This is a genomic window from Mycolicibacterium parafortuitum (genome assembly GCF_010725485.1).
Lineage (GTDB): Bacteria > Actinomycetota > Actinomycetes > Mycobacteriales > Mycobacteriaceae > Mycobacterium.
Map to the genome: position 1 here is coordinate 4517049 of NZ_AP022598.1, position 461373 is coordinate 4978421.

The 461373-nt window shown below is 68.7% G+C and carries 398 protein-coding genes, 1 tRNA gene and 9 pseudogenes (2 of these 408 running past the window's edge); 154 read left to right on the forward strand and 254 right to left on the reverse strand.

The window, feature by feature from the left end:
* A protein-coding gene (locus NTM_RS21355) for an NAD(P)H-dependent amine dehydrogenase family protein (protein ID WP_104861041.1) crosses the window boundary here: on the reverse strand, nt 1-76 show its 5' portion. Its footprint begins 932 nt before the window's first position; 76 of the gene's 1008 nt are visible here — the first part of the coding sequence; its start codon is at nt 74-76; its stop codon lies beyond the left edge, outside the window.
* 35 nt (nt 77-111) lie between these two features.
* Between NTM_RS21355 and NTM_RS21360 the strand changes: the two genes are divergently transcribed.
* Complete coding sequence (locus tag NTM_RS21360) at nt 112-327, forward strand: hypothetical protein (protein WP_133057228.1); 216 nt, start codon at nt 112-114, stop codon at nt 325-327.
* Here the strand turns inward: NTM_RS21360 and NTM_RS21365 are convergent.
* From NTM_RS21365 to NTM_RS21390, 6 genes are read right to left on the reverse strand one after another with little or no spacing between them, the layout of a single operon-like run.
* Nucleotides 324-794, reverse strand: a complete 471-nt coding sequence (locus NTM_RS21365; protein ID WP_104861040.1) for a pyridoxamine 5'-phosphate oxidase family protein — start codon at nt 792-794, stop codon at nt 324-326. The genes NTM_RS21360 and NTM_RS21365 overlap by 4 nt on opposite strands.
* Before the next feature lie 46 nt (nt 795-840).
* A complete protein-coding gene (locus tag NTM_RS21370) occupies nt 841-2403 on the reverse strand; it encodes an AMP-binding protein (RefSeq protein WP_163767624.1) in 1563 nt (520 codons plus the stop codon).
* Complete coding sequence (locus NTM_RS21375) at nt 2388-3212, reverse strand: enoyl-CoA hydratase/isomerase family protein (protein WP_163767627.1); 825 nt, start codon at nt 3210-3212, stop codon at nt 2388-2390. The genes NTM_RS21370 and NTM_RS21375 overlap by 16 nt, the downstream gene beginning before the upstream one ends.
* On the reverse strand, nt 3209-4300 hold the full coding sequence (locus NTM_RS21380; RefSeq protein ID WP_163767630.1) for a hydroxyacid dehydrogenase: 1092 nt from the start codon (nt 4298-4300) through the stop codon (nt 3209-3211). Before NTM_RS21380 ends, NTM_RS21375 begins: the two co-directional genes overlap by 4 nt.
* The gene (locus NTM_RS21385) at nt 4297-5412 is read right to left on the reverse strand and encodes a TauD/TfdA family dioxygenase (protein WP_083143711.1); all 1116 of its coding nucleotides are present in this window, start codon (nt 5410-5412) and stop codon (nt 4297-4299) included. The genes NTM_RS21380 and NTM_RS21385 overlap by 4 nt, the downstream gene beginning before the upstream one ends.
* A gap of 32 nt (nt 5413-5444) precedes the next feature.
* Nucleotides 5445-6239: an HpcH/HpaI aldolase family protein gene (locus NTM_RS21390; RefSeq protein ID WP_163767632.1), complete on the reverse strand. Its 795-nt coding sequence runs from the start codon at nt 6237-6239 to the stop codon at nt 5445-5447.
* Nucleotides 6240-6318: 79 nt separating this feature from the next.
* Between NTM_RS21390 and NTM_RS21395 the strand changes: the two genes are divergently transcribed.
* Together NTM_RS21395 and NTM_RS21400 are read left to right on the forward strand one after the other, a co-directional pair.
* Nucleotides 6319-7464 (forward strand): acetyl-CoA acetyltransferase, encoded by a 1146-nt coding sequence (locus NTM_RS21395; RefSeq protein WP_104861034.1) that lies wholly within the window; start codon nt 6319-6321, stop codon nt 7462-7464.
* Nucleotides 7464-7889, forward strand: a complete 426-nt coding sequence (locus NTM_RS21400) for a Zn-ribbon domain-containing OB-fold protein (protein WP_104861033.1) — start codon at nt 7464-7466, stop codon at nt 7887-7889. Before NTM_RS21395 ends, NTM_RS21400 begins: the two co-directional genes overlap by 1 nt.
* Here NTM_RS21400 and NTM_RS21405 read toward each other — a convergent pair.
* On the reverse strand, nt 7876-9447 hold the full coding sequence (locus tag NTM_RS21405) for a class I adenylate-forming enzyme family protein (protein ID WP_163767634.1): 1572 nt from the start codon (nt 9445-9447) through the stop codon (nt 7876-7878). The genes NTM_RS21400 and NTM_RS21405 overlap by 14 nt on opposite strands.
* Before the next feature lie 106 nt (nt 9448-9553).
* On the opposite strand from NTM_RS21405, the gene NTM_RS21410 reads away from it, so the two are divergent.
* Nucleotides 9554-10411, forward strand: coding sequence for an SDR family NAD(P)-dependent oxidoreductase (locus tag NTM_RS21410; RefSeq protein ID WP_104861032.1), 858 nt, complete (start codon nt 9554-9556; stop codon nt 10409-10411).
* 6 nt (nt 10412-10417) lie between these two features.
* Here NTM_RS21410 and NTM_RS21415 read toward each other — a convergent pair whose 3' ends face one another.
* Nucleotides 10418-11143: an enoyl-CoA hydratase/isomerase family protein gene (locus NTM_RS21415; protein ID WP_232079803.1), complete on the reverse strand. Its 726-nt coding sequence runs from the start codon at nt 11141-11143 to the stop codon at nt 10418-10420.
* A gap of 195 nt (nt 11144-11338) precedes the next feature.
* On the opposite strand from NTM_RS21415, the gene NTM_RS21420 reads away from it, so the two are divergent.
* From NTM_RS21420 to NTM_RS21440, 5 genes are read left to right on the forward strand one after another with little or no spacing between them, the layout of a single operon-like run.
* Nucleotides 11339-12601, forward strand: coding sequence for a hotdog family protein (locus tag NTM_RS21420; RefSeq protein ID WP_163767637.1), 1263 nt, complete (start codon nt 11339-11341; stop codon nt 12599-12601).
* A 7-nt stretch (nt 12602-12608) separates the two neighbouring features.
* Nucleotides 12609-13415, forward strand: a complete 807-nt coding sequence (locus tag NTM_RS21425; RefSeq protein WP_163767640.1) for an enoyl-CoA hydratase/isomerase family protein — start codon at nt 12609-12611, stop codon at nt 13413-13415.
* Nucleotides 13405-14220, forward strand: coding sequence for an enoyl-CoA hydratase/isomerase family protein (locus NTM_RS21430; RefSeq protein ID WP_272955238.1), 816 nt, complete (start codon nt 13405-13407; stop codon nt 14218-14220). Before NTM_RS21425 ends, NTM_RS21430 begins: the two co-directional genes overlap by 11 nt.
* Nucleotides 14217-15017, forward strand: coding sequence for an enoyl-CoA hydratase/isomerase family protein (locus NTM_RS21435; protein ID WP_163767647.1), 801 nt, complete (start codon nt 14217-14219; stop codon nt 15015-15017). The genes NTM_RS21430 and NTM_RS21435 overlap by 4 nt, the downstream gene beginning before the upstream one ends.
* Nucleotides 15014-16483 (forward strand): class I adenylate-forming enzyme family protein, encoded by a 1470-nt coding sequence (locus NTM_RS21440; protein ID WP_163767649.1) that lies wholly within the window; start codon nt 15014-15016, stop codon nt 16481-16483. The genes NTM_RS21435 and NTM_RS21440 overlap by 4 nt, the downstream gene beginning before the upstream one ends.
* Here the strand turns inward: NTM_RS21440 and NTM_RS21445 are convergent.
* On the reverse strand, nt 16434-17306 hold the full coding sequence (locus tag NTM_RS21445) for a hypothetical protein (protein WP_163767651.1): 873 nt from the start codon (nt 17304-17306) through the stop codon (nt 16434-16436). The two genes, NTM_RS21440 and NTM_RS21445, sit on opposite strands and share 50 nt — an antisense overlap.
* A gap of 160 nt (nt 17307-17466) precedes the next feature.
* Here NTM_RS21445 and NTM_RS21450 point away from each other — a divergent pair, with 160 nt between their 5' ends.
* The 3 genes from NTM_RS21450 to NTM_RS21460 all read left to right on the forward strand — a co-directional run bounded on the left by NTM_RS21450 (nt 17467) and on the right by NTM_RS21460 (nt 18558).
* Complete coding sequence (locus NTM_RS21450) at nt 17467-17775, forward strand: ArsR/SmtB family transcription factor (protein WP_104861024.1); 309 nt, start codon at nt 17467-17469, stop codon at nt 17773-17775.
* Nucleotides 17772-18161, forward strand: a complete 390-nt coding sequence (locus NTM_RS21455) for a VOC family protein (RefSeq protein WP_163767653.1) — start codon at nt 17772-17774, stop codon at nt 18159-18161. Before NTM_RS21450 ends, NTM_RS21455 begins: the two co-directional genes overlap by 4 nt.
* Nucleotides 18162-18237: 76 nt before the next feature.
* Complete coding sequence (locus tag NTM_RS21460; RefSeq protein WP_083143722.1) at nt 18238-18558, forward strand: EthD family reductase; 321 nt, start codon at nt 18238-18240, stop codon at nt 18556-18558.
* 16 nt (nt 18559-18574) lie between these two features.
* On the opposite strand, the gene NTM_RS21465 is transcribed toward NTM_RS21460, so the two are convergent.
* Nucleotides 18575-19348 (reverse strand): amino acid ABC transporter ATP-binding protein, encoded by a 774-nt coding sequence (locus tag NTM_RS21465; protein WP_163767656.1) that lies wholly within the window; start codon nt 19346-19348, stop codon nt 18575-18577.
* Nucleotides 19345-20781, reverse strand: coding sequence for an amino acid ABC transporter substrate-binding protein/permease (locus NTM_RS21470; RefSeq protein ID WP_179964080.1), 1437 nt, complete (start codon nt 20779-20781; stop codon nt 19345-19347). The genes NTM_RS21465 and NTM_RS21470 overlap by 4 nt, the downstream gene beginning before the upstream one ends.
* A 330-nt stretch (nt 20782-21111) precedes the next feature.
* Here NTM_RS21470 and NTM_RS21475 point away from each other — a divergent pair, with 330 nt between their 5' ends.
* The gene (locus tag NTM_RS21475; protein ID WP_104861020.1) at nt 21112-21888 is read left to right on the forward strand and encodes an SDR family NAD(P)-dependent oxidoreductase; all 777 of its coding nucleotides are present in this window, start codon (nt 21112-21114) and stop codon (nt 21886-21888) included.
* A 98-nt stretch (nt 21889-21986) separates the two neighbouring features.
* Here the strand turns inward: NTM_RS21475 and NTM_RS21480 are convergent, their stop codons facing one another.
* A complete protein-coding gene (locus NTM_RS21480; protein WP_104861019.1) occupies nt 21987-22265 on the reverse strand; it encodes a hypothetical protein in 279 nt (92 codons plus the stop codon).
* 232 nt (nt 22266-22497) lie between these two features.
* Between NTM_RS21480 and NTM_RS21485 the strand changes: the two genes are divergently transcribed.
* The 5 genes from NTM_RS21485 to NTM_RS21505 are packed head-to-tail and all read left to right on the forward strand — an operon-like array spanning nt 22498 to nt 27058.
* Nucleotides 22498-23457, forward strand: a complete 960-nt coding sequence (locus tag NTM_RS21485; protein WP_163767662.1) for an ABC transporter substrate-binding protein — start codon at nt 22498-22500, stop codon at nt 23455-23457.
* Nucleotides 23454-24326 carry an ABC transporter permease gene (locus NTM_RS21490; protein WP_163767665.1) on the forward strand — a complete coding sequence of 291 codons (873 nt, stop codon included), beginning with the start codon at nt 23454-23456 and terminating at the stop codon, nt 24324-24326. Before NTM_RS21485 ends, NTM_RS21490 begins: the two co-directional genes overlap by 4 nt.
* Nucleotides 24323-25060: an ABC transporter ATP-binding protein gene (locus NTM_RS21495; protein ID WP_163767667.1), complete on the forward strand. Its 738-nt coding sequence runs from the start codon at nt 24323-24325 to the stop codon at nt 25058-25060. Before NTM_RS21490 ends, NTM_RS21495 begins: the two co-directional genes overlap by 4 nt.
* A complete protein-coding gene (locus NTM_RS21500; protein ID WP_163767670.1) occupies nt 25044-26645 on the forward strand; it encodes an FAD-binding protein in 1602 nt (533 codons plus the stop codon). The genes NTM_RS21495 and NTM_RS21500 overlap by 17 nt, the downstream gene beginning before the upstream one ends.
* Nucleotides 26642-27058, forward strand: coding sequence for a 4Fe-4S dicluster domain-containing protein (locus NTM_RS21505; RefSeq protein WP_104861014.1), 417 nt, complete (start codon nt 26642-26644; stop codon nt 27056-27058). The genes NTM_RS21500 and NTM_RS21505 overlap by 4 nt, the downstream gene beginning before the upstream one ends.
* Here the strand turns inward: NTM_RS21505 and NTM_RS21510 are convergent.
* Nucleotides 27055-29052: a DUF7064 domain-containing protein gene (locus NTM_RS21510; protein WP_163767673.1), complete on the reverse strand. Its 1998-nt coding sequence runs from the start codon at nt 29050-29052 to the stop codon at nt 27055-27057. The genes NTM_RS21505 and NTM_RS21510 overlap by 4 nt on opposite strands.
* A 140-nt stretch (nt 29053-29192) precedes the next feature.
* On the opposite strand from NTM_RS21510, the gene NTM_RS21515 reads away from it, so the two are divergent.
* On the forward strand, nt 29193-30182 hold the full coding sequence (locus NTM_RS21515; RefSeq protein ID WP_104861013.1) for an NAD-dependent epimerase/dehydratase family protein: 990 nt from the start codon (nt 29193-29195) through the stop codon (nt 30180-30182).
* On the opposite strand, the gene NTM_RS21520 is transcribed toward NTM_RS21515, so the two are convergent.
* Together NTM_RS21520 and NTM_RS21525 are read right to left on the reverse strand one after the other, a co-directional pair.
* Nucleotides 30179-30811 carry a TetR/AcrR family transcriptional regulator gene (locus tag NTM_RS21520; RefSeq protein ID WP_232079804.1) on the reverse strand — a complete coding sequence of 211 codons (633 nt, stop codon included), beginning with the start codon at nt 30809-30811 and terminating at the stop codon, nt 30179-30181. The genes NTM_RS21515 and NTM_RS21520 overlap by 4 nt on opposite strands.
* A 95-nt stretch (nt 30812-30906) precedes the next feature.
* Nucleotides 30907-31734 (reverse strand): peptidoglycan recognition protein family protein, encoded by an 828-nt coding sequence (locus NTM_RS21525; protein ID WP_163767679.1) that lies wholly within the window; start codon nt 31732-31734, stop codon nt 30907-30909.
* A 64-nt stretch (nt 31735-31798) separates the two neighbouring features.
* Here NTM_RS21525 and NTM_RS21530 point away from each other — a divergent pair, with 64 nt between their 5' ends.
* Entirely contained in the window at nt 31799-32281 is a 483-nt protein-coding gene (locus NTM_RS21530) for an SRPBCC family protein (protein WP_104861010.1), read from the forward strand.
* Between the two features lie 10 nt (nt 32282-32291).
* Here NTM_RS21530 and NTM_RS21535 read toward each other — a convergent pair whose 3' ends face one another.
* Nucleotides 32292-32540 (reverse strand): DUF8129 domain-containing protein, encoded by a 249-nt coding sequence (locus NTM_RS21535; protein WP_163767681.1) that lies wholly within the window; start codon nt 32538-32540, stop codon nt 32292-32294.
* A 387-nt stretch (nt 32541-32927) separates the two neighbouring features.
* Between NTM_RS21535 and NTM_RS21540 the strand changes: the two genes are divergently transcribed.
* Nucleotides 32928-33326, forward strand: a complete 399-nt coding sequence (locus tag NTM_RS21540; RefSeq protein WP_163767684.1) for a nuclear transport factor 2 family protein — start codon at nt 32928-32930, stop codon at nt 33324-33326.
* A 45-nt stretch (nt 33327-33371) separates the two neighbouring features.
* On the opposite strand, the gene NTM_RS21545 is transcribed toward NTM_RS21540, so the two are convergent.
* Nucleotides 33372-34196 (reverse strand): alpha/beta fold hydrolase, encoded by an 825-nt coding sequence (locus tag NTM_RS21545; protein ID WP_163767687.1) that lies wholly within the window; start codon nt 34194-34196, stop codon nt 33372-33374.
* Nucleotides 34197-34233: 37 nt separating this feature from the next.
* A pseudogene (locus NTM_RS29070) lies at nt 34234-35400 on the reverse strand (ankyrin repeat domain-containing protein).
* Between the two features lie 169 nt (nt 35401-35569).
* Between NTM_RS29070 and NTM_RS21555 the strand changes: the two are divergent.
* The 5 genes from NTM_RS21555 to NTM_RS21575 are packed head-to-tail and all read left to right on the forward strand — an operon-like array spanning nt 35570 to nt 39639.
* Nucleotides 35570-35878: a hypothetical protein gene (locus NTM_RS21555; RefSeq protein ID WP_083143219.1), complete on the forward strand. Its 309-nt coding sequence runs from the start codon at nt 35570-35572 to the stop codon at nt 35876-35878.
* A gap of 15 nt (nt 35879-35893) precedes the next feature.
* Nucleotides 35894-36706 (forward strand): siderophore-interacting protein, encoded by an 813-nt coding sequence (locus NTM_RS21560; RefSeq protein WP_163767690.1) that lies wholly within the window; start codon nt 35894-35896, stop codon nt 36704-36706.
* A 4-nt stretch (nt 36707-36710) separates the two neighbouring features.
* Nucleotides 36711-37760: a FecCD family ABC transporter permease gene (locus NTM_RS21565; protein ID WP_179963970.1), complete on the forward strand. Its 1050-nt coding sequence runs from the start codon at nt 36711-36713 to the stop codon at nt 37758-37760.
* Nucleotides 37757-38815, forward strand: a complete 1059-nt coding sequence (locus NTM_RS21570; RefSeq protein WP_104861513.1) for a FecCD family ABC transporter permease — start codon at nt 37757-37759, stop codon at nt 38813-38815. Before NTM_RS21565 ends, NTM_RS21570 begins: the two co-directional genes overlap by 4 nt.
* A gap of 17 nt (nt 38816-38832) precedes the next feature.
* Nucleotides 38833-39639, forward strand: coding sequence for an ABC transporter ATP-binding protein (locus tag NTM_RS21575; protein WP_104861512.1), 807 nt, complete (start codon nt 38833-38835; stop codon nt 39637-39639).
* Here NTM_RS21575 and NTM_RS21580 read toward each other — a convergent pair.
* Nucleotides 39623-40567, reverse strand: coding sequence for a methionyl-tRNA formyltransferase (locus tag NTM_RS21580; RefSeq protein ID WP_163767693.1), 945 nt, complete (start codon nt 40565-40567; stop codon nt 39623-39625). The genes NTM_RS21575 and NTM_RS21580 overlap by 17 nt on opposite strands.
* A 137-nt stretch (nt 40568-40704) precedes the next feature.
* Here NTM_RS21580 and NTM_RS21585 point away from each other — a divergent pair, with 137 nt between their 5' ends.
* The 4 genes from NTM_RS21585 to NTM_RS21600 are packed head-to-tail and all read left to right on the forward strand — an operon-like array spanning nt 40705 to nt 67151.
* Complete coding sequence (locus NTM_RS21585) at nt 40705-40953, forward strand: MbtH family protein (protein WP_104861510.1); 249 nt, start codon at nt 40705-40707, stop codon at nt 40951-40953.
* Nucleotides 40950-42671, forward strand: a complete 1722-nt coding sequence (locus NTM_RS21590; RefSeq protein WP_163767696.1) for an ABC transporter ATP-binding protein — start codon at nt 40950-40952, stop codon at nt 42669-42671. Before NTM_RS21585 ends, NTM_RS21590 begins: the two co-directional genes overlap by 4 nt.
* Nucleotides 42668-44452, forward strand: a complete 1785-nt coding sequence (locus tag NTM_RS21595; RefSeq protein WP_163767698.1) for an ABC transporter ATP-binding protein — start codon at nt 42668-42670, stop codon at nt 44450-44452. Before NTM_RS21590 ends, NTM_RS21595 begins: the two co-directional genes overlap by 4 nt.
* Before the next feature lie 34 nt (nt 44453-44486).
* On the forward strand, nt 44487-67151 hold the full coding sequence (locus tag NTM_RS21600; RefSeq protein ID WP_163767701.1) for a non-ribosomal peptide synthase/polyketide synthase: 22665 nt from the start codon (nt 44487-44489) through the stop codon (nt 67149-67151).
* Nucleotides 67152-67210: 59 nt separating this feature from the next.
* On the opposite strand, the gene NTM_RS21605 is transcribed toward NTM_RS21600, so the two are convergent.
* Nucleotides 67211-68227, reverse strand: coding sequence for an iron-siderophore ABC transporter substrate-binding protein (locus tag NTM_RS21605; protein ID WP_163767704.1), 1017 nt, complete (start codon nt 68225-68227; stop codon nt 67211-67213).
* Between the two features lie 290 nt (nt 68228-68517).
* Between NTM_RS21605 and panD the strand changes: the two genes are divergently transcribed.
* Together panD and NTM_RS21615 are read left to right on the forward strand one after the other, a co-directional pair.
* The gene (gene panD / locus NTM_RS21610; RefSeq protein ID WP_104861000.1) at nt 68518-68925 is read left to right on the forward strand and encodes an aspartate 1-decarboxylase; all 408 of its coding nucleotides are present in this window, start codon (nt 68518-68520) and stop codon (nt 68923-68925) included.
* Nucleotides 68925-70223 carry a lysine N(6)-hydroxylase/L-ornithine N(5)-oxygenase family protein gene (locus NTM_RS21615; protein WP_104860999.1) on the forward strand — a complete coding sequence of 433 codons (1299 nt, stop codon included), beginning with the start codon at nt 68925-68927 and terminating at the stop codon, nt 70221-70223. The genes panD and NTM_RS21615 overlap by 1 nt, the downstream gene beginning before the upstream one ends.
* Nucleotides 70224-70268: 45 nt before the next feature.
* On the opposite strand, the gene NTM_RS21620 is transcribed toward NTM_RS21615, so the two are convergent.
* Nucleotides 70269-71105: a thioesterase family protein gene (locus NTM_RS21620; RefSeq protein WP_104860998.1), complete on the reverse strand. Its 837-nt coding sequence runs from the start codon at nt 71103-71105 to the stop codon at nt 70269-70271.
* 42 nt (nt 71106-71147) lie between these two features.
* A pseudogene (locus tag NTM_RS21625) lies at nt 71148-71629 on the reverse strand (TspO/MBR family protein).
* A gap of 130 nt (nt 71630-71759) precedes the next feature.
* Here NTM_RS21625 and NTM_RS21630 point away from each other — a divergent pair.
* Together NTM_RS21630 and NTM_RS21635 are read left to right on the forward strand one after the other, a co-directional pair.
* Nucleotides 71760-72935, forward strand: coding sequence for a DmpA family aminopeptidase (locus NTM_RS21630; protein ID WP_104860996.1), 1176 nt, complete (start codon nt 71760-71762; stop codon nt 72933-72935).
* A 40-nt stretch (nt 72936-72975) separates the two neighbouring features.
* A complete protein-coding gene (locus tag NTM_RS21635; protein ID WP_163767707.1) occupies nt 72976-74415 on the forward strand; it encodes an MFS transporter in 1440 nt (479 codons plus the stop codon).
* A gap of 70 nt (nt 74416-74485) precedes the next feature.
* Here the strand turns inward: NTM_RS21635 and NTM_RS21640 are convergent, their stop codons facing one another.
* Entirely contained in the window at nt 74486-74917 is a 432-nt protein-coding gene (locus NTM_RS21640; RefSeq protein WP_163767710.1) for a type II toxin-antitoxin system Rv0910 family toxin, read from the reverse strand.
* Nucleotides 74918-75195: 278 nt separating this feature from the next.
* Here NTM_RS21640 and NTM_RS21645 point away from each other — a divergent pair, with 278 nt between their 5' ends.
* From NTM_RS21645 to NTM_RS21660, 4 genes are all read left to right on the forward strand, one after another.
* Entirely contained in the window at nt 75196-76386 is a 1191-nt protein-coding gene (locus tag NTM_RS21645) for an ABC transporter ATP-binding protein (protein ID WP_435405130.1), read from the forward strand.
* A 75-nt stretch (nt 76387-76461) separates the two neighbouring features.
* Nucleotides 76462-77643: a polyamine ABC transporter substrate-binding protein gene (locus NTM_RS21650; protein WP_104860993.1), complete on the forward strand. Its 1182-nt coding sequence runs from the start codon at nt 76462-76464 to the stop codon at nt 77641-77643.
* A gap of 4 nt (nt 77644-77647) precedes the next feature.
* Entirely contained in the window at nt 77648-78523 is an 876-nt protein-coding gene (locus NTM_RS21655) for an ABC transporter permease (RefSeq protein WP_083143237.1), read from the forward strand.
* Complete coding sequence (locus tag NTM_RS21660; RefSeq protein WP_104860992.1) at nt 78520-79377, forward strand: ABC transporter permease; 858 nt, start codon at nt 78520-78522, stop codon at nt 79375-79377. The genes NTM_RS21655 and NTM_RS21660 overlap by 4 nt, the downstream gene beginning before the upstream one ends.
* 72 nt (nt 79378-79449) lie before the next feature.
* Here the strand turns inward: NTM_RS21660 and NTM_RS21665 are convergent, their stop codons facing one another.
* Nucleotides 79450-79797, reverse strand: a complete 348-nt coding sequence (locus NTM_RS21665) for a nitroreductase/quinone reductase family protein (protein ID WP_104860991.1) — start codon at nt 79795-79797, stop codon at nt 79450-79452.
* A gap of 9 nt (nt 79798-79806) precedes the next feature.
* On the reverse strand, nt 79807-80670 hold the full coding sequence (locus tag NTM_RS21670) for an EamA family transporter (RefSeq protein ID WP_104861508.1): 864 nt from the start codon (nt 80668-80670) through the stop codon (nt 79807-79809).
* A gap of 141 nt (nt 80671-80811) precedes the next feature.
* On the opposite strand from NTM_RS21670, the gene NTM_RS21675 reads away from it, so the two are divergent.
* The gene (locus tag NTM_RS21675; protein WP_163767712.1) at nt 80812-82005 is read left to right on the forward strand and encodes a phosphotransferase; all 1194 of its coding nucleotides are present in this window, start codon (nt 80812-80814) and stop codon (nt 82003-82005) included.
* Nucleotides 82006-82010: 5 nt separating this feature from the next.
* Here NTM_RS21675 and NTM_RS21680 read toward each other — a convergent pair whose 3' ends face one another.
* Nucleotides 82011-82823, reverse strand: a complete 813-nt coding sequence (locus NTM_RS21680; RefSeq protein ID WP_104860989.1) for an enoyl-CoA hydratase/isomerase family protein — start codon at nt 82821-82823, stop codon at nt 82011-82013.
* Between the two features lie 48 nt (nt 82824-82871).
* Between NTM_RS21680 and NTM_RS21685 the strand changes: the two genes are divergently transcribed.
* Complete coding sequence (locus NTM_RS21685) at nt 82872-83789, forward strand: LysR family transcriptional regulator (RefSeq protein ID WP_104860988.1); 918 nt, start codon at nt 82872-82874, stop codon at nt 83787-83789.
* Between the two features lie 16 nt (nt 83790-83805).
* Here NTM_RS21685 and NTM_RS21690 read toward each other — a convergent pair whose 3' ends face one another.
* On the reverse strand, nt 83806-84504 hold the full coding sequence (locus tag NTM_RS21690; RefSeq protein WP_163767715.1) for an MBL fold metallo-hydrolase: 699 nt from the start codon (nt 84502-84504) through the stop codon (nt 83806-83808).
* Between the two features lie 72 nt (nt 84505-84576).
* Between NTM_RS21690 and NTM_RS21695 the strand changes: the two genes are divergently transcribed.
* A complete protein-coding gene (locus NTM_RS21695; protein ID WP_104860986.1) occupies nt 84577-85518 on the forward strand; it encodes a DoxX family protein in 942 nt (313 codons plus the stop codon).
* A gap of 25 nt (nt 85519-85543) precedes the next feature.
* Here the strand turns inward: NTM_RS21695 and NTM_RS21700 are convergent, their stop codons facing one another.
* Nucleotides 85544-86281, reverse strand: a complete 738-nt coding sequence (locus NTM_RS21700) for a DUF4333 domain-containing protein (protein WP_232079808.1) — start codon at nt 86279-86281, stop codon at nt 85544-85546.
* 85 nt (nt 86282-86366) lie between these two features.
* Here NTM_RS21700 and NTM_RS21705 point away from each other — a divergent pair, with 85 nt between their 5' ends.
* Nucleotides 86367-87251, forward strand: a complete 885-nt coding sequence (locus NTM_RS21705) for an SCO6745 family protein (RefSeq protein WP_163767717.1) — start codon at nt 86367-86369, stop codon at nt 87249-87251.
* Between the two features lie 9 nt (nt 87252-87260).
* On the opposite strand, the gene NTM_RS21710 is transcribed toward NTM_RS21705, so the two are convergent.
* From NTM_RS21710 to NTM_RS21740, 7 genes are all read right to left on the reverse strand, one after another.
* A complete protein-coding gene (locus NTM_RS21710; protein ID WP_163767720.1) occupies nt 87261-87587 on the reverse strand; it encodes a YnfA family protein in 327 nt (108 codons plus the stop codon).
* Between the two features lie 14 nt (nt 87588-87601).
* Nucleotides 87602-88348, reverse strand: coding sequence for an ABC transporter ATP-binding protein (locus NTM_RS21715; RefSeq protein WP_163767724.1), 747 nt, complete (start codon nt 88346-88348; stop codon nt 87602-87604).
* Complete coding sequence (locus NTM_RS21720; protein ID WP_163767727.1) at nt 88332-89183, reverse strand: ABC transporter ATP-binding protein; 852 nt, start codon at nt 89181-89183, stop codon at nt 88332-88334. Before NTM_RS21720 ends, NTM_RS21715 begins: the two co-directional genes overlap by 17 nt.
* Nucleotides 89180-90325 carry a branched-chain amino acid ABC transporter permease gene (locus tag NTM_RS21725; protein WP_163767729.1) on the reverse strand — a complete coding sequence of 382 codons (1146 nt, stop codon included), beginning with the start codon at nt 90323-90325 and terminating at the stop codon, nt 89180-89182. The genes NTM_RS21720 and NTM_RS21725 overlap by 4 nt, the downstream gene beginning before the upstream one ends.
* A complete protein-coding gene (locus NTM_RS21730) occupies nt 90322-91332 on the reverse strand; it encodes a branched-chain amino acid ABC transporter permease (protein ID WP_163767732.1) in 1011 nt (336 codons plus the stop codon). Before NTM_RS21730 ends, NTM_RS21725 begins: the two co-directional genes overlap by 4 nt.
* Nucleotides 91333-91429: 97 nt before the next feature.
* A complete protein-coding gene (locus NTM_RS21735) occupies nt 91430-92641 on the reverse strand; it encodes a branched-chain amino acid ABC transporter substrate-binding protein (protein ID WP_163767736.1) in 1212 nt (403 codons plus the stop codon).
* Nucleotides 92642-92853: 212 nt separating this feature from the next.
* Nucleotides 92854-93495 carry a two-component system response regulator PdtaR gene (locus NTM_RS21740; RefSeq protein ID WP_163767738.1) on the reverse strand — a complete coding sequence of 214 codons (642 nt, stop codon included), beginning with the start codon at nt 93493-93495 and terminating at the stop codon, nt 92854-92856.
* A gap of 69 nt (nt 93496-93564) precedes the next feature.
* Between NTM_RS21740 and NTM_RS21745 the strand changes: the two genes are divergently transcribed.
* Nucleotides 93565-93638 (forward strand) — tRNA-Leu (locus NTM_RS21745).
* Between the two features lie 29 nt (nt 93639-93667).
* On the opposite strand, the pseudogene NTM_RS21750 reads toward NTM_RS21745, so the two are convergent.
* Together NTM_RS21750 and NTM_RS21755 are read right to left on the reverse strand one after the other, a co-directional pair.
* Nucleotides 93668-94243 (reverse strand): annotated as a pseudogene (locus NTM_RS21750) (anion permease); the annotation flags it as partial.
* Between the two features lie 289 nt (nt 94244-94532).
* Nucleotides 94533-95001, reverse strand: a pseudogene (locus tag NTM_RS21755) (succinate dehydrogenase/fumarate reductase transmembrane subunit); the annotation flags it as partial.
* Between the two features lie 159 nt (nt 95002-95160).
* Here NTM_RS21755 and NTM_RS21760 point away from each other — a divergent pair.
* Nucleotides 95161-96435 carry an adenylate/guanylate cyclase domain-containing protein gene (locus NTM_RS21760; RefSeq protein ID WP_170311992.1) on the forward strand — a complete coding sequence of 425 codons (1275 nt, stop codon included), beginning with the start codon at nt 95161-95163 and terminating at the stop codon, nt 96433-96435.
* On the opposite strand, the gene NTM_RS21765 is transcribed toward NTM_RS21760, so the two are convergent.
* The 7 genes and pseudogenes from NTM_RS21765 to NTM_RS21795 form a co-directional block, all read right to left on the reverse strand.
* Nucleotides 96410-96913 (reverse strand): Dps family protein, encoded by a 504-nt coding sequence (locus tag NTM_RS21765; protein WP_179963973.1) that lies wholly within the window; start codon nt 96911-96913, stop codon nt 96410-96412. The genes NTM_RS21760 and NTM_RS21765 overlap by 26 nt on opposite strands.
* Nucleotides 96914-96945: 32 nt before the next feature.
* Nucleotides 96946-98757, reverse strand: a complete 1812-nt coding sequence (locus NTM_RS21770) for a DUF2339 domain-containing protein (RefSeq protein WP_163767740.1) — start codon at nt 98755-98757, stop codon at nt 96946-96948.
* A 45-nt stretch (nt 98758-98802) separates the two neighbouring features.
* Nucleotides 98803-99456, reverse strand: coding sequence for a response regulator (locus tag NTM_RS21775; RefSeq protein WP_163767742.1), 654 nt, complete (start codon nt 99454-99456; stop codon nt 98803-98805).
* Nucleotides 99453-100580: pseudogene (macS, locus tag NTM_RS21780) on the reverse strand (MacS family sensor histidine kinase); the annotation flags it as partial. The gene NTM_RS21775 and the pseudogene macS, both read right to left, overlap by 4 nt.
* 5 nt (nt 100581-100585) lie before the next feature.
* Nucleotides 100586-101338 carry an amino acid ABC transporter ATP-binding protein gene (locus tag NTM_RS21785; protein ID WP_104860958.1) on the reverse strand — a complete coding sequence of 251 codons (753 nt, stop codon included), beginning with the start codon at nt 101336-101338 and terminating at the stop codon, nt 100586-100588.
* A 41-nt stretch (nt 101339-101379) separates the two neighbouring features.
* A complete protein-coding gene (locus tag NTM_RS21790) occupies nt 101380-102306 on the reverse strand; it encodes an amino acid ABC transporter permease (RefSeq protein WP_104860957.1) in 927 nt (308 codons plus the stop codon).
* 5 nt (nt 102307-102311) lie between these two features.
* Nucleotides 102312-103232: an ABC transporter substrate-binding protein gene (locus NTM_RS21795; protein ID WP_163767744.1), complete on the reverse strand. Its 921-nt coding sequence runs from the start codon at nt 103230-103232 to the stop codon at nt 102312-102314.
* A gap of 193 nt (nt 103233-103425) precedes the next feature.
* Here NTM_RS21795 and NTM_RS21800 point away from each other — a divergent pair, with 193 nt between their 5' ends.
* The 6 genes from NTM_RS21800 (at nt 103426) to NTM_RS21825 (ending at nt 110204) form a co-directional block, all read left to right on the forward strand.
* Complete coding sequence (locus NTM_RS21800; RefSeq protein WP_104860956.1) at nt 103426-104019, forward strand: HdeD family acid-resistance protein; 594 nt, start codon at nt 103426-103428, stop codon at nt 104017-104019.
* Between the two features lie 90 nt (nt 104020-104109).
* On the forward strand, nt 104110-105579 hold the full coding sequence (locus tag NTM_RS21805) for a cytochrome ubiquinol oxidase subunit I (protein WP_163767746.1): 1470 nt from the start codon (nt 104110-104112) through the stop codon (nt 105577-105579).
* Nucleotides 105580-105588: 9 nt separating this feature from the next.
* The gene (gene cydB, locus NTM_RS21810; RefSeq protein WP_104860954.1) at nt 105589-106629 is read left to right on the forward strand and encodes a cytochrome d ubiquinol oxidase subunit II; all 1041 of its coding nucleotides are present in this window, start codon (nt 105589-105591) and stop codon (nt 106627-106629) included.
* 53 nt (nt 106630-106682) lie between these two features.
* Nucleotides 106683-108260, forward strand: a complete 1578-nt coding sequence (gene cydD / locus NTM_RS21815) for a thiol reductant ABC exporter subunit CydD (RefSeq protein WP_163767748.1) — start codon at nt 106683-106685, stop codon at nt 108258-108260.
* A complete protein-coding gene (locus NTM_RS21820; protein WP_163767750.1) occupies nt 108247-109725 on the forward strand; it encodes an ATP-binding cassette domain-containing protein in 1479 nt (492 codons plus the stop codon). Before cydD ends, NTM_RS21820 begins: the two co-directional genes overlap by 14 nt.
* A complete protein-coding gene (locus NTM_RS21825; protein WP_163767753.1) occupies nt 109722-110204 on the forward strand; it encodes a DUF4190 domain-containing protein in 483 nt (160 codons plus the stop codon). Before NTM_RS21820 ends, NTM_RS21825 begins: the two co-directional genes overlap by 4 nt.
* Nucleotides 110205-110209: 5 nt before the next feature.
* Here the strand turns inward: NTM_RS21825 and NTM_RS21830 are convergent, their stop codons facing one another.
* The 13 genes from NTM_RS21830 to NTM_RS21890 form a co-directional block, all read right to left on the reverse strand.
* The gene (locus NTM_RS21830; RefSeq protein ID WP_163767756.1) at nt 110210-111070 is read right to left on the reverse strand and encodes an acyl-CoA thioesterase; all 861 of its coding nucleotides are present in this window, start codon (nt 111068-111070) and stop codon (nt 110210-110212) included.
* Between the two features lie 16 nt (nt 111071-111086).
* Nucleotides 111087-112505: a pyruvate kinase gene (gene pyk / locus NTM_RS21835; RefSeq protein ID WP_104860950.1), complete on the reverse strand. Its 1419-nt coding sequence runs from the start codon at nt 112503-112505 to the stop codon at nt 111087-111089.
* A gap of 27 nt (nt 112506-112532) precedes the next feature.
* A complete protein-coding gene (locus tag NTM_RS21840; RefSeq protein ID WP_163767759.1) occupies nt 112533-114041 on the reverse strand; it encodes a glutamate synthase subunit beta in 1509 nt (502 codons plus the stop codon).
* Entirely contained in the window at nt 114034-118572 is a 4539-nt protein-coding gene (gene gltB, locus NTM_RS21845) for a glutamate synthase large subunit (RefSeq protein ID WP_163769585.1), read from the reverse strand. Before gltB ends, NTM_RS21840 begins: the two co-directional genes overlap by 8 nt.
* A gap of 81 nt (nt 118573-118653) precedes the next feature.
* The gene (locus NTM_RS21850; protein WP_163767762.1) at nt 118654-119067 is read right to left on the reverse strand and encodes a DUF2752 domain-containing protein; all 414 of its coding nucleotides are present in this window, start codon (nt 119065-119067) and stop codon (nt 118654-118656) included.
* Nucleotides 119057-119488, reverse strand: a complete 432-nt coding sequence (locus tag NTM_RS21855) for an NINE protein (RefSeq protein ID WP_104860947.1) — start codon at nt 119486-119488, stop codon at nt 119057-119059. Before NTM_RS21855 ends, NTM_RS21850 begins: the two co-directional genes overlap by 11 nt.
* Nucleotides 119489-119533: 45 nt before the next feature.
* A complete protein-coding gene (locus NTM_RS21860; RefSeq protein ID WP_232079809.1) occupies nt 119534-120964 on the reverse strand; it encodes an HNH endonuclease signature motif containing protein in 1431 nt (476 codons plus the stop codon).
* Nucleotides 120965-121018: 54 nt separating this feature from the next.
* Nucleotides 121019-122638 carry a prolipoprotein diacylglyceryl transferase gene (gene lgt / locus NTM_RS21865; RefSeq protein WP_163767764.1) on the reverse strand — a complete coding sequence of 540 codons (1620 nt, stop codon included), beginning with the start codon at nt 122636-122638 and terminating at the stop codon, nt 121019-121021.
* On the reverse strand, nt 122635-123423 hold the full coding sequence (trpA, locus tag NTM_RS21870; protein WP_163767767.1) for a tryptophan synthase subunit alpha: 789 nt from the start codon (nt 123421-123423) through the stop codon (nt 122635-122637). Before trpA ends, lgt begins: the two co-directional genes overlap by 4 nt.
* Entirely contained in the window at nt 123420-124682 is a 1263-nt protein-coding gene (gene trpB / locus NTM_RS21875) for a tryptophan synthase subunit beta (protein WP_163767769.1), read from the reverse strand. The genes trpA and trpB overlap by 4 nt, the downstream gene beginning before the upstream one ends.
* On the reverse strand, nt 124683-125501 hold the full coding sequence (gene trpC / locus NTM_RS21880; RefSeq protein WP_104860943.1) for an indole-3-glycerol phosphate synthase TrpC: 819 nt from the start codon (nt 125499-125501) through the stop codon (nt 124683-124685).
* Nucleotides 125502-125566: 65 nt separating this feature from the next.
* Entirely contained in the window at nt 125567-126163 is a 597-nt protein-coding gene (locus NTM_RS21885) for a TIGR02234 family membrane protein (RefSeq protein ID WP_104860942.1), read from the reverse strand.
* Complete coding sequence (locus NTM_RS21890) at nt 126160-127686, reverse strand: anthranilate synthase component I (protein WP_163767772.1); 1527 nt, start codon at nt 127684-127686, stop codon at nt 126160-126162. The genes NTM_RS21885 and NTM_RS21890 overlap by 4 nt, the downstream gene beginning before the upstream one ends.
* Nucleotides 127687-127718: 32 nt before the next feature.
* On the opposite strand from NTM_RS21890, the gene NTM_RS21895 reads away from it, so the two are divergent.
* Nucleotides 127719-128183, forward strand: coding sequence for a peroxiredoxin (locus NTM_RS21895; protein ID WP_104860940.1), 465 nt, complete (start codon nt 127719-127721; stop codon nt 128181-128183).
* Nucleotides 128180-128974, forward strand: coding sequence for an ABC transporter ATP-binding protein (locus NTM_RS21900; protein ID WP_104860939.1), 795 nt, complete (start codon nt 128180-128182; stop codon nt 128972-128974). The genes NTM_RS21895 and NTM_RS21900 overlap by 4 nt, the downstream gene beginning before the upstream one ends.
* Nucleotides 128975-129015: 41 nt before the next feature.
* Here NTM_RS21900 and hisI read toward each other — a convergent pair whose 3' ends face one another.
* Genes hisI through hisD form a run of 8 tightly spaced genes read right to left on the reverse strand, consistent with a single transcriptional unit; the run spans nt 129016 to nt 135445 of the window.
* A complete protein-coding gene (gene hisI, locus NTM_RS21905) occupies nt 129016-129366 on the reverse strand; it encodes a phosphoribosyl-AMP cyclohydrolase (RefSeq protein WP_104860938.1) in 351 nt (116 codons plus the stop codon).
* Nucleotides 129363-130148 carry an imidazole glycerol phosphate synthase subunit HisF gene (gene hisF, locus NTM_RS21910; protein ID WP_104860937.1) on the reverse strand — a complete coding sequence of 262 codons (786 nt, stop codon included), beginning with the start codon at nt 130146-130148 and terminating at the stop codon, nt 129363-129365. The genes hisI and hisF overlap by 4 nt, the downstream gene beginning before the upstream one ends.
* Nucleotides 130145-130963, reverse strand: a complete 819-nt coding sequence (locus tag NTM_RS21915; protein WP_104860936.1) for an inositol monophosphatase family protein — start codon at nt 130961-130963, stop codon at nt 130145-130147. The genes hisF and NTM_RS21915 overlap by 4 nt, the downstream gene beginning before the upstream one ends.
* The gene (priA, locus tag NTM_RS21920) at nt 130960-131715 is read right to left on the reverse strand and encodes a bifunctional 1-(5-phosphoribosyl)-5-((5-phosphoribosylamino)methylideneamino)imidazole-4-carboxamide isomerase/phosphoribosylanthranilate isomerase PriA (protein ID WP_083143393.1); all 756 of its coding nucleotides are present in this window, start codon (nt 131713-131715) and stop codon (nt 130960-130962) included. The genes NTM_RS21915 and priA overlap by 4 nt, the downstream gene beginning before the upstream one ends.
* Before the next feature lie 5 nt (nt 131716-131720).
* Nucleotides 131721-132341, reverse strand: coding sequence for an imidazole glycerol phosphate synthase subunit HisH (gene hisH, locus NTM_RS21925; protein WP_163767775.1), 621 nt, complete (start codon nt 132339-132341; stop codon nt 131721-131723).
* The gene (gene hisB / locus NTM_RS21930; RefSeq protein WP_163767776.1) at nt 132338-132955 is read right to left on the reverse strand and encodes an imidazoleglycerol-phosphate dehydratase HisB; all 618 of its coding nucleotides are present in this window, start codon (nt 132953-132955) and stop codon (nt 132338-132340) included. The genes hisH and hisB overlap by 4 nt, the downstream gene beginning before the upstream one ends.
* A complete protein-coding gene (locus NTM_RS21935) occupies nt 132952-134058 on the reverse strand; it encodes a histidinol-phosphate transaminase (protein ID WP_163767779.1) in 1107 nt (368 codons plus the stop codon). Before NTM_RS21935 ends, hisB begins: the two co-directional genes overlap by 4 nt.
* Nucleotides 134059-134089: 31 nt before the next feature.
* Entirely contained in the window at nt 134090-135445 is a 1356-nt protein-coding gene (hisD, locus tag NTM_RS21940; protein WP_163767782.1) for a histidinol dehydrogenase, read from the reverse strand.
* A gap of 36 nt (nt 135446-135481) precedes the next feature.
* Here hisD and NTM_RS21945 point away from each other — a divergent pair, with 36 nt between their 5' ends.
* Entirely contained in the window at nt 135482-135892 is a 411-nt protein-coding gene (locus NTM_RS21945; RefSeq protein ID WP_163767785.1) for a nitroreductase family deazaflavin-dependent oxidoreductase, read from the forward strand.
* 22 nt (nt 135893-135914) lie between these two features.
* Nucleotides 135915-136553, forward strand: coding sequence for a LysE family transporter (locus NTM_RS21950; RefSeq protein WP_104860930.1), 639 nt, complete (start codon nt 135915-135917; stop codon nt 136551-136553).
* Here NTM_RS21950 and NTM_RS21955 read toward each other — a convergent pair whose 3' ends face one another.
* Genes NTM_RS21955 through nadA form a run of 4 tightly spaced genes read right to left on the reverse strand, consistent with a single transcriptional unit; the run spans nt 136554 to nt 140459 of the window.
* A complete protein-coding gene (locus NTM_RS21955) occupies nt 136554-136994 on the reverse strand; it encodes a hypothetical protein (RefSeq protein ID WP_163767788.1) in 441 nt (146 codons plus the stop codon).
* Between the two features lie 20 nt (nt 136995-137014).
* The gene (gene nadC / locus NTM_RS21960) at nt 137015-137872 is read right to left on the reverse strand and encodes a carboxylating nicotinate-nucleotide diphosphorylase (RefSeq protein WP_163767791.1); all 858 of its coding nucleotides are present in this window, start codon (nt 137870-137872) and stop codon (nt 137015-137017) included.
* Entirely contained in the window at nt 137872-139419 is a 1548-nt protein-coding gene (locus NTM_RS21965; RefSeq protein ID WP_163767795.1) for an L-aspartate oxidase, read from the reverse strand. Before NTM_RS21965 ends, nadC begins: the two co-directional genes overlap by 1 nt.
* A complete protein-coding gene (gene nadA / locus NTM_RS21970) occupies nt 139416-140459 on the reverse strand; it encodes a quinolinate synthase NadA (protein WP_163767797.1) in 1044 nt (347 codons plus the stop codon). Before nadA ends, NTM_RS21965 begins: the two co-directional genes overlap by 4 nt.
* Nucleotides 140460-140533: 74 nt before the next feature.
* On the opposite strand from nadA, the gene NTM_RS21975 reads away from it, so the two are divergent.
* Together NTM_RS21975 and NTM_RS21980 are read left to right on the forward strand one after the other, a co-directional pair.
* A complete protein-coding gene (locus NTM_RS21975; protein WP_179964081.1) occupies nt 140534-141211 on the forward strand; it encodes an NUDIX hydrolase in 678 nt (225 codons plus the stop codon).
* 42 nt (nt 141212-141253) lie between these two features.
* Nucleotides 141254-142606, forward strand: coding sequence for a lipase family protein (locus NTM_RS21980; RefSeq protein WP_163767803.1), 1353 nt, complete (start codon nt 141254-141256; stop codon nt 142604-142606).
* Here the strand turns inward: NTM_RS21980 and NTM_RS21985 are convergent.
* From NTM_RS21985 to bioB, 3 genes are read right to left on the reverse strand one after another with little or no spacing between them, the layout of a single operon-like run.
* Nucleotides 142542-143141, reverse strand: coding sequence for a DUF2567 domain-containing protein (locus NTM_RS21985; protein WP_163767806.1), 600 nt, complete (start codon nt 143139-143141; stop codon nt 142542-142544). The genes NTM_RS21980 and NTM_RS21985 overlap by 65 nt on opposite strands.
* A 53-nt stretch (nt 143142-143194) precedes the next feature.
* A complete protein-coding gene (gene bsaP / locus NTM_RS21990; RefSeq protein WP_435405131.1) occupies nt 143195-143443 on the reverse strand; it encodes a biotin synthase auxiliary protein BsaP in 249 nt (82 codons plus the stop codon).
* A 26-nt stretch (nt 143444-143469) separates the two neighbouring features.
* On the reverse strand, nt 143470-144465 hold the full coding sequence (gene bioB / locus NTM_RS21995) for a biotin synthase BioB (RefSeq protein WP_083143328.1): 996 nt from the start codon (nt 144463-144465) through the stop codon (nt 143470-143472).
* 125 nt (nt 144466-144590) lie between these two features.
* Between bioB and NTM_RS22000 the strand changes: the two genes are divergently transcribed.
* Complete coding sequence (locus NTM_RS22000; protein WP_163767809.1) at nt 144591-145163, forward strand: TetR/AcrR family transcriptional regulator; 573 nt, start codon at nt 144591-144593, stop codon at nt 145161-145163.
* Between the two features lie 3 nt (nt 145164-145166).
* Here the strand turns inward: NTM_RS22000 and NTM_RS22005 are convergent, their stop codons facing one another.
* From NTM_RS22005 to NTM_RS22020, 4 genes are all read right to left on the reverse strand, one after another.
* Nucleotides 145167-145691: a 2'-5' RNA ligase family protein gene (locus NTM_RS22005; RefSeq protein ID WP_163767813.1), complete on the reverse strand. Its 525-nt coding sequence runs from the start codon at nt 145689-145691 to the stop codon at nt 145167-145169.
* Nucleotides 145691-146371, reverse strand: a complete 681-nt coding sequence (bioD, locus tag NTM_RS22010) for a dethiobiotin synthase (protein ID WP_163767817.1) — start codon at nt 146369-146371, stop codon at nt 145691-145693. Before bioD ends, NTM_RS22005 begins: the two co-directional genes overlap by 1 nt.
* Nucleotides 146368-147510: an 8-amino-7-oxononanoate synthase gene (locus NTM_RS22015; RefSeq protein WP_163767820.1), complete on the reverse strand. Its 1143-nt coding sequence runs from the start codon at nt 147508-147510 to the stop codon at nt 146368-146370. Before NTM_RS22015 ends, bioD begins: the two co-directional genes overlap by 4 nt.
* Before the next feature lie 87 nt (nt 147511-147597).
* The gene (locus NTM_RS22020) at nt 147598-148899 is read right to left on the reverse strand and encodes an adenosylmethionine--8-amino-7-oxononanoate transaminase (protein ID WP_163767822.1); all 1302 of its coding nucleotides are present in this window, start codon (nt 148897-148899) and stop codon (nt 147598-147600) included.
* A gap of 23 nt (nt 148900-148922) precedes the next feature.
* Between NTM_RS22020 and sucT the strand changes: the two genes are divergently transcribed.
* The 4 genes from sucT to treZ are packed head-to-tail and all read left to right on the forward strand — an operon-like array spanning nt 148923 to nt 157290.
* A complete protein-coding gene (gene sucT, locus NTM_RS22025) occupies nt 148923-151118 on the forward strand; it encodes an acetyltransferase SucT (RefSeq protein ID WP_163767825.1) in 2196 nt (731 codons plus the stop codon).
* The gene (gene glgX / locus NTM_RS22030) at nt 151118-153265 is read left to right on the forward strand and encodes a glycogen debranching protein GlgX (protein ID WP_163767828.1); all 2148 of its coding nucleotides are present in this window, start codon (nt 151118-151120) and stop codon (nt 153263-153265) included. The genes sucT and glgX overlap by 1 nt, the downstream gene beginning before the upstream one ends.
* 3 nt (nt 153266-153268) lie before the next feature.
* Entirely contained in the window at nt 153269-155557 is a 2289-nt protein-coding gene (treY, locus tag NTM_RS22035; RefSeq protein ID WP_163767831.1) for a malto-oligosyltrehalose synthase, read from the forward strand.
* Complete coding sequence (treZ, locus tag NTM_RS22040; RefSeq protein ID WP_163767834.1) at nt 155557-157290, forward strand: malto-oligosyltrehalose trehalohydrolase; 1734 nt, start codon at nt 155557-155559, stop codon at nt 157288-157290. Before treY ends, treZ begins: the two co-directional genes overlap by 1 nt.
* A 4-nt stretch (nt 157291-157294) precedes the next feature.
* On the opposite strand, the gene ilvA is transcribed toward treZ, so the two are convergent.
* Nucleotides 157295-158617: a threonine ammonia-lyase IlvA gene (gene ilvA, locus NTM_RS22045; RefSeq protein WP_435405105.1), complete on the reverse strand. Its 1323-nt coding sequence runs from the start codon at nt 158615-158617 to the stop codon at nt 157295-157297.
* A gap of 125 nt (nt 158618-158742) precedes the next feature.
* On the opposite strand from ilvA, the gene NTM_RS22050 reads away from it, so the two are divergent.
* Nucleotides 158743-158973 (forward strand): hypothetical protein, encoded by a 231-nt coding sequence (locus NTM_RS22050; RefSeq protein ID WP_163767837.1) that lies wholly within the window; start codon nt 158743-158745, stop codon nt 158971-158973.
* A gap of 11 nt (nt 158974-158984) precedes the next feature.
* On the opposite strand, the gene dnaE is transcribed toward NTM_RS22050, so the two are convergent.
* From dnaE to lspA, 5 genes are all read right to left on the reverse strand, one after another.
* Entirely contained in the window at nt 158985-162530 is a 3546-nt protein-coding gene (gene dnaE / locus NTM_RS22055) for a DNA polymerase III subunit alpha (RefSeq protein ID WP_163767840.1), read from the reverse strand.
* A 71-nt stretch (nt 162531-162601) separates the two neighbouring features.
* On the reverse strand, nt 162602-163276 hold the full coding sequence (locus tag NTM_RS22060; RefSeq protein ID WP_104860913.1) for a TetR/AcrR family transcriptional regulator: 675 nt from the start codon (nt 163274-163276) through the stop codon (nt 162602-162604).
* A gap of 62 nt (nt 163277-163338) precedes the next feature.
* Nucleotides 163339-164220 (reverse strand): EamA family transporter RarD, encoded by an 882-nt coding sequence (gene rarD, locus NTM_RS22065; RefSeq protein WP_163767843.1) that lies wholly within the window; start codon nt 164218-164220, stop codon nt 163339-163341.
* Complete coding sequence (locus NTM_RS22070) at nt 164217-165146, reverse strand: RluA family pseudouridine synthase (protein WP_083143342.1); 930 nt, start codon at nt 165144-165146, stop codon at nt 164217-164219. Before NTM_RS22070 ends, rarD begins: the two co-directional genes overlap by 4 nt.
* Nucleotides 165143-165736 carry a signal peptidase II gene (gene lspA / locus NTM_RS22075; RefSeq protein WP_163767846.1) on the reverse strand — a complete coding sequence of 198 codons (594 nt, stop codon included), beginning with the start codon at nt 165734-165736 and terminating at the stop codon, nt 165143-165145. Before lspA ends, NTM_RS22070 begins: the two co-directional genes overlap by 4 nt.
* Nucleotides 165737-165778: 42 nt before the next feature.
* Here lspA and NTM_RS22080 point away from each other — a divergent pair, with 42 nt between their 5' ends.
* The gene (locus NTM_RS22080; protein WP_163767848.1) at nt 165779-166681 is read left to right on the forward strand and encodes an asparaginase; all 903 of its coding nucleotides are present in this window, start codon (nt 165779-165781) and stop codon (nt 166679-166681) included.
* Here NTM_RS22080 and NTM_RS22085 read toward each other — a convergent pair whose 3' ends face one another.
* A complete protein-coding gene (locus NTM_RS22085) occupies nt 166682-168046 on the reverse strand; it encodes a DNA polymerase IV (protein ID WP_163767850.1) in 1365 nt (454 codons plus the stop codon). It lies immediately after the preceding gene.
* Between the two features lie 30 nt (nt 168047-168076).
* On the opposite strand from NTM_RS22085, the gene NTM_RS22090 reads away from it, so the two are divergent.
* Nucleotides 168077-168319 (forward strand): RNA-binding S4 domain-containing protein, encoded by a 243-nt coding sequence (locus tag NTM_RS22090; RefSeq protein ID WP_104860908.1) that lies wholly within the window; start codon nt 168077-168079, stop codon nt 168317-168319.
* On the opposite strand, the gene ileS is transcribed toward NTM_RS22090, so the two are convergent.
* Together ileS and NTM_RS22100 are read right to left on the reverse strand one after the other, a co-directional pair.
* Nucleotides 168316-171432 carry an isoleucine--tRNA ligase gene (gene ileS / locus NTM_RS22095; RefSeq protein WP_163767852.1) on the reverse strand — a complete coding sequence of 1039 codons (3117 nt, stop codon included), beginning with the start codon at nt 171430-171432 and terminating at the stop codon, nt 168316-168318. The genes NTM_RS22090 and ileS overlap by 4 nt on opposite strands.
* A gap of 318 nt (nt 171433-171750) precedes the next feature.
* A complete protein-coding gene (locus NTM_RS22100; RefSeq protein WP_163767854.1) occupies nt 171751-172359 on the reverse strand; it encodes a hypothetical protein in 609 nt (202 codons plus the stop codon).
* A 135-nt stretch (nt 172360-172494) separates the two neighbouring features.
* Between NTM_RS22100 and NTM_RS22105 the strand changes: the two genes are divergently transcribed.
* Together NTM_RS22105 and NTM_RS22110 are read left to right on the forward strand one after the other, a co-directional pair.
* Entirely contained in the window at nt 172495-172869 is a 375-nt protein-coding gene (locus NTM_RS22105; RefSeq protein ID WP_163767856.1) for an XRE family transcriptional regulator, read from the forward strand.
* A gap of 52 nt (nt 172870-172921) precedes the next feature.
* Nucleotides 172922-173656, forward strand: a complete 735-nt coding sequence (locus NTM_RS22110; protein WP_104860906.1) for a hypothetical protein — start codon at nt 172922-172924, stop codon at nt 173654-173656.
* A gap of 16 nt (nt 173657-173672) precedes the next feature.
* On the opposite strand, the gene lipL is transcribed toward NTM_RS22110, so the two are convergent.
* Genes lipL through mutA form a run of 4 tightly spaced genes read right to left on the reverse strand, consistent with a single transcriptional unit; the run spans nt 173673 to nt 180139 of the window.
* Nucleotides 173673-174965: an esterase/beta-lactamase LipL gene (lipL, locus tag NTM_RS22115; protein WP_104860905.1), complete on the reverse strand. Its 1293-nt coding sequence runs from the start codon at nt 174963-174965 to the stop codon at nt 173673-173675.
* A gap of 52 nt (nt 174966-175017) precedes the next feature.
* A complete protein-coding gene (gene meaB / locus NTM_RS22120; RefSeq protein ID WP_163767858.1) occupies nt 175018-176013 on the reverse strand; it encodes a methylmalonyl Co-A mutase-associated GTPase MeaB in 996 nt (331 codons plus the stop codon).
* Nucleotides 176014-178269 carry a methylmalonyl-CoA mutase gene (scpA, locus tag NTM_RS22125; protein WP_163767862.1) on the reverse strand — a complete coding sequence of 752 codons (2256 nt, stop codon included), beginning with the start codon at nt 178267-178269 and terminating at the stop codon, nt 176014-176016. It lies immediately after the preceding gene.
* A 1-nt stretch (nt 178270) separates the two neighbouring features.
* Entirely contained in the window at nt 178271-180139 is a 1869-nt protein-coding gene (gene mutA / locus NTM_RS22130; RefSeq protein WP_163767865.1) for a methylmalonyl-CoA mutase small subunit, read from the reverse strand.
* A 99-nt stretch (nt 180140-180238) separates the two neighbouring features.
* Between mutA and NTM_RS22135 the strand changes: the two genes are divergently transcribed.
* The gene (locus tag NTM_RS22135) at nt 180239-180967 is read left to right on the forward strand and encodes a TVP38/TMEM64 family protein (protein WP_163767868.1); all 729 of its coding nucleotides are present in this window, start codon (nt 180239-180241) and stop codon (nt 180965-180967) included.
* Here the strand turns inward: NTM_RS22135 and NTM_RS22140 are convergent.
* Genes NTM_RS22140 through NTM_RS22150 form a run of 3 tightly spaced genes read right to left on the reverse strand, consistent with a single transcriptional unit; the run spans nt 180945 to nt 182946 of the window.
* A complete protein-coding gene (locus NTM_RS22140) occupies nt 180945-181301 on the reverse strand; it encodes a DoxX family protein (protein WP_104860901.1) in 357 nt (118 codons plus the stop codon). The genes NTM_RS22135 and NTM_RS22140 overlap by 23 nt on opposite strands.
* Complete coding sequence (locus tag NTM_RS22145) at nt 181298-182479, reverse strand: SPFH domain-containing protein (protein ID WP_104860900.1); 1182 nt, start codon at nt 182477-182479, stop codon at nt 181298-181300. Before NTM_RS22145 ends, NTM_RS22140 begins: the two co-directional genes overlap by 4 nt.
* A 32-nt stretch (nt 182480-182511) precedes the next feature.
* Nucleotides 182512-182946 carry an NfeD family protein gene (locus NTM_RS22150; protein WP_104860899.1) on the reverse strand — a complete coding sequence of 145 codons (435 nt, stop codon included), beginning with the start codon at nt 182944-182946 and terminating at the stop codon, nt 182512-182514.
* A gap of 59 nt (nt 182947-183005) precedes the next feature.
* Between NTM_RS22150 and NTM_RS22155 the strand changes: the two genes are divergently transcribed.
* A complete protein-coding gene (locus tag NTM_RS22155) occupies nt 183006-183875 on the forward strand; it encodes an Rv1486c family protein (protein WP_104860898.1) in 870 nt (289 codons plus the stop codon).
* Between the two features lie 12 nt (nt 183876-183887).
* Here the strand turns inward: NTM_RS22155 and NTM_RS22160 are convergent, their stop codons facing one another.
* The 9 genes from NTM_RS22160 to NTM_RS22200 form a co-directional block, all read right to left on the reverse strand.
* A complete protein-coding gene (locus tag NTM_RS22160; protein WP_163767870.1) occupies nt 183888-184910 on the reverse strand; it encodes a ferrochelatase in 1023 nt (340 codons plus the stop codon).
* A 9-nt stretch (nt 184911-184919) separates the two neighbouring features.
* On the reverse strand, nt 184920-185729 hold the full coding sequence (gene inhA, locus NTM_RS22165) for an NADH-dependent enoyl-ACP reductase InhA (RefSeq protein WP_163767873.1): 810 nt from the start codon (nt 185727-185729) through the stop codon (nt 184920-184922).
* A 42-nt stretch (nt 185730-185771) separates the two neighbouring features.
* Nucleotides 185772-186494, reverse strand: coding sequence for a 3-oxoacyl-ACP reductase FabG1 (gene fabG1, locus NTM_RS22170; protein ID WP_163767876.1), 723 nt, complete (start codon nt 186492-186494; stop codon nt 185772-185774).
* A gap of 43 nt (nt 186495-186537) precedes the next feature.
* Complete coding sequence (locus tag NTM_RS22175) at nt 186538-187545, reverse strand: VWA domain-containing protein (protein WP_163767879.1); 1008 nt, start codon at nt 187543-187545, stop codon at nt 186538-186540.
* A 43-nt stretch (nt 187546-187588) separates the two neighbouring features.
* The gene (locus tag NTM_RS22180; protein WP_104861491.1) at nt 187589-188497 is read right to left on the reverse strand and encodes a DUF58 domain-containing protein; all 909 of its coding nucleotides are present in this window, start codon (nt 188495-188497) and stop codon (nt 187589-187591) included.
* A gap of 40 nt (nt 188498-188537) precedes the next feature.
* Nucleotides 188538-189680, reverse strand: coding sequence for a chaperone MoxR1 (moxR1, locus tag NTM_RS22185; RefSeq protein WP_163767882.1), 1143 nt, complete (start codon nt 189678-189680; stop codon nt 188538-188540).
* Nucleotides 189681-189823: 143 nt separating this feature from the next.
* Nucleotides 189824-190510 carry an NlpC/P60 family peptidoglycan endopeptidase RipB gene (gene ripB, locus NTM_RS22190; protein ID WP_163769588.1) on the reverse strand — a complete coding sequence of 229 codons (687 nt, stop codon included), beginning with the start codon at nt 190508-190510 and terminating at the stop codon, nt 189824-189826.
* Complete coding sequence (gene ripA, locus NTM_RS22195) at nt 190510-191925, reverse strand: NlpC/P60 family peptidoglycan endopeptidase RipA (RefSeq protein ID WP_163767885.1); 1416 nt, start codon at nt 191923-191925, stop codon at nt 190510-190512. Before ripA ends, ripB begins: the two co-directional genes overlap by 1 nt.
* Before the next feature lie 218 nt (nt 191926-192143).
* Nucleotides 192144-192737, reverse strand: a complete 594-nt coding sequence (locus NTM_RS22200; RefSeq protein ID WP_163767889.1) for an Rv1476 family membrane protein — start codon at nt 192735-192737, stop codon at nt 192144-192146.
* Nucleotides 192738-192899: 162 nt separating this feature from the next.
* On the opposite strand from NTM_RS22200, the gene NTM_RS22205 reads away from it, so the two are divergent.
* Entirely contained in the window at nt 192900-195716 is a 2817-nt protein-coding gene (locus NTM_RS22205) for an aconitate hydratase (RefSeq protein WP_163767892.1), read from the forward strand.
* Nucleotides 195717-195726: 10 nt separating this feature from the next.
* Complete coding sequence (locus NTM_RS22210) at nt 195727-196290, forward strand: TetR/AcrR family transcriptional regulator (protein ID WP_083143364.1); 564 nt, start codon at nt 195727-195729, stop codon at nt 196288-196290.
* A gap of 13 nt (nt 196291-196303) precedes the next feature.
* Here the strand turns inward: NTM_RS22210 and NTM_RS22215 are convergent, their stop codons facing one another.
* From NTM_RS22215 to NTM_RS22265, 11 genes are all read right to left on the reverse strand, one after another.
* Entirely contained in the window at nt 196304-196498 is a 195-nt protein-coding gene (locus NTM_RS22215) for a helix-turn-helix domain-containing protein (RefSeq protein ID WP_104860889.1), read from the reverse strand.
* An 85-nt stretch (nt 196499-196583) separates the two neighbouring features.
* Nucleotides 196584-198212, reverse strand: a complete 1629-nt coding sequence (locus NTM_RS22220; RefSeq protein WP_163767895.1) for an ABC-F family ATP-binding cassette domain-containing protein — start codon at nt 198210-198212, stop codon at nt 196584-196586.
* 118 nt (nt 198213-198330) lie between these two features.
* Nucleotides 198331-199146 (reverse strand): enoyl-CoA hydratase, encoded by an 816-nt coding sequence (locus NTM_RS22225; RefSeq protein ID WP_163767899.1) that lies wholly within the window; start codon nt 199144-199146, stop codon nt 198331-198333.
* Between the two features lie 28 nt (nt 199147-199174).
* Nucleotides 199175-199537: a thioredoxin gene (gene trxA, locus NTM_RS22230; protein ID WP_104860886.1), complete on the reverse strand. Its 363-nt coding sequence runs from the start codon at nt 199535-199537 to the stop codon at nt 199175-199177.
* Between the two features lie 79 nt (nt 199538-199616).
* Nucleotides 199617-199964: a metal-sulfur cluster assembly factor gene (locus tag NTM_RS22235; protein ID WP_104860885.1), complete on the reverse strand. Its 348-nt coding sequence runs from the start codon at nt 199962-199964 to the stop codon at nt 199617-199619.
* Nucleotide 199965: 1 nt separating this feature from the next.
* A complete protein-coding gene (gene sufU / locus NTM_RS22240) occupies nt 199966-200427 on the reverse strand; it encodes a Fe-S cluster assembly sulfur transfer protein SufU (RefSeq protein ID WP_163767902.1) in 462 nt (153 codons plus the stop codon).
* Nucleotides 200424-201677 (reverse strand): cysteine desulfurase, encoded by a 1254-nt coding sequence (locus NTM_RS22245; RefSeq protein ID WP_163767905.1) that lies wholly within the window; start codon nt 201675-201677, stop codon nt 200424-200426. The genes sufU and NTM_RS22245 overlap by 4 nt, the downstream gene beginning before the upstream one ends.
* A gap of 2 nt (nt 201678-201679) precedes the next feature.
* Entirely contained in the window at nt 201680-202450 is a 771-nt protein-coding gene (gene sufC, locus NTM_RS22250; protein WP_104860882.1) for a Fe-S cluster assembly ATPase SufC, read from the reverse strand.
* A 1-nt stretch (nt 202451) separates the two neighbouring features.
* Nucleotides 202452-203648, reverse strand: coding sequence for a Fe-S cluster assembly protein SufD (sufD, locus tag NTM_RS22255; protein ID WP_163767908.1), 1197 nt, complete (start codon nt 203646-203648; stop codon nt 202452-202454).
* A complete protein-coding gene (gene sufB, locus NTM_RS22260) occupies nt 203649-205088 on the reverse strand; it encodes a Fe-S cluster assembly protein SufB (RefSeq protein WP_104860880.1) in 1440 nt (479 codons plus the stop codon).
* Nucleotides 205089-205161: 73 nt separating this feature from the next.
* On the reverse strand, nt 205162-205902 hold the full coding sequence (locus tag NTM_RS22265) for a helix-turn-helix transcriptional regulator (protein ID WP_163767911.1): 741 nt from the start codon (nt 205900-205902) through the stop codon (nt 205162-205164).
* 111 nt (nt 205903-206013) lie between these two features.
* Between NTM_RS22265 and mptB the strand changes: the two genes are divergently transcribed.
* The 3 genes from mptB to NTM_RS22280 are packed head-to-tail and all read left to right on the forward strand — an operon-like array spanning nt 206014 to nt 209434.
* Complete coding sequence (gene mptB, locus NTM_RS22270) at nt 206014-207729, forward strand: polyprenol phosphomannose-dependent alpha 1,6 mannosyltransferase MptB (RefSeq protein ID WP_163767913.1); 1716 nt, start codon at nt 206014-206016, stop codon at nt 207727-207729.
* Nucleotides 207726-208664 carry an ABC transporter ATP-binding protein gene (locus NTM_RS22275; RefSeq protein WP_163767917.1) on the forward strand — a complete coding sequence of 313 codons (939 nt, stop codon included), beginning with the start codon at nt 207726-207728 and terminating at the stop codon, nt 208662-208664. Before mptB ends, NTM_RS22275 begins: the two co-directional genes overlap by 4 nt.
* Nucleotides 208661-209434 (forward strand): ABC transporter permease, encoded by a 774-nt coding sequence (locus NTM_RS22280; protein WP_104860876.1) that lies wholly within the window; start codon nt 208661-208663, stop codon nt 209432-209434. The genes NTM_RS22275 and NTM_RS22280 overlap by 4 nt, the downstream gene beginning before the upstream one ends.
* Here NTM_RS22280 and NTM_RS28890 read toward each other — a convergent pair.
* Nucleotides 209348-209752, reverse strand: a complete 405-nt coding sequence (locus NTM_RS28890) for a hypothetical protein (RefSeq protein ID WP_232079811.1) — start codon at nt 209750-209752, stop codon at nt 209348-209350. The two genes, NTM_RS22280 and NTM_RS28890, sit on opposite strands and share 87 nt — an antisense overlap.
* A 401-nt stretch (nt 209753-210153) precedes the next feature.
* On the opposite strand from NTM_RS28890, the gene NTM_RS22290 reads away from it, so the two are divergent.
* Complete coding sequence (locus tag NTM_RS22290; protein WP_163767919.1) at nt 210154-210735, forward strand: TetR/AcrR family transcriptional regulator; 582 nt, start codon at nt 210154-210156, stop codon at nt 210733-210735.
* Nucleotides 210736-210755: 20 nt separating this feature from the next.
* Nucleotides 210756-211712, forward strand: coding sequence for a COX15/CtaA family protein (locus NTM_RS22295; RefSeq protein WP_163767923.1), 957 nt, complete (start codon nt 210756-210758; stop codon nt 211710-211712).
* On the opposite strand, the gene NTM_RS22300 is transcribed toward NTM_RS22295, so the two are convergent.
* Entirely contained in the window at nt 211662-212600 is a 939-nt protein-coding gene (locus NTM_RS22300; RefSeq protein ID WP_163769589.1) for an ATP-grasp domain-containing protein, read from the reverse strand. The two genes, NTM_RS22295 and NTM_RS22300, sit on opposite strands and share 51 nt — an antisense overlap.
* A 37-nt stretch (nt 212601-212637) precedes the next feature.
* Between NTM_RS22300 and NTM_RS22305 the strand changes: the two genes are divergently transcribed.
* The gene (locus NTM_RS22305) at nt 212638-213612 is read left to right on the forward strand and encodes a quinone oxidoreductase family protein (RefSeq protein WP_163767926.1); all 975 of its coding nucleotides are present in this window, start codon (nt 212638-212640) and stop codon (nt 213610-213612) included.
* Nucleotides 213613-213616: 4 nt separating this feature from the next.
* Here the strand turns inward: NTM_RS22305 and NTM_RS22310 are convergent, their stop codons facing one another.
* The 3 genes from NTM_RS22310 to NTM_RS22320 are packed head-to-tail and all read right to left on the reverse strand — an operon-like array spanning nt 213617 to nt 216845.
* Entirely contained in the window at nt 213617-214894 is a 1278-nt protein-coding gene (locus tag NTM_RS22310; RefSeq protein ID WP_163767928.1) for a dicarboxylate/amino acid:cation symporter, read from the reverse strand.
* 59 nt (nt 214895-214953) lie between these two features.
* Nucleotides 214954-215901: a DUF1214 domain-containing protein gene (locus NTM_RS22315; RefSeq protein WP_163767931.1), complete on the reverse strand. Its 948-nt coding sequence runs from the start codon at nt 215899-215901 to the stop codon at nt 214954-214956.
* Between the two features lie 2 nt (nt 215902-215903).
* The gene (locus tag NTM_RS22320; RefSeq protein ID WP_104860868.1) at nt 215904-216845 is read right to left on the reverse strand and encodes a heme o synthase; all 942 of its coding nucleotides are present in this window, start codon (nt 216843-216845) and stop codon (nt 215904-215906) included.
* 214 nt (nt 216846-217059) lie between these two features.
* Here NTM_RS22320 and tkt point away from each other — a divergent pair, with 214 nt between their 5' ends.
* Genes tkt through pgl form a run of 5 tightly spaced genes read left to right on the forward strand, consistent with a single transcriptional unit; the run spans nt 217060 to nt 223482 of the window.
* Nucleotides 217060-219150, forward strand: coding sequence for a transketolase (gene tkt, locus NTM_RS22325; RefSeq protein ID WP_163767934.1), 2091 nt, complete (start codon nt 217060-217062; stop codon nt 219148-219150).
* A gap of 8 nt (nt 219151-219158) precedes the next feature.
* Nucleotides 219159-220274, forward strand: coding sequence for a transaldolase (gene tal, locus NTM_RS22330; protein WP_104860866.1), 1116 nt, complete (start codon nt 219159-219161; stop codon nt 220272-220274).
* A 58-nt stretch (nt 220275-220332) separates the two neighbouring features.
* Nucleotides 220333-221814, forward strand: coding sequence for a glucose-6-phosphate dehydrogenase (gene zwf / locus NTM_RS22335; protein WP_232079963.1), 1482 nt, complete (start codon nt 220333-220335; stop codon nt 221812-221814).
* A gap of 31 nt (nt 221815-221845) precedes the next feature.
* The gene (gene opcA / locus NTM_RS22340) at nt 221846-222754 is read left to right on the forward strand and encodes a glucose-6-phosphate dehydrogenase assembly protein OpcA (RefSeq protein WP_163767938.1); all 909 of its coding nucleotides are present in this window, start codon (nt 221846-221848) and stop codon (nt 222752-222754) included.
* Nucleotides 222751-223482: a 6-phosphogluconolactonase gene (gene pgl, locus NTM_RS22345; RefSeq protein WP_163767941.1), complete on the forward strand. Its 732-nt coding sequence runs from the start codon at nt 222751-222753 to the stop codon at nt 223480-223482. The genes opcA and pgl overlap by 4 nt, the downstream gene beginning before the upstream one ends.
* Here pgl and NTM_RS22350 read toward each other — a convergent pair.
* Entirely contained in the window at nt 223450-223851 is a 402-nt protein-coding gene (locus NTM_RS22350; RefSeq protein ID WP_104860862.1) for a DUF6632 domain-containing protein, read from the reverse strand. The two genes, pgl and NTM_RS22350, sit on opposite strands and share 33 nt — an antisense overlap.
* 223 nt (nt 223852-224074) lie before the next feature.
* Here NTM_RS22350 and NTM_RS22355 point away from each other — a divergent pair, with 223 nt between their 5' ends.
* Nucleotides 224075-225802, forward strand: coding sequence for a DUF222 domain-containing protein (locus NTM_RS22355; RefSeq protein WP_163767944.1), 1728 nt, complete (start codon nt 224075-224077; stop codon nt 225800-225802).
* A 6-nt stretch (nt 225803-225808) separates the two neighbouring features.
* Here the strand turns inward: NTM_RS22355 and NTM_RS22360 are convergent, their stop codons facing one another.
* The 3 genes from NTM_RS22360 to NTM_RS22370 are packed head-to-tail and all read right to left on the reverse strand — an operon-like array spanning nt 225809 to nt 228646.
* Nucleotides 225809-226426 (reverse strand): LutC/YkgG family protein, encoded by a 618-nt coding sequence (locus NTM_RS22360; protein WP_163767948.1) that lies wholly within the window; start codon nt 226424-226426, stop codon nt 225809-225811.
* Entirely contained in the window at nt 226419-227909 is a 1491-nt protein-coding gene (locus NTM_RS22365) for a LutB/LldF family L-lactate oxidation iron-sulfur protein (RefSeq protein ID WP_104860859.1), read from the reverse strand. Before NTM_RS22365 ends, NTM_RS22360 begins: the two co-directional genes overlap by 8 nt.
* The gene (locus NTM_RS22370) at nt 227906-228646 is read right to left on the reverse strand and encodes a (Fe-S)-binding protein (RefSeq protein WP_179964082.1); all 741 of its coding nucleotides are present in this window, start codon (nt 228644-228646) and stop codon (nt 227906-227908) included. The genes NTM_RS22365 and NTM_RS22370 overlap by 4 nt, the downstream gene beginning before the upstream one ends.
* A 53-nt stretch (nt 228647-228699) precedes the next feature.
* Between NTM_RS22370 and NTM_RS22375 the strand changes: the two genes are divergently transcribed.
* A complete protein-coding gene (locus tag NTM_RS22375) occupies nt 228700-229071 on the forward strand; it encodes an ATPase (protein WP_104860857.1) in 372 nt (123 codons plus the stop codon).
* Here the strand turns inward: NTM_RS22375 and ppc are convergent.
* The 6 genes from ppc to NTM_RS22405 all read right to left on the reverse strand — a co-directional run bounded on the left by ppc (nt 229068) and on the right by NTM_RS22405 (nt 236039).
* Nucleotides 229068-231872 (reverse strand): phosphoenolpyruvate carboxylase, encoded by a 2805-nt coding sequence (ppc, locus tag NTM_RS22380; protein WP_163767951.1) that lies wholly within the window; start codon nt 231870-231872, stop codon nt 229068-229070. The two genes, NTM_RS22375 and ppc, sit on opposite strands and share 4 nt — an antisense overlap.
* A 41-nt stretch (nt 231873-231913) precedes the next feature.
* Nucleotides 231914-232150 carry a preprotein translocase subunit SecG gene (gene secG / locus NTM_RS22385; RefSeq protein ID WP_011894559.1) on the reverse strand — a complete coding sequence of 79 codons (237 nt, stop codon included), beginning with the start codon at nt 232148-232150 and terminating at the stop codon, nt 231914-231916.
* Nucleotides 232151-232181: 31 nt separating this feature from the next.
* Nucleotides 232182-232967 (reverse strand): triose-phosphate isomerase, encoded by a 786-nt coding sequence (gene tpiA, locus NTM_RS22390; protein ID WP_104860855.1) that lies wholly within the window; start codon nt 232965-232967, stop codon nt 232182-232184.
* 14 nt (nt 232968-232981) lie between these two features.
* Nucleotides 232982-234193: a phosphoglycerate kinase gene (locus tag NTM_RS22395; RefSeq protein WP_163767953.1), complete on the reverse strand. Its 1212-nt coding sequence runs from the start codon at nt 234191-234193 to the stop codon at nt 232982-232984.
* A gap of 7 nt (nt 234194-234200) precedes the next feature.
* A complete protein-coding gene (gap, locus tag NTM_RS22400; protein WP_083145317.1) occupies nt 234201-235223 on the reverse strand; it encodes a type I glyceraldehyde-3-phosphate dehydrogenase in 1023 nt (340 codons plus the stop codon).
* Between the two features lie 102 nt (nt 235224-235325).
* The gene (locus NTM_RS22405) at nt 235326-236039 is read right to left on the reverse strand and encodes an ABC transporter substrate-binding protein (protein ID WP_104860853.1); all 714 of its coding nucleotides are present in this window, start codon (nt 236037-236039) and stop codon (nt 235326-235328) included.
* Between the two features lie 36 nt (nt 236040-236075).
* Here NTM_RS22405 and NTM_RS22410 point away from each other — a divergent pair, with 36 nt between their 5' ends.
* On the forward strand, nt 236076-237602 hold the full coding sequence (locus NTM_RS22410; RefSeq protein ID WP_163767956.1) for an alpha/beta fold hydrolase: 1527 nt from the start codon (nt 236076-236078) through the stop codon (nt 237600-237602).
* Nucleotides 237603-237612: 10 nt separating this feature from the next.
* Here the strand turns inward: NTM_RS22410 and whiA are convergent, their stop codons facing one another.
* Genes whiA through uvrC form a run of 4 tightly spaced genes read right to left on the reverse strand, consistent with a single transcriptional unit; the run spans nt 237613 to nt 242583 of the window.
* Nucleotides 237613-238590: a DNA-binding protein WhiA gene (gene whiA / locus NTM_RS22415; protein ID WP_104861488.1), complete on the reverse strand. Its 978-nt coding sequence runs from the start codon at nt 238588-238590 to the stop codon at nt 237613-237615.
* Nucleotides 238587-239618, reverse strand: a complete 1032-nt coding sequence (locus NTM_RS22420) for a gluconeogenesis factor YvcK family protein (RefSeq protein ID WP_163767959.1) — start codon at nt 239616-239618, stop codon at nt 238587-238589. The genes whiA and NTM_RS22420 overlap by 4 nt, the downstream gene beginning before the upstream one ends.
* Entirely contained in the window at nt 239615-240550 is a 936-nt protein-coding gene (rapZ, locus tag NTM_RS22425) for an RNase adapter RapZ (protein WP_163767961.1), read from the reverse strand. Before rapZ ends, NTM_RS22420 begins: the two co-directional genes overlap by 4 nt.
* Complete coding sequence (uvrC, locus tag NTM_RS22430; RefSeq protein WP_104860850.1) at nt 240547-242583, reverse strand: excinuclease ABC subunit UvrC; 2037 nt, start codon at nt 242581-242583, stop codon at nt 240547-240549. Before uvrC ends, rapZ begins: the two co-directional genes overlap by 4 nt.
* A 53-nt stretch (nt 242584-242636) precedes the next feature.
* On the opposite strand from uvrC, the gene NTM_RS22435 reads away from it, so the two are divergent.
* Entirely contained in the window at nt 242637-244568 is a 1932-nt protein-coding gene (locus NTM_RS22435; protein ID WP_163769590.1) for a gamma-glutamyltransferase family protein, read from the forward strand.
* Here the strand turns inward: NTM_RS22435 and NTM_RS22440 are convergent.
* The 4 genes from NTM_RS22440 to NTM_RS22455 all read right to left on the reverse strand — a co-directional run bounded on the left by NTM_RS22440 (nt 244537) and on the right by NTM_RS22455 (nt 247466).
* Nucleotides 244537-245010, reverse strand: a complete 474-nt coding sequence (locus tag NTM_RS22440) for a PH domain-containing protein (RefSeq protein ID WP_163767966.1) — start codon at nt 245008-245010, stop codon at nt 244537-244539. The two genes, NTM_RS22435 and NTM_RS22440, sit on opposite strands and share 32 nt — an antisense overlap.
* Nucleotides 245007-245486 (reverse strand): 6,7-dimethyl-8-ribityllumazine synthase, encoded by a 480-nt coding sequence (gene ribH / locus NTM_RS22445; RefSeq protein ID WP_104860848.1) that lies wholly within the window; start codon nt 245484-245486, stop codon nt 245007-245009. Before ribH ends, NTM_RS22440 begins: the two co-directional genes overlap by 4 nt.
* A complete protein-coding gene (locus NTM_RS22450) occupies nt 245483-246754 on the reverse strand; it encodes a bifunctional 3,4-dihydroxy-2-butanone-4-phosphate synthase/GTP cyclohydrolase II (RefSeq protein WP_104861486.1) in 1272 nt (423 codons plus the stop codon). Before NTM_RS22450 ends, ribH begins: the two co-directional genes overlap by 4 nt.
* A gap of 97 nt (nt 246755-246851) precedes the next feature.
* Complete coding sequence (locus NTM_RS22455; RefSeq protein ID WP_104860847.1) at nt 246852-247466, reverse strand: riboflavin synthase; 615 nt, start codon at nt 247464-247466, stop codon at nt 246852-246854.
* A gap of 109 nt (nt 247467-247575) precedes the next feature.
* Here NTM_RS22455 and NTM_RS22460 point away from each other — a divergent pair, with 109 nt between their 5' ends.
* Nucleotides 247576-248280, forward strand: a complete 705-nt coding sequence (locus tag NTM_RS22460; RefSeq protein ID WP_104860846.1) for an LppX_LprAFG lipoprotein — start codon at nt 247576-247578, stop codon at nt 248278-248280.
* A complete protein-coding gene (locus NTM_RS22465) occupies nt 248280-249833 on the forward strand; it encodes an MFS transporter (RefSeq protein WP_163767969.1) in 1554 nt (517 codons plus the stop codon). The genes NTM_RS22460 and NTM_RS22465 overlap by 1 nt, the downstream gene beginning before the upstream one ends.
* On the opposite strand, the gene NTM_RS28620 is transcribed toward NTM_RS22465, so the two are convergent.
* From NTM_RS28620 to NTM_RS22505, 9 genes and pseudogenes are all read right to left on the reverse strand, one after another.
* Nucleotides 249800-249952, reverse strand: coding sequence for a hypothetical protein (locus NTM_RS28620; RefSeq protein WP_170311994.1), 153 nt, complete (start codon nt 249950-249952; stop codon nt 249800-249802). The two genes, NTM_RS22465 and NTM_RS28620, sit on opposite strands and share 34 nt — an antisense overlap.
* A gap of 126 nt (nt 249953-250078) precedes the next feature.
* On the reverse strand, nt 250079-251080 hold the full coding sequence (gene ribD / locus NTM_RS22470; protein WP_163767971.1) for a bifunctional diaminohydroxyphosphoribosylaminopyrimidine deaminase/5-amino-6-(5-phosphoribosylamino)uracil reductase RibD: 1002 nt from the start codon (nt 251078-251080) through the stop codon (nt 250079-250081).
* Nucleotides 251077-251754, reverse strand: a complete 678-nt coding sequence (gene rpe / locus NTM_RS22475; protein WP_163767973.1) for a ribulose-phosphate 3-epimerase — start codon at nt 251752-251754, stop codon at nt 251077-251079. Before rpe ends, ribD begins: the two co-directional genes overlap by 4 nt.
* 24 nt (nt 251755-251778) lie before the next feature.
* A complete protein-coding gene (locus NTM_RS22480; RefSeq protein ID WP_163767976.1) occupies nt 251779-253164 on the reverse strand; it encodes an RsmB/NOP family class I SAM-dependent RNA methyltransferase in 1386 nt (461 codons plus the stop codon).
* The gene (gene fmt, locus NTM_RS22485; protein ID WP_104860842.1) at nt 253161-254093 is read right to left on the reverse strand and encodes a methionyl-tRNA formyltransferase; all 933 of its coding nucleotides are present in this window, start codon (nt 254091-254093) and stop codon (nt 253161-253163) included. Before fmt ends, NTM_RS22480 begins: the two co-directional genes overlap by 4 nt.
* Nucleotides 254094-254115: 22 nt before the next feature.
* A complete protein-coding gene (locus NTM_RS22490; protein WP_163767979.1) occupies nt 254116-254652 on the reverse strand; it encodes a LemA family protein in 537 nt (178 codons plus the stop codon).
* Nucleotides 254646-256475 carry a DUF2207 domain-containing protein gene (locus NTM_RS22495; RefSeq protein ID WP_163767981.1) on the reverse strand — a complete coding sequence of 610 codons (1830 nt, stop codon included), beginning with the start codon at nt 256473-256475 and terminating at the stop codon, nt 254646-254648. Before NTM_RS22495 ends, NTM_RS22490 begins: the two co-directional genes overlap by 7 nt.
* Nucleotides 256476-256480: 5 nt before the next feature.
* Nucleotides 256481-258018 (reverse strand): annotated as a pseudogene (locus tag NTM_RS22500) (primosomal protein N' family DNA-binding protein).
* Nucleotides 258019-258068: 50 nt separating this feature from the next.
* Nucleotides 258069-258767, reverse strand: a complete 699-nt coding sequence (locus NTM_RS22505) for a lysoplasmalogenase (RefSeq protein WP_163767984.1) — start codon at nt 258765-258767, stop codon at nt 258069-258071.
* Between the two features lie 24 nt (nt 258768-258791).
* On the opposite strand from NTM_RS22505, the gene NTM_RS22510 reads away from it, so the two are divergent.
* Both NTM_RS22510 and NTM_RS22515 read left to right on the forward strand, forming a co-directional pair.
* Nucleotides 258792-259709 carry an alpha/beta hydrolase gene (locus tag NTM_RS22510; RefSeq protein WP_163767987.1) on the forward strand — a complete coding sequence of 306 codons (918 nt, stop codon included), beginning with the start codon at nt 258792-258794 and terminating at the stop codon, nt 259707-259709.
* A 20-nt stretch (nt 259710-259729) separates the two neighbouring features.
* Nucleotides 259730-261235 carry a flavin-containing monooxygenase gene (locus tag NTM_RS22515; RefSeq protein ID WP_163767990.1) on the forward strand — a complete coding sequence of 502 codons (1506 nt, stop codon included), beginning with the start codon at nt 259730-259732 and terminating at the stop codon, nt 261233-261235.
* A gap of 43 nt (nt 261236-261278) precedes the next feature.
* Here NTM_RS22515 and NTM_RS22520 read toward each other — a convergent pair whose 3' ends face one another.
* The 13 genes from NTM_RS22520 to pyrR all read right to left on the reverse strand — a co-directional run bounded on the left by NTM_RS22520 (nt 261279) and on the right by pyrR (nt 275676).
* Nucleotides 261279-262457, reverse strand: coding sequence for a Cmx/CmrA family chloramphenicol efflux MFS transporter (locus NTM_RS22520; RefSeq protein WP_163767993.1), 1179 nt, complete (start codon nt 262455-262457; stop codon nt 261279-261281).
* Between the two features lie 245 nt (nt 262458-262702).
* Nucleotides 262703-263911 (reverse strand): methionine adenosyltransferase, encoded by a 1209-nt coding sequence (gene metK, locus NTM_RS22525; protein WP_104860835.1) that lies wholly within the window; start codon nt 263909-263911, stop codon nt 262703-262705.
* 136 nt (nt 263912-264047) lie between these two features.
* Nucleotides 264048-265310 (reverse strand): bifunctional phosphopantothenoylcysteine decarboxylase/phosphopantothenate--cysteine ligase CoaBC, encoded by a 1263-nt coding sequence (coaBC, locus tag NTM_RS22530; protein ID WP_104860834.1) that lies wholly within the window; start codon nt 265308-265310, stop codon nt 264048-264050.
* Between the two features lie 20 nt (nt 265311-265330).
* Nucleotides 265331-265630 (reverse strand): DNA-directed RNA polymerase subunit omega, encoded by a 300-nt coding sequence (gene rpoZ / locus NTM_RS22535; RefSeq protein WP_083145295.1) that lies wholly within the window; start codon nt 265628-265630, stop codon nt 265331-265333.
* 27 nt (nt 265631-265657) lie between these two features.
* On the reverse strand, nt 265658-266269 hold the full coding sequence (gene gmk / locus NTM_RS22540) for a guanylate kinase (RefSeq protein ID WP_104860832.1): 612 nt from the start codon (nt 266267-266269) through the stop codon (nt 265658-265660).
* A 9-nt stretch (nt 266270-266278) separates the two neighbouring features.
* Nucleotides 266279-266596, reverse strand: a complete 318-nt coding sequence (gene mihF / locus NTM_RS22545; RefSeq protein WP_011894593.1) for an integration host factor, actinobacterial type — start codon at nt 266594-266596, stop codon at nt 266279-266281.
* Between the two features lie 381 nt (nt 266597-266977).
* The gene (pyrF, locus tag NTM_RS22550) at nt 266978-267790 is read right to left on the reverse strand and encodes an orotidine-5'-phosphate decarboxylase (protein ID WP_163769591.1); all 813 of its coding nucleotides are present in this window, start codon (nt 267788-267790) and stop codon (nt 266978-266980) included.
* A gap of 2 nt (nt 267791-267792) precedes the next feature.
* Nucleotides 267793-271143, reverse strand: coding sequence for a carbamoyl-phosphate synthase large subunit (gene carB, locus NTM_RS22555; protein WP_163767996.1), 3351 nt, complete (start codon nt 271141-271143; stop codon nt 267793-267795).
* 103 nt (nt 271144-271246) lie between these two features.
* Nucleotides 271247-272374 carry a glutamine-hydrolyzing carbamoyl-phosphate synthase small subunit gene (gene carA, locus NTM_RS22560; protein ID WP_104860829.1) on the reverse strand — a complete coding sequence of 376 codons (1128 nt, stop codon included), beginning with the start codon at nt 272372-272374 and terminating at the stop codon, nt 271247-271249.
* Complete coding sequence (locus tag NTM_RS22565) at nt 272371-272874, reverse strand: PH-like domain-containing protein (protein ID WP_083145290.1); 504 nt, start codon at nt 272872-272874, stop codon at nt 272371-272373. The genes carA and NTM_RS22565 overlap by 4 nt, the downstream gene beginning before the upstream one ends.
* Nucleotides 272871-274154 (reverse strand): dihydroorotase, encoded by a 1284-nt coding sequence (locus NTM_RS22570; protein WP_163767999.1) that lies wholly within the window; start codon nt 274152-274154, stop codon nt 272871-272873. Before NTM_RS22570 ends, NTM_RS22565 begins: the two co-directional genes overlap by 4 nt.
* Complete coding sequence (locus NTM_RS22575) at nt 274151-275098, reverse strand: aspartate carbamoyltransferase catalytic subunit (RefSeq protein WP_104860826.1); 948 nt, start codon at nt 275096-275098, stop codon at nt 274151-274153. The genes NTM_RS22570 and NTM_RS22575 overlap by 4 nt, the downstream gene beginning before the upstream one ends.
* Nucleotides 275095-275676, reverse strand: coding sequence for a bifunctional pyr operon transcriptional regulator/uracil phosphoribosyltransferase PyrR (pyrR, locus tag NTM_RS22580; RefSeq protein WP_104860825.1), 582 nt, complete (start codon nt 275674-275676; stop codon nt 275095-275097). The genes NTM_RS22575 and pyrR overlap by 4 nt, the downstream gene beginning before the upstream one ends.
* Nucleotides 275677-276029: 353 nt before the next feature.
* Here pyrR and NTM_RS22585 point away from each other — a divergent pair, with 353 nt between their 5' ends.
* Together NTM_RS22585 and NTM_RS22590 are read left to right on the forward strand one after the other, a co-directional pair.
* Complete coding sequence (locus NTM_RS22585) at nt 276030-277235, forward strand: serine hydrolase domain-containing protein (protein WP_163768002.1); 1206 nt, start codon at nt 276030-276032, stop codon at nt 277233-277235.
* 30 nt (nt 277236-277265) lie between these two features.
* Nucleotides 277266-278315, forward strand: a pseudogene (locus tag NTM_RS22590) (HNH endonuclease signature motif containing protein); the annotation flags it as partial.
* A gap of 19 nt (nt 278316-278334) precedes the next feature.
* On the opposite strand, the gene NTM_RS22595 reads toward NTM_RS22590, so the two are convergent.
* Genes NTM_RS22595 through NTM_RS22610 form a run of 4 tightly spaced genes read right to left on the reverse strand, consistent with a single transcriptional unit; the run spans nt 278335 to nt 281029 of the window.
* Nucleotides 278335-278877, reverse strand: a complete 543-nt coding sequence (locus NTM_RS22595) for a hypothetical protein (RefSeq protein WP_104860823.1) — start codon at nt 278875-278877, stop codon at nt 278335-278337.
* The gene (gene nusB / locus NTM_RS22600; RefSeq protein WP_104860822.1) at nt 278878-279369 is read right to left on the reverse strand and encodes a transcription antitermination factor NusB; all 492 of its coding nucleotides are present in this window, start codon (nt 279367-279369) and stop codon (nt 278878-278880) included.
* Nucleotides 279362-279925, reverse strand: coding sequence for an elongation factor P (gene efp / locus NTM_RS22605; RefSeq protein WP_163768005.1), 564 nt, complete (start codon nt 279923-279925; stop codon nt 279362-279364). Before efp ends, nusB begins: the two co-directional genes overlap by 8 nt.
* Nucleotides 279926-279946: 21 nt before the next feature.
* Nucleotides 279947-281029: a M24 family metallopeptidase gene (locus NTM_RS22610; protein ID WP_163768010.1), complete on the reverse strand. Its 1083-nt coding sequence runs from the start codon at nt 281027-281029 to the stop codon at nt 279947-279949.
* Nucleotides 281030-281062: 33 nt separating this feature from the next.
* Between NTM_RS22610 and NTM_RS22615 the strand changes: the two genes are divergently transcribed.
* Complete coding sequence (locus NTM_RS22615) at nt 281063-281659, forward strand: B-4DMT family transporter (RefSeq protein WP_104860819.1); 597 nt, start codon at nt 281063-281065, stop codon at nt 281657-281659.
* An 8-nt stretch (nt 281660-281667) separates the two neighbouring features.
* A complete protein-coding gene (locus tag NTM_RS22620) occupies nt 281668-282567 on the forward strand; it encodes a hypothetical protein (protein WP_163768013.1) in 900 nt (299 codons plus the stop codon).
* Here the strand turns inward: NTM_RS22620 and aroB are convergent.
* The 9 genes from aroB to NTM_RS22665 all read right to left on the reverse strand — a co-directional run bounded on the left by aroB (nt 282543) and on the right by NTM_RS22665 (nt 291814).
* Nucleotides 282543-283634, reverse strand: coding sequence for a 3-dehydroquinate synthase (gene aroB / locus NTM_RS22625; RefSeq protein WP_163768016.1), 1092 nt, complete (start codon nt 283632-283634; stop codon nt 282543-282545). The genes NTM_RS22620 and aroB overlap by 25 nt on opposite strands.
* Nucleotides 283631-284293 (reverse strand): shikimate kinase, encoded by a 663-nt coding sequence (locus tag NTM_RS22630; RefSeq protein ID WP_163768021.1) that lies wholly within the window; start codon nt 284291-284293, stop codon nt 283631-283633. The genes aroB and NTM_RS22630 overlap by 4 nt, the downstream gene beginning before the upstream one ends.
* Nucleotides 284293-285501 carry a chorismate synthase gene (gene aroC, locus NTM_RS22635; protein WP_104860815.1) on the reverse strand — a complete coding sequence of 403 codons (1209 nt, stop codon included), beginning with the start codon at nt 285499-285501 and terminating at the stop codon, nt 284293-284295. The genes NTM_RS22630 and aroC overlap by 1 nt, the downstream gene beginning before the upstream one ends.
* A gap of 94 nt (nt 285502-285595) precedes the next feature.
* A complete protein-coding gene (locus tag NTM_RS22640; protein WP_104860814.1) occupies nt 285596-286039 on the reverse strand; it encodes a prepilin peptidase in 444 nt (147 codons plus the stop codon).
* A 9-nt stretch (nt 286040-286048) separates the two neighbouring features.
* Nucleotides 286049-286879 carry a shikimate dehydrogenase gene (locus NTM_RS22645; RefSeq protein ID WP_163768024.1) on the reverse strand — a complete coding sequence of 277 codons (831 nt, stop codon included), beginning with the start codon at nt 286877-286879 and terminating at the stop codon, nt 286049-286051.
* Nucleotides 286857-288104, reverse strand: coding sequence for an endolytic transglycosylase MltG (gene mltG, locus NTM_RS22650; protein WP_163768026.1), 1248 nt, complete (start codon nt 288102-288104; stop codon nt 286857-286859). Before mltG ends, NTM_RS22645 begins: the two co-directional genes overlap by 23 nt.
* Entirely contained in the window at nt 288097-288624 is a 528-nt protein-coding gene (gene ruvX, locus NTM_RS22655; protein ID WP_163768029.1) for a Holliday junction resolvase RuvX, read from the reverse strand. Before ruvX ends, mltG begins: the two co-directional genes overlap by 8 nt.
* 4 nt (nt 288625-288628) lie before the next feature.
* Nucleotides 288629-291325: an alanine--tRNA ligase gene (gene alaS, locus NTM_RS22660; RefSeq protein ID WP_163768032.1), complete on the reverse strand. Its 2697-nt coding sequence runs from the start codon at nt 291323-291325 to the stop codon at nt 288629-288631.
* Between the two features lie 87 nt (nt 291326-291412).
* A complete protein-coding gene (locus NTM_RS22665; RefSeq protein WP_104860809.1) occupies nt 291413-291814 on the reverse strand; it encodes a secondary thiamine-phosphate synthase enzyme YjbQ in 402 nt (133 codons plus the stop codon).
* Between the two features lie 96 nt (nt 291815-291910).
* On the opposite strand from NTM_RS22665, the gene NTM_RS22670 reads away from it, so the two are divergent.
* Entirely contained in the window at nt 291911-292219 is a 309-nt protein-coding gene (locus NTM_RS22670; RefSeq protein ID WP_104860808.1) for a GlsB/YeaQ/YmgE family stress response membrane protein, read from the forward strand.
* A gap of 77 nt (nt 292220-292296) precedes the next feature.
* Here NTM_RS22670 and NTM_RS22675 read toward each other — a convergent pair whose 3' ends face one another.
* The 3 genes from NTM_RS22675 to NTM_RS22685 all read right to left on the reverse strand — a co-directional run bounded on the left by NTM_RS22675 (nt 292297) and on the right by NTM_RS22685 (nt 295047).
* On the reverse strand, nt 292297-292770 hold the full coding sequence (locus NTM_RS22675; protein ID WP_163768036.1) for an SRPBCC family protein: 474 nt from the start codon (nt 292768-292770) through the stop codon (nt 292297-292299).
* A gap of 87 nt (nt 292771-292857) precedes the next feature.
* A complete protein-coding gene (locus NTM_RS22680) occupies nt 292858-294198 on the reverse strand; it encodes a replication-associated recombination protein A (protein ID WP_104860806.1) in 1341 nt (446 codons plus the stop codon).
* Nucleotides 294199-294207: 9 nt separating this feature from the next.
* A complete protein-coding gene (locus tag NTM_RS22685; RefSeq protein WP_163768039.1) occupies nt 294208-295047 on the reverse strand; it encodes a DUF3097 domain-containing protein in 840 nt (279 codons plus the stop codon).
* A gap of 76 nt (nt 295048-295123) precedes the next feature.
* Here NTM_RS22685 and NTM_RS22690 point away from each other — a divergent pair, with 76 nt between their 5' ends.
* A complete protein-coding gene (locus tag NTM_RS22690) occupies nt 295124-295957 on the forward strand; it encodes an SDR family NAD(P)-dependent oxidoreductase (RefSeq protein WP_163768040.1) in 834 nt (277 codons plus the stop codon).
* Here NTM_RS22690 and NTM_RS22695 read toward each other — a convergent pair.
* From NTM_RS22695 to NTM_RS22715, 5 genes are read right to left on the reverse strand one after another with little or no spacing between them, the layout of a single operon-like run.
* On the reverse strand, nt 295954-297039 hold the full coding sequence (locus tag NTM_RS22695) for a zinc-binding metallopeptidase family protein (protein WP_163768042.1): 1086 nt from the start codon (nt 297037-297039) through the stop codon (nt 295954-295956). The two genes, NTM_RS22690 and NTM_RS22695, sit on opposite strands and share 4 nt — an antisense overlap.
* On the reverse strand, nt 297032-297964 hold the full coding sequence (locus NTM_RS22700; RefSeq protein WP_163768045.1) for a transglutaminase family protein: 933 nt from the start codon (nt 297962-297964) through the stop codon (nt 297032-297034). The genes NTM_RS22695 and NTM_RS22700 overlap by 8 nt, the downstream gene beginning before the upstream one ends.
* Entirely contained in the window at nt 297961-300618 is a 2658-nt protein-coding gene (locus NTM_RS22705; protein ID WP_163768048.1) for a circularly permuted type 2 ATP-grasp protein, read from the reverse strand. Before NTM_RS22705 ends, NTM_RS22700 begins: the two co-directional genes overlap by 4 nt.
* Nucleotides 300618-303929 (reverse strand): transglutaminase family protein, encoded by a 3312-nt coding sequence (locus NTM_RS22710; RefSeq protein ID WP_163768051.1) that lies wholly within the window; start codon nt 303927-303929, stop codon nt 300618-300620. Before NTM_RS22710 ends, NTM_RS22705 begins: the two co-directional genes overlap by 1 nt.
* Before the next feature lie 46 nt (nt 303930-303975).
* On the reverse strand, nt 303976-304908 hold the full coding sequence (locus NTM_RS22715) for a DUF389 domain-containing protein (RefSeq protein WP_104860799.1): 933 nt from the start codon (nt 304906-304908) through the stop codon (nt 303976-303978).
* A gap of 185 nt (nt 304909-305093) precedes the next feature.
* Between NTM_RS22715 and NTM_RS22720 the strand changes: the two genes are divergently transcribed.
* The 8 genes from NTM_RS22720 to NTM_RS22755 are packed head-to-tail and all read left to right on the forward strand — an operon-like array spanning nt 305094 to nt 313219.
* Nucleotides 305094-305891 (forward strand): DeoR/GlpR family DNA-binding transcription regulator, encoded by a 798-nt coding sequence (locus tag NTM_RS22720; protein WP_232079964.1) that lies wholly within the window; start codon nt 305094-305096, stop codon nt 305889-305891.
* Nucleotides 305888-307372 (forward strand): FGGY-family carbohydrate kinase, encoded by a 1485-nt coding sequence (locus NTM_RS22725; protein WP_104860798.1) that lies wholly within the window; start codon nt 305888-305890, stop codon nt 307370-307372. The genes NTM_RS22720 and NTM_RS22725 overlap by 4 nt, the downstream gene beginning before the upstream one ends.
* A 29-nt stretch (nt 307373-307401) precedes the next feature.
* The gene (locus NTM_RS22730) at nt 307402-308724 is read left to right on the forward strand and encodes an ABC transporter substrate-binding protein (protein WP_104860797.1); all 1323 of its coding nucleotides are present in this window, start codon (nt 307402-307404) and stop codon (nt 308722-308724) included.
* Between the two features lie 53 nt (nt 308725-308777).
* Nucleotides 308778-309641, forward strand: coding sequence for a carbohydrate ABC transporter permease (locus tag NTM_RS22735; protein WP_163768059.1), 864 nt, complete (start codon nt 308778-308780; stop codon nt 309639-309641).
* Nucleotides 309642-309649: 8 nt separating this feature from the next.
* On the forward strand, nt 309650-310465 hold the full coding sequence (locus NTM_RS22740; protein WP_163769593.1) for a carbohydrate ABC transporter permease: 816 nt from the start codon (nt 309650-309652) through the stop codon (nt 310463-310465).
* Nucleotides 310466-310487: 22 nt separating this feature from the next.
* Entirely contained in the window at nt 310488-311549 is a 1062-nt protein-coding gene (locus NTM_RS22745) for an ABC transporter ATP-binding protein (protein ID WP_163768063.1), read from the forward strand.
* Nucleotides 311550-311576: 27 nt separating this feature from the next.
* On the forward strand, nt 311577-312347 hold the full coding sequence (locus NTM_RS22750; protein WP_104860793.1) for an SDR family NAD(P)-dependent oxidoreductase: 771 nt from the start codon (nt 311577-311579) through the stop codon (nt 312345-312347).
* A gap of 50 nt (nt 312348-312397) precedes the next feature.
* Nucleotides 312398-313219, forward strand: a complete 822-nt coding sequence (locus NTM_RS22755; RefSeq protein WP_104860792.1) for a BtpA/SgcQ family protein — start codon at nt 312398-312400, stop codon at nt 313217-313219.
* Here NTM_RS22755 and NTM_RS22760 read toward each other — a convergent pair whose 3' ends face one another.
* Nucleotides 313220-313699 carry a winged helix-turn-helix transcriptional regulator gene (locus NTM_RS22760; protein ID WP_104860791.1) on the reverse strand — a complete coding sequence of 160 codons (480 nt, stop codon included), beginning with the start codon at nt 313697-313699 and terminating at the stop codon, nt 313220-313222.
* A 91-nt stretch (nt 313700-313790) separates the two neighbouring features.
* Between NTM_RS22760 and NTM_RS22765 the strand changes: the two genes are divergently transcribed.
* The 9 genes and pseudogenes from NTM_RS22765 to NTM_RS22805 all read left to right on the forward strand — a co-directional run bounded on the left by NTM_RS22765 (nt 313791) and on the right by NTM_RS22805 (nt 326448).
* The gene (locus NTM_RS22765; protein ID WP_104860790.1) at nt 313791-314990 is read left to right on the forward strand and encodes a thiolase family protein; all 1200 of its coding nucleotides are present in this window, start codon (nt 313791-313793) and stop codon (nt 314988-314990) included.
* Between the two features lie 118 nt (nt 314991-315108).
* Nucleotides 315109-319404, forward strand: coding sequence for an AAA family ATPase (locus NTM_RS22770; RefSeq protein ID WP_163769594.1), 4296 nt, complete (start codon nt 315109-315111; stop codon nt 319402-319404).
* Nucleotides 319405-319498: 94 nt separating this feature from the next.
* Entirely contained in the window at nt 319499-320275 is a 777-nt protein-coding gene (locus NTM_RS22775; RefSeq protein WP_163768065.1) for a hypothetical protein, read from the forward strand.
* A gap of 15 nt (nt 320276-320290) precedes the next feature.
* Nucleotides 320291-321472, forward strand: coding sequence for a polyprenyl synthetase family protein (locus NTM_RS22780; protein WP_163768068.1), 1182 nt, complete (start codon nt 320291-320293; stop codon nt 321470-321472).
* Entirely contained in the window at nt 321469-321924 is a 456-nt protein-coding gene (locus NTM_RS22785; protein ID WP_163768071.1) for a hypothetical protein, read from the forward strand. The genes NTM_RS22780 and NTM_RS22785 overlap by 4 nt, the downstream gene beginning before the upstream one ends.
* The gene (locus NTM_RS22790; protein WP_163768075.1) at nt 321921-322187 is read left to right on the forward strand and encodes a hypothetical protein; all 267 of its coding nucleotides are present in this window, start codon (nt 321921-321923) and stop codon (nt 322185-322187) included. Before NTM_RS22785 ends, NTM_RS22790 begins: the two co-directional genes overlap by 4 nt.
* Nucleotides 322184-323203, forward strand: coding sequence for a hypothetical protein (locus tag NTM_RS22795; RefSeq protein WP_163768078.1), 1020 nt, complete (start codon nt 322184-322186; stop codon nt 323201-323203). Before NTM_RS22790 ends, NTM_RS22795 begins: the two co-directional genes overlap by 4 nt.
* Nucleotides 323196-323594, forward strand: a complete 399-nt coding sequence (locus NTM_RS22800) for an SCP-2 sterol transfer family protein (protein ID WP_163768081.1) — start codon at nt 323196-323198, stop codon at nt 323592-323594. The genes NTM_RS22795 and NTM_RS22800 overlap by 8 nt, the downstream gene beginning before the upstream one ends.
* Nucleotides 323591-326448: pseudogene (locus NTM_RS22805) on the forward strand (FAD-dependent oxidoreductase). The gene NTM_RS22800 and the pseudogene NTM_RS22805 overlap by 4 nt, the downstream one beginning before the upstream one ends.
* Before the next feature lie 14 nt (nt 326449-326462).
* Here the strand turns inward: NTM_RS22805 and NTM_RS22810 are convergent.
* From NTM_RS22810 to NTM_RS22840, 7 genes are all read right to left on the reverse strand, one after another.
* Nucleotides 326463-327395 carry a DUF8686 domain-containing protein gene (locus NTM_RS22810; RefSeq protein WP_163768083.1) on the reverse strand — a complete coding sequence of 311 codons (933 nt, stop codon included), beginning with the start codon at nt 327393-327395 and terminating at the stop codon, nt 326463-326465.
* Between the two features lie 31 nt (nt 327396-327426).
* Entirely contained in the window at nt 327427-329196 is a 1770-nt protein-coding gene (gene aspS, locus NTM_RS22815; RefSeq protein WP_104860783.1) for an aspartate--tRNA ligase, read from the reverse strand.
* 86 nt (nt 329197-329282) lie between these two features.
* Nucleotides 329283-329711 carry a cupin domain-containing protein gene (locus NTM_RS22820; protein WP_104860782.1) on the reverse strand — a complete coding sequence of 143 codons (429 nt, stop codon included), beginning with the start codon at nt 329709-329711 and terminating at the stop codon, nt 329283-329285.
* 42 nt (nt 329712-329753) lie between these two features.
* On the reverse strand, nt 329754-330476 hold the full coding sequence (locus NTM_RS22825; RefSeq protein WP_104860781.1) for an SDR family NAD(P)-dependent oxidoreductase: 723 nt from the start codon (nt 330474-330476) through the stop codon (nt 329754-329756).
* A 28-nt stretch (nt 330477-330504) separates the two neighbouring features.
* Nucleotides 330505-331116, reverse strand: a complete 612-nt coding sequence (locus tag NTM_RS22830; protein WP_104861479.1) for a sigma-70 family RNA polymerase sigma factor — start codon at nt 331114-331116, stop codon at nt 330505-330507.
* Nucleotides 331117-331239: 123 nt separating this feature from the next.
* Nucleotides 331240-334032: a helix-turn-helix transcriptional regulator gene (locus tag NTM_RS22835; RefSeq protein WP_163768086.1), complete on the reverse strand. Its 2793-nt coding sequence runs from the start codon at nt 334030-334032 to the stop codon at nt 331240-331242.
* A gap of 103 nt (nt 334033-334135) precedes the next feature.
* Entirely contained in the window at nt 334136-334891 is a 756-nt protein-coding gene (locus tag NTM_RS22840) for an SDR family oxidoreductase (RefSeq protein ID WP_163769595.1), read from the reverse strand.
* A 100-nt stretch (nt 334892-334991) separates the two neighbouring features.
* On the opposite strand from NTM_RS22840, the gene NTM_RS22845 reads away from it, so the two are divergent.
* The 3 genes from NTM_RS22845 to NTM_RS22855 all read left to right on the forward strand — a co-directional run bounded on the left by NTM_RS22845 (nt 334992) and on the right by NTM_RS22855 (nt 337321).
* Nucleotides 334992-335492 (forward strand): SRPBCC family protein, encoded by a 501-nt coding sequence (locus NTM_RS22845; protein WP_179963976.1) that lies wholly within the window; start codon nt 334992-334994, stop codon nt 335490-335492.
* Nucleotides 335493-335591: 99 nt separating this feature from the next.
* A complete protein-coding gene (locus tag NTM_RS28710) occupies nt 335592-336236 on the forward strand; it encodes a DUF222 domain-containing protein (RefSeq protein ID WP_163768093.1) in 645 nt (214 codons plus the stop codon).
* Nucleotides 336152-337321: an HNH endonuclease signature motif containing protein gene (locus NTM_RS22855; protein WP_163768096.1), complete on the forward strand. Its 1170-nt coding sequence runs from the start codon at nt 336152-336154 to the stop codon at nt 337319-337321. Before NTM_RS28710 ends, NTM_RS22855 begins: the two co-directional genes overlap by 85 nt.
* On the opposite strand, the gene NTM_RS22860 is transcribed toward NTM_RS22855, so the two are convergent.
* Nucleotides 337318-338793 (reverse strand): carboxylesterase/lipase family protein, encoded by a 1476-nt coding sequence (locus tag NTM_RS22860; protein ID WP_163768098.1) that lies wholly within the window; start codon nt 338791-338793, stop codon nt 337318-337320. The genes NTM_RS22855 and NTM_RS22860 overlap by 4 nt on opposite strands.
* A gap of 77 nt (nt 338794-338870) precedes the next feature.
* Between NTM_RS22860 and ypfJ the strand changes: the two genes are divergently transcribed.
* The 3 genes from ypfJ (at nt 338871) to NTM_RS22875 (ending at nt 342197) form a co-directional block, all read left to right on the forward strand.
* Entirely contained in the window at nt 338871-339758 is an 888-nt protein-coding gene (ypfJ, locus tag NTM_RS22865) for a KPN_02809 family neutral zinc metallopeptidase (protein ID WP_104865486.1), read from the forward strand.
* Nucleotides 339751-341385, forward strand: a complete 1635-nt coding sequence (locus NTM_RS22870) for a DUF885 domain-containing protein (protein ID WP_163768101.1) — start codon at nt 339751-339753, stop codon at nt 341383-341385. Before ypfJ ends, NTM_RS22870 begins: the two co-directional genes overlap by 8 nt.
* A gap of 65 nt (nt 341386-341450) precedes the next feature.
* Entirely contained in the window at nt 341451-342197 is a 747-nt protein-coding gene (locus NTM_RS22875; RefSeq protein ID WP_104865488.1) for an SDR family oxidoreductase, read from the forward strand.
* A gap of 3 nt (nt 342198-342200) precedes the next feature.
* On the opposite strand, the gene NTM_RS22880 is transcribed toward NTM_RS22875, so the two are convergent.
* On the reverse strand, nt 342201-343097 hold the full coding sequence (locus tag NTM_RS22880; protein WP_163768103.1) for an acyl-CoA thioesterase: 897 nt from the start codon (nt 343095-343097) through the stop codon (nt 342201-342203).
* Between the two features lie 75 nt (nt 343098-343172).
* Between NTM_RS22880 and NTM_RS22885 the strand changes: the two genes are divergently transcribed.
* From NTM_RS22885 to NTM_RS22900, 4 genes are all read left to right on the forward strand, one after another.
* Nucleotides 343173-343766 carry a TetR/AcrR family transcriptional regulator gene (locus NTM_RS22885; protein ID WP_104865490.1) on the forward strand — a complete coding sequence of 198 codons (594 nt, stop codon included), beginning with the start codon at nt 343173-343175 and terminating at the stop codon, nt 343764-343766.
* 130 nt (nt 343767-343896) lie between these two features.
* Entirely contained in the window at nt 343897-345126 is a 1230-nt protein-coding gene (locus tag NTM_RS22890; RefSeq protein WP_104865491.1) for an amidohydrolase family protein, read from the forward strand.
* A 21-nt stretch (nt 345127-345147) separates the two neighbouring features.
* Nucleotides 345148-346284 carry an acyl-CoA dehydrogenase family protein gene (locus NTM_RS22895; RefSeq protein WP_163768107.1) on the forward strand — a complete coding sequence of 379 codons (1137 nt, stop codon included), beginning with the start codon at nt 345148-345150 and terminating at the stop codon, nt 346282-346284.
* Nucleotides 346281-347552: an acyl-CoA dehydrogenase family protein gene (locus tag NTM_RS22900; RefSeq protein ID WP_163768110.1), complete on the forward strand. Its 1272-nt coding sequence runs from the start codon at nt 346281-346283 to the stop codon at nt 347550-347552. The genes NTM_RS22895 and NTM_RS22900 overlap by 4 nt, the downstream gene beginning before the upstream one ends.
* Before the next feature lie 27 nt (nt 347553-347579).
* On the opposite strand, the gene NTM_RS22905 is transcribed toward NTM_RS22900, so the two are convergent.
* Both NTM_RS22905 and NTM_RS22910 read right to left on the reverse strand, forming a co-directional pair.
* Nucleotides 347580-348839: a multidrug effflux MFS transporter gene (locus NTM_RS22905; protein WP_179963977.1), complete on the reverse strand. Its 1260-nt coding sequence runs from the start codon at nt 348837-348839 to the stop codon at nt 347580-347582.
* Nucleotides 348840-348947: 108 nt separating this feature from the next.
* Complete coding sequence (locus tag NTM_RS22910; RefSeq protein ID WP_163768113.1) at nt 348948-349964, reverse strand: Rv2578c family radical SAM protein; 1017 nt, start codon at nt 349962-349964, stop codon at nt 348948-348950.
* A gap of 136 nt (nt 349965-350100) precedes the next feature.
* Here NTM_RS22910 and helR point away from each other — a divergent pair, with 136 nt between their 5' ends.
* Nucleotides 350101-352308, forward strand: coding sequence for an RNA polymerase recycling motor ATPase HelR (helR, locus tag NTM_RS22915; protein WP_163768116.1), 2208 nt, complete (start codon nt 350101-350103; stop codon nt 352306-352308).
* Between the two features lie 12 nt (nt 352309-352320).
* Here helR and NTM_RS22920 read toward each other — a convergent pair whose 3' ends face one another.
* A complete protein-coding gene (locus tag NTM_RS22920) occupies nt 352321-352755 on the reverse strand; it encodes an Rv2576c family protein (protein ID WP_104865577.1) in 435 nt (144 codons plus the stop codon).
* A 235-nt stretch (nt 352756-352990) separates the two neighbouring features.
* Between NTM_RS22920 and urtA the strand changes: the two genes are divergently transcribed.
* From urtA to urtE, 5 genes are read left to right on the forward strand one after another with little or no spacing between them, the layout of a single operon-like run.
* Complete coding sequence (gene urtA / locus NTM_RS22925) at nt 352991-354256, forward strand: urea ABC transporter substrate-binding protein (protein WP_104865497.1); 1266 nt, start codon at nt 352991-352993, stop codon at nt 354254-354256.
* A 6-nt stretch (nt 354257-354262) separates the two neighbouring features.
* A complete protein-coding gene (urtB, locus tag NTM_RS22930) occupies nt 354263-355147 on the forward strand; it encodes an urea ABC transporter permease subunit UrtB (protein WP_104865498.1) in 885 nt (294 codons plus the stop codon).
* The gene (gene urtC, locus NTM_RS22935; protein WP_163768123.1) at nt 355144-356253 is read left to right on the forward strand and encodes an urea ABC transporter permease subunit UrtC; all 1110 of its coding nucleotides are present in this window, start codon (nt 355144-355146) and stop codon (nt 356251-356253) included. Before urtB ends, urtC begins: the two co-directional genes overlap by 4 nt.
* Complete coding sequence (gene urtD / locus NTM_RS22940) at nt 356250-357083, forward strand: urea ABC transporter ATP-binding protein UrtD (RefSeq protein ID WP_104865500.1); 834 nt, start codon at nt 356250-356252, stop codon at nt 357081-357083. Before urtC ends, urtD begins: the two co-directional genes overlap by 4 nt.
* Nucleotides 357083-357775, forward strand: a complete 693-nt coding sequence (gene urtE / locus NTM_RS22945; protein WP_163768126.1) for an urea ABC transporter ATP-binding subunit UrtE — start codon at nt 357083-357085, stop codon at nt 357773-357775. The genes urtD and urtE overlap by 1 nt, the downstream gene beginning before the upstream one ends.
* Before the next feature lie 22 nt (nt 357776-357797).
* Here urtE and NTM_RS22950 read toward each other — a convergent pair whose 3' ends face one another.
* The 4 genes from NTM_RS22950 to NTM_RS22965 form a co-directional block, all read right to left on the reverse strand.
* Entirely contained in the window at nt 357798-361280 is a 3483-nt protein-coding gene (locus NTM_RS22950; RefSeq protein ID WP_232079815.1) for an Ig-like domain-containing protein, read from the reverse strand.
* 1355 nt (nt 361281-362635) lie between these two features.
* Complete coding sequence (locus NTM_RS29030) at nt 362636-366184, reverse strand: Ig-like domain-containing protein (RefSeq protein ID WP_163768133.1); 3549 nt, start codon at nt 366182-366184, stop codon at nt 362636-362638.
* Between the two features lie 599 nt (nt 366185-366783).
* The gene (gene hisS / locus NTM_RS22960; RefSeq protein WP_163768136.1) at nt 366784-368046 is read right to left on the reverse strand and encodes a histidine--tRNA ligase; all 1263 of its coding nucleotides are present in this window, start codon (nt 368044-368046) and stop codon (nt 366784-366786) included.
* A complete protein-coding gene (locus NTM_RS22965) occupies nt 368043-368723 on the reverse strand; it encodes an MBL fold metallo-hydrolase (RefSeq protein WP_104865506.1) in 681 nt (226 codons plus the stop codon). The genes hisS and NTM_RS22965 overlap by 4 nt, the downstream gene beginning before the upstream one ends.
* A 118-nt stretch (nt 368724-368841) precedes the next feature.
* On the opposite strand from NTM_RS22965, the gene NTM_RS22970 reads away from it, so the two are divergent.
* Nucleotides 368842-369732: a peptidylprolyl isomerase gene (locus tag NTM_RS22970; protein ID WP_104865507.1), complete on the forward strand. Its 891-nt coding sequence runs from the start codon at nt 368842-368844 to the stop codon at nt 369730-369732.
* 82 nt (nt 369733-369814) lie between these two features.
* Here NTM_RS22970 and NTM_RS22975 read toward each other — a convergent pair whose 3' ends face one another.
* The 6 genes from NTM_RS22975 to yajC form a co-directional block, all read right to left on the reverse strand.
* On the reverse strand, nt 369815-372187 hold the full coding sequence (locus NTM_RS22975; RefSeq protein WP_104865508.1) for a RelA/SpoT family protein: 2373 nt from the start codon (nt 372185-372187) through the stop codon (nt 369815-369817).
* 38 nt (nt 372188-372225) lie between these two features.
* On the reverse strand, nt 372226-372795 hold the full coding sequence (locus NTM_RS22980) for an adenine phosphoribosyltransferase (RefSeq protein WP_435405106.1): 570 nt from the start codon (nt 372793-372795) through the stop codon (nt 372226-372228).
* The gene (locus NTM_RS22985) at nt 372762-374408 is read right to left on the reverse strand and encodes an ABC transporter substrate-binding protein (protein ID WP_104865510.1); all 1647 of its coding nucleotides are present in this window, start codon (nt 374406-374408) and stop codon (nt 372762-372764) included. The genes NTM_RS22980 and NTM_RS22985 overlap by 34 nt, the downstream gene beginning before the upstream one ends.
* Before the next feature lie 3 nt (nt 374409-374411).
* On the reverse strand, nt 374412-375695 hold the full coding sequence (gene secF / locus NTM_RS22990) for a protein translocase subunit SecF (protein ID WP_163768140.1): 1284 nt from the start codon (nt 375693-375695) through the stop codon (nt 374412-374414).
* A 4-nt stretch (nt 375696-375699) separates the two neighbouring features.
* Nucleotides 375700-377520, reverse strand: coding sequence for a protein translocase subunit SecD (gene secD / locus NTM_RS22995; RefSeq protein ID WP_163768143.1), 1821 nt, complete (start codon nt 377518-377520; stop codon nt 375700-375702).
* A gap of 71 nt (nt 377521-377591) precedes the next feature.
* Complete coding sequence (gene yajC / locus NTM_RS23000; RefSeq protein ID WP_104865513.1) at nt 377592-377936, reverse strand: preprotein translocase subunit YajC; 345 nt, start codon at nt 377934-377936, stop codon at nt 377592-377594.
* A 373-nt stretch (nt 377937-378309) separates the two neighbouring features.
* Here yajC and gabT point away from each other — a divergent pair, with 373 nt between their 5' ends.
* Together gabT and NTM_RS23010 are read left to right on the forward strand one after the other, a co-directional pair.
* Nucleotides 378310-379662: a 4-aminobutyrate--2-oxoglutarate transaminase gene (gene gabT, locus NTM_RS23005; protein WP_163768146.1), complete on the forward strand. Its 1353-nt coding sequence runs from the start codon at nt 378310-378312 to the stop codon at nt 379660-379662.
* A 16-nt stretch (nt 379663-379678) separates the two neighbouring features.
* Nucleotides 379679-381112, forward strand: a complete 1434-nt coding sequence (locus NTM_RS23010; protein ID WP_163768150.1) for a gamma-aminobutyraldehyde dehydrogenase — start codon at nt 379679-379681, stop codon at nt 381110-381112.
* On the opposite strand, the gene NTM_RS23015 is transcribed toward NTM_RS23010, so the two are convergent.
* Complete coding sequence (locus tag NTM_RS23015; RefSeq protein WP_232079816.1) at nt 381100-381426, reverse strand: cytochrome P450; 327 nt, start codon at nt 381424-381426, stop codon at nt 381100-381102. The genes NTM_RS23010 and NTM_RS23015 overlap by 13 nt on opposite strands.
* Before the next feature lie 246 nt (nt 381427-381672).
* On the opposite strand from NTM_RS23015, the gene car reads away from it, so the two are divergent.
* Nucleotides 381673-385167 (forward strand): carboxylic acid reductase, encoded by a 3495-nt coding sequence (gene car / locus NTM_RS23020; protein WP_163768152.1) that lies wholly within the window; start codon nt 381673-381675, stop codon nt 385165-385167.
* A 23-nt stretch (nt 385168-385190) separates the two neighbouring features.
* On the opposite strand, the gene NTM_RS23025 is transcribed toward car, so the two are convergent.
* The 6 genes from NTM_RS23025 to NTM_RS23050 form a co-directional block, all read right to left on the reverse strand.
* The gene (locus tag NTM_RS23025) at nt 385191-385841 is read right to left on the reverse strand and encodes a hypothetical protein (RefSeq protein ID WP_163768155.1); all 651 of its coding nucleotides are present in this window, start codon (nt 385839-385841) and stop codon (nt 385191-385193) included.
* Between the two features lie 104 nt (nt 385842-385945).
* On the reverse strand, nt 385946-386332 hold the full coding sequence (locus NTM_RS23030; RefSeq protein WP_104865517.1) for a DUF1304 domain-containing protein: 387 nt from the start codon (nt 386330-386332) through the stop codon (nt 385946-385948).
* 14 nt (nt 386333-386346) lie between these two features.
* Nucleotides 386347-387414: a Holliday junction branch migration DNA helicase RuvB gene (gene ruvB, locus NTM_RS23035; RefSeq protein WP_104865518.1), complete on the reverse strand. Its 1068-nt coding sequence runs from the start codon at nt 387412-387414 to the stop codon at nt 386347-386349.
* Between the two features lie 4 nt (nt 387415-387418).
* Nucleotides 387419-388006, reverse strand: a complete 588-nt coding sequence (gene ruvA, locus NTM_RS23040) for a Holliday junction branch migration protein RuvA (protein ID WP_104865519.1) — start codon at nt 388004-388006, stop codon at nt 387419-387421.
* Nucleotides 388003-388596, reverse strand: a complete 594-nt coding sequence (gene ruvC, locus NTM_RS23045; protein ID WP_163768158.1) for a crossover junction endodeoxyribonuclease RuvC — start codon at nt 388594-388596, stop codon at nt 388003-388005. The genes ruvA and ruvC overlap by 4 nt, the downstream gene beginning before the upstream one ends.
* A 72-nt stretch (nt 388597-388668) precedes the next feature.
* Nucleotides 388669-389268: a TetR/AcrR family transcriptional regulator gene (locus tag NTM_RS23050; RefSeq protein ID WP_163768161.1), complete on the reverse strand. Its 600-nt coding sequence runs from the start codon at nt 389266-389268 to the stop codon at nt 388669-388671.
* Nucleotides 389269-389330: 62 nt separating this feature from the next.
* Between NTM_RS23050 and NTM_RS23055 the strand changes: the two genes are divergently transcribed.
* Nucleotides 389331-390176: an alpha/beta fold hydrolase gene (locus NTM_RS23055; RefSeq protein ID WP_163768164.1), complete on the forward strand. Its 846-nt coding sequence runs from the start codon at nt 389331-389333 to the stop codon at nt 390174-390176.
* On the opposite strand, the gene NTM_RS23060 is transcribed toward NTM_RS23055, so the two are convergent.
* From NTM_RS23060 to NTM_RS23105, 10 genes are all read right to left on the reverse strand, one after another.
* Nucleotides 390160-390483: a hypothetical protein gene (locus NTM_RS23060; RefSeq protein ID WP_104865522.1), complete on the reverse strand. Its 324-nt coding sequence runs from the start codon at nt 390481-390483 to the stop codon at nt 390160-390162. The genes NTM_RS23055 and NTM_RS23060 overlap by 17 nt on opposite strands.
* A 40-nt stretch (nt 390484-390523) precedes the next feature.
* On the reverse strand, nt 390524-391771 hold the full coding sequence (fmdA, locus tag NTM_RS23065; RefSeq protein ID WP_163768168.1) for a formamidase: 1248 nt from the start codon (nt 391769-391771) through the stop codon (nt 390524-390526).
* A 492-nt stretch (nt 391772-392263) separates the two neighbouring features.
* Nucleotides 392264-393448 (reverse strand): PucR family transcriptional regulator, encoded by a 1185-nt coding sequence (locus tag NTM_RS23070; RefSeq protein WP_163768171.1) that lies wholly within the window; start codon nt 393446-393448, stop codon nt 392264-392266.
* 56 nt (nt 393449-393504) lie between these two features.
* Nucleotides 393505-394449, reverse strand: a complete 945-nt coding sequence (locus tag NTM_RS23075) for a PDR/VanB family oxidoreductase (RefSeq protein WP_163768175.1) — start codon at nt 394447-394449, stop codon at nt 393505-393507.
* Nucleotides 394446-395489, reverse strand: coding sequence for a Rieske 2Fe-2S domain-containing protein (locus tag NTM_RS23080; protein ID WP_163768178.1), 1044 nt, complete (start codon nt 395487-395489; stop codon nt 394446-394448). The genes NTM_RS23075 and NTM_RS23080 overlap by 4 nt, the downstream gene beginning before the upstream one ends.
* The gene (locus NTM_RS23085; RefSeq protein WP_163768181.1) at nt 395486-396391 is read right to left on the reverse strand and encodes a polysaccharide deacetylase family protein; all 906 of its coding nucleotides are present in this window, start codon (nt 396389-396391) and stop codon (nt 395486-395488) included. Before NTM_RS23085 ends, NTM_RS23080 begins: the two co-directional genes overlap by 4 nt.
* Entirely contained in the window at nt 396388-397350 is a 963-nt protein-coding gene (gene speB, locus NTM_RS23090; protein ID WP_163768183.1) for an agmatinase, read from the reverse strand. The genes NTM_RS23085 and speB overlap by 4 nt, the downstream gene beginning before the upstream one ends.
* 13 nt (nt 397351-397363) lie before the next feature.
* On the reverse strand, nt 397364-398071 hold the full coding sequence (locus tag NTM_RS23095) for an SDR family NAD(P)-dependent oxidoreductase (RefSeq protein ID WP_163768186.1): 708 nt from the start codon (nt 398069-398071) through the stop codon (nt 397364-397366).
* Between the two features lie 2 nt (nt 398072-398073).
* Nucleotides 398074-398769 carry an SDR family NAD(P)-dependent oxidoreductase gene (locus tag NTM_RS23100; RefSeq protein WP_163768189.1) on the reverse strand — a complete coding sequence of 232 codons (696 nt, stop codon included), beginning with the start codon at nt 398767-398769 and terminating at the stop codon, nt 398074-398076.
* Nucleotides 398766-400229, reverse strand: a complete 1464-nt coding sequence (locus NTM_RS23105; protein ID WP_163768192.1) for an amino acid permease — start codon at nt 400227-400229, stop codon at nt 398766-398768. Before NTM_RS23105 ends, NTM_RS23100 begins: the two co-directional genes overlap by 4 nt.
* A gap of 233 nt (nt 400230-400462) precedes the next feature.
* Between NTM_RS23105 and NTM_RS23110 the strand changes: the two genes are divergently transcribed.
* The gene (locus NTM_RS23110; RefSeq protein ID WP_232079817.1) at nt 400463-401566 is read left to right on the forward strand and encodes a polyprenyl synthetase family protein; all 1104 of its coding nucleotides are present in this window, start codon (nt 400463-400465) and stop codon (nt 401564-401566) included.
* Between the two features lie 9 nt (nt 401567-401575).
* Here the strand turns inward: NTM_RS23110 and NTM_RS23115 are convergent, their stop codons facing one another.
* Nucleotides 401576-402331 (reverse strand): YebC/PmpR family DNA-binding transcriptional regulator, encoded by a 756-nt coding sequence (locus tag NTM_RS23115; RefSeq protein WP_163768198.1) that lies wholly within the window; start codon nt 402329-402331, stop codon nt 401576-401578.
* Between the two features lie 202 nt (nt 402332-402533).
* Between NTM_RS23115 and NTM_RS23120 the strand changes: the two genes are divergently transcribed.
* Nucleotides 402534-403745 carry an acyl-CoA dehydrogenase family protein gene (locus NTM_RS23120; protein WP_083145871.1) on the forward strand — a complete coding sequence of 404 codons (1212 nt, stop codon included), beginning with the start codon at nt 402534-402536 and terminating at the stop codon, nt 403743-403745.
* 6 nt (nt 403746-403751) lie between these two features.
* On the opposite strand, the gene pdxT is transcribed toward NTM_RS23120, so the two are convergent.
* The 12 genes from pdxT to NTM_RS23180 form a co-directional block, all read right to left on the reverse strand.
* Entirely contained in the window at nt 403752-404339 is a 588-nt protein-coding gene (gene pdxT, locus NTM_RS23125) for a pyridoxal 5'-phosphate synthase glutaminase subunit PdxT (protein ID WP_163768200.1), read from the reverse strand.
* The gene (gene tesB, locus NTM_RS23130) at nt 404336-405184 is read right to left on the reverse strand and encodes an acyl-CoA thioesterase II (protein ID WP_163768203.1); all 849 of its coding nucleotides are present in this window, start codon (nt 405182-405184) and stop codon (nt 404336-404338) included. Before tesB ends, pdxT begins: the two co-directional genes overlap by 4 nt.
* 43 nt (nt 405185-405227) lie before the next feature.
* Entirely contained in the window at nt 405228-406133 is a 906-nt protein-coding gene (gene pdxS, locus NTM_RS23135) for a pyridoxal 5'-phosphate synthase lyase subunit PdxS (protein WP_083145874.1), read from the reverse strand.
* Nucleotides 406134-406198: 65 nt separating this feature from the next.
* Nucleotides 406199-407242 carry an NUDIX hydrolase gene (locus NTM_RS23140; protein WP_163768206.1) on the reverse strand — a complete coding sequence of 348 codons (1044 nt, stop codon included), beginning with the start codon at nt 407240-407242 and terminating at the stop codon, nt 406199-406201.
* Nucleotides 407239-408369, reverse strand: coding sequence for a glycosyltransferase family 4 protein (locus tag NTM_RS23145; RefSeq protein WP_163768209.1), 1131 nt, complete (start codon nt 408367-408369; stop codon nt 407239-407241). The genes NTM_RS23140 and NTM_RS23145 overlap by 4 nt, the downstream gene beginning before the upstream one ends.
* Nucleotides 408370-408400: 31 nt before the next feature.
* A complete protein-coding gene (locus NTM_RS23150) occupies nt 408401-409324 on the reverse strand; it encodes a phosphatidylinositol mannoside acyltransferase (protein WP_163768212.1) in 924 nt (307 codons plus the stop codon).
* Entirely contained in the window at nt 409321-409992 is a 672-nt protein-coding gene (pgsA, locus tag NTM_RS23155) for a phosphatidylinositol phosphate synthase (RefSeq protein WP_163768216.1), read from the reverse strand. The genes NTM_RS23150 and pgsA overlap by 4 nt, the downstream gene beginning before the upstream one ends.
* Nucleotides 409989-410537, reverse strand: coding sequence for an ATP adenylyltransferase (locus NTM_RS23160; RefSeq protein WP_104865540.1), 549 nt, complete (start codon nt 410535-410537; stop codon nt 409989-409991). Before NTM_RS23160 ends, pgsA begins: the two co-directional genes overlap by 4 nt.
* Nucleotide 410538: 1 nt before the next feature.
* Nucleotides 410539-412608: a threonine--tRNA ligase gene (gene thrS, locus NTM_RS23165; RefSeq protein WP_104865541.1), complete on the reverse strand. Its 2070-nt coding sequence runs from the start codon at nt 412606-412608 to the stop codon at nt 410539-410541.
* A 72-nt stretch (nt 412609-412680) separates the two neighbouring features.
* Complete coding sequence (locus NTM_RS23170) at nt 412681-413103, reverse strand: TIGR02611 family protein (RefSeq protein ID WP_163768219.1); 423 nt, start codon at nt 413101-413103, stop codon at nt 412681-412683.
* Nucleotides 413100-413744 carry a PaaI family thioesterase gene (locus NTM_RS23175; RefSeq protein ID WP_179963978.1) on the reverse strand — a complete coding sequence of 215 codons (645 nt, stop codon included), beginning with the start codon at nt 413742-413744 and terminating at the stop codon, nt 413100-413102. Before NTM_RS23175 ends, NTM_RS23170 begins: the two co-directional genes overlap by 4 nt.
* 37 nt (nt 413745-413781) lie before the next feature.
* Nucleotides 413782-414642, reverse strand: a complete 861-nt coding sequence (locus NTM_RS23180) for an aldo/keto reductase (protein ID WP_272955239.1) — start codon at nt 414640-414642, stop codon at nt 413782-413784.
* Between the two features lie 37 nt (nt 414643-414679).
* Here NTM_RS23180 and NTM_RS23185 point away from each other — a divergent pair, with 37 nt between their 5' ends.
* Nucleotides 414680-415177, forward strand: a complete 498-nt coding sequence (locus NTM_RS23185; RefSeq protein ID WP_163768222.1) for a DUF1990 domain-containing protein — start codon at nt 414680-414682, stop codon at nt 415175-415177.
* Between the two features lie 135 nt (nt 415178-415312).
* On the forward strand, nt 415313-416029 hold the full coding sequence (locus NTM_RS23190; protein ID WP_104865584.1) for a GAF and ANTAR domain-containing protein: 717 nt from the start codon (nt 415313-415315) through the stop codon (nt 416027-416029).
* Nucleotides 416030-416124: 95 nt separating this feature from the next.
* Here NTM_RS23190 and NTM_RS23195 read toward each other — a convergent pair whose 3' ends face one another.
* Both NTM_RS23195 and NTM_RS23200 read right to left on the reverse strand, forming a co-directional pair.
* Nucleotides 416125-419694 carry a hypothetical protein gene (locus NTM_RS23195; RefSeq protein WP_232079818.1) on the reverse strand — a complete coding sequence of 1190 codons (3570 nt, stop codon included), beginning with the start codon at nt 419692-419694 and terminating at the stop codon, nt 416125-416127.
* A 293-nt stretch (nt 419695-419987) separates the two neighbouring features.
* Complete coding sequence (locus NTM_RS23200; protein WP_179963979.1) at nt 419988-421700, reverse strand: GAF domain-containing sensor histidine kinase; 1713 nt, start codon at nt 421698-421700, stop codon at nt 419988-419990.
* 113 nt (nt 421701-421813) lie between these two features.
* On the opposite strand from NTM_RS23200, the gene NTM_RS23205 reads away from it, so the two are divergent.
* From NTM_RS23205 to dosR, 3 genes are read left to right on the forward strand one after another with little or no spacing between them, the layout of a single operon-like run.
* Entirely contained in the window at nt 421814-422803 is a 990-nt protein-coding gene (locus NTM_RS23205; protein ID WP_163768228.1) for an Acg family FMN-binding oxidoreductase, read from the forward strand.
* A complete protein-coding gene (locus tag NTM_RS23210) occupies nt 422797-423621 on the forward strand; it encodes a universal stress protein (RefSeq protein ID WP_104865547.1) in 825 nt (274 codons plus the stop codon). The genes NTM_RS23205 and NTM_RS23210 overlap by 7 nt, the downstream gene beginning before the upstream one ends.
* A 39-nt stretch (nt 423622-423660) precedes the next feature.
* Complete coding sequence (gene dosR / locus NTM_RS23215; RefSeq protein WP_104865548.1) at nt 423661-424299, forward strand: hypoxia response regulator transcription factor DosR/DevR; 639 nt, start codon at nt 423661-423663, stop codon at nt 424297-424299.
* Between the two features lie 10 nt (nt 424300-424309).
* Here the strand turns inward: dosR and NTM_RS23220 are convergent, their stop codons facing one another.
* On the reverse strand, nt 424310-425299 hold the full coding sequence (locus NTM_RS23220; RefSeq protein WP_163768231.1) for an Acg family FMN-binding oxidoreductase: 990 nt from the start codon (nt 425297-425299) through the stop codon (nt 424310-424312).
* Between the two features lie 78 nt (nt 425300-425377).
* Nucleotides 425378-427027 carry a glycoside hydrolase family 13 protein gene (locus tag NTM_RS23225; RefSeq protein ID WP_163768234.1) on the reverse strand — a complete coding sequence of 550 codons (1650 nt, stop codon included), beginning with the start codon at nt 427025-427027 and terminating at the stop codon, nt 425378-425380.
* A gap of 113 nt (nt 427028-427140) precedes the next feature.
* Here NTM_RS23225 and NTM_RS23230 point away from each other — a divergent pair, with 113 nt between their 5' ends.
* The 13 genes and pseudogenes from NTM_RS23230 (at nt 427141) to NTM_RS23290 (ending at nt 441497) form a co-directional block, all read left to right on the forward strand.
* Nucleotides 427141-428190, forward strand: a complete 1050-nt coding sequence (locus tag NTM_RS23230; protein ID WP_163768237.1) for a LacI family DNA-binding transcriptional regulator — start codon at nt 427141-427143, stop codon at nt 428188-428190.
* A 62-nt stretch (nt 428191-428252) separates the two neighbouring features.
* Nucleotides 428253-429605, forward strand: coding sequence for an extracellular solute-binding protein (locus tag NTM_RS23235; protein ID WP_232079819.1), 1353 nt, complete (start codon nt 428253-428255; stop codon nt 429603-429605).
* Nucleotides 429602-430534, forward strand: a complete 933-nt coding sequence (locus tag NTM_RS23240; RefSeq protein WP_104865552.1) for a carbohydrate ABC transporter permease — start codon at nt 429602-429604, stop codon at nt 430532-430534. The genes NTM_RS23235 and NTM_RS23240 overlap by 4 nt, the downstream gene beginning before the upstream one ends.
* Entirely contained in the window at nt 430531-431358 is an 828-nt protein-coding gene (locus tag NTM_RS23245; protein ID WP_104865553.1) for a carbohydrate ABC transporter permease, read from the forward strand. The genes NTM_RS23240 and NTM_RS23245 overlap by 4 nt, the downstream gene beginning before the upstream one ends.
* Nucleotides 431359-431362: 4 nt before the next feature.
* Nucleotides 431363-432562 (forward strand): ABC transporter ATP-binding protein, encoded by a 1200-nt coding sequence (locus NTM_RS23250; RefSeq protein ID WP_163768240.1) that lies wholly within the window; start codon nt 431363-431365, stop codon nt 432560-432562.
* Between the two features lie 20 nt (nt 432563-432582).
* Nucleotides 432583-433851, forward strand: coding sequence for a DUF4032 domain-containing protein (locus tag NTM_RS23255; RefSeq protein WP_163768243.1), 1269 nt, complete (start codon nt 432583-432585; stop codon nt 433849-433851).
* Nucleotides 433852-433890: 39 nt separating this feature from the next.
* Entirely contained in the window at nt 433891-434691 is an 801-nt protein-coding gene (locus NTM_RS23260) for an alpha/beta fold hydrolase (RefSeq protein ID WP_163768246.1), read from the forward strand.
* Nucleotides 434688-435869, forward strand: coding sequence for a PP2C family protein-serine/threonine phosphatase (locus NTM_RS23265; protein ID WP_163768249.1), 1182 nt, complete (start codon nt 434688-434690; stop codon nt 435867-435869). Before NTM_RS23260 ends, NTM_RS23265 begins: the two co-directional genes overlap by 4 nt.
* Nucleotides 435870-435962: 93 nt before the next feature.
* Nucleotides 435963-436367, forward strand: a complete 405-nt coding sequence (locus NTM_RS23270; protein ID WP_104865557.1) for a TOBE domain-containing protein — start codon at nt 435963-435965, stop codon at nt 436365-436367.
* Nucleotides 436364-437128: a molybdate ABC transporter substrate-binding protein gene (modA, locus tag NTM_RS23275; protein WP_163768250.1), complete on the forward strand. Its 765-nt coding sequence runs from the start codon at nt 436364-436366 to the stop codon at nt 437126-437128. The genes NTM_RS23270 and modA overlap by 4 nt, the downstream gene beginning before the upstream one ends.
* Nucleotides 437129-437166: 38 nt before the next feature.
* Complete coding sequence (locus NTM_RS23280) at nt 437167-437937, forward strand: ABC transporter permease (protein WP_104865586.1); 771 nt, start codon at nt 437167-437169, stop codon at nt 437935-437937.
* A gap of 10 nt (nt 437938-437947) precedes the next feature.
* Nucleotides 437948-439009, forward strand: a pseudogene (locus NTM_RS23285) (sulfate/molybdate ABC transporter ATP-binding protein); the annotation flags it as partial.
* A gap of 400 nt (nt 439010-439409) precedes the next feature.
* Nucleotides 439410-441497: an acyltransferase family protein gene (locus tag NTM_RS23290; RefSeq protein ID WP_163768257.1), complete on the forward strand. Its 2088-nt coding sequence runs from the start codon at nt 439410-439412 to the stop codon at nt 441495-441497.
* A gap of 9 nt (nt 441498-441506) precedes the next feature.
* Here NTM_RS23290 and NTM_RS23295 read toward each other — a convergent pair whose 3' ends face one another.
* The 15 genes from NTM_RS23295 to NTM_RS23365 all read right to left on the reverse strand — a co-directional run bounded on the left by NTM_RS23295 (nt 441507) and on the right by NTM_RS23365 (nt 458146).
* Nucleotides 441507-442022 carry a nitroreductase family protein gene (locus NTM_RS23295; protein ID WP_083145902.1) on the reverse strand — a complete coding sequence of 172 codons (516 nt, stop codon included), beginning with the start codon at nt 442020-442022 and terminating at the stop codon, nt 441507-441509.
* 11 nt (nt 442023-442033) lie between these two features.
* Nucleotides 442034-442990 carry a PDR/VanB family oxidoreductase gene (locus NTM_RS23300; RefSeq protein ID WP_163768260.1) on the reverse strand — a complete coding sequence of 319 codons (957 nt, stop codon included), beginning with the start codon at nt 442988-442990 and terminating at the stop codon, nt 442034-442036.
* Nucleotides 442987-443937 (reverse strand): zinc-binding dehydrogenase, encoded by a 951-nt coding sequence (locus NTM_RS23305; RefSeq protein ID WP_163768263.1) that lies wholly within the window; start codon nt 443935-443937, stop codon nt 442987-442989. The genes NTM_RS23300 and NTM_RS23305 overlap by 4 nt, the downstream gene beginning before the upstream one ends.
* A 39-nt stretch (nt 443938-443976) precedes the next feature.
* Nucleotides 443977-444543 carry a carboxymuconolactone decarboxylase family protein gene (locus NTM_RS23310; RefSeq protein WP_163768267.1) on the reverse strand — a complete coding sequence of 189 codons (567 nt, stop codon included), beginning with the start codon at nt 444541-444543 and terminating at the stop codon, nt 443977-443979.
* Entirely contained in the window at nt 444540-445253 is a 714-nt protein-coding gene (locus NTM_RS23315; RefSeq protein WP_163768270.1) for an SRPBCC family protein, read from the reverse strand. Before NTM_RS23315 ends, NTM_RS23310 begins: the two co-directional genes overlap by 4 nt.
* A 33-nt stretch (nt 445254-445286) precedes the next feature.
* Nucleotides 445287-446114 (reverse strand): cyclase family protein, encoded by an 828-nt coding sequence (locus NTM_RS23320; RefSeq protein WP_083145907.1) that lies wholly within the window; start codon nt 446112-446114, stop codon nt 445287-445289.
* A gap of 44 nt (nt 446115-446158) precedes the next feature.
* Nucleotides 446159-448522 (reverse strand): xanthine dehydrogenase family protein molybdopterin-binding subunit, encoded by a 2364-nt coding sequence (locus NTM_RS23325; RefSeq protein ID WP_163768272.1) that lies wholly within the window; start codon nt 448520-448522, stop codon nt 446159-446161.
* The gene (locus NTM_RS23330) at nt 448519-449019 is read right to left on the reverse strand and encodes a (2Fe-2S)-binding protein (RefSeq protein ID WP_083145909.1); all 501 of its coding nucleotides are present in this window, start codon (nt 449017-449019) and stop codon (nt 448519-448521) included. The genes NTM_RS23325 and NTM_RS23330 overlap by 4 nt, the downstream gene beginning before the upstream one ends.
* Before the next feature lie 8 nt (nt 449020-449027).
* Entirely contained in the window at nt 449028-451466 is a 2439-nt protein-coding gene (locus NTM_RS23335; protein ID WP_163768274.1) for a xanthine dehydrogenase family protein molybdopterin-binding subunit, read from the reverse strand.
* Nucleotides 451466-452332, reverse strand: coding sequence for an FAD binding domain-containing protein (locus NTM_RS23340; RefSeq protein WP_104865566.1), 867 nt, complete (start codon nt 452330-452332; stop codon nt 451466-451468). Before NTM_RS23340 ends, NTM_RS23335 begins: the two co-directional genes overlap by 1 nt.
* Nucleotides 452329-453216, reverse strand: a complete 888-nt coding sequence (locus NTM_RS23345) for a nitrilase-related carbon-nitrogen hydrolase (protein WP_161499488.1) — start codon at nt 453214-453216, stop codon at nt 452329-452331. The genes NTM_RS23340 and NTM_RS23345 overlap by 4 nt, the downstream gene beginning before the upstream one ends.
* A gap of 57 nt (nt 453217-453273) precedes the next feature.
* Nucleotides 453274-454002: a cupin domain-containing protein gene (locus tag NTM_RS23350; RefSeq protein WP_163768277.1), complete on the reverse strand. Its 729-nt coding sequence runs from the start codon at nt 454000-454002 to the stop codon at nt 453274-453276.
* A 187-nt stretch (nt 454003-454189) separates the two neighbouring features.
* Entirely contained in the window at nt 454190-455179 is a 990-nt protein-coding gene (locus NTM_RS23355) for an aromatic ring-hydroxylating dioxygenase subunit alpha (RefSeq protein ID WP_104865569.1), read from the reverse strand.
* A 280-nt stretch (nt 455180-455459) separates the two neighbouring features.
* Complete coding sequence (locus NTM_RS23360; protein ID WP_163768280.1) at nt 455460-456155, reverse strand: HAD family hydrolase; 696 nt, start codon at nt 456153-456155, stop codon at nt 455460-455462.
* Nucleotides 456152-458146 (reverse strand): acetoacetate--CoA ligase, encoded by a 1995-nt coding sequence (locus tag NTM_RS23365; RefSeq protein WP_104865588.1) that lies wholly within the window; start codon nt 458144-458146, stop codon nt 456152-456154. The genes NTM_RS23360 and NTM_RS23365 overlap by 4 nt, the downstream gene beginning before the upstream one ends.
* Nucleotides 458147-458461: 315 nt before the next feature.
* On the opposite strand from NTM_RS23365, the gene NTM_RS23370 reads away from it, so the two are divergent.
* The gene (locus NTM_RS23370) at nt 458462-459304 is read left to right on the forward strand and encodes a cupin domain-containing protein (RefSeq protein WP_142407190.1); all 843 of its coding nucleotides are present in this window, start codon (nt 458462-458464) and stop codon (nt 459302-459304) included.
* 86 nt (nt 459305-459390) lie between these two features.
* On the opposite strand, the gene NTM_RS23375 is transcribed toward NTM_RS23370, so the two are convergent.
* The 3 genes in view from NTM_RS23375 to NTM_RS23385 are tightly spaced (each overlapping or abutting the next) and all read right to left on the reverse strand, a layout consistent with a single transcriptional unit that may run on beyond the window.
* Nucleotides 459391-460101 carry an ABC transporter ATP-binding protein gene (locus NTM_RS23375; protein ID WP_163768284.1) on the reverse strand — a complete coding sequence of 237 codons (711 nt, stop codon included), beginning with the start codon at nt 460099-460101 and terminating at the stop codon, nt 459391-459393.
* The gene (locus NTM_RS23380; protein WP_163769600.1) at nt 460091-460876 is read right to left on the reverse strand and encodes an ABC transporter ATP-binding protein; all 786 of its coding nucleotides are present in this window, start codon (nt 460874-460876) and stop codon (nt 460091-460093) included. The genes NTM_RS23375 and NTM_RS23380 overlap by 11 nt, the downstream gene beginning before the upstream one ends.
* Nucleotides 460860-461373: the end of a branched-chain amino acid ABC transporter permease gene (locus tag NTM_RS23385; RefSeq protein WP_163768287.1), read on the reverse strand. 515 nt of this gene lie beyond the right edge of the window; only the last 514 of its 1029 coding nucleotides appear in the window; its start codon lies off the right edge, out of view; it ends in the stop codon at nt 460860-460862. Before NTM_RS23385 ends, NTM_RS23380 begins: the two co-directional genes overlap by 17 nt.

A 461373-nucleotide genomic window follows, 5' to 3' on the forward strand; every position in this document is an offset into this window, starting at 1 on the left:
CCTTGTCGAGAAGCATTCCGGCGATGATCGAGTTCATCGCTCCAACGCCGTACACGACAGCTCGAATACCGGACATCGCGCTCCACCTTCATTCAGGGTGCGGGCCGCACGGTGCGACCGTCCGCAAATGGTATCGACGGGAAGCCGAAGCCGCTCGGCGAACGCGGGTTTCCCGGCCCGGGAAGCATTGTGGGCGTTGATGACTCGCACGAGGGCGCGTGCGCGCTCTACCACAATCCGGATCGGCAGGCGATGTCCACGACGGTGGTCATCCATTGCTTCGATATCCGCGATGGACAGACGACGCCGGCCGCGTGGGATGTCTAGTTCGGTGCGGTCTCCCGGTGGCCCAACACCGGGTCCTCGCCGACAGGGATCTGCGCCGGGCCGGCACTGAACACGAAGTGTCGGCCCGTGACCTTGCGCGGACGGATCCTGAGGTAGTGGTTTTTGTCCGAGCCGGTCCACGGCGTCAGTTCGGCTTTCTCGGCCTCGGCGATCTCGTCGTTGGTGTACAGCGAGCGGGTGACACCGGCCACGATCACACTCCACCCCTCGACCGAGTCGTAGTGGTCCGCCTCGAACAGCACGTTGTTGTTGATCGCGGCGCCGACCAGTTTCGTGCCCTCGGCGGTGCGGATCAGGATCGTCCGGTCCTGCACGGCGAAGTTGACCGGGTAGATCGCGGGGTTGCCGTCATCCACGGTGACCAGGCGCCCCAGCCCGGCCGTCGCCAGGTGTTCCCAGCACTGGCTTTCGGACAGGATGGTCCTGGTGTCGGCGGCGATGCTCATGAACTCAGCGTAGGCGGGTGCACCGGGTGCTGTCTGAGGCCGAAAGTCACTTCTGTGGGGAATCATCCCTGCCACCGGCACCGCTGGTAGCGGCTCCGTACCTGTCGACCAGTCGCCGCTTGTACAGCTTGCCCGCATCGGTGCGCGGCAACCGCCCCTCGAACACGATCTGACGCGGACGCTTGTGCGGCGCGAGGTGTGCCCGTGCCCAGGCCCGCAGCTCGTCGGCTGCCGCATCGTGGTCCGACGCGGGGTCCACCAGTTCGACCGCGGCCATCACCGTCTGGCCGAGGTCGTCGTCGGGAACGCCGAACACCGCGACGTCGGCGACCGCCGGGTGGCTGATGAGCACGTTCTCGATTTCCTGCGGATAGATGTTGACTCCGCCGGAGATGATCATGTTGTGCCTGCGGTCGGTCAGGTACAGATAACCGTCCTCGTCCACGTAGCCGACGTCACCGACGGTGACCCAGCCCTCGGCGGATCGCGACGCTGCGGTCTTGTCCGCGTCGTTGAGGTACTCGAACGGGTAACCGCCCTCGAAGTAGACGTCGCCGACCTGGCGGGCCGGCAGTTCGTCGCCGGCGTCGTCGAGGATGTGCGGCCGCCCGAGGATGGGCCTGCCCACCGATCCGGGCCGCTTCAGCCACTCCTCGGCCGTGATCAACGAGATGCCCGCACCTTCGGAGGATCCGTAGTACTCGTCGATGATCGGCCCCCACCAGTCGATCATCTGGTGCTTGATGGCCGGTGGGCACGGTGCGGCCGCGTGAATCACCCGCTCGAGGCTGGATAGGTCGTAGCGACCGCGGACGTCGTCGGGCAGTCGCAGCATCCGCACGAACATCGTCGGCACGAACTGCGCATGGGTGACCCGGTAGCGCTCGATGCATTCCAGCGCGCCCTCGGCGTCGAAGCTCTCCATCATCACCGTGGTCGCGCCGACCGCCTGCGCCGACATCGTCCACATGGCCGGTGCGGTGTGGTAACTGGGCGCGGGACTCAGGTAGACCGATGTGTCCGACACCCCGAGCGCCTGGAACACCGGCGTCGGCAGGGACGGCCTTGTGCCCGTCTCCGACTGCAGCGGCCTGCGGATTCCCTTGGGCTGCCCGGTGCTTCCCGCCGAGTACTGGAGCAATTGCCCCTCGGGCTGCCCGACGATGTCGGTATCGGGCTCACCGAAGACGCAGTCGGGGTAGCGCTGCCAGCCCGCCAGGTCGCCGTCGGCGATCAGCGCCGGATCCGGAAGGCGCAGATGACCTTCCAGCTCGGCACACAGGTCGCGCAACGCGTGCGACGACAGGATCGCGCGCGCACCGCTGTCTTCGACGACGTACGCCGCTTCCCTGGCGGTGAGATGGGTGTTGACCAGGGTGAAGTAGAACCCGCAGCGACGCGCTGCCCACATCGCCGCGTGGATGTGTTCGTTGTTCTCCATCAACACCGCGACGGTGTCCCCTGCCACCAGACCATGACGTCGCAGAAAATGCCCGAGTCTGTTGGCCGCGGTGTCGAGTTCGCCGAACGTGATCCGCCGGCCCGAAGGATGCAGGATCACCGCCGGCTGCCGGCGGCGATGCGGGGCGGACGCTACAGCGCTTTCCACTGCGGTGGACGCTTCTCCAGGAACGCGCGCGGGCCCTCGACGGCGTCTTTGGTCAGCGCGACCTTCATCCGGTAGTTCTCGGCGAGCAGCTCGGCCTCATAGATGGGCAGTGCCAACCCTTTGCGTACCGCCATCCGCGAACCGCGCACCGCCAGAGGCGCATTCGAGTTCACCACGTCCGCGATCTCCCAGGCCCGGGCCATCAACATGTCATGGGGCACGACTTCGGTGAAAACACCCAGATCGTAGGCGCGTTGGGCATCCAGCCGTTCATGCCTGCCCATCAGGACGAGGCGCATCGCGACGGGCAGCGGCAGGATGCGCGCCAGTCGGACCGCCTCCCTGCCGGAGGTCACACCGATGCTGACATGCGGATCCATCAGACTCGCCTGGTCGGACGCGACGGTGATATCGGCCGTCGTGACCAGATCCATCCCTGCCCCACAGGCGATTCCGTTGACCGCGCAGATGATCGGCTTGGTCATCTGCAGCCACGGCGGCGTGGCTTCCTGAGGGGCGTCCCACTGCCGCATCGAACTGAGCACGGGCTCGCCCTGGTTGTCGATGCCAGGAGCGTTCTCCATGTCGTGGTCGGCCGCCTTGTTGACGTCAGCGCCCACGCAGAGCGCCCGTCCCGCGCCGGTGATGATCACCGTCCAGATGTGTTGCGAGCGTTCGATCTCGGCGTACACGTCGGCCAGTTCCGCGATCATCTCGTCGTTGATCGCGTTGAGGACCTCGGGCCGGTTGAGCGTCACACACGCGGTGTGTCCCCGGACGTCGAAATCGATGGTGTCGTAGCTCGTCACCTGACGGTGCTCCCGTTCTCCAGGTCCACCCGTGCGGTGGGACGCATTCCGAGGAGGTCGGAGAACCGCTCGCAATACCGCGGCCAGACCTCCGGGTTCAGCAACCGCGGCGGCATCCCCCCGGCGAATATCGTCTGCCATTGCTGCGCGGTCGCGACAGCGATGTCGCGGGCGGCTTCGACGGTGATGCCGGCGGTATGGGGTGTGGCGACCACATTGTCCAGATGCAACAGCGGGTTGTCGTGGCGCGGCGGCTCCTCGTGAAAGACGTCGAGACCCGCGCCGGCGATGTCCCCGCCGACGAGTGCGTCGAGCAACGCCGCCTCGTCGTGGACCGGTCCTCGTGCTGTGGTGATGAAATACGCGGAAGGCTTCATCGCCGCGAATTGGGCACTGCCGAACAGGCCCTTCGTCTCGCTGGTGAGCGGGCACGTCACCTGCACGAAGTCCGACCGTTCGACCAACTCGTCCAGCGTCACCCGCACCACCCCGCGCCGCCGTGCGGTCGAATCGTCCACATACGGGTCGAAGACCAGCACCTCCATACCGAACGGTGCGCACATCTCGACCAGACGGCCACCGATCGCACCGAGGCCGACCACGCCGAGCGTCTTACCCAGCAATTGAGTGCCCCGCAGGGCCAGCCGGTCGCCGATGTCCCCACCGCGCAGCGCGCGGTCGGCGACGGTGATCTTCTTCGCCAGATCGAGCATGAAACCGAGCGCGTGCTCGGCGACCGCCTCGGCGCCGGGCCCGGAGTTGTTGCACACCGCGATACCGGCGCGGGTACACGCCTCGACATCGATCACGTCGTAGCCGGCACCGGCCGAACAGACCGCCAGCAGGTTGTCGCACCGCGACACGAGGGCCGGACCGGCCAGCCACTGTTCACCGTCGCGGCGGCGCGCCACATCGGTGCGGGTCGCCACCTGGTACCCGTGGGCTGTTCGCAGTTTCGCCCAACCGTCGTCGTCGGATGCGTCCAGGTCTAGTCTCACCAGTTCCACATCGGAGCGCTCGAGCACCTCTCCGGCGACGGGGTCGGTCCACCGTTCGTAAACCAGCCGGGGCCGCGGGCTGCCGGTCACTTCTTCAGCTTGGGTTTCGCCTGAGCGGCCTTGAACATGTCGGCCAATGCGGCGTCGACGTTCTTGTAATCGTTGCGCGCGACGGAACCATCCCGGCCTTCGACGGGGTCGTAACCGAGCCGCAGGTCCTTGTTCTCCATGTGGAAGTACTCGCGCCCGAGCGGCAGCCGCCGGTCCTCGAGCGGCACTTCCATCCACGCCCGCAGGAAGCACCGCGCCTTCTTCGGGTCGGTGCTGCTGACGAAGTCCGAGCGGGAGTGACACATCGCGAAGTTGTTCGCGACCGCGGCCTCCCCCGACTCCAGACGGAACTCCACCTGCTGCTCGACGAGCACGGTGCGAAGCAGTTCGATGGCCTCCTCCTGCTTGGGCGTGAACTCTCGCCCCAGTGTCTTCATCGCGGGAAGAATGCTGCTGTAGGTGAAGTTCAGACAGATGCGTCCGTCGACCTGGGAGAACACCGGGACGTCGTACGGGGTGACGTCGGGCTGGTCGTCGGGCTGTTCGCTGCGGCGGTGGTGCGGGAAACCCTGATACAGCACGTCGAGCAGGTCCGGACGTTCCCGCAGGATCCGGTTGTGCGCCGCCGGCCCGCTGGAGAACTGACTCTCCCCGCCCTGGGCCGCCGGATACACGCACAGAAGCGAGAGGATGTCGGCGGCGTCGTTGTGCATCGCCAGCTCGGCCCGCGACTTGGTGCCGCGTGCCGGCTGAACCCCGTTGGGCAGCACCTCCTCCTGCACCCGCACCATGCGGTGCCCGAAGGAGTTGTTGGACACCAGATAACCGAGGTGGGTGCAGAACGCCCAGTAGATGCGCTCCAGTTCCTCGATCGAATGCTGCTCGACCGGGAAGCCGCGCACGCACGCCAACCCCTTGCCGTACATCAGATCCTGATACAACCGGGCGAGGTCGTCGTCGAGGTCGGGATGACGCGCATCCTCGGGCGTGATGTCGTCGCGGTCCTTGTTGCCGGTCTTGACCAGAATCGATTGCAGCGCGCCGACGTTACGCGAGGACAGATCGAAGCAGAAGTCCTCCTTGCTGGTGAAATCGGCACCAGTCCAGGCCATCGAATCGGTGACCTGCTCGGTGTAGATCGCGGTGGGCATCCGTCCTCCTGTTGTCCTGGCGTGGCTTTCGCTCAACCGGCGCTGGGTCCGTGGCGGCCGTCAAGTCCCCGGAGCGCTTGGGCGCGCATCGTGGCCGCCTCGGTCATCATCCCGACGTCCGTCCCCGCCGAGATGAAGCGCAGACCCATCCCGACGAAGCGTTCCAGCAGGTCAACAGACTTTATGCCGGCCACTCCAAGCGCGACACCGTGGTTTCGGCATGCCGCTGCAACAGACCTTACCGCATAATGGAAATGTGCATTCTCATAGTCTCCGTGAATGCCCATCTCGGCGGTCAGATCGCTCGGCCCGAGTAGGACCATGTCGACCCCGTCGACCGATGCGATCGCATCGACTTCCGCGACGGCGGCGGGAGTCTCGACCATCACGGCGACCACCGTCTGCGACTCCAGGAACGACGCCAGTTCGGGCGCAGGACGCGGCCGGAATCCGCTCAGCACGTTCGGGCCCGAGATCGAGCGATGCCCCAGCGGGGGAAAACGTGCCGCGGCGACGACATCACGCGCTTCCTGGGGCGAGTTGACGTGCGGCACAATGATTCCAGCCGCGCCGACGTCGAGCACTCGGGCGATGACACTGGGATCCTGGGAGGGCACGCGCACCAGCGCCGCGATGCCCGCACCGACGGCACCCGAGCACATCACCGCCACCGTGTCCAGAGACGTCGCGGTGTGCTCGAGGTCGACGTAGATCGCATCGTAACCGCAGGCCGCGGCGATGGCCGGGACCTCGGGCGTGCGGGAGTTGAGCAAGGCCAAACAGAGCAGCAGGCCCTCATTTCGCAGCGACTGGCGCAATGACGTCATCAGAGCCTGACGCTAGCCGACTGAGAACCACGATTCGGCATTTCCGTGAATCGCGTTATCCATATGGTAACCATGACATATGCCAACGAACCCCGTTGCGATCGTCGGTGTGGGCCTTTCCGATTGCGGGCGGGTTCCGGACAAGACCGCGATGGCGTTGATGGCGCAGGCAGCGCGTCGCGCCCTCGCCGACTGCGGTCTCGGCAAGGAGGACGTCGATGGTTTCGGGGGGCACGGAACCCTGCTGCCGCCCGTGGATGTCATCGAGTATCTGGGTCTGCGCCCGATGTGGATCGACTCCACGAATGTCGGCGGGTCCTCGTGGGAGGTCCTCGCCGGACACGCCGCCGCGGCGATCAGCGCCGGCGAGATCGACGTCGCACTGCTGACCTACGGTTCGACCGCCCGTTCGGACGTCAAACGCCGTGTACGCGCATCGGCCGCCGCACTGGGAACCGGCGGCGCGATGGGTTATGAAGCGCCCTACGGCGCGACGCTGATCGCGAAGTACGCGATGGCCGCGCGCAGACACATGATCGAATACGGCACCACGGTCGATCAGTTGGCCGAGGTCGCCGTCGCCGCCCACGAGTGGGCGGCGATGAACGAGGACGCGTTCGAGTCGGAACGCATCACGATCGCCGACGTGGCCGCCGCGCCGATGCTCGCCGATCCGTTCACGTCCAAGCACGTATGCCTGCGCACCGACGGCGGCGGCGCGGTGGTGCTCGCCGGCGAACGGGTGGCGCGGGACTGCGCGAAAGATCCGGTGTGGATCCTCGGTGACGCTGACGCGGCATCGCACGTGAGCATGAGCGAATGGCGGGATTTCACCACCTCGGCGGCAGCGATCTCGGGGCCGCGTGCCTTCGCGCAGGCGGGAGTCACGCCTGCCGAGATCGACGTGTGCCAGCTCTACGACTCGTTCACCTCGACTGTGCTTCTCACCGTGGAGGATCTGGGGTTCTGCGCCAAAGGTGAGGGTGGGGCATTCATCGGGTCCGGGGCGCTGCGTCCCGGCGGGGCGCTGCCCACCAACACCGACGGCGGGGGCCTGGCGTCCTGCCATCCGGGTATGCGCGGAATGTTCCTGATGGTCGAGGCGGTCCGGCAACTGCGCGGTGAATGCGGGGCCCGACAAGTCGCCGACGCCCGCCTGGCGTGCGTGCACGCGATGGGCGGCTTCTTTTCCCACAGCGCGACGATGATCCTCGGGAGGCAGTGATGGAGGTGCCCGTGGGCCCACACCGGCCGGTGGCCGATTCCGACAGCCACGCGTGGTGGAGTGCGATCCAGGACCGCACCCTGATGGTCAACGGATGCGCATCGTGCGGCCGGAAGTCGTTGTATGCCCGTCCATTCTGTCCACACTGCTGGAGTGAGGATGTCGCGCTGGTCGCTGCGAGCGGACACGGAACCCTGTACACGTGGAGCGTGGTCCACCAGAACGCGGCACCGTTCGACGCTCGCGCACCGTACGTGGTCGCGATGGTCGACCTGGCGGAGGGGCCGCGGGTGATGAGTACGGTCGAAGGCTGCGATGCAGCCGAACTTCGCGCCGGCATGGCGTTGACGGTGTCGTTCCGCGAGGACGAGGACGGCTTCGTCGTTCCCGTGTTCCACCCAGCCCACCCGGTCAGTTCGCGCTGACGAGGCGCGGGGCCACCGCGCGGCGTCGACCGTCGGCCCGCTGGGCCAGCGTGTTGCGTTCGACCTTCCCGTTCGCGTTGAGCGGCAGCGACTGCTCCCAGAACACCAGTTCCTCGGGCAGCTTGTATTTCGGCAGACCCGCGACGGTGAGCGCCGAGGCGACGTCGGCCAGCGAGAGCTCGGCGCCGTCGTCGAGCACGAGCGCGACTGCCAACCGCTCCCCCGTCGTCGCATCGGGCACCGAATAGGCGGCGCATTCCCGCACCCCGTCGATCCGCAGCACTGCCTCGTCCACCTCGGCCGCCGCGATCTTGAGCCCGTTGCGGATCACGATGTCCTTGATCCGCCCGACGATCCGGACGCGGCCGTCCTCGACCTCGGCGACATCGCCGGTGCGGAACCATTCGCCATCGAAGGCATGCACGTCGTCGTCGGTGTCGGTGTAGCCGAGAAAAGTGTGCGGGCCGCTGATGCAGCACTCGGTCGGCTCACCCGACGACCCCACCCGCACCTGCACATCGGCCAGCAGAGTCCCGTCGTCGTTGTGCCGCAGCGACTTCGGCTCCTCACGTAGGCCGGACGTGCTCACCGGCACCTCCGACGACCCGTACGCGCGCATCACGATGATGCCGAACTCGTCCTCGGCCCGTTCGACGATGCGCCGGTCGAGTTGCGTACCGCCGAGATACACCGCCCGCAGCGGAACCTCCGCACCGCGGCGCGCCACCTCGTCGAGCAGCCTGTCGAGGAGTCGATCCGGGCCGCCGTACCAGGTCGCACCGGCGTCCAGCAGCAGATCGCAGGTGCCGCTGGGGTCCCAGCGGTCTTCCAACACCACCGGAGCGGCGAGCATCGGACCGATGAAGAGAGCCTGCAGTACGCCGGTGATCGACGCGAGCGGGCTGATCAGGAAGATGCTGTCGGCGGCTCCGAGGCCGGATGCGGCGATGTAGTTCGCCGACGCCTTGGTCAACGTGCTCAACGAGTGCACCACCCCCTTGGGCCGGGAGGTGGTGCCCGAGGTGTACAGCACGAAGCACGGTTCGTCGGCCGCGCGGGCCGGGCGCAATGGGGTGTCCGGGCGGCGTCCCTGGCCGGCCCGGGCGACCGCGACCGTGCGGCAGTCCGCAGACGCCAAGCCCGGCCAGTCGCAGTTCGGCGTCATCATGTGACGGGCACCGCTGCGGGTCAACGCATCTCGGGCGCCCGTTTCCCCTGCGCTGCGTGCCACCAGCAGCACCACCGCATCCACCCGCAGCGCCGCCTGCACGGCCACCACGGAGTCCACGTCGTTGCCTGCCACGATCACCACGGGGCAGGACCGCGTCACGCCGGAGTCCTTCAGCGCCTGGCCGGTGAGGTCGACCAGTGCGTCGAGTTCGGCGAAGGTGAGTGTGCGGGCGCGGTCGCGCACAGCGGGCCGGTCCGGATGCTTCGAGGCCGCCGACCGCAGCGGGTCAGTAGGTCGATCCGACCAGAAGCCGGCGTCGCGGTAGCGCTCGCGCAGCGTCGCTGCCCGTTCCCGGGCCGTACGCAGCAACTCTGGCGAGCCCGTCATGACTTCCTCCGATGCCATCGCGGATGCAAACGCATATTCTCTCTATCGTAAATGTAACCTCTCAGCCATGAATCCAGACCACACCACTTCGCGTGCGCGTTCATCGATGACCTTCGACGGCGAGGTCGCCATCGTCACCGGCGCAGGAAGAGGGCTCGGCCGTTGTCACGCCCTGGAGCTGGCCCGCCGGGGGGCACGGGTGGTGGTCAACGACCTCGGCAGCACCGTCGACGGCAGCGGCGCGTCGACGTCGGCCGCACAAGCCGTGGTCGACGAGATCACGGCCGCCGGTGGCACGGCGATCGCCGAGACATCCTCGGTGGCGACCGAGGACGGGGGCGCGGCGATCGTCGCGGCCGCGATGGACGCCTTCGGCCGGGTCGACATTCTGGTGAACAACGCCGGGATCCTGCGTGACGCGGCGTTCAAGAACATGACCGCCGATCAGGTCGACGCGGTGATCGCCGTCCATCTCCTCGGGGCGTTCAACGTGACCCGTGCGGTCTGGCCGGTGATGCGGGAGCGGAACTACGGCAGAATCGTCCACACCACCTCTGGTACAGGACTTTTCGGTAACTTCGGACAGGCGAACTACGGCGCGGCGAAAATGGGGTTGGTCGGCATGATGCACGTGCTGGCCATCGAAGGCGCGCGCAACAACATCGCGGTCAACGCGATCGCGCCGATCGCCCGGACCCGGATGACCGAGGACATCATGGGTGAGGCGGGAAAGGCGATGGACCCCGAGCTGGTCACACCCGTCGTCGTCTACCTCGCACACCGCGACTGCGACCGCACGGCCCATGTCTACTCGGTGGGCGGAGGGAAGGTGTCGCGGGTGTTCATCGGAGTGACGAGCGGGATCGAGGATCCGGCGCTGACCGCGGAATCGGTCGCCGACTCGATCGATACGATCGACGATCCGTCGGCGTTCGTCATCCGCGGAGGGCCCGCAGCGCGCTGACGGCGATCAGCACCCACGGAACTTGGGGGGACGACGCTGCGCGAACGCGGCCAGCCCCTCCTGGAGGTCGCTGGTCCGAGACACCACCTCTTGCGCCCATGCCTCCTGCTCGAACGCGCGGTCGCGCCCGGACTCCGAGGACACCTTCAGCAGGCGCTTGGTCAGCCCCAGCATCACCGTCGGACCCTGCGCGAGCCGGCCGGCGAGCTCGGCGGCGACACCGTCCACGTCCGACGGGGCGACAACCCGGTTCACCAGGCCGAGGTCGGCGCAGGTCGCGGCATCGACGGGTTCGCCGAGCATCAGCAACTCGGTTGCTTTGCGCAATCCGACGATCCGCGTCAGAAGATGGACCGCCCCGGAATCAGGCAGAATCCCCCGATTCACGAACGCCTCGACAAGGCGCGCCTCGCTCGACATCACGACCAGATCGCAGGCCAGCACCAGGCTCGCCCCGGCTCCCACCGCCGTACCGTTGACCGCGGCGACCACCGGCTTGTCACAGTCGAGCACCGCGCTGATCAGTCGCTGCCAGCCCTGCTGCAACATCTTGGCGATATCGCCGGCCCGGCGTTCGCTTCTCGGCGCGGCGGCGCCCGCCTCTGCCGCGTGCGCCGACAACCCGGCACCGCCACAGAAGTGCTTCTGCCCGGCAGCGCAGAGCAGGACCGCGCGGACGGCCGGCTCGTCGTGCGCCGCGGCGAAAGCCTCCGTGAGCGCATCACGGGCCAACGGCGACAACGCGTTTGCGGTCCGAGCGCGGTCAATCGTGATCCGTTGGACACCGTCGCGCACACTGACGGTTATCCCCGGTTCTTCTGTATCCATCGTGTCGCCCCTACCGCGTTAACGTCGTTTCCGCTTTTCGGGTATCTTAATTCTCGCTGTCGCCGCGATACCCATATCACCACGACGAGGAGGCATTTCATGGCAGAAACGGCCTCCCCGACGGGGCAGATCACCGACGAGGGTCTGGCCAGGTTGCGCGCGACCATCGGCATCCCGGTCCCCAACCCCCAGCCGCCGCACTACACCCGCCCCAACGAGGACGCATTCCGGCACGTGGCAGAGAGCTACGGCGACGCGAACCCGCTGTGGACGGACCCCGAGTACGCCGCCAAATCCGTCTGGGGCGGATCCATCGCGCCGCCGGCCCTCATCGGAGGGGACACGCTGATCGGCGAGGACGAGGTGCCGGTGCTCTCCGACGAGGAACGCGAACTCACCCGCGGTGACCCGCTGCGGGGGGTGCATGCGTTCTACGCGTCCTCGGCGCGGGAATGGTGGGCTCCGTTGCGCGCGGACCACCGGGTGTTCCGGCGCAGCGCCCTGGTCGCGGCGCTGGACAAGGGCAGCGAGTTCGCCGAGCGCGCCGTGCACGAATGGTCCGCGCAGGTCTACCGCGACGACGACGGAACCATCCTGGGCGGCCAGTACCGCAACATGATCCGGACCGAACGCAGCAAGGCTCGAGGACGCAAGAAGTACGCCGCCGTGGAGCTGAAGACCTGGAGTCCTGAGGAGATCGCCGAGATCGACAGCCGGTACGCCCGTGAGGTCCCGCGGGGTGCGGAACCCCGCTGGTGGGAGGACGTCACCGAGGGGGATGCCCTGGGCCCGTTGACGAAGGGACCCCTGACGGTGACCGATATGGTGTGCTGGCATGTCGGCATGGGCACGGGCATGTACGGGGTTCGACCGCTGCGGTTGGCGTGGCGCAACCGCCGGCGCATCCCCCGCTTCTACACTCCGGACGCCAACGGCGTGCCCGACGTCCAGCAGCGAGTGCACTGGGAACCCGACGCGGCCCGAAACGCGGGAAATCCGACGACATACGACTACGGCCGGATGCGCGAGACCTGGTTGATCCACCTCTGCACGGACTGGATGGGTGACGACGCGTGGCTGTGGAAGCTGGGTTGCGAATTCCGGCTGTTCAACTACGTCGGTGATCTGCACACGATCTCGGGAACGGTGACCCGCAAGTACCTCGCCGACGGAGAACGCCCGGCCGTCGACGTGGAACTGGCCGCAACCAACCACCGGGGCGAGGTCACCGCCCCCGGACACGCCACGATGCTCCTGCCCAGCCGTGACCGGGGCCCGGTGCGGCTCCCTGATCCACCAGGCGGCGCAACCGATCTGGCTGAACTCCTCGCCGCGGTGTCGGCCCGATTCGCCGAACACTGAGCGTCACATGGACTATCCGAGTGTGCCCGGCCTGCTGGCCGAACAGCAGGGGCCAGTGCTACGGCTGACGCTTGATCGCCCCGATCGCCGCAACGCGGTCGACGACACGATGCTCGACGCGTTGATCGGGCACCTCGCTGCCGTGGGCACCGACGAGTCGGTGCGGGTCATCCGCATCGATGCCACAGGCCCGGACTTCTGCGCGGGGTCGGACCTGATCGCCAACAACGTCAGATCCGAACGCAAGCCGCGCGTCGGGAGCACCCAGCGGCGACTTCCCAACAAGGCCAACAGGCTCATCCCGCTGATGACGGAGACCCAGGTCCCCATCGTCACGGTGGTGCGTGGCTGGGCAGCCGGGCTCGGCTTCCACCTGGCGCTGGCCTCGGACTTCTGCGTCGCTGCCGGCACCGCGAAGTTCTGGGAACCGTTCATGGCACGCGGATTCACCCCAGACAGCGGCGCGGCGTGGCTGCTCCCCCGGCTCATCGGGATGGTGCGCACGCGCAAACTGCTGATGCTCGGCGAGGAACTGTCCGGGTCTGCAGCCGCGGAGTGGGAGGTGATCCACCACGCATGCGCGGAGGAAGACCTGGACCGCAGCGCCGCCGCGCTTGTCGACACCCTCGCCAAGGCGCCGACGGTGGCGCTCGGCCTGACGAAATGGCTGCTGCACAGCGGAATCGGCCTCGATCTGGACCGTCACCTGCACAATGAGGCGATGGCACTCGAGCTGTCCAGCCGCAGTGAGGATTTCAAAGAAGGCCTGGCCGCATTCCGCGATAAACGCGAGGCCGAGTTTCGTGGACGATAGCTACCAGCGGCTGACCGTGTCGACTGCCGACGGAGTCGGATGGCTGATCCTGAACCGGCCCGACGCGGCGAACGCTTTCGACGCCCTGATGCTCGACGAGCTCGAACAGGCCTGGGCACAACTCGACGCCGATCCGGAGGTACGCGTAATCGTCAACGCGGCCAACGGAAAAGCGTTCTGCACCGGGATGGACGTGGTGCAGGTGGCCCGTGACAAGGCCGCGATGCGCCTGCACTCGCGCCGGACCCGGGATGCCGAACTCAAGATCTCGTCGTGGCACTGCGGCGTCTGGAAACCGGTGATCGCTGCGGTCAACGGTGTCGTCGCCGGCGGCGGTTTGCATCTGGTCGCCGACGCCGACATCGTCATCGCCTCCGAAGAAGCCTCGTTCGTCGATCCCCACGTGTCGGTCGGACAGGCTGTCGCGTACGAGGCGATCACCCTCATCCGGAAGTCCCCGATGGAGGCGATCACCCGGATGGCGTTGAGCGGAAGGGGCGAACGGATATCTGCCGAGCGTGCGCGCGAATTGGGGATCGTCTCCGAGGTCCTTCCGGCCGACCGGCTTCGCTCCACCGCGGCGTCGCTGGCGGCCGCCGTCGCGGCCAACTCACCGACCGCACTGCGTGCGACCAAGAAGGCGCTGTGGCGGTCGCTTGAGGTCGGGCTGAGCCAGGCCCGGCACGAAGCCACCGAGCAGATCTGGCGCCTGCGCGATCATCCCGACCACGCCGAAGGCGCTCGCGCCTGGCGGGACAAGCGTCGTCCGGTGTGGCAACCCGACAACTCGGTGGAGGTGCCGTGACCTATCGAAGGCTCGTCGTGGAACGCCGCGGCCCGGTGGGCTGGATCATCAACGACCGCCCCGAAAGGCTCAACGCCTACGACGCCGTGATGCGGGCCGAGTTTCCCAGAGCATGGACCGAATTGGACGCCGATCCGCAAGTTCGGGTCATCGTGCACACCGGCAACGGCAAGGCGTTCCAGGTCGGTGCCGATATGGAGGAGCTCGACGGCGAGGCGGTGCTCCAGTTCCAGGAGACGATGCGCACCCTCGACCTGAAGCTGACGGCCTGGCACTGCAAGGTCGGCAAGCCGGTCATCACCGCGATCAACGGCGTGTGCGCCGGGGGTGGCCTGCACTGGGTGGCCGACGCCGACATCGTCATCGCGTCGTCGAATGCCACCTTTCTCGATCCGCATGTGTCGATCGGTCAGGTCAGTGCGTTGGAAACCATCGCGTTGATGCGCAAGATGCCTGCCGAGGCGGTCATGCGCATGGCACTGGTCGGCAGCCATGAGTTGCTCTCCGCTGCGCGTGCCTACGAACTCGGCATGATCAGCCAGGTCGTCGATCCCCCCGAAACACTCCGCGACGTCGCCCAGCAACTCGCCGAGAAGATCGCGAAGAACTCCCCGTCGGCGATGCGTGCGACCAAACGAGCGCTGTGGGGTGCGCTCGAACTGGGTCTCACCGATGCCTGCCGCGAAGGTGCCAAGCACCTGACGTCGATGTGGGGTCACCCCGACCAGAACGAAGGCCCGGTCGCGTTCGCCGAGAAGCGAACCCCGCAGTGGCTGCCCCTGGAGAAGGACGCATGAGCCTGGCCGAGCTGCTCGGCGACGCGCCCGAGATCGCCGTGCACACAGTGGCTGCCGACATCACGCGCGAAGAGGTGTCCGCCGGCGCGGACGGTTTGGCCGCGCTGCTCAGCGCGTCCGGGGTGGAGATCGGTCAGGTGGTGGCGGCGATGCTGCCCAACGATCCCACCACCGTGGCCGCGCTGTTCGGCACCTGGCGTGCCGGAGGCGTCTACACCCCGTTGAATCCCCGGGTCGCGGACGCCGAATTGAGCTCCCAGCTCGAGACACTGTCCCCCGTCGCCGTCGTCACCACCGCCGAACACGCCTCCCGGTTCGCGGACTTCGGTCTGCCCGTCCATGTCCGCGACGGGTCGGGGTGGACGGTTCACCCGCCGGCCCGCCCCGCTGTCGGGACTCCTCGGCGTTACGACTCCGATGTCGCGCTGCTGCAGTTCACTTCGGGCACCACGGGGGCACCCAAGCCTGTTCCGCTACGGCATGCCACCGTGGTCGACCTGATCGACCGACTGCTCGCCAAGCTGAGGGGCCCGAAACCCGCTGTTGAAGAATCGAAGCGGGCGCCGATGCCGAACCTGGTGCCGTTGTCCCTGTCGCTGTGGGCCGGGATCTATCAGGTGCTATTCGCGTTCCGGGCGGGCGCCGGCGTCATCCTGATGGATCGCTTCACCCCGGGCGAGTTCGCGACCCTGATCGGCCGCCATCAGCTGCGGTCGACAGTGCTGCCGCCCGCCGCGCTGACCATGGTGCTGCACGACGAGACCGTCACCGACCTTGCCCCGCTGAAGATCGTCCGCTCGATCACCGCGCCGCTGTCACCCGTGCATGCCGCGCGCTTCCGCGACAAGTTCGGTGTGCTGGTGCTCAATTCCTACGGCCAGACCGAACTCGGCGGCGAAGTGGTCGGTTGGTCGGCCGCCGATGCGCGCGAGTTCGGCGGGGCCAAACTCGGCTCGGTCGGCCGGCCGCTGCCCGGCATCGACGTGATGATCTCCGCGGACGAGGTGCTGGTGCGCACTCCCACCACCGCGGCGCGCAAGATCGATCCGGCGTTTCACGACAGGCTCACCGACGAGGGTTGGTTCCATACCGGCGACCTGGGCTGGTTCGACGACGACGGATTCCTGTGGCTCGACGGGCGGGTCTCCGACATGATCAATCGCGGCGGTCTGAAGGTGTTCCCGGGCACCGTCGAAGATGTGCTGATGGGTGCCGACGGCGTCCTGGAAGCAGCGGTCGTCGGCGTGCCCGATGACCGCCTCGGCGAGGTGCCGTGGGCCTTCGTGGTCCGCAAGGACGAGGCAGTCACCGAACAGGGGCTGATCCAGTGGTGCCGCGACCGGCTGACGCCCTACCGGGTGCCGGTGCGCGTGGTCTTCGTCGAACGGTTGCCCCGCAACGACGTCGGGAAAGTGGTCAAGCGGGAGTTGACCACCCTCGCCGGAACAGATGCGATGCGACCGTGATCAGCCGCCCGCCCGCGCCGTCGTCGTAGCCGAGGGTGCGCGTCGCGAGGGTGCCCGCGGCGGATCTCTGGTCCCCGACCACCTCGGACACGTACCGGAACGGGCCGGTCTTGCCGCGTGCGAGGAACATGACGTGCGACGAGACGCCGGTGATCGCGTCGCTACCCGCCGCCTCGGTCGCGATTCCCCTGGCAGCCGCCTCGAGCACGACGAACTGCGGTCCGATGTGCAGCGCCGCATCAGGTGATGCGACATCGACGGTCAACTCGGGCAGCGACCACGTCCGCTCGTCGACCCGAGCTCCTCCGAACACCTGCCACAACGGCGGCAGGTCGGGGGAATCCACCACCACGATCGGCTCGACCACCATCTTTCCCAGACCCTCGGGGGGGACACCGATCGAGACGCCCTGGCCCTCGGTCAGTGCCAGCACCCGGTCAGGGTGATCGGCGTCCACGATCAGCGAACGGCTGTAGGACATCCGCTGCCCCCGCTTGAGATCCTCCGTGCGGACCTCGAACCGACGCACATCGACGCCTGGATCGATGATCTGGCACGAGTGAACCACCGGATTGGGCACCGCTTCCATGTCGGTGATCAGGCCCCCCTCCGGGGACGCGATACCGTAGACGGCAAACAGGATGCCTCCCGTGCCGTCGCGCATGTCGTGGCGGACCGCGACGGTGTCGTCGGCCGGTCCGACGTTCATCGAGCCATGGTTGCGTCCGATATAGCGGTAGCTCAGCAGCCCGCCCCAGCGCCGCTCAAGTTCCGCGGCGTAGGCAGCCGGGTCGTCGGTGAGTTCCCTGATATCCCGGAGCACGCTGTCGGCCCACCTTCCCGCATCGCGTGAGAACAACTGTTCTCATATCAGGAGAACGATGCTATCGCGGCGAGAATGCGCGTGCGCAGGTTACGAATACAGCCACCTGGACCGGCTCGAAGGTTGACATGCAAGCAGGCACTTGCCTATTGTCGGCGACGTGGAGCACGCCGTATCGGCCGATGTCTTCAGGGCACTTGCCGACCCGACCCGCCGCACCATCCTCGACGAACTGACCGACCGTGACGGGCAGACCCTGTTCGAGATCTGTGCGCGCCTGACCACCAAGCACGGCATCAGCTCATCGCGCCAGGCGACCTCGCAGCATCTCGGTGTGCTCGAAGACGCCGGGCTGATCCGGAGCCGACGCGAAGGCCGGTACAAGTTCCACTACCTCGACACCGCGCCGCTGCTCGAGATCGCCGACCGCTGGTTGCAGCCCGGTGCGCAGAAGGAAGGATCGGCATGAAAATCAAGTACACCAGCGTGATGGTCGACGACCAGGAGAAGGCGCTGCGGTTCTACACCGACGTCCTCGGATTTCTCGTCAAACACGACGTTCCGATGGGAGACGCCCGATGGATCACCGTCGTGTCGCCCGAGAACCCGGCCGGCACCGAACTGGTGCTCGAACCCGACGCGCATCCGGCCGTGCGGCCGTTCAAGGACGCCCTGGTCGCCGACGGCATTCCGTTCACGGCGTTCGTCGTCGGCGACGTGCGCGCGGAGTACGAGCGGCTGCGCGGCCTCGGCGTCACTTTCACCCAGGAACCCACCGATATGGGCCCGGTGACCACCGCCGTCCTCGACGACACCTGCGGCAACCTGATCCAGATCCAAAGCGCCACGCGCTAGCCGCGCCAGCGACGTGGATTACTGACCGGCATGTGCGCGTTCCTGTCGATGGAAACCCGACTGTCCAGGAGCGAACATGCCTGAAACCAAGATCACCGCCATCTACGACAACCCGCTCGATCCCGCCGCGTTCGAATCGGCCTATGAATCAGAGCAACTGGAAGCGGCCCGTCGCATTCCGGGGCACATCCGCCTGGAAGCTTCGAAGGTCTGGCCGAAGGAGGATGGGAGCCCGACGCCTGCGTACCGCATGATCGACCTGTACTTCACGGATTACGACGCGGCAAGCGCGGCCGTGCAGACCCCGGAGGCCGGCGCCTTCTTCGAGGCGCTCGGCCGGCTGTCCACCGGCGGTGTGCGAGTGCTGTTCTCGGAGATCGAGACCACCGCGGGCTGAAGACACCGCGCGACCGTCAGAGGACCTTGGACAGAAATTCCTGCAGTCTGGGGTGTTTCGGGTTGTCGAAGATCTCGGCCGGCGTCCCCTCCTCGACGATGTGACCGTCTGCCATGAAGATCACCCGGGACGCGACCTCCCGGGCGAATCCCATCTCGTGGGTCACCACCACCATGGTCATCCCGGCAACGGCCAGCGCGCGTAACACCTCCAGCACATCGCCCACCATCTCCGGGTCGAGCGCGCTGGTGGCCTCGTCGAACAGCATGATCGACGGATTCATCGCCAGCGCCCTGGCGATCGCGACGCGCTGCTTCTGACCACCCGAGAGTGTCGACGGTTTCACGTCCGCCTTCTCGGCCAGCCCGACCTGCGCGAGCAGGTCGCGTGCCTTCTTCTCGGCGTCCGCCCTCGTCATCTTCTTGGTGAGCAGCGGTGCGAGGGTGATGTTCTCCAGCACCGTCATGTGCGGGAACAGGTTGAAGTGCTGGAACACCATGCCGATGTGCTGGCGCACCTTGTCGAGGTCGACCTTCGGGTCGGTGAGGTCGAAATCGTCGATGACGACCCTGCCGCCGGTGATGTCCTCCAGCTTGTTCAAACACCGCAGCAACGTCGACTTCCCCGACCCCGACGGACCGATGACACAGACCACCTCGCCGTGGGTGACGGTGGTGTCGATACCGTCGAGCACAACCAGATCACCGAATGATTTCTTCAGACCTTCGATCCGGATCTTCACCGTGCCGGGGGGCTCGGCGGCCACGGCTTCGGGTATCAGTTCACTCATTTGACGAGCCGCCTCTCCAGCCGGTCGGACAGTTTGGTCAGCGCCATGATGACGACGAAGTAGATGACGCCGACGATCAACCACATCTCGAACGCCTTGTAGTTGCCGGCGATGATGATGCGACCGCTCTGGGTCAACTCGGCGATGCCGAGCACCGACAGGATCGAGGTGTCCTTGAGGGTGATGACGAACTGGTTGATGTACGACGGGATCATCGTTCGTACCGCCTGCGGCAGAATGACTTTGCGCATGGTTGGCAGGTAACCGATACCCAGGCTGCGGGCGGCTTCCATCTGCCCCTTGTCGACCGACAGGATGCCGCCGCGGACGATCTCGGTCATGTAGGCGCCCGCGTTGAGGGACAGCGTGATGATGCCCGCGGTCACCGCCGACATCTGGAACCCGAACGTCGCCGGAATGCCGAAGTAGATGAAGAACGCCTGCACCAGAAGCGGTGTACCGCGGAAGATGTCGACGAAGGTGGTGCCGATGGCCCGTAGCCAGATCGACCGGGACACCCTGGCCAGCCCGAAGATGACACCGAGGATCAGCGCGAAGAAGATCGAGACGACAGTCAGGATGATCGTCATCTTCAAGCCGGCCAGCAGCATCGGGCTCGTGCTCTTGATCAGACCGAAGAAGGAGTCGTCGCCGGTCGCCGCGTCCTCGCCGAGATAGGTCTGCAGGATCTCGTCGTAGCGGCCCTGCGCCTTCAGGTTCTCCAGACCGGCGTTGAACTTCTGCAACAGTTCGGCATTGCGGCCCTTGTTGACCGCGAACCCGTATCCGGTCGGATCTTCCTTCGGTGTCACGGTTTTGAACCCGTTGCCCTGCGCTATGCCGTACAACAGCACCGGGTAGTCCTCGAAGACCGCCACCGAGTTCCCGGTCTTCACCTCGTCGAACATCGTCGAGGAGTCGGCGAACGACACGACTTCGAAGCCGTACTGGTCTTTGATCGAGTTCGCGAAATCCGAACCCTGGGTGCCGTTCTTGACCGATACCCGCTTACCGCGAAGGTCCTCGTAGGACTTGATGTCCTCGTTGTCTTCGAGCACCGCCATCTGAATACCGGATTCGAAGTACGGTTCGGAGAAGTCGAAGACCTTCCTGCGCTCATCGGTGATCGACATACCGGCGATGACGCCATCGACCTGATTGGCCTGTACGGCCTGCAGCGCGGCGTCGAAGCCGAGCGGCTTGATGTCGACGTTGAAGCCCTGATCCTCGGCGATCGCCCGGATCAGATCCATGTCGATGCCGACGAAGTCGCCACTGGCATTCTGGAATTCGAACGGCGCAAACGTGGTATCGGTGGCGACGGTGTAGGTTTCGCCTTCCGCGGTGGCCGTGGCCGGCAGTGCCAGGGCGGCCCCGAACAGTCCGACGAGGATGGCGGCGATCAGTATTCGCAGCCTGCCCGTCCGGCACATCGGCGATTGGGGGCTCCGGGCCGACAACCCTTCGGTTCCCATGTTGGCCTCCTGATCCGTCGGTGTCTGCCACGCTAGAACCTATCGCCGCCGTGTGGCCTTCGGGCGATCTCAACCAATCTGCGTGTCGGCGCCGAGATCACCGGCACGATCCAACGGCACGGTTGGCCGCAGAGCCAGTTTGCCGTGGGCGCGCGGTGAAGGCCGCGAAGAAGCGTTTGCGCAGTATGACAATGCCACGCCCGCGAAGCTCGACCACCGCCACGGATAGCCCCACCAGCCTGCGACGCCTCCGGCCGGCTCGGCGAACGGCTGTTCTACACTCACGCTGTGGACGTCAATGGAACAAGCGCAATTGTCACCGGCGGTGCCTCGGGCATCGGCGCCGCGACCGCCCGACTGCTGGCATCCCAGGGTGCCCGCGTCGTCATCGCCGATCTGCAGGCGGAACGCGGTCAGGAACTCGCACACGAGATCGGCGGCGTGTACGTCAGCGTCGACGTGACCGATACCTCCCAGATCGAAGACGCCGTGAACACCGCCGCCGATCTCGGGCCGCTCCGTTCGCTCGTCAACTCGGCCGGAATCGGTTGGGCGCAGCGCACGATCGGTAAGGACGGCGAGTTCGCCTCGGCGCACAACCTGGACGCGTACAAGAAGGTGCTCGCGATCAACCTGGTCGGAACCTTCGACTGCATCCGTCTGGCGGCCACCGCGATGAGCCGGCTCGACCTCACCGAGTCCGGCGAGCGCGGCGCGATCGTCAACATGACCAGCGTGGCGGCCTTCGATGGCCAGATCGGCCAGGCCGCGTACTCGTCGTCCAAGGGTGGCGTCGTCGGCCTGACCCTGCCGGTGGCCCGCGATCTCGCCGCCGTCGGGATCCGCGTGAACACCGTCGCACCGGGCCTGATCGACACACCGATCTACGGCGAAGGACCCGACTCGGAGGCGTTCAAAGCCAAGCTCGGCGAGTCGGTTCTCTACCCGCGCCGTCTCGGCAAGCCTGAGGAACTGGCTTCGATGGTGGTCGAGCTGATCACCAACTCGTATATGAACGCCGAAGTCGTCCGCGTCGACGGTGGCATCCGGATGCCCCCCAAGTAACAGTCATCCCGCAGGCCCGGCCGTCTCTCAGACGGCCGGGCCTTTGCTTTTCGGGCCAGTCACGACGTCCGGGTGTGATCCTGCAGGCCGTCCGACCGTCAGGAGTCGGACGGGCAGTCGATCGACACCGTTGCGACGGGCTTCGTCGCCGAGTTGACCCCGGACACGGTGCACATCCCCAGTGGCAGGTTCGCCGGTTCGCCGTCCACCCAATTGAACTGGACGTCGTAGCCCTCGTGGGCAAGGTTCTCAATCGTCTGGGCGGGCGAAACGACGGCCTGCGGCGCGGGGTCGGCGTGGGCGAACGGAGCAAAGGCCAGCATGGCGGCCGGTCCCGCCATCGACATTGCGGTGATGATCCCTCGGGTGCGCGTCATGGCGGTCCTCTCGCTCGGCCAGGTGACCGTTTCGACGGTATCGCCGAGCGCCGGCGGATTCGCTTCGCGATCTCTGCAGATTCGCTGTGACCTTCCTGGGCGAGCGGTGACATACCCCGGCAGCGACGGTGTTCTGGTCACCCTGAGCGCAAAGGTGGTCCACTCCGGGGCGGTGCCGGTCTACTTGTGCCGATCCGTGCTCGTCGGCATAACTTCCCGGAGGCCCTTTTTCATGTTCCGCCACCTCGTGCGCACCGCCCTGACACTCGCTGTCCTCGGTACGGCCGTCGCCTGCGGTAGCGGAGACGACGGTTCCGGCGGCTACACGCTGCGCATCGGTGCCACCTCACCGACCGGCACCCCGGCCGGCTCGCTCGGATGGGGTGACAAGCAAGGCATCCTCGCCGACGAACTCAAGAAGGCCGGAGTCGACAAGATCGAGTACTCGTTCTTCCAGTCCGGTAGTGACGTCGCATCGGCCCTGATCGCGGGCGCCGTCGACGTCGCGGCAATCGGCGACAACCCCGGCCTGCGCACACGCAGCAAGAATCCCGACGTGGTCCTGCTCAGCCTCGACTCGATCAACGGTGACGCGTGGCTGGTAGGCGCCAAAGGGGGACCGACGGACATCCAGGGGCTGGTCGGCAAATCGGTGACCGCACCGCAGGGCACCATCCGCGACAGGGCGGCCAGGCAGCTCATCGACGCTGCCGGACTGGCCGGCAAGATCCAGGTGCGCGATGTCCCGACCCCCGAATCGATCGCCGGCCTCAGCTCCGGCCAGATCGACGCCACGGTCGTGACCGGGGCCAGTGCGATCGAGTTGGCGCACAAGGGCTTCCCCATCATCGACAGCCTGGGCCGACACGGCATGGGCAGTACAGGCACCAACATCGCGCTGACCCCCTTCCTCGACGAGCACCCCGGATTCGCCGATGCATGGCGCTCGGCGGTCACCGCCGTCAACCGGGACATCCAGGACAACTTCGACGCGTACGCCCAGTGGGTCGCCCAAACCGACGGCACCGAGCTCGAATTCGTCAAGGAATCCACCCGGCCCGACGAGTTCAACACCGAACCGTTCCCGACCGAAGGAGTCGACCAGCTGCAGGCCGCCTACGATTTCCTGGCGGCCGACGGGTCCCTGGAGAATTCGTTCGACGTGCGCGAGTGGGCCGGAGCCACGTCGTGACCGCGATCGCCGCGCAGCGACGTCCCGTGGCCCCCGCCGCCCCGGAGCTCGTCGACGTCGTCGCCAAAAGCGGCCGCAGCCGCGGACTCTGGGCCCGGATCCCGCGCCCGGTGCGCCGCATGGTCAGCCCGGTGCTGATCCTGGCCGCGTGGGGCATCGGCTCGGCCACCGGGTTGCTCAACGAGGACCTGTTCCCGCCGCCGTCGGACGTGGCGGTCACCGCGTGGCGTCTGCTGACCGACGGTCAGCTGGCGCTGCACGTGGGTACCTCGACCGCCCGGGTGTTGATCGGCACCGTCCTGGGGATCACGCTGGGCGTGGTGCTGGCGGTCCTCGCCGGGTTGACCCGCACCGGTGAGGACCTCCTGGATTGGAGCATGCAGATCCTCAAGGCCGTCCCGAACTTCGCGCTGACCCCGCTGCTCATCATCTGGATGGGTATCGGCGAGGGACCCAAGATCGTGCTGATCACCCTCGGCGTCGCGATCGCGATCTACATCAACACCTATTCCGGCATCCGCGGTGTGGACCAGCAGCTGGTGGAGATGGCGCAGACATTGGAGGCGCGGCGCTTTACGCTGATCACCCAGGTGATCCTGCCCGGCGCGATGCCGAACTTCCTGATCGGCCTGCGCCTCGGACTGTCCAGCGCGTGGCTGAGCCTGATCTTCGCCGAGATGATCAACACCACCGAGGGAATCGGATTCCTGATGTCCCGCGCCCAGACCAATCTGCAGTTCGACGTCTCGCTGCTGGTGATCGTCATCTACGCGGTGCTCGGGCTCGCCTCCTATGCGTTGGTCCGGCTGCTGGAGCGGGTTCTGCTGTCGTGGCGCAACGGTTTTGCCGGATTCGAGGCAACGGTATGAGTGCCGCGGTGGTCTCGGTCCGCGGCCTGCGTCGCTCGTTCGGCGCCCAGCAGGTCCTCGACGATCTCGACCTGCACATCGCCGACGGCGAGTTCGTCGCGATGCTGGGCCGTTCCGGTTCCGGCAAGAGCACGCTGCTGCGCATCCTCGCCGGTCTCGACGGCCAGGCCGAGGGGTCGGTGATCGTGCCGCGCTCGCGTGCGGTCGTCTTCCAGAATCCACGCCTGTTGCCCTGGCGCCGCGCGCTGGCCAACGTCACGTTCGCGCTGCCCGACGGCGGGCCGGATGCCCCGGGCCGGGCCGCCCGCGGGCAGGCGGCGCTCGAGGAGGTCGGGCTCGCCGACAAGGCCCGCGCGTGGCCGCTGTCGCTGTCAGGCGGTGAGGCCCAACGTGTTTCGCTGGCCCGTGCGCTGGTGCGCGAACCCGACCTGTTGTTGCTGGATGAGCCGTTCGGGGCGCTCGACGCGTTGACCCGGCTCAAGATGTATCGCCTGCTCCACGATCTGTGGTCGCGCAGGCATATGGCGGTCCTGCACGTCACCCACGACGTCGACGAGGCAATCCTGCTCGCCGACCGGGTGGTAGTGCTGTCCGACGGCAAGGTGTCGCTGAACCGCGACGTCGATCTACCGTTCCCGCGCAGCCGCGGCGACGACGGATTCGACGAGCTGCGCCGCATTCTGCTGGCCGAACTGGGGGTGCAGGAGGAGGTCGGGCATGACCGGAGCCGGTGACGTCGACACACAGCACACAGACGTCCTGGTGCTCGGCGGCGGCCCGGCAGCCACCTGGGCCGCGATCGCGGCCGCCGAGACGGGCAGCCGGGTCACGTTGGTGGACAAAGGTTATTGCGGCACCAGCGGGGCCACCGCCGCCGGCGGCAACAACCTGTGGTTGATCCCACCCGGCCGGCGCCGCGACGAGTCGATGCGCGAGCGAGAGGCCGCCGCAGGCGGTCTGACCGACGCCGACTGGATGGCGCGGGTGCTGTCCGCGTCATGGGATCGCGTCGAACAGCTCGCGTCGTGGGGATATCCATTCCCGGTCGATGACGACGGGCGCCAGCTACGCAGCAGCCTGCAGGGCCCTGAGTACATGCGCCGGATGCGCCGCAAGGCCCACCGCAGCGGGGTACGGATTCTCGACCACCACCCGGCCACCGCGCTGACCACCGACGGCGACGGAGTCGTCAACGGCGCCACCGGGATCGCCCGTCAGGACGGCGGGCGGCCGTGGCGCATCGCGGCGGGCGCGGTGGTTCTCGCCACCGGTGGCACCGCGTTCCTGTCCGGGTCGTTCGGCACCAACGTCGACACCGGTGACGGGCTCCTGATGGCCGCCGAGGTCGGAGCTCACCTGTCCGGCATGGAGTTCAGCACCGCCTACGCGTTGGCGCCGGAATGGGGCACCCATACCAAGGGCCGCATGCTGCAGTGGGCCAGTTTCTACGACGAGCAGGGCCGGCCGTTTCCGACCGAGCGCGGGCTGGCCGGACGCCAGGACGCGCAACGGGCCCTGGCTCAGGGCAAACGGGTGTTCGCGCGGCTGGATCGCGCCCCCGAGCACATCCGGCAGACGATGCGCGACGCGCAGCCGAACTACTTCCTGCCGCTGGACAAGGCGGGCATCGACCCGTTCGTGACGGCCTATCCGCTGCGGATGGTCTACGAGGGCTCAGTGCGCGGCACCGGCGGTCTGCGGCTCACCGGCGCCGACTGCGCCACCACCGTGCCCGGGTTGTTCGCCGCCGGCGACGCGGCCACCCGCGAGCTGATCACCGGGGCGATCAGCGGCGGCGGCAGCCACAACGGCTCGTGGGCCATCGCGTCCGGTTCCTTGGCCGGGCGTGGCGCCGCCGAGTACAGCCGGCGCCGGGAGACCGGCGGTGAGCTCGTCGAGCACGACCGACTCGGCCTGCGACCCGGACCCCACGGCGCTCCGACCGTCGACGAGGTGGTCCGCACCGCGCAGGACCACATCCTGCCGCCGAACCGCAGCCACCGGAAATCCGGCGACCGGCTCACCGAGTCCGCGGCGGCGCTGGAGGCGCTGTGGAGGGACATCTCGGCCGGGCTCGCCCCGGTGCCGCCGCGGGATGCATACAAACCGCGACAGGCCGTCGCGCTGGTCGCCGCGGCCCGGTGGATCACCGCGGCCTCGCTGACACGCACCGAGACCCGGGGCATTCACCGTCGCGAGGACCTACCCGACCAAGACGACAGGCTTACCCACCGCATCCTGGTTGGCGGCCTCGACGACCTCTGGACTTCCCCGGACCCTGTACTGCCCCAACTGATCTCCTCGGAGGCGGTGGCGTGATCGAGATCGTCAGCACCGAAGCATGCATCGCGTGCGACGTGTGCATCAAGGTGTGCCCGACCGACGTGTTCCAGCGCGGCGAGGACGGGATCCCCGTCATCGCCCGCCAGTCGGACTGCCAGACCTGCTTCATGTGCGAGGCCTACTGCCCGGTCGATGCGCTGTACGTCTCCCCCATCTCGGCGCCCGCCGGCCCGGAGAGTCCGCACACCGACGAGGACGAGGTGTCCCGGGCCGGGTTGTTCGGCGGCTACCGCGAGCTCGTCGGATGGGGCCGCGGACGCACCTCCGGCGCGCTGCGTGACCGCAATCCGTTGCTGAAAGCGGTGCCGCCGCTGAGTGAGTCGCGGTTGCCGTCACCGGCGACGGTGGCGGGCACGCCGTGGAACCACCACGAGCAGGCGATCGACTAACCCTGGTTGCGGTTCCATTCGATCCAGCCGGTCCCGGTGCGGCCGTCGGCGGTCGTGACGCTCCCCCACGCCCGCGGGAACTGGCTGACCCGCCCCTCCGCCGAGGTGAGCAGAACCGGCGCCTGGCCACGCACGTCGATGGTCGCCGAGATGCCGCCCGGCGCGAAGTCGAGTGTCGCCGACTGCGGTAAGTCGTTGTCCGTGAACGTGGTTTGCGTCTTCACCGTGGTCAGCTCGACGAGCGGCTCCCCGGCGCGCTGCACGTAGCCCACGGACAGCGGCGGCGCTCCCGGGATCAGGATCTCGACGCCGTGGATGTGGGTGCCGTCGTCGAGGTGGAACGCGCTCCACACCCAGTCCATCCCCCACCAGTCCCGCGCGGCCCAGGAGTGGTCACGCTGGCCCGCCGAGTCGGTGAACTCGTAGCTGTGCCCGTCCGCGGTCACCGTGCCGGAGACCGTGCACGGGATCTCATAGCGCGGCGACACCCGGTACAGATAGGGCGCCCCGACGCTGGTCCAGGTCAGGTCCATCGTGAGGTCGACGGGCCGACCGGTCTCACCGCGCAGCAGCCCCGCCGGGTCGTCGTAGGCCTGACCGCGTCCGCGCAGCGTCACCCGATAGGTTTTCAGCGGTTCGGTGGCGTCCTGGGTCAGCTCGATGCCGTCCGAAACGACCCGGGTGTGATCGTCAGCCGGCGGGGCCTGGAAGTCCAGCACCGCGATCGTCGGCAGCCCGGGCCCGCACAACAGCCCGTTGATCCATGTGTGCCGCTGATTCGGGATCAGTCCCAACCGGATCCACCCACCGACGCCCTGTGCCGGGTCGACGAAGTCGAAGTACCAGCTCTCACTCCACAGCGCCTCGTCCGTGGGCTCATGCCGCCCCTCATCGTCGGCGTCGGGCCGCAACGGCTCCGGGACCGTCGGTTCGGGCAGGATGGCCAGCGCATCGGTGTCGAGGACGTGCTGGCAGTGCCGGGCGATCATCGCCATGAACATCTCGTCGCCGCGCTCGGTGCGCCCGACGAGCATCGGGGACACGATCGACATCAGGACACCGAAGAAGCTCTGGCGGCGCACCCCGTCGCGCACGTCGTCGATCGACACTGCGCAGTCCGGTCCCAGCGCCTGGTGGTAGGCCGCCAGCAGCGCGTCGTAGTGGGCGCGGCGCACCTCGATCGGCAACGATCCGCCGAGGAAGTATGCGACGTCGGTGAATGCCGGTCCCCACGTCACGGTCTGCCAGTCCACGGCCGTCAGCGGCCGGTCGGACCCGTCGTGTCCGAACAGCATGTTGTCCAGCCGGAAATCACCGTGGACCAGCCCGCGCGGGGAGCCGGCGGCATCCTCGGCGGCCATGTACGCGTCGAACGACTCCACCAGTCGCTCGCACACCTCGACGTGTTCCGGGGCGATCTGGTCCCGGTAGCGCTCGATGTAGCCGGCGTACAGCGCAGCCACCAAGCCCTGGTTGACCGGCGACTCCCGGTTGATCCAGTCCGCGCCTTCGAGCGCCTCGTTGCCCAGCAGCGGACCGTGCACCAGGCCCAGTTGGGTCATCGCCAGCTTCGCCTGTTCCGCTGTCGCGCCGTGGATCTCGTCACCGACGGTGGCCGGTGCAGCATCGGCGAGCAGCAGGTCGAACGCGCCGGTGTCAGGGTCGTAGGCGGCGTGGTGGCACGGTGCGACCGGACCGTCGAGGCCGGGGGCGATATCGGTGTAGAAGCGCACCTCGCGTTCGTAGAGCCCCATGGCCAGCCCGGTCTGGCGGCTGCTCGGTTCGGCCGCGGCGACCTTGAGCACGACCGACGCGGGACCGGTCGCACCGTCGGCGTAGCGCAGCTCGACGCGGTAGCACTCGCTCATCTGCCCGGTGCCGATGCGATCGGTGGTGAAGCTGACGACCGGCCCCTCTCCGATCACGGAGGTCAGCCATTCGGGGGTCAGATCAGCGGGGCGTTCGATCAATCGCGGAGGTGTCGTGGAGCTCACCCGGTCAAGGTATAGCAACGCCCGCGTGGCCGCGATCACAACCACCCTAAAAGTTGACTGTTGTCAGAAAATCCGGCTGACGCCGTGGTTAACGGCCGTCAACTGCGGGTAGCCTGCGACTCGGCATCTACGGAGGGCAGATGAAGGTACTGATCACCGGAGGTACGGGGTTCGTCGGCGCGTGGACGGCGAAGGCCGCCCAGGACGCCGGTCACGAGGTCCGGTTTCTTGTTCGCAACCCTGACCGGCTGACCACCAGCGCCGCCCAGATCGGCGCCGACATCAGCGACCACGTGATCGGCGACATCGCCGACAGCGAGACCACCGCTGCGGCCCTGGACGGCTGTGACGCGGTAATCCACTGCGCGGCAATGGTTTCCACCGACCCGAGTCGGGCGGACGAGATGCTGCACACCAATCTGGAGGGTGCGCGCAACATCCTCGGGGGCGCGGTACGGGCGGGGATCGATCCTGTCGTCCACGTGTCGAGCTTCACCGCGCTGTTCCGCCCCGACCTCGACGTGCTGCACGCCGACCTGCCGGTGGTGGGCGGCAGCGACGGCTACGGCAGGTCGAAGGCTGCCGTCGAGGCCTATGCGCGCGGACTGCAGGACGGCGGCGCACCGGTGAACATCACCTACCCGGGCATGGTGCTCGGGCCGCCGGCCGGTGACCAGTTCGGCGAAGCGGCCGACGGTGTCGAGGCGTCGGTGAAGATGCGCGGCGTTCCGGGCCGCGGCGCGGGCTGGGTGGTCATCGACGTCCGCGACCTCGCCGCGCTGCACGTGGCCCTGCTCGAGCCCGGCCGCGGTCCTCGCCGGTACATGGCGGGCGGGCAGCGGGTTTCGGTCTCGGAACTCGCGACGATGATCGGCACCGCCGCAGACCAGTCCATCCTGGTCTACCCCGTCCCCGATGTCGCGCTGCGCAGTGCGGGGCGACTGTTGGACGTAGTGGGCCCGTACCTGCCGTTCGAGACGCCGATCAACTCCGCGGCGATGCAGTACTACACCCAGATGCCCGAGTCCGATGACACCCCGAGCCAACGCGATTTCGGACTCACCTGGCGCGATCCCGCCGAGACGATCGCCGACACCCTCGAGGGTCTGCGGCAGGTGGGTCGGCTCTAACCGTCGGCGTGTGCCTGCCGGGTGAGGACACCGCGCAGCACCAGGTCGGCCAGCTGAGCCGCCGCGGCCTCCAGATCGGCCTCCCTGCGCACCACCACGGCGTACCACGCCGCGCCCGCGATCACGTCCATCACGGTGTCGGCGTCGACGCCCGCACGCACGGTCCCGTCGGTTTCACCGTGGCGCAGTTGCCCGGCCAACTGCCGCCGCGCCGCCGCCTCCAGCCTGTCGTCGATCAGCCTGCGCATCGCCGGTTCCAGTCGCAGATCATGTAGCAGGCCGGGAATCGCTTCCCGGGCAACAGGATCGGCGTACAGCATCAGCGCCCCGCGGCAGAGGCGGGTGATCTCCGAGGCCATGTCGTCCTCGCACGCAGAGGTCCCGGGATCGGGAAACGCGGCCTCGTGGATGAGGTGGGCCTTCGAACGCCAGCGCCGGTAGATCGCCGGTCTGCTGACCCTGGCCGTGGCAGCGATCAGGTCGATCGAGGTCGCCGAGTACCCGCGGGTGACGAGCAGTTTGCGGGTGGCCTCCAGGACGGCCTCGTCGATCGCCGGGTCGCGGCGGGAGCCGTGCCGCCGGCGAGCAGGGTCGCGCACCACGGAGAGGCCGGTGGTGTGGTTGATCAAGACCGTCCCCCGTCTGTCCCAGGATCGATACAGTGTCGCACAGTTAATTGTCGTTACAGTCAGTAATCGCCAATCGGCTGCGGAATCGACCTCGGTCATTCGGGCCGGTTGACCATGCGCAGCCGCAGTGCGTCCGCGGTGGCCGGACCCACGATGCCGTCCACCGCCAGTCCTGGTGTGCGACGCTGGAACTCACGGACCGCGGCCTCGGTCTGCGCACCGAACACCCCATCGATGCGAAGGTGACCCGCATACGCGGCGTAAGCCTGTTTCAGGCGCCGCTGCAGCTCGGCGACCTGCGGACCGGTCGACCCCCGAAACAGCAGCATGGCGCTGTGCTCACCATCCGGGACCACGCCGATCCGCACCGCGACGTCGCGTCGCAGCTCATCCATGTCGATGGCACCGGGGTCCCATTTGCCCTGGGCCCGGCCCGCGTACTCCCTGTGGCCGATGGTGCGCTCCGCGGGGTAGCCGAGACGCCGGCAGATCGCGGCGCAGGCGGCGACGAGCGCGTCGTACTGCGCATCGGGCCAGTTGCGCCGATGCGGCGCCGTCGGACTCGTCCCGGAGTTGGCGCATTCGATCCCGATTGTGTGCCAATTCCCCATGTTCGCGGGCAACCACGGATGCCTCCCGACGCCGGCATGCCAGGCGACACCGGCGGCCACGACCGTCACCGTCCCGTCGCGGGCGAGGTGCAGTTGCGACAGCGGGCCCGACAGGTCGGGCCGGCCGTCGGCGATGGACTCCGCGGTGGCGGTGTTCGACCCGGTGTGGTGCACCATGACGCCGCGGACGTCTTTGAACACCCCGTGCCCGCGGCGCCGCCAGCCCGGAAACTCGACGACGTCGATCCCCTCGGCGCGCAGAACCTCGGCCAGCCAGATCGGGTCGCCGCGCCACCCGCCGGACTTGGGCATGCGATCGCACCTCCTGGAAACCGGCCTCCGGTTTGTCCGGCGCCGGGAAGGGTAGCCGCTCCCCGTGACAGAACCTCATGAGATCACCAGCTCACCGATCGTGCGCCGGGAGACGAAGGCGTCCCGGCAGCGGGTCTGGGCGGTCTTGGCAGACGGCTGGACGTACTCCCAGTGGGTGGTGGGTAACAGTCGGATGCGCGCCGTGGACCCGGACTGGCCCGCCCCGGGAAGCACCATCCACCACTCCATCGGGGTGTGGCCGGCCCTCATCAACGACAGCACCGTCGTCGAGTCCTGCATCCCCGAACATGAGCTCGTCCTGGTCGCGAACGGTCGCCCGTTCGGCAAGGCCCGCATCACGTTGCGGCTGCACGACCTCGACGACGGCGGCTGCCTGATCGAGATGGCCGAGGTGCCTGCGTCGGCCCCGATGACATGGCTCCCCGACCGCATCGCGCTCGCCGGGGTGTTCCCGCGCAATCGCGAGACCACCTGGCGGCTGGCAGCGATCGCAGAACGCCGCACCGATGACGAGGCTTCTGTCTGACAGCGACGGCCTAGGAACGGTCCTCGGGACCGTCGACAGCCGGGGCACGGCTCGGGTCCCCCGGCGACGGTTCGGCACCCGACTGAAGTTCGCGCAGGCGGGCTTCGAGAATCTGCAGTACCGGCACCCGCGCCGCGTGGCCGGCCTCGTAGGTCAACACGGTGTTGAGCTGGTCCTCGTCGAGGGCCCGAAGCCGATGCTGCAGGTCGCCGAGCGTCAGTTGGTCGTAGTCGGTCACCGGCAGTTCAGGTTCGGTCATCGGTCCTCCTCGATGAGCCGCTCGTCGGTCGCGATCCGTGGGGCGTCAAACAGCATGACACACCAGTAGCCATCGCGGCGGGGACCAAAACCCGCGCGAGCTTGAGTGCGAGCGACGTCACCGCCGCGGTGAGCGCGACACACGGCCCGTCGAGCGGCTCAGCTGCTTGCACGACGTGCTCCCGGAAACCCTTATGCCAGCGCAGAGTTGGACCGGTCACCCGGCTGGGATTGCGAAGCGCCGATGGTGTCAAGGGCCACCACCGACACCCATCGCCGGCCCGACCTCGCGTATGTCGCACCTGCCCCTCGGCGGCGTCGCGAAGAGCGCTACCGTTCTCTACTGGCGGCGCGGCAGGACGCCGCGAGGCAGAAACGAGGTCCACCGATGCAGTCATTCCGGAAAGCCGTAGAGGCTCGCGACGAGGCTGGGATCGAGGCGCTGCTGTCCGACAACGTGGTCTTCACCAGCCCTGTCGCGTTCACCCCGTACGAGGGCAAGCCGATCACCGCGGCCATCCTGCGCGGGGTGATGCGGGTATTCGAGGACTTCCGCTATTTGCGTGAGATCAACGATGCGAACGGCTGCGATTCGGCCCTGATCTTCGAGGCGACCGTATCGGGCAAGAAGATCACCGGCTGCGACTTCATCCACGTTGACGAGGAAGGCCTGATCGACGATCTGATGGTGATGGTCCGCCCGCTGTCGGGAGCAAAGGCCGTCGCCGACGCGATGGGTGCACAGTTCGATCGCATCAAGCAGGAGGCCATCGAACGCAGCCGCTGACCGCCGCTACGGATCGTCGAGGTCCGCTGCCACCCCCGGCGGACGTCAGGAGCGCAGGAACTCCAGGATGTCGGCATTGACCACGTCGGCGTGCGTTGTCGGCATTCCGTGCGGGAATCCCTTGTAGGTCTTCAGGATTCCGTTCGGCAGCAGCTCTGCGGACCGTGGTCCGGCGGCCGCATAGGGCACGATCTGATCGTCGTCGCCGTGCATCACCAACACCGGCAACTGGATCTTCTTCAGATCCTCGGTGAAGTCGGTCTGCGAGAACGCGACGATCCCGTCGTAGTGCGCCTTCGCTGCACCCTGCATACCTTGGCGCCACCAGTTCGCGATGATTCCCTCGACCGGTTCGACGCCGTCGCGGTTGAACCCGTAGAACGGACCTTCGGGGAGCTCGCGAAAGAATCCGGCGCGGTTGGTCGCCACCAATTCCTGAAAACCGTCGAACACCGACTTCGGCAGGCCGCCCGGATTGCTCTCGGTCTGGACCATCAACGGCGGAACCGCAGCGATCAGCACCGCCTTGGCCGCGCGACCCTCACCGTGGCGCGACAGGTACCGCACCACCTCCCCACCTCCGGTGGAGTGTCCGATGTGCACGGCGTCACGGAGGTCGAGGTGCTCCACCACCGCGGCGAGATCGTCTGCGTAATGGTCCATGTCGTGTCCGTCGGCGACCTGACTGGACCGTCCGTGCCCTCTGCGGTCGTGAGCCACGACGCGGTACCCCTGCGCAAGAAAGAACATCAGCTGCGCGTCCCAGTCGTCGGACGACAGCGGCCAGCCGTGGCTGAAGACGAGCGGCTGTCCGGATCCCCAGTCCTTGTAGAAGATCTCGACGCCGTCTTTGGTGGTGATGGTGGGCATGGCCGGAGAGTACAACGAAACCGGCGCGGCGGCTGGCTCAACCGATCACGGATCGCAACAGATCGGCGGCTTCGGTCTGATACGCATGCTCGGCCCAACCCTGGGCTGTCGCTTTGAATCTCATATCGACAAGCGACGGGTCCGCGCCGCGGTCGAGCAACCGGCGGATCAGCTCGAGGTCGCCGTCCCACGCCGCGTGGTGCAACGGGGTTGCCCCCTGCTCATCGAAAGCGTTGACGTCATCGGGGATTCGTGGCAGCACCGGCGTGACCCCGGACGTGTCGACGCCGTTTCGGGCCAGCAGATCCAGACGCCGCACGAAGCCGTGTTCGGCCGCCCAGTCCACCTGCCGCCGCCACATCTGCGCCCTGGATTCCATGGCTTCGGCGAGCTTGCGCTCCCAGGGACTCGGTCCGGCGTCGGCCAGCCCGTGCGCGAACAGCAGCTCGAGATGAGAGTCGTCGGGGCGGAACATTCGGTTGTACAGCGCCTGGTGGTCGACGGGATGGGCGCCGCGGCGCAGCAGCAACTCAGCCAGCTTGTTCGCCGCCGGATGCCGAGGTTGCCGACGCGGCCCCAGCTAGCCCTCCCCCAACACTCCGGTGAGCGCGGTGAACGGCGTCGCCATGCCCCGCCACAGATAGCCGGCATTCGGGTCGGCGCCGGCGTCGAGCAGAACTGTTGCCGTAGCGCACATCTGATCGGTTGTTGATTCGCTCCGCGAGCGTCGCTCAATCGCGGCCCGCGTGTAGCACAGATAGAGCAGTGGCGGCCATCCGTAGGGGCCGCCCGTCGCATCCGCCGCGACACCACGATCGAGGTGACGCGCCAACGCTTCTGGATCGCCGGCGGCTGCGGCGGCCCATATGTGCGTGTCGGCCAGATCCGGCTCGTCCTGCAGGCTCTGCGCGGCCGACTCCCACCGTGGCGGCGCATCGCGGTCGGTGTACTGCAGCACGGCGAGCGCGCAGAACCGGTCCGCGTCGGCAAGCCGCGCCTCGGACACGGACGACGGGTCGACCGCGAGGTCGGCGACGAGATCCAGATACCGCACCAGTGCGGGCCATCCGGAGAACCCGTACTGCCGCGCGACCCGCAGTTGAGCGACGTGCAGCGGGAGCCGCTCGGTGGATGCCCGCTGAAGCGTGCGCGCTTCTTTCCGCAGGTGCTCCGACGAGGGATTATCGGGCAGGGTGCTGGCCATGACGGCCTCCTCTCGTATGCCCGGCGTCCGCGGATCGGGCCGAGAAGAGGTCGGCGGTGAGGATCGAGCACAGGGAGGCTGAGCCTCTTCGAGCGGACGTCGGGCGGTCCTGCGCGCCCGCGGTGAGTTTAACCCTGTTTCTCGCCCACACAGCGGTACGATCCCGATCGTGTGGACCGTTCGAGTGGTGGCGTCCGGCGGGTTGGCCCTGCTGACCCTGGGCCTGGCCGCCCTGCCTCAGTCCCAGGAAGCTTCGGCCGATGTGTGCGGCTCCGTCGGCGGACGGCACGTCTCGGTGAACGCGTGCGGCAACGTCGCCGACGCCATCGCCCCCTGGGTTCCGCCCCCTGCGGCGTACGCGCCGCTGCCGGAGGACTACGAAGCGGCTCCTCCTCCACCGCCTCCACCCCCGCCGCCACCGAATGTCAGCGTGTGCGCGAACGTCGGAAGAAGGATCTCCGTCAGCGGGTGTGTTTAGGCTAACCTCGCCCAGGTGTCGTTCTCGTATGCCTCTGTCGTCGAGACCACCCACCTCAGCCGCCGCCTGAAACGGATCGTGCTCGACGTCGAAGCGCCGGATGTGCTGAACGTCAGGGTCGCCGGTGATTCCGCGGTAGGGGTGTATTTCCAGGCAGATGACCATCCCGAGGGCGAGGGCCGGAACTATTCGGTGCGCCACCAGGTCGGGGCGCGGGTGACGCTAGACGTCGTGCTGCATTCTCGCGGCCCCGGGACCGACTGGGCCGCGGGTGCCGCAGCAGGCGACCGTGTCGTGCTCGACCACGCACGCTCGTGGTACCGGCCTCCGGCCGACAGCGACTGGCAGCTACTCGTCAGCGACCTCTCAGGTTTGCCCGCGACCGCGCGCATCGTCGAGGAGCTCCCCGCCGACACCACCGCGACGGTGATCGTCGAGGTCGCCGCACCGGAAGATCTCGACTATCTGCCCCGCCGTCCGAACGTCTGTGTCCACAGCAGCGTCGGCACCGGAAACGGTCACGCCCCAAGCACACTCCTGCGCGCGATTCGCGAGATCGACCTGCCGGCCGGCCGCGGCTACTGCTGGTTCGCCGGCGAGGCGGCCGAATCCAGGGCCGTGCGCAAGTACCTGCGCAGCCTCGGCTGGACGATCGACCAGTACGACATCACCGGCTACTGGCGGTTCGACTCGGAGACCTGGGACGCGCGGTTCACCGAGGTCGAAGACGACGTGCTCGCGGTCTACGAGAAGGCGCTGACCGAAGGCAAAGGCGACAAGCAGGCCTTCGAGGAGTTCGACGAGGCCTGCGAGCGGATGGGTCTCTGACTCGGTGACGACCCACACACCGCTCTCCCCGGCCCCCGAGGCATCGGCGCGGTATCCGACGCATGGCGGCAAGCTGATCGGGCTCGCCGCGGCGACCGGCCTGCTGGCCGTGGTGTGCATCGCCAGCCTCGCCGTCGGAACCGAGAATGTCTCGCTGGCCACGGTGTGGTCCGCGGTGACCGATTACCGCGACGTCGGCGAAGAGTGGATCGTGCACGAACTGCGTATCCCGCGAACAGTGCTCGGACTGCTGGTGGGCCTCGCGCTCGGATTGTCCGGAACCCTGATCCAGGCTGTCGGGCGTAATCCACTGGCCGACTCGGAGATCCTCGGGATCAATTCCGGCGCTTCACTGTTCGTGGTCAGCGCGATCGCGTTGCTCGGGCTCACCGGGATCTGGACCTACATCTGGTTCGCGTTCGCCGGCGCACTGTTCGCCATGGCCGTGGTGTACCTCGTCGGAATGTCCGGGCGAGCGGCCGTCACCCCGGTGCGGGTGCTTCTCGCCGGCGTCGCGGTCGGGGCGGTGCTGGAGGGGATCGGCTTCGCGATCCGCCTGCGGTATCCCCGCGCGTTCGACAACATGCGGTTCTGGGACGCCGGCGCGCTCGACGGCCGGCCGCTCGATGTGGCGCTGGCGATCGGGCCGTTCATCGCGGTGGGTGCGTTGCTGTGCCTGGCGGTGTCGCGGTCGCTGAACGTCACCTCGTTCGGGGACGACCTCGCGAAGAGCCTCGGCGGCAACGTGGTCCGCACCCAGCTGTTGAGCTTGGTCGCGGTCACCCTGCTGGCAGGTGCCGCGACGGCGGGCGCGGGCCCGATCGGGTTCGTCGGGCTGATGGTGCCGCACGCGGTACGTCGCTTCACCGGCCCGGATTGGCGGTGGATCCTCGGCTACGCGGTGGTGGTGTCGCCCGCGCTGCTGCTGGCGGCCGACATCGTCGGACGTGTCGTCATCCGGCCGTCCGAGCTGCCCGCAGGCATCGTCACCGCCTTCATCGGTGCGCCGGTGCTGGTGTGGCTCATCCGGCGCCGCGGAGCGGACCGCACATGACCACGCCCACGCCGATGGTGCGGTTCGGTCAGCGGCAGTGCGTTGTGCGCTTCGGCGGGGTGGCGGTGCGCGCTTCCTGGCGCGCGGTCGTCGTGGTGGCCGTGCTGACCGCTGCGGCCTTCGTCCTTGCCGTCCTGGCGATAGGTTTCGGCAAGTACCACGTCGCACCGGGAGACGTCCTCGGGGTACTCGCGGGCGTCAACACATCGTTCGACCGCGTGGTGGTCCTTGAGTGGCGGATGCCGCGGATGCTGATGGCACTGCTCGTCGGGGCGGCGTTCGGGGTGTCCGGGGCGATCTTCCAGGCGCTGACCCGAAACCCCCTGGGCAGCCCCGACATCATCGGGATCAATATCGGCGCGTATACCGGGGCCCTGGCGATCATGGCGACCGTCGGCGGCGGCTACTACGCCGTCGCGGGCGGTGCGCTGACCGGTGGGCTGGTGACCGCCGTCGTGGTGTACGCGTTGTCCTACCGCAACGGGACCGCCGGTTACCGGCTCATCGTGGTCGGTATCGCGGTCAGCGCGGTGCTGAACTCGGTCAACCAGTGGATCGTCATCAAACTCGACCACCACACGGCTGTCACCGCCGCGGTGTGGCAGCAGGGGTCACTGTCCGGAATGACGTGGTCGCAGGTGGTTCCGATGACGATCTGCCTGGTGGCGATGGCGGCCGCGCTGCTCGCACTGGGCCCGCAGTTGCCGGTCCTGCAGCTCGGCGACGACGCGGCGGGGGCCCTCGGTGTGCAACCCGACCGGGCGCGGCTGGGCTATCTTGTCGTCGGCGTCGGACTGGTCGCGCTGGCGTGCGCGGCCGCTGGACCGATCGCGTTCATCGCGCTGGCCGCACCGCAGCTCGCCCGTCGGTTGACCGCGAGTCCGGGTGTCGCCCTGGTACCCGCCGCGGCGATGGGGGCGGTGCTGCTGTTGGTCTGCGATGTCCTCGCCGCGAGGATGTTCGGCGACAACGCGATCCCTGTCGGTCCGGTGACGGTGTCACTGGGCGGCAGCTACCTCGTCTACCTGTTGATCACCCAGGCGCGCCGCCGCTGATGCACAGAGAGCAACCGATGCCCCCCACCCGCCTGCAGGCCTCCTCGTTGTCCATCGCTTATGACGAGACGACGATCGTCAAAGAGCTCTCCGTCGCCGTGGCGGACGGACGCATCACCGTGATCGTCGGCCCCAACGCGTGCGGGAAGTCGACACTGCTGCGCGGCTTGGCGCGGTTACTGAAACCTGCTGCCGGACAGGTGATTCTCGACGGCAGCGACATCGCCACACTCCACACGAAGGAAGTGGCGCGCCGGCTGGGGCTACTCCCCCAGACCTCGATCGCCCCGGAGGGCATCAGCGTCGCCGATCTGATCTCGCGTGGACGCTTCCCGCACCAGAAGCTGTTGCGGCAGTGGTCGACCGACGACCAGGCCGCGGTGGCCGAGGCCATGGCATGCACCGGGGTCACCGAGCTGGCGGGCCGGCTCGTCGACGAGCTGTCCGGCGGTCAGCGCCAACGTGTCTGGGTCGCGATGGTGCTGGCGCAGCAGACCCCGCTGCTGCTGCTCGACGAACCGACCACCTATCTCGACATCGCGCACCAGGTCGAGCTGCTCGACCTGTTCGCGATGCTCAACCGCGAACGCGGACACACCGTGGTCGCGGTACTCCACGACCTCAACCATGCCTGCCGCTACGCCGACGAGATCGTCGTGATGAAGTCAGGACACATTGTCGCCCAGGGAAATCCGGCTGACGTTGTCACCGCCGAGCTGATCGAGGGCGTGTACGGGCTGCGCTGTCAGATCATCGACGACCCCGAGACAGGTACTCCGTTGATCATCCCGCGCGCCTCGCCACATCTCACGGTTCGGCGGTGAGATAGCCGCCGCCGCGGCCGAAGAAGTCCATCGCGCGGTGATCGAGACCATCTGCGGTGCGCACGACGTCGAGCACCAGGCCGTGTGACCGACCCCGGTACGCATCGGCGCCGGCGACGATCACCATGCCGCCGCCTTCCTCGATGAACACGCGACCCGGGGTGCCGCCGTACCGACAGCGTGAGACGTGGGCAGAGATCAACCGCAGTTTCTCGCCACGGAAGTGGGTGTAGGCATTGGGATACGGGTCCGACAACGCCCGGATGAACCGCTCGATGTCGGCCGCGGGCCAGTTCCAGTCGACGACGCTGTCTCGGTCGGAACGCTTATGGAAGAACGTCCGCTTGGTCAGGTCCTGCGGCACCGGTCGCGCCGTCCCGTGCTCCAACCCGTCCAGCGCCTGCTCCAACACCTCGGGGACCAGATCGAGGGTGTCGTACACCAGGCTCGTCCCGGTGCTCTGCGGCGTGATCGCCACCGAACGCTGCACCAGGATCGCGCCGGTGTCGAGTTCGTCGTCCATCAGATGCGCGGTCAGTCCGGTGTGACTCGCCCCGCTGATCAACGACCAGATCACCGGTGAGAAACCGGTGAACTCCGGCAGCAGGGAATCGTGCAGGTTGACGGTGCCGAGACGGGGAATACTGAAGAGTTCCTGTGGAAGTCTTGTGCGCCAATTGTTGGCGACCATCACGTCGGGCGCCAAATTGACGATACGGTCGGCCAATTCGCGCGATGGCCGTTTGGCAAGGAACACCTCGATCCCCTCGGCGCGGGCATAGTCCTCGACCGAATCATCCCAAATCGACTCGTACACATGGTCACTCGCGGGATGGGTGACCACCAGACACACGTCGTGCCGGGACTTGACCAGCGCTTCCAGCGTCCGGTGTCCCCATGTCTGATAACCGAACATCACCACGCGCACAGCAACCTCCCAGGTAAAAAGCTAGCCCACTATGGTTAGCCTTTCCTTTGATAGCATGCCTTTCGGTCGTAGCGGTGCCCCAACATATCTCGCGGGCGTCGGCCGTGAACAGACCCGAAACCTCCGGGAGGAACGTTTTGTCCAGCAATCCTTTTGACGAGCAGGACGGCCGCTTTCTGGTGCTGGTGAACGACGAGGAGCAGTACTCACTGTGGCCGACGTTCGCCGGGATACCGTCTGGCTGGCAAACAGTTTTCGGCGGGCCCGACGGCACGGACCGGGACAGCGCGTTGAGCTACGTCGAACAGCATTGGACCGATATGCGTCCGCGCTCCTTGCGTGAGCAGATGGATCATTCTGGTGCCGATGCGATTTCGCCGAGTTGAGCGCGACAGTCTCTGACGACAGCGTCAACTGGACCGGCACCGGAGTCCTGCACCGTGCACTGACACGTAACCGGCGCCGCCTCGGTGCGGGCTCAACACTCATTGCTGCACACCAACTCTGCGAAGTATCGGTGCCGGTGCTGATCGGCGTGATTGTCGATCGCGCTGTTGCCACCGGATCGGTTCGGGCTATCCTGATCTGGATTGCTGCGCTCGCCGCGCTCTTCATCGTGCTGACCGTCGTGTATCGCTTCGGGGCACGAATGCTGATGGCAGCGATAGCGGCCGAAGGACACCTGCTGCGTGTCGAGCTGAGCCGCAAGATCCTGGACCCGCTCGGCATCGACACGAACTACAAAGCAGGTGAACTACTTTCCATTTCGTCGACGGATGCGGACGAAACCGCCTATCTGCTCGACTACGTCCCACGTCTGGTCGGCGCCGTGGTCGCGACGATCGCGTGCGGAGCCCTGTTGCTCACCATCGACCTGCCTTTGGGTCTGATGGTCCTGGTCGGGGTTCCCATCGTGATGGCCGCACTGCAGCTCACTGCTCCGCTGATCGCCGCGCGGGTGGAGCACCAGCAGGCCGAGATCGGCAGGGCCACCGCGCTCGCGACCGATCTGATCAGCGGGCACCGTCCGCTGCAGGGTATCGGCGCACAACATAACGCTGCCGCGCGATACCGGGTGGCCAGCCGCCGTTCGTTGAGCGCGACACTGCGCGCGGCGCGGCTGGAAAGCGCCCACGCCGGCGCCGCGGCCGCTGCCGGTGCCCTCGCGGCGATGGCCGTCGCGGTCGCCGCGGCGTACTTCGCGATGCACGGCGACCTCACGCTCGGAGAGCTGATCACCGTGATCGGCCTCGCGCAGTTCCTCGCCGAACCGTTCGAGGTTCTGGCGACCCTGCCGAGTTCGGTTGCCGAGGCTCGCGCCTCGGCCAATCGCGTCGCGACCGTGCTGGCCGCGCCCACGCGCCACAGCGCGGAACCTCCGGTCCCCGCCGGGGGGTCGGCACGCGGATCGCTGACGGTGCGCGACGCCACACATGCGGGCCTGGACAGTCTGTCCCTCGACGTCCGTCCCGGCGAGTTCGTGGCAGTGCTGGCCACCGACCCGCGCGACGCGACGGCGCTGATGGATCTGCTCTCCGGTACCCGACGCACCGAAGACACCGGCTCGGTGGTGGTCAACGGTCGCCGCATCGGGCAACTCGATTACGGCACCCGGCGGACCACGATGCTCGTCGAGCACCATCACGGCGACCTCTTCAGTGGATCCCTGATCGCCAACCTCGCAATCTCCGGAGCCGACGACGCGGCGGTACGCCGCGCACTCGAGGCGTCCTGCGCCCTCGACGTGGTGGCGCTCTACGAGGACGGACTCGACCATCCGGTGCTGGAGCGCGGCGCGAGCCTGTCAGGTGGGCAACGCCAGCGCTGGACGCTGGCGCGCGCGCTGGCCGCCGATCCCGACGTCCTCGTACTGCACGATCCGACCACCGCCGTCGACGCGGTCACCGAGCAGTCCATCGCCGACGGCATCCGCGGACTTCGCAGTGCCGCCGGGCGGACGACGGTCGTGTTGACCAGCAGCCCCGCTCTGCTGGCGGCCGCCGACCGTGTCGTGCTGATCAGCGCCGGACGGGTGGCAGGCGAAGGCACCCACCGCGACCTGGTCGACAGGCATTCGGGCTATCGCGAGTTGGTGACGCGATGACGATCAGCGAATCCGTCACGCCCCCGGTACTTCCCGTCGCGTCGATGCGGCGGACCTGGTCCTGGTTGACCACCGATCTGCGTAGCCGCCGCGCCCAGACCGCCCTGACCGTATCGGTCGGGTTGGCCGCCGCGGGCGCCGCTACCGTGCCCATCTACCTGCTCGGTTCGCTCGTCGACCGGGTGGAGGCGGGGAGCCCGGCCGACAGCCTGATCGGTCTCGCCGTCGTGATCGGCGTGGCCGCGGTGATCGGCGGTTTGGGCACCGGCCTGGCCCGGTACCTGATCACCCGGCTCGGCGAGCATGCGGTCGCCGATCTGCGTGAGGACGTCCTGCGCACGGCGTTGCATCTGCCGGCCACCACCGTCGAGGAGAGCGGCCGTGGGGATCTGCTCTCCCGCGTCGGTGCGGATGTCGCCGCGGTCGCCAAGGCGGTGTCGCAGGTGTTGCCGGACATGCTCAACGCGTTCTTTCTCGGCGTCGTGACGCTGATCGGCATGGCAAGCCTCGACTGGCGGCTCGGACTCGCGGGTGCCCTGTGCATCCCGGCCTACGCGGCCGGGCTGCGGTGGTATCTGCCCCGCTCGGCACCGGTGTATGCCCAGCAGCGCGTCGCGCTGGCGGACCGGGCTCAGGCGACCGTGGAGTCGATCCAGGGTTCCCGCACCATCAATGCCTACGAAGTCCACGCCGACCACCTCGCCGGGATCGAGCGGGCGTCGGGGCGCGCCCGCGATCTCGAGGTCGGGGTGTTCACGCTGTTCACCCGCCTGGTCGGCAGGGTGAACAGGGCCGAGTTCATCGGACTGTCAGCGACATTGGTCGTCGGCTTCCTACTCGTGCGCACCGACGCCGTGACCCTCGGGCAGGTCACCGCCGCCGCACTGATGTTCCACCGGCTGTTCAACCCGATCGGCATGATGATGTACAACTTCGACGAGATCCAGGCCGGTGCCGCGTGCCTGGCCCGTCTGGTCGGGGTCGTCGACCTGCGCCCGTCCGCCGAGCCCGAGCACATCGACGTCCCCGGGCTGACCCGCATCCCTGCCGACGCCGGCGTCGAAATCAGAAACGTGTCCTTCTCCTACGGCACGGGACCCGAAGTGCTGCACGATGTCTCGCTGTCGATCCCGGAGGGCACCCGATGCGCGCTGGTGGGTACCACCGGGGCGGGTAAGACCACGCTGGCGGCTGTGGTGGCAGGTCTGTATGCGCCCGACCGCGGGCAGAGTTACCTCGGCGGGGTTCCGGTCGCCGACATCCCCGAGGCCGAAGTGCGCCGCTGGGTCGCCACGGTGACCCAGGAGGTACACGTCTTCTCCGGTCCGCTGCTCGACGACCTGCGGCTGGCTGCGCCGGAGTCCGACCGCGAGCAGGTCTGGGCGGCACTGGAACGCGTCGGCGCACTCGACTGGGTGTCAGCGCTCGACGACGGCCTGGACACCCTGGTCGGCGAGCAGGGGGTGGCGCTGACGGCGGCACAGGCTCAGCACATCGCGCTCGCCCGGCTGGTACTCGCCGACCCGCGCGTCGTGGTGCTCGACGAGGCCACCGCCGAAGCCGGCAGTGCCAGCGCCGCCGAATTGGAACGGGCCGCACTGGCGGCGACCGCCGGGCGTACCACACTCGTGGTCGCCCACCGGCTGACGCAGGCCGCCACCGCCGACCAGATCGTGGTGATGGACGACGGTCGAATCATCGAGCGCGGCAACCATTCCGAGCTCGTCGAGCTCGGTGGACGGTACGCACGGCTCTGGGACGCCTGGAGCGCGCACAGCTGACGCGCACCCCTATACGAAAGAGGATTGTCGGTACGTGACCGCAGATTCACTGGACATCGCCGGGCTGCTCGAGGAGTGGAACAACCACTCGACACCGGACAACACGTCGACGGTGCCCGATCTGTTCGCCGCGCAATGCGCGAGGACCCCCGACGCCGTCGCCGTCGTCGACGGGGACCGGCACATGACCTATCGCGAGCTCGCCGAACGGGTGAACCAACTCGCCCAGTCGGTCACACAGACGGGCGCGGAGGCCGAATCCGTGCTCGCGATCGGGGTGCCCCGCTCAGCCGAGATGGTCGTCTGTGTGCTGGCCTCCATGATCGCCGGTGCGGCATTCGTGCCGCTCGACCCGGCCTGGCCCGCCCACCGGCGCCGTCAGGTGCTCACCGATTCCCGTGCACGGGCGGCGTTCGTCTCGTCGTCGGACAGCAGCGACTGGGGCGTCGACGCGTCAATCGTGGATCTGCGGGACTGGCGCTTCGGCGACCAGCCCGCAGTCGCGCCCACCGTGGCGGTGCGACCGGCGCAGCTCGCGTATGTGATCTTCACCTCGGGTTCGACGGGTACGCCCAAGGGCGCGATGATCCGGCACGATGCGATCGCCGAACGGCTGGTGTGGCAGCGTGACCATGTCCTGCACTTCGGCGACACCGACGCATCGCTGTTCAAAGCGCCTCTGTCGTTCGACATCTCGGTCAACGAGATCCTGCTTCCGCTGATCTGCGGGGGTCGCGTGGTGGTGGCCGAACCCGAGGGTGAGAAGGACCCTGAGTATCTGCTCGGTCTCATCCGCGACCAGCGGGTCACATTCGTCTACCTGGTCTCCTCGATGCTCGACACCCTGCTCGAACTCGACCGCCTGACCCCGTCAGGTCAAAGCTCACTGGCCTCGCTGCGGCACGTCTGGTGCGGCGGAGAGGTGTTGACTCCCAATCTGTTCGCCAGGTTCCGCGACCGGCTGTCCACAACCCTGTATCACGGATACGGTCCTGCGGAGGCCACCATCGGTGTCTCGCACGTGATCTACCGGGACACCGCGGAACGGATCGCGACCTCGATCGGGCGGCCGAATCCGCACACCCAGCTCTACGTGCTCGACGAAGCGCTGCGCCCGCTGCCACCGGGTGTCGGTGGTGAGCTCTACGCGGCCGGTTTCCTGCTCGGCCGCGGCTACGTCAATGCCGCGCCGCTGACGGCGTCACGGTTCGTCGCGAATCCTTTCGACGACAACGGTTCCCGCATGTACCGCACCGGGGATCTGGCCCGCTGGAGTGAAGACGGTTCGCTGGAGTTCCTCGGCCGCGCCGACAACCAGGTCAAGATCCGCGGGCGGCGGATCGAGCTGGAGGAGATCGAATCCCAGCTCGGCGAACATCCCGCGGTGCGCACGGCGGTGGTCACCGTGCACCGCCGGGGCGGCGCGGATCAGCTCGTCGGCTACCTCGTGGCCGCCGACGGTCTGGACAACGGTGCCGAACTGCATGCCCGGGTCGCCGACTGGGCGCGTTCCCGGCTACCCGACTACATGGTGCCCGCGGTGTTCATCGGAATCGACCGGATCCCGTTGACGGCCAACGGCAAGACCGACCGACGCGCGCTGCCTGATCCGGAGGCCGCGACCCCGGCGCGCCGCGACCGGGTACCGCGCACCCCGCGTGAGATCGTGATGGCCCGCGCCTTCGCCGACGCGCTCGATCTCGACGCGGTCGGAGTCGACGACGACTTCTTCAGCCTCGGCGGTGACAGCATCGTCGCGATCCGGGTGGTCAGCAGGGTCCGTTCGGCCGGCTATGGACTGCGCCCGCGGGACATGTTCGCCCACCGCACGGTCGAGGCGCTCGCACCACTGCTCGTCGAAGCGTCGCCGATCGACGTTCAACCGATCGACCCCGTCGGCCCGGTCCCCGCCACCCCGATCCTGCGCTGGCTCGACGAGATCGCCGAACTTTCCGGCTCATCCGTACTGGGCGGCTTCTACCAGGGCATGACGCTGGTGACGCCCGGCGACCTGACGGAATCCGCGGTGCGCGCCATCGTCGACGCGGTCACGTCCCGCCATCAACTGCTGTGGGCATCCACGACCGGCGCTGCATCCGACCTCGACATCCCGAAGAGTGCCCCCCGGGTCCCGCTGCTGACCGGCGAAGCAGGCGAGGATGTCGAAGCCATCCGCGACCGGCTGCTGCGGCTGCTCGATCCCGCCGCCGGCGAGATGCTCGCCGTGGGCTGGTTGCGCGCCGCGAATCGCCTCGTGGTGCTTGTCCATCACATCGTCGTCGACGGTGTGTCGCTGCGGATTCTGGCCGAGGACTTCGCGACCGCGCACCGGCAGCTGCGCCAGACAGGGGCGATCACGCTGCTCGAGCCCCGAACCCCGTGGCGGTCCTGGGCCACCCGGCTCTCCGAGGCTGCCCGCCTGGGCGCGTTCGACGGTGACCGGCAACACTGGGAGCGCACCTGCGGGATCGCCGAACCGCCCTGGGGTGACCGGCCGCTCGACCCCGCACGCGACACGGTCGCCACCGAGGCGAGGCTGACCGTGGAACTACCTGCGACGGTTTCGGCGCAGCTGCTCACCGAGGTCCCTGAGCGCATCCACGGTCATGTCAACGACGCCATGGTGACGGCGCTGTACCTGGCGTTGCGGGACTGGCTCGATCAACGCGGGAACTCCTGCCCGGAAGGTCTTCTCGTCGAGATGGAAGGGCACGGCCGCGAGGCTCAGACTGTCGGGGACCTCGATCTGTCCGAGACCGTCGGCTGGTTCACCACGCTCTATCCCGTGGCGTTGCGCGACGACGCGTTCGACCCTCGCGCGGCACTGACGGATGGCGCGGCGCTGGCCGCCGCGGTCCGGTCGGTCAAGGACCAGCTGCGGGCGGTGCCGTCGCACGGTATCGGCTACGGGGCGCTGCGGTACCTGACGAATGCAGGCGACCGGCTCGATGCTGCGCCGCAGGTGCTGTTCAACTACCTCGGCCGCTTCGACACCGCCGACCGGCCCTGGGCGTTCGCCGACACCGGGGCGGCGGTACTGGAGGAACGCGACCCGAAGATGCCGCTGCCTCGATTGTTGGAGATCAACGCCGAAGCCGCGAACACCGGTGCGGGCACGGTCTTGCGTGCGACGTTCAGCTGGCCTTCTGGTGCCATCGCGCAGACCGAGATCGCGAGGTTGGCGCACCGCTGGACCGACCTGATGACGACCATTGCCGGCTGCGACGACGTCCGGGGGCACAGCCCGTCCGATTTCCCCTCGGTGGCACTGGATGCCGCCGATGTCGGCGAGCTGGAAAGCCGGTACCCCGGCCTGACGGATGTGATACCGCTGACTCCGGCGCAGCAGGGCATCTACTTCCATTCGACGTTCAACCGGCGCACCGACCCGTACGTCGTGCAGCAACTCGTCGACATCCACGGCCCGCTCGACGTCGAACGCTTCCAGCGCGCCACCGAGATCGTGGTGTCTCGGCACCGGTCGCTGTCGGCTGCGTTCACGACCGTCACCGACGGCACACCGGTCGCCGTCCATGCGGCGGTGGCACCCCCCGACTTCGACGTGGTCGACGCTCGCGGGATGTCCGCCGAGCACGCCGATGCCGTGGTGGCCCGGCACGCCGAACGGGAGCGCCGTCGCCCCTTCGACCTGGCCGCACCGCCGCTGACCCGCTACACCCTGGTGCGACGCGCGGACCGGTACACGATGATCCAGACGGTTCATCACATCGTCGCCGACGGCTGGTCGGTGCCGCTGGTTCTCGACGAGCTGCTGACCGCATACTCCGGCGAGGACTTCCACGGTCCTGCAGCGCGATTCGGCGAGTTCGTGCAATGGCTCGGTGCCCGCGACCAGGCCGCCGACGCTGCGGCCTGGGCGTCATTGCTGACCGGCGTGGACGCACCGACACTGCTGGCGCCGCTGGACGGTCTCGGAGACGAGGGCCACGGGTTCGGCCGAAGGACTTCCTCCCCGGTCGCACGCGCGGCACTGGCCGAGCGGGCCGCTGCGGCCGGCGTCACGGTCGGCACGATGCTGCACACCGCATGGGCGTTGACGCTGGGCCGGCTGACCGGCCGCAACGACGTCGTGTTCGGCACGGTCGTCTCCGGACGGGCGGGCGATCTCGCCGGCGTCGACCGGATGGTCGGACTGCTCGTCAACACGATCCCGATCCGGGTCCGATGGGATCACGACGACACGATCTCGACCGTGGCCGCACACCTCGCCGAGACCGAGTCGGCGGTCCTCGATCATCACCACCTGCCACTGACCGAGGCGCACCGGATCGCCGGGCTGGACACATTGTTCGACTCCCTGATGGTGATCGAGAACCTCGGCGCCACTGCACATTCCACCACTGAGCTGCGCCTCGGTGAGATCGAGGTCATCGAGGCTCCGCACTACCCGATCTCGGTGATGATCACCGTTCGCGACAGCGTGAGCGTCACCGTAACCAACGACCGTGAGCACATCTCGGACGTGTTCGCCGACTCGGTCATCCGCACCTTCATCGACGTGCTCAGCACCATCGCCACCGACCCCGGGGTGCGATGCGCACAGCTGCGCATCGCCGAATCCGTCGCGGCCGCGCCGGCTGCCGCCGCGACGGTCACCGACGTGATCGGGTCCGCCATCGACGCGCACCGCGATCTGCCCGCGCTGATCACCGACGATGGGACGCTGACGTTCGCCGAACTCGACCGGCGCGCTACGGTGCTCGCCCGCCGCCTCGCCGACCGCGGCGTCGGCCGCGGTGACGTCGTCGGCCTCGGCATGACCCGGTCGGCCGATCTGGTGGCGGGACTGTGGTCGATCGTGATGGCCGGCGCGGCCTATCTGCCGCTGGACCTGTCCTATCCGAGTGCGCGCCTGGAGTACATGCTCGATCACTCCCGACCGCGCGCGGTGCTGGTCGACCGCCACGGGCGTGATGTGCTGGCCGGTGGGCTGCCCGAGGCCACCTCCGTCGTCAACTCCGACGAATCCGATTCCGCGGATGCCGGTTTCACACCGGTTGCCGTGTCGCCGCTCGATGCGGTGTCGGTGCTCTACACGTCCGGCTCGACCGGAGAACCGAAGGCCGTGGTCGGTACGCACGGCGCACTGGCCAACCGGCTTGCCTGGGCGGTCCGGGACTGGCCCGCGCCGACACGGCTGGCCAAGAGTTCCCTGTCGTTCATCGACGGCACCACCGAACTGCTCGCAGGCCTCGCCGCCGGGGCGGCCACGGTGCTGGCAGGCGACGACGCGGTCCGCGACGGCGGACGCCTAACCGCGCTGACCGCCGGCCATCAGGTCACCCAGCTGGTCGCAGTGCCGTCGTTGGCGGCCGCGCTGGCCGACGAGCATCCCGGCCGGCTAGGCACGCTTCGGCGCTGGATCGTCAGCGGGGAGGCGCTCACACCCGGACATCTCGCGGCGCTGCGCACCGCGTGCCCGGACGCCGAAGTCGTGAACTCGTACGGATCCTCGGAAGTCACCGGCGACGTCCTGGCCGGTGCGCAACAGCGGGCACCGGTCACCCTCGGACATCCGGTGCCCGGCGCCGCGATCCGAATCCTCGGGGACCATCTCGCCGACCTGCCCGACGGTGTGATCGGCGAGATCTATGTCAGCGGAGCCCAACTGGCCCGCGGCTACCTGGACCGGCCCGGCCAGACGGCGGCGCGATTCGTCGCCACCACCGATGGCCGGCGGATGTATCGCACCGGAGATCTGGGCGCCAGAATGCCCGACGGTCAGGTCGTCTTCGCCGGGCGGCGCGACGACCAACTGAAGGTCAACGGTCACCGGATCGAGCCCGGCGAGATCGAGACCGCACTGCATGCCAAGCCCGGGGTGACGGACGCCTGCGTGATCGCCCACGGCGCGGCACTGGCGGCCTTCGTGGTCGCCGACGGCACCACCCCCGATGACCTGATGTCGGCGCTGGCCGCCGAGCTACCACGCCACCTCGTCCCGTCCACACTCGTCACCGTCGACTCGATGCCGCTGCTGCCCAACGGCAAGCGCGACACCACGGTATTGCGGGCGCTCCTCACCGATGAGTGCGGTGACGGCGGCTATCTCGCACCGTCTGATGCCCGGCAGCAGGTGGTCGCCGATCTGATGGCCGATGTGCTCGGTGTGCCACAGGTCAGTGTCGACGCGGACTTCTTCGGCCGCGGCGGCGACAGTATCTCGGCGATCCGGCTCACCAGCCGGCTGGCGCGCGCCGGGTTGCACGTCACGACCGAGGAGGTGTTCCGCGGCCGCACCCCGGCCGGCATCGCGGCGGCGGCCGACACCGTGGCGGCCGACGAATCCGTCCGGCCTCGGATCCCCCGCTTCGGCACCGTGACATTGTCCGACGCGACGCTACAGAAGATCACGAACACCGAGAGCGTCGACGACATCTGGGCCATGTCGCCGCTGCAGCAGGGCGTCTACTACCAGAGCGCGCTCGACGACGCCGCGACTGCGACGTATCTCGCGCAGAACACCTTCGACCTCGACAGGCGCGTCGACATCGACGCGCTCCAGCACGCGTTCACCTCGATGCTGCGGCGCCATCCCCAGCTGCGGGCGGGCTTCCGCACCGTCGAGCACGCCGAGGACACCCCGGCCGCGGACGCCACCGCCCTCGTCCAGGTGATCATCACCGACCCGCCGTCGGCGATCACCGTCGTCGACCTCACCGACGGGTGCCACGGTCACCCGGGCGCAGAGGCCGCGCGCATCGCCCGCACCGACCGGAGCACCCCGTTCGACGTGGCGAGGCCACCGCTGATGCGGCTCACCCTGATCCGCCTGCCCGGCGGCCGGGACCGGATCCTGCTGACCTACCACTTCCTGTTGTTCGACGGCTGGTCACGCGAACTCGTCCTGCGGGAGCTGTTCTCTCTGTACGCATCCCACCGCGCAGGAGGCGGTGCCAGCGGCGCGGTCGAACCGCACGCCGAGGTCGTGACACGGTATCTGCGGTGGGTGGACGAGATCGGTCAGGCCGGGGCCACGCAGGCCTGGGCCTCGCTGCTCGCGGGGCTCACCGAGCCGACCGTGGCCAGCGGCGTGAGCCCCGGCCACCCCGACGCGGCCGCGGATACCGAGCCGGGACGCATCGTCGTGGCCGTGCCCGAGCCGGTGACCGCGCAATTGCACACCGCCGCAACCGAACTGGGGGTCACCCTGAATTCGGTGGTGACCGCGGCGGTCGCGCTGGTCACCGGTTACCACGCTGGGACCACAGACGCGGTGCTGGGCACCACGGTCGCGGGCCGGCCCGGCGAGATCAGCGGTATCGACGACACTATCGGGCTGTTCCTGAACACCGTGCCGGTGCGGGTCGATCTGTCCCCGACGAGGACGGCCGCCGCCGCGATGCGCGCGATCGCCGAACAGCGCGTCGCGATGATGCGCCACGACCACCTCGGCCTCGGCCAGATCCAGCGCACCGCCGGTGACACCGGCGATGCGCTGTTCGACACCCTGCTGGTGCTGCAGAACTTCCTCGGCGACGACACGTTCACCGATATGGAGTCCGACCACGGCATCATCGGTGTCGACTACCACGACACCACGCATTTCCCGCTGACCTGGGTGCTGACGCCAGGACGGGAACTGAACGTCAAACTCGAGCACCGCGTGGTGGGCGAAGCCCGCGCGCAGGAGATGGTCGCCCAGCTGCTCACCACGTTGCAGACCTTCGCAGAGGCGCCCGACACCTCGCTGGGCGCGGTCGGATTGGCCGGCCGCACGCGCATGGAAGCACTGCAGCGGCGGTGGTCGGCGACCGCACGGCCGATCGAGGACGTCACGATCGCCGAGCTGCTGGCCCGGCAGGCCGACCGCACCCCCGAGCAGATCGCGCTGGTGTTCGGCGCGCAGCGGCTGAGCTACCGCGAGTTCGACGACCGGGTCAGCCGGCTGGCCCGGTACCTCCGCGGCCATGGTGCGGCGCCGGAGACGTTCGTCGCGCTGGCGTTACCGCGTTCCATCGACATGGTGGTCGCGCTGTTCGCCGTACTGAGGGCCGGCGCGGCCTACCTGCCGCTGGAACTCGACCTCCCGGCCGAGCGGCTGCAGACGATCGTCGCCGACGCGAACCCCGTCCTGTTGGTGACGACCGCGGCCAACACCGAGCTGGCCGGGTGCGGGCAGCGGCACGGCGCAGCCGTGATCACCCTCGACGATCCCCGCACCGCGGACGCGATCGCCGCCACCGCGGCAGAGCCGCTGAGCGCCGAGGAACTCGGTGCGTTCGCATCCGGCGCACAACGGCTGCAGCATCCCGCGTATCTGATCTATACCTCTGGCTCGACCGGGACACCGAAGGGGGTCCTGACCGGCTACGCGGGTCTGACCAACATGTACTTCAACCACCGCGAGGCGATCTTCGCGCCGACGGTGCGGCATGCGGGCGGCGCAACGCTGAACATCGCCCACACCGTGTCGTTCTCGTTCGACATGTCGTGGGAGGAGTTGTTCTGGCTCGTCGAAGGGCATCTCGTGCACATCTGCGACGAGGAGTTGCGCCGCGACGCGCCCGCACTGGTCGAGTACTGCAGGAGCCGGCGCATCGACGTGGTCAACGTGACACCGACCTACGCCCATCACCTGCTCGATGCCGGTCTGCTCGACGGGCACGCGCCGGCGCTGGTGCTGCTCGGCGGCGAGGCCGTCAGCGAGCACGTGTGGTCGGTGCTGCATGAACACCCTGACACCGCCGGGTACAACCTCTACGGACCGACCGAGTACACCATCAACACCCTCGGTGGCGGCACCGAGGACAGCCCCACCCCGACTGTGGGACAACCGATCTGGAACACCCGCGGCTACATCCTGGACGCCGCGTTGCGACCGGTGCCCGACGGAGCGGTCGGCGAGCTCTACATCGCCGGCACCGGGCTGGCGCGCGGCTACCACCGCAGGCCCGGCCTGACGGCCATCTCGATGGTCGCCGATCCGTTCGTGCCGGGTGGCCGTATGTACCGCACCGGAGATCTTGTGCGTCGTCGTGCCGGCACCCGAGAGTCCGGCCTGCTGGACTACCTCGGCCGTGCCGACGACCAGGTCAAGATCCGCGGTTACCGCGTCGAGCTCGGCGAGATCGAGTCGGTACTCGCCGGCGCCGACGGCGTACACCGTTGCGCGGTCGTGGTCCGCACCGGTTCCGGCCTGCCACCGGTGAAATCGCTTGCCGCCTACGTGGTTGCGTCCGCTGTCTCGGATGCCGTGAACACGGTGGACACCACACGGTTCGTCACCGCGCTGCGCGACCATCTCGCCGCCCGGCTGCCGGGCTACATGGTGCCGACTCGGTACGGCGTGGTCTCCGAGTTGCCCCTGACGATCAACGGCAAGCTCGACGTGGCCAGGTTGCCCGAACCCGTCGCCGCGACCACCGGTGCCGCGCGAGCACCGCGCACCGAACGCGAGGCGCTGCTGCTCGACATCGTGTCGTCCGTCCTCGACATCGACATCGACGATATCGGCGTGGACGACGACTTCTTCACCCTCGGCGGCGACAGCATCTCGTCGATCGCGGTGTGCGGGCGGGCCCGTAAGGCCGGTCTACGCCTCACCCCCCGCGATGTGTTCCGGAGGCGGACTGTCGCCGCCATCGCGGCATCCGCCGACACAGCGGCACCGGAGTCCGCGTCCGCGCCCGACCCGGGCGTCGGAGCGGTCGCGGACACCCCGATGCTCGCCGAGACGATGCGGGCCGCGACGCCGTTGACGAACTTCTACCAGTCGATGGTGTTGAGCACCCCGGTGGAGCTGACCGAAACCCAACTCCGCGACCTGCTGACCGCACTACTGGACGCACACCCGATGCTTCGGGCGAAAACGCAGGACTGCGACGGCGGCTGGACGCTGACGGTGCCCGGGACAGCCACCCCTGCGACCCAGGTACTGACCCGCATCGCGGGCACGCTGACCGAGACGACCCTCCAGCCGGCCACCGCGGCCGCCGCCGCAGAACTCGCTCCGGCCGACGGTGTCATGGTGCGCGCCGTGTGGTACGACTCGCCCGGCGCCGCTGGACAATTGCTGCTGGTGGTCCACCACCTGGTCGTCGACGGGGTGTCGTGGCGCATCCTGGCCCAGGATCTGGCCCGGGCGTGGCAACGGATGAGCGCCGGCGACCCCGCGCGCGTCGACGAGGTCCCGACCTCGTTCCGCACCTGGGCGGCCGCGCTGGCGAGCACCGACCGGTTCGCCACCGAAACGCACTACTGGAACGACGTATTGGCCACGCCCGACCCCGATCTCGGTGCCCGCGCGGCGGATCCCGATCGGGACACCGCCGACACCGTCCGCGAGCACACCTTCTGCCTGCCCGCCGAGGTGGCCACCGCGTTGTTGTCCTCGGTTCCCGCATCGTTCCACGGCGGCGTCAACGACGTGCTGTTGTCGACGTTCGCACTGGCACTGGCCAAGTGGCGTGCCGACCGCGGCCGCGGCGAGGGCAGCGCGGCGCTGCTGAACCTCGAAGGTCACGGCCGCGAGGCCGACCTGGTGCCCGGCCACCTCGATCTGAGTCGCACGGTGGGATGGTTCACCGCGATCTACCCGGTCCGGGTGGATCCGGGGGCGCTGTCATGGCACGACGTACTGGCCGCGGGACCGGGGCTGGCCCGCGCGGTGAAGGCGGTGAAGGAACAGCTGCGCGCGGTTCCACACCGCGGCCTGGGTTACGGCGTGCTGCGCCACCTCGACGGTTCTGCCCCGGTGCGGGGCCGTGCCCCCCAGATCCTGTTCAACTATCTGGGCCGCTTCTCCGCAGGCACGGGACGAGATTGGGAGCCGGTATCCGGGCTCGGCACCCTGCGCGAAGGGGTCGACCCCGCCAATCCCGCGGGCACGCTGGAGATCAACGCACTGGCCGAGGACGGACCCGACGGCACCGTGCTCACCGCGACACTGTCCTGGCCCCACGGACTGTTCCCCGGTTCCGAGATCGACGAACTCGCCATCCTGTGGCGTGACGCCCTCGACGCCCTGACCCGATGCCCGGAGCTGCCGGGTCACACCCCGTCCGATTTCGCTATGGTGCGGCTCTCGCAGAACGACGTCGACACCCTCGCCCAAGACGGCCCGGTCGAGGACGTGCTGCCGCTCCTTCCGCTGCAGCAGGGCATGTACTTCCACAGCGTGTACGGCGACGGCGTGGACACCTACCGGGTCCAGCAGATCGCCGAGCTGAGCGGCCCGCTCGACCCGGCCGCGCTGGGCCGAAGCATCGACGCCGTCGTGCAGCGGCACCAGGCGCTGCGCGCGGGCTTCCGTGAGCTCGAGGACGGCACGCTGGCCCAGGTCATCCGGGCCCAGGTGGATGTCGAGTTCGCTGTCACGCACGGTACGCCCGATGAGGTTGCCCGCGAACAACTCTCACGGCCGTTCGACCTCGCCGAAGCACCCCTGGTGCGGTACACCCTGGTGTCGCTGTCCCCCACCGAGCACCGGCTGATCCAGACGATGCACCACATCATCGCCGACGGGTGGTCCTACCCGCTGATCTTCGGCGACATCGTCACGCACTACAACGCGTCCCGGCACACGAGCATCGCATTGCCACCTTCCGCGGTGACACTGCGCGACCACATCGAATCGACACTCGCGGGCGATCGCGAGTCGGCGCGGCGCGGCTGGTCGGACGCGCTCACCGGTGTCGAGCCGACACTGTTGTACGGCAATGCGATTCGAGGCACCGCCGAGCACCGCAGTCACGTACGTCGGCTGCCCGCCGGTCTGACCGCCGATCTGGTCCGAAGGACCCGCGAGCGCGGCATCACCATGTCCACCGCGCTGCACGGCGCGTGGGGACTCGTCCTCGGCCGGTTGCTCAACCGCACGACCGTGGTCTTCGGCTCGACGGTGTCCGGCCGCGGTGGCGACCTCGCCGGGGTGGAATCTCTGGTCGGCCTGCTGATCAACACCATTCCGGTGCCGGTGTCGTGGACATCGTGTTCGTCGGTCGGTGAGGTGTTCGCCGAGCTACAGGACCAGCAGGGCGCTCTGCTGGACGCCCAGCAGGTCGTGCTCACCGAGCTCTCCCGGCTGGCCGGTGTGCGGGAGCTGTTCGACACCCTGGTGGTGGTGGAGAACTTCCCCGCGACCGCGGCCGCGCAGGACACCGACGCGCTGTCGTTCCACGGTTTCACCGGCACCGACGCCCCGCACTATCCGCTGTCCCTCGTCGCCTATCTCGACGAGCAGCTCGTCGTCGAGATCAAATACGACCCCGGCGTGCTCGGCCACGCTGATGCCGCCGGGTACGCCGAGAGGATCGAACGCGTCCTGCGCGCGTTCGTCGAGGACCCTGAGGTGCCGACGGGTTCGGTGGACATCCGCACCGCCGCCGAGCGGGCCTTCGTTCCGCGCGGCATCGGGTCCGGTCCCGACGTCACCCTGGGTCAGGCGTTCTCCGCCACGGTTCGCCGCAACCCCGCCGCGGTCGCGGTCACCGCGGGTACGGCGTCGCTGACCTACGCCGAACTCGACGACCGATCCGCCGCGGTCGCGCATGCGCTGGCCGCGGCCGGAGTGCGATCCGAATCCCGGGTCGCCGTGGCGCTGCCCCGGTCGGTCGACCTGATCGTCGGCCTGCTCGCGGTCGTCAGGGCCGGCGGTACCTACGTACCGCTGGACCTCGACTCCCCGGCGGCCCGGGTGCAGCACATCCTGGCCGACAGCACCCCGGTGTGCGTGCTGACCGACTACCCAGACCGGGTTTCCGATGTCGCGGCACCCGTTCAGTTGATCGGCGAAGCGGCACAATATGATTCGTCAGGTCGTGCGCTACCCGCGGTCGATGCCGACCAGGCCGCCTACGTGATCTACACGTCGGGTTCGACTGGCGTGCCCAAGGGCGTCGAGGTCAGCCACCGCAACGTGGCGGCGCTGTTCGCCGGTACCGGGGAGCTCTTCGAATTCGGTCCTGGCGATGTGTGGACGATGTTCCATTCCGCGGCGTTCGACTTCTCGGTCTGGGAGCTGTGGGGCGCGCTGCTGCACGGCGGTCGGCTCGTGGTCGTCGACGCCGCCGACGCGCGGGATCCGGAACGCTTCGCGCGGCTGCTGGAGTCCGAACGGGTCACGGTACTCAACCAGACCCCGTCGGCGTTCTACCCGTTGCTCGACGCCGACCGCCGCCTGCGCCCCGAGCTGTGCCTGCGCTACGTCGTCTTCGGCGGCGAGGCGCTCGACCCCGGCCGGCTCGCGGACTGGTTCGACCGGCACGGCGACACACCGGATTCGCCGCGCCTGGTCAACATGTACGGCATCACCGAGACCTGCGTGCATGTGTCGCATCGGGCGCTGACGGGCAAGGACGCCGCCGGTGCCCGGGGCAGTGCGGTCGGCGGACCCATCCCGGGTTTGCGGATCCATCTGCTCGACGAGCGACTGCAGCCGGTACCGGCCGGGGTCGTCGGCGAGATGTACATCGCCGGTGGGCAGCTCGCCCGCGGTTACCTGGGGCGAGCCGGTCTGACGGCGTCGCGGTTCGTGGCGAACCCGTTCGACGGCGCCGGTGAGCGGCTGTACCGCAGCGGTGACACCGCGATGTGGACTGCCGACGGCGACCTCGTCTACGTCGGCCGCTCCGACCAGCAGGTCAAGGTGCGCGGCTATCGCATCGAGCTCGGCGAGGTGGAATCCGCGCTGGCCGCGCTCGACGGCATCAGCAATGCCGCCGCGGCCGCGCGCAGCGACGACACCGGCCGCACGAGATTGATCGGGTACCTGGTGACCGACGCCCCGTTCGATGTCACAGAGGTCCGCGCACGGCTGGCCGAACGGCTGCCGGACTACATGGTGCCGTCGGCGTTCGTCGGGCTGGACGCGCTTCCGCGGACGGTCAACGGCAAGCTCGACCGCGACCGGCTCCCCGATCCGGCAGGTGCCGTCACCGCAGAGGACCGTACGGCGCCGGCCGCGACAGGCGCCGCGGCCGAGATCGCGGCACTGTGCAGCGAGATCCTGCGGGTTCCGTTCGGTGTCGACGACGACTTCTTCACCCTCGGCGGCGACAGCATCGTCGCGATCCAGCTGGTGAACAGGGCGCGGCGCGCCGGGCACCGGATCACCCCGCAGCAGGTGTTCGTGGCCAGGACGCCGGCGGCACTCGCCGCTGTCGCAGCGGACGGCCAGGACCGCCCCGCGCCCGAGGTCCGCGATCCCGGTGCCGAACCCGGCGAGGTGCCGCCGACCCCGATCGTGGCCCGGCTCGCCGAACTCGGGGGCACGATCCGCCGGTTCAATCAGGCGGAGGTGGTGTTGACCCCGGTGGGTCTGCGACGCGAGCACCTCGAGGCCGCGATCAGCGCCGTGGTGCACCGCCACGATGCGCTGCGGCTCCGATTGGTACGCCCGGTCCCGAGCCTGTGGGCGCTGCAGACCGCGGCGGAACAACCGGTGTCGGTGTTGCAAGTCGACGCCGCGGATCTCGGCGAGGACGCATTGGCCGAGACGATCGGGGTGGAGTCTGACGCGGCCGCCGACCGGCTCGACCCGGAGACCGGACAGGTCCTGCAGGCCGTCTGGTTCGACCGCGCAGACGCCGGCCGCGGCCGGCTGCTGCTGGTCGTGCATCACCTGGCCATCGACGCGGTGTCCTGGCGCATTCTGCTCGACGACCTCGCCGAGGCCTGTGAGCAGGCCGCCGCCGGGACAGCCCCTGTGCTTCCCGCGGTGCCGACGTCCTATCGGACGTATGCGCGCGCGGTCACCGAGAACGCCCAGCAGGCTGCTCGGCTCGCCGAGTTCGAGCATTGGACGGCGACGCTCGCCCCCGGCGGCGAACTCCAGCCGTCCAGTGCCGCGCTCGGACTGACCGTGGGCGCGACACGCGACCACGAGATGAGCCTCGACGTCGACGAGACCGCTCCCTTGCTGACCACCGTGCCTGCGATGGCCAACGCCGACGTCACCGAGACTCTGGTCGCCGCACTGCATCTCGCGGTCGGGCGCTGGCGTACCGAACACGGGAACGACACCGTCTCGCCGTTGGTACTCGACCTGGAGCGGCATGGCCGTGACCGCTGGGGAGACGACCTCGATCTGTCGCGCACGGTGGGCTGGTTCACCGCCATCGCGCCGGTGCGGCTCGATCCGTCAGCCGCGCCCGGTGATCTCGTCGACACGCTGGCCGAGGTCAAAGAGACGCTGCGCGCGGTACCCGACGGCGGTGTCGGATATGGGCAGCTGCGCTACTGCAATCCGCGCACGGCGTCGGCGCTGGGCAGGCTGCCCGCGCCGCAGCTGCTGTTCAACTATCTCGGCCGGTGGAGTTCCGGTGCCGAAACCGACTGGCACAGCGCCCCCGAGGAACGCGCGCTACGGACCGCACCGGATCCGGACCTCGGCACGCCGTATCTGCTCGAGATCAACGCGCACTGCGACGACACCGCGGACGGCCCGCGGCTGCGTGCGGTGTTCACCTACGCCGACGGGGAGATGACCGGCGAGTCCGTCGCGGACCTCGCCGGGCACTGGACCGCGGTGTTGCGTGAATTCGGTGCGCTCGCAGCAGAATCCGCCGCCGCCGTGCTGACGCCGTCGGATGCACCGCTGGTGACGCTGACCCAACGGCAGATCGACACCGTCGTGGCCGCCGTCCCCGCGCGCGTCGAGACGATCTGGCCGTTGTCGCCGCTGCAGCAGGGTGTCTACTTCCAGGCGCGGTACTCCCCCGCCGCGGTCTACATCGTCCAGAACGTCTTCGACGTCGCCGAACCGATCGACACCGAGGCGTTACGGACCGCCTACAGCGCGGTGATGCAGCGCAATCCGGTGCTGCGCTCGGCATTCTGGGCCGACGGCGTCCCGGCGCCGGTCGCCGCGATCACCGTCGAGCCGGTGTGCGATCCCGAGATCGTCGACCTGTCCGGCGTCTCCGCATCCGATGTCGCGGAGCAGTTGGACCGCGTCACCGCCGAGGACCGGCTGCGCACCTTCGACCTGGCGGCGCCGCCGCTGGCCCGGTTCACCGTGGTACGCACCGGCACCGGAACCGAACGCCTGATCTTCAGTTACCACTTCCTGCTGCTGGACGGCTGGTCCCGCGAGCAACTGCTGCGCGAACTGTTCACGGAATACGCGGCAGCCCGATCCGGCAAGCCGGCCGACCTTCCGGCTCCGCGCGCCGCGTTCACCGACTACCTGCGCTGGCTTTCCCGTCGGGACACCGCGATCTCCGCGCAGCGGTGGGCCGATACGTTGTCCGGGCTGGCCGCGCCGACGCTTCTGGTGCCGGCCGCGGTCGGCACCGAGCCGACGCTGGCCTTGCGGCGCGACTTCGTGCTCTCCGAGACGGACACCGCGGCACTGGACCGGAGCGCACGGTCGGCCGGGGTCACCCTCAACGCACTGATGAGCACCGCGCTGGCGCTCGTCCTCGGCTACGAAACCGGCAGCACCGACGTCGTATTCGGTTCGACGGTGGCAGGACGGCCCACCGAGATCGACGGTATCGACGAGGTGATCGGGCTGTTCCTGAACACCGTCCCGACCCGGGTGCGGCTCAACGCCGGCCGGTCGGCCGCCGATGCGATGCGGGCGGTCCAGAACGACCGCCTCGACCTGATGGACCATGAATACCTGGGTCTCGGCGACATCCAACGAGCCGCGGCAGGTGGGGGCAGCGAACCGGTGAGCGGTTCCGGTCCACTGTTCGACAGCCTGTATGTGCTTCAGAACTTCCTGGACGACGACACGTTCACCGACCTGGAAACCGAGCACGGCATCGTCGGCCACGATTCGATCGACGCGTCACACTATCCGCTGACGTGGGTGGCGTCCCCCGGTAAACGGTTGTGGGTCAAGCTCGAGTACCGCCCCGACGTCGTCGACCACGCCCGCGCCGAACGGTTACTCGACCGGCTGCGCCAGGTGCTGCTGCACCTGGCCGTCGGCGGGGCCGACCAACCCCTCGGCGCCGCGCCGCTTCTGCTGGACCGCGAACAGACCGCTGCACAGGCCCGTACCGACGCAACCCGGCATCCGCTGCCGCAGGCCGCGGTGACCGATCTGCTCGCCGAGCGTGCCCAGCGCTCCCCCGGCCTCACCGCGCTGGTGTGCGGTACCGAGCACGTCGACTACCGCGAACTGCAGACCCGGATCAACCGGTTCGCCTGGATGCTGCGGCACCGCGGCATCGGCACCGGAGAGACGGTGGCGCTGGCCATCCCCCGCTCGACCGACACCGTGGTGGCGCTGTTCGCGGTGCTGCGAGCAGGTGCGGCGTATCTACCGCTGGAGCTGGACTACCCGGACGAGCGGCTCGCCGTGATGCTCGACGACGCACGGCCGGCCGCCGTGCTGACTACCGCGGCCGTCGCGGCACGGATCCGGCCGTTGACTCCGCGACATTGCCCGGCGATCGCGCTCGACACCGCCGAGACCGCCGCCGAATACGCTGCCGCACGACCGGATTGGGACGACTTCCGTCCCGCCCCCGGCGATCCGGCCTACGTGATCTACACCTCCGGCTCCACCGGGCGACCGAAGGGTGTCGTCACACCGCACCGCGGCCTGACCAACATGCACCTGAACCATTTCGACGCGATCTTCGCCCCGGCGATCGACAAGGCCGGTGGCAGGCGGCTGCGGATCGCGCACACCGTGTCGTTCTCGTTCGACATGTCGTGGGAGGAGCTGCTCTGGCTGATCGAAGGCCACGAGGTGCACATCTGCGACGAGAATCTCCGCCGCGACGCCTCGGCGCTGGTCACCTACTGCCATGACCGCCGGGTCGACGTCGTCAACGTCACCCCGACCTACGCCGGTGCGCTGTTCGAGCAGGGGTTGCTCGACCCGGATGCACACCCGCCGGTGCTGGTGCTGCTCGGCGGCGAGGCGGTGTCGAACGCAGTGTGGTCGAGGCTTCGCGACAGTGAGACCAGCTACGGCTACAACCTCTACGGACCGACCGAGTACACCATCAACACGCTCGGCGGCGGCACCGACGACAGCATCACCCCCACAGTGGGACAACCCATCTGGAATACCGCCGCCCACATTCTCGACCCGTGGCTGCGTCCCGTCCCGGACGGCACCCCCGGCGAGCTGTACATCGCGGGCGCCGGTCTGGCCCACGGATATCTGCGCCGCCCCGATCTGACGGCGGCCCGATTCGTCGCAGACCCGTTCCATGATCCGTCCACCGGCTTCGACTCGCGCATGTACCGCACCGGGGACATCGTGGCGCGCCGCGCCGACGGCAATCTGGAGTTCCTCGGCCGCTCCGACGACCAGGTCAAGATCCGCGGGTACCGCGTCGAATTGGGCGACATCGAAACAGCGCTCGGCGCACATCCGTCCGTCGCGCAGGCCGCGGTCATCGCACGGCCGGACCCGCATATCGCGGGTGGCCGCTGCCTGGTCGGCTTCGTGGTTCCGGCGCTGCCCGGGCGCGAAACCGGCGTCGACGAGCTCCGCACGCATCTGAAGGCCGTGCTGCCCGCCTATATGGTGCCGTCGGCGATCGCAGTCCTCGATCGGCTGCCGTTGACCGACAACGGCAAGCTCGACGTCAGGGCGCTGCCCGCGGTGACCGTCGACGACCTCGGGGACTGCGGGCGCGCACCCCGGACGGACACCGAACACGCGCTGTGCGCGCTGTTCTCCGAGATCCTCGCCCTCGAGGTGACCGGCGTCGACGCGGATTTCTTCGCCCTCGGCGGGCATTCGCTGTCGAGCATCACGCTGATCAACGGTGTCAGGTCGACGCTGCGCACCGAGTTGTCGTTGCGCGACGTGTTCGACAACCCGACGGTGGCCCAACTCGCCGTCCTTCTGGACGCACGGACCGCCGACAGCGCCACCGCCTCACCCGCCCACCCCGCGCTGACGGCGCGGCCGCGTCCGGCCACGGTCCCGGTATCCCCGGCACAGGAGCGCATGCTGATCGTCGACCGTCTCGGCGGCACCGGTACCGCCTACAACTATCCGCTGGTGTTCACCACCGCGGACGAGCTGGATGTGGCCGCGCTGTCGGAGGCACTCGGCGATGTGGTGTCCCGGCACGAGGTGCTGCGCACGGTGTTCGGCATGTCCGGCGGCGAGTTCACCCAACAGGTTCTGCCCGAGGACACCCCCGTGCCTCTGGACGTGGTCGATTGCGTGTCCGCCGAGGTGGACGCCCGCGTCGACCGCGCCGTGCGGCACCACTTCGATCTGTCCTCGCAGATTCCGTTGCGGGCAAGCGTTTTCCGTCACGATCGCGGACACACCGTGGTGCTGCTGCTGCACCACATCGCGACCGACGAGTGGTCGGATGGGCCGTTCCTGCGCGACCTCGGGCACGCCTATGCCGCACGAGAGCGCGGCGCCGCCCCGGCGTTCGATGCGCTGCCGGTGCAGTACGCCGACTATGCGCTGTGGCAGCGCGAGCGGCTCGCCGATACCAGGCGGCAGCGGGTCGACTTTTGGCACCGAGCCATGGCGGACGCACCCGACGAGATGTTCCTTCCGACCGACCGGCCGCGGCCTTCCGTACCGTCCGGGGCCGGCGGCGTCGTGCACCACCGGCTGACGCCCGAGACCGCGCAGGCCCTGCGCGGGCTGGCCCGGGACGGCCAGGCCAGCATGCTGATGGTGCTGCATGCGGCGGCGGCGGTGCTGCTGCACCGATTGGGTGCGGGCCCGGACATCGTCGTCGGGACGCCGGTGGCCGGGCGTGACGAGACCGTGCTCGCCGACGTGGTCGGGCTTTTCGTCAACACCGTGGTGCTGCGCGTGGACGCGTCGGGTAACCCCGGCTTCGCCGATCTGCTCGCCCGCGTCCGCGACGCCGACCTGGCCGCGTTCTCGCATGCGGATCTGCCGTTCGACCATGTCGTGGATGCGCTGAACCCACCGCGACGTCCCGGCCGCAATCCGTTGTTCAACGTGTTCGTCGGATACCACCGCCGCGACGGCGACGACGGATCACTGCTGGGCCGCCGCGTCGAGTGGCACGAACCGGCCACGCACACGGCGATGTTCGACCTCGGCTTCACCCTCACCGACAGCGGCGACGGCGCAGCGATGACCTTGACGACCGAATACAGCGGCGATCTGTTCGACGTGTCGTCGGCGCAGATGCTCACCGTGAGGCTTGCCGCCGTGCTCGACGCCGCCGCCGCGGACGCGGCAGTCCGGGTGGGCGACGTTCCGGTGCTCACCGAAACCGAACGCGATGCGGTTGTCGGCGAACGCAACCGGACCGGTCACCCGGTCGGCCCGGCTGCGCTGGGCGCCCTGGTGTCGGCGCAGGCGCGGCGCACCCCGGATGCCGAAGCGGTGCGGTTCGGTGACCACCGCCTGACCTACGCCGACCTGGACGGATGGTCCGACCGGCTGGCGGCGCAACTCTGCGACCAGGGCTCGGCGGCGGGTTCGGTGGTCGGCGTGAGCCTGCCACGCTCGGTCGAGTTGGTCGTGGCGCTGGTCGCGGTCGCCAAGGCGGGTGCGGCGTTCCTGCCTCTCGACCCGGAGTACCCGCCCGACCGGCTGCGGTACATGATCACCGATGCCACCCCCAGCGTCGTCCTCGACGACGCAGACACCATCCGGACTGCCCGCTCCGGCGCGCGCCCCACGCTGCCCGCGGTCGACCCGGCGGCGTGGGCCTACGTGCTGTACACCTCCGGCTCGACCGGCGCCCCGAAGGGCGTCGCCGTTCCCCACGCCGGCATCGTGAACCGGATCGCATGGCTGCAGCACGCGTACCCGCTGCACGGCGGCGACCGGATGCTGGTGAAGACGCCGATCAGCTTCGACACCTCGGTGTGGGAACTGTTCTGGCCGCTCAGTGTCGGAGCCGCACTGGTCGTCGCCGACCCTGGCGGGCACCGCGACCCGCGGTACCTGGCCCGGACGATCCGGGAGCACGCGGTGACGGCGGTCGACTTCGTACCGTCGATGCTGGAGTTGTTCCTCGACGATCCGGACGCGGCCACCTGCGCGTCGCTGACCCGCGTCACCGTCGGCGGTGAGGCGCTCACCGCCGAGATCGCCGAACGCTTCGCCCGCACCTTCCCCGCGGTGCCGCTACACAACCTCTACGGACCCACCGAAGCCTCCGTCGATGTGCTCGGCTGGACGGCCGACGGTGGCGCGGTGTCGCTGGGCACGCCGGGCTGGAACGTCCGCGCCTACGTACTGGACGAATACCTCCAGCCCGTCCCCGACGGTGTCCCGGGCGAGCTGCACCTGGCCGGTATCCAGCTCGCCGACGGCTATTTGGGCCGGTCCGGGCTGACCGCACAACGATTCGTCGCCGACCCGTTCGGCGCCGGCACCCGGATGTATCGCACCGGTGACACGGTCCGCTGGCGGCGTAGCGGCGCGACGCCCGCGACGCTGGAATACCTGGGCCGCACCGACGAGCAGATCAAACTGCGCGGCGTGCGCATCGAACCCGGCGAGATCGAGGCGGTGCTGGGCGGACATCCGACGGTTGGGTCGGCAAAGGTGCTGGTGCACCGCGACCGACTGGCGGCCTACGTGGTGCCGACATCCAAGGGCTTCGAGGCCGGATGCGACACCGAGTCACTGCGCAGGCACGCTTCGGCGGCGCTGCCGGGTCACATGGTGCCGTCGGCCTTCGTGGTACTCGAGGCGTTTCCGCTGACGCCCAGCGGCAAGCTGGACCGCCGCGCGCTACCAGATCCGTCGCCGACCGCGGTTTCGGGGCGGCCACCCATCACCGATGCGCAGAGGCGTCTGTGCGACATGTTCGGAGAGATCCTGGGAGCGCGGGTCGACGACATCGACGCGGACTTCTTCACCCTCGGTGGGCATTCGCTGCTGCTGGTCCGACTGGCGACCGAGATCCGCCGCGGGTTCGGCATCCAGATCCCGGTCACCGAACTGATGGCCGGCCCGACGGTCGCCGATGTCGCGGCTCGCCTGTCGGGCAGCCCGGATACGGCTGCGGACCAGATCGCGGACGGCCTCGCGCCGGTGCTGACGCTGCGCGGCTCGGGTGACCGGCCACCGCTGTTCTGCCTGCCCCCGGCCAGCGGCCTCGGATGGCAGTTCGCCGGGCTGAAAAAGCATCTACCCGAGGCGATTCCGATCTACACGCTGCAGGCGTCGACCTTCTCCGGCGCCGCGCAACCGGACACCATCGCTGATCTGGCGGCCGACTTCGCCGACCGCATCACCGAGATCGCCCCCGCCGGCCCGGTCCGACTGCTGGGCTGGTCGTTCGGAGGTTCGGTGGCGATACTCACCGCGCAGGTGCTGCGCAACCGGGGCATCGATGTCGAGTTCGTCGGCATGCTCGACGCGCGCACCGACACGACGGAAGATCCCGGGGCCTTCCACGCTGACACGGTTCTCGGCGCATTGCTGCGCGAGATGGGTTTCGCCGTGGAGCCCGACACCCCGATGACCGTCGAGCAGGCAGTCGAACTGGTGAAAAACTCCGAGGATGCGATCACGGTCCTCGACGACGAACAGATCGCCGTCGTGATCGAGAACTACGTAGCCGCCGAACGCCTCACCGCCTCAGCTGATTACGGCCGTTACGACGGAGACGTCTGGTTCGTCGACGCCGGACGTCTGGAGATGGACTTCGACGGCGTCGCGTCGAAGGGCTGGCATAACCATGTCGGCGGCGTCCTCGAAGTGGTCCGCCTCGACTGCAGGCACTCCGAACTGATGGATCGCCCGGTTCTTGAGGTGCTGGGACCGCTTCTAGCAGAGCAGCTTCAGCGATGATCGGCACCCGGAACGACGATGCCCCGCCGGCGGACCGGCGGGGCATCGGAAGTGATGTGTCAGGCGTTCGACAAGTCCGCGACGGGTCGGCCGTTGAGCGCGTTGCCCAGCTGCGGGGTCAGTACATCGAGTGCGTACAGCAGCGCGTCAGGACCGCTGTAGGTCAGTGCGCCACTGAGATTCGATTCGAACGTGGTGTACAACGTGCGATCCTGCTGCACGACACCGAGACGTGCGAACGCCGGCGACGCCAGCATCTGCTCCTTGGTGGCGCCGTTGACGAAGAGGACGTCGCGGTCGAGCAGAGCGAGCTTCTCTTCGCTGACGTCCCCGTCGACCTCCTGGGTCTTGAAGCCCAGAGCGGTGAACAACGAGCGACGGGGGTCGTTCTCCGGCAACAGCCAGTGTCCGCCGTTCTCCGGGCCGAAGTCGACCACCAAAGTTTTACCGTCGAACTCTGGATTCTGCTGCCGCGCTTGGTCGATGCGCCCCTGCACCTTCGAGACGAGCTCCTTCGCCTCGTCCTCTTTTCCCAGCGCTTTTCCCGTGGTGAGCAGCTGGACATCCCATGGGGTCTCCTCGTCGGCGTAGTCACCCGACTGAATGACGGTCGGGGCGATCTGGGAGAGCCGGTCGTAGGTTTCCTGGTCGATGGACTCGTAGATCGCGAAGATCAGATCGGGCTTCTGCGCCGCGATCGCCTCGAAATCGATCTCGTCGGCACCCCAGGTGGTCACCCCCTTCCCGTCGGTGGCCGCCTTGACCCACGGGTAATCGTTGTACTCCTCGAAGAACTCCCGGGTACTGACGGGAACAACACCGAAGGGCAGGACGAAATCCTGGTCGGTCCATCCGACGGTCACGACCCGGCTCGGGTTCTCCGGCACCTGTGTCTCACCGAACTTGTGGGAGATGGCCACCGTCTCGACCTGCGGGCCGCTGGATTGTTCAGCGCCACAGGCAGCCACGAGTCCGACGGCCAGACATGTCGCGGCCAGCAGCGCCACGCTGCGAGCCCATCCCGGCCACAAAAGCCGCCTCCGATCGCGTCGTGTCCGCCAATGATGGTTGTTCATAAGCACAATCCCTTCGCTAGGCGCCGTTGCCCACCAGACATTAGCTTAGGCTCGGCATACTTGGGATGGCCCACTCGCACATCGGGGCGGACAGGCTTCTCACAGCGAATTCCCAGACCTGATGTGGCACAAAGACTCTCACGGCACCTTCATCGGAGACGAAGGGCTTGCACTCACTCGAATATAAGTTAGCCTTCGCTAAGCCACATCAGTGATGCCGTTCTGTCGGCGAGCACGTCTGAGCGCCACACCGAAGGACAAGCCCAGAAGGCAACGAGCCAGGAGGCCGGATGCAGCGAACATTGCTCGGAGGAAAGATCCACAGGGCTACGGTGACCCAAGCCGATCTGCACTACGTGGGATCGATCACCGTCGACGCCGAGTTGATGATCTCGGCCGGCATCATCGAGGGCGAGCAGGTGCATGTCGTCGACGTCACCACGGGGGCCCGCATCATCACCTACGTCATCACCGGCACGCCGGGCAGCGGGGTCATCGGAATCAACGGTGCTGCGGCACATCTGATTTCGCCCGGGAATCTGGTGATCATCATGTCGTTCCTGCAGATCGAGGAATCACAGGCGCATCAGCATCTGCCGAAGGTGGTTCACGTCGATGGAGCCAACCGGATCGTCGCGCTGGGCTCCGATCCGTCCGAGCCGGTACCTGGATCGGCCAACCAGATGGCAGGAGCCTGATGACCGACAGCGACACGCGAACCACCAACGGACATCAGCCGGTCCTCGACCTCGTCGGCGTCGGATTCGGCCCGTCCAACCTCGCTCTGGCGGTGGCGCTGAACGAGTACAACGAGAACGCCACCCTCCCGATCACGGCCGAGTTCGTCGAGGTCAAGCCGGAATTCGGTTGGCACACCGGTATGTTGCTGCCCGGCACGACGATGCAGATCTCGTTCCTGAAGGATCTCGCGACACAGCGAAACCCGAAGAGCGAGTTCACGTTCCTGAACTACCTCACCGAGCGCGGCAGGCTTACCGAGTTCATCAACTTCAAGACCTTCTTTCCCACTCGTCTCGAATTCCACGACTACCTGGCCTGGGCTGCCGAAAAGGTCGGCGCGACGGTGCGATACGGATCCCGGGTGACCTCGGTACGGGAGGTCGACGGAATCTTCGAGATCGAGGTCACCGGCGGCCGGGAAACTCGGCTGCGCGCCCGCAACGTGGTGATCGCCGGAGGTCTGGAAGCCCAGCTGCCACCCGGAGTCACCAAGTCGGCACGTCAGATCCACAACCACAACTTCCTGCACGACCTCGAATGCCTGCCGAGTCGCGACCACAACCGCTTCGTCGTGGTCGGCGCCGGACAGAGCGCCGCCGAGGTGTGCGCCTATCTGCACGACCAGCCGGACGTGGAGGTGCACGGCGTATTTGCGAAGTACGGGTACAGCCCCGCTGACGACAGCCCCTACGCCAACCGGGTATTCGATCCCGTCGCTGTCGACGACTTCTACTCGGCGGCACCGGGTGTGCGGCGGCAGCTCATCGACTACCACCGCAGCACCAACTACTCGGCGGTGGACCTGCCGCTGATCGAACACCTGTACGCGCGGGAGTACGCCGAACGCGTCGCCGATCGGCGCAGGCTCTTCATGCGGGGCGCGTCCAGCGTCCACGCCACCGAGGAACACGACACCGGGGTGAGTGTCGAAATCGTGCATCACCCCAGCGGCACCATCGACCGGATCGACTGCGACGCGGTCATCTATGCGACCGGCTTCGCCCCTGCCTCGCTCCAGCGGATTCTCGGCGATCTGTACACCGACGTCGTGCACCACGACGGCCGGCCGGCGGTCTCCCGCGACTATCGCCTGGTGCTGGACCCACCCACTGCCGGCTCCCTCTACATCCAGGGCAACACCGAACACACCCACGGGTTGACGTCGTCATTGCTTTCGAACATCGCCGTGCGCAGCGGCGAGATCCTGGAGTCGATCGACGCGGGCAGGCTCGCGCCCGTGCGCGCCGCCGGATGAGGGCTACGCGTCGTTGGTTACTCGTCGTTGGTTACTCGTAGTCGATTACTCGTAGTTGATGTTGCCCAGCCCGAAATCGCGGGTCGAGAAGTCGATCTGCGCGGCCGGATTGGCGATCGCCGTCGTCAGCCCCGCGCCGAAGGGGCCCTGGCTGTCGAACAGCGTCGCGGTTCCGACGGCAAGCCCGTCGGCCGCGTGATGGGAGTCGGCCTGCAGACCGATCCAGTCGTCGACCGGCAATCGGGACAACGCCACCGTCAGATCGCCGTTGATGTACCCGACGCCGTCGGTGCCGAGGTTGGTCACCAGGCTGGTGGCCTCGGCGACCATCGCGGTCCGCACAAACGGTGAGTTGTCCTCGTCGGCAACCACTCTGATTCCGTCGTTGAAGAACCGCTTGCGTGACGCGTTCTGGTGCGCGGCCGGCGATCGCGTCCAGCCGACGTCGTCACTGCCGACGAAAGGCGGGACGGTGCCGTCGGGTTCGGGATGCTGCGGGAACGTCTGCTCGGAGCGCCACAACCTTCCCGGTGGCGGAGCGGACGGCCGGTACTGCACCAGGGTGGCCTTGGCCACCGCCTGACCGTGCTGGATCACCACGCATTCCGCGCTGCGGACCCGGCGACCGTCGCGGATGACCTCGACGTCGAGCGTGGTGCGTGCGTTGCGAGCGGCCCGGAACAGATCGACCGTGAGGCGTGCGGGCCGGAAGTCCGGTGATCCGCACGCAGTCTCGAGCGCGCGGGCCACCAGCCCGACGATCGCGGGACCGTTGAGGTGGTCCTCGCCCCAGTGGCTCTGCGCGTAGCGCGTGGGCAGGAAGCCGTCGGCATCAGGGGTGAAGTGCGCCGCGACCTCGGCGGCACCGGCTGTTTGCTGCACCCCACCAGTAGACCGTGCCCACTCCCGGGGCGCGGCGCCGGGTTACCGGTTCAGCCACCAAATACGGGTCGAGAGCACCGTCGCGAAGCCGCACCACAGCGGGTAGGCCGCCAGAGCGGCGCCGGCCGCCGGGTGCACCGAGCCGGCTCGGCGCGCCAGGTCGGCGCTGCTGACCGCCAGCGCCCCGCCACGACGGCCGCCGGACCGAGCTTGCGACGGTTGAAGAACACCCAGCTCCAGCTGGCGTTGAGCGCGAGGTTCAGCGCCAGCGCGCGGGAGTAGGCACGCGCCGCGGCGGTGTCCCCGCGCTCCTCCAACCCGTCGATGGTCGTCGCGGACACGCCGCTGATGTCGGCATACAACAGGTTCCATACGATCGGGAACGCTGCCGGCGGCGGCTGGAAGCTGGGCTTGCGCAGCCGCCGATACCACGAGGACTGCACCGCGGGCCTGGTCGCGAGGCCACCGATGACACCGGTGGCGATTGATCCGCCCGCCGTTTTGGCGAGGGTCGAGAAACGCATCTGGGTCCTTTCCACACATCCGGACCCGACAGGGTCCGGACTCCTTCATACCCCGTTATCCACTTCGCGAATCCCCTGCCCGAAAATGATTGCGCGCCAGGATCGCTCGCGTACCGCGCGTTGGCGGGCCATGATTCATCGTGTGACCGACGATCTCGCCACCCACACCCCCGACGGCCGTCCACGAGCGCGCGGGGTGGGGGTGCCGCTCGACGGCGACCCCGGAGCGTTGAACGCGCTGACCGACGTCGCCGGAATCGAGGTCGGTGTGACCACCCTGATCGACGGCGACGGACCGCTGGTCGTCGGCCAGGGACCGGTCCGCACCGGCGTCACGGCGATCCTGCCGCGGGGACGCGCCGGAATCGGAGCGCCCTGCGCGGCGGGGTGGTACTCGCTCAACGGCAACGGCGAGATGACGGGGACCACCTGGATCGACGAGGTCGGAGCGTTCACCCTGCCGGTGGTGTTGTCGAACACGCATGCCGTCGGCGCCTGCCACACCGGGGTCGTGCAGTGGGCCCACCGCGTCGCGCCCCGGTCGGCCCGGCAGTGGCTGCTCCCTGTGTGCACCGAGACTTGGGACGGCTACCTCAACGACATCAACGGCGGCCACGTGCGCCCCGAGCACGTCGAGGCCGCCCTCGACGCGGCCCGCGGCGGGCCGGTGCCGGAAGGGTCGGTCGGCGGCGGCACCGGGATGAACTGCTATGACTTCAAGGGCGGCAACGGGACCGCGTCGCGGCTGGTGCCCTTCGGATCTCGCACCTACACCGTCGCGGCATTCGTGCAGGCGAACTTCGGGTCCAGGGCCGAACTGACGATCGCGGGTCACCGCGTCGGCCCCGCGCTGCTGGACGACAATCCCCTCGACGGCGACTGGTTCGCCCGCGACCTCGCCGCCCCACCCGGCGCCGGTTCGGTCATCGCGGTGATCGCCACCGACGCGCCGCTGCTGCCCGGTCAGTGCAAGGCGCTGGCGCGCCGGGTGCCGTTGGGTCTGGCGCGCACGGGCACCACCGGCAGTCATTTCTCCGGCGACATCTTCCTCGCGTTCTCCACTGCCGACGTGCCCGGCCTGGCCAGCGAGTTCCCGCTCGGACCGGCGGACGACGACGAGATCGGCTCGATCGCGTTTCTGCCGTGGGGCCGGATGGACGCGCTGTACACCGCGGTCGTGCAGGCCGTCGAGGAGGCGGTGCTCAACGCGCTGGTGGTCAACGCCGAAATGGTGGGGCGCGACGGCCACCGGACGCCGCGGCTGCCTCTCGACCGATTGGCCGCGCTGCTCGGGCAAGGGACATAATCGCAAAGAACTGAAGATGAGCTAACGATCGGAGCCCCTCGTGCAGCAGACGGTCCGACGGCCGCGTCTGCTGGTGATCGGGCTCAGCGTGGTCGTGCTGACGGTCGCGGTGCTGCAGACCGCGGTCGTGCCGGTGCTCGGCGTGATCGCCGAACAACTGGACGCGTCTACCGTCGCGGTCAGTTGGGCGGTGACAGCCAACCTGCTCGCCGCCGCGGCAGCCACCCCGCTGATCGGCCGCCTTGCCGACCTTTACCGCAAGAAACGGGTGCTGTTGGGGGTGCTCGCGGTGGTCCTGGCCGGTTCGGTGCTGGCCGCGGTCACCGCGTCGCTGCCGCTGCTGATCCTCGCCCGGGTCCTTCAGGCCGCGTCGTTCGCGCTGTACCCGATCTGCATCGCGATCCTGCGCGAGGAACTGCCGCCTGAGCGGATGGTGTCGGCGATGGCGGTGCTGTCGGGCATGTTGGGCTTCGGCGGCGGTGCGGGGCTGGTGGTGGTCGGGCTGCTGATGAGCGGTGACGCCGGCTATCACCGGGTGTTCGTACTCACCACCGCGTTCACCGTCGCCGTCATCGTGATCGTGCTGACCCTGGTGCCGAACCGGCCCCGCAGCTCGTCGGGGTCCGTCGACTGGCTCGGCGCGGCAGGACTGGCGCTCGGGCTCTCGGCGCTGCTGTTGGCGATCACGCAGGCGAACTCCTGGGGGTGGCTCTCGGCACGCACCCTGACATGTCTGGGCGGCGGCGTCGCGGTGCTCGCCGCCTGGTGGCTCTGGGAGAAGCGGGCACCGCGCCCGCTGGTATCGATTTCGATGCTGGCGCGCCGGTCGATGCTGTTCACCAACCTGGCCACCATCTTCGTCGGGATGGGCCTGTACTTCGCGTTCCTTGGGCTGACTCAGTTCGTCCAGGTCGACCGCGACGTCGCGGGCTACGGCTTCGGGGCGTCGGTGCTCGAGGCCAGCGTGATCTATCTGCTGCCCGGTGCGGTGACGGGGTTTGTCATCGCGCTGATCAGCGGCCGGTTCATCGACAGGTACGGCGCCCGCCCCGTCCTCGTGATCGCCGCGCTGGTCGGCATCGCCGGCTTCCTACTCATCGCGTTCGTGCACTCGGAGCCGTGGCAGGTGATCATCGCCAACATCCTGGCCAACGCGTACATCAGCCTCGGCTACGGCGCCCTGCCCGCACTGGTGGTCGGCGACAGCGAAGCCTGCGAAACCGGCGTCGCCACCGGGATGAACGCGATCGCCCGCACCGTCGGGAGCTCGACCGCCGCGGCGTTGGTGGCCGTACTGCTGGCGCGCACCACGGCCGCAGGCGCGCCGATGGAAAGCAGCTTCACCATCATCTTTCTCGCCGGCGCGGGCACGGCCGTGCTCGCGATGGTGCTGATCGCGGTGTCACGGCCCCGCGCACGTGCGGTGGAATCGGACGAGGCGCGCTACGAATCGCGCGCGATGAACCACGAGTGGGGCTGACGGACGACGATCTAGCGCGAGGGACGAGCGCGTTGAGGAGTCCGTCCATTGGAACTGACGGACGACACACCTAGCGTAGGGACGCGAGGTTGCGCACCGAGCGGTCCACGTCGCCCTTGATCACCCGTGCGACGACGTTGCCGACGGGCGTCGACAGCAATCCGCCGGACAGGTCGGCGACCACCCCGAACGACGATCCGTCGTCGCCGCGCGGCTCGACCCGCATCGACAGCGAGATGCAGACCCCACCGCGGCCCTTGCCGACGAGCTCGATCTCCTTGGGCTCGTCGTACTGCGTGACCCGCCAGTGGATCACGTTGCGGAATCCTTTGACCTTGATCAGCGAGGACACCTGGGTGTCGACACCGATCTCCGCGGGCACGTCGCTCTTCCACCCGCCGAAGATCGTCAGCCATTCGTCGAAGCGCTTCAGATCGGAAGCCAGCTCCCACGCACTCTCGGGGCTCAGATCGGACGTCACGGAAACATCGACACTCGCCATGCTCTCCTCACTACCCCACCCGATCAGCGACGTAAACGGCACCGAAACGCACCGGGGAGCTGCAAAACTGCAGAGTGCGACGTCACACCTGCCGGCCGGAACGCGGTCAGGCAACAAGATCGCGCGCCTTGCGACGCGGATTCTCTCGAGATCGGGCATCCCGGACGGCGGAATCCATTGTCTGAATGTAAATTCGTTGCGGAATCACTTGCGAAGCCCCGTCCGATCGGCGATTGTTTTACCCACAGCCGGGGGGCAGTACTGAGGAGGATGGGCACCTGACCCGCTCACACACGGCCACGAGCCAGGGGATCGGACACGACGCCGGGCGCACCAAGGGCGGGCCGGTCATCGAGATCGACCACGTCACGAAGCGCTTCGGGGATTACGTCGCAGTCGCCGACGCCGACTTCTCGATCGCCTCCGGCGAGTTCTTCTCGATGCTCGGACCCTCCGGATGCGGCAAGACCACCACGCTGCGCATGATCGCCGGATTCGAGACTCCGACCGAAGGAGCCATCCGTCTCGAAGGCGCCGACGTGTCGAAGACGCCCCCGAACAAGCGCAACGTCAACACCGTCTTCCAGCACTACGCGCTGTTCCCGCACATGTCGGTATGGGACAACGTCGCCTACGGGCCGCGCAGCAAGAAGCTTGACAAGGGCGAGACCCGCAAACGCGTCGACGAACTCCTCGAGATCGTGCGGTTGTCGGACTTCGCCGAGCGCAGGCCCGCGCAGCTCTCCGGCGGTCAGCAGCAGCGCGTCGCGCTGGCCCGGGCCCTGGTGAACTACCCCAGCGCCCTGCTGCTCGACGAACCGCTGGGCGCACTGGATCTGAAGCTGCGCCATGTCATGCAGTTCGAGCTCAAGCGCATCCAGCGCGAGATCGGCATCACGTTCATCTACGTGACCCACGATCAGGAGGAGGCGCTGACGATGAGTGACCGCATCGCGGTCATGAACGCCGGCAATGTCGAGCAGATCGGCACTCCGACCGAGATCTACGACCGTCCCTCGACGGTTTTCGTCGCGAGCTTCATCGGCCAGGCCAACCTGTGGTCGGGCCGCCAGACCGGGCGGGCCAACCGGGACTTCGTCGAGATCGACGTCCTAGGTTCCACCCTCAAGGCGCGCCCCGGCGAGACCGCGATCGAACCCGGCGGGCACGCCACGCTGATGGTGCGCCCCGAGCGCGTCCGCGTCACCATGGACGCCCCGACCGGTGACGTCGCGGCGGTACGCGCCAAGGTCTCCGATCTGACGTTCCAGGGGCCGGTGGTCCGGCTGTCCCTGGTGGCACCGGACGAGTCGACCGTGATCGCGCACGTCGGCCCCGAACAGAACCTGCCGCTGCTGCGTCCCGGCGACGAGGTGTACGTCAGCTGGACCCCCGACGCATCACTGGTCCTGCCCGGCGCAGACATTCCGACCACAGAGGATCTCGAGGAGATGCTCGACGACTCGTAAGTCCCCACCCAGGGCCGATCCGGGCCCGCGCGACCCCACCCAACTCCTCGGAGCCAACGAAAGGCACGCACCGTCATGTCTCCCGAAATCGACCCCGCCCTGCTCGCCCGGATGACCGCCAGCCGCACCTCGCGTCGGCGCTTCATCGGCGGAAGCGCCGCTGCCGCTGCAGGTTTGACCCTCGGCGCGTCCTTCCTCGCAGCCTGCGGATCGTCGGACTCCGGAAGTTCGAGCAGCACCGAAGAGGGCGGCCCCGCCAGCGGCACCCTGCGGATCTCGAACTGGCCGCTGTACATGGCCGACGGTTTCGTCGCCGCGTTCCAGACCGCGTCGGGCATCACGGTCGATTACAAAGAGGACTACAACGACAACGAGCAGTGGTTCGCCAAGGTCAAGGAACCGCTGTCGCGCAAGCAGGACATCGGTGCCGACCTGGTGGTGCCGACGGAGTTCATGGCCATCCGGTTACACCAGCTCGGCTGGCTCAACGACATCAGCGACGAGGGTGTGCCGAACAAGAAGAACCTGCGGCCCGACCTGATGGACAGCAGCGTCGACCCGGGCCGCAAGTACAGCGCGCCGTACATGTCCGGGCTCGTCGGCCTGGCCTACAACCGTGCCGCCACCGGCCGTGACATCACGAGCATCAACGATCTGTGGGATCCGGCGTTCAAGGGCCGCGTCAGCCTGTTCACCGATACGCAGGACGGCCTCGGCATGATCATGCTGTCCCAGGGCAATTCTCCGGAGAACCCGAGCACCGAAACCGTGCAGCAGGCCATCGATCTGGTCCGCGAGCAGAACGATCGCGGCCAGATCCGCCGGTTCACCGGCAACGACTACGCCGACGATCTCGCCGCGGGCAACATCGCCATCGCGCAGGCGTATTCGGGTGACGTCGTGCAGCTGCAGGCCGACAACCCGGATCTGCAGTTCATCGTGCCGGATTCGGGCGGCACCACCTTCCTCGACACCATGGTGCTGCCGTACACCACGCAGAACCAGAAGGCCGCCGAGGCCTGGATCGACTACGTCTACGACCGCGCCAACTACGCGAAGCTGGTCGCCTACACCCAGTTCGTGCCGGTGCTGTCGGAGATGACCGAAGAGCTGGAGAAGGTCGATCCCGAGGCCGCCGGCAACCCGCTGATCAACCCGCCGGTCGAGGTGCTGAATCGCTGCAAGAGCTGGGCCGCGCTGACCGACGAGCAGACGCAGGAATTCAACACCGCGTACGCGGCCGTGACCGGCGGCTGACGAGATGGCAGGTGTTGCCTCCAGCAGCCGTCAGCGGAGCAAAGTCGCTCCGTATCTGATGGTTCTGCCGGCACTGGTATACCTCGCGATCTTCTTCGTGGTTCCGTTCTTCTCGCTGGCGCGGACGTCGTTGTCGGAGACCGGCGGCTCGGTGTTCATGCCGACGCTGACGTTCGCCTGGGACTTCGGCAACTACGTCGACGCGTTCTCGCTGTACCGCGACCAGATCCTGCGGTCGTTCGGTTATGCGTTCGTCGCGACGGTGCTGTGCCTTCTGTTGGCGTTCCCGCTGGCCTACGTCATCGCATTCAAGGCGGGCCGGTTCAAGAACCTGATCCTCGGCCTGGTGATTCTGCCGTTCTTCGTCACGTTCCTGATCCGCACGATCGCGTGGAAGACGATCCTGGCCGACGAGGGCTGGGTGGTGCAGGCGCTGGGCACCATCGGTCTGCTGCCCGAGGAAGGCCGGCTGCTGTCGACGAGCTGGGCCGTGATCGGCGGGCTGACCTACAACTGGATCATCTTCATGATCCTGCCGCTCTATGTCAGCCTGGAAAAGATCGATCCGCGACTGCTCGAGGCGTCGAAGGACCTGTACTCGTCGACGACGAGGGCCTTCCGCAAGGTCATCCTGCCGTTGTCGATGCCGGGTGTGCTGGCCGGCAGCATGCTGGTGTTCATCCCCGCCGTCGGTGACTTCATCAACGCCGACTATCTGGGCAGTACCCAGACGACGATGATCGGCAACGTCATCCAGAAACAGTTCCTGGTGGTCAAGGACTATCCCGCGGCGGCCGCGCTGAGCCTCGGGCTGATGCTGACCATCCTGGTCGGGGTGCTGATGTACACCAGGGCGCTCGGTACGGAGGACCTGGTATGACGACACAGGCCGGCGCCGCGATCGCCACCGCGGCGCAGCAGGATCCGGCGCCGAAAAAGGTTCGGATCGGGCCCAATTGGGGCGACCTGTTGTTGCGGGCCGCCGCGGGACTGGTACTGCTGTACCTGTTCCTGCCGATCTTCGTGATCGTGTTGTTCTCGTTCAACGACCCCAAGGGCAAGTTCAACTACAGCTGGCAGGGATTCACGCTCGACAACTGGCTGGACCCGTTCAAGTACCCCGCGCTGACGTCGGCACTGAAGCTCAGCCTGAATGTGGCCGCGGTGTCGACGGCGGTGGCGGTGGTGCTGGGCACCCTCGTCGCGATCGCGCTGGTGCGGCAGCGCTGGCGCGGTCAACGCGCGGTCGACACATTCCTGATCCTGCCCCTGACCGCACCCGAGGTGGTCATGGGCGCGGCACTGCTGACGTTGTTCCTCGACTTCAACACCGCCGCCGGGTACACGACGATCGTGTTGTCGCACATCGCATTCGAGGTCAGCTTCATCGCGATGACGGTGCGGGCGCGGGTCCGCGGCTTCGACTGGACGCTGGAGGATGCGTCGCTGGATCTGGGCGCAAGCCCGACGCGGACGTTCTTCAAGGTGACCCTGCCGCTGATCGTTCCGGGCATCGTCGCAGCAGCGATGTTGTCCTTCGCGCTGTCGCTGGACGACTTCATCATCACCTACTTCGTCAGCGGTTCCGAGGTCACCTACCCGCTCTACGTCAATGCGGCGGTCAAGGCCGCTGTACCACCGCAGATCAACGTGTTGGCCACCGCGATCCTGGTGGTGAGCCTCGTGCTGCTCGCCGCGGGAACGCTGTACCGCCGCAAGAGGATCGACGCCTGAGTTCTGCACCCCGAGTGTGGGCCTTGTGCACGGGATCGGCCCGATCCGCGTACACAGGGCCCACATTCGCGTCTACAGCGTGACGATGACCGTGACGCGGCCCTGCTCGTCACGGTGGGCGACGGCGTGGCCGGTGCGGTCGGCTCCGTCGAAGTTGCGCAACGTCAGCGGTGCGCCGTCGCCGGTGAAGTTGCGCCACCAGGTCTTGTTGTCCGGAGCGAGCACCCGGATGACGATGCGGTTGCCCGAGCGCTGGTAGTTCACCGGTGTCTCGAACACCTGCCCGGTACGTCGGCCGGTGTAGCGGATGACGACGATGCGGCGGCGCACCAGCGGCCCGACGATGGGCGCATCCAGCAGCCGCGCGGCGCCCGAGTTGACCACGCCGACCACGGGCGAGTTGAAGATTCCTTTGGCCATGCGACAACGCTAGACGCCGACGGGGGCCGCGGCGGGCCGCGCACCGGTCCGCGCGGCGCCGATCCCGGCGGTGACCACCAGGCAGATGCCGACCAGTCCGAGGGCGGCAGGCACCTGAGCGAGCACGAGGAAGCCGAGCAACATCGCGAACGCCGGCTCAAGCGCCATCAGCGTGCCGAACGCCGCCGTTGTGAGCCGTCGTAATGCGAGCAATTCCAGTGCGAACGGCACCACCGGCAGCAGGATCGCCAAGCCCAGACCGACGAGCACGATGTGCGGCGACAGCCGCTCGACCACCGAGGGTCCGACCACCAGCGTGGCGACCAGACCCGCGACAGGCATCGACACCGCCAACCCGGTGATCCCGGCGACCTCGTCGCCCACTTTCTGGGTCAGCAGGATGTAGATCCCCCAGCACGCGGCCGCGCCGAGCGCGTACCCGACACCGACCGGGTCGACGGTGCCGGCCCACGGTTCGGTGAGCAGCAGAACGCCGAGCGCGGCCAGGGGCGGCCACACCCAGCGGCCCCGGCCGTGCCCGCGCGCGACCGCGACACCGAGCGGTCCGAGGAACTCCAGCGCGCTGGCCGTCCCCAGCGGGATGCGGTCGAGGGCGGCCATGAACAACACGGTGATCCCGGCGGTGACCGCCCCGAGCACGACGCACACCAGGAAGCTGTTGCGGGTGAAGGCCGCCCGCCGCGGCCGGACGATGACCAGGAACAGAATTCCGGCCCATGCCAGGCGCAGCCACGCCACCCCCTCGACACCGATGTCGTCGATCAACGTCACCGCGACGGCGAGTCCGAGTTGCACGCACACCATCGCGGCGACCGCCATCAGGGCGCCGTTGCGGGTCTGGTCTGCCGGCATGGTTGCATTCAACGGCACACAGAACGTTGCGGTCCACGTGATTTCGCACGACATACCGTTCATGAATTCCGAACGATTGATCGGCCTCCAAGCATCTACACGTCTGTTAATTTTGATCCCGCTGAACAGGGTGAGGTGAACATGGCGCTGACGCAGAACCTGGAGCTGATCTCCACGGTCGGCCGTATCGGAGTGGTCATCGCATGGGAACGTGTCGGCCCGCGGCCCGTCCCCCTCGACGCGTCCCATGTGCCGGTTTCGGCCGAGGCGATCACGCCGGATTGGCTCACCGAGGTCCTGTGCCGCGATCTGCCCGGCGCCGCGGTCACCGACGTCCGCATCGAGGGCGGCGACAACGGCACGAGCACCCGGCGCTACCTCGCCCTGGAGTACAACGCGGCCGGCGAGTCCGCCGGACTCCCCCACCGGATCTTCACCAAGTCGACGGCGAGCTTCGGTTCCCGCCTGCTGCTCGGTGTCACCGGTATCGTGCGCGGCGAGGCCGCGTTCTACAACTACGCCCGGCCGTCGCTGACCCTGCGCAGCCCGACCGCGTACTTCGCCGGATTCGACGCGGAGTCGTTCCGGTCGCTGGTCCTGCTGGAGGACCTGACGCAACGGGCATGGACGTTCCCCGATCCGATGGACAACCCCGTGGACCGGGCCGACGCGGAGGACATCGTCTCCGAGATCGCGGCCTACCACGGTGCATTCTGGGACAGCCCCCGCTTCGACACCGATCTGTGCGACCTCGAACCCACCCCGCAGTGGCGGGAGAACGTCAACCGCAAGGTGGGGTTCGCCAAGAGGATGGCGACCGGGTTGGAACGAGCCAAAGACGTCCTTCCCGGCGTGCTGTATTCACAGCGCGACGAGATCTGTCCGGCGTTGACGGAGTCCCTCGCGCTACACACGGGCGCCCCGCAGACGCTGTTGCACCAGGATCTTCATCTCGGCAACTGGTTGCGTGACGACACCGGCCGCATGGGCCTCTACGACTGGCAGTGCGTGGCCCGCGGCCATTGGGCCCTCGACGTCGCCTACGCCCTCGGCGGCTGTCTCGACGTCGACGACCGGCGCGACTGGGAGGAGGATCTGCTGCGGCTCTACCTGGAGCGTCTCGCCGACGGCGGCGTGCAGACGCCCCCGTCCTTCGACGCCGCCTGGCTGGCCTACCGGCAGCAGACGTTGCACGGGCTGACGTTGGGACTGTTCGCGCTCGGCGGCAACAGGTTCGAGCCCGAACTGCAGCCGCGGGGATACACGCTCTGCGCCATCGACCGTCTCGCCCATCAGGTCTGCGACCTCGACTCCATCACCGCGCTCGCGGTCTAGCGGCCTCAGTCCGGCGCGGGTAGCGGCTCCCACTCCCCCGACACCGACGCGCTCCACCGCGGGGCGCGTTTCTCGCGGAATGCCGCGACACCTTCGCGCGCGTCGGCTCTGCCCATCACCCGGTGATGCAGCTCGGTCTCCAACCGCGCCACCTGCCGGGCGCTGTAGCCGTTGGTCATGGTGTCCCACAACAACCGCTTGCTCAGCGCCGCCGACATCGGGGCGACATTGACCGCGAGGTCACGCGCGATCCCCCACGCGGCATCGAACACCTCACCGGCGGGCAGCGCCCGGTTGGCGATCCCGAGCCGCTCGGCCTCGGCCCCGTCGAAGGTCCGACCGGTCAGCAGGAGATCCGCGGCCACCGCGCCGCCGACCAGGTGGGGCAGCGTCCAGTGCGACATGCAATCACCGAGGACTCCGCGGCGGGCTTGCGCCACAGCGTATTTCGCATCGAGGGCCATGATTCTCAGGTCCGCCTGAAGCGCGATGGTCAGCCCGATGCCGATCGCATGGCCGTTGACCGCCGCGATCACGGGAGTTCGCAGCTCGAATGCCGCGGGATCGGTCGGCGACGCGGTGAAGCCCTCCGCGCCGGCCTCGAACGGCCCCGCCGGGGAAGCCATATCGGCGCCGGCGCAGAACGCGTCGCCGGCACCGGTCAGCACGATCGCGCGGACCGCGTCGTCGTCGTCGCATACGCGGTAGGCGGCGTTGAGCAGCTGACCCATCTCGGCGGTGTAGGCGTTGCGCTGCTGCGGTCTGTTCAGCGTCAGCACCGCCACCCCGTCCGCGACGGAGACGGTCAGGTCGGTCATGCGGCGAACTTACCGACCGACACGGCGCGCACTGGGGACAATCCAAGGATGGACACCCGGCGGCTGGAACTGTTGTTGGCCCTGTCGCGGCTCGGCTCCATGCGGGCGGTGGCCGACGAGTACCGGCTCACCACGTCCACGGTGTCGCAGCAGATCGCCGCGCTGGCCCGCGACACCGGCGCCCAGCTGATCGAACCGGACGGACGCCGGGTGCGGCTGACCCCGGCCGGGCGCCGGCTCGCCGATCACGCCGTGACGATCCTCGCGGCGGTCGACGCCGCCCGTCTCGACTTCGATCCCGATGCCGAACCCGCGGGCACCGTCAGGGTGGGCGGCTTTGCCACCGGTATCCGGGTGTCGTTGCTGCCGATCGTCGCCGACCTCGGCACGCGATATCCCAACGTGGAGGTGGTGATCAGCGAGTACGAGCCGACCGAGGCGTTCACGCTGCTGGCCGCCGACGACCTCGACCTGGCGCTGACCTACGACTACAACCTGGCGCCGGCGTCGCCGGGAGCCGCGCTGGAGACGATGCCGCTGTGGTCGACCGGATGGGGTCTTGGAGTGCCTGCCGGAACCCCGGCCGGAGCCGGGATCACCGCATTCGCCGACTCCGCCTGGATCGTGAACTCCCGCAACACCGCCGACGAGACGGCGGTGCGCACACTGGCGTCGCTGGCCGGGTTCACGCCGGCGGTCGCCCACCAGATCGACAGCCTCGATCTGGTCGAGGACCTGATCGTCGGCGGGTTCGGGGTGGGGCTGCTTCCGCTCGGCAGGCCCACCGGCCCCGGGGTCACCGTACTTCCGCTGCACAACCCCGACGTGATGCTGACGGCCTACGCGGTGACGAGGAAGGGCCGCTCGGCGTGGTCACCGCTGCGGGCCATCCTCGACCGGATGCGGCCACCACCTGGCGCACCACACCACCTGCTCTGGCCGCGGCCCCAGGCCGACGGCGGCTGAACGGGCACCGAGACCGTCATCGCGCGGCGAGCCAGCGCGCCTGCCGGCGCACGAAGGCCGCGTCGACCACCGCTCCGTGCCCCGGGACATACCGCGCGGCCGGACCACCCAGCGCGGCCAACCGGTCCAGCGTCGCCGGCCAGGCCGCCAGGTCCGACTGGTCGTCGACGCACGGATCGCCGGACTCCTCGACCAGGTCGCCACAGAACACCACGGTGTGCGGCCCGTCGGCGACCAGCACGACCAGGTCGTGATCGGTGTGCCCCCGGCCGGGATGCAGGATCCGCACGGTGACGTCTTCGGCGAGGGTGAGGTTTGCCGCGCCGCCGGCGAGCCGAGGCCAGACTGCCGAGGCCAGAGCAGCATCGACCTCGGCCGGGTCCGCGCCGTGTGTCACGGCGTCGTCGCGCAGCCACGCCTGGCGCTCGGTCAGCGCGGTCACCACTTCGGGGGCGCAGTACATCGTCGCCGCGGCGAACACCGAGTGCCCGAGGATGTGGTCGAAGTGGTTGTGCGTGAGCACGACATGGCGCACCGTGCAGCCGGTGAGGTCGGCGATGTCCTGCGCCACCGTTTGCGCCTCGGAAACCGTGGTGCCGGTGTCGATCAGGAGCGCTGAACCGTCGGCGCACACGGCACCGACCGTGACGTCGCAGAACGGCAGCCGGCAGCGGATCACATGCTCGGTGATCCGCTCCCAGACCAGCGTCGCCACCCCTGGGAGGGTACTTCGGCAGCGCTCCTGAGCCGTGGTTTGCCGCCCGGTGTGCCTGGGAACACAGGCCCCATGTTGATCCGACGTGTTGCGCGCCCCATGCTGTCCGCTGTGTTCATCTCGCGGGGAATCGAGGCCCTGCGTAGCCCGAAACCGGCGACCGATGCCACCCGGCAGACGCTCGAAGAGCTCAGCAAGTTGCCCGATCCGGTCGGCACGAATCTGCCGACCAACGCCGAGACAGTGGCGAAGGTGACCGCGGCGGTACAGATCGGCGGTGGCCTGCTGCTGGCCGCCGGTCGGCTCCCGAGATTCGCCTCGGCGGCTCTTGCGCTCAGCGTGGTACCGAGTTCCCTTGGCGGCCATGCCTTCTGGACCGAGGTGGACCCGCAGCGAAAGGCCGACGAACGTCGCGCCTTCATCACCGACGTCAGCCTGATCGGCGGCCTGATCATCGCTGCCGTCGACACCGAGGGCAAGCCGTCACTCGGGTGGCGTGGCCGCCGGGCCGCGCGCAAGGTGTCCGAAGCCGTCGCGTCGGCGCTGCCTGCCGGCGCTGCCGCCGGCAACTCGCTCGTCGACAGCCCGCTTGCCGAGAAGGTCGGGCACGGACTGCAGGTCGGCGCCGAACGCGGACGCGAGCTCGCACATATCGCCGGGGAACGAGGCTCGGAGCTCGCCGAGGTGGCGCTCGACCGCGGCGGCAAGTTGGCCGAGGTCGCCCGCGAGCGGGGCACCGAACTCGCCGAACTGGCCCGCGAACGCGCTCCCGAACTGGCCGAGATCGCCCGGGGCCGCGGCGAGGAACTGGCCGACCGGGCCCGCCACCGCGCGCCCGAATTGGCCGAACTGGCCCGCCATCGCGCGCCAGAACTGGCCGAACTGGCCCGTGAGCGTGCCGAATTGGCGCGTGAACGCGCCGCCGTGCTGGCCGATGCCGCGAGCAAAGAGGCCAAGAAGGCCGGCAAGCAGGCGAAGAAGCAGGCCAAGAAGCAGCAACACCGCCTGCGCTGACTCTCTTCGCGCCGACCGAGATCGCTCAGTCCCGCGGCGCGTAGCTGTAGTCGATGTTGGTGCCGTCGACGGCGGTCACGGTCAGGACGAACGTTGCGGTTTCCGGTCCGGCGACGACGGCGCAGTCCACCGTGTTGCCGGGCCTGCCCTCGAGGTCGCCCGAGCAGGTGGCGGAGTCCGGGGGCTGTGCCACGTGGCGCGCCAACTCGGCCAGCAACGACTGCTCGACCTCCGTCTTGGTCAGGATCGGCACCAGGTCGAAGTTCATCAGCAGCCCGTCGAGGCTGGTGACCTCGGCGGTACGCCGCAACGTGACCCCGTCGGCGGTGACCTCGCACTGGGCCGTCTCCCCCAACACCCCGAGCAGGCCCGTCTGGCATTCGACGTGCGACGTCGGCGGGCCGCCAGCCTCGTCCACCAATCGGGTGACTGCACGCTCCAACTGCTCCGGCGACAGCGCGGGAGTCAATTCGTACTCGATCCTGTCGCCGTCGACGGCGGTGACGGTCACGATGGGTTCGAACCTGTTGGTCGGTCCGAGCACGACCTCGCACCGGGCCGTCTGCCCGACCTCGCCGGGAAGCGGATCCCTGCACGAGACCGATTCCGGGGTCGCGCCTGCTTCGCTCAGCCGCGCGGTGATGTCGGACTGCAGATCCGTGGTCGCCACGGCCGGGAGCCCGTCGTCGGGGGTCTGGACGCCGCATCCGGCCGCCGAGGTGATGAGGGCCATCGCGGCGAGGGGAACGAAGGCCTTCCTCACGTGGTATCCCGTCGCAGGTAGGAAGTTTGCAGGCACCCTAGCAGAGAGCTTCGGGGCCGGCCGGCTTCGATGTTTTACTGCTCACATGCCCAGAACCACCCTGACCGCGCGACGCCTGCACGACCGCGCCGAACCCGTCCACGCCGTCACCTACTTCTCGCCGGAAAGCCGTGCCGCACTCGACGGTCTGGGATATCGGGGGTTCTGGTCGGGCTACTTCGCCGCCCGCTCGGCTCCGCTGGGCCCGGTTCCCGCCGACGTGGTCACCGCCGCGTTCTACAACTTCACGGCCGAACGGGTGGCCAAGGCGCTGCCCGCGGCGTGGGATGTCGCCTCGCCCGCCGCGGCGCTGGCCGCCCGGGAGAGTTCGGCGGCGGCGGCCTTGCGGCGGTGCGGCGTGGGCGACGAGGAGGCCGCGACCGTTGCCGACCTGGTGCAGCGGGCGGTCGCATCGGCCGATACCGACGGCCGCGTGCTCTACGGCGCCAACCGCGCGTTGCCGTGGCCGTCGGATCCGCAGGCGCGGCTCTGGCATGCGACCACGCTGCTGCGCGAGCACCGCGGAGACGGTCACGTGGCCGTGCTGACCGCCGAGGGGCTGTCCGGGCGCGAGTGCAACGTGCTGCACGCCGCTGCCGGGGCCGTGCCCGCGGAGATGATCAAACGAGCGCGTGACTACGACGACGACCAGTGGGCGTTGCACCAGGAGGCGCTGCGCGGCCGCGGTCTGCTCGACGGTGACGGCACATTGACCGAGCAGGGCCGGATGTTCAAGCGCCACATCGAGGACCGCACCGATGCGATCGCGCTGCCCGTGCTCGCCGGGCTCGACGACAGCGACGTAGAAGCCCTGTTCCAAGCGCTCACCCCGATCACCCGCAAGGTGGTCGCCGCGGGCGACGTCCCCGCAGGGACACCGATGGGGCTCAGCCGTGACGACCTCGACGACGGCAGCGCACGCCTGGACTGACAGGACGCGTCAGCGCGGGGCGTACATGATCAGGCCCACGCCGGCGAGGCAGACCGCTGCGCCGACGACATCCCACCGGTCCGGTCGGAAGCCGTCGGCGACCATCCCCCACAGCAGCGAACCCGCGACGAACACCCCGCCGTACGCGGCAAGGACACGGCCGAAGTTGGCGTCCGGCTGAAACGCCGCGACGAACCCGTAGGCGCCGAGCGCGATGATGCCCGCACCGATCCACAGCCAGCCGCGATGCTCCCGAAATCCCTGCCAGACCAGCCACGCTCCGCCGATCTCCAGGATCGCGGCGAGGACGAACAGCAGCACAGACTTGACGATCACGGGTCTACCCTTGCCTATGCGACACCGAGGTACGCGGCGCGGATGCTGTCGTCGGCCAACAGCTCCCGCGCGACGCCCGTGCGGGTGACCTCGCCGGTCTCCAGGATGTACGCCCGGTCGGATCGGCTCAACGCCTGTTGGGCGTTCTGCTCGACGAGCAGCACCGTGGTCCCGCCTGCGTTGATCTCCGCGATGATCTTGAAGATCTGCGAGATGACCATCGGGGCAAGACCCATCGACGGCTCGTCGAGCAGCAGCACCTTGGGCCGGGCCATCAGCGCCCGTCCGATCGCGAGCATCTGCTGCTCACCGCCGGACAGTGTGCCGCCGACCTGGCTGCGCCGCTCGGCGAGCCGCGGGAAGGTCTGCAACACCCAGTCGAGGCGCTCGTCGTGCTCGGCCTTCGACGGGAATTTGCGGCTGTAGCAACCCATTTCGAGGTTCTCGATGATCGTCATGCCGGGGAACACTCCGCGGCCCTCCGGAGCCTGGATCAACCCGTCGGTCACCCGCTTGTGCGCGGGGACGCGGCTGATGTCCTTGCCGTCGAACCACACCGAACCCGACGTCAGCGGCAACAGGCCCGAGATCGCGCGCATCATCGTCGTCTTGCCGGCACCGTTGGAGCCGAGCAGCGTGACCAGCTCGCCTTCGTGAACGGTCAGCGACACCGAGTGCAACGCCTTGATCCGGCCGTAGTGCACGACGACGTCGCGCACGTCCAGCAGCACGGGGCGGGAGTCGTCAGCTGATTTCGTCATCGGGCACCCCCAGGTAAGCGGCGATGACCTTCGGGTCCTCGCGGATCTGCGCGGGCAGGCCGTCGGCGATCTTGCGACCGAACTCGAGCACCACGATGCGGTCGGTCACCCCCATCACCAGCCGCATGTCGTGTTCGATCAGCAGCACGGTGTAGCCGTCGTCGCGGATCTTGCGGATCAGGTCGATCAACGCCGACTTCTCGCTGGGGTTGAACCCGGCCGCGGGTTCGTCGAGGCACAGCAGCTTCGGTTCGGTGGCCAGCGCCCGGGCGATCTCCAGCCGGCGCTGGTCGCCGTAGGACAGGTTCTTGGCCTTCTCCTCACCCCGGTGCGCGATGCCCACGAAATGCATCAGCGCCGCCGACCGCTCGATCGCCGACTTCTCCTCACGGCGATGCCGCGGCGAGCGGATCAACGCCCCGGGCACCGAGGTGTGGTGGCGGGCGTCGGTTCCGACCATCACGTTCTCCAGCGCGGTCATCTCACCGAAGAGCCGGATGTTCTGGAAGGTGCGGGCGATGCCTAGCCGGGTGATCTGGTGGCGTTTGATCCTGCCGATCGGGGAACCGTCGAACGTCACCGTGCCCGAGGTCGGCCGGTAGACACCGGTGATCGCGTTGAAGCACGTCGTCTTGCCCGCGCCGTTGGGTCCGATGAGGCCGAGGATCTCGCCGCGACGGATGTTGAACGTCACCGCGTCGAGCGCCGTCAGGCCGCCGAACTTCACGGTCAGATCGGTGGTCTGCAGCAGCACCTCGCCTTCGCCGGCGTGGATGTCGCGGTGCACGCCGGCGATGTCGGCGACAGCGTCCTCGAAGGTCTCCGGCTCGGTCATTTCACCGGCTCCGTGTCCGTCGGCTGGGCCCGCAACAACTTGCGGGCGGCTCTGGCGTAGGTGAGCAGATGCTGGCGGGCCGGGAACAGGCCCTGCGGGCGGAAGATCATCAGCACCACCAGCGCCAGCCCGAAGAACAGGTACTTCAGGTTGCCCATGTCGATGCCGAGGAAATGCACTCCCAGAAGCCGGTTCGGCAGGTACACGATGATGAACGCGCCCAGGATCACGCCGAGCTTGTTGCCCTGCCCGCCGAGCACCACGGCGCACAGGAACAGCATCGAGTTGATGATGTTGAACGTCGGCGGCGCGACGTACTGCACCTGCCCCGCGTAGAGCGCACCGGACAACCCTCCGATGGCCGCGCCGATCGTGAACGCCCACAGCTTGAACTTGAACGCGTTGACGCCCATCACCTCCGCGGCGTCCTCGTCTTCGCGGACGGCGATCCAAGCGCGTCCGACCCGGCTGCGTTCGAGGTTTCCGACCAGCAGCAGGATGACGACGATCAGGATCAGGCCGAGCCAGAACCACCAGGTGCCGTAGTTCGCATCACCCCCCGAATTGGATACGGAGAACACGCCTTGGGGATGTTGTTCATTCTCCAGGAAGTGCGGGAAGGCGACCTCGTTGAGACCGCGGGGACCGTTGGTGATGTCGGCCAGATTGTCGGCCAACAGCCGGATGATCTCGCCGAAACCGAGGGTGACGATCGCGAGGTAGTCCCCGCGCAGCCGCAGCGTCGGGGTGCCGAGTATCAGCCCGCTGAGCGCGGTCACCGCCATCGCCAGCGGCACACAGGCGAGCCAGGCCCAGGGAGTGGTCAGGAAACCCTTGGGGCTCATCTGGTTCCACGGGCTCTCAGGGCTGGTCAACAGTGCCACGGTGTAAGCGCCGACGGCATAGAACCCGACATAGCCGAGATCGAGCAGACCCGCCTGCCCGACGACGACGTTCAGCCCGATCGCGATGATCGCGACCATCGCGAACTGGGCCATGGTGCCGCCGAAGCTGATTCCCGGTGTGTTGATGAATCCCGGCTTGAACAACGGGGACAACGCGATCCCGGCGAACAGGACGATGCCGAACACCCATTTCTGGGCCCGGGTCAGGCCGTCCCACCAATCCATCACCCGTGTCATACGCGTGCCTTCCCGAGGCTCTCACCGAGGATTCCGGTGGGACGGACCAGCAGCACCAGAACCAGCAGCACGAACGCGACCACGTCACGCCACTGGGTGCCGAACACCGCCTGGCCGTAGTTCTCCATCACCCCGAGCAACAGCCCGCCGAGCAGCGCGCCACGCAGGTTGCCGATGCCGCCGAGCACCGCCGCCGAGAACGCCTTGATACCCAACAGGAATCCGCCGGAATAGATGATGCCCTGGGGCACCTTGAGCGTGTACAGCAGCGCGGCCGCACCGGCCAGCAGACCGCCGATCAGGAACGTCGTCATGATGATCCGTTCCCTGGACACCCCCATCAGGGTGGCTGTCGTCGGGTCCTGCGCGACGGCGCGGATGCCGCGGCCGAATTTGGTGCGGTTGATCGCGATGTCGGTCAGCACCGCGAGCACCAGCGCGGCCGAGATGATGACGATGGTGACGTTGGAGATCGACACCCCGAACAGCTCGAACTGGGTCTTGGGCTGCACCAGCACGATCGGCTGCTGGGCGTTGGGCCCGCCGTAGCCCGGTATCAGCTTCGGCAGGATGAACAGCACGAACTGCTGTAGCACGAAAGACATACCGATCGCGGTGATCAGGAATGTCAGCGCCCGCGCGTTGCGCTTGCGCAGCGGGCGGTAGGCGATGAACTCCAAACCGATCGCCGCGCTTCCGGACACGGCCATCGCGAACAGCATCGCGACGCCCAGATACAGGATCGTCAACCCGACACCCTTGTTGTAGGCGTTGCCGCTCGGGGTGAAGCCGAGGATCACGTCGAGCGCGAAGTACGCCCCGAACATGCCGAGCATGAAGATCTCGGAATGCGCGAAGTTGATCAGGCGCAGCACCCCGAAGACCAGGGTGTAGCCGACCGCGACCAGGGCGTAGATCGCTCCCCAGGACAGGCCGTCGATCGTCAACTGCCAGAAGCTGTCCACCAGCGCACCGACATTGAAGTTGATGTTTGCGGCCAGATTCATCCGGTGGTGAGCTCCTCGGCGGGGGATGAGTCGAAAAGGACTGCTGAGCGAAAACGCGTCCGAGCCAAGAGCTCTCGGACGCGTTTCGCTTCAGCGGTTACTGGACGTCGTAGATCCAGATCAATGTGGTGGTGAGCTCACCTTCAGGGGTCCACTGGTATTCGCGGGCCACGCCCTGTCCCTTGTAGTTGCGGACGAAGTCCAGCAGGGCCGGGCGGGTGATCGCACCGGAATCGATGCCCTTGAGCAGGATGGTGCCCAGGTCATAACCCTCGGCGCTGTACGTGCCTGCCGCCTGGCCGAACTTCTCCTGGTACTCCTCGGCGAAGGAGCCGGTGGCCGGGCCGCACGGGCAGGCCAGCACGGCGCCCTTGGAGGATTCGCCCGCCTGCTTGACGAACTCCGGGTCCTTGGTGCCGTCCGCGCTGGCGAACACGCCCTCGAACCCGCCGTCACGCAGCTGCTGCACCAGCGGTGCGGCTTCGGCGTAGTAGCCGCTGAAGAACACCGAATCCGGGGCCGCGCCCTTGATCTGCGTCACCGCGGCGGAGAAGTCCTTGTCGCCCTTCTTCACCGAGATGTTGCACGCGGAGTCGGCCACCGGGCCGAGGGTCTCGCGCACCGCCTGTCCCAGGCCGAGGCCGTAGTCGGTGCTGTCGTCGACGACGCAGACCTTCTTGTGGCCCAGGGTGTTCTTCAGGTAGTTCGCGACCGACGGGCCCTGCACGCCGTCGTTGGCCAGGCCGCGGAAGAACGTCTTCCAGCCGTTCTCCGAGAGCGTCACGTTGGTCGCCGACGCCGTGGTGGACACCAGACCTGCCTGGTCGAACACGCCGCCGGTGGCCTTGGTCTCGCCCGAGAAGGCGGGCCCGACCAGGCCGATCGTGTACTGGTCGTCGACGATCTGCGGGGCGATGGCGCTGGCCTTCTGCGGATCGCCCTCGGTGTCGAACGGCTTGAGCTGCACCTGGCAGCCCGGGTTGGCCGCGTTGTGCTTGTCGATCGCGAGCTGGACGCCGTTCTTGATGTTGATGCCGAGCGCAGCGTCGGGGCCGTTGAGCGCACCGGCCATCGCGATCGACACCGGCGGGCAGGTCGCCTGCCCGTCACCTGCCGGATCGGCGGGGGCGGCGCCCTCGCTGGCGGCGACCTCGGCGCCGGTCTCGTCGATCTGCACCTTCTCGACGATCTTCAGATTCGACTGCGCTGCTTCCTCTTCGGGCGAGCCCTGACTACAGCCGGCCATAGCCAGCGCAATCAACCCCGCGCCCCCGAGAGCAAATGCCTTGCGTGCCACGCGACCGCGCACGTCCCACCTCCGGTTCAGTGTTTGTCTCGACATCTTCGGGTGTCCGTCCGATAACCACTGACGATCACGTCGGCGATGCTTCGCCGACGACCATAACCGCCACGCCGCGGTAGCGCGTGCCGTTCGAAAACGCGTCGCGTGGATAAACCAGGTCACCAGAGAAAAGACCGCTCCGGAAACGCAGACTTAACGGGGCCGAGGGCCCAGTGGTGCTACTTCTCGTCCGCCTCGGGCGCGCCAGCGGGCGGGTCCAGAGTCTCCAGGACGACCTCGGCGACGCGCTTCATCGTGGTGCGCCGGTCCATCGCCGCGCGCTGGATCCACTTGAACGCCTCGGGTTCTGTCATGTTCTGCTTCGATTGCAGCAAACCCTTGGCGCGTTCGACGAGCTTGCGGGTCTCCAGCCGGTCCGACAGCGTCGCGACTTCTTTCTCCAGTTCGGAGATCTCGCTGAACCGGCTGACCGCGACCTCGATCGCGGGGATCAGGTCGGTGATGCTGAACGGCTTGACCAGGTAGGCCATCGCGCCGGCGTCGCGGGCCCGCTCGACCAGTTCGCGCTGGCTGAAGGCGGTGAGGATCACGATCGGGGCGATGCGCTTGCTGGCGATCTCGGACGCGGCGTCGATGCCGTCGCGGCGGGGCATCTTCACGTCCATGATGACCAGGTCAGGGCGCAGCGACTCGGCCAGATCGACGGCCTCCTGGCCGTCACCGGCCTCGCCCACGATCTCGTAGCCCTCCTCGCGCAGCATCTCTGCCAGGTCGAGCCGGATCAGCGCCTCGTCCTCGGCGATCAGGACGCGGTGCGGCGTGGCGGCGGCGTCGGGGGATGACGCGGAAGCGGATGACATGCAGACATTGTGAAGCCCGCAGGCGATATGGGCGAGCGCGGGGCCATCATCTATGGTGATAGGCCGCACGCCCTCGTATCCCAACTGGCAGAGGAAACGGATTCAAAACCCGTACAGTGTGAGTTCGAATCTCACCGAGGGCACTCAAGAAGCCAGCGTTGTCCCGGCCTGCTCACCAGACGCCGATGACCTTCATCCACAGTCCCCCGACGGACGTCCAGATCGCGATGTTGACGATGCTCATCACGAACCCGATCCGGAACAGCTCGCTGGTCTTGACGTAACCGGACCCGTAGATCACGCCCGCCGGCCCCGACGAGTCGTGCGCGAGGCCGCCGAACAGGCTGCCGATGAACCCGAACACCAGCGCGGCGAACAGCGGCGGTGCGCCGGTGGCGATCGCGGCGCCGGCGAACGCGGCGGTCGTCGCGTCGATGTTGAGCACGTCGCCCAGGCACCACAGGATCAGCAGCAGGACGAACGTCGAGGCCATGATCCATTCCCGGCGCGACATCGGACCGGACTCACGTAACTGCGCGCGTGCCGCCTCGCCTGCCTCCGGCGTCTTGACCACCGTCGGCCGGTAGATCTTCGACATCACCCACGGCACCACCGGCAGGCTGACCAGCCCGGGCACCACGGCCGCCGACGCCCATCCCACCCAGGAGATCTCGACGCCCAGATCGCGGGCGGATTGCTGGGCCACCGGGTTGCCCGCCATCGCGGTCAGGAACATCGCCGGGGTCACCGTCGGCCACGATCAGGTCGAGCACCTCGCAGCGGGTGTGCAGCGTGACCGCGCCGGTGTCGACCTAGGCCAGCAGCGCCTGGCTGGCCGCGTCTGCAGCTGCTGTCCCGTCTGGCCCCGGGTGTAGTACGCCGGTTCAGCGGGCTGACGAGGCGGTAGTCGAGCATGCGTTGCGCCCAGGCAGCGGACGGATCCCCCGCGGGGACACGACCGTCGACGGCGCCGCCCACGATGCGCAACCGCTCGGGGCCCGTTCACAACAGTCCCAGTTGCACGGCAACCGGAATGGCCGCGTGCGCCAGCCGGTGACGCCGAAGTCGTCGACCACCGTCGACAGCCCATGGCCCAGATGCGAGCCCAGGACCGCCATCGCAAGGAAATGGAACAGCGCGACCGCGGGCCGGTCGAAGCTGGCGGTCATGTTGCCGTAGGCATGCCCGGCACGGAACGTCTCACCGGCTGCCGGGCGGGTCCCGGTGGTGAGGCCGAGAACATGAAAGATGATGAACAACAACAACACAACGCCGCCGACGACGGAGGATCCACAAGGCACCCTCGTAGGGCAGCAACGGTTCACCCAGTGTGCGCAACCAGTGCGCGTAATCGTCGAAATGCGTCGCGCCGGTGTACGCCTTCAGGTTTCCGATCATGTGGACCAGTACGAAGAGCGCGAAGACCGCACCGCCGACGGCCATGATCAGTTCCAGCGTGACCGAGGAGGGCTGCACCTGCCACTGCCAGTCGGACCGTTGCCGCATGGGCTTGCGAGCGACCTCATGGCCGGCGTCGGCGCTGTCTGCGGCCGACTGCTCGATGGTGGATGCCACACCTACCCCCAACCCGCCCCGCCACAAAAGCTGCTCCGGGTCGTTTCATTGCGCAGTCGATCCGGGGGGCGGGCGCGTAGGGTTTCGCCCGTGGTCAACGTTCGGCCGATCTGCATCCCTGAGGTGGCGCAGGAAGCCCGTTGGTCACCGGAACGGCACCGCGCCGAGCGGGCCGGACGACGACGGCGGGTGCTGGTGATCGCGAGCTGGATCGCGTCGGCCGCGTCAGCCGGGTTCGGGGCGTTCCTGATCGCCTTCGGCGGCTCCCTGTGGTGGCTGGGTGCGGCTCAACTGGCCTGTGCCGCGGTGTTCCTGACCATTCCGCGGCTGTGCCGGTTCGGCGAGGTCCTCGCGCCGCTGACGTTCGTCACCTTCGCCTACGTGTCGGTCGGATTCGTCTGCTACACCGTCGGCACCGGGTCGGGCATGCAGTTCTACTTCCTGGTCGCGGTATCGCTGCTGGTGCTGGTACTCGGTATCGAGCGGATAGGGATGGCGTGCGCGATCGGCGCGATCGGCGCGGTGCTGACGGTCGCACTGGAGCTTGCGGTGCCCCACGATCGCGGTCTGGTTCCGGCCTGGACCCTGACTGCCGGATTCGTGACGGCGGTGATCACCTCGGGGGTGATGATCGTGGCGACCATCTGGTACACGATGCGCGAGATCTACCGCGCAGAGGAGGCGATGGACGCCGAGTACGAGCGCTCGGAACGGTTGCTCACCAACATTCTTCCCGAGCCGATCGCCGAACGCCTCAAGGATCCGACACGCACGGTGATCGCCGACAAGTACGACGACGCCTCGATCTTGTTCGCCGACATCGCCGGCTACACCACTCGCGCGAGCGATACCACGCCCGCTGAACTCGTCCGCTTCCTCGACGAGTTGTTCACCGATCTGGACGCCCTGGTCGATCGCCACGGTCTGGAGAAGGTGAAGACCAGCGGTGACTCGTACATGGTCGTCAGCGGTGTCCCGGTCCCCCGCAACGACCACATCGAGGCGCTGGCGCGCTTCGCCCTCGATATGGCCGTCGCGGTGGCGGACCTGAAAGATCCACGGGGACGCGATGTTCCGTTACGCATCGGGATGGCGAGCGGACCCGTCGTCGCCGGCGTCGTCGGCGCGAAGAAGTTCTTCTACGACGTCTGGGGCGACGCCGTCAACGTCGCGTCGCGAATGGAGACAACCGACGAGGCGGGCCGAATCCAGGTGCCCGACAACGTCTATCACCGCCTTCGAGACGACTTCGTCCTCGAAGAACGCGGCGTCGTCGACGTCAAGGGCAAAGGTACGATGCACACCTGGTACCTCGTCGGTCACCGCTCCGCGGATGGCGTCAGACCTTACGGTTCTCCGACTTGACCAGCCACGCCAACTTCTCCAGGCCGTCGATGAGCTGGTGCAGGATGTCCGCGGTGCTGGCATCCTCGGCATCCACCGGATCGTGGACCGTGCGCAGCGTGTCGACCACGGCGTAGATTCGCGTCGTGATCAGGTCGACGACGTCCCCGGTGCTGTGCTCATAAGCCGGGAACTCGGGAAGGGACGTGGTCGCGGCGACGGTGTCGGAGCGACCGTCCGGGACGGCGTCGAGCGCACGCATCCGTTCGGCGACGGTGTCGCTGGCCGTGCGGGCGAAGTCGACCACCTCGTCGAGCTGCAGGTGCAGGTCACGGAAGTTGGTGCCGACGACGTTCCAGTGCGCCTGCTTGCCCTGCAACTGCAGTTCGATCAGGTCGACCAGGACGCGCTGCAATGCGGCGCTCAGTTCCGGCGATGCCTGGAACCCGGTGACCTCGGCTTCGGTACGACGTGTCTTCGATGCTGTGTTCATGATCATGTCAACGCCTCCCTTTCTGGATTGAGTCCAGTTTAGCCCATGTTTTCTGTGCTCTTCACCACAACCTGGCGGTCCTGCCTCTCCAGCAGTCGCGCATAGCCGGCACCCATGCCGAGAAGGATCAGGCCGGCCACGATGAACACCACCACCCGGAAGATCCCGTCGAGCGTGCCCAGGTCGAACAGGAAGAGCTTCGCCATCGCCGCGGCCACCAGGCCCAGTCCCCCGCCGATCGGGACCGAACGATCCTCACGCGGAATCCGGGCCGCGTAGCCGAACAGCGCCGCCGCCATCACGATCCACAGGATGGTCGCGGCCATGTGACCCGCATAGAAGCCGCCCTGGCCACCCGCGACGAGCATGCCGGCAGTCACGGTGCAGGTGGTCACCGCGTAGACCACGACAGCGGCCGCACCGACCCAGAGCGCGCTCTCCGTCGGATCCCACGCCCGCACGAGCGCCACCGCCGCGACAGCGAGCAGGACGCTGGACACCAATGTCGACACCCCGGTGGCCGCGCTGACCGGAATCGGGTCGAACAGCGCATCCGGCGGCGCGTATGCCAGGTGCGCAAGTGTGCCGAAGACCGCGAATCCCGCTGAGGCCCAGCGGGCTACGGTGTCCTTGCGGGCAGCGATGGCGAGCACGACGGCGATCGCGAGCAGTACCGGCCCGGCAAGTCTGCCGTCGAAGCCGGCGGTCACGGCGATCAGGACGGCCACCGCCGCCGTCGCGGCGAGCACGTGCCGCACGACGCCCGCGACGCCGGGCCAGCTGTCGGCGAGCAGCACGACCGCCAGCAGTGTGGCAGCCACCGCCGCGGCCATCAAGGCCGCCACCACCCGGTCGACCGCGAGACCCACACACAGCGCGGGGAGTACACCTGCCGCGGTCAGCAACGCCATCGCGACCCGATTCGTGGTGCGCGGCAACAGGATCAGCCCCGCGACCACCGCGATCACCGCCGCGATGCCGCATGCGGCGGCCAGCAGCAGATCGTCGCGGCCGTCGACGAACCGGGCCAGCAATGCCACCAGCAGCGGGAGCACCGCGGCGGCGATCCGCGCCGCGTGCAGCCAGATCCAGTCCCTGCCGAGCTGTACGGGCAGCGACACCGCCGCCAGCGCCAGCATGAAGCCGATCAACAGCAGCGAGATGCCGTCGGTGACAACGGGTGCGAGTCCGATCAGCGGCACCAGCACCAACAAGCCCAGATGTTCGGAGTCCCACCGCCGCGCCATGGTCAGCCCTGCACCGCCGATCGCCGCGGCCACGACCAGCCCCACCGGCGGTGCCACCCATTCGTAGATCGTCGTGACGGCGATGACGTCCATATAGGCCGTGGCGATTCCGGTGGCGACCGCGGCGATCGCACCGACCCGGCCACCGGGACGGCTGTTCAACCACCACCCCACCGCGACCAGCGCGGCGGCCAGCACTGCGCCGGCGGCCACCCGGAACTCCGGACGCAGGATCCCCGCCTGCGCGGCCAGCACCAGCAGCAGGACGACGCCGATCAGCGTGACGGCGACCCCGGCCACCGCCAGCAGCTTGCCGATCCAGCCCTCCGACCGCTCGGTGCGCGGTTTCGGCGGCACCGGCGCGGGCGGCTGCCACACCGGCGACGGCCGCGGCGGTGGATACTGCGGCCAGTACGGCTGCGGCACCGGCTGAGTTGGCGACGCGGGTGGCACGGGCATCGCGACAGGCCCAGGCACGCCGGGGCGCTCGGTGAGGATCCGGTCCAGCTCGGCCAGATCACCGGACACCCGCGTCAGCTGATGCGAGATCGCGGCGAAGTCCGCGGACAGCCGGGAGATGACGGCAGAGTGCGGTTCAGTCATGTCCGCCATCGTGGCGCAGAACCATCGCCTGCGGGATGAGTACTACTACTCGTCCAGCCCGTGTTCGATTGCGTAGCGAGCCAGTTCGACTCGGTTGCCGACCTGCAGTTTCCGGAAGGTGGCCTGCACATGGTTCTCGACGGTGCGGTGGCTCAGCGACAGCCGATTCGCGATCTGCTTGGCGGTCAGGCCTTTCGCGACGTAGCGCAGGATCTCGGTCTCACGGTCGGTCAGCGCGGGGCGGTCCGATCCATCGGTGGTGGTGCGCTCGATGCGGCGGAACTCACCCAACACCAGGCCTGCCAGACCGGGGGTGAACACGGCTCGGCCCTGCGCCGTGGCGCGCACCGCGTCGGCGAGTTCCTGTTTGGACGCGCTCTTGACCAGATAGCCCGTGGCGCCTGCCTTCACGGCCTCCAGCACGTCGTCGCGTTCGTCGGAGGCCGACAGCACCAGGATCCGTGAAGACGGCGACACCGCAAGAACTTCCGCCGTCGCCTGCGCGCCGTCGCCGTCGCCGAGGCGCATGTCCATCAACACGACAGCGGGCCGGACCACGGCCGCACGGCGTTTCGCCGACGCGACACCGTCAGCGGTCGCGACCACCTCGAAGCCGTCGTCGGCCAGATCCCGGGCCACCGCCTCCCGCCAGATCGGATGGTCGTCGACGACCATCACGGTCGTTCCGGCGCCGGTCATCGGTGCGGTATCCCCGGTGCGCGCGGCAACGTCAACTCCCATTCGGTTCCGGATCCGGCGCCGGTGGTCAATTCCGCGCGGCCACCCAGCCAGTTCATCCGGCCGACAATCGATTTCGCGACTCCGACCCGTCCCTCACCCACTGCATCCTCCAGCCGCCCGTCGGGGATGCCGACCCCGTCGTCCCGGACGCTCACGGTGACCGAGTCGCCCAGGTCCTCGAGCAGAACATACGCCCGGGCGCCGAGGCCCGCGTGGGCCTCGACGTTGTCGAGCGCGTTGGTCACCGCCGCGAAGAACTCCCTGGCGAGCGAGGATTCGAGCAGCACCGGCTCGGCGGGCACGCTGACCGACACGCGGTCGGACGCGCGTGCGCGCAGCATGGCGCCCAGATCGGCAACCGTGTCGTCCTGGGACGGCGCCTCTGCGGAGCTCACCAGGCGGCGCAGCGCGCGCTCCTGCTCACCGGCGAGCTCGGCCAGCCGCGCGGTGTCCCCGCCGATCTCCCGGCCCTTCCTGGCCACCAGCGCGAGCACCTGGATGGCGCCGTCGTGGACCTGGCGGGACAACCGTTCCCGCTCCTCCAGCGCCGCGGCCAGCCGGGTCGCCCGCTGCAGCTCGGCGTGCGCACGCCGCGCCGTCTGCGCTGCCATGCCGACAGCCAGACCGACCGCGAGCTCGATCACGATGGTGGCGTTGCGGCCGAGGTCGATGCTCACATAGCCCTTCAGCACGGCGCTGGCCGCAACCACGACCAGCCCGGCCAGCATGCCGGGAACGGGACCGGACAGGATGGCCGCCGAGATCGTCGCGTTGGTGGCCCACAGCGTGGTCGGCCACGACTGGTTGTCCAGCGCCCACTGGTCGGACGCGACGAACTCCGTCGAGAGCATCAGCGCCACCACGACCGCGACCTCGGCGAGCACCCACGCCGGACGTCTGCCGAACCCCTGCAGATAGGCGACGGCGCACGCCGCGCTCCATGCGAGCAACACCGCGAACAGCACCCAGGCGACGCCGGAAGCCTGCAGATCGTCGTTCACCGACAGCTGGAAACCGAGCGCGTACCCGCAGCTGAGCAGCCGGAACACCTGGGCGGCCCGCCACAGCGGCGTAGCCGGGTCCGTCGCTACATCACCTTGGAGAGAAACGCCTGCGTCCGTTCGTGCTGTGGGTTGGCCATCACCTCGCGGGGGTTGCCCCGCTCGACGACGACACCCCCGTCCATGAACACCAACTCGTCGGCCACCTCGCGGGCGAAACCCATCTCGTGGGTCACCACGACCATCGTCATACCCTGTCCGGCAAGCTTTTTCATCACACCCAGCACCTCGCCGACCAGTTCGGGGTCGAGCGCCGAGGTGGGCTCGTCGAACAGCATCAGCTTGGGTTGCATCGCCAGCGCCCTGGCGATCGCGACCCGCTGCTGCTGGCCGCCGGAGAGCTGCGCGGGATACGCCTGGGCCTTGTCGGCGAGTCCGACCTGCGCGAGCAACTCCTTGCCGCGCTCGACCGCCTCGGCCTTCTTGACCCCGGCGACCTGCACGGGCGCCTCGATCACGTTGCCGAGCGCGGTCCGGTGCGGGAACAGGTTGAAGTGCTGGAACACCATCCCGACCTCACGGCGCTGCTTGGCGACATCGCGCGGCTTCATCTCGTGCAGCTTGCCGCCGCGCTCGTTGTAGCCCACCAGCGCACCGTCGACATAGAGCCTTCCCGCGCTGACGGTCTCCAGGTGGTTGATACAGCGCAGAAAGGTCGACTTGCCGGAGCCCGACGGGCCGACCATCACCAGCACCTGGCCCTTCTGGACCTCCAGCGTGATGCCCTTGAGCACCTGCAGCGCACCGAAGTTCTTGCACACCAACTCGGCCTTGACCATCGGCGTGGCGCTGACTGCCTCTGCTGTCATACCCATCCTTCTCAGCCTGCCGGAGGCTGTTGTGCCAGCGCCAGCGCTTCGAGCTGCTTGGAGGTCAGCTTGCGCGAAGCGCCCCGGGAGAAGTACCGCTCCAGGTAATACTGCCCGACCATCAGGATGCTCGTGATCACCAGATACCAGGCCGCGGCCACCAGCAGCAGCGGCACCGGCTCGAAGATCCGGGCCGCAATCTCACGGGTGGCGATGCTGTACACATCGAACGCGTACGGCACGGCCGTGACCAGCGATGTCGTCTTCAACAAGCTGATCAGCTCGTTGCCCGTCGGCGGGATGATCACCCGCATGGCCTGCGGCAACACCGTCCGCCGCATGGCCTTACCCCAGGACATCCCCAACGCCGTGGAGGCCTCCAGCTGCCCCTCGGGGACCGACAGGATGCCGGCACGCACGATCTCGGCCATGTAGGCCGCCTCGTTGAGGCCGAGGCCGATCACCGCGAGCACGAACGGTATGGACAGGTCCTGCAGTTCGATGGCGAAGAACGACGGCCCGAACGGCACGCCGAGCTGGATGTTCTGGTAGATCGTCGGGAACAGACCCCAGAACGCCAACTGCACGTAGATCGGGGTGCCGCGGAAGATCCACAGGAACACCCACGCCACCGAACTGAGCACCGGGTTGTCCGACAACCGCATGACGGTCAACACGACGCCGAGCAGGATGCCGATGACCATCGAGTAGATGGTCAGCTGCAGCGTGTTGAAGACGCCCAACAGGATGCGCTCGTGGAAGAAGTACTCCCCGAACGTCGACCAGCCGTAGGCCGGGTTGGTCGCCGCACCCCATAGAAAGAGTCCGACGAGGACGATGATGACGCCGGCCGCCACCCACCGCCAGGGATGCCGCAACGGGACGGCATCGATGGCCTGGGGCGCACTGGACGGAGGCGGCGTGCCGGCGTCGGTCATGTCGGTCAGGAGATCGCGCCGTTGATCACCGGCTTGTCGATCATCCCGTCTTCGAGACCCCAGTTGGCGGCGATCTCCTTGTACTTACCGGTGTCGATCAGATGCTGCAGCGCCTGCAGCAGTGACTGGGCCAATGGGGACCCCTTGGCGACAGGCCAACCGTAGGGCGCCGAGTCGAATGTCTCACCGGCCTCCTCAAGCTTGCCGTTGGTCTGCTTGATCGCATACAGCGTGACCGGCGAATCGGCCGACATCGCGTCGGCCTGGCCGAGCACGACGGCGTTGGTCGCGGCATCCTGGCTGTCGAAGGCCACGATGTCGATGGCCGGCTTGCCCTCGTCGGTGCACTTCTTGCTGCGCGCCGGCAGCTCGTCGGTCTCCTGGACCGTCGTCGCCTGCACCGCGACCTTCTTGCCGCACGCGTTCTCCGGATCGATGTCCGCGCCCGCAGGCTTGGCCCACAGGGTGCCTGCCGAGAAGTAGGTGACGAAGTCGACCTGCTCCTCACGCTCCTTGCTGTCGGTAAACGACGACATCCCGACGTTGAACGTGCCGCCCTGGACCGACGGGATGATCTTGGCGAAATCGGCCTCGCGGTAGTCGGGGGTCAGGCCCAGGGTGCCCGCGACCGCGTTCATCAGGTCGACGTCGAAGCCGACGATCTGGCCGCTCTCATCCTTGAACTCGTTCGGCGCATAGGGGATGTTCACGCCGATGACCAGGGTGCCGGTCGACTTGATGGCCTCGGGCACGGTGTTCGCGATTTCGTCGACCTTCTCCGCGGGCGCGGCGGCGGTCGGGGATCCCTCCTCGCTCGGGGCTTCCGAGCTGCTCGAACAACCGGACAGCGCCATGGCGCCCGTCGCGGCGAATACCGCTGCGATGCGCCAGAGCTTGGTCCGGCGGTCTTGGATTCCACCCAACACTGGTTTGCCTCAACTTTCTTCTCGGGTCGTCGCGTCCGTCTGAGTCTGCCTACCGGGGCGACCAGGCAGGAACGTTAACGACCGATGACCCGGCGCGCAGCGCCAGTAACGGAACATTAACGACACGGTTAGGACATCACAGCGGTACCGCGAAATCGGAACCGGCGTGTCGCACGTGTGACACACTTTCCTGATGGAAACCGCTGCTCCCCCAAGCATGTTGCAGCATCTCTGGAAGACGGCGTTGCTGTCTGGGGTGCTCACGATCATTCTCGGAGCGATGGTGTGGTTCTGGCCCACCATCAGCGTGTTCGTTGCGGCCATCTTCTTCGCGGCCTATTTGCTGGTCACCGGCGTTTCGCAGGTGGTCTTCGCGTTTGCCCTCAAGGTGTCGGCGAGCGGGCGGGTGCTGCTGTTCATCAGCGGTGCGGCCGCCCTGATCCTGGCCGTGATGTGCTTCCGCAATTTCGGTAATGCCGTTCTTCTGCTGGCCATTTGGATCGGCATCGGCTTCATCTTCCGCGGTGTGGCCACCGCGGTGTCGGCGATCAGCGATCCGGACCTCCCCGGCCGGGGCTGGGAGATCTTCATCGGTGTCATCAGCCTGATCGCCGGCGTGATCCTGTTGGCCGCGCCGTTCGAATCCCTCGAGACCCTGACCGTGGTCGTCGGCATCTGGCTGGTGGTGCTCGGCGTGTTCGAGGTGATCTCGGCATTCGGAATTCGTTCGGCAAGCAAAGACCTGAAAACCATCGAGTCGAACCTCACACCGAGTCGAGTCGAATAAGGGCAAAAGTCCCTTGCCACCACCACCCCCATGACTACTACATTGTGTCGTAGAAGGAGTAGATTGCTTCTTTAGAGCTTGGGAGTGCGCATGGACGCTCTGGATGTTTCTCGCTGGCAGTTCGGTATCACGACCGTCTACCACTTCATCTTCGTCCCGTTGACCATCGGGCTGGCCCCGCTGCTCGCTGTGATGCAGACGATCTGGCATGTCACCGGAAACACCGCCTGGTACCGGCTCACCAAGTTCTTCGGCAAGCTCTTCCTGATCAACTTCGCGATCGGCGTCGCCACCGGCATTGTGCAGGAGTTCCAGTTCGGTATGAACTGGAGTGAGTACTCGAAGTTCGTCGGCGACATCTTCGGCGCCCCGCTGGCTTTCGAGGGACTGGTCGCGTTCTTCTTCGAATCCACCTTCATCGGTTTGTGGATCTTCGGCTGGAGCCGTCTTCCCCGCGCAGTCCACCTGGCATGCATCTGGATCGTCGCGTTCGGCGTCAACGCCTCGGCGTACTTCATCATCGCCGCCAACTCCTTCATGCAGCACCCGGTCGGAGCGAAGTTCAATCCGGAGTCCGGCCGCGCCGAGCTCGTCGATTTCGGTGCGCTGCTGACCAACAACACCGCGATATGGGCTTTCCTGCATGCCGTCGCAGGCTCCCTGCTCACCGCGGGCGCATTCGTCGCGGGTATCTCGGCGTGGCTCATGGTGCGCGACCGCCGGCGCAACCCGGGTGACCCCGCACCGCTGGACTCGCAGGCGATGTTCCGCCCGGCCGCGATCATGGGCAGCTTCGTCGCGCTGGTCGCCGCCGCGGGATTGTTCTTCACCGGCGACATCCAGGGCAAGCTGATGTTCGTCCAGCAGCCGATGAAGATGGCATCGGCAGAGTCGTTGTGCCACACCGAAACCGACCCGGATTTCTCCATCCTGACCGTCGGAACCCATAACAACTGCGACAGCGTCACCCACCTCATCGAGGTTCCGTACGTGCTGCCGTTCCTGGCCGAGAGCAGGTTCAGCGGCGTCACGCTGCAGGGTGTGCAGGATCTGCAGGCGCAGTACGAGGAGAAGTTCGGCCCGGGCGACTACCGGCCCAACCTGTTCGTCACCTACTGGTCATTCCGCGCGATGATCGGCCTGCTCCTGGTTCCGGTCGCGTTCGCGTTGGTGACCTTGTGGCTGACCCGGCGCGGCCGGATACCGGACCAACGGTGGCTCGGCACATTCGGCATCCTGACGATCCCGACACCGTTCCTGGCGAACTCCGCAGGCTGGATCTTCACCGAGATGGGGCGGCAACCGTGGGTGGTGGTGCCCAACCCCACCGGCGACCAGATGGTGCGGATGACGGTGCAGGAAGGCGTGTCCAACCACGCCGCGGGCACCGTGTGGCTGTCGCTAGCCGTGTTCACGTTGCTCTACGGAGCGCTCGCGGTGGTCTGGTTCTACCTGATGAGGCGCTACGTCGCCGAAGGCCCGCAGGAGCATGACGCCGAGCCTGCTCCCCCGACCCCGCCCGACAGCGACGACGTCGCCCCCCTCTCGTTCGCGTACTAGGAGACCGCCATGGCATTGCAGGAATTGTGGTTCCTCCTGATCGCCGTGCTGTTCCTCGGCTTTCTCGTCCTGGAGGGGTTCGACTTCGGCGTCGGGATGCTGATGGCCCCGATGGGCACCATGGGCCCGGGCGATCCGGACAACCGCAGACGCGCGGTGCTCAACACGATCGGACCGGTTTGGGACGCCAACGAGGTGTGGTTGATCACCGCCGGAGCGGCGATGTTCGCGGCGTACCCGGGTTGGTACGCCACGCTGTTCTCAGCGTTGTACCTGCCGCTGCTGGCCATCTTGTTCGGCATGATCCTGCGCATCGTCGGCATCGAATGGCGCGGCAAGATCAACGATCCGCAGTGGCGCCGCTGGGCCGACATCGGCATCGCGCTGGGTTCCTGGTTGCCCGCGGTGCTGTGGGGTGTCGCGTTCGCGATCCTGTTGCGTGGGTTGCCGATCGACGCCGACGGCAGGACCGACGTGTCGTTCGGCGACATCCTGAGCCCGTACACCCTGCTGGGCGGGCTGGCGACCGGGTCGCTGTTCCTGTTCTACGGTTCGGTGTATCTGGCGCTGAAGACGTCCGGCGCGTTGCGTGACGACGCGTTCCGGGTCGCGCGGACGCTGTCGCTGCCGGTGATCGTGCTGGCCGGCGGCTTCGGCCTGTGGACCCAGCTTGCCTACGGGCGGGCGTGGACCTGGGCTGCGCTCGCGACCGCCGTCGTGGCGCTGCTGCTCTCGGTGGCGCTGATGTGGCAGAAGACCCGGGAGGGCATCGCGTTCGTCGCGATGGTCGTCGTGATCGCCGCGGTCGCGGTGTTGATCTTCGGTTCGATGTATCCGACGCTGCTGCCCTCGACGCTGAACCCGGAGTGGGGCGTGACGATCTACAACGGTTCGTCGACGCCCTACACGTTGCGCATCATGACCTGGGCGTCGCTGGCGCTGCTGCCGTTGGTGCTCTGCTACCAGGCCTGGTCGTACTGGGTGTTCCGCAAACGCGTTACCGCGGAGGCGATCCCGGAGTCGATCGGACTGGCGAGGCGAGCGTCCTGACCGATCCCAGCCGCGCCCCGATCGACCCGCGCCTGTGGCGGGCTTCTGCGGCGATGCGCCGGTTCCTGGCCGCCACAACGCTATTCGGCGTGCTGATCGCGGCGTGCACCATCGGGTCGGCGGTGGTCCTGGCGTCGATCGTGGCCCGGGTCATCACCGACCCTGCGTCACGCAGCCCAGGCATCCTCGCCCCTGCCCTGAGCGCCCTGGTCGCGCTGTGGACCGTCCGCGTGCTTGCCCAGTGGCAACAGGGACGTCTCGCCCAGCACGGGGCCAGCGCGGTCATCGCCGATCTCTCCGATCAGGTGCTCGGCGCCGCCACCTCGCTGCCGCCGCGCGAGCTGGCCGCCCGGCGCGACGACGCCGCCGTGGTCGTCACGCACGGCCTCGACGGGCTGCGGGTCTATTTCACCGCGTATCTGCCGTCGCTGTTCCTCGCGGTGATCCTGACGCCCGCCACCGTCGCGGTGATCGCCTGGTATGACTGGCGATCCGCGCTGATCGTGGTGATCGCGCTGCCGTTGATCCCGATCTTCATGATCCTGATCGGGCTGGCCACGACCGACCGCTCCGAGGCGGCGCTGGCGGCGATGACCACGCTGCAGTCCCGCCTGCTGGATCTGGTCGCCGGGTTGCCGACGTTGCGCGCGTTGGGGCGCACCGCGGGCGCTGCCGACCGGATCGCCGAACTGGGCGCCGCTCATCGACGTTCGGCGATGGCCACGATGCGGATCGCGTTCCTGTCGGCGTTCGTGCTCGAGCTGCTCGCCACCCTCGGGGTGGCGCTGGTCGCCGTCGGCGTCGGGATGCGGCTGGTCTTCGGCGATATGACGTTGGTAGCCGGGCTCACTGCGCTGCTACTGGCCCCTGAGGCGTTCTGGCCGCTGCGCCGGGTCGGGGCGGCGTTCCACTCTGCGCAGGACGGCAAGACCGCGGTGCAGGCCGCGTTCCGATTCATCGACAGCGCCGCCCCGACACCGGCCGGCTCGGCGACCGTCCCCGGGGACACCGTCACCGTCCGCGTGCTCGACCTGGACATGTCCGCGCCCCCCGGGCGGGTCACCGTCCTCACCGGACCCAACGGCGTCGGCAAATCCACACTGCTGCAGGCGATCCTCGGCCTGGGCCCTTCACCTTGCGGACGGATCACCGTCAACGACGTCGACGTCACCGAACTCGACCGACAGCGCTGGTGGGCGCGGGTGGGCTGGCTGGCGCAGCGGCCGGTGCTGATCCCGGGCACGGTGGGCGAGAACCTCGAGCTGTTCGGACCGCTCGACGACCTCGAGGAAGCCTGCCGGTCAGCGTGTTTCGACGAGGTCCTGGCCACGCTGCCCGACGGCCTGCAGACGCCGATCGGCCGCGGCGGAGTCGGGCTGTCGCTGGGTCAGCGGCAGCGTCTCGGGCTGGCCCGGGTTCTCGGGTCCGGCGCACCGCTGCTGCTGTTCGACGAGCCGACCGCGCATCTCGACGGACCGACCGAGGCGCGAGTGCTCGAGGCGATCACGCGGGCCGCCGCGGGCGCGACGGTGATCGTGGTGGGACACCGCGATCCGGTACTGGCGATCGGCGACAGCGTCGTTGAGATGGACACGGTCGTCGGCATGGGCGGTGCCCGTGTCCCGTCCTGACCCGCTCCTGCAGGTGTGGCCGTTGCTGCGGCCCCGCATCCCGCGTCTGGCCGCCGCAGTGCTTTTCGGCGCCGCGTCGCTGGGCAGCGCGTTCGCGCTCACGGCGGTGTCCGCGTGGCTGATCACCCGGGCCTGGCAGATGCCACCGGTGCTGCATCTGACCGTCGCGGCCGTCACCGTGCGGGCGCTCGGGATCTCACGCGGGCTGCTCGGGTACTGCGAGCGACTGGCCTCCCACGACACCGCACTGCGCGCCGCGAGCAATGCCCGGGTCGGCATCTTCCGTCGGTTGGCGAGCGCGCCGACGGATGCGGTGCTGCGGCGCAGCAGTGGTGATCTGGTGGCGCGGATCGGGCGCGGCGTCGACGATCTCGCCGAGGTCATCGTCCGCGCGCTGGTGCCGATCTGTGTCGCGGCGCTGCTGGCCGTCGCGGCGATCACCACTGTCGCCGTGATCTCACCGCCTGCCGCGGCGGTGCTCGCGGTGAGCATGGCGGTCGCAGGCATCCTCGCCCCGGTGGCGGCCGCCCGCGCCACGAGCGCCTCTGAAACCGTTGCCGCCGAACACCATTCCGGGCGTGACACCGCGGCCATGCTGGCGCTGGAGCACGCCCCGGAACTTCGGGTCAGCGGCAGGCTCGCCGGTGTGCTGGCCACCGCGGCCGGCGAACAACGACGGTGGGGGCGCGCCGTCGACCGGGCGTCGGCACCCGCGGCGGTGGCGGCGGCCGCACCGACGGCCGCGACCGGGGTCAGCGTGCTGGGCGCCGTGCTCGCCGGAATCACGCTGGCCTCCAGCGCCGCCCCGACGACCGTCGCGATCCTGATGCTGGTGCCGCTGGCGTCGTTCGAGGCCACCGCCGCGCTGCCCGGCGCCGCCGTCGCGCTGACCCGCGCGCGGATCGCGGCACGGCGACTGCTCGCGCTGACCGAACCCGACACCGTGGACGACCGCCGCCCGGTGGTCACACCGCCCGAACTGAAGCCGGGAGACCGCGTCGCGGTGGTCGGGCCGAGCGGGTCCGGCAAGACCACCTTGTTGATGCAGACACCCGGGGTGTTCTTCGCCGAGGACGCGCACCTGTTCTCGACCACCGTGCGCGACAACCTGCTGGTCGCCCGTGGCGACGCCCGCGACGACGAACTCTTGGACGCACTGCGCCGGTGCGGGCTCGGCCGTTGGGTCGCCGAACTGCCCGACGGCCTGTCGACGGTGCTGGTCGGCGGGGCGTCGGCGGTGTCGGCAGGGCAGCGCCGACGGCTGTTGCTGGCCCGCGCGCTGGTCTCGACGGCGCCGACCGTGCTGCTCGACGAGCCGACCGAGCACCTCGACGCCTCCGACGCCGATGCGATCATGGCCGCGATCCTGACCCCGGGTGAGCTGTTCGGGCCGGAACGCACCGTCGTCGTCGCCACTCATCACCTGCCGGACCACCTGCCGGTGAAGGTAATCTCCCCGACATGAGCGAACCGCCGCCTCCCCCGCCCGGTACCTATCCCGGCGGCTACTCGCCGCAGCCCTACGGACCGTACGGCGGCTATCCACCGCCGTACCCCCCACCCGCGAAGAACGGGCTGGGCACCGCGTCGCTGGTCGTCGCGATCATCTCGCTGTTCACGGTGTTCGGCGGGGTGGTGCTCGGCGTCGTCGCGGTGATCCTCGGCTTCCTCGGCCGCGGCCGGGTGCAGCGCGGCGAGGCGAACAACGGCGGAATCGCGGTAGCCGGCATCGTGCTCGGCGCGGTCAGCATCGTCGTGTCGATCGTCGCGATCGTGATCATGGCGGTGGTCGGCTGGTCGGTGTTCAAGGACGTCGGCGGTACCGACTACATCGACTGCCTCAACCGGGCCGGATCCGACCAGACCGCGGTCGAGCGGTGCGCCGACGAGTTCACCCAGCGCGTCGAGGACGAGTTCTCCGTCACCGTCTCCCCGCGGCCCTAGACGGGTCACGGGAAGTGCTTGACGATGCCTTCCTGGACGACCGTGGCCAGCGGCTGACCCGAACGGTCGAAGAAATGCCCGGAGCCCAGACCGCGGGAGTCCGCGGCGACAGGTGAGGTCGTCGAGTACAGCACCCAGTCGTCGAAGCGGATCGGCCGGTGGAACCACACGGTGTGGTTGGTGGTGACCGCGAAGATCCGGTCATGCCCCCACGACAGACCGTGCGTGGTGATGATCGAGTCCAGCACGGTGGTGTCCGACGAGTACACCAGCGCGGCGGCATGCAGCACCGGGTCGGCGGGCATCGCGCCCTGGGCGGTCATCCACACCCGGTTGTGCCCGAGCCTGCCGCCTTTGTCCCGCATGACCCATGCCGGGTCGTTGGTGTAGCGCCACTCGATGGGCCGCAGCGCGTTGACGAAGTGCGGGACCACCTCCTCGTACCCGCGCAGCAGCTCGTCGATCGGCAGCACCGCCTCCGGATCGTCGATCTGAGGCGGTTCGATCCCGTGCTCGAGCCCCTTGCCGCCGGCCAGGTAGGACACCAGCGCGGTGGTCAGCAGCTGGCCGTTCTGCATCACGTCGACGCGGCGGTTGGCGAACCGGCGCTCGTCACGCAACCGGACGACGTGAAACTCCAGGTCCTGTTCCGGGTCTCCGCCGGCGATGAAGTGCACCGACAACGCGCTCGGCGGGGTCGGGTACTTCAAGCTCCGGCTGGCCGCGACGAAGGCCTGCGCCATCATCTGCCCGCCGAAGGTGCGCACCGGGTTCTTGCTCGGGTGCCTGCCGACGAACGTGTTCTCGTCGACGACGTCGAGGTCGAGGATCGCGAGCAGCTCCTGGAAGTCCGCGTGACGCGACACTCGATGATCTCCTCAGTTAGACGTCGTCCTCACCGATGCGGTGGACGTGGATCAGATTTGTGGAGCCTACTGTGCCCGGAGGAGCGCCCGCGACGATGACCACCAGGTCGCCGCGCTTGTACCGGCCGAGCGCCAGCATCGACTGGTCGACCTGGCGGATCATGCCGTCGGTGGTCTCGATGTGCGGGACGATGAACGTCTCGGTGCCCCAGGTCAGCGCCAGCTGGCTACGGATCTCGGGCAGCGAGGTGAACGCCAGCACCGGCAGCGGGGTGTGCAGACGGGCCAGCCGGCGCACGGTGTCCCCGGACTGGGTGAACGCGACCAGCGCCTTCGCGTCGAGCCGCTCACCGATGTCACGAGCGGCGTAGGAGATGACACCGCGCTTGGTGCGAGGCGTGTGGGTCAGCGCCGGGACGGCCACCGAGTTGTCCTCGACCGCGCTGACGATCCGCGCCATTGTGCGGACCGTCTCGAACGGGAACTTGCCGACCGAGGTCTCCCCGGACAGCATCACCGCGTCCGCGCCGTCGAGCACCGCGTTGGCGACGTCGGAGGCCTCCGCGCGCGTCGGGCGGGAGTTCTCGATCATCGACTCCAGCATCTGGGTCGCGACGATGACGGGTTTGGCGTTCTCCCTTGCCATCTGGATGGCCCGCTTCTGAACCAGCGGCACCTCCTCGAGCGGGAGCTCGACGCCGAGGTCACCGCGCGCGACCATGATCGCGTCGAACGCCAGCACGATCGCCTCGAGGTTGTCGATCGCCTCCGGCTTCTCCAGCTTGGCGATCACCGGGACCCGGCGCCCGACCCGGTCCATCACCTCGTGGACCAGCTCGACGTCGGCGGGTGAGCGCACGAACGACAACGCGACGAGGTCGACGCCCAGGCGCAGCGCGAACTCCAGGTCGTCGATGTCCTTCTCCGACAGCGGCGGCGCCGACACGTTCATCCCGGGCAGGGACATGCCCTTGTTGTTGCTGACCTTGCCGCCCTCGGTGACCGTGCAGACCACGTCGTTGCCGTCGATGTGCTCGACCACCAGACCCACGTTGCCGTCGTCGACGAGCACCCGGTCACCGGGCTTGGCGTCCTGCGCGAGCCGCTTGTAGGTGGTCGACACCCGGTCGTGGGTGCCCTCGAAGTCGTCGACGGTGATCCGGATCGTCTCGCCGTTCTTCCACACCGTCGGCCCGTCGGCGAACCGGCCCAGCCGGATCTTCGGGCCCTGCAGGTCGGCGAGGATGCCGACGGCGCGTCCGGTCGCATCCGATGCGGCGCGAACGCGTTTGTAGTTGGCCTCGTGGTCGGGGTAGTCGCCGTGGCTGAAGTTGAGCCTCGCGACATCCATTCCGGACTCGACCAGCTGCTTGACCGCCCCATCAGAGGCGGTGGCCGGGCCGAGCGTACAGACGATCTTTCCGCGTCGAGTCACGACTCACGAGCATAGTCGTTAATCGATTCAGATGACGGCCAGCGGCAGCGCCCCGGGCCGCACCGGGGCGGGCAGATCCGAGTCACCCATCAGGTACGCGTCGACGGCGTGCGCGGCGCTGCGGCCTTCGGCGATCGCCCACACGATCAACGATGCACCGCGATGCGCGTCCCCGCACACGAAGACGCCGGGTGCGTCGGTCTGCCAGTCCGAGCCGCAGGGCACGGTGCCGCGCCGGTTGAGCGTCACGCCGAGCCTGTCGAGCAACGGCATGTGCTCCACCCCCTCGAAGCCGATGGCCAGCAGCGCCAGATCGCACGGGATTTCCAGCGTCTGGCCGACCGGCACGATGTGGCGGCGGCCGTTCTCGTCGCGCTCGACCTTCACCTCGGCGATCTCCATCGCCCGCAGATTGCCCCGCTCGTCGCCGAGGAAGCGCTGCACGGCGACCTCGTAACGGCGGTGTCCGCCCTCGGCGTGGGCCGGCGAGAGCCTGGTGCGCAGCACCAGCGGCCACGTCGGCCACGGGGTGCGGGAGTCGTCGCGCTGTTCCGGCGGTTCGGGGTTGTAGTCCAGCTGCGTCACCGACGCGGCGCCCTGGCGATGCGCGGTGCCCAGGCAGTCGGCTCCGGTGTCACCGCCGCCGATGATCACGACGTGCTTACCCGCCGCGCTGATCTGGCTGGGACCGTCGCCCTCGCATTCCTTGTTGGCCGGCACCAGATGTTCCATCGCGAGATGCACGCCGTTGAGGTGGCGGCCCTCGACGTCGTTGTCACGGGAGCGCAGCGCCCCGACGGCCAGCACGACGGCGTCGTGCTGGGCCCGCAGCTGCTCGATGGGCAGATCCACACCCACCTCGCATTCGGTGACAAAACGTGTTCCCTCTGCGCGCATCTGGGCCAGCCGCTGGTTGAGCGTGGCCTTCTCCAGCTTGTACTCGGGGATGCCGTAGCGCATCAGCCCGCCGATCCGGTCGTCGCGTTCGTAAACCGTGACGTCGTGGCCCGCGCGGGTCAGCTGCTGGGCGGCGGCCAGCCCGGCCGGACCGGAGCCGACGACGGCGACCCTCTTACCGGTCGAGATGGCGGGCGGCTGGGGCTCGACGAGACCGTCCATCCAGGCCTGGTCGGCGATGGTCTGCTCGATGCGCTTGATCGTGACGCTGCCGCCGGTCTGCTCCTCGGCGATCGACAGCACGCACGCCGCCTCACATGGCGCCGGGCACAGTCGGCCGGTGAACTCCGGGAAGTTGTTCGTCGCGTGCAGCCGGTCGCTGGCCGCGTCCCAGCGGCCGCGGCGCACCAGATCGTTCCACTCCGGGATCAGGTTGCCCAGCGGGCAGCCCGCGGTTCCCGAGTGGCAGAACGGGATTCCGCAGTCCATACAGCGGCGGGCCTGCTGGGAAACCTCGCCGGCCCGCTGGTGCGGATCCTGCCGCTCGTAGACCTCGCGCCAGTCCCCGACCCGTTCGTCGACGGGCCGCTTGGTGGCCTCGACCTTGGCCACTTCCAGGAATCCGCGCGGATCAGCCACGGGTCGCCTCCATGATCGCCGAGTCGACGTCCCGGCCCTCGGCCTTGGCCATCCGGGTCGCCTCGAGCACGCGCTGGTAATCGCGCGGCATGACTTTGGTGAATTGTGCGCTGCGCCTGGGCCAGTCGGAGAGCATCGAGGTCGCGACGGTGCTGCCGGTGTAGCGCGCGTGCAGCGCGACCACGTTGCGCAGCCAGGCCAGGTCCTCGGGATCGAGGCGCTGCAGTTCCACCATGTCGGTGTTGACCCGGCTGGGGTCGAGTCCCAGCACGAACGCGATGCCGCCGGACATGCCCGCAGCCATGTTGCGGCCGACCTTGCCGAGCACCACCACCCGGCCGCCGGTCATGTACTCGCAGGCGTGGTCGCCGACGCCTTCGACGACCGTCAGCGCACCGGAGTTGCGGGCGGCGAACCGCTCGCCGACGCGGCCACGCAGGTACAGCTCACCCGAGGTGGCGCCGAAAAGCAGCGTGTTGCCGGCGATCACGTTGTCCTCGGGCAGGAACAGCACGTCATCCTGCGGTTTGACGACGATTCTGCCGCCCGAGAGTCCCTTCCCGACATAGTCGTTCGCGTCGCCGATGAGCTCCAGGGTGACCCCGGGCGGCAGGAACGCGCCGAGCGACTGGCCGGCCGAACCGGTCAGCGTGACGTGGATGGTGTCCTCGGGCAGCCCCTGCGCACCGTAGCGCCGGGTCACCTCGCTGCCGAGCAGGGTGCCGACGGTGCGGTTGACGTTGCGCACCGGAAGTTCCAGCCGAACCGGGTGGGCATCCTCCAGCGCGCCTTCGGCGAGCTGGATCAGTGTCCGGTCGAGCGCTTCGTCGAGGCCGTGGTCCTGATCGCGCACCCGGCGCCGCGCGGCGGTCGACTGCGGCACGGCGAAGACCGGGCTCAGGTCGAGCCCCCGGCTCTTCCAGTGCGCGACGCCGTCGGCGGTGTCCAGCATCTCGGCGTGCCCGACGGCCTCGTCTATACTGCGGAAACCGAGCTCCGCCAGGTACTTCCGGATGTCCTCGGCGATGAACTGGAAGAAGTTCTCGACGAACTCCGGCTTGCCGTTGAACCGGGCGCGCAGCTCGGGGTTCTGGGTGGCGACCCCGACCGGGCAGGTGTCGAGGTGACACACCCGCATCATGATGCAGCCGGACACGACCAGCGGCGCGGTGGCGAACCCGTACTCCTCGGCGCCGAGCAGCATCGCCACCACCACGTCGCGGGCGGTGCGCATCCCGCCGTCGCACTGCACGGTGATGCGGTCGCGCAGGCCGTTGAGCACCAGGGTCTGCTGGGTGTCGGCCAGCCCGATCTCCCATGGGGCGCCGGCGTGTTTGAGGCTGGTCAGCGGAGCGGCACCGGTGCCGCCGTCGTATCCGGAGATCAGCACGACGTCGGCGTGCGCCTTCGACACCCCAGCGGCGACCGTGCCGACCCCGACCGAGCTGACGAGCTTGACGTGGATGCGCGCGTCGGCGTTGGCGTTCTTCAGATCGTGGATCAGCTGCGCGAGGTCCTCGATCGAGTAGATGTCGTGGTGCGGCGGGGGCGAGATCAGCCCGACGCCCGGCGTCGAGTGCCGGGTCTTGGCGATGTTGGGATACACCTTGTAGCCCGGAAGTTGGCCGCCCTCACCGGGTTTGGCACCCTGTGCCATCTTGATCTGGATGTCGGAGGCGTTCACCAGGTAGTCGCTGGTGACGCCGAACCGCCCGGAGGCGACCTGCTTGACGGCGCTGCGCCGCTTCGGGTCGTAGAGCCGGTCGACGTCTTCGCCGCCCTCGCCGCTGTTGGAGCGTCCGCCGAGGTTGTTCATCGCGATGGCCATCGTCTCGTGGGCCTCGGCGGAGATGGAGCCGTAGCTCATCGCGCCGGTGTTGAACCGTTTGACGATCTCGCTCGCGGGTTCAACCTCGTCGAGGGGCACCGGCGGGCGCACACCCAATTTGAACTCGAACAGTCCGCGCAGCGCGCCGCCTTCGCGGCTGAGCCGGTCGACCTCGTCGGAGTACTGCTGGAACACGTCATGGCGACCGGTGCGGGTCGCATGCTGCAGCAGGAAGACCACCTCCGGGGTGAACAGGTGCAGTTCGCCTTCGCGGCGGAACGCGTACTCGCCGCCGACCTCCAGGCGCCGGTGCACCCGCTCGGTCGGGTTTTCCGGGTACGCGCGGCGGTGACGCAGCTTGACCTCCTCGGCGATCACGTCGAGGCCGACGCCGCCGAGTTGGGTCGGCGTGCCGGTGAAGTACTCGTCGATGACGTCTTTGTTGATGCCGATCGCCTCGAACGCCTGGGCTGCGGTGTAGGAAGCCACCGTGGAGATGCCCATCTTGCTCATCACCTTCATCACGCCCTTGCCGAGCGCCTTGAGGTAGTTGCGCACCGCGGCCGACGGCTCGATGCCGGTCAGTTCACCCTCGCGGATCAGGTCCTCGATGGATTCGAAGGCCAGATACGGGTTGACCGCGGCGGCGCCGAAACCGATCAGCATCGCGATGTGGTGCACCTCGCGGGCGTCGCCACTCTCGACGACGAGCGCGACTTTGGTGCGCTGCTTGGTGAGCACCAGATGGTGGTGCACGGCAGAGACTGCCAGCAGCGACGGGATCGGCGCCTTGGTGTGGTCGGAGTCGCGGTCGGAGATGACCAGTGTCCGTGCGCCTTTGGTGATCGCGGCGGACGCGCGCAGACGCAGGTCCTCCAGCGCCTCGGCCAGGCCCTCTCCCCCGCGTTCGACGTCGTAGAGCGCGCGCAGCACGACGGTGCGCAGTCCGGGCTGCTCCCCGTCGTCGTTGATGTGGACGATCTTGCCGAGTTCCTCGTTGTCGAGGACCGGCCAGGTGAGCTTGATCTGGCGGCAGGATGCGGCGCCGGGTTCGAGCAGATTCTGTTCAGGGCCCATCACACGCGACATGGAGGTGACGATCTCTTCGCGGATCGCGTCCAGCGGCGGATTGGTGACCTGGGCGAAGAGTTCGACGAAATAGTCGTAGAGCAGCTTGGAGCGCTGCGACAGCACCGCGGCCGGGGTGTCCGTGCCCATGGAACCCAGCGGTTCGGCGCCGGAGGCGGCCATCGGGGCTAGCAGGATGCGTAGCTCTTCCTCGGTGTAGCCGAAGCTCACCTGCCTGCGCACCACCGATTCGTGGTTGGGCTGGGCTGGGGCACGATCAGGGAGCGTCTTGAGCTCGAGCAGTCCGGCGTGCAGCCACTCGCCGTAGGGCTGGGCGCGCGACAGCCGTTCCTTGATCTCGTCGTCGGAGACGATGCGGCCGGCATCGGTGTCGACCAGCAGCATCTTGCCGGGCTGCAGGCGACCCTTGGCGACGATCTGCGCCGACGGTACGTCGAGGACACCGGCCTCGCTGGCGAGGATCAGTCGGTCGTCGAGGGTGCGCCACCAGCGGCCCGGCCGTAACCCGTTGCGGTCCAATACCGCTCCGACGAGGGTGCCGTCGGTGAAGGTGACGCAGGCGGGACCGTCCCACGGTTCCATCAGCGAGGCGTGGAACTGCCAGAAGGCCCTTTCCTCCGGATCCATGGTGGTGCTGTTCTCCCACGCTTCGGGGATCATCATCAGCACAGCGTGGGGCAGGCTGCGGCCGCCGAGGTGCAGGAGTTCGAGAACCTCGTCGAAGGACGCCGAGTCGGACGCGTCCGGGGTGCAGATCGGTGAGAGCCGGCTCAGGTCGCCGGGGATGTGGTCGCTGGCCAGCATGGCCTCGCGCGCGTGCATCCGGTTGCGGTTGCCGCGCACGGTGTTGATCTCGCCGTTGTGCGCGACGAAGCGGAACGGGTGGGCCAGCGGCCACGACGGGAATGTGTTGGTGGAGAAGCGGCTGTGCACGATCGCGATGGCGCTGATGCAACGCTCGTCCCGGAGGTCCGGGAAGTACAGCGGAAGCTGCATCGTGGTGAGCATGCCCTTGTAGACCATCGTGCGGCTGGACAGCGACGGGAAGTAGACGCCGTTGCGTTCGGCGCGTTTACGCATCGGGTAGACGCGGCGATCGAGTTCGATTCCGCCGGGCCGGTTCCCGTCGATCGCGGGTGCGGCGACGAAGAGCTGGGCCATATGGGGCATGCAGTCGAGCGCGGTCTTGCCGATCTCTGCGCCTATCGGATCGACGGGGACCTCACGCCAGCCGAGGACTTCGAGATTCTCTTCGGCCGCGATGGTCTCGATGGTGCTACAGGCCGCCTCGCGCTGTGCGGGGTCCTGGGGCAGGAAGCAGATTCCGGCGGCGAAGGTGTTGCCCTCGGCGGTGGCGTCGGGCAGGGCGAAGTCGACGACGTCGCGCAGCAGCACCACGGGAAGCTGGATGAGGATGCCCGCGCCGTCACCGCTGTTGGGTTCGGCACCCGCGGCACCGCGGTGTTCGAGGTGTTCCAGGGCGATGAGACCGTCGGTGACGATGCTGTGGGAGCGCCTGCCCTGGATGTCGACCACCATGGCTACACCGCAGGAGTCCGACTCGTTGTCGGGGTCGTACAGACCTTGGGGTTCGGGCAACGCCGAGTAGAGCATGGATTTGGCCTCCGCCATCCTGAATTCGTCATCAGGGACTGCGTCGGCCCGTTGATCCAGTGTATCAGCGCAGGTCGCGGCTCACCCGGCGAGAACGGTCGGGACCAGCGGGAATCCGGGCAGATTGCGGACCAGAGTCCATGCCACGACCGTGATTGCGGTCACCACGTAGAGCGCCACGGTGGCCACGGGCTTGTGCTGCCCGCGCCGGGTGAGCACCCACGCCAGCAACAGCGGCAGACCGATGAGCACGAACGCGTTGTCGACGAACGCTGCGGCGAGGTCGCCGTGCAACAGGTGGTGAGTCATGCGCAGGCCGCCGCAGCCGGGACACAACCAGCCGGTGAGTTCGTGAAATGGGCAGGGCGGGAACAGAAGTCCCGGACGGTGCGGATCGTTGAGGCCGATGTAGAGGAGGGCGTTGCCGAGGACGGCACCGGTACCCCACCCGACGAAACGGCGTGTGCGACGGTCGATTGCGGGGCTATGTGCCATCGCGCAGCGGGAAGCCCGCCGGATCACGGACCTTGTCGGTGAGGATCAGGATCGCGTCGATGATCCCCCAGATCAGTGCGCCGATGCCGCACGTGAGGAGTCCCACAACGAGCTGGATCACGCCCAGGGTCGTGTAGCCGAGGTAGATCCGGCCGATGCCGACGAGCCCGAACAGACCGAGAAGCTGAAGCAGTCCGGCGACGACCTTCGATTTCTCGGACAGCGGTTCGCCGGTGACGGGATGCCGGCCGAACGGCGCGGCGGGATCGGTGTAGACGCCCGGATACTGGCCCATCGGCGGCGGATATCCGCCCGACGGAGGAGGCGGCGGGTACCCGCCGGGCGGGACATAACCCGGTTGCTGCGGCGGAGGGGTGTACTGATTTCCACCTTCGTTGCCACTGAACGGGGGCTCGGTCATGCCACCAGGATGCCAGACCATCCCCACGCATCAGATCGAGACGCCTCAGAAGGGCGGAGGCTCATAGGTCGCGGCAAGCCACGCTTCGCGCTGACGCTTCGTCTCGGCGTTGAGTTCGACGCGTTGCCGGCGTTCACGCTCGATACGTGCCCGTCGGTCCTCGTCGCGGCTGCGTGCCCGGCGCGGCATCTTCTCCGTCTTCTCCGAGGGGTCGCGAGGCGCCTCGGCGTCCGGTATCGGCGCGGTCGGAACGGCCAGCGCCGGAAAGAGTTCCCCGCCATGCGGTTCCGTCGTGTACACGTGCCCGGTCGGAGCGGTGAGCACGATGGTTCCATCGGGGCGCTGCTCGTCGCGCCACCCGCCCGGGCCGCTGTAGAACGTCTTGATCAAGTGATGCGCCCGGCAGTAATGCTTGAGTCCGGAGGCATGGGTGATGCCGAACGGCCACGGCGTCGTGTGGTCCACGTCGCAGCTCTCGACTGGGGCGTCACAGCCCGGGAAACGGCACGTCAGGTCGCGCCACCGCAGATAGTCCTTCAGCGGTGCCGACGGCCGGTACCCCTTCTCCGGCTCGGCCGCGGGCGTCCGCACGGGCTTGAGCTTGGCCGTCTTCTTCGCCGCGGCGGCGCGAACCTCCTCGGCGGGCAGCACACCGAAGCCGGAGAGATAGCCGGGATTGTCACTGGTTCCGTCGACGGTGCCCTGTTCGGCCAGGATGTGGATGACCACCTGGGCTGCGGACTCGCGCACCACCGCCGCCGGGCAGTCCTCCGATCCGCACTGGCAGGCCAGGGTCGCTTCTCCGCGCCCCAGCGCGCCGCCCGCGTCGGCGCGAAGCTGGTTGTGGCTGCGCGGATCATTGGCGCACACCGTGGCAGCGAGCGCTTCCAGGCGTTGATCCAGTGCTGCGGCGTCGTCGGCGTTCATGACGCCACCGACGAACGCCATCCCCAGCGCGTCCGGGGCCACGTCGAGATAGCGGTTGTCTTTCGCGGCCGGAGGCACCCGCACCCCGGCCGGGTCGAACTTGGCGACCCACATGTCGAGCCGGTCGGTCAGCTTCTTGTCCGAGAACCGCATCCACCGGGTGATGTGCCGGGCCAGCGCCGCGTCCAGTTCGCCGATGATTCCGTCGTCCACGTTGGCGGTTCGCCGTAGCGCGAACCGCACCATCCGGTAGTCGATGTCGCCGCGGGCGAACACCGCAGCCACCGCCGGGAGCCGCTCGAACAGCGAAACGGCTGTGTTGACCTGGCTACCGGCCCGCCAGCGGCTGAGATTCTGCGCTGCGGACACCTCGGCTGCGACTGCCTCGTACACATCCGTGTGCCAGAACTCCGCCTCGACGTATTGGCGCTTGCGGATGGCGTACAGCCGGGCCACCGCTGCGAGCCGCTGCGCCACCGCGCGCGACTCTGCCCGCCACGCGACACCCATCGCGTCGACGAGCTCCGCGGCTGCCATCTGGTCGAACACATGTTCGATTATGCCAGTGGCGTCCGACAACACACGGTCCGGACGACCAGGTGCTCAGCGATTCCGGCGTCGGCGGAGGAATTGCCGGACGATGCCGCCGGGCCCTGGTTGACCACTCTCCGGCGAGGGCTCGGTGACGACTGTGTACGAGTGTGCCGGGTCGACGGCGGGTCCCTCGGGTTCACCGTCCAGATCCGCGTCGGCGTCGCCGTCGGTCAGCGCTTCAGTGTCGACTTCGGCGACCTCTGTGGCCGGCTCGTCGGCCACGGGCTCGGCGTCGTCAGACTCGACCACCTCAACTGCCGCGTCCTCGGCGGCAGGCTCCACAGCCTCGACGTCGGCATCGCTCTCCACCACAGCGTCGGCATCAACCTCCGCGGCAACCTCGGCGGCCGGTTCGTCGGTCTCACCATCGCCCGCCACAGCCACGGCGGCGGCCGCGGCACCCTCGGCGGCTTCGACGGCCTCGTCGCCTTCCACGGCGCCCAGGCCTCCGGCGTCTTCGGGCACAGGATGCGGCTCGATCGCTGCGGCGGGTTCGGACGGCTCCTCGTCGTCGATGGGGACGTCGAGCTGGGCGATCAGCGCCTCGGTCTCGGCCGCACCTTCGACCGCGGCATCGTGGACCTCGGACGCCGCCTCGGTGGCCGCGACGGCCTCGTCGCCTTCGACAGAGCCGAGACCGCCCACCTCGCGTTCCCCGCGCTCCTTCTTCTCGTCGTCACCGGCGACGGTCGCCGCAGCGACCACCCCGACCGCCGACGCCATCGCGACGTCCTTGGCCAGCTCCTCGACATCGGACTCGGCATCCTGGTTACCGCGCAGCGTCTCCGGCGCCTCCCGGCCCTTCGGCGCCACCATGATGTAGACCGCCGCCCCGATGAACACGAACGTCGCCGTGAAGGTGTTGATCCGGATGCCGGCCAGCAGCGTCGCCGTGTCGCTGCGCATCAGCTCGATCCAGAACCGGCCCACGCAATAGCCCGCGACATACAGCGCGAACAACCGACCATGACCGATCTTGAATCGCTTGTCGACGACTATCAGCACCGCGAAAACCAGCAGGTTCCACAGAAGTTCGTACAGGAACGTCGGGTGCACGACCTGGATCAGCTCACCGGTGGACACCCCGTTGAGCGAGTCGAGCGCCCCGACGCTGTTACGACGCTCGTAGATCTCCAGACCCCACGGCAGCGTGGTCTCGCGCCCGTACAACTCCTGATTGAAATAGTTTCCCAGCCGGCCGATCGCCTGTGCCAGAACGATTCCCGGTGCAATCGCATCGCCGAACGCCGGCAGCGGTATCCCCCGCCGACGACAGGCGATCCACGCTCCCAGCGCACCGAACGCGACCGCACCCCAAATCCCCAGGCCGCCGTCCCAGATGCGAAACGCAGCAGCCGGCCCGACGCCGTCCGGTCCGAAGTACGTCCGCCAGTCGGTCATGACGTGATAGACGCGACCACCGATCAGACCGAACGGCACCGCCCACAACGCGATGTCGTAGATCACGCCGGGTTCGCCGCCGCGGTTCACCCAACGGCGGTCACCGATGACGAGCGCGGCGATGATGCCGCCGATGATGCACAGGGCATAGGCGCGGAGCGGGAACGGGCCGAGGTGCCAAACCCCCTGAGGCGGGCTCGGGATGTAGGCCAGAACCGTCGTCGTCACGCAGTGATCCTCTGCCTTACTCCGTCTGCAAGTTCTTCTGTCAGCGAGCGCACCGCGGGGATGCCCTCCTTCAGCGCGGACACCAGCGCGGATCCGACGATGACGCCGTCGGCATACGCGCCGATCTCGGCGGCCTGCTCGCGCGACCGCACACCCAGACCCACGCCGACCGGGATGTCCGACACGGCTTTGACCCGAGCCACGAGTTCGGGGGCTGCGTTGGACACCGCATCGCGCGCTCCGGTGACACCCATGGTCGACGCGGCGTAGACGAAGCCGCGCGACGCCTCCACCGTCTTCGCGAGCCGCTCCTCCGTCGAGGACGGCGCGACAAGGAAGATGCGATCCAGATCGTGGGCCTCGGAGGCGGCGAACCAGTCGTCGGCCTCATCCGGGATCAGATCCGGGGTGATCAGTCCGAGCCCGCCGGCCGATGCCAGGTCACGCGCGAAGGCGTCGACCCCCCGGCGCAGCACCGGGTTCCAGTACGTCATGACGACCGCGCGGCCGCCGGCGTTGCTGATCGCCTCGACGGCCCGGAACGCGTCGCTGACGCGGACACCGCCGCGCAACGCCACCTCCGTGGCCGCGGCGATCGTCGGGCCGTCCATACCGGGATCCGAGTAGGCGATGCCGACCTCGATGATGTCGCAACCGGACTCGACCAGCGCGACCATCGCCTCGATGGAGCCCTCGACATCGGGGAAACCCGTGGGCAGATATCCGATCAGCGCCGAACGGTTCTCGGCGCGGCAGGATTCGAACAATCCGGCGAGCCGGCTCATGGCGTCCCGTCCTCCAGCAACCCGAACCACTTGGCCGCCGTCTCGACGTCCTTGTCCCCTCGCCCGGAGACGTTGACCAGGATGATCGAACCCGCATCCAGTTGCGGACCGAGCTTGAGCGCGCCCGCGACGGCGTGCGCCGACTCGATCGCCGGGATGATGCCCTCGGTGCGGCTCAGCAGCGACAACGCGTCCATCGCCTCGGAGTCGGTGATCGGCAGGTACTCAGCACGGCCGATGTCCTTGAGCAACGCGTGCTCGGGACCGACGCCCGGATAATCCAATCCCGCTGAGATGGAGTGGGATTCGATCGTCTGGCCGTCCTCGTCCTGCAGCAGATACGAGAACGAGCCCTGGAACGCGCCTGGGGTACCACCGGTGAAAGTCGCTGCGTGACGGCCGGTTTCGACGCCGTCACCGGCAGCCTCGTAACCGATCAGCCGAACGCCGGGATCGTCGATGAACGCGTGGAAGATGCCGATCGCGTTCGACCCGCCGCCGACACACGCGACCACCGCGTCGGGCAGCCGGCCGGCCTGATCGAGCATCTGCGCGCGCGCCTCCAGACCGATCACGCGCTGGAAGTCGCGCACCATCACCGGGAACGGGTGCGGGCCCGCCGCGGTGCCGAAGCAGTAGTAGGTGTCGTCGGCGTTGGAGACCCAGTCGCGGAACGTCTCGTTGATCGCATCCTTGAGCGTCTTGGAGCCGGATTCGACGGCGACCACCGACGCGCCGAGCAGCCGCATCCTGGCCACGTTCAGCGCCTGCCGTGCGGTGTCGACCGCACCCATGTAGATCACGCATTCGAGGCCGAGCAGGGCGCATGCGGTCGCCGTCGCGACACCGTGCTGACCTGCGCCGGTCTCGGCGATCACCCGGGTCTTGCCCATCTTCTTGGCGAGCAGGGCCTGACCCAGGACGTTGTTGATCTTGTGAGATCCGGTGTGGTTGAGGTCTTCTCGCTTCAAGAAGATCCGCGCCCCGCCGGCATGTTCGCTGAGCCGCTCTGCCTCGTAGAGCGGCGACGGCCGGCCGGTGTAGTGCTTCTGCAGCCTGTCGAGTTCGTCGAGGAAGGTCTGGTCGCTGCGTGCCTTCTCGTAGGCGGCGGTGACCTCTTCGATGACGGCCATCAGCGCCTCGGGGACGAGCCTGCCGCCGTAGGCGCCGAAGTGTCCTCGGGCATCGGGATCATGCGGGGTGGGTTCGGCGACTGCGGCGCTGGCGCGCGGCAGTTCCGGACCAGAGTGCTCGGACACTTAGCGCGCAGGTTTCGGGCAGGAGGGATGCGTGCCGGCCGTGACCAGATCGGCGACGGCGCTGCGCGGATCACCACTGGTGACCAGGCCCTCGCCGACGAGGACGCCGTCGGCGCCCGCACCCGCGTAGGCGAGCAGATCCGCGGTGCCGCGCACCCCGGACTCGGCGATCTTGATGACGTTGCTGGGCAACCCCGGCGCGATGCGCGCGAAGCAGTCCCTGTCGACCTCGAGGGTCTTGAGGTTACGGGCGTTCACGCCGATCACGGTGGCGCCGGCCTGCAGCGCACGGTCGGCCTCTTCCTCGGTGTGCACCTCGACCAGGGCGGTCATCCCGAGCGATTCGGTGCGTTCCAGCAGCGATTCCAGCGCGGGCTGTTCCAGGGCGGCGACGATCAGCAGCAGCAAATCGGCGCCGTGCGCCCGCGCCTCGTGGATCTGGTACGGCTTGACGATAAAGTCCTTGCGCAGCACCGGGATCGACACCGACGCGCGCACCGCGTCCAGGTCGGCGAGCGAGCCGTTGAAACGTCGCTGTTCGGTCAGCACGCTGATCGCGCGGGCTCCGCCGCTCTCGTAGGCGGACGCGAGTTCGGCCGGATCGGCGATCGGGGCCAGCTCGCCGCGGGACGGGCTGGCCCGCTTCACCTCGGCGATCACCGCGATCCCCGGCTCCCGCAGGGCAGCCATCACGTCGAGCGGCGCAGGCGCGCGCTCGGCCTGTGCCTTGACCTCAGCCAGGCTGACGGCGGCTTCGCGAGCGGCAACGTCAGCACGTACTCCCTCGAGGATGGAATCGAGGACGGTCGCCGAACCCATAGGCGTCGCTTCCCTTCCCCTGACGGCCGTTCGATGCATACCGAAGGGTAGTCGCCGACGAGCCATCAGTTGTCACCGCCCCTGTTGTCAGGGTTGGTCGGGTCACGGCCCTCGTCGAGCGCGTCCCACATCATCCGCTCCGACATCGACCCCTGCGCGGGCGTGCCCGCATCGACGTCACCAGCCGGGCGACGGGTGAACCGGGCGGCATCGGCGCGTCCACCGGCCGCCGACCGCATCAGCAGAACAGCACCGGCCAACGCCAGCACCGCTGTGACGAGAGTCACCGTTGCGCCGGTGTAGTAGCGCTCGGTCCCGGTCAGATCGGCCACCGGCACCTCCGCGAGCCGGGCGGCGCGGACAGCCACGTCGGTGACCACCCACAAGCTGATCGCGAGGTAGCCCATGCCCGCACTCGCGGCGGCGACGAGCACCGCCAGGATCCGCAGCGGCCATCCGCGCACCGCCAGCGCCGCGACCGCGGCCGCGGCCAGCAACAGCGCGAGCGGCACCAGCGCCGTGGACCACGTGGAGCCCGCCAGATCGGTCGTCTTCGGTTGCCCGAGGCCGTCGAACGAACTGATCTGAACCCATGTCAGGCGCGAGGCGCCCCACAGGCCCACCGCGGCGAGCAGAAGCAGGAGTTGCGCGACCCGGGTCACGGCTCTCTCAGCGTCTCGGCGGCGGCGATCGCGGCGAGCACCGCTCGCGCCTTGTTCGCGGACTCGTTGTACTCGTACGGACCGTTGGAATCCGCGACAACGCCACCACCGGCCTGCACGTAGGCGGTGCCGTCGCGCATCAACGCGGTCCGGATCGCGATCGCGAAGTCGGCGTTGCCCGCAAAATCGAGATAGCCGAGCACGCCGCCGTAGAGGCCGCGGCGGGTCTTCTCGACCTCCTCGATGAGCTCCATCGCCCGCACCTTCGGCGCACCCGACAGCGTCCCGGCCGGGAAGCAGGCCGTCACGGCGTCCAGCGCGGTCCTGCCGTCGGCGAGCAGTCCGGTCACCGTCGACACCAGGTGCATCACGTGGCTGTAGCGCTCGATGTGGCTGTAATCCTCGACCTTCACCGTGCCCGGCCGGCACACGCGGCCCAGGTCGTTGCGGCCGAGATCGACGAGCATCAGGTGCTCGGCGAGTTCCTTCTCGTCGGACAGCAGTTCCTTCTCCAGGAGAAGGTCTTCCTCCTCGGTGTCACCGCGCCACCGGGTGCCGGCGATCGGGTGCGTGGTGGCGCGCCCGTCCTTGACGGTGACGAGCGCCTCGGGGCTGGATCCCACGATCGAGAAGTCCAGTCCCCCATCGCTGTTCGGGACGTTGAGCAGGTACATGTACGGGCTGGGGTTGGTCACCCGCAGCATCCGGTAGACATCCAGCGGGTCCGCGTCGGTGTCCATCTCGAAGCGCTGGGACGGCACCACCTGGAAGGCCTCACCGGCCTCGATGTCGCCGACCAGCTTGTCGACGACCTTCGTGTACTCCTGCACGGTCAGCTGCGCGCGATGCTGCGGGGCGGGCCGGCTGAACGTCGCCACGGTCGAGGCCAGCGGCTCGGCCAGCGCCGCGGTCATCACATCCAGCCGCGCGACGGCGTCGTCATAGGCCTCGTCGACGCGCTCGTCGGTGCCGTTCCAGTTCACCGCGTTCGCGATCAGCGTGATCGTGCCCTCGTGGTGGTCGACGGCGGCGATGTCGGTGGCCAGCAACAGCATCATGTCCGGCAGCCCGAGGTCGTCGACCGTCAGCTCCGGCAGCCGCTCCAGCCGGCGCACCATGTCGTAGGCGAAGAACCCGACCAGGCCCGACGACAACGGCGGCAGACCGGACAACGGGGCGGTCTCCAGCAGCGACAGCGTCGACCTCAGCGCCTCCAGCGGGTCACCGCCCGCGGGGGCGTCCTGCGGGATGACGCCGAGCCATACCGCCTCGCCGTCGCGCACCGTCAGAGCCGACGGTGCCCCCGCGCCGATGAACGACCAGCGCGACCACGACCGCCCGTTCTCCGCGGACTCCAGCAGGAACGTTCCGGGCCGGTTGGCGGCCAGCTTGCGATACGCCGACAACGGCGTCTCGCTGTCGGCGAGCACCTTGCGGGTCACCGGGACCACGCGATGCTCGGCGGCCAGCGTCCGGAAGTCCTCCCGCGAGGTCGTCACGGTCAGGTCGGCGGTCGTCTGCACGCCGCGATTCTCCCAGACGTACCGTGATAAGCATGAATCCCCTCAAACCGGGTGATCGGGTCGCCGAGTTCGAACTGCCGGACCAGACGGGCACGACGCGCACGCTCACCGAGCTGCTGGCCGACGGACCGATCGTGCTGTTCTTCTATCCGGCCGCGATGACGCCCGGCTGCACCAAGGAAGCCTGTCACTTCCGAGACCTGGCCTCGGAGTTCGCCGCGGCCGGGGCTACCCGGGTCGGCATCAGCGCCGACAGCGTCGACAAGCAGGCCCAGTTCGCCGACAAGCAGAACTTCGACTATCCGCTGCTGTCGGACACCGAGGGTGTGGTCGCCGAGCAGTTCGGCGTCAAGCGCGGGCTGCTCGGCAAGTTCATGCCGGTCAAGCGCACCACGTTCGTCATCGACACCGACCGCACCGTGCTGGCGGCCATCGCCAGCGAGTTCAGCATGGACACCCACGCCGACAAGGCACTGGAGGTGCTGAGGTCCCGGTGACACCGGTTCTTGAGCTCACCGATGTGACGTTCCGCCGCAACGGTAAGCAGATCATCGACGGCATCTCGCTGACCGTGCGCGAAGGCGAGCACTGGGCGCTGCTCGGCCCGAACGGCGCGGGCAAGAGCACACTGCTGGGTTTCTGTGCGGCAGTGACGTTCCCGTCCTCGGGCACGGTGCGGATCCTCGGGCAGCAGATGGGCCGGGTGGATCTAGCGTCGCTGCGGCACTCGATCGGGCACGTCAACCCGCGTCACCAGTTGCAGTACTCGCTGACCGTGCGCGACGTCGTGATGACCGGGATCACCGCGACCATCGACACGCCGATGCGGTGGACGGCCTCGGGCGAGGAGTCCGCCCGCGCCGACGCGATGATCGACGCGGTCGGGTTGTCCCACAAGGCCGGCGACGTGTGGCCGACGCTGTCGCAGGGCGAACGCGGCCGCACACTGATCGCCAGGGCGTTGATCGCCGAACCGCGGCTGCTACTGCTCGACGAACCGTCCACCGGGCTGGATGTGGCTGCCCGCGAACAGCTTCTGGAGACCATCGACTCGCTCGACCAGACCCACCCCGAAGTGGCGTCGATCCTCGTCACGCACCATCTGGAGGAACTGCCGACCACGACGACGCACGCGCTGCTGATCGCCGAGGGCCGCGCCGTCGCCAGCGGCCCGGCTCGCGAGACGATCACCACCGAGACGGTGTCGGAGGCCTTCGCCCATCCTGTGGTGGTGGGGTACGACGACGGGCGCTGGACGGCGCGGGCGAAAGCGTCGCGGATTATCTAGCCCTGCCGAATCTGAGGCAGATTCGACGTGAGCGCCGGGGGCTACGCCTCCGGGCCGAGCAGCAGGTCGGCGTCGAAACAGCTGTGGTCGCCGGTATGGCAGGCGCCGCCGACCTGATCGACCTCCAGCAGCACGGTGTCCCCGTCGCAGTCCAGTCGCACCGAGTGCACATGCTGGGTGTGGCCCGATGTCAGGCCCTTCACCCACTGCTCGTTGCGGGAGCGGGAAAAGTACGTCGCCTCACGGGTTTCCAGCGTGCGAGCCAGCGCGTCGTCGTCCATCCAGGCCACCATCAGCACGTCCCCGCTGCCGCGTTCCTGCACGACAGCGGTGAACAGGCCTTCGGCGTTGCGCTTGAGCCTGGCCGCGATCGCGGGGTCGAGACCGCTCATCGGACCGTGATCCCTTCGGCCTTCATCGCCGCCTTCACCTCACCGATCGTCAGATCGCGGAAGTGGAACACGCTGGCGGCCAGTACTGCGTCGGCGCCGGCGAACACCGCCGGCGCGAAGTGCTCCACCGCGCCCGCGCCGCCGCTGGCGATCACCGGCACGGTCACCGCACCGCGCACCGCGCGCAGCATCTTCAGGTCGAAGCCGGCCTTGGTGCCGTCGGCGTCCATCGAGTTCAGCAGGATCTCCCCGACCCCGAGTTCAGCGCCCTGCGTGGCCCATTCGACCGCGTCGATGCCCGTGCCGCGGCGGCCACCGTGGGTGGTGACCTCCCATCCCGACGGTGTGGGCTGCGAACCCTCGGGCACGGTGCGCGCGTCGACCGACAGCACGATGCACTGCGAACCGAACTGCCGAGACAGCTCGGCGAGCAGTTCGGGGCGTGCGATCGCGGCGGTGTTCACCGACACCTTGTCCGCGCCCGCACGCAGCAGCACGTCGACGTCGGCGATCGAGCGGACACCGCCGCCGACGGTCAGCGGGATGAAAACCTGCTCGGCGGTACGGCGCACCACGTCGAGCATCGTGCTGCGGCCGGACGACGACGCGGTCACGTCCAGGAAGGTCAGCTCGTCGGCGCCCTCGGCGTCGTAGGCGGCCGCGAGCTCCACCGGGTCGCCGGCGTCACGCAGGTTCGCAAAGTTCACGCCCTTGACGACCCTGCCGTCATCGACGTCCAGGCAAGGGATCACCCGGGTCGCGACGTCGCTCGCAGCCTTCACAGGTAGTCCTTCGGGTCACCGGCGGCGCGCACGATCTCCAGGAGCTCCTCGTGCACCCCGGGTGCAGCGGCCAACGCCGACGGTGACGACGCCGTCCACGGCTCACCGGCCAGATCGGTGACGATGCCCCCGGCAGCTCGCACCAGCGCCACACCGGCAGCATGGTCCCACACGTGGTGTCCGAAACTGATTGCCCCGCCCAGGATTCCGGCAGCGACGTAGGCGAAGTCCACGCCGGTCGCGCCGTGCATGCGCATCCGTGAGCATTCCCGGCTCAGGTTCTCCAGCACCTTGACCCGGTACCGGCCCGGGTAGCGGCCCCGAGAGTCGATGTTGAAGGTGCCCGTCCCGACGATGGATTCGGCGAGAGTCACCGGTGCCAGCGCGGGGAGTTCCTCGTCGTTGCAGCGCACGGGCGAACCCTGCATCGACGTGTACCGCTGGCCGGTGAACGGCAGCCACGTCAGCCCGAGCACCGGTTCACCGTCCACGAGCAGACCGAGCAGGATCGCGGCCGTCGGCAGACCCGCCGCGTAGTTGAACGTGCCGTCGATCGGGTCGAGCACCCACACCTGTTCGGCGTCCAGCGATTCGCCGCCGAACTCCTCGCCGTGCACACCGATACCGGTCAGCCTGGTCAACTCGGCGACCACGCGCCGCTCGATCGCGAGGTCGACCTCGGTGGCGAAGTCGTTGCCTTTCTTCGCCACCGCGGAGTCGGCACGGTGCCCGGCGACGAACTGCGCCGACGCGCCGTCGAGGACACCTACCGCCGTGTCGAGCAGATCCGTCAGCTGCTGTTGGTCGAGCGTCACGTTCGGACCGCGTCGAGAGCCTGCGGCAACGTGAAACGTCCCGCGTAGAGCGCCTTTCCGACGATGGCACCCTCGACGCCGCGGTCGGTCAGCGTGGCGATCGCGCGCAGGTCGTCGAGGCTGGACACCCCGCCGGACGCGATGACCGGCGCGTCGGTGCGCTCGCAGACCTGGGCGAGCAGGTCCAGGTTCGGTCCGTTGAGGGTGCCGTCCTTGGTGACGTCCGTGACGACGAACCGCGAACATCCCTCGCCGTCAAGGCGTTCCAGCACGGTCCACAGGTCACCGCCGTCGGTCTCCCAGCCGCGACCACGCAGCCGGTACTGACCGTCCTCGATCTTGACGTCGAGCCCGACGGCCACCTGCTCACCATGCTCGGCGACCACCTTGGCGCACCACTGCGGGTTCTCCAGCGCCGCGGTGCCGAGGTTCACCCGCGCGCAGCCGGTCGCCAGCGCGGCGGCCAGCGACTCGTCGTCACGAATGCCGCCGGACAGTTCGACGGCGACGTCGAGCTTGCCGACGACCTCGGCGAGCAGTTCCCGGTTGGACCCGCGGCCGAACGCCGCATCGAGGTCGACCAGATGGATCCACTCGGCACCGTCGCGCTGCCACGTCATCGCCGCTTCCAGCGCCGAGCCGTACTCGGTCTCGCTGCCGGCCTGCCCCTGCACCAGGCGCACCGCGCGGCCCTCGACGACGTCGACGGCGGGCAGCAGGATCAGTTTCGACGAGGCATTCACCGGATTCACGCTGGTCAACTTAGCGCCCCAACCCAGTTCGACAGTAATTCGGCGCCCGCGTCCCCGCTCTTCTCCGGGTGGAACTGGGTCGCCGACAGCGGTCCGTCCTCGACCGCGGCCAGGAACGGCACGTGGTGGGTGGCCCAGGTCAGCAGCGCCGCCGGGTCACCCTCCCACTGCTGGGCGGCGTAGGAGTGCACGAAGTAAAAGCGGGTGTCGGCGCTCATACCCTTGAACAGCACGCTGCCGGCCGGGGCGTCGACGACGTTCCAGCCCATGTGCGGAATCACCGGTGCGTCGAGCCGGACCACCGAACCAGGCCACTGTCCGCAGCCGGTGGATTCGACACCGAACTCGACGCCACGGGAGAACAGGATCTGCATGCCGACGCATACGCCGAGCACCGGTCTGCCCGCGGCGACGCGCTCGGCGATGATCTTGTCGCCACCGATGGCGCGCAATCCGTTCATGCACGCCTCGAACGCACCGACCCCGGGGACGACCAGCCCATCGGCATTGGCCGCCGCGCCCGGATCGGCGGTGACCTCGACCTCGGCCCCGACCCGCTCCAGTGCCCGCTGGGCCGAACGCAGGTTGCCGGACCCGTAGTCGAGTACGACCAGTTTCGTTGTCACAATGAGCCTTTGGTGGACGGGATGCCGGTCACACGCGGGTCGTACTCGACGGCCTGGCGCAGCGCGCGAGCGACGGCCTTGTACTCGGCCTCGGTGATGTGGTGCGGGTCGCGGCCGTACAGGGTGCGCACATGCAGGGCGATGCGGGCGTTGTAGGCCAGCGATTCGAAGACGTGCCGGTTGACGACAGTGTGGTACGGCGCGGCGGAGCCGGCGATGGTGAACTGCACCATGTAGTCCGGCTCGCCGGTGTGCACGAAGTACGGCCGCCCGGACACGTCGACGGCGGCGTGCGCGAGGCATTCGTCCATCGGGATGAACGCATCACCGAAGCGGCGGATGCCCTTCTTGTCGCCGAGTGCATGGGCGAGTGCCTGCCCGAGCACGATCGAGGTGTCCTCGATGGTGTGGTGGCCCTCGATCTCGATGTCGCCGACGGCCTTGATGGTGAGGTCGAAGCTGGCGTGGCTGCCCAGCGACGTCAGCATGTGATCGAAGAACGGCACACCGGTGTCGATGCTGACCTGACCGGTGCCGTCGAGGTCGAGATCGACGACGATGTCGGATTCCTTGGTCTTGCGCTCGACTCGGGCTCGGCGGTTCGGGAGGGTCATTTTGCTCCTATTCGGGCGCTGGCAGCCAGCAGCGCGTCGTTCTCGTCGGCCAGGCCGATGGTGGTCCGCAGATATCCGGGGATGCCGACGTCACGGATCAGCACACCCTCGTCGAGGTAGCGCTGCCACGTCGCGGCCGAGTCGGCGAACTCGCCGAACAGCACGAAGTTCGAGTCGCTGGGAATCACCCGGAAACCGAGGTCGGCCAGGCCTGCGCAGACCCGTTCCCGCTCGGCGATCAGGGTGGCCACGCTGCCCAGCGTCTCGTCGGCGTGCCGCAACGCCGCGCGTGCGGCGGCCTGCGTGACCGACGACAGGTGATACGGCAGCCGCACCAGCAGCATCGCGTCGATGACGGCCGGCGCGGCGACCAGGTAGCCCAGCCGACCGCCGGCGAACGCGAACGCCTTGCTCATCGTGCGGCTGACGATGAGCTTGGCCGGGTATGCGTCGAGCAGCGCAATCGCGCTCGGCTGCGACGAGAACTCGCCGTAGGCCTCGTCGACGATCATCACCCCGCCCGTCATCGCGTCCAGCAGCAGCCGCAGATCGTCGAGCGAAACCGATTGCCCCGTCGGGTTGTTGGGGCTGGTGACGAACACGATGTCGGGGTTGTGTTCCTTGATCCCCGTCGCGGCGACCGCCGCGTCGAGGCTGAAATCCTCGGCACGGTGGGCCACCAACCACTGGGTCTGGGTGCCGTCGGCGATGACCGGGTGCATCGAGTACGACGGCACGAAGCCCATCGCGCTGCGGCCGGGACCACCGAAGGCCTGCAGCAGCTGTTGCAGGATCTCGTTGGAACCGTTGGCGGCCCAGACGTTCTCGACGCCGACCGGGTTGCCGGTCTTGGCAGTCAGGTAACGGGCCAGGTCGGTGCGCAGCGCGACCGCGTCGCGGTCGGGGTAGCGGTGCAGCTCCCCCGCCACCTCGCGCACCGAGGCGGTGACGTCGTCGATCAGCGCCTGGGTCGGCGGGTGCGGGTTCTCGTTGGTGTTCAGCCGTACCGGAACTACGAGTTGTGGTGCGCCGTAGGGCGATTTTCCGCGCAGGTCGTCCCGCAGCGGCAAGTCGTCCAACGTCACCTTGTCACCGAGACTCATAGCAGTCCGCTCTTCGCGCAAGCGCTCATCGTCACCGCTCAAACCTCCGGCGCACTGCTTCGCCGTGGCTGGGCAGGTTCTCGGCGTTGGCCAGCGTGATCACGTAGCCGGACACGTCTTTGAGCGCGGCCTCGCTGTAGTCGACGACGTGGATGCCGCGCAAGAACGTCTGCACCGACAGACCACTGGAATGCCGTGCGCATCCGGCGGTGGGCAGCACATGATTCGAGCCCGCGCAGTAGTCGCCGAGGCTCACCGGCGACCACGGGCCCACGAAAATCGCCCCGGCCGAACGGATCCGGTTCGCGACCGCTGATGCGTCGGCGGTCTGGATCTCCAGGTGTTCGGCCGCGTACGCGTTGACGGTCCGTACCCCGGCCTCGACGTCGTCGACGAGCACGATCGCCGACTGCTGCCCACTCAGCGCGGCGGTCACGCGTTCGCGGTGCACGGTGGTCTCCAGCTGCACTGCCAGCTCGCGGTCGGTCGCATCGGCCAGATCGGTGCTGTCGGTGACGAGCACGCTGGCCGCCATCTCGTCGTGCTCGGCCTGACTGATCAGGTCGGCGGCCACGTGCACCGGGTCGGCGGTGTGGTCGGCCAGGATCGCGATCTCGGTCGGGCCCGCCTCGGCGTCGATGCCGACCTGCGAGCGGCAGATCCGCTTGGCGGCGGTGACGTAGATGTTGCCGGGCCCGGTGATCATGTCCACCGGCGCCAGTTCGGTGCCGTCGGTGTCGACGCCGCCATAGGCGAGCAGTGCGACGGCCTGTGCACCGCCGACGGCCCACACCTCGTCGACGCCGAGCAGCGCGGCGGCGGCGAGGATCGTCGGGTGCGGCAGCCCCTGGAACTGCTCCGGGTTGGTCTTCTGCGGCGGGCTCGCGATCACCAGCGAGTCCACCCCGGCGGTCTGTGCCGGCACGACGTTCATCACGACGCTCGACGGGTAGACGGCGTTGCCGCCGGGCACGTACAGCCCGACCCGTTCGACGGGCACCCACCGCTCCGTTACGGTCGCGCCCGGCGCGAGGGTGGTGGTGGTGTCGGTGCGGCGCTGATCGGCGTGCACGGTGCGGGTGCGCTCGATCGCGACCTCGAGCGCGGTGCGCACGTCGTCGTCAAGTGTGGCGAGGGCTTCGGCGAGCTTCGCGGCGGGCACCCGGACCGTGTCGGGCCGGATACCGTCGAACGACGCGCCGTAGTCGAGTGCAGCCTCGGCGCCTCGTTGGGCGACGGCATCGACGATCGGGCGGACCTTCGGCACCACGGCGTCGACGTCGACCCCACCACGCGGCAGCGCGCCGCGCAGGCGGGCCGCCGACAGCGTCGTTCCGCGCAGATCGATGCGCCGCAGGAGCCTTGGCGTTACATTCACGTCGACCATTCTCCCAGAGCAGACCAAATCGGTTATGGAGGCGTCATGCGAGCCAGCGAGCACCCCAACAACGCTCCGGGCGTACCGATGATCTTTCCGCCGTGGCTGGAGAACCTGCAGGTCAAATACATCAACCGGCTGATCAGGCCGTTCTCGAAGCGGATGCCCGGTCTCGGGGTGATCAAGCATCGCGGACGCACGTCGGGCAAACCGTACGAGACGATCGTCACTCCGTACCGCAAAGGCGACGTGCTCGCGATCGGGCTGGCACACGGCAAGACCAACTGGGTCAAGAACGTCCTCGCCGCCGGTGAGGCCGATATCCAGATCGGTAAGAAGACCTTTCACCTGGTGCGGCCGCGGGTGTTGCCGGCCGGGACCGTCGACGAATCGCTGCCCCGGATGGCCCGGATCGTCGGGAAGCAGTCCGGGGTGTTCGTCGCGGATATCGCTTGACCCGACCTGCCAGACTGACGCCATGACCTGGCAGATGTGGCTGGCATTCTTCGGCGCCGCGATCGCGATCGCGGTCTCGCCGGGTGCGGGTGCCGTGCAGTCGATGGCGACCGGCCTGACCCACGGCGTCAAGCGTGGGTACTGGAGCATCGTCGGCCTGGAGGTCGGGTTGATGCTGCAGCTGACCCTGGTGGCCGTCGGTCTCGGTGCCGCGGTCGCGAACTCGATCCTCGCGTTCACGATCATCAAGTGGCTCGGCGTGGCGTATCTGGCCTACCTGGCATACCGGCAATGGCGCAGCGCCGCGATCAACCTCGACGCCCAGATCGACCGGGCGATGGACGGCGGACGCCTCGCGCTGCTGGTGCGTGGCTTCCTCGTCAACGCGACCAACCCGAAGGGCCTGCTGTTCTTTCTGGCCGTGATGCCGCAGTTCGTGAACCCGGGCGCCCCGCTGCTGCCGCAGTACCTGGCCATCGGCGTGACGATGGTGGCCGTCGACATGGTCGTGATGGGCTTCTACACCGCGCTGTCGGTGCGACTGCTGGCGTGGCTGCGCACCCCGCGGCAACAGACGCTGCTCAACCGCGTGTTCTCGGGCCTGTTCGCGACCGCCGCCGTGGTGCTGGCGTTCGTCCGCCGCGGCCCGGCGCCTGTGTAACTATCCGCAGTGGCCGTGGACCGCCGCACTCGCCGCTTCGGCATCCCGCAGCCTGCCGGCCTGCTCGGGATCGTCGTTGGGTACGCCCGCGGTCGCGGCGGCGCCGATGTCCATCAACTCGTTGGCGAACGTGCGGACGTCCTCGGCCAGCTCGGGCGGGGTCGCCGGATCGAGCTTCGCGAGCAGGTACTGACCGCCGTCGAACAGCGCGATGCGGGCATTGGCCGCGACGGCGAGCGCACCGGCGATGTCACCCGGCGGAGTCGCGTTGGTGTTGGTCGCGACGCCGGACCGCACGGTCTCGAAAGCCGCGCAGACGGAGTTCTTCGCGTCTGCGCGCTGGGCGTCGGTGTAGCCGGGATCACCCCCGAACGTGCGCATCAACGCGACGACGGCCACGCCGAGCGCCAACACCGCGGCCACGAGTGCCGTTGCCTTCATCGGTCAGAGATCTTCATCGACTAGAGATCCAGGCCGAGGTCGAGCACGCGCACCGAATGCGTCAATGCGCCCACCGCGAGGTAGTCGACCCCGGTACCCGCGTATTCGGCGGCGTTCTCCAGGGCGAGACCGCCGGAGGATTCCAGTTTCGTCTGCGGCGACCGCGAGTCGCGTCGCTGCACGGCGATCTGGGTCTGCCACACCGGGAAATTGTCCAACAGCACCAGTTCGACCCCCTCGGCGAGCACCTCGTCGAGTTGCTCCAGTGAGTCGACCTCGACCTCACATGGCAGATCCGGTGCAGCCGAACGTACTTCACGCAGCGCGGCGACCACGGATCCGGCCGCGGCGACGTGGTTGTCCTTGATCAGCGCGGCGTCGCCGAGACCCATCCGGTGGTTGACCCCGCCGCCGACCCGGACCGCGTACTTCTGCAGAGCCCGCAACCCGGGCAACGTTTTACGGGTGTCGCGGATCTCGGCCTTGGTGCCCGACACGGCGTCGACCCATGCCGCGGTCGCGGTCGCGATCCCGGACAGGTGACACACCAGGTTCAGCATCGTGCGTTCGGCGGTGAGCAGGCCCCGGGTCGGCGCCTTGACCGACAGCGCCACCGCGCCCGGCTCCATTCGGGTACCGTCCGGCGACTGCTGCTCGATGCTGTAGTTGCCGGCACCGATCACCTCATCGAGCACCATCACCGCCAGCTCCGCGCCGGCCAACACACCGGCCTCGCGGGCGACCATCGAGCCGGTTGTCGTCGCGTCGGCGCCGACGGTGGCCATGGTGGTCACGTCCGGTCCGTACTGGAGGTCCTCTTCGAGGGCGCGGGCGATGACGGCCCGCGCTTCGGCGCGTTCAGTGTCGGTGAGTCTCATCAGCACCCCACGGTGGCGGGCGCGAGGCCGGCAGCGACGCTGACGGCCTGCGCGGGATCGGTCAATGGATGGTCGGAGCGGTGGTGACAGCCCCTGCTCTCGGTGCGCGCGGCTGCCGCACTCGCCACCACCGAGGCGACGGCGGTCAGCGCGGCGTCCTCGAAGTCCTTGCGTGACTTCAAGGTTCGCGGCGGGGCGGTCTCGATAAGCTCGGCGAGCCGGGCCAGGCCGTCGCCGTCACGCACGACGGAGGCGTGCCGGGTCATCGCGGCCTGCAGTTCGGCGCGCGGCAGCGTCGGGCGGACCGCAGGCGCGGGTTCGACCAGCCGCACCGGGCCACTGGTCGCGGCGAACTCCGCCGCCGCCGCACCGGAGCGGCCACCGACCACCAGACCCTCGAGCAGGCTGTTGGACGCCAACCGGTTGGCACCGTGCATCCCGGTGCGCGCCACCTCACCGGCGGCGAACAGCCCCGAGACGGCCGTGCGGCCGTACACATCGGTGACCACGCCACCGCAGCTGTAGTGCGCGCCGGGGACCACCGGGATGGGCCGGCGCACCGGGTCGACACCCGCATCCAGACAGGACGCGTTGACCGTCGGGAACCGCCGCGCGAAATCGGTGATGTGGCGGGCGTCGAGATACACGCACTCGTCGCCGGTCTCGGACAACCGCGCCTCGACCGCGGCGGCCACCACGTCACGCGGCGCGAGATCACCCATCGGGTGCACACCGGCGGTGACCGAACGGCCCTGTGCGTCGATGAGTTTCGCCCCCTCGCCGCGCAGCGCCTCGGTGATCAGCGGACGCCGTCCACCACCGGAACCGGAGTACAGCATCGTCGGGTGGAACTGGATGAACTCAAGATCGGCCACACAGAGCCCGGCCCACATGGCCAGTGCGACACCGTCACCGGTGGATCCGTCCGGGTTGGTGGTGGCTGAATACAGATGTCCGAGGCCACCGGTCGCGAGGATGACCGACGGCGCGTACACGGCGCCGAAACCGTCGTCGCTGAGCACGTGCACGCCGGCGACCGCGCCGTCGTCGAGGATCAGGTCCAGCGCGACGTGGTTGCGCCGGATGTCGAGCGACGACGCGGCGACGTCGAGTGCGCGCTGCACCTCGGCGCCCGTCGCGTCCCCGCCGGAGTGGATGATCCGCCGCCGGGTGTGGCCGCCCTCGCGGGTCAGCGCCCATCGGCCGGGGGCCGATTCATCGAAACGTGCTCCGGCGGCGACCAATTCGGTGACCGCCTGATAGCCGCCGGTGACGATCGAGCGGACCGCGTCGGCATCGCACAGCCCGCCGCCCGCGGCGAGGGTGTCCGATACGTGGGCGTCCACGGAGTCCTCGGTGCGGGGCAGCACCACCGCGATACCGCCCTGGGCGTAGAACGTGGCGGTCTCGGCGGCCTTGCTCAGCAGCACCACCTTGCCACCGCGGCGGTGCGCGGCCAGGGCGGCGGCGAGTCCTGCGACGCCGGTGCCGATGACGACGACGTCAGCGCGTTGTCGCCACCCGGTGCTGCCGCCGCAGGCGGTCATTCCCCGCCGCCGGGCTGCCCGATCTCGATCATCCGCGTGACGCTCAACCGCGCCTTGGCCGCCATGTCCAGGTCGACGTGCACCTCGTCGGCGCCCTCGACCAGGCAACGCAGCATCGCCGCCGGGGTGATCATCTTCATGTACCGGCACGACGCGCGATCGTTGACCGCCTGGAAGTCGACGTCCGGTGCGGCACGGCGCAACTGATGCAGCATGCCGATCTCGGTGGCCACCAGCACCTGCTTGGCGCCGGTCTCGCGGGCTGCGTCGAGCATCCCCCCGGTGGACAGGATCTTGACCCGATCCTCGGGGAACGCGCCCTCGCCGGCGAGGTAGAGCGCCGAGGTCGCACACCCGCACTCGGGGTGGACGAACAGTTCGGCCTCGGGATGCGCCCGGGCCTGATCGGCCAATTCGTCGCCGTTGATGCCGGCGTGGACGTGGCATTCACCGGCCCACACATGCAGGTTCTTCCGACCCGTCATCCGGCGCACGTGGGCGCCGAGGAACTGGTCAGGGCAGAACAGCACCTCGCGATCCTCGGGGATGGACGCGACGACCTCGACGGCGTTCGACGAGGTGCAGCAGATGTCGGTCTCGGCCTTCACCGCGGCGGTGGTGTTGACGTAGGACACCACGACGGCACCGGGGTGTTCGGCCTTCCACGCGCGCAGTTCGTCGGCGGTGATCGAGTCGGCCAGCGAGCAGCCGGCCCGCTGGTCCGGGATCAGCACCGTCTTCTCCGGCGACAGGATCTTGGCGGTCTCGGCCATGAAGTGCACGCCGGCGAACACGATGGTGTCCTCGGGAACCTCGGCGGCGATCCGCGACAGTGCCAGCGAGTCGCCGACGTGGTCGGCCACGTCCTGGATCGCCGGGAGCTGATAGTTGTGTGCCAGCAGCGTCGCGCCGCGCAGCTTCAGCAGCCGGCGCACCTCGGCGGCCCACGCTTCGTCACCGTCGATGCCGGAGTATCCACCCGGGCCGTCCACGACACGGTCCGCCATCGCGGTGTCATACGTCCCAGCGAGAACCGTCATCGCCGTCTCCTTCACGTCATCGAGGTTTTCGACTTACAATCGAAAACATGCCACATACTAGCACTGCGCACGAGGTGCTCGCCGTCGTGTTCCAGGTGCGCCGCGTCGAGAAATCGCCCCCGTCGGCCAAACCCGCACTTCACGTGCTGTTGTGGCAGCGCGCCCTGGAGCCCGAGAAGGAGAAATGGTCGCTGCCGGGCGGCCAGCTGGGCTCCGACGAGGATCTGACCAGCTCGGTGCGGCGGCAACTGGCCGAGAAGGTCGACCTTCGCGAATTGGCCCACCTGGAGCAGTTGGCCATCTTCTCCGACCCGCACCGCGTGCCGGGGCCGCGCACCATCGCCTCGACCTTCCTCGGTCTGGTGCCCTCCCCCGCCACCCCGGAACTGCCGTCGGACACCCGCTGGCACCCCGTCAGCGACCTGCCGCCGATGGCGTTCGACCACGGACCCATGGTCGAACACGCACGCACCCGCCTGGTCGCGAAGCTCTCCTATACCAATATCGGATTCGCCTTGGCGCCAGCGGAATTCGCACTGTCAGCGTTGCGCGACATCTACAGCGCCGCGCTCGGACACCCGGTCGACGCGACCAACCTGCAACGCGTCCTGGAACGCAGGCACGTGATCACGCGCACCGGCACCACCGCACGGTCGGGCCGCAGCGGCGGCCGTCCGGCCGCGCTGTACCGCTTCACCGACGCCCGGTACCGCGTGACCGACGAGTTCGCGGCGTTACGCCCGCCCGGGTGAGTCGGCTAGCTTCTTAATACCTTCTTAAGTAAGAATGGCCGGATGGACTTGGGCAATGTTGCACGGTCGACCGGCGCCGAATGGATCGGCCAGCCCGTCCACGAACCCCTGCAGCGCAAGGCGCGGCCGGTGCTGCCGGCCGACGATCCGTTCTACGAGCCGCCCGCGGGCTACGAGCATGCGCGACCCGGCACGGTGCTGCGCTCCCGCGACGTCGAGCTGGCGTTTCTCGGGCTGATCCCGCAGAAGTTCCAGGCCACCCAGCTGCTGTACCGCACCGCCGACCTGCACGGCGATCCGCAGGCCGCCGTCACGACCGTCCTGGCGCCCGCGGAACGGACCCCGGAGGGCCCGACACCGATCGTGTCCTACCAGTGCGCCATCGACGCGGTCGCGGGGCGGTGTTTCCCGTCCTATGCGCTGCGACGCGGCGCCAAGGCCGTCGGCGCGGTGGCCCAGTTCGAATTCCTGCTCGTCGCCGCCGCATTGGCCGAGGGCTGGGCGGTCTCGGTGCCCGATCACGAAGGCACCACCGGAATGTGGGGCGCCCCGTACGAGCCGGGCTACCACGTGCTCGACGGCATCCGCGCCGCGGTCAACCATGCGCCGCTGCAGCTGGCCGCAGACGCCCCGGTCGGGCTGTGGGGCTACTCCGGAGGCGGCCTGGCCTCTGCCTGGGCCGCCGAAGTGCAGGACAGTTACGCGCCCGAGCTGAACGTCGTCGGCGCCGTGCTGGGCTCACCGGTGGGCGATCTCGGACACGCGTTCCGCAGGCTCAACGGCAGCGTCTACTCGGGGCTGCCCGCGATGGTCGTCGCCGCGCTCACCCACATCTATCCCGACCTCGACCGGATCATCCAGGAGCACGCCACCCCCGAGGGCAAGGCGATGCTGGCGCGGATCGAGAAGATGACCACCGCGCACGCGATGCTCGCGCTGGTCGGCAAGGACATGGCGCACTGGGTGGACCGCCCGCTGGAAGAGATCCTGCTGACGCCCGAGGTCCAGCACGTCTTCGACAGCATCAAACTGGGGGCGATGGCGCCGAAGGTCCCGGTGCTGATCGTGCAGGCCGTACACGACCGGATCATCTCGGTCAACGACATCGACGAGCTGACCGAGATCTACACCAACGGCGGCGCCAGCGTCACCTACCACCGCGACATGTTCAGCGAGCATCTGCTGCTACACCCGATGTCGGCGCCGATGACGTTGCGCTGGCTGCGGGACCGCTTCGCCGGCCGCCCGCTCGCGACACACATCGCCCGCACCAAGTGGCCGACGCTTCTGAACCCGTCCACCTACCGCGGGATGCTGACCCTCGGCAAGATCACGGCGAAGGTGGTGCTGGGGCGGCGGCTGGAACGTTCACCCCTGTCCCGATTCGATCTGTAGGCGCGGCCGGATACTCCACGGGCGGCCACGCTCCGAGGTCGTCGCGTGGGCACGCCACCGCGGCCAGCAGGTACACCATCGCGGCCACTGCCGCCGGGAACAGCAGGCTCAGCGCGATCTGCAGTGGCGAATGACCGAAGAACACCGACGGCGCCTCGGTGATGTAGTGCACGCGCTGCTGCTCGGACACCGGAGCACCCGCGATGTCGACGGCTCCGTAGCGCAGGTGGGCGACCAGCGCCCCAGTTCCCGCGGCACTCGCCGCGGCCAGCAGCGATCCGGCGGCCAGCGCGCCGGCGAGCACCGGTCCGCGGTGAGTCTGCCACTGCCACACCGCAACCGCGGCGATCACCGCCAACACCGACAGCAGGCCGACCATCAGGAACGCCGCGGTGAACCAGTTATCGGCCTCCATGCCGATGTGCGCCTTGATCTTGTCGCCGGCGCGCGTCAATGCGACGACGCCCTTGACGGGCGGGGCCAGCCAGGCCCACAGCACGCCGACGAGCGCACCGGCGAGCGCGAGTCCGGCCACGATGGTAAGCGCCGCTCGCGTCGCCGATGTGCGGGGCGGGTGCACGGCGGCGGTCACCGGTAGATGTCCAGATCGGTGGAATCGACCGTGCCGTGCCGTGAGCACTTGGCCCACCAGCCGTCGGGCCGGACCTGCACGATCATCCGGCGGCCACAGGACGCGCAGAACCGCGGCGGTTCCAGACCGAGCTGGGCCGCGGTGGGAACGGCGCCACCCGCTTCGGAGCCGGTCGAGACGCCGGTATAGACGTTGTAGAGGCCTGCGCCGACGGGCGCTGGCAGTTCTGTGCCTTCGGTGACCATCACGTGATCGGTTCTACCCGTGCCGACTACAGCGTCGCGTTGAGGGCCTTGATCGGCATTTGCAGATCGTCGAGAAGCTGCAGGTCCGCCTCGGCGGGCCGGCCCAGAGTGGTCAGATAGTTGCCGACGATGACGGCGTTGATACCGCCGAGGATGCCCTGCTTGGCGCCGAGGTCACCGAGGGTGATCTCACGGCCGCCGGCGAACCGCAGCATCGTGCGCGGCAGCGCCAACCGGAACGCGGCGACCGCCTTGAGCGCCTCGGTCGCGGGCAGCACCTCAAGGTCGCCGAACGGCGTACCCGGACGCGGGTTGAGGAAGTTCAACGGCACCTCGTGCGGGTCGAGCTCGGCGAGGTTCGCGGCGAACTCGGCGCGCTGCTCGAGCGTCTCACCCATGCCGAGAATGCCACCGCAGCACACCTCCATACCGGCTTCGCGCACCATCTGCAGGGTGTCCCAACGCTCTTCCCAGCTGTGGGTGGTGACCACGTTGGTGAAGAAGGAGCGGGCGGTCTCCAGGTTGTGGTTGTAGCGGTGCACACCCATCGCCGAGAGCTGCTCGACCTGGTCCTGGGTCAGCATGCCCAGCGAGCACGCGATCTGGATGTCGACCTCGTTGCGGATCGCCTCGATGCCCGCGGCGACCTGCGCGAGCAGCCGCTCGTCGGGCCCGCGAACCGCGGCGACGATGCAGAACTCGGTGGCACCGGTCTTCGCGGTCTGCTTGGCCGCCTCCACCAGGCTCGGGATGTCCAGCCACGCGCTGCGTACCGGAGACGCGAAAAGCCCTGACTGGGAACAGAAGTGGCAGTCCTCGGGGCAGCCGCCGGTCTTGAGGCTGATGATGCCCTCGACCTCGACGTCGGGACCGCAGTGCGCCATCCGGACCTCGTGGGCCAGGGCCAGCAGGTCGTCGAGACGGTCGTCCGGCAGCTGCAGCACCTGCAGGGTCTGGGCCTGGTCGAGACCGACGCCACGTTCCAATACCTGCTCGCGAGCCACTGCCAGAATGTCGGTCACCAGATCGTCTCCCTTGCCCCTGTTGAACACGTCGGCCGAGCCGACGATTGAACACGTCGGCGAGCCGACGATTGAACACGTCGGCCGAGCCGACAATTGAACACCGTTCAGGTTAGGGTAACGGGGTGCAGCTCTCCAAACACGACGTGGTCGACGTGGCGACGTCCGTGCTGGACAACTACGGGATCGCGGACCTGTCGATGCGCAGGCTGGCCCGGGAGCTGAACGTGTCCCCCGGCGCGCTGTACTGGCATTTCGAGAACAAGCAGCAGTTGCTCGGGGCGGTCGCCGACCGCATCCTGAGCCCGGTCGGCGAGGTCACCGGACCGTGGCGGGACCGGATTCGCCGGTCGTGCGCGCAATTGCGCGACGCGCTGCTGTCGCACACCGACGGTGCCGAGCTGGTCTCGGCGAGCTTCGCCGCGGGTCAGTCCGAGGCGATGACGGATGTGCTGACCCGCCTCGCCGATGCCGCCGGAGACGCGGGTGTCGCAGCCGGGCAGGCCGAGTTGGCCGCTCGATCGGTGATCTACTACGTGCTCGGGTTCACCGCCGACGAGCAGTCCCGGCTGCAGTGGGACGCCGCGGGCGCCGATGTCGCGCAGACGGTGTGGGCCGAAGAGCCGGACACCCGTTTCACCTTCGGGGTGCAACTGCTGATCGACGGGATCGCCGCGCACAGCCACGCCGAAGCCTGATCCTCAGCCGATCGGGTGCACGACTTTGGCGTTGCCGTCCCAGTGCCGCAGCCCGACCACGGCCGCGTCGAGATCGCGGGTCACCGCGGGCAGCGTCACCGCGACCGGCAGCGCCGCGGCCGGCACCCGCCGCGCGAGCGTGACGTGCGGTGTCCACTGACCAGGTGCGGCGTGCGGCAGCGGCCCATCCGGCATGTGCGGCACACAGATCCGGTGCACCTGCTCGTGCAGCGCCAGCAGCTCGGCCGACGGCACCACGAGGCGGACCAGCGTGGTGGCCCGTCCGCCGCCGAACAGCATCGGAGCGCCTATCACACACCGCAGCGGCAGTCGGTCCAGCGCGCGCCGCAGCGACGCGTCGACCGCGTCGTCGAGCTCGGCGGCGACGGTCACGGTGACATGCGGCCGGTTACTCTCCGAACGGTGGCTGGACAGACTGCGGATACCGTTGCGCGCCAACTCATCCCAAGCCTCCCGGAGAGCCGCCTCGGACACCTCGTCGAACAGCAACTCGACGGAATGGACCATCAGCCGGTCAGACCCGCAACCCACGCCGCATCGAAGGCGCGTGCACTGATCCGCTCGAAGTCCGCGGCACCGAGGGTTCCGGCGCCCGCGGGCAGCGCGGCGCGCACGGGCGCGAGCCGGGCCAGCGCCTCCCGGTTGTCACTCTCGGCGACCCCCGGCTGCGCCGGCCACGCACCGATCACAAGACCGGCGCTGCGAAGTCCCCTGTGGGACAACGCCTCCAGAGTCAACATCGTGTGATTGAGGGTACCGAGTCCGGGCGCCACCACGGTCATCACCGGCGCCGCGAGGTCGACAGCGAGATCGCGCAGGGTGACGCCGTCGGCGCCGAGTTGGACCAGCAGGCCACCGGCTCCTTCGACGAGCGTCAGCCGTCCGGGCCGGTCGGCGGCGGCGATCAGGTCGAGCAGCGCACCGCGCGCCGGCAGGTCGGCGCCGACCCGCTGCGCGGCGGCCAGCGGCGCGAGCGGCTCAGGAAACCGGGCCAGCGAATACAGTTCGCCGATGCCGGCCAGCCGGGCGATCTCGGCGAGGTCGTCGTCGCCGTCCTGCGTGCCGGTCTGCACGGGCTTGCACACCGCGACGTCGATTCCGGCAAGCCTGGCGCAACACGCCAACGCCGCGGTCGCGACGGTCTTGCCGACACCGGTGCCGGTCCCGGTCACGAACAGGACGCTCACGCGGCCGCCAACACCTCGGTCAGCACCTGCCGGGCCAGCGCCATCTCGTCGTCGGTCAGCGACGCGCGCGCCGTCAGCCGCAACCGCGACGTGCCCGCGGGAACCGTCGGCGGACGGAAGCAGCCGACCCGGACACCGCGGTCGAGGCATGCGGCGGCCGCAGCGACCGCGACCTCGGGATCCCCGAGGATCACCGAGACCACCGCCGACGACGGCACGTCGCCGACACCACAGATCTCGGCAAGGGCGGCGGCGTGGTCGAGAACACGCTGGGCACGCCACGGCTCGTCGACGAGCACCTGCAGCGCGGCGTGCGCGGCACCGACCGCGGCCGGCGCCAGCCCGGTGTCGAAGATGAAGGTGCGGGCCGCGTCGATCAGATGCGCGCGCACCGCCGCCGGGCCCAGCACCGCACCGCCCTGGCTGCCGAGCGCCTTCGACAGCGTCGTCGTCATCACCACGTCGGGAGCGCCGGCGAGCCCCGCCTCGTCGAGCAGTCCGCGTCCCCGGTCACCGCGCACACCGAGCCCGTGGGCCTCGTCGACGAGCAACAGTGCGCCGTGCCTGCGGCAGACCGCGTGCAGGTCCCGTAGCGGCGCCAGGTCTCCGTCGGCGGAGAACACCGAATCCGTGACGAAGACGGCGCGCTCCTCGTCGCGGCCGGCCAGTGCCCGCTCGACCGCGGCGACATCGTTGTGCGGGGTCACCGCGACCCGCGCGCGCGACAGCCGGCACGCGTCGACCAGCGAGGCGTGCGTGTAGGCATCGGAGATCAGTAGCGATCCGGGACCGGAGAGCGCGACGACGGCTCCGAGGTTGGCGGTGTAGCCCGACGAGAACACGAGCGCGGACTCGGCGCCGACGAATCCGGCGAGCGCGTCCTCGAACTCCTCATGCAGTTCGGTGTTGCCGGTGACCAGCCGTGACCCGGTCGAGCCCGCGCCCCAGGTGCGCAGCGCGGCGATGCCGCCGTCGATCACCCTGGGGTGCTGTGACAGGCCCAGATAGTCGTTGGAGGCCAGATCCAGCTCCGTACCGACCGGCCGGCGGGGCCTCAGCGACCGGCGCAGACCGGCGGCGCGCCGCTGCGCCTCGACCTCGTCGAGCCAGGCCAGCGGGGAAATACCGACGCGCGTCACGGTGCTCCTAGGGCTTGCGAGCCGACGATTGAACATGTCGGCGAGCCGACGATTGAACATGTCGGCGAGCCGACGATTGAACACCGTTCAGGTTAGTGCACGGGCGACCTCGGTCATCGCGGAGGTGATCTGGGCGATCTCGTCTGCGGTGCAGATATAAGGAGGCATCACATAGACCAGGTTCCGGAACGGCCGCAGCCACACGCCGTGCTCGATCGCCACCGGCGTCGCCACCCGCAGGTCGACCGGGCTGTCCAACTCCAGCACCCCGATCGCGCCGAGCACGCGCGCGTCGGCGACATTCGGCAGGTCGGCGGCCGCGACGAGCCCGGCCTGCAGACCGGCTTCGATGCCCCGTACCTGCGCCTGCCAGTCCGATGCGAGCAGCAGTTCCACCGAGGCCACGCTGACCGCACAGGCCAGCGCGTTGGCCATGAACGTCGGACCGTGCATCAGCGCGCCGGGTGGGTTGGCACTGATCGTGTCGGCGACCCGTCGCGTGCACAGCGTCGCCGCCAGCGTCAGGTACCCCCCGGTCAGTGCCTTGCCGACGCACATGATGTCCGGGCACACCCCGGCGTGGTCGGCGGCGAACAGCGCGCCGGTGCGGCCGAACCCGGTCGCGATCTCGTCGAAGATCAGCAGCACATCGTGCTCGTCACAGATCCGGCGCAGATCCGACAGGTAACGCGGGTCGTGGAACCGCATGCCGCCCGCCCCCTGCACCACCGGCTCGACGATCACCGCGGCGAGCTCGTGGGCGTGCCTGCCGAGCTGCTCGGCGAAGGCGGCGCTGTAGGCCGGGTCGTACTGCGCGGGCACCGGCGGCGCGAACACCTGATCGGCCAGCAACGAGTGCTCCCCCGTCCACAGTTCGTGCATACCGCCCTGCGGATCGCACACACTCATCGGGGTGAAGGTGTCGCCGTGGTAGCCGCCCCGCCAGGTCATCAGGCGGCTCTTGGCCGGGTGGCCACTGCTGCGCCAGAACTGCAGCGCCATCTTGACGGCGACCTCCACCGACACCGAACCCGAGTCGCTGAAGAACACCGTTTCCAGCCCGGCCGGGGTGATCTCGACGAGCAATTGCGCCAGCCGTGCGGCCGGCTCGTGGGTCAGCCCGCCGAACATCACGTGGTTCATCGTGGCCAGCTGGCGGGTGATCGCCGCGTCCAACACCGGGTGGCCGTGGCCGTGTACCGCGGTCCACCACGACGCCATCGCGTCGAGCACCTCGACCTCGCGGTCATCGTGAACCAGGGTGAGCCATGCGCCCCGCGCGCCGACCGCGACGACGGGCGCGAGCGCGTCGGCGCCGATCGGACTGTAGGGATGCCAGATGTGAGCAGCGTCGAGCGCGCTGATCTCGGCAGGCCTCAACGCAGACACCTTCGGTAGATTAACCGTCGACCATGATGACCCTCGCCCCTGCCCGGCCGGCACGCCCCGCCTCCCCGGGCCCGACCCCGCCTGCCTCTGCACCCCCGGCGTCCGGCATGGGAACGCGCACGTCAGGCTTCTATCGGCACGACCTCGACGGGCTGCGCGGCGTCGCGATCGCATTGGTGGCGGTGTTCCACGTGTGGTTCGGCCGGGTGTCGGGCGGCGTCGACGTGTTCCTGGTGCTGTCCGGCTTCTTCTTCGGCGGACGCCTGCTGCGCAATGCGATCGACCCCGGCACGGTGCTGCACCCGGTCAGCGAGATCAGCCGGCTGATCCGGCGGCTGCTGCCCGCACTGGTGGTCGTTCTCGCCGCGTCCGCGGTGCTGACCATCCTGATCCAGCCGGAGACCCGGTGGGAGACCTTCGCCGACCAGAGCCTGGCGAGCCTCGGCTACTACCAGAACTGGGAACTGGCCAATTCGGCCGCCGACTATCTGCGCGCGGGTGAGACCGTCAGCCCGCTGCAGCACATCTGGTCGATGTCGGTGCAGGGGCAGTTCTACATCGCGTTCCTGGCGCTGATCGTGCTGACCGGCGCGGTGTTCCGGCGGATGTTCGGCAGGCACGCGCGGGCGGCCTACGTCGTGCTTCTCAGCGCGCTGACCATCGCGTCGTTCGTGTACGCGATCATCGCCCACAATGCCGACCAGGCGACCGCGTACTACAACAGTTTCGCCCGCGCCTGGGAGCTGCTGCTCGGCGCGCTGGTCGGCGCCGTCGTGCCGTACGTGCGCTGGCCGATGTGGCTGCGCACGCTGACCGCGGTGATCGCGCTGGCCGCCATCCTGTCCTGCGGCGCGCTGATCGACGGTGTCCACGAGTTCCCCGGCCCCTGGGCGCTGGTGCCCGTCGGCGCCGCGCTGCTGTTCGTGCTGTCGGCGGCCAACCGGTACGCCGACCCGCACACCGGTGGCCGCATCCCGGCGCCCAACCGGCTGCTGGCGACCAAGCCGTTCGTCGCGCTCGGCGCGATGGCCTACTCGCTGTATCTGTGGCACTGGCCGCTGCTGATCTTCTATCTCGCGTACACCAGCAAGTCGCGGGTGAATTTCGTCGAAGGCGCGGTGATCCTGCTGCTGTCCGGCCTTCTCGCGTGGCTGACCACCCGGTATGTCGAGGAACCGCTACGCGTCCGCCGCGCCCAGGCCGGCACCGCCCCGAAAGCCCACGGGTCGCTGTGGCGCCGGGTGCGCAGGCCCACCATCGTGCTGGGGTCCACGGTCGCGCTGCTGGGGGTCGCGCTGACGGCGACGTCGTTCTCGTGGCGCGAGCACGTGAACGACCTGCGCGCCAACGGCAAGGAACTGTCCACGCTGTCGCTGCGGGACTATCCGGGGGCACTGGCACTGGTGAACAACGCGAAGGTGCCGAACGTGCCGATGCGCCCGACCGTGCTGGAGGCCAAGGACGACATCCCCGAGTCCACCGTCGACGGATGCATCAGCGATTTCGACAACATCGGGATCATCAACTGCACCTACGGCGACAAGACGGCCGAGCGCACCATCGCACTCGCCGGCGGATCCCACGCCGAGCACTGGATCACCGCCCTGGACCTGCTCGGGCGCATGCACCACTTCAAGGTCGTCACCTATCTGAAGATGGGTTGCCCGCTGACCACCGAGAAGAACCCGCTGGTGATGGGCGACAATCGGCCATACCCCAAATGCCGGGAATGGAACGAGCGGGTGATGCCGATGATCCTGGCGGACAAGCCCGATTTCGTGTTCACCACCTCGACGCGACCGTGGAACATCAAGGACGGCGACGTGATGCCGTCCCAGTACCTCGGCATCTGGAAGCAGTTCTCCGACGCCGGGATCCCCGTGCTGGCGATGCGCGACACGCCGTGGATGGTGCGCGACGGCGAGCCGTTCTTCCCGTCGGACTGCCTGGCCGGCGGCGGCGACGCGGTGTCCTGCGGGATCGAACGATCCAAAGTACTGTCCGACCGCAACCCGACACTGAATTACCTCGCCAGATTCCCACTGCTCAAACCCCTCGACATGAGTGATGCCGTGTGTCGGAAGGACTATTGCCGGGCCGTGGAGGGAAACGTGCTGATGTACCACGACGCACATCACATCTCGTCGACGTACATGCGCACGATGACCAATGAGCTCGGCCGCCAGCTCGGTCTGGCGACCGGCTGGTGGACGAGCTGATGGCCTCAGCCGAGGCGGGATCCGTCCCGATGATCTGGCCGGGCGATCCGTACCCGCTCGGCGCGACGTATGACGGTGCGGGCACCAATTTCTCGCTGTTCTCCGAGATCGCCGACCGCGTCGAACTGTGCCTGATCGGCAAGGACGGTCACGAAGAGCGGATCAACCTCGACGAGGTCGACGGCTATGTGTGGCACTGCTATCTGCCGACGATCACCCCGGGTCAGCGGTACGGCTTCCGGGTGTACGGCCCGTGGGATCCGGCCGCGGGCCACCGCTGCGACCCCAGCAAGCTGCTCCTCGATCCGTACGGCAAATCGTTCCACGGCGACTTCACCTTCTGCCAGGCCCTGTACTCCTACGACCTGGACGCCGACGATCTGGCAAGCGGCGGTGTGCCGCCGCGGATCGACTCGCTCGGGCACACCATGACCAGTGTCGTGATCAACCCGTTCTTCCAGTGGGGTTCCGACCGCCCACCGCGCACGCCCTACCACGAGACGGTGATCTACGAGGCGCACGTCAAGGGTATGACCCAGCGCCATCCCGGCGTGCCCGAGGAACTGCGCGGCACCTACGCCGGGCTCGGGCACCCGGCGATCATCGACCACCTGAAGTCCCTGAACGTCACCGCGATCGAGCTGATGCCGGTGCACCAATTCCTGCACGACCACCGGCTGCTCGATCTGGGCCTGCGGAATTACTGGGGATACAACACGTTCGGATTCTTCGCCCCGCATCAGCAGTACGCGGCGACCCGCAACGCCGGTGGCGCGGTGGCGGAGTTCAAGACGATGGTTCGCGCATTCCACGAAGCGGGTATCGAGGTGATCCTCGATGTTGTCTACAACCACACCGCCGAGGGCAACCACCTCGGGCCGACGGTCAACTTCCGGGGCATCGACAACGCCGCGTACTACCGACTGCTCGACGGAGACCTGCGCTACTACAAGGATTTCACCGGCACCGGCAACAGCCTCAACGCCCGCCACCCGCACACACTGCAGCTGGTCATGGACTCGCTGCGGTACTGGGTGCTCGACATGCACGTCGACGGCTTCCGGTTCGATCTGGCCTCGACGCTGGCCCGCGAGTTCTACGACGTGGACCGCCTGTCCGCGTTCTTCGACATCATCCAGCAGGACCCGGTGATCAGTCAGGTGAAGCTGATCGCCGAACCGTGGGACATCGGCGAAGGCGGTTATCAGGTCGGGAACTTCCCAGGTTTGTGGACCGAATGGAATGGGAAGTATCGCGACACTGTGCGTGATTACTGGCGGGGCGAGCCCGCAACCCTGGGTGAGTTCGCGTCCCGTCTGACGGGGTCGTCGGACCTGTACGAGGCGACCGGTCGGCGGCCGAGCGCCAGCATCAACTTCGTCACGTGCCACGACGGCTTCACGCTCGCCGACCTGGTCTCCTACAACGAGAAACACAACGAGGCCAACGGCGAGGACAACCGCGACGGCGAGAGCCACAACCGGTCCTGGAACTGCGGCGTCGAGGGGCCCACCGACGACCCGGACATCCTTGCGCTGCGCGGCAAGCAGATGCGCAACATCCTGGCCACCCTGATGCTCTCGCAGGGCACGCCGATGATCGCGCACGGCGACGAGGTCGGCCGCACCCAGCGCGGCAACAACAACGTCTACTGCCAGGACTCCGAATTGTCCTGGATGGACTGGTCATTGTGCGAGACCAACGCCGACCTTCTCGAGTTCACCCGCACGATGGTCAAGTTCCGCAAGGACCATCCCGCATTCCGCCGGCGCCGGTTCTTCGACGGCAACGTCGCCGGCCTCGGAGACCAGATCCGCGACATCGAGTGGTTGACGCAGGCGGGCACCGAGATGACCCAGGACGACTGGGGTTCCGGCTTCAAATGCGTGTCGGTGTTCCTCAATGGCGAGGCCATTCCGTCCCCCGACGTGCGCGGCGAGCGCGTCGTCGACGACACGTTCCTGCTCTGCTTCAACGCCCACGACACCGCGGTGGATTTCACCACCCCCGCGCCCGACTACGCGGCGGCGTGGACCGGCGCGATCGACACCTCCCACCCCCGCGGTGAGACCTCACTCGAAGTTTCTGCGGGAGAGGCGATTTCGTTGCAGCCCCGGTCGGTACTCGTGCTCCGCAAGGTCGGCTGACCGATGCCGATCCTGTCCACGTACCGGCTGCAGATGCGTGGCCCCGCCAGCGGCGAGTCCTTCACCTTCGCCGACGCCGAGAATCTGGTCGACTATCTCGCCGATCTCGGTGTCACGCATCTCTACCTGTCCCCCATCCTGACCGCCGGCGAGGGATCCACCCACGGATACGACGTCACCGACCCCACCACGATCTCGGCCGAACTCGGTGGGCCGGAAGGATTTCGGCGTCTTGCCGAAAAGGCCCGCGCCGCCGGCCTCGGGCTGGTCGTAGACATCGTGCCCAACCACGTCGGCGTCGATGACCCGACACAGAACCGGTGGTGGTGGGATCTGCTCACGCATGGCCGGGATTCGCGCTACGCCTCCTATTTCGACATCGACTGGAACCTCGACCCCGACGGGCGGATCGTGTTACCGGTCCTGGGATCTGACGACGACGTCGCCGATCTGACCGTCGACGGTGACGTACTCCGACTCGGCGACCGGACCTGGCCGATCGCCCCCGGCACCGGCGACGGCACGGGCCCACAGGTACACGACAGGCAGCATTACAAGCTGATCGGCTGGCGGAACAACATCTGCGGCTACCGGCGCTTCTTCTCCATCACCTCGCTGGCCGGAATCCGGCAGGAGGACCCGGCGGTGTTCGACGCCTCGCATGCCGAGGTCAAACGCTGGTTCGACGAGGGCCTGGTCGACGGTATCCGCATCGACCATCCGGATGGCCTGTCCGACCCCGCGGGCTACCTGGTCCGGCTGCGCGAGCTGACCGGCCCGGACGCGTGGATCGTCATCGAGAAGATCCTCGCCGTCGACGAGGCGCTCGACACCAGCCTGCCCGTGGAGGGCACGACAGGCTACGACGCTCTGCGCGAGGCGGGCGGGCTGTTCATCGACCCGACCGGTGCCGAATCCCTCACCGCGATGGTCGAATCCGCGGGAACCCTGGCCGGCGACTTCGCCGACGAGGCGCGCCGCCTGAAGGTGGACGCAGCGATGACCACGCTGTCCAGCGAACTCGCCCGCATCGGCCGAGCGGTCGTCGCGGCCACCGGCACCGGCCATGACGCGCTCGGCATCGCGATCGCCGAACTGCTCGGCCACGTCGGGGTGTATCGCTCCGATTATCAGGCGCTGTCCGCGGTGCTGCCGGTCGCGATATCGGACACCGTGGCCGCGCATCCCGAACTCGCCGAACCGCTCGCGATCCTGGCCGCGGCGCTGGATTCCAGCGACGAGGTGGCCGTGCGTTTGCAGCAGCTGTGCGGTGCCGCGACCGCGAAGTCCATGGAGGACTGCCTGTTCTACCGCGACGCCCGGTTGGTTTCGCTCAACGAGGTCGGCGGCGAACCGGAACGGTTCGGTGTCAGCGCCGCGGAGTTCCATCAACGCGCCGCCGTGCGGGCCGCGCTTTGGCCGCAGGCGATGACCACGCTGACCACCCACGACACCAAACGCGGCGAAGACGTGCGAGCGCGCATCGGGGTGCTGTCCCAGGTGCCGTCGCTGTGGTCGGAGATGGTGCAGGGCTGGCAACTGAGCACACCACCGCCGGACCCGGGCACCGGACTGTTCCTGTGGCAGAACATCTTCGGGGTGTGGCCTACCGACGGCACGGTGACCGAGGAACTGCGCGGGCGGCTGCATGGCTACGCGGAGAAGGCCATCCGCGAGGCCGCGCTGCACACGACGTGGAACGAGCCTGACGAGCAATTCGAGTCCGCGGTGCACAGCTGGCTCGATGCGATCTTCGACGGCCCGGTCGGGGTGGAGATGACCGCGCTGGTGGGCCGGCTCGACCCGCACGCGCGCAACGACTCCCTCGGACAGAAGCTCATCGCGCTGACCGCTCCCGGCATCCCGGACGTCTACCAGGGCACCGAGTTGTGGGAGGACAGCCTCGTCGACCCGGACAACCGCAGGGCCGTCGACTATCCGGCCCGCCGGCGCGCGCTGGAAACCGGCGAGCACCCGAAGCTGCGGGTGGTGCGCGCGGCACTGCAGCTGCGCAAGGAGAAACCCGACACGTTCTTGCGCGGCGGACACCGTGCGGCGCTCGCCGCCGGTGAGCACGCCGAACATCTGGTGTCGTTCCTGCGCGGCGACGATGTCCTGGTCGCTGCGTCGCGGTGGACCGCCCGTCTCACCGAGAGCGGATGGGGCGACACGTCGCTGCCGGTCCCCGACGGGACGTGGACCGACCGGCTGACCGGCCGCACCGTCAGCGGGCCGGTGCACGCCGCGGAACTGTTCACCGAACTACCCGTCGCACTGCTGGTGAGGACCTGATGGCTGAGCACGAGTTCTCGGTTTGGGCACCGCTTCCCGAGCAGGTGCGCCTCGACGTCGACGGCACGCTGTATCCGATGACCCGTGGTGACGACGGCTGGTGGAATGCGTCCGTCGACGCCGCGCCCGACGCACGGTACGGCTTCGTGCTCGACGACGACCCCACCGTGCTGCCCGACCCGCGCTCACCCCGGCAGCCCGGTGGCGTGCACGAGCGTTCCCAGCTGTGGTCCCCACGCACGGACGCGTGGACCGACGACCGATGGCAGGGCCGCTCGATCGAGGGTGCGGTGATCTACGAACTGCACATCGGGACCTTCACCACCGAGGGCACGTTCGATTCGGCCATCGTCAAGCTCGACCAGCTCGTGGAGCTCGGCGTCGACTTCGTCGAGGTGATGCCGGTCAACGCGTTCAGCGGGACGCACGGCTGGGGCTACGACGGTGTGCTCTGGTACGCCGTGCACGAGCCGTACGGCGGCCCAGACGGCCTGGTGCGCTTCGTCGATGCGTGCCACGCCCGCGGGCTCGGTGTGCTGATCGATGCGGTGTTCAACCACCTCGGGCCGTCCGGCAACTACCTGCCGAAGTACGGGCCTTATCTGTCCAGCGGCTCCAACCCGTGGGGCGAGTCGATCAACATCGCCGACGCCGGCGCCGACCAGGTCCGCCGCTACATCCTCGACTGCGCGCTGCGCTGGATGCGTGACTTCCACGCCGACGGGCTGCGCCTGGACGCCGTGCACGCGTTGGTCGACACCACCGCGGTGCATATCCTCGAGGAGCTCTCCGCCGAGACGGACGCGCTGTCAACCGAACTCGGACGGCCGCTGTCGCTGGTCGCCGAGAGCGACATGAACGATCCGCGACTGATCACCCCGCGGGAGCAGGGCGGCCTCGGCATGACCGCACAGTGGGACGACGACATCCACCACGCGATCCATTCGGCCGTCTCCGGCGAACGGCAGGGGTATTACGGCGATTTCGGCACGCTGGCCACCCTGGCCGAGACACTTCGGCACGGCTACTTCCACGCCGGCACCTACTCGTCGTTCCGCGGCCGCCGACACGGCCGGCCGCTGGACACCGCGACGATCCCGGCGACCCGCCTGCTGGCGTACACGCTGACCCACGACCAGGTCGGCAACCGGGCCATCGGAGACCGTCCGTCGCAGAACCTGACCACCGGCCAGCTGGCGGTCAAGGCCGCACTGGCGCTCGGCTCTCCCTACACCGCAATGCTTTTCATGGGTGAGGAGTGGGCGTCGTCGTCGCCGTTCCAGTTCTTCAGCTCCCATCCCGAACCCGAGCTGGCGCGCGCCACCGCCGAGGGGCGCAAGCGCGAGTTCGCCGAACACGGGTGGGACGCCGACGAGATCCCCGATCCGCAGGACCCGGCGACGTTCGAGCGCTCCAAGCTGGACTGGGCCGAGAGCACAGTGGGCGAGCACGCCCGGCTGCGAACGTTCTACCGGGATCTGATCGCGCTGCGGCGCGACGAACCCGATATGGCCGACCCGTGGCTGGACCACCTGCGGGTCGAATTCGACGAGGATGCAGGCTGGTTGGTCATGCACCGGGGTGCCCTGGCGATCGCCTGCAACCTTCACGCCGAACCGGCCGAGGTACCCGTCACCGGCGATGTGGTGCTGGCATGGGACACCCCGTCGGTCGGCGAGCAGGCGACGAGCCTGCCCGGCCACTGCGTGGCCGTACTGCGTCAGGTCAGGTAGCGGGTCAGGTCAGATAGCGGTAGGTCGGCGAGCCCGGCTCCAGCAACTGGATATGACACTCCGAGGAGTGCATCCGCTCGAGCAGACCCTCGAGGTCTGAGGCCGCCCCCATCTCGATCCCGACCAGCGCCTCCCCCGTTTCCCGGTTGTTGCGCTTGACGTACTCGAACAACGTGATGTCGTCGTTCGGGCCGAGCACCTCGTCGAGGAACTTGCGCAGCGCACCGGGCTCCTGCGGGAAATCGACCAGGAAGTAGTGCTTGAGCCCGAGGTGCACGAGCGACCGTTCCAGTACCTCGCCGTAGCGGGAGACGTCGTTGTTGCCGCCGGAGATCAGGCACACCACCGTCGCGCCGGGCTCGATGTCGGCGTCGAGCAACGCGGCCACCGACAGGGCGCCGGCGGGCTCGGCGATGATGCCCTCGTTCTGGTACAGATCGAGCATCGCGGTGCACACCGCGCCCTCGTCGACAGTGGTGATCGACACCATGTCCCCGGCCGCCGACAACGCGGCGAACGGCTTCTCGCCGACCCGCGCGACCGCAGCACCGTCGACGAACTGGTCGACCTCGTCGAGGGTCACGGGCCTGCCGTTGGCCAGCGCCGCGACCAGCGCCGCCGCACCGGCGGGCTCGACCCCGAGCACCGATGTGGTCGCGGTGCGCTCGGCCAGGTACGTGGTGATGCCACTGATGCAGCCTCCGCCGCCGACCGGCACGATCACCAGATCGGGCTCGGTGCCGAGTTCGTCGAGGATCTCGACGGCGATCGTGCCCTGCCCGGCCATCGTGCGCAGGTCGTCGTACGGAGGTACCAGCGTGGCCCCGGTCCGGGCGACATCCTGCAGAGCGGCCTCGGCGGCCATGTCGTAGGTCTTGCCGCCGACGATCAGCTCGATGAAGTCGCCGCCGTGGTACAGGATCCGGTTGCGTTTTTGCTTGGGAGTCTTGGCCGGAACGTAGACGCGGCCGTGCACCCCCATCGACCGGCATGCGAGCGCGAACCCTTGGGCGTGGTTGCCCGCCGACGAGCAGACCACCCCGGCGGCCTTCTCCTCCGGGCTCAGCTGCATCAGCAGGTTGTACGCGCCGCGGAGCTTGTAGGACCGCACCGCCTGCAGGTCCTCGCGCTTGAGGTAGACGTTCGCGCCGGTGAGCGCGGACAGCCGGTCGCTGAGCTGCAGCGGTGTCCGCGACACCACGCCGGAAATTCGCTGAGCGGCCTCGTCGATGTCTGCGGCACGCAGCGGCGCCAGGGCCATCTGCTCCTCGCGCAGGCGCTCGTCGACGGGCTCCCTACGGGGACTCGGGCTCAGCTCGGTGGACACTCGATCAATGGTGCCACCGCAGGCCGCAGCGGCAAAAATGGTCCGTAGCACACCTATATGAATCGGAGCGCCTGATCCGGTGTTTCGGGTGGCCGAAAACTTCGATGCGAGCTATCGTGAAACCCATGACGACCGCCGAACAGTTCCAGGCAGCAGCACCGCGGCCGGCGTCGACGCTCTCCATCGCCGGAGTGGACTGGCCTACCTACAAGGTGGTGGCCCTGATCGTCGGTTTTCTGACGTTCGCCGTCGTCGTGCTGGTGACCGCGCACATGACCCCGGCGGTGTTGAGCGCCGCCGCGATGGCCACGCTGATCTGGGCCGGCGGCGGCCTGCTGCACTCGCTTCGCCGCTGAATCCCGCCCGGTCAGCCGCCGAGGCAGCCCGGGCCCAGAAGCTCCTTCAGGTCGCCCATCAACGCCGACGACGGGGTCACCCGCAGCGACTGATCCAGTTCCAGCGTGGTGATGCGTTCTCCGCTGATCAGCCGCAGGTGAACCTGCGCGGTTCCGGGATGGCGTGCCAGCACCTGCTTGAGCGCGGTCACCTTGTCCACCGTGCACTGCCGGGTCGGCAAGCTGACCGCGACGGGGCGGTTGGCCTGCGCGCTGGTGAAGTCCGGCACGATCAGTTCGTTGGCGATCAACGAGATCCGGTCATCGCGCTTGGCGACCTTCGCGCCGACCAGCACGACCACGTCGTCGGCGATTTCGGCGCCGAACATCGAGTAGGTCTGCGGGAAGAACAGCACCTCGATACCGCCGGAGAGGTCCTCGATCTGTGCCGACGCCCATGGCAGACCGTTCTTGTTCACCCGCCGGTTCACCGATGCCAGGATGCCGCCGACCCGGACCTGGGTGTCGTTGGCGATATCGCCCTCCAGGATGGCCGGGATCTGGGTGTCGACCTGGGCGGCCAGCAGATGGGCCACACCGTTGAGAGGATGGCCGGACACGTAGAGGCCCAGCATCTCCCGCTCCAGGGCGAGCTTGTGCTTGTCCTCCCACTCCTCGTCGGGCACCTTGATGGTGAACGCAGAATCCCCCAGGTCGGAAGCCGACCCGTCTCCGCCGCCGAACAGGTCGAACTGCCCCATCGCCTCGGCCTTCTTGGTGCCCAGCACCGAGTCGACCGCATCGGTGTGCACGAGGAACAAACCCTTGCGGGGATGGCCGAGTGAATCGAACGCGCCCGCCTTGATCAGCGATTCGGTGACCTTCTTGTTGCACGCGGTGATGTCGATCTTGTTCAGGTAGTCGGAGAAGTCGGTGTACTTACCTTTCTCCTCGCGCGTACTCACCAGCGAGGCAACCACATTCGCGCCGACGTTGCGCACCGCGCCGAGGCCGAAGCGGATGTCGTCGCCGACCGAGGCGAAGTTCTGCACCGATTCGTTGACGTCGGGCGGCAGCACGGTGATGCCCAGCCTTCGGCAGTCGGCCAGGTACACCGCGGCCTTGTCCTTGTCGTCACCGACGGAGGTCAGCAGACCCGCCATGTACTCCGCCGGGAAGTTCGCCTTCAGGTACGCCGTCCAGTACGACACGAGCCCGTAGCCGGCGGCGTGCGACTTGTTGAACGCGTACCCGGCAAACGGAAGGATGGTGTCCCACAACGCTTTCACCGCAGCCGCGGAGAAGCCGTTCTCGGTCATGCCCTCCAGGAAGCCCTTGTACTCGGCCTCGAGGACCTCGAGCTTCTTCTTGCCCATGGCCTTGCGCAGCGCATCGGCTTTACCCATCGAGTAGCCGGCGACCTTCTGCGCGATGAACATGATCTGCTCTTGGTAGACGATCAGGCCGTAGGTCTCGGACAGGATCTCCTTGAGCGGTTCCTCGAGCTCCGGGTGGATCGGTTTGATCGGCTGGCGGCCGTTCTTGCGGTCGGCGTAGTCGTTGTGGGCGTTCATGCCCATCGGGCCCGGCCGGTACAGCGCCAGCACCGCGACGATGTCGTTGAACTCGGTGGGCTGCATGCGGCGCAGCAGGTCGCGCATCGGGCCGCCGTCGAGCTGGAACACCCCAAGGGTGTCGCCACGGCCCAGCAGTTCGTAGGCCTTCGGATCGTCGAGCGACAGCGATTCGAGATCCACGTCGATGCCGCGGTTGGCCTTGATGTTCTCGATGCAGTCGCCGATGATCGTCAGGTTCCGCAGCCCGAGGAAGTCCATCTTCAGCAGGCCGATGGCCTCACACGACGGATAGTCCCATCCGGTGATCACCGCGCCGTCCTGCGGACGCTTCCACAGCGGGATCGCGTCGATCAGCGGCTCGGAGCTCATGATCACCGCGCACGCGTGCACGCCGGCGTTACGCACCAGGCCTTCGAGGCCGCGCGCGGTCTCGTAGATGGTCCGCACGTCGGGATCGGTGTCGATCAGCGCGCGGACCTCTGCGGCCTCTTTGTACCGCTCGTGCGTGGGATCGGTGATGCCGGACACCGGGATGTCCTTGGCCATGATCGGCGGCGGCAGCGCCTTGGTGATGCGGTCGGCGATCGCGAAGCCCGGCTGCCCGTAGTGCACGCGGGCCGAATCCTTCAGCGCCGCCTTGGTTTTGATGGTGCCGAAGGTGATGACCTGGGCGACCCGGTCGCTGCCCCACTTGTTGGCCGCATAGCGCAGCATCTCGCCGCGGCGGCGGTCGTCGAAGTCGATGTCGATATCGGGGGCCGACGGCCGTTCCGGGTTCAAGAAGCGCTCGAACAGCAGGCCGTGCGGGATGGGGTCGATGTTGGTGATGCCCAGCGCGTACGCGACCAGCGAGCCGGCCGCCGACCCACGGCCCGGCCCGACCCGGATACCGACGGATTTCGCGTAGTTGATCAGGTCGGCGACGATCAGGAAGTAGGCCGGGAAGCCCTTGTCGCAGATGACCTTGATCTCGTAGGCGGCGCGATCGGTGTACTCCTGGGGCACCGGGCCGCCAGAGAACCGCCGCTGCAGGCCCGCGGTGACCTCATGGGTGAGCCAGGAGCCCTGGTCGTGCCCCTCGGGCACCGGGAAGACCGGCATCCGGTCCTTCGGGGTCCACACGTCGGCGTAGGACTGCACCCGCTCGGCGATCAGCAGGGTCGAATCGCACGCTCCCGGCACCTGGCCGTCCCACAGCGCGCGCATCTCCGCCGCGGACTTCAGGTAGTAGCCGTCACCGTCGAACTTGAACCGGTTGGGGTCCGACAGTGTCTTGCCGGTCTGGATGCACAGCAGCGCCTCGTGGTTCTGGGACGCGTCGCGGGTGACGTAGTGGCAGTCGTTGGTGGCCAGCGGCGGGATGCCGAGCTTCTGACCGATCTCCAGCAGGCCCTCACGCACCCGGCGCTCGATGTCGAGGCCGTGATCCATGAGCTCGAGGAAGAAGTTGTCCGGGCCGAAGATCTCGCGCCATTTCGCGGCCGCCTCGAGGGCCTCCTGCCGATGGCCCAGCCGCAGCCGGGTCTGCACCTCACCGGACGGGCACCCGGTGGTGGCGATGATGCCCTCGGCGTGCTCGGCGATGATCTCGGCGTCCATCCGGGACCACTTGCCCAGCTGCCCCTCGAACGACGCGAGCGACGACAGCTTGAACAGGTTGCGCAACCCGGTCGCGTTCTCGGCGACCATCGTCATGTGGGTGTAGGAACCGCTACCCGAGACGTCGTCACTCTTCTGGCTGGGATCGCCCCACAGCACCCGCTTGGTGTCGAAGCGCGACGCGGGGGCGATGTAGGCCTCGATGCCGATGATGGGCTTGATCCCGGCGTCGGTCGCGGCGTTGTAGAACTCGCTGGCGCCGAACATGTTTCCGTGGTCGGTCATGCCGATGGCAGGCATCTCCAGCCGTTGCGCTTCGGCCAGCATCGGCTTGACCTTGGCGGCGCCGTCGAGCATCGAGTACTCGGTGTGATTGTGGAGATGCACGAATGACCCGCTCATAGGGTCGCCAGTCTATGGCCGCGCACCGACAGCGCTCGGCGTGTCGCGGCGCGTGTCTCAGGTTCGTCGGATCACGTCGCCGACGGCGCGCCGACCGATCCGTTCAGCAATCCCCCGTCGAGCAGGTCGAGCAATTGCCTGGCTACCTCAGGAGCGTTGTGCGCAGGTGTCCCGGGGGTCAGGAATCCGGCGTGGAAACCCAGCCCCCAGAACAGTGCCGAGAGCATGTCGGACACCGCGCGTGGATCGGTGCCCGCCGGCAGCTCGCCGCGCCGCGCGGCATCGGCCACCGCCGCGTCGTAGAACCCGTGCACCGTCGCCACGATCTCCGCGGCCGCATCGTGCCGATACTGCGCGCGATGGTGGTCGATACGGGCTGTGACCACGAGCTTCATCATCGCCGGCTCGGCGGCGCCGAGCCGGCCCAACTCCGACGTGAACGCCGCCAACTGCCGCCGCAGCGACCCTTCCCCGGCGGCGACCTCGGCACACTGACGGACCCGCCCGCACACGTCGGCCAGCAGGGTGTCGTAGAGCTCCTCACGAGTGTCGAAGTAGTAATGCAGCGTCGGCCTGCTGACGCCGGCGCGTTGCGCGATCAGCTGGAACGTCGCGGCCCGGTACCCGCGCTCGGCGATGGTGTCGCGAGCAGCGGCCAGGATGGTCCGGCGCGTCTGCTCGGAGTCCGATCCCGCCGGACGCCCGCGTTTGCGCCCCCCGGTGACCGCGAGCGTCTCGTTGTGCACGGGCAAACGCTAGGGCATAGCTACTCCAGGGTCAACAATCCCGTGTGCAAAGAATAGGCAGATCATGCCTCTACGGCGTGCCGATCGGCCCGCGCGCGACGCACCGCGTCGACGGTGAACACCGCCAGTGCGACCCAGATCAACGCGAAGCCGAGCCAGCGCATCGGCGGCATCGGTTCCCGGCCCACCACCACGCCCCAGGTCAGTTGCATCGCCGGCGTCACGTAGAACAGCAGACCCAGCGTGACCATCGGAAGCAGTTGCGCCGCACCGGCGAACAGCAGCAGCGGCAACGCCGTGAGTACCCCGGACAACACCAGCAACGCGACGTGTCCGCCGCCGTGACCGGTCACCGTGCCGCCACCGGTGGCCTGCAGCACCACCAGATACGCGATCGCGAACGGCGTCGCGATAGCGGCCTCGACACCGACGCTGACGCGCGGGTCCGTCGGCACCAGTTTCTTGACCGCGCCATAGAGCCCGAACGACAGTGCCAGCCCGATCCCGACCAAGGGTGGCTCGCCGAGTTGCACCGTCAGGATCACCACGGCGGCCACCGCAATCACCAGTGCACTGAACTGCCAGCGGTTCAGCTTCTCCCGGAAGATCACCAGCCCCAGTGCGATCGACACCAGTGGGTTGATGAAGTACCCCAGCGCCGCGTCGACCACATGGCCGTTGTTCACGGCGTAGACGTAGATCAGCCAGTTCGCGGCGATCAGTCCCGACGCCGCGATCAGCAGCAGCCAGGTCCGCCCGGTGATCGCCGCGACGTCGCGCATCCGGCGCACCGCGGCCACCACCAGGACCATCAGCACGAAGCTCCAGATGATGCGGTGCGCGAGGATCTCCAGCGCGCCCGCGGGCTTGAGCAGGGGGAAGAATGCGGGGAACAGACCCCACATCAGATAGGCGCCGGCGCCGAAAAGGAGCCCTTTCCTCACAATTCGTGCTGTCGCAGCACATCGAGCGCGTGCTGCAGATCCGCCGGATACGGGCTGGTGAATTCGACTCGACGGCCGTCGGCGGGGTGCGCGAAGGCCAGCGACCGGGCGTGTAGCCACTGTCGTTCCAGACCGAGCTTCTTGGCCAGGGTCGGATCGGCCCCGTAGGTCAGGTCCCCGCAACAGGGATGGTGCAGAGCTGCGAAATGCACCCGGATCTGGTGAGTACGGCCGGTCTCGAGCTCGATGTCGAGCAGGCTCGCGGCGCGGTGGGCTTCCAGCGTGTCGTAGTGCGTGACGCTGTGTCTGCCGTCCTCGACGACGGCGAACTTCCAGTCATGCCCACGGTGCCTGCCGATCGGGGCGTCGATGGTGCCGCTGGACGGGTCCGGATGGCCCTGCACCAACGCGTGGTAGCGCTTCTCGACCGTGCGCTGCTTGAACGCCCGCTTGAGCACGGTGTAGGCGCGCTCCGACAGCGCGACCACCATGACACCCGAGGTGCCGACGTCGAGCCGGTGCACGATGCCCTGGCGTTCGTGGATACCGGACGTGCTGATCCGGAACCCGGCGGCGGCGAGCCCGCCCAGCACCGTGGGACCGTGCCAGCCGACCGTCGCGTGAGCCGCGACGCCTGGCGGCTTGTCGACCGCGACGATGTCGTCGTCGGAGTACAGGATTCCCATGCCCTCGATCTCGACCGGGGTGTTCTCCACCGGATCCGGCGGGGCGGGCAGCCGCACTTCGAGCCACGCGCCGGCGACGAGCTTGTCCGACTTGGCCGCCGGGGCTCCGTCGAGTTCGACGCCGCCCTCCTCGGCGATGGCGGCCGCAGCCGTCCGCGACAGCCCCAACAGCCGGGCCAGCCCGGCGTCGACCCGCATCCCGGCCAGCCCCTCGGGCACGGGCATCGACCGCGTGGTCATCCTTGCCCAGGTTCGGCGTCCGGCTGGCGCCGGCCGACCGTATCGAAGTCGAAGCCGAACAACGACAGCACCACCAGCAGGATCGCCCCGCCGACGACTGCGGGGTCGGCGACGTTGAACACCGGCCACCACCCGATGGACAGGAAATCGACCACGTGGCCGCGCAGCGGACCCGGAGAGCGGAAGAACCGGTCCACCAGATTGCCGAGCGCGCCGCCGAGGATCATGCCGAGGCCCAGCGCCCACCAGGGTGAGACGAGTCTGCGTCCCATCCAGATGATGCCGAACACCACGCCGGTCGCGACCAGGGTCAGCACCCAGGTGTAGCCGGTGGCCATCGAGAACGCCGCGCCGGAGTTGCGCACCAGCGTCCACGTCACCGTGTCGCCGATGATCGACACCGGCTGCCCCGGCGTGAGCAGCTCGACCGCGAGCACCTTGGTCACCACGTCGAGGACCAGCACGACCGCCGCGACGGCGAGCAGCAGACGAATCCTGCGCCGCGGCGCCGGCGACTCGGCCGGGGCCGGGCTGTCCGCCGGGTCGTCCCCGGTCGCGGGGCCGACCGGGCTCGATGATTCATCTGTCACACCCCCATCATCGCAAAGAGGCGGTGGGGAACAATTCCGCGCATGGGTCATCTCGTCGTCATCGCCACCGGGGGCACCATCTCGACCAGCTCCGACGCCGACGGAGTGAAACGTCCCACCCGGTCGGGGGCCGACCTGACGGCGGGGTTCGACGTCGAGGTCATCGACGCGCTGGCGGTGGACAGCTCACAGCTCACCCCGGCCGACTGGGACCGGATCGCGGGCGCGGTCGCGCAGGCCTCCGGCCGCGACGACACCGACGGGATCGTCGTGCTGCACGGCACCGACACCATGGAGGAGACGGCGTTGTGGCTGGAGCTGACGTACTCCGGCACCGCCCCGGTGGTGCTCACCGGGGCGCAGCGAAGCGCCGACGCCCATGACGCCGACGGACCCGCCAATCTGGCGGCAGCGCTGGAGTTCGCGGCCAGACCCGAAGCGCGCGGTATCGGTGTCGTGGTCAGCTTCGCCGGGACCGTCTTCGAGGCGCTGGGCGTACACAAGGTCGCCACGACCGACCTGCAGAGCTTTGCCGGACAGCGACTTTCGGCCTCCAAAGCCCGCCCGTACGTCGGCCCGCTGTCGGCGGCCGCGGCGCCGAGGGTCGACATCGTCGCGGCCTACCCCGGCGCAGACACCGCGGCCCTGGACGCGTGCGTGGCCGCAGGCGCGCGCGGGATCGTGCTGCAGGCCCTCGGATCGGGCAACGCCGGGACGGCCCTGATCGACGGGGTGCGCCGACACTGCAGCGACGGGGTGTCGGTGGTGGTGTCGACCCGAGTGCCGGGTGGCACCGTCCACCCCGCCTACGGCCCGGGCCGTGACCTGGTCGACGCCGGGGCGGTGGTCGCCACGCACCTGCGGCCGCCCCAGGCCCGGGTGCTGCTGATGGCCGCGCTGGGCGCCGGCTCCCCCGTCGCCGAGGTCTTCGATCGCTGGGGCTGATCAGCTCTCGGCGCGGGTCATCTCCTCGACATAGTCCGGCCAGTCCAGCGAGTCGACCGGGTTCGCCCGGGACAGCGCCGGGTCGTCGTCGCGGAACGTGCGCGCCGGGCCCGGCCCGGTGGCCCGGCTCTCGAACCGCACGGTCATCACGCCGTGTCCGGCGCCCTGAACCCAACCGTGGCCGAACTCGGTGTGGGACACGTCGTCGCCGATCCGCCACGCGGGGCCGACCGGAGACGACGCCGGCGAGGCCGGTGAGGACGGCCCGACGCTGGTCAGTTCCTCGGTGGTCGCCGCTTCCAGGTCGGGGAACAGTGATTCCTGCTGGATGTCGGACAGACCGGAGAACCCGACCCCGACCAGACGGACCGGCCCGATGTCGACCGGGTCGAGGAGCAGCCGGTGCGCGGTCGCGATCAGGGTGCCCGCGTCGGTCGTCGCGTACGGCAGTGTGGCCGACCGCGTCAGCGTGCTCATGTCGGACTTCTTGAGCTTCACCGTCACGGTGCGCGCCCCGCGGCCGTCCTTGAGCAGTCTGCGGTGGGCGTGCTCGCCGATCGGCCCGGCCGCATCGCGCAGCTGGCGCAGCGTGGTCAGATCCTCGGGAAAGGTCGATTCGGCGCTGATCTGTTTGGCGGGTGCGTTCTCGGCGACCGGCCGGTCGTCGATGCCGCGCGCCAGCCGGTGCAGTGCCGGACCGACGGTCGGGCCCAGGATGTTGGCGACCTCGGTGTCCGACAGCGCCGCGAATCCGCCGACAGTGTCGATCCCGAGTTTGTGCAGTTTGTCCTCGGCCACCGGCCCGATGCCCCAGAGTTTGCGCACCGGAAGGTCCTCCAGCAGCTCACGTTCCTCGTCGTGGGCGACGACCCTGATACCGTCCGGTTTGGCCAGGCCGGAGGCGATCTTCGCGATCTGTTTGCCCGCCCCCGCGCCCACCGACGCGACCAGCCCGGTGACGGCCGCGACGTCGGCACGCAACTGCTGGCAGAACTCTGCCACCTCCCCCGACGAGGCACCGATGAGCACGTCGGGCTCGCCGAACGCCTCGTCGAACGAGAGTTGTTCGAGCACCGGCACTCTGGCGCGCACGGTCTCGAACACCCGCCGGCTGGCCAGCCCGTAGACCACCCCGCGCGGCGGCAGCACCACCGCAGCAGCACCGACCAGCCGCCGGGCCTGGTGCATCGGCATCGCCGACCGGGCGCCGAACACCCGGGACTCGTAGCTGGCGCCGGCGACCACGCCACGGCCGCCCAGACCGCCGACGAGTACCGGCCGTCCCCGCAACGTCGGGCGGGTCAACTGCTCGACGGACGCGAAGAACGCGTCCATGTCCAGGTGCAGGACCCATCGAGCGGCCACAGCTGCAGATGCTAGGGCGTTGCCGTTAGCGTGGCCGGTGTGGCACACCCGAGCGCCGAACCTTTCGATGTGGCGATCCGCGACGAGACCATCAGGCTCGGCCAGTTCCTGAAGCTGGCGAACCTGATCGACTCCGGCGCCGACGCCAAGACGGTGATCGCCGACGGTGCCGTCACCGTCAACGGCGAGCTCGAGCAGCGCCGCGGCAGGCAGCTGCGCGCCGGCGACGTCGTCGAGCTCTCAGGGCGGGCCGCGCGGGTCACCGCCGGCTAGATCTTCGCGATCGCCACCCGCACGCCGTCGCCGATCTCGGCACCGCCGTCGGGTTCGCCGAACTCGAAGCTGGTCGCGAGGATCTCCCCCGCGATCAGATCGCGGTGGGTCTGCGCCCATTCCTGATGCTGCGCGGGTACCGAGATCACCACCGAGATCCGGTCGGAGACTTCGAGACCGGTCGACTTGCGCAGCTCCTGCAGCTCGCGGATGCGGTCCTTGGCCCACCCCTCGGCCTCCAGCTCGGGGGTGACGGTGCCGTCCAGCACCACCAGCCCGGCACCGTCGGGCAGCGCCGCAGTCCACTCCGGGTCGGCCGCAACGAGTTTGGAGCTGTACTCCTCGGGCAGCAGCACCGCGGGCCCGGCGGTCAGTGTGCCGTCGTCGTTGACGGCCGCCTCGCCGGCCTTGACGGCCTTGATCGCGGCCTGCACGTCCTTGCCGATGCGCGGACCCGCGACGCGGGCGTTGACGGCCAGCTCGAACCTGCCGTAGGTGGCGATGTCGGCGGTGAGCTCGACGGCCTTGACGTTCAGCTCGTCGGCGATCAGGTCCCGGTAGGGCTCCAGTCGCTTCGGGTCGTCCACCGCCACCGTGAGTTTCGGCAACGGCAGCCGCACCCGCAGCTTCTTGGCCTTGCGCAGCGACGAACCGACCGAGGCCACCTCGCGGACCAGGTCCATGTCGGCGACCAGCTGCGGATCGGCGGGCAGCAGGTCAGCCTCGGGCCAGTCGGTCAGGTGCACCGATCGCTCGCCGGTCACGCCGCGCCAGATCACCTCGGAGATCAGCGGCAGCAGCGGCGCGGCGAGCCGCCCGGTGACCTCCAGCACGGTGTGCAGCGTGTCGATCGCATCGGCGTCCTCATCCCAGAACCGCGAACGGGACCGCCGCACGTACCAGTTCGTCAACGCCTCGGTGAACTGACGCAACTGGTCGCACGCGCCGGAGATGTCGCACACGTCCAGCGATGCGGTCAACTGATCGCGCAGCACCGCGAGCTTGGCCAGGATGTAGCGATCCAGCACGTTCGTCGAGTCGGTGCGCCATCTGCCCTTGGCCGGCGCGTACAGCGCCAGGAACGTGTAGGCGTTCCACAGCGGCAGCAGCACCTGTCGCACACCTTCGCGGATGCCCTGCTCGGTGACGATCAGGTTGCCGCCGCGCAGGATCGGCGAAGCCATCAGGAACCATCGCATCGCGTCGGAGCCGTCGCGGTCGAACACCTCGTTGACATCCGGGTAGTTGCGCAGCGACTTGCTCATCTTCTGGCCGTCGTTGCCGAGCACGATGCCGTGCGATACGCAGGTGCGGAACGCGGGGCGGTCGAACAGCGCGGTGGACAGCACGTGCAGGGTGTAGAACCAGCCGCGGGTCTGCCCGATGTACTCCACGATGAAATCGCCGGGAAAGTGCGACTCGAACCACTGCTCGTTCTCGAACGGGTAGTGCAGCTGCCCGTAAGGCATCGACCCCGAATCGAACCAGACGTCGAGCACGTCCTCGATGCGGCGCATCGTCGATTTGCCGGTCGGGTCATCGGGGTTGGGCCGTGTCAGCTGGTCGATGTAGGGCCGGTGCAGATTGTCGGGACGCACCCCGAAGTCACGTTCGAGCTCGTCGAGGCTGCCGTACACGTCGATCCGCGGATAGGCCGGGTCGTCGGACTTCCACACCGGGATCGGACTGCCCCAGTAGCGGTTTCGCGAGATCGACCAGTCCCGCGCACCTTGTAGCCACTTGCCGAACTGCCCGTCCTTGACGTGCTCGGGGTACCAGGTGATCTCCTGATTGAGTTCGACCATGCGGTCGCGGAACTGGCTCACCTTGATGAACCACGACGACACAGCTCGGTAGATCAGCGGGTTGCGGCAGCGCCAGCAGTGCGGGTACGAGTGCTCGTAGGTGTCGTGCCGCAGCAGCACCGCACCGTTCGCGGCGGCGGGTCCGGTGCCGTTCTTCAGATCACGGATGATCTGCGGGTTCGCGTCGAACACGTGCTGGCCGGCGTAGTCGGGCACGGTCGAGTCGAAGCGGCCCTTGGAATCCACCGGGGTCACGGCCTCGATGCCACCCGCCTGCGCGGTGGCCATGTCGTCCTCACCGTAGGCCGGCGACATGTGCACCAACCCGGTGCCGTCCTCGGTGCTGACGAACTCACCGGGAAGCACCCGGAACGCGTTGGCCGAGTCCATGAAATACGGGAACGGCGGCGCGTACCGCACGTCGAGCAGATCGCGGCCGGTGTAGCTCGCCACGACGGCCGGTTCCTCGCCGAGTTCACGCGCGTAGGCGCCCAGGCGCGACTCGGCGAGCACGTAGCGGCGCCCGTCGGCCTCCACCACGACGTAGGTGATCTCGGGGTTGACCGCCACGGCCTGGTTGGACGGCAGCGTCCACGGCGTGGTCGTCCAGATCAGCAGGTAGGCGCCGACGAGGTCCGGGACGGGCCCGTCTGTCACGCGGTAGCCGACGGTGAGCGCCGGGTCCTGCCGGCTCTGGTACACGTCGTCGTCCATCCGCAGCTCGTGGCTGGACAGCGGCGTCTCGTCATTCCAGCAGTACGGCAGCACGCGGTTGCCCTCATAGGCCAGGCCCTTGTCCCACAGCTGTTTGAACACCCAGATCACCGACTCCATGAAGCCGATGTCGAGGGTCTTGTAGTCGTTGTCGAAATCGACCCAGCGGGCCTGGCGGGTCACGTAGTCGCGCCATTCGCCGGTGTACTTGAGCACCGATGCCCGGCATGCGTCGTTGAACTTCTCGATGCCCATCTCTTCGATCTGGGCTTTGTCGGTGATGCCGAGCTGACGCTGCACCTCGAGTTCGGCCGGCAGTCCGTGGGTGTCCCAGCCGAACCGGCGCTCGACCTTGTATCCGCGCATGGTGCGGTAGCGGGGAACGATGTCCTTGACGTAGCCGGTCAGCAGGTGGCCGTAGTGCGGCAGACCGTTGGCGAACGGCGGGCCGTCGTAGAACACGTACTCGGGCGAGCCGTCGCGCCGCGCAACGCTGGCGCGGAAGGTGTCGTCGCCGTCCCAGTAGCGCAGGACCTCGGACTCCAGCGCGGGGAAACTCGGCGCGCCGGAGGCGGGCTTGGGATATGCGGTCACGTGCTGCGTCTCCTGTGCCATCACACGATCTAGGCACGGGGACGAACGTCGCGCAGGTGCGCGAGCGCCGCGGTACCACCCCGCTTGCGCACACATGGTGTGCGCCACTCGAATCTGGGCTGTGACGGGCCCGGCCGTTCGGTTCTACTGGGCGAGGCCCGCTTTTCTCGGGCCCACGCTGTTCTTCCGAAGACTCCCCGGTGATGGCCGGATCGACGCCGTTGCCCAACAGTTTAGCGGCGTCGCCGTGGTGGTTTCACCACGGCGACGCCGCGTCGGGTCTTTTCTTCTTGTGAAGTGCTTGAGTGGGCCGGGCCGCTACAGCGGCGCCGCCGCGTCCGAGGTGATGTCGACGACGGCGAGCGGGAACTGCTCGGCCATCTCCTCGACCGAGTACGCGTCGAACCGCTGCGCGTCGTACCACCAGTCGATCTGCAGGCCGCCCCCGAGACGCTGCACCCGAAGCTCCAGGGCGCGGCCGGCCGGCTCGTCGACGAGTCCGCCGGCGGAGACGTTCAGCAACACCTCCGCGGGCTCCCCGGTGCGACCGGGCGCTGTCGCCAAGGCGGCGTGGGCCCCCTGCAGCATTTCCGTGGGCCCCGCCGTTGCCGTGTCCGCACACAGCAGGGTCACCGGGTGGCTCAGCCAGCGCTGACCTCCCGTGACATCGACGGCCACAGCTCCTTCACCGCGCGTGCGTCCGAGCATGCGCCCGAATGCAGCCAGCAGAATCTCTTCGATCTGCACGCCGAGCCAGGAGGCTGCGGCTTCGATTTCCTCGGTCAGTTCGCTCGAAGGGACAGTTGTGAACTTCTCTAGCTGATCTGGCAGCGCTTCGGCCGAAGACCGGTCGAAGATGTCGAGCGCCGCCGGCGCGGTGGAGACGGGCCGTTGTTTGACCTCGTCTGCGATGTATGGAGCGACCATGGGCATACCGTACAGCGAATGTCCCATTTTTGGGAGAGACCTCCCACAACTGTGACGGCTGGGTCAATTAAGAACGTGTTCTTCATTTGCCGGCAGGGGCTCCCCGCGGTCGGGATCAGGGTTTATGGTGTTCTGATGCCCCGTACGGACGAGAACGGCAGACAGCTGAAAGCCCTGCTCGACTACCTCCTCGACGGAGAAATCGACGCTAAAGACATATTCGATGCGCTGGGTATTTCCAGCAGTACTTATTATCGGCGAATTAAAGATGCCGATTATCCAAATGCCGAGGAACTTCGCCTCGTGGCCGATCGCTTTTCCCTTAGCTACCCAGACCTTCAAATCCAATTCGGCCTGATGAGTCGGCAGGAAGTGTGGAGCTACGTCGAAGCATCGGGTGCCGCCCCGCACGGGGTCGTTACACTGCCGGATTCCACTGTAAGGGCTGCTACGCGGCAGCGAACCAAACTGTCCGATCTGGCGCCGCGCCTCGACGCTCCGCCGCTGTAGCCCGCAACCCGCATACAATTTGCTGAACTAGTTCTGTCCGAAAGCGAATTACATGGCTCTGGCATCTCTGATCGCGATCACACTCCTGTGTATCGGGTGGAGTCTGTGGATTCGTCGCGTCACGTGGTCGTGCCGATGGGAAGTCGCCGCGACGCTGAATATCGCGTTACAGGGCGCCGCGGTGCTGCTGATGTCCCCGCTGGCCTCCGAGACCCTGGGCCCGTTGCTGCACTCGCTGACGGGTAAGTGGAACCTCGAGGACTATCTCGGCCACGATTGCTACATCGTCGCCGCCTCGGCCGTCGTGTACAACACCGTCGGCAGGTTGGAACAAGACCATGCAATGCAGCAACGGTTCCGCAAGCACATCGAACTGCCTGCGACACTGTGCATCCCGCTGCTGCTCGCGGCCTTCTGGATCGGCAACGGCGCGCAGATGTACCGGCCGGACTTCTTCGACGTTCCCACCGACCTGTGGTTGAACCTGTATTGGCTGATGCTCTGCGGCATGCTGATCTACCTGCTGTTGTACGGATCCCGGGCCTTGCTGATCCTGCGCACCGACCCCCGTTCGCGGGCGATCGCGGACGTGTACCTGTTCGCGTCGGCGATGGGCATCCTGGCCTGCATCGTGCGGATCGTCACCGCCTTTGTCCCGGCTCTGCAGACCGTCCACGGAACGACGCTGGTGTGGGTCTTCGCGTGTGCCTGCGGCGCGGGCTTCGCACTGACCTCGGCGCATTCCTGGCGGATCAAGACCAGGTGGTTCTCGAACGCCAGGAGCTAGCTAGAACGGCGGGTGTTCAGACTGCGGTGGCGGTGACGTCGGTGAACGGTGCACCGTACTCGCGCACCCGACGGTAGCCGTTGCGGCGGGCCGACGCCGCGCCGAGCCGGATCAATCCAGCGGTGGCGACGAAGCCGGCCTGATCGCTGACCACAAACGGGGTGAGCAGGCGGTTGTGCACGAATCCGAACGCCAGACCGGTGTCGGGGTCAGCCCAGCCCAGTGACCCGCCGAGCCCGACGTGACCGAAACCGGGCAATACGCCCGGAATGGGCAGACCGTGATAGCCGAGGTGGAACGACAGCGGCATGACCATGCTGTGGTCGAGCCGCAGGCTGCGGCGCCCGATCAGCCTGGTAGCCGTGTCGCGCGACAGATACTGCCGACCGTCGATACGTCCTTCGTTGGCGATCGCGCCGTACATGCGGGCCAGCGCCCGGGCGGTCGCGACGCCGTTGGCGGCCGGAATCTCTCCGTCGAGCAACGGCGTGTCGCCCTGCACGAAGCTCTTGACGCCCGGGAAGTAGATCGCGCCGAAGCCCGCCGAGAAGGGCAGCGCGGCGATGTGCGGGGCGACCATGTTGAACAACGGGTTCTGCAGCCGGGTCTGCGGACCGATGATGCGCGCCGGCTGGGTGGGCGCCTGTACCGGAGGCCTGCCGAGGTGAATGCCGTCGGTGTTCAGCGGAGCGGCCACCTCGGTGCGGATCAGCTCACGCATACCGACGCCGGTGACCGACCGCGCCAGGCCCGACAACAACCAGCCGAAGGTGAAGGCGTGATAAGCGGGCTTGCCGACCAGCCAGCTCGCCGGAGCAGCGGCCAGCCGCTCCTCCATCACGAGGTGATCCATCAGGTCGGTCTTGGCCGCACCGTTGAGCTGGGACAGCCCGGCCCGGTGCCGCATCAGTTCGCGGACCGTGATCGTCGCCTTGCCGTTGACGCCGAACTCGCGCCAGTACTCGGCCACGGGTGCGTCGTAATCGATGAGCCCGCGATCGGCCAGCCGGTGGATGACGGTGGCGGCCACGCCCTTGGTCGCCGAGAACACCATCGGCGCGGTGTCTGCGGTCCAGCGGCGCTTGCCCTTGCGGTCGGCCCACCCTGTCCACACGTCGACGACGGGTTCACCGTCCAGGTACACCGACAGCGCGCCCCCGCCGAAACGGCGATGGGGAAACATCTGCGCGAAGGCTCGGACCGCGAGAGTGAAGTTGGGGTCAGCAGCACCCTGTACGCCCCGGGGCAGATGGCCACCGTGACCGTGTGAGAGCGCCTCGTCGCGCTCCCGGGAATTGACACCCGTCACAGTGCTGAATCTACCCCGGTGTGCGGCAAACAATCCTGGTGTTACCGATTTGTTAGCCGCGGGCTTGATCGGAAGGCTCGACGGCGTCCAGGATCTGCTGCGCGGCAAGCGCCGGGGTGAGTTCACCGTCGCGCACCTGACGCTCGACGTCGTCACGGATCGCCCTGACCCCCGGGCTCGACAGCACCCGGTCGAGGACGGTGTCACGCACCATCGACCACGTCCATTCCACCTGCTGGTCGCGGCGGCGGGCGTCGAACCGGCCGGCTTCGGTGAGCGCCGCCCGGTGCTTGAGCACGGTGTCCCAGAGCTCGGCCAGCCCCGCTCCGGTCAGCGCACTCATCGTCAAAACCGGTGGCCGCCAGAGGGTTTCGCGGGGATAGATGAGCCGGATGGCACCGGCCAGTTCGCGGGCGGCGGCCTTGGCCTCCACCGCGTGCTCGCCGTCGGCCTTGTTGACCACGACGATGTCGGCCAGTTCCAGCACACCCTTCTTGATGCCCTGCAGTTGGTCACCGGTCCGGGCCAGCGTCAGGAACACGAAGGTGTCGACCATGTTGGCAACCGTCACCTCGGACTGCCCCACGCCGACGGTCTCGACCAGAACCACGTCGTAACCGGCGGCCTCCAGCAACACGATCGTCTCGCGCGTCGCCTTGGCGACCCCGCCGAGGGTGCCCGACGTCGGCGACGGACGGATGTAGGCGTCGGGGTGCACCGCGAGCTTGGCCATCCGGGTCTTGTCGCCGAGGATCGATCCGCCCGTGCGTGTCGAGGACGGGTCCACGGCGAGCACCGCCACCCGATGGCCCCGCTCGATCAGGTGGATGCCGAGCGCCTCGATGGTGGTCGACTTGCCGACGCCGGGAACGCCGGTGATGCCGACGTGCATCGCGCGTCCCGCCTCGGGCATCAGCTCGAGCAGCAGTTCCTGCGCCCGCTGCCGATGGTCGGCGCGCGTCGATTCCACCAGAGTGATGGCCCGAGCCAGCGCTGAGCGGTCCCCCGCGCGCAGTGCAGCGGCGAGTTCGACGACGGGCTGTTTCATCTAGCTCAGGCTGTAGCCGAGGCGTTCGGCGAGCTTGGTCAACAGGCCTATCGCGGCATCGGCGATCACGGTGCCCGGCGGGAAGATCGCCGTCGCCCCGGCCGCGTAGAGCTCGTCGAAGTCCCCGGGCGGGATCACCCCGCCGACGACGATCATGATGTCGGGTCGCCCGACCTCGGCCAGCGCGTCACGCAGCGCGGGCACCAGGGTCAGGTGACCCGCAGCCAGCGAGGACACCCCGACCACGTGCACGTCGTTGTCGGCTGCCTGACGCGCGACCTCTTCGGGCGTGGAGAACAGCGAGCCCACGTCGACGTCGAAGCCGATGTCGGCGAACGCGGTCGCGATGACCTTCTGGCCGCGGTCGTGGCCGTCCTGGCCCATCTTCGCGACCAGGATGCGCGGCCTGCGGCCGTCGGCCTCGGCGAACTTCTCGACCAGTTCGGTTGCGCCGCTGACATTGCTTGCCATGCCCACCTCGTCTCGGTACACACCGGAGATGGTGCGGATCTCGGCCACGTGCCTGCCGTAGACCTTCTCCAGCGCATCGGAGATCTCCCCGACCGTCGCGTGCGCCCTGGCCGCGTTGATGGCCAGCGCCATCAGGTTGTTGCCCAGCCCATCCGGCCCCGCCGAGGTGTTCTCCCCGGCCGCGCGCGTCAGTTCGGCCAGTGCGGCCTGGGTCGCGTGCTCATCCCGCTCACTGCGCAGCCGCTCCAACTTGGCGAGCTGTTCTGCGCGCACCCGGCTGTTCTCGACCTTGAGGACCTCGATCTCCTGGTCCTCGGTGACCTGATACTTGTTCACACCGATCAGAGCCTGCGCGCCCGAGTCGATCCGGGCCTGGGTGCGCGCGGCGGCCTCCTCGATGCGCATCTTCGGGATGCCCTCGTTGATGGCCTGCGCCATACCGCCGTGCTCGGCGATCTCGCGGATGTGGCCGCGAGCCTTCTCGGCGAGCTGGTGGGTCAGCCATTCGACGTAGTACGAGCCGCCCCACGGGTCGATCGGCCGGGTGGTGCCCGACTCCTGCTGCAGCACCAGCTGGGTGTTGCGGGCGATCCGGGCGGAGAAGTCGGTAGGCAGCGCGAGCGCCTCGTCGAGGGCGTTGGTGTGCAGCGACTGGGTGTGGCCCTGGGTCGCGGCCATCGCCTCGATGCAGGTGCGCGCGACGTTGTTGAACACGTCCTGGGCGGTCAACGACCAGCCGGAGGTCTGCGAATGGGTGCGCAATGACAGCGATTTCGAGCTCTTCGGGTCGAACTGGGCGACCAGCTCACTCCACAGCAGACGCCCGGCGCGCAGCTTGGCGACCTCCATGAAGAAGTTCATGCCGATGCCCCAGAAGAACGACAGCCGCGGCGCGAACTTGTCGATGTCCAGGCCGGCGTCCAGACCGGCCTTGATGTACTCGACACCGTCGGCCAGCGTGTAGCCCAGCTCCAGATCGGCGGTCGCGCCGGCCTCCTGGATGTGGTAGCCGGAGATCGAGATGCTGTTGAACTTCGGCATCTTCGCGCTGGTGTAGCCGAAGATGTCGGAGATGATCCGCATGGACGGCTTCGGCGGATAGATGTAGGTGTTGCGGACCATGAACTCTTTGAGGATGTCGTTCTGGATGGTCCCGGCCAGCTTCTCCGGCGGCACGCCCTGTTCCTCGGCGGCGACGACGTAGAGCGCGAGGATCGGCAGCACCGCGCCGTTCATCGTCATCGACACCGAGACGCTGGACAGGTCGATCCCGTCGAACAGCTGGCGCATGTCCAGGATCGAGTCGATCGCGACCCCGGCCATGCCGACGTCACCGGCCACCCGCGGGTGGTCGGAGTCGTATCCGCGGTGGGTGGCGAGGTCGAAGGCCACCGACAGACCCTTTTGTCCGGCCGCCAGGTTGCGCCGGTAGAACGCATTGGATTCGGCGGCGGTGGAGAAGCCCGCGTACTGGCGGATCGTCCACGGCTGGTTGACATACATCGTCGGGTACGGGCCGCGCACGAAGGGCGGCTCACCCGGCAGGGAGTCGAGCGGGTAGCCGGCGGCGGCGACCTCTGCGCGGTCGGCCGCGATGAACACCGGCTTGACGTCGATGCCCTCGGGGGTGGTCCAGTCCAGATCGTCGGTGGCGTACCCGTGCGCGGCTGCCGCAGCCGACACCTGCGCGGTCACCTCGGACGGGGCGGGCGGAGTCGGAGTCGTCTCACCGACAAGGGGAACGTCGGCGAAGGATTCGATCTTCTTCGGTTCCGTGGCAGTCATGTCACGCCCCCAATCGGGTCAGCAGGTCCGACAACGCTTGCACCGCATCGATTTTGGCGGTCAGGTGGCCGTCGGGCTTGGATTGCGCAGCGGCGACCGCCTTCTCGGGCCCGGCCAGCAGCACATGCTTGACGCCGGCCGCTCTGGCCGCGTCGACGACGGCAGACACCTCCTCGGCGTAGCGCGCGTCGGTCCCGCAGATCACCGCGACCTCGGTGCTCGCCGCCTCCGCCACCGCGGCCGCGACGCCGGCGGCGTCCAGCGGTCCGGGGTTGACGGCCTCGATACCGCCGGAAGCCAGGAGGTTCGACGTGAAGGTGGTGCGGATGTTGTGCTCGGCCAGAGGTCCGAGCGGAAGCAGCAGGGCCTTGGGCCGCGCCCCGTGCTGGGCCAGGAACGCGTCGGAACGGTCCCGCAGCGCCTCGAAGTCGGCAGCGTAGCGGGCCACATTCGGCAGTGGGTTCCCCTGCGGCAGAGGCGGTTCGGTCAGGTTCGGGAACTCGTTGACCCCGGTGATCGAGGTGCGCCGGTGGGCGATGTCGGCCGCCCGGCGCTGCGCGACCTCGGCGATCTGCGCCCGGATGTGGTCGTGGGCGGCCTCGAAACCGCCGTCGGCCTCGATCCGCTGGAAGTGCGTCCACGCCTGTTCGGCGAGCGAACGGGTCAGGTCCTCGACGAACCACGAGCCGCCCGCCGGGTCGAGAACGCGCCCGATGTGCGACTCCTCGAGCAGCAGCAGCTGGGTGTTGCGGGCGATGCGGCGGGCGAAACTGCGCGCGGTGCCCGGGAACCCGCCCTCGATCGCGACGTCGAACGGGTGCACCTGCACGATGTCGGCGCCGCCGACACCGGCGGCGAAGGCCGCGACGGTGGTGCGCAGCATGTTCACCCACGGGTCCCGCTGGGACATCATCGGCAGCGAGGTGACGGCGTGCACCGTCGCCGCACCCGCGTCCGCGTCACCGACGACCTCGGCGACACGGGCCCAGAGTTGGCGGGCGGCACGCAGTTTGGCGATCGAGGAGAACTGGTCGTCGTCGACGGCGATGCGGAAGCTGATCTGGCGCAGCGCCGCACCGGCGGGCACCCCGGCGTCGACGAGGTGACGCAGGTAGGCCACGCCCGCGGATATCGCGGCGCCGAGTTCGAGGGCGGCGTTGGCCCCCAGATCGTGGAAGGCGGGGCCGTCGACGGTGATGGCTCGGACGTGGCCGTCGTGGCCGAGCACGCTCTGCGCGGTGGCGACGACCTCGTCGAGGCACGGCGCGCTCGTGCCCGCGAACGGCGCGGTCAGCGGGTCGGCGCCGAGATCGATCGACAGCCGGCTGCGCTGGTCGTCGTCGAGGCCGCTCAGCAGCCCGACGAGGGCGCCGGCAGCCGCGCCGTAGGCGGCACCGTCGCTGTCCAGCACGATCGGCACCAGGTCGAGGTAGACGCCGTCGAGCAACTGCTCCAGTTCGGTCGGCGCGACGCCGTCGGCGCCGATACGCAGCACCAGGGCACTGATGCCCTCGGTGAGGCCGAGCAGGATCGAGCCGTTGGCTTCGGCGGTGTCGGCGCCGTCGGCCGGGTAGACGTCGGCCACTTTCCAGCCGGCCTTGACGTCACGCAGCGCGTCGCCGCCGCGGATGAACGGCCACCGGCCCGGCAGTGCGGACTCGGCGATCTCGTCGCGGCTCGTGTACAGGGGTCGGATCGGGAACCCGTCGTAGGTTCCGGAGTCCAGCAGACGCTCGGGTTCGGGGCCCAGTTCAGCGGGGTCCTTCTTCGTGGACTTCGCCAAGACGGCGGCCACGGCGGAGCGCCATCGGTCCAGATCGGAGTCAGCTACACCTGCGGCACTGCCGGCGCTGGGATTCTGCACAGCCATCAGGCTAAATGATGGCCATCACAGCAGCGGGGGGCGGTGTGCACACCGCACACCGCGCCGACACCGCCTGTTCGCCGGCGCGCCGTAGGCTGGGGAACCGTGAAATCCGTAGTCAGCACACTCCGTACCGCGTTCGCCGCGGTCGTCGCGATGCTGGCGACGGTGCCCAGGACTCGGCTGATCGCGCTCGCGTCGACGATTGTGATTCTCATCGCAGTTGCCTATCTCGTCCCGCTGCCGACCGCGCTGCAGGTGCGTGACTGGGCCACCTCGGCCGGTCCGTGGTTCCCGCTGGTGTTCTTCGTCGCGCATGTGCTGGTGACGGTGTTCCCGTTCCCGCGCACCGTGTTCACGCTGTCCGCCGGGCTGTTGTTCGGCCCGGCGCTGGGCATCCCGATCGCGGTGCTGGCGAGCACGCTGAGCGCGGTGCTCGCGCTGCTGCTGGTGCGGATCGCGGGCTGGCAGGTCAACAAGCTCGTCACGCACCCGCGCGTCGCGAGCATCGATGCGCGACTGCGGGAGCGCGGCTGGCCGGTGGTCTTCTCGGCGCGGCTGATCTTCGCGCTGCCGTTCTCGGTGCTGAACTATGCCGCGGGCGCATCCTCGGTACGGGTGCTGCCGTACACGCTGGCCACCTTGTTCGGGGTGCTGCCGGGGACCGCGGCGGTCGTGATCCTCGGCGACGCGCTGACCGGGCAGGTGAGTCCGACGCTTCTGCTGGTGTCGCTGTGCACCGCCGCGGTGGGGTTTGCCGTGCTCGGCGTCGAGGTCTGGATGCATCGCAGGCGTCGGGACGCGGACGCCGCTAGGTCGCTGACGGCCCCTTGACGGTCATCGCGCCGAACAGACCGAGCAACGACGACGCGGCGACCAGACCCGGGCTCCAGTCCCGTGCCCGGATGTGACTCCCGGCGGCCAGCACGAAGTAGACCGTCAGCATGAACGTAGTCAGCCGCGCCAGCTTCGGGAAGCGATACACCGAGAGCAGACCGAGCGCGGACGCCGCCTTCACCACCGGCAGCACGGGCCACAGACGCCTGGGGAGTTCGACCGCCTCTAAGGCTTGGGCGACCGGTGGGATCGGCCCGACAGATGCGGCCGCGTCGGCGGCCTGGATGGCGGCCAGGATCGCGTACGTCCGGGGCGACGTCAACGCGCTCATTGCTCGGGGTGGGGTTGCGTCGCGGGCGCGGCCTGCGGTGTCAGCGACGGGAACTCCCGCGGTCCGTCCAGCGAGCCGGGGACCGGGGCTCGCGCCTCGGCCTCGGCCTTCGCGACGGCCTGCGCGATCGCCGGATCCGTCTCGGTGGAGAACCAGTCGGCGACCTCGTCGTCGTCGGATTTCACCGGTGCGTCGTCAACCGGCGACGGGGTGTAGCGGAACACACCGTCCTCCCCCGGCGCGCCCAGCAGTTTGGTGAATCCCTGCAGCGCGGAGCCGAAATCACTGGGCACCAGCCAGACCTTGTTCGCCTCGCCCTTGGCCATCTCCGGCAGCGTCTGCAGGTACTGGTAGGCCAGCAACTCAGGGGTGGGACGGCCGGCCTTGATCGCCGCGAAGGTCTTCTCGATGGCCTTCGCCTGACCCTGGGCCTGAAGATAGGCGGCCGCGCGTTCACCCTGGGCGCGGAGCATGCGGGATTGCCGGTCGCCCTCGGCAGCGAGGATCGAGGCCTGCTTGGCGCCCTCGGCGGCGAGGATCTGCGCCTGCTTCTGGCCTTCGGCCTGCTTGATGGCGGCCTCGCGAGAACCTTCGGCGGTCAGGATCATCGCGCGCTTCTCGCGGTCGGCGCGCATCTGCTTTTCCATCGAGTCCTGGATCGACGGCGGCGGGTCGATGCTGCGCAACTCGACGCGCGCGACGCGCAGCCCCCACCGGCCGGTCGCCTCGTCGAGCACCCCGCGCAGCGCGGTGTTGATCGAGTCGCGTGAGGTCAGCGTCTGCTCCAGCGTCATCCCGCCGACCAGGTTGCGCAGCGTGGTGGTGGTCAGCTGCTCCACACCGACGATGTAGTTGCTGATCTGGTAGACCGCGGCCTGCGGATTGGTGACCTGGAAGTAGACCACCGTGTCGATCTGCACCGTCAGGTTGTCCTCGGTGATCACCGGCTGCGGCGGGAACGACACCACCCGCTCCCGCAGGTCCACCCGGGCGCGGATGCGGTCGACAAACGGCAGCAGCAGCGTGAGCTGACCCGACACGGTCTTGCTGTACCGGCCCAGCCGTTCGATGACCGCTGCTTCGGCCTGCGGGATCAGGGCCACCGACTTCGCGACCACGATCGCTGCGAATACGACCAGTACGGCCAGCAGCACCAACCCTGCGATGGCTCCGTCCACGATGGACTCCTTCCGGGTCTATCTGATCTTGTCTACCCGATCTTGGACACGACCGCCGTCGCTCCGTCGATGTGCACGACGGTCACATGGTCGCCGGCTTCGTAGACATCGTTCTCGTTGACCGGCCGCGCCGTCCAGACCTCGCCGTCCAGTTTCACCTGGCCGTGGTGCTGCGACACCCGGTCGAGCACCAGGGCGCTCTTGCCCTCCAGAGCCCGGGCGGGCTCCGGAAGCCCCTTGCCCGACTGCATCCGGCGTTTCAGCGCAGGGCGAACACCGACCAACAGGAGCACCGAGACCACCAGGAACACCAGGCCGTCAGCCCAGATCGGCCAGTCCAGTACGAAGCTCGATCCCGCGGCGGCCAGGGCCCCGCCGGCCAGCATCAGCAGGAACAGGTCGCCGGTCAGCGCCTCGGCACCGGCCAGCGCCAATGCTGCGATCAGCCAGATCAGCGGGACAGGCATGACGCCAGCCTATCGCGCAGCCGCGTGGATGCGCCGCTAACAACTACACTGCAGCCATCATGTGGTGTCCGAGTGTTTCGCTATCGGTGTGGGCCAACGCCTGGCTGGCGGGTACGGCCGCGCCTGACGACGTCTTGGACGCGTTGTCCCTTTGGACGCCAAGGCATTCCGTGACCGCCTACGATTCCGCGGCGGCTGACCGCACGGGGTTGTCGTGGCCGGATCTCGACGACGCGGCCTCGGTGTCGCTGCTTCAGACACTGCGCACGGCCTCCGCGCGGGGCGCGTCGCAGCCGACGATCTCGCTGGCGTTGCCGGTACCCGGTGATGTCCGGGGCCTGCCTGCGGGTACGCAGTTCGGTCGCGACGCCATCGCCGCGGGCGAGGCGGTGGTGGTGCAGGGTCTCGACGGATCGATCGGGCTGGTGCCCGACTACGAATACGAGGACAGCTATCCCGACTCGCTCGACACCGACGACGACACGGAGTACGACGCCGAGTTGAGCGGGTTGTCCTGGACGGTGTACTCGTTCGGTTCGGCTCCCCCGGCCGGCCACTTCGATCTCGGTGAGGCTGAATACCAGCTGCGCGACGCGGTTCGCTCCGCGGCGGATGCGCTGGGAGCGCTTCGGGCAGGCACCTCGGGCGTCGAGATCGCCGATCCGCACCTGCTGGTCGAGCAGGTGCTCGACGCGACCAAGATGCACCGCATCCCCGACCATGCGCCGCTGCGAGCGGTACGCGTGCTGGAGAACGCCGCACACATCGACGCGATCATCACCGTCAGCTCGGGGTTGATCCCGAGCGGGCTGCAGAGTTCCTCGGAGATGCAGTTGGCCGGCGATGCACTGCGCCCGTTGATCTCGGTGGTGCGCACGGCGCGGCTGGCCGCGGTGGACGCGATCCTGCACTCGGCCTGGCGGAACTGAGGGCCGGCGGAACTAGGAACCGCAGAGCTCGGTGCAGAACGCCCCGTTGACGCTGCAGCCGTAGCCCGGCACCGGATCCGGGCCCGCGACCCGCTGCGCGGGACGGTCGAGGCGCAGTTCGTCGATCAGGTCCACCACCAGCTGGGCGAAGCGCGGCGACGCGTTCGGTGTCGATGCCCGCGCGAACGCGATACCCGCCTCGGCGGCCTGTTCGGCGAGTTCGCTGTCCAGATCCCACACCACCTCGATGTGGTCGGCGACGAAGCCGATCGGGCACACGATGACGGCGCGCGTTCCGTTGGCGGCCAACGTCGTCAGATGGTCTCCGACGTCGGGTTCCAGCCACGGCACCTGCGGCGGTCCGGAACGCGACTGCCACACCTGGTCATACTCGCGATAGCCGGCGGCCGCGGCGACCAGCGCCGCGGTATGGCCGACCTGCCGTTCGTAAAGATCTGGGCCGCAACGGTTCGCGGCCCGCAGCGGAATGGAGTGCGCGGTGAACACCAGGCGCGCGTCGTCTCGCAGGTCGGCGGGCAGCGTCGCGGCGGCGTCGGCGATCGCGTCGGAGAACATCGCGATCAGCAACGGGTGGTCGAAGAACTGCCGCAGCTTCACCAGTTCCGGCGCGTCGGGCCCGGCGGCGGCCCGGCCGCGCGCGATGTCCTCCTGGTACTGCGCGCAGCCCGAATATCCGCCCCACGCCGAGGTCGAGAACACCGCGGCCCGGCGGATTCCGTTGTCGCGCATCGCGGCAACGGCGTCCTCGACATAGGGTTCCCAGTTGCGGTTACCGAAGTAGACGGGCAACGTCTCGCCACGGCGGGCGAGTTCGGCCTCGATCGCCGAGATCAGCTCACGGTTGATCCCGTTGATCGGCGACACTCCCCCGAAATGCAGATAGTGCTCGGCGACCGATTCGAGCCTCTCCCTGGGGATTCCGCGTCCCCTGGTGACGTTCTCCAGGAACGGCATCACCTGCTCGGGACCCTCGGGGCCGCCGAACGACAGAAGCAACAGCGCGTCAAACCTCACGGGAACTCATCACAGGAGCTGGGTGCTGGCGCCGCCGTCGGCGAAGATCACGGTGCCCGTGGTGGCGGGCAGCCAGTCGGACAGCAACGCGCACACCGTCTTCGCCACCGGCGTCGGGTCCTTCATGTTCCAGCCGAGCGGCGCGCGCTGATCCCAGCCCTCTTCGAGCAGCTGCATCTGCGCGCCCGCCTCGTCGCCCAAGGCGCCGCCGACGATCGCGCTCATCGCCAGCGTGCGGATCGGGCCCGCGGCAACGAGATTCGAGCGCACCCCGACCTTGCCGGCTTCACGGGCGACGAACCGGTTGACCGACTCCAGCGCGCTCTTGGCGACGGTCATCCAGTTGTAGGCGGGCATCGCGCGGGTCGGATCGAAGTCCATGCCGACGATGCCGCCACCCGGGTTCATGATCGGCAGCACCGCCTTGGCCAGCGACGCGTACGAGTAGGCCGAGATGTGGATGCCCTTGGCGACGTCCTCGTACGGCGCGTCGAAGAACGGGTTGATGCCCATGCCGGTCTGCGGCATGAAGCCGATCGAGTGCACCACGCCGTCGAGCTTGTTGCCCTCACCGATGACCTCGGTGATCCGGTCGGCGAGGGTGTCGAGGTGCGAATCGTCCTGCACGTCGAGTTCCAGCAGCGGCGGCTTGGTCGGCAGCCGGTCCAGGATGCGCTCGATGAGCCGCATCCGGTTGAAGCCGGTGCACACGATCTCCGCGCCGGCCTCCTGCGCGACCCTGGCGATGTGGAACGCGATCGACGAGTCGGTGATGATCCCGGTGACCAGGATCCGCTTGCCTTCGAGAATGCCTGTCATCTTGGTGAAGTCCTTTTCCTCAGAGGGGCTCTGCCGCCGGGCCTAGTGGCCCATTCCCATGCCGCCGTCGACGGGGATGACCGCCCCGGCGATGTAACTCGCGTCCTCGGATGCCAGGAAGCTGACGACGCCGGCGACCTCCTCGGCGGTGCCGACACGCTTGGCCGGGATGAAGTCGAGGGCGCCCTGCTGGATGCGCTCGTCGAGCGCGCGGGTCATCTCGGTGTCGATGTAACCGGGCGCCACCACGTTCGCGGTGACGTTGACCTTCGACAGCTCCCGGGAGATCGAGCGGGCCATACCGATCAGGCCGGCCTTGGCGGCGGCGTAGTTGGCCTGGTTGCCGATGCCCCACATGCCCGACACCGAACCGATGTAGATGATGCGGCCGAATCGCTTGCGCTGCATGCTGCGCGAGGCCCGCTGGGTCACCCGGAACGCGCCGGTCAGATTCGCATCGATGACATCGGTGAACCGCTCCTCGGTCATCCGCATCAGGAACGCGTCCTTGGAGATCCCGGCATTGGACACCAGCACCTCGACCGGTCCCTGGTGCTCCTCGACCTCGGTGAACGCCCGGTCGACGGCCGCGGCGTCGGTCACATCGCACTCGACGCCGTACAGGCCCTCGGGGGCGCCGGATCCGCGGTGGGTCACCGCGACCTTGTGGCCGTCGGCCGCGAGCCGCTGCGCGATCGCCAGACCGATGCCCCGGTTGCCGCCGGTGACGAGCACCGAACGAGAGACGAATGCGGGAGAAGTCATGTCCGCCAACTTATCGGTTCGCCACCGTTGGCAAGAAATCGCCTTAGTTGGGCAGTCGACGGTTGATCAGCAACGAGGCCAGCGCGGCCAGGGCCAGCACCAGCGCGCCCAGGCGTAGCCAGCCGACGCTGGCGTCGCCCTTGATGGTCTCGTAGCCGATCTGCTCCTGCAGGTTGGTGAACACCTGCTTGAGCTGCTCCAGGCTGGACGCGGTGAACGCGTCTCCGCCGGACAGATCGGCGATCTTCTTGAGCATTTCGTCGTCCACCGGCACCGGTTGGCGCTGGTCGTTGATCTCGACGTAGCCGTACGGGGTGCCGAAGGACACCGTCGAGATCGGCACGCCCTGGTCCTTGGCGGTGCGCGCGGCGGTGTAGGCGCCCTTCGGGTTGTCCGGATTGGACGGGACGGTCTCCTTGCCGTCAGACATCAGCACGATGCGCGCCGGCGGTGGCTCGTCGCCGCCGCCGATCACGGCGCCGACCGTAGCGATGGCCTGCAGCGCGGTGAAGATGCCCTCACCGGTGGCGGTGCGATCGGCGAGCTGCAGCTTGTCGATCGCCGTCTTGGTCGATTCGCGGTTGGTCGTCGGCGACACCAGTACCGTCGCGGTGCCCGCGTAGGCGATGAGGCCGAGGTTGATGCCTGGGGTCAGCTGGTCGGCGAACTGCTTGGCCGCCTCCTGTGCGGCGACGAGCCGGTTCGGCGCGACGTCGGTCGCGCGCATCGACTGCGACACGTCGATGACGAGCATCACGACCGCGCGGTTGCGCGGGATCCGCACGTCGTGGGTGGGTCCGGCCATCGCGATGGTGAACGACACCAGCGACAGGATCGTCAACGCCGCAGGCAGGTGACGCAGCCGGCTGGGCCGTTTCGGCGCCACGCTCTCCAGCAGCTCCATGTTCGCGAAGCGCAGCATCCGCTGCTGACGGGCCAGCTGCACGACGATGTAGAGGGCGACGAGCCCGACGACGACGAAGAAGAACAGGAAGAACAACGGGTGTTCGAAACCCGAGAGCGACATCGGGCCGAGCAACGGTAAAGTCATGCGTCAGTTGTCATTTCGTCGTTTACGGTCATCGGCGGTGCGCTCATCGCGCGGCCAGGGCGCCCCGGCGTCGGTTGGCCACGAACCGCACCACATCGGCGATCCAGTCCCCGTCGGTGCGCAGCGTCAGCAGCGGCGCGTCACAGCGGCGGAAGGTGCGGGCCACGTCGGCGCGATGCGCGGCGGCGGCCCTCTCGAAATCGGCCCGCAACTGCTCGTCGATCTTGAACTCGCGGGTGCGTCCCGTCTCGGTGTCCTGCAGCACCACGTCGCCGACGGGCGGAAGTTCGACGTCGCGCGGGTCGATGATCTCGATGCCGAGGACCTCGTGTCGCGCCGAGATGGCCCGCAGCGGGCGCATCCAGTTGATCGGTCCGAGGAAGTCGCTGATGATCACCGCCATGCCGCGGCGCCGTTCCGGCCTGCGCAGCGAGTCGATCGCGGCGGCGAGGTCACCCCGCACCCCCGGCGGCGCCTTGGGCATGGTGGCGATGGTGCGCAGCAATTCCTGCTCGTGCATGCGTCCGGACAGGGCGGGGACGCGTCGCACCGTGTCGCCGTTGGCCACGATCGCGCCGATACGGTTGCCGCCGCCGCTGTTGAGGAACGCGATCGACGCGGCCGCCGCCACGGCCAGGTCCCGCTTCTCACAGCCGGTGGTGCCGAAGTCCAGGCTGGCCGACACGTCGACCACCAGCCAGGTCTCCAGCTCGCGGTCGGCGATCATCTGCCGCACGTGCGGGTGGGTGGTGCGCGCGGTGACCGACCAGTCCATCCGCCGGACATCGTCGCCGGGCTGGTAGATGCGGGACTCCCCCGGCTCCGAACCCGGCCCGGGAAGCAGACCGAGGTGGTCGCCGTGCAGCACGCCGTCGAGCTTGCGGCGCACCGTCAGCTCGAGCTTGCGCAGGGCCGCCGACAGCGCGGGGTCGCGGATCTCCCCCCGCTTCATCGATGGAAGATCCACCGAGCGAGTTGTGCGGGCCACCAGGTCAGCGACCGCCCGCCGCAGCCGCGGCGGCCGGGACTACGGGCGGCACCGAATGTCCTTGCTGCGGAATCGCGTTCACCTGGGGCAGGGCGACCGTCTGCAGGATCCGGTTGATCACGGTTTCGGAGGAGATCTCATCGGCCAGCGCGTCGTAGGTCAGCACGAGCCGGTGCCGGAGCACATCGGGGATGACCTCGACGACGTCCTGCGGGATCACGTAGTCGCGGCCGCGGACCAGAGCCAGCGCGCGCGACGCGGCGATGATGCCGAGCGATGCACGCGGGGAGGCACCGTAGGCGATCCAGGCTTTGGCGTCGGGCATCCCGAACTTCTCCGGTTCGCGCGTCGCGGTCACGATGCGCACCACGTAGTCGACGAGGGCGTGGTGCACGAAGTTGTTCGCGGCGACGTCCTGCAGCCGCAGCAGGTCGCCGGTGTTGAGGATCTGCTTGGGTTCCGGCGGCTTGACGCCCATCCGGTAGATGATCTCGCGCTCTTCCTCGGGCGACGGGTAGTCGACGTTGAGCTTGAACAGGAAGCGGTCCCGCTGGGCTTCGGGCAGCTGGTACACACCCTCCTGCTCGATCGGGTTCTGGGTCGCCATCACCAGGAACGGGGTGGGCAGCGGGAAGGTCTTGCCACCGATGGAGATCTTGCGCTCGGCCATGACCTCCAGCAGCGCCGACTGCACCTTTGCCGGAGCGCGGTTGATCTCGTCGGCGAGTAGGAAGTTCACCACCACGGGGCCGAGTTCGATGTCGAACTCCTCCTTGCCCTGCCGGTAGATGCGGGTACCGACGATGTCGGTGGGCACCAGGTCGGGGGTGAACTGGATGCGGGCGAAGGAGCCGCCCACGACCTTGGCGAACGTCTCGACGGCCAGCGTCTTGGCCACGCCGGGCACACCTTCGAGCAGCACGTGGCCCTTGGCGAGCAGACCGACGAGCATCCGCTCGACGAGCTGGTCCTGGCCGACGATGATGCGCTTGACTTCGAAGATCGCGCGCTCGAGAGTGTGCACCTCGTTCTGCAGACCGCCGTTGGACTGCGCTTGCGGCGCGGCGTGTGCACCCGCGGAGTAGCCCGGTGCGGGGGCCTGTCCGGGATATCCTCCTGCGCCCTGCGGTCCACTCGGTGAGGTCATCAATATTCCTTCCACATGCGCCGTAATGCCAGCTCGATCTCGGCGCCGACCGGTCAGGGCCGCGCACCCGGAGTCAACTATTCCAGGCGCTTCGGGATCCGTCGACGTCGCCCGGCCCTGCTCAGGTTCAGCTCAGGTGCCGCTCAGGATTCGATGATGCGTTGCACGGTCGGCTGCAGGCCCGCCATCCGGACCTTGCTGACGACGACCTTGTCGGCGGTGCCGCCGGACTCCAGCATCTGGCCGTTGCCGAGATAGATCGCGACGTGCTGGCTGCCGCCAGGCCCCCAGAAGAGGAGATCACCGCGCTTGGCCTGCTGGATCGGCACCCGTCGGCCGGTGTTGAACTGATCGCCGGAGTACTTCGGGATCAGCACACCCACACCGGCGAACGCATACTGCGTGAATCCGGAGCAGTCGAATCCGACGATGTTGGCGCCTCGCTCGACGCCGGTGCTCGGACCGGTGGGTTTGCCGCCACCCCATGAGTACGGCGTGCCGAGGCGAGCGGCGCCCCGTTTGATGACGTGTTCGACGGCCGCCGACCCGCGCACGCTGCCCGGAGCGACGCTGGGTGCGTCGGGTGCCACCAGGCCGAGGCTCTGCAAGAACTTGCGCCCCATGCTCATGGTCGCCTGCGTGGCTTGCGCGGTCACCGCGAGCGACGCGTTCGCGATGGCGAGCGCATCCCCGGGCGCGCCCGCGCTGGGCCGCATCGGCAGCAGCGGATCCCACGCTCCGCCTCCGGGTTGGGCACTTGCCGGCGAGACCGTCCCCGCCAGCAGGGCGGCGGCGGTGGCCAGGGCGATGACGAAACGACGCAGGAGGATCACCACTCGATCATTCGGGTCACGTACGGGGTCATACCGCTGGTGCGCACCGGCGAGATCTTCACGACCGAGCCGGTGTAGGGGGCCTCCAGCATCTGGCCGTCGCCGAGGTACATCGCGACGTGCTGGCTGGCGTTGGGGCCGTAGAAGATCATGTCGCCGCGGCGCATCTGCGACGACGGGACCTTGCGTCCGGCGTTGTACTGCGAGCCGGAGTAGTGGTCGAGCTTGATGCCGACGCCGGCGAACATGTAGAGCATCAGGCCCGAGCAGTCGAAACCGACTGTGCCGGCGCCGGAGTCGATGCCGCGGCTCGGTCCGGCCGCATTGCCGCCGCCCCACGAGTACGGCACACCCATCTGCGACATACCTCGCTTGATCACGTATTCGGTGGCCTGCCTGCCGTACAGCGTCGGGATCGCGCCGTTGGTGATGCCGGTCGGGGTGGGCAGTAGCCCGATGCTCTGCAGGAACTTGCGGCCCAAGTTCTGGGTGATCTCGACCGAGGTGGTGATGATCTTGAGGACCGCGTTGATGATCTGGATCGGATCGCCACTGACGAACGCGCTCGGGATCTGCGGCAGTGTCATGTCCCAGGCGGTCTCGCGGTTCCCGGTAGCGGGGTCGACGTCCCAACTGGGATTCTCACCGGCAGCCGCCGGTCCGGCGGATCCGGCGCCACCCGACGGTGCGGCGGTCTTGTTCGCGCTCGGCGCGGCCAGGGTTCTGGCCTGCTGCAGCTTCTCCTGCGCCTGCTTGCGCTGCGCGGCCAGCCGGTCCAGTTCGACCTGCTGGGCCTTGAACGTCTCCTGGGCGTGCGTCAGCGCATTGACCGCGTCCTGCTGGCTGGTCTCGGCGGCGACGACGGCCTCGTCGGCCGTCTGTTTGGCCAGCCGGGCCGCGGACTCGCGGTTGACCTGCTCGGTGCGGGCTCGCTGCAGATCTGCCATCACCTTCTGCGAGCTGATCGACAGCGCGTTGCCGGTCGCGGCGGTATGCAGGATGTCGGACGGATCCGAAGCCGTCAGATACGAACTCGACGGCCCGCGGACGTACATCGCGGCGGCGAACTTGTCGAACCGACCCTGCGCGGCGGCGATCGCGGCGTTGGCGTCCTTGACCCGCTGCGCGCTGGCATCGACCTCGAGCTGCGCGGCGGCAGCATTCTCGCGGGCGGTCTGCACGTCGAGGATCGCCTTGTTCACACTCTCCTGCTGCTGCTGGATCTGCGCGCCGAGATCCTGCAGCAGCTGGTTGACGTTCGCGACGTCGGTGACCAACTGGGCGACGTCGGACTGGGCCGGCTGGGCCATGGCCAGATGCGGGGCCAGGTTGGGCACCGTGATCACCATGCCGAAGGCCAGGGACGCGGCGCACAGCCGCGAAGCGGAGGCGCCGCCAGGGGTGCGTCTCATACGACTCAGGTCTCCTCAGGCTCCACACGGAAGGTGTCGGCACATTGCCGGGGCCTGAGCACAGGAGTCACATACGGAACAGCCGCAACAACAGGCACCGATTGCACCGTACGTCACATCTGACGCTAAAGAAACTTTAGTCACAAATTACAACAATGTAATTGCGATCTGCGTTATCAAATGGTGATCTTTGTATTTGCGCCGCGCACAGATACCGATCAGTTTGCGCTGCTCACAGCAGGTTCAGAGGGTGCGTTCCGGTTGCCCCAATTCTGCAGAATGCGGGTTCCGGCAACGGCCAAAACAACGGCGATTATCAGCACAATCGAGAATGGCGTCCACGCAAAGTGCGAGGTCGTCAACTCGGACACGAAATTCTGCGACGACACCACCGGGTCGCCGGTCTTGGCGACGTCCTCGCCCGCCTCCAGCGTGACCCGGTCGAACTCGGCGCTGTAGGTCCCGGCGAACGACGGGCTGATCGCCAGCACGGTCGATCCCGGATTGGCTTCCCCGACCTCGGTGGCGACATCGCGCAGCGGCGTATGGGTCGGCGGATTGGTGCCGATCACGACGATCTTGAGGTCGATGCCCTTGCCCTCGGCATCCTGGACGACGCGCTCCAGCGCCGCGGCGACCTCGGGGTCGGTGCCGACGGGCACGCTGACCCCGGTCTCGGCGATGTTCTCGCGCACGATGTCCATGCAGGCATCCGGCGTCGGCCGGCCGGGCTCGGTCGGAACCCCGACCGACTGGCACAGTTCCGGCGGGATGTAGGTCGGCAGATACGGGACGAAGGTCAGTCCGGACACATCAGCAAGGTACGCGATGGGTATGCGGTTCCCATGGCAGCACGCCCGAACACAGACCAGACTGAGACCACCCTGGGATCATTTACAGGACAAGCGTACTGTTAAGGTATCCAACGCCGTCGACACAGCCCGTCGCGGCGAGAACTAAATCCGGGAGTTGATGTGAGCAGCAAGAATTCATCCCTGAACTCGTTCGGGGCGAAGGACACGCTGAAGGTCGGAGACAACAGCTACGAGATCTACCGCCTCGACGCGGTCCCCGGAACCGAGAAACTTCCCTACAGCCTCAAGGTGCTCGCGGAGAACCTCCTGCGCACCGAAGACGGCGCCAACATCACCAAGGAGCACATCGAGGCGATAGCGAACTGGGACGCCGAGGCCGAGCCGAGCATCGAGATCCAGTTCACCCCCGCCCGTGTGCTGATGCAGGACTTCACCGGAGTGCCGTGCATCGTCGACCTCGCCACCATGCGCGAGGCCGTAGAGACCCTCGGCGGCGATCCGAACAAGGTCAATCCGCTCTCGCCCGCCGAGATGGTCATCGACCACTCGGTGATCCTGGACGTCTTCGGCCGCGCCGACGCGTTCGAGCGCAACGTCGAGCTGGAGTACGAGCGCAACGGCGAGCGCTACCAGTTCCTGCGTTGGGGCCAGGGAGCTTTCGACGACTTCAAGGTCGTCCCGCCGGGCACCGGCATCGTGCACCAGGTCAACATCGAGTACCTGGCCCGCGTGGTGATGACCCGTGACGGCGTGGCCTACCCGGACACCTGTGTGGGCACCGACAGCCACACCACGATGGAGAACGGCCTCGGCGTGCTCGGCTGGGGCGTCGGCGGCATCGAGGCCGAGGCCGCGATGCTCGGTCAGCCCGTCTCGATGCTGATCCCCCGCGTCGTCGGCTTCAAGCTCACCGGTGAGATCAAGCCCGGCGTCACCGCCACCGACGTCGTGCTGACGGTCACCGACATGCTCCGCAAGCACGGGGTGGTCGGCAAGTTCGTCGAGTTCTACGGCAAGGGCGTGGCCGAGGTGCCGCTGGCCAACCGCGCCACCCTGGGCAACATGAGCCCCGAATTCGGTTCCACCGCAGCGATGTTCCCGATCGACGAGGAGACCATCAACTACCTGCGACTGACCGGGCGCAGCGACGAGCAGCTCGCGCTGGTCGAGGCGTACGCCAAGGAGCAGGGCATGTGGCACGACCCGGACAAGGAGCCGGTGTTCTCCGAGTACCTCGAGCTGGACCTGTCGACCGTCGTCCCGTCGATCTCCGGGCCGAAGCGTCCGCAGGACCGCATCGAGCTGTCGGACGCCAAGAACGCGTTCCGCAAGGACATCCACAACTACGTCGAGGAGAACCACCCGGCGCCGGAGACCAAGCTCGACGAGGCCGTCGAGGAGTCGTTCCCGGCCAGCGACTCGGTATCGCTGTCGTTCGCCGACGACGGCGCGGTCGACGCCCGGCCGTCCGCGGCCAACGGCTCCGAGGGCCGCCCGTCCAAGCCAATCACGGTGCGCTCCGAGGAGCGCGGCGAGTTCGTGCTCGACCACGGCGCGGTCGTCGTCGCCGGCATCACGTCGTGCACCAACACGTCCAACCCGTCGGTGATGATCGGTGCGGCGCTGCTGGCCAAGAAGGCCGTCGAGAAGGGCCTTTCGACCAAGCCCTGGGTGAAGACCAACATGGCCCCGGGTTCGCAGGTCGTCACCGACTACTACAACAAGGCCGGGCTGTGGCCGTACCTGGAGAAGCTCGGGTACTACCTGGGTGGCTACGGGTGCACCACCTGCATCGGTAACACCGGCCCGTTGCCCGACGAGATCTCGGCGGCGATCAACGACAACGATCTGTCGGTGGCCGCGGTGCTCTCGGGTAACCGCAACTTCGAGGGACGCATCTCCCCCGACGTGAAGATGAACTACCTGGCGTCCCCGCCGCTGGTGATCGCGTACGGCCTGGCCGGCACGATGGACTTCGACTTCGAATCGGACCCCCTCGGTCAGGACAACGACGGCAACGACGTCTATCTCAAAGACATCTGGCCGTCGGCCCAGGAGATCGAGGAGACGATCGCGTCGTCGATCAACCGGGAGATGTTCTCCGACTCCTACGCCGATGTGTTCAAGGGCGACGAGCGCTGGCGTTCGCTGCCGACGCCGGAAGGCAACACCTTCGAGTGGGCCGAGGACTCGACCTATGTCCGCAAGGCACCGTACTTCGAGGGCATGCCCGCCGATCCGGAGCCCGTCGATGACATCAAGGGCGCCAGAGTGCTTGCGCTGTTGGGTGATTCGGTGACCACCGACCACATCTCGCCCGCCGGCAGCATCAAGAAGGGCACGCCCGCGGCGCAGTACCTGGAGGAGAACGGCGTCGAGCCCAAGGATTTCAACTCGCTGGGGTCGCGGCGCGGCAACCACGAGGTGATGATCCGCGGCACGTTCGCCAACATCCGGTTGCGCAATCAGCTGCTCGACGACGTCTCGGGTGGCTACACCCGCGACTTCACCCAGGATGGCGCGCCGCAGGCGTTCATCTACGACGCGTCGGAGAACTACAAGAAGGCCGGCATCCCGCTGGTGGTCCTCGGCGGCAAGGAGTACGGCTCCGGCTCGTCGCGTGACTGGGCGGCCAAGGGCACCGCGCTGCTGGGCGTCAAGGCCGTCATCACCGAGTCCTTCGAGCGCATCCACCGGTCCAACCTGATCGGTATGGGCGTCATCCCGCTGCAGTTCCCGCAGGGTGAGTCCGCGGCGTCGTTGAAGCTGGACGGCACCGAGACCTTCGACATCGAAGGCATCACGGAGCTGAACAACGGCAAGACGCCGAAGACCGTCAAGGTCACCGCCACCAAAGAAGATGGGTCGAAGGTCGAGTTCGACGCGGTGGTGCGGATCGACACCCCCGGCGAGGCGGACTACTACCGCAACGGCGGCATCCTGCAGTACGTGCTGCGCAACATGCTGAAGTCGTAGACCTTCAGACATGCCCCGGGTGACCGACGATCATCTGGCGGCGCGCCGTCGCCAGATCCTCGACGGCGCCCGCCGGTGTTTCGCACAGTACGGGTATGAAAGCGCGACCGTGCGGCGGCTCGAGGAAACCATCGGGCTGTCGCGCGGCGCGATCTTTCATCACTTCCGCGACAAGGACACGCTGTTCTTCGAACTCGCCCGCGAGGACGCCGAGAAGATGGCCGATGTCGCCGCGCGTGAGGGTCTGATCCAGGTGATGCGGGACATGCTCGCCGCACCGGACCAATTCGATTGGCTCGCCACACGTTTGGAGATCGCCCGCAAGTTGCGCAACGACCCCGCGTTCAGCCAGGGCTGGGCGGAGCGGTCGGCGGAATTGTCGGCGGCGACCAAGGAACGGCTGCGCCGCCAGAAGCAGGCCGGGCGGCTGCGTGACGACGTCGACGGCGACGTGTTGCGGACCTACCTGGAATTGGTTCTCGACGGTCTGGTTGCCCGCCTGGCCTCCGGCGACGATCCGGAGAGGCTCAGCGCGGTCCTCGACCTGGTGGAGGCGTCGGTCCGGCAGCCCTGAGGCCGCAAGTTCACTACGCGGTGCGGCGCCCCCGGTGATTGGGGCCGCCGCGGCTTCGCATCGTCGCGCCGGCCTCGCGCAGCATCGTATGGATCGATCCGTAGGAATGCCCGGTCGACGCCACCAGCGTGCGGATGCTCGCGCCGCGTTCGTATGCGCTGCGCAGCTCGGTCATCAACTGCTCCCTGGACTTGCCATCGTTTTTCATCTTCGGCGCCTCCCGGCTGGTGTGCTCGGATGTGACGTCCGATTACCCGCCGCGCGCGTGGTTGACACCGCCGGGGAACAAGATGTCAGGCCAGTTCGATCAGGTCGCGATAGTCGTCGGACCAGAAGTCCTCGGTGCCGTCGGGCAGCAGCAGCACCCGCTGCGGGTCGAGCGCCTCGGCCGCACCCGGGTCGTGCGTCACCAGCACCACCGCGCCGGCGTAGCTGCGCAGCGCGTCGAGCACCTGCTCACGCGAGGCCGGATCCAGGTTGTTGGTCGGCTCGTCGAGCAGCAGCACGTTGGCCGTCGATGCGACCAGGCCTGCCAGCGCGAGCCGGGTCTTCTCACCGCCGGAGAGCGTGCCCGCCGGCTGCTCGAGCTGCGGACCGGAGAACATGAACGCGCCGAGCAGACCGCGAAGGTCCTGCTCACCGGTGTCCGGCGCGGCGTGGCGAATGTTCTCCCACACCGTGGCCATGTTGTCGAGGGTGTCGTGCTCCTGGGCGAAATAGCCGATCTTGAGCCCGTACCCCGGTTCCAGTCCACCCGCGTCCGGCTTCTCCACCCCGGCGAGCAGCCGCAGCAGCGTGGTCTTGCCCGCGCCGTTGAGGCCGAGCACCACGACGCGCGACCCGCGGTCGATCGCCAGGTCGAGACCGGTGAAGATCTCCAGGGACCCGTAGGTCTTGGTGAGGCCCTTGGCGATCAGCGGGGTTTTACCGCACGGCGCCGGCGTCGGGAACTTGATCCGGGCGACCTTGTCGGCCACGCGCTCGTCGTCGAGGGAGGCCAGCATCCGCTCCGCGCGTTTGAGCATGTTCTGCGCCGCAACGGCTTTGGTGGCTTTGGCGCCCATCTTGGCGGCCTGGGTGCGCAGCGCGGCGGCCTTCTTCTCGGCGTTGGCGCGTTCGCGGCGGCGACGCTGCTCGTCGGTGGCGCGGGCGTCGAGATACTTCTGCCAGCCCATGTTGTACACGTCGGCTTCGCCACGCACGGCGTCGAGGAACCACACCCGGTTCACCACGTCGGCGAGCAGGTCGACGTCGTGGCTGATTACGACCAGTCCCCCGCTGTGGTTCTGCAGGAAGGACCGTAGCCAGGTGATCGAGTCGGCGTCGAGGTGGTTGGTCGGCTCGTCGAGCAGCAGCGTCGTCGCCGATCCGGATCCGGCATCTGAGGCTGCGAAAAGGATGCGGGCGAGCTCCACCCGCCGACGCTGTCCGCCCGAGAGCGTGCGCAGCGGCTGGGTCAGCACCCGGTCGGGCAGCCCGAGACTGGCGCAGATGCGGCCCGCCTCGCTTTCGGCGGCGTAGCCGCCGAGCGCGGCGAACCGCTCCTCCAACTGGCCGTAGCGACGTACCGCCTTGTCCCGGGCCGCGTCGTCGGCGACCTCGGCCATCAGCGCCTGCTGCTTCTCCAGGTCGGCGAGCAAGGTGTCGAGTCCGCGTGCCGACAGCACCCGGTCACGGGCCAGCATGTCGAGGTCGCCCTCTTTGGGATCCTGTGGCAGGTAACCGATCTCGCCGGTGCGGGTGACGGTGCCCGCGTACGGTTCGCCCTCCCCCGCCAGGATCCGCATGGTCGTCGTCTTACCCGCGCCGTTGCGTCCGACGAGGCCGATCCGGTCGCCGGGCTGCACGCGCAGGGCGGAGCCCTCGATCGAGAGCAGTGTGCGCGCTCCAGCGCGGACCTCGAGGTCCGTTGCGGTGATCACGCTGATGCTCCTGAAAAAGAGGGGTATGGGAAGGGCCGAGCCGCGGCCAAACCGGGTCGGGCTACTCCCAGGTTAGTTGTTGCCCCTGGTCTGAGGCCAATCGATTAACCGCGGACGGCTACTTGTCGTCGGTGAAGACGGGGGCGCGCTTCTCTTTGCGGGCGGCCACCGCTTCCTCGAAGTTGCTCGTCAGCAGCCGGATGTAGAGCTGTCCGAGGCCCTCGGCCTGCATGTGCGCCTCCAGCGAACCGGCGTCCAGGCCGCTCCACAGCGTGCGTTTGGTCAGCTCGGTGCCCGGCCGCGAGAACCCGGCGATGCGCTCGGCGATCGAGTACGCGGTGTCCAGCAGTTCGTCGCCGGGAACGCAGCGTGACACCAGGCCGATTCGTTCGGCCTCCTCCGCGTCGACGTCGCGACCGGTCAGCATGATCTCGAAGGCTCGCGACGATCCGATGGCGCGCGGCAGCAGGTAGCTCAACCCCAGCTCGCTGGCCGTCAGCCCGTTGTTGATGCCCGCCGCCCGGAAGTACGCCGCGCTCGACGCGACCCGGATGTCAGCGGCCAGGGCCAGGCACAGACCGCCGCCGATGGCAGCACCGTTGACGGCGGCGATCACCGGCTGGTGCATCTTGCGCAGCGCCAGGATGACGTCGTCGAGCACCTCCATCGACCGCAGCCCGAAACCGGGCCGCGTCAAGCCGTCGACGTGCGGCACCGACCCCGCGGACTTGTGATCGGCACCGGAGGAGAACCCGGCCCCGGCGCCGGTCAACACCACCGCGCGGATGTCGTTGTCGTACGTGAGCTCGTCGATGACCGCCTTCAGCGGCACCATCACGTCGAACGCCATCGAGTTCATCCGGTCAGGCCGGTTCAACGTCACGAGGGCGACGTGGGGCCGCGGACGGTCGACGAGGACGAAACCGTTGGTCACGGATGCACGGTAGCGCGTCCGCGCACGGTCAGGACTGACCGTCCTCCTGCGCGGCGATCGCGGCGTCGATGTCGAAGTCCTTGACCTGCTGGACGAGGTCCTCGAGCGCTGCCGGCGGCAGGGCGCCGGCCTGGTTGAACACCAGCTTGCCCTTCTTGAACGCCATCAGCGTCGGGATCGAGCGGATGTCCGCAGCCGCGGCCAGCTGCTGCTCGGCCTCGGTGTCGACCTTCACGTAGACGACGTCGGGGTGCTTCTCCGACGATGCGGCGAAGGTCGGGGCGAACGCCTTGCACGGCCCGCACCACGACGCCCAGAAATCCACCAGAACGATGTCGTTGTCGTTGATGGTGTCGTTGAACTCTGCTGCGGTGATGTCTCGGGTAGCCACGTGATCCTCAACGTTTCTTCTGGCTGGGATGTTCCGGTCGACTACGAGCCTAGGCGGGGGCGAGCAGACCCGGTCGCACCTAGACCGTGAAGCCGAGCGCCCGCAACTGCTCGCGGCCGTCGTCGGTGATCTTGTCCGGGCCCCACGGCGGGTTCCACACCCAGTTGATCCTGAGCTCGTCGACCAGGCCTGCGCCGACCAGCGCGGTACGGGACTGGTCCTCGATCACGTCGGTCAGCGGGCACGCCGCCGACGTCAGCGTCATGTCGATCAGGGCGATCTGGCCCGTCTCGCCCTTCTCCAGGTTGATGTCGTAGACCAGCCCGAGGTCGACGACGTTGATCCCGAGTTCGGGATCGACGACGTCACGCATCGCCTCCTCGACATCGGCCAGGAGTTCATCGTTCGGAAGGGCCGTATCGCTCATCTCAGTTCTCCTCGGAATTCTCGGGCCCGTGGGCCTCCGACAGCGCTGCTTTGAAAGCTGTCCATCCCAGCAACGCGCACTTCACCCGCGCCGGGTACTTCGCCACCCCGGCGAACGCGATGCCGTCGCCGATCACATCCTCGTCGCCGTCGACCTTGCCGCGCGAGGACACCATCTCCGAGAACGCCGCCACCGTCTTGAGCGCATCCCCGACGGTTTGGCCGATCACCTGATCGGTCAGCACTGACGTCGAAGCCTGGCTGATCGAACAGCCCTGTCCGTCGTAGGAGATGTCGGTGACCGTCTCCCCGTCCTCGGACAGCGCGACCCGAAGCGTGACCTCGTCACCGCATGTCGGGTTCACATGGTGCACCTCGGCGGCGAACGGTTCCCGCAGACCGCGATGATGCGGGTGCTTGTAGTGATCCAGGATCACTTCCTGATAGATCTGCTCGAGCCTCACCCGAAGAACTCCACCGCCCGCTTGACCCCGGCCACCAGCCGGTCCACCTCGTCGAGGGTGTTGTAGACCGCGAACGACGCGCGTGCGGTCGCGGCGATGCCGAACCGGCGGTGCAGCGGCCACGCGCAGTGGTGGCCGACCCGGACCGCGACGCCGTCGTCGTCGAGCACCTGCCCGACATCGTGGGCGTGCACTCCGTCGAGGACGAACGACACCGGCGAACCGCGGTTCTCCATCGTCGTCGGGCCGATGATCCGCACCCCGGGGATCTCGGACAGCCCGGCCAGCGCGGCCGCCACCAAGTCCCGCTCGTGCTCCTGGACCGCGGGCATCCCGAGTGCGTCGAGATAGCGTGCGGCAGCGGCCAATCCGACCACCTGCGAGGTCATCGGCGTCCCCGCCTCGAACCGCTGCGGAGCCGGCGCGAACGTCGTCGCCTCCATCGTGACGGTCTCGATCATCGAGCCGCCGGTGAGAAACGGAGGCAACGCGTTCAACAGCTCGCGGCGCCCGTAGAGCACGCCGATCCCGGTGGGGCCGAGCATCTTGTGCCCGGAGAACGCGGCGAAGTCGACGTCGAGGGCGTGAAAGTCGACCGGCTGGTGTGGCACCGACTGGCACGCGTCGAGCACCACCAGCGCGCCGACCGCCTTTGCCCGCGCCACTAGCTCCTCGACGGGCGCAACGGCGCCGGTCACGTTCGAATGATGGCTGAACGCAACGACCTTGACGTTCTCGTCGAGCTGGAGCGAGTCCAGGTCGATACGGCCTTCAGAGGTGACCCCGTACCACTTCAGCGTCGCACCGGTGCGCAGCGCCAGCTCCTGCCAGGGCACCAGGTTCGCGTGATGCTCGAGCTCGGTGGTGACGATGACGTCGCCGGGTCCGACCGCGTTCTCGAACCGCTTGTCGCCCAACGCATACGCGATCAGATTGATCGCCTCGGTGGCATTCTTGGTGAACACCAGCTCGTCGGAGTCGGCGCCGACGAACGCCGCGATGTCCTCACGGCCCTGCTCGTAGGCGTCGGTGGCCTCCTCCATCAGCTGGTGCGCGCCGCGGTGGACGGCCCCGTTGGAGTTCAGCAGGAAGTCGCGTTCGGCGTCGAGCACCGCGAGCGGCTTCTGCGAGGTCGCCCCGGAATCGAGGTAGGCCAGCTGGTTTCCGCCCCGCATCACCCGGCTCAGGATCGGGAAATCCGCCCTGACCTTCTCCAGCACCGCCGGATCCAGCGTCTTCGCGGCCGTCACCGTCAGGCTCCCGCGGCTGCTGCCTGGGTGAAGCGCTCGTAGCCGTTCTCTTCGAGCTCGTCGGCCAGCTCGGGCCCGCCCGACTCGATGATGCGGCCGCCGACGAACACGTGCACGAACTGCGGCTGGATGTAGCGCAGGATGCGGGTGTAGTGCGTGATCAGCAGGACGCCGCCGTTCTCGGCCTCTTTGTAGCGGTTCACCCCTTCGCTGACGACGCGCAGCGCGTCGACGTCCAGGCCGGAGTCGGTCTCGTCGAGGATCGCGATCTTCGGCTTGAGCAGGCCGAGCTGCAGGATCTCGTGGCGCTTCTTCTCACCACCGGAAAAGCCTTCGTTGACGCTGCGTTCGCCGAACGACGGGTCGATGTCGAGGTCGCCCATCGCGGCCTTGACCTCTTTGACCCAGTGCCGCAGCTTCGGCGCCTCGCCGCGGACGGCGGTCACCGCGGTGCGCAGGAAGTTCGACATCGACACCCCCGGCACCTCGACGGGGTACTGCATCGCCAGGAAGAGCCCTGCGCGCGCTCGTTCGTCGATGCTCATCTCCAGCACGTCCTGGCCGTCGAGCGTGATCGAACCGGACGTGACGGTGTACTTGGGATGTCCGGCGATCGCGTAGGACAGCGTGGACTTTCCGGAGCCGTTGGGGCCCATCACCGCATGGGTCTCGCCCGACTTCACGGTCAGGTTGACGCCCTTGAGGATCGGGACTTCTTCGCCTTCGGGCGTGAAGACCGACGCATGCAGGTCTTTGATTTCCAGTGTGGTCATGTCAGTTCGCACTCGCTTCGGTGATTTGCAGTTCTTTTTCGATGGCTTCGGTCAGGCGTTCGCGCACGGCGGGCACGGCGATCTTCGCGATGATCTCGTTGAAGAAGCCGCGCACCACCAGGCGGCGGGCCTGGTCCTCGGGGATGCCGCGGGCGCGCAGATAGAACAACTGCTCGTCGTCGAAACGCCCGGTCGCGCTGGCGTGCCCGGCGCCGACGATCTCGCCGGTCTCGATCTCCAGGTTCGGCACCGAATCGGCGCGGGCGCCGTCGGTGAGCACCAGGTTGCGGTTCACCTCGAAGGTGTCGGTACCGGTGGCCTCGGCGCGGATCAGCACGTCGCCGACCCACACGGTGTGCGCATCGGGCTTGCGGGATTCCGGATCGCCCTGCAGCGCACCCTTGTACAGCACGTCGGACTTGCAGTTGGGCTGCGAGTGGTCGACGAGCAGCCGCGACTCGAAGTGCTGACCGGCATCGGCGAAATACGTGCCGAGCATCTTGGCCTCGCCGCCGGGGGCGGTGTAGCGCACCGTGGCGGTCGTCCGCACGACGTCGCCGCCGAGGGTGACGTTGACGTGCCCCAGCGTTGCGTCCTTGCCCAGCTTGGCGTGGTGCGAACTGACGTGCACGGTGTCGTCGGCCCAGTCGGCGATCCAGATGACCCCGAGTCCGGCTGAGTCGCCGACGATGATCTCGACGTTGTCGGCGTACACCCCGCTGCCACGCAGGTCGACGACCACGATGGCGCGAGACAGATCCTCGACGCGGATCTGCAGGTGCCCGTAGGCGACCAAGTCCGCACCGGGCCCGTTGACGACGATCTCGATCGGTTCGGCGACCTCGGTGTCGCGCGCGACGGTCACGATCGTGGCCGACTCGAACGACGAAAATGCCTGGGCCGCAACGCGGTCGGACGGCACGCCGGCCTGGCCGAGCCGCTCGTCGCCGCGGGCGACGGTCTCGACGGTGACGCCCGGACGTTCGGTGACGGTGACCGCGGCGGTGCCGGTCGGGTTGCCGTTCGACCCGGCCGACCCGTCGTGCAGGCCACGCAGCCGCTTGAGCGGGGTGAACCGCCAGATCTCGTCACGGCCGCCGGGTACCTCGAACGCGTTCACGTCGAACGACGAGAACAGCTCGCCCTTGTTGACGGCGGCCAGGGCAGAACCCTCGACCGCCTCAGTCAGATTGCTCACTTAACCGACCGCACCTTCCATCTGCAGCTCGATCAGCCGGTTGAGCTCGAGTGCGTATTCCATCGGGAGTTCCTTGGCGATCGGTTCGACGAAGCCGCGCACGACCATCGCCATCGCCTCGTCCTCGGTCAGGCCGCGGCTCATCAGATAGAACATCTGGTCCTCGCTGACCTTGGACACCGTGGCCTCATGGCCCATCGTGACGTCGTCCTCGCGGATGTCCACGTACGGGTAGGTGTCCGAACGGCTGACCGTGTCGACCAGCAGCGCATCGCATTTCACCGACGAGCGCGAGCCGTGAGCGCCCTTGTTGACCTGGACCAGGCCACGGTAGGACGCGCGACCCCCACCGCGGGCCACCGACTTCGACACGATGTTGCTCGACGTGTTGGGCGCCAGGTGCAGCATCTTGGCGCCGGTGTCCTGATGCTGGCCCTCGCCGGCGAACGCCACCGAGAGCACCTCACCCTTGGCGTGCTCACCCGTCATCCACACGGCCGGGTACTTCATCGTGACCTTGGAGCCGATGTTGCCGTCGACCCATTCCATCGTCGCGCCGGCTTCGGCGCGGGCCCGCTTGGTGACCAGGTTGTAGACGTTGTTCGACCAGTTCTGGATGGTCGTGTAGCGGCACCGCCCGCCCGGCTTGACGATGATCTCGACGACGGCGCTGTGCAACGAGTCGCTCTTGTAGATCGGCGCGGTACAGCCCTCGACGTAGTGCACGTAGGCGTCCTCGTCGACGATGATCAGCGTCCGCTCGAACTGGCCCATGTTCTCGGTGTTGATCCGGAAGTAGGCCTGCAGCGGGATGTCGACGTGCACACCCTTGGGGACGTAGATGAACGAGCCACCGGACCATACGGCGGTGTTCAGCGCGGAGAACTTGTTGTCGCCGGCCGGGATCACCGTGCCGAAGTACTCCTTGAACAGCTCCGGGTGCTCTTTGAGCGCGGTGTCGGTGTCGAGGAAGATGACGCCCTGGGCCTCGAGGTCCTCGCGGATCGAGTGGTACACGACCTCGGACTCGTACTGCGCGGCGACACCGGAGACCAGCCGCTGCTTCTCCGCCTCCGGGATGCCCAGCTTGTCGTAGGTGTTCTTGATGTCGGCGGGCAGGTCGTCCCACGTGGCGGCCTGCTTCTCGCTGGACCGCACGAAGTACTTGATGTTGTCGAAGTCGATGCCGTCGAGGTTCGAGCCCCAGTTCGGCATCGGTTTCTTGTCGAAGGTGCGCAGCGCCTTCAAGCGGATGTCGAGCATCCACTCGGGCTCGCTCTTCTTCGCCGAGATGTCGCGGACCACGGCTTCGGACAGCCCCCGTTGCGCGCTTGCCCCTGCGACGTCCGAGTCAGCCCAGCCGTAGCCGTACTTCCCCAGGGAGGCGATGGTCTCCTCCTGGGTCAGCGCCTCCGGCTTGACCTCCGGTGTGAGTGTCATTGCGACACACTCCTTTTGCTTGTGAGGTGGCTTCGGCGCGGGCTGTGCGCCGAAGGATTCGCCCGCACCGTCGCTACCGTTGCGCCGGTACGAGCGGGACGTGAGTGGTACATGCACAGTCTCCGTTGACGATCGTCGCCAGCCGCTGCACGTGAGTTCCGAGCACCTCGGCCATCGCCTCCTGCTCGGCCTCACACAGCTCGGGAAACTGCTCGGCGACGTGCGAGACCGGGCAGTGATGCTGACAGATCTGGACGCCGGGCATCGGACCCCGCACCCGGGTCGTCGTCGTCGCATAGCCGGCATCGGTCAGCGCATGGGCGATGCGGTCGGCGGCGGCCTCGATCTCGTCGCCGGTGGCAGGACCGTCGACCGGCCGGACATCTTCGAGGATCGCGTCGATGCGCTGGCGCGCGAACGTCCGGATCGCGTCGTCCCCGCCGATCTCGCGCAGTTGCCGCATCGCGGCCGAGGCGAGATCGTCGTAGGTGTGTTCCAGTTTCGCCCGGCCCGCCGCGGTCAGCTGGTAGCGCTTGGCGGGCCTGCCGCGACCTTCCTGCTGCCAGGACGCGGCGGCGTTGGCCTGGGCTTCGCCCGCTTCGATCAACGCGTCGAGATGCCTGCGCACGCCAGCAGCCGAGAGACCGAGCTGCTCGCCGATCTGGCTGGCCGTGATGGGACCGGACTCCAGGAGCAACCGCACGATCGCGTTGCGGGTGCGTCCCAAGGTGTCGCCGTCGCCAGCATGCGTCGACGCCCCTGAGGGCGCCTCCGAGCTCTGCGAACGGAATTTCACAACACCAGTGTGACGCAATTACCGGATCGAATCCACCAAGGGCACCCTTAGCCCTGCGTCGGGATTCTCACACCGCCCACCGGCGATCACCGGCGCCAGCCGGGAATAGACGGCGGTTACGCTGCCGGGGTGGCAGTTCGCCAACACTCCCTCAGCGAGTCGATAGCCGGCTGGCACGGCGACGAGCGCACCGTCGGCACGCCGCTGAACGACGCCGAGCTGGTCGCGATGCGCCGGACCCGGCTGTTCGGCGCGACCGGCACCGTGCTGATGGCGATCGGCGCACTGGGTGCGGGCGCGCGTCCCGTCGTGCAGGACCCGACGTTCGGCGTCCGACTGCTGAACCTGCCGTCGCGGATCGCCACGGTGTCGCTGACGATGACGACCACCGGCGCGGTGATGATGGCACTGGCTTGGCTGATGCTCGGCCGTTTCGCGTTGGGCAAGCGCCGGATGACTCGCAGCCAGCTCGATCGCACCCTGCTGCTGTGGACGGTGCCGCTGCTGATCGCACCTCCGATGTACAGCAAGGACGTCTACTCCTATCTGGCGCAGAGCGAGATCTCCCTGCAGGGCAACGACCCGTACGAGGTGGGCCCGGCGCCCGGCCTGGGCCTCGACCACGTCTTCACCCTGTCGGTGCCCAGTATGTGGCGCGAGACCCCGGCCCCGTACGGGCCGCTGTTCTTATGGATCGGACGCGGCATCTCGCGCCTGACCGGCGAGAACATCGTCGAGGCGGTGCTGTTCCACCGGCTCGTCGTGCTGATCGGGGTCGGGATGATCGTGTGGGCCACGCCGCGACTGGCCCGCAGGTGCGGTGTCGCGGAGGTCAGCGCACTGTGGCTCGGCGCGGCCAACCCGCTGCTGTTCATGCATCTGGTGGCCGGGATCCACAACGAGGCCCTGATGCTCGGCCTGATGCTGGCGGGCACCGAGTTCGCGCTGCGCGGGGTCGACGCCGCCGGCCGGCTGCTGCCCCGCCCGCTGGCGTGGCCGCACGGCCGCGCGCAGTGGTCCCGGTGGTATCCGCTGGCGATGCTGCTCGCCGGCACCGTGCTGATCACGCTGTCGTCGCAGGTGAAGCTGCCGTCGTTGCTCGCCCTCGGCTTCGTCGCGATGGCGCTGGCGCACCGCTGGGGCGGCACTGTCAAGGCGTTCGTACTCGCCAGTGGATCCCTGGGCGCGGTCGCGCTGGCGGTGATGGCGCTGATCGGGTGGGCCAGCGGCCTGGGGTTCGGCTGGCTTTTCACCCTGGGCACCGCGAACGTGGTGCGCAGTTGGATGTCCCCGCCGACACTGCTGGCGCTGGGCACCGGCCAGGTCGGCATCCTGCTGGGCCTGGGCGATCACACCACGGCGGTACTCGCGCTGACCCGTGCGATGGGTGTCAGCCTGATCGCGGTGATCGTGCTGTGGCTGCTGTTCGCGGTGTTGCGTGGCCGGTTGCACCCGGTCGGCGGTCTCGGCGTCGCACTCGGCGCGACCCTGCTGCTTTTCCCCGTCGTCCAGCCCTGGTACGTGCTCTGGGCGATCATTCCGCTCGCCGCGTGGGCCACGCTGCCGCGGTTCCGGATCGCGGCGATCGTGGTGACCCTGGTGGTCGGCATCTTCGGCCCGACCGCCAACGGCGACAGATTCGCGTTGTTCCAGATCGCGTTGGCGACCATCGCCAGCTTCCTGATCCTGGTGCTGATGATCGCGCTGACCTATCGCTACCTGCCGTGGCGTCCCCTGCCCGAATCAGAGGCCGAATCAGACCCCGAACCTTCGCCCGGGCCGGACGGGGAGGAAACCCCGGGCCCACCGGCCGCCAAGACCGACGCCTACGCTGAGTCCCCGTGACCTCCGTACCCACCGGTGCCCCGCCCGTGTCGCTGCGCGGGGTCAGCAAACGGTACGGAGCGACCACCGCGGTGTCCGAACTCGACCTGGAGGTCCGCACCGCCGAGGTGTTCGCCCTGCTGGGACCCAACGGCGCGGGTAAGACGACGACCGTGGAGATGTGTGAGGGCTTCATCAAGCCCGATGCCGGGACGGTCCGCATCCTGGGCCTCGATCCGGTCGCCGACAACGCCGCGGTGCGCGCCCGCACCGGGGTGATGCTGCAGGGCGGGGGCGCCTATCCCGCCGCCCGCGCCGGGGAGATGCTGGACCTCGTCGCCGCGTACTCCGCCGACCCGCTCGATCCGCAGTGGCTGCTCGACACCCTGGGCCTGACCGATGCGGCCCGGACGCCCTACCGGCGGCTGTCCGGCGGCCAGCAGCAGCGGCTCGCGCTGGCGTGTGCGGTGGTCGGCCGGCCCGAACTGGTGTTCCTCGACGAACCGACCGCCGGCATGGACGCGCACGCCCGGATCGTGGTGTGGGAGCTGATCGACGCGCTGCGTCGCGACGGGGTGACCGTCGTGCTGACCACCCACCAGCTCGCCGAGGCCGAGGAGCTGGCCGACCGCATCCTGATCATCGACCACGGCTCCCCGGTCGCCACCGGCACACCGGACGAGCTGATGCGCAACGGCGCCGAGAACCAGCTGCGGTTCCGCGCCCCGAAGATGCTCGACCTGTCGCTGCTCGTCGCGGCGCTGCCGGAGGGGTACCGGGCCACGGAATCCGGCCCCGGCGAGTATCTGGTCGAGGGACACATCGACCCCCAGGTGCTGGCCACCGTCACGGCGTGGTGCGCGCGACTGGATGTGCTGGCCACCGACATGCGGGTCGAGCAGCGCAGCCTCGAAGACGTCTTCCTCGATCTGACCGGCCGGGAGCTCCGCAGATGACCAACCGGTTCACCCCAGGAACGTTCACCCCCGATCCGCGCCCGGCGCCGGTGGCCCGCATGCTGCGGGCCCAGTTCGGCCTCGAGCTGCGGCTGCTGCTGCGCAACGGCGAGCAGCTGCTGCTGACCATGTTCATCCCGATCACACTGCTGGTCGGGTTGACGCTGCTTCCGTTCGGCGACTTCGGCCCCAACCGGGCGGCGACCTTCGTGCCCGCGATCATGGCGCTCGCCGTGATCTCCACCGCGTTCACCGGACAGGCCATCGCGGTCGCGTTCGACCGGCGCTACGGCGCGCTGAAGCGCCTCGGCGCCACCGCGCTTCCGGTGTGGGGCATCATCGCCGGCAAGTCACTGGCGGTGGTGACCGTCGTGTTCCTCCAGGCGATCCTGTTCGGCGCCATCGGGTTTGCGCTCGGGTGGCGTCCGGCCGCGGCGGGGCTGCTCCTCGGCGGGCTGATCATCGCGCTCGGCACGGCGGTGTTCGCCGCGCTCGGCCTGTTGCTCGGCGGCACGCTGCGCGCCGAGATCGTGCTGGCCGTCGCAAACCTGCTCTGGTTCGTCTTCGCCGGCCTCGGCGCGCTGACACTGGAGGGCGGTCTGGTCCCGCAAGCACTGCAGTGGGTCGCACGACTCACGCCGTCCGGGGCGCTGACCGAGGCGCTGTCACAGGCGATGACGCTGTCAGTGGACTGGTTCGGCCTCGCGGTGCTCGCCGTCTGGGGCGCGGTGGCCGCGCTGGCGGCACGCCGCTGGTTCCGGTTCACCTGACGGGTGCAGCGTCGGCAGCAGGTACTCCAGCTGGCCGACCTCCTCGATGTTGTGCTTGACCCATGCGCGGGCCTTCTCGTCGGAGAAGCGCCGCTGCAGCATCCGGTTGATCGGCCACAGCAACCGCGACCGCACGCCGAGGTCCATCACCGTCACGTAGTGCGCGCCGTCGGCCCCCGCCGACCAGGTGTGCTCCAGCTGGAACACCGGGATGCCCGCGATGCGCAGCACCAGTCGGATGCCGGTGTCGTCGAGCTTCTCGACCCGGGCGACCTCGTCGACGGTGAACTCCGGGCGCGCCCCGAGCGCCTCGACCATGTGGAACCGCGCACCCTCGGCGACACCGCCTCCCGACGCCGGGCGGGCCAGCTCCCAGCGGATGTGGTCGATGGGGGTGCCAGGCGTGGTAGCGGTCGACGATCTGTTCGCCGTAGCGCATCGTGCCGCCCAGATGGGTGAACCAGTCCAGCAGCATCGTCGGCGTGACCCCGGCCAACGGCCGGTGGTCGATGGTGATGCGACGCCGGCCGCGAGGGCACCGGACGTAGCGCACCGCGGCGGTGTCGACAGAACGCAGCGGATACAGAACCGGACGTGCCATGATTCCTCCTAAGATACGATTCCGTTTCTTAATGTAGATCGTTGCCATAAGATACGCAAGCGTTTCTTTGTGGCGCCGCCGAGTGCACCGTGCGTTCAGCGCGACGAAGGAGGTTCGGATGGTGCGACGACGCGGCGCGGAGCTGGACTCTGCGATCCAGGCGGCGGTCCTGGAGCTGCTCGCCGAGCACGGTCCGGAGGCGGTGACGATGGACGCGGTTGCCGCGGCGGCCAGGACCAGCAAGCCGGTGCTGTACCGGCGCTGGCCGGACCGGCGCGCGCTGCTGCGCGACACCCTGCTCACGGTCGCGTCGACGTCGTTCCCCCAGCCGGACACCGGATCGTTGCGCGGCGACCTGCTCGAGGTGCTGCGGGCGTGGGCACAGCTGTTCACCGGCGGCTCCGGACCGCTGATGCGCTCGGTGATCACCGCCGTGATGACGGACCCCGAGCTGGAGGCCACGTTTCGCGCCGATGTGCTCGGGATGCGCAAGGACGAGATGAGTGCGCTGATCCGGCGTGGCATCGAGCGCGGTGAGGTGCGCGCCGACGCACCCGTCGAGCTGGTCCGCGAGCTGGGCCAGAGCGTGCTGTGGCACCGGCTGCTGATCACCGGCGACCCGATCGACGACGAGCTGGTGACCCAGCTCGTCGACGAGGTGCTCATCCCCGTCACGGCCCCTACTACGAGTCGTAGTTAACGAGCCTCTACCATCGGAGCGTGCCCGTCGGACGACTTTTCCTGCGGCTCGTCGACCTGCTCCCCGAGCCGAGCCTCCGCGTGCAGCGCATCGTCGCCGCGGCCGTGATCCTGACCCAGGGCGGTATCGCCGTCACCGGGGCCATCGTTCGTGTCACGGCCTCGGGGCTCGGCTGCCCGACGTGGCCGCAATGCTTCCCCGGCAGTTTCACGCCGGTGCCCCACCCCGAGGTGGCCGGCATCCACCAGGCCGTCGAGTTCGGCAACCGGATGCTGACGTTCCTCGTGGTGCTCACCGCGGCCGCCGCCGTCATCGCGGTGACCCGGGCGCGGCGCCGCCGAGAAGTGCTGATTTACGCCTGGCTGATGCCGGCGTCGACGGTCGCGCAGGCGATCATCGGCGGCATCACCGTGCTCACCGGCCTGCTGTGGTGGACGGTGGCCATCCACCTGTTGGTGTCGATGGCGATGGTGTGGCTGGCCGTGCTGCTGTTCGTCAAGATCGGCGAACTCGACGACGGCGTGGTCACCGAGCTCGCCCCGAAACCGTTGCGGCTGTTGACCGTGCTGTCCGGGATCACGCTGGCCGCCGTGCTGGTGACCGGCACCATGGTGACCGGCGCGGGCCCGCACGCCGGCGACAAGAGCCTGGAGCGCCCGGTGCCGCGGCTGCAGGTCGAGATCACCACGCTGGTGCACATGCACTCGTCGCTGCTGGTGGCCTATCTGGCCCTGCTCGTGGGGCTGGGCTTCGGCCTGTGGGCGGTACACGCCGACCGGGACGTGATGAAGCGGCTCGTCGTGGTGGTGGTGCTGGTCGCCGCCCAGGGCGCGCTCGGCGCGGTGCAGTTCTTCACCGGCGTCCCCGAAGTGCTGGTCGCGCTGCACGTCGCCGGCGCGGCGGCCTGCACCGCGGCGACGGCGGCGCTATGGGCGTCGTTGCGCGAACGGGCCGAGCCCGAACCGCTCCAACGCTGACTCCACTTCGAGCGCGAAGCGGCGCTGCCGCCGGGCCCTGTCGCCGTCGTCGAGCTGCCGCCAGCCCAGTGACGGTTCGACGAGCTCGAGTTCGAGCAGCCGTGGATCGTCGGGCCCGCCGATGATGTCGACGCGGCCGTACAGGAGCTGAGACGCCGGCACCCCGGTCCGCGCGGCCGCCGCGGCCAGCGCGGCGTGCCCGAGCTCCCACAGCGCGACGTCCGGATCGGCGGGCTGCAGCCGTTCCTCGGCGAAGGTGCCCGACTCGTCGAACTCCGGGGCCTGTCCGGGCGGAGGCAGCATCGGGCCCTTGGTGAACGCATGGGACTGCTCCCCACCGACGAACACCAGCGCCGTCTCGCCGTCGGCGACGCGGGCGTCGTAGGGCTGCACCATCGCGGTGCGGCCATCCGCCAGCAGCGCCTCGGCGTGTGCCCGCGCCTGCGCAGCGTCGCGGAACCGCAATGCGCCCACCGACCCCGCCCCCACCGAGGGCTTGACCACAACCTCACCGTCGGGGATGTGTATCCGCTCCCCCGGCGTGAAGAACGAGGTCGGCACCACCGGCACACCAGCCGCGGCCAGATCCGCCAGGTAGCGCTTGTCGGTGTTCCAGGCGACCACGTCGGGCGGATTCAGCAGATGCGCAACGTCGCGCGCCCAGCCCAGGAACTCGTCGAGCCGGTCGGTGTAATCCCACGTCGCGCGCAGGATCACCAGGTCGGCGTTCAGGGATTCCGGGTCGTCCCAGGCCAGCCAGCGCGCGTGCAGACCGCGGTCGCGCAACGCCTCGACCAGTCCGGCGTCGTCACCGTCACCGTCGGGCAGCGCAGAGCACGCGGCCAGCACGATGCGGGGATGGAAGATGTCGGGGCGGGCGAGTTTCATCAGACGGCCGATTCTAGTGACGGGCATGATGGTCACTATGTACGCGATCGAAGTCGTCGAGGTCGGCGGTCCCGAAGTCCTGTCCCACGTCGAGAAGGAACGCCCGACCCCGGGCCCGGGCCAGGTCCTCATCCGGGCGGAAGCGATCGGCGTGAACTTCATCGACACGTATTTCCGGTCGGGGTTGTATCCGCGGGAGACGCCGTTCGTGGTCGGCGCCGAGGTGTGCGGCACCATCGAGGAGGTCGGCGAAGATGTCGCTGCCCTCAACGTCGGTGACCGCGTCGTCACCACGCAGTCACTCGGCGCGTACGCCGAATACTCCCTGGCGCCTGCCGACTTCGTCGCCTACGTGCCCGACGGCGTCGCCCCCGAGGTGGCCGCGTCGGCGCTGCTGAAGGGCATGACGGCGCACTACTTGATCAAGTCGACGTACCCGGTGCAGCAGGGCGATGCGCTGCTGGTGCACGCCGGTGCGGGCGGAGTCGGCCTGATCCTGACGCAGTGGGCCACCAGCCTGGCGGCCTCGGTGATCACCACCGTCTCGACCCCGGACAAGGCCGAGCTGTCGCGGCGGGCCGGCGCGGTCGAGGTGCTCGACTATCCGGACGATCCGCAGGCCTTCGGGGGCCGGATCCGCGAGCTGACCGACGGCGACGGGGTGGCCGCCGTCTATGACGGGGTCGGTGCGTCGACCTTCGAGGCGAGCCTGGCCAGCCTCGCCGTGCGCGGCACCCTCGCGTTGTTCGGCGCGGCCAGCGGACCTGTCCCGCCGGTCGACCCGCAACGCCTCAATGCGGCCGGCTCGGTGTTCCTGACCCGGCCCAACCTCGCCCACCACACCCGCACGCCAGATGAATTCTCTTGGCGGGCAGGCGAACTGCTGACCGCGATCGCCGACGGAACCCTCGACGTGACGGTGAGCCACCAATATCCGCTGCGCGACGCGGAGCAGGCGCACCGCGACCTGCAGGGCCGCAAGACCGTCGGCTCGGTGGTGCTGGTCCCCTAGTGCGCTAGTCGGCGTCGGCCGAGACCAGGTCGACCTCGTCGGCGGTCACGGTCTTGTGCCCGTTGTAGACGTCGCGATCGATCTCGTCGTCGGCATCGGCGACCAGCATCGCGACGAAGGTGTCGCCGTTGACGTTGAGGAAGGTCCGGAAGATCCCGGCGAACCAGTCGACGGCGATCAGCAGACCGACCGCCTCGAACGGCAGGCCCAGCGTGGTGGCCAGGAACATCGCCACCACCGGGAAACCGCCGGGCACCGTGATGGTGCCCATGTTGAGCAGGATCGCCAACCCCATCCCGAGCGCGATCTGCCCGAAGCTCAACTCGATGCCACCAGCCTGCGCGAGGAACATCACGACGATCATGTAGTTCAGCACGGCACCGTACGAGCCCATCGTCAGCCCGATCGACAGCGTGAAGTTCGCGACCTTCTGGCTGATCCCGACCTTCTCGATCGCGCTCTTCAGCACGGTCGGAAAGGTGACCGCCGAGCTCGTCGTCGTGACAGCGATGGCGGTCTGCTCGGCCAGCTTGCCGGGCAGCAGCCGCGGGTTGAGCCTGGTGCGCGCGGTGACCACGACGACGAACGCCGCGAACAGGATCAGCACGCCGAGCAGCGTCGTCCCGAGGTACTTCAGCGCGGTCGTCACCACCGAGAAGCCCACGTCGCCGGCCAGCGCCGCAAGCAGGCAGAAGACACCGATCGGCGCGACGTACATGACCAGCCGGATCATCGTCAGCACGATCTGCTGGATCTGGTCGATGAACGTCAGCACCCGGTCATCGCCGGTCTTGGCGATCTGGGTGCGCAACGCGACCCCGAACAACAACGAGAACACGATGATCGGCACCATCGTCGCCGTGGACATCGCGTCGAAGATGTTGGTGGAAATGAAGTTTCGTAGCGTGTCCTGCCAGCCGAGGGCCTCGGCCGCCGAATCCTGCAGGTCGGCGTCCACTCCTCCGTCGAACACGATGCCCGCCCCCGGGCGCAGCAGCGTGCTCAGTCCCCACGCCAGGACGGCCGCGACCGCCGAGAACCCCAGCATCCACGAGAACGTGCGCACCGCGATGCGCCCGGTACCGGCGCCCGTCATCGATCCGGTCGCGACGATCACCGACGCCATCACCAGCGGCACGATCGACATCTGGATCAGCCGGATGAACATGTCGCCGATGAACTTCACATTCGCGGCCCAGTCGCCGACGACGAGACCGAACACGATGCCGGCGATCGCGGCGACACCGATCTGCAGTGCGGGGTGTTTCAGGGTTCTGGTCATAGCTGCCCGACCGTAGATCGGGCCCGCTACCGGCGGATGCCCGAACCGTTTCACCCCTGTTAAGCCCGCTGCGCCTCCGGGAACGTCCAGGATCCGTCGAGGATCTGCGGCCGCGGCCGGTACAGCCGCACCAGGTAGTTCCAGCCCGGGGTGACGGGAAGGTGGTTCGCGACCCCGTCCGGGTCACCGCCGAACTGCACGGTGACCGCACCGTCGGCGTCCCTGGCGGCGGTCACGCTGTTGACCGAGTACGCGTCGGCCGGGTTCGCGGTGAAGTAACCGTCGGCGTTGTAGACGGTGATGGACCAGAATCCGTCGACCGGGACGTCGCGAACGGTCAACCGGTGCACCGTGTCACCGTCGTTGGCAGCCGGGCTGACGGTCAGATACAGCGCGTCGCGCTCGGGGTTGCCACCCCACGCGGCGGCCGCGCCGATCAGCCTGCGCACCGGGTCGACCTGACCCTCGGCACCAAACATGCCGCGGGTGTCGGGCAACGTCGCGAACAGCGCCACCAGCGGATCGCGCACCTGCTTCTGGCTTACCGGGTCCCAGTCCGGCACCTCGAACACGCCGGCCGAATCCTGGTCGACGGCGACCGCGTCCTGCAGGGCGTGCACGGCGGCCAGATCCTCGGCGTCGTTCGGGTCGACGAGGATGCGCAACGCGAGCATCACGTACCGGGTGCCGATGCCGGCCCGGTCGAAGGTGTGGACGCCGCGGTCATAGATCACGGCGGGCACGTAGTGGTCCTCGGTGATCACCTGCAGCGCCAGGAACCGGTCACCGGCGTCGGGCAGCGTGACGGTCACCGGTCCGGCGTCGAGATCGAAGACGCCGGTCGAGTACAGGGTGTCGCGGTTCTGGCGCACGACCAGCTGGTTGTCCAGCGGGCCGAAATCGCGGTAGTGGGTGAAGGACCCGAGCGCCCCGTCGCGCACGACGTTGCCGAAGTACAGATCGGATTCGGCCCGGATGAAGTTGTCCGGGGTGACGCGCACGGTCACGCTCAGACGTGCAGCAGGGTGGGCAGCGCCAGCGCCGAGTCGACCGCAAGCGCACAGAACACGACGGCCAGGTAGTTGTTGGACTGCAGGAACAGCCGCAGCGGCTTGACCGCCTCGCCGCGCTTGACGCCGGCGTAGAGCTGGTGGGCCATCACCAGGAACCAGGTGCCGGCCAGGATCGCGACCGAGGCGTACAGCCAGCCGGTGGTCAGCGCCAGCGCCAGCGTCGCGGCCACGGTGAGCCAGGTGTACACCAGGATGTGCTTGGTGACGCGCTGCTCGGTGGCCACGACGGGCAGCATCGGGACACCGGCCGCCTCGTAGTCCTCCTTGTAGCGCATCGCCAGCGCCCAGGTGTGCGGCGGCGTCCAGAAGAAGATGATCAGGAACATCACCAGCGCGGGCCACTGGATCGTGCCGGTGACCGCCGACCAGCCGATCATCACCGGCATGCAGCCTGCCGCGCCGCCCCACACCACGTTCTGCGAGGTGCGGCGCTTGAGCAGCAGGGTGTAGACGAGCACGTAGAACGCGATGGTGGCGCCGGCCAGGTGCGCCGAGAGCATGTTGGTGGTCCACCACAGCCAGAAGAACGACCCGACCGACAGCGCCAGACCGAAGACCAGCGCGTGGCTGCGCGGCACGGTGGCCCGAGCCAGCGCCCGGCGCTCGGTGCGCTTCATCTTCTTGTCGATGTCGGCGTCGGCGACGCAGTTCAGGGTGTTGGCGCCCGCGGCGGCCAGCAATCCACCGACGAGGGTGTTGAGGATCAGCAGCGGGTCGACGGTGCCACGGTTGGCGAGCAGCATCGCCGGGATCGTGGTGACGAGCAGAAGCTCGATGACGCGGGGCTTGGTCAGCCCGATGTAACCGAGGACACGGTCGCGGAAGCGGATCGGCCCGTCGACGGAGTCGTTGACGAGGCTGCCTTCGCGGATCCTCACGCAACCAACTCCTCAGCAACACCTCGGGCAACGCCCAGACGACCATCTACTACAGAGGATGGTAGACCGCTACGGTCGTTGTCCGAAATTGCAGGGTCGATTCGCAGCCGCTTCTCGGGATGACAACTGCATCGGCTGCCCGTTCACCACTAGGGTGGTCCATGCGGATCGACAGTCGGAACAACACTGCCCGCTGAACATAGGAGCGCTCGTCGTGACCACGATCGAAGAGATCAATTCCCTCACCCGGCCCAACCATCCGGACGACTGGACCGATCTGGATTCGCGCGCTGTCGACACGGTGCGTGTGCTGGCAGCCGACGCGGTGCAGAAGGTCGGCAACGGGCATCCGGGCACCGCGATGAGCCTCGCCCCGCTGGCCTACACCCTGTTCCAGCGCCAGATGCGCCACGACCCCAGCGATGTGCACTGGCTCGGCCGGGACCGCTTCATCCTGTCGTGCGGACACTCCAGCCTGACGCTGTACATCCAGCTCTACCTCGGCGGCTTCGGTCTCGAGCTGTCCGACATCGAGGCGCTGCGGACCTTCAAGTCCAAGACGCCCGGCCACCCCGAGTTCCGCCACACCCCGGGTGTGGAGATCACCACCGGCCCGCTCGGACAGGGCCTGGCCTCGGCGGTCGGTATGGCGATGGCGGCCCGCTACGAGCGCGGCCTGTTCGACCCCGACGCCGCCCCCGGCGAGAGCCCGTTCGATCACTACATCTACGTGATCGCCTCCGACGGCGACATCGAAGAAGGCGTCACCAGCGAGGCGTCGTCGCTGGCGGGCACCCAGCAGCTGGGCAACCTGATCGTCTTCTACGACAAGAACCACATCTCGATCGAGCACGACACCGACATCGCACTGAGCGAGGACGTCGCCGCGCGCTACCGCGCCTACGGCTGGCATGTCCAGGAGGTCGAGGGCGGCGAGAACGTGGTCGGCATAGAAGAAGCAGTGCAGGCGGCAAAAGCCGTCACCAACAAGCCGTCGCTGATCTCGCTGCGCACGATCATCGGCTACCCGGCGCCGAACAAGATGAACACCGGCGGCGTGCACGGTTCGGCGCTCGGCGACGACGAGGTCGCGGCGACCAAGAAGATCCTCGGTTTCGACCCCGACAAGACCTTCGAGGTCAGCGAGGACGTCATCACCCACACCCGGGGACTGGTGGCGCGCGGCAAGGAGGCCCACGACGCGTGGCAGCAGGACTTCGACGCATGGGCCCAGCGCGAGCCCGAGCGCAAGAAGCTGCTCGACCGGCTGACCGCCCAGGAACTGCCCGAGGGGTGGGATTCGGACCTGACGTACTGGGAGCCCGGCTCCAAGGGCGTCGCCACCCGCGCCGCGTTCGGCCAGGTACTCAACGACGTCGCGCCGAAGCTGCCCGAGCTGTGGGGTGGTTCGGCGGACCTGGCGGGCAGCAACAACACCACCATCAAGGGTGTCAAATCGTTTGGCCCGCCGTCGATCTCGACCGACGACTTCACCGCCGACTGGTACGGCCGGGTGCTGCACTTCGGTATCCGCGAGCACGCGATGGGCTCGATCCTGTCCGGCATCGTGCTGCACGGCCCGACCCGCGCGTTCGGCGGAACCTTCCTGCAGTTCTCGGATTACATGCGGCCCGCGGTGCGGCTGGCGTCGCTGATGGACATCGACACGATCTACATCTGGACCCACGATTCGATCGGTCTCGGTGAGGACGGCCCGACCCACCAGCCGATCGAGCACCTCGCCGCGCTGCGCGCGATCCCGAATCTGTCGGTGGTGCGCCCCGGCGACCCGAACGAGACGGCGTACGCGTGGCGCAGCATCCTCGCGCGCGGAAACGGCAGCGGCCCGGTCGGTTTCATCCTGACCCGGCAGGCGGTCCCGGTGCTCGACGGCACCGACGCCGAAGGTGTCAGCCGCGGCGGCTACGTCCTCGGCGGCGGGGACGCCACCGGGGCCGACGTGATCCTGATCGCGACCGGCTCCGAGCTGCAGCTTGCCGTGGAGGCCAAGAAGTTGCTGGCGGACAAGGAGATCACCGCCGCGGTGGTGTCGATGCCGTGTGTCGAGTGGTTCGAGTCGCAGCCGAAGGAGTACCGCGACAGCGTCCTTCCGCCGAACGTGTCGGCGCGCGTCGCGGTCGAGGCGGCGGTCGCGCAGAGCTGGTACAAGCTCGTCGGCGACACCGGCGAGATCATCTCGATCGAGCACTACGGCGAATCCGCCGACGACAAGACCCTGTTCCGTGAATTCGGTTTCACCCCTGAGGCAGTGGCGGCCGCAGCGGAACGCACGATTCAGAATTGAGGAACGACATGACCCAGAACCCGAATCTGGCAGCACTGTCCGAGGCCGGCGTATCGGTGTGGCTCGACGACCTGTCCCGTGAGCGGCTGCAGACCGGCAACCTGCAGGAGCTGATCGACACCAAGTCGATCGTCGGCGTGACGACCAACCCGTCGATCTTCCAGGCCGCCCTGTCCAAGGGGAACGCCTACGACGCGCAGGTCAAGGAGCTCGCCGAGCGCGGCGCCGACGTGGACGCGACCATCCGCACCGTGACCACCGACGACGTCCGCAACGCCTGCGACGTGCTGGCCAAGCAGTACGAACTGTCCGACGGTGTGGACGGCCGGGTGTCCATCGAGGTCGATCCGCGGCTGGCCCACGACACCGACAAGACGATCCTGCAGGCCATCGAGCTGTGGAAGATCGTCGACCGCCCGAACCTGCTGATCAAGATCCCGGCGACCGAAGCAGGCCTGCCGGCGATCACCGCGGTGCTCGCCGAGGGCATCTCGGTCAACGTGACCCTGATCTTCTCCGTCGAGCGCTACCGGGCGGTGATGGACGCCTACCTCGCCGGCCTGGAGAAAGCCAAGGAGGCGGGCCACGACCTGTCCCGGATCCATTCCGTCGCATCCTTCTTCGTGTCCCGGGTGGACACCGAGATCGACAACCGGCTGGAGAAGATCGGCTCCGAGGACGCGCTCGCGCTGCGCGGCAAGGCGGGCGTGGCCAACGCCCGGCTGGCGTACGCCGCCTACGAGGAGATCTTCCTCGGCGGGGAGCGCTTCGCTCCGCTCAAGGACGCCGGCGCCCGGGTTCAGCGTCCGCTGTGGGCGTCGACCGGGGTGAAGAACCCGGACTACTCCGACACGCTGTACGTCACCGAGCTCGTCGCCCCGAACACGGTGAACACCATGCCGGAGAAGACCCTCGACGCGGTCGCCGACCACGGGACCGTCACCGGTGACACCGTCACCGGCCGCGGCGCCGAGTCCCAGGAGATCTTCGACAAACTCTCCGCGATCGGCATCGACATCACCGACGTGTTCCTTGTGCTGGAGAACGAGGGCGTCGAGAAGTTCGAGAAATCCTGGCAGGAACTGCTGGAGGCCACACAGGGTCAACTCGACGAGAAGAAGTGACCGGGTAGCCGTGGCCGAGCTCTGGCGTAACCCGTTGCGGGACAAGCGTGACAAGCGCATGCCCCGGGTGGCGGGCCCGTGCAGCGTCATCATCTTCGGGGTGACCGGGGATCTTGCCCGCAAGAAGCTTATGCCGGCGATCTACGACCTGGCCAACAGGGGGCTGCTGCCGCCGTCGTTCGCCCTGGTCGGATTCGCGCGCCGGGACTGGGCCGACGAGGATTTCAGCCAGGTGGTCTACGACGCGGTCAAACAGCACGCGCGCACACCGTTTCGACAGGAGGTGTGGGACCGCCTCGCCGAGGGCTTCCGGTTCGTCCAGGGCACGTTCGACGACGAGGCGGGCTTCGCGCAGCTGGCCGAGACGTTGGACACGCTCGACGTCGAGCGCGGCACGGGCGGCAATCACGCGTTCTATCTGTCGATCCCGCCGAACGCCTTCCCGGTGGTGTGCGAACAGTTGCAGAAGTCGGGACTGGCCCGGCCGAAGAACGGCAGCTGGAGCCGGGTCGTCATCGAGAAGCCGTTCGGGCACGATCTCAAGAGCGCGCGTGAGCTCAACGCGGTGGTCAACAGCGTCTTTCCCGAGGAGTCGGTGTTCCGCATCGACCACTACCTCGGCAAGGAGACTGTGCAGAACATCCTGGCGCTGCGGTTCGCCAACGAACTCTACGAACCGATCTGGAACTCGCACTATGTCGACCACGTCCAGATCACGATGGCCGAGGACATCGGATTGGGTGGCCGCGCAGGCTATTACGACGGCATCGGCGCCGCACGCGACGTCATCCAGAACCACCTGATCCAATTGCTGGCGCTGACCGCGATGGAGGAGCCGGTCAACTTCAGCCCGCACGAGCTACAGGCCGAGAAGATCAAGGTGCTCGGTGCAACGCGTCCGCTCGGCCCGCTGGACGAGACCACCGCACGCGGCCAGTATGCCGCGGGCTGGCAGGGCAGTGAGCGGGTTCCGGGCCTGCTGGAGGAGGAGGGATTCGCGGCCGACTCGGTCACCGAGACGTACGCCGCGATCACCCTGGAGGTCGACACCCGGCGCTGGGCGGGTGTGCCGTTCTTTCTGCGCACCGGAAAGCGCCTGGCGCGCAGGGTCACCGAGGTGGCCCTGGTGTTCAAACGGGCACCGCATCTGCCGTTCGACGCGACCATGACCGAGGAACTCGGCAAGAACGCGCTGGTGCTGCGCATCCAGCCCGACGAGGGCATCACGATGCGCTTCGGTTCCAAGGTGCCGGGCAGCGCGATGGAGGTCCGGGACGTGAACATGGACTTCTCGTACGGCTCGGCGTTCGCCGAGGACTCCCCCGAGGCCTATGAGCGGCTGATCCTCGATGTGCTGCTCGGGGAGCCCTCGCTGTTCCCGGTCAATGCCGAGGTCGAATTGTCCTGGGAGATCCTGGATCCGGTGCTGGAGAACTGGGCGGCACACGGAAAGCCGGACCCGTACGAGTCCGGTACGTGGGGTCCGCCGTCGGCGAACGAGATGGTGCGCAGGCTGGACCGGGAATGGAGGCGGCCGTGACGAGCGCTTGCGCGAGGAACCGAGGTCCCCGATGATCGTCGAGCTCTCCGACACCACCACCACCGAGATCAACAAGAAGATCATCGGCATTCGCGAAGAGGGTGGCGCGCTCACGCTGGGCCGGGTTTTGACGCTGGTCATCACCCCCGACTGCGAGGAGACGCTGGAGAACGCGATCGAGGCGGCGAACTTCGCCAGCCGCGAGCATCCGTGCCGGGTGATCGTCGCGCTGGCAGGCGACCGCTCGGCAGCGCCGCGCCTGGACGCCGAACTGCGCGTCGGCCGCGACGCAGGCGCCGGTGAAGTCGTGGTGCTGCGCCTGTCCGGCGAGTTGGCCGACCACGCCGACAGCGTGGTGCTGCCCTTCCTGCTGCCCGACACCCCGGTGGTGGCATGGTGGCCGGCCACCGCACCGCCGGTGCCGTCGGAGGATCCGTTGGGCAGGTTGGCGATCCGCCGGATCACCGACGCCACCCTGGCCGAGGACCCGCTGGAGGCGATCAAGAGTCGGCTGCCCGGTTATGCCCCTGGTGACACCGACATCGCATGGAGCCGCGTGACGTACTGGCGGGCGCTGCTGGCCTCGGCGATCGACGAGCCGCCGCACGAGCCGATCGAGAAGGCCGTCGTATCGGGTCTGAAATCCGAACCGGCGCTGGACATCATGGCCGGCTGGCTGGCCAGCCGGATCGACGGTGAGGTGATCCGCGCGGTCGGCACGTTGAAGGTGGAGTTGCACCGCGCCAGCGAGATGATCACCCTGAGCCGTCCGCAGGACGGCCTGACCGCGACCCTGAGCCGCACGTCGCGGCCGGTGGCTTTGGTACCGCTGGCGCGCCGGGACGTCCCGGACTGCCTGGCTGAGGAATTGCGGCGGCTCGATGCCGACGAGATCTATCGCGAAGCGCTGACGGGGATCGAGAAAGTGGTGTATCGATGACGGCGACCGTCGAAACCTATTCGGACACTGCCACTTTGGTTGCGGCCACGGGTGACCGACTGGTCGAGACGATCAAATCCGCGATCGCGGCGCGGGGCGCGGCGACCGTCGTGCTGACCGGTGGCGGCACCGGGATCGGCCTGCTGAAGCGAGTCGGCGAACGCAGCGACGAGATCGACTGGTCGAAGGTGCACATCTACTGGGGCGACGAACGTTTCGTTCCGGCCGACGACGATGAGCGCAACGAGAAGCAGGCCCGCGAGGCGCTTCTCGACCACATCGACATCCCGGACGTGAACGTGCACGCGATCGCGCCGAGTGACGGCGAGTTCGGTGATGCACTCGACGCGGCCGCCGAGGCGTACTCCCAGGTGCTCGCCGAAGCGGGACCGGATCCGACGCCCGAATTCGACGTCCACCTGCTGGGCATGGGGCCGGAGGGACACGTGAATTCGCTGTTCCCCGACACCGACGCGGTGAAGGAGACGGAGCGTTTCGTCGTCGGGGTGACGGACTCCCCGAAGCCACCGCCGCGCCGGATCACGTTGACGCTGCCCGCCGTTCAGCGGTCGCGTGAGGTGTGGCTGGTGGTGTCCGGCGAGGGGAAGGCCGAGGCGGTCGCGGCCGCGCTCGGCGGTGCCCAGCCGGTGGACATCCCCGCCGCGGGCGCGGTGGGCCGCGAGGCGACGGTGTGGCTACTCGACGAAGCGGCGGCCTCGAAGCTCTGACTTACGCGCCAGGACTGCCAGCGTCACCGCCGCGAGCAGTAGCGCCGGGACGTCCCCCCAGAGGTGTCCGCGGTGATGGCCGTCCAGCGACTGCACCGCCATGATCGCGGCGTGTACGACGCTGGACCACACCGTGAACCAGATCAGGCTGGCGTTTTCCTCGGGTCGGCGGGCCGCGTTGCACAGGCAGGCACCCAGCACTGCGTAGATGCCGACGATCATCATGAAGTACTGGGAGTCCTGCGGCGCGCCGTGGTGCCACGCCCAACCCGAGGGCCAGACCAGCGCCAGCGGGTAGAGCAGCAGCATCACCGCACCGAAGACCACGAGCGCGATGCGCAGAAGCCGGTAACTTGTCGTCGCTGTCATAGCGCACTCCAGAACGAGGGTCCTTGAGACAGAGTAAGGCCACCGCCTGGCGGGAGGTGGCCTTACAAGCGGGCCCGAGAACGCGTCCGCCAACGCGACCCGGCAGTACCACGCCAGTCCGCCGAGACTGCCCCACCCACCGAGTTATCCACAAAGCCGAATTGATCCCCAGCCGAGCACGATCTGCACCACCTCCGCCGACGAACTCAGTAGACTCGCACATATGTTCGATGAATCAGCTCCCGAGCCCCGGGATCTGCCCGGGCTGGCCGATGCCGATCTCGTCGACGCAGCCTGGACCACCACCCGGGCAGAGAACCGTGCATGCGCGCGCAAGCTGGCGGTAATGGCCGAGCTGTTCGACCGACGCACCCGCCTGGCCCCCCACGACCGGCTGGACTGGTGGGTCGACCCCGCCGCCGCAGTCACCGCAGAAATCGCCGCCGCCCACCACATCACCCAAGGCCTGGCGCTACACCAGACCTACCGCGGCGTCGTGCTGCGCGACCGACTCCCACGCGTGGGGGCGCTGTTTCTCGACGGGCTGATCAGCGAGTTGCTGGTGCGCACCATCATCACCCGCACCGACCTGATCACCGACGAGGAGTTGATCGCCGCCGTCGATGCCGAGCTCGCCGACCAGATCCTGGGATGGGGACCGCTGTCGGCGAAGAAGACCGAGGCCGAAATCGATGCGATCGTCAAACGCCACGACCCCGACGCGGTACGCCAACCCCCCGACCCCAACACCGGTCGCGCGGTGGAATTCGGCAACCCCGCCGACGCCCCCGGATTCACCACGCTGTGGGCGCGCATGTTCGACTGCGACGCTGCCGCCGCCGAACACACCCTGATCGCCGTTGCCTACAGCGTCTGCGACAACGACCCCCGCAGCCTCGACGACCGCCGCAACGACGCCCTCCACGCCCTGCTCACCGCCAACCCCGTCCTTGCCTGCCTGTGCGGCAACACCGACTGCGACGCCGCCACCAACCCCCGCCCCCTCCGCGAAATCATCGTCTACGCCCTCACCGACCACACCACCGCAACCGCAGAGCCCCCCAGCAGCGATACCGCCGACAACGACTCCGCTGCATTCGAGTCCAACAAGTGCCAGTCCGACGAGACCCCCGACGTGCGGGACGACGAGGGTGACGAGCCGCAGCCCGACCCCACCGCACCCGAGGCCACCGAACCCGAGCCCAAATCCGAAGCAGCGCCGGCACCCAAGCCTCGGCCAGGCGCGTCGGCGCTGATCCCGGGGCGCTCGGCCTACGTCTTCGGTTCCGGGTTCATGCCCACACCGTTGTTCGACGCGCTGCTCGCCGACGCCACCATCCGCGAGGTCATCCACCCCGGACAGGCCGCACCCGAACCCGGCTACGCCCCGTCGGCAGCGCTGGCCGCGTTCATTAGGTGCCGCGACCTCACCTGCCGCTTCCCCGGCTGCGACAAACCCGCCACCACCGCCGACATCGACCACACCGTCCCACACCCCATCGGGCCCACCCATCCGTCAAACCTCAAGGCACTGTGCCGTTTTCATCATTTGCTGAAAACGTTCTGGACCGGCCCCAACGGCTGGCGCGATCGCCAACACCCCGACGGCACCATCGAATGGACCAGCCCCACCGGCCACACCTACACCACCCACCCCGCCAGCCGACTGCTGTTCCCGGTCTTGTGCAGACCGACGGCATCGTTGTGGACCGGCGACCCGCCCGAAGTACCGATGAGCGCCAACCGCGGGGCCATGATGCCTCGCCGGACACGCACGCGCGCACAAAGCCGCGCCGCCCACATCACCGCCGAACGCAAACGCAACGCCGAAATCCGCGCGGCCGAAGCAGCCGCCGAGAACCGGGCCGCGCCGCCGCGCGACCACGATCGCGACGAATTCACCGGCGGGGAAGGCAAATCCGACTACGGCAACGACCCACCACCGTTCTGATATAGGTCAGACGTCGACGACGAGCACGTGCAACGTCCTCGGCCCGTGCACTCCCTCGACACGATCGAGCTCGATGTCGCTGGTGGCGCTCGGCCCGCTGATCCACGTCAGCGGGCGGGTGTGCAGCCCCGACTCGATCAACCGCGCGACGGCACCGGGAACGTCGTCGACGATCTGATCCACCCGCACCACGCACACGTGCACATCCGGCACCAGGCTCAGCGCCCGACGCCCCTGCCCCGGTCCATGCGACAACACGATCGTTCCGGTGTTGGCGATACCGACCGACGCGGTCGTCACGACCGCGTCGATGGCATCCAGTTCCGCGGCGGACAACCCGTCGTCGCGGACCCAGGCAGCGCTGTCCGGCCACGACTCGATCACGCCGTCCTCGGCGACCACCCGCGCGAAACCCTTCAACGCCGACGCGATGGCCGCCCCGACGTCGTCGACCCGTTCCACCTGGGCCCGATAATCCGCCACCCTTTCGATGAACCGCTCCACCAGACCGAGATCACCGGTCCCGACGACGCGGCCGTACTCCCACGGCACCTCCGGAACCTCGGGACGGTCGTGCAACGCGGACCGGATCCGCCCGAGGATCTGCTCGCGCGCCTCATTCATCGGCGCCTCCGTCGGTCCGCTCCCACCACGTCCGGAACGACTCGGTGGGCGGCACGGGCGCATCCCGCGCCTGCGACCATCCGCTGGCCGGCCACGGCAACGACCGCAGCGCGTCCTTGCTGCCGAACAACTTGCTGCGCAGCACTTTCCCGCCGAGACCCGCCGCCTTCTCGGCGCCCTCCAGCCTCCGGTGATCGGCGAACAGCCAGCCGGCCGCCTTCATCGCCGCCTGTTCCCCCGACGGCACCCCGCCGCGCTGCTCGTCCACCACCCGGGTGCGCAGGTGAACCAGCATCGACGGGATGTCGATGCGTACGGGACACACGTCGAAGCACGCCCCGCACAGGCTCGACGCATACGGCAGCGACTTGTCGATCTCACTGGACGTGCCGCGCAGCTGCGGCGTCAACACCGCCCCGATCGGCCCCGGATACACCGAGCCGTAGGAATGACCGCCCGCCCGCTCGTACACCGGGCATACGTTCAGGCATGCCGAACATCTGATGCAGCGCAACGCATCCCGGCCCTTCGGGTCGGCGAGCACCTGGGTGCGGCCGTTGTCGAGGAGCACGATGTGCACGTTCTGCGGTCCGTCGCCGTCGGCCGTGCCGGTCCAGATCGACGTGTAGGGGTTCTCCCGCTCCCCCGTGCTGCTGCGTGGCAGCACCTGCATCAGCACCTCGAGATCCCGCCACGACGGCAGCACCTTCTCGATGCCCACCACCGAGATCAGCGTCTCGGGCAGCGTCAGGCACATCCGCCCGTTGCCCTCCGACTCGACGACCACCAGACTTCCGGTGTCGGCGATCGCGAAGTTCGCCCCCGATATCGCCACTCGTGCGCGCAGGAACTTCTCCCGCAGATGCAGCCGCGCCGCCTCGGCCAGACGCCGGGGCTCGTCGGTCAGGTCCTCGGGGGCCGGGCGGCCGACGTTGGCCATCTCCCGCAGGAAGATCTCGCGCACCTCGGCGCGGTTCCGGTGGATCGCGGGCACCAGGATGTGGCTCGGCCAGTCGCCGCCGAGCTGCACGATCAGCTCGGCGAGATCGGTCTCCCACGCATCGATCCCCGCGGCGGCCAGCGCCTCGTTCAGCTCGATCTCCTGGGTGGCCATCGACTTGACCTTGACCACCTCGCGCGTGTCGGCCGCGCGCACCAGGTCGACGACGATCCGGTTGGCTTCCTCGGCATCGCGGGCCCAGTGCACCGTCGCACCGGCCCCCGTCGCGTTGGCCTCGAACGACTCCAGATGCTCGTCGAGCCGGTGCAGCGCGGCGTCCTTGATGGCCTCGGCCGCCAGCCGCAGCTGCTCCCAGTTGTCGAGCTCCTCGACGACGCGCGCGCGTTTGGTCCGGATGGTTCCGGTGGCGTGGGCGAGGTTGCGCCGCAGCACCGAGTCGCCCAGCGCGTCGCGGGCCGCGGCCTGGAACTTCGGCAGCCCAAGGAACTGCCTGGTCACCCCGACGCGGGGATGGCCGCTCATCCCGGCCCGCCTTCGGTGCAGGCCAGCACCTCGGCTAGGTGCATCACGCGCATCCCGCTGCGTTGCCGCGACAGCAACCCGCCGATATGCGCCAGACACGAGTTGTCGCCGGCGACAAGCACTTCCGCTCCGGTGTCGCGGGCAGCGCGGGCCTTGTCGAATCCCATCGCGACCGAGGTGTCGGCGTTCTTGAGCGCGAAGGTGCCGCCGAAACCGCAGCACTGGTCGGCACGGGGCAGTTCGACGAGGTCGATGCCGCGCACCGCCCGCAGCAGCTGCAGCGGCTTGTCCCCGACGCGGAGCATCCGCAGTGAGTGACACGTCGGGTGATAGGTGACGCGGTGCGGGAAGTACGCGCCGACGTCGGTGACGCCGAGGACGTCGACGAGGAACTCGGAGAGCTCGTAGACGTTGGGTGCCAGGGTCTCGACCTCGTCCTGCATCGCCCGGCAGCCGGCCCGCGCGGCAATGTCGCGGTGCTGGTGACGTACCGAGCCGACGCAGGATCCCGACGGCGCGACGACCGCGTCGTACCCGGCGAACGCGGCGACGAAGTTCCGCACCGCGGGGATGGCCTCCTCCGCGTAACCGGTGTTGGTGAACATCTGCCCGCAGCACGTCTGCTCGACCGGGAACTCCACCCGACATCCCAGCCGGTGTAGCAGTCGCACAACGGCTTTCGGGGTATCCGGCCACATCAGGTCGTTGTAGCAGGTGGCGAACAGTGCCACCCGCATGTTCATGGGCGCATCCTCACCACCGTATCCGATTGGTGGGCCATACTGGCCGAATGGCAGACAAAGCCGGCAGACCCGTCCGGACCGGCCCCGAACGGATCCGCAAGCTCGCCCAGGCGGCGTTGAACGCCGACGTCACCGTCGAGCAGGTCGACACCATCCTCGAGAGCCTGAGCGAGACGCTCGAGGATCTCAGCCGCTCCACCGAGATTCTCGACGTCACGCTGGAGCGGTTCAACGGAACCATCAACCAGATCAACGAGCTCGCGCCGCGACTGATCGCCGTCGTCGACCGGATGGAGGGCATCGTGTCCAGGGTCGAGCGCATCGTCGGCGTCGGAGAATCGGTGATCATGCCGCTGGCCGCGACCGAGCAGGTCATCCGCGGTGCGCTGGACCGGGTGCGACGCACGGCGGGTCTTTAGCCGGAGTTGCGCAGCGCGGTCGCCAGCCCGCTCATCGTCAGCAGGATGCCGCGCTGGACGAGTTCGTCCTCGTCCCCGGACCGGTAGCGCCGCAGCAGCTCCACCTGCAGGTGGTTCAGCGGCTCCAGATACGGGAAGCGGTTGAACACCGAACGCGCCAGCGACGGGTTGTCCGCCAACAGGTCGTCCTGGCCGGTGATCAACGTGTACATGCGGATGGTGCGGGTGTGTTCGTCGGCGATCTTGTCGAACACCCGGCGCCGCAGGTCCTCGTCCTCGACGAGCTCGGAATAGCGGGCGGCCAGGCCGAGATCCGATTTCGCCAGCACCTGCGCCATGTTCGACAGCACGGTGGAGAAGAAGGGCCAGCGCCGGTACAGGTCCTGCAGGACCTCCAGCCGGTTCTCGTCCTCGGAGATCCAGTCCTCGAACGCCGTCCCGGTGCCGTACCACCCCGGCAGCATCACCCGCGACTGGCTCCAGGCCAGCACCCACGGGATCGCCCGCAGGTCCGAGATCGACGTGGTGGGTTTGCGCGACGTCGGCCGGCTGCCGATGTTCAGCGCGCCGATCTCGCTGACCGGCGTCGAGGCCTTGAAGTACTCGACGAACCCCGGTGTCTCGTGCACCAGTTCGCCGTACGCGCGCTGCGCACGGGCGGCGAGGTCGTCGAGCACCGCGTATGCGCTGTCGGCGAGCCCTCCCAGCCCCTCCATATCGAGCAGGGTGGCCTCCAGCGTCGCGGCCAGCAGCGTCTCCAGGTTGCGGTGCGCGATCCTCGGCTCGGCGTACTTCGCGGCGATCACCTCACCCTGCTCGGTGATCCGCAGTGAGCCCTGCACCGCACCGGGCGGCTGGGCCAGGATCGCGTCGTAGCTCGGGCCTCCGCCACGCCCGACCGTGCCGCCGCGCCCGTGGAACAGCCGTAACCGGATCCCGGTCTTGCGGGACGACTCCACCAGGTCCAACTCGGCGCGGTAGAGCGCCCAGTTCGCGGCCAGGTAGCCGCCGTCCTTGTTGGAGTCGGAGTATCCCAGCATCACCTCCTGGCTGTCGCCGCGCGCGGAGACCATCCGGCGGTACAGCGGAAGGTCGAGCGCGGCTTCCAGAATCGACGAACCGCGCTGCAGGTCGTCGATGGTCTCGAACAGCGGCACGATCCCCACGGGCGCGTACGGGTGCTCCGAGGACACGTCCAGCAGGCCGGCTTCCTTGAGCAGGATGGCCGCTTCGAGCATGTCGGACACCGACTGGCACATCGAGATGATGTAGTTCGGCACCGCCTGCGGCCCGAAGACGTGCACGGCCCTGGCGGCCGCGGAGACGATGTCGAGTTCTTTGCGGGCCAGTTCGGACAGTTCCGCGTCGACGCCGATCAGCGGCCGCCGGGTGCTCAGCTCGGCCGCCAGGATCTCGACGCGTTCGTCCTCGCTCAGCGACGTGTAGTCCGGATGCACCCCAGCCCACGCCAGCAGTTCGGCGACGACTTCCTCGTGCACATCGGAGTTCTGCCGCATGTCCAGTCCGGACAGGTGAAAACCGAAGACCCGCACCGCTTCCCGCAGCCGGGCCAGCCGGTCGTCGGCCAGCACCGCACTGCCGTGCGCGCGCAGCGACTCGTCGATCACGTCGAGGTCGTCGAGCAGTTCGCCGGGGGACGCGTACGGCTCCATGCCCAGGTCGAGCTCATGCTCGGGCCGGCGGTCCAGGATCTGCGCGGCGGTCGCGGTCAGCCGTGCGTGTGCGACGCGCAGCGCACGGCGGTACGGCTCGTCGGCGCGGGCGGGCTCGTGGCAGGAATCCGCGAGCGCGGCGAGGTCGTCGGTGATGTGCACCAGCCGCGCCGACATCGACAGTTCCTGTTCCAGCGCGGCGAATTCGGCGAAATAGTGCGCGAACGCCGTATAGGCGGCGCTGCCGGTCGCCAGCCGCACCACGTCGGCGGTCACGTTCGGGTTGCCGTCGCGGTCGCCCCCGATCCAGGACCCCGGACGCACGATGGGCTCCTCCAGCAGCCCGGCACCGGGCCAGCGGTCCTGCAGCGCGGCCCGCACCTCGGCGTTCACCTGGGGGATCACCTCGAAGAACGCCGCCTCGTAGTACCGCAATCCGGTTTCGATCTCGTCCTGGATCTTCAACCGGGACAACCTGATCAGCGCGGTCTGCCACAGCGTGAGGATGTTGCGGCGCAGCTCCTGCTCGATGTCGCGGCCGTCGGGGGTGGTGTCGTGGCCGTGCAGCCGTAGCCGCATCAGCTCGGTGATCCGGTGCTGGGTGTCGAAGACCGTGCGCCGGCGCGTCTCGGTCGGATGCGCGGTGATCACCGGTGACACCAACGCGCCGACCAGCGCGTCGGCGACGGTGTCGGCGTCGAGTCCGGCTTTGTCGAGTTTCAGGTAGGTCGCGGCCAGCCTGCTGTCCTGCGGCGGCTCCCCCGCGGCCTCGTGGATCCGACGGCGGCGTTCGCGGTGGATGTCCTCGGCAACGTTGGCCAGCAGCGCGAAATGGGTGAACGCGCGGATGACCGGGATGGCCCGGTGGACGTCGACGCCGTCGAACATCTTGGCCATGTCGGCCCGGTCGATCTCCGAGCGCCGGACGCGGAAGGCCTCGACGCGGGCGCGCTCGACGAGGTCGAACACGTCCTCGCCGTTCTGCTCGCGCACCGTGTCGCCGAGGATCGTGCCGAGTAGCCGGATGTCCTCGCGCATCGGCTCGGTGGCCTCCCGGCCCACCTGGGTGCGGAGCACCGCCCCGATCGGTTCCAGCGTGGTATCAGGCGAATCCGAAGCGTGGGGCACGGGTCGATTATCCGGGTTGCCCGTCCGGGTTGCAGAACGAGCTAGACGCCGTACTTGATGGACAGCGCCATGCCGATGATCGAGACGATCCAGATGCCGGTGACGAAGAGCGTCACCCGGTCCAGGTTCTTCTCGACCACCGTCGAGCCCGACAGGCTGGACTGCACGCCGCCACCGAACAGGCTGGACAGACCGCCACCCTTGGCGCGATGCAGGAGGACCAGGAGCACGACCAGGACACTGGTCACGACCAGGGTGATCTGCAGAGCCAATTGCATGAGCGCAACCCTACTACGAGTCGGCCCGGGGTCAGGGCAGCGGGCCGCCCGCGGCGATCGCCGACAGCGTGGCGAACTGCTCACCGTCGAGCGACGCACCACCGACCAGAGCGCCGTCGACGTCACCCTGGGCGACGATTTCGCCGACGTTCTTGGCGTTGACGGAGCCGCCGTAGAGCACCCGCACCCCGGCGGCGATCTCCGGCGACGCGAGGTTGGCCAACTCGTCCCTGATGGCCTTGCACACTTCCTGCGCGTCGGCAGCGCTGGCCACCCGGCCGGTGCCGATCGCCCAGACCGGCTCGTAGGCGATGACCGTCTGGCCGATCTGCTCGGCCGACAGCCCGGCCAGCGACCCGCGCAGCGAGTTCACATTGAACTCGACGTGGTTGCCGGCCTCGCGCACCTCGAGCTGCTCGCCGATGCACACGATCGGCGTCAGACCGTGCTTGTGCGCGGCCTGGGCCTTCGCGGCGACCAGCTCGTCGGTCTCGCCGTGGTAGGTGCGCCGCTCCGAGTGCCCGACGACGACGAACGTGCAGCCCAGCTTCGCCAGGAACGCGCCGCTGATCTCGCCGGTGTAGGCACCCGAATCGTGCTGCGACAGATCCTGCGCGCCGTAGGTGAGCCGCAGCTTGTCGCCGTCGACGAGGGTCTGCACGCTGCGCAGATCGGTGAACGGCGGGATCACCGTCACGTCGACCCGGTCGAAGTACTTGTCCGGCAACGAGAACGCGATCTTCTGAACCAGCGCGATCGCCTCGAAGTGGTTCAGGTTCATCTTCCAGTTGCCGGCGATCAGCGGCTTACGGCTCACGGGTGAGGTGCCTTTCAGTTCTCGAGTACTTCGATGCCGGGCAGGGTCTTGCCCTCAAGGTATTCCAGCGACGCACCGCCACCGGTGGAAATGTGCGAGAAACCGTCCTCGGCCAGGCCGAGCTGACGCACCGCGGCCGCGGAGTCGCCGCCGCCGACGACGCTGAACGCGCCCTTGGCGGTCGCACCGATGATGGCTTCGGCGACTCCCTTGGTGCCCGCCGCGAACGCCGGGAACTCGAAGACGCCCATCGGGCCGTTCCAGAAGATGGTCTTCGCATTGGCCAGCAGCGCGGAGAAGCGGCGCACCGACTCCGGGCCGATGTCGAGGCCCATCTTGCCGTCCGGGATCTCGTCCGCCGCGACGGTATCCGCCGGCGAATCGGCGGCGAACTTCTCGGCCACCACGATGTCGACGGGCAGGTGCAGCACGTCGCCGTAGTCGTCGAGCAGCTTGCGGCAGGTCTCGATCATGCTCTCCTCGAGCAGCGAGCTGCCCACCGAAAGCCCCTGGGCGGCAAGGAAGGTGAAGCACATGCCGCCGCCGATGATGAGGCTGTCGGCCTTGGTGGCGAGGTTCTCGATGACGGCCAGCTTGTCCGACACCTTCGACCCGCCGAGCACCACCGCGTAGGGGCGTTCGCCTGCGCTGGTGAGCTGCTCGAGCACCTTGACCTCGGCGGCGACCAGCTTGCCCGCATAGTGCGGCAACAGCGTCGCGACGTCGTAGACCGAGGCCTGCTTGCGGTGCACGACACCGAAACCATCCGAGACGAACGCACCGTCCGGGCCGACGAGCTCTACCAGCGCCTTGGCCAGCTTGAGCCGTTCGGCGTCGTCCTTGCTGGTCTCACGCGGGTCGAAGCGGATGTTCTCCAGCAGCAGGATGTCGCCGTCGGTCAGGCCCTCGGCGCGTGCCAGCGCGTCGCTGCCGACCACGTCGCCGGCGAGCTGCACGTGCCGGCCGAGCTTCTCCCCGAGCGCAGCGGCCACCGGTGCCAGCGAGAACTTCGGGTCCGGCTCACCTTTGGGGCGACCGAGATGCGCGGTGACGACGACCTTGGCACCGGCGTCGCTCAACGCCTTGAGCGTCGGCACCGAGGCGATGATGCGACCCGGGTCGGTGATCGTGCCGCCGTCGAGCGGGACGTTCAGGTCGGAGCGCACCAACACGCCCCGGCCCGAAACACCCTCGGACAACAGGTCGTCGAGTGACTTGATCCCCATCGCGCTGTTAGAGCGACTTGCCGACCAGGCCGACGAGGTCGACGAGGCGGTTGGAGTAGCCCCACTCGTTGTCGTACCAGGAGACGACCTTGGCCTGGTTGTCGATGACCTTGGTCAGACCCGAGTCGAAGATCGAGCTGTGCGGGTCGGTGACGATGTCGCTGGAGACGATCGGCGCGTCGTAGTACTTCAGGATGCCCTTGAGCGGGCCCTCGGCGGCGGCCTTCATCGCGGCGTTGATCTCGTCGACGGTGGCCGACTTGCTCAGCTCGGCGGTCAGGTCGGTGACCGAGCCGGTCGGGATCGGCACGCGCAGCGCGTAGCCGTCGAGCTTGCCCTTGAGTTCAGGCAGTACCAGGCCGATGGCCTTGGCGGCGCCGGTGGAGGTCGGCACGATGTTCAGCGCGGCGGCGCGGGCGCGGCGCAGATCCTTGTGCGGGCCGTCCTGCAGGTTCTGGTCCTGGGTGTAGGCGTGGATCGTGGTCATCAGACCCTTGACGATGCCGAACTCGTCGTTGATCACCTTGGCCAGCGGGCCGAGGCAGTTCGTGGTGCACGACGCGTTGGAGATGATGTTCTGGCTGCCGTCGTACTTGTCGTCGTTGACGCCGAGCACGATGGTGATGTCCTCGTCGCTGGCGGGCGCCGAGATGATGACCTTCTTCGCGCCGGCGTCGAGGTGACCCTGCGCCTTGGCGCGGGCGGTGAAGATGCCGGTCGACTCGACGACGACGTCGACACCGAGGTCGCCCCAGGGCAGGGCCGCCGGGCCTTCCTTGACTTCGAGCGCCTTGATCTTGGTGTCGCCCACGACGATGGTGTCCTCACCTTCGAGGCTCACGTCGTAGGGCAGCCGGCCCAGGATCGAGTCGAACTTCAGCAGGTGCGCCAGGGTGGCGTTGTCGGTGAGGTCGTTGACCGCGACGATCTCGATGTCGGTGTTCTTGCCTTCGGCCTTCTGCGCGTCCAGCGCGCGGAAGAAGTTGCGTCCGATACGGCCGAAACCGTTCACGCCTACCCGGATCGTCACGTCTGTCTCCTCTGCCTAGTGGCTCATTCATGAAACTTCGGCAATGCTCGCCGCCAGCCTAGTAGTACCCCTTCGACCTGCGCCCAGTCCCCCCTGCCGGGTTCAGAGGACGCCCAGACTCTGGTCGACGTACGGGTTCCCGAGCCACCGGCGGCGAATGCGCTGCAGGGTGCCGTCGTCCTCCAATTCGGCCTGTGCCACCTGCAACCTGGCCAACAGTTGCTGGTTGTCCGGGTTGACCGCGATCGCGATGTCCTCCACCGACAGGCCGCGCTGCACCAGGTCGACCTGCGGGACCTCGCGGACGAGTTCGGCCAGCGCCGGCGCCAGCTTCATCACCGCATCGCAGCCGCCGGTGACCAGGTCGGCGATCGCGGTGCTGATCGCGCCGTAGTCGTAGACCCGCACGCGCGCAGCCTTACCCGCCGCGACGAGGTCGGAGGCGATCCGCTCACTGGTGCTGCCCCGTTGCACTCCGATCGTCAGGCCGTCCAGGTCGTCGACCGAGCGCACCTGCGGCAGCCGGTCGGTGTCGACGGCGAGTCCCTGGCCCGCGACCAGGTACGGCGGCAGGAACGCGGCGCGGGCCTGCCGCTCCGGGGTGACGGTGATCCCGCCGACTACGCAGTCGAACTCCCCCGCCGCGAGATGGTCGAAGATCGCGTCGAGATCCGCGCAGTCGTAGGGGATGAACTCGACGTCTTCGCCGATCGCGTCGGCGAGCGCGGTCATCACCTCGATCTCCAGGCCGGTGTGTCCGGGCATCGCGTTGAACGGCGGATCCGGATAGGCCACCCCGACTCGCAGCGTCGTCATGCCGTCAAACCTAGGTCGCATCGGCGGCGAACCGCTATGGTCCTGGCAATCCCGGAGAAAGGCCTGGTGGTGGACGCACGCCCGATGAGACTCGTGCTGGCCGCGGCGATGTTGTGCTCCTGGGCGGTGATCGGACTCTCGGCAGGTGTCGCCCATGCCGACGACGACACCTCGGGGTCGACGGCGAGCTCGGCCGCCACCTCGCAGACCGACCGCGTCGACCGGGTGCCGGCGAAGCCGTCGCGCCCGGCGAGAAGCAGCGCCGACAGCGGAACGTCGGAGGGGGCCGAGACCTCCGGGGACGGCACGGACAGCAGAACCACCGAGACCACCCGCAACCGGGCCAAGGAAGCGGAGGAAGCCGACGAGGTAGCCGACGCAGCCGACGAGGTAGCCGAGGAAGTGGTCGAGCTTCGACCCCGCACACCGCTGCGCACCGCGGCCATCGACGACGCAGCAGGGGCCGAGAACCCAGCAGACACCGCGGAGACGAGCACCGCCCCGCCTGTTCGCCCGACGCTCGGCAGGCAACTGGCCGGCGGGGTGTCCGACGTCGGCACCATCGTCGTGTCGGTGGTGCACGCCGCCGCCATGGCGGTCGCCGAAGCCGTCGGCCCGGATGCGTTCTACGGTGTGCCGCACCTGTTGGCCACGATCGTGGCCAACACCGCGGCGGCCGTCGGCCGCACGCTGGTCGGCGGACGGTTGCACGAGCCGGGCGCCGACCAGCATTCCGTCGGCTACGGCCTGCTCGACATGCGCGGGTTGTTCGATCCGACGAAGCCACCGCCCGGCGCGAACGACCCGACGACGACGGTCACCGATGAGCATCCGCTGCCGGTCATCCTGCTGAACTCGACGGTGCTGACCCAAGGTGTCAACTGGTATGCCGGCGCGCCCGCGCTCGCCGCGGCGGGCTACAAGGTCTACACGTTCAACTACGGCAATGTGACCTCGAATCCGCGCTTCCCACTCCAGTCGATCGCCGACATCAGGAAGTCCGCCGCCGAACTCGACGCCGAGATCGACCGGGTGCTCATCGAAACCGGAGCCCCGCAGGTCATCCTGATCGGGCACTCACAGGGCGGCGGCGCGCTGCCGTCGTACTACATCAACGCCATGGGCGGCGCCGCGAAGGTCTCGCAGCTGATCGGGATCGGGCCGGGCCACCACGGCAGCGACTTCATGGGTCTGGTCGGTCTGGTGCTGAAACTGCCGATCCTGCGCCAGCTCTACATCGGGATCTCCGAGGCCATCGCGCCCGCCATCTACCAGCAATCCGTCGGCTCCCCGTTCCTCGACGAGGTCTACGGCGACGGCGACACCCGGCCCGGCGTGCTGTACACGAACATCAGCACCGTCTACGACGAGGTCGCGACCCCGTATACGAACCAGGCACTCGACGGTCCGAACGTGACGAACATCGTGCTGCAGGACCGCCACCCCGGACTGCTGCTGGGACACCTGAACATGGTGACCAGCCCGCTCACCTGGGCCGTCGTGCTGGAGGCACTGGCGGCCAATCCGGCGGCCAACCGGGTGCCGCTGACCGTCGCGGCCTGAGAACCGGAACTCAGGCGTCTTCGAGCAGGTCCGGTGTCACCGCGGACTCGGTGTCCGGGATGCCCTCCTGCTTGGCCTTGCGGTCTGCCATCGACAGCAAGCGCCGAATCCGGCCTGCCACAGCATCTTTGGTCATCGGCGGATCGGCGAGCCGGCCCAGCTCCTCCAGCGAGGCCTGCCGGTGCGCGACCCGCAGCGTGCCCGCGGCGGCGAGATGGTCGGGCACGCTGTCGCCGAGGATCTCCAGCGCGCGTTCCACCCGGGCGGCCGCGGCGACCGCGGCACGGGCCGAGCGCCGCAGGTTCGCATCGTCGAAATTGGCGAGCCGGTTGGCGGTCGCGCGCACCTCGCGGCGCATGCGCCGCTCCTCCCACGTCAGCCGGGTGTCCTGGGCACCCATCCGGGTCAGCAGCGCGCCGATGGCTTCGCCGTCGCGCACCACCACCCGGTCGCTGCCGCGCACCTCGCGGGCCTTCGCGCTGACCCCGAGCCGCCGTGCCGCGCCGACCAGTGCCAGCGCCGCCTCCGGTCCGGGGCAGCTGACCTCCAGCGCCGACGAGCGGCCGGGTTCGGTCAGCGAACCGTGGGCCAAAAACGCTCCGCGCCAAGCGGCTTCGGCGTCGGCGACGCTGCCGCCGACGACCTGGGCCGGCAAGCCGCGCACCGGGCGGCCACGCAGATCCAGCAGGCCGGTCTGGCGGGCCAGCGCCTCCCCGTCCTTGGCGACGCGCACCACATAGCGGGTGCTCTTGCGGATCCCGCCGGCCGACAGCACGTGCACGACGGCGTTGTAGCCGTACAGGTCGTAGATGTCCTTGCGCAGCCGGCGCGCGATGATGCCGAGGTCGACCTCGGCCTCGACGACGACGCGACCCGACACGATGTGCAGGCCGCCGGCGAACCGCAACAGCGAGGCCACCTCGGCGCGGCGGGCACTCACCGAGTTGACCACCAAGCGGCTCAGCTCATCCTTGACCTCGGCTGTCATCGCCACGGGTCGTCACCTCTCGGTTCGTTCACTGTCTGGGTGGGCTGCGCTGTCGCAGCGGGTTCCTCCGGGTCGGCCGACATGCCCCGCCTGCGAACGCCCTCCAAGGCCGCGGCCAACCTCGCCGGGTCATGTAAAGGTGTACCAGGTCTGGACACATCGGCGAACTCGACCTCGGCGCCCAGAATCGAGGCGGTGCGACGCAGTTGGTCGCGGTCCCGGTCACCGACCACCCGCGCCGAATCCACGATGATGTCGTCCACCGTGAAGCCGGGGGCATGTTGGGCCAGCACGTGGATGTGGCGTTCCACCGAGAAGCCCGCGGTCTCCCCCGGCTCGGCGACCAGGTTCAGCACCAGTGCGCGCCGGGCCCTGGTGGCCTGCAGCGCCGCGATCAGTTGAGGCACGAGCACATGCGGGATCACACTGGTGAACCACGAGCCCGGCCCGAGGACGACGAGGTCGGCGTTCATGATCGCGTCGATCGCCTGGTGGGTGGCCGGCGGATCCGGCGGAATCAGCCTGACCCGGCGCACCTTGCCGACCGTGGTCGCGATCGCCACCTGACCGCGGATGGCGCGGCTGACCCGCGGATCGGATTCGAGGCCGACCACGTCGGCCTCGATGCTCAGCCCCATCGGGCACATCGGCAACACCCGGCCCTTGACGCCGAGGATGCGGCCGAGTTCGTCGAGTGCGGCGACCGGGTCGGCGAGCACCTCGTTGAGGCCGGCGAGCATCAGGTTGCCGATCGGGTGGCCGGCCAGCGCACCGCTGCCGCCGAAGCGATGCTGGATGATGGTGGCCCACAACCGGCCGTGCGGGCTGTCGGATGCCAACGCCGCCAACGCCATTCGCAGATCACCGGGCGGCACCACGTCGAGTTCGTTGCGGAGCCGCCCCGACGAGCCGCCGTCGTCGGCGACGGTCACGATCGCGGTGACGTGCGGGGTCAACCGGCGTGCGGCGGACAGCGTCGCATACAGGCCGTGGCCGCCGCCGAGCGCGACGATGCGGGGGCTGCTCATTCGCGCCCCAGGTCGCGGTGCAGCACGCGCACCGTCAGCGCGGGGCCGCTCTGCAGCCGTTGCGCCAACGCCTCGGCCATCGCCACACTGCGGTGCTTCCCGCCGGTGCAGCCGATCGCGACCGTCATGTAGCGCTTGCCCTCCCGGCGGTAACCGTCGATGACCACGTTCAGCAGCTGATGGTAGGAGTCCAGGAACTCGACGGCGCCGGCCTGGCCGAGCACGTAGTCGCGGACCTCGGGGTGCTGCCCGGTGTGCGGGCGCAGCCGGTCTATCCAGTGCGGATTGGGCAGGAACCGCACATCCATCACGGTGTCGGCGTCCATCGGCAGGCCGTACTTGTAGCCGAACGACTCGACGGTGACGCTGGTGACCGACACGGTCTCCGCGGCGAACGCGCGCTCGATGCTCTCGCGCAGCCCGTGCACCGACAGCGAGGACGTGTCGATCACCAGGTCGGCCGAGGCCCGCACCGGGGCCAGCAACGCCCGCTCGGCGGCGATGCCCTCGGCCAGCGTCTGGTTGCCCTGCAACGGATGGCTGCGCCGGTTCTGCTCGTAGCGACGGACCAGGATGTCGTCGGAGGCCTCCAGGAACACGACCCTGGGCACGATGTTGCGGGTGGCCAGTTCGCTGCGCACCCAGTCCAGGTCGCCGGTGAACCCCCGCGAGCGGACGTCCATCACCGCGGCGAGCTGGGTGATCCGCGAGCCCGCGGCCAGGCCGAGATCGACCATCCGCGCGATCAGTTCGGGCGGCAGGTTGTCGGCGACATACCAGCCGAGGTCTTCGAGCACCTTGGCCGCCGTGCCGCGGCCGGCTCCGGACATGCCGGTGACCAGGACCACGTCGATTCCGTTGTCGATGGACTCGTCGTCGACAGCACTGTCAACTTCCCCGCGCAGTTCGTCGTGCATGCCCTGCCTAGTCATCCCGTTACCGTGCTCTGATCATTGCCGATAACCGCGGCAGCCGCCTGCGAATCGGGGTCGGCATCCGGTGCGGCGCCGAGCGCCTCCAGCACCGCCCGCGCCGTCGCGGCCCCGATCCCGGGCACCGCCGTGATCTCCTCCACCGACGCCTGCTTGATCTTGGCCAGCGAACCGAAGTGCGTCACCAGCGCCTTGCGCCGGTGCTCGCCGAGCCCGCGCACCGAATCCAGCGCCGACGCCGTCATCCGCTTCGACCGCTTGCTGCGGTGATATGAGATCGCGAACCGGTGCGCCTCGTCGCGAACCCGCTGCAACAGGTAGAGCCCGTCACTGTTGCGCGGGAAGATCAGCGGATCCGGTTCCGCGGGCACCCACACCTCTTCCAGACGTTTGGCCAGCCCGATCACCGCGACATCGCTGATGCCCAACTCGTCGAGGACCGCCTGCGCGGCGTTGACCTGCGGCCCGCCGCCGTCGACGACGAACAGGTTGGGCGGGTAGGCGAACTTGCGCGGTCTGCCTTCCGGAGCCGCCCCGGCGGCGGAATCGGCGCCGGCGTCCCTCTCGTCGGGCTCCTGAGCGTCGCGCAGGTGCCGGTGGAACCGGCGCCGGGTCACCTCCGCGATCGACGCGACGTCGTCGGAGCGGCCGTCGCCCGCGGCCTCCCGGATCGCGAAGTGGCGGTAGTCCGACTTGCGCGGCAGCCCGTCCTCGAACACCACGAGCGACGCGACCACGTCGGTGCCCTGCACATGGCTGATGTCGATGCACTCGATGCGCAACGGGGCGTCCTGCAGCCCCAGGGTCTCCTGAATGCTCTGCAGCGCAGCGCTTCTGGCGGTGAAATCGCCGGCCCGCTTGAGCTTGTGCTGGTTCAGTGCCTGCTCGGCGTTGCGCTTGACGGTCTCGGCCAACGCCTTCTTGTCGCCGCGCTGGGGCACCCGCAGCGCGACCCGGGACCCGCGCAGCCCGCTCAGCCACGTCTCCAACTCGTGCGCCGTCTCGGGCAGGCAGGGCACCAGCACCTGCCGGGGTACCGGGTTGGTGGCCTCGTCACCGCCGGCGTCGCTGGCGCCGCCGAGCGCGTGCTGGTCGCCGTAGAACTGGGTCAGGAACTGCTCGACGAGGTACTCCAGCGTCGATTCGCCTGGCTCACCGGACTTTTCGATCACCCAGCCGCGCTGGCCCCGCACCCGCCCGCCGCGCACGTGAAAGACCTGCACCGCGGCCTCGAGTTCGTCGTCGGCGAAGGCCACCACATCGGCGTCGGTGCCGTCGCCGAGCACCACGGTCTGCTTCTCCATCGCGCGGCGCATCGCGCCGATGTCGTCGCGCAGCCGGGCGGCGCGTTCGAAGTCGAGTTCCTCGGCTGCGGCGTTCATCTGGCGTTCCATGTCGCGGATCAGCTTGTCGGTCTTGCCCGCGAGGAAATCGCAGAAGTCCAGCACGATCCTGCGGTGCTGCTCGGCGTCGACGCGCCCGACGCACGGCGCGGAGCACTTGTCGATGTACCCGAGCAGGCACGGCCGGTCAATCTGGCTATGCCGCTTGAAGACTCCGTTCGAGCAGGTGCGCGCCGGGAACACCCGGGTCAGCAGGTCGAGTGTCTCGCGGATCGCCCACGCATGCGAGTACGGCCCGAAATAGCGCACACCTTTACGGCGCGGACCCCGGTACACCTTCAGCCGCGGATACTCCTCGTTGAGGGTCACCGCGAGCACCGGATAGGACTTGTCGTCGCGGTAGCGGATGTTGAACCGCGGATCGAATTCCTTGATCCAGTTGTACTCCAGCTGCAGCGCCTCGACCTCGGTGCCGACCACCGTCCACTCGACGCTGGCCGCCGTCGTCACCATCTGCCGGGTGCGCGGCGCCAGACCGGAGATGTCGGCGAAGTACGAGTTGAGCCTGCTGCGCAGACTCTTGGCCTTGCCGACGTAGATGACCCGCCCGTGCGGGTCGCGGAAACGGTAGACGCCCGGCTCGACGGGGATGGACCCGGGAGCGGGTCGGTACGTCGCTGGATCGGGCACGGTCCCAGGTTACTGCCGGGCCACGACGGGGTAGATCCACCTCCGTGGCAGTGATGCGGGCCACCCGCCGCCTGAGCGCCGCTCTGCTGGGGCTGACGCTGATACTCGCCGGTTGCTCGGCGACGCAGGACACACCTGCCGCCCCGCAAGGACCGTGCGACATCGCCGCCGACGGTGCGGCGGAGACGAAATCGGACGCCCGTCAGAACGAGTCCGACCCCGAGACCGCGACCGGCTACCGCTCCGGCATGACCGCGGTGCAGACCCGGACCTACGCGGTCGCCACCGCCAATCCACTGGCCACCCGCGCCGCGTGTGAGGTACTGCGCGACGGCGGCACCGCGGCCGACGCACTGGTCACCGCGCAGGCGGTGCTCGGCCTCGTCGAGCCGCAGTCCTCGGGGCTCGGCGGCGGCGGATTCCTGCTGTACTACGACGCGGCCACCGACTCGGTGCAGGCCTTCGACGGCCGCGAGGTCGCCCCGGCCGCGGCGACCGAGAATTATCTGCGCTGGGTGTCCGACACCGACCGGACCGAACCGCTGCCGGACGCGAGGGCCTCGGGGCGCTCGATCGGCGTGCCCGGGATCGTCCGGATGCTCGCCGACGTGCACGCCGAGCACGGCAGCACCCCGTGGCGCGAGCTGTTCTCCCCCGCCGTCCAGTTGGCCGACGACGGCTTCGACGTCAGCCCACGACTGGCGGCGGCGATCGCCGACGCGGCGCCCAGGCTCGCGGCCGACGAAGAGGCGGCCGCCTACTTCCTGAACCCCGACGGCAGCGCGAAGACCGCACAGGCCCGGCTGACCAATCCGGCCTATGCGAAGACGTTGGGCGCCATCGCCGCCGATCCCGCCGCGTTCTACACCGGCGACATCGCCCGTGACATCGTGGCCGCGGTAGCCGACCCGTCCGGTGGCCGCACCCCCGGCCTGATGACGCTGGAGGACCTCGCCGGATACACCGCGAAACCCCGCCAGGCGATCTGCACGCCGTACCGGGGCAAGCAGATCTGCGGGATGCCGCCGCCGTCGTCGGGCGGCATCGCCGTCGCGGCGACCCTCGGCATGCTGGAGCGGTTCCCGATGGCGCAGTACGCCCCCACCGACGTCGACCTCGACGGTGGCCGGCCGACGGTGCTGGGTGTGCATCTGATCTCCGAGGCCGAGCGGCTGGCATACGCCGATCGGGACCGCTACGTCGCCGACTCCGACTTCGTGCCGCTGCCCGGCGGATCGCCGGACCTCCTGCTGGGCAGCGACTACCTGGCCGGGCGCGCCGCGCTGATCTCGACCGAGAAGGCCATGGGCACCGCCGAGCCCGGCGACTTCGGCGCGCCGGCCGCCCCGGTCGCGCCGATACCCGAACACGGCACCAGCCACGTCAGCGTCGTCGACGCACAGGGCAACGCGGCGTCGCTGACCACCACGGTCGAATCGGCGTTCGGCTCGTTCCACATGGTGAACGGCTTCCTACTGAACAACCAGCTGACCGACTTCTCCGCCGAGCCCGCCGGCCCGGACGGCACACCGGTGGCCAACCGCGTCGAACCCGGGAAACGGCCGCGCAGCACGATGGCGCCGACGCTGATCTTCACCCCGGCCGGGCCCGGCGCGCGACGCGAGCTGTACGGAGTCGTAGGCTCGCCCGGCGGCGCGACGATCATCCAGTTCGTCGTCAAAACCGTGGTGGGGATGCTCGATTGGAATCTGGATCCGCAGCAGGCGGTATCGATGGTCGACTTCGGTGCGGACAACTCGCCCGAGACCAACGTCGGCGGCGAGCACCCGGTGATCGACACCTCAGACGACGGCGGCAACGACCCGCTGGTGCGGGGCCTGCGCGAACTCGGCCACAAGGTGGACCTGGCCGATCAGTCCAGCGGACTGTCGGCGATCGTGCGGGCACCCGGCGGCTGGGTCGGCGGCGCCGACCCGCGCCGGGAGGGCGCGGTCACGGGCGATGTGGGCGGCCCTGCGAGTTGAGGTCGCGCGTGTAGCGGTCCAGGAGCGCGCGCACCTGGTCCATCGCGTCGATCGCACGGGCCTTGTCGACGGCCTGGATCGCCATCACCGGGACGTACTCGTCGTCCGGCAGATCCAGCCGAGCCCAGCGGGCACCCTGGTGAAACGACACGTCGACCACGGTGTCCCACGGAAAGAGGCGGTAGCCCAACAGGTTCCGCACCGCCACCCCGGCCGGGCCGACCCGCAGCCGCGGCCGCGCGAACAGCGTCACCAACGCGGCGATCACGACACCGACCAGCGCGATCGCGATCTGGTCGGCCGTGCGGAAGAACACCCCGGTCGATCCGATCTTCAGCAGGGCGCCGACCACGACATGCGCGGCGACGATGATCGCCGCGGCGCCCCAGGCGAAGATCGGGGTCAGATGCGGTTTGACCTCGAGGTCCCAGTCGCCACTCATGAGCCGGCGGCGAGTCGGCGCAGCGTCAGCGCGGTCGACAGTGCAGCCGCGGCCGCCTGGGCGCCCTTGTCCTCGCCGGAACCGGGCAGCCCGGCACGGTCGAGCGCCTGGTGTTCGGTGTTCACGGTGAGCACCCCGTTGGCGACCGGGGTGGACGCATCCAGCGACACCCGGGTCAGACCCTGCGTGACGGCATCACAGACGTAGTCGAAATGCGGTGTCTCTCCGCGGATCACCACACCGAGAGCGACCACGGCGTCATGGGTCTGCGCGAGTGCCTGCGCGACGACGGGGATCTCGATCGCGCCGAGCACTCGCACCACGGTCGGGTCGCTGATCCCGGCCTCCTCGGCGACCTTGACCGCGCCGGCGAGCAGCGCGTCGCAGATCTTCTCGTGCCAGGTGCTGGCCACGATGCCGAGCTTGACGTCCTTGGCATCGATCGGGGGCAGGTCGGGAACTCCCTGGCCGCTCATACCGCGCCGCCGAACTCGCCCGGGACGGCTTCGTCGAAGTCCTCGAGGCCGACCAGGTCGTGGCCCATCCGGTCGCGCTTGGTCATCAGATAGCGGATGTTCTCCGCGTTGGCCCGCACCGGCAGCGGCACCCGCTCGATGATGTGCAGGCCATAGCCGTCGAGGCCGACCCGCTTCGCCGGGTTGTTGGTCAGCAGGCGCATCGACCGCACCCCGAGGTCGACGAGGATCTGCGCGCCGATGCCGTAGTCGCGGGCGTCGGCGGGAAGCCCGAGCTTCAGGTTCGCGTCGACGGTGTCGTCGCCGGCGTCCTGGAGCTGATAGGCCTGCAGCTTGTGCATCAGCCCGATGCCGCGGCCCTCGTGGCCGCGCATGTAGAGCACGATGCCGCGGCCCTCGCGCGCGACCATCGCCAGCGCGGCGTCCAGCTGCGGACCGCAGTCGCAGCGGCGCGAGCCGAACACGTCACCGGTCAGACACTCCGAATGCACCCGCACCAGCACGTCGTGGCCGTCGCTGTGCGGGCCCGCGATGTCACCCTTGACCAGTGCGACGTGCTCGACATCCTCGTAGATGCTGGTGTAGCCGACGGCGCGGAACTCGCCGTGGCGGGTCGGGATGCGCGCCTCGGCGACCCGGGCGATGTGCTTTTCGTGCTTACGCCGCCACTCGATCAGGTCGGCGATCGAGATCAGCGCCAGATCGTGCTCGTCGGCGAAGATCCGCAGCTCGTCGGTCTGCGCCATCGCGCCTTCGTCCTTCTGGCTGACGATCTCGCAGATCGCGCCCGCGGGCTGCAGACCGGCGAGCCGGGCCAGGTCGACGGCGGCCTCGGTGTGTCCCGGCCTGCGCAGCACGCCACCGTCCTTGGCGCGCAACGGCACCACGTGACCGGGCTTGGTGAAGTCGTCGGCGACCGCGTCGGGATCGGCGAGCAGCCGCATCGTCGTGGCCCGGTCCATCGCCGAGATACCGGTTCCGACACCCTTCTTCGCATCGACGGTCACGGTGTAGGCGGTCTGGTGCTTGTCCTGGTTGACCGCGTACATCGGCAGCAGGCCGAGCCGGTCGCAGATGTCACCGGCCAGTGGGACGCACAGGTACCCGGAGGTGTAGCGCACCATGAACGCCACCAGTTCCGGGGTGGCTTTCTCGGCGGCGAAGATCAGGTCGCCCTCGTTCTCCCGGTCCTCGTCGTCGATGACGACCACGGCCTTGCCTGCGGCTATGTCGGCAACCGCGCGCTCGACCGAATCCAGCCTCGTCATCCTCACCACCCTTGCCGGTTCCGGGCACGGAACCTCGTCTCGATGCCCTTCAGTATGAACCACGGCAAGGCCCCGGTTATTGCCCCTGGGTGGGGCATCAGTCACCGGCGGGCAACTCGCCCTTCTTCTCCAGGAGCCGTTCGACGTACTTGGCGATCACATCCACCTCGAGGTTCACCGGGCTGCCGACCGCGGCGTGGCCGAGCGTCGTCATGCCGAGCGTCGTCGGGATCAGCGACACCTCGAACCAGTCGTCGCCGAGCCCCGAAACCGTCAGCGAGACCCCGTCGACGGTGATAGAGCCCTTGTGGACGACGTAGTGGGACAGTTCGGCGGGCAGCGAGACCCGCACCACGGTCCAGTGCTCGGACGGGGTCCGGGACACGATCTCACCGGTGCCGTCGACGTGGCCCTGCACGATGTGACCACCGAGGCGGCTGCTCACCGCGGCCGCGCGTTCGAGGTTCACGCGGGCGCCGACGTCGATGCCGCGCAGACTCGAGCGGCTCAGTGTCTCGTTCATCACATCGGCGCTGAACGAATCACCGTCGAGTACGTCGACCACGGTCAGGCACACGCCGTTGACCGCGATCGAATCCCCATGGCCGGCATCGGAGGTGACGACGGGCCCGCGGATCACCAGGCGCGCCGAGTCACCCAGGTCCTCCTTGGCGACGACCTCGCCCAGTTCTTCGACGATTCCAGTGAACACGCCGACCAGCCTAGAACGTCACCGAACACGCAGTTCAGCCACCGCATCGGCGGTCCGCTACCGGCCCGGGCACCCACGTGCCGACACCTGCACCCTCTACGATGCAGGCATGCAGACCCGCCTGTTGGCGATCTTCGCCGCCCTTTTTGCCGTCGTCGCCCTCGCCGCAGGGTGTTCCGGTTCGTCCTCGGAGGACTCCGGCAAGGACCTGCCCGACGCCGCGACCCTGCTGAAGCAGTCCGCGGAGACCACCAGGGGCCAGACCAGCGCCCACCTCAAACTGTCCGTGCAGGGGCAGATCGCCGAGCTTCCCGTCGAGGAACTCGAAGGCGATCTGACCCAGACCCCGGAGGTCGCGGCCAAGGGTGTCGCGAACATCATCTTCCTCGGCCAGAAGCTCAACAACGTCGAGTTCGTGGTGTCCGGCGGCGACCTGTGGGCCACCATCACCGCCGGTGGCGCGCTGTCGAACTTCGGTCCGGCCGCCGACGTCTACGACGTCGCCGCGATCCTCGATCCCAACGTCGGTCTGGCCAACGTGCTCGCCAACTTCGGCAATCCCAGCGCCGACGGTCGCGAGACCGTCGAGGGAACGCAGACCGTCCGGATCACCGGCGACGTCAGCGCCGACGCGGTCAACAAGATCGCCCCGCAGATCGGCGCCACCGGCCCGGTGCCCGGCACCGCCTGGGTCGCCGAGGAAGGTGACAACAAGCTCATGCAGGTGCGCCTGGAGCCGACTCCCGGCAACAGCGTCACGATGACGCTGTCCAAGTGGGGCGAGCCGGTGACCGTCGACAAACCCGCGGCGTGATGCTCGAGACCCGGGGCGCCACCAACCGCTGGCTGGCGATCAGTGCGGGCAGCCTGGCGGTGATGCTGGGCGCCCTCGACACCTACGTGGTGGTCTCGGTCATCCGCGACATCATGGTCGACGTCGGCATCGGCATCAACGAGATCCAGCGGGTCACGCCGATCATCACCAGCTACCTGCTGGGCTACATCGCCGCGATGCCGCTGCTGGGGCGGGCGTCCGACCGGTTCGGCCGCAAGATGCTGATCCAGGTCAGCCTGGCCACCTTCGCCATCGGTTCGGTGATCACCGCGATGTCGACCGACCTCGTCCCGATGGTCATCGGCCGCGCCGTCCAGGGTGCCGCCAGCGGTGCGCTGCTGCCCGTCACGCTGGCGCTGGCCGCGGATCTGTGGATGAGCCGCAACCGCGCCGCGGTGCTCGGCGGTGTCGGCGCCGCCCAGGAGTTGGGCAGTGTGCTCGGCCCGCTCTACGGCGTCGGCCTGGTCGCCCTGTTCAGCCACTGGCAGGCGGTGTTCTGGGTCAACGTGCCGCTCGCGGCGATCGCGATGGTGATGATCCACTTCAGCCTGCCCGCCCGGTCCAAGGACGCGCCGACGGAGAAGGTCGACGTGGTGGGCGGGCTGCTGCTGGCCCTGGCGCTCGGGCTGGTCGTCGTCGGGCTCTACAACCAGACACCCGACGGCAAGCAGATGCTGCCGAGCTACGGCATACCGGTGCTGATCGCCGCGGCGGTCGCCGCCGCCGCGTTCTTCCTGTGGGAGAAGGTCGCCTCCACCCGGCTCATCGAGCCCGCCGGGGTGCGGTTCCGGCCGTTCCTGGCCGGCCTGGGCGCATCGCTGTGCGCCGGCGCGGCGCTGATGGTCACGCTGGTCAACATCGAACTGTTCGCCCAGGGTGTGCTCGGCAAGGAACAGAGCGAAGCGGTCTTCATGCTGCTGTGGTTCCTCGGCGCACTACCGATCGGCGCCCTGGTCGGCGGCTGGCTGGCCACCAGGATCGGGGACCGCATCGTCGTGTTCGTCGGCCTGCTCATCGCCGCGGTCGGCTACTGGCTCGTATCGCAGTGGACCTCGGCCGTGCTGACCGACCACCACGACCTCGGCTTCGTGCACCTGCCCACGTTCGACACCGACCTCGCGATCGCCGGACTGGGCCTCGGCCTGGTCATCGGACCGCTGACCTCGGCGACGTTGCGGGTCGTACCGTCGGCCCAGCACGGCATCGCGTCGGCCGCGGTGGTGGTCGCGCGGATGATCGGCATGCTGATCGGCATCGCGGCGCTGTCGGCGTGGGGTCTGTACCGGTTCAACCAGCATCTCGCGGAACTCCCCCCGAGCACTGCCGGCGGGTCACTGGCCGAGCGGCTGGCCGCCGAGGCGAACCGGGTCGTCGAGGCCTACGTGCTGCAGTACGGGGAGATCTTCACGATCACCTCGATCGTGTGTGTCGTGGGCGCCGTGCTGGGCCTGCTGATCGCGGCCAGGAGCGAACACGCCGACGAGCCGGCCGGCGAGCCTCAGCAGCGCTCGAGCCCGCGGCCCATCAGCTGACGGTCTTCGGCCGGATCCGCGTGATCGGAGGTCAGTCCCCGCCACGCGGCGCGCAGTGCGCCCGGGAGGTCGCGGGGGTCGATGGGACTGATGTTGAGCCAGTTCTGCAGGGCAGGCATGCTCGATGTCCTTTGTTTATTCGTGCTCACCATGCGCAAACGTCGGTGAAGGCGCGATTGACCCAGTCTAGCGAGATCCGGGCACCGACCCCGGTAGCGGCGCGGTGTGAGCCCCGGCACTCGGGATCAGTGCGGGCTCAGGCTCAGCAGCACATCGGGTCCGACCGGCGCCATCCCGTCGAAGCGCCAGCGGTGCGCCTGGGAGATGTTCGTCACCCCGACGTCGTCGATCACGGAGACCGGCCCACCGAGCAGGATCGGGGCGACGTATGCCAGGATCCGGTCCACCGCTCCGGCCCGCAGGAACGCGCCCGCCAGTGTCGGTCCGCCCTCCAGGAACACGTCGGTGCGGTCCGACAACGCCCGGAGCACCTCGTGCGGATCGCGGGTGCGGATCACCATCGTGTGGGAGTCGTCATTGAGAACCGTTGCGTCGGGCGAGATCTCACGCATCCCGACCACGACGCGAAGCGGCTGGTGGTCGGCCAGGCTGCCGTCGGGCAGCCGCGCGGTCAGCGCCGGGTCGTCGGCGAACACGGTCCCGGTCCCGACGATGATCGCGTCGGCGGCCGCGCGCCGCCGATGCACGTCGGCGCGCGCCGCCTCGCCGGTGATCCACTGACTGGAACCGTCGGCCGCCGCGCTGCGCCCGTCCACGCTGCCGGCGAATTTCCATGTCACATGCGGCTTTCCGGTGCGCTGTTTGTGCAGCCACTCCCGCAGCGGGCCACCGGACACCTCGGCGGCCAGCACCTCCGCGGTGACCTGCACGCCGGCGGCGGTCAGCCGCGCGGCCCCACCCGCGGCCGCGGGGTTGGGATCGGCGACGGCGTATGCGACCGCGGCGATCCCGGCGTCCAGCAACGCATCCACGCACGGCGGGGTGCGGCCGAAGTGGTTGCACGGCTCCAGGGTGACGACGGCGGTGCCGCCTGCCGCGCGCTGACCGGCGCGGCGCAGCGCGAGCACCTCGGCGTGCGGCCCACCCGTCGATGCCGTCGCCCCGACCCCGGCGATCTCCCCGTCACGGTCCAGGATCACCGCTCCGACAGGAGGATTCGGGTACGTGCGGCCCTTCACCCGCTCCGACTGCTCGATGGCCGCGGCCATCGCCGCGTCAAGGTTCACAGCACCAGATGCTTGGATGCCGACGCAGCCTGGCTGCGCAGCGACTCCACCGCGGCCGCCGGGTCCTCGGCGCTGTAGACCGCGGAGCCCGCGACGAAGCAGTCCACGCCGGCCTCGGCGGCGGCCTCGATGGTGTCGGTGTTGATGCCGCCGTCGATCTCGATCAGGATCGTCAGCTCGCCGGCGTCGACGAGGCGGCGCACGGTACCGACCTTCGGCAACACCTCGGCGATGAACTTCTGGCCGCCGAAGCCCGGCTCCACCGACATCACCAGCAGGGTGTCGAATTCGCGCAGGATCTCCAGGTACGGCTCGATCGGAGTGCCCGGCTTCACCGAGAGGCCCGCCTTGGCCCCGGCGGCGCGGATGTCGCGGGCCACCGCGATCGGATTGTCGGTCGCCTCGGCGTGGAACGTGACGTTGTAGGCGCCCGCCTCGGCGTACGGCGGCGCCCACCGTTCGGGGTTGTCGATCATCAGATGGCAGTCCATCGGGATGTCGGTGGCCTTGAGCAGGGATTCCACCACCGGCAGCCCGAGGGTCAGGTTCGGCACGAAGTGGTTGTCCATGACGTCGACGTGCAGCCAGTCGGCGCCCTCGACGGCGGCGGACTCCTCTGCGAGCCTGGCGAAGTCGGCGGCCAGGATCGACGGTGCGATCAACGGTTTCGGCATGGGGATCAGCCTACGATGCGCCCGCTACCCGGAAGTGACCCGTAGTGCGGCGGCGAACATCGCGTCGGTGCCGTGCCGGTGCGGCCACAGCTGCACCGACGTCCCGTCGCCGGTGTCGGTGGCCGGCGCGAACAGCTCGCGGGTGTCCAGCGCGGTCACCGGATACCTGCGGACCGCGTCGGCGACGACGCCGGCGGTCTCGGCGAGATGCGGCGAACAGGTCGCGTACAGCACCACCCCGCCGGGCCGGGTCAGCCGGATCGCCGCGGCCAGCAGTTCGCGCTGCAGTCTGGCCAGCGCGGGCACATCGCCCGGGGTGCGCCGCCACCGCGCCTCCGGGCGCCGGCGCAGCGCGCCGAGCCCGGTACACGGCGCGTCGACCAGCACCCGGTCGAACCCGGGGGTGAGCCCGGACTCCCGGCCGTCGACGCGCACCACCTCGACACCGAGTCCCGCGGTGTTCTGCTCCACCATGTCGGCGCGCCGCGGTGCGGGTTCGACGGCCGTGACCGTCGCGCCGGTGGACCGGCCCAGCGCCGCCAGCAGGGCGGTCTTGCCACCGGGCCCGGAGCACAGGTCCAGCCACCGGCCGCCGTCCTCGCCGTCCAGCGGCGCCAGGGTCAGCGCCCGCGCCACCAGCTGGCTGCCTTCGTCCTGCACCAGCGCCCGGCCGTCGCGCACGGCCGCGACCCCGCCGGGATCGCCGTCACCGAGGTACACCGCGTACGGCGAGTACCGCCCGACGGTGCCGCCGGTCTGCTCGGCGAGATCGGCGGCGCTCAACTGTCCGGGGCGGGCCGCCAGGTGCACCTCGGGGCGGGCGTCGTCGCTGGCGAGCAACTCCTCGAGTTCGCCGGCCCGCGCTCCCAGCGCGTCGGCGAACGCCTGCCCGATCCACCTCGGGTGGGCGTGCACGAACGACAGGTGGCCGATCGGGTCGGTGTCGGCCGGCGGAGCGAGTTCGGCCACCCAGGACGCCTCGTCGCGGCGCGCGATGGTGCGCAGCACACCGTTGACGAAACCTGCTCGCGCCGTGTCGAATTCGAGGCCGGCCTGTTCCACGGTGGTGGATACCGCCGCGTGGTCGTCGACGCGGGTGCGCAGCAGCTGATAGGCGCCGAGGCGCAGCAGATCCAGCAGCACCGGGTCGATCCGGTCCACCGGCCTGCCCGCCGCCGCGGCGATCACCGCGTCGAGCAGACCGGTCGCGCGGCAGGTGCCGTAGGTCAGCTCGGTGGCGAAAGCGGCGTCGCGCCCGGTGATTCCGCGCTCGCGCAGCAGCGCCGGCAGCGCCAGGTTGGCGTACGCGTCGCGTTCGGACACCGCACGCAGCACGTCGAACGCGGCTTGGCGGGCCGGGTCCAGCCGCTTACGCCGCATCGGGCGCTTCTTCTTCTCGGGCCGGTTCATTTGGCCCACCCGATGTCCTCGGCGCGGGCACCACGGGCCCAGTCGGCGGCGTTCATCGGTTTCTTGCCCGGCGGCTGCACGGTGCCGAGCAGTACCGGCCCGGAGCCGGTGCCGACGTGGACGTGTTTCTTGTCGGCCCGGATCTGTCCGGGTGCGAGGTCGTCGGGTCCGTCGGCGGGCACCGTGACGGGGCCGACCTTGACCCTCGTGTCGCCGATCATCGTCCAGGCGCCCGGGTTCGGGGTGACCGAACGGATGCGCCGGTCCACCACGTGCGCGGGTAGATCCCAACGGATGCGGGCGTCGTCGACGGTGACCTTCGGTGCGACACTGACGCCGTCGGAGGGTTGCGGCACCGCGGTCAGCGTGCCGTCCTCGATGCCGTCCATGGTGGCCTCCAGCAGCCCCGCGCCCGTTTCGGCCAGTCGTGCCAGCAGATCACCGGCGGTGTCGGCGGGCCGGATGGTCTCGGTGACCACACCGAACACCGGGCCGGAGTCGAGGCTGCGTTCGATCTGGAACGTCGTCGCGCCGGTCACCTCGTCGCCGGCGGCCAGCGCGGCCTGCACCGGCGCGGCCCCGCGCCAGGCGGGCAGCACCGAGAAGTGCAGGTTCACCCATCCATGCCGGGGTACGGCGAGCAGTTCGTCGCGCAGCAGCGCACCGTAGGCCACCACCGCGCAGCAGTCCGGGGCCAGCTCGGCGAGTTCGGCGACGAATTCTTCGGAGTTGGGGCGCTGCGGTTTCAGCACCGGGATGCCGTGTTCGGTGGCCCTCGTCGCGACCGGGGACGGGGCCGGGCGGCCGCGCCGGCCCGCGGCCGCGTCGGGACGGGTCAGGACCGCGACGACGTCGTGGCGTGGCGAATCGATGAGCCGTTGCAGTGACGGGAGGGCAGGTTCCGGAGTGCCGGCGAAGACGAGACGCACCGAGCCAGTGTATGGAGTCGGCCTACCGCGGGGTCTGGTAGTACTCCTTCTCGGTCACCCCGGCCAGTGGGGCGACGAACATCCACGGGATCGTGGTGAGCAGCCGGTTGAGGGTGGCCGCCGCGTCGTTGTAGTACTGCCGGGCGAACGCGAGTTTGTCCTCGGTGTCGGCGAGAGTGCGCTGCAGGTCCAGAAAGTTGTTCGACGAGTTGAGCTGCGGATAGTTCTGTCCGAGCGCCAGCAGCGGGGCCAGCGCCGAGTCGAGTTGTCGCTCGGCGGCGCTGCGCTGGGCCACCGACTCGCCACCGGTGGCCGACGTCAGCGCCGCCCTCGCATCGGTGACCCGATCCAGGATGGCCTTCTCGTGGGCCGCGAACGTCTGCACGGTGTGCACCAGGCTCGGGATGAGCGACGCGCGCCGGGTCAACTCGACGTCGATCCCGGACAGCGCCTCGGCGACACGGACGTCGGCGGATCGGATCTTGTTGTACCCCAACACGAATCCGACCAGCACCGCCACGGCGAGCACCAGCACGACGACGAGCACGAAGCTCACCATGATCCACCTCCTCCGCCGCCGCCCCCACCGCCGCCGCCACCGCCGCTGAAGCTGCCGCCGCCGCCCGAGGACGAGGACGAAGCCGCCTGCGATGCGGTGTAGGCGCCGATCGAGGACGACAGCGCCGAATCGAAACTGTCGAAGTCCGCGCCGCCGGAACCGCCGGCGAATCCCGAGCCGGAACCTGCCGGAATCGGGTACCAATCGGGTTGCGGCGCAGTGGTTCCGGTGTAGGCCTCGTACTTCTTGGCCCACAGCGCCGCGACGCCCGCCGCGACCGCGAACGGCACATAGGCGATGTAGAGGTCCTTGCGGGCCGAGAAGTCGAAACGGCTCTCCGCCGAGTCGGTGGACAGCAGGCGGTGGAAGCCACCGACCCGCGACCACAGCTCACGGCCCGCGGCGGTGCGCCGGGTGCCGACGCCGTCGCGCCACGACCCGGCCGACAGCAGGAAGAACGCCGCGAACGGCAAAGCCCACATGGTGGTCGGGAAGCCCCAGCGGAAGAACGCGCACACCATCAGCACGAACGCCACCGCGTTGGCGGCCCGCAACCAGAGCTCCTTCTTGCGGGGCACCAGCAGGCCGTCGTCGATCGCCCACTTCCGGACGGCCGAGGACATATCGGCCTTGGCCTTGCTGAGCTTCTCCCCCGACTTGGGTGTCTTCTTTGCCTCGAACACCGCTGTCTCGTTGAGCAGCTTGAGCCGCGACGCGACCGCGACGCTGACCGGGTCGACGTCGGCCCACTGCCCCGGCTTGGCGATCGTGGTGATCGTCCAGTGTTTGTCGCTGACCCGGTCCAACCGGATGAGGCCGCGTTCGGCCAGGTACAGCAGTGTCGCGGTCAGGCCGCGGGACGGCACGGACTCGGTGCGGATGTATTCGGCCTGCACCGGGCCGAGCCCGGGCGGCGGGGCGTACTGCAGCGGGAAGCCCGGGGGCCGCTCCAGCACGCGGCGGAACCACACCAGCGCCGCGGCGCCGGCGAGCACGGTGAACGCCGCGACCCACCACACCCCGGTCAGCGACTGGCCGAGCACCCGGTCCCAGCTGTGCGACCACGGCAGGGTCATCCGCGGCGGGACCGGTACATCCACGCCCGCACGGACAGTGACCGGGGTGCGCGGCGGCAGGTCCTCGGCGCGCAACCGCACCCGGGTGCCGTCGACGGTCAGGTCGTCACACGCACGGCCGACGCCGTAGCCGACCGAACACTGGGCGGTGCCGACCGCGCCGGGCAGGTCCAGCGTGATGTCGGCGCGCTCGATGCGGTTGTTCCAGGCCGGCGCGATCACGTTCCAGAAGAACACGCTCGGTGACGGCGCCGGGTCGCCGACCGTGTCGGCGAACTCGCGGCCGGCGCCGACCTCGCCGGGGTCGAGGACACCGGGAACGGTGTAGCGGATCTCGAAGACGTGCTCGCCGTCGCTGAGGTAGCGGTCGGGATCCCCGATCTTGGCGACCCGGAAGCGGTTCGCGTCCTCCCAGAGCATCTCGTAGGTCGCGGGACGTCCATCCAGCAGGATCGACTGGATCTCGGGCTTCTGCCGCACCGACGTGTCGTTTGGGTTGACCAGGTCCCAGTAGCGGAAGATGCCGTGGCGCGCGGTGGTGTAGAAGTCGGTGGTGATCGTCTCGACCGCGGTCATGTCGCCGGCGGCGTTCACGGCGATGTCGACGTCGTAGTGCGTGATCACCACCGGGTCGTCGACCTCGGTGGAGCCGCCGCCGGATCCACCGTCGAAGACCACCGGCCACAGCACACCGCATGAGATCAAGATCAACGGGATGAGCGCCTTGAGCACCCTCCCCGCCGACATGGGCATCAGCCTATGTGCAACGGGTCGATCTGGATGCGAACTGGCTCCTGATCGTGGCGAGCGCTTTGCACCGCCGCCGCGCGCCGCAGCGCCGCGGCCAGTTCCAGGCCACCGTCGCGGGGCACCCGCACCAACATCCTGACGACCGGGGCGTCCGGGGCGATCCCGGCCGGTCTGCGCGCCCCGACCGGAAGATCCACGGATGGCGCCTGCACGCGGGACGCCGATCGGCGCGCCCTCGGGCGGAGCGCGAGGCCGGCGGCGCCAGCAGACCTCCACGCGAGCCGCACCGACGACCGGCAGACCGCGCGCGGGGCGCCCTCGGCCGGCACGACCACCGCGCGGACCGCATCGGAGCCGCACCGGGCGCACCGAAGGGCGAGCTCCCGCCCGCGGCAGACCGCTCGGCCCTGCAGCGCGCGACGGCCCGGCATTTGGCGCACGACAGCGCGGGCACATAGCCGCGCCGCGGCACCTGGACCAGGACGGGGGTGTGCTTGGCCAGCGCGGCGCGGGCGGCGTCGAGGGCGACGGTCGGCAACCGCGCGGTGTGCGCCGCGGCGTCCCGTTCGTGCGCGTAGGCGCTGTCCTCCAGGGCGATCACCCGCGGCGCGTGCGCGCGCAGCGTGTGCCGGGTCGCGGTGAGGTCGTGCGCCCACCCGCTGCGCACCAGCGCCTGCGCCTCGGCGGTGCGCGCGTATCCGCCGATCATCGCCGCGCAGCGCAACTGGTGGGCACGCAGCATCGCGACGTCGCGGGCGTGCGGGTACGGCGAGCGCGGCTCGGCCAGCGAATCGTCACCGTCGTCCCACAGCATCACCAGACCCAGATCGGCAACCGGCGCGAAAACCGCACTGCGCGTGCCGATCACGAACCGCGCGTCACCCCGCAGCACCGCCAGCCAGCGACGGTAGCGCTCGGCGGGCCCCAGCCCCGCCGACAACGCCACCACCCGGTCGGCGTCGAGGCGCGTCAGCGCGGCGGCGTGCAGCAGGTCGACGTCGCGCTGATCAGGGACGACGGCGAGCACCCCACGACCGGCGTGCACCGTCACGGCGGCGACCTCGGCCAGCCTGGCCGGCCAGGATTCACCCGGAAGGGCCTGCCACACCGCCCGCGCGGCTCTGGTCTCACGCAGCGCGGCGACGAACCGCTCGCCGCCGCTGTAGGCCGCCCACGCGGCGGTGTCGACCGGCGCGGCCGCCAGGGGTGCGAGCACCACCGGCGTCTTCTTCTCCACCGTCGCGTGCCGGGGCGGCACGGCCAACCGCAGCACGTCGGCGCGGGTCCCGGCATACCGGGCGGCGACCGCGTCGACGAGGCGGCGCACGTCGTGGGTCAGCACGCACTCCGGTGACACCACCTTGTCGATCCATCCGAGCTTGCCGGCATGGTCGGTGTCGGAACGTCTTTCGAGCACGAACGCGTCGACGAGCCTGCCGTGGAAGCGGACCTTGACCCGCACCCCGGGCTGCGCGTCGTCGGACTGTTCGGCGGCCACCAGATAGTCGAACTCGCGGTCGAGGTGCGGCACCGTCAGCATCGGCAGTACACGGGCGATGGGCTCGTGTTCGGCGGCCTGCCGGGCGGGTTTCACACCGCAGGTGTAGCAGACGGCACGGACGTGCGGCCGAACAGCAGCCCCGCGGTGATCAGCAGCAGCGACGCCGCGTATGCCCACCAGATCGGCACTGCCAGCGCCTCCGAGCCGAGCACGAATCTGCTGATGCCGATCATCGCGTCCGACACCGCGAAACACACCGCACCCAGCGCGGTCCACGGGGTCGGCAGGTCCGCCAGCAACGCGACGCACACCATCGCGCCCAGCACGGTGATGTAGAGCGTGACGGGCAGCGCCATGCCCTGGTCGAGCAGCCGCGGCCAGAACCACCCCAGCAGCGCCACACACGCGATCAGCACGACCGCGGCCGCGGCGAGTCCGCGCGGGGACCGCCGCGCCAACGGCAGCAGCGCAGCCAGGAAACACAGATGCGCGATCAGGAACGACGCCAGCCCGAGCACGAACGACGGCTCCCACCACGGCATCGCCAGCAGGTAGTCACCCGCCGCGGAGAACAGCAGCGCAGCGAACAACCACAGCCGCTCCCGCCGGATCGGATGGGTCAGCGCCGCCGCGGCGAGCAGCACCGCCGCCAGGGACTTGACCGCGGGCTGCAAGGCGAACTGCCCGGTCAGCTCGGCGCCCGCGGGCACTCGCGTCGCGGTCACGATCAGGAAAACGCCGTAGCCCGCGGCCACCGCCGCGGCACCGGCCCACAGCTTCCGGGTCATGGGCGAGAAGTTACGGTATCGGACATGGCTGACCTTGATCCGGTACTGCAGAAGGTGCTTGAGGCGTTCCCGTTCCAGCTGAGCACCGACGGCGGACCGGAGGCGGCCCGGCAGCGCTTCAAGGATCTCCCCCGCGGCCCGGTGCATCCCGAGGTCGACGCATACGACCGCACGATCGACGGCCCCGGCGGACCGATCGCGCTGCGCGTGTACCGGTCGCCGTCAGAGGATGCGGCGCTGCCCGTGGTGGTGTTCATCCACGGCGGCGGCTGGACGGTCGGCGACCTCGACAGCTACGACGGTCAGGCCCGCATGCACGCGATGGGCGCGGGCGCTGTCGTGGTGTCGGTCGACTACCGGCTGGCCCCCGAACATCCCTATCCGGCCGCGGTCGAGGACGTCTGGGCGGCGACCCGATGGGTTGTCGAGCACGCCGGCGAGATCGGTGCCGATGCGAGCAGGCTCGCGGTCGCCGGCGATTCCGCGGGCGGCAACCTCGCCGCGGTGGTGGCGCAGTCGGCCCGCGACGCCGGGATCGCGATGCGCCTCCAGCTGCTGTGGTATCCGTCGACGACGTTCGACACATCGCTGCCGTCGTTCACCGAGAACGCCGACGCCCCGATCCTGGACCTGAAGTCCTGCAAGGCTTTCAGCCGTTGGTATGTCGGTGATCTGGACCTCTCCGACCCACCGGTGACGCTGATCCCGGCGCGCGGGGAGCTGTCGGGGCTCGCCCCGGCCTATATCGCGGTCGCCGGACACGACCCGCTGCGCGACGACGGCCTGCGCTATGCCGAGTTGCTGACCGCGGCCGGGGTGCCGGTCGAGGTGCACGAGGCCGAATCCCTGGTGCACGGCTACCTCGGCTACGCCGGGATCGTCCCGGCCGCCACCGAGGCCCTCGAACGCGGACTGAAGGCGTTGCGTGCCGCGCTAACGTGAGGTGAGCAGCAGGAGGCGCCATGACCGAACCCGACGTCCACACCGTCATCATCGGCGCGGGGTTCTCCGGGATCGGGACCGCCATCCAGCTCGACCGGGCCGGGATGCCCGATTATCTGATCGTCGAGGCCGGCGACGAACCCGGCGGCACCTGGTACTGGAACACCTATCCGGGGGTCGCGGTCGACATCCCGTCGTTCTCCTACCAGTTCTCGTTCGAACAGAGCACGTCGTGGTCGCGGACCTACGCGCCGGGCAACGAGCTCAAGGGCTACGCCGAGCACTGCTTCGACAAGTACCGGCTACGGTCGAGGGCCCGGTTCGCGACGGTGGTGCGCAGCGCCGAATTCGATGAAGCCCAAGAGCTTTGGCGTCTCAGCCTGGATTCCGCCGAAGGTCCGACCACCTTGACGGCGCGGTTCGTCGTGAACGCCGGCGGCGCGCTGACGGTGCCGAATCTGCCCGACATAGACGGCGTGGACACCTTCGCCGGACCCACCGTGCACACCGCCCGCTGGGACCACGACCTGGACCTGACCGGGAAACGGGTCGCCGTCATCGGCACCGGCGCGTCGGCCGTCCAGGTGATTCCGGAGATCGCGCCGATCACGGCGCGGCTGACCGTGTTTCAGCGCACCCCGATCTGGTGCTTCCCGAAATTCGACGTCCCGCTGCCGAGGGCGGCCAAGTCGATGATGGGGTTGCCGTTCGGCCAGACGCTGCAGCGTTTCGTCAGCCAGGCCTATGTGGAGCTGACGTTCCCGCTGGCCGCCCAGTACTTCACCGTCAACCCGATGGCCAAGCGGATGAGCAAGCTCGGGCTGGCGTATCTGCGCAGGCAGGTCCACGATCCGGCGGTGCGCGACAAGCTCACGCCGCGCTACGCGGTCGGCTGTAAGCGGCCCGGCTTCCACAACACGTACCTGTCGACGTTCAACCGCGACGACGTCGAGTTGGTCACCGAACCGATCGACAGGATCACCGGTACGGGCGTCGCGACCGCCGACGGGGTGCACCGCGAGGTCGACGTACTGATTTTGGCGACCGGATTCAAGGTGCTCGACACCGAGAACGTGCCGACGTACGAGGTGATCGGCCGCGACGGCCGATCCCTGTCGAAGTTCTGGAACGAGCACCGACTGCAGGCCTACGAGGGCGTGAGCGTCCCCGGCTTTCCGAACTTCTTCACGGTCTTCGGGCCGTACGGCTACGTCGGCTCGTCCTACTTCGCGTTGATCGAGGCACAGACCGCACACATCGTGCGCTGCCTGCAGGAGGCCCGGCGCCGCAACGCCACCCGGATCGAGGTGCGCCAGGAGGCCAACGACCGGTACTTCGCCGAGATGATGCGCAAGAGGCACCGGCAGATCTTCTGGCAGGACAGCTGCCGGCTGGCCAACAGCTACTACTTCGACCAGCACGGCGACGTGCCGCTGCGGCCGGCCAGCACGCTCGAGGCGTACTGGCGCAGCCGCCGCTTCCCGATCGACGACTACGAGTTCGCCTCTTACGTTCGGGCGCAATGACTTTCGAGCAGCTGCAACAACCGCCACGATGCGACGCGGTCCGTCATTTCGCGGTCATATCGGGTTGGACCTGTCTGAGCAGACTCGGAAAGGACGCCGTGACGAGCAACGCGATTGCGACAAGGGCGCTGCTGGCCCATACGGGGCCGAGGTCGGCGAGTCTGGTACTCAGAGTTGCCGCGGCGATGGCTGGGCCCGCAGCGGCGCCGACGTTCAAGGCAGCCGTTGCATACGAGCCGGCCATCGTCGGCGCTTCGGAGGCCTCGTACAAAACCCGTGTGATCAGCGTGCTTCCTACGGCGAAAGAGACGGCTCCCTGAGTGAAGGCCAGGATGAGCAGAGTGACCGGGTGAGAAGCCATCACGGCCAAGCCGACCCAGCCGATCAGTAGCAATGGTCCACCGACCGCGATGACCCGACCGGGCCATCGGTCAGACAGCCGCCCGGCCACGTTGACACCGACGAAGCATCCCAGGCCGAACACCACCAGCACCACAGAGACCCACACAGAGCCGAGGCCGGCGACGTCGATGACGATCGGAGCGAGGAAGGTATAGGTTCCGAACGTCGCCGCATTGACCAGCGCGCTCAGCACCAGAATGAGTATCAGCCGGGGACGTCGAAGTTGGACAAGTTCCCGCCCCAGATCCGGTCCGGTTGCTGCGTCTGGTGGGTGATGCGATACGGGGATGCCACGCAGTACCCCGACTGCCGAAGGCAAACACAACAGTGCGACGACCCAAAAGGTGGCACGCCAGTCGAGCAACGCCCCTAGCAGTGCGCCGCCGGGCACTCCGATGATGGTGGCCAGGGTGGTACCGCCCAGAAGCACAGCCAGGGCACGGCCCTTTCGATCAGCAGGGACGAGTGCAGCGGCTGCGGTCAGCGCGACAGCCAGAAAGCCGGCGTTGGCCAGCGCCGCGGCGATCCGGGTCACCAGCAGAACGGTGAAGCTCTCGGTGACTGCGCCGACCACGTGCGCCGAGAGGAACAGCGCAAGGAAGCCGAGCAGACTCACCCGCCACTCCCACCGGCGGGTGAGTCCGGCCATCAGCGGTGCACCGACAACCATTCCGATCGCGAAGGCAGACGTGAGCAATCCCGCCGTCGAGACAGAGACACTGAAGTCGGCGGCGATGTTCGGCAGTAGGCCTGCCAGCATGAACTCTGACGTGCCCATGGCAAAGACGGCCAGTGCAAGCAAATAAAGAGGTAGAGGCATCGAAGAACTCCGGGGTGATGAGAAGTCGGACAGGACGTCTCGTCACCGCGGTCAGCGGCCCCAAAGTGCGCGCCATCCACCACGGATGTGGTGGACGCTAGTGATTCAGAAGTTCAGGGAGCTGACGGGTGACCGAAAGCCCCCACCCTGGATGCCTCTGGACTCGACATGAGGTAGACGATACCCAATGCGGGCCGCACTCAGCGTCACCCATGCCATGACGCGCAACTCAGACGGGATCGTCGTCAGACGGCGTTCTTCAGCTCGTCGACCTTGTTCAGCTGCTCCCACGGCAGTTCCACGTCGGTGCGGCCGAAGTGGCCGTACGCGGCGGTCGGCGCGTAGATCGGGCGCAGCAGGTCGAGGTCGCGGACGATCGCGCCGGGGCGCAGGTCGAACACCTCGCCGATGGCCTTCTCGATCTTGACCGGGTCGACGGTCTCCGAACCGAACGTCTCGACGAACAGACCGACCGGGGCGGCCTTACCGATGGCGTAGGCGACCTGGACCTCGACGCGCTGGGCCAGGCCCGCGGCGACGACGTTCTTGGCGACCCAGCGCATCGCGTACGCGGCCGAGCGGTCCACCTTTGACGGATCCTTGCCGGAGAAGGCGCCGCCGCCGTGGCGGGCCCAGCCGCCGTAGGTGTCGACGATGATCTTGCGGCCGGTCAGGCCGGCGTCGCCCATCGGGCCGCCCAGCACGAACTTTCCGGTCGGGTTGACCAGGATGCGCGGGTCGGAGGTGTCCAGCGTGTCGTGCGCGAGCTCGGCGAGCACCGCGTCGATGACGTGCTGCTTGATCTCGGGCTCGAGCTGGCTCTCCAGGTCGATGCCGTCGGCATGCTGGGTGGACAGCACCACGGTGTCCAGGCGCACCGGGGTGGTGCCGTCGTACTGGACGGTGACCTGGGTCTTGCCGTCGGGACGCAGGTAGCCCAGCGTGCCGTTCTTGCGGACCTCGGTCAGCTTGCGCGACAGGCGGTGCGCCAGCGCGATCGGCAGCGGCATCAGTTCGGGGGTGTCGGCGATCGCGTAGCCGAACATCAGGCCCTGGTCGCCGGCGCCCTGGGCGTCGAGCGGGTCGGCAGCGCCACCGACGCGGGTCTCGTGGGCGGTGTCGACGCCCTGCGCGATATCGGGCGACTGCCGGCCGATGCCGATGTTCACGCCGCAGGTCTCGCCGTCGAAGCCCTTCTCCGACGAGTCGTAGCCGATCTCCAGGATGCGCTCGCGCACGGTGTTGGTGATGTCGGCGAACGCTTCCTTCGCGTTCGTGGTCACCTCGCCGACGACGTGCACCTGGCCGGTGGTCACCAGCGTCTCGACCGCGACACGGGACTTCGGGTCACCGGCCAGCAGCGCGTCCAGCACCGAGTCACTGATCGCGTCGCAGATCTTGTCGGGATGACCCTCGGTCACCGACTCACTGGTAAACAGCCGAGCTTCGCTCACGTCCGATTTCCTTCCACTCAGCGCACCTGAGGTAGTTAGTTAGCCAACTTATAGTGCGGCGGCCACACCGCTCTGGGCGCCCCCAAGCACCCAAGCGTGTCCCCCCGCTGCGCGCAACCCTTACGCGCATGTCGATTTACACGTCGTGATCCTGCGTCGCCGACGACTGCAGGAACGCTGCGATCGCGTCCACAATACGACTTGCCATCACGGTCTTCGACCCGTGTTCGAGGGCCGATTCCGAACCATCGGCCGAGAGCAGCCAACCGTCGTTGTGGTCGACCTCGAATGCCCGGTTCTCCCCCACCGCATTGACGACCAGCAGGTCGCATCCTTTGCGCTTGAGTTTCGCCCTGGCGTGGAACAGCACGTCGCCGTTCGCGTCACCGGTCTCGGCGGCGAACCCGACGATCGCGGTCATGTTCGGCAGTTGGCCGTCCTGGCGGGACCGGACGGCTCCGGCGAGCACATCGTCGTTGCGGATCAACTCGATGGCCGGATCGGTGGAGCTGTCCGGGCCCTTCTTGATCTTGCTGGTGGCCGGGTGCGCGGGCCGGAAATCAGCCACCGCGGCGGCCATGACCAGTACGTTCGCGTCGGGAGCGTGCTTGGAGACCGCGTCGCGAAGTTGCGTGGCGGAACCGATGTGGACGACGTGCACGCCCGCCGGGTCGATCAGGCCCGCGGTGTTGCCGGCGATCAGCGTGACATCCGCGCCGCGCTGGGCCAGCACCCGCGCGACCGCATAGCCCTGCTTGCCGGAGCTGCGGTTGCCGATGAAACGGACCGGGTCGATCGGCTCCCGGGTGCCGCCGGCGGTGACGAGTGCTTTCACCCCGGCGAGGTCGTAGGGCAGCGCGTCGCCGCGGGCCAGCAGCAGCTGCGCCACCGTGGTGATCTCTTCGGCTTCGGGCAGGCGCCCGGGTCCGGTGTCGGCACCGGTCAGGCGCCCGGACGCGGGCTCCATCACGACCGCGCCGCGGCGCCGCAGGGTTTCGACGTTCTCGACGGTCGCCGGATGCAGCCACATCTCGGTGTGCATCGCCGGGGCGTACAGCACCGGACAGCGCGCCGTGAGCAGGGTCGCGGTCAGCAGGTCGTCGGCACGGCCGACGGCGGCGCGGGCCAGCAGGTCGGCGGTGGCCGGGGCGACGACGACGAGGTCGGCCTCCTGGCCGAAGCGGACGTGCGGAACCTCGTGGACGTCCTCGAACACCCCGGTGTGCACCGGGTTGCCGGACAGCGCTTCGAACGTGGCCGCCCCGACGAACTTCAGGGCGGATTCGGTGGGCACCACCCGGACGGAGTGCCCGGCCTCGGTGAGTTGACGGACGACTGTGGCCGCCTTGTAAGCGGCGATGCCACCGGCGACGCCGACGATGATCCGCTTGGCACTCATCGAGTCGCGCCGCGCGCCTGCTACTCGCCCTCGGTGTGCTCGAGGAGGTCGGCGTGGATCTCCCGCAGCGCGATCGACAGCGGCTTCTCCTGCAGACCCGGCTCGACGAGCGGGCCGACGTATTCGAGAATGCCGTCACCGAGCTGGTTGTAGTAGTCGTTGATCTGGCGCGCCCGCTTGGCGGCATAGATGACCAGCGCATACTTGCTCGATGCGCGGTCCAGCAGCTCGTCGATCGGCGGGTTGGTGATGCCCAACGGGGTGTCGTAGGCGCTGGCGGCCGACGGGTCGATGTCCACCGGGGACAACGGAGTACTCACGTAGAAATCTCCTGAAAAAATTGGGCGTTAGGGCTGATCGCGCCGCACTGGCGCGTGGGCCACCAGCAAGGATACCAATTCCGCGCAGGCAGACTCCAATTGACTGTTGACGACGACCCTGTCGAAGTCACCTTGCGCGGCCAGTTCGGCTTTCGCCGTCTCCAGCCTGCGGGCGATCACTTCGGGGGTCTCGGTGCCGCGGCCGGTCAGCCGGCTCTCCAGCACCTCCCAGCTCGGTGGGGCCAGGAATACCGATGTCGCCTCGGGCATCGCCTTCTTGACCGCTCGGGCTCCAGCCAGGTCGACCTCGATCAGAACCGGTCGGCCTGCCGCCGTGGCGGCCCGGACAGGCGCGGCGGGTGTCCCGGAGCGGTGTAGTCCGCCGTGGATGTCCGCCCACTCCAGCAGTGCTCCGTCGTCGATGAGCTGCTGGAACTGCGCTGCCGTGACGAACGTGTAGTCCACTCCGTCGATTTCACCGGGGCGCGGGTCGCGCGTCGTCACCGAGACGCTGAAGTACAGCTCGGGCACGCGCTCGCGCAGGCACCGCACGACGGTGGACTTCCCGACGGCAGACGGGCCGGACAACACCAGGACCGTGGCCCTCGATGCGCTGTCCGGCCCCCTACCTTCGTTCACGACCTCCCTTTACGAGAAGTCGAACTTTTCCAGCAGGGCCTTGCGCTGACGATCACCGAGGCCACGCAGGCGGCGGGTCGGGGCGATCTCCAGTTCGGTCATGATCTCCTGCGCCTTGACCTTGCCCACCTTGGGCAGGGCTTCCAGCAGCGCGGAAACCTTCATCTTGCCCAAGACCTCGTCGGTCTCGGCGTCCGTGAGGACCTGCTTGAGGTTGGTGCCGCCGCGCTTGAGCCGATCCTTGAGCTCGGCACGCGCTCGACGTGCGGCAGCAGCCTTCTCCAACGCTGCCGCGCGCTGTTCGTCGGTCAACTGGGGAAGGGCCACGGGTGTTCCTCCGTCTCATCACCATCAACTGATTTGTCTCGACTGGAAGTGGTGGGGAACCAGAACCAGCCAGCGTGGACGACCGTACCCACGGAGGCTGACGAAAGCGAACCCCACCCCCGGGTTCGACCGTCAAAAGCCCAGCGTGTAGGGCGCACCAGGGTGTCGTCGGCGGTGGTTCGGCCGTCGCGGCGGCAGGCGTGCCGGCACCGCCGATTCAGGATGAAATCCCTGCTTATCGGCGGTATTCATCGATATCGCCGGTTGCCTGGGGCGGATCTACGGGCGCGGCGGCCCCGCCGGCGGCGCCGCACGGACGGCGGACCTGAGAATTTCCCAGGTCATCGCGTGTCGGGCGTGTCGCGGTTCGGTAACGAAGGCTCAGGCGAGGTGCGCGACGGCGCTGCGCATCCGCTCAGCGGCATCGCGGATCGCGGACACATCGGGGCCGCTGCGCAGCACCTCACGCGAGACCGCGGGCAGCAGTTGGCCCTGCCGGGCCCCTCCGAGGCCCGCCAGCGCGTCGGGACGGCCGCCCTGCGCTCCGACGCCGGGCACGAGCACCGGGCCGTTCAGGGTGCTGACATCCGGCGGATCGGCCAGCGTCGCGCCGACGACGACACCGACGGAACCGGGCGACCCGGCCGGGTTGAGCGCCGCCGCGGCGTCGACGATCGACTGGGCGACGGTGCGCCCACCCGCATCGGCGCGCTGCACCGATGCGCCCTCCGGGTTCGACGTGGCGGCCAGCACGAAGACCCCGCGCTCGTGGTCGCGGGCGGTGTCCAGCAGCGGTGCCAGCGACCCGAAGCCCAGATACGGCGACGCTGTCACCGCGTCGGCGGCCAGCGGAGAATCCCCGGCCCACGCGGCGGCGTACGCGGCCATCGTCGAGCCGATGTCGCCGCGCTTGGCATCGGCGAGCACCAGCACCCCGGCCTCGCGCAGCGCGGCGATGGTGCGCTCCAGCACGGCGTAGCCAGCGGAGCCGTACGCCTCGAAGAACGCGACCTGCGGTTTGACGACCGCGAACCCGGTGAACGCGGACACGCAGATGTCGCTGAAGCGGGCCAGGCCGTCCGCGTCGGTCCCGAGCCCCCAACTGCGCAGCAGTTCGGGATGCGGGTCGATGCCGAGGCACAGCGGGCCGCGTTGTGCGATCGCCACCGCCAGGCGCTCGCCGAACCCGCCCACCGTCACGACCCCAGCGAGCTGTGCAGTTCCTGCAGCGACATCACGCCGATGTCGCCGCGGATGCTCGCCTCGATGCCCTGCACCGCTGCCGACGCGCCCTGCACCGTCGTCACGCACGGGATGTTCATCGACACCGCGGCCGAGCGGATCTCGTAGCCGTCGATACGCGGCCCGGAGTTCCCATACGGGGTGTTGAGCACCATGTCGACGTCGCCGGCCTTGATCGCGTCCACCGCGGACGGGCGCGGATCGTCGGCGCTGGGTTGTTCGAAGTGCTTGCGCACCTCGTCGCACGGGATCCCGTTGCGGCGCAACATCTCGGCGGTGCCCTCGGTGGCCAGGATGTGGAAACCGAGGTCGGCGAGGCGTTTGACCGGGAACACCAGCGAGCGCTTGTCCCGGTTGGCGACCGAGACGAACACCGTGCCCTCTCTGGGCAGCGACCCGTAGGCCGCGGTCTGACTCTTGGCGAATGCGCTGCCGAAGTCGTGGGCGATGCCCATCACCTCGCCGGTGGACTTCATCTCTGGCCCGAGCAGCGAATCGATCTGGGAGCCATCGGCCTTGCGGAAGCGATGGAACGGAAGGACGGCTTCCTTGACCGCGACCGGCGCGTTGCGGGCGGTGGTGGCGCCGTCGCCGCTGCGGGCCAGCACACCTTCTTCGCGCAACTCGGCGATGGTGGCACCCAACATGATCCGCGCACACGCCTTGGCCAACGGCACCGCGGTGGCCTTGGACACGAACGGCACGGTCCGCGACGCCCTGGGATTGGCCTCCAGCACGTAGAGGATGTCGTCCTTGAGCGCGTACTGCACGTTGAGCAGCCCGACGACGCCGATGCCGAACGCGATCGCCTCGGTCGCGCGCCGCACCGCGTCGATGTCGCTGCGGCCCAGCGTCACCGGCGGCAGCGCGCACGCCGAGTCGCCGGAGTGGATGCCGGCTTCCTCGATGTGCTCCATCACGCCGCCGATGTAGACCTCGGAGCCGTCACACAGCGCGTCGACGTCGATTTCGATCGCGTCTTCGAGGAATCGGTCGACCAGCACCGGATGTTCGGGCGAGAGCTGGGTGGCGCGCAGGATGTAGCCCTCCAGGTTCTCGTCGTCGTAGACGATCTCCATACCGCGCCCGCCGAGCACGTAGGACGGCCGCACCAGCACCGGGTAGCCGATGTCGGCGGCGATGCGGCGGGCCTGCTCGAAGCTGGTGGCCATGCCGTACTTGGGTGCGGGAAGCCCGGCCGCGGTGAGCACCTCACCGAAATGGCCGCGGTCCTCGGCGAGGTCGATGGCCTTCGGGCTGGTGCCGACGATCGGCACACCGGCGTCCTGCAGCCGCTCGGCCAGACCCAGCGGGGTCTGGCCGCCGAGCTGCACGATCACGCCGACCACGCCCGGGCCCTGTCCGTCGGGACCTGTGCCGGATGCCTGTTCGGCGTAGTAGACCTCCAGCACGTCCTCGAAGGTCAGCGGTTCGAAGTACAGCCGGTCGGCGGTGTCGTAGTCGGTGGACACCGTCTCGGGATTGCAGTTGACCATCACGGTCTCGAAGCCGGCCTCGGTCAGCGTGGTCGCGGCGTGCACACAGCTGTAATCGAATTCGATGCCCTGGCCGATCCGGTTCGGGCCAGATCCGAGGATCAGAACCTTGGGCCGCTCGGTCTGCGGCGCCACCTCGGTCTCGGCCGCGGGATCGATCTCGTAGCTGCTGTAGTGATAAGGAGTCTTGGCCTCGAACTCCGCGGCGCAGGTGTCGACGGTTTTGTACACCGGGTGGATGCCCAGCCGCCGGCGCAGCGCGCGCACACCGACCTCGCCGGCGAGTTCGGGCCGCAGCGCGGCGATCTGACGGTCGGACAGGCCGTGGTGCTTGCTGCGGCGCAGCAGCTCCTCGCCGAGCACCGGAGCCTCGAGAAGCTCCGCGCGCAGTTCGACGAGACCGCCGATCTGGTCGACGAACCAGGGATCCACGCCCGAGGCCTCGGCGACCTCCTCGACCGTCGCGCCGAGGCGCAGCGCGTACTCGATGTCGTAGAGCCTGCCGTCGGTCGCGGTGCGCAGCCGCCCCAGGACCTCGGGGATGTCCCCGGTCGGGTCGGGCCCGGTCCAGAATCCGGCGCGGCCGGTCTCCAGCGAGCGCATCACCTTGCCGAGCGCCTCGATGAAGTTGCGGCCCAGCGACATCGCTTCGCCGACGGACTTCATCGTGGTGGTCAGGGTGGCGTCGGCACCGGGGAACTTCTCGAACGCGAACCGCGGCGCCTTGACCACGACGTAGTCGAGCGTCGGCTCGAAGCAGGCCGGGGTCTCCTTGGTGATGTCGTTGACGATCTCGTCGAGCGTGTAGCCGATCGCGAGCTTGGCGGCGATCTTGGCGATCGGGAACCCGGTGGCCTTCGACGCCAGCGCCGAGGAGCGCGACACCCGCGGGTTCATCTCGATGACGATGAGCCGGCCGTCTTTCGGGTTGACCGCGAACTGGATGTTGCAGCCGCCGGTGTCGACGCCGACCTCGCGCAGGATCTCGATGCCGAGGGTGCGCATCTTCTGGTACTCGCGGTCGGTCAGCGTCATCGCCGGTGCGACGGTCACCGAGTCGCCGGTGTGCACGCCCATCGGGTCGAAGTTCTCGATCGAGCACACGACGACGACGTTGTCGCGGCCGTCGCGCATCAGCTCGAGCTCGTATTCCTTCCAGCCGTAGATCGATTCCTCGATCAGCACGTTGGCCGACGGCGAGGCGGCCAGGCCGTCACCGGCCATCCGCTCGACGTCTTCGGCCGAGTACGCCATGCCGGAGCCCAGGCCGCCCATCGTGAAGGAGGGCCGCACCACCACGGGCAGCCCGAGTTCGGCGACGGTGTCGCGGACTTCGTCCATGGTGAAACAGACGCGGCTGCGGGCCGATTCGCCGCCGGCCTTGGCGACGATGTCCTTGAACTTCTGCCGGTCCTCGCCGCGCTGGATGGCGTCGAAGTTCGCGCCGATCAGCTCGACGTTGTAGCGCTCCAGCGCACCGTTCTCGTAGAGCGCGACCGCGGTGTTCAGCGCGGTCTGCCCGCCCAGGGTCGGCAGCAGCGCGTCGATCTTGTTGCCGCGCGCGGCCTGCTGCGCGATGACCTTCTCGACGAAGTCGGGCGTGATCGGCTCGACGTAGGTGTGGTCGGCGTACTCCGGGTCGGTCATGATCGTCGCCGGGTTGGAGTTGATCAGCGTGACCTGAAGGCCTTCGGCCCTCAGCACCCGGCACGCCTGGGTGCCCGAGTAGTCGAACTCGGCGGCCTGCCCGATCAGGATCGGTCCCGACCCGATGACCAGGATGTGGTTGAGGTCTGTCCGACGCGGCATCTCTACTGGCCCCTTTCACCGCGAGCGCGCGTGTCTGCACACGGCACGCCGAGGAAACTCGTACGAATTCGCGCGCTCGCGCGCGTCGACAGCGCGGTGTCTGTCACTTCTCCCCTGCCATCAGGTCGATGAACTGGTCGAAAAGGTATGCGGCGTCGTGCGGACCTGCCGCCGCCTCCGGGTGGTACTGCACCGAGAACGCCCGGCCGCTGGAGAGCCGCACGCCCTCGACCACCCCGTCGTTCGCGCAGGTGTGGCTGACCTCGGCCTGGCCGAAGGCGGTGTCGAACGTCTGGCCCGCCTCCCCTTCCAGCGCGAAGCCGTGATTCTGCGCGGTGATCGCGACCCGGCCGGTGCGGTGGTCCATCACCGGGATGTTGATGCCGCGGTGGCCGAAGACCATCTTGTAGGTCGACAACCCCAGCGCCCGGCCCAGAATCTGGTTGCCGAAGCAGATGCCGAACAACGGAATCCCCGCGCCGAGCACCTCGCGGGTGACCTCGACGATGTGGTCGGCGGTCGCGGGGTCGCCGGGCCCGTTGGACAGGAACACCCCGTCGGGTTTGAGCTCGGCGATCTGCTCGAACGTCGCCGAGGACGGCAGCACCACACTGCGCACGCCGCGGGCGGCGAAGTTGCGCGGGGTGTTCGTCTTGATACCGAGGTCCAGCGCGGCGACGGTGAACCGATGCGGCCCTTCGGGATCCACCGCGTACTCGGTGTCGGTGCTGACCTCGCCGGCCAGGTCCGCGCCGAGCATCGGCTGCTGCTTGCGCACCCGGTCGACCAACTCCTCGATCGGCGCCTCCGCCGCATCGCCGGAGAACAGACCGGCCTTCATCGAGCCGCGGCTGCGCAGATGCCGCACCACCGCGCGGGTGTCGATACCTGCGATACCGACGATGCCCTGGCGGCGCAGCTCGTCGTCGAGGGTTCCGGTGGCGCGCCAGTTCGACGCCCGGGGCGACGGGTCGCGCACGGCGTAGCCGGCGACCCAGATCTTGTCGCCGCGGCTCTCGCTGTCCTCCTGGTTCCAGCCGGTGTTGCCGATCTGCGGTGCCGTCGCGACGACGATCTGGCGGTGATAACTGGGGTCGGTCAGCGTCTCCTGGTAGCCGGACATACCGGTGGAGAACACCGCCTCGCCGAGGGATTCGCCGACCGCGCCGAACGCGGTGCCGGTGAAGACGCGTCCGTCCTCCAGGACGAGCAGTGCTTTGCGTTCGGTCATGCCACTTCCTCTGGGAGCCACTTCGAATGATCGCGTCGGTCGTCGGGGCGGAACCCGGTGTCGATCTCGGTACCCGACGGCAACTTCCATCGGATCGCCAGGATGCCCTCGTGGGTGAGGGCCTTTCCGGCCAGACTCTTCTCGGCCCGGATCTCGGAGATGGACTCGTCCGGGATCCAGATCGGTCCGGCGCCGGTGCGCTGCAACATGATTCCTTCGGGATAGCGGGTCAGGACGGCCTTGGCGCGAAAACCCAGGTCGCCGGCGGCGACACGGTCGTTCCAGTGCGGCGCCAGGGTGCTGCCGACGTAAAGCCCCTTGGTGGCCGGCACGAGCGCCGGGCCGACGGTGTCGGGAAGCGGGGGCAGGGTGCCGATGATCTGCATCTGTCGCGCGACGCGGTTGCGCCACCCGCGGATCATGCCCTGGATCAGCACCGCGATCAGCAGGGCCAGCACCGCGGCCATGACCAGGGAGGCGACCAGCGTCGGAGTGTTCACGCGCCCACCTTCCCGTCGCGGGCGGTGATCTTGCCGCGCAGCAGGGTGACCGTCACGGCCGCCGGCAGCTCCATGTCCTCGTACGGGGTGTTGTCCGACCGGCTGGCCAGCGCCGAACCCTTCACCGTCCAGCGGGCGTCCGGGTCGACGACGGTGAGGTTCGCGGGTTCGCCGACCTCCAACGGCCTGCCCTGATCGGGCAGCCCGACGATGCGGGCCGGCGCCTCGCTCATCACCCGCGCCACGTCACGCCAGGTCAGCAGGCCGGGTTCGACCATGGTCTCGACGACGACCGACAGCGCGGTCTGCAGGCCGAGCATGCCGGGACGGGCGTTGGCGAACTCGCACATCTTCTCGTGTTCGCCGTGCGGTGCGTGATCGGTTGCGACGCAGTCGATCACACCGTCGGCCAGGGCCTGGCGCAGCGCGACGGCGTCGCCGGCCTCCCGCAGCGGCGGGTTGACCCGGTTGCGCCCGTCGTAGGTCTGCAGCCGGGTGTCGTCGAGCAGCAGGTGGTGCGGGGTGACCTCGGCGGTGATCGCGATGCCCTGCTCCTTGGCCCACCGGACCAGTTCCACGCTGCCCGCCGTGGACGCGTGGCAGATGTGCACGCGGGCGCCCGCGTCGCGGGCCAGCAGCGCGTCGCGCGCGACGATCGATTCCTCTGCGGCACGCGGCCAGCCGGCCAGGCCGAGCCGCGCGGCGTTGGGGCCCTCGTGCGCGACGGCGCCGACGGTCAGGCGCGGCTCCTCGGCGTGCTGGGCGATCAGCACGCCGAGGCCGGAGGCGTACTCCAAGGCCCTCCGCATGACCAGCGGATCGTCCACGCACACACCGTCGTCGGAGAACATCCGGACCTGGCCCGCGCCTGCGGCCATCAGCCCCATCTCGGTGAGCTGCTTGCCCGCCAGGCCCACGGTGACGGCGCCGACGGGGTGCACGTCGACGAGCCCGACCTGCTGACCTCGGTGCCACACATGGTCGGTGACCACGACGCTGTCGGCGACCGGGTCGGTGTTGGCCATCGCGAACACCGCCGTGTAGCCGCCGAGAGCGGCTGCCGCCGAACCGGTCTCGATGTCCTCGGCGTATTCGCGGCCGGGCTCGCGCAGGTGGGTGTGCAGGTCGACGAACCCGGGCAGCAGGATCTGGCCGGCGCAGTCGATCTCCTCGTCGGCGCACAGGCCGGCGCCGATCTCCGCGATCTGCCCGTCGCGCACCAGCACGTCGACCGGCTCGCCCTCGCCGTAGAGCCGGACGGACTTCAACACCACGCTCATGCGCTGATCGCTTCCTTCTCGGCACCGACGAGCAGGTGGAACAACACCGCCATCCGGACGTGCACACCATTGGAGACCTGTTGCAGGACCGCCGATTGCGAGGAGTCGGCCACCGAGTACGCGATCTCCATGCCGCGCAGCATCGGACCGGGGTGCAGCACCACCGCATGCTCGGCCAGCCGGGACTGGCGCTTCTCGGACAGTCCGTAGCGCACCGAGTACTCCCGCGACGACGGGAAGAACCCGCCGTTCATCCGCTCGGCCTGCACCCGCAGCATCAGCACCGCGTCGGCGAGCGGCAGTTCGGCGTCGATGTCGTGGGACACCGTGACCGGCCAGTCCTGCACGCCGACGGGCAGCAGCGTGGGCGGCGCGACGAGGACGACCTCGGCGCCGAGGGTGTGCAGCAGCGACACGTTGGACCGGGCCACCCGGCTGTGCAGCACGTCGCCGACGATCACGACCCGCTTGCCGTCGATGGACCCGAGCCGCTGTCGGATGGTCAGCGCGTCGAGCAGCGCCTGGGTCGGGTGTTCGTGGGTGCCGTCACCGGCGTTGATGACGGACGGGCCGCCGTGCTCGTCGAGCGTCCAGGCGGCCAGCTGCTGGGCCGCGCCCGAGGCCGGGTGCCGGATGATCAGCGCATCGGCGCCCGCGGCGCGCAGCGTCAGCGCGGTGTCGCGCAGCGATTCCCCTTTGGCCACAGACGACCCCGAGGCGCTGACGTTGATCACGTCGGCGCTCATCCACTTACCGGCCACTTCGAACGACACCCGGGTGCGGGTGGAGTTCTCGTAGAACATCGTGATGATGGTGCGGCCGCGCAAGGTGGGCAGCTTCTTGACCTCGCGGCCGACCAGCGCCTCGCGGAAGTGGTCGGCGTTGTCGAGGATCGCCGTGGCGTCGTCGCGGCTCAGATCGGCCGCGGTCAGCAGGTGCTTCACCTGGCAGGCCCTCCGTAAGGTGCGATGCGGACTCCGTCGTCGCCGTCGTTCTCGGTGAGGCGGACCTTGACGTTCTCGGCGCGCGAGGTCGGCACGTTCTTGCCGACGTAGTCCGCGCGGATGGGTAGCTCGCGATGACCGCGGTCGACCAGCACCGCCAGCTGCACGACCTTCGGCCGCCCCAGGTCACGCAGCGCGTCGAGCGCCGAGCGCACGGACCGCCCGGTGTAGAGCACGTCGTCGACGAGGATGACCAGCGCCCCGTCGATGCCGCCCTCGGGGATCGAGGTTTCGGCCAGCGCGCGGGGCGGCTTGCTCATCAGGTCGTCGCGGTACAGCGTGGTGTCGAGCGCGCCGTGGCCGACCTCGACGCCGCTGAACTCGCTGATGTTGCGGGCCAGCCGGGTGGCCAGCGTCACGCCACGGGTCGGGATGCCGAGCAGGATCACCCGCGGGCCGTCGGGACCGTCGAGTGCGGTCTTCTCGATGATCTGATGCGCGATACGGGCGACGGTTCGGCTGACGTCCGCTGCGGACATCAGCTCCCGGTCTGAGCCGGACTGGTCAGGTGCGCCCACGAGGGAGCCGGACCTCCTTCTCCGCCTCACGGGACGGATCGTTAAAGGATGTCGGAAAACTGCGGCGAGCTTATCAGGTGCCGGAGTGTGACCGCGTACACAGCGATGTCCGCGATGCCGGTGAAGTACAGGCCGGCGTAAGGGCCCGCCTACGGTGTGGCGTTGTCCCGCAGCCTGTTTGATTGTCGATCGGTTCTCGGTGACCGCGGATTCTGCCGTCCCCTCCGCGGCAGAATCCGCAGTGCTGCCATTGTTGCGCTGTTTGTCGCCGACCGGCGGCGGTTTTGCAGGTTTTGTTGCGCAGTACCGGTACTTGATGCGGCCGCGATCGGATGCTGGCCTACCCTGGCGCGATGAACCTCGACCGCAACAAGAGCTCCATCGTCGACGCCATCGATGCCGGGTTGCTGGCCGGGGCGGTGACGCTGGTCTGGCACGACGGCGAGGTCCGACAGGTCAACGAGCTGGGCTACCGCGACGTCGACGCGAAGCTGCCGATGCAGCGCGACACCATCTTCCGGATCGCGTCGATGACCAAGCCCGTCACCGTCGCGGCGGCCATGTCCCTGGTCGAAGAGGGCAAGCTGGCGCTGACCGATCGGATCGCGACGTGGCTGCCGGAGCTGGCGGACATGCGGGTGCTCGTCGATCCGCGCGGGCCGCTGGACCACACGGTGCCCGCGCAGCGCTACATCACCGTCGACGACCTGATGACCCACCGCAGCGGGCTGGCCTACATGTTCTCGGTGCTCGGCCCGATCTCCGACGCGTACCGCAAGCTCCCGACCCGCCAGGACCAGGACCGATGGCTGGCCGAGCTGGCCGAGTTGCCGCTGGTTCACCAGCCCGGCGAGCGACTGACGTACAGCCACGCCACCGACGTGCTCGGCATCATGTTGTCGCGCATCGAGGGCAAACCGCTCAGCGACGTCCTTACCGACCGCGTCCTCGGCCCGCTGGGCATGTCGGACACCGGGTTCAGCGTCGGCGCCGAGGGCAGGCGCCGGACGGCGACGATGTATCAGCTGGACAAGGACAGCACGCTGCGCCACGACGTGATGGGGCCGGCACCGATCGTGGATCCACCGTTCTGTACAGGCGGCGCGGGGCTGTTCTCGACGGTCGACGATTATCTGCGGTTCGCCCGGATGCTGTTGGCCGGCGGGACGCTGGACGGCACCCGGGTGCTGTCGCAGCATTCGGTCGACCTGATGCGGACCGACCGGTTGACCACCGAGCAGAAGCGTCATGACTTCCTCGGTGCACCGTTCTGGATCGGCCGCGGGTTCGGGCTGAACCTTTCGGTGGTCACCGACCCCGCGAAGTCGCGTCAACTGTTCGGCCCCGGCGGGCTCGGCACCTTCTCCTGGCCGGGCGCCTACGGCACCTGGTGGCAGGCGGATCCGTCGGCGAACGTGATCCTGATCTATCTGATCCAGAACCTGCCCAACCTGACCGTGGACGCCGCCGCCGCGGTGGCCGGCAACACGTCGCTGGCCAAGCTGCAGACGGCCCAGCCCAAGTTCGTGCGGAGCACCTACCAGGCGCTCGGCGTCTGACGCGGAGTTGTCGGGCCCGGGGCGTAGCCTCGGACGCAGGCCGCCGCCGCGCAGGCCCGGGTGACCGCGATGTGGGCCGCTAAGCGCGCCGCGGCCGAAGAAGCCGACGGCGTCCCGGCACGCAGACGCTGCAAGGGTCTGGCCGCGGAGGTCGCGCTGGCCCGCCACGACGCCCCCGTCTGCGGCAACACCCATCTCGGCGTGGCCAAGCTCGCGGGCTGGGGCAACAAGCGGGTCGAGGCCGAAGCCAAGCGGATCGCCGCCCGACTCGACGCCGCCGCGGTGGTGGAGCGCTCCGCCAAGGCCGAACAGGACCGGTGCGTGACCACGCGACCCGCCCCGAACTGCATGGTCTACGTGACCGTCCTGCTGCCCGTCGCCCAGGGTGTGGGGATGTTCGCCGCGCTCAAACAGGCGGCCGACACCACCTTCGACGACCGCTCACGCGGCCAGGTCATGGCCGACACCGCCTACGAAAGAGTCACCGGAAGGCAAGCTGCGCAACCGGTTTCGGTGTCACTGAACCTCGTCATGGCGGACACCACGCTGGCCGGCGACGACACCGAACCCGGTTGGCTCGACGGGTACGGCCCCGTACCGGCCGGCTTCGCGTGCAAGCTCACCGGCGATGCGGTCGCCGACAGAGATGCGAAGGCCATGCTGCGTCGCCTGTACCGGCACCCGACGAGTGGCCAGCTGGTGGGAATGGAGTCGCGTGCGCGGACCTTCCCCAAAGGTTTGGCGGCATTCATCGGAATCCGTGACCGCAGCTGCCGTACCCCGTACTGCAACGCGCCGATCCGCCACCACGACCACGCGACGCCCGACCGCGACGGCGGAAAGACCAGCGCGCGCAACGGGCTCGGCCTGTGCGAGGCCTGCAACTATGCCAAGGAGGCGCCGGGCTGGCGGGTCACCACCAGCGAGCATGACGGTGAGCACACGGCGGAGTTCGTCACGCCGACGCAGGCGAGGTACTACTCGATCGCGCCGCCACCGCCGGGCATGCCGGTGTCACGGCGCAGCATCGTCGAAGGCCGGTTCAGCATCGACCTGGTCACCTTCGAGCCCGCGGCCTGACCGGGCGCTGCAGCCCCCGCTACATCGAGCGCGACAGCACCCGACCGAACTGCAGCAGCCGCTGCATCTGCGCGAGCCCGCCGTTGTCCACGGACTTCACGAAACGGAAGGACTCGCAATAGATGTCGGTCTCGGCGACCGTCCGCTGCCGCGACCGGGTAATCAACTGGGTGTAGAGCCGCAGCTTCACCTCGGCCAGCCGCCGCGTCCCGTCGCCGAGCACCTCGTACTCGGTGGACAGCACCTGATCGGTGATGGTGGACAGCAGGATCGAGCGCGCCGAAGCCAGCAGGACCCGGCGGGAGCCGCCGTCGTCGGTGTCGGATACGTCGTCGTCGGCGCGCCAGATGATCAGCCGGCGCCCGTCGGTGGCGAGTACTTCCTGCCACAGCGCCTCACCCCAGGATTCCTCGGTGAACCCCCGGGTCATCACGAACGACCTGATCGCGGGTGGTTCGACGACCGACCGGATCTGGTCCACCGCGAGATCGGGATCGCGCAGGTACACGCGCGCCGCATCCTGCAAGCTGGTATACGGGGCCCAATCCTGCGGCGCACCCATCTACGTGTCGCTACCGCCGTCGCGGCCGCCCTGCACCGCCGCCGCCGCGGCGCGGATCTGCGGCGTCACCAGCATCACCTGGCCGAGTACCCCGTTGACGAAGCCGGGCGAATCGTCGGTCGACAGCTGCTTGGCCAGCTCGACGGCCTCGTCGACCGCCACCGGCTCGGGCACGTCCTCGGCGTACAGCAGCTCCCACACCGCGACCCTCAGCACGGCCCGGTCCACGGCGGGCAGCCGGTCCAGCGTCCAGCCCTGCAGATGCGCCGAGATCAGGTCGTCGATGTGGGCGGCATGCTCGGTCACCCCTCGTGCCACCGTCACGGTGTACGGGTTCAACGGGGAATGATCCTCGGAACCTTTCTGCGCCAACTCATTCCGCGCCTCGGCGACCTCGGCCGGGGTGATGCCGCGGGCTTCCGCCTCGAACAGCAGGTCGACGGCGCGTTTGCGCGCCTGGTGCCGACCCTTATCGCTCCTGCGGTCAGCCATTAACCCTTCCCAGGTAGCTACCGTCGCGCGAATCCACCTTCAGCTTGTCGCCGGTGTTGATGAACAGCGGCACCTGGATCTCGGCGCCGGTCTCCAGCGTCGCCGGCTTGGTGCCCGCGCTGGAGCGGTCGCCCTGCAGACCGCGCTCGGTGTGCGAGACCACCAGTTCGACGGTGACCGGAAGTTCGAGGTAGAGCGGGACGCCGTCGTGGAAGGCGATCTGCACGGGCATGCTCTCCAGCAGGAAGCCGGCGAGACGACCGACGAGCGCCTCGGGCAGCGGATGCTGCTCGAAGTCCTCGGAGTCCATGAAGACGAAGTCGTTGCCGTCGCGGTACAGGTAGGTGGCGTCGCGGCGGTCGACGGTGGCGGTCTCCACCTTCACGCCCGCGTTGTAGGTCTTGTCGACCACCTTGCCGGACACGACGTTCTTCAGTTTCGTGCGCACGAAGGCGGGGCCTTTACCGGGCTTGACGTGCTGGAATTCCACGATCTGCCACAGCTGGCCATCGATCTGAAGGACGAGCCCGTTCTTGAAGTCGGCGGTCGATGCCACGTGGGTTGTACTCCTAGCTTTCTAGATGATCACCAGTTCCTTCGGGAACCGTGTGAGTAGGTCTGGGCGTTTGTCGACCACAAGCGTGTCCTCGATGCGGACACCGCCGCGGCCGGGCAGGTAGACGCCGGGCTCCACAGTCACAGCAGAGCCAGCAAGCAGTGTACCGGCGGCAGCGGAGTTGATTCCCGGCGCTTCGTGGATCTGCAGCCCCACCCCGTGGCCGAGACCGTGGCCGAAGTTGTCCGCATAGCCGGCGTCGGCGATGACCTGCCGCGATGCGGCGTCGACGTCCTTGAGCGCGACGCCGGGCGCCAGCGCCTCGCGCCCCGCCCGCTGCGAGTCGGCGACCAATGAATAGATGTCGCGCTGCCAGTCGGCGACCGGGGACAGCACGAACGTGCGGGTCATGTCGGAGTGATAGCCGGCCACCAGCGCACCGAAGTCGATCTTGACGAAGTCCCCGGCCGCCAGCACCGCGTCGGTGGGCCGGTGGTGCGGGATCGCCGAGTTCACACCGGTCGCGACGATGGTCTCGAACGATGCGCCGTCGGCACCGTGGGCGAGCATCAGCGACTCCAGCTCGTTGCGGACCTCCTTCTCCGTGCGTCCCACGCGCAGCCCGCCGCCGTCGACCAGATCCCGCAGCGCGGCGTCGGCCGCCTCGCAGGCGAGACGCAGCAGCGCCACCTCGCCGGCATCCTTGATCTCCCGCAGCCCCTCGACGGTGCCCGCGGCCCGCACTAATTCGCACCCGTCGCCCGCCGCGGTCGTCAGCGCCGCGAACGCGTCCACGGTCACGACGTGGCTCTCGAACCCGAGCTTGCGCACCCCGTCCTCGGCGGCGCGCTTGGCCAGATGCGGACCGCACGCGCGCTCGATGACCACCTCGGCATCGGGCGCCTGCTGCGCCGCCTGGGTGCGGTAGCGCCCATCGGTGGCAAGCACCGGCGTTTCGCGCTCGGCAAGCACCAGCAGGGCGGCGTTCGACCCCGTGAAACCGGACAGGTAACGCACATTGACCAGGTCTGATACCAGCATGGCGTCCAGCCCGGCCTTCGCCAGCCGCTCCCGCAGCCGGCCGCGCCGCTGAGAAATCGTCACAGCGGCTGACGGTACTCGCTAAGGTGAGGCCCCATGAGCAAGTGGTTGGTGCGTGGACTGGCGTTCGCGGCCCTGATGGTCATTGTCCGGTTGCTACAGGGGGCGATGATCAACGCCTGGGAAACCAAGGCGGCTCTGATCAGCGCCGTACTGGTCGCCCTGTACGCGGTGGTGGCCGTGGTGTGGGGTTACGCCGACGGACGTTCCGACGCGCGCCGCAACCCCGACCCGGACCGCCGCGACGATCTCGCGATGACGTGGCTGCTGGCCGGGCTGTTCGCGGGCGTGGTCAGCGGAGCGGTGGCCTGGTTCATCGGCTTGTTCTACAACAACCTCTACGTCGAGGGCCTGATCAACGAGATCACCACGTTCGCGGCGTTCACCGCACTGCTGGTGTTCGTCTGCGCGATCATCGGTACCGCACTCGGACACTGGCTGGTGGACCGCAAAGCCCCGGAGCAGTCGCGCCGCCGTGAGGACGACGACCGTGCCGACACCGATGTCTTCGCCGCGGTGCGCGACGACACCACCGACTACGACTCCTACCCCGGCGCGGAAACCGAGCAGCAGACCTCGTCCGTTGCGCTCGCCGAGGACGAGACCCGCCCGGTCGACAAGCGCGACAACTGATCTGACCGGTGACGCCGGACGAGTTCTGCGCGTCCGACAGCTGGAGTCCGCTCAGCGCCGCGGCGTCCCATTCGCAGCTCGCCGGCGTCCTCGGCGGCTTTCTGATCACCGCGATCGCGCTGCTGTTCGACCGCAAGAGCCGCGAAGGTGTGCACATCCTGGCGCTGTTCGCGTCGGCGGTGCTGATCCTGATGCTGGACAGTTTCCTGTTCAGCCTGATCTCGGGCAATCAGCCTCCCGGAGGCGCCGGGCGCAACGAGTTCTGCGGTATCACCTGGACTCAGTCGGCGCTGTCGACGGGCATGCTCGCCGCGGGCACCACGGCGCTGTTCGGCGGGCTGGGCTGGATGCTGGCAGCCCACGCCGTCAACCGGGCCGGCGCCGCTGACGCCGACGACGTCGCGGCCTACGGTTTCCTGGCCGACCTCGGAGGCTGGCTGACCTTCGCCGCGGCGATGGCCTCGACGCTCATCCTGTCCGAGACCACCGTCGACTATCTGCGTTCCATGTACGGCAGGTTCCCGCACGGCGCGCTGACCGCCGCCATCACCGCCGCCGCGGCGGCGGCCGTGCTCGTCGAGTTCCTCTTCGTCTACGTCCGCACCCGCGCGCTTCGGCGGTCCCTGGCGTCCGAGTCCGAGCAAACCAGGCTGGCGTTGCGCTCGATCAAGATCGCGACCATCGGTCTGGTCGGGCTGGCGATCGTCGCGGGCTGGTTCGCCCTCAGCGTGCCCCGGTACCCCCGAGAGTGGATGACCGAACCCCACCAACTCATCGTCGCAGCGGTGGTGGCGCTGACGTTCGTCGCACCGGTCTTCGTCGCGACGGCGATCTGCTATTCGGTACCCAGCACCGACGCACGCCGGATCCGCGTGCGCGGCCGTCAGTCCCGGGCTACCTCGGCGTAGGCGGCGGCCAGCAGCGACGGATCCGGGCCTTCGAGGCGTCCCGGTTTGCCCAGCCCGTCGAGCACCACGAACCGCAACACCCCGGCACGGGTCTTCTTGTCCCCCAGCATCGCCTCCATCAACTGTGGAAGCGCGTCCGCGTCGTAGCTGACCGGCAACCCCAGCGACGTCAGGATCGTGCGGTGGCGCGCGGCGGTGCCGTCGTCGAGCCGCCCGGCCAGCCGGCCGAGTTCGGCGGCGAACACCAGCCCGACCGACACCGCGGCGCCGTGGCGCCACTGGTAGCGCTCCCGCCGCTCGATCGCATGCGCCAGGGTGTGGCCGTAGTTGAGGATTTCGCGCAGCTGCGATTCCTTCTCGTCGGCGGCCACGACCTCGGCCTTGACCGCGACGGCACGCCTGATCAGTTCGGGCAGTACGGCACCGGACGGGTCGAGCGCGGCGTCCGGGTCGGCTTCGATCATGTCGAGGATGACGGGGTCGGCGATGAAACCGGCCTTCACGATCTCGGCCATTCCGGCGATGATCTCGTTGCGCGGCAACGACTCCAGCGTCGCCAGGTCGATCAGCACCGCGGCCGGCTGGTGGAACGCTCCGACGAGGTTCTTGCCCGCCTCGGTGTTGATCCCGGTCTTGCCGCCCACCGCGGCGTCGACCATGCCCAGCAGCGTGGTGGGGACGTGCACGATGTCGATGCCGCGCAACCAGGTGGCCGCCGCGAAGCCGGCCACATCGGTGGCCGCTCCCCCGCCCAGGCTCACGATCGCATCCTTACGACCGATGCCGATCCGGCCGAGCACCTGCCAGATGAACCCGACGACGGGCAGTTCCTTACCGCCCTCGGCGTCCGGGATCTCGATGCGGTGCGCGTCGATCCCGTTGTCCGCCAGGTGCTTCCGGATCACCTCGGCGGTCTCGTTCAGAGTGGGTTGATGCAGGATCGCGATCTTGTGCCGTCCGTCGAGGACACGACCGAGATCGCCGAGCAGACCTCTGCCGATGATCACCGGGTAGGGCGGATCGGTCCGAACGTCAACGGTTACGGGGTCCGTCGCCGACTCTGTCACTGCGCGTCCTTTCCCATGCAGGAGGATCCCTTGCCCTTCTGGGCGGCCACCACCGCGGGGCTCGGCGGCGCGTCGGTCGACGGTGTGGGCGTCAGCGACAGCGGCGCCCGCCGCCACACCGTGCGCCTGCGCCGCCGTTCGGGTTTGGCCTCCGGGTCCTCCAGTCGCGCACAGATGTAGCGCACGACCGCCCCGGGGTTGCGGTGGTTGGTGTTGACCCGGATGGCGGAGATCTGCCGGTACAGCGGAACACGTTCTGCCATAAGGGCTTTGAATTTCTCGCCGCGGTCCGGTCCGGCGAGCAGCGGCCGTACGGTCGAACCCCCGGTGCGCCGGATGCCCTCGGCGGCACTGATCTCCAGGTAGACCACGTTGTGCCCGGCGAGCGCCTCGCGGACACCCTCGGTGGTCACCGCGCCCCCACCCAGGGACAGCACTCCGTCGTGGGTCGCCAGCGCATCGCGGATCACCCGCTCTTCGATCCGGCGGAACTCGGCTTCGCCGTCGGTGGCGAAGATGTCGGCAATGGTCCGCCCGGTGGTCTGCTCGATCGCGTTGTCGGTGTCGAGCAGCGGAACCTCCAGCGCCTTGGCCAGGCGCCGCCCGATGGTGGACTTACCCGACCCCGGCAGGCCGATCAGCACCGCCTTCGGAGCCATCAGGTCGACACCCCGTTGGCCGACGGTTCACGCGCGGCCACCGAACGCAGGTAGTTGTCGATGTTGGCCCGTGTCTCGGCCAGGGAGTCGCCGCCGAACTTGGCCAGCGCCGCGCGGGCCAGCACCAGCGCCACCATCGTCTCGACCACGACACCGGCGGCGGGCACCGCGCACACGTCGGACCGCTGGTGGATCGCGACGGCCTCGTCGCCAGTCGACATGTCGACCGTCGCCAGTGCGCGCGGCACGGTGGAGATCGGCTTCATCGCCGCCCGCACCCGGACCGGCAGCCCGTTGGTCATACCGCCTTCGAGCCCGCCGGCGCGGTTGGTGGACCGGATCACCCCGTCGGGGCCAGGGTAGATCTCGTCGTGCGCGACGCTGCCTCGCCGGCGTGCCGTCTCGAAGCCGTCACCGATCTCGACACCCTTGATGGCCTGGATTCCCATCACGGCACCGGCGAGCTGGCTGTCGAGCCGGTTCTCGCCACTGGTGAACGAGCCGAGCCCGACGGGAAGCCCGTGCGCGACCACCTCGACGACGCCGCCGAGGGTGTCGCCGTCACGTTTGGCCGCCTCGATCTCGGCGATCATCAGTTCTTCGCTGCGCTTGTCGAACGCGCGCACCGGGCTGTCGTCGACGGCGGCCAGATCGGCGGCCTGCGGCGGCGGGCCGTCGTAGGGTTCGGACGCGCCGATCGAGATCACATGGGACACGATGTCGACGCCGAGCGCCTGCTTCAGGAACGCACGGGCCACCGTGCCCGCCGCGACCCGCGCCGCGGTCTCGCGCGCGCTCGCGCGTTCCAGCACCGGCCGCGCGTCGTCGAAGCCGTACTTGAGCATTCCGGCGTAGTCGGCGTGCCCTGGGCGCGGCCGGGTCAACGGCGCGTTACGGGCGGCGCTGTCGGCCAGCGCCTCGGCGTCCACCGGGTCGGGAGCCATCACGGTCTCCCACTTCGGCCATTCGGTGTTGCCGATCTCGATGGCGATCGGCCCGCCCAGCGTGAGGCCGTGACGCATTCCGGCCAGCAAGGTGACCTGGTCCTGCTCGAACTTCATCCGTGCGCCGCGGCCGTAGCCGAGGCGGCGGCGGGCGAGTTGATCGGCGATGTCGCCGGAGGTCACGTGGACGCCGGCGACCATCCCTTCGACCATCGCCACCAGCGCCCGGCCGTGAGATTCACCTGCAGTCGTCCATCGCAACACGCGTCCCAGTTTCGCATGCCAGGTCAGCCGCGTTGAAATCCTGCTGCGCCGTCGCGCGCACGGCCGTGTCACACCACGACGTCACACCACCACGTCACACCAACATGGCGCACCCGACCACCAGCCCGGCGGCCAGGCACATCGACGGCCCGTGCGGGACCGTCGAGCGCGCACCGCGCAATTGCCGCCACAGGGCGAGCACACCGGTGGCCAGCGAGGCACCCAGAGCGGACAGCACCCATACGTCGGCGCCGTACACGCCGGTCAGGGCGCCGAGACCGAGCGCGAGTTTGACGTCACCGGCACCCAGAGCGGCCGGTGCGATCAGGTGCACGGTGAGGTAGACGCCGAACAACGCCGCCGCCCCGGCGACAGCGGCCGGCCCGTGCCCGGTGCCTGCCGCGACGACCAGGATCGCCGCGGCACCGGGCAGGGTCAGCGTGTTCGGCAACCGGCGGCTCCGGATGTCGCACGCGCTCAACGCGATCAACCAGACCGCGACGACTGCGGTGGCGATCCCGCCGGCGATCTCCCCCACCCGTCGAGGTTAAGCCCGCGCCAGCGCCTGCCTCATCGCCTCTTTCGGAGCCGGCAGCCCGGTGAACTGCTCCACTTGGACGAAGGCCTGGTTCAGCAGCATCTCGAAGCCGCTGATGACCCGGCCCCCGGCGGCCGCCACGGCCGCGGCGAGCGGGGTCGGCCACGGGTTGTAGATCGCGTCGAGCAGCACCGGTGCGCCGGCCAGCGCCGCGGCGTGCGGGGCGACCGCGTCGGCCGGGACGGTGTTCACCGCGACGTCCACGCCGGCGACGACTTCGGGCAACCGGTCGTCGGGCAGGCCCACCCAGTCGGTGTCCGCGCCGCAGGCACGGCCGAGTTCCAGCAGCGCCGCGGCCTTCTCGGCGTTGCGGGCCGCGACGGTGACGTGGGTGATCCCGGTCCGGATCAGCCCGACGACGACGGCCGGGGCGGTCCCGCCCGACCCGATCACGACGGCACGCCGACCCGCGACCCGGGCATCGGCCAACGCGCCCGCGACCCCGTCGATGTCGGTGTTGTCGGCCCGCCACCCGGTCGCGGTGCGCACCAGCGTGTTCGCCGAACCGACCGCACGGGCCCGCTCGGTCGCCTCGTCGGCGACGCGCAACGCCGCGAACTTGCCTGGCATCGTCACCGACAGCCCGACCCACTCCGGGCCGAGACCCGCGACCAGACCGGGCAGTTCGTCCTCACCGCATTCGATGCGGTCGTAGGTCCAACCGTGCAGCCCCAGCGCCCGGTACGCGGCCAGGTGCAGCTGCGGGGACCGCGAGTGCGCGATCGGGGAACCCAGCACGGCCGCGCGCCGCGGCGCGTCACCGGGCCGAGTCGAGGACACCGTTGCGGATCGCGAGCTCGATGTTGGCCAGATGCTGTTCGTACTCCTTGGTGAACAGCGTGGTGCCCTGCATGTCGATGGTGACGAAGTACAGCCAGTCACCGGGCTCGGGCCGTTCGGCGGCCACGAGCGCGGGGCCACCGGGTGAGCAGATCGGCGTGGCGGGCAGGCCGGGCCGCACGTAGGTGTTCCACGGGGTCATCTGCCCGCGGTCGCCGTCGGTGGTCGCGACCTCGATGCGGTCCAGCGGGTAGTTGACCGTGGAGTCGAACTCCAGCGTGCGCCGCTCCGCGAGCCGGTTGTAGATCACCCGGGCGACCTTCGAGAAGTCCTCGGGGGTGGACTCCCGCTGCACCAGGGACGCGACGACGAGCACCTCGTACGGGGTCATGTCGATCGCGGTCGCGGTGGTGAGCAGACCGCTCTGCTCGTATTGCGCGGCACTCGTGGAGATCAGCGTCGCGAGGATGTCCTGCGGGGGTGCCGACGGGTCGATGTTCCAGGTGCCGGGTGCGATCAGGCCCTCCAGCCTGCGGTGGTCGGAGCCCATCGCGTTCACGGCGTCCGTCGCCCACTCCGGCACACCCAGTTCGAGCGGCGTCGCGGTCGACGCGACGTTCTTGAGGTCCTCGGCGGGCACACAGCGCCGGTTGCCGTCGAGGTCGACGCAGGACGCGTTCGAGATCAGCGTCAGGATGCCCGCGGTGACGGCGTTGGTCTTCACGTCGCGGACGTCGTCGAGCTGGCGGCCCTCCGGGATCACCAGCTTGCCGACCCGGTTGGCCGGATCGGCCAGCCGTTCCACCGCGGACGACGCCGGGATCTCGGTGCGCATCTTGTAGAAGCCCGGTTGGATCGCCGAGATCGCCGAGTTCCCGTCGGCCGCGTCGACGAACGTCTTGACGTTGGCGACCACGTTGTTGTCCTGCAGCGTCTGCCCGATCGCGGTGGTCGAGTCGCCGTCGTGGACCTGGATGACCACGTCGTTGACACCGTTACCGGCGAAATCGGTGCTGTTGCCGCCGAACACCGAGTGCCACATCCGCGAGCCGAGGAACACCGCGACGACCGCGACGACGACGAGCATCGACAGCGCGACGACAAGGCCGGCACGCCGGCGGCGCCGCATGCGCTCGGCCCTGGCGCGCTCCCGCCGCGTCATCCGCTGGCGGGGCGGGCCCACCGCCAACGGCTCGGCCCGGTCCGTGTGCCAATTGTCAGTCATCCAAGACCTCTCCGTGTGCGGGCAACGCTGCCCGCCTCTGGTCCAGCCAGTTCTGAAGGATCCCCACCGCCGCGGCCTGGTCGATCACCGACCGTTGACCCCGGGCCCGTACTCCCGCCTCCCGTAACGCCCGCTGCGCGGTCACCGTGGTGAACCGCTCGTCGGCCAACCGCACCGGCACGGGCGCGACCCGCGCTGCCAGCTGGTCGGCGACGTCGATGGCATCCTGCGCCGACGACCCGGCCCGGTCGGCCAGCGTCCGCGGCAACCCGACCACGACTTCCACCACCTGATACTCGTCGACCAGCGCCGCGAGTCTGCGCACATGTTTGCCGGCGCGCCGATCCCGGGCCACCGTCTCCACCGGCGTCGCGAGGATCGCGTCAGGATCGCTGACGGCAACCCCGATACGCACAGTGCCCACGTCCACACCGAGCCGTCGGCCGCGCCCCGGATCGGGGGCCGCGTTCGGATCGCCGGGACGATCAGGTACCCGGCCGGTCCAGTCGGTGTCGGGCACGCGGCTAACTCCGGCCCATCTCCGCACGTATCGCCGCCAGTGCGGCGTCGATACCTGCCGCCCCCTTACCGGATCCCTGTGCCAGATCGGCCTTGCCTCCACCGCGGCCGTTGACCGCGGCCCCCAGCACCTTGACCAGGTCGTTGGCGCGCAATCCGCGGTCCTGGGCGGCCTGGTTGACCGCGACCACGAACGGCACCGAGTCGTCGTCACCCTCGGCGATCAGCGCGACGACGGCCGGGTCGCTGCCCAGCTTGCCGCGCACATCGCCGACGAGCGAGCGCAGATCGCCCGCAGAGATCCCGCCGGCCATCCGCTGGGCGACCAGCCGGACGCCGTTGATGTCCTCGGCGCCCGCGGCGGCGTTGGCCGCGGCGGCGCGCGCACCGGCCAGCCGCAGCCGGTCGAGTTCCTTCTCCGCGGCGCGCAACCGGTCCACCAGGTTCTCCACCCGGGCGGGCACTTCGTCGGAGGGCACCTTCAGCGAGGACGCCAGCCCGGCGAGCAGGGCCCGTTCCTTCGCGAGGTGCTTGAACGAATCCAGGCCGACGTACGCCTCGACACGGCGCACCCCGGAGCCGACCGAGGACTCCCCGAGCACGGTGACCGGGCCGATCTGCGCCGAGTTCTGGACGTGGGTGCCGCCACACAGTTCCAGCGAGAACGGGCCGCCGATCTCGACCACCCGGACCTCGTCGGGGTAGGCCTCACCGAACAGCGCCATCGCACCCATCGCCTTGGCCTGGTCCAGCGAGGTGTTGAACGTGTTGACCTCGAACGCGGCGATCACGGCCTCGTTGGCGACCACCTCGATGTCGCGACGCTGATCCTCGCTCAGCGCGCCCTGCCAGTTGAAGTCGAAGCGCAGGTAGCCCGGTCGGTTCAGCGAGCCGGCCTGCACCGCGTTGGGTCCGAGCACCTGACGCAGCGCCGCGTGCACCATGTGGGTGCCCGAGTGGCCCTGGGTCGCGCCGTGGCGCCAGTTCGGGTCCACCGCCGCGACCACGGTGTCACCCTCGACGAACTCGCCGGACTCGACGGTGATGCGATGCGCCCACAGCGTTTTCGCGATCTTCTGGACGTCGTTGACGGCGGCTTTCGCGGTCGCGGACGCCCCGGTCCCGGTGACGGTGCCCTCGTCGGCGATCTGGCCGCCCGACTCGGCGTAGAACGGGGTGCGGTCGAGGATCAGCTCGACGCGGTCGGGGGCGTCCTCGCGTCCGCTGTGCGACACCACCGGGACCCGCTTGCCGTCCACGAAGATCCCGAGGATACGTGCCTCGGTGGTCAGTTCGTCGAAACCGGTGAACTCGGTCGGGCCGGCGTCGACGAGCTCGCGGTAGGCCGACAGGTCGGTGTGCGCCTGTTTGCGGGCGGCCGCATCGGCCTTGGCGCGCCTGCGCTGTTCGGCCATCAGGCCACGGAAGCCCTCTTCGTCGACTGACAGACCGGCCTCGGCGGCCATCTCCAGGGTCAGGTCGATCGGGAAACCGTAGGTGTCGTGCAGGGTGAACGCATCGTTGCCCGACAGCGTGGACTTCCCGGCGGCCCGGGTCGATTCGGCAGCGTCGTCGAACAGTTTCGACCCGGACGCCAGGGTGCGGTTGAACGCGGTCTCCTCGGCGACCGCGATGCGGTTGATGCGCTCGAAGTCGGCGACCAGTTCGGGGTAGGACGGCCCCATCGCGTCGCGCACGGTCGTCATCAGTTCGCCCATGATGGGGCGATCGACGCCGAGCAGCTTGGCGGAGCGGATGATGCGGCGCAGCAGCCTGCGCAGCACGTAGCCGCGGCCCTCGTTGCCGGGGGTGACGCCGTCACCGATGATGATCGCCGCGGTGCGGCTGTGGTCGGCGATGATGCGGTACCGGACGTCGTCCTCGTGGTTGCCCTGGCCGTAACCGCGCGGCGCGATCGCGGCGACCAGGTCGATGACGGGCCGGACCAGGTCGGTCTCGTAGACGTTGTCGACACCCTGCAGCAGGCACGCGATGCGTTCGACACCCATGCCGGTGTCGATGTTCTTGCGCGGCAGCGGCCCGAGGATCTCGAAGTCGTCCTTCGAGGTGCCCTCGCCGCGCTCGTTCTGCATGAACACGAGATTCCAGATCTCGATGTAGCGGTCCTCGTTGGCCTCGGGTCCGCCGTCGACACCGTATTCGGGTCCGCGGTCGAAGTAGATCTCCGAGCAGGGCCCGCACGGCCCGGGGATCCCCATGGACCAGTAGTTGTCGGCCATCCCGCGGCGCTGGATGCGCTCGAGCGGCAGCCCGGCCACTTCCCGCCAGATCTCGATCGCCTCGTCGTCATCGAGATAGACGGTGGCCCAGAGCTTTTCGGGATCGAATCCGTAGCCGCCGTCGTCGACGGAGTTGGTCAGCAGCGACCAGGCCAGTTCGATGGCACCTTTCTTGAAGTAGTCGCCGAAGCTGAAGTTGCCGGCCATCTGGAAGAAGGTGTTGTGCCGGGTGGTGATGCCGACCTCGTCGATGTCCGGGGTGCGGATGCACTTCTGGACGCTGGTGGCCCGCGGATACGGCGGGGTGCGCTGTCCGAGGAAGTACGGCACGAACTGCACCATGCCCGCGTTGACGAACAACAGGTTGGGGTCGTCGAGGATCACCGAAGCACTGGGCACCTCGGTGTGGCCCGCCTTCACGAAATGATCAAGGAACCGCTTCCTGATCTCGTGTGTCTGCACGTCCTGACGTCCTTCGGCTCAACCTGCGAATACTCGACCGCACTACAGTACCGGTCTGGGTCGCGCGGGTTTCGACGGACGACGGGGTCAGCCCGCGACGAAGCTGAGCCGGACCGATCGGCGGGGGTTGTCCCTGTTCAGGTCGACCAGCACGATGCTCTGCCAGGTGCCCAGCAGCGGTTCTCCGTCGGCGACGGGCACCGTCACCGACGGCGACACCAGACCGGGCAGCACATGGTCGGCGCCGTGGCCGGGCGACCCGTGCCGGTGGCGGTAGCGGTCGTCGCGCGGCAGCAGCCGCTCCAGGGTGTCGACGAAATCGTGATCGGAGCCCGCCCCGGTCTCCAGGACGGCGATGCCCGCCGTCGCGTGCGGGACGAACACGTTGCACAGTCCGTCTCCGCGGCCTGCGCAGAAGTCGCGCACCGCATCGGTCAGGTCGACGGTCGTGCGCCGCGAGGTGTCGAGCTCGAGTACGTCGGTGTGCACGAGTCGAGGGTACGGAGAAGTGGTTTGACGCCGGCGTTTATTCGGTCGGGGGCAGGGGTATTTCAGCCGCAGCCGCAACGTCCCACGGAGGTAGACATGACCATCACCGGCATCATCACCGCGATCCTCGTCGGCATCGTCGTCGGCGTGCTCGCCCGGCTCGTCCTGCCCGGCAAGCAGAAGATCGGCGTCCTTCTCACCGTCCTGGTCGGCATCGTCGCGGCGTTGGTCGGTACCGCGCTGGCCCGGGCGATGGGCCTGGCCGCGGTCGCCGGCGATTTCAACTTCGGTGAGTTCATCGTCCAGGTCGTCGTCGCGGTCGCCGGCGTCGCCCTCGTCACCGCGCTGATGGGCCGCCGTCGCACCGGCCTGATGGGCGGTCGCCGCTCGGGCATCCTGCGCTGAGCAACCCGAAGACACCATCCTGGTGATCCCGGCTGGGCCCCCGACCGGCCGGGATCACCCCTTTTCCGGCCCGATGCCTACATCCGAGCCAGTAGCGCGTCGAGCTTCTGGTATCCCTGGGCCATACCGTGTTCCATACCGGAGGACAGCAGCGCGTCCCGCGCCTCGACGGTGGAGCAGATGGAGCGCCCACGTAGCCGCGAGCAGCTTCCACCGAGGTCCTCGAACCACAGGAATTCCAGATTCACCGAGTCCGGGGCCCCGTCGAATTCGAAGGTCTGCAGGATGAATTCGTTCGGCCGCACGGTGTGGAACGTGCCGTGGAACCCGTACGTTCCCCGGGCGTCCCGATGGGAGTAGCGGTAGCCGCCGTGACTGTGGAAGTTCCACTCGGTGATGTCCATCTCCAATCCGTCCGGTCCCAGCCACCGCGTGACCAGGTCCGGTTCGGCGTGCGCACGGAACAGCGCGGCGACCGGGGCATCGAAGCGCCGGGTGAATTCCATGGCCAGGGTGTCGACGGGTGCGGTGAGGTCCAGGGTGGTCGTCATGGCGGCGTCCTCTCGTGTCGGGTTCCACGTGTCGGTGGTTACACCAGATCGACTCGCCCTGGGCCGAGATCTCATCGGCTCAGGAAGTCAGCGGCGCCGGCGGATGATCGCGCGCAGCTTCTCCAAGCGGGTGGTGATCTCGCGCTCCGTGCCGTGGTTGGTGGGCCGGTAATAGTCCACGCCCACCAGCTCGTCGGGCGGATACTGTTGTGACGCAACGCCACCCGGATGGTCGTGGGCGTACTTGTACCCGACCGCGTTGCCCAGTTTCTGCGCCCCGGAGTAGTGCCCGTCGCGCAGGTGGGCGGGCACCAGACCGGCCTTACCCGCACGGATGTCGGCCATCGCGGCCCCCAGCGCGGTGGTGACGGCGTTCGACTTCGGCGCGGTCGCCAGGTGCACCGTCGCGTGCGCCAGGGTCAGCTGTGCCTCCGGCATCCCGATCAGCTGGACCGTCTGCGCGGCCGCGACCGCGATCGGCAGTGCGGTGGGGTCGGCCATCCCGATGTCCTCGCTGGCCAGGATCATCAGCCGGCGGGCCACGAAGCGCGGATCCTCGCCGGCGACGAGCATCCTGGCCAGATAGTGCAGCGCGGCGTCGACGTCGGAACCGCGCACCGACTTGATGAACGCGCTGACGACGTCGTAGTGCTGGTCACCGTCGCGGTCGTAGCGCAGCGCCGCCTTGTCCAGCGACTGCTCGATCACCTCGACGGTGACCGTCTCCCCCGATTCCGTGACGGTTTCGGACGCGACTTCCAGCGCGGTCAGCGCGCGCCGCGCATCCCCGGCCGACAGTTGCACCAGTTGGTCGACGGCGTCGTCGGTGACCTCGACCTTGCCGCCGAGCCCACGCTCGTCGCTGATCGCCCGCCGGAGCACCGTGGCGACATCGGCCGGTGTCAGGGGCTGCAATTGCAGGATCAGCGACCGGCTCAGCAGCGGCGCGACCACCGAGAACGACGGGTTCTCGGTGGTGGCCGCGACCAGCAGCACGACCCGGTTCTCGACCGCGGCAAGCAGCGCGTCCTGCTGGGTCTTGGAAAACCGGTGCACCTCGTCGATGAACAGCACGGTCTGCTCGCCGCGCATCGCGGCCTGCCGCGCGACATCTATCACGGCGCGGACCTCTTTGACCCCGGCCGCCAGCGCCGACAGCGCCTCGAACCGGCGGCCGGTGGCCTGCGAGATCATCGACGCGAGCGTGGTCTTGCCGGTACCGGGCGGGCCGTACAGGATCACCGACGCCGCGCCGGAGCCCTCGATGAGACGGCGCAGTGGCGAGTTGGGTTTGAGCAGGTGGTCCTGGCCGACGACCTCGTCGAGGTTCGCCGGACGCATGCGAACCGCCAGCGGCACCGACGCACCGACCGGCCCCGCGGCGGGCGGCGCGGGCTCCCCGGGCACGTCGAACAGGCTGTCGGACACGCTCCCTGCTTACACGGGTGCGGTGACGAAGTCGATGAGCTCCTCGACCCGGCCGATCAGCTCGGGTTCCAGGTCGGTCCAGTCCCGGACCCGGCCCCTGATCTTCTGCCAGGCCGCGGCGATGTCGGCCTGGTCGCGGTGCCGCCAGCCCAGCGCCGCGCAGACGCCGTGCTTCCAGTCCTGCCCCTTCGGGATCACCGGCCACTCCGCGACGCCCAGCCGCGCGGGTTTGACCGCCTGCCAGATGTCGATGAACGGATGGCCCACCACCAGCGTGTGTTCGCCGCCGGGGCCGCGTCGCACGGCCTCGGCGATGCGCGCCTCCTTCGACCCGGCGACGAGGTGGTCGACGAGCACCCCGAGCCGGCGGCCGGGGCCGGGCCGGAAGTCGGCGACGATCGCGGCGAGGTCGTCGACGCCGCCGAGATACTCGACGACCACCCCCTCGATGCGCAGATCCTCGCCCCACACCTGTTCGACGAGCTCGGCGTCGTGCCGGCCCTCGACGTAGATGCGGCTGGCCAGGGCGACCTTCGCGCGCGCGTTCTTGACCGCGACCGAGCCCGACGCGGTGCGCGTCGGTGCGGCCGGGCCTGCCTTCTTCGGCGCGGTCAGGATGACGGGTTTGCCGTCGATCAGGTAGCCGGGGCCGACCGGGAACGGCTTGGTCCTGCCGTTGCGGTCTTCGAGTTCCATCCGGCCGTACTCGACGCGCACGATCGCGCCGACGAACCCGGTCTGGGCGTCCTCGACGACCATCCCGATCTCGATCGGCGTCTCGACCGAGCGGGGTTTGCGGGCCTGGTGCGGATTGTTGGCCAGGATGTCGGTGCCATAGCGATCAGCCACCGGGTGATCCTAGGAAGAACAGCGGCCATCTCCGCCCAACCGGCCCCGTGTGTTGCGGATGAGCCATGATCGTCGCGTGACTGATCTGACGGCTTACGGTCCGTGGGCGGTGATCGCGGGCGGCTCCGAAGGGGTCGGCGCCGAGTTCGCCGCGCAGCTCGCCGAGGCGGGGGTGAACCTGGTGCTCGTCGCACGCAAGCCTGAGCCGCTGGAACGCACGGTCGCCCGCTGCCGCGAACTGGGTGCGCAAACCCGCACCCTGGCAATCGATCTCATCGACGGCGTGGACGAGATCATCGCCGCGACCGCAGATCTGGAGGTCGGCCTGCTGATCTACAACGCGGGCGCGAACACCTGCAGCGAGGACTTCCTCGACGGCGAGCTCACCGATTTCGGCAGGGTGATCGACTTGAACGTCACCGCGTTGATGGCGCTGGTGCAGCATTTCGGCCGGCCGATGCGCGAGCGGCGCCGCGGCGGCATCCTGATGGTCGGCTCCATGGCCGGCTACCTCGGTTCGGTCCGGCACAGCGTGTATGGCGGGGTCAAGGCGTTCGGCCGGATCTTCGCCGAGAGCCTGTGGCTTGAGTTGCGCGACTACGACGTTCACGTCCTCGAGCTGGTGCTCGGGGTCACCCGTACCCCGGCGATGGAGCGGATCGGGCTGAACTTCGACGTGCCGGGGCTGCGGGTCGCCGAACCCGCCGACGTCGCCGCGGAGGGGCTGAGCCGGCTCCCGCACGGACCGGTGCACATCGCCGGCGGCAACGATGCCGACGTCGCGCGGCGCAACGATCCCGACCGCGCGAGGGTGGTGCTGGGCACCCACCGGTTCATGCAGAAACTGATCGGCGATTCCGAAGCTCGCCAACTGCCTTCCGGCGAGGCCACCCCGGGACGCGGCGCCTAGCCGAGCTGCTGGTTCTGGTCGTCGACCGGTGCGCCGACCTCGGCCAGCTTCACCGGGTTCGACGTGATCTCGTCGATCACCGTGTGGATGAACCGCATCTTCTCCAGCACCGGCGGCGGGAGCACGAACGGGTACACGTCGTCCTTGCCCATCGACCGGTTCAGCTGGTTCAGCGCCCAGGACAGCGGCAGCCACTGGTCGATCATGACGTCGAAACTGCTGGGGCCCAGCACCCTGCGCTCGTAGGTCGCGGTGGCAGGCGCGAAGCCGAACGCCGCGGCGGTGTCGAGGGTGTCGCGGATGTGCAGGTAGTGCGCGAACGTCTCGGCCCAGTCCTCGGCGGGGTGCATCGTGGCGTACGAGGAGACGTAGTCGTCCTCCCAGCCCGCGGGCGCCCCCTCGCTGTAATGCCGGTCCAGCGCGGCCTGGTAGTCGGCCTCGGGGTCCCCGAACAGCTCGTGGTAGCGCTGCAGATAGTCCTGCGAGGTCCCGATCAGCCGGTACTGGTAGTAGTGGCCGATCTCGTGGCGGAAGTGGCCCAGCAGCGTCCGGTACGGCTCGTCCATCGAGATCCGCAGCTGCTCGCGGTGCACGTCGTCGCCCTCGGCGAGATCCAGTGTGATCACGCCGTTCTCGTGGCCGGTGAACACCTTCTCAAACTGGCTGGACAGCAGATCGAAGGCCAGGCCGAAGTCGGGGTCGACGTCGCGGCCGACGATCGGCAGCTTGAGCTCGTGCAGTTCGGCGATCAGCCGCCGCTTGGCCCGTTCCGCGTCGGCGAACGCCGCCAGCGCGACGGTGTCGGCGTCGTTGGGGCGGGTCCGGGTCAGCGCGCACGACACGCACAGCTTGGCGATCGGACCCTTCTCGACCAGCCAGTTGCATTCGGCCAGATGGAGATTCGCGCACAGCTGGTACTGCCGCTCGTCGACCGCGCCTGCGTGTTCACTCTCCTCGGGCGGGGCGATCACCAGCAGGGCCATGTCGTCGAGCGAAAAACCCAGCGCACTCTTGCAGTTCAGGCACAGCGAGTTCTCGAACGACAGCCGTTGCCCGCAGTTGGGGCAGGTGAAGTCACGCACGGAGGACTCCCCCGGTGTGCGGGGCGACATCGACCGAGACGTCGATCACGCTGCTCTCTGAGTCCGTGTAGATGATGCCGCGCAGGGGCGGCACATCGGCGTAGTCGCGGCCGAATCCGACCGTCACGTACCGTTCGTCGACCATCTGATTGTTGGTCGGGTCGAGGCCCAGCCACAGGTTCTGCGGTGTCCACACCGACGCCCAGGCGTGCGTCGCGTCCACTCCCACCATGCGTTCCTTCCCGGGGGGTGGGTCGGTCGCCAGATATCCCGAAACATAGCTGGCGGCCAGACCGTTGGCGCGCAGGCAGGCGATCGCCAGCCGCGCGAAGTCCTGGCATACCCCTTCCCGCGCCGCCAAAACCTCGCTCACCTGGGTGGATACCGTGGTCGACCCCGACCGGTAGGTGAAATCGGTGTAGATCCGCGACGTCAGGTCCCGCAGCACCTCGATCAGCGGGCGGCCCGCGGCGAAACTCGGTGCGGCGTAGGCGCGCACCTCGTCGGTGATCTCGGGCGGCTGCAGGTCGAGGGTGAACTCCGTCGCCAGCGCCCCGTCGGCGCCGACGGGGCGCGCGATCTCCCACGGTGCGCGCGCCGAGGGGCCCTGGTACAGGTCCGGCGGCGGGGGGTCGACCTCGACGACCGAGCGGCTGGTGACGATCAGCCGGTGGTGCTTCTCGGTGACGTGGAAATACGAGCTGATGTTGCCGTAGCCGTCCCGGCTGGTGGAGCTGTCCTCGGGTTCGGGCTCGATGACCAGCTCGTGGAACAGACAGCGTTGCCGGGCCGTGTCGCGCGGAGTCAGGAAGCCGCGGCCGTAGGAGCTGGTGACGACGTCGGAGTACCGGTACTCGGTGCGGTGGGTGATCTCGTAGGTGCGGCTGTCCGCGGACGCGGTGGGGCCGTCGGGGAACGCGGTCACGGCACCATCCGCCGTTCGTCAGGTCCCCACAGCGGCTGCATGTCGCCCGGCAGGGACAGATGGATCGCGGTGATCACCGACGACAGCTCACGCAGATCGCGGTGGATGGCCGACATCAGCCCGTCGAGTTCCTCGCGTCGGCCGTCGGCGCCGACGTCGTCGAGTTCGGCGGGTTCGATGCGGCGCAGCCGCGCGGCGATCTCGTCGACCATCCGCTCGGGGCGCGACGACCCCGTCGCCCCGGGCAGCGACTTCAGGTGTGCGCGCAGCAGTTCGAGCTGGTAGACCAGCGAGCGCGGGTTCTCCACGTCGAACAGCACCAGTTCGGCGACCCCGGCGATGCTGATCTTGCCGGGGTTGCGGCGCCGGTAGATGACCAGGGACTCGCACGCCACCAACGTGGACTCGGTGACGGTCTGCTCGGCGCCCGGGGTGCGGACGGTGCTCAGCGTGGAGCGCAGCAGCGCGGTCAGCGCCAGGCCCCGTTCGATGCGTTTGCCGATGTCCATCATCGTCCAGCCGACGTCGCGAACCATCGACTCGGACACCACCCCTGACAGCGCCAGCATGCCTGCCAGGGTCAGCGTGTTGGTCGAGGCAAGAAACGCATCCCCTTCGGCCTGCGAATCCGGCGGTGTGTCAGGGGCGTTCAGCAGCGCCCGCTCGACGGCCGACAGCACCATCCAGGTGTCGTTGGACATCTGGTCGCGCACCGCGCGCGCCGACAGCGCCAGGCGCTCCACCGACTGGGCCAGCGAACCGGGGCGGTGCCGGTCGGCGGTCAGTGCCCACAGCGTGGTCGGCGCGGTGGCCACCATCTCGGCGTAGTCGCCGCCCGCGCCGGTGTCGGTCCCGGTCAGTTGCCCGAGCGCGGTCAGCAGCACCGGGACGCATTCGCTGCCGTCCATCGTTCTGCGGTACCGGAATTCGTGGTAGCGCTCGCGGGTCACGGTCAGCAGCCGCGCCATCTGCTCGGCGCGTTCGGAGTAGCGGCCGATCCAGAACAGGTCCGACAGCACGCGTGGCGAGCTGACCTCCTGGATCGGGCTCGCCATGGCGGGCGCGGGCAGCCCGGGCGCATCGCTCGGGATCTTCTCCGCAGTGACCCGGCTCGGGGTGCGGACCCAGATATCTTTGGCGGCAACGGTTTCGAGTTGATAGGCGGACGGCCCCTCTGCCAGCAGGTAGCCGAGGCCGCCGATCATCGGCGCGTATCCGCCGCGCTGGGCCACCGTGAACAGCCGCATACCGACCGTCGAGGACGACAGCCCGCCGGGGAGGTAGTCCGATGGCGCCGAGGAGAACTGTGGGAGTTCCTGGCCGACCCACTGCCACGGTGTCGCGGCGATTCGCGCCGCGAGGTCTTCGCGCTGGGCCGCCGACAGCGTCGGCCCGGTGATCGGCTCGCCGCCGGCGACCGGTTTGATCAGCAGCGAGGACAGGTTCGCCAGCAGATGCGAACGTTCGACGTCGATGCCGCCCCAGTACAGCGGCGCGGTCGGCAGCAGCGGGGTTTCGCCGAGCAGCGCCTCCGCCAGCTCCGGCAGGAAGCGAAGCAGCCCCGGGCTTTCCAGCACGCCACTGCCCAGGCTGTTGACGACGGTGACCGCGCCGCGGCGCAGCACCTCGACCAGACCGACGACACCCAGCCGCGACGACGGCCGCAGATCGAGCGGGTCGGCATAGTGGGCGTCCACCCGGCGCAGCACGACGTCGACACGCTTGAGGGTGCCCATCGAGCGCATCCACAGCTTGCCGTCGCGCACCACCAGATCGGCGCTCTCCACCAGCGGCAGCCCCAGCACGCTGGCCAGGTAAGCCTGGTCGAACGCGGTCTCGGAGTGGATGCCGGGGCTGAGCACGACGATGACGGGCTCCTCGGCGGACTCCGGGGCGGCGTCGACGAGTGCCAACCGCAGTGCCTGCGCCCACGGCGAGGTCGGCCGCGGGCCGATCTGCTCGTAGAGGTCCGGGATCGCGTGCGCGACGACCCGTCGGTCGGCGAGGGCGTACCCCGCGCCGGACGGTGCCTGGGTCCAGTCCGCGTTGACCACGAAGTCCCCCGACCCGGCCCTGCCGATGTCGCAGCCGTGCATGAACAGTTGATGCCGTCCCGGCACCTCGATGCCGTGGGCGGCCCGCAGGTACCCGGGGTGGGCGAACAGCAGCTGCGGCGGCAGCACACCGTCGGTGATGCAGCGGCGCTCGCCGTACACATCGGTCAGCACGGCGTCGAGCACCCGGGAGCGCTGCACCAGGCCGGCTTCCAGCAGGTCCCAGTCGGACGCCGAGATCACCAGCGGCAGCGCGTCGAGCTGCCACGGCACCGCGACGGTCTCCTCGCCGCCCGGATCGGTGTGCACGTAGGTGATGCCGTCGTTGTCGACGAGCCCGCGCACGACCTCGCGGAGCCGGTCCAGGCCGCCGCGGCCGCGGTCGCGCACACAGTCGGCCACTTCCTGCCACGCCGGCCGGACGTCGCCCGCCGCGTCGACGAACTCGTCGTAGCCGGCGGACGGGCCGGCGCCGAGCCGTGGTTGCACGTCGAACAGCGCCTGCTGCGCGCGCATGCTCGTATACGGCGTCAGCGGGTTCTCAACGTCGGTCGCTCCGGCACCTCGGTGCGGGGCCGGAGGGGTCGTGGGGAAGGCCATTACTGCAGAACGGTACGCACTCGCCGCAGATCCAATATCCCCGGTGCGCCCACGTCCATCGATTGACGGGCCTGCTTCTCCTTGAGCGCCGCGAGGTCCACGGCGCCGGGGGTGAAACCGGTGGCCTCGAACCGCCGGGCGCGTCGAGACTCGGCCTCCACCGCGTTGACCGGGGGCGTGTCATACGAGCGTCCACCAGGATGGGACACGTGGTAGGTGCATCCGCCGCGCGACACCCCGCTGGCGGCGTCCACGAGCTCGAACCGCAGCGGCCCGTCGACGGTGATCGTCGGGTGCAGCGCGCTGGGTGGTTGCCAGGCCCGGTAGCGCACACCCCCGACCTGGACGTCGGCGTTGTCGGTGGCCAGCATCGGCACCGGGTGGCCGTTGACGGTGACGATGAAGCGGTCGCGGTCGGCCCCGATGAGCCGGACCTGCAGGCGCTCCACCGACGAGTCGACGTAGCGGGCGGTGCCGCCCGCGGTGGACTCCTCGCCGAGCACGTTCCACGGTTCGATCGCGCCGCGCAGCTCGATCTCCACGCCGCCGAACACCGCGGTGCCGATTCTCGGGAACCGGAATTCGGTGAACGGGTCCAGCCAGCTGGTGTCGAACTCGATGCCGTGCGCGCGCAGATCGGCGGCGACCTCGGCGATGTCCTGGATCAGGAAGTGCGGCAACAGGTATCGGCCGTGCAGGTTGACGCCGTGCCGGATCAGCGGGGCGCGCAGCGGTTCGGCCCAGAACCAGGCCACCAGCGAGCGCACCAGCAGCGACTGCACCATGGCCATCTGCGGGTGCGGCGGCATCTCGAAGCCGCGCAGCTCGAGCAGGCCGAGCCGGCCGCGCGCGCTGTCGGGGCTGTAGAGCTTGTCGATGCAGAACTCGGCGCGGTGGGTGTTGCCGGTGATGTCGGTGAGGAGATGACGCAGGGCCCTGTCCACCAGCCACGGGCCATGGGCCTTCGACAGCCGGTCGATCTCGGCGAACGCGATCTCCAGCTCGTACAGCGCTTCCGGGCGTCCCTCGTCGACCCGCGGCGCCTGCGAGGTGGTGCCGACGAAGCGACCGGCGAACAGGTAGGACAGCGCCGGGTGGCGCTGCCAGTACGTCAGCAGTGACACCAGCAGGTCGGGGCGGCGCAGCAGCGGGGAGTCCGCGGGCGTGGCACCGCCGAGGGTGATGTGGTTGCCGCCGCCGGTGCCGCCGTGGGTGCCGTCGACGTCGAACGCCTCGGTCGACAGGCGCGCCAGCCGCGCCTGTTCGTAGAGCGTCTCCAACTGCTCGCGCTGCTCGGCGAAGCCGGCCGTGGGCGCGACGTTGACCTCGATCACGCCGGGGTCGGGGGTGATCGACATCGACTTCAGCCGCGGGTCGGCGGGCGGACCGTATCCCTCGATCACCACGGGGCAGTCGATGGCGGCGGCGGCCGCCTCGATCCGGCCGATCAGGTCGACGAAATGCTCGAGTTCGCTGGTGGGCGGTAGGAATACGTACAGCAGCCCGTCGCGGATCTCGGCCACCAGCGCGGTGGTCGGCACCCACTCGTCGTCGTCCTCGGAGGTGACGATCGCGGCCGGTCCGCCCACGGCGAGGGCGGGTCGGCGCTGCAACGGGTCGGCCTCGACCGACGGTTTGGGCGGCTTCCAGCTGATCGAGTCCAACGGCAGGCGCAGACCGGCGGGCGAATCGCCGTCCAGCAGCACGATGCGTCCGCGCCGCAGTGTCCAGTCCGCGCTCGCCCAGCCCTGCTCGTCGTCGCGGCGGTGCAGCGGCAGTACGAACGCGGTCGGTTCCGTGACGGATTCGTCGAGTCGGGCCAGCAGGGCCGCGCGCGCGTCGGGGCTGTCGGCGTCGAGGTCGTCACCGGCGGGCACCGGCGGGCCCTCGGGTTGCCGCACCACAGAGGCCAGTCGGGCCAGTGCGTCCTCGTAGGCCGGGCGAACCTGGCGCTCGGGCAGCCCGAACCCGGAGGCGATCGCGGTCAGCAACCGGCGGGCGGCGTCCGGCGAGCTCGCCCAGGTCTGCGGCTGCTCCGGCCACGGATCGGCCAACAGCGTGTCGTCGGTCCACAACGGTTGCCCGTCGGTACGCCAGTGCAGTCCGATCTGCCAGCGCGGCAACGGTTCTCCGGGGTACCACTTGCCCTGGCTGCGCTGCACGAGGCCGTGCGGCGCCCACACCTTCTTGAGCCGGGCCGCCAGCGCGGAGGCACGCCGGCGTTTGTGCGGCCCGTCTGCCGCGGTGGTCCACTCCGGGTCGACCTGGTTGTCGATCGACACGAACGTCGGCTCGCCGCCGACGGTCAGCCGGACGTCCGTTGCGGTCATCCGTTCGTCGACGCGGGCACCGAGCGCGTTGATCGCGGCCCAGCTCGCCTCGCTGTAGGGCAACGTGACGCGCGGGTCCTCGTGGATCCGGGTCACCACATTGCTGAATTCCAGTGTCGCCTCGCACGGTTCGGTCGCCCCGGTGATCGGGGCCGCCGACTCGGGGTGCGGGGTGGCCGACAGCGGGATGTGCCCCTCTCCGGCGAACAGCCCCGAGGTCGGATCCAGCCCGATCCAGCCGGCACCCGGGATGTACACCTCGGTCCATGCGTGCAGGTCGGTGAAGTCGGCGGCCGGACCCGACGGGCCGTCGAGGGCCTCCACGTCGGAGGTCAACTGCACCAGGTAGCCCGACACGAAGCGGGCCGCAAGGCCCAGTTGGCGCAGGATCGACACCAGCAGCCAGGCCGAGTCGCGGCACGATCCGATGCCGGTGCGCAGCGTGTGGTCGGGGGTCTGCACGCCCGGCTCCATGCGCACGGAATAGCCGACGTCGGCATTGACGGCGCGGTTGAGCGCGACGAGGAAGTCGATGGTGCGGGTCCCCGCCGCGATGCCGAAGTTCTTCACCCACGCTTGCGCGAGGTCGCCGGGACCGGAGTTCTCGTCGTCCTCGTCGACGGGGCGCAGATAAGGTTTCAGGTCCTCGGCCAGGCTTTTCGGGTACTCGAACGGGAACGTCTCGGCGTAGTCCTCGATGAAGAAGTCGAACGGGTTGATCACCTTCATGTCGGCGATCAGGCCGACGGTGATGGTCAGGTTGCGGGCCCGGGTCGGGAACACCAGCCGGGCCAGGTAGTTGCCGAACGCGTCCTGCTGCCAGTTCACGAAATGGTCGGCCGGTTCCACCTGCAGCGAGTAGGCCTCGATCGGCGTGCGCGAGTGCGGTGCCGGACGCAGCCGCACGACATGCGGATGAATCTCGACAAGCCTGTCGAAGTTGTAGCTGGTGCGGTGCTCCAGGGCGACCTTGATCCCCATAGCGGCCAATCCCACCACACTGCCCTGTCGGCCGCAGGACGCGCCGCTACGACCTGCGCGCGGTGCGCCCGACCAATCGGCCCCGCGGACGCAACACCAGCACGAGCACCCCGGCCAGCACGATACCGACCAGGTTGACCGCGAGTTGCAGCGCCGATTTGCCCGCCACGTCCCAGGCCCCCACCGTCGCCGCCACCACCGCAAAGCCCGCGGCGGTCACGGTGTAGACGGAGATGAAGACGCCGACGAGCCCCGACGAGCGGGCCGACACCAGCGAGAGCATGCCCGCCGCGCCGGCCAGCAGCGCGACCATGAACGACACCGGCCCCACCTGGAAGATGAAGTCGACCTCCTCGACGTGCTGGACGCTGTCGAGACTGATCCAGCCGATCGATTCGGCCGCCCAGGTCGCCAGTGCGGTGATCCCCATCGCGATCGGGAAGCCGACGACCAGTGCGATGGCGGCCCGCCGCGCCAGCGCCATCCGGCGCTGCACCAGCGCCACCGACAATGCCGCCAGCGGACCGAACTCCGGCCCCAGCACCATCGCGCCGACCACCGTCACCATCGAGTCGTTGACCACGCCGATCGCGGTCAGAAGGCAGGCCAGGGTCAGAAACAGCACGAAGGTGACCGACAGCGTCGCGTCTTCGCGTGTGCGGCCGATGAGTTCGTCCCAGACCACCGCATCGGCCGGGTCACCGGCGGCGTCGTCCTCGGCACGGTGCGCGCGGGTGGAGAGCACCGTGTCGAGCACGGTCAGCGTGATCGCACCGCGGTGCTGGGCGTCGAGACCCTTGAGTTCCTTGATCACGTCGTTCGCGCATTCGCGGGCCAGGTCGGCGGTGATCTCGTCACCGTCGGGATCCAGCGCGGCCCCGGGATACAGCAACACGTGGGCGACACCGACCTGCCGGTTCAGGACGTCGAGCACGTCCGCGCGCATGTCGGCCGGAACGATGACCCGCAAGTGCAGCACCGGCGCACGGTAACCGGGCCGCGCGGCGGAGAGGAACGAAATTGGCCGACACCGGACCAAGTGTGGGCACTACACACGTTGGTGTTATATATTCACACAACTTGCTTCGCCCCGGCCCCGAAAAGCCAGGTGACGCACAGTAACTCTGTTAATTTTGCACAGCAGAAGTGTTGGTGGCCGTGGATGTGAGAACCCGCCGGGACCGGATCGAACAACGCGTTCGGTCGGCCCGCGAGATCAACTTCGCCGCTCTGGCGGCGGAGTTCGACGTGTCCGAGATGACCATCCGCCGCGACGTCGAGGCGCTTGAGGCCCTCGGGGTGGTCCGCCGGGTCGTCGGGGGCGCAATCGCGGTGCAGGGCAAGGACTCCGAGCCCGCATTCGCGACCCGGATGGCCGACGCCGCGCAGGAGAAGGCGCACATCGCCGAGGTGGTCGCCGACCTGATCGGACGCAACGAGACCCTGATCCTGGACTCCGGCAGCACCGCGCTGGCCGTGGCGAACTCGCTGAAGGGCCGTGAACTCGGGCTGACGGTGGTGACCCCGAGCGTGCTCGTCGCGCTGGCACTGGTCGACGAACCCGACGTCACCGTCGTGCTCACCGGAGGCGAGCTGCGTGCCGGAGAACTCAGCCTGATCGGTCCCAGCGCCGAGGACACGCTGGCCAACTACAACTGCGACACCTATGTGATGGGGGTGGCCGGCATCGACGGCGAGCGGGGCATCTCCGACTATCACCAGGCCGAGAGCCGGGTCAAGCGCGCGGCGAGCACACGCGCCGACCGCGTGATCGTCGCCGCCGACAAGAGCAAGCTGGGCCGGGTCACCTTCGTCAGCATCGCGAAGTTGTCCCAGATCCAGGTCATCGTCAGCGACGGTCCGGTCGACCATCCGGCGCTGGTCGCCGCACGCGGCGCCGGCGTCGATGTCATCTGTGTTGCTGCCCAGGATGATTCGCACGCCGAGGCGAGCGCCCGGTGAGTCGCTACACGATCGGCGTCGACATCGGCACCACCGGGACCAAGACGGTACTGCTCGACACCACCGACAAGATCGTCGCCACCGCATCGCGCGAGACCGCGCTGCACTCCCCCGGCCCCGGATTCGCCGAGGCCGACACCGCGCAGTGGCACCGCAACGTGATCGAGTCGATCCGCGAGGTCGTGACCCGCAGCGGGGTCGCTCCGGAGGAGATCGCGGCGGTGGCCACCTCCGGGATGGTGCCCGCGGTCATCCCCGTCGATGCGGCGGGAAATCCGCTGCGGCACGCCATCTTGCAGAACGACGCCCGCGCTCACCGGGAGGTCACCGACCTCGCCGCGACACTGGCGGGGGTGGACCTGGTCACGCTGACCGGATCGGCGCTGACCCAACAATCGGTGGCCCCGACCGCGGTGTGGTTGCGCGAACACGAACCGGACACCTACGCGCGCACCGCACATTGGGTCGGGTCCTACGACTGGGTGCTCTCGGCGCTGGGCGCCGAACTCCACGTCGAGCAGAACTGGGCGCTGGAATCGGGCCTGTTCACCGTCGACGGTGACACCGCCGATGTGGTCCTGGAGGCCGCCTCGCTCGATCCGTCGACCCTGGCGCCGGTGCGGCGTCCGGGCACCCGAGTCGGTGACCTGAGCCGCGCGGCCGCCGAGGCCACCGGGCTTCGGGCGGGAACCGCGCTGGTGGTCGGCGGCGCCGATCACGTGCTGTCGGCATACGCGGCGGGGGTGAACGGTTCCGGCGACGCGCTGGTCAAACTCGGTGGCGCGGGCGACATCCTGGTCGCCAGCGACACCAAGATCGTCGACGAACGCCTCTATCTCGACGCCCACCCGGTCCCCGGCCGCTGGCTGCCCAACGGCTGCATGGCCACCAGCGGCAGCCTGATCCGGTGGTTCCAGGCGTTGATCGGCGGCGCCGAACTGACCGACCTCGACGATGAGGCCGCCGACCGGGCCCCGGCCGAGATCCTGTGTCTGCCGTACTTTCTCGGCGAGAAGAGCCCGATCCACGATCCGGACCTGCGCGGCGTGTTCGCCGGCATGCACCTCGGCCACACCAGGGCGGACATGTACCGCTCGGTGCTGGAGGCCATCGCGTTCGGGTTCCGCCACCACGTCGACGTGTTCACCGAGATCGGCATCCCGTTCGAGCGGGTGATGATCACCAACGGCGGATCGAAATCCACGCTGTGGAAGCAGATCCATGCCGACGTGCTCGGCCGCGACATGCACCCGGTCATCGGTCACCCCGGCGCGTCGCTCGGCGCGGCGGTGATCGCCGCGATCGGTATCGGTGCGCTCGACGACTGGTCGGACGCCGCCCGCTTCATCACCCTGGACACGCCCTACCGCCCGGATCCGGCCCGCCGCGACGCCTACGACACGGCGTACGCGACATGGCGCGAACTCGGCACCGTGATGACGCCCGTCTCCCACAAGATCGCCCGCACCACCCGAATGTAAAGAACAGCGATGAAAGGAACAGCACTGTAATGAGATTCGCTCAAATCCCCACCAAGAGGCGGCGCGGCAAGACCCGCACCGCCTTCCTCGCGATGTTCGCCGCGGGCGCGCTCGTCCTGTCCGGATGCGCCGGCAGCGGCGGACCCGAACAGGCTGAAGCCACGGGCACCGGCGAGGTCTCGACCGACACCTCCGGCACCGTCCGGATCCTGATGGAGAACGTGCCCGACACCGACATCGTGAAATCGATGGTGACGGACTTCAACGCCGAATACCCCGACATCGACATCCAGATCGAGTCGCTGACGTTCGACCAGATGCGCGACAAGCTGGTGTCGTCCTTCCAGTCGTCCTCGCCGACCTACGACCTGATCGTGGTCGACAACCCGTGGATGGTGGACTTCGCCAACGCGAAGTTCCTGCAGCCTCTCGATGCCCGCATCGACAGCACCCCCGACTACGACGCCGCGGACTTCTTCACCCCGCTAACCGACATCACCACCGTAGACGGGGTCCGCTACGGCGTGCCGTTCTACAACTACGCGCTCGGATACCTCTACAACTCCGACGATCTGGCCGCCGCCGACCAGCAGGTGCCCACGACGCTCGACGAGCTCGTGAGCACCAGCAAGGCGCTCAAGAGCGGTGACCGGGCCGGTATCGCGATGCAGCCGCAGCGCGGATACAAGATCTTCGAGGAGTGGGGCAACTGGCTGTTCGCCGCGGGCGGTTCGATCTACGACGCCGACGGCAACATCACGCTCAACACCCCCGAGGCCAAGCGCGCGCTCGAGGCCTACATCGACACCTACAACACCGCCGCTCCTGCCAACAGCCTCAGCTGGGGCATGGACGAGGCGCAGCGTTCGGTGGCAGCCAACCAGGCGGCGACGATGATCAACTACAACTGGCAGCTGCCCGCGCTCAACGAGCCGGGCTCCGGTCCGGCCGCGGGCAAGATCAAGCTCGCCCCGATCCCCGGTGGCAAGCAGGTGCTCGGTTCGTGGAGCTGGGCGATCCCGGCCAACTCGGCCACCCCTGACGCGGCGTGGGCGTTCGTCTCATGGATCACCGCCAAGCCCAACGACGTGGTGCGCACCGAGAAGGGTGGCGCGGCGATCCGCAAGAGCACGTTGCAGGATCCGGCGGTGCTGCAGGGCCAGTTCGGTGAGGACTACTACCGCACGGTCGAGCAGCTGCTGCAGGACGCGGCTCCGCTCACGCAGGGTCCCAGCGGCGAGGAGATGATCCAGGCCGTCGGCACCGAGCTCAACGAGGCGGTCGCCGGCAAGAAGAGCGTCGACGACGCACTGGCCGCCGCGCAGGCCGAGGCCGAGAAGATCCAGGGCTGACAAGCCCTTTCCCAGCCGGGAAACCGACCACCCACGAAAGGAGCGAGGCCACCGTGAAATTTCAACACGGCATGGTCGCCCCCCTCGTCGCGCTTTTCGTCGGGGTGGTCGGTTTCCCCCTGGGGTACGCGGCCTACCTCAGCGTCACCGATTACAAACTCACCGACCGCGGCGCGCCCGAGATCGTCGGCGCGGACAACTTCGTCGCGACGTTCGGTGACGGCGCGTTCTGGAATGCGTTCGGCACCACCGCGATCTACGTGTTGGTCGCCGTCGGCCTGGAACTGGTGATCGGGCTGGCGATCGCGCTGGCACTGCAGAAGCAGCGCTGGGCACGCGATCTCACCCGGTCGATGCTGCTGGCGCCGATGTTCATCACACCGATCGCGGTCGGGCTGACGTTCCGCTTCCTGCTCAACGACCAGCTCGGCGCCATCCCGGCGATGCTGCACTCGATCGGCATCGACTACGACTTCTTCGGACCCGGTCGGGCGCTGTACACCCTGGCGTTCATCGACGTGTGGCAGTGGACACCGTTCATGGTGCTGTTGCTGCTCGCCGGGCTGGAGTCCATTCCGAAGGAACCCCTCGATGCCGCCCGTGTCGACGGCGCGCGCGGCTTCTACGTGCTGCGGCGGGTGACCCTGCCGCTGTTGGCACCGGTGCTGGTGGTGGCGATCCTGCTGCGCTCCCTCGACGCGATGAAGGTGTTCGAGTACGTATTCGCGACCACCCGTGGCGGACCGGGCACCGAGACGGAGACATTGCAGTACTTCATCTATCAGACCGGGATCCAGTTCTTCCGGCTCGGGTCCGCATCGTCGATGGCGTTCGTGGTCCTCGTGCTGGTGCTGGCGGTCATCGTGGTCGCGTTCCGCCGCATGGAGAAGACCAAGACCAGGGAGTCGGCCAAGTGAACCGAGCCTTGAACCGCATCTCTGTGGTGACGGTGCTGCGGGTGGCGCTGCTGTGGGCGGCGGGCATCTCGGTGCTGTTCCCGATCGTGTGGATCGCGCTGGCAAGTGTGAAAACGCCTGAGCAGCTCAACGATCCGTTCCTGCTGACGTTCACGCCGGACTTCTCGGCATGGCACAACGTGTTGTCCTCGGGCATCCTCGGCGCCGCGGGCCGCAGCGCGCTGGTCGCGTTGATTACCGTCGGTATCAGCGTCGTGGTCGGCAGCATGGGCGCCTACGCGATCGCCCGGTTCCGGGCCGGCGGCACCCTGACACGGTTCGGCATGCTGGCCGCCCAGGTGCTCCCGCCCGCGGTGCTGGTGTTCCCGTTCCTGACGATGGCCTATGCGCTGCGACTGACCGACACGCTGATACCGGTGATCTTCGCGCACCTGAGTTTCGTTCTGCCGGTGGTGACGTGGTTCCTGATCGGGTTCTTCGAGGCGGTACCGCGCTCGCTGGAGGAGCAGGCCCAGGTCGACGGCTTCAGCCGGTTCGCGGCGTTCCGGATGGTGGTGCTCCCCCAGGTGCTGCCCGGCATCGGGGCGTCGGCCATCTTCGGGTTCACACTGTCGTGGAACGACCTTTTCTACGGACTGATCCTGGCCCCGGGAAAGGCCGCCATCCTGCCGGTGGCCATCGCCGGATTCAACACGTTCCGCGGGGTGCAGATCGGCTCGATGAGCGCCGCCATCCTGATCGCGGTCGTGCCCGTCGTCATCGCGAGCTTCTTCATCCAACGCAAGCTGGTGCAGGGCATCAGCGGCGGTGCGGTGAAGTTCTAGACACAGATAGGTTTTGCGCACCATGGCAACCGTTCGCTTCTCCGGCGTCAACAAGGCGTACGGAACCACCTCTGTCGTCAGCGATCTCGACCTCGAGCTGCCCGACGGATCGTTCACCGTGCTGGTCGGGCCGTCCGGCTGCGGCAAGTCGACCTCGCTGCGGATGCTGGCCGGCCTCGAAACGGTCACCTCCGGGACCATCACGATCGGCGACCGGGACGTCACCCATCTGCAGCCCCGGGACCGCGACATCGCGATGGTCTTCCAGAACTACGCGCTGTACCCGCACCTGACGGTCGCCGAGAACATCGCGTTCCCGTTGCGCGCCACCAAGACCCCGCGCCGCGAGGCGCTCGCGCGGGCCGCGACCATCGCGGAGTCGCTCGGTCTGGCCAAGCTCCTCGAGCGCAAGCCGAAAGACCTCAGCGGCGGCCAGCAGCAGCGGGTCGCGATCGGCCGCGCCATCATCCGTGAACCGTCGGTCTTCCTGTTCGACGAGCCGCTGAGCAACCTCGACGCCAAGCTGCGGGTCGAGACCAGAACCGAACTGCTGCAAATCCAGCGCAGGCTCGGCATCACCTCGGTCTACGTCACCCACGACCAGGAAGAGGCGATGACGCTGTCGGACCGCATGATCGTGATGCGCGACGGCAGGATCGCCCAGCAGGGCACCCCGCAGGAGGTGTACTCCCGGCCCGCGGACACGTTCGTGGCTACCTTCGTCGGCAGCCCGAAGATGAACCTCCTCGAGGGCACACTGACCGGCGGGGAATTCACGCTGACCAACGGTTTCGCACTACCGGTGGACGCGACGGGCACCCAGGGCCCGGTCACGCTCGGCGTGCGACCCGACGATCTGTTGCCCACCGCGGCGACGGGCGGCTCGGGGGCCAGGGTCGCGCTCATCGAACATCTCGGACCGCGAGCCATCGTCACCCTCGACGTGGCGGGCACCGAGTTGACCAGCGTCGTGGAGACCGCACGGCTGACAGGCATCACCGAGGGCGCCGCGGTGGACCTGGCCGTCCGGGCGGGCGCCTGCCACCTCTTCGACACCGTCACCGGCCGGCGCGTCGCCGGCTGAAACCCAGATAGGAAACGAGAACTACAGATGAGCAGAACAGTCGTGGTGACCGGCGCGGGATCCGGCATCGGCCGCGCGATCGCCAACACACTGGCGCAACGCAATTGGCGGGTGATCGTCACCGACGTCAACGCCGACGCCGCACGGGAGGTGGCCGAATCCCTCCCCGGGCAGTCCGCCGGTCACGAAGCCGTCCAGCTCGACGTCACCTCCCCCGATGCCGCCGCGGCCGTCGCCGCCGACGTCGCCGGACGGTTCGGCCTCGACGCGTGGGTCAGCAATGCCGGCATCTCCTTCATGCACCGCTTCCTGGAGGCCCCGGTCGAGCGCTTCGACCAGACCATCGACGTGAACCTCAAGGGTGTGTTCGTCTGCGGACAGGCGGCCGCGCGCGAGATGGTCAGTTCCGGACAGCCGGGCACGATCGTGAACACCGCCTCGATGGCGGGTAAGCAGGGCCGCGTCCCGTTCCTCGCGGACTACGTCGCGTCGAAGTTCGGCGTCGTCGGGCTGACCCAGGCGATGGCCTACGAGCTGGGCGAGCACGGCATCACCGTCAACTGCGTGTGTCCGGGGTTCGTCGAAACCCCGATGCAGTCAAGGGAACTGGAGTGGGAAGCCGAGCTGCGCGGCACCACCCCGGAAGGTGTGCGGTCCATGATGATCGCCGACACCCCGCTGGGCCGGCTGGAACAGGCCGACGACGTCGCCCGCGCCGTGGCGTTCCTGCTGTCCGACGACGCCCGCTTCATCACCGGTGAGGCGCTGGCCGTCAACGGCGGCGCCTACATGGACTGAGCGGCGCCCCGCCGGTCCCCACGAATTCCCTGTTACAGAAAGGCAATACAGTGACCACCACCTGGATCGACGAGGTCTTCGGCGTACGTAAGCCCGTGATCGCCATGCTGCACCTGTCGGCGCTGCCCGGCGATCCCGGTTACGACTCCGCGGCAGGCATCTCCGCGATCGTGAACCGGGCCCGTACCGAACTCGAGGCACTGCAGGGTGGCGGCGTCGACGCCGTCATGATCAGCAACGAGTTCAGCCTGCCGTACCTGACCAAGACCGAGCCGATCACCGCGATCACGATGGCCCGCATCATCGGTGAACTGCTGCCCGACATCTCGGTGCCCTACGGGGTGAACGTGCTGTGGGACGGCCGGGCGTCGATCGACCTGGCGGTGGCCACCGGCGCGCGGTTCGTCCGCGAGATCTTCACCGGCGTCTACGCCAGTGACTTCGGCCTGTGGGACACCAACGTCGGCGAGGTGGCCCGCCACCGCGCCCGCGTCGGCGGCGCCGGGGTGAAGTTGCTGTTCAACATCGTCCCGGAGTCCGCCAAGTATCTCGCCGACCGCGACCTGGCCTCGATCACCCGCACCACCGTGTTCGCGACGGCTCCCGACGGGATCTGCGTCTCGGGTGCCACGGCAGGTGCGCCCACCGACACCGATGCGCTGCGCACCGTGAAGGCCGCGGCCGGAGACACCCCGGTGTTCGTCAACACCGGGGTGAAGGCCGAGAACGTGGCTGCTCAGCTCAGCATCGCCGACGGCGCCGTCGTCGGAACCTATTTCAAGAAGGACGGCCTGTTCGCCAACGCGGCCGAGAAGTCCCGTGTCGAGGAGCTCATGGGAGCTGCCAAGGAGTTCCGCGCCCAACTGGCATGATCACGGGTTCCCGTTCTGCCTGGCGAGTCGGATACCCAGCTCGTCAGGCGGGACGGGATGCCCTTCGGCACAGACGATCTCGACCCCGGCCTGCGCGCCGCAGCCCAGATGGGTCAGTCGCAGCTGCGAATCGTCGAGGTGTTTGCGCCCCCACTCGAACATCGCCCACACCACCGGCATGAACTCCGTCCCGGCCTCGGTCAGCACGTATTCGTCGCGAACCCGCTGACCGGGCTCGCGGTAGGGGCGCTTGGTCAGCAATCCCGCCTCCACCAGCTCCGAGAGCCGGGCCGATGTCGCGGCCTTGGTGATTCCGACGCGCCGCGCGAAGTCGTCGAACCGGGTGGTCCCGTAGTAGGCCTCCCGCATCAAGAGCATGGCCGATTTCGTGCCGACCAGCGCCATCGTCTTCTCGATCGGGCACCGGCCGATCGCCGACCACTTCGAGCGATCGACAAGGGGCCCCTGCAGCACTGTCATGTACGTCACTCCCCAGCTGGGTTGCTCTGACTAAACCTAGGTGTTACATCTAGGTATACAGAGTAGTACTCAGCGCTGAGCAGGAGGACACATGACCACATACTCGGACCGCGACGCCGTGATCGTCGGGGCGGTGCGCACGCCGGTCGGCAAGGGCAAAGCCACCGGGGCGCTGCACGGCGTCCTGCCTGCCGACCTGCTCGCACACAGCCTGCGCGAACTGGTGACGCGCACCGGCGTGGATCCGGCCGAGGTCGACGACGTCATCGCCGGTGCAGTGACCCAGGTCGGCGACCAGGCGGTGAACATCGCGCGCAATGCGCTGCTCGGCGCCGGCTTCCCGGAGAGCGTTCCCGGCACCACCGTGGACCGCCAGTGCGGCAGCAGCCAGCAGGCGATCAGCTTCGCCGCGCACGGCGTGCTCGCCGGCGCGTACGACGTCGTGATCGCCGCGGGTGTGGAGTCGATGAGCCGCGTGCCGATGGGCTCGTCGGTGCTGCCGGGCAGCAATCCGTTCGGCCTCGACATGACCGCCCGGTACCCCGACGGGTTGGTCGCCCAGGGCATCAGCGCCGAACTGATCGCCGCGAAGTGGAACCTGTCCCGCAGCCGGCTCGACGAGTTCTCCGCACAGAGCCACCAGAAGGCCGCTCGCGCCGGCAAGGACGGACTGTTCGACGACGAGCTCATCCCGATCGCGGGACTGGCCACCGACGAGATCGTCCGCCCCGACACCACGGTCGAGACGCTGGCCGGGCTGCGGCCCGCGTTCTACAACGAGGCGATCGGCGCCAGGTTCCCGCAGATCGACTGGCGGATCACGCCGGGCAACTCGTCGCCGCTGTCGGACGGCAGCGCCGCAGTGATGATCACCAGCGGTGCGGCGGCCCGCCGGCTCGGCCTGCGCCCGCTGGCCCGGGTGCACACCACCGTCGCCGTCGGCTCGGATCCGCTGTACATGCTGACCGGGGTCATCCCGGCGACCGAGAAGGTGCTGGCGAGATCCGGACTGACCCTGGCCGACATCGACCTGTTCGAGGTCAACGAGGCGTTCGCCCCGGTCGTGCTCGCCTGGGCGGCCGAACTCGGCGGACGATCTGACTCCGACCTTCTCGCGAGGACCAACGTCAACGGCGGCGCGATCGCGATCGGACACCCGCTCGGCGCCAGCGGTGCGCGGATCATGACAACCCTCGTCAACGCACTCGAGCAACGCGACGGCCGCTACGCGCTGCAGACGATGTGCGAGGGCGGCGGGATGGCCAACGCGACCATCATCGAACGCCTCTAGATCACGCGGCGCCGTTCCCGGACATCGCGTGTCGCGATACTGGATGCGCCCCGACGGCCAGGTCAATAGCATGAGGACCTGATCCGTTCGAAGGGGACGCGACGCAGTGACTGTTCCGTTGCTGGATATCGACGGCCGCGTCGTAGATCGACGACGTGAGCTCGCCGAGTTGCGCGCCGCCGTCGAGACCGCCGAACGCAGCGGCGGGGCATGTGTCCTGCTCGGCGGAGTGCCCGGCGTCGGCAAGTCGACGATCATGCAGAAGTTCGGCGCCGAGGTGGCGTCGCGCAACTGCATCTTCGCGTATGGACGCTGCCGCGACGGTGCGCCCGCGCCCTACACCGCCATCGGCACCGCCCTCACCACTCTGGTCCAGGCGATGGGCACGACCGCCCCCGCAGAGCGGACCCGCTGGCGCACCAGCCTGATCAACACCTCGGCAGTGCTGCCCGCCGTGCTGGCCGAACTCGTTCCGGCCCTGGCCGAGTCGGTGGGCACGACCGCACCGGTTCTCGAGGTGGACGCCTCTGATGCCCGGCACCGGTTGCACCGCGCGGCGATCCAACTCGTGGCGGCCACGGCGCAGTTCCGCACACTGATCCTCGCGATCGACGACCTCCAGTGGGCCGATCACGATTCGCTGCTGCTGCTCCACGAGCTACTGACGATGGGGCCGCGCAACGTGCTGGTCGTGGGAACCTACCGATCAGGTGAATTCGATACCTCCGCAGCGGGTTTCGACGGCCCCGGGATCCGCAACCTGGAGCTGGCGCCTCTGGAACAAGCCGACGTCGAGGACCTGCTCGCCGACGTGGTCGGCGAGGCACAGGAATTGACCGCCGTCGCCGCGGAATTCCACCAACGCACCGGCGGCAATCCGCTGCGGATCCGTCAACTGTTCCACCGCGCCCAGCATGACGGCGCGCTGATCCCCCGCACCGCCAGTCGCCGGCCCGGCTGGGACCTGCGCGTACTGGCCTCGATCGAGATCTCCGCATCGGAAGCCGAGTTCCTCGGCAACCACCTGAACCTGTTGCGCCCTTCGGACCGAACGGTTCTGGGTGCGTTGTCCTGCATCGGCGGGGAGTTCGACCTCGACGACGCGACCGCCGCGGCGGGTCTGCCCGCCGAAGTGGTGTCGCACGCGCTGTGGTCGAGCATGGAACTACACCTGATCGACGCCCTCGACAAGCAGGGCCGACGCATCGCCAACACGATAAGTCGCGATGCCCGTTACCGTTTCAGCCATGACCGGGTCGCCGAGACCGCCCGTGCGGTCCTGACCGAGGACCAGCGCCTGCAGGTGCACCTGCGGCTGGGCCGTCGGCTGACCCACCTGGGCGAGGACCGGCTGTTCGAGGCCGCCCGCCACGCCGGGACCGGCGGGCTGGTCCTCGGCGAGGACGACCCCGAGCGCATCGGGTTCGCCGACGTGCTGCGCCGCGCCGCCGAGCGAGCCCGGGCGCAGGCGTCGTTCCCGCTGGCGCTGACCTACTTCCGCAGCGGGCTCGACCTGCTCGGCAGCAACCGTTGGTTCACCCACCCGTCTGCCACCCGCGAACTGCACCTCGGAGCGGCGGATGCGGCGCTGTTGGCCGGGGACTTCGGCCTGTTGCACCGCCTGCTCGACGAGGCGGCGGGACATCTGACCGAGCGGGCCGACCGGCTGCGCCTGGCGTACCTGCGGGTCAAGAGCCTGTTCGCGATGGACCGGCCGCAGGAGGCGATGGACGAGGGGTTGCGGGCGCTGTCCGACGTCGGCGAACCGCTGCCCACCGAACCCGGTAAACCGCGGATCGCCAACGCGGTGCTGCGGATGCGGATGACGATGAACCGGTGGAGCAACGAGAAACTTCTCGGCCTGCCCCTGTGCGAGGACCCGCTCGTCGTCGAGAAGCTCCGGATGCTGGTGACGCTGTGCCACGAGTCCTACAACGCACGGCCCAACCTGTTCCCGCTGCTCGTGCGCAAGCAACTGGAACTGACCCTGGCCCACGGCCACACCCGGTCCTCGCCCCGCATGCTGACCAACTACGGACTGCTGCTGGTCATCCTCGGGGACTACAGCGGTGCTCAGCGGTTCGGCGAGGCCGGTATGGCGCTGGCCGAGCAACCCGGGTATCAGGATGCCCGCCCCGAAACCGCCTTTCTCTACTACTGCTTCATCAGGCACTGGCGGCACCCGGTGCGCAGCGGCCTCGGCAGTCTGCGCGACGACATCGCCGCTGCCCTCGATCAGGGCGACCGCGAGAGCGCCGGATTCCTGGCCGCGACGCTGCTGTCGCAGACCTTCTGGGTCGGCACACCGCTGGCCGACATCGACATGCTCGCGCAGTCCCTGATCGCCGACGTGCAGTCGATGCCCGTTCCGAAGCGGTCCTGTCAGGCCATGCAGCAGATGGCACTGAACCTGATGGGACGCTGCGAGGATGTGCTGCTGCTGGCCGGCGAGAGCGGATACGACGAACGCGAGGTGGTGCCCGCGGCCGCGGCCGAAGGCGAGGAGGTGATCCTCAGCCAGGCCGCGATCATGAAGCAGGGGCTGCACTTCTGGTCCGGCGATCACGCCGGTGCGTGCGCCGCGACCGAGGAGGTGATGGCGCACGACAGCGGGATGACCGGTACCGCGATCGCGCCACTGGTGCACATGATCGGCGCGCTGAGCATGATGCAGCAGGCACCGCGGGACCGGGTCACCGCGCGTTTCGTGAAGCAGGCGCTGGCGCTGCACCGCAAGGCGGCCGCGGGGTCGCCGGAGAACTATGCGGCCGCGCTCGCACTGCTGGAGGGCGCCTGGGCGCGAGTCCGCGGAAAGCACGACGAGGCCGAGCGTCACCTGCACCGGTCGATTCAACTGGCCGACGACAACCACCTGCCGATGATCAGCGCCCGCGCCCACGAGGAGGCGGCCGCCGTCTACGCCGAGACCGGGCGCACCACCTTCCGTGACCACATGCTGCAGTCGGCCTACCGACGCTGGCTCAACCTGGGTGTGTCGGTGCGCACCGACTGGCTCGCCAAGGAACATCCTTGGCTGGGCGGACACGACCTGGTGCGTCCGGAGACGGCGGGTGTGGACCCGGTGGGAGCTCATCAGCTCCTGCGCGCACTGTCGGGCGCGCACACCGAGTACGACCTGGCCAACATCGTCCTGCAGTCGGTCGCCGACACCACCGGCGCCGACCGGGTGCTGCTGCTCACCGGTTCGGCCGATGATCTGTCCGTCCGGTCGGCCTATGAGGACGGCGTGGTGACCACCATCGAGGGCAACGGCGCCGAATCGTCCTACAACACCGATCTCGTCGGGCGCGCCGCGCTCAGCGGCGTTCCCCGCGCATCGGAGCCGGGCGACGGCAACCCGGCCGTGGCCGTGCCGATCCGGTTGCAGGACAGGCTGATCGGGGTGATCTATGCACAGCACAAGGACACCGCCCGCTACTTCACCCCCGATCAGGAGGAGGCGCTGTCGTTCCTGTGCGCGCAGGCCGCGGCCCCGCTGTGGAACTTCCAGCTGGAAGCCCGGCTGAAAGCGGCCGACCAGTACCGGCAGTCGCTCATCGACGCACAGTCGCGCTTCGTGCCCAACGAGGTGCTGCGCATCCTCGACATCGACGATCTGCGCCTGGTGCGCGCCGGGCATCGCGTGGAGCGGGAGATGACAGTACTCATCAGCGATATCCGCGGTTACACGGCGATCCTGGAGGACATGGACATCACCGAGGCCGGCAACCTGGCGATGGGATTCCTGCGCGCGGTCGAGATGCCGATCGTCAGCTGCAACGGTCTGGTACAGGACGTCCGCGGCGACGAGATCCTCGCGATCTTCGAATCCGCCGACGACGCGGTACAGGCGGGGCTGGCGATGCTGAGGTCGCTGCGTGAGCACAACGAGGAGCGTCGCGCGGTGGGCTCCGACGAGATCCGTGTCGGTATCGGGATCAACACCGGCAAGGTCGGCGTCGGGCTCGTCGGCGGTGTCAACAGGATGGTGCTGACCGTGATCGGCGACGCGGTGAACCTGGCCGCCCGGATCGAGAGCACCAACAAGCGTTACGGGTCCGCTTTGCTCATCTCCGATGCCACCCGGGCGAAGCTGTCAGAACCCTGTAAATTCGATGTCCGCCGGATGGAGCGGGTGATGGTGGTCAACCGGCGCCGGCCGGTGACCATTTACGAAGTGTTCGATGGTGATTCGGATGAACTGCGCGCGGCCAAACGCGCCTCGGCCCATCACTTTGACGATGCGTTCGCGCTGTTCGACGCCGGCGACGTGGATGCGGCCCGGCGCGCTTTCGAGCGGTGTGCGTTGTTGCTGCCCGACGACCCGGTCGCACCGCTGCATCTCGCGCACTGCGAGTCCGTGGCCCGCGGCGAGATGTCGGCGGGCCAAAATGTTGTGTTGCAACAGAAATGAGTTTCTGGCGCGGCGGTGAGAAAACTCTGCCGAACGCTTCCCGCGGCCCGTCCTGAGTGTCATGATCTTGACGACACGCAAGGGGGGTCACCGAATGTATTTGACCGCTCAACAACTGGCCGTGGCCAACCAGGCGATAAAAGAGACCTTCGAGACGAGCTGCATCTCCTGGCAGGTACTCCCGCAGTGGGACACCGGGGATCCCGCGAAGACCGCAGTGCCCGCGGACGACGTCACCACCGCGATTCCGTCCACGGTGGCTGTCGTGGGTGACTCGGAACCCCTGACAGTGACGCTGGCGACGGTGACCTCTGGTTCTCCCGACTTTCTATTGGCCCGCATCATCGACAAGGCCGTCGATTTGGCGGCCAAAGTGGACAAGGCCGTAATACCCAAGTTGAGGACGACCGCCGCTAACAGCGTCGCCTGGGACAACTCTACCGTCGACAAACTCCTGCTCAGCTTGATCGATGCGCGCACCGCCGTCGAGACGGCGGGCTATAGGGCACCGTCGTGCCTCGTCACGAACACCGACGGACTCAAAGAAGTCAGTGTATTGGTGAGCGGGTATTCGGTGCAGCAGACGCTACTGGATACCGCCAACATCGGCTCGCTGCAGCGCGCCGAACAAGTGGCCCCCACGACGACACCAAACGCTCGAGCCGTTTTGGTGGGCCGCCGTCAAAGGATTCCTCACGGTGGCGCCTCAGACGAATCGCCGGGCGAGGAACCGGTGGACCTCGCAGTGAGTGTGCCGCCCAGCCTTGAGGTTCTCGGCGAGGACGGCGCCAACACCATCAAGTTGGCCGTGCGTGTCCGCTATGCCCTACGGATCAAAGACAAATACGGCCTCGTCAAGCTCGACAAATAGCGGAAGCCCGGTGGCATGACCGCGACCTTGCCTGAGGCACAGGCACACTCGGTTCCGCCGAACCCCCTTGAGGAATATCTCGCGCTCTGCAAGCAAGCGTGCGACGGGGAGATCACCCGGCTGTACGGCAGCACCGACGGGCCGGGCACGCTGCGGGATCTGGTCCTCGACTATCCGCGCCGCGGCGGAAAGGCACTGCGGCCCGCGCTGAGCATCGCGATGTGTCTGGGGCTCGGCGGTCACCTCGAAGCCGTTCTGCCGACCGCCGCGACCCTCGAGCTGTATCACAACGCCTTCTTGATCCACGACGACATCGAAGACGAATCCTGGTGGCGCCGCGGCAAACCCACCATGCACATCGACCACGGCATCCCGGTCGCCGTCAACGTGGGCGATGCGATGCTGTCACTGTCCCTGCAGCCCCTGCTCGACAACGTCGAGCGCGTCGGGCTGGGCCCGGCCCTGCGGATCCTGCGCGCCGTCGCGCACATGACCCGTAAGACCGTCGAGGGCCAGGCCGTCGAGCTCGACTGGGTACGCGCGAATACGTGGAATCTCACCGACGCCGACTACCTCACGATGGTCGAGTTGAAGACCAGCTGGTACTCGTTCATCACCCCGCTCCAGGCAGGCGCCATCGCCGCCGGCGCGAGCCCGGACCGGCTGGCGCCGCTGGAGGTGTTCGGCCGCCACCTCGGTGCCGCGTTCCAGATCACCGACGACCTGCTGAACCTGCGTGCCGACCCGCAGGCATACGGCAAGGAGATCGGCGGCGACCTGTGGGAGGGCAAGCGGACTCTGATGCTGCTGCACGCGCTGCGCAGCGCCGAACCCGCCGAACGCGAACGCGGGGTGCAGATCATGGCGCGGCGGCGCCCGACCGCCGATGACGAACTGGGGCTCGGTGAGCTGCTGGACCGGCTCACGAGTCGCGGCGAGCTCTCTAGGTCCGGGCGCGACGCGATCGGTGAACTGCTGCGCACGCAGCACATCACGCCGCCGAAGACCCTCGCCGACATCCGTTGGCTGTTCGAGCTCATGAACCGGGTCGGATCCCTGGAGCACGCCAGAGATGTCGCCGCGCACCACGCGCGGCAGGCCGCGGCCGTGCTCGCCGAGCTGGACTGGCTGCCTGCCGGCCGGCACCGCGACGCGCTCGCCGCGCTGGTCGATTACGTGCACGGACGGACCCGATGAAACCCGAGGACATGGTGGCCGCTCTCGCCGAGATGGAACGGATCCGCGAGGCGGTCCTCGACCTCGTCGAACGTCAGGCGCCGCAGCTGCTGCCCGAACCACCCGACGGCGACGACGCTCAACGCACGGTGTTCGAGCTGCTCGTCGGGGTCCGGCGCGCGGTGCTCGGCAATCCCGCGGCCGCGCGCCGCATCCACGACCTGCTGATCGCCCAGGGGCAGCGCTACGCGGAGACGCCCGACGGGGCACGGCTGCGCGACACCCTCGCCGCGTCCGAGGCCGTCGAGAACCTGCGACTGGTGTGGGAGACGGTCAGCCTCAACGTGCTCGACGGCCCAGCCACACCGGGGTGCGCTCCGGACGCGTGGGCGGCGCTGTTCGCCGACACCGTCATCGCCGACGGACTCGACGACGCGGTGCTGTCCCGTCTGCGGCCCGAAGGGTTCGCATGACGCTCTCCGATCCCGTCCCCGCGCTGGCCGAACGCAGTTCGCTGATCGGCTATCTGATGGGCGCCGTCGCGCTCGGACACCTCGTCGAGACGCTTGCGCGAGATCGTCGCCGCCCCTGCGCACCGCCGCCGGACGACTTCGTGCACCTGCTGCTCGGCGTCGCGAGCCTCGGGAAAGCCGTCGAACGACTCGCGACCGTGGACGCACCCGACGCTCCCGCCGGACCCGTCGCATCGCCCGAGCCGGGTCGGTGGCTGCGATGACCTCGGCCCTGGCTCGCAGCGACTTCGTCCGCGCCCCGATGCTCGCCGCCGCCGACCCGCGCGGCTACAAGGAGTGGCACCACTTCGTGGTGCACGGCCGCGACGCCCACATCTTGATCAACTTCAGCCTGAACACCGAGATCGTGGGCGGCATAACACAACTGGCGCCGCGCGTGATCGTCATCGCCCATGACCGGCGGTGGACGGGTGCCATCGAACGGTTCGGCACCGAGGACCTTTCGGTGTCACCGGACTTCGGCGGACTGACCATCGGTGACAGCCGGATGAGGGTGACACCGGACGGCTACCGGGTGCAGATCGACCTGCCCCGGCCCGGCATCCGCGGCGAGATCGCCTTCGCCCCGGTGAGCCGACCATTCGTGGTGAACAACCAGCCCGTCGGCGCCGGGCGGATGAGCTGGCTGTTCGTGCCGCGGCTGCGCGCCGACGGCTGGTTGCGCGTGGGCGGTGCCGAACACCGGCTGGAGCGCGAACTCGCCTACCACGACCACAACTGGGGCAGGTTCTGGTGGGGCGACGACTTCGGGTGGACCTGGGGGACCATCCTGCCGACAGAGCGCACCGATCCTTGGTCGCTGGTGTTCCTGCAGATGACCGACCGGAACCGGCTGCGGTTCCAATCTCAGGCGGTCTACCTCTGGCACCGCGACGAACCCGCCGCGATGCTGCTGCGCTCCGCGGTGACGACGCACACCCACGGCACGTTGGTCCGCGACGCCGATTGCACGCTCCCACCGGCGATGCGACTCGTCGTGGACGGCCAGGTGCCCGGCGTACCGGAACGTGTGGAGATCGCCGCGCAGCGCGGCGCGGACGCGGTGCACGCCGAGTTCCGCGCGGCGTCGTACGCCCGGCTCGTCCACCCCAGCGAGATGCATCTCGACCGGTCCACCGTGCTGTGCGAGACGAGTGGCACGGCCCACGTCACCGGGACCGTCGCCGGGCAGCACCTCGACTTCACCGGCGCCGGAGTATTCGAGTTCCTCCATGGCTGAGCGTGTTTCGGAGCTTCTTCGGCGTTCGGTCAGCCAGCTGGAAACCGATGTCCCGGACAGCTACCGGCACACCCTCGACGCGCTGGGACCGCTCGTCGTCACGCTGGCCGTCGACGGAGAACGGTTCGCGTTGTCGGGCGGAGACCGGCTCGTCGTCACCGACGGCGACATGCCGGACGCGGCCGTGTCCATCACCACCAGCCGGGCCACCATGCTGGACGTCCTCGACGGGCACGTCGCGCTCGCCGACGCGGTCGAGGGGGGCGCCGTCGCCGTGCGCGGATCTCTGGAACACGTCCTGCGCGCACATGACACACTGCGCGCGTACGTGCACGCCGCGGCCCGGGCCCCGAGCCACCACCGCCTGCTGGACGCATTGAGGGCGTCATGACCGACCCGATCCCGATCACCACCCCGGCGTCGTGCGACCCGCGCCCCACCGTCGCGGTGCTCGGCGCCGGCATCGCCGGATTGACGGCCGCGCACGAGCTCGCCGAGCGGGGCTTCGACGTCACCGTCTACGAGTCACGCGAGGACGAACGAAACGGGCTCGCAGACGCCGGACCGCCCGGGACCTACCCGCCGGTCAAGCTCGGAGGCCTTGCCGCATCGCAATATTCGACGCCGGGCAGCGACACCGGCAGCCAGGCGGAACTGCGCGCCTTCCCCGGCCGGCGCGGCACTCCCCGGCCCCCGAAGCGCGCGGTGGCCGGCGAGCACGGCTTCCGCTTCTTTCCCGCGTATTACCTCCACATCTGGGATCTGTTTCAGCGCATTCCCGTCTACGACCAGACCAGCGGCACCGGCGGGCAGCCCACCTCCCGCACCGTGATGGACAACGTGCGCCGCGTGATCACCCAGGGTCAGACCGTCGCCGGCAGGCCGTCGCTGGTGTTTCCCCGCGAACTGCCCCGCAGCCTCGCCGAATTCCTCAGCGTGATAAGCCAACTGGAGAAGATGGGCCTCCCCGCCCACGACATCGCGTTCTTCCAGAGCAGGCTGCTGCGGTTCCTGGTCACCAGTCCGCTGCGCCGGGCCCGCGAGTACCAGAACATGTCGTCCTACGACTTCTTCACCGCGCGCGACCGCGACGACACACCCGGATACACCTACTCGCCGGCCTTCGACGCGCTGCTGCGTGAGATGCCGCGCGTGCTGGTGGCTTTCGACCCGAACTGGGGCGACGCCCGGACGAACATCGTCACCTACCTGCAGTTGTTCCTGAACATGACCCGCCGTGACGACAAGGCCGACGGTGTGCTCAACGGTCCCACCACCGAATCCTGGCTCGACCACTGGTATCGGCATCTGGTGGCACTCGGTGTCCGGTTCGTCCGCCGTACCGCCGCCTACCTGGAACCGCCCGCCGCCGATCCGGGACGGCCACCACACCTGCGCCCCCGGGTCCGAATCACCCTCGACGACGGCACCGCGGTCGCCCCCGACTACACCGTCGTCGCGGTCGACGCCCCGGCCGCCGAGTGGATCACCGCCGCCCTGCGCGAGGCCGGCACCGGCGGCACCGTGGCCGGCCTCGACGGTTTCGCGACATTGGTCCCGCCCCCGAACGGCCCGCTGCAACCGCAGGAGTCGAGACCGGCCGCGCGACGCGACCCGTACGTGCTCGACGAGGTCGGACGTGTCCCGTGGGACCGGTTCCAGACGATGAGCGGTATCCAGTTCTACTTCGACACCGAGTTCCAGCTGCTGCGCGGGCACATGTATTACGCGGGAGCGGAATGGGGTCTGTCGTCGATCAATCAGCACGGCCTGTGGGAGAACAGACCGAATCTGGTTCGTGACGGCCACGTTTCGGTGCTGTCGGTGGACATCGCCGATTTCAACACCCCATCGCGCGTGCTGCGCGACGAGTCAGGCCGCGGCAAGGCCGCCCGCGACTGCACGCCCGACGAGATCGCGGTCGAAGTCTGGCGGCAGATCGTGACGGCGCTGACCAGTGACGTCGACAACGCACCGGAGGAACTGCTGCCGTGGCCGGTCTGGTACGCGCTGGACCGGGGACTGGTCGCCGACGGCCCGGGACAGGGGTCGGGGCGGCTGGTCCGCAACGAGACGCCCTATCTCATCCCGATCGTCGGGGACTGGGTCAACCGGCCCGGTGGTGACCCATGGAATCCGCACGGCACCTCGTTCACCCAGGTGCCGCCGGACGCGGCCTGGCTCGAGGACCTCGAGCACCGCGGCGTCTGGCAGGCCCGCCACGGCGGTTACCAGGTGCACCACAACTCGGTGGTGTTCGCGGGCACGTGGACGAGGACCTTTACCCGCATCACCTCGATGGAGGCCGCATGCGAGTCGGCGCGGCACGCGGTGAACGCGATCCTCGACCACTACGTGTGGGTGCAGTCCGGCGGCCGCGACCGCCGCGCGAAAACCACACTGCCGTGGCGGTTCCCGTACGGATTCCTCGACCAGGGCCTGTCCAGCCCGGTGCGGCTGCCGACGCCCGCCGGGGACTACTGCTACGTGTTCGACGTCGAGAACCGCGAACCCGCGGACACCCGGGGCCTGCGCATGCTCGACTCGGAGTACTGCATGCGCTCCCTGCCGCACCCGATCGACCTCCTTTACCCGCCCCGACCCACCCCCGGAGGTAAACAGTGACGACACCGGACCCGGCCCCGTTCGAAACCGATCCGCAACTGCTGCAGTATCTGCAGGCCTGGCGGCGACTGTTGGAGCCGCTGGCGGCGATGACACCGCCGAACCTGATTCCGCCGTGCCCGGGGACGCCGCCACCGCCGCAGTCCCCCGCGCCCGGCGCATACGCCGAACAGCTCTTCGGTTACCTGCAGAACTGGCGCCGCCACCTGGAGCAGATGGCGGCGACCGCATCCGCTCCCCCGCCGGATCCCGGCGGGCCGGCGGCGGGCGGGCCGCCGGGCGGCACCGGGCCGGCACCCGGCCACATGGTGGTGCTCAAACCCGAGTACGAGGGCACGACGTTCATCGCACCGATGGATGAGACCGTGGCGCCGGACGCATCACCGGACCTCTCCCGGCAGGCCGCGCCGAGAGCCCGTGGCGCGCAGGTCGATCTGCCGCCCGTCGCCGAGTTCGGGTCACGCTCGCTCGCGGGCGGTATACCGCGCGAGACCCCGCGCAGCGCACCTCGTCCCGTCGCGCCGCCCGCGACAGCAAGCCGTCCCGAAGCCCCGATCGCCGCGCCGACGCGGTTCAAAGGGCTCGCCGAACGGGCACTCAAGAATCAGCACACCGGCTGATCCCACGATTAGGCTCACACCTTCGGGTTGAGCTGCTCTTCCTCCCTGGTCTGCCGCCACCAGGCCACCAGGAAGACGACCATTGCCGCGGACAGCGCGAGCAGCACCCACAGGATCACCGCGACGTCGATCCACGCCCCTGTCGGCGGCGCACCCGGAAGGATGTTGCGCAGCGGCACGACGGCGAACAGCATCGCGGCATACCAGGTGATGAACGGCGGCAGGAATTTTCGCCGGTTCAGCAGCATCTCGATCGCGACGAACAACGCTGTTCCCGGCAGCACCATCAGGACGAGCAAAATTCCGAAGTCGACGGCGTGGGCGCCGCGGGTGCGATCGAGGTGGAACGACACACTCTGTATCGGACCCCACGGGGCTTCCAGCACCTTGATATTGCTGTCGACTTCCCAGCCGTTGATCGCGCCCGCGACCACGAGGACCGCCGGCACGCTGCGCTTGTTCGCCTCGTCCCCGAAGAAGACCTCGACACCGATGGTGTTGCTGACGTAGGTGTCCAGCGGCCAGTGGTCCGGGTCGCCCACCGCGGTGAGCTCGACCGTCGATTCGTTGCTCCGCAGATCGTCGTGCATGTGGATCAGCTCGCCGTCGGCGGTCCACGAGCTCAGGCGCACAATGGGATTGGCCGCCGCCTCGGGACCCGCGGACAGTATGTCGTTGTCCGGGTGCACCAGGACGTCGACGGTGAGCTTGTTCTCGACCGTCTCCATCTTGCCCAACCGGATGATCACCGCCGTCTCCTGGATCACCGAGGACTCGGTGAACTCGAACGGTTTGGGCGGCTGTTCGAGCAGCCGGTATCCGACCAGTGCGCCGATGTAGACCGCCAGCACCACGGCCAGCGTCGTCACCACCGTCGCGTTCAGCGCTTTCGACGAGCCGGAGCGTTCGGACTTGCCGCCGGTTGCCGGCTTCGTATCGGGCTGCACGCGCGGATCGTACCGTGGCAAACCCCGCGGATCAGGCGTCTCGGGACGGTGTGGCGTCGATCCCGGATTCTTTGCGCTGCTGCGCGGTGATCGGTGCCGGGGCGTCGGTGAGCGGGTCGACGCCGCCGCCGGACTTCGGGAACGCGATCACCTCTCGGATCGAATCCACCCCGGCCAGCAGCGCGGTGATCCGGTCCCAGCCGAACGCGATGCCGCCGTGCGGCGGAGCGCCGTAGGAGAACGCGTCGAGCAGGAACCCGAACTTGTCCTGCGCTTCCTCGTGGTCGATGCCCATCATCGCGAACACCCGCTCCTGGATGTCGCGGCGGTGGATACGGATCGAGCCGCCGCCGATCTCGTTGCCGTTGCAGACGATGTCGTAGGCATCCGACAGCGCGGCGCCGGGATCGCTGTCGAAGCTGTCCATCGACTCGGCTTTCGGTGAGGTGAAGGCGTGATGCATCGCCGTCCACGCACCGGAGCCCACGGCCACGTCACCGGAGGCGGTGGCGTCGTCGGCGGACTCGAACATCGGGAAGTCGACCACCCAGGTGAATGCCCACGCGTCCGGGTCGATCAGATCGAGGCGCTTGGCGATCTCGATGCGCGTCGCGCCCAGCAGCGCCCGGGCCCCCTTGGCCGGCCCCGCCGCGAAGAAGATGCAGTCCCCGGGGTTCGCGCCGACGTGCGCGGCCAGCCCGTCGCGTTCGGCGTCGGACAGGTTCTTGGCCACCGGGCCGCCGAGGGTGCCGTCCTCGCCCACCAGGACATAGGCCAGCCCCTTGTGTCCGCGCTGCTTGGCGAACTCCTGCCAGCCGTCGAGCGTGCGACGCGGCTGTGACGCGCCACCGGGCATCACCACCGCGCCGACGTACGGCGCCTGGAACACCCGGAAGGTGGTCTCGGAGAAGAATTCCGTGCACTCGACGAGTTCGACGGCGAAGCGAAGGTCGGGCTTGTCGGAGCCGAATCGGCGCATCGCCTCGGCGTAGCTGATCCGCGGCAGCGGCAGCGGCAGGTCGTAACCGACCAGCGCCCAGATCGCCTTGAGGACCTGCTCGGAGACGGCGATGACGTCGTCGGCGTCGACGAAGCTCATCTCCATGTCGAGCTGGGTGAACTCGGGCTGACGGTCGGCGCGGAAGTCCTCGTCGCGGTAGCAGCGCGCGATCTGGTAGTAGCGCTCCATGCCTGCGACCATCAGCAGCTGCTTGAACAGCTGCGGACTCTGCGGCAACGCGTAGAACGAGCCCGGCTGCAGGCGGGCGGGCACCAGGAAATCGCGCGCCCCCTCCGGGGTCGAGCGGGTCAGCGTCGGGGTCTCGATCTCGACGAAGTCGTGCGCGGCGAGCACTCCACGCGCGGCGGCATTCACCTTGGAGCGCAACCGGATTGCGTTGCCGGGCCCCTCCCGGCGCAGATCCAGGTAGCGGTACTTCAGCCGGGCTTCCTCGCCTGCGGTCTCGTCGAGCTGGAACGGCAGCGGGGCGCTCTCGCCGAGCACCGTCAGCGACGTCGCGTTGACCTCGACCTCGCCGGTCGGGATGTCGGTGTTCGCGTTGCCCTCGGGACGGATCTCGACGACGCCGGTGACGGCGACACAGAACTCCGAGCGCAACCGGTGCGCCTGTTCGAGCACCTGGCCCTCGCGGAACACCACCTGGGACACCCCGGACGCGTCGCGCAGATCGATGAAGATGACGCCGCCGTGGTCACGGCGCCGGGCCACCCAGCCGGCCAGCGTCACCGTCTGGCCGGCATCGGCAGGACGCAATGAACCGGCGGTACGGGTGCGCAGCACAAAAACTCCTCTTTCAGGGCGGGCGACCGGGCGAGTGTCGACAGATCAGTCTAAGCGGCCCGCCGAGTTCGTCCCGCCACCCGGGTTCACCGCCCCGGCGGTATCCGCAGGTGCGCCCGCGCGGCCAGTTCGTCGGCGTCGACCAAGACGAGCATCGGCTGATCGGGTACGCACAGCATCGTGACGGTGAACCGGCACCGCACGTCGTCGCGGTTGTTGGCGTCGGAATAGTGGATGACCTCGCCACCCGGTTCCCAGAAGGCCTCCCCGGCACGGACCACCCGCGGCGGCTGACCTTCGAGCTCGAACAGCATCTCGCCCTCCAGCACGAACCCGAACGCCGGCCCGCCGGGATGCCGGTGCGGCGGGGCGCCGGCACTGCCGGGCGGGTAGTCGATCACGACGGTCATCGCGTGGGCGCCGTAGGGGATGAACGGCGGTGTCACCTCTTGCACCACGGTCAGCGCGCTCTCCCAGGACGGGTCGTAGGCCTCGGGCGTCGTCGCTTCTGTCATGTCGGATCCTTTCGTGGAAACTCAGCGGGGGTCAGAGGGCAGTCAGACAGCACTGCCGCCGCCATCGGCGTGCAGCACCGAACCGGTGATGAAGGACGCCCGAGGAGAGGCCAGGAACAACACGGCCTGGGCGATCTCGTCGGGCTCGGCGGTCCGCCCGAGCGGCAGCGAACGGCCGAGCTCCTCGTTCGTCTCACCCCATTCGGCCTGCACCCCTTCGGTTCTCGTCGGTCCGGGGGCGACGCTGTTGACCCGCACCCCCGCCGGCCCGAACTCCGCGGCCCAGGTGCGCGTCAGCGACTCGACGGCGGCCTTGGATGCGGCGTACACCCCTGCGCCGGGCACACCTTTCGACGCGACCATCGTGGTGACGTTGATGATGCTTCCGGCGCCGCGGGCGACCATGCCGGGCACCAGCCCGGCGGCGAGGAAGTAGGTGCCGGCGACGTTGGTCGCGAAGGTGCGTTCGAACGCATCGCGACGCTGGTCGACGGTCAGCGCGGCCGGGAACGCGGCGGCGTTGTTGACCAGGATGTCGACCACCCCGGCACGGTGCACCAGTTCCTGCACCGATTCGGCGTCGGCGAGGTCGGCCCGCAGGAAACGGACGGGTCCGTCGATCGACGCGGCCGCCGCGGCACCACGGTCGGCGTCGCGGCCGGTGATGGTGACGACGGCGCCTTCACGGGCCAGAAGCCGGGCGCACGCGAGCCCGATGCCCGCGGTGCCGCCGGTGACGAGAGCGTGTTTGTCGGTGAGTTGCATGGCTGCTCCGGTGTGGTGAAGGCGGCGGTCAGGCGGTGACGGCGGCGACGACGGATTCGCCGCGACCGTGGGACAGGTGGGCCAGCGCGATGCGCAGGCGTTTGCGGCCGCGGGACACCCGCGACATCACGGTGCCGATCGGGATGCCGAGGATCACAGCGGTCTCGGCGTAGGTGTAGCCCTCGATGTCGGCGTAGAACAGCACCTCGGCGAAGCCGTCGGGCAGGGAGGCCAGCGCGGACCTGACGTCACCGTGGGGAAGTGCGTCGAGCACTTCGGCCTCGGCCGAGCGCGGGCCGCCCGGCAGCCGGGCGGCGGTGGCGGCCAGGTCGCGGTCGGTGAGCAGCGCGGCCGACACCTCGGTCACCCGGGCCTGCCTGGCCCGGTGGAGGCTGACCCAGCGGTTGTAGAGGATGCGGAACAGCCAGGCCTGCAGATTGGTGCCGTCTTCGAAGGTGCCGAACCCGCGATACGCGCGCAACAGGGTGTCCTGCAGCAGGTCCTCGGCCTCGGGTTCATTGCGCGCGAGCCGGCGAGCCCCGCGGCCGAGGACAGCGAGCAGCGGTTCGACCTCCCGGGCGAACCTGGCGGACAGAGCAGCGTCGGGAGTGGATCTGGCGGGCAGAAAGGTGACGGTCATGATCGGATCTCCTGCGGGTGGCGGTGTCTGATTCACCACCCACATTCGCCGGTTCGGCACCGGGGCGAACCCTTGAAAACCCGTAGTCCCCGGCCCGTAGTTGGTGGCCCTCGATCCCTGGGATCAGGGCGTGAGGGCGGTGGTGCGCAGTTGACGGCGCGAGGTGATTCCCAGCTTCGCGAACACCTTCCGCAGGTGCCATTCCACGGTGTGGGAGCTGATGAACAACTGGGCGCCGATCTCCTGATTGGTCAAGCCGTCGGCGGCCAGCTGCGCGATCTGCGCCTCCTGCGCGGTGAGGCCCGTGCCTGCGCGGTCCTCGCGGGTGCGCACCTTCTCCCCCGTGGCGACCAGCTCACGGCGAGCGCGTTCGGCGAACCCACGCGCACCCATCTGGGTGAACGCGTCGTGGGCCGTGGTCAGTTCGCGCCGCGCGTCGTTTCGCCGGTTGTTACGGCGCAACCATTCGCCGTAGATCAGCCGGGTCCGGGCGAGGTGCACGACGACCCGGGTCCTGCTCAACCGTTCGATGGACTCGGTGTAGAGCGCCTCGGCGGCGTCGTCGTCGGCCAGCATCGCCTGCGCGCTGGCCAATGCGCCTACGGCCCAGTCGGTTTCTGCGGCGCCGACACAGGCCTGCAGCGTCGCGAGGGCCTGCGCGGCGGCATCGCCGGCTCCGGCGCGGGTGGCCGCCTCGACCATCTCGTACAGGCACCAGCCGTGGAAGCCGAGGTCTTGATAGGTCGCGGCGTCGCGGGCCGCCGCATACGCCTCGTCGTACTGTCCGAGGCCGTTGTGCAGGACGGCGGCGGCGTATCCGGTCAACCCGTCCAGGCGTCCCTCCCCGCGGGAGCGGCCATCCGCGCGGGCGCTGTCGATGAGCTTCGCGGCCGTCGCGGCGTCACCGCGCCACGCGGCCAGCAGCACCGAGTGATAGCGCACCGGGGATCGGTGCCCGGTCGCCTCGGTGATCGAGTGCGCCTCCTCGATGAGTTGCTCTGCGGTGGTGAACTCTCCGGCGATCAGGTGCACGCCGGCGCGGTAGGTCAACGCGCGGGGCAATCCGTCGAGGGCACCGGAGTCCCGGGCGTGGTGCACCGCGCACGTGGCCAGGGTGCGGATGGCAGCCTCGTCCCACAGCTCGTGCGCGGCCGACTCCTGCAGGATCGGGAACCCCGGCACCCGCAGCCACCGCCCGACCGCGATGTCGTCGGATTCTGCCTGCGCGCACATCCCCCGCAGCGCGGCGTTCAGCGTTTCGGCACCCGCGCCGAAACCTCCGATGATCCGTTCGACGATCCCCTTGAGCAGCAGGTCGACCGGCCGCAGCGACCGGGTGCCGGCGATCGCGGGCAGCGCGGCTTCCGCCGCGGCACGCAGCGCGGCGGGATCGGCAGACCGGCCGCCGTACATCAGTGCCGCGATGGCTTCGAGGTAACTCTCCCGTGACGAGTCGTCGTCGAGGTCCGCCAGCCGCGCGGCGGCGTCGAGCAGTATCGGCGCGGTGTCGGCGATCTTCGGTGCGCCCGCCTCGCCGGAGCGGCTGCGCATGAACTCCATCTGCGCCCGCAACCGTGCCACGTGCGCGTGCTGCTCGGCGGACAGCTCTCCGAGTTCGGCGATCGCGAGCAATTCGTGGGCGCTGTCGGTGTCCGCGGCGTCGCGTTTGGCCTGCGCCGCCGCCACGGCCCTGGCCGACCGCAGCCGAGAGTCCGCAGTCAGCGCCGTGGCCCGCTCCAGAAATGTTGCGGCGGCCGCGATTCCGCCCCTGCCGGTGGCCCGCAGCGCGGCACGCTCCAGGTCGGCGGCGACCTCGTCATCCGGGCCGGCGGCGGCCTGTGCGGCGTGCCATGCCCGGCGGTCGGGGTCGGCCTTCGGGTCCGTCGCGTCGGCCAGCGCGCGGTGCGCGGCCCGCCGCGCCGCGAGGTCGGCCGCGCGATAGGACGCAGACCGGATCAGCGGATGCCGGAACCGCATTCGCGGGCCGAACTCGATCAGGTCGTCGGCCTCAGCCGGAGCCAGGTCGTCCACGGGCAGTCCCAAACGTGTTGCCGCGCGCAGGAACAACGCGGCATCTCCGAGCGGCTCCGCGGCCGCCAGCAGCAACAGCTGCCGGGTGTTGGTCGGCAGCACCTGGATCCGGCGCACGTAGCTCTGCTCGAGGGCGGCCGGCGACGACCGCTTCCCGGAGATCCAGAACCCACCCGCCAACTCGGCGGCCGAGATGCTGCGCGGCACCTCCAGGATCGCCAGCGGCAGTCCGCGGGTCTCGGCGACGATCCGGTCGCGCACTCGCGGATCCATGGCGTCCAGCATCACCGAATCGAGTAGTTCCCTGGCCTCGGCGTCGGACAGCCCGGTCAGCGGCAGCTCGGGCAGGTCCGCGAGCAGCTCCGGGTGATCGCGGACGCCGAACACCAGCGCAACCGGTTCGGCGAGCAAGCGCCGCGCGACGAACGCCAACGTCTGCACCGACACCTGGTCGAGCCACTGCGCGTCGTCCACGATGCCGATCACCGGTGCAACCTCGGCCGCCGCGGCGAACAGGCTCAGCACCGCGAGCCCGACGAGGAACCGGTCCGGTGCCGGACCGGCGCCGCGACCGAATGCGACGTCGAGCGCGTGTCGCTGCGGTTCAGGCAGCCCGTCGAGGTGCCCGAACAGCGGGGCGCACAGCTGATGCAAGCCCGCGTAGGCGAGTTCCATGTCGGATTCGACGCCGGAAACCGCAAGCAGCTGAAAGCCTTCGGCTCGCCGCGCGGCGTAGTCGAGCAGCGCGGTCTTGCCGACGCCGGCCTCGCCACGCAGCACCAGCACCTGGCGGGCACCGGGTTTGACGGCGGCGATCAGTTCGTCGAGTCGTTCGCATTCGGCGGCGCGGCCGCGCAGCGGCGCAGACCGGTCCGGGCTCGACATGGGCATCACCGCGTCCATTCCGCACGGACGCGCGCGAAGGTTCGTCCGATCTTGATGCTGGATGGGGGAAGTCTATTCCCGACTGGTGATGTGTGGTCGTGCTTCAGCGTGCGGCCGCCGGTTCGCGAAGCCAGTCCTCGAACCTGGTCGCGGACAGCCGCGCGCCGACTCCCGGGCACAACGTCCGTTCGCCGAGTTCGACGCCCCAGTAGGTGGCGCCGGGGTCGGCGACCACCGGCCTGCTGTCGCCGCGCGCCGTCAGCGCGGTGCGCAGCAGATCGGGCAGCAGCACCGCCTCGGGGCCGCCGATTTCGACGATGCCGCCCGCCGGGGCGCCGACGGCGACGGCGGCCACTCCGCGCGCGACGTCGCGGGCGGCCATCGGCTGGAAGTAGGCCGGTGGCATCCGGACGACACCGTCGACGGTCGCGGAGTCGGCGAGCGTGTCGGCGAACTCGAAGAACTGCGTCGCGTGCACGATCGTGTACGGGACCCGGCCCGCGGCGATGAGTTCCTCCTGGGCGAGCTTGGCCTGGAAGTAGCCGCTCTGAGGCGCCATCTCGGCGGTGCCGACGACCGACAGCGCCACATGGTGGCCGACGCCGGCGGCGGCTTCCGCGGTCAGCAGGTTGGTGGTCGCCACCTGGAAGAATTCTTTGGCGGCGTCGTCGAGGGTGGGCGAGTTCGACACGTCGACGACGACGTCAGCGCCGGCGAGCACCTCCTCCAGCCCTTCTCCGGTGTAGGTGTTCACCCCGGTGGACGGCGCGGCCGCGACCGCATCGTGGCCGTCCCCGGTGAGCTGCGCGACGAGTTTCGAACCGATGAGGCCGGTTCCGCCGATGACGACGATCTTCATCATGTGCCTTCCTGAGCGTGGTGGGGTGTATCCGTCCTGCGCGCCAGAACCCCTGGCGGCACCGCCACTCATCCCGGCGCGACACAATGCCCTAAGGTGTATGGTCATGCATCCCTGCGAGCGCGTCGGGCTGGACTTCATCGACACGGCGCCGTACCGCTTCGTCAGCGCCGTGGATCTGGCCATCACCCCCGAGCAACTGTTCGAGGTGCTCGCCGACGAGACGTCCTGGCCCCACTGGGCCAGCGTGATCACCAACGTGACGTGGACGTCGCCGGAGCCGCGCGGCGTGGGCACGACCCGCACGGTCGAGATGCGCGGCGGCATCACCGGTGACGAGGTGTTCCTGGCATGGGAACCGTTCAGCCGCATGGCGTTCCGGTTCGACGCGGCGACCACGCGCAGCATCGCGGCGTTCGCCGAGGACTACCGCGTCGTCCCGACCGAGCAGGGTTGCCACCTGACCTGGATCATGGCCCTCAAGCCCAACGGGATCGCCGGTCGGTTCGGCCTGTTCACCGGGCGTCCCGTGATGGGCTGGATGTTCCAGCGGTTCCTGTACAACCTGCGCCGCTACACCGACGAGAGGTTCTCGGCCTAACTTCCGCTGCCCTTGCCCCGGAAGTGGCTTTGGCGGTGGGGCGTTCGCGCGCATTTCTGGTGAGTCAACGTGTCTGCCGGCGCTGGTATCATCGAACACATGTTCGATGGTTGGTCTGATGGGCGGGTCGTCTCGGGGGTGGCTGATTCGTATCGTCAGGTCGCGATCGGAATGGCGGCGGCTTCGGCGGGGATCGCGGAGTTGTTGGGGCGGCGCACCGTCGAGGAGATCGACCGCGAGGCTGATGTGCGCTCGTTGATCACCGCGTTCGAGCGCACGGTGGTCGAGGTGGGGGCGGCGTTGCGGCTGCCGCCGGCACGGGCACGGGAGTTGGTCCACCACGCCGATGTGCTGCACACCCGGTTGCCGGCGGTGGCGGCACTGCTGGCCGCCGGGGAGGTCGACTATCCGACGGTGCTGTTGGTCATCGAGCGCACCGATCTGGTTGCCGAGCAGCACATGGCGCGCCTGGATGCGGCGCTGGCCGAGCGGATCCGCACCTGGGCGCGCTGGTCACGCAAGCTGGTGCGCGATGCCGTCGACGGGTTGGTCGCCGAAGTCGATGCCGCGGCGATCAAGCGGCGCCGCCAGGCCGCCTTCGATGAGCGCCGGGTCACGGTGGCCGCCGGGTTGGACGGGATGGCCGCGGTGCGCGCGCGATGTCGGCGTCGCAGGGCGCGGCGATGGACGCCCGCTGGAGCATGCTGGCCAAACAGGTGTGCCCTGGTGATCCGCGCAGTCTGACTCAGCGCCGCGCTGATGTGTTCGATGCCCTCAACACCGGTGGCGCGTTCGGGTGTGGCTGTGGGGATCCGGGCTGCCCCTGTCTGGTCGTGGTCCCCCCGGCGGCCGCGCAGCACGACCCACCAGCCGCCGAACCCGAGCCCGAGGCGCTGGAGCCGCCCGAGGCCGAGCCGCCCGCCGAGGCGCCTGAGGCCGAGCCGCCCGCCGGGGAGGCCGTCGCGCCGATCCCGGCACCGGCACCGGCACCACCGGGGCCGGGGCCGGGGCCGGTGTCGGTGTTGGGGCGGCAGGTGGTGCTCCACGTGATCGCCACCGCCGACACCGTCGCCGGGCACAGCAACACTGCGGGCTATCTGGCCGGCTACGGGATCATCGACGCCGAACTGGTGCGCGAACTGGCCCGCGAGGCCACCCGCCGGCTCGTCGAAGCCCCACCATTCGACGAACGCCAAGCCGTGACCTACCGGCCCACCGCGGCGCTGGCACGGTTCATCCGCGCCCGCGACCTGACCTGTCGCTTCCCCGGCTGCGACGTGCCGGCCACCCGCTGCGACATCGACCACACCATCGCCTTCGACCACCACGACCCGACCGCCGGCGGGCAGACCGTGCCCTGGAACCTTGCCTGCTACTGCCGCACACACCACCGCCACAAAACCCACGACACCGGCTGGAACGACCGGCAACTGCCCGACGGCACCATCATCTGGACCTCCCCGAGCGGGCACCAATACCGCACCCGCCCCGCCGGAATCGGGCTGTTTCCCGGGCTGGGCCGCGCCCAGCACCGCAGCGAGCAGCAGCGCATCACCGCCGCGCGGCGCCGACTCAACGCTCACCGCGACACCAGCGAACACAACAGCTACCGCAACCAGAAGGCCCGCAACGAGATCCGGGATCGGCGCTGGCGCAACGGATTCCGCTGCCGCTACCTACTGTTCACAGGCGACTTCGCCCACCACACACCCAGCAAAAGCCCGTTCGCCCGCTTCGTCAACGACCCCCTCGAACCCGAAACCCTCCCACCACACTGGCAACCCCCACCACCGCGAAACAATGACCCCGACCAACCACCACCCTTCTAGTACACGGCTGCCCATGCCTGCCGCCGATCCCTGTCCGGGTCGGGCGCGATGACGTCGCGGGTCGAGGTGATCAACCGGGTGAACCGCTGCTCGGCCGTATAGAGCGGCCAGTCGGTCTCGCTGCCGTGGGCGAAGTCGAGCCAGGCCCGCTGCATCCGGCGGCCCACCCCGGGCTGGATCCGCCGGCCCAGCGGGTGGAGTTTGCGCCCGATGTACGACTCGTAGCTGTGGTGGATGTGCACGATCTCGCTGCCGTGGGTCGCGCCCAACCCGAGCATGCGCAGGCTCAGCCCGAAGTGGTCGAACCGGTACATCCGAGTCGGGCCGTTGCCGCTGTACGCGTCGGCGAACGCCCAGGTGGGACCGCCGAACATCGCGTCGGCACCGAACGCGACCAGCGCACTGCGCCGCGGAAACCTCGGATATGCCTTCAGCACTTGCGCTTTGGCATGTGGGGCGGTCCGCTCGAAGAACCCGTCGATCGCCGCCCTCGTGGTCGGCAGCATCGGCGGTTTGGTCCACGCGAACATCGACGCCTCGTGGCTGTTGGTCCCGACGATCAGCGGCACCGGAGCCATCGCGCCCGCGCGGGCGGCATCGATCGGGTGCAGCGGCAACAGCTCGGTGCCATGCGTCAGTCCGTACGCCAGAGTCGGGGTGGTCCCGGCGCTCGTGAGCTGGATCATGCCCGCGGCGCGACGCAGCTCGCGTTGCGGGAGCGCCTTCACCTCAGAGGCTCCGACACCGAGGCGGCGCAGGAACTCCTGGCTGTTGGCAGCGCGCATCTCACGGTCGGCGATCAGCGGGAGCGCCGGGCTCTGCGCGATCGCGCGGCCGAACAGTCCGCGCGCGGCGGGCGAGGCCATCAGAGCCAGCACCGACGTCGCACCGGCGGATTCCCCGAACACGGTGACCCGGTGAGGGTCGCCGCCGAACGCCGCGATGTTCTCGCGCACCCACCGCAACGCGGCGATCTGATCGCGCAACGCCAGGTTGTCGTCGAAGCCGTCCCCGAGATCCCCGAGCTCGAACCCGCCGAACACCCCGATCCGGTAGGTCACGTTGACGACCACGACATCGCCGTTGACGGCCAGCCGCGATCCGTTGTAGAGCTGGAATTGGCCGGCTCCGTAGACGAACGCGCCGCCGGGAATCCACACCATGACCGGAAGCGATGCGGTGGTGTCCGGGGACCACACCGTCAGCGTCAGACAGGCCTCGTCGCGGGCCTTCGGATCGTCGCGTCCACCGCCGACGAACGACTTGGTCTGCGGGGGCAGCGGTCCGTGCTCGGTAGCGTCTCGCACCCCGGTCCACCGCGTGAGCGGTTGCGGTGCGCGGAACCGGCGTGCTGCCACGGGCTGCTCGGCGTACGGAACACCGCGCCACACGCCGACACCGGCATCGACCGTGCCCCGCAGGTCACCCGACGGGGTGTGCAGGATCGTGGGATCTCCGGCGACGACGGCCACGCCCGAAATCGTAGTGTGCGAAGCTGGACCAGCCCGCAGACACGGGGACCCGGGGCGACTCAGACGGAGGTGGCGCGATGACCTTCAACGAAGGCATGCGGATCGACACCAGCACTACATCCACCGGGGGCGGTCGCGGGCCCGGACGGGGTATCGCGGTCGGCGGCGGACTCGGCGGACTGCTGATCGTGGTGGTGGCGCTGTTCCTCGGCGTCGATCCGAGCACGGTGGTCCCCGAGCAGCAGATGGACACCCAGGGTGTCGACGCGCCGGGATTCGACCTGAGCCAGTGCCAGACCGGTGCCGACGCCAACAGCATCGTGCAGTGCCGGGTGGTCGCGACGGGCAATTCGCTCGACGGGGTGTGGGCGGACCTGATGCCGGGGTACACCCGCCCGCATGTCATGTTGTTCACCGGCGGGACCAACACCGGTGGCTGCGGATATGCCAGCAGCGCCGTCGGCCCGTTCTACTGCCCCGGCGACCAGACCGCGTACTTCGACACCGACTTCTTCGACACGCTGGTCACCGAATTCGGCTCCAGCGGCGGACCACTCGCCGAGGAGTATGTCGTCGCCCACGAGTTCGGCCACCACATCCAGAACCTGCAGGGGGTGCTCGGCCGCGCCCAGCAGGACCCGACGGGCCCGACCGGCGGCGGGGTGCGCACCGAACTGCAGGCCGACTGCTACGCCGGCGTGTGGGCGCACTACGCGTCGATCACCAAGCAGGAGGGCACTGACGTGACGTTCCTGAAGCCGTTGACCGACAAGGACATCGCCGACGCGCTGTCCGCCGCGTCCGCGGTCGGCGACGACCGGATCCAGGAGGCGGCGACCGGCCGGGTCAGCCCGGAATCGTGGACGCACGGGTCCTCCGAACAGCGCCAGAAGTGGTTCACCACCGGTTATCAGACCGGCGACCCGGCCAAGTGCGACACCTTCGCGACGAACAACCTTGGCTAGGCCGACCACGGCCGTCGACGCCGTTGCCGAACGCTATCTGGACGTCTCGGCGGCGCTGGATCCTTGTGCGGCAACGGAATCCGGGATCACCGGCTTCGACGACCAGATCACCGACTACTCCCCCGACGGAGTCGCGGCGCGCGTCGACGCCGCGAAGGCGGCGCTGCGCGAACTCGACGCGACCGAACCCGCCGACGCCGCCGACATCGTCACCGCCGCCGCGATGCGCGAACGCCTCGGCGTGCTCGTCGAACTGCACGACGCGGGCCTCGACGTCGGCGAACTGAACGTCATCGCGTCTCCGCTGCAGACGATGCGCGACGTGTTCGACCTGATGGCCACCGACACCGACGAGGACTGGGCGGTCATCGCCCGACGTCTGGATCAGATCCCGCAGCGGGTGAGCGGGTACGCCGAGGCGTTGCGCCAGGCCGCGGCCACCGGACACGCCCCGGCCGCACGCCAGGTCCGCCGCGGCATCCAGCAGGCAGGCCAGATCGCCGAGTTGTTCGTCACGATGGTCGCCGGCGCCCCTGCCGACAACCCCACGCTGCGTGCCGAACTTCAGCAGCGCGCCCAGGATGCCGCGAACGCATACGCGTCCCTGACCACGGTGCTGCGCGACGAGATCGGACCGCACGCCCGCGACACCGACGGGTGCGGGCGTGACGCGTATGCGGTGATGTCGCGGTTGTTCCTCGGTGCCGCCGTCGATTTCGACGAGACCTACGAGTGGGGCATGGATCTGCTGGCCCGCATCGTCGCCGAACAGGACGAGATCGCCGAGCGACTCTACCCCGGCGCGTCGGCGGCCGAGGCACTGCGCCGGCTCGACAGCGAGGAGCGCTACCTGATCCACGGCACCGACGCACTGCAGACCTGGATGCAGGAACTCTCGGACCGGGTGGTCGACGCGCTGGCCGACACCCACTTCGACATCGATCCGCCATTGCGCAACCTGGAGTGCCGGATCGCGCCGACGCAGACCGGCGGCATCTACTACACGGGACCGTCGGAGGATCTGAGCAGGCCGGGCCGGATGTGGTGGTCGGTGCCGCCGGGCGTGCACACGTTCCACACATGGCAGGAGATGACGACGGTCTTCCACGAGGGCGTTCCCGGACATCATCTGCAGATCGGCCGCGCTGTCGTGCTGACCGACCGGTTGAACCGGTGGCGCAGGCTGGGCTGCTGGGTGTCCGGGCACGGCGAAGGTTGGGCGTTGTATGCCGAGCGCCTGATGGCCGAACTGGGTTGGCTCGAGGACGCCGGCAACCGGATGGGAATGCTTGACGCGCAGCGCTTCCGGGCCGCCCGCGTGGTGATCGACATCGGGGTGCACTGCGGGCTGGCGGCACCCGACGGCGGCACCTGGGACGCCGATCGGGCGTGGACGTTCCTGCAGAACCACAGCGCGATGGCCGAGGAGAACCTGCGCTTCGAGCTCGACCGCTATCTGGGCTGGCCGGGACAGGCGCCGTCGTATGCGATCGGCCAGCGGATCTGGCAGCAACTGCGCGACGACACGCTGGCCCGGGGCGTCTCCCTGAAGGAGTTCCACAGCCGCGCGCTGGATCTCGGCGGCCTTCCGCTGGAGGTGCTGCAGTCGGCGGTGGCTGCGGCCTGATTCGCCCTATCTGTCACGGCGCCGCGGGGCTACCATCGGGCGAGGCCATGTGAAGGAGGCCGTCGATGCGTATCGCAGTCGCAGGAGCAACGGGCAACATCGGGGCCCGCACCGCCGTGTTCCTCGAACGTGACGGTCACGAGGTGGTCCGGATCAGTCGGTCACAGGGCATCGACCTGTTGACAGGCGAGGGCCTGGACGCGGCACTGACCGGAGTCGACGCGGTCGTCGACACCGTCAGCGCCCCGCCCGCCGACCGGGACCGCACCACCGAGTACTTCGGCACCACCACCGCCAATCTGCTGGCCGCCGAGCAGCGCGCCGGGGTCGGTCACCACGTTCTCCTCTCGATCGTCGGCATTCACGGCATCGAGGGCAATGCGCACTATGCGGGCAAGCGCGAGCAGGAACGGCTCGTCGCCGCGTCCCAGGTGCCGTGGACGATCGTGCCCGCCACCCAGTTCCACGACTTCGCGGCCATGGTCGCGGGTTGGGCCGAACAGGACGGCGTGGCCCCCATCGCCCCGCTGCTGGTGCAGCCGATCGCCCCCGACGACATCGCGCAAGTCCTCACCGAGGTCGCCACCGGCACGCCGCAGGGGCGCCACGTCGACGTCGCCGGACCCGAGACTCAGGACCTCGTCGACATGGCCCGCCGGACGCTGGAAGCGCGCGGCCACCCGGTCAAGTTGGTGCCGACGTGGTCCGGGATGTTCGGTGTCTCGATGGCCGGAAATGTGTTGCTCCCCAACGAGGACGCCCGCATCATGCCGACCACGTTCGAGCAGTGGCTCGCGGCCGAAGCCCGGTAGCCCCTACAGCCGCGACTGTTCTTTGATCGCGGTGTCGGTGGTGCGCAGCGGGCGGATCAGTGCGTCCTGGGTGAACGACGCGATCAGCTCGCCCTCTTCGGTGTGCACCGCACCGCGCACGTAGGACATGCCCGATCCGACCTGAGTGCTCTCATGGGTGTAGAGCAGCCAGCCACCCCAGGTGACCGGCTCGTGGAAGCTCACCGACACCGTCATCGGCGCCGTCGACACGCTCAGGTGCGCCTGGGCGGTCCCGATCCCCTCGTGCGCGCGCATCGTCGTCGAAATGCCAAGGTGGCCGGTGAAATACGCGACCAGCGCCTTGGCGAGGTCGTCGCGTTGCGGGATCGGGTCGTAGTGCAGCCAGGCGTAGAGCTCGGGCGGCCCGACCTCGTCGGGGCTGTTGACGTCGACCACGTCGACCAGGCGCAGCTCGCGCCCGGTCATCGGCATCGGGGACGGGTTCGCCTCACCCGGGCCGGCCACCTCGGGTCTGGGCAGGTGGTGGCGGATCACGTCCCCGGTCGGCACGTCGGCCAGGATCGTGGTCGTGATGCAGCGCTTGCCGTTCTGCTTGGCCGTCACGATCGCCGTTGCGGTGGAACGGCCCTCGCTGACCACATCGAGCTCCAGCTCGACCGGACCGGCGGCCACCATCACCGCTCGGGCGAACACCGAGTACGCCGACCGGATCGACTTGTCCGGAAAGCGCTTGGCGGCGGCGACGATCGAGGCCGCGAGAATCTGGGTGCCCTCGACCACCTGACGCTCGTCCTCACCGGCGGGACCGGTCTGGGCGGTGAACGCGTTCTCTCCCGCGGATTCTGCGTCGAACAGGTCGAGCAATCCCTGGACCGTCCACTGCACCGGTTCCGTCGTCTGCGCCGATTCCGTCGTCATCTGCCCAACCCCTCCGCTCGGTGACCGTCGTGGGAACAGTAACCGAGGTTCGCCGAAAGCGGTAACGTCATTACCATGGCCGACGGCATGCCCCCGGAGTCCCGCGCCGGTCGCTTCATGCGCTCCGCACTGGACATCCTGGGCGAAACCGGCAGAACAGATTTCACCGTGCTCGAGGTCGTCGAACGGTCGAAGACCTCGCTGCGGGCGTTCTACCAACACTTCTCGACCAAGGACGAACTACTGCTGGCCCTCGTCGAGACGATCATGGCCGACTCCACCGAGCGCTGGCGTGCCGAGACCGATCCACTCACCGGTGACGACGCGTTGCGCCTGTTGATCGAACGGATCAGCGCCCCCGCGCAGTCCAGCACCCAGGACAGCATCAACCGCGGCCTGACCTACTACAACGACCACCTGCTGGAGAGCAGGCCGAAGGAGTTCGCGAAAGTCCTGGCGCCACTGCACCGGCTGGTCGGCGACATCCTGCGCCGGGGCATCACCGACGGCACGTTCCGCCCCGATCTCGACGTCGACACCGACGCCGCGATCCTGATGCAGACCGTGCTGGGAACCCGCCGATTGCGCGACCTCGGCGCCGACCTCAACGGCGTGCCGATCGAGGGCAACCACATCTACGAGTTCTGCCTACGCAGCATCCTCAGATAGCGCACTGAACTGCGAAAACACCGGCGATCCGCGATCTGGTGCCGTTACACATCTGCGTGGTAATGTCGTTACCACCGAGGCGGTAATGCGATTACCGTTTAATGCAAACACGCATGTCAGGAGCAGGTTCATGCCGTCACGCATACTCGACTATCCGGTGTTCGATGCCGACAACCACTTCTACGAGCCCAAGGAAGCGCTGACGAAGTTCCTGCCGGACAAGCGCAAGGGCGTCATCGACTACATCGACGTACACGGCCGCACCAAGATCATGGTGCGCAACCACATCAGCGACTACATCCCTAACCCGACGTTCGAGGTGGTCGCGCGCCCCGGCGCCCAGGAGGAGTACTTCCGCCACGGCAGCGGCGGCAAGAGCTTCCGCGAGATCATGGGCAAGCCGATGAAATCCATCCCGGCGTTCCGCGATCCCCAGGCGCGCCTCGAGGTGATGGACGGGCTCGGCCTGGACTACACGTTGATGTTCCCGACGCTGGCCTCGCTGGTCGAGGAACGCCTCAAGGACGACCCCGAGCTGATCCACGACATCATCCATGCGCTCAACGAATGGATGTATGAGACTTGGCATTTCAACTACGAGGACCGAATCTTCTCGACACCGGTGATCACCCTGCCGATCGTCGACCGCGCGCTCGAAGAGCTCGAGTGGTGCCTGGAGCGCGGCGCCAAGACCGTGCTGGTCCGACCGGCCCCGGTGCCCGGCTACCGCGGCACCCGCTCGTTCGGCACCGAGGAGTTCGACCCGTTCTGGCGGGCCTGTGTCGACGCCGGCATCCCGGTCGCGATGCACGCCTCCGACAGCGGATACGCCCAGTACCTCAACGATTGGGAGCCGGCCGACGAGTTTCTGCCGTTCCGGCCCACCGCATTCCGGATGGTCGCGATGGGCAAGCGCCCCATCGAGGACACGATGGCGGCGCTGGTGTGCCACGGCGCGTTCACCCGAAACCCGGATCTGCGCATCCTGTCGATCGAGAACGGCGCGTCGTGGGTGCCGTACCTGTTCTACCAGTTCAACGACGTGTATTCGAAGATGCCGCAGGAGTTTCCGGAGGATCCGGTGGAGGCGTTCCGGCGCTGCGTGTACGTCGCGCCGTTCTGGGAGGACGACTTCAAGAAGATGTCCGACCTCTGCGGGATCGACCGGGTCATCTTCGGCTCCGACTGGCCGCACCCGGAAGGCCTGGCCGACCCGATCAACCTGGTCTCGGACCTGGAGGCTCACGGCCTCGACGACGAAGGCGTGCGAAAGGTGATGGGCAAGAACATGGTCGACCTGTTCGGAGTCGAGAACAAGGTCGTCTACAAGCCCGACGTACCCGCGCTCGCCCTCAGCTGAGCCGCAACCCGAAGAGAGAATATGACCGACCTGGCCAACCCGGAACAACTGCTGTTCGTCTCCACCACCCAGACGTTTCTGGAGAAGCAGGCGTCGTTGACCCACGTGCGCGGGCTGCATGCCTCCGGCGTGGCATTCCAGCCCGAATGGTGGCAGCGCGCCGCCGAACTCGGCTGGACCAGTCTGCTGGTACCCGAAGAACTCGGCGGCGGAAGCGTTTCCGGCGACGGGGTGGCGGATCTGGCGCTGGTCGCCGAGCAGGTCGGGCACACCGTCGCCCCTGGGCCGCTGCATCCGGTCAGTGTGGTGCTCGCCGGGCTCGTCGAGGCACCGGAGGGCCATCAGGACTCCATCGACGCGCTCGTCGCCGGTGAACTGGTCGCGTCGTGGGCGGTGTACGAACCCCGGCAGCCGTTCGCCACCACCGCGGCGGTGACCACCGCGACCCCCACCGGATCCGGGTACCGGATCGACGGGGTCAAGGACCGCGTCGAGGCCGGCGCCGACTGCGGTGCGGTGCTCGTGGTCGCGACATGCGACGGGCAGCTGCGCCAGTTTCTGGTGCCGATCGATACCCCCGGCGTGACCGTCACCCCCCAGGAGTCGGTCGACCTGGTCAAACGTTATGCCCGAGTGGAATTCGACGGTGTCGAGGTGCCCGAGTCCGCGGCGGTGGGCTCGGCCGAGCAGACCGCCGCGATCATCGAGCGGCAACGCCAGATCGCGCTCGTGCTGCAGTGTGCCGAAATCGTCGGCATCCTCGACGCGGTGCTGACCATGACCTACCAGTGGCTCAACGACCGGCACAGCTTCGGCCGCCCGCTGTCGTCGTATCAGGCGCTCAAGCATCGCGCGGCTGACATCAAGCTGTGGTTCGAGGCGTGCCGCGGCACCACCGCAGGAGCGGTACGGGCGGTCGCCGACCGCTCCCCCGACGCGGAGATGCTGGTCAGCGTCGCGAAAGCCTATGTGGCCGAGCGGGCCCCGGTGATCCTGCAGGACAGTGTGCAGCTGCACGGCGGTATCGGTGTGACCTGGGAACACGATCTGCATCTGTACCTGCGCCGGGTGGCGCTCTACCGCGCGGTGTACGGATCGCCCGAGGATCACCACCGCGCCGTCTACCGGCTGAGCAAGAAGGCAGAGGTTCCGGCATGACCGACACCGTGACATCGACCGAGACCACAGAATCCGTCGCGGATTTCGCCGCACGCGCCCGCGCGTGGCTGGCCGAGAACATGCCGCGGGTCGATCCGGACCACCCCCCGTTCTCGGTGCGCGCCGAGCAATCGTCCTGGGATCGTGCCCAGGAGCTGCAGAAGCGGTTGCACGAGGGCGGATTCGCCGGGATCTGTTTCCCTCGCGAATACGGCGGCCTCGGGCTGGACTACGCGTACCAGAAGGCGTTCAACGCCGAATGCCGCAGCTATGAGATGCCGCTGATTCTGAACACCCCGACGTTCACGATCTGTGCGGCGACCATTCTCGACATGGGTACCGAGCAGCAGAAACGCGACCGCATCTCGGCGGCCGTCCGCGGCGACGAGGTGCTGTGCCAGCTGCTGTCCGAACCCAGTGGCGGATCCGATCTCGCCGGGGTGATCACCCGCGCCGACAAGCACGGCGATACGTGGATCATCAACGGCGCCAAGACGTGGAGCACCAGCGCCTTCGCCGCCGACTACGGTCTGCTGCTGGCCCGCACCGACTGGACCGTGCCCAAGCACGAGGGTCTGACGATGTTCCTGGTGCCGCTGAACGCGCCCGGCATCACGATGCGCCGCATCAAAGAGGTCAACGGCAACGAGGAGTTCTGCGAGGAGTTCTTCGACGGTCTCGAGCTCGGCGACGACGCGGTGGTCGGCGAGGTGAACAAGGGCTGGGAAGTCGCGACCCGCCAGCTGCACCACGAACGCCGGGCGGTCGGTGGGGGTTCGGAGTTCGCCAGCGGCACCGCGGCCGAGAACGCCAACGAGATGCCACCCGACCACGTCGGGCTCGCCGAGGCCACCGGGCAGACCGACGATCCCCGGGTCCAGGATCTCGCCGGGCGCGCACTGACCCGTCGCATCGTCAAGGAACAGCTGATCGACCATGTGTTCCGCAGCATCGGCAACGGCTCACTTCCGCCGAACGCGGGCACGCTGATCCGGCTGTTCCACGCCGAGACCACCGAACTCGAGGTCGACACCGCGCTGGCGATCGCCGGCACCGCCGGCGTGATCGACGAGGGTTTCGGCGCACCGGATCTCGAGGGTCTGCTCGACGTGGGCGTGCGGTACCTGTCGCGGCAGACCGGGTCGATCGGTGGCGGAACGTCGGAGATGGCGCGCAACGTCATCAGTGAACGCATCCTCGGATTCCCACGGGAAGCGGCCGCCGACAAGGGTGTTCCGTTCAACCAGGTCAAGCGCAACAAGAGCTGAGGCCTCGTCAGGTCCTGATGACCGCCCTCACCGACTCGTGGTGTCACCTACTGGCACAGGACTGAGCACCTGGGGCTCGTCGGCGTTGGCCGCGCCGCGGGCCAGCCCGAACAGCGCGACCGCAGCCAGCACGGCACCGCCGAACATCATCACGCCCATCGGGACGGCACTGTGCGAACCCGCCAGGCCCACCAGCGGCGACGCGGCCGCACCTGTGGCGTACTGCAGGAAACCCAGCACCGCGGACCCGGTGCCCGCGGTGTCGCGAGCCTCACCGATCGCCAGCGTGGTCGCATTGGCGTAGATGAACCCGAGGGTTCCCATGAAGCACGCCATCAGCGCAATGGTCGTCCACGGCGTCACACCGCCGACGGTGACGTTGAACAACTGCAGAGCCGTGATGACCAGCATCGCGCAGATTCCGCCGGTCAACAGGGCCCGGGGCGAGACGGTGCGCACCAACCGCGCGTTGACCACCCCGGACACCGCCACCGCCAGCGCGCACGCACCGAACGTCAGCGAGTACGCCCGCGGCGACATGCCGAGAATGTTCTGCAACACGAACGGCGACGCCGAGATATAGGAGAACATCGCACCCGACGCACAGCCCAGCGTCAGCGTGTATCCCATGAATCTGCGGTTGCCGAGTACCGAGACTGCGCTGCGCCCAAAGGCTTTCAGCCCCGCCGGGCGGCGGCGGTGGGCGGGCAGCGATTCACCCGCCATGAAGTACGCGCCGAGCAGCATCAGCACGTTCAGCAGCGCGAGCGCGACGAACACCGCCCGCCAGCCGAGCGTGGCCACCACCTGCCCGCCCAGCACCGGCGCGATGATCGGAGCCAGCACGCCGATCACCATCATCACCGAGAACAACTGTGCGGCGCGGGCACCCTGGGTGCGGTCGGCGATGATCGCCCGCGCGATCACCACCCCCGCCGCGCCCGCGAAGCCCTGCACGAAGCGCAGTGCGATGAGAACCTCGATCGACGGGCTGATCGCGCACAGCAGGCTGGCCGCGAGGCAGACCACGATGCCGGCCAGCAGTGGTTTGCGCCGGCCCAGCCGATCCGACAGCTGTCCGATGAACAACTGCCCGCTGGCGAGACCGATCAGAAACGACGTCAGGGTGAGCTGAACCATCGGGGCCGAGGTGCCGAACTCCTCGGCGATCGCCGGAAACGCCGACATGTACATGTCGACGGAGAACGGGGTGACCGCGGTCAGCAGGGCGAGGATCAGGACGAGCGGGATCGTCGGTGGCGTGGTCGCCGGAGCAGGAGTGCGCAAGTTAAGGACAACCTCGAAGTATCGGGAAGACAAATAGTTATCTTATGATACTTATGCCAGCATAACTTCTGGAATGTGAGATGCCCGACATGGCGGCTGAAGCCGGCCTCAGAACAGCGTGGGCTGCAGCGGTTCGACGGCCGCGGGCACCGCATCCGGGGCGGGGGCGCTCATCCGCGGCGCACCGACCAGGCCGTGCCTGGCCATCAGCGGTGCCGCCGTGCGCGCCAGTTCGGCGCGATACTCGGCGGGCAAGTACGCGCCGCGACGGTAGAGCCGGCGGTACTCGCCGACCAGATCCGGATAGCTTCGCGCCAGCCAGTCCATGAACCAGCCGCGGGTACTGCCCCGCAGGTGCAGGCCGAACACCGTGGCGCTGGTCGCCCCGGCCGCCGCGATCCGACCCAGCAGATCGTCGAGATGGTCAGCGGAATCGGTCAGCCCCGGCAGCACCGGGGCCACCATCACATGGCAACGCAGGCCCGCCTCGCGAATCGCCGAGATCAGCGCAAGCCGCGCCTCCGGGGTCGGGGTGCCGGGTTCCAACCGGCTGTGCAGCGTCGGATCCCCGACCGCCAGCGATACCGCCACACTGACGTCGACCCGGCGCGCGGCGTCTCGCAACTGAGGGAGATCCCGGCGGAGCAGGGTGCCTTTGGTCAGGATCGAGAACGGCGTGCCGAAATCGGTCAGGGCGCCGATGATGCCCGGCATCAGCGCATACCGCCCCTCGGCCCGCTGATACGGATCGGTGTTGGTGCCCAGGGCGACGGTCTCCCGCGTCCAGGACGGACGGCGCAGTTCACGGCGCAACACCTCGACGACGTTGGTCTTGACCACCACCTGGGTGTCGAAGTCGCGACCGCTGTCGAACTCCAGGTACTCGTGGGTGGGCCGGGCGAAACAGTACCGGCACGCGTGCGAACACCCGCGGTAGCCGTTGACGGTGAACCGAAACGGCAGCATGGACGCCGCCGGGATCTTGTTCAGGGCCGTCTTGCACAACACCTCGTGAAAGGTGATTCCGTCGAATTGCGGAGTCCGCACACTGCGCACCAGCCCGACACGCTGCAGGCCCGGCAACGCACCGTCGTCGACCGCGATGCCTTGACCTGCCCAGCGCATACCCTATGCGAACATACGTTCGATACAGTGTCAAGTATCCGCTTCACCCTCCACCGTACCGCCGGGACCGGGGCTTGCGGCAAGGCCGGGGTCATGGCGCAGAATCTCACCCTCAGCGCAAAACCGTAAGGGGCACATGTCAACTCAGAACCCGACTTCCTACCAGGCCGAGCTGCAGTCCGAACGCGAGTACGTCGACGGGCTCTACGCCCGGCTGGACACAGAGCGGACCCGGGTCAAGAAGCGGTACGCCGAGGCCCTGCGCGGCGACGTCGACACCCAGAACGGCGCGACCCTGCTGGCCCGCGATGCCGAGGTGCGCGCCATAGCGGCCCAGATGGACCGGCTCAACGTCGCCGACTCCGGGCTGTGCTTCGGGCGGCTGGACACCGTCGACGGTGAACGCCTCTATATCGGCCGTATCGGACTACTCGACAGCGCGAACGAGCACGAATCGCTGCTGCTGGACTGGCGGGCGCCGGCCGCCCGGGCGTTCTACGTCGCCACCGGCGCCCACCCCGAGGGCATGCGCCGGCGCCGGCAGTTCCACAGCCTCGGACGCCGGCTGCTCGACTTCACCGACGAGGTGTTCGGCCGCCCGCTCGACGGCGACGCCGGAGCCCAGCCGGACGGTTCGGACGTGGCGCTGCTCGCCGCGGTCAACGCCCCGCGCGGCGACGGGATGCGCGACATCGTGGCCACGATCCAGGCCGAGCAGGACGCGATCATCCGTCTCGACCACCCCGGCGTGCTCGTCATCGAGGGCGGGCCCGGCACCGGCAAGACCGTCGTCGCGTTGCACCGCGTCGCATATCTGCTCTACACCCAGCGCAAGCGGATGGAGAGCCACGGCGTGCTCGTCGTCGGACCCAACACCGCGTTCCTGCGCCACATCGGCCGGGTGCTGCCGTCGCTCGGCGAGACCAATGTGGTGTTCATGACGACCGGCGACCTGGTACCCGGCCTGCACGTCAGCGCCGAGGACCACCCGGACGCGGCGCGGGCGAAAGGTTCGCTGGCCATCCTCGACGTGCTCGCCGCCGCCGTCGCCGATCGGCAGCGCGTTCCGGACGAGCCGCTGCCGATCGACCTGTCCGACGTGTCGATCGCGGTCACCGCCGACATCGCGGAATGGGCGGTTCAGGAGGCGCGCGCCACCGAGCAACCCCACAACGACGCACGCACCACCTTCGTCGACGTACTGACCTGGGCCCTGACCGAACGGGCGATCGCCAAGATCGGCCGCGGCTGGCTGACGAGAAATGACAAGGCCGCGTGGGAACATCTACGCGCAGACCTGATCGACGAGCTCGAAGACAATGCCGCGTTCAAGGCCGCACTGGATCGGCTGTGGCCGGCGTTGACACCGGAAACACTTCTCGCCGAACTGTATTCGTCACATGAGCGACTGAAGGCCGCGGCCGCCGACCCGGCGCTGTATCGCGAGGACGGCGCCGCCTGGACCCTGTCGGACATCCCGCTGCTCGACGAACTCGTCGACCTGCTCGGCCGGGACCGGACCGGCGAGGAGGCCGCAGAACAGCAGCGGCGCGAGGAAGCAGCCTATGCCGCAGGCGTTCTCGACCTGATGATCGGGCGCGAGGACATCATGGACGACGAGGACCAACTGATGGCCCAGGACGTCATCGCCGCCGAGGACCTCGCGGAACGCTTCCTGGAGCGCGACAACCGGGAATTGGCCGAACGCGCTGCGGCGGACCGGGATTGGACCTACGGGCACGTCGTGGTCGACGAGGCACAGGAGCTCTCGGAGATGGACTGGCGGGTGCTGATGCGGCGGTGCCCGAGCCGGTCGTTCACGATGGTCGGAGACCTCTCGCAGCGACGCTCCCCCGCCGGGGCGACCTCATGGGATGCGGTGCTCGAGCCTTATGTGCCCGGCCGGTGGGTGTACCGGACGTTGACGGTGAACTACCGCACGCCGGCCGAGATCATGGACGTCGCGGCCGCGGTGCTCGCCGAGTTCGCGCCGGCCGTCACCCCACCGGAATCGGTGCGCTCCACCGGTGTGGCGCCGTGGGCACGGCAGGTCGGCGACGACGAACTGGCCTCGGCAATCGACGATTTCGTGCGCGAGGAACAGACTCGCGACGGCACGCACGTCGTCATCGGGCCCGCGGGGGTGCCCGGCACGGTCGCGCCGACCGAGACCAAGGGGCTGGAGTTCGACGCCGTGCTGGTGGTGTATCCGGATCGCATCCTCGCCGAGGGGTCGCGCGGGGCGGCCGACTTGTACGTCGCCCTGACCCGCGCGACACAGCGCCTCGGCGTGCTGCACCGCGACCCGTTACCGCCGTCCCTATCCGGGCTGCGGCGGGTCTAGATCTGGTCTAACTCACCACTGGCCGAGCTGGCAGCGCACGTTGTACGGATCGTTGTGCTCGCTCTGGACCGCGCCGTCGACCGCGATGTCGCAGTGCGCGTTCGGCGCAGCCTGACCGCCGCGAGTGGTGCTGCTGACCTGAAGGATCGCCCAGTTCGGGTCCTCCAACGTGGTCTCGAACACCCACGGCGCGCCGGGGGCCACGGTCACCTTCTCGCGCTTGGCGTAGGCATACGCGTCGGCGTTGAACGCCTCCATGCTCGGCGGCTGGGTCGTCAAGTAGAACAGGTCGAACTCGTAGGCGCCGCCCGAGGTGAGCGTGTACCGGACCTGGTGCCCGGTCGGCTCCTGGGCGCTCGCGGTGGCCTGACCGACGATGACCGAGGCAGCGGCCGCCAACAGTGACGCGCCGACCGCCGTTCCTACCTTCGCTGAAGCTGATCGCATGTTGGACACATCGAACGACGCTACCGAAGCGTTACGGGCAGGCACCGGGCCCGTCGGCACCCGACATCTGCGGCAAACGAACTGTCGAGCCCGACAACAGGTTAACTTGTCCGTCACACACAGACATTTGGCAGAAACACGGGCGCTCTAACGTCCGGATTCGACACCGGGGCGGTGTTGAAACTTCGCCGTGCAGACCACCCTGACACGTGCTGAAATGCCAGAAAGGCCGTACATGCAACAACCTCGACGCCATTCCTTATCACGTTCGGCGCTGACCGCGGGATGTGTCGTGACGGCGGCCAGCCTGCTGCTGGCCGGCTGCGGTAGCAAGGCAAGCGAAACAGACTCAGCAAATGCCGAGTCGTGCGTGGACACCTCCGGCGAGACCATCAAGGTCGGCGCCTTGAACTCGCTGTCGGGCACCATGGCGATCTCCGAGGTCACCGTCCGAAACGCGATCGATCTGGCCGTCGAGCAGATCAACGCCGACGGCGGTGTGCTGGGCAAGCAGATCCAACTGGTCGGCGAGGACGGCGCGTCCGAGCCGACGGTCTTCGCCGAGAAAGCCGAGAAGCTGATCAGCAGCGACTGCGTCGCCGCGGTGTTCGGCGGCTGGACCTCGTCGAGCCGCAAGGCCATGCTCCCGGTGTTCGAGAGCGCCAACTCGCTGCTGTACTACCCGGTGCAGTACGAAGGCCTGGAAGCCTCCCCCAACATCTTCTACACCGGCGCGACCACCAACCAGCAGATCGTCCCGGCGCTGGACTACCTCAAGGAGAAGGGCGTCAAGTCGCTGTACCTGGTCGGTAGCGACTACGTCTTCCCGCAGACCGCCAACCGCATCATCAAGGCCTACGCCGAGGCCAACGGCATCGAGATCAAGGGTGAGGACTACACGCCGCTGGGCTCGACCGACTTCTCCACCATCATCAACAAGGTGCGCACCGCCGACGCCGACGCGGTGTTCAACACCCTCAACGGCGACTCCAATGTCGCGTTCTTCCGCGAATACAAGAACGTCGGCCTGACCCCGCAGGACATGCCGGTGGTGTCGGTGTCGATCGCCGAGGAAGAGGTCGGCGGCATCGGTGTGCAGAACATCGACGGCCAGCTCACGGCGTGGGATTACTACCAGACCATCGACACGCCGGTGAACAACGAGTTCGTCAAGGCCTACAAGGACAAGTTCGGCGCCGACAAGCCCACCTCGGATCCGATGGAGGCCGCCTACGTGTCGGTGTTCCTGTGGAAGAACACCGTCGAGAAGGCCGGCTCGTTCGACGTCAAGGCCATTCAGGACAACGCCGACGGCGTGACGTTCGAGGCTCCCGAAGGCCTGGTCACCATCGACGGCGAGAACCACCACATCACCAAGACCGCCCGCATCGGCGAGATCCGGCCCGACGGCTTGATCTACACCGTCTGGGAGTCGCCCGGCCCGATCGAGCCGGATCCGTTCCTGAAGTCCTACCCGTGGGCCGCCGGGCTGTCCGGCTAGGAACACGTGGATGTCGTAATCGGGCAGCTGGCAACGGGATTGAGCCTCGGCTCAATCCTGTTGCTGGCCGCACTCGGGTTGTCCCTGACCTTCGGTCAGATGGGCGTCATCAACATGGCGCACGGCGAGTTCATCATGGCCGGTTGCTACACCGCCTACGTGGTGCAGCAGATCATCTCCAGCGCCGGCGCCTCACTTCTCATCTCGCTGGTGGTCGGATTCTTCATCGGCGGCGCGATGGGTGCGTTGCTTGAGGTCACGCTGATCCAGCGGATGTATCACCGCCCGCTGGACACCCTGCTGGTGACCTTCGGCGTCGGCCTGATCCTGCAGCAGGTGGCCCGAGACATCTTCGGCGCACCCGCCGTCAACGTCATCGCACCGCCGTGGCTCTCCGGAGGTGTGGAGATCCTCGGCGCGGTGGTGCCCAAGACCCGCATCTTCATCCTGGTGCTGGCCGTGGTGTGCGTCGCGGTGCTCGCCGCGGTGCTCAAGATGAGCCCGATGGGTCGCCGCATCCGTGCCGTCGTGCAGAACCGCGATCTGGCGGAGACCAGCGGAATCTCGTCACGCAAGACCGATATCACCACGTTCTTCATCGGTTCCGGTCTGGCGGCCGTCGCCGGGGTGGCGTTGACGCTGATCGGGTCGACGAGCCCGACGATCGGACAGAGCTATCTGATCGACGCGTTCCTCGTCGTCGTGATCGGCGGCCTCGGCCAGATCAAGGGCACCGTGATCGCGGCGTTCGCGCTCGGCTTCTTGAACTCGTTCATCGAGTACAACACCACCGCGTCGCTGGCCAAGGTGATCGTGTTCGTGATCATCGTGATCTTCCTGCAGGTGCGGCCCCAGGGTCTGTTCACCGTTCGGACAAGGAGTCTCGTATGAGGACCCTCTTGGGGCGCTGGCAGACCTGGGCCGGCTTCGGCGTCGCGGCTCTGGCGCTGTTCGTGGTGGCGCCGGCCGTGCTGTCGGATTTCCGGCTCAGCCTGCTGGGCAAGTTCCTGTGCTTCGCGATCGTGGCGGTCGGAATCGGATTGGCCTGGGGCCGAGGCGGAATGCTGGTCCTGGGCCAGGGCGTGTTCTTCGGGCTGGGCGGCTACATGATGGCGATGCACCTGAAGATCGCCGACGCGGAACTGCGCGGCGACGCGGTGCCCGACTTCATGCAGATCCAGGGTGTGCGTGAACTGCCCGCGTACTGGATGCCGTTCGCGTCCCCCGCGGTCACACTGATCGCCATCGTCGTCGTCCCGACCGGCATCGCGGTGGCCCTCGGACTGGGCGTGTTCAAACGCAAGGTCAAGGGAGCCTATTTCGCGATCCTGTCGCAGGCGCTGGCCGCGGCGCTGGCCATCCTGCTGGTCGGCCAGACCAGTCTCGGTGGATCCAACGGGCTCAACAGGTTCCGCACGTTCTTCGGGTTCACGCTCAACGACCCGGTGAACCGCAAGATGCTGTACTTCATCGCCGCGGCGGTCCTGCTGCTCGTCGTGGCCGTCGTGCGCCAGTTGATGCAGAGCCGGTACGGCGAACTGCTGGTCGCCGTCCGCGACGGTGAGGAACGCGTCCGGTTCCTGGGCTACGACCCCGCCAACATCAAGGTGGTGGCCTACGCGGTGGCGGCGTTGTTCGCGTCCATCGCCGGTGCGCTGTTCGCCCCGATCGTCGGATTCATCGCGCCGTCGCAGGTCGGCATCCTGCCGTCGATCGCGTTCCTGATCGGCGTCGCGATCGGCGGGCGCGCCACGCTGCTCGGGCCCGTGCTCGGCGCGATCGGGGTGGCGTGGGCGCAGACCCTGTTCTCCGAACGCTTTCCGTCGGCGTGGACCTACGGGCAGGGCCTGTTGTTCATCCTCGTCGTCGGCTTCCTGCCCGCGGGCCTGGCCGGCCTCGGCGTGTACCTCAAGCGCCGGCGCAAGGCCGGAGCCTCCGATCCCGACAAGGCTCCCGACTCCGACCCGGACGCAGAGAAGGTGGGTGCGAGCTCATGAGCGAGATACAGGCCAGCGCCGCGGGTAAGGAACCCGTCGAGGGCGGAAACGCCGGCATGGGCGCCCAGTACCTCGAAGTCCGAGGTCTGACAGTCGATTTCGACGGGTTCAAAGCGGTAAGCGACGTCGACCTGACCCTGTTCCAGGGTGATCTGCGGTTCCTGATCGGACCCAACGGCGCAGGCAAGACCACGGTGATCGACGCGATCACCGGGCTGGTTCCGGCGACCGGATCGGTGAACAAATCCGGCGTCGAACTGCTCGGCAAGAAGGTGCACCAGATCGCCCGGCGCGGGGTCGGGCGCACCTTCCAGACCGCGAGCGTGTTCGAGGAACTCACGGTGCTGCAGAACCTCGACATCGCCGCGGGCGCAGGACGTTCGGTGTGGACGCTGCTGCGGCGGCGCAACGGAGTGCTGCCCGCGATCGAACAGGCTCTGCACACCATCGGACTGACCCACCTGGCCGACAAGCCGGCCGGGGTGCTGGCCCACGGGCAGAAGCAGTGGCTGGAGATCGGCATGCTGCTGGTGCAGAACGCCGACGTGCTGCTGCTCGACGAGCCGGTGGCGGGCATGAGCACCGAGGAACGCGAAGAGACCGGAAACCTGTTGCGCCGCATCGGTGCCGAACGCACCGTCGTCGTCGTCGAGCACGATATGGACTTCATGCGCGCGTTCGCGACGTCGGTGACCGTGCTGGCGCGCGGGCAGGTCATCGCCGAGGGATCGGTGGCCGAGGTACAAGCCAATCCGAAGGTCCAGGAGGTCTACCTCGGGACCGCCGCGGCCGGTGCCGACGGTATCGAACTCGCCGAGGAGAAGTCCTGATGCTGCAACTGCTCGACGTCCGGTCCGGCTACGGCCGCAGCGAGGTGATCCACGGCGTCAGCATCGAGGTGCCCGTCGACGGCGTCGCCGCGGTGATGGGCCACAACGGCGCAGGCAAGACGACGCTGCTGCGTGCGGCGGTAGGCCTGCTGAAATGCACTGCCGGAAAGGTACTTTTCGACGGCGAGGACATCACCAAACTGCGTCCCAGCGCGCGGGTCGGCCGTGGGCTGGCGTACGTTCCGCAGGGCCAGCAGTCCTTCGGGCAGCTCACCACGGCAGAGAACCTGCAGGTGGTCGCCGACGGACGCAAGAACGGCAAGGCCCTGATCGATGAGCAACTCGACCTGTTCCCGGCGTTGAAGGAACTCCTGAGCAGGCGCGCCGGTCTGCTCTCCGGCGGTCAGCGTCAGCAGCTCGCGATCGCGCGGGCGTTGATCACCACCCCGAAATGCCTGATCCTCGACGAGCCGACCGAGGGCATCCAGCCGTCGGTCGTGCACGAGATCGAGGAGGCCATCACCGCGCTGACCAACCGCGGCGACCTCGGCGTACTGCTCGTCGAACAGCACATCGGTTTCGCGCTGGAATCCGCGCAGCGCTACTACATCCTCGAAGCCGGTCGCGTCACCTCAAGCGGCACAGGCGGTTCCGCGTCGGAGGCCGACGTGCGCGCCGCGATGGCCATCTAGGGGCCCACCGCGCGGGCGCTGCCTAGTTCTGCGTGTAGGTAGTACCGCCACCGGCGTTCCATTGCACTCGGGCATATGATGCGTTGCCGCTGTTGACTACACCGTTGGTAACCTTCCAGTAGCCGTCATACACCGTGAAGGTGTTGGCGCTCTGCTGGGTGCCGAACGTGCCACCCGCGCCCCACGAGACGGTCGTCGTGCCGTTGCCCCACACGGTCACGTCTCCGGTAGCCAGAGTCCACCCGGCACCGGCACCGGGGGTCACAGACGAGTTCGGGATACTGTCGCCATTGGGATCGCCGACGGTCATCGTCCCCCTCGTGCAGACCCAGAACGCACACGTGGCGTTCCCGTAGCCGCTGATCGTCGGCGCAGTATTGATCGCGTAGATGGGCACTTTCACCGTCAGCGTGGCGGTGCCTCCGAACCCGTCGGAGACGGTCATCGTGAAAGCGTCATCCCAGGCGTTGAGCGCGACACCGTTGTAAGAGGAGAGGGCGGCTCCGGCGTTGACGTCGGTGAGGCTCGTGGCCCCGATCTTGGCGATCGCGTGGCGCTTTGTCGCGTCGAAGTTGCTGGTGTAGGTGAACGTACCGTCGGCCGCGATGGTGACGGTGCCACCCTTCGCGCTGGTCACGCTCGCCGGCCAGACCGGCGCGTCGCCGTCGGCGTCGTAGTACGTCAACTTGCCGGTGCTGGTCTGCGTGGTTCCGTTGAGCGTGCCCACCGTCGGCGGCGTCGTCAGCGTCAGCGTCGGGTTGGTGGTGACCGTCGACGGCTTCACGTTCAGCCGCAGCGTCACCGACCGGCCGTCGGCGTCGGTGGCGATCATGGTGATCACGTCGTCGTTGTTCAACACACGGCCGACACTCGAGGTGTAGGTGAACGCGCCGGTGGTCGGGTTGAACGACGTGACCGTGCCCTTCGTCGTGCCGCCGACGAGGGTGTAGCTGGTGAACGCTCCCGGCTTGTTGGTCGAGGCCGGCGGCGTGCCGGTGACCACGTAGGGCGTCGAGGTGTTGACGTTGCCGGGGCTGATGGAAGTGGTGTTCGGCACCGTGACCGTGACGATCGTATTGCCGTAGTGGCGGTCGTTGATCCGCACCTGGAAGCTCTGATTCGCGCCGGCCGTCGCACTCGAGACGTAGGTGAACTCACCGGTCGTCTCGTTGAGGGTGACGATGCCGCCGTTACCGGAGCCGTTCTTGGTGTAGGCGGAGTTTCCGGTCAGACCGTTGACCGACGAGCCGACCAGGTAGAACCTCAACGGGTCACCGTCGGAGTCGGTCGCGGTGATCTTGCCCTTGACCACGCCCGACGCATCGGTGTTCTGGTTCGTGACACCGGTGTAGACCGGGGCGGCGTTGGTGCCGTTGATGATCTCGATTCCCACCCGGATGTTGTAGGGGACGCCGTCGGCGGAGTACGCCTGCACGGTGACCCAGTCGAACCTCTCCTCCGGATCTTCCGCAGTGCTGCGGTGGAAGAACGCGGCGTTCTGAAACTTGGGGTCCCATATTGCCGGCGGGGTGTAGGTGAAACCGCCTCCAGTGGTGTTGATGGTCACCAACGCATTGCCCTCGGTCGTGTACGTCCTGCCGAGCGTGCCGTCGGCACGGAACTCGATCGAGCCGCCGTCGGGATCGACGGCATGGAATGTCCCGGCCGCGTACATACCCAAACCGTTTGTGTAATGCCAACTGTCGTACGTCGTCCACGTCGTGAACGTCGTCAGCGTGGCCATCTCCTGGAACCGCTTGTACAGGGCCACCAGCGCCACATAGGTAGTGATCGTGTACGGGTTGACCTGCGCTTCGGTCCAGGTGGGCAGCGTGACATTCCAGGCTCGGGTCGGATCGTCGAACGCACCGCCGTCGCCACCGAGGATGCCGCCCGCCTGCGCGGCAGCGATCTTCGTCATCAGCGTGTTGAAGTTATTGAGGTCCGACTGGGTAACGGTCGCCCCGGTGGTCGTCTTGATGATGTTGATCTCCCACTGGACGGGGTCGTAGATCCCGTTCAGCATGTCGCGGAGGAGGGTGGCCGCGCCGACCACGGCAGCACCCATGATTTTGTACGGCGAGATGACGTCGAGGGTGCCCGCCCCGTCGGCGATCTTGAAAGGCGGCATGATCTTGTTCAGGAAGCTGCCCCACGCGTTCAGACTGTCGGTATACGAATAGCCGGGGATTGCCGACAGCGCGAAGAGTCCGAGTACCTTGCCCAGGTCGGGAAGCCATACGGCGGGACTGCCTGCGAAAGCGTTGGCGATCAGGACGTCGAGCTGATTGTTGGCGTTGTCCAGGGTCTGGTCGGTCACGCGATTCGTGATGTCGACGAAGTTCTTAGGGACACCCGGCCAACCCGCCAACCGGTTCACTGCCCGCTGCAGCACCCACAGGAAGTGCGCCTGCGTTCCGACCGGCGGCGGCGGCGTTGCCGCCGCCAACGTCGCCGTCTGCGCCGATGCGCCGACCATGGGCGAATCACCGCCCCCATAGAGCTTCCCCGCCGTGGGCGCGCCGACGACCGGGACCAGGCCGATGAGGTCGCGGCCGATATCGCGCAGTTCGTCGGCCACATCGGCGCTGTCGCCGCGCAGAATCGCAGAACCCAGCGCACCGAGGTTCCCGAGGAGGCTGACGGCGTAGATTCCGGTTCCCACGAACGGGATCCATCCGATCGACGTGCTGAGTTCGGCGAGCATCTTCTCGTTGGCGAGTTCGATCAACTCTCTGTTGGGGTTGGTCGTCTGCTGATCCTTGCGGCCGAGCCAGATCGCCTGCAGCACCTGCTCGACGGACAGCGGCGGCGCGGAGTCACCACCGGTCGTCGCCGCTCCTGCGAACGCCTTCACCAACTCCTTGACGAAGTTGATGATGAACGACGCCTCGGCCTCGTCCTCCGTTTCCGGCGTGGCGGGTACGGGGTCCGGCGCTGCGGCGGCTGGGTTACCTGTCGATCCGCCCGGCGCATTCGGAGCCGGTGCGGAGCCCGGATCAGCGCTGCTGCCGGCTGGATCGGGGGCCGGCGGGTCGGTCTCCGTCGCGGTGGTCCCGCCATCCTGCGCCGGGGCTCCCCCGCCGGTCGACAGCGTGGGTCGCTCCGCGGCGCTGGGCTTCTGGGGAGGCCGCGAGGTTTCCTCCCAGGCGGCGGTCGCCTCGGACGAGGTTTCCTCGTCCATCTCCTCGTCGTCGATCTCCTCGGCGTCGATCTCCTCGGCGGGTTCGAGCTCAGGATCCGGGTCGGAGTCCTCGACATCGGTGTCCGTGCCGATCGGGTCGGTGTCGGTTTCGGTGTCGGTCTCGCCGTCCTCGGAGGATGACGAGGGTGAGTCGCTCTGTCCGCTTCTCGCGACGGGGCGGTCGGCGGCGGCGTTACGTTTGCCCGGCGGAGTAGCACTGCTGTCGCCGGAAGCCGACCCGTCATCGGTACCCGCGGACGCCACACCCTGGCCGCTGACGATCGCCGCGGCCAGGCCCACACCGACGGCACCGACCCTCAACCAGTGCGCACGACGGCTGGGTTTCCGGTGACGTCCCGACGTGCGACGCGGTTTCCGTGGACTTGCAGCGGCCACCCCAGCTCCTTTGCTCCGCCACAGCCGAGTCGCGGGCGTCCGCGTTACGCTGCAGTTTCAGCAAATCAACCTAAGCGCTGACGCGACCCCCTTGATAACCGGCTATGCCCTGTCCCTCTCGGTCTAGTGACGCGTGGTGACGTACCTCTCGGCGCGCCCCAGACGTGACAAAATTAACATACTCGACAATCTGGCGTGCGGACGCCTTCCGGCCAATTCGCGGTAATCAACATGCTTACGAGCCCTACCTGCGGCGATTGCGTTCATTGCCGCCGGGCGCGCCCAACCTGCCAAACCGGCGCAGTGCATTGCATTCAATAGCTCGGCGCGAGGCAGCCAACGCCTACCGAGGCTTTGAGTCTCCGCCATCCCGTGCAGGCACAGCCTTGACGACATCCACGCGCGCGTCCGATTCCCAACCAGGGATTTTTGGCAAATAACGTGGCGGAGAGGGAGGCAGGACAGCCGTCATCGCTGTCATTGACGGTGGGGCTCGCAAAGCCCTACGCAAAGCTTTCCTCCACCGCCGGTCTTCTGACGCGATCGAGTAGGCGCGCCTGTCCGGCACGCCGGCCGAGAGCGATTCGAGGACTTCGGCAACCCCTCGGCGCGGACTCGAATGGGATCCGCCAGCCCCAACCATGACGGGGTTCGGCCCCAAGCGACGCTACCAGCGAATCGCTGTGAAGCCTTGCTACGCAACCAATTTCGACCGCGCGATGATGAGCGCGGTTTCAGTTGCTCTCCGATGAGCAGTGATCGTCGGCCGAAGATCTGCTACCTGCTCCGACGGGTAAGCGAGGCAGGCCTTTTCGGAATGCTCGGTCAATGGTGGAAGGCATCATCTACCGGTACCTATGTGGAATCGCCTGGCGTCATGTTCCCGAGGCGCATCGCCGGATGAGCGCTGACGGCACCTGGGACGCGGCTCACTCGCCACGCAGGGGGCTGGGTCGAACTACACGAATCTGCGCATCGAGCCGCCCGACCACAGGCCAACGACGCGCCGGTTATCGAACACGTACTGGCTCATCTGCGGGTACCGGTGCTCCGCGGCGAGTCGGCGCGCACCCGACCCGACCGAGTGCGCGGCGACAAGGCGTACTCCAGCCGCGCCATCCGTCGCTGAGCTGCGCCGTCGCGGGATCGTCGCGGTGATCCCGCAACCGTCCGACCAGATCGCCCACCGTTACGCCGAGGGTCACGCGGTGGACGGCCACGGGCCATCGATACCGCGGACTACAAAGGGCCGCAACGTGATCGAACGCGGCGCAGCAGTCCTAGTTCCCGAAGCTCCTGCTCGTGCCATTCCACTCGACCCATGCACGGGCGAAGTAGCTGGAGTCGACGACGCCGTTGGTGACGCGGTAGTAGCCGTCGTAGACGGTGTACCTGTTGACACCGGTCTGCTGGGTGCCGGCGCCGTTGCTGTTGCCGGTCCAGCTCATGGTGTGCCCGTTGCCCGAGTTGGCGGTGACCGAGCCCCTGCTGAGGGTGTACCAGGGGGAGCCGGTGCCGTTGTTCGACGAGTTCAAGCTGCCGCTGAGATTGTCGCCGTCCGGGTCCGTCGTCGTGATGGTCACGGAGCAGACACCGAACCCACACGTCAAGCCCGGCACGCTCAGCGTGGGATTGGCGTTGATCGCGTAGATCGGCACCTTCACCGTCTGCGTGGCAGTGCCACCGAACCCGTCGGAGACGGTCACCGTGAAGGCGTCCTCCCACGCGTTGAGCGCAACGCCGTTGAAGGTGCTGCCCGCGGCCCCGATCCGGGCCACCGCGTGGCGCTGGGCCACGGTGAGGTTGCTCGTGTAGGTGAACGTACCGTCGGCGGCGATGGTGACGGTGCCGCCGCGCGAGCTGGTCACATTCGTCGGCCAGATAGGCGCGTCGCCGTCGGCGTCGAAGTACGTGAACTTGCCCGTGCTGGTCTGCGTGGTGCCGTTGAGCGTGCCGACCGTCGGCGATGTGGTCAACGTCAGCGTCGGCGCGGTGTTGGGCACCGACGGCAGCACGTTCAGATGCAGCGTGACCTGGCGACCGTCGGCGGTGGTGGCGATGACCGTCACCACGTCGTTGGCGGTCGCGCTGTGCCCCAGGCTCTCGTTGCGGTGGTAGGTGAAGGCGCCGGTGGTCGGGTTGAACGACGTGACCGTGCCCTTCGCCGGGGTACCGCTCAGCGTGTAGCTGACGAACGTTCCGGGCTTGTTGGTCGAGTTCGGCACCGTCCCGCTGTAGTAGTACTGCGTCGCGGTGTTCGGGTTGGCCGGGGTGATGGTGGTGGTGTTGGGCACCGTGATCGTGACGACGGTGTTGCCGTGGTGGCCGTCGTTGATCCGCACCTGGAAGCTCTGGTTCGCCCCGGCCGTCGCATTCGACACGTAGGTGAACTCACCGTTCTCGTTGAGCGTGACGATGCCGCCGTTACCGGCGCCGTTCTTGGTGTAGGCGGAGTTTCCGCTCAGACCGTTGACCGACGATTCGACGAGGTAGTACTTCAACGGGTCGCCGTCGGAGTCGGTCGCGGTGATCTTGCCCTTGAACACGCCCAACGCATCGGTGCCCAGGTTCTGGGTACCGGTGTGGACTGGGACGGCGTTCGACCCGGGGAGGATCTCGATTCCCACTCGGATGTTGTAGGGGACGCCGTCGGCGGAGTACGCCTCCACGGTGACCCAGTCGAACCTCTCCTCCGGGTTCTCCGAGGTGCCCCGGTGGAAGAATGCGTCGTTTTGAACCTTGGGATCCCACAGCGCCGGCGGGGTGTAGGTGAAACCACCGCCGGTGGTGTTGATGGTCACCAACGCATTGCCCTCGGTGGTGTACGTCTTGCCGAGCGTGCCATCGGCACGGAATACGATCGAGCCGCCGTCGGGGTCGACCGCGTGGAACGTTCCGGCCGCGTACATGCCCAAAGCGTTCTTGTAGTGCCAACTGTCGTACGTCGTCCAGGTGGTGAACGTCGTCAGCGTGGCCATTTCCTGGAACCGCTTGTAGAGGCCGACCAGCGCGACGTAGGTGCCGACCGTGTACGGGTTCACCTGCGCCTCGGTCCAGGTGGGAAGCGTGATGTTCCAGGCCCTCTCCGGATGCGTGAAGGCCCCGCCGTCGCCCAGGATTCCTCCTACGACCTTGAGAGCGAGCGCATCGAAGTCCTGCAGGTCCGCTGCCGTGACGGTAGCTCCAGTGGTCGCCTTGATGATGTTGATCTCCCACTGAACCGGGTCGTAGATCCCATTCATCATGTCTTTCAACAGCGTTGCCGCGCCGACCACCGCAGCACCCATGATCTTGTAGGGCGAGATGATGTCGAGTGTGCCCGCACCATCGGCGATTTTGAACGGCGGAACCACGCGGTTGAGGAAATCACCCATCGCGTTGAGAGTGTCCGAGAAGGTGTAGCCAGGGATGGCCGAGATCAAGAAGAGTCCGAAGAGGCTCTGCGCGTCGGGAACCCAGCTGGCCGCACTTCCCGGCGGTGTGTTCGCGACGATGCCGTCGAGCTGGTCGTCGGCCGCGTCGAGGGTCCGGTCCGTTTGGTAGTTCGTGATGTCGACGAAGTTCCGAGGTGTGCCGGGCCAGGTCGCCAACCGGGTGACGGCCCGCTGCAGGACCGCCAGGAAGTGCTCCGGCGATCCCACCGGAGGCGCAGCCAGCGCCGCCATCGCCACCGCCGACATGCGCTGGGACGCAGCGGCGCCGGCCCCCGCAGTGCTGGCGGACGCCAGTTCGGCGGCAGACATCTCCATTTCGTAGAGCAGTGCCGCCGTCGGCGCACCGACGATCGGAATCATCCCGATCAGATCCCGTCCGAGATCCCGGAGTTCGTCGGCGATGTCGGCGCTGTCACCGCGCTTGATGGCCGCGCTCAACGCACCGAGGTTGCTGAGGAAATTGGCGCCGTACATGACCGACCCGACAACCGGAATCCAGCCGACCGACACCGCGCCCTGGCCGAGCATGCGCTCGCCCAGGCCTTCCATGAACTCCGAGAACGACCTACTCGTCTGGTTGTTGCGGTTACTCAGCCACAGACCCTGCAGCACTTCGTCCAGCGAGACCGGTGCAGCTGGTTGGCCGTCGACCGGAGCGCGGCCGATCGACCTCAGGATCTTGTCGACCCATTCGCGGACTGCAGCCTTGACCTCTTCGGGGAGTTCCTCGCCGTCCTCGGAATCGTCGGAATCGGCGGGTGACTCTGCGGAATCGTCTGGCGTTTCGGTGGGGTCGGACTCGTCGTCGGTGTCGCCTGCAGGCGTCTCCGATGCGGGCGTGTCGCCGGTCTGCTCAGACTCGGGCTCGGAGGCGGGGGCGGGCGTACCGGAGCCGGTCGCCGCCGAGGACCGCCCGGCCGCATCGGGCTTCTGGTACGGGGTCGAGTTCTCACCGTCGTCGGTGGACGTGTCCGACGGCAGGTCGTCGTCTACCGGCGTCTGCGATTCCTGCTCGTCGTCGACGAGTTCCTCTTCCTCGACGAGTTCATCGTCGAGGTCGAGTTCGGCGCTGCCCGCGTCGTCATCGTCGCCGCCCGCGGGTTGGTCGCCGCTGTCGTCTCCCGCACCATCGGCGGGCGATGACGACTCGCCCTGGTCCGGTCCCGCGCTCGGGCGACCGGCGATGCTGCTCCGCTTGCCACTGGCCTCGGAAGCACTGCTGTCCCGCGACGCCGATGTGTCGTCGGTGTCCGCGGACGCCACACCCTGGCCGCTGATGATGGCTGCCGCCAGACCGAACCCGACCGCACCGGCCCGCAACCACTGCGCATGATGGCTGGACTTGCGGTGGCGGCCAGACGTCCGGCGCGGCTTCCGCGGACTCGCAGCGGCCAATGCAGCTCCTTTGCTCAGTCACACCCGAGGTGTCGACTCCTCGCCCCGCGCCGCACACCCTCAGCAAAACGACCTGGGGACGCCGGGCCGCACTCGATCGACCGGATCCCCTGACCACCAGGGCATCTGACGCGAAGCACGCCGCCCCGGGGTGGGACGGCGCTCGCGCTGGCTAAATTAACACAATTGACAATACAAAAGCGATCCGAATGGACGTTAACTTCAAGCAATATGCTGAGCGGTTGCTCAGTTTGCTGGCCGGCTGCCTAGTTTCCGTTAGAAAACATGAAAGCCTGTGCCAGATGTCCGCTTCCGCCAGCATGGTTGAGCCACCGACTGCAAGTTCGCCTGGATTCACCCTGCGTCGGCATGCATTTGGACCAGTCGATAGCCACCATGCCCGGCCGACGCACCGAGATCCGGGTCCTATTTGGGCCTCAAATGTGACAGGGGATGCCAGACGCCCTTCTCTGACAACAAAACTCACCACCCACCGACGGCGAGCGCGCGGTCTTGCGTGGCCGACACGGAGTGGCGCCGGGCAGACACGCGCGCTCGCGGTGCCGGGGTGACGCGGATCCGGCCATGCGGCCGGCGCCCTAGGATAGTCGCGAGATTACTTCTGCCACAACGCTTTCGGTAGCGACATCGACCTGCTCGCCGGTGGTCATGCTCTTCACGCCGACCGTTCCCGCCTCCAGGTCCCTTTCACCGGCCACCAGTGCGATCGACGCGCCGGAGCGGTCGGCGCCCTTCATCGCGCCCTTGAGGCTGCGATCGCCGTAGGCGACGTCGACACGCACGCCCGCGGCGCGCAGCTGCGCGGCAAGCACCGCGAGTCGCTTCTTCGCCTCCGCCCCCAACGGGACGGCATAGACGTCCACGCGCGCGGACTCTCCCGCCGTCTTGCCCTCGGCACGCAGCGCCAGCAGCGTGCGGTCCACCCCGAGGCCGAACCCGATCCCGGACAGATCACGCCCGCCCAGCTGGGCCATCAGACCGTCGTAGCGGCCACCACCGCCGATCCCGGACTGCGCGCCGAGCCCGTCGTGGACGAACTCGAACGTCGTCTTGGTGTAGTAGTCCAGCCCGCGCACCATCCGCGGGTTGATCACATAAGGCACCGACATCGCGTCCAGATGCGCCAGCACCGTGTCGAAGTGCTCCTTGGCGGCATCGGAGAGGTGGTCGAGCATCACCGGCGCGTCGGCGGTCATCTCCCTGACGTGCGGACGCTTGTCGTCGAGTACCCGCAGCGGGTTGATGGTCGCCCGCGTCCGCGTTTCTTCGTCGAGGTCCAGCTTGAACAAGAACTCCTGCAGCAGCTCGCGGTACTGCGGCCGGCACGTGTCGTCACCGAGCGAGGTGATCTCCAGCCGGAACCCGTCGAGCCCGAGCGCGCGGAAGCCCGCATCGGCCACCGCGATCACCTCGGCGTCCAGCGCCGGATCGTCGACGCCGATCGCCTCCACCCCGACCTGCTGCAGTTGCCGGTACCGCCCGGCCTGCGGCCGCTCATAGCGGAAGAACGGTCCCGAATAGCAGAGCTTGACGGGTAGCTGACCGCGGTCCAAACCGTGCTCGATCACCGCGCGCATCACGCCCGCGGTGCCCTCCGGCCGCAACGTCACCGAACGCTCGCCGCGGTCGGCGAACGTGTACATCTCCTTGGAGACCACGTCGGTGGACTCGCCGACGCCGCGCGCGAACAACGCGGTGTCCTCGAAGATCGGCAACTCGATGTCGCCGTAGCCCGCGCGCCGCGCCGCCGCGAGCAACCCGTTGCGCACCGCGACGAATTCGGCCGAATCGGGCGGGAAGTAGTCGGGGACGCCTTTGGGCGCCTTGAACGAGTCAGTCACGGAGTCAAACCTTCGAGGAATGGGTTGGTATGGCGTTCGATGCCGATGGTGGAGCGCTCACCGTGCCCCGGTAGTACCAGAGTGTCGTCGTCGAGCACCAACAGCTTGGTCACGATCGACTCCAGTAGGTCGGCCCCACTGCCCCCGGGCAGGTCGGTGCGGCCCACCGATGACCGGAACAGCGTGTCACCGGTGAACGCGACCCGCTGATGAACCTGCTCGACCCGGAACACCACCGAGCCCTTGGTGTGGCCCGGGGTGTGGTCGACGACGACGGTGATGCCGCCGCCCAGCTCGATCTTGTCGCCGTCGCGATCGAGTTCGAGCACCTGCTTGGGTTCCCGGAACACCGGGCTCAGCGCGAGCCGTCCCAGCCCGGCCAGGAAACCCTGCCCGAGGCTGCCGATCGGATCGGTGAGCATGTACCGGTCGGCCGGATGGACGTAGGTCGGGCACCCGAACGTGTCGGACACCTTCTGGGCCGACCACATGTGGTCGATGTGGCCGTGTGTCAGCAGCACCGCCGCCGGCGTCAGGCGGTTCTCGTCGAGGATCCGGCGAAGCGGACCCATCGCCCGCTGACCCGGGTCGACGACGATCGCGTCGGCGCCCTGCCGCGGGGCCAGCACATAGCAATTGCATGCCAGGATGCCGGCCGGGAATCCGGTGATCAACACGCTCTCCAGCTTCCCATGCCCAGGTCGGCGCCCTGTTCGCGAGGGTCGCGCGCTCGCACTCAGCGGCAACTGGCACACTCGGACCCGACCGGAACGACTGCCAAGGAGGACACCGGCCGTGCCGACGAACGAACAACGGCGTGCAACTGCCAAGCGCAAGCTGGAGCGTCAGCTCGAGCATCGGGCAGAACGCGAACGCAAGCGCCGCCAGTACACGATCATCGGGTCCGCGGTCGGGGCGGTTCTCGTCGTCGCCGCCGTCGTCGCGACGATCGTGCTCGTCAACCGCGATTCGGGCAGCCAGACCGCCTCCGCGTCGACCAGCACCACGCAGACGTCCTCGCCGTTCGACGTACCGCCGCCGCCGCAGGCGGGCGCACTGCCCGAGTTCACCGCAGCCGAGGGCCTGGGCGGCAACTGCCAGTACCCGAAGGCGGCCGAGGCGGCCAGCAAGCCGAACAACCCGCCGCGCACCGGCAAGGTGCCGACGGACCCCGCCGAGGTCAGCGCCAGCATGGAGACCAACCAGGGCAACATCGGACTGCTGCTGGACAACGGCAAGTCCCCGTGCACGGTCAACAGCTTCGCCAGCCTGGCCCAGCAGGGCTACTTCAACGACACCCCCTGCCACCGGCTGACCACCAGCGATTCGCTTGGCGTGCTGCAGTGCGGCGACCCGACCGGCGAAGGCACCGGCGGCCCGGGCTACGAGTTCGCCAACGAGTACCCGACCGACCAGTTCCAGCCCGACGACCCGAAGCTCGGCGAACCCGTCGTCTACCCGCGAGGCACACTCGCGATGGCCAATGCCGGCCCGGGCACCAACGGCAGCCAGTTCTTCCTCGTCTACCGGGACTCGCAGCTGCCCCCGCAGTACACGGTGTTCGGCAAGATCGACGACACCGGGCTGGCGACTCTGGACAAGATCGCCGAAGCCGGCGTCGACGGCGGGGGCCCCGACGGCCCGCCCGCCCTTGCGACAACCGTCAAGAAGATCCAGCTCGACTAGTTCTTTCGTCACCGAGCAGGCACAAACTCGCACGACACGCTGCAAGGACACGCGAGTTTGTGTCTGCTCGCGCAGTTGGTGATCAGGCCGCGGAGGTGACGCGGTAGACGTCGTACACGCCCTCCACATTCCGCACCACGTTGAGCACATGGCCGAGGTGCTTGGGGTCACCCATCTCGAAGGTGAATCGGCTGATCGCGACCCGGTCGTTCGACGTCGTCACCGAGGCCGACAGGATGTTGACCTTCTCGTCGGCGAGCACCCGCGTGACATCTGACAGCAGCCGGTGCCGGTCCAGCGCCTCGACCTGGATCGCGACCAGGAATACCGAGGACGGCGACGGCGCCCACTGCACCTCGATGATGCGTTCGGACTGTTGTTGCAGCGATGCGGCATTCGTGCAGTCGGTGCGGTGCACGCTGACCCCGCCGCCACGGGTGACGAAGCCCATGATGTTGTCGCCGGGCACCGGCGTGCAGCACTTGGCGAGCTTGGTCAGCACGCCTGGCGCGCCGGGCACCGCGACACCGACGTCCTCGCTGGTGCGCTGCCGCACCGGCATGGTCGCCGGGGTGGACCGCTCGGCGATCTCGTCGGCCGCCTCGTCGTCGCCGCCGAGCTGCGCCAGCAGCCGCTGCACCACATGGCGCGCCGACACGTGACCCTCGCCGACCGCGGTGTAGAGCGCCGACACGTCGGTATAGCGCAACTCGCGCGCCAGGGCGGCCATGGTCTCGCCATTCATCAAGCGCTGCAACGGAAGTCCGCCGCGGCGCACCTCACGGGCGATGGCCTCCTTACCGGAGTCCAGCGCCTCCTCGCGGCGCTCCTTGGCGAACCACTGCCGGATCTTGGCCTTCGCCCGGGGCGACACGACGAAGCTCTGCCAGTCCCGCGAGGGACCCGCGTTCGGAGCTTTCGAGGTGAAAACCTCGACCACTTCCCCGTTTTCGAGTTTGCGCTCCAGCGCGACCAGCCGGCCGTTGACCCGGGCGCCGATGCAGCGGTGTCCGACCTCGGTGTGCACCGCGTACGCGAAGTCCACCGGGGTCGACCCGGTCGGCAGCGTGATCACATCCCCCTTCGGGGTGAACACGAAGATCTCCTGCACCGCAAGGTCGTAACGCAGCGACTCCAGGAACTCCCCCGGGTCGGCGGCCTCCCGCTGCCAGTCCAGCAGCTGCCGCATCCAGGCCATGTCGTCGATCTCGGTGGCCGCACTGCCCGCCGGTAAACCGTTGCGCCCCTTGACCTCTTTGTAGCGCCAGTGCGCCGCGATGCCGTACTCGGCGGTCTTGTGCATGTCGATGGTGCGGATCTGCACCTCCAGCGGCTTACCCTCGGGGCCGACGACGGTGGTGTGCAGCGACTGGTACACCCCGAACCGCGGCTGGGCGATGTAGTCCTTGAACCGCCCGGCGATCGGCTGCCACAGCGAGTGCACCACGCCGACCGCGGCATAGCAGTCACGTACCTCGTCGCACAGGATCCGGACGCCGACGAGATCGTGGATGTCGTCGAAGTCACGGCCTTTGACGATCATCTTCTGGTAGATGGACCAGTAATGCTTCGGCCTGCCCTCGACCGTCGCGTTGATCTTCGACGCGTTCAGCGTGGCGGTGATCTCGGCGCGCACCTTGGCCAGATAGGTATCGCGTGACGGTGCCCGGTCGGCGACCAGCCGCACGATCTCCTCGTATTTCTTCGGGTGCAGGATCGCGAACGACAGATCCTCGAGCTCCCATTTGACCGTTGCCATACCCAGCCGGTGCGCAAGGGGCGCAATGACTTCCAGCGTCTCTTTGGCCTTGCGCGCCTGCTTCTCGGGCGGCAGGAAGCGCATCGTGCGCATGTTGTGCAGCCGGTCGGCGACCTTGATCACCAGCACGCGCGGATCGCGCGCCATCGCGATGATCATCTTGCGGATGGTCTCGCCCTCGGCGGCCGAACCCAGTGCGACCTTGTCCAGTTTGGTCACGCCGTCCACGAGGTGACCGACCTCGACGCCGAACTCGGCGGTCAGCGCCTCCAGCGTGTAGCCGGTGTCCTCGACGGTGTCGTGCAGCAGCGCCGCGATCAGCGTCGTGGTATCCATGCCGAGCTCGGCGAGGATGTTGGCCACCGCCAGCGGATGGGTGATGTACGGATCCCCGGATTTGCGCAGCTGATCGGCGTGCCGCTGCTCGGCGACCTCATAGGCCTTCTGCAGCAAGGTCAGATCGGCCTTGGGGTAGATCTCCCGGTGCACCGCGACCAGCGGCTCGAGCACCGGGTTGATCGCACTGCGCTGCGAGGTCATCCGGCGCGCCAGCCGGGCCCGCACGCGCCGCGACGCGCTGGTCGGGGCCGGCTTGACGACCTCCATCGGCTGCGTCTCCGGGCTGGACACGGCGGCCGGGGCGGGTGTCTGCACAGCCTGGCCGGACCCCGGGTTCGTGCGAACCTTGTCGGCCATGTTCACCTCCGGTCTGTGCTCTTCGAAGGATATCCCGCTCAGACGGTGTACAGGCTGGTGACCTCGAGCGGATCCACCGCCGCCCGTCCGCCGAGCTCGGTGAGCTCCATCATCACCACGGCCCCGGTCACGTTCGCACCGGCCCTGGTCAGCAGCTGGTAGGTCGCGGCCAGGGTGCCCCCGGTGGCGAGCACGTCGTCGATCACCACGACGGAGCGGCCAGCGAGCTCGACCCCGTCGGCGGGCACTTCGAGGGTGGCCGAGCCGTATTCGAGGGTGTAGGTCTGGCCCAGCACCGGCGGCGGCAGTTTGCCACCCTTGCGCACCGCGAGCACCCCGATCCCGAGCGTTATCGCGACCGCACCGCCGAGCAGGAAGCCGCGCGCGTCCACCCCGGCGATCAGGTCGGCGCCGCGGGCACTGTCGGCGATCGCCTTGCTCACCCGGGCCAGCCCGTACGCGTCGGCCAGCACCGGCGTCAGATCCTTGAACTGGACACCCGGCTCCGGGAAGTCGGGCACCTCGCGCATCAGGGCCCGGATCACCTCGGAGATGTCCGAGCTGTCGTCGACGCTCACTTGCTCAACTTCCACCGGTCCATGTTCCATCCCGCTCCCCATCGCGTCGGATTGCCCGTCACCGCGAACATCTTCGTCGAGGTCAGCAGTGTCCGTTGCTGACGGTACAGCGGCATTGTCGGCATATCGCCCCACAGGATCTGGCCTGCCTCGCCGAGCAGCCGCGCGAGTTCCTTGGGATCGGAGGTCACCGCCAGCGTCGAGATGATCGCGTCGATGCGCTCGTTGCGGTAGCGGGGCAGGTTGTTGCCGTTGGCGCTGTGCAACGTATAGGCGTCCATCAGCGACGAGCCGGTCGAGCCGCTGCCCGCCGCTCCCCCGGTCGCGGCGATCAGCACGTCGATCTTGTTGTCCCGCAACGACAGCGGTCCGGTGTCGGCGGCCGAGACGTCTTCGACGGTGATCCCGGCCGGCGCGCAAGCTTTCGCGATGGTGCCGACGGTCGCCGCGAGCCGCGCATTGGGTGACTGGTAGCCGATCCGCACGGTCAGCGGCCGCCCGTCGAGCGCGTCGCGGGCCGCATCCGGGTTGGCGACGGCGAACTCGTTGACCTGCGGAGTGGCCTCGGCGCCGGTGTAGGCGTCCTCGGTCGCGGCGTTGAGCCGGACGTTGGCCACCGGCACCTCGGCGTTGCGCGCGATCACGTCACGCGGCGTGCACAGCGCCACCGCCCGGCGGGCGGGCACGGCGGCCAGCGGGCCCTGGGGCGCGAAGATCAACTGCTCGACACCGGCCGACGGCGTATCGCTACGGACGTAGTCGTCGGGCAGGTTCAACATGCCTGACGACCCCGCCGCGATGTCGACGACGTCGTAGGCGCCCTCGTTGACCCGGTCCTGGGTCTCCGGGCTGCGCGGCCACACGGTGATCCGTGGCGTGATCGGCGGCGCACCCCACCACTTGTCGTTGGCCACCAGCACCACGGCGCCCTCGTCGGTGACCGACTCCAGCTTGTACGGGCCCGAGGACGGGAACTTCTTGAGGTCCAGGTCGGGCGTCAGGTTCCAGGTCGAGTTCCACACCGCGGCGATGCGCTCCACGGCCGGAACGTCGTTGTCGAGCAGCGCCCGGGTGACCGCCCCGTCACCGAGGCCCAGGACGTCACCGATGACGTGCGACGGCATCATCGAGGTCGCGGTGAACAGCTGACCGTAATCGGTGAACGCGCGCTCCGGCGCGAAGGAGACCCGCGCCTTCTTCTGCCCCGGCGCGCAGTCGACGGTCGCGATGTCGGTGTAGCCGGCGCGACTGGCGGCGTCGAACATCGGGAACTTGCCGGACTGCGACGCCCACGCGAGCACCATGTCGTCACAGGTGATCGGTTTGCCGTCGGAGTAGACGGCCTCGGGCTTGATCTCGTAGTCCAGGATCAGCGGGCTGCGCCCGACCACCGAGATGGCGCCGAAGTCGAGATCACCGACGATCTGCCCGTCCGGGCCGTGGTAGTTGAATCCGGTGAGCACCCGCGCGAACGCCTGCGGACCGCCGGATGCGGCGCCCGCGACGGTGTTGGTGTTGTAAGTGGTCAACGCACCGTCGATGGCGTAGTCGACCGAGTCCGCGGTTCCTTCCGCGCACGAGGTCAGCCCGAGGCCGCCCGTGAGGGCGAGCAGCGCTGCCAGCGCGCGCCAACGGCGAGCCATCGCCTATCGGTTCCGCGGGGTGCGCTTACCCGATGGGCGTCCGGTCCGACTGCTGGTCGGCCGGATCGGGCGCGCGCCCGGCGCGGGCTTGTCCGCGGCAGGCGCCGACGGCCGGGCGGCCGCGGCGACAGGCTCGCCGTCGGCAGTGCCCGCGTCGACCGTGCCCGCGTCGTCCTCGTCCGAGACGTCCAGGCCCGCGGCCCGCGCCGCGGCAGTCTGGCGCCGGTTGAGCACCCGCCGGGTGTGCTTGCGGACCACGTCGGTGCGCTCGCGCAGGCTGACCAGCAACGGGGTGGCGAAGTAGATCGACGAGTAGGTGCCGACGATGACGCCGACCAGCTGGACCAGCGCGAGGTCCATCAGGGTGCCGACACCGAGCAGCCACACCGCGACCACCATCAGCGCGATGATCGGCAGCACCGAGATCAAGCTGGTGTTGATCGACCGCATGAACGTCTGGTTGACGGCGAGGTTGGCCTGTTCGGCGAAGGTGCGGCGGGTGGTGTGCTCGAACCCCTCGGTGTTCTCCTCGACCTTGTCGAACACGATGACGGTGTCATAGAGCGAGAAGCCGAGGATGGTCAGCAGGCCGATCACCGTGGCCGGGGTGACCTCGAAACCGACCAGCGCGTAGACGCCCGCCGTCACCACGAGGTCGAACAGCAGCGTCGCCAACGCGGCGATCGCCATGTAGCGCTCGTAACGCACGGTGATGTAGATGGCCGCCAGCACCAGGAACACCACCAGCGCGATCAGCGCCTTCTGGGTGATCTGGCCACCCCAGGTCTCCGACACCGCGGAATCGCTGACCGCCTGCTCGCTGGGTTGCCCGTCCGGCCCCTTCGGCTGGAACTGCTCGAACAGCGCCGAACGCAGCGCGACGATCTGGTCGTTGTCGAGGGTCTCCGACCGGATCTGGAATGTCGCGGAGTCGCCGCTGCCGACGACCACCACCGACTCGGGCGGGTTGCCGATCGTGTCGTTGAACACGGTCTCGACCTGCTGGGTGGTCGCGGAGACATCGCTACGCGGGAACGACACCTTGGTGCCGCCCTCGAAGTCGATGCCGAACGTGAAGCCCCGGATCAGCATCGCGCCGATCGACACCGCCACGATCAGGCCGCTGACCGCGTACCAGAGCTTGCGCTTGCCGATGACCTCGAACGCGCCGGTACCGGTGTAGAGCCGGACGAAGAATCCGTGCTTGACCGCTTCGGTGCCCGACGATTCCAGGTCGGGGGCCTCGATGGCGCCCGATTCGACGTCGGCGCGGTTACGTGTCGCCATAGGTCTATCCCCGTCCCGCCGCGTTCGCGGCCGCTCGGCGTTCGCGTGCGATCTGCTGGACGGCCCCCAGCCCGTTGAGCGACGGCTTGGCCCACAGCGACGACTTCGACGCCATGAACACCAGCGGCCAGGTCACCAGGAACACGACGACGACGTCCAGGATCGTGGTCAGTCCCAGCGTGAACGCGAAGCCCTTCACCTGGCCGACCGCGAGGAAGTACAGCACGGCCGCGGCGAGGAACGTGACGCCGTTGCCCGACAGGATGGTCTTGCGGGCGCGGGCCCAACCGCGGGGCACCGCCGACCGGAACGACCTGCCCTCCCGGATCTCGTCTTTGATGCGTTCGAAGAACACCACGAACGAGTCCGCCGTCATACCGATACCGATGATCAGACCCGCGATACCCGCCAGGTCCAACGTGTAGTTGATCCACCGCCCGAGCAGCACGAGGATCGCGAACACCATTGCGCCTGAGGCGACCAGCGACAGCGCGACCAGCACACCGAGGGCCCGGTAGTACAGCAGCGCGTACAGCAGCACGGCGGCCAACCCGACGGCGCCGGCGATCAGGCCCGCGCGCAGCGACGACAGCCCGAGCGTCGCCGACACGGTCTCGGCCTCCGACGACTCGAACGACAGCGGCAGCGATCCGTACTTGAGCACGTTGGCCAGCTCGCGGGCGGAGTCCTGGGTGAAGCGCCCGGTGATCTGCGTCTTCCCACCCGGGATCGGTTCGTTGATGACCGGTGCGCTGACCACCTTCGAGTCGAGCACGAAGGCCGTCTGCACACCGACGTTGGCGGCGGTGAAGTCCGCCCAGGTCTTGGCGCCCTGGCTCTTGAACTCCAGGTCGACGACGAACTCACCGGCCTGCTGGTTGAGCCCGGACGTCGCGTTGGCGATCTCCTCGCCGGCGATGATCGACTTGTCCAGCAGGTACACCTGGGTGCCGTCCTGGGAACAGGTGATCAGGGGCAGGTTCGGATCGTCGTTACCGGCGAGCACGTCTTCCTGACCGCACTGCGACGCCTGCAGCTGCATCGCCAGGATCTGGATCATCTGGTCGCTGCTCTGCCGCCGCATCTTCTCCTGCTTGATCTGCTCGGAGAGCGGCAGTTTCTGCTCGTCGGCAGGCGCAGGCGGCGGGGCACCCGGCGCGGGAGCGGCGCCCGGCTCGGCGGGCGGCTCGGGGGCAGGCGTCGGCTCGGGAGCCGGCGGCGCGGGCTGCTGCGGGAACGGGCGCGGCTGCGGCGCGGGCGCCACGGGTTCGACCGGGGCGCCGGGCGCACCCGGCTCGGGGCCTTCGGCGGGCATCTGCGGGATCGCGCCGGGAGGCATACCCGGGATCGCCCCGGGCGGCATGCCGGGGATGGCGCCGCCAGGCAGCCCGGGGACCTCACCCGGCAGGAGCCCGTCGGGCTGGGTGTTCTCCTGTCCCGGCTGGACGGCCGGGATCGCGTGCACCACCGGCCGGATGTACAACCGGGCGGTCTGGCCAAGGCTGCGGGCCTCGCTGGTGTCGTCGCCGGGCACGGTGATCACGAGGTTGTTGCCGTCGATGATCACCTCGGACCCGGACACACCGAGGCCGTCGACGCGGGCGCCGATGATCTGCTGGGCCTGGATCAGCGCATCGCGCGACGGCTCCGAACCGTCAGGCGTACGCGCAGTCAGGGTGACGCGCGTGCCACCTTGCAGGTCGATGCCCAGCTTGGGGTCGGGCTTCTTGTCCCCGGTGAAGAACACCAGCAGGTAGGCGCCGATGAGCAACACCAGGAACAGGCCCAGGTAGCGGGCAGGGTGAACCGTCGAAGACGATGCCACGTTTCAGGGTCTCCTCGAGATCAGGTCGTCAGCACCGCAAAGAGTACGTGCTGCCGCTGAGATTTCAGCCGTCAGTCTTTGTTCAAGTTCGGACGATCCGTGATCTCGGTGCCGGTCGACTCCAGGTCGGTGGCGGCCTCGTCGTCGATGTCCTCGACGTCGTCGACGATGCGGTCACGCACCGCGAGCTTCATCCAGGTCGTCACCACACCCGGGGCGATCTCGACGTCGACGTAGTCGTCGCCGATCCCGGTGATGGTCCCCTGCAGGCCCGACGTGGTGTGGATGCGGTCACCGATCTGCAGCGAGTTGTGCAGGTCGATGGTGGCCTGCATCGCCTTCTTCTGCCGCCGGGATGCGAAGTACATGAAGGCGCCCATGATGATGAGCAGGGGCAGGAATACGACCAGATCCATGGCGACAGCGTCTCTCTACGTTTCAGATTCTTCTTGGGGGCGATGTTGTCTCTCAGAGCTCCCTGACCGCCCGCGGCGGAAGCCCGTCCCGAAGGACTCAGGTGTCCAGTGTGCCATTGCGGCACGTTCCGGCGATGCCCCCGGGGTCGACTCTGGACCGACGGCCCTGGCGGCGGGGTCCGTGGGGCGGGCCCCGCCGCACACCCGGATGCCCAGATCGCAACGAATTTCGTTGCGTTCACACCCCAGTAGCGACGATTCCGGCATCAATCACCCCGGCCATCTACGGATCGGTGGCCGAAGCGGCTAGGCTCGGACCGCACCCGGCATTCGTCGAACTCCATTTCTCTATGGGTCCGTAGGAGGTTTTCCTGTGAGCGCTCTCGAACAGAGCCGCCACCTCGCCACCGCAATCCCCGGCCCCCGCTCCGCGGCACTGATCGAACGCAAGAATGCGGCCGTGTCACGTGGGGTCGGGACCACGATGCCCGTCTACGCGGCACGGGCGTTCGGCGGCATCGTCGAGGACGTCGACGGTAACCGGCTGATCGACCTCGGGTCGGGCATCGCGGTCACGACCGTCGGCAACGCCTCCCCGCGCGTGGTCGAGGCGGTGGCCGCCCAAGCGGCTGAGTTCACCCACACCTGCTTCATGGTCACCCCCTACGAGGGATATGTGGCGGTGGCCGAAGCGCTGAACCGCCTCACCCCCGGCGACGGTGACAAACGCTCGGCGTTGTTCAACTCCGGGTCCGAGGCGGTGGAGAACGCGATCAAGATCGCGCGCGCCTTCACCCGCAAGCAGGCGGTCGTGTCGTTCGACCACGCCTACCACGGCCGCACCAACCTGACCATGGCGCTGACCGCGAAGTCGATGCCCTACAAGCACGGGTTCGGCCCGTTCGCGCCGGAGGTCTACCGGGCGCCGCTGTCGTATCCGTACCGCGACGCGGAGTTCGGCGGCAAGGAGATGGCCACCGACGGTGAGCTGGCGGCCCGCCGCGCGATCACCGTGATCGACAAACAGGTCGGCGCCGACAACCTCGCCGCGGTCATCATCGAACCGATCCAGGGCGAGGGTGGCTTCATCGTTCCCGCCGAGGGTTTCCTGCCGACGCTGCTGGACTGGTGCCGCGCCAACGACGTCGTGTTCATCGCCGACGAGGTGCAGACCGGCTTCGCGCGCACCGGTGCGATGTTCGCCTGCGAGCACGAGGGACCTGATGGGCTGGTGCCCGACCTGATCGTCACCGCGAAGGGCATCGCGGGCGGCATGCCGCTGTCGGCGGTGACCGGCCGCGCCGAGATCATGGACGCCCCGCACGTGTCCGGGCTCGGCGGAACCTACGGCGGCAACCCGGTGGCGTGCGCGGCGGCGCTGGCCACCATCGAGACCATCGAGTCCGAGAACCTGGTCGCGCGTGCCAGGCAGATCGAGTCACTGATGAAGGACAAGCTGCACCGGCTGCAGGCCGAGGACGACCGCATCGGCGATGTGCGCGGGCGCGGCGCGATGATCGCCGTCGAGTTGGTCAAGCCGGGCACCACCGAACCCGACGCCGAGCTGGCCAAGAAGCTCAGCACCGCCGCGCACCAGGCCGGCGTGATCGTGCTGACGTGTGGCACGTACGGCAACGTGCTGCGCTTCCTGCCGCCGCTGGCGATCAGCGACGAACTGCTGCTCGAAGGCCTCGACATCCTCGAACTGATCCTGCGCGACCTGTAAGTAAGGAGCTGAACCCATGACCACCGTCAAGAACTTCATCGGCGGCGAGCTCGTCGACTCGACCAGCGGGGCGACCATGCCGCTGATCGACCCGAGCACCGGCGAGAAGTACGGCACCGCCCCGGTCTCCAACGAGCAGGACATCGACAACGCGTACGCGGCCGCGTCCGCGGCGTTCAAGGAGTGGAAGAAGACCACCCCGTCGCAGCGGCAGAAGGCGCTGCTCGACTTCGCCGACGAGGTGGAGCGCAACGCCGACGCCCTCGTCGCGGCCGAGGGCCGCAACACCGGCAAGCCCAACCACGTCACCGCCGTCGAGGAGATCCCCCCGATGGTCGACCAGATCCGGTTCTTCGCGGGGGCGGCCCGGGTGCTGGAGGGCAAGTCGGCCGGCGAGTACATGGCCGACCACACCTCGTGGATCCGGCGCGAACCCGTCGGCGTCATCGGCCAGGTGGCACCGTGGAACTACCCGATGATGATGGCGATCTGGAAGATCTGCCCGGCCATCGCCGCAGGCAACACCGTGGTGATCAAGCCGAGCGACACCACCCCCGTCACCACGGTGATGCTGGCCGAACTGGCCGCCAAGCATTTTCCGGCCGGCGTGCTCAACGTCGTGACCGGCGACCGGGTCACCGGCGCCAACCTGGTCGCGCACCCGACCCCGGAGATGGTCGCGATCACCGGTTCGGTGGCCGCGGGCAAGGCCGTCGCGGTCAGCGCCGGCGGCAACCTCAAGCGCACCCATCTCGAACTGGGCGGCAAGGCGCCGGTGATCGTGTTCGACGACGCCGAGCTGTCCGCCGCGGCCGAGGGCATCGCCACGGCGGGCTACTTCAACGCCGGTCAGGACTGCACGGCGGCCACCCGGGTGCTCGCGTCGGCGTCGATCGCCGCGGATCTCACGGCCGCGCTGGCCGAGCAGGCCAAGGGTGCGACGACGACGTTCGGGCGTCCCGCCGGCGACGAGGACGCCTGGGTCCCGCCGGTCAACAACGCCAATCAACTGGAGCGGGTGCTGTCCTTCCTGTCCGACGTGCCGTCCCACGCCGACGTCGCCGCCGGTGGAAACCGTCAGGGCGACAAGGGTTTCTACGTGGAGCCGACGGTGATCGGCGGATTGCGCCAGGACGACAGGCTGATCCAGCAGGAGATCTTCGGCCCGGTGATCACGGTGCAGACCTTCACCGACGAGGAGCAGGCGATCGGCTACGCCAACGGCGTCGAATACGGCCTGGCGTCCTCGGTGTGGACGAAGGACGTGTCACGTGCGCTGCGGGTGTCCAACGCGCTGGACTTCGGCTGCGTGTGGATCAACACCCACATCCCCCTGGTCGCCGAGATGCCGCACGGCGGGTTCAAGTCGTCCGGCCACGGTAAGGATCTGTCGATGTACGGCCTGGAGGACTACACGCGCATCAAGCACGTGATGGCCTACACCGGCTGAGCGACCGCTCGGACGAAATCGACGAGGACGGCCCGGATCTCGTCGGCGGTCAGACCGCCGCCGTCGAGATCGTGGTCGATCAGATCCGATACCAGGTCGTCACCGGGGTGCACGCAACGCTGCGCCACGAGCACGTCGAAATAGGCACCCAGCGCCTCGCGCGCCGCCGGGTCGGCGAGGCGTTCGGTCCACCGCGACAGCAGCCACCAGTCCCGCACCGGCGCGCCGACCGCGGCCCACATCGCGCTCAGCCGGGGGCCGAGGACGAGGGCGGCCACGTCGTCTTTTCGCGGCGCGTCTTTTCGTGGGTCCACGGGAACCCAGGCTAGCCAGCGGCTTCGCCAAATCGCTTGCCCCGCCGCGGGATTGTGGCGCGGATAACGCCGCGGCGGTAGGTGTGACGGCCGACCTGCACCTTCAGCGCGGACGAAGCAGACCCACAGTCGATTGGCAGCCCGCGACGGCCGAAGAACGGAATACATTTAGCTTCACTAACGTAGTTCGCGGTAGACGCAACGCCGCGCCGTCCCTCATCCGAATGCCTTTCTCGAGGACGCGAAATGTCTACCGATACCCGTGAACAGCGGTTCGAACGCCGCATCGCCGATCTGCTCGCCCACGACACCCAGTTCGCCGCGGCGGCACCGTCGCCGGCCGTCACCGCGGCGATCGAGGCCCCCGGAATCCGGCTGCCCGATGTCATACAGACCGTGCTGGACGGCTACGCCGATCGTCCCGCGCTGGCCCAGCGCGCCGTGCGCTACACCACCGACCGGCACGACGGGCGGACCACCACCGAACTGCTGCCCGAGTTCGACACGATGACCTACGGCGAGCTGTCGCGCCGCGTCCACGCCGTCGCCGACGCACTGACCGAGGTGTCACCCGGAGACCGCGTCGCGGTGCTCGGATTCACCAGCGTCGACTACGCGGTCATCGACATCGCCCTGCCGGTACGCGGCGCCGTCGCCGTCCCGCTGCAGACCGCGGCGCCGGTCACCTCACTGAAACCGATCATCGCCGAAACCGAGCCGGTGGTGATCTTCTCCGCCGTCGACTACCTCGACGACGCCGTCGAACTCGCGCTGGGTGCACCCTGGGTGCGCCGGCTGGTCGTCTTCGACCTGCTGTCCCGCGTCGACGCCCACCGCGAGAGGGTCGACGCCGCGAAACGGCGCCTTCAGGACGTGGGCAGCCCGATCAGTGTGGTGACGCTGGCCGAGCTCATCGACAGCGCTCCCGCGGAACCTGCGGGGCCGCCGCACGTGTCCCCCGGCCCCGACCCGCTGTCGCTGCTGATCTACACCTCGGGCAGCACCGGTGCGCCCAAGGGAGCGATGTACACCGAGCGCCTGGTGGCCAACGCGTGGCGGCCGTCCAACCGGATGAACTGGGGCGAACGCGGTAGCCACCCGTCGATCACCCTGAACTTCATGCCGATGAGCCACGTGATGGGGCGCATGCTGCTCTACGGCACGCTCGGCTCCGGCGGCACCGCGTATTTCGCGGCCAGGAGCGATCTTTCGACGTTCCTGGAGGATCTGGCGCTGGTCCGGCCGACGCAGCTGTCGTTCGTGCCGCGGATCTGGGACACCATCGTCGCCGAGGTCACCAAGGAGCTCGACCGTCGCCCCGGCGAGCGGGAGGCGGTGTTCGCCGAACTTCGCCACCGCATGCTCGGTGGCCGCTACCTTTTGGCGATGACCGGATCGGCACCGCTGTCGCCCGAGTTGCGGGCGTTCGTCGAGGAGTTCCTCGACCTGCACCTGACCGACGGCTACGGCTCGACCGAGGCCGGCGCGGTGTTCGTCGACGGCCAGGTGCAGCGTCCCCCGGTGCTCGACTACAAACTCGTCGACGTCCCGGATCTCGGGTACTTCCGCACCGACCGCCCGCATCCGCGCGGTGAGCTTCTCGTCAAGTCCGACACCCTGTTTCCCGGCTACTACAAGCGGCCGGAGATCACCGCCGAGATGTTCGACGAGGACGGGTACTACCGCACCGGAGACGTGGTCGCCGAGCTCGCCCCCGACCAGCTGGCCTATCTGGACCGGCGAAACAACGTGCTCAAACTGTCGCAGGGCGAGTTCGTCACCGTGTCCAAGCTCGAAGCGGTGTTCGGTGACAGCCCGGTCATCCGCCAGATCTACCTGTACGGCAACAGCGCCCGGTCCTACCTGCTCGCGGTGGTGGTGCCGACCGAGGCGGCACTGGCCGGAGAGGATGTGAAAAGCGTTGTCGCAGAATCACTCCAGCGGATCGCTAAGGCCGCGGATCTGCAGTCCTATGAGATCCCGCGGGACTTCCTGATCGAGACCACACCGTTCACGCTGGAGAACGGCCTGCTCACCGGCATCCGTAAGCTGGCCCGACCGCGACTCAAGGACCACTACGGGGCACGCCTGGAGGCGCTGTACTCCGAACTGGCCGACGGACAGGAAGACGAGTTGCGCGCGCTGCGCCGCGACGGCGCCCGGCGCCCGACACTGGAGACGGTGAGCCGCGCCGCGGCGGCACTGCTCGGCACCGCCGCAGGGGATCTGCGGTCCGATGCGCACTTCACCGACCTCGGCGGGGATTCGCTGTCCGCGCTGACCTACGCGAATCTGCTGCACGACATCTTCGACGTCGACGTCCCGGTCGGCGTGATCGTCAGCCCGGCCACCGATCTGGCTGCCGTGGCATCGTTCATCGACACCGAGCGCGAGAACTCCTCGGGGCGGGCCACGTTCGCGTCGGTGCACGGGCGCGACGCGTCCGAGGTGCACGCCCGCGACCTGACGCTGGACAAGTTCCTCGACGCGACGACCCTGGCTCAGGCACCCGGCATTCCGGGCCCGAGGCCGGAGGTGCGGACGGTGCTGCTCACCGGCGCGACCGGCTTCCTGGGCCGTTACCTGGCCCTGGAGTGGTTGCAGCGACTGGCGTTGGTCGGCGGCACGCTGATCTGTCTGGTCCGCGCGAAAGACGATGCGGCAGCGCGGGATCGGCTGGACCGCACCTTCGACAGCGGCGACCCGGCACTGACGGAGCACTACCGCCGGCTGGCCGCCGATCACCTGCAGGTCATCGCCGGGGACAAGGGTGAGCCCGACCTCGGGCTCGACCGCGACACCTGGCAGCGCCTCGCCGACACCGTCGACCTCATCGTCGACCCCGCGGCGCTGGTCAACCACGTGCTGCCCTACAGCCAACTGTTCGGGCCGAACGCGGTCGGCACCGCCGAACTGATCAGGGTGGCGCTGACCACCCGGCAGAAGCCCTACGTCTACGTCTCCACGATCGGGGTCGGCGCGGGCGTCGCACCGGACCGGTTCACCGAGGACGGGGACATCCGCGAGATCAGCCCGACCCGGCAGGTCGACGACTCGTATGCCAACGGGTACGGCAACAGCAAGTGGGCCGGCGAGGTACTCCTGCGGGAGGCCCACGACCTGTGTGGATTGCCGGTGGCGGTGTTCCGCTGCGACATGATCCTGGCCGACACGAGCTATGCCGGGCAGCTCAACGTGCCCGACATGTTCACCCGCCTGATCCTCAGCCTGGTCGCCACCGGTGTCGCACCGGATTCGTTCTATCAGCTCGATCCCGCCGGACACCGCCAACGAGCGCACTACGACGGCCTCCCAGTCGAATTCATCGCCGAGGCGATCTCGACGCTCGGCGCCGACGTGGCCGACGACTCCCCGACCGGTTTCGAGACCTACCACGTGATGAATCCGTATGACGACGGCATCGGCCTCGACGAATACGTCGACTGGCTGATCGATTCCGGCTACCCGGTGCACCGGGTCGGCGACTACGACACCTGGCTGCAGCGTTTCACCGCCGCGATCAACGCGCTGCCGGAACGACAGCGGCAGGCGTCACTGTTGCCGTTGTTGCACAACTACCAGCACCCGGAAACTCCGCTGCGGGGCTCACTCGCACCGACAGAACACTTCCGCAAGGCGGTGCAGGACGCGAAGATCGGTCCGGACAAGGACATCCCGCATGTGACCCGGCAGATCATCGTGAAGTACGTGACGGATCTGGAGCTGCTCGGGATTCTGTAGCCGGACGCTCAGCCCGGCAACTCTCAGACCGGCAGCGTGTTGTGCGTGTCGCGGCGTCGCCGCCCGAACAACAACGGGCGTCGGCGCACCGGTTCGGTCACCGCATCGTCGGAGTTCTTCTCCCACGGCCGGGTGTCGGCCGCGACGGGCGCCGGGTCGGCGACGACCGCAGGCGCATCCCGGTGCGCCTCGCGGTAGGCGATGTCGCGGGCGGTACGCACGGACAAGCGGCCGGCGGCCAGCGCCGCCAGGAAGATGATCAGCGCGCCGAGTCCGGAGAAGTAGGTCAGTTCGAGCCACACGCGCTGCGCCTCGGTGGCGGCGACGGGCTCCCCCGCGCTGCCGAGACCGAGCGGTCCGGCCACCGCGCGTCCGACGACGAACCAGGCGCCGGCGACGAGCGCCATCCAGCTGCCCAGCATCGCGGTGGCCCGGTTACGGGACACGAACAGCAGCAGCCCGCCCACGACCGCCACCAGACCGGGCAGCACCTGCAGCCAGCCGCGCCCGGTGGTCCATGCCCACGGTCGGTCCGGGCTGAACGCGAAATCGAAGAACGGTCCCACGAAGGGCACCAAGGCACCCCAGACGCCCAGTGCCACAATGAGCAGGCCGCTGACCGCGCCCCGGCTCCGTGGAATCTGCATCGTGCCCCGGCGAGTCCGGGTCGCCATAGTCCGGGTCGCCGTAGTTTGGGGGGTCGTATCGTCCATCGGGTCCTCCTCGGTCGATACCCAGCGCATACCCAGACTGTCGCGCCGGTAACCCGGGCCGGACGCTAGAGCGTGAGGGCGAGCACCAACAGCACGATCGCGAGGAATGGAAACAGTCCCTGGGACACCGCGGCGCGGGCCTTGTCCCGCGCCGATGCGACCAGCACGACCGCCGCGGCGAGCATCGATCCGACGCCGGCGAACACCAGCGCGACCCCGACCGCCGTCGCTCCGCTGAACGCGGCGAGCACGCCGATGACCGTGACGATGCCGAGGAACAGGTTGTAGAACCCCTGGTTGAAGGCCAGCAGCCGGGTGCTCTCGGCCTCCTCGGCGGTCATCCCGAACACGGCCCGGGTGCGGGGGGAGGTCCAGGTCAGCGACTCCATCACGAAGATGTAGCCGTGCAGGACGGCAGCCAGGACCGCCACGATCAGACCCGCTGTCAGCATGTGCCCACCTTCTGTCAGTCGAACAGCCCCGTCTGCCCGAGGCCTACGGCCCCGGCAGGCGGGGTCATTCCGAGATGTTTCCATGCCAGCGCCGTGGCGACCCGGCCGCGCGGGGTTCGCGCGATCATCCCGGCACGCACCAGGAACGGCTCGCACACCTCCTCGACGGTGGTGGCCTCCTCACCGACGGCCACCGCGAGCGTGGACACCCCGACGGGTCCGCCGCCGAAGCTGCGGGTCAGCGCCGACAACACCGCGCGGTCGAGACGGTCGAGGCCGAGTTCGTCGACGTCGTAGACCTCCAGCGCGGCCTTGGCGATGTCGCGGGTGATCACCCCGTCCGCGCGCACCTCGGCGTAGTCGCGGACCCGGCGTAACAGCCGGTTCGCGATGCGCGGCGTGCCCCGGGACCGACGGGCGATCTCGGCACCGGCCTCGGCGCCGAGGTCGATACCGAGGATGCCTGCCGAGCGGGCCAGCACACGCTCCAGCTCGGCGGGATCGTAGAAGTCCATGTGGGCGGTGAAGCCGAAACGATCCCGCAGCGGCCCGGTCAGCGCGCCTGACCGGGTGGTCGCCCCGACCAGGGTGAACGGCGCCACCTCCAGCGGGATCGACGTCGCCCCAGGGCCCTTGCCGACGACGACGTCGACCCGGAAGTCCTCCATCGCCAGGTAGAGCATCTCCTCGGCGGGCCGCGCGATGCGGTGGATCTCGTCGATGAACAGCACATCGCCCTCGATCAGATTCGACAGCATCGCGGCCAGATCACCGGCGCGTTCCAGCGCGGGACCCGACGTGACCCGCAGGGAGGAACCGAGTTCGGCGGCGATGATCATCGCCAGCGACGTCTTGCCCAGCCCGGGCGGACCGGACAGCAGGATGTGGTCGGGTGTCCCGCCGCGGTTCTTGGCACCCTCGAGGACCAGCTGCAACTGCTCACGCACCCGCGGCTGCCCGATGAACTCCCCCAGCGACCGCGGACGCAGGCTCGCGTCGACGTCGCCTTCGCCGACGGTCAGCGCCGGCGACACCTCGCGCTCTTCGGGTTCGTCCGCCGAATCGCCTGGAAAACGGCCCACGCTGCTACTTCTTCCCCAACATCGACAGCGCCGCGCGCAACGCCGCGGACGTGCTGGCATCCGGGTCGCCGGCCAGCACCTTGTCCGTCGCGTCCTCGGCCTGCTTCTGCGCGAAGCCGAGCCCGATCAGTGCCTCGACGACCGGACCACGGACCCCGTGCCCGCCTGCGGCAGCCGATCCGGTGGCGGTGCTCGAGCCGACCTTGTCCCGCAGCGTGAGTACCAGCAACTCCGCGGTCTTCTTGCCCACCTTGGGAATTCGCGTCAGTGCGGCGACGTCGCCGCCACCGATCGCCTGGCGCAGCGTCGGGCCGTCGTACATGGCCAGTGCGCCCAGCGCGATGCTCGGCCCGATCCCGGAAACCCCGAGCAGGGTCAGGAAAAGGTCGCGGGCATCGGTGTCGGCAAAGCCGTACAGCGTCTGCGAATCCTCGCGCACGATCATCGCGGTGATCAGCTTGGCCTCGCTGCCGCGGCGCAACGTCGCGAGCGTGGCCGGAGTGGCCATCACCTTGTAGCCGACACCGGCCGCCTCGATCACCACGTGGTCGAGCGCGATGTCGGTGACCTCACCGCGAACCGACGCGATCACCGTGCGCTCCGAGCACTCCGGCGGGCCTGCGCTTTCAACGTGTGAGCCTTCAGGGTGGCCTGGTACTTGCGGCGCTGCTCGGCCGCCAGTTCCTCGGCCGCGGCCATCCGCGAGATCATCGGCGCGCGCCAGCAGTGGCAGATCGCGAGAGCCAGCGCGTCAGCAGCATCCGCGGGCGTCGGCTTCTGCTGCAGCGCAAGGATTCTGGTGACCATCTCGGTGACCTGGGCCTTGTCGGCGCGGCCGTTGCCGGTCACCGCGGCTTTCACCTCGCTCGGCGTGTGGAAGTGCACGTCGATGTCGCGGCGCGCCGCCGCCAGCGCGATCACCCCGCCCGCCTGAGCGGTGCCCATCGCCGTGTTGGCGTTCTGGTTGGCGAACACCCGCTCGACCGCGAGGACGTCGGGCCGGTGGGTATCGAGCCAGTGCTCGACGGCGTCGCTGATCGCCAGTAGCCGGTGCGCCAGCGGGTGGTCTGCCGGCGTGCGCACCACGTCGACGTCGAGCGCGATCACCTGGCGGCCGCGCCCGCTCTCGATGACCGACAGCCCGCACCGTGTCAGCCCGGGATCGACTCCCATCACCCGCACGCCGACTCCTCCTTGGTGAACATTTGTTCGAGAGCTTAACGGTTGGGACCGACGGCGCCGGGTAGGACACGCTCAGCGGGCGTCGACTCCGACGCGGGGCGCGAGCGCGATCCCGCGGTACTGCGGGGCCATCGTCGCGCCGGTGGCCAGCAGCGGGGCGGTGTCACGGATCGCGCGGGCCAGCAGGAACGCGCCCTCCAGTCCGGCGATGAGCGCCGTCGTGACCTGACGGGCCAGGGGTTCGTCGAGCCCGCGGGACGTGAAGTATGCCGCCCCTCCGTCGATCCACGCGGTGAAGATGTCGCGCGTCGCCGAGCGCAGCTCTTCGACGGTGTCGGCGACCTCGCCGGCGACGCTGACCACCGGGCACATGTTGGCGAAGCCCGTGTCGGCCATATCGCGCGCCGCCTGGGTGAAGACGCCGTCGATCGCGGCGCCGAGGTCGGTGTATCCGTCGACGACCGTCGGGATCAGCAGGCCGTAGGCGAGGCCGGCGTTGGTGAGCGCCTCGCGGGCGATCTGGACCTTGCCGCCGCGGAAATGGTGATACAGCGAGCCGATCGGCGCGCCCGCCGCCTCGGCGAGGTCCTTCATGCTCACACCCGCATAGCCCTTGCGGCGCATCAGCTCCGCGGCCGCCGTCACGATCGATTCCCGCGTCGACCTTGCCATGCCCACCTCCGCGTGTCACGCTAGAGCATACATTCTAGAACGATCATTCTAATGGAGGCGCCATGACGACGGTCCAGGTCACGGCGGGCGCGCTGGAGTACCGCGAGGAGGGTGATCCCGGCGGCCGGCCGGTGGTCCTGCTGCACGGCCTGCTGATGAACGACGCGCAGTGGAACCTCGCGCTGCCGCACCTACCGCCGGGGTTCCGCTACCTGCTGCCGGTGCTGCCACTGGGCGGGCACCGCGTCCCGATGCGCGACGACGCGGACCTGACGCTGCGTGGCATGGTCGGCATCGTCGCCGACTTCCTCGACGCGTTGGACCTCGACGACGTCACGCTGGTCGTCAGCGACTGGGGTGGGCCGCTGTTCCTCACCGACCTCGGCCGCGACCACCGGGTCTGCGCGCTGGTCGTGTGCCCGTCGGAGGCGTACGACAACTTCCCACCCGGCCTGCCCGGCAAGGTCGCCTGGTTGGCCTCCCGCACCACCGGCACGGTGTGGCTGGCGCTGCGCCAACTCAGGATCGGATGGTTGCGCCGCCGGCGCCTGATCTTCGGGATGATGGCGAAACACGATGTCCCGCAACCCATCGTCGACTCATGGACGCGGGGCGGGCTCGCCTCGGTGGGGGTGCGCCGCGATCTGGTCAAGTACTGCCGCACGCGGTTCGACGGGGCGGACCTGATCCGGGCCACCGACCGGCTCGCCGCGTTCGACCGGCCGGCGCTGGTGCTGTGGAGCCGCAACCCCGTGATGCCCGCCGAGCACGGCCGGCGGCTGGCGGACCTGCTGCCCCAGGGCCGGTTGCAGGAGATCGACGACGCCTACGTGCTGGTGATGCTCGACCAGCCCGAGCGCACGGCCCACGCGATCGGCCAGTTCCTGACGGTCACTGCGGATCGCTGAGCTGCAATCTCTGCGCCAGCGTGCCGGCCTCCGCCTCGGCGGCCAGTTCGGCGATGCGCTCCCCCGACTTCCGCCACCCGCGCACCCGCTCACGGCCCACCTTCTCGCCCTCGCGCAGGATCTGCACCGTCCAGGATGCGCCCAGCCACTTGGCCGCCAACCAGAACGGCCACATCAGCATGAACGGCAGCATGATCAGGAAGAACACCGCGTCCAGGGTCGCAAAGCCCGACTCCCACGGCAACGTCCGCCACCACCAGCGCCGGATCGTCCACGTCCAACCGTCATCGTCGACGACTCTCTTCATGGGGCGTGGCTGCTTTCGGTCGACGGGGCGGTCGATCGGATTATGCCCGGGGTGCACCGATTCCCGGGTCGATCTTGACCGGACCGGCCGCCGACGGCGCCACCGGGAAGTCGAAGATCGCGGTCGGGATGTACACGGTGGCGCAGGCGTTGGGGATGTCGACGACTCCGGAGAGCCGGCCCTCGATCGGTGCCGCGCCGAGTAGCAGGTACGCCTGCTCGGGGCTGTACCCGAACTTGGTGAGGTAGTCGATGGCGTGCAGGCAGGCCCGCTGATACGCCAGATGTGAATCCAGATAACGCTGTTCGCCGTCCAGCGTGACCGACGTGCCGGAGAACGCCAGCCATTCCGAGTACTGCGGATCGGTGTTGCCGGGCATGAAGATGGCGTTCTCGGTGACGCCGTAGGTCTCCATCCCTCCCGGGATCACGTCCACACGCAGATCGATGAAGCCACCCATCTCGATGGCTCCGCAGAAGGTGATCTCACCGTCGCCCTGGGAGAAGTGCAGGTCCCCGACCGACAGGTTCGCGCCGTCCACGAACACCGGATAGAACACCCGGCTGCCCTTGGTCAGGTTCTTGATGTCCTGGTTGCCACCGTTCTCGCGCGGCGGCGCGGTGCGCGCGGCCTCGGCGGCGGCCTTGGTGAACGCATCCCCGGTCAGGCCGCCGAGGATGGCGTCCCGCGGTTCCGGCGGCAAGGCCAGTGGCGGCACCCGGTCCGGGTCGGTCGCGATGAGCGCGGCCTCGCGGGTGTTCCACGTCGCCAACAGACCGGCCGACGGCGCCGTGCCCATCAGACCGGGGTGCACGATCCCGGTGAATTCCACCCCCGGGATGTGCCGCGACGTGGCCTTCTGACCGGAAAAATCCCAGATCGCCTTGTAGGCATCGGGGAACTGTTCGGTCAGGAATCCGCCGCCGTTCTGCGTCGGGAAGATGCCGGTGTAACCCCAGCCCTGACCGGCCAGGGGTCCCGAATCCTCCTGCGGGATGGGTCCCACGTCCAGGATGTCGACGATCAGCAGGTCGCCGGGTTTGGCGCCCTCGACCGCGATCGGACCGGACAGCACGTGGACCGTCGTCAACGGGGCGTTGCGGATGTCCTCGGCCGAGTCGTCGTTGTGGATCGCTCCGTCGAACCACTCGCGGCAGTGCACCCGGAACGAATCCCCTTTCTCGACCGTGACGGCGGCCGGGATGTCAGGGTGCCAGCGGTTGTGGCCGAGCTTCTCCTGGTCGGTGAACTTCTTCGTCGAGTCGAGCGGAAAGACGATGTCCGGCATGATTTTCCCTTCAGGGTCGTGGGAGTTTCTGGTGCAGTGGATTGGTCGTGACCTTGCGCCCGGGCGCTTTCCGCGGCGGCGCGGAGACGACCCCGGGAGTGTCGGCGGTGCTTCGGGTGGCGTCCTGCAACGCCATCGCCGTACCTGCGGAACGGCCCAGGTTAGGAGCGGCAATCATCCGGCGGGCCGGCCCCCGGCATGTCGGGCAGGTGATCTCGTCGGGCCGACTCTGCATCGAGTGCATCTGCTGTGTGACGGCACAGCCGGATCGACAACGAAATGCGTAGAGGATCAAAGCATTTCCCTCGGCGGTCGCAGGGGTGGAGCGGAAGTGAAAGCCACCCTACCCACGGATACCGCTATGCGCGGGGCGGATGGACAACCCCACAGGAAATGGGTGCGGTGGTGTATCCGGCTACAGGGTGGCGCTCGCCAACCGTCGTGGTGGGGCGGACGCGGATCCGCACCGGCCGGCAAAACCCTTGTCTTGAGCTACTTTTGGGGACTCTCGACCGCCCGCGGGTTCGACCCGCTCCCCATGCCCATGTTGCGCGCCGCCCACAGCGCGATCCGGAAATTGATCCGGTCACCCTCGTCCAGCGGGTTGGCCCCGGTCAGCTCGGCGATCTTCGCCAACCTGTTGCGCAAGGTGTTGACATGCACGTAGAGCTGACTGGCCGCCGCCGAGATGTCGTTGCCCGGCGCCAGGAATGCTTCCAACGACGAGACCAGAAACGCATTGTTGGTCTTGTCGTATTCGACCAGTGGCACCAGTAGCCGCTGGACAAAGGGCACCAGCCGAACCTTCGGGACCGCCGCCAGCAGGCCTTCGATCGTGGCGATCTCGTCGATGTGCACGACCCGGCGGCGTCTGGCCGCCTCCTGCAGCGCCTCCAGCGCTTCCGGGATCGCCCGTGCCATCGACTGTGGGTCGGCGCCCAACGCCACGCCGCACACCAGCTCCGAGGCGGCCAGCTCGGCCTGGAACTCCGGCGTGTGCGGGCACAGCGCCACGATGCGCTCGCCGAGCACGGCCACCGCCGCGCGGTGACGATCGACCAGGGCGTGCACTCGGGTGTGGAGTTCGGCGGGAAACGCGCAGACCGCCACCGGCGCGCCGCTCAGGCCGTGCCGTGCGAACGCGGCCTCCACCGGACCCACCCCCAACGTGCCGGCCATGAACCATCTCAGCATCGATCCGAGATCGCGTTCACCGGACTCGACATCCCGATCGGCCGCCCGCCGGGAGTCGACCCAGTCGATGATCCGGCGAAACGGCACCCCGGGACGCTGTATCAGCAGCGGCAGCCGGCGGTTGTCACACGACTGGACGAGCGGAGGCGGCAGATCGTCGAAGACATCGCCGATCCCGATCACCAGCCCGGTGACCCGGCGCTCGGCGAGGATCGACACGTACCGGTCGATCGCCGCCTCCGGCTGGCCGAGGACGGGCACGCCGACGCTGAGGATGAGCTCCCCACCCATCAGGTACGGGGACGGGTCGGCCAGCTCGGTCGGATAGACGAACCTGATGGGCCGGGCGAGATCCGCGGTCGGGGTGACGAGCTCGACGTGCAGACTCGGTTCGGTGAGCATCTCCCCGATGCCGGCCGTACCGCTGTGAGGTCCCGCGGCCACGGTCGCGCCGTCGCCGACCTCCTGACCACCGATGGTCATCGCGACGCTCGTACTGCCATGTCAGCGAAGTCTAAGCGGCCCATGCGGCGGGCCCATCACAGATCGAGTGTGAGCTTGGCTCCGGGTCGGGCACGTGAGACACAGATCATCATCGACGCGTTCGCGCGACGCTCGTCGTCGCTGAGGAGATCGTCGCGATGGTCGACCTGCCCGGAGAGCACCTTCGTCTCACACGTTCCGCAGAATCCGCTGGTACAGGAGAAGGGTGTGTCGGGTGCCACCGCGAGTACCGCGTCGAGCACGCTCTGGTCCGCCGGCACCGTGACGGTGACGCCGGTGCGCGCCAGTTCGACCTCGAACGCCCCGCCCTCGGCGGCGGCCGTCGCGGCGGGGGTGGCCGCGGTGAACTGTTCGACGTGGAGCGGCAGGTCGGGATAGCGAGCCGCGATCTCCCGGACCGCTGACAGCATGGCCGGCGGCCCGCAGCAGTACACCGCGGTGCCTGCCGGGCTGTCGGCGAAGGCCCGCTCGAGGTCGGGCAGCCCGACCTCGTCCTGGGGATGGAGGTGGACGCCGCCGAAGCCGGCCAGCCGGTCGGTGAACGCCATCGCGGCGCGACTGCGCCCGCCGTAGAGCAGCGTCACCTCTGGCGGCTGCGGTCGCGACCGCAGCGCCTCCACCATCGCCAGGATCGGGGTGATCCCGATGCCCCCGGCCAGCAGCAGATACCTCGGCGCATCCACCAGGGCGAAATCGTTTCGCGGCTCACCCACATCCAGCACGTCGCCGAGGCGCAGCCGGTCGTGCACTTCCCGGGAGCCGCCCCGACCGTCCTCGACCTTCAGCACGGCGATGGTGTAGCTGTGCGGGTCGTCGGCCGACCCGCACAGCGAGTACTGGCGCACGGTCCCCGACGGGAGCGTGACGGGCACGTGGGCCCCGGCGCTCCAGCCGGGGAGCCGTCCCCCGGTCGGGCTGCGCAGCTCGACGGAGATGACGGCATCGGCCTCCAGGCGTAGTTGGGTGACGCGCAGCCTCACTGCGGTGCGTGGCCGTTGGTGGCGGCCAGCTCCGGATCGCGGGCCTGCTGGATGGACTGCACGGCGAACTGCGTCGCCCGGCGGTAGTTCAGGGTGTAGATGTCCGCGGGCGCCGACACCTCTACCGCCTGGCCCGCCAGCGGCACCTCCTTGGGCTCGAGCCCCTCCAGGACCGGCGTGTCCTCGTTGAAGACCTTGGTCTCGATCTCCAGGATCTCGTCGACGCTGCCACCGCGGAAATCCTTGTCGGTGGCCACCCCCCAGAAGATGACGCATTTGTCATAGCTGACCGGCGACGGGAAATCGACGAGGTAGCGCTTGCCGACCTCGGGGCCGAAGTCGTAGAGGATGGTCGCGATGCCGGGAGCGTAGGAGTGGTAGTGCATCCAGGCGTCGCCGACGTCGGAGAAGTCCGAGTCGGGCACCCCCGGGTAGAAGTAGGACGCCCACACCTCGCGCCCCTCCCGCTTGACGTCCAGGTCGGTCACGACCGGGTTCACGTCGCCCATCGACGGCTCGTGAACGAACGGGAAGTGCGCCATGTCGCGGAAGTTCTCCGTGGCGGCCATGAACCCACAGTTGGCGTGAATCGGTTCTGCTGCACGCCAAGACAACTGGAGGCCGTCGATCTCCGGCGGGTTGGGGATGTCGAAGACCGGGTCCCCCAGGCAGGTCCACACGTGCTCGAAACGCTCGATCACCGGGTACGACTTGATCGCGGCCTTGGGCGGGATGCGTCCGCCCTCGGGCAGGGACGGGATGCGGTCGCACACACCGGTGCTGCCGTCGAACTCCCAGCCGTGATAGGGACACGCGATGTTGTCGCCGACCACCTTGCCGTCGGCGAGATTGCCACCGCGGTGGATGCACCGGCGGTCGGTGACCCGCGCGGTACCGGTCGAGTCCCGGAACACCACCAGGTTCTGGTCCAGCAGCGTGGCCGACTGCGGGGTGTCGATGTCTTCGGACCGTGCCACCACGAACCACACGTGCTGGTAGGCCTCGCGGAGTTTCTCGGGGGTCAGTGCGTCGTGGTTCATCGTTGCTCTCCTGTCGCTCGGGCTGTGACGGGTTCGAACTCGGGGCGGGTCAACGTGCGCGGCGTCAGCTGCTGGGCCTGCACGTGATCGGCGATCTCGGCCATGCCCGCCACCCAGACGTCGTCCATGCTGCACACGTCGGAGATGAACTCCCGCAGCGCCGCCGCCCGGCCGGGCCGGCCGCTGAGGAACGGGTGATTGGTCAGGATCCAGGCGCCGCCGATATCGCGCATCGCGTCGAGCTCGCTGCGCCACAGTTCGATCGCCTTGGCGGGCGTCTCGATCAGTCCGGTGCCGGAGAAGTCCGGCACGAAGCAGTACTGCTGCCAGTCGTCGAGCGCCCAGCTGACCGGGAGCTCCACCAGCGACCCCGCCCCCGGCACCGCCAGCTGGTAGGGGTGATCGGAGTCCATCAGGGTCGAGTCGTAGGTGAACCCGAAGTCCGTCAACACCTTCGGGGTGTGCCAGTTCATCTCCCACATCGGGGCGCGGTAGCCCGTCGGCCGCACCCCGGCGACCTCGTCGAGCGCGGTGAGCCCGCGCTCCAGGATGGCGCGCTCGGTGTCCTCGTCGACGCCGACCAGCGACTCGTGCAGGTAGCCGTGATGGGCGATCTCGTGGCCGGCCCGCGCGATCGACCGGATCGGCTCAGGATGCCGGTGTGCGGTGTATCCCGGGACGAAAAAGGTTCCGGGAACCGAGAACTCGTCCAGGATGCCGAGTAGGCGGGGCACTCCCACCAACGGCCCGTAGGCCTGGTGGGACATCGTCCCCATCCGGTCGGCGTAGGCGGCATCGGTGCTGAGCAACGGGGATTCGGCGTCGACGTCGAAGGTGAACGCGACGGCGCAGCGCTTCCCCTGCGGCCAGGACACCGGTTGGGCGGGCGTCAGGGCGGTCATTTGCGTGCCTTTCTTCCGAACACGGACAGGAATTCCCAGGTGACGTTGGCAGCCGCGACGGCGGTGATCTCGGCGTGGTCGTAGGCAGGCGACACTTCGACGACGTCGACGCCGACCAGGTTCACCCCGTCGAAGCCTCGGACGACCTCGAGGAGCTCGCGGCTGGTCATCCCGCCGGCCTCGGGCGTTCCGGTGCCCGGTGCATGGGCAGGATCGAGCACGTCGATGTCGACCGACACGTATACCGGTGCGTCACCGACCCTTTCACGAATGCGGTCGATGATTCCGTCGCTGCCGAGCGTGCCGATGTCGCGACAGGTGATGCAGGAGAATCCGAAGTTCGCGTCGTCGACGAGATCCTGCTTGTCGTAGATGGATCCCCGGACCCCGACGTGCAGGCTCTTGTCCATCAACAGCCCCTCCTCGAACGCGCGACGGAACGGCGAGCCGTGCGTGATGTCGGCGCCGTAGTAGCTGTCCCAGGTGTCGAGGTGTGCGTCGAAGTGCACCAGCGCGACCGGTCCGTGCACGGCGTGGACGGCCCGCAGGGACGGCAGGGCCACGGAGTGGTCACCGCCGAGGATCACCGCCCGGGTGCCGCCGGCAAGCAGGGCGGTCAGTTCCTCGGCGGTCTGGTCGACCGCCGCGCCGATGTCGAACGGGTTGCACGCGATGTCACCGGCGTCGGCGAACTGGCACACCTCGAAGGGTTTGATGTCCAGTTCCGGGTTGTACCCGCGGATCAGCCGGGAGGCCTGCCGAATCGCGTTGGGGCCGAAGCGTGCTCCGGGACGATAGGTCACCGCACTGTCGAACGGCACACCGACGACGACGACGTCGGCGCGCGCCACATCCTCGAGTCTGGGCAGCCGCGCGAAGGTGGTCCACCCGGCGTATCGCGGCTGCACCTGCGGATCGACCGCGCCCACGATCCCGGGGCGGTCGGTGTCGTTGTTCATCAATTCGCCTTTCCTAGACACGATTACGAGAGAGTCCACCGTCGACGTTGACCACCTGGCCGACCGCCGCACCCAGCCGGCGCTGGCAGAGCAGGCCGATGGTGCGGGCCACCTCGGTGACGCTGCCCCGACGCCCGATGGGAGGCAGCGCGGAGCCGCCGGCTACGTCGCACACCGCCCATTCGGACTCCACGGCGCCGACCGCGACGGCGTTGACGCCGATCCCGAACCGACCGAAGTCACGGGTCAGAGACTTGGTCAGGGCGACGATGCCGCCCGCCGCCGTGGCGACCGCGGCCAGTTCCGGCCCGCCGACGTGCCAGCGGGAGGTCGTCAGCACCATCCGGGCGCCGCCACCCGCGCCGCGCATGTGCTCGGCGGCGGCCTGGGCGAACAGGAAGGTACCGGTGAGAGTGGCCTCGACGTGCGCCCAGAAGTCGTCCATCGACTGCGCGGTGAGGGCGGCGGCGTGGGGTAACCCGTGCGCGGTGACCAGCGTGTCGAGGCCACCCATCGCCTCGGCGGCCGCCGCCACGGCGGCGCGTACGTCGTCGGCGTCGGCAGGGTTCGCCGCGAGGGTCAGGTCCGGGCCGGACGTGGTCACCGGCCCGGCGGTGCGGACGCCGACAGTGCTCGCGCCGCCCGCGCGAAAGTGATCCCGCACGGCCGCGCCGAGGTCGGTGTCCACGCCGGTGATCAGGACCCGCTGTTGTTCGACCATGCTCAGATCACCGTTCCGCTGTTGACCGACAGGACTTCTCCGCATAGGAAGAGGTCTTCTTCGAGCAGGGCGCGCACCAGTTCGGCCACCTCGGCCGGCGTGGCGATACGACGCGCGGGCAGCGTCTCGAGGAACTCCTCGGCACGCTCCCACGAATCGGCCGGCAGCAGTGGCGTGTCACAGGGCCCGGGTGCGACCGCGTTGACGATCACCCCGTCGGCTGCCACCTCGGCGGCGACGCTGCGCAACAACGACAGCGCGGCGCCCTTGGCGGCGGCATAGTGGGCGTCGTTGCTGCCTCCGCCGATGGCGCGTTCCGAGGCGATCCCGACGATCCGGCCCTGTTTGCGCGAGCGCATCTGCGGCAGCACCGCCCGGCACACATGGGCCAGCCCGCCGACGTGCACCCTGAGCATCCGCTGCCAGGACGCCGGATCGATGTCCAGTGCCGGGATCTCCTCGTAGTGACCGGCACAGATCACGGCGGCGTCGATCTGCCCGAAGGTGGCCTCGATCTGTGCCACGGCCCCGACCACCGCCTGCTCGTCGGCGACGTCGGCGGTGAGCCACATATCGGTGTCGGGCGCGGGTTCGCGGGAGATCGACGCGACGGTCCACCCGCATTCGGCGAGCCGCACGGCGACGGCCGCACCGATGCCGCTGCCGGCACCGGTCACCACGGCGACCGGGGCGCTCATACGAGTTCGGCTTCCGACGCCGACCGCGGTTCGTCATCCAGTGCGCCCGGCGGTTGCTGGCCGACCTTGCGGACCTTCACGATGACGATGCCCAGTGCGAGGATCGCGCCCATCGCCACAAAGAACGCCCAGTTGATGAACCACGCGTCGGACACCGTGCGGGGCCAGACGATGTTGACGAACGCGAATCCCGCCCACAGGACCGCCATCAGCGCCACCGGCAGGCTGAGCTTGCCCAGATGCCACGGCCCCGGCACCCACGTACCACGCAGGCGCGCAACCAATCCGGTCACCAACGGGAACAGGAAGGCGAGGTAATAGCCCCCGGCGGTGAAGGTGACCAGCACCGAGTAGACATCGGTGGCCGAGATCAGATACACGACAGCGCCGATCACCGTGGTGACCAGGATCGCGGTGACCGGCTGAGCTTCCGCTCTGGACAGCTTCGCCAACACCCGCGAGCCCGGCAGCACCCTGTCCCGTGCGAAGGCCCAGATGACCCGCGACGCGGAGGCCTGCAGGGCCAGGAAGCTCGCCAGGAAGCCGATCACGAACGCGAGCAGAATCGGCTTGACCCAGGATTCGCCCAGCGCCGTCCCGAGGACGTAGGTGACCGGATCGGAAACCTCACCGGAGGTGATCTTGTCGAAGTCCGGCACAGCCAGCGTGACCGCAAGCGACGCGTAGGCGATGACGACGGCGATGAACGACACCGAGAACAGCATCGCCTTGGGGACATTGCGCTGCGGCTCCTTGACCTCTTCGGCGATCGCACCCGCACTTTCGAAGCCGAGGATCGACCAGCTCGTGAATGCCAGGGCCGCCAGGAACGGTCCGGAAAGATAGGCCCACGACCATCCGCTGCTGAGGTCGATTCCCTGCACGATGATGTCGAGGCCGTGGTGGCGGTGGAAGATCAGCAGGTAGGTGCCGAGCCCGACCGAGGCCACGATCTCGGCGATGATGCTGCCCAGCATCAGGGTTTTCAGGAAGACGCGGCCGGCGATGTTCGCGGCGGTGCCCGCCAGCAGGATCAACAGCGCGATGATGCTCTGCTGCACCGCGGTTGGGCTGGTGATTCCGATCAGCTCCGCCAGAAAGCCTGCGCCGCCGTAGGCGACCGTGGCCATGATGATGACCAGGGCCCACATGTACACCCAGCCGGCGAACCAGCCGGTCACCTCTCCGGCAAGCCGTTTGGTCCATTGGTAGATCGACCCTTCGAACGGCCACCGTGACACCAGCTCCGCGAACGCCAGCGCGACGATGAACTGTCCCGTCCCGACGATGACGAAGGTCCACCAGAAGCCGGGACCCGCTGTCGCCAGCGACAACCCGTAGATGCCGTACATCGCCACGATCGGCGAGATGAACGCGAAAGCGAACGCGAAGGCCGACCACAACGAGAACTCACGCTTCAGTTCTGTTGGTGCCGAACCATTTTCACTACTTTCCACCATCTGGTGTCCCTTTCGCCGCCTCAAGTTCAGGAAAGTATGTGCACGACGGCAACCGTCAGGCATCCTCAGTGGCAAAGCCCGGTTTGGACGCACAGTCGCCAGCTGCCCGGGTGTAGGGATCTACAGCGTTTCCACCGGAAGTGCCCCAACCGGCACGCGCGGACATCTCCGCTGCCCATACAATCGCCGCGCCGGGATGCTCGGAAAAGGGGGATTCAGAAAGCGAGGACGCCGTGACCGACGACGCCGTGAAGTTCTTCCTCGCATCCCTGGAGGAGCGGCTGGAGTCCGCCGTGACCTCGACCGTCGGGGCACCGCTGAAAGCCGTCGACGCCGGCCTGGAACCGATCGCGGACCTGTGCCTGTCGGCGGTCAAGTCCGGCGGTAAACGTCTGCGGCCCCGATTCGCGTTCTGGGCCTGGCGCGCGGTCGCACCCGCCGGCGCATCCCGCGCACCACTGGTGCACCTCGCCGCGGCGGTCGAGCTACTGCACGCCGCGATCCTGGTGCACGACGACGTCATCGACGACTCCGACGTCCGCCGCGGCCAACCGTCGGTGCGGGCCGCGCTGGCCGCCCGACACCGTGCCCGCGGCGGGTCCGGCGACGCACGACAATTCGGCGATCACCTGGCGTTGCTGGTCGGGGACCTGTTGTGGTCAGCCGTGCACGACACCGTCGACCTCGCCGTCGAACCCCTGGCACCCGAGGCACGCAGGCGCGTGCGCAGTGCCTTCGCCGCGATGCGCGTCGAGGTTCTCGCCGGCCAGTTCCTGGAACTCCAGGCCCAGGCGGACCGGGACTACGCCGCCGCCACCGCCGGCAAGATCCAGCGGTACAAGACCAGCAGCTACACCGTGCTACGGCCGGTGCACCTCGGTCTCGAGCTGGCCGGGACACCGCACGGCGCGGCCCCGGACGCCCTGCAGCGGTACGCCGTCGCGGTCGGCCGCGCCTTCCAACTGCGCGACGACCTGTCCGATCTGTTCAGCACGACAGCGGACAGCGGCAAGCGAGTCGGCGACGACATCCGCGGCGGAAAACCGACCGAGTTGCTCGGAGCCGCCCTGGAACTCGCTGACGCGGTTGATCGGAGAGCGCTGACCGCGGTCGTCGGCGACGAGAGCGCCGACGAGACCGTCATCGCCGAGGTCCAACGCATGATGCTGCGGACGGGAGCGACGGCCCGCATCCACGATCACATCGACGAGTTGGTCGGCTCGGCGCGCGCGGCGATCGAGGACCTGCGCCCGCACACCGAGGCCGCGGTATGCACTGGGCTCAGCGACATGCTCGCCGAATGCACCGACCTGTCGTTCCTGCCCGCCGTGAGATGACCGCGCGGATCAGTCCTCGTCGAGCTGTGCGGCGACGTCGTCCGGGATGTCGAGGTTGGTGAAGACGTTCTGCACGTCGTCGCTGTCCTCCAGCGCATCGACCAGCTTGAGCACCTTGCGGGCGCCCTCGAGATCCACCGGTACCGTCACCGACGGCTGGAAGCTCGCCTCGGCCGACTCGTAGTCGATCCCGGCGTCCTGAAGAGCGGTCCGCACCGCGACCAGATCGGTTGGCTCGGAGATGATCTCGAAGCTCTCGCCGAGGTCGTTGACGTCCTCGGCGCCGGCGTCAAGCACCGCGGCGAGCACGTCGTCCTCGGTGAGGTCGTTCTTGTCGAGCGTGACCACGCCCTTGCGGGTGAACAGGTAGGACACCGAGCCGGGGTCGGCCATGTTGCCGCCGTTGCGGGTCATCGCGACCCTGACCTCACCCGCGGCGCGGTTGCGATTGTCGGTCAGGCACTCGACGAGGATCGCGACACCGTTGGGTCCGTACCCCTCGTAGGTGATGGTCTGCCAGTCGGCGCCGCCGGCCTCTTCACCGGCGCCGCGCTTGCGCGCGCGCTCGATGTTGTCGTTGGGGACCGAGTTCTTCTTGGCCTTCTGGATGGCGTCGTACAGCGTCGGATTGCCGCCGGGGTCACCGCCGCCGGTCCTGGCCGCCACCTCGATGTTCTTGATCAGCTTCGCGAAGTTCTTGCCGCGACGCGCGTCGATCACGGCCTTCTTGTGCTTGGTGGTGGCCCACTTGGAATGGCCGCTCATGCAGGTACTACCTTCTTCGTCTGATCGTCGGGGCGAGCTACATCAAAGTCCGATCGATCAGTCTACGTGGGCGTTCGCCCGGTTTCCGAACGTGTACACCGCGAAATCGCCGAGACTTCGACCTGGAAGTCCGCTGTGAGCGGTGTTACATGGGCCACAAATGGTGCCCAGCTTATCTTACTCAGGAGTAAGGTCATCTGCCATGACCTTCTCTCTCGAGCTGTCCCCGGACCTGGTCGACGTCCAGAAGTGGGTTCACGAGTTCGCCGCCGACGTCGTCCGCCCCGCCGCCGCCGAATGGGACGAACGGGAGGAGACGCCGTGGCCGGTCATCCAGGAGGCCGCCAAGGTCGGCCTCTACTCGATGGAGTTGTTCGCCGAGCAGGCCGCCGAACCGTCCGGCCTGGGCATGATCGTGGTCTTCGAGGAGATGTTCTGGGGTGATGCCGGCATCGCGCTGGCGATCCTCGGAACCGGCCTCGCGGCGGCCTCGCTGGCCGCCAACGGCACCCCGGAGCAGGTCGGCGAATGGGTGCCGCAGATGTTCGGCACCATCGACGAACCCAAGGTCGCGGCGTTCTGTTCGTCCGAGCCCGGCGCGGGTTCCGACGTCGGCGCCATCCTGACCCGCGCCCGCTACGACGAGGCGACCGACGAGTGGGTGCTCAACGGCACCAAGACGTGGGCGACCAACGGCGGCATCGCCAACGTCCACGTCGTCGTCGCGTCGGTGCACCCGGAACTCGGCGCGCGCGGTCAGGCGTCGTTCATCATCCCGCCCGGCACCAAGGGCCTGAGCCAGGGCCAGAAGTTCCGCAAGCACGGAATCCGCGCGTCGCACACCGCCGAGGTGGTGCTCGAGGACGTCCGCATCCCGGGCCGGATGATCATCGGCGGCAAGGAGAAGTTCGACGCCCGCATCGCCAGGGTGCGCGAGGGCAAGAAAGCCGCGGGCCAGGCCGCGATGGCCACGTTCGAGCGGACCCGCCCCACCGTCGGCGCGATGGCCGTCGGCGTGGCCCGGGCCGCCTACGAATACGCCCGTGACTACTCGCTGGAACGCGAGCAGTTCGGCCGCAAGATCGGCGAGTTCCAGGCCGTCGCGTTCAAGCTCGCCGACATGAAGGCACGCATCGACGCCGCCCGCCTGCTCGTGTACCGCGCCGGCTGGATGGCCCGCAACGGTAAACCCTTCGAGAACGCCGAGGGGTCGATGGCCAAGCTCGTCGCCAGCGAGACCGCCGTGCACGTGACCGACGAAGCCATCCAGATCCTCGGCGGAAACGGCTACACCCGCGACTACCCCGTCGAGCGGATGCACCGCGACGCGAAGATCTTCACGATCTTCGAGGGCACCAGCGAGATCCAGCGGCTGGTGATGGCCCGCGCGATCACCGGGCTGCCGATCCGCTGAGCGCCGCTACGCCAGCGAGTTGACGAACAGCTTGTGCACCCGGCGGTCGCCGGTCACCTCAGGGTGGAACGCCGTGGCCAGCATCCTGCCCTGACGCACCGCGACCGGGTGTCCGGCGGCCCGGGCCAGCACCTCGACGTCCGGACCGACCCGCTCCACCCACGGCGCCCGGATGAACACCGCGTGCACCGGCCCGTCCAGCCCGGTGAACTCGATGCCCTCCTCGAACGAGTCCACCTGACGACCGAATGCGTTGCGGCGCACCGTCATATCGATCCCGTGCAGCGGCAGCGCCGCCCGCCCGGGCACACCCGCGTCGGCGATCTCGGTGGCCAGCAGGATCATCCCGGCGCACGACCCGTAGGCCGGCATCCCGTCGGCCAGCCGGGCCCGCAAGGGCTCCAGCAGATCGAACTCACGCAGCAGATGGCTCATCGTCGTCGACTCGCCGCCGGGGATCACCAGCCCGTCCACCGCCGCGAGCTCGGCCGGGCGGCGCACCGTGATCGCGTCCGCGCCCGCCTCGCGCAGCGCCGCCAGATGTTCGCGGGTGTCGCCCTGCAGGGCCAGCACCCCGACCGTCGGGGAACTCACTTCGGGGTCGGGGTGAAATCGCGGCTGAACCGGGTCAGCCCCTCCTGCATGACCGCGGCCACCATCTCGCCGTAGCGGTTGAAGATCTTGCCCTGGGTCAGCGCGCGACCGCCGCACGCCGACGGCGAGGACTGGTCGTAGAGCATCCACTCGTCGGCGCGGAACGGCCGCATGAACCACATCGCGTGATCCAGCGAGGCCACCATCAGGTGCTGGCGCTCCTCGATGTGGTTGACCTGGGCCGAGCCGAGCAGCGTCAGATCACTCAGATACGCCAGCGCGCAGATGTGCAGCACCGGATCGTCGGGCAGCGGGTCCCGGTGCCGGAACCACACCTGCTGCTGAGAAGCCTTGCCGGGCACCTTGTTCAGCTGATCCCGCGGCACGATCCGGACGTCCCACTCGTCGAACTGCCGGAAGCTCGCGTCGTCGAACACGCGGCTGGCCGCCTTGAAATCGGGGATGTCGTCGGGCGGCGGCGCCACCGGCATCACGTCTTGGTGTTCGATACCGCTCTGGTCGGTCTGGAACGACGCCGACATCGAGAAGATCGTCTCGCCGTGCTGGATCGCGCTGACCCGGCGGGTGCAGAACGATCCGCCGTCGCGGATCCGCTCGACGGTGTAGACCGTCGGAGACCGGGCGTCGCCGCCGCGCAGGAAGTAGCCGTGCAGCGAGTGCACCTGGAACTTCGGGTCGACGGTACGCACCGCCGACACCAGCGACTGACCCGCGACGTGACCGCCGAACGTGCGCTGCAGGAACCCGGACTCCGGGCTGAACACACCGCCGCGGTAGATGTTGACCTCGAGTTGCTCGAGGTCAAGGATCTCTTCGATCGCCATTACTGTTGGTTCTTCGCGCGAGCGCTCATCACAATTGCCGGTTCTACCAGCCGCGCTCTGCCAGCCGGTGCGGCACCGGGATGTCGTCGACGTTGATACCGACCATCGCCTCGCCCAGCCCGCGCGACACCTTGGCCAGCACGTCGGGATCGTCGTAGAAGGTGGTGGCCTTGACGATGGCCGCGGCCCGCTCGGCCGGGTTGCCGGACTTGAAGATGCCCGAGCCGACGAAGACGCCCTCGGCGCCGAGCTGCATCATCATCGCCGCGTCGGCCGGGGTCGCGATTCCGCCGGCGGTGAACAGCGTCACCGGCAGCTTGCCGGCCTGGGCGACCTCGACGACCAGATCGTAGGGCGCCTGCAATTCCTTTGCCGCGACGTACAACTCGTCCTCCGACAGTGAGGACAACCGACGGATCTCGCCGCCGATCTTGCGCATGTGGGTGGTGGCGTTGGACACATCCCCGGTGCCGGCCTCGCCCTTGGAGCGGATCATCGCCGCACCCTCGGTGATGCGGCGCAGCGCCTCACCCAGGTTGGTGGCACCGCAGACGAACGGGACGGTGAACTTCCACTTGTCGATGTGGTTGGTGTAGTCCGCGGGGGTCAGCACCTCGGACTCGTCGATGTAGTCCACCCCGAGGCTCTGCAGGATCTGTGCCTCGACGAAGTGCCCGATGCGCACCTTGGCCATCACCGGGATGGTGACGGCGTCGATGATGCCCTCGATCATGTCGGGGTCGCTCATCCGCGACACCCCGCCCTGGGCCCGGATGTCGGCGGGGACGCGCTCGAGCGCCATCACCGCGACGGCGCCGGCACCTTCGGCGATGCGCGCCTGTTCCGGCGTGACGACGTCCATGATGACCCCGCCCTTGAGCATCTCGGCCATGCCGCGCTTGACCCGGGCGGTTCCGCGAGCGGGAGTCCCCACACCTTCGGATTCCACTGCATTCTCCTTTAATCGCTACTGATCGAGTCTAGAGCCGGCCGCAAATCAATTCGATCCGCAGGTCAGGTGATCGACGGCAACGGCTCGGGCAGCTGCGCACCCCGCGCGTCGGCGAGCATGTTGGCCTCGTCGAGGAGCTCACCCAACTGCCGGGGGTACACGGCCTCACCGCCGGCGACCAGCTTGTGGATCATTGTCGCATCGCACCACCGGTGGCCGTGGATGTAGGTGCGCTCCAGCCCCGAGCGGCCCGCATCCGACGGCTCGAACCGGGCGGTGCGGTGCACGAAGTAGAGCTCCTCGCTGCGCATCACCGAACCGTTGAAGTCGATGACCGCGTCGCGGCGCCACACCGGGCCGACGAGATCCGGCGGGGACACCACCAGCCCGGTCTCCTCCTCGAGCTCGCGCGCCGCCGCCTGCACCAGAGACTCCCCCAGCTGCGCCGCACCACCGATGGTGAACCACCACCGCGGCGGCGGTGAGGTACCGCCCAGCGCGGCCGGGTCAGATCCGCACAGCAACAACACGGCACCGCCCTCGTCGAGCAGCACGATGCGCGCCGAAGTCCTCCTGCGCGCCGGCGCCGGCTCCCGCGCCGACACCTCGCCACCCTCAGCGATCTCGAAATAGGTTGGCAGGGCGGCGGTTCCACCCAGCCGCAGCACACGCACCAGTGGCCGCTCGCGCAACGCCAGCGTGTCGCGCACCGCATCGTTGTGGAACCGGCGGGCCAGCAGCACCCGCGCCTCGGCATCGGCCAGCTCGGCGACCAGCGCCGGTGCCAACGACGACGGGTTCACCCGCGCCAGCGCCGCCGACAGCTCGTTCTCGGCCGCCTCCCGAGGCGCCCGCGGCGCCCGCTCGGCGGCGTCGGCCAACGCCGCCAGCCGCTTGCCCTCCGGACCACCGCCGTAGGCCTCCACCGCCACGGCGCGGGCCACCACCGCCCGGCGGGCCAGCGCGCCGTCGAGCGCCTGCCAGGACAGGTCGTAGCGCACGTGCAGCCGGTCCAGCCGGGTCGCGGTCTGATAGGCCCACCCCAGCACCAGCAGCACTGCCGCCACCGCCACCGCGATGACGACCGCCACGACCCACGGGATCACGATTCGACCTGCACCTTCACGCCGGACCCGGCGACCGTCTCATACACCCGCAGGATCTGCTGGGCGACCACCGACCAGTCGTACCTCTGAACCGCGACCCAGGCGCGTTCCACGTAGCCGCTGCGCGCGGCGTCGTCGGAGAGCATCTCGACCAGCCCCTCGGCGAGGGCCTCGGAGTCGTCCACGGCCACCAACCTGCCCGCCTCGCCGTCCTTGAGCACCCGCCGGAAGGCATCCAGATCGCTGGCCACCACCGCCGTGCCCGCGGCCATCGCCTCCACGAGCACGATGCCGAAGCTCTCGCCGCCGGTGTTGGGCGCGACGTACACGTCGGCGCTGCGCATCGCCGACGCCTTCGCGGCATCGTCGACCTGGCCGAGGAAGCGCAGATACGGCGCCAGCGGACCGGCCTCGGTGCGCAACTGGTCCTCGTCGCCGCGGCCCACGACGAGGACCTCGACGTCAGGGAAGCGATCCACCAGCGCCGGCAGCGCGCCGAGCAGCACCGACATCCCCTTGCGCGGTTCGTCGAAGCGGCCCAGGAACAGCACCGTCCGCCCGGGACGCGGATAGCCGGGCAGCAGCGGTGCGGACGCGAAACTGCCGACGTCAACACCGTTGGGGATCTCGACGGCGTCGCTGCCGAGGGCCTCCATCTGCCAGCGCCGCGCCAGATCGGACACCGCGATGCGGCCGACGATCTTCTCGTGCATGGGCCGCAGGATCGGCTCGAACACCGACAGCGTCAGCGACTTCGTCGTCGACGTGTGGAACGTCGCGACGATCGGGCCCTCGGCGATGTTCAGCGCCAGCATCGACAGGCTCGGCGCGTTCGGCTCGTGCAGGTGCAGCACGTCGAAGCTGCCCTGTTGCAGCCACCGCTTGACCCGGCGGTGGGTGGCCGGACCGAACCGCAGCCGTGCCACCGACCCGTTGTACGGGATCGGCACCGCCCTGCCGCCGGAGACCACGTAGTCGGGCAGCGTGCCCTCGGCCTCCGGCGAGGACGGCGCCAGCACGCTGACATAGTGACCGTCGGCACGCATCACCTCGGCGAGCTGCAGCACATGCGACTGCACCCCGCCGGGCACGTCGAACGAGTACGGGCAGACCATGCCGATCCGCATCAGGTCTGTCGCTTCTTCGCGCAAGCGCTCATCAGGTCTCCTCCAGGCGGGCCCTGCGCTCGTCCGACAGATCCGCCACCCACTGCGGCTGCATCATGTGCCAGTCCTCGGGGTGGGCGGCGATGTTGACGGCGAACCGGTCGGCCAGCGCCTGGGTGATCGCGCCGATGTCGCCGGACGCGGTGTCGAGCTCCGGGTAGACCTGGAAACCCCAGCCTTGGCCGTCGAACCAGCAGTGCACCGGGAACAGCGCCGCACCGGTCTCGATCGCGAGTTTCGCCGGCCCGGCGGGCAGGCGGCTGAGCTCGCCGAAGAAGTCGACCTCGACACCGCGCCGGCTCAGGTCCCGATCGGCCATCAGGCACACGATGCCGTTGTCGAGGAGCCAGTCGCGCACCACGTCGTAGGCGGGCCGCTCGCCGCCGGTGGCGGGCACCACCCGGAAGCCGAGGCTCTCGCGGTACGCCAGGAAGCGGTTGTACAGCGACTCCGGTTTGAGCCGTTCGGCGACGGTCGCGAACGGGCCGTGGTTCTGCACCAGGTACACCCCGGCCATGTCCCAGTTCCCGCTGTGCGGCAGCGCCAGCACCACGCCGCGGCCACGCTCGAGCGCCTCCCACACCAGGCCGATGTCCTCGACCCACAGCTCGGCGCCCAGCCGGGTGTGGTCCATCGCGGGCAGCCGGAACGCCTCACGCCAGTAACGCGCGTAGGACGCCAGCGACGCCCGCATCAGCGAGGCCGGGACCTGCTGCGGGGTGGTGCCGATCACCCGCGCCAGGTTCTTGCGCAACTGTTCGGGTCCGCCGTTGCGCGCCGCCCACCACGCCCCGGCCTGAAACGTGTTGCGCGCGAAGACCTCCGGCGCCGCCCGCACCAGCCGCCAACCCGCCGCGTATCCGAGGTCACTGAGCTGACCGGCCAGCGCCGACGGCAGTGACGTGTCCGCGGTCATTTCTCCGTGGTCTCGGGCTTCGCCCCGGAATCGGGCACCACGAGCGGATCCATCGCCGCCTCCGAGGTCCGCACACTGTGCAGCCGCTGACCCACGGTCACCAGGCTGGCCACCGCGAGCACCCACATCGCGACGTGCAACAGCCACGGCACCGGCAACAGCGGGAAGCCGGACAGGCCGGCGCCGGTCAGCACGATGACCAGCCGTTCGGGCCGTTCGATCAGCCCGCCGTCACCGGAGAGCCCGCTGGCCTCCGCGCGCGCCTTGATGTACGAGATGACCTGCGACGACACCAGACAGATCATGGTGGCGACGACCAGTTCGGCGCTGTGCAGCCCGAACGCCGCCCACCACAGCAGGCCGCAGAACACCGCACCGTCGCTGATCCGGTCGCACGTCGCGTCCAGTACCGCACCGAAGCGGGTGCCGCCGCCGCGCTCACGGGCCATCGCGCCGTCGAGCATGTCGGCGAGCACGAACACGAACACGGCCACCGCGCCCCACCACAGCTGTCCGATCGGGAACAGGGTCAGCGCGGCGAGCACCGATCCCGCGGTCCCCAGGATCGTGACACTGTCCGGGGTCAAACCCACCTTCAGCGCACCCTTGGCCACCGGGCGCGACAACTTCGTGTACGCCGCCCGGGTCATCAGGTAGAAGTTGCTCACTTCTGGTTTTCCCACTCGGTCGCCAGGAGCAGCCGCGTGTCGCGCAGCAGCTGCGGGATGACCTTGGAATCGCCGATCACGGTGATGAAGTTGGCGTCGCCGCCCCAACGCGGCACGACGTGCATGTGCAGGTGCTCCGACAGCGAACCGCCCGCGGAGGTCCCGAGGTTGAGGCCGACGTTGAACCCGTGCGGGCGTGAGACGGCCTTCATCACGCGAATGGCCTTCTGCGTGAACGCCATCAGCTCGGCGCTCTCGGCCTCGGTGAGGTTCTCCAGCTCGGCGACGCGCCGGTACGGCACCACCATCAGGTGCCCCGGGTTGTACGGGTAGAGGTTCAGTACCGCGTACACCAGGTCACCGCGGGCGACCACCAGCCCGTCCTCGTCGGACATGTTCGGGATGTCGGTGAACGGCTCCGACGAGGCCGCCGAACCGGCCTTGACCGCATCGGCGATGTAGGTCATCCGGTGCGGCGTCCAGAGCCGCTGCAGCCGGTCTGGATCACCGACGCCGTGGTCTACGATCGTGTGCTCCGGATCCACGTCACCCCTGCTCTGCTCGATCGTCGACGTCGACGAGTTCGGCTGTGGGGACGGCGTTCTCGCGCCGCCGCACCCAGTCGGCGATCACCTCGACGGCCACCTCGCGCGGCACCCCGTTGATCTGGGTGCGGTCGCCGAACCGGAACGACACGGCCCCCGCTTCGACGTCGCGGTCGCCCGCGAGAAGCATGAACGGGATCTTCTGGTTGGTGTGGTTGACGATCTTCTTGGCCATCCGGTCGTCGCTGCTGTCGACCTCGGCGCGCAGACCCGCCGCCCGCAGCTGCCCGACCACATCGTCCAGATACGGGATGTGGTTGTCGGCCACCGGAATTCCGACCACCTGGACTGGCGCGAGCCAGGCCGGGAACGCCCCGGCGTAGTGCTCGGTGAGCACCCCGAAGAAGCGTTCGATCGACCCGAACAGCGCGCGGTGGATCAACACGGGGCGCTTGCGGGTCCCGTCGGCCGCGGTGTATTCGAGCTCGAAACGATCGGGCATGTTGAAGTCGAGCTGGATGGTCGACATCTGCCAGTTGCGGCCCAGCGCGTCACGCACCTGCACCGAGATCTTCGGCCCGTAGAACGCCGCGCCGCCCGGGTCGGGCACCAGCTGAAGACCCGAGGATTCGGCCACCTCCCGCAGGGTGTCGGTGGCCTCCTCCCAGATCTCGTCGGAGCCGACGTACTTGTCCGGATCCTTGGTCGACAGCTCCAGGTAGTAGTCGTCGAGACCGTAGTCCGCCAGCAGGTCGAGGACGAACTGCAGCAGCCGCGTCAGCTCGTCGCGCATCTCCTCGCGTGTGCAGTAGATGTGTGCGTCGTCCTGCGTCATGCCGCGCACCCGGGTCAGGCCGTGCACCACGCCGGACTTCTCGTACCGGTACACGCTGCCGAACTCGAAGAGCCGCAACGGAAGTTCGCGGTAGGACCGCCCCCGCGACCGGAAGATCAGATGGTGCATCGGGCAGTTCATCGGCTTCAGGTAGTAGTCCTGGCCGGGTTTGCGCACCGTGCCGTCGTCGTTGAGTTCCGCGTCGATGTGCATCGGCGGGAACATGCCGTCGGCGTACCACTCCAGGTGCCCCGAGGTGATGTAGAGCTGTTCCTTGGTGATGTGCGGGGTGTTGACGAACTCGTAGCCGGCCTCGATGTGCTTGCGGCGTGAGTACTCCTCCAGCTCGCGGCGCACCACTCCGCCCTTGGGATGGAAAACCGGTAGGCCCGAACCCAACTCGTCGGGGAAGCTGAACAGGTCGAGCTCCACCCCGAGCTTGCGGTGGTCGCGGCGCTGCGCCTCCTCGATCAGCTCGAGGTGCCGGTCGAGGGCCTCCTGCGATTCCCATGCCGTGCCGTAGATGCGCTGCAGGCTGGCGTTGCGCTGATCACCGCGCCAGTACGCCGCCGAACTGCGGGTCAGTTTGAACGCCGGGATGAACCGTGTGGTCGGGATGTGCGGTCCGCGGCACAGGTCGCCCCACACCCGCTCGCGGGTGCGTGGGTTCAGGTTGTCGTAGGCGGTGAGCTCGTCGCCGCCGACCTCCATGACCTCGGGATCGTCGGCTCCGGACTTGTCGTCGATCAACTCGAGCTTGTACGGCTCGTTCGCCAGTTCGTGGCGGGCCTCATCCTTGGACGCGTAGACCCGGCGCTCGAAGAGCTGCCCGTCCTTGACGATCTTGCGCATCCGCTTCTCGAGCGCCTCGAGATGCTCGGGGGTGAACGGTTCGGCGACGTCGAAGTCGTAGTAGAAGCCGTCGGTGATCGGCGGCCCGATGCCGAGTTTGGCCTCGGGGAACATCTCCTGCACCGCCTGCGCGAGCACGTGCGCGGTGGAGTGCCGGATCACGCTGCGGCCCTCGTCGGTGTCGGCGGCGACCGGGACCACGTCGACGTCGGCGTCGGGCACCCAGGACAGGTCCCGTAGCCGACCGTCGGGGTCCTTGACCACGACGACGGCGTCGGAAGCGCCGCGCGACGGCAAGCCGGCGTCGCGCACCGCCTGCCCGGCGGTCGTCCCGGCGGCGACCCGGATCGGGGCTGCCGGGGCGGGGCGGGCTGGGGCGCTCATCGGGGCTCTCCAAACTGTCGGTACAGCGGTCACGGTCGCGAAGGACCGCGACCATGCTATCGGGGCGCCGGGTCAGCCCCCGATACCAATGGGGCTATCCAGCCAGCTGTGCTCGATGCCGAACAGCCTGCCGACGAAAGCGAGCCCGCCCAGCAACCACAGTGTGCCCATCACCACGGCACAGGTGAACAGCGCACCGAGCACCTGCACCCACAGCCCCTGGCGTTTGAACCAGTCCATCGCCGCGTCGTAGCGCCGCCGGGCGTAGTGCAGCAGCCGCTTGGCCCATTCGAACTCGGTGGCCAGGATCGCCAGGCCGACGAACACGATGGCCCAGCCCGGGCCCGGATACGGGATGGCCACGATGCCGACGGCGAGGACGGCCAGCCCGACGACTCCGACGGCGGTGCGGTAGATCAGGTCGGCCGTGCGCCGCCCGCGCAGGCGGTCGCGCCACTGCGCCCACCGGCGGGCCAATCCGGGCCGGTCGGTCATGGTTGTCCGGGCTTGAGCTTCACGAACAGCGAGTGTGCGTCGGCGAGGACGTGCTCGCCGTCGAGGAGCCGCCCGGAGACGAAGATCTTGCGGTCGACGATGTCGTCGATGCGGGCCTCGACCTGAAGCGGTGCCCCGATCAGCGCGATCTTGCGGTAGTCGACGTGCAGGAACGCGGTGCGCTGGGCCTTGCTGCCGCTGAGTTTGAACGCGGTGAAGCCGAGCAGCGAGTCGAACAGGTGCGCCACCGCGCCGCCGTGCGCGGCGCCGTTGCGGCCGAGGTGGTAGCGGCGGAACCGCGCGGTGCCCGCGATGCGGCCGTCGTCGGTGACGTGCAGGTCGATCGGCGGGCTCAGGATGTTGCCGCGGTTGGGCAGATCCATCCGCCGGCCCGAGGGCGAGGACCATTCGTCGGCGTCGTACGGCGCCAACAGCGCGGACACCTTCTCGATCAGGTCGGCGGCCTCGGTGATCACGGCGTCTGGGGCGTCGGCGCCGCGGGCGTGGTCCTGCAGAGTGCGGACCGCCTCGACGAACCTGCCGTAGTCCGGTCCGCCCCGGTTGGTCGGCTCGGGCGGGTTGAATCCCCCACCCGGGTGCACGTCGGCGGCGCTCACGTCGGCGGCGTTGTCGGTGCTCACCCGCTCACCGTATTCGGTGTCGCCGCGGCCGGCCTGCTCACCCTTGGGCAGCACCGGCTTCGCTCAAGGTGTCGAACTCGGCATCGGTGAGTTCGATCCGCGCGGCGGCGACGTTCTCCTCCAGATGCGCAACCCGCGACGTCCCCGGGATGGGCAGCATCACCGGGGACCGCTTGAGCAGCCAGGCCAGCGCGAGCTGTGACGCGCTGGCGTCGTGCTCGGCGGCGATGCGCTGCAGTGGACCGTCCGGGGCGGCCAGCGGCCCGGCCGCCAGCGGGAACCACGGGATGAACGCGATGCCGTCGGCGTCGCAAACGTCGAGCACCGGTTCGGCGGCGCGTGTGGTCAGGTTGTACATGTTCTGCACCGACGCGACCGGGGTGATCGCCCGCACCGCGGCGAGCTGCTCGACCGTCACCTCCGACAGACCGATGTGGCGGATCTTGCCTTCCTGCTGCAGCGCGACGAGCTCTCCGATCTGGTCTTCGAGGGGGAACTTCGCGTCGATGCGGTGCAACTGGAACAGGTCGATGGTGTCGACGCCGAGCCTGCGCAGGCTCATCTCGCACTCCTGGCGCAGGTAGGCCGGGAACCCGAGGGGCTCCCACACGTCCGGGGCGGTGCGCAGCAGCCCGGCCTTGGTCGCGATGACGACTCCGTCGTACGGGTAGAGCGCCTCGCGGATCAGTTCCTCGGAGACGTAGGGACCGTAGGAGTCCGCGGTGTCGATGAAGTCGACGCCCAGCTCGACGGCACGGCGCAGCACGCGCAGACACTCGTCGCGGTCTGCCGGCGGGCCCCAGACACCGGCGCCGGTGATCCTCATCGCGCCGAAACCGAGCCGGTGGACACCCAGGTCGCCACCGAGGGTCAGGGTGTCAGATGTCGCGGAGGTCACCGATGCGACGGTACGCCGCTGGTGACAAGCTGACAGCGTGAAGCTTGCCGACCTCGCCGCCAGACCTCTGACGTACCGGGAGGTCGGAGCGACCGCGGGCCCGCTGCCCACCGGATACCACCATGTGCGCAAGTCGGCGGTGATCGGGCGCGGACGGATCCGCTTCGAACAGGCCGCGGCCGAGGGTCTGCGCTGGGGGATGCTGCGGGGGGCGGGTCTTCGGGTCGACGCCACCGCCGGGGCCGCACAGGTCGGCGCCGACGTGCTGGTGCATCTGGGACCGGTGGTGGCGCCGTGCCGGGTGGTCTATGTCGTCGACGAGCAGAACCGCCGCGGTTTCGCCTACGGCACGCTGCCCGGCCACGCCGAACGTGGCGAGGAGTTGTTCCTGGTGCGCTACGACCCGGACACCGAGGAGGTGCACGCCGAGGTGACGGCGTTCTCCCGGCACGCGACGTGGTGGAGCCGGCTGGGTTCGCCGGTGACCTCGCTCGTGCAGCGGGTGATCACCGACCGCTACCTGCGGGCACTGTGAGCGCTGACGCAGTGCGCAGATTGGCGTTTCACGTGCCCAAACGGTCACAATCTGGAGATCTCCGACGCGCACCCCGATGGCGGCGCCCAGCGGTAGCCTGTAGTCCCTTATTGACGCAAGAATCGGACGGTGACGGTGAGCGATCGAGCCGACATGGAGGCCACACATCTGCGGGTGGCCGAACTGGTCCAGGGTCTGCACAACCGGCCCGAGGCCGACTCGGACACGGTGGTCGCCGAGCTGGCCGAGCATGCGGCCATGGAGATCCCGGGCGCGATGTACGCCGGGATCACGTTGACCCGCAATGCCAAACGTGTCGAGACCCCGGCCAGCACGCATCACTGGCCGCTGCTGCTGGACAAAATCCAGCAACGCCACCTGGAAGGCCCGTGCCTCACCGCGGCGTGGGAAGAGAAGACGGTCCACGTCCGCGACCTGGAGACCGAGACCCGTTTCCCGAACTACCGGCGTGACGCGCTCGCCGAGACCCCGATCCGGTCGATCATGGCGTTCCAGTTGTTCATCGCCGACGAGACGCTCGGAGCGCTGAACATCTACTCCGAGGAACCGGACGCGTTCAGCTCGGAGGCCCGCACGCTGGGGCTGATCTTCGCCGCGCACTCCTCGGTGGCGTGGAATTCGGCGCGCCGCGAAGACCAGTTCCGCAATGCACTGGCCAGTCGCGATGTGATCGGTCAGGCGAAGGGCATGATCATGGAGCGCTACCGGGTCGACGCGGTGCGGGCGTTCGAGCTGTTGCGCAAGCTGTCGCAGAACTCCAACGTCCCGTTGAGCAAGGTGGCCGCCGATCTGGTCGCCCAGGCGCAGACGCCCGTCGCCGACGGGGCCTGAGCCGCGGTCGACCGACCGCACCGGGTCCCCGACCCGGCAGCATCTGAGTTGGTCGCCGTCTCGGATGCCGCCGGGCCGGGTCGTCCCGAGCCGCGCTACTGGGCGTCCCAGCGGTCGCGGCGGTCACCGGCCGGCGCGCCACCGGTCGTCACGCGCCGCGGAACCTCGACATTGCCCGGCGTCGCGGCCGAATCTCCCTGCGACGCCGACCAATCCGTGCCGACACAGAGCAGGTCGGACGGAACCGGCACCTCGTTGGGCAGCGGGACCGGCAGACCCGGGATCGACGGGATCGTCAGGGACGGCGGCGTGATCAGGTTCGACAGGCTCGTCGCGGCCAGCGGCGCGATCGGGCTGGGGACCCCGGGAACCGAGACACTCACCGCGCCGGAGCTGCCCGGCACGGGCGGTGTGCCCGGAGGCACGATGCTCATCACCGACGATGCGGTGTTCTGCACGGTCCGGGCCAGACCCGGCGGCGTCAGCAGATCCGACAGGGTCAGCGTGTTGCCCGCGGTGCCGGGGAACGGCTGCCCCGGTGCGCCTGCCGTGACCGACGTCGAGTTCGGCGGGGTCGGCGGCACCGGCGGAGCCGGGTAGTTGATGTAGGTGTTGGTCGACCCGGGCGGCAGCGCCGGCGTCGGGGGCGTGCCCGCACTGCCGGGAACCGACGTCGAGCCGCCGGGAACGCCCGGGGTCGGCGGCGTCACCACACCCGCCTCACCGAAGACCGGCGCACCGGGTACGCCCGGGACGGGCGGGGTTCCGGCGCCCGCGGGCACCGCGTCCACCCCACCGGGAACACCCGGGGCCGGAGGCGTCACCACACCCGCGTCACCGACCACCGGAGCACCCGGGACACCGGGGGCCGGAGGCGTCACCACACCGGCGGGCACCGCATCGACGCCGCCGGGAACACCCGGGGCGGGAGGCGTCACCACACCCGCGGGCACCGCATCCGCGCCACCGGGAACACCCGGGGCCGGCGGCGTCACCACACCGGCCTCACCGAACACCGGAGCGCCAGGAGCGGGCACACCGCCCGGACCACCGGCCGGGATTCCCGCTGCGGCCGGACCTGCATCGCCCGCGGCGCCGCCGCCGGCCGCGGCGAGCGGAGCGCCCTCACCACCGACACCACCGGCGGCACCTTCGACGGCAGCACCACCGGCACCACCCCCGCCGGCGCCCGCGCCACCACCTGCACCCGCGGCACCCTCGATCACGGCACCACCGGCCGGGGCAACCGCACCGGCCTCACCGAACACCGGTGCACCGCCGGGAGCCACGGCACCCGCAGCGGCATCCAGCGGCGCGCCCGCGCCCGCCGGCACGGCTGCGGGAGGAGCGGCCACGCCTGCCTCGTCGACGATCGGGGCGCCGGGCAGACCCGGAGCCGGCGGCGTCGCGACGCCGGCCTCACCCACCACCGGAGCGCCAGGAACACCCGGAGCCGGCGGCGTCACCACAGCACCATCACCGCCAGCAGGCACCCCGGGAACACCCGGAGCAGGCGGCGTCGACACACCCGACTCACCCACCACCGGAGCACCCGGAACACCCGGAGCCGGCGGCGTCACCACAGCACCATCACCACCACCAGGCACCCCGGGAACACCCGGAGCAGGCGGCGTCGACACACCCGACTCACCCACCACCGGAGCACCCGGAACACCCGGAGCACCGGGATGCACGATGTCGGTCCCGGCCTCGGCCGGGGTGCCCGGCGTTCCCGGGGCACCCGGCGTCGGGACCTCGATGCCGGTCTCGACCGGTGCGCCGGGGGCACCCGGGGCACCGGGCGTCGCCACGTCGATGCCGGTCTCGACCGGTGCGCCCGGCCCGCCCGGGGTACCCGGGGTCGTCACGGTCATCGAGCGCTCGATCGGCGCCGCGGGAATCTCGATCCCACCCTCGTTCGCGACGTCGACCGAGGAGGTCACCGGGGTTCCCGGCACCCCGGGAACGCCGGGCGTGGTGAAGTTCGCACTGGCCTCCAACGGCGCTCCGGGCGTGCCCGGGGCCGGCGGGGTGCCGATGTCGATGCCCGCGTTGGACGGATTGAACGTGATCTCGGGGGTCGGCGGCGTCGTGTAGGTCGTCGACCCCTCCGACGGGATACCCGGCACACTCGGCGGCGGCGGGGTCGAGATCTCGACCACGGAGTCCGTCCCGGTACCCGGCGACGGCGGCACGGGCGGCGAGAACGTCTCGATCGCACTCGACGACGGGGTTCCCGGGGCCGGCGGCGCGGGCGGCGAGAACGTCTCCACCGTGTTGACGGCGGGGGTGCCGGGGGCACCCGGTCCCGGAGGCGTCACCACAGAAGCGTCGCCACCGGTCGGCACACCCGGAGCACCGGGCGTACCGGGAGGCACCACGCCGGCCTCGTCGACCACGGGGGCACCGGGAGCACCCGGCCCCGGAGGCGTCACCACACCACCGTCACCCACGGTCGGCACACCCGGCCCACCCGGCGCGGGCGGGGTCACCACACCACCGTCGTCGACCACCGGGACACCCGGGGCACCCGGCCCCGGAGGCGTCACCACACCACCGTCACCCACGGTCGGCACACCCGGCCCACCCGGCGCGGGCGGGGTCACCACACCACCGTCACCGACGACCGGCACACCCGGGGAACCGGGAGCCGGGGGCGGGAGCACACCGCCTTGGCCGTCGACCGGCAGACCGGGGACGGGCGGAGCGGGCGGCGCCACGATTCCGGCGTCACCGAACACCGGAGCACCGGGAGCAGGGACCGGCGGCAGCGCCTCACCGGCGGCCGCGGCGACGGGCGCACCGCCCGGAGGGACCGCGCCCGCGGCACCCTCGACCGGCGCACCGCCGCCGACACCCGGGCCACCGGCTCCGCCGCCACCGCCTGCTCCACCTGCTCCGGCGCCCATGGGGGCACCGGCCTCGGGAGCACCGGGACCCGGCGCCACCGCGCCGGCCTCACCGAACACCGGGGCACCGGGCGCGCCCGCCGGAGGAGCGGGCAGCGCGGCGCCCGCGGGCACGGCGGCCGGACCACCGGGAACGGGCGGTGCGGGCGGGCCGCCGGCACCGACGGGCACACCGGCGGGAACAGCGGGAGCGGGTGGGAGTGGCGGCAACGCGGCGCCGCCGTCACCGAACACGGGCACACCCGGAACCGGCGGCGTCGGCACACCGGGGTTGCCGACCGGAACTCCGGCCGGAGCGCCGGGCACCGGTGGGACCGGCGGAGTCCCACCACCGGACGGGGTCACCAGCGGACCGCCGGGGACGGGCGGCGTCGGCACGCCGGGATTGCCGACCGGAACTCCGGCCGGAGCGCCGGGCACCGGCGGAACCGGCGGAGTCCCACCACCGGACGAGGTCACCGACGGAGTCGCGGGTGTCGGCGGGACGGGAGGGGTGGAACCCGAGGACGGGACGACCGTGGAACTCGGAGGCCGGCCCGGCACCGGCGGCGTCGCGGCCGACACCGGCCCACCGGCGGGCGGCCTCACCACCGGCGGCGCCGGCTCACCCGGGGTGGTCAGCGAACGGGCGGTATCGGTGAGCGCCTGCGGAATCTCGCCGGGGCGGGACACGATCTGCTGCAGGATCCCGACACAGGGCACGCCGCCGCGGGTCGGTTGCGCATTTGCCGCGGGACCCATCAGGGGGGCGCTCAAGAACAATCCCGCGCTGCCCATCATGACAACGACGATGCTCTTTTTCGTCCGAGACATGTGCTCCCAGTCCTTCTGCGGTCGAGCCGCGAATTACACGCGCGTAGTTACTGGGGCTTACTGAACCGACAATTCGGGGAATCGCCGACGCGACAGATGGGGTGTTATCCAACCGTTGCCAAGGAGAAGCGGTCCCGTCACCGGCACCCGGGGCGGACCGGACCTGCCGTCCGGGCCGTCGAACTGGGAAGATCGCGCGCGACCGCCCGGTCAGCGAAGGAAAAGCCCCGCGCGGGTCACGGCAGCGGCGCGCGCCACGACAACGTCGTCCCGCCGCCGTCGGCGTTGCGCACCGAGAAGGTCCCGCCGACCTCGTCGGCGCGGCGTGCAAGGTTGACCAACCCGCTGCCGGTGACATCGGCGGGCATCCCGCTGCCGTTGTCGGTGACCTCGATCGACAGGTCGTCGTCGACGGTGACGGTCACGGTGACCGCACCGGCGTCGGCGTGCCGAACGACGTTGCTGATCGCCTCGCGGACGACGGCCTCGGCGTGGTCGGCCAGCGTCGCGTCGACCACCGACAGCGGGCCGACGTACTGCACCGACGTGCGCACCCCGGATCCGGGGAACGCATTGACCGCCTCGTCCAGACGCTGCCGCAACCGCGTGACCCCCGCCGAGCCGCCGTGCAGGTCGAAGATCGAGGTGCGGATCTCCTGGATGACCTCCTGCAGATCGTCCACGCAGTCGGACAGCCGCTGCTGCACCTCCCCCGACCGCGCCCGCGCGATGGTGCCCTGCAGAGACAGCCCCACGGCGAAGAGCCGCTGGATCACGTGATCGTGCAGATCACGGGCGATGCGGTCGCGGTCGGTCAGGATGCTCAGCTCCCGCATCCGGTGTTGCGCGCTGGCCAGCTGCCACGCCAGTGCGGCCTGGTCGGCGAACGCCGCCATCATGTCCAGCTCGTCATCGCGGAACGGTTGCCCGCCAGCGGGTCTCAGCGCGATCAGCACCCCGGCGACGGTGTCGGGGGTGCGCAGCGGCAGGACCAGTGCCGGGCCCACCACCGCGCCGGTGCCGATGTCGCAACCGACGTACTTACCCGGCGTCCGACCGACGAATGCGTCCCCGATCGCGGTGCCGGACACCGCGATCGGCGCGAACGGGTCGGCCGGTGCCGCTCCGGCGGTCGCGACGACGGACAACTCCGCCACCTCGGCGTCGGGTCCGTCGTGCTCGCCGGCGATCGCGACGAGCGTCGTCGCCGCGCCGCTGAGCTTCTGCACCTCGTCGGCCACCCGCCGGAACACCCCGGCCGGGTCGATCCCGGACAGCAACTCGGTGCCGATGTCGCGGGTCGCCGCGATCCAGGACTCACGCGCCCTCGCCTGCTGGTAGAGCCGGGCGTTGTCGATCGCGATGCCCGCCGCCGCCGCCAGCGCCTGCACCAGCACCTCGTCGTCCTCGCTGAACGGCTGCCCGCCGATCTTGTCGGTCAGGTACAGGTTGCCGAACACCTCGTCGCGGATGCGCACCGGCACACCGAGGAACGTGCGCATCGGCGGATGGTTCGGCGGGAACCCCACCGATGCGGGGTGACGCGAGATGTCGTCCAGCCGAATCGGTTTCGGGTCGTCGATCAGGACACCCAGCACACCGCGGCCCTCGGGGAGATGGCCGATCTGATCGCGGGTCGCCTCGTCGATGCCCTCGTAGACGAACTCGACCAGTTCGTGTTCGTAGCCGCGCACGCCGAGCGCGCCGTACCGCGCGTCGACCAGATCGATCGCGGTGTGCACGATCGTGCGCAGGGTGTCGTCGAGTTCCAGCCCGGAGGTCACCGACAACATCGCCTCGACCAGTCCGTCCAGCCGGTCCCCGCCCTTGATGATCTGCTCGACCCGGTCCTGCACCTCGGTGAGCAGTTCTCGCAGCCGCAGCTGGGACAGCGTGTCCCGCAGCGGGGTCGCGCCGTCGGCGGCGTCGGGCGGATCGGTAGGGGTCACGCCACCATCGTGCCCGAACCTCCGGCGCGATCCGCGACATACTGAGGACTATTGACCCTGGCGCGTGCCCGCCCCCGGAGAGGATCGTCGGAAGTGAACCGACGGAGGTCAGGATGTCAGCGCAACAGCTCCCCACCGCGACGATCGTCGACGCGGTGACGATCGCATGCCGGGCGCCGTCCCTGCACAACAGCCAGCCGTGGCGGTGGGTCGCCACCGAGTCCACCATCGAGCTCTACGCCGACCCCGACCGGACCATCCGCGCCGCCGATGCCACCGGGCGCGAGGCGCTGATCAGTTGCGGTGCCGTCCTCGACCATTTCCGGGTCGCGATGGCCGCCGCCGGATGGGCCACCACAGTGCGGCGCCTGCCCGAACCGTCCGACCCGCACCACATCGCCAGCATCGAGTTCTCCCCCGCCGAGGTCTCTGCCGAGCACCGCCGCCGTGCCGACGCGATCCTGCTGCGCCGCACCGACCGGCTGCCGCTGAACGCCCCCGCCGACGAGGAACTCGACGACATACTGGGCAGCCCAAGCGAACACGTGACGGTCCAGATCGACACCGTCGCCGAAGACCAACGCGACCTGCTGGCCGAGACCTCTCATCTGGCCGAGGCGCTGCGCCTTTACGACACCGAGTACCACTCCGAACTTCGCTGGTGGACCTCCGATTTCGTAGCCGACGGCGGGATACCGCGCAGCGCGCTGGTATCGGCCGCCGAGAGTGACCGGGTGGGTGTCGGCCGCATGTTCCCGGTGACCACCCAGCCCGAGCGCCGCGACCACGTCGCCGCGGACCGCGCCGGGATCGTGGTGCTGTGCACCGCCGACGACACCGCCGAGAGCGTGCTGCGGTGCGGCGAGGCGCTCTCCGCGCTGCTTCTGGACGCGACCGCGACCGGGATGGCCACCTGCACCGTCACCCACATCACCGAGATCCCCGAAGGCCGCGACGTCGTCGCGGCGGCGATCTCGACCGCGGGCATCCCGCAGGTGCTCGTCCGCGTGGGCAGGGCTCCCGCCCTCGACGCGACCCCACCGCCGACCCCGCGCAGGCCGGTATCCGAAGTGCTCGAAATACGCAGAGGTGCACCATGTTGAACGTTGCGGGTTCCCCGTGCATCGTCGTCGGCATCGACGGCTCCCCCGCCGCGGTCGACGCCGCGCTGTGGGCGGTCGATCAGGCCGCCGACCACAACCTGACGCTGCGGCTGGTCTATGTCGTCGACACGCACGACCAGCAGAACGTGGACCCGCAGCAGCAGGCCCGCCGACTGGCCACCGCGGACCTCGCGATGCGCTACGCGCTGACCGCGGTCGAGTCCACCGAGAAACCGGTGACCATCGAGATGGAGATCCTGCAGGGCCGACCCGTCGAGAAGCTGCTGGAAGCGGCGGGGCGCGCGACGCTGCTCTGCGTCGGGGCGCGAGGGCTCCGGCATGCGACACAGGGCCGGATCGGCTCGACGGCCGCGGCGCTGTCGGCGGCCGCGCACTGCCCGGTCGCGATCGTGCGGGCACACCGGCCCCACAGCAGCTCCGACCGTGCCGTGGTCATCGAGATCGCCGGCCCCGCTTCCAGCGACACCGTGCTGCAGCGCGGGCTCGACGAGGCGCGCCGCAGGCACGCCCCGGTCCGGGTCCTCACCCCGGCCCGCAGCCACGCCGACGCGGCGGCGCGCTGGGAACGCCGGCTCGACGAATGGCGGCGCCGCTACCCCGATCTCGACATCAGCGCGGTACCCACCGGCGCCGACACCCTCGACTACCTCGCCGCCCACGGCGAGTCACTGCAACTGCTGGTCGCGGGCCGGCAACGCCCCGGCGGGGTCACGCCGCTGGTCGGCGCGCCGGGTAACACCGCCCTGCGCGACACCGATTGCTCGATACTGTTGTGCGAGGCGCCGCGCGCGCTGTGAACGAACGGTGCCGACCAGTGGAGAGCAGGACGTCGCGACATGGTGAAGGTGTTCCTGGTAGACGACCATGAGGTGGTCCGGCGTGGGCTGATCGACCTTCTCGGCAGCGATCCCGAACTCGACGTCGTCGGCGAGGCCGGTTCAGTAACCGAGGCGATGACCCGCATCCCGGTGCTGCAACCGGACGTCGCGGTGCTCGACGTGCGGTTGCCCGACGGCAACGGCATCGAACTGTGCCGGGACCTGCTGTCCCAGATGCCCGATCTGCGCTGCCTGATGCTGACGTCCTTCACCTCCGACGAGGCGATGCTGGATGCGATCCTGGCGGGCGCCAGCGGCTATGTGGTCAAGGACATCAAGGGCATGGAGCTGGCCCGCGCGATCAAAGAAGTCGGCGCCGGACGCTCGCTGCTGGACAACCGCGCCGCGGCGGCACTGATGGCCAAGTTGCGCGGCAAGGGCGAACGCACCGATCCGCTGTCTGGGTTGACCGAACAGGAGCGCGTGCTGCTCGACCTGCTCGGCGAGGGGCTGACCAACAAGCAGATCGCGGCCCGGATGTTCCTGGCCGAGAAGACCGTCAAGAACTACGTCTCGCGCCTGCTTGCCAAGCTCGGGATGGAACGCCGGACGCAGGCGGCCGTGTTCGTCTCCAAACTCGACCGCCGCGCCGACTAGCTCACACCGACTAGAAAAGCGGCGAACCATCCAGTGCGGTAACGACTTCCGCCAGATCACGGCGCGGCGTCGACGGCAGCGGATCGGCGTTGAGCGGAGCCCAGCCGACCCGCAGCAGCATCTGCGGATACCCGTCGGCGCCGAACACGTCACGCCGCACCGCCTCCCGCGTGTCGGCGACCTCCAGCGGCTCGGTGACCGGGCAGCTCGCCAACCCGAGGGCGGTCGCGGTCAGCAGCACCACGCTGGTCGCCTCACCGGCGCGCAACCAGGACATGCGGTCGTCGCCCGCCGTGCCCAGGGCCAGCACGGCGGCCTTGTCGTCGTCCGGCGCGGTGTCCGGCGTCTGGTGCAGCACCCCGCCGGCGAACGCCCTGGCCGGGACCGCCCCCGCGGTACCGGCAGGCACATTCTTGGCCGGCACCCCCGCCGTCGCGGCGTACCGCCCGCTCCAGGTGGCCAACTCGGCGAGATAGCCGTGGTCGGCCCGGTGCCGGAAGGCCGCCTCGTTGACCAGCCGGGTCAGGCCTTCCAGGTCGTCGACGCGGCGCAGCGCGACACCGGCACGGGCCGCGCGCGCACCCATCAACGCGATGTCGCCTTTGGGGACCGGCCATGCGCTGTAGTAGCGACGGTCGGTCCGCCGCCGCGGGATCGCCGCCGCCAGCGTGACGTCGAGATCGGCTGCCGGATAGGGCCGCAGCTCCAGGGATGCGAGATGGTCCGGATCGGCCGGGTTCGGCAACCGGTGCACCTTGGGCTGCCACCCGAGCGCCGACAGCGCCACCACACAGTGATGCAGCGCCGCACCGCAGCTGAGCATCAGATCACGCGCTTCGGGGTCGGTATGGGGCAGCAACAGATCCCGGTTCGCGTACAGATGCACGCGCTGCGGCCCCAGCCGCCACTGCCACGGCTGCGAGTTGTGCACCGACGGCGCGCGATTGGCCAGCGACAGCGCCGACCGCAGCGTCTCGGTGTCCGGGAAGTGGGCGTTCATACCCCCCAGGGTGCGCCGCGACGGCCGCGTTGTTGAGGGCACAAAGACCTTTATCCAGCGGCCTTTTTCCAGCGGCTTTTATCCAGCGGTGCGCAACCACACCGCGGTGTCCGGCGGCAGCACCGTGTCCACGCCCGGCCACGACGCCAGCGCCACCGAGGCGCCGGCCGGCAGGTCCACCGACTCGGTGCCGGTGTTGACCCAGCACTGCGCTGCACCGCGTTCGAACGCCGCCACACCCGCGCCCGTGTCGAGCCACTTCACCTCACCGGCGTCGCGCCACAGCGCGGGGCGCAGCTTCAGGGCGGCGCGGTACAGGTTCAGCGTCGAGTCGGGATCGCGGTCCTGCGCCTCGACGCTGTGCTGCGCCCAGTGTCCCGGTTGCGGCAGCCACGTCACCGCGGCGGGATCGGCCGCGAACCCGTAGGTCCTGTCCTCGTCGTTCCACGGCAACGGGATACGACAACCGTCGCGGCCGACATCGGTGAATCCGGACTGCACCCAGGTCGGGTCCTGACGCACCTCGTCGGGAAGATCCTCGATCTCCTCAAGGGCCAGTTCCTCACCCTGGTACACGTATGCGGTGCCCGGCAGCGCCAGTTGGATCAGTGCGGCGGCGCGGGCGCGGCGGCGGCCCAGCGCGTGATCCGGTTCCTCGCCGGCCCAGCGGGCGCGTTCCCAGTCGGTCTCGATCAGATGCTCGGGCTGACTGCGGGAGAACCGCGTCACCGTCCGGGTCACGTCGTGGTTGGACAGCACCCACGTCGGCGGTGCCCCGACCGACGCCGCGGAGCCGATCGCGTCGTCGACGACCTCGCGCAATGCGTCGGCCCGCCACGGCGAGCGCAGGAAGTCGAACTGGAACGCGGTGTGCAGTTCGTCGGGCCGCAGATACCGGGCCAGCCGCTCGTTACTGGGCACCCACGCCTCGGCGATGAAGATCCGCTCCGGGCTGTACCGGTCTGCCACCCGGCGCCACCCCCGGTAGATCTCGTGCACGCCGTCCTGATCCCACGCCGGGTGCGCGCCCTCGACCTGCAGCATGGTCTGCGCCGCGTCGGCCTGTGCGGCATCCGGCAGGCCTGCGGCCTTGATCAACCCGTGCGCCACGTCGATGCGGAAGCCGTCCACGCCCCTGTCGAACCAGAACGCCAGGATGTCCTCGAACTCGTCCCGCACCTCGCCGTTGTCCCAGTTCAGGTCCGGCTGGCCGGGAGCGAATAGGTGCAGATACCACTGACCCTTGCGCGGTCCCGTCGCGACCCGCGTCCACGCGGGGCCGCCGAACACGCTCTGCCAGTCGTTGGGCGGCAGATCTCCGTGGGCACCACGGCCCGGGCGGAAGTGGTAGCGCTCGACGGCAGCCGGGTCACCCTCGAGCGCGGCGCGGAACCACGCGTGCCGGTCGGAGGTGTGGTTGGGCACGATGTCGAGGATCACCCGGATACCGAGCCCGTGCGCCTCGGCGATCAGCGCCTGGGCCTCGTCGAGGGTGCCGTAGGCCGGTTCGATGTCTCGGTAGTCGGAGACGTCGTAGCCGGCGTCGGCCATCGGGGACGGATACCACGGGTTGATCCAGATCGCGTCGACGCCGAGCGCGGCGAGGTACGGCAGCCGGACGGCCAGACCCTTGATGTCACCGATGCCGTCGCCGTCGCCGTCGGCGAAGCTGCGGATATAGACCTGGTAGACGACGGCTGTCTGCCACCACGACGGCTCGGGTGCCACGGGAACTCCTCGGCGGGTTGCGTAAACGTTTACGGCACCAGAGTCAGCCTTACACGCCGAAGTGTCAATCGGGGATCGCGTCACGTAAATAATTACGTTAATCTCGGCGCCTGATGATCCCGAAGCAGACGGTCAACATGACCGACGTCGCGGCACGCTGCGGTGTGTCGATCGCTTCGGTGTCACGTGCCCTGCGCGGCGAACCGGGTGTATCCCCGGCCACCAGGGACCGCATCCTGTCGGCGGCGCGCGAGCTGTCCTACGTGATCTCCCCGGAGGCATCGCGGCTGTCCGGCGGACCCACGGGCCGCGTCGGCGTGGTGGTCCCGCGGGTCGACGCGTGGTTCTACTCGACGATCGTCGCCGGGATCGCCGACGAATTCGACGCGGTCGGTGTCGATCTGGTGTTGTGCACACTGCCGGACCCGGCCGCGCGGCACCGGTTCTTCGAAGCATTGCCGTTGCGCCGCAAGGTCGACGCGGTCGTGGTGGTGTCCCTGCCACTGTCGAGCCGGGAACGCACCCGCATCGATCAGCTCGGGGTGCCCGCGGTGTTCGTCGGTGGCCACCGGGACGTCGGCGGGCGGGTGTGGGTCGGTATCGACGACGAACTCGCGGCCAGACAGGCCGTCGGGCACCTGCTGCGGATCGGCCACCGCGACATCGCGATGATCCAGGCCGGCCCGGCGGACCCCGACGACACCGACACCCCGTGGGCGACCGATCAGGCCCGCATCGACGGGTTCCACGGGCAGATGCGCGAGGCCGGACTCACCGACCCCACCGTGGTCACGGTGAAGTGGAGCATCGACGGCGGATCCCGGGGCATGGAGGAGTTGCTGAGCCGCCCCGAGCCGCCGACCGCGGTGTTCTGCCACTCCGACGAGATCGCCCTCGGCGCACTGCGAACCTTGCGTCGCGCAGGAATCGCTGTCCCACACCAGATCTCGGTCATCGGCGTGGACGATCACCCGTCCGCGGACGTCAACGATCTGACCACCGTCGCGCAACCCGTTCGCGACCAGGGCCGCATCGCCGCACATGCGGTGCTGACCCAACTCGCCGGGGCGGCTACCGTTTCGGCGTCGTCGCAGCGGGTAACCGCTGCGACCACCCTGCCCACCCGACTGGTCATCCGAGGATCCACTGCCCCGCCGCGCTGAGACCGCTACCCCACCGAGCTTGTGAGGTGTGACACACTCTCACCGTACCGAATGTGCTGCCCGTGGCCCTCATCGGAGACCACAACTTCATAGACGAGGACGTGATGAAACGAAATCTGTTCGCCCGCGGGCGACGACGTCGCGCAATCGCGCTGGCCAGTGCGCCTCTTGTGGCGGCGTCGTTGTTGTCCGCCTGTGGCAGTCAGGGTGGTCCCCCGACGCTGACCTGGTACATCCTTCCCGACAATGGCGGCTCGGTCGCCCGCGCCCAGGAGTGCGCCGACGCATCCGGCGGGGCCTATCAGGTCCGCATCGAGTCGCTGCCGAGCACCGCGACCGCGCAGCGCGAGCAGATGGTTCGGCGCCTCGCCGCCGGTGATTCCTCGATCGACCTGGTCAGCATGGACGTGGTGTTCACCGCCGAGTTCGCCAACGCCGGCTTCCTCCGCCCCTACACAGAGGAGGAGGCCGCGCGGCTGACCGCCGGGATGCTGCCCGCCCCGATCGAGACCGGGATCTGGGAGGACACCCTCTACGGCACGCCGTACAAGACCAACGCCCAGCTGCTCTGGTACCGCAAGTCGGCCGCCGCGGCTGCCGGGGTCGACCCGGCCTCGCCGACGTTCACGTGGGACGAGATGCTCAAAGCCGCTGTGGGACAGAAGAAGAAGATCGCCGTGCAGGCGCAGCGCTACGAGGGTTACACCGTGTGGATCAACGCGCTGGTGCTCTCCGGCGGCGGCGCACTGCTGGAGGACGTGGAGGCCGGCCGCAACGCCAAGCCCTCGATGAACACCCCGCCGGGGCTCAAGGCCGCCGAGATCGTCGGCAACCTGGGCCGGTCCCCGGCCGCACCGACCGACCTGTCCAACGCCTCAGAGGAGCAGGCGCGCGCCAACTTCCAATCCGAGCAGGGCATGTTCATGGTCAACTGGCCCTATGTGCTGGCCGCCGCGCGCAGCGCGGCCGAGGAGGGCACGCTGCCGCAGGAGGTCGTCGACGACATCGGCTGGGCCCGCTATCCCCGAGTGTCGGCGGACCGTCCGAGCGCGCCGCCGCTGGGCGGGGCCAACCTCGGAATCGGCGCGTACACCAAGTACCCGGAGCAGGCGGTCGCGTTGGTCGAGTGCATCAACGCCGAGCCGAAGGCGACGAAGTACATGCTCGACGAGAGCGAACCCTCGCCGTACGCCGCGTCCTACGACGATCCGGAGATCCGGGCCACCTACGACAACGCCGACCTGATCCGCGAATCGATCGGCGACGGCGGCCCTCGCCCGCCGACCCCGTTCTACACCGACATCTCGGGGGCCATCCAGCAGACCTGGCACCCGCCCGCCTCGGTGACCTCCGAGACTCCGGAAAGGACAGACCAATTCATGGCTGACGTGCTGGCGGGGAGGCGGCTGCTGTGACCGCCCTGGCTGACGCCCCCATCCAGAAGGACCCCGGTAAACCCGCGGTCAGTGAACGCGCGAAGGGCGAGCGCAAGCTCGGCATCTACCTGACGTTGCCCTCGTATGTGGTGATGCTGCTCGTCACCGCGTACCCGCTGGGTTACGCACTGGTGTTGTCGCTGTACAACTTCCGGCTCACCGACCCGGAGGGCCGCAGCTTCGTCGGGCTGGGCAACTATCTGGTGATCCTGTCGGATCCGATCTGGTGGAACGACTTTCTCACCACCTTGGTCATCACGGTGGTGACCGTGGCCGTCGAGTTGGTCCTCGGATTCTGGTTCGCGTTCGTGATGCTGCGCATCGTGCGCGGCCGCGGCCCACTGCGTACCGCGATCCTGATCCCGTACGGCATCGTGACCGTGGTCTCGGCGTTCATCTGGCGTTACGCGTTCGCGATCGACTCCGGGTTCGTCAACCAGTGGCTGAACCTGACCGACTTCGACTGGTTCGGCGACCGCTGGTCGGCGATCTTCGTGATCTGCCTGTCAGAGATCTGGAAGACCACACCGTTCATCTCGCTGCTGTTGCTCGCCGGCCTCGTCCAGGTCCCCGAGGACATGCAGGAGGCCGCCAAGGTCGACGGGGCGACGGCATGGCAGCGGCTGTGGAAGATCACGCTGCCGAACATGAAGGCCGCGATCATGGTCGCGCTGCTGTTCCGCACGCTGGACGCCTGGCGGATCTTCGACAACCCGTACGTGATGACCGCGGGCGCCAACAACACCGAGACGATCTCGTTCTTGGCCTACCGCCAGAACGTCACGCTGGTGAACCTCGGTATGGGCTCGGCGGTCTCGGTGCTGTTGTTCCTGTCCGTCGTCGCGATCGCGTGGATATTCATCAAGGTCTTCAAGACCGACCTCTCGCAAGTCAGGGGTGACCAGTGACCAAGAGCACCAAGTGGTGGACGATCGCCGGCATCGTCATCGTGATCTACAGCTTCGTGCCGATGCTGTGGATGATCAGCCTGGCCTTCAAACCGCCGTCGGACATCGTGTCGGGCAATCCGACGTTCCTGCCGAGCACGTTCACCCTCGACAACTTCAGCGTGATCTTCAGCAACCCGCTGTTCACCCGGGCGCTGATCAACTCGATCGGCATCGCGATCATCGCCACCGTGATCTCGGTGATCATCGCGATGTTCGCCGCGTACGCCATTGCCCGCCTTGAGTTCCCGGGCAAGAAGGTGTTGCTGTCGCTGGCGCTGGGCATCGCGATGTTCCCGCAGGCCGCACTGGTGGGTCCGTTGTTCGACATGTGGCGCGGGCTCGGGATCTACGACACGTGGCTCGGCCTGATCATCCCGTACCTGACGTTCGCGCTGCCGCTGTCGATCTGGACGATGTCGGCGTTCTTCCGTCAGATCCCGTGGGAGATGGAGCACGCCGCGCAGGTCGACGGCGCCACCCAGTGGCAGGCGTTCCGGAAGGTGATCGTGCCGTTGGCGGCGCCGGGGGTGTTCACCACCGCGATCTTGACGTTCTTCTTCTGCTGGAACGACTTCCTGTTCGCGATCTCGTTGACGTCCACCGACAACGCCCGCACGGTGCCGGCGGCACTGGCGTTCTTCCAGGGCGCCTCGTACTTCGAATCCCCCGTCCCGTACATCATGGCCGCGTCGGTGATCGTGACGATCCCCGTCGTGATCCTGGTCCTCATCTTCCAGCGGCGCATCGTCGCCGGCCTCACCTCCGGAGCAGTGAAGGGATAACCCCATGGCAGCAATCACGATGCGCAATATCGTCAAGAAGTACGGGGACGGCTATCCGGCCGTCAACGACGTCAGCCTGGAGATCGCCGACGGCGAGTTCGTGATCCTGGTCGGCCCGTCCGGGTGCGGCAAGTCGACACTGCTGCGGATGATCGTCGGCCTGGAGGACATCACCTCCGGCGACATGATGATCGGCGACAAACGGGTCAACGACATGGCGCCCCGCGACCGCAACCTGGCGATGGTGTTCCAGAACTACGCGCTGTACCCGCACCTGACGGTGTTCGAGAACATCGCGTTCCCGCTGCGGCTGGCGGGCAAGCTCTCCGACGAGGAGATCCGCGCGCGGGTCACCGAGGCGGCCGAGACCCTGGAGCTCACCGAGCATCTCGACCGCAAGCCGGCCAACCTGTCCGGCGGCCAGCGCCAGCGCGTCGCGATGGGCCGGGCGATCGTGCGTGAGGCCGACGCGTTCCTGTTCGACGAGCCGCTGTCGAATCTCGATGCCAAGCTGCGCGGTCAGATGCGCACCGAGATCCTGCGCCTGCAGCGCAAGCTCGGAGTCACCACCGTCTACGTCACTCACGACCAGACCGAGGCGATGACCCTCGGCGACCGGGTAGCCGTGCTGAAAAAGGGTGTGCTGCAACAGGTTGCGAGCCCACGCGAACTCTACGACCAGCCTGTCAACCTGTTCGTGGCCGGCTTCATCGGTTCCCCGCCGATGAACTTCGTGCCTGCGCGGGTCAAGGGCAACGAGATCGAATTGCCGTTCACAACCGTCCCGTTGCGCGACGAGTGGCGCGGCACGGTGGAGGACGGGAAGATTTATATCGCCGGGATCCGGCCGGGTGCGTTCGAGGACGCCGAGTTCGTCGACAGCGACAAGGCTTCGCGTGGAGTCACCTTCGAGGTGGAGATCGACGTGACCGAATGGCTGGGCAACGAGCAGTACGCGTTCGTTCCGTTCGAGGCGACCGCGGAGATCTCTGGTCAACTGGCCGAGCTGGCAAGCGAACTCGACAGCGAACAGCTCCGCACGCAGATCTGCGTGGAACTCGACCCGCTGAGCCGGGTGCGGTCGGGCGACAAGGCGACGCTGTGGCTGGATTCGGAGCGGCTGCACCTGTTCGACCCGCAGTCCGGTGACAACCTGACCAGGGTCACCCAGTCGCAGGGGCGCCACGCGGCGACCGCCGGCTGAGCCGACGGCGGCTGCCACCGATGGCCGCTCCCGAATTGCGGCTGAGGGCCCCGTGTCCCGGCCTGGTCGCGCTGCCGTGGGACCGACCGCTGGAGCAGTGGTCGGCCCCCGAGGTCGCGCTGCGTGATCTGGCGGTCGGCCCCAGCCGTCACCTGGTGCGATTCGTCGAATCCGACGGCGAGCTGTGGGCGCTCAAGGAACTCCCGCCGCGCATCGCCGCGCGGGAATATCAGGTGCTGAGCCGTCTCGAGGAGATGTCACTCAACGCCGTCCTGCCCGCCGGACTGGTGTTTCAGCCCGAGTTCGACACCGCGATCCTGCTGACCCGCTACCTCGTCGGGTCCTGGCAGTACCGGCGGCTGTTCATGCGGCTGTCCCCGGATGTGGCCAAGCACCGGGCCCGGCTGTTCGACGCGATGGCCACCATGCTCGTCGAGTTGCACCGGCACGGGGTGTTCTGGGGCGACTGCTCGCTGGCCAACACGCTGTTCGTCCGCGACGGCCAGGTGCTGCAGGCGTTCCTGGTCGACGCGGAGACCAGCGAGGTCCATCCCAGCCTGTCCGACGGGCAGCGCACCCACGACATCGACATCACCGTCGAGAACGTCGCCGCGGGGCTGCTCGACATCGCGGCCCGGCTGGACAGACCGGACCTGCAGCCGGGTTTCATCCAGGAGGCGCTGGAGATCCGCACCACCTACAACCAGCTGTGGGACCTGCTGCACGCGAAACCGACCTTCGGCTTCTCCGACCGCTACCGCGTCGAGGGCACCATCCGCAGGCTCAACGAACTCGGCTTCGCCGTCGACGAGGTGTCGATGGAGCCGGTGGCCGCGGGCGCCGACGAGCTGCGCCTGCACGTCGCGGTCGGCGATCGCCGTTTCCACGCCACCGAACTACGCCGGTTGACCGGCCTCGACGTCGGCGAGGGGCAGGCCCGCATCCTGCTCGGCGACCTGCACGCGTATCAGGCCCAGCTGTGCCGGGAATCGGGGCAGGACGTCGACGAGCGCACGGCCGCGCAGCTGTGGGTGATGGAGGTGGCGACGCCGATGATGCACCGCGCGCACACCGCTGTCGGCCGGACCGGCACCCCGATCCAGGCCTACTGCGACCTGCTGGAGGTGCGCTGGCTGCTGTCCGAACGGGCCGGGCGCGACGTGGGCACCGAGTATGCGCTGCAGGCGTTGGCGCGCAAGAGCGTTCCGACCGAATCGGCCGCGCAGCTGGTGGTTGTGGAGGAGCCGACGCAGCCGTTCTCGGTGCTGGAGGACCTCGATGACGATTAGGGTCGTCCACCGGCGAGGCGGAGTGCGACCATCGCAGTCATGAACGTCCGTGCGAAGAACTGCGTCCGCGAAGTCGGGCGGCCGGGCGGACGTCCCGTGGTGCTGGCCCACGGCTTCGGATGCGACCAGAATCTGTGGCGGCTGGTCGTGCCTCTGCTCGCCGACAGATTCCGGGTGGTGTTGTTCGACCACGTCGGCTCGGGGTCCTCGGACGCCGACGCGTGGGACGCCGAGCGGTACGCCGACCTGCAGCAGTATGCCGACGACATCCTCGACATCATCGAGGATCTGGGGTTGGCCGACGTCGTGTTCGTCGGACACTCGGTGGCGGCGATGATGGGCGTGCTGGCCGCGGCTGCGCGCCCGCAGCACTTTGCCGGGCTGGTGCTGCTGACCCCGTCGCCGCGCTACCTCGACGACGACGGCTATCGCGGCGGTTTCTCCCGGCCGGACATCGACGAGCTGCTGGAGTCCATCGAGAGCAATTACCTCGGCTGGTCACGCACGATGGCGCCGGTGATCATGGGCACCCCGGAGCGTCCGGAACTGGAAACCGAACTGGGCGATGCGTTCTGCCGCACCGACCCGGCCCGGGCGCTGGCGTTCGCGCGCACCACGTTCCTGTCCGACAACCGGGCGGATCTGGCGCGCGTACGGGTGCCGACGGTGGTCATCGAGTGCGCCCGGGACACGCTGGCCCCACGGGAGGTCGGCGCCTTCTGCCACGAACAGATCCCGGGCAGCACCCTGGTGACGCTGGACGCGAGCGGGCACTGCCCGCACCTGAGCGCCCCGCAGGCGACGGCGGCCGCCATCACGGACTTCGCCTCGACGCTGTGACGCACAGCGCGAACCCGCCCGGCCCGGCCGACGACTTCTTCGGTGACTTCTTCGATGACGCCCCGTGCGGCCTGCTGCTGACCACATCCGACGGCGACATCGTGTGCTGCAACCGGACTTTCGCCGCGTGGGTCGGACACCGCCCGGGTGATCTCACGGGCCGCGCGTTCTCGGACTTGCTCAGCGCGGGCAGCCGGATCCACTACGAGACGCATTTCGTCTCGGTGCTGCACATGACCGGGTCGCTCGACGGTGTCACCGCGGATCTGCTGGCCTCAGACGGGACACGGCTGCCGGTGTTCGTCACCGCGAACGTCAAGCGCGATGCGTCCGGCGCGATCACCGGGTGCCGGATCGCGGTGCAGGATGCCAGCGAACGTCGTTCCTATGAACGCGAACTGCTCGAAGCGCGGCGCAACGCGGAGCGTCAGCGCGAGCGCGCGCAGGTGCTGGCGGCCACCCTGCAGCGGTCGCTGATCCCGCCGACCCTGTCCCCGCCCGCCGGGCTGACCGCGGCCGCGCACTACCACACCGCCTCCCCCGACGACGTCGGCGGCGATTTCTACGACCTGTTCCCGATGGCCGAGGACCGGTGGGGCGTGTTCCTCGGCGACGTGTCCGGCAAGGGGGCCGGCGCGGCGGCGGTCACGTCGCTGACCCGGTACACCCTGCGCGCCGCGGCGGTCAACGACCGTGATCCGGTCGCGGTGCTGCACACCCTCGACGCGGTGCTCAGTCACGAGTTCCACGGCGACGACCCCCGGTTCTGCACGGTGATCTTCGGTGTGGTCACGGTGGTTGCCGACGGTTTCGAGGTGCAGATCGCCACCGGCGGGCACCCGCCCGCACTGCTGCTGCCCGCCGACGGTCCCGCGCGCTACCTGTCGACCGAGGGCGGGCAGGCGGTGGGTCTGATCAGGAATCCGCGGTTCGTGTCGACCTCGGTCCTGCTGCGTCCCGGGGACACGCTGGTGATGTACACCGACGGCCTCACCGAGGCCAGGACGGGGCGCACCCGGCGCTTCGATGACGACGACGCACTGCTGGAGTTCGCCCGCACACACACGCCCACCGATGCCGGTGCGTTCGTGGACGCGATCCGGGGTCTGCTGGACAGCTTCGGCGCCGGACTGGAGGACGATGCCGCGGTGATCGCGCTGAGCGTCCCGCGCCGGTAACCGCTGCTGCGGCCGCTTCGAGCGCACTGATCCGCAGACGTGGTTTGATTGAACTGACTTCACCGCAGATGCGGAGAGAAAGGGGCCGAATCTGTGCCGGCGATCAGGGTCAGGGACGCCGCGGCGCTGCTCGGCGTCAGCGACGACACCGTGCGGCGCTGGATCGACAGCGGGAGCCTGGCCTCGTTCAAGGACGAGTCGGGGCGCAAGGTCGTCGACGGCCGGGTGCTCGCCGACTTCGCCCGCGACCACGCCTCACCGCCACCGGATCCCCTCGGCGGCGGAAGTTCGGCGCGCAACCGGCTCGTCGGGCTGGTCACCAAGGTCACCGCTGACACCGTGATGAGCGAGGTGCAGATGCAGTGCGGCCCGTTCACCGTCGTCTCGCTGATGAGCACCGAATCCGTGCGCCAGCTCGGGCTGGAACCCGGGGTGGTCGCGGTGGCGGTGGTCAAGGCGACGACGGTGATCGTCGAGACCGCGGGGGCCGGCGCGTGAGACTCCGCGCGGTCGGTGCGCTGGCGGCGGTGCTCGTCGCCGGCTGCGCGACATCAGAGCCGGCATCGGCGCCGACGGGATCGCAGCCCCGCACCCTGACGGTGTTCGCCGCCGCATCGCTGAAGACGGTGTTCACCGAACTAGGGGCCCGCTTCGAGAACGACCATCCCGCAACCACGGTCGCGTTCAACTTCGCCGGCTCCTCCGACCTCGCCACCCAGATCGGCCAGGGCGCCCCGGCCGACGTGTTCGCCTCGGCCGACACCGCCAACATGGACAAGGTGGTCGCCGCGGGCCTGGTGTCCGGCGCTCCCGTCGACTTCGCCGCCAACACCCTGACCATCGTGACGCCGCCCGGGAACCCCGGGAACGTCGTATCGTTCGCCGACCTCGCCAGGCCGGGGACGCTGGTTGTGGTCTGCGCTCCGCAGGTGCCGTGCGGGGCGGCGACCCAGAAGGTCGAAGAGCTCGCCGGGGTCGAACTCGCCCCAGCGAGTGAGGAATCCGCCGTCACCGATGTGCTCGGCAAGGTCACCTCCGGTCAGGCCGACGCCGGGGTGGTCTATGTGACCGACGCCGCGGCCGCCGGCGACCGCGTGACCACGGTGGCGTTCCCCGAAGCCGCGGGCGCGGTGAACACCTATCCGATCGCCGCGCTGGCCGGGGCGGCCGACCCGGGAGCGGCACAGGCGTTCGTCGACCTGGTGACCGGCCCGGTGGGCCGGCAGGCGCTGGCGGCGGCGGGTTTCGCGGCCCCGTGAGGATCGCGCACCGGCACGTCGGGCCCACCCGGGTCGGGATGCCCGGCTGGATCTACCTGCCCGCGGCGGTCGGCACCTCGTTCGTCGTCGTGCCGCTGGTGGCGATCTTGTTGCGCATCGACTGGGGTCGGTTCATCCCGCTGATCACGTCGGAGTCGTCCCGAGCGGCGCTGCTGCTCAGCGTGCGGACCGCGACGGTCAGCACCCTGGTCTGCGTGGTGCTCGGCGTCCCGATGGCGCTCGTGCTGGCACGGGGCCGGTTCCCCGGCCAGAAGGTGGTGCGGGCCCTGGTGCTGCTGCCGCTGGTGTTGCCACCGGTGGTCGGCGGCATCGCGCTGCTCTACACGTTCGGCAGGCAGGGGCTGCTCGGGCGGGAACTGGAGGTGCTGGGGCTGCGGATCGCGTTCTCGACCACCGCTGTGGTGCTCGCGCAGTCCTTCGTATCGCTGCCGTTCCTCGTGGTCAGCCTCGAAGGCGCGCTGCGTTCGGCCGGCGCCGGCTACGAGCACATCGCGGCGACCCTCGGCGCCGGACCGACGACCGTGCTGCGGACGGTGACCCTGCCGCTGGTCCTGCCGGGTCTGATCTCGGGTGCCGTACTGGCGTTCGCGCGGTCTCTCGGTGAGTTCGGCGCGACGCTGACGTTCGCCGGATCGCTGCAGGGGGTCACCAGGACGCTGCCGTTGGAGATCTATCTGCAACGCGAGACCGACGCCGACGCCGCGGTCGCGCTGTCGCTGCTGTTGATCGTCGTGGCCGCGCTGATCGTGGTCGCGTCGGCGAGCAGGCGGCTGGCGGGGCCCTTGTGAGCGGGGCCCGGTGAGCGCGGCGCGGGTGCGGGCCCGCCTGCGGCAGCGTGGCGTCGAGTTCGACCTGCGCGTCGGCGACGGTGAGGTGGTCGCCGTGCTCGGGCCCAACGGTGCGGGCAAGTCCACCCTGCTGCAGTTGGTCGCGGGCCTGTTGCGCCCCGACGACGGGCGCGTCGAGGTGGCCGGACGGGTGGTCACCGACACCGCGACCGGGGTGTTCACCCCGCCGCATGCCCGCGGGGTCGCGATGCTCGGCCAGCAGGCGATGCTGTTCCCCCACATGTCCGTTTCCGCCAACGTCGCCTACGCGCCGCGCTGCCGCGGGCAGTCGCGCAGGCAGGCGCGCGCCACCGCGCAGCGCTGGCTGGCCGCGGTCGGCGCCGCCGACCTGGCCGACCGCAGACCCGCTCAGTTGTCGGGCGGGCAGGCGCAGCGGGTCGCGGTCGCCCGCGCACTGGCCGCCGAACCACGCCTGCTGCTGCTGGACGAACCGATGGCCGCACTCGACGTCGCCGCCGCGCCCGGGCTGCGCCGGTTGCTGTGCGATGTGCTGCGCGAGCGGGCGGCGGTCATCGTGACCCACGATCTGCTCGACGCGCTGGCCATCGCGGACCGGGTGGTGGTCGTCGAGAACGGCCGCATCGTCGAGAACGGCCCGGCGCGGGCGGTGCTGACCGCGCCGCGCAGCGGTTTCGCCGCACGCATCGCGGGCGTCAACCTGATCCCGGGCACCGTGGTCGGGCCCGGGGTGCTGCGGACACGCTGGAACACCCACATCCACGGGACCGGTGACGTCGAGGCCGGAACCCCCGCGGTCGCGCTGTTCGCGCCGAACACGGTCGCGGTGCACCTGGACGCACCGCACGCGAGCCCCCGGAACGTGATCGCCGTGCAGATCGCCGAGATCGAGATGCACGGCGCACTGGTGCGGGTGCGAAGCGCCGACCTGCCCGACGGCGGCGCCGGGCCGGCGGCCGACATCACCGCCGCCGCGGCCGCCGACCTCGAGCTCGCGCCCGGTCAGACGGTCCACTTCGTCGTCAAGGCCCAGGAGGTGGGGTTGCACCCCGCCCTGCCGGGTGTGGGCGATGCGCTCCCGGCGGGTATCCCGGCTGCCGGAACGTCGAACCACGACCGAGGAGCATCCATGCACGAATGTGCGGGCAGCGGCCACGAACTGCCGGGAGATCCGCCGCCGGACCGGGCGGCCACCTGCCCGGTGTGCGGACGCGAAACCCCGATCGAACCGAAGCACGACAAAGCCGGAGGAACCGGAGGAAACGGCGGGCTGTCCTTCGTCGTCGCACCCCACGACAACGTCGGGGGCTAGGCTCACCCGCCGACACAGCGGCGCCGCCGAATAGGCACATCGCGGCCGAATCGGTAAATTACTGCCCATCATCGGCCGGTGACGCTGACCCGGCGCGTGTGTCGATTGTGGATTCAGTGAGGCGGTGACGGTGTCCGGCGGGTTGGCAACTGCGACCTCGGCTGTCCGCCACCGCCGCGATGACCTCGACGGACTGCGCGGGGTCGCCATCGCGCTGGTCGCGGTCTTCCACATCTGGTTCGGCCGCGTCTCCGGCGGCGTGGACGTCTTCCTGGTGCTGTCGGGGTACTTCTTCGGCGGCATGGTGCTCAACCGGGCGATGTCGCCGGGGGCGTCGCTGTCCCCGCTGCCGATGCTGCGACGGCTGGCGCGACGGCTGTTACCCGCGCTGATCGTGGTGCTCGGCGGCGCGGCGGTGCTGACGGTGACGCTGCAGCCGGAGACCCGCTGGGAGTCGTTCGCCGATCAGAGCCTGGCCAGCCTCGGCTACTACCAGAACTGGTATCTGGCCGATGCGGCAGCCGACTACACCAGGGCCGGCGAGGCCGTCAGCCCGCTGCAGCACCTGTGGTCGATGTCGGTGCAGGGGCAGTTCTACCTCGCGATGCTGGCCGCGACGCTCGGCCTGACGTTCGTGCTGCGCCGGTTCGTCGGCCGCCACCTGAAGGCCGTGCTCGGGGTGGTGTTCGCCGCGCTGGCCATCGCGTCGTTCTGGTACGCGACCGTCGCGAACGGGCAGAACCAGGAGTCGGCCTATTACGACAGCTTCGCGCGGGCCTGGGAACTGCTTGCCGGAGTGCTTGCCGCTCTCGTGTTCTCCCGGCTGGTCATGCCGATGTGGCTGCGCACCGTCGCCGCGGTGGCCGGCGTTGCGGCGATCCTGGCGTGCGGCGCGCTGATCGACGGCGCACAGGAGTTCCCCGGTCCGTGGGCGCTGGTGCCGGTCGGGGCGACCCTGCTGGTGATCGCGGCAGGCGCCGGGCAACCGGCGGCGGAATCGCCGATGCTGCGGGCGCTCGGATCGCGCCCACTCGTCGTGCTCGGCGCGATGGCCTACTCGCTGTACCTGTGGCATTGGCCGCTGCTGATCTTCTGGCTGGTGCACACCGGCAAACCGCACGTCGGCGTCCTCGACGGCCTCGGCGTGCTGGCCGTGTCGCTGATCCTGGCCTACGCGACCTACCGGCTCATCGAGAATCCGCTGCGCCACGCCAACGAGCCGGAGCCGGCCGAGCGCGCTGTGCGGGACTGGGGCTGGATGCGCCGCCCGACGGTCGCGCTCGGATCGTCGGTGGTGCTGCTCGCCGTCGCTCTGACCGTCACCTCGTTCGGGTGGCGCGAGCATGTGGTGCTGCAGCGCGCGAGTGGCGACGAGCTCGCGATGCTTCCCGAGCGTGACTATCCGGGCGCGCGGGCGCTGACCGGCCAGATGCGGGTGCCGGAACTGCCCATCCGGCCGACGGTGCTGGAGGCCGCCGACGACATCCCGGCCACCACCAAGGACGGCTGCATCAGCGATTTCGTGACCGCGGAGCTGATCAACTGCATCTACGGCGCCCCGGATGCCACGCGGACCATCGCCCTGGCCGGCGGTTCGCACGCCGAACACTGGATCACCGCGCTCGACATCCTCGGCATGCGACACGGTTTCCGGGTGGTCACCTACCTGAAGATGGGTTGCCCGCTGACCACCGAGATGGTCCCCACGATCGCGCTGTCGGACAAGGACTATCCGCAGTGTCACGAGTGGAACCAGTACGCGATGGAGAAGCTGATCACCGATCGCCCCGACTACGTGTTCACCACGACGACGCGGCCGGATGTGAGCGGGCCCGGCGATCTGGTTCCGGACAGCTACCTGGGTGTGTGGGACGCGTTGTCCAGCAACGGGATCAGCATTCTCGGCATGCGGGACACCCCGTGGCTGATCCGCAACGGTTGGCTCAAGGACCCGACGGACTGCCTGTCCCGGGGCGGGGACTCGGTGAGCTGCGGTGTGGACCGGTCCTGGGCGCTGTCGGAGATCAATCCGACGCTGGAGGCCGCGGCGGACTATCCGTTACTGCACCCGCTGGACATGACCGACGCGGTGTGCGATGCGGAGCACTGCCGGGTCACCGAGGGCAACATCCTGGTCTACCACGACTCGCATCACCTCTCGGCGACCTACGTGCGCACGATGACCGAGGAACTCGGCCGCCAGATCGCCGCGGCCACCGGGTGGTGGTGACGAACTCGGTCACCACCGTCCGCGGTGGACCACCTCGTCGAACGGCCTGCGGTCGGGCTTGTTGATCGGCTTAAGCGGCCGGTCGGCGGGGTAGCCGACGCCGAGCAGGTACGCGACGAAATGGTCGTCCGGCACACCGAGAATCGCCCTGGCCCTGTCCTGCTCCCCCACCGACGAGTGCGCGGTGCCGATACCTAGATCGGCGGCGGTGATCGCCATCGCCATGGTGGCCTGGCCCAGGTCGTACTGGTCGACGACGCGACGGCGCTCGTCGGGCGGTTCCGGGGCCACGATCGCGATCGCCGCGGGCGCCGCCGCGATATGGCGGGCACCCTGCCAGACCGTCGAGAGGTCCTGCAGTTGCGCGCGATCGGTGACGATCACGAAATCCCAGGGCTGGCGGTTCTTCGCCGACGGCGCCCGCCAGCCGGCCTCGACGATGCGCAGCAGGTCGGCCTCGGCGACCGGGTCGTCGCGGTAGGTCCGGATGTTGCGCCGGGCACGGACCGCATCCCAGGTTTGCACAGATCTCTCCTCTACAGTTCGAGCACCAGCCGCGCCGTGCGCGACCGCGATACACAGATCATCATGCAGTCGCCGGCGCTGCGCTGCGCCGCGGTCAGCACCGAGTCACGGTGCTCGGGCTCACCGTCGAGCACCACGGTCTCACAGCTGCCGCAGGTCCCCTCGGCGCACGAGTAGAGCGGGTCGACGCCGGCGTCGATGACGACGTCGAGGATCGAGCGGTCCGGCGGGACTGTCAGGGTCAGGCCGCTGAAGCGCAGCTCCACCTCGAAGGCCTCGGACCGGACGGGTTCGGCCGCCGCCCTCGCGGTGAAACGCTCCACCCGCAGTGCGCCGGACGGCCAAGCCGCGCAACGCTGTTCGACCGCGGCCAGCAGAGGCTCGGGGCCACAGCAGTAGACCAGCGTGCCGGCTCTCGGTGCGCCCAGCAGCGCGTCGAGGTCCAGCAGTCCGGTTTCGTCCTGGGGACGCACCGACACGCGGTCGCCGTACCCCGCGAGTTCGTCGAGGAAGGCCATCGAAGCGCGCCGCCGTCCGCCGTAGATCAACCGCCAGTCCGCACCGGCGGCCTGCGCCGCATTGATCATCGGCAGGATCGGGGTGATGCCGATCCCGCCGGCGATGAACAGATAGGACGGCGCCTCGACCAGTTCGAAGTTGTTGCGCGGACCCCGGATTCGCACCCGGTCGCCGACGGCGAGGCTGTCGTGCACATACCGCGAGCCACCGCGGCTGCCGGGTTCGCGCAGGACGCCCAGCCGCCAGGTGTCTTCGTCGTCGGTGTCGCCGCACAGCGAGTACTGCCGGGTCGGCGCGCCGTCGAGGATCAAGTCGACGTGCGCACCGGGCGTCCACCGCGGCAGCGGTTGCCCGTCGACGCGGCGCAGGGTCAGCGTGACGACGCCGTCCGCCCGCACGGCCTTCTCCACGACCGTGACGTCGGCCTCGAACTCGGCGGGGCGGCTCACGGGGCGGACGGGGCCAGTAGCAGCTTGCCGACCGTGGACCGGGATTCCAGCGCGTCCCAAGCGGTGTCCGCTTCACCCAGCGAGAACTGGGCACCGACAACGGGATTGAGCACACCCTGGGCGGCGAGCCCGAGCAGCACCGCCGATCGCTCGGCGATGGCCGCCGGGTCTCCGAGGTAGTCCCGGCCCGCCGCACGGGTAAGAAAGTACGAGCCGGCGACGAGGTTCGCGGCCGTGATGTCGGCCTCCCGGCCGGATGCCGCGCCGTAGAGCACCATCGCCCCGCGCGGACGCAGGGTGCCCAGCAGCGGTTCGGCGACCCCGGCCCCGACGGCGTCGTAGACCACCGCGGCACCGCCGGGTACCAGCGCCCGGACCTCGGCGGTGACGTCGTCGCCGTAGGTCAGCACCGTCGCGGCGCCGGCGCGGATGGCGGTGTCGGCCTTCTCCGGTTTCGACACCAACCCGATCACGCGGGCACCCCGGGCCACCAGCAGCTGGGTCAGCAGCACGCCGACACCACCCGCGGCGGCCGTGACGATCGCGGTGTCGCCGCGCCCGGCCTGCCACGCGTCCTGGCACAGGTAGTGCGCGGTGAGCCCCTGGAACAGCAGCGCGGCGGCGGCGGCGTCGGACACCGCGTCCGGCACCGGGACGAACGAGATCCCGGGGCCCGCGACGAAGTCGGCGTAGCTGCCGGGCACCTTCGACCATGCGACCCGCTGACCTGGTGCCAGTCCTGTCACCCCCGCGCCGACCTCGTCGACCACGCCGACGCCTTCGAGGCCGGGCACCCGGTGCTCCGGAAGCGGGACCCGGCCGTGGCGCTGCATCACTTCCCAGAAGTTGACACCGGCACGGGACACCCGGACCCGCACCTGCCCGTCACCGGCGGGCGCAAGGTCGGTCTCGCGGATGCGCACAGCCCGTGTGTCATCCAGAATCACCTGTCGCACCATCGTGTTCCTCAGTTCATTCGGGGATGGTCATTCGGGGATGCCGATGTCGAACACCGCCATCAGTTGGGCCAGGGTCCGGTAGTAGCCGACCAGAGTCGTCAGCTCGATGACCGCCTCGACACCGAGAACGTCGCGGTAGCGGGCGTAGTCGTCGTCGGTCACGGCCGCACCGGAGATCAGCGTCCGACACAGATCCGCGGCGGCCTGCTCCTGCTGATCGCGGCTGTCGAAACCCCCGGCCGACAGCTGCTCCAGTTCGTCATCGGTGAAACCGACCGCCCGCGCCACCCGTTCGTGGGCCCACCACTCGTAATCCGATCCCATCGCGGCACCCACCAGCAGGATCGCGATCTCGCGCACCCGCGGCGAGAGCCCGGTGCGGTAGCGGATCGCGGCGCCGAGCTGCTGCAGGACGTCGCCGACACCGGGGGCGTGCAGCATGATGCCGAACGGGCCGGTCAGCGAACCGTCTTGTGCCACAACGGGAAAGTGCTGGGTGCCCTTGAGCCGGTCACCGCCGGTGATGCCGTTGTAGACGGTGCGCTGGGCTTCGTCGAGTTCGCCTGGTGTCAGAGCCTGCAGCCGCCGGCTCACTGAGGACCCCGCGGATACGGGTACGGCAGGTACGGATACCGCGGCGCCTTGTTCACCTTGCGGCCGAACACCAACCAGCTCAACACGAATCCGAGCAGTCCGCCGATCAACGCCTGCCCGTAGCGCTCCTTGACCATCGGCAGGATGAACTCCATCGGGTTCATGCTGACCTCGCCTGCCGGTGCGGGGGTGAACGCCGGAGCCGACGGCGCGGTACCGTTCGCCGACACCGGTGGTGCGTCCGCCGCCCCGGCCGCCGGCTGGGTCAACAGACCGGAGATGTTGGTGACGAACTGCCCGATCAGCCGGTTGCTCACGTCGGCGATCGCACCGCGGCCGAATTGCGCCATGCGGCCGCTGATGTCGAGGTCGGTGTCGATCAGCACCCGGGTGCGCGTCGGGCTGACCGGCTCCAGCCACGCATGCAGTTTCGCGTTCGCGGCCGCCTGCCCTTTGGGATCCTTGCCCGACGCCGAGATCACCGCGCTGTAGGTCGCGTCGTCCTTCTGCAGGAACCGCGCCGTCCCGCGGAAGTGCGCCCCGATCGGACCGACCTTGATCTTGACGTTGCCGAGGAAGTCGTCCCCGTCCACGCCGTCCAGGGCGGCCCCCGGCATGCAGGGCATGATCCGTTCCAGATCGGTGAGCAGATTCCAGGTCTGATCCAGATCGGCGTCGATCTCGAACTGGTTCTTCAGCTGCATTGCCATTGGTGCCCTTCCTGATCGGTCCGGGGGCTGGGCTCAGCCCGCGAAACCCTCGATGACTTCGTCCTCGCCGCAGTCGAAGAACGCCATGATGCGGCACGGGCAGGCCTCGCCGCCCTCGATCTTCCACGGGAACGCACCGATGATGGCGCGCTGGTTCAGCACCGTCTTGAGATCGCCGCCGACGTTCTCGGCGTGGATGCAGCCGTCCTGGAACGCCAGGTGGTGCATCGGGAAGATGTCGGACTTGACCTCGCGACCCGACAGGTGATGGGTGTATTCGTACTCACCGCCGAAGAACTCCGAGTACGTCATGCCGACGTGCTCTTCGAACTTCTTCAGCAGATCCGGGCGCATGTTGCGGATCGTGGTGTTCATCGGGTGGTCGCCCGAGCCGGCATCGATTCCCCACCAACGGATCTCCATCTCGGCCATCCAGCGGGCCAACCGCACGCTGCCGCCCGGGTGCATGGTGAAGTACCGGACCAGATCCTGCTTCGGCATGCCCTGGTAGTAGTCGATCCAGCCGGTGTGAATGATCAGGATGTCACCCTTTTTCACCTCCACCTTGGAGGTGATGTGCTCGGGCTCGATCAGATCCCAGTCGCTGACCACGTCCGAGACGTCCACGATCGCACCCGGATGGATCAGATAGTCCAGCGGCAGCGAGGCCATGTCGAGACCGCCGTCGGTGCCGTGCATCGGGCCGTCGAGATGGGTGCCGGAGTGCAGCGAGGCTTCGATGCGCTGCGAGACGATCTGGTTGGTCTGCAGGTTCTGGGTGTAGTACATCTTGTTGCCCGGATAACCCACCCAGCCCGGGGTGTGCAGGCCCCACGGATGGGTCAGATCGACGATGCGCATGTATTTCTCCGCTCAAAACCGAATCAATTGTATTGAAGTCGATTCTATGTCACTGAAATTGATTTGGCCAGACGACGCACCAGATCCGGCCGGATCGGCACCGACACAATGGAATCCGGTATCCGCAGGGCATCGTCGACGGCCGAGGCGATCGCCGCCCCGACGGCCGTGGTGCCGCCCTCGCCCGCGCCCTTGACCCCGAGCGGGTTGATCGGGCTCGGCGCGTCCTCGGTGATCAACGTCTCGACGTCGGGCACCTCGAGCAGTGTCGGGATCAGATAGTCCATGAACGTCGTGCACTGCGGGGTTCCGTCCTCGCCGTACAGGAACTCCTCGTAGACCGCTCCCCCGAGTCCCTGTGCGACCCCTCCGGCGATCTGGCCTTCCACCAGAGTCGGGTTCAGCGCCCGGCCGACGTCGTAACCCACGATGAACCGCTCCACGGCCAGGTTGCCCGTGCCCGCGTCGATCGACACCACCGCGGCGTGCAGGCCGTACGGATAGGTCATGTGGTCGGACCGGAACCAGCCGTCGGCCGACAGCCCCGGGTCCTCCTTCATCTCCCCCGCGTTGACGGGTTCGAGCAGCCGGGCGATCTCGCCGAAGGTCAGTACGCGCGACGGGTCCGACACGACAGCGACCGCGCCGTCGGTGATGTCGACCTCCTCCGTGCTGACCTTGAAGTGGTGGGCGGCCACCCGAACAGCCTTGTCGGCCAGCGCGTCAGCGGCATTCTTGGCAGCCGATCCGGCCATCACCGCCAGCCGCGTCGCGAAAGCGCCCCGGCCGTACTCGAACTGGTCGGTGCGGCCCCGGACCACCCGGATCGCGTCGTGCGGGATCCGCAGTCGCTCGGCGACCACCTGTGCGAGCACGGTGTCGACCCCCTGCCCCACCGACGACGCACCGCAGCTGATGGTGACCTTACCGCTGACGTCGACCGAGACGCGGGCGCCCTCGAACGGCCCGATACCGCTCTTCTCGACGAAGAACCCGAATCCGAAGCCGACCAGTTCCCCTGCCGCGCGCCGCTTCTCGACATCGGCGCGGATACCCGCGAAATCGAACTCCCTTGCCACCTTGTCCAGCAGCAGTTCGTAGTCGCCGGAATCGTGCACCAGGTGGGTGCCCATCGCCTGGATGGGACGTTCGTAGGGCATCTTCGCCGCCGGGATGAAGTTGGTGCGGCGCATCTCGGCGGGGTCGAGCCCGAGCTCCCTGGAGATCTTGTCGACCAGACGTTCGCGGGCGAACGTGCCCTCGTACCGGCCCGGCGACCGATAGGTGCCCGCCGGCGTCTTGTGTGTCAGGCGCACGTGCGCGGTGGCCCGGAAGTGCGGGATCACGTACGGCCCGGGCAGCATCGACGCGGTCAGCGACGCGACGGTGGCACCGTGGGTGCGCACGTAGGCGCCCTGGTCGAGGATGAAGTCGGCCTCCAGCGCCTCGATCCACCCGTCCGCGACCCGCACCAGAGCACGCAGCCGGTGGTGTTGTCCCCGTGAGTGATTGGTCGCGACGAGATGTTCCTGCCGGTCCTCGATCCACTTGACCGGCCTGCGTAACCGCATCGCCGCGACGGCGACCAGCACGTCCTCGGGATAGAGCTCGCCGCGCGGGCCGAACCCGCCGCCGACGTGGGTCTCGCGGACCACCACCTGATGCGGCGGCAACCCGGTGATCGCCGCGATGGCCTCGCGATTCCAGAACGGCACCTTCGCCGCGCCGTCGATGACCAGCTGCTGATCGGCGTCGTCGAACCGGGCCACCAGACCGCGGCATTCCATCGGCACCCCCGTGTGCCGGCCGATTCGCGCGTCCATCTCGACGATGCGGTGGGTACCGGCCGCGACCAGCTCCGCCGCACCGGCGAACGCCCCGTCCACGTCGCCGTACTCCTCGACGAAACACGTCGCCTCGGAGTCCTGGTCGCCCAGCTGCGCGCCGGTTCCCGCGGCCCAGCTGGCCTGCTCGCCGTCGACCCAGGTGATCGGTTCCAGATCCGCGTCGATGCGCGCGGGCAGCGGCTCGATGTCGAGTTCGACGAGTTCGGCGGCGTCCTCGGCCAGATACGCCGAGGTGGCGAACACCACCGCGACCGGTTCGCCGACGTAGCGCACGAACCGCCGGGCCAGCACGGGTTGGCGGTACGGCAACAGTTCGTCGCGCGGGGTCAGCCGGAACGCGATCGCGGGCAGGCTGGAGATGTCATCGTGCGACCACGCCGCGACGACCCCGTCGAGCAGCAGCGCCGCCGACACGTCGACCGACACGATGCGGCCGTGCGCGATAGGCGATCTCACCACCCGCATGTGCACTTCGCCGCTGTGGCTGGTGTCGGCCGCGAACCGGCCCGCCCCGCGGAGCAGCACCGGATCCTCGATGCGCCTGGCGCGGGCCCCGATCATGCGGAGGTCTCGGCGTCGGCCGGTTCGTCACCGCGCATCGCGCGCTGCGCGCACAGCGTGGACTTGAGGATGTTCTGGTATCCGGTGCAGCGGCATAGGTTCGACGACAGCACGTCGCGCAACTCGTCCTCGCCCGCATCGGGGTGTTCCTCGAGATAGCCGGCGATCAGGGTCAGGAATCCCGGTGTGCAGAAACCACATTGGAGCCCGTGGTTGTCCCAGAACGCCTGCTGCACCGGATGCAGGGCGGTGTCGTCGGGGGCCAGTCCCTCGACGGTGCGGATCGACGCACCCTCGGCCTGCACCGCGAACATCAGGCATGCGCGGATCGGCTGGCCGTCCAGCAGCACGGTGCACGCACCGCACACCCCGTGCTCGCAGCCCAGGTGGGTGCCGGTCAGACCGCAGTCGTCGCGCAGCGCATCGGCCAGCGTCCGGCGCGGTTCGACGTCGATGTCGTAGCGGTCGCCGTTGACGTAGAGGCGAAGTGACGTCATGTGCTCTCCTACTGCTGGGGCGCCGGGACGGCAGCATCGGACGGATGGGGCGCCGGTCGGATGTCGCGACCCTCTCGGATCGCCGACCGGATCCGGTGCGGGGTCGCGGGCAGGTGGAACACCCCGACACCGAGTGGGCTGAGCGCGTCGCTGATCGCGTTCGCGATGGCGGCGGGCGCACCGATGGTGCCGCCCTCCCCGACGCCCTTGGCCCCGGTCAGCGACGCCGGGGACAGCGTGTACAGATGGGAGATCTCGATGTCGGGGACCTCGGCGGCGGTCGGCGGCAGGAAGTCCATCAGCGAGGTCGTCACCAGCACGCCGCGGTCGTCGTAGATCAGTTCCTCGAACAGCGCGTTGGCGATGCCCTGGACCACGCCGCCGTGGATCTGCCCGTCGACGATGGCCGGGTTGATCAGCCTGCCGGCATCCTCGGCGACGAGGAACCGGGTCACCCGGACCTGACCGGTCTGCGGGTCGACCTCGACCTCGGCGACGTGGCACGCGTTGGCGAAGGTGCCCGACGGGTCGTAGGTGCCGATCGCTTCGAGCGCGGGCTGGCCCTTGTCGGGGATCAGATGGCTGGAATGGTAGGTGTCGCGGGCGATCACGGCGAGCTCGACCGCTTCCGTCGCGCCGCGCAGCCGCGCCGTCCCGGCCTCGAGCACGACGTCGTCGGGCAGGCCGCCGAGCCGGTCGGCGGCCAGCCCACGGATGCGTTCGGCGAGTTCGCGCGCCGCGGTCAGCGACGCGCCTCCGGCGATCACCATCGCCCGGCTCGCGTAACTGCCCCACCCGTACGGGGTCGCATCGGTGTCGCTGGCGATCACCCTGACCTGGTCCGGGCGCATCCCGAGTTCGTCGCAGACCACCTGTGCCAGTGTCGTTTTCAACCCCTGTCCGTGCGGCGACGCGCCGATGCGCAGAGTGAGGCCGCCGGACGGGTCCATGGTCAGGATGACGCGTTCGAAGCCGGGCGTGATGACCGGCGCCGGTTTGGTCGGGTCGAGGCCGAACGGCTGCGAGCGCGCCGCGAAGGCGGGTGTGCCGTAGCCGGTGCGTTCGGCGAAGCAGGAGAACCCGATCCCCAGATAGCGGCCCTGCCTGCGGGCCTGTTCCTGGCGCACCGCGAAATCGTCGAGGTCGGCGAGCCGCGCCGCCTCGGCGAGCGTCTCGCGGTGCGACGCCACGTCGAGGACCAGCCCGGTCGGGGCGCGATGCGGAAACTCCGAGATCAGGTTCTTGTCCCGGATCTCGACGCGGTCGATGCCCAGGTGCGTCGCGGCGCGGTCCATCAGCCGTTCCATGGCCAGCACCTGCATCGGCCGCGACACGCCGCGATATGGGGCGATCGGGCATTTGTTGGTCGCGACGGCACGCGAGCGCACGTCGTACTCGGCCACCTTGTACGGTCCGGGCAATTCGGCCAGTGCCATCAGCGGTTCCACCGCCCAGGTCACCGGATAGCAGCAGTAGGCTCCGACGTCGCAGATGAGATCGCCACGCAGGGCCAGTAATTCACCGTCGGCGGTGAAGGCGCCCTCGATGTCGTAGACCTGTTCGCGACTGTGCCAGCCCGCCAGGAAGTTCTCCTCCCTGGTCTCGATCCAGGCCAGGTCGCGGCGCAGCGTGCGGGCGGCCCACACCAGAGCGACGTCCTCGCGGGCCAGCGTCATCTTGGCGCCGAATCCGCCACCGACGTCGGGCGCGATCACCCGCAGATCGTCCTCGGCCATACCTACGCAGTCGGCGATGCCGGTGCGCGTGATGTGCGGCATCTGCAGGGTCGAATGCAAGGTGATGCGGCCGTCGGCGCGATCGTAGGCGGCATGTGAAGCCCTGGCCTCCAGCGGCATCGCGCTCTGCCGTCCGGAGCTGACCCGCACCGATACGACCGCGTCGGCGCGGGTGAACGCCTCCGCGGCGCCGGGTGTGGTGACGCGGCCGTCGACCATCGTGTTCGGCGCGTTCTGATGGTCGGCGGGTACCGAATCATGAACCAGCGGTGCACCTTCGGCCAGCGCATCGGGCGCCGACAGGACAGCGGGCAGCGGCTCGATCTCGACGTCGACGAGTTCGGTGGCGTCCTCGGCGGCGGCATCACTGTCGGCGACCACGAACGCGACCGGTTCGCCGACGAAGCGGACCACGTCGGTCGCCAGGATCGGGGTACCGACGGCGACGAAGTCAGGGCGGTGCAGCGCGGCCTCGATGGGCGCGACGTCGGCGAGGTCGCGGCCGGTGAACACCGTGACGCCGGGCGGTGCGGTGATGGACAGGATGCGGCCCGAGGCCACGGTGCTGCGGACGAAGCGCACATAGGCGCACCCGGGGTTGCGGGACGCGATGTCGGCGACGTAGGTGCCCCAGCCGCGCACGATGGCGGGATCCTCCAGCCGGGGCAGCGCCCGCCCGGTCCAGGTGCCCGGTTCGGTGGGGGCGGCCATCATGCCCCGACCGTCGTCGCCTCGCCGAGTGCGCGCGGGAGCAGCGCACGCACCAGATCGCGGCGATACGCGGCGTCGCCGTGCGTGTCGCTCGGCGGGTCCACCTCCTCGGCGGCGGCCTCGGCCGCCGCCACCAGCGCCTCCTCGGTCAGCGGGCGGCCCAGCAGCGTGCGTTCGGCCGCGGCGCTACGGAACGGCACCTCGCTGACCCCGCCCAGACTGACCCGGGCCTCGGCCACCACGTCGTCGACGACACGGACCGCCGCGGTTGCCGTCACGATGCCGAAATCCCCTGCTCTTCTGGCGAATTCGGCAATACCAGTGCGCCAGGTGGGATCGAGGGCGGGCAGCGACACCGACAGCAGGATCTCGTCGGGTTCCAGCGCGGTGGTGAAGATCGACTGGAAGAAGTCGGCGGCGGCGATGGTGCGTTGCCCGCGTGCCAGGCTCACCGCGGTCATCTCGGCGTCCAGCAGCGACGCGACCAGACACCACTCGGACGCCGCGTCGCAGTGCGCGATGGAGCCGCCGAACGTGCCACGGGTGCGGATCGGTAGGTGCCCGACATGGGCGGCCGCCCGGCGCAGCAGCGAGCCCAGCGGGCCGGGCACCGCGTTGTTCTGGACCTTGATGTGCCGGGTCCGGGCCGAGATCACCACGCGGTCGCCGACGGTCTCGATGCCGTCGAGCCCGGGCACCCGGTTGATGTCGACCAGCTGGGCGGGACTGGCCAGCCGGAAATTCATCATCGGCACCAGGCTCTGCCCGCCTGCGAGCACCTTCGCGTCGTCCGGATCGGCGGCCAGGATGCCCAGTGCCTCTTCCAGATCCGTCGGCGCGTGGTAGGTGAAGGACCGCGGTTTCACCAGGCATCCCCTCCGTAGTTCAGGGCGTAGACGTCGGTACGCCGGTCGTCTCGGGGACGGATCCGCTCGCCGCGCACTCGCGCGGCGCGAACCGCCTCGATGTCGATGACGGCGGTCGCCGAATCCGCCGCGGTGCGCGACAGCGGACCGGCGAGCAGTTCCCCGTAGGCGTCGCAGGCCACCGAGCCGCCGAGCGTGGCAGGCCCACCGCGTGCGGCGCCGGCCACCTGGGACACCGCGACCACCGCGACCTGATCGAGATTCGCCTGCGCGAGAACCGAATCCACGTGCCTGGTGCCGCCGGTCACCGGTACGGTGCGGTCGAAGCCGCCGACCCAGGCCGCCGGTGCCAGCACCAGGTCCGCGCCGCGCAGTGACAGCGCGCGCAACACCTCGACGAAGCGCAGGTCGTAGCAGATGCACACGCCGATGCGCCCGAACGCCGTATCCGCCACGGGAAGTCCGAGATCGCCCGGCGTGTAGACGTCCTTCTCCCGGTCGAACAGATGGAGCTTGCGGTAATGCAGCACCGGCCCCGATCCGTCGACGACCACGACGGTGTTGTACAGCTCCACCCCGGCCCGTTCGCAGAATCCGTAGGCCACCAAGCCGTCGAATTCACCTGCCAGACTGATGAACTGGGCTGCGGTGGGCCCGTCGAGCGGTTCGGCGACCTCGGCGGCGAGGTCCCGGTCGACGACGTAGCCGCTGATCGCGAGCTCCGGCAGCACCACCAGATCGGCCCCGCCGGTGAACGCGGCGCGCGCCCGGTTCAGCGCGGTGTCCCGATTGCCATCGACGGCGCCGACGGCGACGTCGATCTGCTCGAGCGCGACCGTGAGTGAGCCGTGCTCACGCCGTGAGTGCGTCCGTCGATCCGTCACACGGCGAGCGTAACATTCAATACAGTCGAAGTCATTAAGTGGAGTTGAAAGAGCGCGTCAGTTGTCGTCGAGGTTCACCCACACCGCGACCGCTGGCTCGTCGCCGGTGTTGGCGATGCGGTGCGGGCGATCCGACGAGTAGGCGATCACGTCGCCGGGCTCGAGTACATGGCTCTGCCCGTCGAGCTCGACCGTGAGCTGTCCGGAGATCAGCACGCCGAACTCGCGACCATCGTGATGGGTGGCCGACGGCCCGCTGGCGCCGCCGACGTCGTACTGGTTGACCGCCAGCTCCAACCCGGCCGCGGCGTCGTTGTGGGCGACGCGGCGCGTGGTTCCCTCGCCCATCCGCACCACGGTCTGCTCGGACAACCGGGTCACCGGCGACCCGTCGGCGCCGTCCTTGTGGGCGAACAAGTCGTACATGTGCACGCCGAGCGCCGACGCGACCGCGACGAGGGTGCCCACCGACGCGGTGGACACGCCGCGCTCCAGCATGCTCAGCATCGAGACACTGACCCCGGTGCGTTCGGCGACGTCGCGCAGGGTCAACTGCTGGCGCAGCCGCATCGCGCGGATCCTCGCCCCGACGAGCAGCATCGTCTGCTCGGCGGCGTCCGAATCACGCTCGGGCGCCGCCGCGCCCACCGCGGCACCGTTCCCGTTGTGCTTGACCGGCCGGTCGGACTTGGCGGCCGGCTTGTCCGACTTCCCCGCTTTTCGCGCGCCGGGGTTCCCCGCGGCGCTGCGCCTACCGGCCGGTGCAGCGGATCGAGAAGAAGTCATGGGCTCTCCGATGGGCTTCGTGGCGAGAACGGGCGGTTTCAGCGTGTTTCAGCGTACGTGAAAGAGACCGTATTGCCTGCATGTCACGCAGGCGAAATACGGAAAAATTCCGTCGCCGGGGCCCCGCCGCGGCCGGTTTCGCCGCGAGACCAGCCCGAATCCGGGCCCGCGAACGGGCCCGACCGGCTCACGCGCCGTACGGCCCGAACGCCTCGACCTTGGCCAGCGAGGCCAGCCGCTGCCGGTACAACAGGCTGGCAGCATCGGGAACCTTGATATGTAGTTCCTCACGCAAGGATTCGGGGAGCTTCTCCGGCCGCTGACTCTCCACGATGGTGCGGTCCTGCTCCATGATCGTGGTGGTGAAATCGCCGAACTTGCTGTCCGGCTCGTCGTGGGAGTGGTTACGCGCGATCACGACGAAGAGCTCGGTCGACGATTCGGTCATCGGCAGCGTGAACTGGGTGATGACGGTTTCCCGTCCGGTGCCGATCTCGATCTTCTTGAGATGGATGGTGAACGGCACCACCAGCGTGTACTCGTAGCGGACCTTCTGCGTGCCGCCCGCCCCGTAGAGATCGCTCGGCTCTTCCTGTTCGAGCCAGTAATGCAGTCCGTTGTCGAGCTTCTCGACTGTGTACGGGGCGATCTCCGCGGTCTCCTCGGTGCCCAGCAGGCCCTCGTGGACGTACGGGAAGTGGGAGAAGTCCATGAAGTTCTCGACCGCGCGCGCCGCGGAGGTGTTCCACACCCGCCGGTAGGACAGGAAGTACTTCCACGACGGGGTGTCGACGTCGTCGGGGAACGCCGGAAACTCGGCGCGCGGCTCCTCCATCGCCACCCAGACCAGGCCGTACTTCTCCTGCACCCGATAGGCCTTCGCGCGGGCGGTCGACGGGATCGGTGCGTCGGCCGGGCGTGACGGGATCCGCACACACGCGCCCGCTCGGTCGTACTGCCAGCCGTGGTACGGGCACACCAGCGTGCCGTTGCGGACCCAGCCGAGCGACAGGGCCGCACCGCGGTGGATGCACAGATCACGGAACGCCGCGACACCCTCCTCGTCACGGAAGGCGACGACGTAGTCGTCGAGCAGGGTGAAACGCTTCGGCTGGTCGGTGATGTCGTCGACGGCGGCGATCGGGTGCCAGAAGCCGGCGAGCGCGGACTGAGACATGGACTGAACTCCTGGGGGTGAGAGAAGGGGTGGGCCGGGTCATCGCGCGGCCGGAACGCGGCCGCCGTCCGGTATCAACCGCCAATCGCCGCCGTCGACCAGACCCCGGCGGAACAGCGCCGAACGCGGGACACCCTGCATCACTCTCACCTCCGGCAGAACACCGAATCAGCAGTGTCGAGTTTCAGTGTGGCTACAACCCAGCCGTAACCAGGGGGTGCAACACCCCGAATACTTCAACGAGTTTGAAGTTTAAGACAGTGGCCGGGGGCCCGCAAGCTCATCCGAAGCGCAATTCACCGAGCCCGCGCACGATCGCGTACCCGTCCGGCGCGGGCCGCTCGGGACCGTAGCGGTCCAGCAGCACCGCCGACAGTCCCGCGGCCCGCGCCCCCTCGATGTCGTTGACCAGCGAATCGCCGACCATCAGGCACTGCGCGGTGCTGACACCCAGTGCACGACAGGAGAATTCGAACGCGCGGGGATCGGGTTTGGCGCCGGGCAGCTCCGACGACGCGAACAGCGGCAACGCGAAGTCGGCCAGCGCGGTGGCCGCGACCTTGCGTCGCTGGTCACGGGCATCACCGTTGGTCAGTATCCCGACCCGTAGACCGGCCTCCCGCGCGCGGCGCACCGCGTGCTCGGCGTCGGGGAACGGCCGCCACGCATCCCGGTAGAAGCCCCAGTACGCCTCGAACAACGCGTCGGCGGCGCGGTCGGTCAGTTCGTCCGGGCTCAGCAGTGCCCGCACCCTGGCCCGCCGTTGTTCCGTCCGGGTCAGTTGCCCGCGCTGGTACATGTCGTAGTACTGCCGCTCGAGCACCTGCCAGGTGGTGACGAGCTCCTCGTAGGGCATCGCGAGCCCTGCGTGAACCGCCCACGAGCGCAACGCGTCCGCGGCCGCGCCGCGATGGTCGAGCAGCGTGTCGTCGAGGTCGAACAGAACCGCCTGCAGTCCGGGGCCGCCCCCGCTCATCTCTCCGACGCCAGCGCCAGGAACGGGGCCAGCGCGTCGGGGTCCTGCAGGGCCTCGCGACTGACGGCCTTCTCGGGGTCGACACCGGAGAGGATCTTCTTCACCGGCACCTCACACTTCTTGCCGCTGAGCGTTTTCGGCACCGCGGCGATCTCGATGAACCGGTCGGGTACATGCCTCGGAGACAGTTCCCGCCGCAGCGCGGTCCGCAGCGCCGGCTCGACGGCCTGAAGCGCCGCGTCGGCGGCGAGCACCACGAAGCACAGCAGTTCGCCCTCCGAGTCGTCGCCGAGTTCGGTCGTGTCGATCACCAGGGAATCCGCGACCTCGGCGAAACCCTCGACCACCGCGTAGAAGTCGGCGGTCCCCATCCGTACCCCGCCGCGGTTGAGAGTCGAGTCGGAGCGGCCCTGGATCACATACGAACCGCGCTCGGTGGCGATCACCCAGTCCCCGTGCCGCCAATACCCCGGGTAGTCCTCGAAGTACGCCGCCCGCAGCCGCTCGCCGTCGGGGTCGTTCCAGAACATCACCGGCATCGACGGCATCGGCTGGGTCAGCACCAGCTCCCCCACCTCACCGTGCAGATCGTCGCCGTTCTCGTCGAAGGAGCGCACGTCGGCGCCCAGCGCGGCGCACGACAGCTCGCCCAGCCACACCGGTACGGTCGGCGCCGCACCGAGGAACGCGGTGCACACGTCGGTCCCGCCCGAAATCGAGGAGATCTGGACGTGTTCCCCGACGTGTTCGGCGATCCACCGGAACCCGTTGACCGACAACGGGGAACCGGTCGAGCCCAGCGCCCGCATGGCCGACAGGTCGAAGTCGCGGCGCGGGCTGATCCCGGCATCCATGCACGCGTGGACGAACGGCGCCGACACCCCGAACAGGCGCACCTTGTGCTTCTCGGCGAGCGCCCACAGCACCGTCATGTCCGGGTGGCCGGGGTTGCCGTCGTAGAGCACGAGCGTCGCGCCGACCAGCAATCCGCCGACGAGGAAGTTCCACATCATCCAGCCGGTGGTGGTGAACCAGAAGAACCGGTCGCCGGGTCCCAGATCGTTCTGCAGACGCAGCGCCTTGAGGTGTTCGACCACGATTCCGCCGTGCCCCTGGACGATGCCCTTGGGCAGGCCCGTGGTGCCCGACGAGTACAGCACCCACAGCGGGTGGTCGAACGGCACCGGATCGAACTCCAGCGCGCCGGCCGCGGCGGTGAAATCCGCCCAGCTCGTGGCACCGGCCAGTTCGGCGGCGCGGTCGAGGTAGGGCACCAGAACCGTGGTGCGCACCGTCGGCAGCTGCTCACGCAACGCGTCCACCCGGTCCCGGATGTCGAACCTCTTGCCGCCGTAGCAGTAACCGTCCACGGCCAGCAGCACCACGGGTTCGATCTGGGCGAACCGGTCGAGCACCGCACGGGCGCCGAAGTCCGGAGAACACGACGACCAGATCGCGCCGAGGGAAGCCGCCGCCAGGAACATCACCAGCGTCTCGACACAGTTCGGCGCCAGCGCCACCACCCGGTCCCCGCGGCCGACGCCCGCGGCGATCAGGCCGGCGCGCGCCCGCCCGACCAGATCGCGCAGTTCGCCGTAACTGACCGTGCGTTCGACTCCGTCCTCGCGGGAGAACTCGACCGCGGTGTCGAAATCGTGCCGGCCGGGCGCGTCGGTCAACGCGTGCTCGGCGTAGTTGAGGGTGGCCCCGGGGAACCACTGCGCCCCGGGCATCTCCGTGCCGCCGAGCGCGCACTGCGGCGCATCGTGGAAGACGACCTCGCAGAAGCCGGCGACGGCGGACCAGAAACCCTCCGGATCACGCACCGACCATGCGTGCAACGCGCGGTAATCCAGCTCATCGGCGATCTGCGTGTCACGGCACATGTTGGCCCACCGGGTGAAGCGGACCAGTGCGGTGTCGCGCACCGTCTCGGGGTCGGGACGCCAGAGCACCGCAGGTTCCGATCCGGGAGTGCTGGACGAGTCCATGGGGGCGTTCTCCTTCATGGCCGGGCGCGGTCGCAGTAAGTGCTATGAAACAGGATTCAATCTAGATGAACTGATGCGGCCCCCGGTAGCGCCGAGCCGGGCGACCGCGGAGAATGCCCGCGTGACAATGCCGCGGCCCACTGACAGGCCGCGCTCGACCGGTCCCACCGTCACCGGCGCACTGCCGACCAAGGCGCACTGATCTTTTCGACGCGGCTCCCGGGTCGGGATGGTGCCGGCGCCGACGGCGGACAGTGAAGTTCAGCACTCCAGAAACTTATTTGATCCTATTGAAACCGGTGTTACTCTTACGCCGTGGCTGAACAGCAGAGTGCACCTGCGGGAATGAGGGTCATCACCCGCGAGCAGTGGGGTCCCGACCAGGGCCTGCTCACCGGCGGAACGTGGCGCGAGATCGTCGGTCCGCGCGCGGGCGCCGAATGCCGCGGCCTCTACGACCTCCAGTTCGACGAGGACGGCGAGACGACCCAGCTCACGCACACCTCCGAGGCCGCGTACTACGTCGTCGGCGGCGTCGGCACCGTCGTCCATGGCACCGACGGCGGCTCCCAGGACCTCGTCGAGGGATCCATGGTGCACGTCAGGCCGGGAACCCCGTACCGCCTGATCGGGCTGGCAGGCACCCGGATCGTCGGTGGGCCGTGCCCGTCCGGGTCGCCGATCACCGGGGCACCGGTCGTCGCGTCCGAGTCGGCGGAGGTGTGGCCCGAGATCTCGGTGCATCATCGCGACTCCCCCGGTCTGCTGGTGCCGTTCATCTCCCAGGACGCCCGCCTGGTGGTGTGGCTCGGGATCGGCGCCGTGGCGGCCAACATGAACTACGTCGTCCTGCAGCCCGGCGAGCGCAACAAGGAACACGTGCACGCGTACTCCGAGGACACCATCCACATCCTGGAAGGGCACGGCACCGCCGAAAACGTCACCACGGGAGAGAAACTGCAGTTCGGGCCCGGCGACACCATCCACATCGAGATCGGCTTCTGGCACGCGGTGGCTGCTGACCGCGGCGAGCGGGTGGTCAGCGTCGGTGGGCCGTGCCCGGCCGACGTCGACATGCTGCGCGCTGCCGGCGTCGACGTGGACGGGATCGAATTGCCGCCGGGGACATCGCTTCCGGCCCCCGGACTGGCCCGGTAGTCGGCAGCCACGCACCGGCCGCGCGAGACACGAAAGGGCCGCCCGTCGATTTCGACGGGCGGCCCTTTCGCTGTCGGGGTACCGGGTCAGTGCGCGACGCCGAAGAACAGCTCCTCGAGGGCGCCTTCTTCGAGCAGCGCGCTTGCGTCGACCGCGGGGGCGAGCGTGCCGTCGGACATGAAGTGCACCCGGTCGACGGCGGGCAGGCAGATCCGGGGGTGCTCCTCGATGATCCAGAGCACGCCCGCTCCACGGTCACGCAGCCGCTGGATGTCGGCGATACGCTCGCGCACGATCAGCGGTGCGAGCCCGGTGGTCGGCTCGTCGAGCATCAGCAGCGACGGCGAACTCACCAGCGCGCAGGCGATCGCGAGCATCTGCCGTTCACCACCGGACAGCGTCGCCGCCGCCTGCTTGATGCGTTCGTTGAGCCGGGGGAACTGCACGAGCACCTCTTTGGTGGTCGCGCGCGCCTCGGAAAGACTGCCGCGACACGACACCTGCAGGTTCTCCTGCACGGAGAGCTCGGGAAACACGTTGCCCTGCTGGGGAACATAGCCGATCCCGAGTTCGGCGATGTGGTTCTGCGGCACCGCCGCGAGGTCCTTGCCGTCGAACCGCAGGGTGCCGCCCATCACCGGCAGCGACCGGGCGATGCACTTCATCAGCGAGGACTTGCCGGCGCCGTTGGGTCCGACGATCGCGACGATCTCGCCCGCCGCGACCCGCAGCGTCGCGTCGCGGACCACCGTCAGCGGGCCGTACCCGGTACTCAATCCGTCCGTTTCAAGCAACATCGGATTCCTCCGCTCCGCCGAGGTAGATACGTTTGACGTTGGGATCGTTGCCGATCTGCTCGGGGGTGCCCGACGCGATCACCGCACCGGTCTCCAGCACATGCACCTTGGCGGCCAGTTCCAGCACGAAGCTCAGGTTGTGGTCGATGACCAGGACGCCGATGCCGCGGGCGGCGATTCCCCGGATGATTCCGGACAGCACCTCGATCTGGTTGACCGTCATCGCTGCGGCTGGTTCGTCGAGCAGCAGCATGCGCGGTGCCAGCGCGAGCTGGCGCAGGATCTCGACCAGTTTGGCGTCCCCGGGCGAAAGATCGCTCATCGCACGGTCTCCGAGGTGCGCGGCGTCGGCCTGCTCGAGTTGAGCCCACGCAGCGTCGTGCGCCTCACGGCGACGTCTGCGGTCCTTGGTCCAGCTCACGAACGGCGACCAGGGGTGGTCCAGCGTGTTTCCGGTCAGCGCCAGCGCGACGTTCTCGACCACCGTCATCGAGCTGAAGCCGACCGGTGTCTGGAACGTGCGTACCAGTCCGGCACGCGCCACCTTGTGGGCGGGCAGACCGGTCAGCTCGGTCCCGCCGAAGACGACCCGCCCGGCGTAGGGCGTGCCGAACCCCGAGATCACGTTGAACAGAGTGGTCTTGCCCGCGCCATTGGGTCCGATCAGCGCGGTGATCTCCGCGCTCGAGATCGTGATGTCGACGTCGCGCAGCGCCTGGACACCACCGAAGGTCTTGTTGACACCGATGACCTGAAGGTCAGGCGTTTTGGTCATTGGCACTCCCGGTCAGAATCGGTGTGGACACTGCGGCCGGGCCGGCCCCTGCCGCGGCCGGAGCGGGTACCTGCCTGGTGTGGCGCCGCCGCAACCTCGCGAACGTCCCGCTCTCGCTGAGCAGTCCGTCGGGACGCCAGCGCAGGACCGCGATCAGCAGCAGACCCACCAGCAGCGGATGCGCCGCCGCGTGCAGATTGGACAGCTCCGGCGGCACACTGACCAGCCGGACCATCTCGCTGGCGCCGGTCAGCAGCAGTGCGCCGACGATCGGGCCGAACCGGCTGCCCAGCCCACCGATGACCAGTCCGGCCCACAGCGTGAACGTCAGGTGCGAACTGAACACCGACGGCACCAGAGCGCCCAGGATCCACGAGTAGGCCGGCCCGACGAACAGCCCGCACATCAGGCCCACGGTCGCGTAGGTGGACAGCCTCAGCGACTTGATGTTCTTGCCCATCGCCATCGCCAGCGGCTCGTTGTCCCGCGCCGCCCGC

Coding starts and splice junctions, on each gene's coding strand:
- NTM_RS21595 (WP_163767698.1), top strand. CDS start 42,668: ATGACGATCAGCGAATCCGTCACGCCCCCGGTACTTCCCGTCGCGTCG.
- NTM_RS22520 (WP_163767993.1), bottom strand. CDS start 262,457: ATGCCTCTACCTCTTTATTTGCTTGCACTGGCCGTCTTTGCCATGGGC.
- NTM_RS22825 (WP_104860781.1), bottom strand. CDS start 330,476: ATGCAACTCACCGACAAACACGCTCTCGTCACCGGCGGCACCGCGGGC.
- carB (WP_163767996.1), bottom strand. CDS start 271,143: ATGCCGCGTCGGACAGACCTCAACCACATCCTGGTCATCGGGTCGGGA.
- NTM_RS21720 (WP_163767727.1), bottom strand. CDS start 89,183: ATGACCGAGCCGGAGACCTTCGAGGACGCTGTCGCCGACATCGCCGGC.
- NTM_RS21575 (WP_104861512.1), top strand. CDS start 38,833: ATGCCCCCCACCCGCCTGCAGGCCTCCTCGTTGTCCATCGCTTATGAC.
- NTM_RS21545 (WP_163767687.1), bottom strand. CDS start 34,196: ATGCCCACCATCACCACCAAAGACGGCGTCGAGATCTTCTACAAGGAC.
- NTM_RS22890 (WP_104865491.1), top strand. CDS start 343,897: ATGCCGTCACGCATACTCGACTATCCGGTGTTCGATGCCGACAACCAC.
- car (WP_163768152.1), top strand. CDS start 381,673: ATGTCTACCGATACCCGTGAACAGCGGTTCGAACGCCGCATCGCCGAT.
- moxR1 (WP_163767882.1), bottom strand. CDS start 189,680: ATGACCTCACCGAGTGGACCGCAGGGCGCAGGAGGATATCCCGGACAG.
- NTM_RS22180 (WP_104861491.1), bottom strand. CDS start 188,497: ATGAAGCGGGGGGAGATCCGCGACCCCGCGCTGTCGGCGGCCCTGCGC.
- meaB (WP_163767858.1), bottom strand. CDS start 176,013: ATGAAACAGCCCGTCGTCGAACTCGCCGCTGCACTGCGCGCGGGGGAC.
- NTM_RS23095 (WP_163768186.1), bottom strand. CDS start 398,071: ATGGTCGAACAACAGCGGGTCCTGATCACCGGCGTGGACACCGACCTC.
- NTM_RS23220 (WP_163768231.1), bottom strand. CDS start 425,299: ATGAACGCCCACTTCCCGGACACCGAGACGCTGCGGTCGGCGCTGTCG.
- NTM_RS28710 (WP_163768093.1), top strand. CDS start 335,592: ATGTTCGATGGTTGGTCTGATGGGCGGGTCGTCTCGGGGGTGGCTGAT.
- NTM_RS22920 (WP_104865577.1), bottom strand. CDS start 352,755: ATGCGATCAGCTTCAGCGAAGGTAGGAACGGCGGTCGGCGCGTCACTG.
- NTM_RS21935 (WP_163767779.1), bottom strand. CDS start 134,058: ATGAGTCTCGGTGACAAGGTGACGTTGGACGACTTGCCGCTGCGGGAC.
- NTM_RS23050 (WP_163768161.1), bottom strand. CDS start 389,268: ATGGCAAGGTCGACGCGGGAATCGATCGTGACGGCGGCCGCGGAGCTG.
- NTM_RS22140 (WP_104860901.1), bottom strand. CDS start 181,301: ATGAGCGCGTTGACGTCGCCCCGGACGTACGCGATCCTGGCCGCCATC.
- NTM_RS21390 (WP_163767632.1), bottom strand. CDS start 6,239: ATGACGTCATTGCGCCAGTCGCTGCGAAATGAGGGCCTGCTGCTCTGT.
- NTM_RS23365 (WP_104865588.1), bottom strand. CDS start 458,146: ATGGACTCGTCCAGCACTCCCGGATCGGAACCTGCGGTGCTCTGGCGT.
- NTM_RS22800 (WP_163768081.1), top strand. CDS start 323,196: ATGGCTGAGCGTGTTTCGGAGCTTCTTCGGCGTTCGGTCAGCCAGCTG.
- NTM_RS21825 (WP_163767753.1), top strand. CDS start 109,722: ATGAGCGAACCGCCGCCTCCCCCGCCCGGTACCTATCCCGGCGGCTAC.
- NTM_RS21955 (WP_163767788.1), bottom strand. CDS start 136,994: ATGAAGGCAACGGCACTCGTGGCCGCGGTGTTGGCGCTCGGCGTGGCC.
- NTM_RS23325 (WP_163768272.1), bottom strand. CDS start 448,522: ATGATCGGGGCCCGCGCCAGGCGCATCGAGGATCCGGTGCTGCTCCGC.
- NTM_RS22465 (WP_163767969.1), top strand. CDS start 248,280: ATGCTCGAGACCCGGGGCGCCACCAACCGCTGGCTGGCGATCAGTGCG.
- panD (WP_104861000.1), top strand. CDS start 68,518: ATGCAGCGAACATTGCTCGGAGGAAAGATCCACAGGGCTACGGTGACC.
- NTM_RS22570 (WP_163767999.1), bottom strand. CDS start 274,154: ATGAGCGTGGTGTTGAAGTCCGTCCGGCTCTACGGCGAGGGCGAGCCG.
- NTM_RS21650 (WP_104860993.1), top strand. CDS start 76,462: ATGTCTCCCGAAATCGACCCCGCCCTGCTCGCCCGGATGACCGCCAGC.
- NTM_RS22745 (WP_163768063.1), top strand. CDS start 310,488: ATGGCAACCGTTCGCTTCTCCGGCGTCAACAAGGCGTACGGAACCACC.
- NTM_RS22355 (WP_163767944.1), top strand. CDS start 224,075: ATGTTCGATGAATCAGCTCCCGAGCCCCGGGATCTGCCCGGGCTGGCC.
- NTM_RS22585 (WP_163768002.1), top strand. CDS start 276,030: ATGAACCTCGACCGCAACAAGAGCTCCATCGTCGACGCCATCGATGCC.
- helR (WP_163768116.1), top strand. CDS start 350,101: ATGTCAACTCAGAACCCGACTTCCTACCAGGCCGAGCTGCAGTCCGAA.
- NTM_RS21525 (WP_163767679.1), bottom strand. CDS start 31,734: ATGCCCAAGTCCGGCGGGTGGCGCGGCGACCCGATCTGGCTGGCCGAG.
- NTM_RS22980 (WP_435405106.1), bottom strand. CDS start 372,795: ATGGAACATGGACCGGTGGAAGTTGAGCAAGTGAGCGTCGACGACAGC.
- NTM_RS23355 (WP_104865569.1), bottom strand. CDS start 455,179: ATGTCTCAGTCCGCGCTCGCCGGCTTCTGGCACCCGATCGCCGCCGTC.
- sufC (WP_104860882.1), bottom strand. CDS start 202,450: ATGACCACACTGGAAATCAAAGACCTGCATGCGTCGGTCTTCACGCCC.
- hisI (WP_104860938.1), bottom strand. CDS start 129,366: ATGAGCGGTCTCGACCCCGCGATCGCGGCCAGGCTCAAGCGCAACGCC.
- whiA (WP_104861488.1), bottom strand. CDS start 238,590: ATGACAGCCGAGGTCAAGGATGAGCTGAGCCGCTTGGTGGTCAACTCG.
- NTM_RS22910 (WP_163768113.1), bottom strand. CDS start 349,964: ATGCGCTGGGCAGGTCAAGGCATCGCGGTCGACGACGGTGCGTTGCCG.
- NTM_RS23230 (WP_163768237.1), top strand. CDS start 427,141: ATGATCCCGAAGCAGACGGTCAACATGACCGACGTCGCGGCACGCTGC.
- NTM_RS22780 (WP_163768068.1), top strand. CDS start 320,291: ATGACCGCGACCTTGCCTGAGGCACAGGCACACTCGGTTCCGCCGAAC.
- secG (WP_011894559.1), bottom strand. CDS start 232,150: ATGCAATTGGCTCTGCAGATCACCCTGGTCGTGACCAGTGTCCTGGTC.
- NTM_RS21440 (WP_163767649.1), top strand. CDS start 15,014: ATGAGCCTGGCCGAGCTGCTCGGCGACGCGCCCGAGATCGCCGTGCAC.
- NTM_RS22490 (WP_163767979.1), bottom strand. CDS start 254,652: ATGGTGAGCTTCGTGCTCGTCGTCGTGCTGGTGCTCGCCGTGGCGGTG.
- sufB (WP_104860880.1), bottom strand. CDS start 205,088: ATGACACTCACACCGGAGGTCAAGCCGGAGGCGCTGACCCAGGAGGAG.
- NTM_RS23010 (WP_163768150.1), top strand. CDS start 379,679: ATGACCACCGTCAAGAACTTCATCGGCGGCGAGCTCGTCGACTCGACC.
- nusB (WP_104860822.1), bottom strand. CDS start 279,369: ATGGCTGACCGCAGGAGCGATAAGGGTCGGCACCAGGCGCGCAAACGC.
- NTM_RS23280 (WP_104865586.1), top strand. CDS start 437,167: ATGCCCGGCTGGATCTACCTGCCCGCGGCGGTCGGCACCTCGTTCGTC.
- NTM_RS23330 (WP_083145909.1), bottom strand. CDS start 449,019: ATGACGTCACTTCGCCTCTACGTCAACGGCGACCGCTACGACATCGAC.
- NTM_RS21605 (WP_163767704.1), bottom strand. CDS start 68,227: ATGAACAACCATCATTGGCGGACACGACGCGATCGGAGGCGGCTTTTG.
- cydB (WP_104860954.1), top strand. CDS start 105,589: ATGGCATTGCAGGAATTGTGGTTCCTCCTGATCGCCGTGCTGTTCCTC.
- NTM_RS22505 (WP_163767984.1), bottom strand. CDS start 258,767: ATGACCCGGAAGCTGTGGGCCGGTGCCGCGGCGGTGGCCGCGGGCTAC.
- NTM_RS21730 (WP_163767732.1), bottom strand. CDS start 91,332: ATGAATCTGGCCGCAAACATCAACTTCAATGTCGGTGCGCTGGTGGAC.
- NTM_RS21685 (WP_104860988.1), top strand. CDS start 82,872: ATGGACACCCGGCGGCTGGAACTGTTGTTGGCCCTGTCGCGGCTCGGC.
- NTM_RS21495 (WP_163767667.1), top strand. CDS start 24,323: ATGAGTGCCGCGGTGGTCTCGGTCCGCGGCCTGCGTCGCTCGTTCGGC.
- NTM_RS22370 (WP_179964082.1), bottom strand. CDS start 228,646: ATGCGGGTGGCACTGTTCGCCACCTGCTACAACGACCTGATGTGGCCG.
- NTM_RS23170 (WP_163768219.1), bottom strand. CDS start 413,103: ATGACCGACCGGCCCGGATTGGCCCGCCGGTGGGCGCAGTGGCGCGAC.
- sucT (WP_163767825.1), top strand. CDS start 148,923: ATGATGACCCTCGCCCCTGCCCGGCCGGCACGCCCCGCCTCCCCGGGC.
- NTM_RS22880 (WP_163768103.1), bottom strand. CDS start 343,097: ATGACGACGGAATCGGCGCAGACGACGGAACCGGTGCAGTGGACGGTC.
- NTM_RS21695 (WP_104860986.1), top strand. CDS start 84,577: ATGTTGATCCGACGTGTTGCGCGCCCCATGCTGTCCGCTGTGTTCATC.
- NTM_RS22155 (WP_104860898.1), top strand. CDS start 183,006: ATGTGGTGTCCGAGTGTTTCGCTATCGGTGTGGGCCAACGCCTGGCTG.
- NTM_RS23360 (WP_163768280.1), bottom strand. CDS start 456,155: ATGAGCGGGGGCGGCCCCGGACTGCAGGCGGTTCTGTTCGACCTCGAC.
- NTM_RS23060 (WP_104865522.1), bottom strand. CDS start 390,483: ATGAAGAGAGTCGTCGACGATGACGGTTGGACGTGGACGATCCGGCGC.
- hisB (WP_163767776.1), bottom strand. CDS start 132,955: ATGACCCTCCCGAACCGCCGAGCCCGAGTCGAGCGCAAGACCAAGGAA.
- NTM_RS22350 (WP_104860862.1), bottom strand. CDS start 223,851: ATGACAGCGACGACAAGTTACCGGCTTCTGCGCATCGCGCTCGTGGTC.
- NTM_RS21425 (WP_163767640.1), top strand. CDS start 12,609: ATGGACTATCCGAGTGTGCCCGGCCTGCTGGCCGAACAGCAGGGGCCA.
- NTM_RS21790 (WP_104860957.1), bottom strand. CDS start 102,306: ATGACCGACGCCGGCACGCCGCCTCCGTCCAGTGCGCCCCAGGCCATC.
- NTM_RS22100 (WP_163767854.1), bottom strand. CDS start 172,359: ATGGTCGCTCCATACATCGCAGACGAGGTCAAACAACGGCCCGTCTCC.
- NTM_RS21405 (WP_163767634.1), bottom strand. CDS start 9,447: ATGACGGGCTCGCCAGAGTTGCTGCGTACGGCCCGGGAACGGGCAGCG.
- gltB (WP_163769585.1), bottom strand. CDS start 118,572: ATGCTCTACTCGGCGTTGCCCGAACCCCAAGGTCTGTACGACCCCGAC.
- NTM_RS21570 (WP_104861513.1), top strand. CDS start 37,757: ATGACCACGCCCACGCCGATGGTGCGGTTCGGTCAGCGGCAGTGCGTT.
- NTM_RS23100 (WP_163768189.1), bottom strand. CDS start 398,769: ATGAGCGCCCCGGTCGCCGTGGTGACCGGTGCCGGCAGCGGCATCGGT.
- treZ (WP_163767834.1), top strand. CDS start 155,557: ATGGCTGAGCACGAGTTCTCGGTTTGGGCACCGCTTCCCGAGCAGGTG.
- NTM_RS22375 (WP_104860857.1), top strand. CDS start 228,700: ATGGCAGACAAAGCCGGCAGACCCGTCCGGACCGGCCCCGAACGGATC.
- NTM_RS22595 (WP_104860823.1), bottom strand. CDS start 278,877: ATGGGTGCGCCGCAGGATTGGGCCCCGTATACCAGCTTGCAGGATGCG.
- NTM_RS22830 (WP_104861479.1), bottom strand. CDS start 331,116: ATGACCGTCACCTTTCTGCCCGCCAGATCCACTCCCGACGCTGCTCTG.
- speB (WP_163768183.1), bottom strand. CDS start 397,350: ATGAACAACGACACCGACCGCCCCGGGATCGTGGGCGCGGTCGATCCG.
- NTM_RS23145 (WP_163768209.1), bottom strand. CDS start 408,369: ATGCGGATCGGCATGGTCTGCCCGTACTCGTTCGACGTGCCCGGCGGG.
- NTM_RS21460 (WP_083143722.1), top strand. CDS start 18,238: ATGCCTGAAACCAAGATCACCGCCATCTACGACAACCCGCTCGATCCC.
- rapZ (WP_163767961.1), bottom strand. CDS start 240,550: ATGACTAGGCAGGGCATGCACGACGAACTGCGCGGGGAAGTTGACAGT.
- yajC (WP_104865513.1), bottom strand. CDS start 377,936: ATGGATCTGGTCGTATTCCTGCCCCTGCTCATCATCATGGGCGCCTTC.
- NTM_RS21400 (WP_104861033.1), top strand. CDS start 7,464: ATGGAGGTGCCCGTGGGCCCACACCGGCCGGTGGCCGATTCCGACAGC.
- NTM_RS22460 (WP_104860846.1), top strand. CDS start 247,576: ATGCAGACCCGCCTGTTGGCGATCTTCGCCGCCCTTTTTGCCGTCGTC.
- NTM_RS21805 (WP_163767746.1), top strand. CDS start 104,110: ATGGACGCTCTGGATGTTTCTCGCTGGCAGTTCGGTATCACGACCGTC.
- NTM_RS22785 (WP_163768071.1), top strand. CDS start 321,469: ATGAAACCCGAGGACATGGTGGCCGCTCTCGCCGAGATGGAACGGATC.
- inhA (WP_163767873.1), bottom strand. CDS start 185,729: ATGACAGGCATTCTCGAAGGCAAGCGGATCCTGGTCACCGGGATCATC.
- ribH (WP_104860848.1), bottom strand. CDS start 245,486: ATGAGCGGCCAGGGAGTTCCCGACCTGCCCCCGATCGATGCCAAGGAC.
- NTM_RS21980 (WP_163767803.1), top strand. CDS start 141,254: ATGGACTTGGGCAATGTTGCACGGTCGACCGGCGCCGAATGGATCGGC.
- NTM_RS22820 (WP_104860782.1), bottom strand. CDS start 329,711: ATGACAGAAGCGACGACGCCCGAGGCCTACGACCCGTCCTGGGAGAGC.
- ripA (WP_163767885.1), bottom strand. CDS start 191,925: ATGAGACGCACCCCTGGCGGCGCCTCCGCTTCGCGGCTGTGCGCCGCG.
- NTM_RS21455 (WP_163767653.1), top strand. CDS start 17,772: ATGAAAATCAAGTACACCAGCGTGATGGTCGACGACCAGGAGAAGGCG.
- NTM_RS21640 (WP_163767710.1), bottom strand. CDS start 74,917: ATGGCGAGTGTCGATGTTTCCGTGACGTCCGATCTGAGCCCCGAGAGT.
- NTM_RS23375 (WP_163768284.1), bottom strand. CDS start 460,101: ATGTTGCTTGAAACGGACGGATTGAGTACCGGGTACGGCCCGCTGACG.
- NTM_RS21665 (WP_104860991.1), bottom strand. CDS start 79,797: ATGGCCAAAGGAATCTTCAACTCGCCCGTGGTCGGCGTGGTCAACTCG.
- NTM_RS22105 (WP_163767856.1), top strand. CDS start 172,495: ATGCCCCGTACGGACGAGAACGGCAGACAGCTGAAAGCCCTGCTCGAC.
- NTM_RS22175 (WP_163767879.1), bottom strand. CDS start 187,545: ATGACTTTACCGTTGCTCGGCCCGATGTCGCTCTCGGGTTTCGAACAC.
- NTM_RS22365 (WP_104860859.1), bottom strand. CDS start 227,909: ATGAGCGGCCATCCCCGCGTCGGGGTGACCAGGCAGTTCCTTGGGCTG.
- bsaP (WP_435405131.1), bottom strand. CDS start 143,443: ATGGTCACCGAAGGCACAGAACTGCCAGCGCCCGTCGGCGCAGGCCTC.
- NTM_RS23070 (WP_163768171.1), bottom strand. CDS start 393,448: ATGACCATCGGTGGTCAGGAGGTCGGCGACGGCGCGACCGTGGCCGCG.
- NTM_RS21770 (WP_163767740.1), bottom strand. CDS start 98,757: ATGACTGAACCGCACTCTGCCGTCATCTCCCGGCTGTCCGCGGACTTC.
- NTM_RS22875 (WP_104865488.1), top strand. CDS start 341,451: ATGCGTATCGCAGTCGCAGGAGCAACGGGCAACATCGGGGCCCGCACC.
- NTM_RS21670 (WP_104861508.1), bottom strand. CDS start 80,670: ATGCCGGCAGACCAGACCCGCAACGGCGCCCTGATGGCGGTCGCCGCG.
- NTM_RS22310 (WP_163767928.1), bottom strand. CDS start 214,894: ATGACCAGAACCCTGAAACACCCCGCACTGCAGATCGGTGTCGCCGCG.
- NTM_RS21705 (WP_163767717.1), top strand. CDS start 86,367: ATGCCCAGAACCACCCTGACCGCGCGACGCCTGCACGACCGCGCCGAA.
- NTM_RS22750 (WP_104860793.1), top strand. CDS start 311,577: ATGAGCAGAACAGTCGTGGTGACCGGCGCGGGATCCGGCATCGGCCGC.
- NTM_RS23380 (WP_163769600.1), bottom strand. CDS start 460,876: ATGACCAAAACGCCTGACCTTCAGGTCATCGGTGTCAACAAGACCTTC.
- NTM_RS22080 (WP_163767848.1), top strand. CDS start 165,779: ATGGGTCATCTCGTCGTCATCGCCACCGGGGGCACCATCTCGACCAGC.
- NTM_RS22405 (WP_104860853.1), bottom strand. CDS start 236,039: ATGACGACGCTGCGAGTCGGGGTGGCCTATCCGGATCCGCCGTTCAAC.
- tal (WP_104860866.1), top strand. CDS start 219,159: ATGACCCAGAACCCGAATCTGGCAGCACTGTCCGAGGCCGGCGTATCG.
- scpA (WP_163767862.1), bottom strand. CDS start 178,269: ATGACTGCCACGGAACCGAAGAAGATCGAATCCTTCGCCGACGTTCCC.
- NTM_RS23255 (WP_163768243.1), top strand. CDS start 432,583: ATGGCCGCTCCCGAATTGCGGCTGAGGGCCCCGTGTCCCGGCCTGGTC.
- NTM_RS21660 (WP_104860992.1), top strand. CDS start 78,520: ATGACGACACAGGCCGGCGCCGCGATCGCCACCGCGGCGCAGCAGGAT.
- opcA (WP_163767938.1), top strand. CDS start 221,846: ATGATCGTCGAGCTCTCCGACACCACCACCACCGAGATCAACAAGAAG.
- mutA (WP_163767865.1), bottom strand. CDS start 180,139: ATGGCTGTGCAGAATCCCAGCGCCGGCAGTGCCGCAGGTGTAGCTGAC.
- NTM_RS22775 (WP_163768065.1), top strand. CDS start 319,499: ATGTATTTGACCGCTCAACAACTGGCCGTGGCCAACCAGGCGATAAAA.
- NTM_RS23030 (WP_104865517.1), bottom strand. CDS start 386,332: ATGCTGACAGCGGGTCTGATCGTGGCGGTCCTGGCTGCCGTCCTGCAC.
- NTM_RS23150 (WP_163768212.1), bottom strand. CDS start 409,324: ATGACCGCGGACACGTCACTGCCGTCGGCGCTGGCCGGTCAGCTCAGT.
- NTM_RS22985 (WP_104865510.1), bottom strand. CDS start 374,408: ATGGCTCGCCGTTGGCGCGCGCTGGCAGCGCTGCTCGCCCTCACGGGC.
- NTM_RS23055 (WP_163768164.1), top strand. CDS start 389,331: ATGACGACGGTCCAGGTCACGGCGGGCGCGCTGGAGTACCGCGAGGAG.
- NTM_RS21740 (WP_163767738.1), bottom strand. CDS start 93,495: ATGTCATCCGCTTCCGCGTCATCCCCCGACGCCGCCGCCACGCCGCAC.
- NTM_RS21410 (WP_104861032.1), top strand. CDS start 9,554: ATGACCTTCGACGGCGAGGTCGCCATCGTCACCGGCGCAGGAAGAGGG.
- urtD (WP_104865500.1), top strand. CDS start 356,250: ATGAGCGAGATACAGGCCAGCGCCGCGGGTAAGGAACCCGTCGAGGGC.
- NTM_RS21485 (WP_163767662.1), top strand. CDS start 22,498: ATGTTCCGCCACCTCGTGCGCACCGCCCTGACACTCGCTGTCCTCGGT.
- NTM_RS22710 (WP_163768051.1), bottom strand. CDS start 303,929: ATGGGGATCAAGGTCGCCCTGGAGCACCGCACCAGCTACAACTTCGAC.
- cydD (WP_163767748.1), top strand. CDS start 106,683: ATGCGCCGGTTCCTGGCCGCCACAACGCTATTCGGCGTGCTGATCGCG.
- urtC (WP_163768123.1), top strand. CDS start 355,144: ATGAGGACCCTCTTGGGGCGCTGGCAGACCTGGGCCGGCTTCGGCGTC.
- NTM_RS21535 (WP_163767681.1), bottom strand. CDS start 32,540: ATGACCGAACCTGAACTGCCGGTGACCGACTACGACCAACTGACGCTC.
- NTM_RS22510 (WP_163767987.1), top strand. CDS start 258,792: ATGGCTGACCTTGATCCGGTACTGCAGAAGGTGCTTGAGGCGTTCCCG.
- NTM_RS23320 (WP_083145907.1), bottom strand. CDS start 446,114: ATGCGCATCGTCGATCTGACCCATCCGTGGGGCCTGCACACCCCGGGC.
- NTM_RS21965 (WP_163767795.1), bottom strand. CDS start 139,419: ATGACCGCCTGCGGCGGCAGCACCGGGTGGCGACAACGCGCTGACGTC.
- NTM_RS22235 (WP_104860885.1), bottom strand. CDS start 199,964: ATGAGCGATACGGCCCTTCCGAACGATGAACTCCTGGCCGATGTCGAG.
- NTM_RS23205 (WP_163768228.1), top strand. CDS start 421,814: ATGTCAGCGCAACAGCTCCCCACCGCGACGATCGTCGACGCGGTGACG.
- NTM_RS22670 (WP_104860808.1), top strand. CDS start 291,911: ATGACCATCACCGGCATCATCACCGCGATCCTCGTCGGCATCGTCGTC.
- NTM_RS22110 (WP_104860906.1), top strand. CDS start 172,922: ATGGCTCTGGCATCTCTGATCGCGATCACACTCCTGTGTATCGGGTGG.
- NTM_RS22730 (WP_104860797.1), top strand. CDS start 307,402: ATGAGATTCGCTCAAATCCCCACCAAGAGGCGGCGCGGCAAGACCCGC.
- NTM_RS21800 (WP_104860956.1), top strand. CDS start 103,426: ATGGAAACCGCTGCTCCCCCAAGCATGTTGCAGCATCTCTGGAAGACG.
- NTM_RS23260 (WP_163768246.1), top strand. CDS start 433,891: ATGAACGTCCGTGCGAAGAACTGCGTCCGCGAAGTCGGGCGGCCGGGC.
- NTM_RS21775 (WP_163767742.1), bottom strand. CDS start 99,456: ATGACCGGCGCCGGAACGACCGTGATGGTCGTCGACGACCATCCGATC.
- NTM_RS22290 (WP_163767919.1), top strand. CDS start 210,154: ATGGTGCGACGACGCGGCGCGGAGCTGGACTCTGCGATCCAGGCGGCG.
- trpC (WP_104860943.1), bottom strand. CDS start 125,501: ATGGGTTCGGCGACCGTCCTCGATTCCATCCTCGAGGGAGTACGTGCT.
- NTM_RS23210 (WP_104865547.1), top strand. CDS start 422,797: ATGTTGAACGTTGCGGGTTCCCCGTGCATCGTCGTCGGCATCGACGGC.
- NTM_RS22675 (WP_163768036.1), bottom strand. CDS start 292,770: ATGACGACCACCCTGGACCTCACCGCACCCGTCGACACCCTGGCCATG.
- NTM_RS23315 (WP_163768270.1), bottom strand. CDS start 445,253: ATGGCAATGCAGCTGAAGAACCAGTTCGAGATCGACGCCGATCTGGAT.
- NTM_RS21500 (WP_163767670.1), top strand. CDS start 25,044: ATGACCGGAGCCGGTGACGTCGACACACAGCACACAGACGTCCTGGTG.
- NTM_RS21850 (WP_163767762.1), bottom strand. CDS start 119,067: ATGGCACATAGCCCCGCAATCGACCGTCGCACACGCCGTTTCGTCGGG.
- NTM_RS21470 (WP_179964080.1), bottom strand. CDS start 20,781: ATGTGCCGGACGGGCAGGCTGCGAATACTGATCGCCGCCATCCTCGTC.
- NTM_RS22765 (WP_104860790.1), top strand. CDS start 313,791: ATGACCACATACTCGGACCGCGACGCCGTGATCGTCGGGGCGGTGCGC.
- NTM_RS21895 (WP_104860940.1), top strand. CDS start 127,719: ATGAATCCCCTCAAACCGGGTGATCGGGTCGCCGAGTTCGAACTGCCG.
- zwf (WP_232079963.1), top strand. CDS start 220,333: ATGCCCCGGGTGGCGGGCCCGTGCAGCGTCATCATCTTCGGGGTGACC.
- NTM_RS21715 (WP_163767724.1), bottom strand. CDS start 88,348: ATGACGAAATCAGCTGACGACTCCCGCCCCGTGCTGCTGGACGTGCGC.
- NTM_RS22050 (WP_163767837.1), top strand. CDS start 158,743: ATGACGACCGCCGAACAGTTCCAGGCAGCAGCACCGCGGCCGGCGTCG.
- NTM_RS22760 (WP_104860791.1), bottom strand. CDS start 313,699: ATGACAGTGCTGCAGGGGCCCCTTGTCGATCGCTCGAAGTGGTCGGCG.
- NTM_RS21515 (WP_104861013.1), top strand. CDS start 29,193: ATGAAGGTACTGATCACCGGAGGTACGGGGTTCGTCGGCGCGTGGACG.
- NTM_RS23250 (WP_163768240.1), top strand. CDS start 431,363: ATGGCAGCAATCACGATGCGCAATATCGTCAAGAAGTACGGGGACGGC.
- NTM_RS22495 (WP_163767981.1), bottom strand. CDS start 256,475: ATGTCGGCGGGGAGGGTGCTCAAGGCGCTCATCCCGTTGATCTTGATC.
- treY (WP_163767831.1), top strand. CDS start 153,269: ATGCCGATCCTGTCCACGTACCGGCTGCAGATGCGTGGCCCCGCCAGC.
- NTM_RS22895 (WP_163768107.1), top strand. CDS start 345,148: ATGACCGACCTGGCCAACCCGGAACAACTGCTGTTCGTCTCCACCACC.
- NTM_RS22070 (WP_083143342.1), bottom strand. CDS start 165,146: ATGACCACGCGGTCGATGCCCGTGCCCGAGGGGCTGGCCGGGATGCGG.
- NTM_RS21675 (WP_163767712.1), top strand. CDS start 80,812: ATGGCGCTGACGCAGAACCTGGAGCTGATCTCCACGGTCGGCCGTATC.
- NTM_RS21855 (WP_104860947.1), bottom strand. CDS start 119,488: ATGACCGAGCCCCCGTTCAGTGGCAACGAAGGTGGAAATCAGTACACC.
- NTM_RS22975 (WP_104865508.1), bottom strand. CDS start 372,187: ATGGCCGACAAGGTTCGCACGAACCCGGGGTCCGGCCAGGCTGTGCAG.
- NTM_RS21680 (WP_104860989.1), bottom strand. CDS start 82,823: ATGACCGACCTGACCGTCTCCGTCGCGGACGGGGTGGCGGTGCTGACG.
- NTM_RS23025 (WP_163768155.1), bottom strand. CDS start 385,841: ATGGCGACCCGGACTCGCCGGGGCACGATGCAGATTCCACGGAGCCGG.
- NTM_RS22300 (WP_163769589.1), bottom strand. CDS start 212,600: ATGAAACTCGCCCGCCCCGACATCTTCCATCCCCGCATCGTGCTGGCC.
- urtE (WP_163768126.1), top strand. CDS start 357,083: ATGCTGCAACTGCTCGACGTCCGGTCCGGCTACGGCCGCAGCGAGGTG.
- NTM_RS22615 (WP_104860819.1), top strand. CDS start 281,063: ATGAGCAAGTGGTTGGTGCGTGGACTGGCGTTCGCGGCCCTGATGGTC.
- NTM_RS22480 (WP_163767976.1), bottom strand. CDS start 253,164: ATGAACCGGCCCGAGAAGAAGAAGCGCCCGATGCGGCGTAAGCGGCTG.
- NTM_RS21385 (WP_083143711.1), bottom strand. CDS start 5,412: ATGCCCACCGCGATCTACACCGAGCAGGTCACCGATTCGATGGCCTGG.
- NTM_RS21365 (WP_104861040.1), bottom strand. CDS start 794: ATGAGCATCGCCGCCGACACCAGGACCATCCTGTCCGAAAGCCAGTGC.
- hisD (WP_163767782.1), bottom strand. CDS start 135,445: ATGGTCGACGTGAATGTAACGCCAAGGCTCCTGCGGCGCATCGATCTG.
- NTM_RS23080 (WP_163768178.1), bottom strand. CDS start 395,489: ATGAACCACGACGCACTGACCCCCGAGAAACTCCGCGAGGCCTACCAG.
- NTM_RS22305 (WP_163767926.1), top strand. CDS start 212,638: ATGTACGCGATCGAAGTCGTCGAGGTCGGCGGTCCCGAAGTCCTGTCC.
- NTM_RS22435 (WP_163769590.1), top strand. CDS start 242,637: ATGCGGGCCACCCGCCGCCTGAGCGCCGCTCTGCTGGGGCTGACGCTG.
- glgX (WP_163767828.1), top strand. CDS start 151,118: ATGGCCTCAGCCGAGGCGGGATCCGTCCCGATGATCTGGCCGGGCGAT.
- thrS (WP_104865541.1), bottom strand. CDS start 412,608: ATGAGCGCCCCAGCCCGCCCCGCCCCGGCAGCCCCGATCCGGGTCGCC.
- pgl (WP_163767941.1), top strand. CDS start 222,751: ATGACGGCGACCGTCGAAACCTATTCGGACACTGCCACTTTGGTTGCG.
- NTM_RS22005 (WP_163767813.1), bottom strand. CDS start 145,691: ATGGTCCATTCCGTCGAGTTGCTGTTCGACGAGGTGTCCGAGGCGGCT.
- NTM_RS22150 (WP_104860899.1), bottom strand. CDS start 182,946: ATGCCTGTCCCGCTGATCTGGCTGATCGCAGCATTGGCGCTGGCCGGT.
- NTM_RS21630 (WP_104860996.1), top strand. CDS start 71,760: ATGATTCATCGTGTGACCGACGATCTCGCCACCCACACCCCCGACGGC.
- NTM_RS22440 (WP_163767966.1), bottom strand. CDS start 245,010: ATGAGTGGCGACTGGGACCTCGAGGTCAAACCGCATCTGACCCCGATC.
- NTM_RS22515 (WP_163767990.1), top strand. CDS start 259,730: ATGACCGAACCCGACGTCCACACCGTCATCATCGGCGCGGGGTTCTCC.
- NTM_RS28890 (WP_232079811.1), bottom strand. CDS start 209,752: ATGGTCGAGGCGCTCGGGGCGCGCCCGGAGTTCACCGTCGACGAGGTC.
- NTM_RS22360 (WP_163767948.1), bottom strand. CDS start 226,426: ATGAATGAGGCGCGCGAGCAGATCCTCGGGCGGATCCGGTCCGCGTTG.
- NTM_RS21785 (WP_104860958.1), bottom strand. CDS start 101,338: ATGGTCAAGGCCGAGTTGGTGTGCAAGAACTTCGGTGCGCTGCAGGTG.
- NTM_RS21615 (WP_104860999.1), top strand. CDS start 68,925: ATGACCGACAGCGACACGCGAACCACCAACGGACATCAGCCGGTCCTC.
- nadA (WP_163767797.1), bottom strand. CDS start 140,459: ATGACGGTTCTCGCTGGGACGTATGACACCGCGATGGCGGACCGTGTC.
- ypfJ (WP_104865486.1), top strand. CDS start 338,871: ATGACCTTCAACGAAGGCATGCGGATCGACACCAGCACTACATCCACC.
- NTM_RS23115 (WP_163768198.1), bottom strand. CDS start 402,331: ATGAGCGGCCATTCCAAGTGGGCCACCACCAAGCACAAGAAGGCCGTG.
- rpe (WP_163767973.1), bottom strand. CDS start 251,754: ATGCCGAAACCGTTGATCGCACCGTCGATCCTGGCCGCCGACTTCGCC.
- nadC (WP_163767791.1), bottom strand. CDS start 137,872: ATGAGACTCACCGACACTGAACGCGCCGAAGCGCGGGCCGTCATCGCC.
- NTM_RS21950 (WP_104860930.1), top strand. CDS start 135,915: ATGACCTGGCAGATGTGGCTGGCATTCTTCGGCGCCGCGATCGCGATC.
- NTM_RS22210 (WP_083143364.1), top strand. CDS start 195,727: ATGCCCCGGGTGACCGACGATCATCTGGCGGCGCGCCGTCGCCAGATC.
- secF (WP_163768140.1), bottom strand. CDS start 375,695: ATGGCGACACGTAACCGCGCCGACGTCGAATCGGGCGCCATCGAGGCC.
- NTM_RS22885 (WP_104865490.1), top strand. CDS start 343,173: ATGGCCGACGGCATGCCCCCGGAGTCCCGCGCCGGTCGCTTCATGCGC.
- NTM_RS22420 (WP_163767959.1), bottom strand. CDS start 239,618: ATGAGCAGCCCCCGCATCGTCGCGCTCGGCGGCGGCCACGGCCTGTAT.
- dnaE (WP_163767840.1), bottom strand. CDS start 162,530: ATGAGCGGGTCATTCGTGCATCTCCACAATCACACCGAGTACTCGATG.
- NTM_RS22840 (WP_163769595.1), bottom strand. CDS start 334,891: ATGAAGATCGTCGTCATCGGCGGAACCGGCCTCATCGGTTCGAAACTC.
- NTM_RS21765 (WP_179963973.1), bottom strand. CDS start 96,913: ATGATCATGAACACAGCATCGAAGACACGTCGTACCGAAGCCGAGGTC.
- NTM_RS21480 (WP_104861019.1), bottom strand. CDS start 22,265: ATGACGCGCACCCGAGGGATCATCACCGCAATGTCGATGGCGGGACCG.
- NTM_RS22280 (WP_104860876.1), top strand. CDS start 208,661: ATGACCAACCGGTTCACCCCAGGAACGTTCACCCCCGATCCGCGCCCG.
- NTM_RS22705 (WP_163768048.1), bottom strand. CDS start 300,618: ATGGCCTTCCCCACGACCCCTCCGGCCCCGCACCGAGGTGCCGGAGCG.
- NTM_RS21540 (WP_163767684.1), top strand. CDS start 32,928: ATGCAGTCATTCCGGAAAGCCGTAGAGGCTCGCGACGAGGCTGGGATC.
- NTM_RS21725 (WP_163767729.1), bottom strand. CDS start 90,325: ATGACACGGGTGATGGATTGGTGGGACGGCCTGACCCGGGCCCAGAAA.
- NTM_RS21655 (WP_083143237.1), top strand. CDS start 77,648: ATGGCAGGTGTTGCCTCCAGCAGCCGTCAGCGGAGCAAAGTCGCTCCG.
- NTM_RS22790 (WP_163768075.1), top strand. CDS start 321,921: ATGACGCTCTCCGATCCCGTCCCCGCGCTGGCCGAACGCAGTTCGCTG.
- carA (WP_104860829.1), bottom strand. CDS start 272,374: ATGACCGAACGCAAAGCACTGCTCGTCCTGGAGGACGGACGCGTCTTC.
- fabG1 (WP_163767876.1), bottom strand. CDS start 186,494: ATGACTTCTCCCGCATTCGTCTCTCGTTCGGTGCTCGTCACCGGCGGC.
- NTM_RS23085 (WP_163768181.1), bottom strand. CDS start 396,391: ATGACCGCCCTGACGCCCGCCCAACCGGTGTCCTGGCCGCAGGGGAAG.
- NTM_RS21465 (WP_163767656.1), bottom strand. CDS start 19,348: ATGAGTGAACTGATACCCGAAGCCGTGGCCGCCGAGCCCCCCGGCACG.
- NTM_RS21420 (WP_163767637.1), top strand. CDS start 11,339: ATGGCAGAAACGGCCTCCCCGACGGGGCAGATCACCGACGAGGGTCTG.
- coaBC (WP_104860834.1), bottom strand. CDS start 265,310: ATGAGTGCCAAGCGGATCATCGTCGGCGTCGCCGGTGGCATCGCCGCT.
- NTM_RS22900 (WP_163768110.1), top strand. CDS start 346,281: ATGACCGACACCGTGACATCGACCGAGACCACAGAATCCGTCGCGGAT.
- NTM_RS23105 (WP_163768192.1), bottom strand. CDS start 400,229: ATGGTGGAAAGTAGTGAAAATGGTTCGGCACCAACAGAACTGAAGCGT.
- NTM_RS22835 (WP_163768086.1), bottom strand. CDS start 334,032: ATGTCGAGCCCGGACCGGTCTGCGCCGCTGCGCGGCCGCGCCGCCGAA.
- NTM_RS21395 (WP_104861034.1), top strand. CDS start 6,319: ATGCCAACGAACCCCGTTGCGATCGTCGGTGTGGGCCTTTCCGATTGC.
- NTM_RS23335 (WP_163768274.1), bottom strand. CDS start 451,466: ATGGCCGCCCCCACCGAACCGGGCACCTGGACCGGGCGGGCGCTGCCC.
- fmdA (WP_163768168.1), bottom strand. CDS start 391,771: ATGCCGGACATCGTCTTTCCGCTCGACTCGACGAAGAAGTTCACCGAC.
- NTM_RS22450 (WP_104861486.1), bottom strand. CDS start 246,754: ATGACGAGGCTGGATTCGGTCGAGCGCGCGGTTGCCGACATAGCCGCA.
- trpA (WP_163767767.1), bottom strand. CDS start 123,423: ATGAGCCGGCTCGCCGGATTGTTCGAATCCTGCCGCGCCGAGAACCGT.
- mltG (WP_163768026.1), bottom strand. CDS start 288,104: ATGACTGACAATTGGCACACGGACCGGGCCGAGCCGTTGGCGGTGGGC.
- NTM_RS22395 (WP_163767953.1), bottom strand. CDS start 234,193: ATGGGGATCAAGTCACTCGACGACCTGTTGTCCGAGGGTGTTTCGGGC.
- NTM_RS22845 (WP_179963976.1), top strand. CDS start 334,992: ATGGTCATGCATCCCTGCGAGCGCGTCGGGCTGGACTTCATCGACACG.
- NTM_RS28620 (WP_170311994.1), bottom strand. CDS start 249,952: ATGCCTGCCCTGCAGAACTGGCTCAACATCAGTCCCATCGACCCCCGC.
- NTM_RS23350 (WP_163768277.1), bottom strand. CDS start 454,002: ATGACTTCTTCTCGATCCGCTGCACCGGCCGGTAGGCGCAGCGCCGCG.
- urtA (WP_104865497.1), top strand. CDS start 352,991: ATGCAACAACCTCGACGCCATTCCTTATCACGTTCGGCGCTGACCGCG.
- NTM_RS22410 (WP_163767956.1), top strand. CDS start 236,076: ATGGTCCTGGCAATCCCGGAGAAAGGCCTGGTGGTGGACGCACGCCCG.
- NTM_RS22855 (WP_163768096.1), top strand. CDS start 336,152: ATGTCGGCGTCGCAGGGCGCGGCGATGGACGCCCGCTGGAGCATGCTG.
- NTM_RS23120 (WP_083145871.1), top strand. CDS start 402,534: ATGACCTTCTCTCTCGAGCTGTCCCCGGACCTGGTCGACGTCCAGAAG.
- tesB (WP_163768203.1), bottom strand. CDS start 405,184: ATGGCGATCGAAGAGATCCTTGACCTCGAGCAACTCGAGGTCAACATC.
- NTM_RS22630 (WP_163768021.1), bottom strand. CDS start 284,293: ATGGCTCCGAAGGCGGTGCTGATCGGCCTGCCGGGGTCGGGTAAGTCC.
- NTM_RS21945 (WP_163767785.1), top strand. CDS start 135,482: ATGCGAGCCAGCGAGCACCCCAACAACGCTCCGGGCGTACCGATGATC.
- NTM_RS22795 (WP_163768078.1), top strand. CDS start 322,184: ATGACCTCGGCCCTGGCTCGCAGCGACTTCGTCCGCGCCCCGATGCTC.
- NTM_RS22215 (WP_104860889.1), bottom strand. CDS start 196,498: ATGAAAAACGATGGCAAGTCCAGGGAGCAGTTGATGACCGAGCTGCGC.
- dosR (WP_104865548.1), top strand. CDS start 423,661: ATGGTGAAGGTGTTCCTGGTAGACGACCATGAGGTGGTCCGGCGTGGG.